At 69.2% G+C, this 452,256-nt stretch carries 400 protein-coding genes, 6 tRNA genes, 2 other RNA genes, 3 pseudogenes and 3 riboswitches (2 of these 414 running past the window's edge); of the genes and pseudogenes, 220 read left to right on the forward strand and 191 right to left on the reverse strand.

Annotation, left to right across the window (positions count from 1 at the left end):
• The 3 genes in view from ribH to thiL are tightly spaced (at most 48 nt apart) and all read left to right on the forward strand, a layout consistent with a single transcriptional unit that may run on beyond the window.
• Window positions 1–441: the 3' portion of a 6,7-dimethyl-8-ribityllumazine synthase gene (ribH, locus tag ACFQZQ_RS07430; RefSeq protein ID WP_386812121.1), read on the forward strand. 54 nt of this gene lie to the left of the window's left edge; only the last 441 of its 495 coding nucleotides appear in the window; its start codon lies off the left edge, out of view; its stop codon occupies window positions 439–441.
• Window positions 438–902: a transcription antitermination factor NusB gene (nusB, locus tag ACFQZQ_RS07435; RefSeq protein WP_386812122.1), complete on the forward strand. Its 465-nt coding sequence runs from the start codon at window positions 438–440 to the stop codon at window positions 900–902. The genes ribH and nusB overlap by 4 nt, the downstream gene beginning before the upstream one ends.
• A gap of 48 nt (window positions 903–950) precedes the next feature.
• Window positions 951–1,922: a thiamine-phosphate kinase gene (gene thiL / locus ACFQZQ_RS07440; protein WP_386812123.1), complete on the forward strand. Its 972-nt coding sequence runs from the start codon at window positions 951–953 to the stop codon at window positions 1,920–1,922.
• A gap of 30 nt (window positions 1,923–1,952) precedes the next feature.
• Here thiL and ACFQZQ_RS07445 read toward each other — a convergent pair whose 3' ends face one another.
• From ACFQZQ_RS07445 to ACFQZQ_RS07460, 4 genes are read right to left on the reverse strand one after another with little or no spacing between them, the layout of a single operon-like run.
• Window positions 1,953–2,540 carry a uracil-DNA glycosylase family protein gene (locus tag ACFQZQ_RS07445; protein ID WP_386812124.1) on the reverse strand — a complete coding sequence of 196 codons (588 nt, stop codon included), beginning with the start codon at window positions 2,538–2,540 and terminating at the stop codon, window positions 1,953–1,955.
• Window positions 2,537–3,919, reverse strand: coding sequence for an FAD-binding oxidoreductase (locus ACFQZQ_RS07450; RefSeq protein ID WP_386812125.1), 1,383 nt, complete (start codon window positions 3,917–3,919; stop codon window positions 2,537–2,539). Before ACFQZQ_RS07450 ends, ACFQZQ_RS07445 begins: the two co-directional genes overlap by 4 nt.
• Window positions 3,920–3,971: 52 nt before the next feature.
• The gene (locus ACFQZQ_RS07455) at window positions 3,972–4,367 is read right to left on the reverse strand and encodes a YraN family protein (protein WP_386812126.1); all 396 of its coding nucleotides are present in this window, start codon (window positions 4,365–4,367) and stop codon (window positions 3,972–3,974) included.
• Window positions 4,351–5,739, reverse strand: a complete 1,389-nt coding sequence (locus ACFQZQ_RS07460) for a penicillin-binding protein activator (RefSeq protein ID WP_449284329.1) — start codon at window positions 5,737–5,739, stop codon at window positions 4,351–4,353. The genes ACFQZQ_RS07455 and ACFQZQ_RS07460 overlap by 17 nt, the downstream gene beginning before the upstream one ends.
• A 76-nt stretch (window positions 5,740–5,815) precedes the next feature.
• Between ACFQZQ_RS07460 and rsmI the strand changes: the two genes are divergently transcribed.
• The 17 genes and pseudogenes from rsmI (at window position 5,816) to lpxC (ending at window position 24,778) form a co-directional block, all read left to right on the forward strand.
• Window positions 5,816–6,682 carry a 16S rRNA (cytidine(1402)-2'-O)-methyltransferase gene (rsmI, locus tag ACFQZQ_RS07465; protein ID WP_386812127.1) on the forward strand — a complete coding sequence of 289 codons (867 nt, stop codon included), beginning with the start codon at window positions 5,816–5,818 and terminating at the stop codon, window positions 6,680–6,682.
• A 130-nt stretch (window positions 6,683–6,812) separates the two neighbouring features.
• Window positions 6,813–7,192: RNase P RNA component class A (gene rnpB, locus ACFQZQ_RS07470), an RNA gene on the forward strand.
• A gap of 554 nt (window positions 7,193–7,746) precedes the next feature.
• The gene (gene mraZ / locus ACFQZQ_RS07475; protein WP_386812128.1) at window positions 7,747–8,193 is read left to right on the forward strand and encodes a division/cell wall cluster transcriptional repressor MraZ; all 447 of its coding nucleotides are present in this window, start codon (window positions 7,747–7,749) and stop codon (window positions 8,191–8,193) included.
• A complete protein-coding gene (rsmH, locus tag ACFQZQ_RS07480) occupies window positions 8,190–9,155 on the forward strand; it encodes a 16S rRNA (cytosine(1402)-N(4))-methyltransferase RsmH (protein ID WP_386812129.1) in 966 nt (321 codons plus the stop codon). Before mraZ ends, rsmH begins: the two co-directional genes overlap by 4 nt.
• Window positions 9,152–9,418 (forward strand): cell division protein FtsL, encoded by a 267-nt coding sequence (ftsL, locus tag ACFQZQ_RS07485; protein ID WP_386812130.1) that lies wholly within the window; start codon window positions 9,152–9,154, stop codon window positions 9,416–9,418. Before rsmH ends, ftsL begins: the two co-directional genes overlap by 4 nt.
• Before the next feature lie 149 nt (window positions 9,419–9,567).
• The gene (locus ACFQZQ_RS07490) at window positions 9,568–11,367 is read left to right on the forward strand and encodes a peptidoglycan D,D-transpeptidase FtsI family protein (protein WP_386812568.1); all 1,800 of its coding nucleotides are present in this window, start codon (window positions 9,568–9,570) and stop codon (window positions 11,365–11,367) included.
• A complete protein-coding gene (locus ACFQZQ_RS07495; protein ID WP_386812131.1) occupies window positions 11,364–12,839 on the forward strand; it encodes a UDP-N-acetylmuramoyl-L-alanyl-D-glutamate--2,6-diaminopimelate ligase in 1,476 nt (491 codons plus the stop codon). The genes ACFQZQ_RS07490 and ACFQZQ_RS07495 overlap by 4 nt, the downstream gene beginning before the upstream one ends.
• Entirely contained in the window at window positions 12,836–14,248 is a 1,413-nt protein-coding gene (locus tag ACFQZQ_RS07500) for a UDP-N-acetylmuramoyl-tripeptide--D-alanyl-D-alanine ligase (protein WP_386812132.1), read from the forward strand. Before ACFQZQ_RS07495 ends, ACFQZQ_RS07500 begins: the two co-directional genes overlap by 4 nt.
• A complete protein-coding gene (gene mraY / locus ACFQZQ_RS07505) occupies window positions 14,238–15,323 on the forward strand; it encodes a phospho-N-acetylmuramoyl-pentapeptide-transferase (protein WP_386812133.1) in 1,086 nt (361 codons plus the stop codon). Before ACFQZQ_RS07500 ends, mraY begins: the two co-directional genes overlap by 11 nt.
• On the forward strand, window positions 15,323–16,642 hold the full coding sequence (gene ftsW / locus ACFQZQ_RS07510; protein WP_386812134.1) for a putative lipid II flippase FtsW: 1,320 nt from the start codon (window positions 15,323–15,325) through the stop codon (window positions 16,640–16,642). Before mraY ends, ftsW begins: the two co-directional genes overlap by 1 nt.
• Window positions 16,639–17,730, forward strand: a complete 1,092-nt coding sequence (gene murG, locus ACFQZQ_RS07515; RefSeq protein WP_386812135.1) for an undecaprenyldiphospho-muramoylpentapeptide beta-N-acetylglucosaminyltransferase — start codon at window positions 16,639–16,641, stop codon at window positions 17,728–17,730. The genes ftsW and murG overlap by 4 nt, the downstream gene beginning before the upstream one ends.
• On the forward strand, window positions 17,727–19,184 hold the full coding sequence (murC, locus tag ACFQZQ_RS07520) for a UDP-N-acetylmuramate--L-alanine ligase (protein WP_386812136.1): 1,458 nt from the start codon (window positions 17,727–17,729) through the stop codon (window positions 19,182–19,184). The genes murG and murC overlap by 4 nt, the downstream gene beginning before the upstream one ends.
• Window positions 19,181–20,170 (forward strand): D-alanine--D-alanine ligase, encoded by a 990-nt coding sequence (locus tag ACFQZQ_RS07525; RefSeq protein ID WP_386812137.1) that lies wholly within the window; start codon window positions 19,181–19,183, stop codon window positions 20,168–20,170. Before murC ends, ACFQZQ_RS07525 begins: the two co-directional genes overlap by 4 nt.
• Window positions 20,167–20,895 (forward strand): annotated as a pseudogene (locus ACFQZQ_RS07530) (cell division protein FtsQ/DivIB); the annotation flags it as partial. The gene ACFQZQ_RS07525 and the pseudogene ACFQZQ_RS07530, both read left to right, overlap by 4 nt.
• Window positions 20,896–20,903: 8 nt before the next feature.
• Window positions 20,904–22,154, forward strand: a complete 1,251-nt coding sequence (ftsA, locus tag ACFQZQ_RS07535; RefSeq protein WP_386812138.1) for a cell division protein FtsA — start codon at window positions 20,904–20,906, stop codon at window positions 22,152–22,154.
• Window positions 22,155–22,338: 184 nt separating this feature from the next.
• On the forward strand, window positions 22,339–23,568 hold the full coding sequence (gene ftsZ, locus ACFQZQ_RS07540) for a cell division protein FtsZ (RefSeq protein ID WP_386812139.1): 1,230 nt from the start codon (window positions 22,339–22,341) through the stop codon (window positions 23,566–23,568).
• A 301-nt stretch (window positions 23,569–23,869) separates the two neighbouring features.
• Window positions 23,870–24,778 carry a UDP-3-O-acyl-N-acetylglucosamine deacetylase gene (gene lpxC, locus ACFQZQ_RS07545; protein ID WP_386812140.1) on the forward strand — a complete coding sequence of 303 codons (909 nt, stop codon included), beginning with the start codon at window positions 23,870–23,872 and terminating at the stop codon, window positions 24,776–24,778.
• Between the two features lie 228 nt (window positions 24,779–25,006).
• Here lpxC and ACFQZQ_RS07550 read toward each other — a convergent pair whose 3' ends face one another.
• On the reverse strand, window positions 25,007–25,462 hold the full coding sequence (locus tag ACFQZQ_RS07550) for a DciA family protein (protein ID WP_386812141.1): 456 nt from the start codon (window positions 25,460–25,462) through the stop codon (window positions 25,007–25,009).
• On the opposite strand from ACFQZQ_RS07550, the gene ACFQZQ_RS07555 reads away from it, so the two are divergent.
• The 3 genes from ACFQZQ_RS07555 to ACFQZQ_RS07565 all read left to right on the forward strand — a co-directional run bounded on the left by ACFQZQ_RS07555 (window position 25,461) and on the right by ACFQZQ_RS07565 (window position 30,865).
• Window positions 25,461–26,372 carry a peptidoglycan DD-metalloendopeptidase family protein gene (locus ACFQZQ_RS07555; RefSeq protein WP_386812142.1) on the forward strand — a complete coding sequence of 304 codons (912 nt, stop codon included), beginning with the start codon at window positions 25,461–25,463 and terminating at the stop codon, window positions 26,370–26,372. The genes ACFQZQ_RS07550 and ACFQZQ_RS07555 overlap by 2 nt on opposite strands.
• Window positions 26,373–26,948: 576 nt before the next feature.
• A complete protein-coding gene (gene secA, locus ACFQZQ_RS07560; RefSeq protein WP_386812143.1) occupies window positions 26,949–29,684 on the forward strand; it encodes a preprotein translocase subunit SecA in 2,736 nt (911 codons plus the stop codon).
• A 194-nt stretch (window positions 29,685–29,878) separates the two neighbouring features.
• Window positions 29,879–30,865, forward strand: coding sequence for a Nudix family hydrolase (locus ACFQZQ_RS07565; protein ID WP_386812144.1), 987 nt, complete (start codon window positions 29,879–29,881; stop codon window positions 30,863–30,865).
• Between the two features lie 269 nt (window positions 30,866–31,134).
• Here the strand turns inward: ACFQZQ_RS07565 and coaE are convergent, their stop codons facing one another.
• The 7 genes from coaE to ACFQZQ_RS07600 form a co-directional block, all read right to left on the reverse strand.
• Complete coding sequence (gene coaE / locus ACFQZQ_RS07570; protein WP_386812145.1) at window positions 31,135–31,746, reverse strand: dephospho-CoA kinase; 612 nt, start codon at window positions 31,744–31,746, stop codon at window positions 31,135–31,137.
• Between the two features lie 110 nt (window positions 31,747–31,856).
• A complete protein-coding gene (locus tag ACFQZQ_RS07575) occupies window positions 31,857–32,720 on the reverse strand; it encodes a prepilin peptidase (RefSeq protein WP_386812146.1) in 864 nt (287 codons plus the stop codon).
• Between the two features lie 3 nt (window positions 32,721–32,723).
• On the reverse strand, window positions 32,724–33,983 hold the full coding sequence (locus ACFQZQ_RS07580) for a type II secretion system F family protein (protein ID WP_386812147.1): 1,260 nt from the start codon (window positions 33,981–33,983) through the stop codon (window positions 32,724–32,726).
• 3 nt (window positions 33,984–33,986) lie between these two features.
• Window positions 33,987–35,708 carry a type IV-A pilus assembly ATPase PilB gene (gene pilB / locus ACFQZQ_RS07585; RefSeq protein WP_386812148.1) on the reverse strand — a complete coding sequence of 574 codons (1,722 nt, stop codon included), beginning with the start codon at window positions 35,706–35,708 and terminating at the stop codon, window positions 33,987–33,989.
• A gap of 197 nt (window positions 35,709–35,905) precedes the next feature.
• A complete protein-coding gene (locus ACFQZQ_RS07590) occupies window positions 35,906–36,325 on the reverse strand; it encodes a pilin (protein ID WP_386812149.1) in 420 nt (139 codons plus the stop codon).
• Between the two features lie 567 nt (window positions 36,326–36,892).
• Entirely contained in the window at window positions 36,893–38,308 is a 1,416-nt protein-coding gene (locus tag ACFQZQ_RS07595; protein ID WP_386812150.1) for a sigma-54-dependent transcriptional regulator, read from the reverse strand.
• Window positions 38,309–38,491: 183 nt separating this feature from the next.
• On the reverse strand, window positions 38,492–40,111 hold the full coding sequence (locus ACFQZQ_RS07600) for a sensor histidine kinase (protein WP_386812151.1): 1,620 nt from the start codon (window positions 40,109–40,111) through the stop codon (window positions 38,492–38,494).
• A 213-nt stretch (window positions 40,112–40,324) separates the two neighbouring features.
• Between ACFQZQ_RS07600 and sucC the strand changes: the two genes are divergently transcribed.
• From sucC to ACFQZQ_RS07615, 3 genes are all read left to right on the forward strand, one after another.
• Window positions 40,325–41,491 (forward strand): ADP-forming succinate--CoA ligase subunit beta, encoded by a 1,167-nt coding sequence (gene sucC, locus ACFQZQ_RS07605; protein WP_386812152.1) that lies wholly within the window; start codon window positions 40,325–40,327, stop codon window positions 41,489–41,491.
• A 15-nt stretch (window positions 41,492–41,506) separates the two neighbouring features.
• On the forward strand, window positions 41,507–42,382 hold the full coding sequence (gene sucD / locus ACFQZQ_RS07610; protein ID WP_386812153.1) for a succinate--CoA ligase subunit alpha: 876 nt from the start codon (window positions 41,507–41,509) through the stop codon (window positions 42,380–42,382).
• Between the two features lie 116 nt (window positions 42,383–42,498).
• A complete protein-coding gene (locus ACFQZQ_RS07615; RefSeq protein ID WP_386812154.1) occupies window positions 42,499–44,145 on the forward strand; it encodes an NAD+ synthase in 1,647 nt (548 codons plus the stop codon).
• 317 nt (window positions 44,146–44,462) lie between these two features.
• Here ACFQZQ_RS07615 and ACFQZQ_RS07620 read toward each other — a convergent pair whose 3' ends face one another.
• Complete coding sequence (locus ACFQZQ_RS07620) at window positions 44,463–45,359, reverse strand: outer membrane protein assembly factor BamD (protein ID WP_386812155.1); 897 nt, start codon at window positions 45,357–45,359, stop codon at window positions 44,463–44,465.
• 93 nt (window positions 45,360–45,452) lie between these two features.
• Between ACFQZQ_RS07620 and rluD the strand changes: the two genes are divergently transcribed.
• The 4 genes from rluD to clpB all read left to right on the forward strand — a co-directional run bounded on the left by rluD (window position 45,453) and on the right by clpB (window position 50,499).
• Window positions 45,453–46,427, forward strand: coding sequence for a 23S rRNA pseudouridine(1911/1915/1917) synthase RluD (gene rluD / locus ACFQZQ_RS07625; protein WP_386812156.1), 975 nt, complete (start codon window positions 45,453–45,455; stop codon window positions 46,425–46,427).
• A gap of 3 nt (window positions 46,428–46,430) precedes the next feature.
• Window positions 46,431–47,204 carry a peptidoglycan editing factor PgeF gene (gene pgeF / locus ACFQZQ_RS07630; protein ID WP_386812157.1) on the forward strand — a complete coding sequence of 258 codons (774 nt, stop codon included), beginning with the start codon at window positions 46,431–46,433 and terminating at the stop codon, window positions 47,202–47,204.
• Window positions 47,201–47,749 carry a DUF4166 domain-containing protein gene (locus tag ACFQZQ_RS07635; protein WP_386812158.1) on the forward strand — a complete coding sequence of 183 codons (549 nt, stop codon included), beginning with the start codon at window positions 47,201–47,203 and terminating at the stop codon, window positions 47,747–47,749. The genes pgeF and ACFQZQ_RS07635 overlap by 4 nt, the downstream gene beginning before the upstream one ends.
• A 158-nt stretch (window positions 47,750–47,907) precedes the next feature.
• Window positions 47,908–50,499, forward strand: a complete 2,592-nt coding sequence (gene clpB, locus ACFQZQ_RS07640) for an ATP-dependent chaperone ClpB (protein WP_386812159.1) — start codon at window positions 47,908–47,910, stop codon at window positions 50,497–50,499.
• An 80-nt stretch (window positions 50,500–50,579) separates the two neighbouring features.
• On the opposite strand, the gene ACFQZQ_RS07645 is transcribed toward clpB, so the two are convergent.
• From ACFQZQ_RS07645 to ybaL, 3 genes are all read right to left on the reverse strand, one after another.
• Entirely contained in the window at window positions 50,580–52,997 is a 2,418-nt protein-coding gene (locus ACFQZQ_RS07645) for a TonB-dependent receptor plug domain-containing protein (RefSeq protein ID WP_386812160.1), read from the reverse strand.
• Window positions 52,998–53,197: 200 nt separating this feature from the next.
• Entirely contained in the window at window positions 53,198–53,860 is a 663-nt protein-coding gene (locus ACFQZQ_RS07650; RefSeq protein ID WP_386812161.1) for a YceH family protein, read from the reverse strand.
• Between the two features lie 33 nt (window positions 53,861–53,893).
• Window positions 53,894–55,579 (reverse strand): YbaL family putative K(+) efflux transporter, encoded by a 1,686-nt coding sequence (gene ybaL / locus ACFQZQ_RS07655; protein ID WP_386812162.1) that lies wholly within the window; start codon window positions 55,577–55,579, stop codon window positions 53,894–53,896.
• A gap of 100 nt (window positions 55,580–55,679) precedes the next feature.
• Between ybaL and ACFQZQ_RS07660 the strand changes: the two genes are divergently transcribed.
• A complete protein-coding gene (locus ACFQZQ_RS07660) occupies window positions 55,680–57,545 on the forward strand; it encodes an ABC-F family ATP-binding cassette domain-containing protein (RefSeq protein ID WP_386812163.1) in 1,866 nt (621 codons plus the stop codon).
• Window positions 57,546–57,620: 75 nt separating this feature from the next.
• On the forward strand, window positions 57,621–57,965 hold the full coding sequence (locus ACFQZQ_RS07665; RefSeq protein WP_386812164.1) for an FmdB family zinc ribbon protein: 345 nt from the start codon (window positions 57,621–57,623) through the stop codon (window positions 57,963–57,965).
• A gap of 191 nt (window positions 57,966–58,156) precedes the next feature.
• Here ACFQZQ_RS07665 and ACFQZQ_RS07670 read toward each other — a convergent pair whose 3' ends face one another.
• Both ACFQZQ_RS07670 and ACFQZQ_RS07675 read right to left on the reverse strand, forming a co-directional pair.
• Window positions 58,157–59,086 (reverse strand): DUF3011 domain-containing protein, encoded by a 930-nt coding sequence (locus tag ACFQZQ_RS07670; RefSeq protein WP_386812165.1) that lies wholly within the window; start codon window positions 59,084–59,086, stop codon window positions 58,157–58,159.
• Window positions 59,087–59,367: 281 nt separating this feature from the next.
• Window positions 59,368–59,820 (reverse strand): DUF3011 domain-containing protein, encoded by a 453-nt coding sequence (locus ACFQZQ_RS07675; RefSeq protein ID WP_386812166.1) that lies wholly within the window; start codon window positions 59,818–59,820, stop codon window positions 59,368–59,370.
• Between the two features lie 511 nt (window positions 59,821–60,331).
• Here ACFQZQ_RS07675 and aspS point away from each other — a divergent pair.
• From aspS to ACFQZQ_RS07765, 18 genes and pseudogenes are all read left to right on the forward strand, one after another.
• Window positions 60,332–62,149, forward strand: a complete 1,818-nt coding sequence (gene aspS / locus ACFQZQ_RS07680) for an aspartate--tRNA ligase (RefSeq protein ID WP_386812167.1) — start codon at window positions 60,332–60,334, stop codon at window positions 62,147–62,149.
• Between the two features lie 3 nt (window positions 62,150–62,152).
• Window positions 62,153–62,698, forward strand: a complete 546-nt coding sequence (locus ACFQZQ_RS07685; RefSeq protein ID WP_386812168.1) for a GNAT family N-acetyltransferase — start codon at window positions 62,153–62,155, stop codon at window positions 62,696–62,698.
• Between the two features lie 158 nt (window positions 62,699–62,856).
• On the forward strand, window positions 62,857–63,468 hold the full coding sequence (locus ACFQZQ_RS07690) for an esterase/lipase family protein (RefSeq protein ID WP_386812169.1): 612 nt from the start codon (window positions 62,857–62,859) through the stop codon (window positions 63,466–63,468).
• 90 nt (window positions 63,469–63,558) lie between these two features.
• Window positions 63,559–64,290: a YebC/PmpR family DNA-binding transcriptional regulator gene (locus ACFQZQ_RS07695; RefSeq protein WP_386812170.1), complete on the forward strand. Its 732-nt coding sequence runs from the start codon at window positions 63,559–63,561 to the stop codon at window positions 64,288–64,290.
• Window positions 64,291–64,460: 170 nt separating this feature from the next.
• Complete coding sequence (gene ruvC, locus ACFQZQ_RS07700; protein ID WP_386812171.1) at window positions 64,461–64,988, forward strand: crossover junction endodeoxyribonuclease RuvC; 528 nt, start codon at window positions 64,461–64,463, stop codon at window positions 64,986–64,988.
• Between the two features lie 240 nt (window positions 64,989–65,228).
• Window positions 65,229–65,819 carry a Holliday junction branch migration protein RuvA gene (ruvA, locus tag ACFQZQ_RS07705; protein ID WP_386812172.1) on the forward strand — a complete coding sequence of 197 codons (591 nt, stop codon included), beginning with the start codon at window positions 65,229–65,231 and terminating at the stop codon, window positions 65,817–65,819.
• Between the two features lie 53 nt (window positions 65,820–65,872).
• Entirely contained in the window at window positions 65,873–67,786 is a 1,914-nt protein-coding gene (locus ACFQZQ_RS07710; RefSeq protein ID WP_386812173.1) for a potassium transporter Kup, read from the forward strand.
• Between the two features lie 116 nt (window positions 67,787–67,902).
• Window positions 67,903–68,943: a Holliday junction branch migration DNA helicase RuvB gene (gene ruvB / locus ACFQZQ_RS07715; protein ID WP_386812174.1), complete on the forward strand. Its 1,041-nt coding sequence runs from the start codon at window positions 67,903–67,905 to the stop codon at window positions 68,941–68,943.
• A 67-nt stretch (window positions 68,944–69,010) separates the two neighbouring features.
• Window positions 69,011–69,427 (forward strand): annotated as a pseudogene (ybgC, locus tag ACFQZQ_RS07720) (tol-pal system-associated acyl-CoA thioesterase); the annotation flags it as partial.
• Window positions 69,428–69,452: 25 nt separating this feature from the next.
• Window positions 69,453–70,238, forward strand: coding sequence for a protein TolQ (tolQ, locus tag ACFQZQ_RS07725; RefSeq protein WP_386812175.1), 786 nt, complete (start codon window positions 69,453–69,455; stop codon window positions 70,236–70,238).
• A gap of 103 nt (window positions 70,239–70,341) precedes the next feature.
• A complete protein-coding gene (tolR, locus tag ACFQZQ_RS07730; RefSeq protein ID WP_386812569.1) occupies window positions 70,342–70,788 on the forward strand; it encodes a protein TolR in 447 nt (148 codons plus the stop codon).
• Complete coding sequence (tolA, locus tag ACFQZQ_RS07735; RefSeq protein WP_386812176.1) at window positions 70,785–71,744, forward strand: cell envelope integrity protein TolA; 960 nt, start codon at window positions 70,785–70,787, stop codon at window positions 71,742–71,744. The genes tolR and tolA overlap by 4 nt, the downstream gene beginning before the upstream one ends.
• Before the next feature lie 167 nt (window positions 71,745–71,911).
• Window positions 71,912–73,231, forward strand: a complete 1,320-nt coding sequence (gene tolB / locus ACFQZQ_RS07740) for a Tol-Pal system beta propeller repeat protein TolB (RefSeq protein ID WP_386812177.1) — start codon at window positions 71,912–71,914, stop codon at window positions 73,229–73,231.
• A 65-nt stretch (window positions 73,232–73,296) separates the two neighbouring features.
• Window positions 73,297–73,833, forward strand: coding sequence for a peptidoglycan-associated lipoprotein Pal (gene pal, locus ACFQZQ_RS07745; protein WP_386812178.1), 537 nt, complete (start codon window positions 73,297–73,299; stop codon window positions 73,831–73,833).
• Window positions 73,834–73,860: 27 nt separating this feature from the next.
• Window positions 73,861–74,664 (forward strand): tol-pal system protein YbgF, encoded by an 804-nt coding sequence (gene ybgF, locus ACFQZQ_RS07750; RefSeq protein ID WP_386812179.1) that lies wholly within the window; start codon window positions 73,861–73,863, stop codon window positions 74,662–74,664.
• Window positions 74,665–74,889: 225 nt separating this feature from the next.
• Window positions 74,890–75,567, forward strand: a complete 678-nt coding sequence (gene queE, locus ACFQZQ_RS07755; protein WP_386812180.1) for a 7-carboxy-7-deazaguanine synthase QueE — start codon at window positions 74,890–74,892, stop codon at window positions 75,565–75,567.
• A 107-nt stretch (window positions 75,568–75,674) separates the two neighbouring features.
• On the forward strand, window positions 75,675–76,373 hold the full coding sequence (gene queC / locus ACFQZQ_RS07760) for a 7-cyano-7-deazaguanine synthase QueC (protein ID WP_386812181.1): 699 nt from the start codon (window positions 75,675–75,677) through the stop codon (window positions 76,371–76,373).
• 134 nt (window positions 76,374–76,507) lie between these two features.
• Window positions 76,508–76,580 (forward strand) — tRNA-Lys (locus ACFQZQ_RS07765).
• A 13-nt stretch (window positions 76,581–76,593) separates the two neighbouring features.
• On the opposite strand, the gene rpiA is transcribed toward ACFQZQ_RS07765, so the two are convergent.
• The 7 genes from rpiA to ACFQZQ_RS07800 form a co-directional block, all read right to left on the reverse strand.
• The gene (gene rpiA / locus ACFQZQ_RS07770) at window positions 76,594–77,256 is read right to left on the reverse strand and encodes a ribose-5-phosphate isomerase RpiA (protein WP_386812182.1); all 663 of its coding nucleotides are present in this window, start codon (window positions 77,254–77,256) and stop codon (window positions 76,594–76,596) included.
• Window positions 77,257–77,301: 45 nt separating this feature from the next.
• The gene (locus tag ACFQZQ_RS07775; protein WP_386812183.1) at window positions 77,302–77,769 is read right to left on the reverse strand and encodes an EVE domain-containing protein; all 468 of its coding nucleotides are present in this window, start codon (window positions 77,767–77,769) and stop codon (window positions 77,302–77,304) included.
• Window positions 77,766–78,356, reverse strand: a complete 591-nt coding sequence (locus ACFQZQ_RS07780) for a 5-formyltetrahydrofolate cyclo-ligase (protein ID WP_386812184.1) — start codon at window positions 78,354–78,356, stop codon at window positions 77,766–77,768. The genes ACFQZQ_RS07775 and ACFQZQ_RS07780 overlap by 4 nt, the downstream gene beginning before the upstream one ends.
• Before the next feature lie 166 nt (window positions 78,357–78,522).
• A non-coding RNA gene (gene ssrS, locus ACFQZQ_RS07785) (6S RNA) lies at window positions 78,523–78,708 on the reverse strand.
• Window positions 78,709–78,797: 89 nt separating this feature from the next.
• A complete protein-coding gene (locus ACFQZQ_RS07790; RefSeq protein WP_386812185.1) occupies window positions 78,798–79,106 on the reverse strand; it encodes a cell division protein ZapA in 309 nt (102 codons plus the stop codon).
• Window positions 79,103–79,324 carry a TIGR02449 family protein gene (locus tag ACFQZQ_RS07795; RefSeq protein WP_386812186.1) on the reverse strand — a complete coding sequence of 74 codons (222 nt, stop codon included), beginning with the start codon at window positions 79,322–79,324 and terminating at the stop codon, window positions 79,103–79,105. Before ACFQZQ_RS07795 ends, ACFQZQ_RS07790 begins: the two co-directional genes overlap by 4 nt.
• 31 nt (window positions 79,325–79,355) lie before the next feature.
• Window positions 79,356–83,939, reverse strand: coding sequence for an EAL domain-containing protein (locus ACFQZQ_RS07800; RefSeq protein WP_386812187.1), 4,584 nt, complete (start codon window positions 83,937–83,939; stop codon window positions 79,356–79,358).
• A gap of 120 nt (window positions 83,940–84,059) precedes the next feature.
• Here ACFQZQ_RS07800 and ACFQZQ_RS07805 point away from each other — a divergent pair, with 120 nt between their 5' ends.
• On the forward strand, window positions 84,060–84,617 hold the full coding sequence (locus ACFQZQ_RS07805; protein ID WP_386812188.1) for a UPF0149 family protein: 558 nt from the start codon (window positions 84,060–84,062) through the stop codon (window positions 84,615–84,617).
• Window position 84,618: 1 nt separating this feature from the next.
• Window positions 84,619–85,944, forward strand: a complete 1,326-nt coding sequence (locus ACFQZQ_RS07810; RefSeq protein ID WP_386812189.1) for an aminopeptidase P N-terminal domain-containing protein — start codon at window positions 84,619–84,621, stop codon at window positions 85,942–85,944.
• Between the two features lie 68 nt (window positions 85,945–86,012).
• On the opposite strand, the gene pepQ is transcribed toward ACFQZQ_RS07810, so the two are convergent.
• Entirely contained in the window at window positions 86,013–87,341 is a 1,329-nt protein-coding gene (gene pepQ / locus ACFQZQ_RS07815) for a Xaa-Pro dipeptidase (RefSeq protein WP_386812190.1), read from the reverse strand.
• A gap of 10 nt (window positions 87,342–87,351) precedes the next feature.
• On the opposite strand from pepQ, the gene ACFQZQ_RS07820 reads away from it, so the two are divergent.
• On the forward strand, window positions 87,352–90,057 hold the full coding sequence (locus ACFQZQ_RS07820) for a bifunctional diguanylate cyclase/phosphodiesterase (protein WP_386812191.1): 2,706 nt from the start codon (window positions 87,352–87,354) through the stop codon (window positions 90,055–90,057).
• A gap of 106 nt (window positions 90,058–90,163) precedes the next feature.
• On the opposite strand, the gene ACFQZQ_RS07825 is transcribed toward ACFQZQ_RS07820, so the two are convergent.
• The 7 genes from ACFQZQ_RS07825 to rph all read right to left on the reverse strand — a co-directional run bounded on the left by ACFQZQ_RS07825 (window position 90,164) and on the right by rph (window position 96,435).
• Window positions 90,164–90,526 (reverse strand): PilZ domain-containing protein, encoded by a 363-nt coding sequence (locus tag ACFQZQ_RS07825; RefSeq protein ID WP_386812192.1) that lies wholly within the window; start codon window positions 90,524–90,526, stop codon window positions 90,164–90,166.
• Entirely contained in the window at window positions 90,523–92,856 is a 2,334-nt protein-coding gene (locus tag ACFQZQ_RS07830) for a DUF1631 family protein (protein ID WP_386812193.1), read from the reverse strand. The genes ACFQZQ_RS07825 and ACFQZQ_RS07830 overlap by 4 nt, the downstream gene beginning before the upstream one ends.
• A 129-nt stretch (window positions 92,857–92,985) precedes the next feature.
• Entirely contained in the window at window positions 92,986–94,242 is a 1,257-nt protein-coding gene (gene hemW, locus ACFQZQ_RS07835) for a radical SAM family heme chaperone HemW (RefSeq protein WP_386812194.1), read from the reverse strand.
• Window positions 94,239–94,535 carry an antibiotic biosynthesis monooxygenase gene (locus ACFQZQ_RS07840; RefSeq protein ID WP_386812195.1) on the reverse strand — a complete coding sequence of 99 codons (297 nt, stop codon included), beginning with the start codon at window positions 94,533–94,535 and terminating at the stop codon, window positions 94,239–94,241. Before ACFQZQ_RS07840 ends, hemW begins: the two co-directional genes overlap by 4 nt.
• Complete coding sequence (rdgB, locus tag ACFQZQ_RS07845; protein WP_386812196.1) at window positions 94,526–95,167, reverse strand: RdgB/HAM1 family non-canonical purine NTP pyrophosphatase; 642 nt, start codon at window positions 95,165–95,167, stop codon at window positions 94,526–94,528. Before rdgB ends, ACFQZQ_RS07840 begins: the two co-directional genes overlap by 10 nt.
• Complete coding sequence (locus ACFQZQ_RS07850) at window positions 95,164–95,556, reverse strand: VOC family protein (RefSeq protein ID WP_386812197.1); 393 nt, start codon at window positions 95,554–95,556, stop codon at window positions 95,164–95,166. Before ACFQZQ_RS07850 ends, rdgB begins: the two co-directional genes overlap by 4 nt.
• A gap of 105 nt (window positions 95,557–95,661) precedes the next feature.
• Window positions 95,662–96,435, reverse strand: coding sequence for a ribonuclease PH (gene rph, locus ACFQZQ_RS07855; protein ID WP_386812198.1), 774 nt, complete (start codon window positions 96,433–96,435; stop codon window positions 95,662–95,664).
• A gap of 80 nt (window positions 96,436–96,515) precedes the next feature.
• On the opposite strand from rph, the gene ACFQZQ_RS07860 reads away from it, so the two are divergent.
• The 9 genes from ACFQZQ_RS07860 to ACFQZQ_RS07900 all read left to right on the forward strand — a co-directional run bounded on the left by ACFQZQ_RS07860 (window position 96,516) and on the right by ACFQZQ_RS07900 (window position 106,272).
• A complete protein-coding gene (locus ACFQZQ_RS07860; RefSeq protein WP_386812199.1) occupies window positions 96,516–97,376 on the forward strand; it encodes a YicC/YloC family endoribonuclease in 861 nt (286 codons plus the stop codon).
• A gap of 2 nt (window positions 97,377–97,378) precedes the next feature.
• The gene (gene gmk / locus ACFQZQ_RS07865; RefSeq protein ID WP_386812200.1) at window positions 97,379–97,996 is read left to right on the forward strand and encodes a guanylate kinase; all 618 of its coding nucleotides are present in this window, start codon (window positions 97,379–97,381) and stop codon (window positions 97,994–97,996) included.
• Window positions 97,997–98,128: 132 nt separating this feature from the next.
• Window positions 98,129–98,428, forward strand: a complete 300-nt coding sequence (rpoZ, locus tag ACFQZQ_RS07870; RefSeq protein WP_386812201.1) for a DNA-directed RNA polymerase subunit omega — start codon at window positions 98,129–98,131, stop codon at window positions 98,426–98,428.
• 161 nt (window positions 98,429–98,589) lie between these two features.
• Window positions 98,590–100,785: a RelA/SpoT family protein gene (locus tag ACFQZQ_RS07875; RefSeq protein ID WP_386812202.1), complete on the forward strand. Its 2,196-nt coding sequence runs from the start codon at window positions 98,590–98,592 to the stop codon at window positions 100,783–100,785.
• A 123-nt stretch (window positions 100,786–100,908) separates the two neighbouring features.
• Window positions 100,909–101,292: a RidA family protein gene (locus ACFQZQ_RS07880; protein WP_386812203.1), complete on the forward strand. Its 384-nt coding sequence runs from the start codon at window positions 100,909–100,911 to the stop codon at window positions 101,290–101,292.
• Between the two features lie 9 nt (window positions 101,293–101,301).
• Entirely contained in the window at window positions 101,302–103,425 is a 2,124-nt protein-coding gene (recG, locus tag ACFQZQ_RS07885) for an ATP-dependent DNA helicase RecG (protein WP_386812204.1), read from the forward strand.
• A gap of 30 nt (window positions 103,426–103,455) precedes the next feature.
• Window positions 103,456–104,406, forward strand: a complete 951-nt coding sequence (locus tag ACFQZQ_RS07890; RefSeq protein ID WP_386812205.1) for a nucleoside hydrolase — start codon at window positions 103,456–103,458, stop codon at window positions 104,404–104,406.
• Window positions 104,407–104,487: 81 nt separating this feature from the next.
• Window positions 104,488–104,730 (forward strand): type B 50S ribosomal protein L31, encoded by a 243-nt coding sequence (locus ACFQZQ_RS07895; protein ID WP_386812206.1) that lies wholly within the window; start codon window positions 104,488–104,490, stop codon window positions 104,728–104,730.
• 222 nt (window positions 104,731–104,952) lie between these two features.
• Window positions 104,953–106,272, forward strand: a complete 1,320-nt coding sequence (locus ACFQZQ_RS07900) for a citrate synthase (protein WP_386812207.1) — start codon at window positions 104,953–104,955, stop codon at window positions 106,270–106,272.
• Window positions 106,273–106,377: 105 nt separating this feature from the next.
• Here the strand turns inward: ACFQZQ_RS07900 and ACFQZQ_RS07905 are convergent, their stop codons facing one another.
• Window positions 106,378–107,040: a hypothetical protein gene (locus ACFQZQ_RS07905; protein ID WP_386812208.1), complete on the reverse strand. Its 663-nt coding sequence runs from the start codon at window positions 107,038–107,040 to the stop codon at window positions 106,378–106,380.
• A gap of 130 nt (window positions 107,041–107,170) precedes the next feature.
• The gene (locus tag ACFQZQ_RS07910; protein WP_386812209.1) at window positions 107,171–109,687 is read right to left on the reverse strand and encodes a penicillin-binding protein 1A; all 2,517 of its coding nucleotides are present in this window, start codon (window positions 109,685–109,687) and stop codon (window positions 107,171–107,173) included.
• A 245-nt stretch (window positions 109,688–109,932) separates the two neighbouring features.
• Here ACFQZQ_RS07910 and ACFQZQ_RS07915 point away from each other — a divergent pair, with 245 nt between their 5' ends.
• The 13 genes from ACFQZQ_RS07915 to tkt all read left to right on the forward strand — a co-directional run bounded on the left by ACFQZQ_RS07915 (window position 109,933) and on the right by tkt (window position 125,698).
• A complete protein-coding gene (locus ACFQZQ_RS07915) occupies window positions 109,933–110,991 on the forward strand; it encodes a pilus assembly protein PilM (RefSeq protein WP_386812210.1) in 1,059 nt (352 codons plus the stop codon).
• Window positions 110,991–111,692, forward strand: coding sequence for a PilN domain-containing protein (locus tag ACFQZQ_RS07920; RefSeq protein ID WP_386812211.1), 702 nt, complete (start codon window positions 110,991–110,993; stop codon window positions 111,690–111,692). Before ACFQZQ_RS07915 ends, ACFQZQ_RS07920 begins: the two co-directional genes overlap by 1 nt.
• Complete coding sequence (pilO, locus tag ACFQZQ_RS07925; protein WP_386812212.1) at window positions 111,689–112,363, forward strand: type IV pilus inner membrane component PilO; 675 nt, start codon at window positions 111,689–111,691, stop codon at window positions 112,361–112,363. The genes ACFQZQ_RS07920 and pilO overlap by 4 nt, the downstream gene beginning before the upstream one ends.
• A 49-nt stretch (window positions 112,364–112,412) precedes the next feature.
• Window positions 112,413–112,919, forward strand: coding sequence for a pilus assembly protein PilP (locus ACFQZQ_RS07930; RefSeq protein ID WP_386812570.1), 507 nt, complete (start codon window positions 112,413–112,415; stop codon window positions 112,917–112,919).
• A gap of 15 nt (window positions 112,920–112,934) precedes the next feature.
• Complete coding sequence (locus ACFQZQ_RS07935) at window positions 112,935–114,908, forward strand: type IV pilus secretin PilQ (RefSeq protein WP_386812213.1); 1,974 nt, start codon at window positions 112,935–112,937, stop codon at window positions 114,906–114,908.
• Window positions 114,909–115,052: 144 nt separating this feature from the next.
• The gene (locus tag ACFQZQ_RS07940; RefSeq protein ID WP_386812214.1) at window positions 115,053–116,075 is read left to right on the forward strand and encodes an AAA family ATPase; all 1,023 of its coding nucleotides are present in this window, start codon (window positions 115,053–115,055) and stop codon (window positions 116,073–116,075) included.
• 5 nt (window positions 116,076–116,080) lie between these two features.
• Entirely contained in the window at window positions 116,081–117,016 is a 936-nt protein-coding gene (locus ACFQZQ_RS07945; protein ID WP_386812215.1) for a DUF58 domain-containing protein, read from the forward strand.
• Window positions 117,017–117,024: 8 nt separating this feature from the next.
• The gene (locus tag ACFQZQ_RS07950) at window positions 117,025–117,483 is read left to right on the forward strand and encodes a DUF4381 family protein (protein ID WP_386812216.1); all 459 of its coding nucleotides are present in this window, start codon (window positions 117,025–117,027) and stop codon (window positions 117,481–117,483) included.
• Window positions 117,480–118,496 (forward strand): vWA domain-containing protein, encoded by a 1,017-nt coding sequence (locus ACFQZQ_RS07955; protein ID WP_386812217.1) that lies wholly within the window; start codon window positions 117,480–117,482, stop codon window positions 118,494–118,496. The genes ACFQZQ_RS07950 and ACFQZQ_RS07955 overlap by 4 nt, the downstream gene beginning before the upstream one ends.
• A complete protein-coding gene (locus ACFQZQ_RS07960; RefSeq protein WP_386812218.1) occupies window positions 118,493–120,247 on the forward strand; it encodes a tetratricopeptide repeat protein in 1,755 nt (584 codons plus the stop codon). Before ACFQZQ_RS07955 ends, ACFQZQ_RS07960 begins: the two co-directional genes overlap by 4 nt.
• Window positions 120,244–121,914, forward strand: a complete 1,671-nt coding sequence (locus ACFQZQ_RS07965; RefSeq protein WP_386812219.1) for a BatD family protein — start codon at window positions 120,244–120,246, stop codon at window positions 121,912–121,914. Before ACFQZQ_RS07960 ends, ACFQZQ_RS07965 begins: the two co-directional genes overlap by 4 nt.
• A gap of 137 nt (window positions 121,915–122,051) precedes the next feature.
• Window positions 122,052–123,383: a dicarboxylate/amino acid:cation symporter gene (locus tag ACFQZQ_RS07970; RefSeq protein ID WP_386812220.1), complete on the forward strand. Its 1,332-nt coding sequence runs from the start codon at window positions 122,052–122,054 to the stop codon at window positions 123,381–123,383.
• A 308-nt stretch (window positions 123,384–123,691) separates the two neighbouring features.
• Window positions 123,692–125,698 (forward strand): transketolase, encoded by a 2,007-nt coding sequence (gene tkt, locus ACFQZQ_RS07975; protein WP_386812221.1) that lies wholly within the window; start codon window positions 123,692–123,694, stop codon window positions 125,696–125,698.
• Between the two features lie 231 nt (window positions 125,699–125,929).
• Here the strand turns inward: tkt and ACFQZQ_RS07980 are convergent, their stop codons facing one another.
• The 7 genes from ACFQZQ_RS07980 to ACFQZQ_RS08010 form a co-directional block, all read right to left on the reverse strand.
• Window positions 125,930–126,628, reverse strand: a complete 699-nt coding sequence (locus ACFQZQ_RS07980; RefSeq protein ID WP_386812222.1) for a hypothetical protein — start codon at window positions 126,626–126,628, stop codon at window positions 125,930–125,932.
• Window positions 126,629–126,766: 138 nt separating this feature from the next.
• Window positions 126,767–128,755, reverse strand: a complete 1,989-nt coding sequence (locus ACFQZQ_RS07985; protein ID WP_386812223.1) for an acetyl-CoA hydrolase/transferase C-terminal domain-containing protein — start codon at window positions 128,753–128,755, stop codon at window positions 126,767–126,769.
• A 492-nt stretch (window positions 128,756–129,247) separates the two neighbouring features.
• Window positions 129,248–129,997, reverse strand: coding sequence for a sulfite exporter TauE/SafE family protein (locus tag ACFQZQ_RS07990; protein ID WP_386812224.1), 750 nt, complete (start codon window positions 129,995–129,997; stop codon window positions 129,248–129,250).
• Entirely contained in the window at window positions 129,994–130,410 is a 417-nt protein-coding gene (locus ACFQZQ_RS07995; protein WP_386812225.1) for a DUF6691 family protein, read from the reverse strand. The genes ACFQZQ_RS07990 and ACFQZQ_RS07995 overlap by 4 nt, the downstream gene beginning before the upstream one ends.
• Window positions 130,407–130,862 carry a YeeE/YedE family protein gene (locus tag ACFQZQ_RS08000; RefSeq protein WP_386812226.1) on the reverse strand — a complete coding sequence of 152 codons (456 nt, stop codon included), beginning with the start codon at window positions 130,860–130,862 and terminating at the stop codon, window positions 130,407–130,409. Before ACFQZQ_RS08000 ends, ACFQZQ_RS07995 begins: the two co-directional genes overlap by 4 nt.
• Before the next feature lie 36 nt (window positions 130,863–130,898).
• Window positions 130,899–131,744 carry an MBL fold metallo-hydrolase gene (locus ACFQZQ_RS08005; RefSeq protein ID WP_386812227.1) on the reverse strand — a complete coding sequence of 282 codons (846 nt, stop codon included), beginning with the start codon at window positions 131,742–131,744 and terminating at the stop codon, window positions 130,899–130,901.
• A gap of 47 nt (window positions 131,745–131,791) precedes the next feature.
• Entirely contained in the window at window positions 131,792–132,652 is an 861-nt protein-coding gene (locus ACFQZQ_RS08010; RefSeq protein ID WP_386812228.1) for a S1/P1 nuclease, read from the reverse strand.
• A 90-nt stretch (window positions 132,653–132,742) separates the two neighbouring features.
• Between ACFQZQ_RS08010 and gap the strand changes: the two genes are divergently transcribed.
• Window positions 132,743–133,747: a type I glyceraldehyde-3-phosphate dehydrogenase gene (gene gap / locus ACFQZQ_RS08015; protein WP_386812229.1), complete on the forward strand. Its 1,005-nt coding sequence runs from the start codon at window positions 132,743–132,745 to the stop codon at window positions 133,745–133,747.
• Between the two features lie 108 nt (window positions 133,748–133,855).
• Entirely contained in the window at window positions 133,856–135,598 is a 1,743-nt protein-coding gene (locus tag ACFQZQ_RS08020) for a diguanylate cyclase (protein WP_386812230.1), read from the forward strand.
• Between the two features lie 112 nt (window positions 135,599–135,710).
• On the opposite strand, the gene ACFQZQ_RS08025 is transcribed toward ACFQZQ_RS08020, so the two are convergent.
• Together ACFQZQ_RS08025 and ACFQZQ_RS08030 are read right to left on the reverse strand one after the other, a co-directional pair.
• Complete coding sequence (locus tag ACFQZQ_RS08025; RefSeq protein WP_386812231.1) at window positions 135,711–136,724, reverse strand: ribonucleotide-diphosphate reductase subunit beta; 1,014 nt, start codon at window positions 136,722–136,724, stop codon at window positions 135,711–135,713.
• Window positions 136,725–136,912: 188 nt separating this feature from the next.
• Window positions 136,913–139,282 (reverse strand): ribonucleoside-diphosphate reductase subunit alpha, encoded by a 2,370-nt coding sequence (locus ACFQZQ_RS08030; protein WP_386812571.1) that lies wholly within the window; start codon window positions 139,280–139,282, stop codon window positions 136,913–136,915.
• Window positions 139,283–139,666: 384 nt separating this feature from the next.
• A riboswitch (cobalamin riboswitch) is annotated at window positions 139,667–139,906 on the reverse strand.
• A gap of 290 nt (window positions 139,907–140,196) precedes the next feature.
• Here ACFQZQ_RS08030 and ACFQZQ_RS08035 point away from each other — a divergent pair.
• Both ACFQZQ_RS08035 and ACFQZQ_RS08040 read left to right on the forward strand, forming a co-directional pair.
• On the forward strand, window positions 140,197–141,372 hold the full coding sequence (locus tag ACFQZQ_RS08035) for a phosphoglycerate kinase (protein ID WP_386812232.1): 1,176 nt from the start codon (window positions 140,197–140,199) through the stop codon (window positions 141,370–141,372).
• 3 nt (window positions 141,373–141,375) lie between these two features.
• Window positions 141,376–142,026 (forward strand): HAD-IA family hydrolase, encoded by a 651-nt coding sequence (locus tag ACFQZQ_RS08040; RefSeq protein ID WP_386812233.1) that lies wholly within the window; start codon window positions 141,376–141,378, stop codon window positions 142,024–142,026.
• Here the strand turns inward: ACFQZQ_RS08040 and ACFQZQ_RS08045 are convergent.
• Window positions 142,023–142,637, reverse strand: a complete 615-nt coding sequence (locus ACFQZQ_RS08045) for a GNAT family N-acetyltransferase (protein ID WP_386812234.1) — start codon at window positions 142,635–142,637, stop codon at window positions 142,023–142,025. The genes ACFQZQ_RS08040 and ACFQZQ_RS08045 overlap by 4 nt on opposite strands.
• 63 nt (window positions 142,638–142,700) lie before the next feature.
• Here ACFQZQ_RS08045 and pyk point away from each other — a divergent pair, with 63 nt between their 5' ends.
• Together pyk and ACFQZQ_RS08055 are read left to right on the forward strand one after the other, a co-directional pair.
• Window positions 142,701–144,167: a pyruvate kinase gene (gene pyk / locus ACFQZQ_RS08050; protein ID WP_386812235.1), complete on the forward strand. Its 1,467-nt coding sequence runs from the start codon at window positions 142,701–142,703 to the stop codon at window positions 144,165–144,167.
• A gap of 157 nt (window positions 144,168–144,324) precedes the next feature.
• Entirely contained in the window at window positions 144,325–145,335 is a 1,011-nt protein-coding gene (locus ACFQZQ_RS08055) for a class I fructose-bisphosphate aldolase (RefSeq protein ID WP_386812236.1), read from the forward strand.
• 68 nt (window positions 145,336–145,403) lie between these two features.
• Here the strand turns inward: ACFQZQ_RS08055 and ACFQZQ_RS08060 are convergent, their stop codons facing one another.
• Together ACFQZQ_RS08060 and cysK are read right to left on the reverse strand one after the other, a co-directional pair.
• On the reverse strand, window positions 145,404–145,952 hold the full coding sequence (locus ACFQZQ_RS08060) for an O-acetyl-ADP-ribose deacetylase (protein WP_386812572.1): 549 nt from the start codon (window positions 145,950–145,952) through the stop codon (window positions 145,404–145,406).
• 115 nt (window positions 145,953–146,067) lie between these two features.
• Window positions 146,068–147,021: a cysteine synthase A gene (cysK, locus tag ACFQZQ_RS08065; RefSeq protein ID WP_386812237.1), complete on the reverse strand. Its 954-nt coding sequence runs from the start codon at window positions 147,019–147,021 to the stop codon at window positions 146,068–146,070.
• Between the two features lie 293 nt (window positions 147,022–147,314).
• On the opposite strand from cysK, the gene ACFQZQ_RS08070 reads away from it, so the two are divergent.
• The 3 genes from ACFQZQ_RS08070 to ACFQZQ_RS08080 are packed head-to-tail and all read left to right on the forward strand — an operon-like array spanning window position 147,315 to window position 152,618.
• A complete protein-coding gene (locus ACFQZQ_RS08070; RefSeq protein ID WP_386812238.1) occupies window positions 147,315–148,403 on the forward strand; it encodes an efflux RND transporter periplasmic adaptor subunit in 1,089 nt (362 codons plus the stop codon).
• Between the two features lie 4 nt (window positions 148,404–148,407).
• Complete coding sequence (locus ACFQZQ_RS08075) at window positions 148,408–151,542, forward strand: efflux RND transporter permease subunit (protein ID WP_386812239.1); 3,135 nt, start codon at window positions 148,408–148,410, stop codon at window positions 151,540–151,542.
• Between the two features lie 38 nt (window positions 151,543–151,580).
• On the forward strand, window positions 151,581–152,618 hold the full coding sequence (locus tag ACFQZQ_RS08080; RefSeq protein ID WP_386812240.1) for a TrmH family RNA methyltransferase: 1,038 nt from the start codon (window positions 151,581–151,583) through the stop codon (window positions 152,616–152,618).
• A gap of 4 nt (window positions 152,619–152,622) precedes the next feature.
• On the opposite strand, the gene ACFQZQ_RS08085 is transcribed toward ACFQZQ_RS08080, so the two are convergent.
• The 4 genes from ACFQZQ_RS08085 to ACFQZQ_RS08100 form a co-directional block, all read right to left on the reverse strand.
• Window positions 152,623–154,020: a M28 family peptidase gene (locus tag ACFQZQ_RS08085; protein ID WP_386812241.1), complete on the reverse strand. Its 1,398-nt coding sequence runs from the start codon at window positions 154,018–154,020 to the stop codon at window positions 152,623–152,625.
• Window positions 154,021–154,157: 137 nt separating this feature from the next.
• Complete coding sequence (mscL, locus tag ACFQZQ_RS08090) at window positions 154,158–154,568, reverse strand: large-conductance mechanosensitive channel protein MscL (RefSeq protein WP_386812242.1); 411 nt, start codon at window positions 154,566–154,568, stop codon at window positions 154,158–154,160.
• 74 nt (window positions 154,569–154,642) lie between these two features.
• The gene (locus ACFQZQ_RS08095; protein WP_386812243.1) at window positions 154,643–155,377 is read right to left on the reverse strand and encodes a fumarylacetoacetate hydrolase family protein; all 735 of its coding nucleotides are present in this window, start codon (window positions 155,375–155,377) and stop codon (window positions 154,643–154,645) included.
• Window positions 155,378–155,388: 11 nt separating this feature from the next.
• A complete protein-coding gene (locus ACFQZQ_RS08100) occupies window positions 155,389–155,682 on the reverse strand; it encodes a hypothetical protein (RefSeq protein ID WP_386812244.1) in 294 nt (97 codons plus the stop codon).
• A gap of 58 nt (window positions 155,683–155,740) precedes the next feature.
• Between ACFQZQ_RS08100 and ACFQZQ_RS08105 the strand changes: the two genes are divergently transcribed.
• Window positions 155,741–156,118: a Rieske (2Fe-2S) protein gene (locus tag ACFQZQ_RS08105; protein WP_386812245.1), complete on the forward strand. Its 378-nt coding sequence runs from the start codon at window positions 155,741–155,743 to the stop codon at window positions 156,116–156,118.
• Between the two features lie 160 nt (window positions 156,119–156,278).
• Here the strand turns inward: ACFQZQ_RS08105 and ACFQZQ_RS08110 are convergent, their stop codons facing one another.
• The 4 genes from ACFQZQ_RS08110 to thiS all read right to left on the reverse strand — a co-directional run bounded on the left by ACFQZQ_RS08110 (window position 156,279) and on the right by thiS (window position 160,146).
• Window positions 156,279–158,117: an SLC13 family permease gene (locus ACFQZQ_RS08110; RefSeq protein ID WP_386812246.1), complete on the reverse strand. Its 1,839-nt coding sequence runs from the start codon at window positions 158,115–158,117 to the stop codon at window positions 156,279–156,281.
• Between the two features lie 21 nt (window positions 158,118–158,138).
• The gene (trmB, locus tag ACFQZQ_RS08115) at window positions 158,139–158,888 is read right to left on the reverse strand and encodes a tRNA (guanosine(46)-N7)-methyltransferase TrmB (protein WP_386812247.1); all 750 of its coding nucleotides are present in this window, start codon (window positions 158,886–158,888) and stop codon (window positions 158,139–158,141) included.
• 3 nt (window positions 158,889–158,891) lie between these two features.
• Window positions 158,892–159,701: a thiazole synthase gene (locus ACFQZQ_RS08120; RefSeq protein WP_386812248.1), complete on the reverse strand. Its 810-nt coding sequence runs from the start codon at window positions 159,699–159,701 to the stop codon at window positions 158,892–158,894.
• 244 nt (window positions 159,702–159,945) lie between these two features.
• Entirely contained in the window at window positions 159,946–160,146 is a 201-nt protein-coding gene (gene thiS / locus ACFQZQ_RS08125) for a sulfur carrier protein ThiS (RefSeq protein ID WP_386812573.1), read from the reverse strand.
• Between the two features lie 224 nt (window positions 160,147–160,370).
• Between thiS and ACFQZQ_RS08130 the strand changes: the two genes are divergently transcribed.
• From ACFQZQ_RS08130 to ACFQZQ_RS08155, 6 genes are all read left to right on the forward strand, one after another.
• Window positions 160,371–162,182 (forward strand): autotransporter domain-containing protein, encoded by a 1,812-nt coding sequence (locus ACFQZQ_RS08130; protein WP_386812574.1) that lies wholly within the window; start codon window positions 160,371–160,373, stop codon window positions 162,180–162,182.
• 73 nt (window positions 162,183–162,255) lie between these two features.
• Window positions 162,256–162,329 (forward strand) — tRNA-Gly (locus ACFQZQ_RS08135).
• Window positions 162,330–162,440: 111 nt separating this feature from the next.
• Window positions 162,441–162,884, forward strand: coding sequence for an ATP-dependent zinc protease family protein (locus ACFQZQ_RS08140; protein WP_386812249.1), 444 nt, complete (start codon window positions 162,441–162,443; stop codon window positions 162,882–162,884).
• Entirely contained in the window at window positions 162,881–163,807 is a 927-nt protein-coding gene (rimK, locus tag ACFQZQ_RS08145) for a 30S ribosomal protein S6--L-glutamate ligase (RefSeq protein WP_386812250.1), read from the forward strand. Before ACFQZQ_RS08140 ends, rimK begins: the two co-directional genes overlap by 4 nt.
• Before the next feature lie 432 nt (window positions 163,808–164,239).
• On the forward strand, window positions 164,240–164,962 hold the full coding sequence (locus ACFQZQ_RS08150) for a response regulator transcription factor (RefSeq protein WP_386812251.1): 723 nt from the start codon (window positions 164,240–164,242) through the stop codon (window positions 164,960–164,962).
• Window positions 164,963–166,297: a sensor histidine kinase gene (locus tag ACFQZQ_RS08155; RefSeq protein WP_386812252.1), complete on the forward strand. Its 1,335-nt coding sequence runs from the start codon at window positions 164,963–164,965 to the stop codon at window positions 166,295–166,297.
• An 81-nt stretch (window positions 166,298–166,378) separates the two neighbouring features.
• Here the strand turns inward: ACFQZQ_RS08155 and ACFQZQ_RS08160 are convergent, their stop codons facing one another.
• The 7 genes from ACFQZQ_RS08160 to metK all read right to left on the reverse strand — a co-directional run bounded on the left by ACFQZQ_RS08160 (window position 166,379) and on the right by metK (window position 174,642).
• Complete coding sequence (locus ACFQZQ_RS08160) at window positions 166,379–167,296, reverse strand: branched-chain amino acid transaminase (RefSeq protein ID WP_386812253.1); 918 nt, start codon at window positions 167,294–167,296, stop codon at window positions 166,379–166,381.
• Window positions 167,297–167,372: 76 nt separating this feature from the next.
• Entirely contained in the window at window positions 167,373–167,933 is a 561-nt protein-coding gene (locus tag ACFQZQ_RS08165; protein WP_386812254.1) for a hypothetical protein, read from the reverse strand.
• A 127-nt stretch (window positions 167,934–168,060) separates the two neighbouring features.
• Window positions 168,061–168,696 carry a hypothetical protein gene (locus ACFQZQ_RS08170; RefSeq protein WP_386812255.1) on the reverse strand — a complete coding sequence of 212 codons (636 nt, stop codon included), beginning with the start codon at window positions 168,694–168,696 and terminating at the stop codon, window positions 168,061–168,063.
• Window positions 168,697–168,850: 154 nt separating this feature from the next.
• Complete coding sequence (gene metF / locus ACFQZQ_RS08175; RefSeq protein ID WP_386812256.1) at window positions 168,851–169,675, reverse strand: methylenetetrahydrofolate reductase [NAD(P)H]; 825 nt, start codon at window positions 169,673–169,675, stop codon at window positions 168,851–168,853.
• Window positions 169,676–169,818: 143 nt separating this feature from the next.
• Window positions 169,819–171,264, reverse strand: a complete 1,446-nt coding sequence (gene ahcY, locus ACFQZQ_RS08180; protein WP_386812257.1) for an adenosylhomocysteinase — start codon at window positions 171,262–171,264, stop codon at window positions 169,819–169,821.
• Between the two features lie 59 nt (window positions 171,265–171,323).
• Window positions 171,324–171,410, reverse strand: a riboswitch (S-adenosyl-L-homocysteine riboswitch).
• Between the two features lie 137 nt (window positions 171,411–171,547).
• Window positions 171,548–173,185 (reverse strand): SDR family NAD(P)-dependent oxidoreductase, encoded by a 1,638-nt coding sequence (locus ACFQZQ_RS08185; protein ID WP_386812258.1) that lies wholly within the window; start codon window positions 173,183–173,185, stop codon window positions 171,548–171,550.
• Between the two features lie 224 nt (window positions 173,186–173,409).
• A complete protein-coding gene (metK, locus tag ACFQZQ_RS08190) occupies window positions 173,410–174,642 on the reverse strand; it encodes a methionine adenosyltransferase (protein ID WP_386812259.1) in 1,233 nt (410 codons plus the stop codon).
• A gap of 218 nt (window positions 174,643–174,860) precedes the next feature.
• Here metK and ACFQZQ_RS08195 point away from each other — a divergent pair, with 218 nt between their 5' ends.
• The 3 genes from ACFQZQ_RS08195 to ACFQZQ_RS08205 all read left to right on the forward strand — a co-directional run bounded on the left by ACFQZQ_RS08195 (window position 174,861) and on the right by ACFQZQ_RS08205 (window position 178,124).
• The gene (locus ACFQZQ_RS08195) at window positions 174,861–175,349 is read left to right on the forward strand and encodes a hypothetical protein (protein WP_386812260.1); all 489 of its coding nucleotides are present in this window, start codon (window positions 174,861–174,863) and stop codon (window positions 175,347–175,349) included.
• Between the two features lie 175 nt (window positions 175,350–175,524).
• Window positions 175,525–177,309, forward strand: coding sequence for a GNAT family N-acyltransferase (locus ACFQZQ_RS08200; protein WP_386812261.1), 1,785 nt, complete (start codon window positions 175,525–175,527; stop codon window positions 177,307–177,309).
• The gene (locus tag ACFQZQ_RS08205; RefSeq protein WP_386812262.1) at window positions 177,306–178,124 is read left to right on the forward strand and encodes a UDP-2,3-diacylglucosamine diphosphatase; all 819 of its coding nucleotides are present in this window, start codon (window positions 177,306–177,308) and stop codon (window positions 178,122–178,124) included. The genes ACFQZQ_RS08200 and ACFQZQ_RS08205 overlap by 4 nt, the downstream gene beginning before the upstream one ends.
• Before the next feature lie 32 nt (window positions 178,125–178,156).
• Here the strand turns inward: ACFQZQ_RS08205 and ACFQZQ_RS08210 are convergent, their stop codons facing one another.
• From ACFQZQ_RS08210 to ACFQZQ_RS08245, 8 genes are all read right to left on the reverse strand, one after another.
• Entirely contained in the window at window positions 178,157–182,428 is a 4,272-nt protein-coding gene (locus tag ACFQZQ_RS08210) for a protein kinase domain-containing protein (protein WP_386812263.1), read from the reverse strand.
• A 29-nt stretch (window positions 182,429–182,457) separates the two neighbouring features.
• Window positions 182,458–183,153 carry an RNA polymerase sigma factor gene (locus ACFQZQ_RS08215; protein WP_386812264.1) on the reverse strand — a complete coding sequence of 232 codons (696 nt, stop codon included), beginning with the start codon at window positions 183,151–183,153 and terminating at the stop codon, window positions 182,458–182,460.
• A 271-nt stretch (window positions 183,154–183,424) separates the two neighbouring features.
• Window positions 183,425–183,721 carry a hypothetical protein gene (locus ACFQZQ_RS08220; RefSeq protein ID WP_386812265.1) on the reverse strand — a complete coding sequence of 99 codons (297 nt, stop codon included), beginning with the start codon at window positions 183,719–183,721 and terminating at the stop codon, window positions 183,425–183,427.
• Window positions 183,722–183,940: 219 nt separating this feature from the next.
• On the reverse strand, window positions 183,941–184,948 hold the full coding sequence (dusB, locus tag ACFQZQ_RS08225; RefSeq protein ID WP_386812266.1) for a tRNA dihydrouridine synthase DusB: 1,008 nt from the start codon (window positions 184,946–184,948) through the stop codon (window positions 183,941–183,943).
• Window positions 184,949–185,005: 57 nt separating this feature from the next.
• Window positions 185,006–185,977, reverse strand: coding sequence for a ribokinase (locus tag ACFQZQ_RS08230; protein WP_386812267.1), 972 nt, complete (start codon window positions 185,975–185,977; stop codon window positions 185,006–185,008).
• 48 nt (window positions 185,978–186,025) lie between these two features.
• Window positions 186,026–187,324 carry a NupC/NupG family nucleoside CNT transporter gene (locus ACFQZQ_RS08235; protein WP_386812268.1) on the reverse strand — a complete coding sequence of 433 codons (1,299 nt, stop codon included), beginning with the start codon at window positions 187,322–187,324 and terminating at the stop codon, window positions 186,026–186,028.
• Between the two features lie 89 nt (window positions 187,325–187,413).
• Window positions 187,414–188,550 (reverse strand): GGDEF domain-containing protein, encoded by a 1,137-nt coding sequence (locus tag ACFQZQ_RS08240; RefSeq protein ID WP_386812575.1) that lies wholly within the window; start codon window positions 188,548–188,550, stop codon window positions 187,414–187,416.
• 57 nt (window positions 188,551–188,607) lie between these two features.
• Complete coding sequence (locus tag ACFQZQ_RS08245; RefSeq protein ID WP_386812269.1) at window positions 188,608–189,171, reverse strand: TMEM165/GDT1 family protein; 564 nt, start codon at window positions 189,169–189,171, stop codon at window positions 188,608–188,610.
• Window positions 189,172–189,474: 303 nt separating this feature from the next.
• On the opposite strand from ACFQZQ_RS08245, the gene ACFQZQ_RS08250 reads away from it, so the two are divergent.
• On the forward strand, window positions 189,475–190,446 hold the full coding sequence (locus tag ACFQZQ_RS08250) for a potassium channel beta subunit family protein (RefSeq protein WP_386812270.1): 972 nt from the start codon (window positions 189,475–189,477) through the stop codon (window positions 190,444–190,446).
• Window positions 190,447–190,535: 89 nt separating this feature from the next.
• Complete coding sequence (locus ACFQZQ_RS08255; protein WP_386812271.1) at window positions 190,536–190,739, forward strand: hemin uptake protein HemP; 204 nt, start codon at window positions 190,536–190,538, stop codon at window positions 190,737–190,739.
• Window positions 190,740–190,800: 61 nt separating this feature from the next.
• On the opposite strand, the gene ACFQZQ_RS08260 is transcribed toward ACFQZQ_RS08255, so the two are convergent.
• From ACFQZQ_RS08260 to ACFQZQ_RS08270, 3 genes are all read right to left on the reverse strand, one after another.
• Window positions 190,801–192,042, reverse strand: coding sequence for a PDZ domain-containing protein (locus tag ACFQZQ_RS08260; RefSeq protein WP_386812272.1), 1,242 nt, complete (start codon window positions 192,040–192,042; stop codon window positions 190,801–190,803).
• A gap of 65 nt (window positions 192,043–192,107) precedes the next feature.
• On the reverse strand, window positions 192,108–193,031 hold the full coding sequence (locus tag ACFQZQ_RS08265) for a hypothetical protein (RefSeq protein WP_386812273.1): 924 nt from the start codon (window positions 193,029–193,031) through the stop codon (window positions 192,108–192,110).
• A complete protein-coding gene (locus ACFQZQ_RS08270) occupies window positions 193,024–193,635 on the reverse strand; it encodes an RNA polymerase sigma factor (protein WP_386812274.1) in 612 nt (203 codons plus the stop codon). Before ACFQZQ_RS08270 ends, ACFQZQ_RS08265 begins: the two co-directional genes overlap by 8 nt.
• Window positions 193,636–193,750: 115 nt before the next feature.
• Between ACFQZQ_RS08270 and ACFQZQ_RS08275 the strand changes: the two genes are divergently transcribed.
• The 7 genes from ACFQZQ_RS08275 to ACFQZQ_RS08305 all read left to right on the forward strand — a co-directional run bounded on the left by ACFQZQ_RS08275 (window position 193,751) and on the right by ACFQZQ_RS08305 (window position 199,540).
• On the forward strand, window positions 193,751–194,713 hold the full coding sequence (locus tag ACFQZQ_RS08275; RefSeq protein ID WP_386812275.1) for an SPFH domain-containing protein: 963 nt from the start codon (window positions 193,751–193,753) through the stop codon (window positions 194,711–194,713).
• A gap of 3 nt (window positions 194,714–194,716) precedes the next feature.
• Window positions 194,717–195,157 carry an NfeD family protein gene (locus ACFQZQ_RS08280; RefSeq protein WP_386812276.1) on the forward strand — a complete coding sequence of 147 codons (441 nt, stop codon included), beginning with the start codon at window positions 194,717–194,719 and terminating at the stop codon, window positions 195,155–195,157.
• Window positions 195,158–195,263: 106 nt separating this feature from the next.
• A complete protein-coding gene (gene gcvT, locus ACFQZQ_RS08285) occupies window positions 195,264–196,397 on the forward strand; it encodes a glycine cleavage system aminomethyltransferase GcvT (protein ID WP_386812277.1) in 1,134 nt (377 codons plus the stop codon).
• 211 nt (window positions 196,398–196,608) lie between these two features.
• Entirely contained in the window at window positions 196,609–197,004 is a 396-nt protein-coding gene (gene gcvH, locus ACFQZQ_RS08290) for a glycine cleavage system protein GcvH (RefSeq protein ID WP_386812278.1), read from the forward strand.
• Window positions 197,005–198,264: 1,260 nt separating this feature from the next.
• Window positions 198,265–198,771 carry a hypothetical protein gene (locus ACFQZQ_RS08295; protein ID WP_386812279.1) on the forward strand — a complete coding sequence of 169 codons (507 nt, stop codon included), beginning with the start codon at window positions 198,265–198,267 and terminating at the stop codon, window positions 198,769–198,771.
• A 238-nt stretch (window positions 198,772–199,009) separates the two neighbouring features.
• Window positions 199,010–199,189 carry a hypothetical protein gene (locus ACFQZQ_RS08300; RefSeq protein ID WP_386812280.1) on the forward strand — a complete coding sequence of 60 codons (180 nt, stop codon included), beginning with the start codon at window positions 199,010–199,012 and terminating at the stop codon, window positions 199,187–199,189.
• Between the two features lie 6 nt (window positions 199,190–199,195).
• A complete protein-coding gene (locus ACFQZQ_RS08305) occupies window positions 199,196–199,540 on the forward strand; it encodes an SRPBCC family protein (protein WP_386812281.1) in 345 nt (114 codons plus the stop codon).
• A 67-nt stretch (window positions 199,541–199,607) separates the two neighbouring features.
• On the opposite strand, the gene ACFQZQ_RS08310 is transcribed toward ACFQZQ_RS08305, so the two are convergent.
• On the reverse strand, window positions 199,608–200,981 hold the full coding sequence (locus tag ACFQZQ_RS08310; RefSeq protein ID WP_386812282.1) for a serine hydrolase domain-containing protein: 1,374 nt from the start codon (window positions 200,979–200,981) through the stop codon (window positions 199,608–199,610).
• A 71-nt stretch (window positions 200,982–201,052) separates the two neighbouring features.
• Here ACFQZQ_RS08310 and ACFQZQ_RS08315 point away from each other — a divergent pair, with 71 nt between their 5' ends.
• From ACFQZQ_RS08315 to ACFQZQ_RS08325, 3 genes are all read left to right on the forward strand, one after another.
• Entirely contained in the window at window positions 201,053–201,646 is a 594-nt protein-coding gene (locus ACFQZQ_RS08315; protein ID WP_386812283.1) for a LemA family protein, read from the forward strand.
• A 123-nt stretch (window positions 201,647–201,769) separates the two neighbouring features.
• Complete coding sequence (locus ACFQZQ_RS08320; RefSeq protein ID WP_386812284.1) at window positions 201,770–203,680, forward strand: M48 family metallopeptidase; 1,911 nt, start codon at window positions 201,770–201,772, stop codon at window positions 203,678–203,680.
• 488 nt (window positions 203,681–204,168) lie between these two features.
• A complete protein-coding gene (locus ACFQZQ_RS08325) occupies window positions 204,169–207,570 on the forward strand; it encodes a bifunctional diguanylate cyclase/phosphodiesterase (RefSeq protein WP_386812285.1) in 3,402 nt (1,133 codons plus the stop codon).
• Between the two features lie 94 nt (window positions 207,571–207,664).
• Here the strand turns inward: ACFQZQ_RS08325 and ACFQZQ_RS08330 are convergent, their stop codons facing one another.
• Complete coding sequence (locus ACFQZQ_RS08330) at window positions 207,665–209,266, reverse strand: GMC family oxidoreductase (protein ID WP_386812286.1); 1,602 nt, start codon at window positions 209,264–209,266, stop codon at window positions 207,665–207,667.
• A gap of 241 nt (window positions 209,267–209,507) precedes the next feature.
• On the opposite strand from ACFQZQ_RS08330, the gene ACFQZQ_RS08335 reads away from it, so the two are divergent.
• The 5 genes from ACFQZQ_RS08335 (at window position 209,508) to ACFQZQ_RS08355 (ending at window position 213,141) form a co-directional block, all read left to right on the forward strand.
• Window positions 209,508–209,672 (forward strand): hypothetical protein, encoded by a 165-nt coding sequence (locus ACFQZQ_RS08335; protein ID WP_386812287.1) that lies wholly within the window; start codon window positions 209,508–209,510, stop codon window positions 209,670–209,672.
• A 183-nt stretch (window positions 209,673–209,855) separates the two neighbouring features.
• On the forward strand, window positions 209,856–211,232 hold the full coding sequence (locus ACFQZQ_RS08340) for an NTP/NDP exchange transporter (RefSeq protein WP_386812288.1): 1,377 nt from the start codon (window positions 209,856–209,858) through the stop codon (window positions 211,230–211,232).
• A 28-nt stretch (window positions 211,233–211,260) separates the two neighbouring features.
• Window positions 211,261–212,151 carry a metallophosphoesterase gene (locus tag ACFQZQ_RS08345; protein ID WP_386812289.1) on the forward strand — a complete coding sequence of 297 codons (891 nt, stop codon included), beginning with the start codon at window positions 211,261–211,263 and terminating at the stop codon, window positions 212,149–212,151.
• Window positions 212,152–212,231: 80 nt separating this feature from the next.
• Window positions 212,232–212,699, forward strand: a complete 468-nt coding sequence (locus ACFQZQ_RS08350) for a DUF922 domain-containing protein (RefSeq protein ID WP_386812290.1) — start codon at window positions 212,232–212,234, stop codon at window positions 212,697–212,699.
• An 88-nt stretch (window positions 212,700–212,787) separates the two neighbouring features.
• The gene (locus tag ACFQZQ_RS08355) at window positions 212,788–213,141 is read left to right on the forward strand and encodes a DUF1304 domain-containing protein (protein WP_386812291.1); all 354 of its coding nucleotides are present in this window, start codon (window positions 212,788–212,790) and stop codon (window positions 213,139–213,141) included.
• A gap of 144 nt (window positions 213,142–213,285) precedes the next feature.
• On the opposite strand, the gene ACFQZQ_RS08360 is transcribed toward ACFQZQ_RS08355, so the two are convergent.
• Both ACFQZQ_RS08360 and ACFQZQ_RS08365 read right to left on the reverse strand, forming a co-directional pair.
• Window positions 213,286–213,753 (reverse strand): hotdog fold domain-containing protein, encoded by a 468-nt coding sequence (locus ACFQZQ_RS08360; protein WP_386812292.1) that lies wholly within the window; start codon window positions 213,751–213,753, stop codon window positions 213,286–213,288.
• A gap of 65 nt (window positions 213,754–213,818) precedes the next feature.
• Window positions 213,819–216,287 (reverse strand): acyl-CoA dehydrogenase, encoded by a 2,469-nt coding sequence (locus tag ACFQZQ_RS08365; RefSeq protein ID WP_386812293.1) that lies wholly within the window; start codon window positions 216,285–216,287, stop codon window positions 213,819–213,821.
• A 200-nt stretch (window positions 216,288–216,487) separates the two neighbouring features.
• On the opposite strand from ACFQZQ_RS08365, the gene ACFQZQ_RS08370 reads away from it, so the two are divergent.
• The 7 genes from ACFQZQ_RS08370 (at window position 216,488) to ACFQZQ_RS08400 (ending at window position 223,508) form a co-directional block, all read left to right on the forward strand.
• Window positions 216,488–217,111 (forward strand): TetR/AcrR family transcriptional regulator, encoded by a 624-nt coding sequence (locus ACFQZQ_RS08370; RefSeq protein ID WP_386812294.1) that lies wholly within the window; start codon window positions 216,488–216,490, stop codon window positions 217,109–217,111.
• A 54-nt stretch (window positions 217,112–217,165) separates the two neighbouring features.
• Window positions 217,166–218,971: a phosphoenolpyruvate carboxykinase (GTP) gene (locus tag ACFQZQ_RS08375; RefSeq protein ID WP_449284330.1), complete on the forward strand. Its 1,806-nt coding sequence runs from the start codon at window positions 217,166–217,168 to the stop codon at window positions 218,969–218,971.
• 93 nt (window positions 218,972–219,064) lie between these two features.
• Window positions 219,065–219,655: a 2OG-Fe(II) oxygenase gene (locus ACFQZQ_RS08380; RefSeq protein ID WP_386812295.1), complete on the forward strand. Its 591-nt coding sequence runs from the start codon at window positions 219,065–219,067 to the stop codon at window positions 219,653–219,655.
• A gap of 10 nt (window positions 219,656–219,665) precedes the next feature.
• Window positions 219,666–221,243 carry a tetratricopeptide repeat-containing sulfotransferase family protein gene (locus tag ACFQZQ_RS08385; RefSeq protein ID WP_386812296.1) on the forward strand — a complete coding sequence of 526 codons (1,578 nt, stop codon included), beginning with the start codon at window positions 219,666–219,668 and terminating at the stop codon, window positions 221,241–221,243.
• 150 nt (window positions 221,244–221,393) lie between these two features.
• Window positions 221,394–221,981 carry an RNA polymerase sigma factor gene (locus ACFQZQ_RS08390; RefSeq protein ID WP_386812297.1) on the forward strand — a complete coding sequence of 196 codons (588 nt, stop codon included), beginning with the start codon at window positions 221,394–221,396 and terminating at the stop codon, window positions 221,979–221,981.
• A gap of 20 nt (window positions 221,982–222,001) precedes the next feature.
• A complete protein-coding gene (locus ACFQZQ_RS08395) occupies window positions 222,002–222,484 on the forward strand; it encodes a hypothetical protein (protein WP_386812298.1) in 483 nt (160 codons plus the stop codon).
• Window positions 222,485–222,572: 88 nt separating this feature from the next.
• Window positions 222,573–223,508, forward strand: coding sequence for a DUF4097 family beta strand repeat-containing protein (locus ACFQZQ_RS08400; RefSeq protein WP_386812299.1), 936 nt, complete (start codon window positions 222,573–222,575; stop codon window positions 223,506–223,508).
• 175 nt (window positions 223,509–223,683) lie between these two features.
• On the opposite strand, the gene ACFQZQ_RS08405 is transcribed toward ACFQZQ_RS08400, so the two are convergent.
• The 5 genes from ACFQZQ_RS08405 to hslO all read right to left on the reverse strand — a co-directional run bounded on the left by ACFQZQ_RS08405 (window position 223,684) and on the right by hslO (window position 232,902).
• A complete protein-coding gene (locus ACFQZQ_RS08405) occupies window positions 223,684–224,343 on the reverse strand; it encodes a putative 2OG-Fe(II) oxygenase (RefSeq protein WP_386812300.1) in 660 nt (219 codons plus the stop codon).
• A 117-nt stretch (window positions 224,344–224,460) separates the two neighbouring features.
• Complete coding sequence (locus ACFQZQ_RS08410; protein WP_386812301.1) at window positions 224,461–227,457, reverse strand: TonB-dependent receptor plug domain-containing protein; 2,997 nt, start codon at window positions 227,455–227,457, stop codon at window positions 224,461–224,463.
• Between the two features lie 252 nt (window positions 227,458–227,709).
• Window positions 227,710–230,736 carry a TonB-dependent receptor domain-containing protein gene (locus ACFQZQ_RS08415; protein WP_386812302.1) on the reverse strand — a complete coding sequence of 1,009 codons (3,027 nt, stop codon included), beginning with the start codon at window positions 230,734–230,736 and terminating at the stop codon, window positions 227,710–227,712.
• Window positions 230,737–230,979: 243 nt separating this feature from the next.
• A complete protein-coding gene (locus ACFQZQ_RS08420) occupies window positions 230,980–231,837 on the reverse strand; it encodes an XOO1806 family protein (RefSeq protein ID WP_386812303.1) in 858 nt (285 codons plus the stop codon).
• 129 nt (window positions 231,838–231,966) lie between these two features.
• Window positions 231,967–232,902: an Hsp33 family molecular chaperone HslO gene (hslO, locus tag ACFQZQ_RS08425; RefSeq protein ID WP_386812304.1), complete on the reverse strand. Its 936-nt coding sequence runs from the start codon at window positions 232,900–232,902 to the stop codon at window positions 231,967–231,969.
• Between the two features lie 102 nt (window positions 232,903–233,004).
• Between hslO and mtgA the strand changes: the two genes are divergently transcribed.
• A complete protein-coding gene (gene mtgA / locus ACFQZQ_RS08430; RefSeq protein ID WP_386812305.1) occupies window positions 233,005–233,736 on the forward strand; it encodes a monofunctional biosynthetic peptidoglycan transglycosylase in 732 nt (243 codons plus the stop codon).
• Here mtgA and ACFQZQ_RS08435 read toward each other — a convergent pair.
• The 4 genes from ACFQZQ_RS08435 to ACFQZQ_RS08450 are packed head-to-tail and all read right to left on the reverse strand — an operon-like array spanning window position 233,715 to window position 235,822.
• Entirely contained in the window at window positions 233,715–234,443 is a 729-nt protein-coding gene (locus tag ACFQZQ_RS08435) for an aquaporin (protein WP_386812306.1), read from the reverse strand. The two genes, mtgA and ACFQZQ_RS08435, sit on opposite strands and share 22 nt — an antisense overlap.
• Entirely contained in the window at window positions 234,440–234,940 is a 501-nt protein-coding gene (locus ACFQZQ_RS08440) for an arsenate reductase ArsC (protein WP_386812307.1), read from the reverse strand. Before ACFQZQ_RS08440 ends, ACFQZQ_RS08435 begins: the two co-directional genes overlap by 4 nt.
• A gap of 23 nt (window positions 234,941–234,963) precedes the next feature.
• Window positions 234,964–235,479 (reverse strand): ArsI/CadI family heavy metal resistance metalloenzyme, encoded by a 516-nt coding sequence (locus tag ACFQZQ_RS08445; RefSeq protein ID WP_386812308.1) that lies wholly within the window; start codon window positions 235,477–235,479, stop codon window positions 234,964–234,966.
• Window position 235,480: 1 nt separating this feature from the next.
• Window positions 235,481–235,822, reverse strand: coding sequence for an ArsR/SmtB family transcription factor (locus ACFQZQ_RS08450; protein WP_386812309.1), 342 nt, complete (start codon window positions 235,820–235,822; stop codon window positions 235,481–235,483).
• 66 nt (window positions 235,823–235,888) lie between these two features.
• Between ACFQZQ_RS08450 and ACFQZQ_RS08455 the strand changes: the two genes are divergently transcribed.
• Together ACFQZQ_RS08455 and ACFQZQ_RS08460 are read left to right on the forward strand one after the other, a co-directional pair.
• On the forward strand, window positions 235,889–236,950 hold the full coding sequence (locus ACFQZQ_RS08455; protein WP_386812310.1) for a glycosyltransferase family 2 protein: 1,062 nt from the start codon (window positions 235,889–235,891) through the stop codon (window positions 236,948–236,950).
• Complete coding sequence (locus ACFQZQ_RS08460; protein WP_386812311.1) at window positions 236,910–237,341, forward strand: CBS domain-containing protein; 432 nt, start codon at window positions 236,910–236,912, stop codon at window positions 237,339–237,341. The genes ACFQZQ_RS08455 and ACFQZQ_RS08460 overlap by 41 nt, the downstream gene beginning before the upstream one ends.
• Window positions 237,342–237,378: 37 nt before the next feature.
• On the opposite strand, the gene ACFQZQ_RS08465 is transcribed toward ACFQZQ_RS08460, so the two are convergent.
• Both ACFQZQ_RS08465 and trhA read right to left on the reverse strand, forming a co-directional pair.
• Window positions 237,379–239,373 carry an AsmA family protein gene (locus tag ACFQZQ_RS08465; RefSeq protein ID WP_386812312.1) on the reverse strand — a complete coding sequence of 665 codons (1,995 nt, stop codon included), beginning with the start codon at window positions 239,371–239,373 and terminating at the stop codon, window positions 237,379–237,381.
• 168 nt (window positions 239,374–239,541) lie between these two features.
• Window positions 239,542–240,243, reverse strand: a complete 702-nt coding sequence (trhA, locus tag ACFQZQ_RS08470; protein WP_386812313.1) for a PAQR family membrane homeostasis protein TrhA — start codon at window positions 240,241–240,243, stop codon at window positions 239,542–239,544.
• A gap of 96 nt (window positions 240,244–240,339) precedes the next feature.
• Between trhA and ACFQZQ_RS08475 the strand changes: the two genes are divergently transcribed.
• Both ACFQZQ_RS08475 and ACFQZQ_RS08480 read left to right on the forward strand, forming a co-directional pair.
• Window positions 240,340–240,963 (forward strand): sulfotransferase family 2 domain-containing protein, encoded by a 624-nt coding sequence (locus tag ACFQZQ_RS08475; protein ID WP_386812314.1) that lies wholly within the window; start codon window positions 240,340–240,342, stop codon window positions 240,961–240,963.
• Between the two features lie 44 nt (window positions 240,964–241,007).
• The gene (locus tag ACFQZQ_RS08480) at window positions 241,008–241,604 is read left to right on the forward strand and encodes an aspartyl/asparaginyl beta-hydroxylase domain-containing protein (RefSeq protein ID WP_386812315.1); all 597 of its coding nucleotides are present in this window, start codon (window positions 241,008–241,010) and stop codon (window positions 241,602–241,604) included.
• A 308-nt stretch (window positions 241,605–241,912) separates the two neighbouring features.
• On the opposite strand, the gene ACFQZQ_RS08485 is transcribed toward ACFQZQ_RS08480, so the two are convergent.
• From ACFQZQ_RS08485 to ACFQZQ_RS08500, 4 genes are all read right to left on the reverse strand, one after another.
• The gene (locus ACFQZQ_RS08485; RefSeq protein ID WP_386812316.1) at window positions 241,913–242,440 is read right to left on the reverse strand and encodes a GAF domain-containing protein; all 528 of its coding nucleotides are present in this window, start codon (window positions 242,438–242,440) and stop codon (window positions 241,913–241,915) included.
• A gap of 40 nt (window positions 242,441–242,480) precedes the next feature.
• On the reverse strand, window positions 242,481–244,085 hold the full coding sequence (locus ACFQZQ_RS08490; RefSeq protein WP_386812317.1) for a peptide chain release factor 3: 1,605 nt from the start codon (window positions 244,083–244,085) through the stop codon (window positions 242,481–242,483).
• A gap of 283 nt (window positions 244,086–244,368) precedes the next feature.
• Window positions 244,369–245,319: a peptidoglycan DD-metalloendopeptidase family protein gene (locus ACFQZQ_RS08495; protein WP_386812318.1), complete on the reverse strand. Its 951-nt coding sequence runs from the start codon at window positions 245,317–245,319 to the stop codon at window positions 244,369–244,371.
• A 4-nt stretch (window positions 245,320–245,323) separates the two neighbouring features.
• Complete coding sequence (locus ACFQZQ_RS08500) at window positions 245,324–246,436, reverse strand: phytase (protein WP_386812319.1); 1,113 nt, start codon at window positions 246,434–246,436, stop codon at window positions 245,324–245,326.
• Window positions 246,437–246,554: 118 nt separating this feature from the next.
• Window positions 246,555–246,683, forward strand: a riboswitch (SAM riboswitch).
• A gap of 64 nt (window positions 246,684–246,747) precedes the next feature.
• On the opposite strand from ACFQZQ_RS08500, the gene metX reads away from it, so the two are divergent.
• The 3 genes from metX to ACFQZQ_RS08515 are packed head-to-tail and all read left to right on the forward strand — an operon-like array spanning window position 246,748 to window position 250,198.
• Complete coding sequence (gene metX / locus ACFQZQ_RS08505; RefSeq protein ID WP_386812320.1) at window positions 246,748–247,800, forward strand: homoserine O-succinyltransferase MetX; 1,053 nt, start codon at window positions 246,748–246,750, stop codon at window positions 247,798–247,800.
• Window positions 247,797–249,044, forward strand: coding sequence for an O-succinylhomoserine (thiol)-lyase (locus ACFQZQ_RS08510; RefSeq protein ID WP_386812321.1), 1,248 nt, complete (start codon window positions 247,797–247,799; stop codon window positions 249,042–249,044). The genes metX and ACFQZQ_RS08510 overlap by 4 nt, the downstream gene beginning before the upstream one ends.
• On the forward strand, window positions 249,041–250,198 hold the full coding sequence (locus ACFQZQ_RS08515; RefSeq protein ID WP_386812322.1) for a homoserine dehydrogenase: 1,158 nt from the start codon (window positions 249,041–249,043) through the stop codon (window positions 250,196–250,198). The genes ACFQZQ_RS08510 and ACFQZQ_RS08515 overlap by 4 nt, the downstream gene beginning before the upstream one ends.
• Before the next feature lie 78 nt (window positions 250,199–250,276).
• Here the strand turns inward: ACFQZQ_RS08515 and ACFQZQ_RS08520 are convergent, their stop codons facing one another.
• Both ACFQZQ_RS08520 and ACFQZQ_RS08525 read right to left on the reverse strand, forming a co-directional pair.
• On the reverse strand, window positions 250,277–250,948 hold the full coding sequence (locus ACFQZQ_RS08520; RefSeq protein WP_386812323.1) for an alpha/beta fold hydrolase: 672 nt from the start codon (window positions 250,946–250,948) through the stop codon (window positions 250,277–250,279).
• 4 nt (window positions 250,949–250,952) lie between these two features.
• Entirely contained in the window at window positions 250,953–252,350 is a 1,398-nt protein-coding gene (locus tag ACFQZQ_RS08525; protein WP_386812324.1) for an L-serine ammonia-lyase, read from the reverse strand.
• A 105-nt stretch (window positions 252,351–252,455) separates the two neighbouring features.
• Here ACFQZQ_RS08525 and ACFQZQ_RS08530 point away from each other — a divergent pair, with 105 nt between their 5' ends.
• Entirely contained in the window at window positions 252,456–252,686 is a 231-nt protein-coding gene (locus tag ACFQZQ_RS08530; RefSeq protein WP_386812325.1) for a glutaredoxin family protein, read from the forward strand.
• A gap of 198 nt (window positions 252,687–252,884) precedes the next feature.
• Here the strand turns inward: ACFQZQ_RS08530 and ACFQZQ_RS08535 are convergent, their stop codons facing one another.
• The 3 genes from ACFQZQ_RS08535 to ACFQZQ_RS08545 are packed head-to-tail and all read right to left on the reverse strand — an operon-like array spanning window position 252,885 to window position 254,759.
• Entirely contained in the window at window positions 252,885–253,472 is a 588-nt protein-coding gene (locus ACFQZQ_RS08535; RefSeq protein WP_386812326.1) for a YceI family protein, read from the reverse strand.
• Window positions 253,462–254,049, reverse strand: coding sequence for a cytochrome b (locus ACFQZQ_RS08540; RefSeq protein ID WP_386812327.1), 588 nt, complete (start codon window positions 254,047–254,049; stop codon window positions 253,462–253,464). Before ACFQZQ_RS08540 ends, ACFQZQ_RS08535 begins: the two co-directional genes overlap by 11 nt.
• On the reverse strand, window positions 254,046–254,759 hold the full coding sequence (locus ACFQZQ_RS08545) for a YceI family protein (RefSeq protein ID WP_386812328.1): 714 nt from the start codon (window positions 254,757–254,759) through the stop codon (window positions 254,046–254,048). The genes ACFQZQ_RS08540 and ACFQZQ_RS08545 overlap by 4 nt, the downstream gene beginning before the upstream one ends.
• A 160-nt stretch (window positions 254,760–254,919) precedes the next feature.
• On the opposite strand from ACFQZQ_RS08545, the gene ACFQZQ_RS08550 reads away from it, so the two are divergent.
• Both ACFQZQ_RS08550 and ACFQZQ_RS08555 read left to right on the forward strand, forming a co-directional pair.
• The gene (locus ACFQZQ_RS08550) at window positions 254,920–258,477 is read left to right on the forward strand and encodes a hybrid sensor histidine kinase/response regulator (protein ID WP_386812329.1); all 3,558 of its coding nucleotides are present in this window, start codon (window positions 254,920–254,922) and stop codon (window positions 258,475–258,477) included.
• A 167-nt stretch (window positions 258,478–258,644) separates the two neighbouring features.
• Window positions 258,645–260,291 (forward strand): PQQ-dependent sugar dehydrogenase, encoded by a 1,647-nt coding sequence (locus tag ACFQZQ_RS08555; protein WP_386812330.1) that lies wholly within the window; start codon window positions 258,645–258,647, stop codon window positions 260,289–260,291.
• Between the two features lie 25 nt (window positions 260,292–260,316).
• Here the strand turns inward: ACFQZQ_RS08555 and hemE are convergent, their stop codons facing one another.
• The 4 genes from hemE to ACFQZQ_RS08575 form a co-directional block, all read right to left on the reverse strand.
• Window positions 260,317–261,390 carry a uroporphyrinogen decarboxylase gene (gene hemE / locus ACFQZQ_RS08560; RefSeq protein WP_386812331.1) on the reverse strand — a complete coding sequence of 358 codons (1,074 nt, stop codon included), beginning with the start codon at window positions 261,388–261,390 and terminating at the stop codon, window positions 260,317–260,319.
• A 337-nt stretch (window positions 261,391–261,727) separates the two neighbouring features.
• Window positions 261,728–261,982 carry a hypothetical protein gene (locus ACFQZQ_RS08565; protein ID WP_386812332.1) on the reverse strand — a complete coding sequence of 85 codons (255 nt, stop codon included), beginning with the start codon at window positions 261,980–261,982 and terminating at the stop codon, window positions 261,728–261,730.
• A 49-nt stretch (window positions 261,983–262,031) separates the two neighbouring features.
• Window positions 262,032–263,138 (reverse strand): 3-dehydroquinate synthase, encoded by a 1,107-nt coding sequence (gene aroB / locus ACFQZQ_RS08570; protein ID WP_386812333.1) that lies wholly within the window; start codon window positions 263,136–263,138, stop codon window positions 262,032–262,034.
• Window positions 263,135–263,677 (reverse strand): shikimate kinase, encoded by a 543-nt coding sequence (locus ACFQZQ_RS08575; RefSeq protein ID WP_386812334.1) that lies wholly within the window; start codon window positions 263,675–263,677, stop codon window positions 263,135–263,137. Before ACFQZQ_RS08575 ends, aroB begins: the two co-directional genes overlap by 4 nt.
• Before the next feature lie 128 nt (window positions 263,678–263,805).
• Between ACFQZQ_RS08575 and ACFQZQ_RS08580 the strand changes: the two genes are divergently transcribed.
• The 3 genes from ACFQZQ_RS08580 (at window position 263,806) to ACFQZQ_RS08590 (ending at window position 265,635) form a co-directional block, all read left to right on the forward strand.
• A complete protein-coding gene (locus ACFQZQ_RS08580; RefSeq protein WP_386812335.1) occupies window positions 263,806–264,009 on the forward strand; it encodes a dodecin family protein in 204 nt (67 codons plus the stop codon).
• 89 nt (window positions 264,010–264,098) lie between these two features.
• Window positions 264,099–264,701 carry a pyridoxamine 5'-phosphate oxidase gene (gene pdxH, locus ACFQZQ_RS08585; protein ID WP_386812336.1) on the forward strand — a complete coding sequence of 201 codons (603 nt, stop codon included), beginning with the start codon at window positions 264,099–264,101 and terminating at the stop codon, window positions 264,699–264,701.
• 121 nt (window positions 264,702–264,822) lie between these two features.
• Complete coding sequence (locus tag ACFQZQ_RS08590) at window positions 264,823–265,635, forward strand: cobalamin-binding protein (RefSeq protein ID WP_386812337.1); 813 nt, start codon at window positions 264,823–264,825, stop codon at window positions 265,633–265,635.
• 3 nt (window positions 265,636–265,638) lie between these two features.
• On the opposite strand, the gene ACFQZQ_RS08595 is transcribed toward ACFQZQ_RS08590, so the two are convergent.
• The 3 genes from ACFQZQ_RS08595 to ACFQZQ_RS08605 all read right to left on the reverse strand — a co-directional run bounded on the left by ACFQZQ_RS08595 (window position 265,639) and on the right by ACFQZQ_RS08605 (window position 267,760).
• A complete protein-coding gene (locus tag ACFQZQ_RS08595; protein WP_386812338.1) occupies window positions 265,639–266,136 on the reverse strand; it encodes a DUF4426 domain-containing protein in 498 nt (165 codons plus the stop codon).
• A gap of 72 nt (window positions 266,137–266,208) precedes the next feature.
• Window positions 266,209–267,030, reverse strand: a complete 822-nt coding sequence (proC, locus tag ACFQZQ_RS08600; RefSeq protein ID WP_386812339.1) for a pyrroline-5-carboxylate reductase — start codon at window positions 267,028–267,030, stop codon at window positions 266,209–266,211.
• A gap of 28 nt (window positions 267,031–267,058) precedes the next feature.
• Window positions 267,059–267,760, reverse strand: coding sequence for a YggS family pyridoxal phosphate-dependent enzyme (locus ACFQZQ_RS08605; RefSeq protein WP_386812340.1), 702 nt, complete (start codon window positions 267,758–267,760; stop codon window positions 267,059–267,061).
• 146 nt (window positions 267,761–267,906) lie between these two features.
• On the opposite strand from ACFQZQ_RS08605, the gene ACFQZQ_RS08610 reads away from it, so the two are divergent.
• Together ACFQZQ_RS08610 and ACFQZQ_RS08615 are read left to right on the forward strand one after the other, a co-directional pair.
• The gene (locus ACFQZQ_RS08610; RefSeq protein WP_386812341.1) at window positions 267,907–268,944 is read left to right on the forward strand and encodes a type IV pilus twitching motility protein PilT; all 1,038 of its coding nucleotides are present in this window, start codon (window positions 267,907–267,909) and stop codon (window positions 268,942–268,944) included.
• A 78-nt stretch (window positions 268,945–269,022) separates the two neighbouring features.
• Window positions 269,023–270,153, forward strand: coding sequence for a PilT/PilU family type 4a pilus ATPase (locus ACFQZQ_RS08615; protein WP_386812342.1), 1,131 nt, complete (start codon window positions 269,023–269,025; stop codon window positions 270,151–270,153).
• 53 nt (window positions 270,154–270,206) lie between these two features.
• Here ACFQZQ_RS08615 and ACFQZQ_RS08620 read toward each other — a convergent pair whose 3' ends face one another.
• On the reverse strand, window positions 270,207–270,776 hold the full coding sequence (locus ACFQZQ_RS08620) for a DNA-3-methyladenine glycosylase I (protein WP_386812343.1): 570 nt from the start codon (window positions 270,774–270,776) through the stop codon (window positions 270,207–270,209).
• Window positions 270,777–271,063: 287 nt separating this feature from the next.
• On the opposite strand from ACFQZQ_RS08620, the gene ACFQZQ_RS08625 reads away from it, so the two are divergent.
• Genes ACFQZQ_RS08625 through ACFQZQ_RS08635 form a run of 3 tightly spaced genes read left to right on the forward strand, consistent with a single transcriptional unit; the run spans window position 271,064 to window position 273,067 of the window.
• Complete coding sequence (locus ACFQZQ_RS08625; RefSeq protein WP_386812344.1) at window positions 271,064–271,630, forward strand: YqgE/AlgH family protein; 567 nt, start codon at window positions 271,064–271,066, stop codon at window positions 271,628–271,630.
• A gap of 10 nt (window positions 271,631–271,640) precedes the next feature.
• On the forward strand, window positions 271,641–272,135 hold the full coding sequence (ruvX, locus tag ACFQZQ_RS08630; RefSeq protein ID WP_386812345.1) for a Holliday junction resolvase RuvX: 495 nt from the start codon (window positions 271,641–271,643) through the stop codon (window positions 272,133–272,135).
• Entirely contained in the window at window positions 272,132–273,067 is a 936-nt protein-coding gene (locus ACFQZQ_RS08635; RefSeq protein WP_386812346.1) for an aspartate carbamoyltransferase catalytic subunit, read from the forward strand. Before ruvX ends, ACFQZQ_RS08635 begins: the two co-directional genes overlap by 4 nt.
• Before the next feature lie 134 nt (window positions 273,068–273,201).
• Here the strand turns inward: ACFQZQ_RS08635 and ACFQZQ_RS08640 are convergent, their stop codons facing one another.
• The 15 genes from ACFQZQ_RS08640 to ACFQZQ_RS08710 all read right to left on the reverse strand — a co-directional run bounded on the left by ACFQZQ_RS08640 (window position 273,202) and on the right by ACFQZQ_RS08710 (window position 285,998).
• A complete protein-coding gene (locus tag ACFQZQ_RS08640) occupies window positions 273,202–273,825 on the reverse strand; it encodes a DUF1294 domain-containing protein (protein WP_386812347.1) in 624 nt (207 codons plus the stop codon).
• 23 nt (window positions 273,826–273,848) lie between these two features.
• A complete protein-coding gene (mgtE, locus tag ACFQZQ_RS08645) occupies window positions 273,849–275,210 on the reverse strand; it encodes a magnesium transporter (RefSeq protein ID WP_386812348.1) in 1,362 nt (453 codons plus the stop codon).
• A 166-nt stretch (window positions 275,211–275,376) separates the two neighbouring features.
• Window positions 275,377–277,092, reverse strand: a complete 1,716-nt coding sequence (gene ptsP / locus ACFQZQ_RS08650; RefSeq protein ID WP_386812349.1) for a phosphoenolpyruvate--protein phosphotransferase — start codon at window positions 277,090–277,092, stop codon at window positions 275,377–275,379.
• Window positions 277,093–277,134: 42 nt separating this feature from the next.
• Window positions 277,135–277,404, reverse strand: coding sequence for an HPr family phosphocarrier protein (locus ACFQZQ_RS08655; protein ID WP_386812350.1), 270 nt, complete (start codon window positions 277,402–277,404; stop codon window positions 277,135–277,137).
• A 76-nt stretch (window positions 277,405–277,480) separates the two neighbouring features.
• A complete protein-coding gene (locus ACFQZQ_RS08660) occupies window positions 277,481–277,873 on the reverse strand; it encodes a PTS sugar transporter subunit IIA (protein ID WP_386812351.1) in 393 nt (130 codons plus the stop codon).
• Between the two features lie 97 nt (window positions 277,874–277,970).
• Window positions 277,971–278,882, reverse strand: a complete 912-nt coding sequence (gene rapZ / locus ACFQZQ_RS08665) for an RNase adapter RapZ (RefSeq protein WP_386812352.1) — start codon at window positions 278,880–278,882, stop codon at window positions 277,971–277,973.
• Between the two features lie 16 nt (window positions 278,883–278,898).
• Window positions 278,899–279,846, reverse strand: coding sequence for an HPr(Ser) kinase/phosphatase (hprK, locus tag ACFQZQ_RS08670; RefSeq protein ID WP_386812353.1), 948 nt, complete (start codon window positions 279,844–279,846; stop codon window positions 278,899–278,901).
• Between the two features lie 18 nt (window positions 279,847–279,864).
• The gene (locus ACFQZQ_RS08675) at window positions 279,865–280,359 is read right to left on the reverse strand and encodes a PTS sugar transporter subunit IIA (RefSeq protein ID WP_386812577.1); all 495 of its coding nucleotides are present in this window, start codon (window positions 280,357–280,359) and stop codon (window positions 279,865–279,867) included.
• A gap of 42 nt (window positions 280,360–280,401) precedes the next feature.
• Window positions 280,402–280,728: a ribosome hibernation-promoting factor, HPF/YfiA family gene (gene hpf, locus ACFQZQ_RS08680; RefSeq protein ID WP_386812354.1), complete on the reverse strand. Its 327-nt coding sequence runs from the start codon at window positions 280,726–280,728 to the stop codon at window positions 280,402–280,404.
• Between the two features lie 211 nt (window positions 280,729–280,939).
• A complete protein-coding gene (locus ACFQZQ_RS08685; protein WP_386812355.1) occupies window positions 280,940–282,358 on the reverse strand; it encodes an RNA polymerase factor sigma-54 in 1,419 nt (472 codons plus the stop codon).
• A gap of 170 nt (window positions 282,359–282,528) precedes the next feature.
• Entirely contained in the window at window positions 282,529–283,248 is a 720-nt protein-coding gene (lptB, locus tag ACFQZQ_RS08690; protein WP_386812356.1) for an LPS export ABC transporter ATP-binding protein, read from the reverse strand.
• Window positions 283,248–283,787, reverse strand: coding sequence for a lipopolysaccharide transport periplasmic protein LptA (lptA, locus tag ACFQZQ_RS08695; protein ID WP_386812357.1), 540 nt, complete (start codon window positions 283,785–283,787; stop codon window positions 283,248–283,250). Before lptA ends, lptB begins: the two co-directional genes overlap by 1 nt.
• Window positions 283,768–284,337 carry an LPS export ABC transporter periplasmic protein LptC gene (gene lptC, locus ACFQZQ_RS08700; RefSeq protein WP_386812358.1) on the reverse strand — a complete coding sequence of 190 codons (570 nt, stop codon included), beginning with the start codon at window positions 284,335–284,337 and terminating at the stop codon, window positions 283,768–283,770. Before lptC ends, lptA begins: the two co-directional genes overlap by 20 nt.
• Window positions 284,334–284,912, reverse strand: coding sequence for a KdsC family phosphatase (locus ACFQZQ_RS08705; protein WP_386812359.1), 579 nt, complete (start codon window positions 284,910–284,912; stop codon window positions 284,334–284,336). Before ACFQZQ_RS08705 ends, lptC begins: the two co-directional genes overlap by 4 nt.
• 51 nt (window positions 284,913–284,963) lie before the next feature.
• On the reverse strand, window positions 284,964–285,998 hold the full coding sequence (locus ACFQZQ_RS08710) for a KpsF/GutQ family sugar-phosphate isomerase (protein WP_386812360.1): 1,035 nt from the start codon (window positions 285,996–285,998) through the stop codon (window positions 284,964–284,966).
• A 190-nt stretch (window positions 285,999–286,188) separates the two neighbouring features.
• On the opposite strand from ACFQZQ_RS08710, the gene ACFQZQ_RS08715 reads away from it, so the two are divergent.
• Complete coding sequence (locus ACFQZQ_RS08715; protein WP_386812361.1) at window positions 286,189–286,419, forward strand: BolA family protein; 231 nt, start codon at window positions 286,189–286,191, stop codon at window positions 286,417–286,419.
• Window positions 286,420–286,506: 87 nt separating this feature from the next.
• Complete coding sequence (gene murA, locus ACFQZQ_RS08720) at window positions 286,507–287,796, forward strand: UDP-N-acetylglucosamine 1-carboxyvinyltransferase (protein ID WP_386812362.1); 1,290 nt, start codon at window positions 286,507–286,509, stop codon at window positions 287,794–287,796.
• Between the two features lie 462 nt (window positions 287,797–288,258).
• Here the strand turns inward: murA and ACFQZQ_RS08725 are convergent, their stop codons facing one another.
• From ACFQZQ_RS08725 to purM, 4 genes are read right to left on the reverse strand one after another with little or no spacing between them, the layout of a single operon-like run.
• Window positions 288,259–288,939 carry a DUF3108 domain-containing protein gene (locus tag ACFQZQ_RS08725; protein ID WP_386812363.1) on the reverse strand — a complete coding sequence of 227 codons (681 nt, stop codon included), beginning with the start codon at window positions 288,937–288,939 and terminating at the stop codon, window positions 288,259–288,261.
• Window positions 288,940–288,944: 5 nt separating this feature from the next.
• The gene (locus ACFQZQ_RS08730) at window positions 288,945–289,673 is read right to left on the reverse strand and encodes a DUF3108 domain-containing protein (RefSeq protein ID WP_386812364.1); all 729 of its coding nucleotides are present in this window, start codon (window positions 289,671–289,673) and stop codon (window positions 288,945–288,947) included.
• A 25-nt stretch (window positions 289,674–289,698) separates the two neighbouring features.
• A complete protein-coding gene (gene purN / locus ACFQZQ_RS08735; protein ID WP_386812365.1) occupies window positions 289,699–290,361 on the reverse strand; it encodes a phosphoribosylglycinamide formyltransferase in 663 nt (220 codons plus the stop codon).
• 5 nt (window positions 290,362–290,366) lie between these two features.
• Window positions 290,367–291,395 (reverse strand): phosphoribosylformylglycinamidine cyclo-ligase, encoded by a 1,029-nt coding sequence (gene purM / locus ACFQZQ_RS08740; protein ID WP_386812578.1) that lies wholly within the window; start codon window positions 291,393–291,395, stop codon window positions 290,367–290,369.
• Window positions 291,396–291,621: 226 nt separating this feature from the next.
• On the opposite strand from purM, the gene ACFQZQ_RS08745 reads away from it, so the two are divergent.
• Genes ACFQZQ_RS08745 through hda form a run of 3 tightly spaced genes read left to right on the forward strand, consistent with a single transcriptional unit; the run spans window position 291,622 to window position 294,613 of the window.
• On the forward strand, window positions 291,622–292,746 hold the full coding sequence (locus tag ACFQZQ_RS08745) for a DUF2066 domain-containing protein (protein ID WP_386812366.1): 1,125 nt from the start codon (window positions 291,622–291,624) through the stop codon (window positions 292,744–292,746).
• Window positions 292,746–293,924 carry an AI-2E family transporter gene (locus ACFQZQ_RS08750; protein ID WP_386812367.1) on the forward strand — a complete coding sequence of 393 codons (1,179 nt, stop codon included), beginning with the start codon at window positions 292,746–292,748 and terminating at the stop codon, window positions 293,922–293,924. Before ACFQZQ_RS08745 ends, ACFQZQ_RS08750 begins: the two co-directional genes overlap by 1 nt.
• Complete coding sequence (gene hda / locus ACFQZQ_RS08755) at window positions 293,921–294,613, forward strand: DnaA regulatory inactivator Hda (protein WP_386812368.1); 693 nt, start codon at window positions 293,921–293,923, stop codon at window positions 294,611–294,613. The genes ACFQZQ_RS08750 and hda overlap by 4 nt, the downstream gene beginning before the upstream one ends.
• Before the next feature lie 15 nt (window positions 294,614–294,628).
• On the opposite strand, the gene murU is transcribed toward hda, so the two are convergent.
• A complete protein-coding gene (gene murU, locus ACFQZQ_RS08760; RefSeq protein WP_386812369.1) occupies window positions 294,629–295,336 on the reverse strand; it encodes an N-acetylmuramate alpha-1-phosphate uridylyltransferase MurU in 708 nt (235 codons plus the stop codon).
• 1 nt (window position 295,337) lies between these two features.
• Complete coding sequence (locus ACFQZQ_RS08765) at window positions 295,338–296,426, reverse strand: aminoglycoside phosphotransferase family protein (RefSeq protein ID WP_386812370.1); 1,089 nt, start codon at window positions 296,424–296,426, stop codon at window positions 295,338–295,340.
• Window positions 296,427–296,744: 318 nt separating this feature from the next.
• Here ACFQZQ_RS08765 and ACFQZQ_RS08770 point away from each other — a divergent pair, with 318 nt between their 5' ends.
• From ACFQZQ_RS08770 to cysN, 3 genes are all read left to right on the forward strand, one after another.
• Entirely contained in the window at window positions 296,745–297,497 is a 753-nt protein-coding gene (locus ACFQZQ_RS08770; RefSeq protein ID WP_386812371.1) for a sulfite exporter TauE/SafE family protein, read from the forward strand.
• Window positions 297,498–297,570: 73 nt separating this feature from the next.
• Window positions 297,571–298,479 (forward strand): sulfate adenylyltransferase subunit CysD, encoded by a 909-nt coding sequence (gene cysD / locus ACFQZQ_RS08775; protein WP_386812579.1) that lies wholly within the window; start codon window positions 297,571–297,573, stop codon window positions 298,477–298,479.
• The gene (gene cysN, locus ACFQZQ_RS08780; protein ID WP_386812372.1) at window positions 298,479–300,410 is read left to right on the forward strand and encodes a sulfate adenylyltransferase subunit CysN; all 1,932 of its coding nucleotides are present in this window, start codon (window positions 298,479–298,481) and stop codon (window positions 300,408–300,410) included. Before cysD ends, cysN begins: the two co-directional genes overlap by 1 nt.
• Window positions 300,411–300,600: 190 nt before the next feature.
• Here cysN and ACFQZQ_RS08785 read toward each other — a convergent pair whose 3' ends face one another.
• Entirely contained in the window at window positions 300,601–300,852 is a 252-nt protein-coding gene (locus ACFQZQ_RS08785) for a GlsB/YeaQ/YmgE family stress response membrane protein (RefSeq protein WP_386812373.1), read from the reverse strand.
• A 152-nt stretch (window positions 300,853–301,004) separates the two neighbouring features.
• Window positions 301,005–302,495 (reverse strand): M20 family metallopeptidase, encoded by a 1,491-nt coding sequence (locus ACFQZQ_RS08790; RefSeq protein WP_386812374.1) that lies wholly within the window; start codon window positions 302,493–302,495, stop codon window positions 301,005–301,007.
• 247 nt (window positions 302,496–302,742) lie between these two features.
• On the opposite strand from ACFQZQ_RS08790, the gene ACFQZQ_RS08795 reads away from it, so the two are divergent.
• Window positions 302,743–303,105: a ComEA family DNA-binding protein gene (locus ACFQZQ_RS08795; protein WP_386812375.1), complete on the forward strand. Its 363-nt coding sequence runs from the start codon at window positions 302,743–302,745 to the stop codon at window positions 303,103–303,105.
• Between the two features lie 213 nt (window positions 303,106–303,318).
• The gene (locus ACFQZQ_RS08800) at window positions 303,319–303,924 is read left to right on the forward strand and encodes a HutD/Ves family protein (protein ID WP_386812376.1); all 606 of its coding nucleotides are present in this window, start codon (window positions 303,319–303,321) and stop codon (window positions 303,922–303,924) included.
• A 204-nt stretch (window positions 303,925–304,128) separates the two neighbouring features.
• Here ACFQZQ_RS08800 and ACFQZQ_RS08805 read toward each other — a convergent pair whose 3' ends face one another.
• The 13 genes from ACFQZQ_RS08805 to ACFQZQ_RS08865 form a co-directional block, all read right to left on the reverse strand.
• Window positions 304,129–304,641 carry a GNAT family N-acetyltransferase gene (locus ACFQZQ_RS08805; RefSeq protein ID WP_386812377.1) on the reverse strand — a complete coding sequence of 171 codons (513 nt, stop codon included), beginning with the start codon at window positions 304,639–304,641 and terminating at the stop codon, window positions 304,129–304,131.
• A 135-nt stretch (window positions 304,642–304,776) separates the two neighbouring features.
• On the reverse strand, window positions 304,777–307,380 hold the full coding sequence (locus ACFQZQ_RS08810; protein ID WP_386812378.1) for a PepSY domain-containing protein: 2,604 nt from the start codon (window positions 307,378–307,380) through the stop codon (window positions 304,777–304,779).
• Window positions 307,381–307,495: 115 nt separating this feature from the next.
• On the reverse strand, window positions 307,496–308,182 hold the full coding sequence (locus ACFQZQ_RS08815; protein WP_386812379.1) for a Fe2+-dependent dioxygenase: 687 nt from the start codon (window positions 308,180–308,182) through the stop codon (window positions 307,496–307,498).
• Between the two features lie 107 nt (window positions 308,183–308,289).
• Entirely contained in the window at window positions 308,290–310,581 is a 2,292-nt protein-coding gene (locus ACFQZQ_RS08820) for a TonB-dependent receptor (protein ID WP_386812380.1), read from the reverse strand.
• Between the two features lie 152 nt (window positions 310,582–310,733).
• A complete protein-coding gene (locus tag ACFQZQ_RS08825) occupies window positions 310,734–312,890 on the reverse strand; it encodes a TonB-dependent receptor family protein (protein ID WP_386812381.1) in 2,157 nt (718 codons plus the stop codon).
• Window positions 312,891–313,006: 116 nt separating this feature from the next.
• Window positions 313,007–313,333 (reverse strand): non-heme iron oxygenase ferredoxin subunit, encoded by a 327-nt coding sequence (locus tag ACFQZQ_RS08830; RefSeq protein ID WP_386812382.1) that lies wholly within the window; start codon window positions 313,331–313,333, stop codon window positions 313,007–313,009.
• A complete protein-coding gene (locus tag ACFQZQ_RS08835; protein WP_386812383.1) occupies window positions 313,330–313,860 on the reverse strand; it encodes a GNAT family N-acetyltransferase in 531 nt (176 codons plus the stop codon). Before ACFQZQ_RS08835 ends, ACFQZQ_RS08830 begins: the two co-directional genes overlap by 4 nt.
• Window positions 313,857–315,116, reverse strand: a complete 1,260-nt coding sequence (locus ACFQZQ_RS08840; RefSeq protein ID WP_386812384.1) for a cysteine desulfurase — start codon at window positions 315,114–315,116, stop codon at window positions 313,857–313,859. Before ACFQZQ_RS08840 ends, ACFQZQ_RS08835 begins: the two co-directional genes overlap by 4 nt.
• A complete protein-coding gene (gene sufD / locus ACFQZQ_RS08845; protein WP_386812385.1) occupies window positions 315,113–316,429 on the reverse strand; it encodes a Fe-S cluster assembly protein SufD in 1,317 nt (438 codons plus the stop codon). Before sufD ends, ACFQZQ_RS08840 begins: the two co-directional genes overlap by 4 nt.
• 1 nt (window position 316,430) lies before the next feature.
• The gene (gene sufC, locus ACFQZQ_RS08850) at window positions 316,431–317,195 is read right to left on the reverse strand and encodes a Fe-S cluster assembly ATPase SufC (RefSeq protein WP_386812386.1); all 765 of its coding nucleotides are present in this window, start codon (window positions 317,193–317,195) and stop codon (window positions 316,431–316,433) included.
• Window positions 317,196–317,390: 195 nt separating this feature from the next.
• Window positions 317,391–318,893 (reverse strand): Fe-S cluster assembly protein SufB, encoded by a 1,503-nt coding sequence (sufB, locus tag ACFQZQ_RS08855; protein ID WP_386812387.1) that lies wholly within the window; start codon window positions 318,891–318,893, stop codon window positions 317,391–317,393.
• 109 nt (window positions 318,894–319,002) lie between these two features.
• Window positions 319,003–319,461: an SUF system Fe-S cluster assembly regulator gene (locus tag ACFQZQ_RS08860; RefSeq protein ID WP_386812388.1), complete on the reverse strand. Its 459-nt coding sequence runs from the start codon at window positions 319,459–319,461 to the stop codon at window positions 319,003–319,005.
• Window positions 319,462–319,603: 142 nt separating this feature from the next.
• Window positions 319,604–320,149, reverse strand: a complete 546-nt coding sequence (locus tag ACFQZQ_RS08865; RefSeq protein WP_386812389.1) for a c-type cytochrome — start codon at window positions 320,147–320,149, stop codon at window positions 319,604–319,606.
• Between the two features lie 143 nt (window positions 320,150–320,292).
• Between ACFQZQ_RS08865 and ACFQZQ_RS08870 the strand changes: the two genes are divergently transcribed.
• From ACFQZQ_RS08870 to ACFQZQ_RS08880, 3 genes are all read left to right on the forward strand, one after another.
• The gene (locus ACFQZQ_RS08870) at window positions 320,293–320,778 is read left to right on the forward strand and encodes an SET domain-containing protein (RefSeq protein ID WP_386812390.1); all 486 of its coding nucleotides are present in this window, start codon (window positions 320,293–320,295) and stop codon (window positions 320,776–320,778) included.
• 177 nt (window positions 320,779–320,955) lie between these two features.
• Complete coding sequence (locus ACFQZQ_RS08875) at window positions 320,956–321,741, forward strand: 3-hydroxybutyrate dehydrogenase (protein WP_386812391.1); 786 nt, start codon at window positions 320,956–320,958, stop codon at window positions 321,739–321,741.
• 377 nt (window positions 321,742–322,118) lie between these two features.
• Window positions 322,119–324,404: a DUF5916 domain-containing protein gene (locus ACFQZQ_RS08880; RefSeq protein ID WP_386812392.1), complete on the forward strand. Its 2,286-nt coding sequence runs from the start codon at window positions 322,119–322,121 to the stop codon at window positions 324,402–324,404.
• A gap of 179 nt (window positions 324,405–324,583) precedes the next feature.
• Here the strand turns inward: ACFQZQ_RS08880 and ACFQZQ_RS08885 are convergent, their stop codons facing one another.
• The 6 genes from ACFQZQ_RS08885 to ACFQZQ_RS08910 form a co-directional block, all read right to left on the reverse strand.
• The gene (locus ACFQZQ_RS08885; RefSeq protein ID WP_386812393.1) at window positions 324,584–325,033 is read right to left on the reverse strand and encodes a putative toxin-antitoxin system toxin component, PIN family; all 450 of its coding nucleotides are present in this window, start codon (window positions 325,031–325,033) and stop codon (window positions 324,584–324,586) included.
• Window positions 325,034–325,065: 32 nt separating this feature from the next.
• Entirely contained in the window at window positions 325,066–325,797 is a 732-nt protein-coding gene (locus ACFQZQ_RS08890; RefSeq protein ID WP_386812394.1) for a hypothetical protein, read from the reverse strand.
• Between the two features lies 1 nt (window position 325,798).
• Window positions 325,799–326,368, reverse strand: a complete 570-nt coding sequence (locus ACFQZQ_RS08895) for a DUF1439 domain-containing protein (RefSeq protein WP_386812395.1) — start codon at window positions 326,366–326,368, stop codon at window positions 325,799–325,801.
• Between the two features lie 132 nt (window positions 326,369–326,500).
• Window positions 326,501–327,037: a hypothetical protein gene (locus ACFQZQ_RS08900; protein ID WP_386812396.1), complete on the reverse strand. Its 537-nt coding sequence runs from the start codon at window positions 327,035–327,037 to the stop codon at window positions 326,501–326,503.
• 58 nt (window positions 327,038–327,095) lie between these two features.
• Complete coding sequence (locus tag ACFQZQ_RS08905) at window positions 327,096–327,518, reverse strand: hypothetical protein (RefSeq protein WP_386812397.1); 423 nt, start codon at window positions 327,516–327,518, stop codon at window positions 327,096–327,098.
• A gap of 72 nt (window positions 327,519–327,590) precedes the next feature.
• A complete protein-coding gene (locus ACFQZQ_RS08910) occupies window positions 327,591–328,211 on the reverse strand; it encodes a M23 family metallopeptidase (RefSeq protein ID WP_386812398.1) in 621 nt (206 codons plus the stop codon).
• Between the two features lie 120 nt (window positions 328,212–328,331).
• On the opposite strand from ACFQZQ_RS08910, the gene ACFQZQ_RS08915 reads away from it, so the two are divergent.
• Complete coding sequence (locus ACFQZQ_RS08915; protein WP_386812399.1) at window positions 328,332–328,826, forward strand: CHRD domain-containing protein; 495 nt, start codon at window positions 328,332–328,334, stop codon at window positions 328,824–328,826.
• Between the two features lie 260 nt (window positions 328,827–329,086).
• Here the strand turns inward: ACFQZQ_RS08915 and ACFQZQ_RS08920 are convergent, their stop codons facing one another.
• Together ACFQZQ_RS08920 and ACFQZQ_RS08925 are read right to left on the reverse strand one after the other, a co-directional pair.
• The gene (locus ACFQZQ_RS08920) at window positions 329,087–329,470 is read right to left on the reverse strand and encodes a hypothetical protein (RefSeq protein WP_386812400.1); all 384 of its coding nucleotides are present in this window, start codon (window positions 329,468–329,470) and stop codon (window positions 329,087–329,089) included.
• Window positions 329,471–329,743: 273 nt separating this feature from the next.
• Window positions 329,744–330,943 carry a c-type cytochrome gene (locus tag ACFQZQ_RS08925; RefSeq protein WP_386812401.1) on the reverse strand — a complete coding sequence of 400 codons (1,200 nt, stop codon included), beginning with the start codon at window positions 330,941–330,943 and terminating at the stop codon, window positions 329,744–329,746.
• 378 nt (window positions 330,944–331,321) lie between these two features.
• On the opposite strand from ACFQZQ_RS08925, the gene ACFQZQ_RS08930 reads away from it, so the two are divergent.
• On the forward strand, window positions 331,322–334,444 hold the full coding sequence (locus ACFQZQ_RS08930) for a diguanylate cyclase (protein ID WP_386812402.1): 3,123 nt from the start codon (window positions 331,322–331,324) through the stop codon (window positions 334,442–334,444).
• Between the two features lie 44 nt (window positions 334,445–334,488).
• Here ACFQZQ_RS08930 and ACFQZQ_RS08935 read toward each other — a convergent pair whose 3' ends face one another.
• The 3 genes from ACFQZQ_RS08935 to fusA all read right to left on the reverse strand — a co-directional run bounded on the left by ACFQZQ_RS08935 (window position 334,489) and on the right by fusA (window position 337,454).
• Window positions 334,489–334,878, reverse strand: coding sequence for an SRPBCC domain-containing protein (locus ACFQZQ_RS08935; protein WP_386812403.1), 390 nt, complete (start codon window positions 334,876–334,878; stop codon window positions 334,489–334,491).
• A gap of 75 nt (window positions 334,879–334,953) precedes the next feature.
• Window positions 334,954–335,397, reverse strand: a complete 444-nt coding sequence (locus ACFQZQ_RS08940; protein WP_386812404.1) for a GFA family protein — start codon at window positions 335,395–335,397, stop codon at window positions 334,954–334,956.
• Window positions 335,397–337,454: an elongation factor G gene (fusA, locus tag ACFQZQ_RS08945; RefSeq protein ID WP_386812405.1), complete on the reverse strand. Its 2,058-nt coding sequence runs from the start codon at window positions 337,452–337,454 to the stop codon at window positions 335,397–335,399. Before fusA ends, ACFQZQ_RS08940 begins: the two co-directional genes overlap by 1 nt.
• 396 nt (window positions 337,455–337,850) lie before the next feature.
• Here fusA and ACFQZQ_RS08950 point away from each other — a divergent pair, with 396 nt between their 5' ends.
• The gene (locus tag ACFQZQ_RS08950; RefSeq protein WP_386812406.1) at window positions 337,851–338,285 is read left to right on the forward strand and encodes an OsmC family protein; all 435 of its coding nucleotides are present in this window, start codon (window positions 337,851–337,853) and stop codon (window positions 338,283–338,285) included.
• Here ACFQZQ_RS08950 and ACFQZQ_RS08955 read toward each other — a convergent pair.
• The gene (locus ACFQZQ_RS08955) at window positions 338,282–339,118 is read right to left on the reverse strand and encodes an SMP-30/gluconolactonase/LRE family protein (RefSeq protein WP_386812407.1); all 837 of its coding nucleotides are present in this window, start codon (window positions 339,116–339,118) and stop codon (window positions 338,282–338,284) included. The two genes, ACFQZQ_RS08950 and ACFQZQ_RS08955, sit on opposite strands and share 4 nt — an antisense overlap.
• A 225-nt stretch (window positions 339,119–339,343) precedes the next feature.
• Here ACFQZQ_RS08955 and ACFQZQ_RS08960 point away from each other — a divergent pair, with 225 nt between their 5' ends.
• Entirely contained in the window at window positions 339,344–340,030 is a 687-nt protein-coding gene (locus ACFQZQ_RS08960; RefSeq protein ID WP_386812408.1) for an alpha/beta hydrolase, read from the forward strand.
• Window positions 340,031–340,121: 91 nt separating this feature from the next.
• Entirely contained in the window at window positions 340,122–340,871 is a 750-nt protein-coding gene (locus tag ACFQZQ_RS08965) for a glycine zipper 2TM domain-containing protein (protein WP_386812409.1), read from the forward strand.
• Between the two features lie 71 nt (window positions 340,872–340,942).
• Here ACFQZQ_RS08965 and ACFQZQ_RS08970 read toward each other — a convergent pair whose 3' ends face one another.
• Window positions 340,943–341,824, reverse strand: a complete 882-nt coding sequence (locus tag ACFQZQ_RS08970) for a PhzF family phenazine biosynthesis protein (protein WP_386812410.1) — start codon at window positions 341,822–341,824, stop codon at window positions 340,943–340,945.
• A 107-nt stretch (window positions 341,825–341,931) separates the two neighbouring features.
• Here ACFQZQ_RS08970 and ACFQZQ_RS08975 point away from each other — a divergent pair, with 107 nt between their 5' ends.
• The 4 genes from ACFQZQ_RS08975 (at window position 341,932) to ACFQZQ_RS08990 (ending at window position 348,261) form a co-directional block, all read left to right on the forward strand.
• Window positions 341,932–344,529, forward strand: a complete 2,598-nt coding sequence (locus tag ACFQZQ_RS08975) for a bifunctional aspartate kinase/diaminopimelate decarboxylase (protein ID WP_386812411.1) — start codon at window positions 341,932–341,934, stop codon at window positions 344,527–344,529.
• Window positions 344,530–344,604: 75 nt separating this feature from the next.
• Window positions 344,605–345,966, forward strand: coding sequence for a UDP-N-acetyl-alpha-D-muramoyl-L-alanyl-L-glutamate epimerase (gene murL / locus ACFQZQ_RS08980; protein WP_386812412.1), 1,362 nt, complete (start codon window positions 344,605–344,607; stop codon window positions 345,964–345,966).
• Window positions 345,947–347,335, forward strand: a complete 1,389-nt coding sequence (gene murD, locus ACFQZQ_RS08985; RefSeq protein WP_386812413.1) for a UDP-N-acetylmuramoyl-L-alanine--D-glutamate ligase — start codon at window positions 345,947–345,949, stop codon at window positions 347,333–347,335. Before murL ends, murD begins: the two co-directional genes overlap by 20 nt.
• Before the next feature lie 134 nt (window positions 347,336–347,469).
• Window positions 347,470–348,261: a dienelactone hydrolase family protein gene (locus tag ACFQZQ_RS08990; protein WP_386812414.1), complete on the forward strand. Its 792-nt coding sequence runs from the start codon at window positions 347,470–347,472 to the stop codon at window positions 348,259–348,261.
• Window positions 348,262–348,333: 72 nt separating this feature from the next.
• Here the strand turns inward: ACFQZQ_RS08990 and ACFQZQ_RS08995 are convergent, their stop codons facing one another.
• On the reverse strand, window positions 348,334–349,344 hold the full coding sequence (locus ACFQZQ_RS08995; RefSeq protein ID WP_386812415.1) for a polyprenyl synthetase family protein: 1,011 nt from the start codon (window positions 349,342–349,344) through the stop codon (window positions 348,334–348,336).
• A 312-nt stretch (window positions 349,345–349,656) separates the two neighbouring features.
• Here ACFQZQ_RS08995 and ssb point away from each other — a divergent pair, with 312 nt between their 5' ends.
• The 6 genes from ssb to ACFQZQ_RS09025 all read left to right on the forward strand — a co-directional run bounded on the left by ssb (window position 349,657) and on the right by ACFQZQ_RS09025 (window position 355,912).
• Window positions 349,657–350,160, forward strand: coding sequence for a single-stranded DNA-binding protein (gene ssb, locus ACFQZQ_RS09000; RefSeq protein WP_386812416.1), 504 nt, complete (start codon window positions 349,657–349,659; stop codon window positions 350,158–350,160).
• A 52-nt stretch (window positions 350,161–350,212) separates the two neighbouring features.
• Window positions 350,213–351,268, forward strand: coding sequence for a dTDP-glucose 4,6-dehydratase (gene rfbB, locus ACFQZQ_RS09005; RefSeq protein ID WP_386812417.1), 1,056 nt, complete (start codon window positions 350,213–350,215; stop codon window positions 351,266–351,268).
• 85 nt (window positions 351,269–351,353) lie between these two features.
• Window positions 351,354–352,238 (forward strand): glucose-1-phosphate thymidylyltransferase RfbA, encoded by an 885-nt coding sequence (rfbA, locus tag ACFQZQ_RS09010; protein WP_386812418.1) that lies wholly within the window; start codon window positions 351,354–351,356, stop codon window positions 352,236–352,238.
• Window positions 352,235–352,792 (forward strand): dTDP-4-dehydrorhamnose 3,5-epimerase, encoded by a 558-nt coding sequence (gene rfbC, locus ACFQZQ_RS09015; protein ID WP_386812419.1) that lies wholly within the window; start codon window positions 352,235–352,237, stop codon window positions 352,790–352,792. The genes rfbA and rfbC overlap by 4 nt, the downstream gene beginning before the upstream one ends.
• An 11-nt stretch (window positions 352,793–352,803) precedes the next feature.
• The gene (rfbD, locus tag ACFQZQ_RS09020) at window positions 352,804–353,703 is read left to right on the forward strand and encodes a dTDP-4-dehydrorhamnose reductase (RefSeq protein ID WP_386812420.1); all 900 of its coding nucleotides are present in this window, start codon (window positions 352,804–352,806) and stop codon (window positions 353,701–353,703) included.
• Window positions 353,704–355,099: 1,396 nt separating this feature from the next.
• On the forward strand, window positions 355,100–355,912 hold the full coding sequence (locus ACFQZQ_RS09025) for an alpha/beta hydrolase family protein (RefSeq protein WP_386812580.1): 813 nt from the start codon (window positions 355,100–355,102) through the stop codon (window positions 355,910–355,912).
• A 147-nt stretch (window positions 355,913–356,059) separates the two neighbouring features.
• Here ACFQZQ_RS09025 and ACFQZQ_RS09030 read toward each other — a convergent pair whose 3' ends face one another.
• Window positions 356,060–357,799, reverse strand: a complete 1,740-nt coding sequence (locus tag ACFQZQ_RS09030) for a peptide MFS transporter (protein ID WP_386812421.1) — start codon at window positions 357,797–357,799, stop codon at window positions 356,060–356,062.
• A 174-nt stretch (window positions 357,800–357,973) separates the two neighbouring features.
• Here ACFQZQ_RS09030 and ACFQZQ_RS09035 point away from each other — a divergent pair, with 174 nt between their 5' ends.
• Together ACFQZQ_RS09035 and ACFQZQ_RS09040 are read left to right on the forward strand one after the other, a co-directional pair.
• Window positions 357,974–360,112, forward strand: a complete 2,139-nt coding sequence (locus tag ACFQZQ_RS09035; protein WP_386812422.1) for a S9 family peptidase — start codon at window positions 357,974–357,976, stop codon at window positions 360,110–360,112.
• Window positions 360,113–360,214: 102 nt separating this feature from the next.
• Complete coding sequence (locus ACFQZQ_RS09040; RefSeq protein WP_386812423.1) at window positions 360,215–360,427, forward strand: hypothetical protein; 213 nt, start codon at window positions 360,215–360,217, stop codon at window positions 360,425–360,427.
• Between the two features lie 457 nt (window positions 360,428–360,884).
• Here ACFQZQ_RS09040 and ACFQZQ_RS09045 read toward each other — a convergent pair whose 3' ends face one another.
• From ACFQZQ_RS09045 to ACFQZQ_RS09070, 6 genes are all read right to left on the reverse strand, one after another.
• A complete protein-coding gene (locus tag ACFQZQ_RS09045; RefSeq protein WP_386812424.1) occupies window positions 360,885–362,006 on the reverse strand; it encodes an NAD(P)H-dependent flavin oxidoreductase in 1,122 nt (373 codons plus the stop codon).
• A 412-nt stretch (window positions 362,007–362,418) separates the two neighbouring features.
• Window positions 362,419–362,679 carry a YbdD/YjiX family protein gene (locus ACFQZQ_RS09050; protein WP_386812425.1) on the reverse strand — a complete coding sequence of 87 codons (261 nt, stop codon included), beginning with the start codon at window positions 362,677–362,679 and terminating at the stop codon, window positions 362,419–362,421.
• A complete protein-coding gene (locus tag ACFQZQ_RS09055) occupies window positions 362,651–364,741 on the reverse strand; it encodes a carbon starvation CstA family protein (protein WP_386812426.1) in 2,091 nt (696 codons plus the stop codon). Before ACFQZQ_RS09055 ends, ACFQZQ_RS09050 begins: the two co-directional genes overlap by 29 nt.
• 227 nt (window positions 364,742–364,968) lie before the next feature.
• A complete protein-coding gene (locus ACFQZQ_RS09060) occupies window positions 364,969–365,961 on the reverse strand; it encodes a magnesium and cobalt transport protein CorA (RefSeq protein WP_386812427.1) in 993 nt (330 codons plus the stop codon).
• A gap of 39 nt (window positions 365,962–366,000) precedes the next feature.
• Window positions 366,001–367,191, reverse strand: coding sequence for a lipoprotein N-acyltransferase Lnb domain-containing protein (locus tag ACFQZQ_RS09065; protein WP_386812428.1), 1,191 nt, complete (start codon window positions 367,189–367,191; stop codon window positions 366,001–366,003).
• A gap of 46 nt (window positions 367,192–367,237) precedes the next feature.
• Window positions 367,238–368,104: an HlyC/CorC family transporter gene (locus ACFQZQ_RS09070; RefSeq protein WP_386812429.1), complete on the reverse strand. Its 867-nt coding sequence runs from the start codon at window positions 368,102–368,104 to the stop codon at window positions 367,238–367,240.
• 255 nt (window positions 368,105–368,359) lie between these two features.
• On the opposite strand from ACFQZQ_RS09070, the gene ACFQZQ_RS09075 reads away from it, so the two are divergent.
• A complete protein-coding gene (locus ACFQZQ_RS09075) occupies window positions 368,360–368,854 on the forward strand; it encodes a hypothetical protein (RefSeq protein WP_386812430.1) in 495 nt (164 codons plus the stop codon).
• 10 nt (window positions 368,855–368,864) lie between these two features.
• On the opposite strand, the gene ybeY is transcribed toward ACFQZQ_RS09075, so the two are convergent.
• From ybeY to ACFQZQ_RS09090, 3 genes are all read right to left on the reverse strand, one after another.
• Window positions 368,865–369,347, reverse strand: a complete 483-nt coding sequence (ybeY, locus tag ACFQZQ_RS09080; protein ID WP_386812431.1) for an rRNA maturation RNase YbeY — start codon at window positions 369,345–369,347, stop codon at window positions 368,865–368,867.
• A 50-nt stretch (window positions 369,348–369,397) separates the two neighbouring features.
• Entirely contained in the window at window positions 369,398–370,381 is a 984-nt protein-coding gene (locus tag ACFQZQ_RS09085) for a PhoH family protein (RefSeq protein ID WP_386812432.1), read from the reverse strand.
• Window positions 370,382–370,573: 192 nt separating this feature from the next.
• Window positions 370,574–370,813 (reverse strand): hypothetical protein, encoded by a 240-nt coding sequence (locus ACFQZQ_RS09090; RefSeq protein ID WP_386812433.1) that lies wholly within the window; start codon window positions 370,811–370,813, stop codon window positions 370,574–370,576.
• A 134-nt stretch (window positions 370,814–370,947) separates the two neighbouring features.
• Between ACFQZQ_RS09090 and ACFQZQ_RS09095 the strand changes: the two genes are divergently transcribed.
• From ACFQZQ_RS09095 to ACFQZQ_RS09110, 4 genes are all read left to right on the forward strand, one after another.
• Window positions 370,948–371,631: a TetR/AcrR family transcriptional regulator gene (locus ACFQZQ_RS09095; RefSeq protein WP_386812434.1), complete on the forward strand. Its 684-nt coding sequence runs from the start codon at window positions 370,948–370,950 to the stop codon at window positions 371,629–371,631.
• A 103-nt stretch (window positions 371,632–371,734) separates the two neighbouring features.
• Window positions 371,735–372,718 (forward strand): HlyD family secretion protein, encoded by a 984-nt coding sequence (locus ACFQZQ_RS09100; protein ID WP_386812435.1) that lies wholly within the window; start codon window positions 371,735–371,737, stop codon window positions 372,716–372,718.
• 174 nt (window positions 372,719–372,892) lie between these two features.
• Complete coding sequence (locus ACFQZQ_RS09105) at window positions 372,893–373,834, forward strand: ABC transporter ATP-binding protein (protein WP_386812581.1); 942 nt, start codon at window positions 372,893–372,895, stop codon at window positions 373,832–373,834.
• Window positions 373,831–374,925: an ABC transporter permease gene (locus tag ACFQZQ_RS09110; RefSeq protein ID WP_386812436.1), complete on the forward strand. Its 1,095-nt coding sequence runs from the start codon at window positions 373,831–373,833 to the stop codon at window positions 374,923–374,925. The genes ACFQZQ_RS09105 and ACFQZQ_RS09110 overlap by 4 nt, the downstream gene beginning before the upstream one ends.
• A 129-nt stretch (window positions 374,926–375,054) precedes the next feature.
• Here the strand turns inward: ACFQZQ_RS09110 and miaB are convergent, their stop codons facing one another.
• Complete coding sequence (gene miaB, locus ACFQZQ_RS09115) at window positions 375,055–376,458, reverse strand: tRNA (N6-isopentenyl adenosine(37)-C2)-methylthiotransferase MiaB (protein WP_386812437.1); 1,404 nt, start codon at window positions 376,456–376,458, stop codon at window positions 375,055–375,057.
• 142 nt (window positions 376,459–376,600) lie between these two features.
• On the opposite strand from miaB, the gene ACFQZQ_RS09120 reads away from it, so the two are divergent.
• The 6 genes from ACFQZQ_RS09120 to ACFQZQ_RS09145 all read left to right on the forward strand — a co-directional run bounded on the left by ACFQZQ_RS09120 (window position 376,601) and on the right by ACFQZQ_RS09145 (window position 381,839).
• Window positions 376,601–377,542: a lytic transglycosylase domain-containing protein gene (locus tag ACFQZQ_RS09120; protein WP_386812438.1), complete on the forward strand. Its 942-nt coding sequence runs from the start codon at window positions 376,601–376,603 to the stop codon at window positions 377,540–377,542.
• 188 nt (window positions 377,543–377,730) lie between these two features.
• The gene (gene petA / locus ACFQZQ_RS09125; RefSeq protein WP_386812439.1) at window positions 377,731–378,363 is read left to right on the forward strand and encodes a ubiquinol-cytochrome c reductase iron-sulfur subunit; all 633 of its coding nucleotides are present in this window, start codon (window positions 377,731–377,733) and stop codon (window positions 378,361–378,363) included.
• A gap of 3 nt (window positions 378,364–378,366) precedes the next feature.
• Window positions 378,367–379,626, forward strand: coding sequence for a cytochrome b (locus ACFQZQ_RS09130; protein ID WP_386812440.1), 1,260 nt, complete (start codon window positions 378,367–378,369; stop codon window positions 379,624–379,626).
• Window positions 379,619–380,386 carry a cytochrome c1 gene (locus tag ACFQZQ_RS09135; RefSeq protein WP_386812441.1) on the forward strand — a complete coding sequence of 256 codons (768 nt, stop codon included), beginning with the start codon at window positions 379,619–379,621 and terminating at the stop codon, window positions 380,384–380,386. The genes ACFQZQ_RS09130 and ACFQZQ_RS09135 overlap by 8 nt, the downstream gene beginning before the upstream one ends.
• 177 nt (window positions 380,387–380,563) lie before the next feature.
• Window positions 380,564–381,199: a glutathione S-transferase N-terminal domain-containing protein gene (locus ACFQZQ_RS09140; protein ID WP_386812442.1), complete on the forward strand. Its 636-nt coding sequence runs from the start codon at window positions 380,564–380,566 to the stop codon at window positions 381,197–381,199.
• A gap of 145 nt (window positions 381,200–381,344) precedes the next feature.
• Window positions 381,345–381,839 carry a ClpXP protease specificity-enhancing factor gene (locus ACFQZQ_RS09145; protein WP_386812443.1) on the forward strand — a complete coding sequence of 165 codons (495 nt, stop codon included), beginning with the start codon at window positions 381,345–381,347 and terminating at the stop codon, window positions 381,837–381,839.
• Between the two features lie 364 nt (window positions 381,840–382,203).
• On the opposite strand, the gene ACFQZQ_RS09150 is transcribed toward ACFQZQ_RS09145, so the two are convergent.
• A complete protein-coding gene (locus ACFQZQ_RS09150; protein ID WP_386812444.1) occupies window positions 382,204–382,527 on the reverse strand; it encodes a DUF3301 domain-containing protein in 324 nt (107 codons plus the stop codon).
• Between the two features lie 9 nt (window positions 382,528–382,536).
• Between ACFQZQ_RS09150 and ACFQZQ_RS09155 the strand changes: the two genes are divergently transcribed.
• Complete coding sequence (locus tag ACFQZQ_RS09155) at window positions 382,537–383,409, forward strand: FHA domain-containing protein (RefSeq protein WP_386812445.1); 873 nt, start codon at window positions 382,537–382,539, stop codon at window positions 383,407–383,409.
• Window positions 383,410–383,420: 11 nt separating this feature from the next.
• Here ACFQZQ_RS09155 and nadC read toward each other — a convergent pair whose 3' ends face one another.
• Together nadC and ACFQZQ_RS09165 are read right to left on the reverse strand one after the other, a co-directional pair.
• The gene (gene nadC, locus ACFQZQ_RS09160; protein WP_386812446.1) at window positions 383,421–384,281 is read right to left on the reverse strand and encodes a carboxylating nicotinate-nucleotide diphosphorylase; all 861 of its coding nucleotides are present in this window, start codon (window positions 384,279–384,281) and stop codon (window positions 383,421–383,423) included.
• Entirely contained in the window at window positions 384,278–384,547 is a 270-nt protein-coding gene (locus ACFQZQ_RS09165; protein WP_386812447.1) for a Trm112 family protein, read from the reverse strand. The genes nadC and ACFQZQ_RS09165 overlap by 4 nt, the downstream gene beginning before the upstream one ends.
• A gap of 88 nt (window positions 384,548–384,635) precedes the next feature.
• Between ACFQZQ_RS09165 and purE the strand changes: the two genes are divergently transcribed.
• A complete protein-coding gene (gene purE / locus ACFQZQ_RS09170; RefSeq protein ID WP_386812448.1) occupies window positions 384,636–385,196 on the forward strand; it encodes a 5-(carboxyamino)imidazole ribonucleotide mutase in 561 nt (186 codons plus the stop codon).
• The gene (locus ACFQZQ_RS09175) at window positions 385,193–386,350 is read left to right on the forward strand and encodes a 5-(carboxyamino)imidazole ribonucleotide synthase (RefSeq protein ID WP_386812449.1); all 1,158 of its coding nucleotides are present in this window, start codon (window positions 385,193–385,195) and stop codon (window positions 386,348–386,350) included. Before purE ends, ACFQZQ_RS09175 begins: the two co-directional genes overlap by 4 nt.
• Before the next feature lie 73 nt (window positions 386,351–386,423).
• On the opposite strand, the gene ACFQZQ_RS09180 is transcribed toward ACFQZQ_RS09175, so the two are convergent.
• Complete coding sequence (locus tag ACFQZQ_RS09180; protein WP_386812450.1) at window positions 386,424–387,002, reverse strand: superoxide dismutase; 579 nt, start codon at window positions 387,000–387,002, stop codon at window positions 386,424–386,426.
• A 166-nt stretch (window positions 387,003–387,168) separates the two neighbouring features.
• Here ACFQZQ_RS09180 and grxD point away from each other — a divergent pair, with 166 nt between their 5' ends.
• The 5 genes from grxD to ppnN all read left to right on the forward strand — a co-directional run bounded on the left by grxD (window position 387,169) and on the right by ppnN (window position 393,733).
• Window positions 387,169–387,489 carry a Grx4 family monothiol glutaredoxin gene (gene grxD, locus ACFQZQ_RS09185; protein WP_386812451.1) on the forward strand — a complete coding sequence of 107 codons (321 nt, stop codon included), beginning with the start codon at window positions 387,169–387,171 and terminating at the stop codon, window positions 387,487–387,489.
• Window positions 387,486–388,232: an SDR family NAD(P)-dependent oxidoreductase gene (locus tag ACFQZQ_RS09190; protein ID WP_386812452.1), complete on the forward strand. Its 747-nt coding sequence runs from the start codon at window positions 387,486–387,488 to the stop codon at window positions 388,230–388,232. The genes grxD and ACFQZQ_RS09190 overlap by 4 nt, the downstream gene beginning before the upstream one ends.
• On the forward strand, window positions 388,229–388,825 hold the full coding sequence (locus ACFQZQ_RS09195) for a YhgN family NAAT transporter (protein WP_386812453.1): 597 nt from the start codon (window positions 388,229–388,231) through the stop codon (window positions 388,823–388,825). The genes ACFQZQ_RS09190 and ACFQZQ_RS09195 overlap by 4 nt, the downstream gene beginning before the upstream one ends.
• Window positions 388,826–389,050: 225 nt before the next feature.
• Window positions 389,051–392,245, forward strand: coding sequence for a TonB-dependent receptor (locus tag ACFQZQ_RS09200; RefSeq protein ID WP_386812454.1), 3,195 nt, complete (start codon window positions 389,051–389,053; stop codon window positions 392,243–392,245).
• Between the two features lie 111 nt (window positions 392,246–392,356).
• Complete coding sequence (gene ppnN / locus ACFQZQ_RS09205) at window positions 392,357–393,733, forward strand: nucleotide 5'-monophosphate nucleosidase PpnN (RefSeq protein WP_386812455.1); 1,377 nt, start codon at window positions 392,357–392,359, stop codon at window positions 393,731–393,733.
• A gap of 109 nt (window positions 393,734–393,842) precedes the next feature.
• On the opposite strand, the gene ACFQZQ_RS09210 is transcribed toward ppnN, so the two are convergent.
• Window positions 393,843–394,868 carry a sensor histidine kinase gene (locus tag ACFQZQ_RS09210; protein ID WP_386812456.1) on the reverse strand — a complete coding sequence of 342 codons (1,026 nt, stop codon included), beginning with the start codon at window positions 394,866–394,868 and terminating at the stop codon, window positions 393,843–393,845.
• Between the two features lie 76 nt (window positions 394,869–394,944).
• Here ACFQZQ_RS09210 and ACFQZQ_RS09215 point away from each other — a divergent pair, with 76 nt between their 5' ends.
• Genes ACFQZQ_RS09215 through ACFQZQ_RS09240 form a run of 6 tightly spaced genes read left to right on the forward strand, consistent with a single transcriptional unit; the run spans window position 394,945 to window position 401,827 of the window.
• Complete coding sequence (locus ACFQZQ_RS09215; RefSeq protein WP_386812457.1) at window positions 394,945–395,601, forward strand: GspH/FimT family pseudopilin; 657 nt, start codon at window positions 394,945–394,947, stop codon at window positions 395,599–395,601.
• On the forward strand, window positions 395,598–396,062 hold the full coding sequence (gene pilV, locus ACFQZQ_RS09220; protein ID WP_386812458.1) for a type IV pilus modification protein PilV: 465 nt from the start codon (window positions 395,598–395,600) through the stop codon (window positions 396,060–396,062). Before ACFQZQ_RS09215 ends, pilV begins: the two co-directional genes overlap by 4 nt.
• Window positions 396,062–397,201, forward strand: coding sequence for a PilW family protein (locus ACFQZQ_RS09225; RefSeq protein ID WP_386812459.1), 1,140 nt, complete (start codon window positions 396,062–396,064; stop codon window positions 397,199–397,201). Before pilV ends, ACFQZQ_RS09225 begins: the two co-directional genes overlap by 1 nt.
• A gap of 12 nt (window positions 397,202–397,213) precedes the next feature.
• Complete coding sequence (locus ACFQZQ_RS09230; RefSeq protein ID WP_386812460.1) at window positions 397,214–397,720, forward strand: pilus assembly PilX family protein; 507 nt, start codon at window positions 397,214–397,216, stop codon at window positions 397,718–397,720.
• A 10-nt stretch (window positions 397,721–397,730) separates the two neighbouring features.
• On the forward strand, window positions 397,731–401,402 hold the full coding sequence (locus ACFQZQ_RS09235; RefSeq protein ID WP_386812461.1) for a pilus assembly protein: 3,672 nt from the start codon (window positions 397,731–397,733) through the stop codon (window positions 401,400–401,402).
• Between the two features lie 2 nt (window positions 401,403–401,404).
• Window positions 401,405–401,827: a type IV pilin protein gene (locus ACFQZQ_RS09240; protein WP_386812462.1), complete on the forward strand. Its 423-nt coding sequence runs from the start codon at window positions 401,405–401,407 to the stop codon at window positions 401,825–401,827.
• A gap of 61 nt (window positions 401,828–401,888) precedes the next feature.
• Here the strand turns inward: ACFQZQ_RS09240 and ACFQZQ_RS09245 are convergent.
• Window positions 401,889–401,965 (reverse strand) — tRNA-Asn (locus tag ACFQZQ_RS09245).
• 49 nt (window positions 401,966–402,014) lie between these two features.
• Entirely contained in the window at window positions 402,015–402,533 is a 519-nt protein-coding gene (locus ACFQZQ_RS09250) for a GspH/FimT family pseudopilin (RefSeq protein ID WP_386812463.1), read from the reverse strand.
• Between the two features lie 176 nt (window positions 402,534–402,709).
• Here ACFQZQ_RS09250 and uvrB point away from each other — a divergent pair, with 176 nt between their 5' ends.
• From uvrB to ACFQZQ_RS09320, 14 genes and pseudogenes are all read left to right on the forward strand, one after another.
• Window positions 402,710–404,782, forward strand: coding sequence for an excinuclease ABC subunit UvrB (gene uvrB / locus ACFQZQ_RS09255; RefSeq protein WP_386812464.1), 2,073 nt, complete (start codon window positions 402,710–402,712; stop codon window positions 404,780–404,782).
• A gap of 40 nt (window positions 404,783–404,822) precedes the next feature.
• Window positions 404,823–405,065: pseudogene (locus ACFQZQ_RS09260) on the forward strand (BON domain-containing protein); the annotation flags it as partial.
• The gene (locus ACFQZQ_RS09265) at window positions 405,066–405,359 is read left to right on the forward strand and encodes a LysM peptidoglycan-binding domain-containing protein (protein ID WP_386812582.1); all 294 of its coding nucleotides are present in this window, start codon (window positions 405,066–405,068) and stop codon (window positions 405,357–405,359) included.
• Between the two features lie 79 nt (window positions 405,360–405,438).
• Window positions 405,439–405,513 (forward strand) — tRNA-Val (locus ACFQZQ_RS09270).
• 353 nt (window positions 405,514–405,866) lie between these two features.
• Window positions 405,867–407,765 (forward strand): threonine--tRNA ligase, encoded by a 1,899-nt coding sequence (gene thrS, locus ACFQZQ_RS09275; RefSeq protein WP_386812465.1) that lies wholly within the window; start codon window positions 405,867–405,869, stop codon window positions 407,763–407,765.
• A gap of 72 nt (window positions 407,766–407,837) precedes the next feature.
• Entirely contained in the window at window positions 407,838–408,362 is a 525-nt protein-coding gene (gene infC, locus ACFQZQ_RS09280; protein WP_386812583.1) for a translation initiation factor IF-3, read from the forward strand.
• Window positions 408,363–408,646: 284 nt separating this feature from the next.
• On the forward strand, window positions 408,647–408,850 hold the full coding sequence (gene rpmI, locus ACFQZQ_RS09285) for a 50S ribosomal protein L35 (RefSeq protein ID WP_386812466.1): 204 nt from the start codon (window positions 408,647–408,649) through the stop codon (window positions 408,848–408,850).
• Window positions 408,851–408,863: 13 nt separating this feature from the next.
• Window positions 408,864–409,223, forward strand: a complete 360-nt coding sequence (gene rplT, locus ACFQZQ_RS09290) for a 50S ribosomal protein L20 (RefSeq protein ID WP_386812467.1) — start codon at window positions 408,864–408,866, stop codon at window positions 409,221–409,223.
• Window positions 409,224–409,413: 190 nt separating this feature from the next.
• Window positions 409,414–410,409, forward strand: a complete 996-nt coding sequence (gene pheS / locus ACFQZQ_RS09295) for a phenylalanine--tRNA ligase subunit alpha (RefSeq protein ID WP_386812468.1) — start codon at window positions 409,414–409,416, stop codon at window positions 410,407–410,409.
• 70 nt (window positions 410,410–410,479) lie between these two features.
• Window positions 410,480–412,870 carry a phenylalanine--tRNA ligase subunit beta gene (gene pheT / locus ACFQZQ_RS09300; protein WP_386812469.1) on the forward strand — a complete coding sequence of 797 codons (2,391 nt, stop codon included), beginning with the start codon at window positions 410,480–410,482 and terminating at the stop codon, window positions 412,868–412,870.
• A gap of 77 nt (window positions 412,871–412,947) precedes the next feature.
• A complete protein-coding gene (ihfA, locus tag ACFQZQ_RS09305; protein ID WP_386812470.1) occupies window positions 412,948–413,250 on the forward strand; it encodes an integration host factor subunit alpha in 303 nt (100 codons plus the stop codon).
• Window positions 413,243–413,599, forward strand: a complete 357-nt coding sequence (locus tag ACFQZQ_RS09310; RefSeq protein ID WP_386812471.1) for a MerR family transcriptional regulator — start codon at window positions 413,243–413,245, stop codon at window positions 413,597–413,599. Before ihfA ends, ACFQZQ_RS09310 begins: the two co-directional genes overlap by 8 nt.
• Before the next feature lie 90 nt (window positions 413,600–413,689).
• A tRNA-Pro gene (locus tag ACFQZQ_RS09315) sits at window positions 413,690–413,766 on the forward strand.
• 254 nt (window positions 413,767–414,020) lie between these two features.
• Window positions 414,021–415,100 (forward strand): TraB/GumN family protein, encoded by a 1,080-nt coding sequence (locus ACFQZQ_RS09320; RefSeq protein WP_386812472.1) that lies wholly within the window; start codon window positions 414,021–414,023, stop codon window positions 415,098–415,100.
• Window positions 415,101–415,238: 138 nt separating this feature from the next.
• Here ACFQZQ_RS09320 and dxs read toward each other — a convergent pair whose 3' ends face one another.
• From dxs to ACFQZQ_RS09375, 11 genes are all read right to left on the reverse strand, one after another.
• Window positions 415,239–417,158 carry a 1-deoxy-D-xylulose-5-phosphate synthase gene (gene dxs, locus ACFQZQ_RS09325; RefSeq protein WP_386812473.1) on the reverse strand — a complete coding sequence of 640 codons (1,920 nt, stop codon included), beginning with the start codon at window positions 417,156–417,158 and terminating at the stop codon, window positions 415,239–415,241.
• Window positions 417,159–417,272: 114 nt separating this feature from the next.
• On the reverse strand, window positions 417,273–418,490 hold the full coding sequence (locus ACFQZQ_RS09330; protein ID WP_386812474.1) for a hypothetical protein: 1,218 nt from the start codon (window positions 418,488–418,490) through the stop codon (window positions 417,273–417,275).
• A gap of 159 nt (window positions 418,491–418,649) precedes the next feature.
• Window positions 418,650–419,387, reverse strand: coding sequence for an HNH endonuclease (locus tag ACFQZQ_RS09335; RefSeq protein ID WP_386812475.1), 738 nt, complete (start codon window positions 419,385–419,387; stop codon window positions 418,650–418,652).
• Window positions 419,388–419,457: 70 nt separating this feature from the next.
• Complete coding sequence (locus tag ACFQZQ_RS09340) at window positions 419,458–421,248, reverse strand: acyl-CoA dehydrogenase C-terminal domain-containing protein (protein WP_386812476.1); 1,791 nt, start codon at window positions 421,246–421,248, stop codon at window positions 419,458–419,460.
• A gap of 62 nt (window positions 421,249–421,310) precedes the next feature.
• Window positions 421,311–421,787 carry an LEA type 2 family protein gene (locus tag ACFQZQ_RS09345; protein ID WP_386812584.1) on the reverse strand — a complete coding sequence of 159 codons (477 nt, stop codon included), beginning with the start codon at window positions 421,785–421,787 and terminating at the stop codon, window positions 421,311–421,313.
• 180 nt (window positions 421,788–421,967) lie between these two features.
• Window positions 421,968–424,451: a S8 family serine peptidase gene (locus ACFQZQ_RS09350; protein WP_386812477.1), complete on the reverse strand. Its 2,484-nt coding sequence runs from the start codon at window positions 424,449–424,451 to the stop codon at window positions 421,968–421,970.
• A gap of 285 nt (window positions 424,452–424,736) precedes the next feature.
• Window positions 424,737–425,387 (reverse strand): response regulator, encoded by a 651-nt coding sequence (locus ACFQZQ_RS09355; RefSeq protein ID WP_386812478.1) that lies wholly within the window; start codon window positions 425,385–425,387, stop codon window positions 424,737–424,739.
• A 33-nt stretch (window positions 425,388–425,420) separates the two neighbouring features.
• Window positions 425,421–426,155 carry a sensor histidine kinase gene (locus ACFQZQ_RS09360; protein WP_386812479.1) on the reverse strand — a complete coding sequence of 245 codons (735 nt, stop codon included), beginning with the start codon at window positions 426,153–426,155 and terminating at the stop codon, window positions 425,421–425,423.
• Window positions 426,152–429,469: a protein kinase domain-containing protein gene (locus tag ACFQZQ_RS09365; RefSeq protein ID WP_386812480.1), complete on the reverse strand. Its 3,318-nt coding sequence runs from the start codon at window positions 429,467–429,469 to the stop codon at window positions 426,152–426,154. The genes ACFQZQ_RS09360 and ACFQZQ_RS09365 overlap by 4 nt, the downstream gene beginning before the upstream one ends.
• Window positions 429,466–430,413, reverse strand: a complete 948-nt coding sequence (locus tag ACFQZQ_RS09370; RefSeq protein ID WP_386812481.1) for an FHA domain-containing protein — start codon at window positions 430,411–430,413, stop codon at window positions 429,466–429,468. Before ACFQZQ_RS09370 ends, ACFQZQ_RS09365 begins: the two co-directional genes overlap by 4 nt.
• A gap of 106 nt (window positions 430,414–430,519) precedes the next feature.
• Window positions 430,520–431,359, reverse strand: coding sequence for a DUF6689 family protein (locus ACFQZQ_RS09375; protein WP_386812482.1), 840 nt, complete (start codon window positions 431,357–431,359; stop codon window positions 430,520–430,522).
• A 240-nt stretch (window positions 431,360–431,599) separates the two neighbouring features.
• Between ACFQZQ_RS09375 and ACFQZQ_RS09380 the strand changes: the two genes are divergently transcribed.
• The 3 genes from ACFQZQ_RS09380 to ACFQZQ_RS09390 all read left to right on the forward strand — a co-directional run bounded on the left by ACFQZQ_RS09380 (window position 431,600) and on the right by ACFQZQ_RS09390 (window position 437,703).
• On the forward strand, window positions 431,600–432,991 hold the full coding sequence (locus tag ACFQZQ_RS09380) for a S8 family peptidase (RefSeq protein WP_386812483.1): 1,392 nt from the start codon (window positions 431,600–431,602) through the stop codon (window positions 432,989–432,991).
• 244 nt (window positions 432,992–433,235) lie between these two features.
• Window positions 433,236–435,752: a S8 family serine peptidase gene (locus ACFQZQ_RS09385; protein ID WP_386812484.1), complete on the forward strand. Its 2,517-nt coding sequence runs from the start codon at window positions 433,236–433,238 to the stop codon at window positions 435,750–435,752.
• 430 nt (window positions 435,753–436,182) lie between these two features.
• The gene (locus ACFQZQ_RS09390) at window positions 436,183–437,703 is read left to right on the forward strand and encodes a hypothetical protein (RefSeq protein WP_386812485.1); all 1,521 of its coding nucleotides are present in this window, start codon (window positions 436,183–436,185) and stop codon (window positions 437,701–437,703) included.
• A gap of 117 nt (window positions 437,704–437,820) precedes the next feature.
• Here the strand turns inward: ACFQZQ_RS09390 and ACFQZQ_RS09395 are convergent.
• A tRNA-Phe gene (locus ACFQZQ_RS09395) sits at window positions 437,821–437,896 on the reverse strand.
• A gap of 161 nt (window positions 437,897–438,057) precedes the next feature.
• Between ACFQZQ_RS09395 and ACFQZQ_RS09400 the strand changes: the two genes are divergently transcribed.
• Complete coding sequence (locus tag ACFQZQ_RS09400; protein WP_386812486.1) at window positions 438,058–438,498, forward strand: DUF6491 family protein; 441 nt, start codon at window positions 438,058–438,060, stop codon at window positions 438,496–438,498.
• Window positions 438,499–438,513: 15 nt separating this feature from the next.
• On the opposite strand, the gene ACFQZQ_RS09405 is transcribed toward ACFQZQ_RS09400, so the two are convergent.
• Genes ACFQZQ_RS09405 through ftsY form a run of 4 tightly spaced genes read right to left on the reverse strand, consistent with a single transcriptional unit; the run spans window position 438,514 to window position 442,495 of the window.
• Window positions 438,514–438,786 (reverse strand): oxidative damage protection protein, encoded by a 273-nt coding sequence (locus tag ACFQZQ_RS09405; protein WP_386812487.1) that lies wholly within the window; start codon window positions 438,784–438,786, stop codon window positions 438,514–438,516.
• A gap of 44 nt (window positions 438,787–438,830) precedes the next feature.
• Window positions 438,831–439,898 carry an A/G-specific adenine glycosylase gene (gene mutY, locus ACFQZQ_RS09410; protein WP_386812488.1) on the reverse strand — a complete coding sequence of 356 codons (1,068 nt, stop codon included), beginning with the start codon at window positions 439,896–439,898 and terminating at the stop codon, window positions 438,831–438,833.
• Entirely contained in the window at window positions 439,895–441,199 is a 1,305-nt protein-coding gene (locus ACFQZQ_RS09415; protein ID WP_386812489.1) for a hypothetical protein, read from the reverse strand. Before ACFQZQ_RS09415 ends, mutY begins: the two co-directional genes overlap by 4 nt.
• Window positions 441,200–441,211: 12 nt before the next feature.
• Window positions 441,212–442,495 (reverse strand): signal recognition particle-docking protein FtsY, encoded by a 1,284-nt coding sequence (gene ftsY / locus ACFQZQ_RS09420; protein ID WP_386812490.1) that lies wholly within the window; start codon window positions 442,493–442,495, stop codon window positions 441,212–441,214.
• A gap of 103 nt (window positions 442,496–442,598) precedes the next feature.
• On the opposite strand from ftsY, the gene rsmD reads away from it, so the two are divergent.
• From rsmD to ACFQZQ_RS09455, 7 genes are all read left to right on the forward strand, one after another.
• Complete coding sequence (gene rsmD, locus ACFQZQ_RS09425) at window positions 442,599–443,213, forward strand: 16S rRNA (guanine(966)-N(2))-methyltransferase RsmD (protein WP_386812491.1); 615 nt, start codon at window positions 442,599–442,601, stop codon at window positions 443,211–443,213.
• A gap of 71 nt (window positions 443,214–443,284) precedes the next feature.
• On the forward strand, window positions 443,285–443,785 hold the full coding sequence (gene coaD / locus ACFQZQ_RS09430; RefSeq protein WP_386812492.1) for a pantetheine-phosphate adenylyltransferase: 501 nt from the start codon (window positions 443,285–443,287) through the stop codon (window positions 443,783–443,785).
• 21 nt (window positions 443,786–443,806) lie between these two features.
• Entirely contained in the window at window positions 443,807–444,298 is a 492-nt protein-coding gene (locus ACFQZQ_RS09435; protein WP_386812493.1) for a hypothetical protein, read from the forward strand.
• Window positions 444,299–444,420: 122 nt separating this feature from the next.
• Window positions 444,421–444,669, forward strand: a complete 249-nt coding sequence (locus ACFQZQ_RS09440) for a YfhL family 4Fe-4S dicluster ferredoxin (RefSeq protein WP_386812494.1) — start codon at window positions 444,421–444,423, stop codon at window positions 444,667–444,669.
• 33 nt (window positions 444,670–444,702) lie between these two features.
• Window positions 444,703–446,445, forward strand: coding sequence for a gamma-glutamyltransferase (ggt, locus tag ACFQZQ_RS09445; protein WP_386812495.1), 1,743 nt, complete (start codon window positions 444,703–444,705; stop codon window positions 446,443–446,445).
• 175 nt (window positions 446,446–446,620) lie between these two features.
• Window positions 446,621–447,511 carry an MBL fold metallo-hydrolase gene (locus ACFQZQ_RS09450; protein WP_386812496.1) on the forward strand — a complete coding sequence of 297 codons (891 nt, stop codon included), beginning with the start codon at window positions 446,621–446,623 and terminating at the stop codon, window positions 447,509–447,511.
• Window positions 447,508–448,224, forward strand: coding sequence for a TMEM43 family protein (locus ACFQZQ_RS09455; protein WP_386812497.1), 717 nt, complete (start codon window positions 447,508–447,510; stop codon window positions 448,222–448,224). Before ACFQZQ_RS09450 ends, ACFQZQ_RS09455 begins: the two co-directional genes overlap by 4 nt.
• A 7-nt stretch (window positions 448,225–448,231) precedes the next feature.
• Here ACFQZQ_RS09455 and upp read toward each other — a convergent pair whose 3' ends face one another.
• Both upp and ACFQZQ_RS09465 read right to left on the reverse strand, forming a co-directional pair.
• Window positions 448,232–448,864, reverse strand: coding sequence for a uracil phosphoribosyltransferase (gene upp, locus ACFQZQ_RS09460; RefSeq protein WP_386812498.1), 633 nt, complete (start codon window positions 448,862–448,864; stop codon window positions 448,232–448,234).
• Window positions 448,865–448,963: 99 nt separating this feature from the next.
• Entirely contained in the window at window positions 448,964–450,484 is a 1,521-nt protein-coding gene (locus ACFQZQ_RS09465) for an aminotransferase class III-fold pyridoxal phosphate-dependent enzyme (RefSeq protein WP_386812499.1), read from the reverse strand.
• A 93-nt stretch (window positions 450,485–450,577) separates the two neighbouring features.
• Between ACFQZQ_RS09465 and ACFQZQ_RS09470 the strand changes: the two genes are divergently transcribed.
• The 3 genes from ACFQZQ_RS09470 to tgt form a co-directional block, all read left to right on the forward strand.
• Window positions 450,578–451,009, forward strand: coding sequence for an Lrp/AsnC family transcriptional regulator (locus ACFQZQ_RS09470; RefSeq protein ID WP_386812500.1), 432 nt, complete (start codon window positions 450,578–450,580; stop codon window positions 451,007–451,009).
• 68 nt (window positions 451,010–451,077) lie between these two features.
• Window positions 451,078–452,151 carry a tRNA preQ1(34) S-adenosylmethionine ribosyltransferase-isomerase QueA gene (gene queA, locus ACFQZQ_RS09475; RefSeq protein ID WP_386812501.1) on the forward strand — a complete coding sequence of 358 codons (1,074 nt, stop codon included), beginning with the start codon at window positions 451,078–451,080 and terminating at the stop codon, window positions 452,149–452,151.
• A 76-nt stretch (window positions 452,152–452,227) separates the two neighbouring features.
• Window positions 452,228–452,256 carry the 5' end (the start) of a tRNA guanosine(34) transglycosylase Tgt gene (gene tgt, locus ACFQZQ_RS09480; protein WP_386812502.1) on the forward strand. Its footprint extends 1,105 nt past the window's final position, so only the first 29 of its 1,134 coding nucleotides appear in the window; the start codon lies at window positions 452,228–452,230; its stop codon lies beyond the right edge, outside the window.

Raw genomic sequence — 452,256 nt, forward strand, 5'->3', positions numbered from 1 at the left:
ATCGCCAGCCGCTGGAACCCGCGCATCACCGATACGCTGGTCGCCGGCGCGCGCGCCACGTTCGCCGGGCACGGCGTCGCGGAGGATGCGGTCGACGTGATCCGCGTCCCCGGCGCGTGGGAGATCCCGCTCGCCGCGGCGCACCTGGCGCAGGCCGGCGGGCATGCTGCGATCGTCGCGCTGGGCTGCGTGGTGCGCGGCGACACGCGGCATTACGAACAGGTCGCCGACGGCTGCTCCGAAGGCCTGATGCGGGTTGCGCTGGACTACGGCATCCCGGTGGCCAACGGCGTGCTGGCGGTAGACCGGCACGAGGATGCCGCCGCGCGCGCCGGCGGCAGTCATGGCAACAAGGGTGAGGAAGCGGCATTGGTGGTGATCGAGATGAGTCATTTGCTGCAACAGATTCCCGCCGGCACCGCGTCGGAGCGACCGGCGTGAGCCGCGCCCCCCGCAAGGACGGCATCGACCCGGTCGCGCGCTCGCGGGCGCGTCGCCGCGCGCTGCAGGCGGTGTACGCGTGGCAGATGTCGGGGTCGCGCGTGAACGACGTGATCGCGCAATTCGCCCACGAGCAGGCCAAGGAAATCGCCGACCTGGAGTACTTCGAAGACCTCGTGCGCGGCGTCGACAAGCACCACAACGACCTCGACGAAGCGCTGGCGCCGTTCCTCGACCGCGACGTCGAGCAGGTCGACCCGATCGAGCGCGCGGTGCTGCGCATCGCCGCCTACGAGCTGCGCCTGCGCCCCGACGTGCCGTATCGCGTGGTCATCAACGAGGCGATCGAGACGGTCAAGCGCTTCGGCGCCGAGCACGGCCACACCTATGTCAACGGCGTGCTCGACCATGCGGCCGCGGCGTGGCGCGCCACCGAAGTGCAGGCGCCGCGATCGCGCTGATGGGGTCGCCGCGCCGCCGCCGCGCGCGCCGGCACCCGGGAGGAGCCCGTGTCTGAGCATCCGCGCGGCACCGACGAGTTCGACTTGATCGAGCGCATCCGCGCCCGCGTCGTTGCCCGCGACGATGTGATGCTCGGCATTGGCGACGATGCCGCGATCGTGCAGGTGCCGGCGGGCCAACAGCTGGTCATCGCCACCGACACGCTCAATGCCGGCGTGCACTTCCCCGCCGACACCGCGCCGGCCGACATTGGCTGGAAAGCGCTCGCGGTCAACCTTTCCGACCTCGCCGCGATGGCGGCGCAGCCGGCCTGGTGCACGCTCTCGCTGTCGTTGCCGCACGCCGACGCGGCTTGGCTCGACGCGTTTCTCGATGGCTTCCTCGACCTCGCTGCGCAGCATCGCGTGACGCTGGTCGGCGGCGACACCACGCGCGGGCCGCCGTCGATCTGCGTGACCGTGCACGGCCTGGTCGCGCCGGGTCGCGCGTTGCGGCGCGATGGCGCGAGGGTTGGCGACGAGGTCTGGGTCAGCGGCACGCTCGGTGATGCCGCCGGCGGACTCGCGCAATGGCGGGCAGGTGGCGCCATCGACGCGTCGTTGCGCGCCCGCCTGGATCGACCGACGCCGCGCATCTGCACCGGCCTGGCGCTGGCGGAAGTCGCGCACGCGGGCATCGACGTGTCCGACGGATTGCTGGCCGACCTCGGTCATATCTGCCGCGCCAGCGACGTCGGTGCGCAGGTGGAACTGGCGAGGTTGCCGGTGTCAGCGGCATTGCGCGCCGCCTACGCCGAAAGCGAGCGCCACGCGTTGCAGGCCACCGGCGGCGACGACTACGAACTGTGCTTCACCACGCCACCGCAAGCGCGCGCGACGATCGGGCGCATCGCGGCCGAGACAGGCACCGCGTTGACGCGCATCGGCCGGATCGTGGCCGGCAGCGGCGTGCAGGCGTTCACCGCAGCCGGCACCGCCTGGATACCGGATCGCGCCGGCTACGCGCACTTCGCCGGTTGACCGCGGGCATCGGCCACGCTTCGGCGATGCTCACTGCACCGATAGCGCGCGCACCCGCTCGCGCAGCACCGGCAGCACCTCGTCGCCGAACCACGGATTGCGCTTGAACCACGCCACGTTGCGCGGGCTTGGGTGCGGCAGCGGCAGGTAGCGGGGCAGGTAGTCGCGCCAGGCGCGGACGGTTTCGCCCAGCGTGGGTTTGCGGCGTTCGTGCAGGAAATACGCCTGCGCGTACTGGCCGACCAGCAGGGTCAGTTCGACGTCGGGCAGCAGCGGCAGCAGGCGCGGGTGCCAGGTCGCGCGGCATTCCGGACGCGGCGGCGCGTCGCCCGAGCTTCCCCTGCCCGGATAACAGAAACCCATCGGCACGATCGCCACGCGCGACGCGTCGTAGAAGGTGACAGCGTCCATCTGCAGCCACTCGCGCAGGCGCTTGCCGCTGGCGTCGTCCCACGGCACGCCACTGGCGTGCACGCGGGTGCCGGGCGCCTGGCCGACGACCAGCAGGCGCGCGCCGCTGCCTGCGCGCAACACCGGGCGTGGCCCGAGCGGCAGCTGCGCCGCGCACAACCGGCACGCCCGGATCTGCACGAGCAGGTCGTCCAGCGGCGTGCTCACGGCGGCAGCAGCTTGCCGGGATTGAGGATGCCGTCGGGATCGAACACCGACTTGAGTTGCCGCATCAGGGCCAGCGTCGGCGGCGTCAGCGCTTGGGGCATGTATTCGCGCTTGGCCAGGCCGATGCCGTGCTCGCCCGACAACGTGCCGCCGAGCGACAACGTCAAGGCGAACACGCGCGCGAGCGCCGCGTCGGCACGTTCGCGTTGCGCGCCATCGGCCGGATCGAACAGCAGGTTGACGTGCAGGTTGCCGTTGCCGGCGTGGCCGAAGCAGACGATCGGCAGCGCGAACTCCCGAGCCAGCAACTGCACGCCGTCGACCAGTTGCGGGATGCGCGACACCGGCACCACCACGTCCTCGTTGATCTTGCCCGGCGCGATCGTGCGCAGCGCCGGCGAGAGCGCCTTGCGTGCTGCCCAGAGCTGCTCGCGCGCCGCCTCGTCGGCGGCATCGTCGAGCGCGACCAGGCCCTCGCCGTCGGCGGCGCGCATCAGCGCCTCGATCGCGTGCGGCAGGGTGTCCGCGTCGCCGTCGGCCTCGATCATCAGCAACGCGCCGGCGTCCATCGGCAGCTCGGCGCCGCCGACGTCGCGCGCCAGCCGCACCGCGTGCGCATCCATGAACTCGAGCATCGACGGCGTCACCGGCTGCGCCATCAGCCGCGCCACCGCCTGTGCCGCGCTCGACACGTCGCGGTAGATCGCCCGCACCGCGCGGCGCGCGTTCGGCGCGGGCACCAGGCGCAGGGTCGCCTCGACGATCAGGGCCAGCGTGCCCTCGCTGCCGACCAGCAGGCGGTGCAGGTCGTAGCCGGTCGCGCCCTTGGTGGTCGCGGTGCCGCAGTGGATCAGTTCGCCGGCGCCGGTGACCGCGGTCAGCGCGAGCACGTTGTCGCGGCTGGCGCCGTACTTCACCGCGCGCGGTCCGCCGGCGTTGCAGGCCAGGTTGCCGCCGACGGTGCTGAATGCGGCGCTGGTCGGGTCCGGTGGCCAGAACAGGCGGTGCGGCTGCAGCGCGGCCTGCAGCTCGCCGTTGAGCACGCCCGGTTCGACCACCGCGCAGCGGTCGCCGGGACGAATATCGAGGATCCGGTCCATGCGCTCGAACGACACCACCACGCCGCCGGCGATCGGCACCGAGGCGCCGGTGGTGTTGGTGCCGCGGCCGCGCGCGACCACCGGCACGCGTTGCGCGCGGCATGCACGCACCAGCGCGAGCACCTGTTCGCGCGTGGTCGGCAGCGCGACCGCATCGGGCAGCGCCTCGCGCCGCGAGTTGTCGTAGGCGTAGGCGAGCCGCTCGCTGGGATCGGCCAGCCAGCCGTCACCGAGCAGGGCGGAGAGGTCGCGCGCGAGGACGGGTGGAAGCGCGTTCATCGCTGCGGATTATCGCGCCGCCAAGGTCGGGGTTGGCCGGGCGCGCATGGGCCTAGCAATCGTCGGCGCGGAACGCGTCGCGCAGCCAGTTCAGGCGCGGCGCGGCGGGGTCGCCGTCGGCTTCGATCACGTCGAAGCGGCATGCGGCGTGCGCGAACTGGCGGTGGCTGGCGAGGAACAGCTGCGCGGCGTGCACCAGCTTGCGGCGCTTGCCGGCATCGACCGAGCCCGCGCCGCCGCCGAAGCGCGCATCGCGGCGGTAGCGCACTTCGACGAACACCAGCGTCGCGCCGCCGCGCCCGCTGTCGTCGAGCATGACCAGGTCGAGCTCGCCGAAGCGGCAGTTGGCATTGGCCGCGACGTCGCGCAGCCCGGACTCGCGCAGATACGCACGGGCGACGGCCTCGACCGCCGCGCCACGCGCGCGGCGGTCAGCGGCGACCGGCATCCGCCAGCGGCACGGCGACGCCGGCGCTGAAGGTCGACCACGACGGCGTGCGCTGGACGTTGCCGAAGCCGTCGATGCGCAGCGTGCCGGTGGCGCCATTGACGTGGCCATCGTTGGCCAGCGCGAGGTGCTCCAGATACGCGGTCAGCAGCCACGCGTCGAAGCCGAACGCGAACAGCCGCGCCGCGCCGCCGCGCGCGGTCGGCAGCGTCTGCCCGACGCTCGCTGCCGACGGCAGGCCGCGCACGCCGCGCGAGGTCCAGGTTTCGCCGGGGAAGGCGATGCCGTCGAGCACGCGGTCCTCGTCGGCCTTGCCGGTGCCCGACAGCAGCTGCGAGGTCGCCACCCGCGGGCGGTCGGCCAGGCCGGCGAGCGCGAGCTTCGGCATCAGCGCGCGTGCGGTGCTGCCCTTGACCGCGAGGAACACCGAGTCGATGCCGCCGGCCTTCTGCGCGAACGGCGCGAAGTCGGTCGTGCCCTCGCCGGCCACGTCGGTGACCGTGGCGCCGCGTTCGTTGAGGCGTTCGCGCAGCGCGACCACCGCGCGGTCACCGGCGTTGCCGACCACCAGCACCCGGCGCGCGTTGCGGCCCAGCAGGTACTCGGCCGCGGCGATGCCTTCGTCCTCGGGCGACAGCGAGAAACTGGCATTGCCGGCCGGCGGCGATGAACTGCCACGGTTGAGCGCGAGCATCGGCACCGGCAACGCGCCCTTGCCGAACACCGCGCTGACCTCGTCGCGGCCGAGCGGGCCGACCACGAAATCGTTGCCCGCCGCGACCGCGCGGTCGTAGGCGGCCACGGCGCCAGTGGCGGTGTCGTAGAAATTGATCTCGGGGCGGCGGCGGTTTTCGCCGTAGTAGCCGGCCAGCAGGCCATCGCGCACCGGCGCGGCGGCGGTCGCCAGGCTGCCCGACAGCGGCAGCAGCACGGCGAGTTTCAGCGGCGGGCGGTAGCCGTCGCCATCGGCCGCCGGGCGGTTGCCGGCGTTGAATTGCCAGGCGCTGCGCTCGAACGGACGCGGCAGCGGCAGGCCGCGGCGGAGCAGGGCGCGGCCGGCGAGGTTGTAGAGCGGGTCGCCTGCAACCAGCGCCGCGGTTTCGCGTGCGAGCGTGGCGTCGTCGAGCTGCGACAGCAGCCGGTCGATCTCGTTGTCGTTGGCCTGGCGTGCCGCGCCGGCCAAGGCCACGCCGGTGCGCGCGAGTTCTTGGGCCTGCTGCATCAGCGCGTTGCGGCTGGGTTGCGCGGCGCCCGCGACCGGGCGGGTGTTGACCGTGGCGCAGCCGCCGAGCAGCGTCACGGTAATCGCCACGGCCAGCATCCACTTCAATGCGGGCCAGCTCTCGACCGATCGTTTCGTCTCAGGGTTCATCGGCATGCGTCCGCCGCGACGCGGCGTTCCAGGGGGACCGGGGTAGGATTCTACCCGTCGCCCCAGCAGAAGCACGATGCAACCAGGCCAGCCCCAGACCGATGCGCCCCGCACCACGGGCACCCTCCATATCGTCGCGACCCCGATCGGCAACCTCGGTGACCTCTCGCCACGCGCCCTGGAGACATTGAAGTCGGTCGCGGCGATCTGCGCCGAGGACACCCGCCACACCCGCCAGCTGCTGTCGCACTTCGGCCTGGAAAGGCCGCTGCTGGCCCTGCATCAGCACAACGAGGAGGTGCAGGCGGCGCAGCTGGTCGCGCGCCTGCGCGGTGGCGAGTCGCTGGCACTGGTGTCCGATGCCGGCACCCCGCTGGTCAGCGATCCGGGCTTCCGGCTGGTGCGTGCGGCGCGTGCGGCCGGAGTGCGGGTATCGCCGGTGCCCGGCGCGTGCGCGGCGATCGCGGCGTTGAGCGTCGCCGGCTTGCCGTCGGACCGGTTCGTGTTCGAGGGCTTCCTGCCCGCCAAGGCGTCCGCGCGCCGCGAACGCCTGGTCCGGCTCGCGGCGGAGCCGCGCACGCTGATGTTCTACGAGTCCGCGCACCGCATACAGGAGTCGCTGGCCGACATGGCGGCGGCGTTCGGCGGCGAGCGCCGGGCGGTGCTCGCGCGCGAGCTGACCAAGCTGTTCGAGACCGTGCTCGACGGCCCGCTGGCCGCCCTGCTGGCGCAGGTGCAGGCCGATCCGAACCAGCGTCGCGGCGAGTTCGTGCTGGTGGTCGAAGGCGCCGGCGACGACGCCGATGCCCAGGTCATCGAAGGCCGACGCCTCTACGCCCGGCTCAGTGAGCACCTGCCGCCGTCGACCGCGGCCAAGCTCGCCGCCGAGCTCAGCGGCGCGCCGCGCAAGGCGCTGTATGGCGGCGAGGGCGGCAACGCCTAGCGTCACTCCCTCCGGCTCGCTCGTCCGCACTGGCCCAGGGCCCGGCTAGCCCCGGATGCAAGCGACGCGGCCGCACCATGCGGCGAGCGGTCAGTCGTGACCCCGGCACGCGTGCGACAATGCGCGCGGCGGAGTCGGCCAGGCAGTCGCGTCACCGGATCGGGTTTACCCGGGCCGGTGCCGAGGAAAGTCCGGGCTCCACAGGGCACGGTGCCAGGTAACCCCTGGGCGGCGCGAGCCGACGGAAAGTGCAACAGAGAGCAGACCGCCGAACGGTCTGGTGTTCGAAAGAATGCCGGATGCGTGGCAAGGGTGAAACGGTGCGGTAAGAGCGCACCACGAGTCTGGCAACAGACCGGTACGGCAAACCCCACCGGGAGCAAGACCAAATAGGGAGGCAATGCCGCGGCCCGCGGTGTCTCCGGGTAGGTTGCTTGAGCGTAGCGGTGACGCTGCGCCTAGAGGAATGACTGCTCACGACAGAACCCGGCTTATCGGCCGGCTCCGCCGCTTCTTTTGGCGCCTGGCGCCAAAAGAAGCCCCTAAAATTTCGCTTAGCAAAATTTTGGGCCCCGGCTAGTGCTTCCAAATCCCCGCCGCTGTCGCGGCGCCCCCTTTACTAAAGGGGGCTGTTCGATTGGGGTGTTGCGAGGGCAGGGCGCGCTCGTTTTGAGCACCCTGAATCGGTCGATCTTGGCGGGGCGCCGGCCCCAAGCCTCGTTCAGTTACGCCTGCGTCCAGTTTTTCGGGCCAATCGCGCGCGTGAAGCGGCTTTGTTGCGGCGCAGCAACGCTCGTACGTGGCGCGGACCGGACTTGACGCCGGTCCCACGGGGCGAGGCGAATCTCAAAATATGAGACTAAACAAAGCTTAGTGGATAAGTCTTGAATAAGACTCTCAAGTCTGACGCAAGCCATTGATGCGCCTAGCGAAATTGCCTCTGCAAACTTGTTGACAACCCTGTGGGTGGTGCCTAAGGTGGGCTTCAGAGGGAAAACCGGGTTTTTTGTGGTTTTTCCATAGCCAAGTCGCCCGAAAGAGGCGGCAAGCACCTAGGCAGGGGCATGTTCCAGGGCGAAACCGCCATCACGATCGACGACAAGGGCCGGCTGGCAGTTCCCACTGCCTACCGGGACGAGGTCGCGCGCGAGTGTGGCAACCGCCTGGTGGTGACCTACAACCCGTTCGAGTCCGGCTGCCTCTACCTGTACCCGCAGGCGGTCTGGGAGCGGGTCAGCGAGCAGGTCAATGCCCTGCCGAAGACCAAAAAAGTCAACCGCAACATGCAGTTGAAGCTGGTGGGTGCGGCCGCGTTCGTCGAGCTGGATGGCAACGCCCGGATCAGCATCCCGGCCAGCCACCGCGCCGCGGTCGGGATCGAGAAGAAGGCCGTCCTGCTGGGCATGGGCGAGAAATTCGAGTTGTGGAGCGAGCAGGCGCATCACGCGCAGATCCGTCAGACGATCTCTGACGACGATCTGGGCGACGAGCTGCTCGACCTGCAGCTATGACGGGCGGTGGCATGGGGCGCGCCGCGCCTTCCGGCCACCTTCCCGTGATGTATGCGCAAGTCCTGGACGGGTTGCGCGTGGTCGGGAATGGAACGTATCTGGACGGCACGTTCGGGCGCGGCGGGCATGCGCGCGGGGTGCTGGAACAACTGGGCCCCGGAGGCCGGTTGCTGCTGATGGACAAGGATCCCGACGCGATTGCGGTGGCGCAGCGCGAGTTCGCCGGCGACGCGCGCGTGGCGATCTTCCGCGGCAGCTTCGCGCAGCTGGCGGACTGGGAGGCGACCGCCGCGGGTCTGGACGGCGTGCTGTTCGACCTGGGCGTGTCGTCGCCGCAGCTGGATGTCGCGCAGCGCGGCTTCAGCTTCGGCAAGGACGGCCCGCTCGACATGCGCATGGACCCCGACAGCGGGCAGAGCGCGGCACAGTGGCTGGCAGAGGCGTCCGAGAAGGACATCGCCGACGTGCTGTGGACCTACGGCGAGGAGAAGCTCAGCCGCAAGATCGCCCGCACCATCGTCGCCCGCCGCGACGAGCAGCCGCTGGAGCGCACCGCGCAACTGGCCGAACTGATCGCCTCGGTCATGCCGCGCGGGAAAGACAAGATCCACCCGGCCACGCGCAGCTTCCAGGCGATCCGCATCTTCATCAACCGCGAGCTGGCCGATCTCGAAACCGGGCTCGACGCTGCGCTGGCGCGCCTGAAGCCGGGCGGGCGCCTGGCGGTGATCAGCTTCCATTCGCTCGAGGACCGCATCGTCAAGCAGTTCATCGCGCTGCATGCCAAGGCGCCACCGGCCAACCGTCGGCGCCCGGTCGAGGCCGAATTCACCCCCACGCTGCGCATGATCGGTGGCGCGCAGAAGGCGCATGATGACGAGACCGCCGGCAACCCGCGCGCGCGCAGCGCGGTGCTGCGGGTGGCCGAGAAGCTGGGTGTCGAAAGCCGGGAGGCCGCATGAGCCTGCGCCTGCTGCTGACGGTGCTGGTGGTGGCGAACGTGGTGTCGGCGCTGGCGGTCGTGTACGCGCGCCACGAGCACCGCCAGTTGTTCGTGCAGGTCAGCCGCCTGGAGAAGGCGCGCGACGAACTCAACATCGACTTCGGCCGCCTGCAGCTGGAGCAGGCGACCTGGGCCGAGAGCAACCGCATCGACCAGGTCGCGCGTGACCGCTTGGGCATGAAGTTTCCCGAAGGCGCGGAAATCGTGGTGATCAGGCCATGAGGGAGCGCAGCAATCAGGACCGCCTGCGCGAGCGCGCCGGCGTCAAGCCGTCCGCCAGCCGGCCGTCGCTGAAGTCGCTGTTCGGCGGCGGCAATGACGCAGGCAAGCCGCGCAACCGCGCCCGCTTCAACCTGCGCAACCGGCTGCTCATGGTCGGCGGCGCGCTGGGCCTGTGCTCGTTGGCGCTGGTCGGCCGCGCGCTCGACCTGCAGGTGGTCAACAACGCGTTCTACCGCCAGCAGGGCGACGCGCGCGCCTTGCGCGAGCTGCCGATCCCGACCTCGCGCGGCATGATCACCGACCGCAATGGCGAGCCGCTGGCCGTGTCGACCCCGGTCGAGTCGATCTGGGGCAACCCGCAAGAGCTGCTGAAGAACCCCGCGCGCATCCCCGAGCTGGCCAAGGCGCTGGGCGTGCCCGTCGACTACCTGACGCGCAAGCTCAGCCAGCGCGCCGGCAAAGAGTTCCTGTACCTGCAGCGCCGCATCAACCCCGACCAGGCGCGCCGCATCCTCGCCCACAAGATCCCCGGAGTGTTCTCGCAGCGCGAGTTCCGCCGCTTCTACCCGCAGGGGGAGGCGATGGCGCACATCCTGGGCTTCACCAACATCGACGACCGCGGCCAGGAAGGCCTGGAGCTCGCGTTCGACGACTGGCTGCGCGGCAAACCCGGCGCGAAACGTGTCATCCGCGACGGTGCCGGCCGCATCGTCGAGAACGTCGACCTGGTGAAGTCGGCCGAACCCGGCCACGACCTCACCCTGACCATCGACCGCCGCATCCAGTTCCTGGCCCACCGCGAACTGCGCAACACGCTGCTGCGCACCGGCGCCAGCAGTGGCTCGGCGGTGGTGCTCGACGTTGCCACCGGCGAGGTGCTGGCGATGGCCAACCTGCCGACCTACAACCCCAACGCGGTCGGCATGGGCAATCCCGACACGCATCGCAACCGCGCGATCACCGACGTGATCGAGCCTGGCTCGACGATGAAGCCGCTGACCGTGGCCGCGGCGCTCGAAGCCGGTGTGATCACGCCGCGCACCGTGTTCGATACCAACCCGGGCTGGATCGCGAACGGCCGCTACCGCACCACCGACCACCACAACTACGGCGTGCTCGACACCACCGGGGTCATCACCAAGAGCTCGAACGTAGGCACCTCCAAGATCGTGGCGAAGCTGCCGAACCAGGCCTTCTACGATTTCCTGCACAAGTTCGGCTACGGCCAGAAGCCGGGCAGCGGTTTCCCCGGCGAGTCGTCCGGGGTGCTGGCGCAGCCGGCGCGCTGGAGCGGCACCACCAAGCAGACCATGTCCTACGGCTACGGCCTGTCGGCCACGCCGCTGCAGATCGCGATGGCCTATGCCGCGCTCGGCAACGGCGGTCGGCTGATCGCGCCGACCTTCGTCAAGGGCGAGCGCAACGAGGCGCGGCAGGTGCTGGATCCGGCGATCGCGGCCGAGATCATGAAGATGATGCAGACCGTGACCGAGACCGGCGGCACCGCCACCCAGGGCGCGATCCTGGGCTACCACGTCGCCGGCAAGACCGGCACCGCGCGCAAGTACAACGACACCGGCGGCTACTCGCGCCGCTACGTCTCGTTCTTCGCCGGCGTGGTGCCGGTGCAGAACCCGCGCTTCTCGATGGTGGTCGCGGTCAACGACCCCGATCCGGGCAAGGGCTACTTCGGCGGCCTGGTGTCGGCGCCGGTGTTCAAGAACGTCATGGAAGGCGCGCTGCGCCTGATGGACGTCGCGCCCGACGACATCGACACCTGGCTGGCCGCGCAGGCCGACGCCGAGGCCAAGCGCATCAAGGCCAACGGCGGCAAGCCGACCACCAGCGGGCCGGTAGTGCCGGCGGTCGCGGGCACCGCCAACGCGCTGCCGCCGGTCGCAGGCACCACCAGCGCGCTGCCCGCGCCGGTGTCCGGGGGCGTGCAATGACCCGCTCCATGCCACTGGCCCAGCTGCTGCCCGACGTGACCGGGATTCCCGCCGACCTGCTGATCGGCGGCCTGGTGCAGGACAGCCGCGAGTTGCGTGCCGGCGATGCGTTCGTCGCGATCGGCGGCTTCGGCGTGCACGGGCTCAAGTTCGTCGAGCAGGCGCGTGCGGCCGGTGCCAGCGCGATCCTGTTCGAGGCGCCGGCGCCCGCCGATGCGCCGGCGCCCGCCGATGCGATCGCGGTACCGAAGCTGCGCGCGCGTTTGGGCGAACTGGCCGACCGCTTCCACGACCGCGTCAGCGCGGCGATGACCGTGGTCGGCGTGACCGGCACCAACGGCAAGACCTCCACCGTGCAACTGCTGGCGCAAGCGTGGAGCCTGCGCGGGACCTGCAGCGGCACCATCGGCACGCTCGGCGCCGGTCTGTACGGACACACCGTGCCGACCGGTTTCACCACCCCGCTGGTGCTGCGCCTGCACGCGCTGCTCGCCCAATTGCACGAGGCCGGCGCGCAGGCGGTGGCGATGGAAGTCAGCTCGCACGCGCTCGACCAGGGCCGCGTGGATGGCGTGCATTTCGACATCGCGCTGTTCACCAACCTCACCCGCGACCACCTCGACTACCACGGCGACATGGCCGGCTACGGCGCGGCCAAGGCGCGCCTGTTCGCGTGGCCGGGACTGAAGGCGGCGGCCATCAACCTCGATGACGACTACGGCCGCCAGCTGCACGCCGCGCTGCCGGCCTCGCTGCGCGCGATCGGCTTGTCGTCGCGCGGCCACGCCGACGCGACGCTGCGCGCCGAGGCACTGCGCCTGGACAGCAACGGCATTGGTTTCGTGCTGCGTGTGGGCGAGGAAACCCACCCGGTGCAGTCGCCGCTGCTCGGCCGCTTCAACGTCGACAACCTGCTCGCGGTCGCCGGCGCGCTGCACGCGCTGGGCGACGCGCCGGAACAAATCGCCGCGACGCTGTCGCAGCTGCAGCCGATCCACGGCCGTATGAACCGCCTGGGTGGCAACGGCCGCCAGCCGTTGGTGGTGATCGACTACGCCCATACCCCCGACGCGCTCGAGCAGGCGCTGGCCTCGCTGCGCGCGCACGCCCAGGCGCGGTTGATCTGCGTGTTCGGCTGCGGTGGCGAGCGCGACCGCGGCAAGCGGCCGCAGATGGCGGCGATCGCCGAAGCGGGCGCCGACCTGGTGATCGTCACCGACGACAACCCGCGCGCCGAGGATGGCGACGCGATCGTGGCCGAGATCCTGGCCGGGTTCGCCGATGCCAGCGCCGTGATCGTGCAGCGCGACCGCGCCGCCGCGATCGCGCGCGCGATCGGCGAAGCGGGCGCCGAGGACATCGTGCTGATCGCCGGCAAGGGCCACGAGCCGTACCAGGAGATCGATGGCGTGCAGCACCCGTTCGACGATACCCAGGTCGCGCGCACCAACCTGGAGGCGAGGGAAGCATGAAGGCGCTTTCGCTCTCCGAGATCGCGCGCCTGACTGGCGGCCGCCTGCACGGCGCCGACGCGACGGTCTCTGCCATCGCCACCGACACCCGCGCGCTGGCGAACCCCGGCGGCGCGTTGTTCGTCGCGCTCAAGGGCGAGCGCTTCGATGGCCACGACCATGTCGCCGCCGCTGCCGCTGCCGGCGTCGCCGCGGCGCTGGTGTCGCGGCCGCTGGACGTCGCGATCGCGCAGGTCGTGGTCGCCGACACCCAGCGCGCGCTGGCCGACCTCGCCGCCGCGGTGCAGCGCGGGCGCGCCGGCAAGGCCGTCGCGATCACCGGCAGCAACGGCAAGACCAGCGTCAAGGCGCTGCTGCTGGCGATCCTGCAGCGCGCCGCCGAACTGGCCGGCACGGTCGTGTACGCGACCCCGGGCAACCGCAACAACGAGATCGGCCTGCCGTTGGCGGTGCTCGATGCGCCCGAGGACGCGCAGTTCGCGATCTACGAGATGGGCACCGGTGCGCCGGGCGACATCGCCTACCTGACTGGAGTCGTGCGCCCCGACGTGGCGGTGGTCAACAACGTCGCGCCCGCGCACCTGGAGCGCATGGGCAGCCTGCTCGGCATCGCCGACACCAAGGCCGCGGTCTACGACGCGTTGCCGGCCGACGGCGTGGCGGTGATCAACGCCGACGACGCGTTCGCACCGTATTTCGCCGAACGCGCGCACGGCCGCCGCCTGATCCGGTTCGGGCTCGATGGCGGCGCCGACGTCAGCGCGCGCGCGATAGAACCGACCGACGATGGCTCGCGCTTCATCCTGGTCACCCCGCTCGGCGAGGCTCCGGTCGCGCTGCCGATGCCCGGTCGCCACAACGTCCGCAACGCGCTCGCGGCGGCCTCGCTCGCGCTCGGCCTGGACCTGCCGCTGGACGTGATCGCGCACGGCCTGAGCCGCGTGCAGCCGGTCGCCGGCCGCCTGGTCGCGCAGCGCCTGGGCAATGGCGCGGTGCTGGTCGACGACAGCTACAACGCCAACCCCGGCTCGCTGGCGGCGGCGATCGACACCCTGGCCGAAGCCGCGCGCGCCGAGGCGGGGGAGGGCTGGCTGGTGCTCGGCGACATGCGCGAACTCGGCGACGACGCCGCCGCGATGCACGCCGAAGCCGGGCGGCGCGCGAAGGCGGCCGGCATCGCCCGTCTGTACACGCTCGGCGCGCTCAGCGCGGCCGCGGCGCAGGCGTTCGGCGAGGGTGCGACGCACCACGGCAACCACGACGCATTGGCGCAGGCGCTGCAGAACGAACTGCGCGCCGGCGTGCGCGTGCTGGTCAAGGGATCGCGTGGCAGTGCCATGGATCGAATCGTCCGCGCGCTGCTCGACGCCGCGCCGGCCACCGGGAAAGGGGACACCGATGCTGCTTGAACTGACCCGCTGGCTAGAGAACCTGCAGAGCCTGTTCGGCCTGTTCGGCTACCTCACGTTCCGCGGCATCCTCAGCGCGTTGACCGCGCTCGCGCTGTCGCTGTGGTGGGGACCGGCGGTGATCCGCCGCCTCGGCCAGCTCAAGGGCGGCCAGCCGATCCGCAAGGACGGCCCGGAATCGCACTTCTCCAAGGCCGGCACGCCGACCATGGGTGGCGCGCTGATCCTGATCACGGTGCTCGCCTCGGTGCTGCTGTGGGGCGACCTGCGCAACCGCTACGTGTGGCTGGTGCTGGCGGTGATGGTCGCGTTCGGCGCGATCGGCTGGTACGACGACTGGCTGAAGATCGTGCGTCGCGATCCCAATGGCATGAAGTCGCGCTGGAAGTACGCACTGCAGTCGATCTTCGGCCTGGCCGCCGGCGTGTTCCTGTACCTGACCGCCGACGTGCCGGCCGCGACCACCTTCTACATCCCGTTCTTCAAGGCGATCGCGCTGCCGCTGGTGAGCATCAGCTTCGTGGCGATCGCGTACTTCTGGATCGTCGGCTTCTCCAACGCGGTCAACCTCACCGACGGCCTCGACGGCCTGGCGATCATGCCCACGGTGCTGGTCGCCTGCGCGCTGGGCGTGTTCGCCTACGCCTCGGGCAATGCGGTGTTCTCCGAGTACCTGCAGATCCCGCAGGTGCCCGGCGCCGGCGAGCTGGTGATCATCTGCGCCGCGATCGCCGGCGCGGGGCTGGGCTTCCTGTGGTTCAACACCTACCCGGCGATGGTGTTCATGGGCGACATCGGCGCGCTTGCGCTCGGCGCGGTGCTGGGCTGCATCGCGGTGATCGTGCGCCAGGAGCTGGTGCTGGTGATCATGGGCGGCATCTTCGTGGTCGAAACGCTGTCGGTGATGATCCAGGTCGCGTCGTTCAAGCTCACCGGCAAGCGCGTGTTCCGGATGGCGCCGATCCACCACCATTTCGAACTCAAGGGCTGGCCCGAGCCGCGCGTGATCGTGCGCTTCTGGATCATCTCGGTGGTGCTGGTGCTGGTCGGCCTGGCGACGTTGAAGATCCGCTGATGACCGACGCCTACGCCCCTCGCCAAGCCACCCGCCTCGACGCCATCCCCGGGCGCTTCGACCCGTGGCTGCTGGGCGTGTCGTGCGCGCTGGCGTGCCTGGGCGTGGTGATGGTCGGCTCGGCCGGGGTGGGCGTGGCCGAGCGCCACGAGGTCGGGCCGCTGTACTTCCTGAGCCGGCACATCGTGTTCCTCGCGATCGGCGCGGCGTTGGCGGTATGGGCGATGCGCACCGAGCTCAAGGGCATCGAGCAGCGCAGCCAGTGGCTGCTGCTGGCCTGCTTCGTGATGCTGATCGCGGTGTTCGTGCCCGGGATCGGTCGCCAGCTCAACGGCGCGAATCGCTGGATCAACCTGGGCGTGTCGAACTTCCAGGCGGTCGAGGCGGTCAAGCTGATGTACATCGTCTGGCTGGCGAGCTACCTCAAGCGCTACAGCGAGGAAGTCGCGGCCAACTGGCCGGCCATGCTGAAGCCGCTCGGCGTGGCGGTGGCGCTAGTGGTGCTGCTGATCCTGCAGCCGGACTTCGGCTCGCTCTCGCTGATCCTGGCGATCACCGCCGGCATGCTGGTGCTCGGCGGCGTCAACATGCCGCGCATGTTCGGGCCGGTGCTGGTCGGGCTGCCGGTGCTCGCGGTGATCGCGATCGCCGAGCCTTACCGCATGCGCCGCCTGACCTCGTTCGTCGACCCGTTCGCCGACCCGTTCGGCTCGGGCTACCAGTTGTCGAACGCGCTGATGGCGGTCGGCCGCGGCGAGTGGTTCGGCGTCGGCCTGGGCGCGTCGGTGCAGAAGCTGTCGTACCTGCCGGAGGCGCACACCGACTTCATCATGGCGGTGATCGCCGAGGAGCTCGGCTTCGTCGGCGTGTGCCTGGTGGTCGCCCTGTACGCCACCCTGGTCGGGCGCGCGTTCTGGATCGGCCTGCAGTGCGTCGAAATGCGCCGCCATTTCGCCGGCTACTGCGCGTTCGGCATCGCGTTGTGGATGGGCCTGCAAAGCTTCGTCTCGATCGGGGTCAACCTCGGCCTGCTGCCGACCAAGGGCCTGACCCTGCCGCTGATTTCCTCGGGCGGTTCCAGCGTGCTGATGACCTGCGCCGCGCTCGGCCTGTTGCTGCGCGTGTCCTACGAACTGGAACGGGCGCAGCGGCAAGTCGCGCGCCTGCGTGGCGAGGCGATGCAGCCGTCGGCGGGCCACGTGCCGGCGACCGCGCAACCGTTGCCGGCGACCGCGCCGTCGACCAAGTCCAGCGACGCCGCGCGCGGCACCAGCCGCCTGCGCCAGCGCGTCGAGCCGACACTCGGGAGGCTCGCATGACCGCGGCTGTCGATACGCGCCCAGTGATGATCCTCGCCGGTGGCACCGGCGGCCACATCTTTCCCGGGCTGGCGGTCGCCAAGGCGCTGCAGGCGCGCGGCGTGCCGGTCACGTGGCTCGGCGCCGACGGCGCGATGGAAACCCGGCTGGTGCCTCAGCACGGCATCGCCATCGATACCATCGCGGTGCGCGGCGTGCGCGGCAAGGGCGTCGCGACCCTGCTCGGTGCGCCGTTCAAGGTATTCGCCGCGGTGCGCGCGGCGCGCCACGTGCTGCGCCAGCGCCGGCCGCGCGCGGTGGTCAGCTTCGGCGGCTTTGCCGCGGGCCCGGGCGGACTGGCCGCGCGCCTGGCCGGCGTGCCGCTGATCGTGCACGAGCAGAACCGCGCGCCGGGCATGACCAACCGCGTGCTCGCGCGCTTCGCCGGCCGTGTGCTGAGCGGCTTCCCGGGCAGCTTCGAACGCGAGGAAGTCGTCGGCAACCCGGTGCGCACCGAGATCACCGCGATCGCGCCACCCGAGCAACGCTTCGCCGCACGCGACGGCGCGTTGCGCCTGCTCGTGCTCGGTGGCAGCCAGGGCGCGCGCGCGCTCAACGCGGCAGTGCCGCAAGCGCTGGCCACGCTGCGCGGCGCGCTGGCCTGCGAGGTGCGCCACCAGTGCGGCGAGAAGCTGCGCGACGACGCCCAGCGTGCGTACGCCCAGGCCGGCATCGAGGCCTCGGTCGAACCATTCATCGCCGACATGGCCGCCGCCTACGCGTGGGCCGACCTGGTGATCTGCCGCGCCGGCGCGCTGACCATCAGCGAACTGTGCGCGGCCGGCGTCGGCAGCGTGCTGGTGCCGTTCCCGGCGGCGGTGGACGACCACCAGACCAAGAACGCGCGCTACGTCGTCGATCGCGGCGCGGGCTTCCTGGTGCCCGAAGGCGAAGACCTCGCCCAGCGCCTGAGCGCCACGATCGAAATCCTCAACCAGCGCGCCGACCTGCTGCCGCTGGCGCAGGCCGCGCGCGGCCTCGCGCGCGCCGACGCCGCCGAACGCGTCGCCGCGATCGTCATCGAACAATTCCTGGAGTCGCGCGCATGAGCACCTCCCTGCGCCGCCGCCTGCAGCACAGCGGCGACCTCGCCAAGGCCTTCCCGCGCGTGCACTTCGTCGGCATCGGCGGGGTCGGCATGAGCGGCATCGCCGAAGTCATGTGCACGCTGGGCTACCAGGTGTCGGGCTCGGACAACGCCGACAACGCGGTCACGCGGAGGCTGGCCTCGCTCGGCGTCAGCGTGCAGCGCGGCCATGCCGCGGCGAACGTGCTGGGCACCGATTGCGTGGTCGCGTCGAGCGCGATCAAGGCCGACAACCCGGAGCTGATGGAAGCGCGCGCGCAGCGCATCCCGATCGTGCCGCGCGCCGAGATGCTGGCCGAGCTGATGCGCTTCCGCCGCGGCATCGCGGTCGCCGGCACCCACGGCAAGACCACCACCACGTCGCTGCTGGCCAGCGTGCTCGGCGAGGCCGGGCTCGACCCGACCTTCGTGATCGGCGGCCAGCTGCTCGCCGCCGGCGCCAACGCGCGCCTGGGCGGCGGCCAGTGGCTGGTGGCCGAGGCCGACGAGAGCGACGGCAGCTTCCTGCGCTTGAACCCGCAGATCGCGATCGTCACCAACATCGACGCCGACCACCTCGAGAACTACGGCGGCGACTTCGCCAACGTCCAGGCCGCGTTCGACGAGTTCCTGCACCGGCTGCCGTTCTACGGGCTGGCGGTGCTGTGCATCGACGACGCCGAGGTCGCGGCGCTGGCCGCCAAGACCTCGCGCCACGTGATGACCTATGGCTTCTCCGAACACGCCGACGTGCGCGCCGAAGAGGTCAGCCAGACCGGCGGCCGCATGCGCTTCAGCCTGTGCCTGCCCGATGGAACCCGCTGCCCGGTGATGCTGGCGCTGCCCGGCCGCCACAACGTGCAGAACGCGCTGGCCGCCGCCGCGGTGGCCTGGCAGCTGGGCGTCGAGCCGGCGGTGATCGCGCACGCGCTCGAAGGCTTCGCCGGCATCGGCCGCCGCTTCAACCTGCTTGCGCAGGTGCCGGTGACAGGTGGCGTGGTGACCGTGGTCGACGACTACGGCCACCACCCCAAGGAACTGGAGGCGGTGTTCGCCGCCGCGCGAGGTGGCTGGCCGGACAAGCGCCTGGTGGTTGCGTTCCAGCCGCACCGCTACAGCCGCACCCGCGACCTGTTCGACGAGTTCGCCGCGGTGCTGTCCAGCGTCGACGCGCTGGTGCTGACCGAGGTCTACCCGGCCGGTGAAGCGCCGATCGCCGGCGCCGACGCCAAGGCGCTGGCGCGCGCGATCCGCGCGCGCGGCCGCATCGACCCGGTCGTGGTCGGCGGCGCCGCCGACCTATCCAGCGTGCTGCCCGACGTGCTGCATGCCGACGACCTGCTGCTGCTGATGGGCGCGGGCGACATCGGTCACGCCGCGCAGCAGATCGCCAAGAGTGGCTTCGTCAAAGCAACCTCCCAGGGAGAAACCCAGTGACCGTGCAGTTCGCGCCGCCACGCACCAGCGACCCGGCCGTGTTCGGCCGCGTCGCCGTGCTGATGGGCGGCACTAGCGCCGAGCGCGAGGTGTCGCTCGATTCCGGCAGCGCCGTGCTCGAGGCGCTGCGCGCGCGCGGCGTCGACGCGTTCGCGGTCGACGGCATCCCGGCGCTGATCGAGCAGATCCGCGCTGGCGGCGTCGATCGTGTCTTCAACATCCTCCACGGCAACAAGGGCGGTGGCGAGGACGGCGTGCTGCAGGGCCTGCTCGAGGCGCTCGGCGTGCCCTACACCGGCTCGGACGTGCTCGGCTCGGCGCTGAGCATGGACAAGATCCGCACCAAGCAGGTGTGGCTCGCGAGCGGCCTGCCGACGCCACGCTACGTGCGCCTCGCGCCGGGTAGCGATGTACACGCCGCCGCGCGCGAACTCGGCCTGCCGGTATTCATCAAACCGTCGAGCGAAGGCTCCAGCGTCGGCGTGTCGCGCGTGCTCGATGATGCCGACCTCGACGGTGCGGTCGAACTGGCCGCGCGTTACCCCGGCGAGATGCTGATGGAGCAGCTGGTGGTTGGCGACGAGCTCTCCGTGCCGGTGCTCGCCAGTCGCGACGGCCACGTCGCGCTGCCTTCTACCCGCATCGTTCCCAAGGGCGAGTGGTACGACTACCACGCCAAGTACATCGCCGACGACACCCAGTACCTGTGTCCCGGCTACGAGGGCGCCGACGAGGACGAAATCCGCCAGCTCGCGCTCGCCGCCTTCATCGCCGCCGGTTGCCGCGGCTGGGGCCGCGTCGACATCCTGCGCGACCGCGCCAGTGGCCAGTTCCATCTGCTCGAAATCAACACCGCCCCGGGCATGACCAGCCACTCGCTGATGCCCAAGGCCGCGCGCCAGGTCGGCATCGAGTTCGAGGAGCTGTGCTGGCGCGTGCTCGAGTCGTCGCTGCCCGAATCCACTGTGGGAGACGTGCAGCCGTGAACGCGATGCTGCGCCTTGTCGCCTGGCTGCTAGCACTCGTGCTGGTCGCGTTGCCGGTGGTGGCCGTGCTCAACGGCTGGGTCGGCAACGACCGCTGGCCGTTGAAGCGGTTGCGGGTGACGGGCGAGTTCGCGCAGGTCGACGAAGCGCGGTTGCGCGAGACGCTGCTGCCGTTCGCGCGCCGCGGCTTCTTCGCGGTGGACCTGGAGGCGGCGCAGGCCGCGGTCGCCAGGCTGCCCTGGGTCGAGACGGCCGAGGTGCGCAAGCGCTGGCCCGACGTGCTCGAAGTGCGCGTGGTCGAACACCGCCCGTTCGCGCGTTGGGGCGATGATCGCCTGCTGTCCGAGCACGGCCGCCTGTTTTCCAACCACGGCGTCGACGTCCCCAAGGGCCTGCCGCGCTTCGCCGGCCCGGAGACGCGGGTGGCCGACGTCGTCGCGCTCTACAACGAGTCGCGCGCGCTGTTCACGCCGATCGGCATGGACGTGCACGCCGTTCAACTCGACCCGCGCGGCAGCTGGTCGATCGCGCTGGGCAACGGCGCGCAGGTGGTCATCGGCCGCAGCGAGGCACGCGCGCGGCTGGGTCGTTTCGTGCGCCTGATGCCGCAGCTGCTGGCGCAGCAAACCCAGCAGCTGGCGCGCGCGGACCTGCGCTACACCAACGGTTTTTCGCTGTCTTGGAAGCCGCTCCCGGCGCCCGCGGCGGCATCGCAGCAAATGCAAGGAAAGTCATGAATCGCAAAGGCGACAAGTCGCTGATCGTCGGCCTCGACATCGGTACCTCCAAGGTGGTGGCGCTGGTGGGCGAGTACTCGCCCGACAACGGCCGGCCCGGCAACCCGATCGAGGTGATCGGCATCGGCTCGCACGAATCGCGCGGCCTGCGCCGCGGCGTCGTGGTCGACATCGAGTCCACCGTGCAGTCGATCCAGCGCGCGATCGAGGAAGCCGAGCTGATGGCCGGCTGCGAGATCCGCTCGGTCTACGCATCGATCTCGGGCAGCCACGTGCAGTGCCGCAACTCGCAGGGCATCGCGCCGATCCGCGATGGCGAGGTCAGCTTCGCCGACCTCGACCGCGTGCTCGAGGCCGCCAAGGCCGTGGCGATCCCGGCCGACCAGCGCATCCTGCACGCGATCCCGCGCGACTACGTGCTCGACGATTCGCAGGAAGGCATCCGCAATCCGGTCGGCATGACCGGCGTGCGCCTGGAGGTGCACGCGCACCTGGTGGTCTGCGCGCAGTCGGCCGCGGCCAACGTCAGCAAGTGCGTGCAGCGCTGCGGCCTGCAGGTCGACGACTTGATCTTGGGCGTGCTCGCGTCGAGCCACGCGGTGCTGACCAGCGACGAACGCGAGCTGGGCGTGGTGCTGGTCGACATCGGCGCCGGCACCACCGACATCGCGGTGTTCGTGCAGGGCGCGATCGCACACAGCGCGAGTCTGCCGATCGCCGGCGACAAGGTCACCGAGGACATCGCGCACATGCTGCGCACCCCGACGCCGGAGGCCGAGCAGATCAAGGTCCGTTACGCCTGCGCGCTGGCGCAGATGGCGACCGCCGAGGAATCGATCCAGGTGCCATCGGTCGGCGACCGTCCGCCGCGGCGCATGCCGCGCCACTCGCTCGCGCAGGCGGTACAGGCGCGCTACGAGGAGATCTTCGAAATGATCCAGGCCGAGCTGCGGCGCAGCGGCTTCGAACAGCACGTGCGCGCCGGCATGGTCCTGACCGGCGGCGCCGCGAAGATGGAAGGCGTGGTCGAGCTGGCCGAGGAAATGCTGCAGATGCCGGTGCGCGTGGGCATCCCGCAGCACGTGACCGGCCTGGGCGAAGTGGTCGGCAACCCGGTGCATGCGACCGGCGTCGGCCTGCTGCTGATGGGCAGCCAGATCGAGAACCCGCGGCGACCGGCGATTTCCGCCGGGCGCGCCGGGTCGTTCCTGAGCAAGTTGAAGAACTGGTACCGCGGCGAGTTCTGAGGCCGTGGTGGTACGCGTTTTTCTGGAATCGAGCCGTCCACCGGCGCCGGTTCCTGCAAGGAGTGGCACGAACCGGAGGCGCGGTTCGGGTCACGCGGAAGGCGAGGCGGCGGACAACTTTTGCAGCACCTGCAACACACCCGACAACACCATAACTAGCACCACATAAAACGAGGACACGGACATGGCGCACTTCGAACTGGTTGAAAACATGGCCCCGAACGCAATCATCAAGGTGATCGGCGTGGGCGGCGGCGGCGGCAACGCGGTCGCGCACATGGTCAGCGGCAACGTCGATGGCGTGGAGTTCATCACCGCCAACACCGACTCGCAGGCGATCAAGAACTGCGGCGCCAAGCTGCAGCTGCAGCTGGGCAGCAACGTCACCAAGGGCCTGGGCGCCGGCGCGAACCCGGAGGTTGGTCGTCAAGCAGCCTTGGAAGACCGCGAACGCATCATGGACGCGCTGCAGGGCGCCGACATGGTGTTCATCACCGCCGGCATGGGCGGCGGCACCGGCACCGGCGCGGCGCCGGTCGTGGCGCAGCTGGCCAAGGAGATGGGCATCCTGACCGTCGCCGTGGTCACCAAGCCCTTCCCGTTCGAAGGCCGCCGCCGCATGCAGGTCGCGCTCAAGGGCATCGAGGAACTGAGCCACCACTGCGACTCGCTGATCACGATCCCGAACGAGAAGCTGATCACCGTGCTCGGCCGCAACGCGACCATGATCCAGGCGTTCCGCGCCGCCAACGACGTGCTGCTCGGCGCCGTGCAGGGCATCGCCGACCTGATCGTGCGTCCGGGCCTGATCAACGTCGACTTCGCCGACGTGCGCACCGTGATGTCCGAGATGGGCCTGGCGATGATGGGCACCGGCTCGGCCCGCGGCGACGACCGCGCCCAGGCCGCGGCAGAAGCGGCGGTGCAGAACCCGCTGCTCGACGACATCAACCTGTCCGGCGCCAACGGCATCCTGGTCAACATCACCGCCGGCCCGGACTTCACCATGGCCGAGTTCGACGAGGTCGGCCGCACCATCGAGGCGTTCGCCTCCGAGGACGCGACCGTGGTCATCGGCACCGTGCTCGACCCGGACATGCAGGACGAGGTCAAGGTCACGGTGGTCGCCACCGGCCTCAACCGGGTCGCCGCCAAGGCCGGCTTCGAGAGCGCGCGCCGGCCGCAGATGAGCGTGGTCAACACCGTGGTCAAGCGCGACGGCACCACCGGCCTGCCGATCGACGCGATCGACGCGATCGGCGACGCCTACGCGCCAGCGATGCCGAGCTTCGGCGGCAGCCTGCGCGGCGGTTCGCGCAGCGTCGAGAGCGGCCCGGCCGCCGCCGTGGCCGACTTCCCCACGGACAGCAGCTACCTCGACATCCCCGCGTTCCTGCGTCGTCAGGCGGATTGACCGGCCCGTCGATCCGCCAGTCGACCGGTTCGTTCGTCCGTAGTGTCCCGTTATCGCCCCGGCCCGCCGCCGGGGCGCTTGGGTCGGTCGGTCCGCCCGCACAGGGCGGCCGACCGGCCGGTTTCCTGCTCCCTCACACCGGGGCGGGTATAAGTCCAAGCGGTTACAAGTCGCTTCGTTAAGGTTCAGTCGGCTGCGTGTTAACCTTGCCGACCGGCGATGAGACCCAGTCGCATCTCGCCCGTCCTGCCGCGCGCCACACCACACGCGCCACCCACAACAAAGGCCTTCCCCCGAGCCGATGCTGCGCCAACGCACCCTCAAGAACGTGATCCGCGCCACCGGTGTGGGCCTGCACAGCGGCGAGAAAGTCTTCCTCGTCCTGCGCCCGGCCCCGGTCGATGCCGGCATCGTGTTCCGCCGTGTCGACCTCGACCCGGTGGTGGAGATCCCGGCGCGCGCCGAGCTGGTCACCGAGACCGTGCTGTGCACCGGCCTGAGCCGCGACGCCGGCAAGGTCATGACCGTCGAACACCTGCTCTCGGCCCTGGCCGGGCTGGGCGTCGACAACTGCTACATCGACCTGTCCGCGCCGGAAGTCCCGATCATGGACGGCTCGGCCGGCCCGTTCGTGTTCCTGCTGCAGTCGGCCGGTATCGCCGAGCAGGAGGCGCCCAAGCGCTTCATCCGCATCAAGCACCCGGTCGAGGTCCGCGACGGCGACAAGGTCGCCCGCTTCGAGCCGCACGACGGCTTCCGGATCGGGTTCACCGTCGAGTTCGATCACCCGGCGATTCCGGCGTCGCAGTCGCGGGTCGAGGTCGAGTTCTCGACCGCGGCCTATATAAAAGAGGTCAGCCGTGCCCGCACGTTCGGCTTCATGCGCGACCTGGAGTACATGCGCGAGCGCAACCTCGGCCTGGGCGGCTCGATGGACAACGCGATCGTGCTCGACGAGTTCCGGGTCCTGAACGACGACGGCCTGCGCTACGCGGACGAGTTCGTGCGCCACAAGATCCTGGACGCGGTCGGCGACCTGTACCTGGCCGGGCATCCGGTGATCGGCGCCTACGAGGGCTTCAAGTCCGGCCACGCGCTCAACAACAAGCTCGTGCGCGCCCTGCTGGCCGAGCGTTCGGCCTGGGAAGAGGTGACCTTCCCCGATGCCATTCCCGCGCCGATGGCCTACACCGCGACCGCGCCGATCTGACCTTTCCGGCCGCCTCCGGCGAGCCATCACGCTCGCCACACCCAGTCGACAGAGCAACGGTGCCCGGTGTCACAGACGTGAACACTGCGTGACGCCTTAACCATTTTTTAACGGGTTGTTTCCGAAAAGTTTCTTTGGCGTTAACAAATTCAAGGGTTTACGCCAGTAGCATGCCCCGACCCGACCGAAACGGTGGGCCGGCGCAGGGTGCGTCAGCCGCCATGAACGTCAGGCGGCGTCGTCCGGTCCAGATGGGTCGGAGTCCTTGAGGGACGCCAGGGCGGCTTGGAACGCTTGTTGTGCGGCCGCCGACATTGGTATCGGTTTACGGCTTGGCGGCGCTGCCGCGGCCACCGGCACGATCGTCGTTTTGACGACGAGTTCCACCGCATCAAGTCCGATGGATCGGGCCACGTCGAGCAGTTCCGGGGCCGCCAGTCGCAACTTGGCCTTCCATACCGGGGCGTCGACCAAGAACACGAGTCTGCGGTTTTCAAAGTTAGCCAGTCGCGCGTGCGCGGCGAGTGAAGACGGCAGGTGGGGACGTAAACGTCGGTCCAGCCCGTCGAGCCACAAGGCTCGCCGGATCGGGTCGCCAGCGGGTTCCGCGAGCAGCGCATCGAGCGCCGCGAGCGGGGACGAGGGGCGGCGCGGGGGGGATCGCGAACCAGACATGAGACCCATGACCTATCAAAACGTCGTAAACACCGCACGAGCCAGGCTCGCGTCGATTCTGCAGCAGGCCGGCCATCATGGCGCCCAGCGCCCCGGCTTGGCCATCGCCCTGGTGCTTGGCACCGGCCTGGCGATCGGCACGGGAGCCGGCATCGCCGGCACCGCCCACCTGCGCGCGCAGGTCAACCAGCAGCAGGCGCAGATCGAGGCCACCCGCCGCGAGGCGCAGCGCGAAGTGAACGCGCTGGCCGCGCGCCTGGGCGAGTTGCAGGCCGAGGCCAACCGGCTCAACGCCCTGGGCGAGCGCCTGACCCGCATCGGCCAGCTGCAGGACGGCGAGTTCGATTTCGACAAGCCAGTCGGCGTTGGTGGCGCCGGCCCGGTCGAGGACATGCCCAAGGCCGAACTCGGCGCCGGCATGACCAAGCTGCAGCGCCAGTTCGCCGCCTCAGGCGAGCAGCTGTCGGTGCTCGAGTCGCTGCTGTTCAACCGCCAGTTGGACATGAACGCTGTGCCGTCGCGCGAGCCGATCGCCAACAGCTACATCACCTCCGGCTTCGGTGGCCGCGCCGACCCGTTCAACGGCGGCCGCGCGAACCACAAGGGCATCGACTTTGAAGCCGACGTCGGCGATCCGGTGCTGGCCGTGGCCGACGGCGTGGTCAGCTACTCCGGCGTGCGTTCGGGCTACGGCAACGTGGTCGAGGTCGACCACGGCAACGGCTACGTGACCCGCTATGCGCACAACTCGCGGCTGACCCATGGCGTCGGCGCGCTGGTCCGCGCCGGCCAGGAAATCGCCAAGGCCGGCTCGACCGGTCGCTCGACCGGCGCGCACGTGCATTTCGAGGTGTGGGAGAACGGGCACGTGGTCAACCCGCGCCAGTTCCTCAACGAGAAGTCGCCGCTGAAGGGTTGATCCAACCCTGCAGGCAGCTTTCGCGCAACGGCGCGGCCCTTGGGTCGCGCCGTTGTCGTTTGTGGTCATCGCATGGCCCGAGGCCCCCTGTAGTGCCGAGCCCCGCTCGGCACGCCGCTCGCGCAGGGCAGGAGCGTGCCGAGCAGGCTCGGCACTACAAGGGCAAGCGGGTTACGGCTCTGCGCGGGCTTCGGGCGTTCGGCCATGCACCAGGGGATGCCTTGTGAGCACGTGGCCTCGTCCCGGCCCTGCGCGGCACAGTCGCTCCGGGCGTTCGGCTGTGCACAAGGCAATGCCTTGTAAGCGCGCTGGCTCGTCCCGGCCCTGCGCGGCACAGCCGCTCCGGGCGTTCGGCTGTGCACAAGGCAATGCCTTGTGAGCGCGCTGGCTCGTCCCGGCCCTGCGCGGCACACCCGCTCCGGGCGTTCGGCTGTGCACAAGGCAATGCCTTGTAAGCGCACAGCCTCACCCCCACGCTACAATGCGCGTTGCCAAAAAGGGCGCCCGGCGCCCTTTTTTATTGCGGGAAACGGCCGTGCCGCGTCCCCGACTTCCCGACTCCATTCCGGTATCGAAATGCTCAACAGCTTGCTCACCCGCGTTTTCGGCAGCCGCAACGATCGCCTGCTGCGCCAACTCCAGCGTTCCGTGACCAGGATCAACGCCCTCGAGGCGGAGATGGAGAAGCTGTCCGACGCGCAGCTGCAGGCCAAGACGCCCGAGTTCCAGCAGCGCATCGCCGCCGGCGAGACCCTCGACAAGCTGCTGCCCGAGGCGTTCGCGGTCTGCCGCGAGGCGTCCAAGCGCGTGCTCGGCATGCGCCACTACGACGTGCAGCTGATCGGCGGCATGGTGTTGCACCTGGGCAAGATCGCCGAGATGCGCACCGGCGAGGGCAAGACCCTGGTCGGCACGCTGCCGGTATACCTCAACGCGCTCGAAGGCAAGGGCGTGCACGTGGTCACCGTCAACGACTATCTCGCGCGCCGCGACTCGGCGTGGATGGGCAAGCTGTACAGCTGGCTCGGCCTGAGCGTGAGCGTGGTGTACCCCGGCATGCCGCACGCCGACAAGCACGCGGCCTATGCCGCGGACATCACCTACGCGACCAACAACGAGATCGGCTTCGACTACCTGCGCGACAACATGGCGCTGGCCAAGGAAGACCGGTTCCAGCGCGGCCTGAACTACGCGATCATCGACGAGGTCGACTCGATCCTGATCGACGAGGCGCGCACGCCGCTGATCATCTCCGGCCCGGCCGACGAGTCGCCGGAGCTGTACATCAAGGTCAACCGCATCGTCCCGCAACTGGTCCGCCAGGAAACCGAGGACGCCGACGGCGACTTCTTCGTCGACGAAAAGGGCAAGCAGGTGCACCTGTCCGAAGCCGGCCAGGAACACGCCGAGGCGCTGCTGCGCGCAGCCGGCATCCTGCAAGGCGAGGAGGACAGCCTGTACGGCGCCAACAACCTCAGCGTCGTGCACCACTTGAACGCGGCGATGCGAGCGCACGCGATCTACCAGCGCGACGTCGACTACATCGTGCGCGACGGCGAGGTGGTGATCGTCGACGAGTTCACCGGCCGCACCCTGGCCGGGCGCCGCTGGTCCGACGGCCTGCATCAGGCGGTCGAGGCCAAGGAAGGGGTGCCGGTGCAGCGCGAGAACCAGACGCTGGCGTCGATCACCTTCCAGAACCTGTTCCGCATGTACGGCAAGCTGGCCGGCATGACCGGCACCGCCGACACCGAGGCCTACGAGTTCCAGAGCATTTACGGCCTGGAAGTGATCGTGATCCCGACCCACCGGCCGATGGTGCGCAAGGACAGCGCCGACCACGTGTTCCTCAACCGCGCCGGCAAGTACCGCGCGGTGATCGGCGAGATCAAGGACGCGCACGCGCGTCAGCAGCCGGTGCTGGTCGGCACCACCTCGATCGAGGTGTCGGAGATGCTCAGCGCGCAGCTGCGCGAAGCCGGCATCCACCACGAGGTGCTCAACGCCAAGCAGCACGAACGCGAGGCGACCATCGTCGCCCAGGCCGGCCGCCCGGCGGCGGTCACCATCGCCACCAACATGGCCGGCCGCGGCACCGACATCGTGCTCGGCGGCTCGCTGGAAACCGAACTGGCCGAGTTGGAAGCGGCCAACGGCACCGAGGTCGACGAGGTCACCAAGGCCCGCCTGAAGTCCGAATGGCAGGCGCGCCACGACGCGGTCAAGGCCGCCGGCGGCCTGCACATCGTCGGCACCGAGCGCCACGAAAGCCGCCGCATCGACAACCAGCTGCGTGGCCGAGCCGGCCGCCAGGGCGACCCGGGTTCGTCGCGCTTCTACCTGTCGCTCGAAGACAACCTGATGCGCATCTTCGCCGCCGACTGGGTGCAGCGCGTCATGGCGCGCATGGGCCTGAAGGAAGACGACATCATCGAGAGCCCGCTGGTGACCAAGCAGATCGCCAACGCGCAGCGCAAGGTCGAGGCCCACAACTTCGACATCCGCAAGAACCTGCTCGACTTCGACGACGTCAACAACGACCAGCGCAAGGTGATCTACAGCCAGCGCGACGAGCTGCTCGAGGCCGAGAGCGTGCAGGACAACGTCGACGGCATCCGCGAGGACGTGGTCGCCGACATCGTCGCGCGCTACGTGCCGCTCAATTCGGTCGACGAACAGTGGGACCTGCCGGGCTTGGAGGCGACCATCGCCGAGGAGTTCGGGGTGCAGGTTTCGCTGGTGGAGTTCGCCAAGCAGCACGACGAACTGGACGCCGAAGGCGTCGCCGCGCGCGTGATAGAGGCGGTCAACCAGCACTTCGCGCAGCGCGAGGAGCAGCTCGGCGCCGAGACGATGCGCATGCTCGAGAAGCACATCATGCTCAACGTGCTGGACCAGAACTGGAAGGAGCACCTGGCGCGCATGGACTACCTGCGCCAGGGCATCCACCTGCGCGGCTACGCCCAGAAGCAGCCGAAGCAGGAGTACAAGAAGGAAGCGTTCGAGCTGTTCAGCGACATGCTGGAAAAGGTCAAGCGCGAAGTGGTGACGCTGCTGGCGCGCGTGCGCATCCGCAACGAGGAAGAGATCGCGGCGATGGAAGCCGAGGAACGCCGCCAGGCCGAGGCGCAGGCGCTGCAGATGCAGTTCCAGCACCCGGACATGGGTGGCTTCGGCGCCGACGAGGAAGCGGCGCAGGCGCAGGCGGTGCTCGCCGGCGGCAGCGACGCGTTCGCCAACGTCGGCCGCAACGACCCGTGCCCGTGCGGCAGCGGCAAGAAGTACAAGCACTGCCATGGGCAGCTGGCCTGAGATGTTGCCCCCTCTCCCGCTTGCGGGAGAGGACTGGGGTGAGGGCTCGCGACAGTGGCCAGCCGCGCAGGCCGGGGTTTCGACGTGGTCAAATTGCCGCGGCCCATGCGGCGGAGCCTCCGCTTTGCAGGCGCCTTTTCACCGCTATGCTCCCCGTAGGCGCTGCGGCGGAACAGATAGTCGTGGCCCCGTCCATGCCTGACGATCGCAGCACCCGCGTCGTCGAAGTCGTGGCCGGCGTGATCCGCGACCCGCGCGGCCGCGTGCTGCTGGCGCGCCGCACCGAAGGCCGCGACCTGGCCGGCCTGTGGGAATTTCCCGGCGGCAAGCACGAGCCGGGCGAAGCGCCCGAAGCAGCGCTCGCCCGCGAGCTGCACGAAGAACTCGGCATCGACATCGAAGTCGGCGCGGCCCTGATCAACGTCCCGCAAACCTATCCCGACAAGCGCTTGCGACTGGACGTGCGCCTGGTCGAGCGCTGGCAGGGCGTCGTCCGCGGCCGCGAAGGCCAGGCGCTGGTCTGGGTGCCGCCGCACAAGCTGCCGCGCTACGCGATGCCGCCCGCCGATCGCCCGGTGGTGGCGGCGTTGCTGCAACCCGATCGCTACCTGGTTACGCCTGAGCCCGCGCTCCGCGGCGACCCAGTCGCGGGGGGCGCGATCGACGAGGCCGGCTGGCTGGCGGCGCTGGATCGCGCGCTGGCCGCGGGCGTTCGGCGCGTGCAGCTGCGCGCGCCCGCGCTCGATCCGGCGCGCTGGCAGCCGCTGGCCGCGCGTGCGGCGGCCGCATGCCGTGCCGCTGGCGCGCAGGTGCTGGTCAACGGCGACGTCGAGCTCGCCCAGGCCTTGGGTGTCGGCTTGCACCTGCGCGCAGCGCAGCTGGACGGGCTGACCGACCGCCCGGTGCCGGCCGACGTGCCGCTCGCGGCTTCGTGCCACGGGGTCGACGAACTGCGCAGGGCGGAAAGCCTGGGCTGCGATTTCGCGGTGGTCGGCAACGTCCAGCCGACCCCGAGCCACCCGGGTCGCGTGCCCCTGGGTTGGCGCGCGTTTGCCGCGTTGCGCGAAGCGGTCTCGCTGCCGATCTACGCGATCGGTGGGCTGGGCCCTGGCGACCTGGACGAGGCGCGCCGGCATGGCGCGCAGGGGATCGCCGCGATCCGCGGATTGTGGCCGACGTAGAAGCCCGTTTCGTGGCACGTGCAGATGCGCAGTGCAGTTTCTTTGGCCCGCCTTGCTTGTCGCAGAAGCGAAAGCAAATCCTCCGCAGCCCTCCTTTTCCAAAGGAGGGAGCTCGGGAAGCGGCGTGCACCGCTTGTGAGTTCGGGCGCACAGCCCTGGATGGGCCGTGGCGACAAGCAAGTGCCCAAGCCTTCCCCTTTGAAAAAGGGGGGGAGCGGAATTTGCCCTTGCTTCGATTGCAAGCCAGCCGGCAACCCAGCCGGGCACTGCTAGGAAAGCGCGAGCGCCTTGTAGCGCCGATCCAGCATCAGCACGTGCCGGTCTAGTGCCGCCAGCGGTCCGTCGTTGACGAGCACGTCGTCGGCGATCGCCAGTCGTTCGCCGCGCGATGCCTGCGCCGCGATCATGCGCTCGGCCAGCGCCGCATCGATGCCGTCGCGCTGGACCAGCCGGGCACGCTGCAGCTGGGCCGGTACGTCGATCACCAGCACGCGTTGCAGCCACGGGTAGCTGGACCGTCCGCCACCCTCGGCCAGCAACGGGATTGCCGCGATCGCGTAGGCGCCGGGCGCGGCGGCGCATGCGGCTTGCAGGGCAGCCCGCACCAACGGATGGATGATCGCTTCGAGTTTCTGCCGGGCAGGCGCATCGTCGAACACATGCCGGCGCATCGCCGCGCGGTCCAGGCTGCCGTCGTCGGCCAGCATGTCCGCGCCGAATGCCGCGACCACGGCTGCCAGGCCGGGCGAACCGGGCGCAATCGCGTCCCGCGCGGCGAGGTCCGCATCGGCGACGACGATGCCCAGTGCCTCGAAGCGGCGTGTGACCTCGCTCTTGCCCGATGCCACGCCGCCGGTGATGCCAACGATGAAGTCCGTCATGGCCGCAGCTTCTCAGGCAACACTTTGGCAACGGCGTTTCGCGGGTCGTCAACCATCACTGGAACCCCTTGCCGTCCCGAACGCAGCGACCTGCGACGACGGCGCGCCGCTTACCCCAGGCCGGAAACACGCATGTAGGTCGCGATCAGCGGCTCGCCCCAGAAGAACACCACCCAGCCGGCGATCGCCAGGTACGGGCCGAACGGGATCGGGGTCGCCTTGTCGCGGCCTTTTGCGGCCAGCCAGATCGAGCCGATGATGGCACCGACCAGCGACGACAGCAGGATCGTCGGCAGGATGCCCTTCAGTCCGACCCACGCACCGATCGCGGCCAGCAACTTGAAGTCGCCGTGGCCCATCCCTTCCTTGCCGGTGAGCTGCTTGAACACCCACCACACCGACCACAGGCTCAGGTAACCGGCGACCGCGCCGAGCAGTGCCGGCTTCACCGGCATGTACAGGCTGTCGGCGGCCGCGATCAAGCCCAGCCACATCAATGGCAGTGTCAGCTGGTCGGGCAGCAATTGCGTGCGCAGGTCGATCCCCGACAGCGTGATCAGGAAGCCGCTGAACACCATCGCGCCGAAGCCTTGCCAGCCGAAGCCGAAACGCCATACGCAGGCCACCATCAGCACCATGGTCAGCAGTTCGATGAGCGGGTACTGCGCCGAGATCGGCGCCTGGCAGTGACGGCAGCGGCCGCGCAACGCCAGCCAGCTGAGCACCGGGATGTTCTCGTACCAGCTCAGTTGGTGCTTGCAGTGCGGGCAGTGCGAACGCTCGACCACGATGCCCGGCGGCGGCGGGTCGTAGGTCTCCGGCTCGCCGAGCATCTCGCGGCTGTCGCGCTGCCACTGCCATTCCAGCCGCCGCGGCAGGCGCAGCACCACGACGTTGAAGAAACTGCCCAGCAACAGCCCGAACCCGGCCGCAAGGGGATACCCGAGGGCCGGGTTCTGGTCGAGGAATGCCATGGATCAGCCGACCACCGCGCCGAGTTTGAAGATCGGCAGATACATGCCAATCACCATGCCGCCCACTACCACGCCCAGGAATACCATGATCATCGGCTCCAGCAGGCTGGCCAATGCGTCGACCGCGTTGTTGACCTCCTGCTCGTAGAACTCGGCGACTTTGAACAGCATGGTGTCGAGTGCGCCGGCTTCTTCACCGATCGCGGTCATTTGCACCACCATGTGCGGGAACAGGTTAACCTGTTTCATTGCCATGTTGACCGAGTAGCCCACTGAGACATCGTCGCGGATACGGTTGACTGCGTCTTCGTAGACGGCGTTGCCGGTGGCGCCGGCAACAGTTTCCAATGCCTCGACAAGCGGCACGCCGGCTTTGAATGTCACGCCCAACGTGCGAGCAAATCTCGCGATCGCCGAGTTGTGCATGATCTGACCTATGACCGGTACCTTGAGGATCATCCGATCAAGGAAGTGCTGGAACGCCAGCGAGCGGTTCTTGGCCATTATGAATATGGCCACCATCCCCACGATCGCGATTGCGATCGCCCACCACCAGCCGACCATGAAGTCGCTCAAGTTGATAAGCATCTGGGTGAAAGCGGGCAGGTCTGCGCCGAAACCTTGGAACACCTGCTCAAACTGCGGCACTACGAAGATCAGCAGGATCGAACTGACGATCAGCGCGACCGCGACCACCATCGCCGGGTAAAACATCGCCTTCTTGATCTTGCCTTTCAGCGCTTCGATGTTTTCCTTGTACGTCGCCACCGTATCGAGCACGGTTTCGAGCACGCCTGCCGACTCGCCCGACTTGACCAGGTTGCGATACAGCTCGTCGAACTGGACTGGATGCTTGCTGAGCGCCTCGTATAAAGACGAGCCGCTTTCGATTTCTGCGCGCACGCCGTTTACCAGCGCCGACATCCGCGGGTTCTTGCTGCCGTTGGCGATGATCTCCATCGATGTCACGATAGGCACGCCGGCTTTCATCATCGTCGCCAGTTGGCGGCTGAATATGGCGATGTCAAGTGGACTGATTTTTTTCCCCGCAGCGCCGCCAAACAAGGGCTTGCCCTTGGCCTTGACCACCTTGGGTGTGATGCCTTGGCGGCGCAGTTCGGCGCGCAGTGCATTGGCGTTCTTGGCCTGCTGTTCGCCCTTCATCACCTTGCCACGCTTGTCGGTGCCTTCCCAGACAAAAATGGCGAGCGGATCAGGTCGGCGGACAACGGCGGGCTTGCGGGTGGTGCGGGTAGCGGACATGGGTTAGTCCTTGGTTACGCGGTTGATTTCGGCCAGGCTGGTCACGCCATTCATGGCCTTAATAAGGGCGGAGCGGCGCAGGTCTGCAATGCCTGACCTGCGTGCAGCATCGGCAATCTGCATGGCGTTGCCGCCTTCGAGGACGATGGCCTGGATCTCGTCGCTCATCGGCATCACCTGGTAAATGCCGGTGCGGCCCTTGTAGCCCTCGGTGCATTCGGGGCAGCCGACGGCTTCGTAGAGTTTGAAGCCCGTGGCTACTTCCGCGGCGCTGAAACCTTCCGCCAAGAGCGCGTGCTCGGGCAAATGGACCTCGCGCTTGCAGTCATGCAGGCGGCGCGCGAGGCGCTGGGCGATCACCAACGTCACCGATGAAGTGATGTTGAATGGGGCCACCCCCATGTTCATTAGGCGCGCGATAGTCTGCGGGGCATCGTTGGTGTGCAGGGTCGATAACACCATGTGGCCCGTCTGCGCGGCCTTGATCGCGATCTCGGCCGTTTCCAAGTCGCGGATTTCGCCGACCATGATGACGTCCGGATCCTGGCGCAGAAAACTGCGCAGCGCCGCGGCGAACGTCATGCCGCGCTTTACGTTCATCTGTACCTGGTTGATGCCCGGAACGCGAATCTCGACGGGATCCTCGACCGTAGAGATGTTGCGCTCGTCGTTATTAAGGATGTTGAGGCCCGTATATAGCGACACTGTCTTGCCCGAACCGGTCGGGCCGGTGACCAGCACCATGCCGTAGGGCTTGGCCAGCGCTTCCTCGTATAGTTTGCGCTGGTTGTCCTCGTAGCCGAGCTTGTCGATACCGAGCTTGGCGGCGCTAGCATCCAGGATGCGCAGCACCACCTTCTCACCGAACAGGGTCGGCAGGGTGCTCATGCGGAAGTCGATCTGCTTGGTCTTGGACAGGTTGAGCTTCATGCGGCCGTCCTGCGGCACGCGCTTCTCGGCGATGTCCAGTTGCGCCATCACCTTGAGGCGGGCGGAGATTCGCGCCTGCAGGCTGGGCGGAACCTTGGCCACCTGCTTGAGCAGACCGTCGATGCGCAGGCGCACCCGGTATTCAGTCTCATAGGGCTCGAAATGGATGTCCGAGGCGCCGCGGCGGATCGCGTCGACTAACACCTTGTTGACGAACTTCACCACCGGGGTGTCGTCGGTCTTGGCGTCGATCCCCGTGTCGGTGGTCAGCTCGGGCTCGTTGCTGACGTCCAGGCTATCCATGCCTTCTTCATCACCCGCAGCTTCAGAGAGCGCATCGCTGGACTCCAGCCACTGCTCGATGGTGCGCTGCAGCTTGTCCTCGTCGACCAGGATCGTCTCCACAACCAGATTGGTCTGGAACTTGATCTCGTCGATCGCGGCGGCATTGGTCGGATCGGAGATGCCTAGAAACAAGCGGTTGCCGCGCTTGAACAGCGGCAGGACGTTGTGCTTGCGCACCAGCGCTTCGCTGACGATCTTGATCGCGGACTGGGCCGGGTCCATGGCGGTCACGTCGAGTAGTGGTACGCCGAACTCAATTGAGTTGGCAGCCGCCATTTGCGCTGAGCTGACCAGCCGGTGTTCGGCGAGATGCTGGGCAATGGGCTTTCGCTCGGCGATTGCGGCCTCCAGAGCGTTACGCGCGGCATGTTCGTCGAGCGCGCCGTCCAGCACCAAACGCCGGGCGATGCCGGTGATGCCAACCAAGTTAGCCGTGGCGACGGTACTCATAATGAACCTCAGTATTTCCCCAAGCCGACTGTACCGCAAAGTCTGCGACACGCGAGGCGATGACGAGCACGTTTGCGTGCATCTGACGGCACTTATCGGACCTGAGGCGGCTCACAAAAAAGCCCCGGCTGGCGCCGGGGCTTAGGTATCTCAGGCAGGCGTCAAATGAAACCGCCCCCATTGTTTGGCGCAAACAATTAGACGCGGCACTCGGCCGGGCGGTACTTGGCCTGCAACGTTCCGGTCAAGCAGGTCCAGGTGACGTTGGTGGCCGGAGGCGTACCAACAACCAGCGCCGGAGCCGGGGTGAAGATAATGGTGCCGCCGCCCGCGCGAGCGGTGGTGGTCAGGGTGACGATGCCAGTGGCGCCGATTGCAACACTCGCCGTGTTGTTCGTTGCGGTCGGCGGAACGTAGCCGCTGGCGAAAGCGTTGCCATTGGCGGCGTTCTCGACGACGCTGACCTTGGCAGCGGACACAAGGCCCATGCCTTCTGCGACGCGGGCGCGGACGGTGTAGTCCTGATAGGCCGGCAGCGCGATCGCGGCCAGGATCGCGATGATCGCGACGACGATCATCAGTTCGATGAGGGTGAAACCTTGCTGGTTGTTCTTCATGGTGTATCCCCTAGGAGGTTAGTGAACTTCACGTGCCTGCAGGTCCGGCGTCCCCGGTCCATCGGCTTGCCGTGCGTGCTGCACGTGCACCAGAAGCATACGCACAACCCATGCCAACTCCCATATTCGGCGAATAAATATTCCAAAGTGACAGGCCGATCACGATTGCGGTTTGGCATGAAACTTCGAAGTTGACGTGTAGCGTCACTATTTTTGTCCGAGTGACGTTGTCCGTCAGTCTGGCGGCTAGGTATGAAAATGGCTGCAGCAATCCGCAATAGCAGCATAGAACCGGCGATCAAGTCTGCCGCGGCTCGCCACCTGAATGTCGAACATGCCGTATCTCACCATCCAGCCAGCGCTCGCAAGCGGCGCTGGGACCGAATCGATCGACGTGTGGCGGGTGCTACATGCGCATCGGGAGATCCCAGGCTTTTCCCGGGTGAGCGTTGAGCAAATGGACACGCCGGGACGCCCCTTGGGCACGATCGCACCCCAGTCAGGAGTAGGCGAGACGCTCAAGAGCGCCCTCTAGCTTTCTCATGTGAACATGAAGGGGGAACCCCTTCAATCGATCCCGAGCTTCTTCAGCTTGTAGCGCAGCGCCCGGAAGGTGATGCCCAGCGCCGCCGCGGTGCGGGTCTTGTTGTAGCGGTTTTCCTGCAGGGCGTGCTGGATCGCGGCGCGCTCGATTTCCGAGATGTACGACGGCAGCGCGCTGGTGGCGGTGTCGCGCGGGTCGAGGGTGCGCGGGTCGATACCGGCGGCCGGGCTGATCGAAGCCTGCGGCGCGCCATGCGATGCGGTGGCCGGGGTGGCGGCGGGACCTGCGGCCTTGGGCAGGGCCAGGTCGCTGGCCTCGATGCAGTCGCCTTCGGCCATCGCCAGCGAGCGTTCGAGGATGTTCTCCAGTTCGCGCACGTTGCCGGGGAACGGGTAGGCCTGCAGCGCCTCCAGGGCGTCGTCGCAGAGCTTGGGCTCGGCGCGGCCCTGGGTGCCGGCGAGGCGGCTGAGGACGTTCGCGGACAGGCCAGGCAGGTCCTCGAGGCGCTCGCGCAGCGGCGGCACGCGCAGTTCGATGACGTTGATGCGGTAGTAGAGGTCGTGGCGGAAGCGGCCGTCCTCGACCAGCGCGGCCAGGTTCTTGTGGGTGGCCGAGAGGATCCGCACGTCGACCACGGCTTCGTTGTTGGCGCCGACCGCGCGGATCGATTTTTCCTGGATCGCGCGCAGCAGCTTGACCTGCATCGGCAGCGGCAGCTCGGCGACCTCGTCGAGGAACAAGGTGCCGCCGTCGGCCGCCTGGAACAGGCCGGGCTTGTCGGCGTGGGCGCCGGTGAAACTGCCTTTCTTGTGGCCGAAGAACTCGCTTTCCATCAGCTCGGCCGGGATCGCGCCGCAGTTGACGGGCACGAACGGGCCGGCGGCGCGGCCGCTTTCGGCGTGGATGGTGCGGGCGACCAGTTCCTTGCCGACCCCGGACTCGCCGGCGATGTACACCGGCGCCTGGCTGCGCGCGACCTTGGCGATGGTGGCGCGCAGCGAGGTCATCGCCGAGGAGTCGCCGTACAGGCGGGTGGCGACCGAGCCGGGCGGGGTGGTGCGGCGCTTCTCGTGCAGTTCCAGCGCGTGGCGGACCAGGTCGCGCAGCACCGCCAGGTCGACCGGTTTGGCGACGAAATCGAAGGCGCCGGCCTTCAACGCCTCGACCGCGGCCTCGACGTTGCCGAACGCGGTGATCATCGCGACCGGGGTATTGGGGAATTTCTGTGTGATCTCGGCGATGACCTCCAGGCCGGAGCCATCGGGCAGCCGCATGTCGGTCAGGCACAGGTCGTAGCGGTTGCGCGCCAGCTGGCTGTGCGCCTCGCCGACGGTGGAGGCGGTATCGCAACGCAGGCCCATGCGGCCCAGGGTCATGACCAGCAACTCGCGGATATCGCGCTCGTCGTCGACCACCAATGCACTACGGGTTTCAGTCATACGGGCACGATAGCCGATGCGATCGGTCGGGGCCAAGCAGGCGGTGTTCGGGCGGGGCGGGAGCGTGGCGGAAGAACAAAGCAGGATCCCCCTTGACCCCTCCTCTTGCAAAGGGGGAAACCATCCACCCCGGGGCGCTCATCTACCTCCGTACGCAGGACTAGAGGTAGGGCTGGGCGCGCCTCAGCCCGCCCGCATCCCGTTCGCGTCCGGCAGGCGGATGCGGAAGCAGCCGCCGCCGGCCGGCGAGGCCACGTAGTCGAGGGTGGCCTGGTTGGCACGGCACAGCTCGCGGGCGATATACAGGCCCAGCCCGGTGCCGTGCGGCGAGGTGGTGAAGAACGGTCGGAACAGCCGCGAGGCGACCGCTTCCGGGATCCCGGGGCCGCGATCGAGCACCTCGACCATCGGCGCGCCATAGGCATCGGACTGCACGTGCACGCTGACCCGGGCCGGCTCGCCGGGCATGCGGCCGTAGCTGAGTGCGTTGCTGACCAGCACCGTCAGCACCTGGTGCAGCTGGTGCGGGTCGGCCAGCGCCACCAGCTGGGTCGGGGTACCGGTCGCGCGCAGGGTGTCGTTGTCGAGCGGGTGGATGTTGAGGTAGTCCTCGACGAAGTGGCGGGTAAAGCCCACCAGCTCGACCTGCTCGGGCTTGGCCGGCTCGCGCCGGGCCAGCCCCAGCACGTTCTCGACGATGCCGTTCATGCGCTGGCACTGCTGGTGGACGATCTGCAGCAGGCGGCGGTCGGAGAACGGGATGTCCTGGGATTCTTCCAGCAGCTGCACGGCGTAGCTGATCGCCGCCAGCGGGTTGCGGATCTCGTGCGCGAGGCTGGCCGAGAACCGCCCCAACGTGGCCAGGGTGATCGATTCGGCGCGGCGCGACAGCAGCGAGGTGTCGTCGAGGAAGATCAGCGCCTGGTCGCTGCCGGCCAGCAGGCGGGTGAAGGCGGGCACGATCTCCGGCAGGTCCGGCGCCAGCAGCAGCGGGGTGTCGTCGGCCTGGCCGTCGCTGCGCCACTGCGCCAGACGCCGCGCGAGTTCGGGCATGGCGACGGCGAGGTCGCGGTGGCCGTGCTCGGCGCCGTCGTCGACCTCGCCGAGCAGCAGCGTCGCCGCTTCGTTCGCCAGCCGCAGCCGGCCCTGGCCGTCGACCAGCAGCACGCCGGTGCGCAGGCGGCGGATGATCAGCTCGTTGACCTCGGCCAGGTGCGCGGCCTGCGCGCCGTGACGCGCGGCCAGCTCGTAGCTGGCGCGCATCTGCCGGCCCAGCGCGCTCATCAGGGTGGCGATGGCGATGTAGCCGATCGCGAACATCACCGGTTCGGCGCGCGAACGGCCGCTGCCGTCGTCGAACACCTCGCTCCAGGCGTACTCGCCAACCAGCGCCAGCGCCGCCACGATCGCGGTGCCGATGCCCAGCCGCGGCGGCAGCAGCAGCGCGGCCGCGCCGACGTTGAACATCAGCATCAATGCGATCCCGGTGCCGGCGGCGGGGGTGGCGTGCATCGCCAGCACGCCGAAGAACAGGTCGCTGGCGATGCCGGCCAGGGCGACGTTGCGCGGGTCGCCGCCGCGGCCGCTGGCGAACAGCAGCATCGCGATGAAGAAGTAGGCGATCGCCAGCGAGCGGGCGAACAGTTCGTGGCGCGGCTCGTCGAGGAAACCGGCCAGTGGCCCGAACAGCGCCAGCACCAGCAGCGCCGCTTCCAGGATCCGGTAGAGGTTGAAGAGGCGAAGCTCGCGGCGGACCACGCGGTCGGCCTCGGCGACGTCGATGGCGGCGATCTCTAGCGGCAAGCGGGCGTCCTGCGCGGCGGGCTGGCGCGAGTATAGGCACGTTCACGCCCTGGGCCCTGCGGCGAAGCGGCGGCTTGCGCCTCGCCCCGCACGGCCGCGGCGGCTCCGCGTTTTGCCCGCGCCGCCGCGATGGGCGACAATGCGGCCCCCTCGCGCCATGGCCTTTTCATGGGCAACCCGGCGCGGGTCGTCTTCCACTCCCCTCGGTGACGCATGAATTTTCACGAATACCAGGCAAAGCAGCTCTTTGCCGACTACGGCATTGCGGTGCCCAAGGGCGTCATCGCCCGCACGCCCGACGAGGCCGTCGCGGCGGCCAAGACCATTCCCGGCGACCTGTGGGTGGTCAAGGCCCAGATCCACGCCGGTGGCCGTGGCAAGGCCGGTGGCGTCAAGCTGGCCAAGTCGTTCGACGAGGTGAAGCAGTACACCGCCGCGATGCTGGGCACGCGGATGGCGACCTACCAGACCGCCGGCGTGCAGCTGCCGATCGACGCGGTGTTGGTGTGCGAAGGCACCGACATCGCCAAGGAGCTGTACCTGTCGGTGCTGGTGGACCGCTCGACCAAGTCGATCACGTTCATCGCCTCGGCCGAAGGCGGCATGGACATCGAGCAGGTCGCCGCCGAGAAGCCCGAGGCGATCCACACGCTCAACGTCAACTACGTGCAGGGCCTGCAGGCGTTCGAATGCCGCAACCTGGGCTTCGCGCTGGGCCTCAACGCCAAGCAGGTCGGCCAGCTGACCAAGATCATGCTCGGCCTGTACAAGCTGTTCATGGAGAAGGACCTAGCGCTGGTCGAGCTGAACCCGCTGGCGATCCTCACCAACGGCGACTTGGCCGTGCTCGACGGCAAGGTTGATTCCGACGACAACGCCTCGTTCCGCCATCCGGAGCTGGTGGCGATGCGCGACATCCGCCAGGAAGACGAGACTGAGGTGCTGGCCAGCCAGCACGACCTCAATTACGTCACCATGGACGGCAACATCGGCTGCATGGTCAACGGTGCCGGCCTGGCGATGGCGACCATGGACGTGATCTCGCTGGAAGGCGGTTCGCCCGCGAACTTCCTCGACGTCGGCGGCGGCGCCACCAAGGCGCGCGTGACCGAGGCGTTCAAGCTGATCCTCAGCTCGGACAAGGTCAAGGCGATCTTCGTCAATATCTTCGGCGGCATCGTCCGCTGCGACATGATCGCCGAGGGCATCATCGCCGCGGTCAAGGAAGTCGACGTCAAGGTGCCGGTGATCGTGCGCCTGGAAGGCACGAATGTTGAGGCCGGCAAGGAGCTGCTGAAGAACTCCGGACTGGCGATCACCGCGGCCGACGACATCAACGACGGCGCCAAGAAAGCGGTTGCTGCCGCCGCCGGCAAGTAAGGACAGGACGAACCCATGAGCGTTTTGATCAACAAGAACACCAAGGTGATCGTCCAGGGCTTCACCGGCTCGCAGGGCACCTTCCACGCCGAGCAGATGCTCGACTACGGCACCAAGGTCGTCGGCGGCGTGACCCCGGGCAAGGGCGGCACCGTCCACCTCGGCCTGCCGGTGTTCAACACCGTGGCCGATGCGGTTGCCGAGACCGGCGCCGATGCCTCGGTGATCTACGTGCCGCCGCCGTTCGCGGCCGACGCGATCCTCGAGGCCGCCGACGCTGGCATCAAGGTCATCGTCTGCATCACCGAGGGCATCCCGGTGCTGGACATGCTGCGCGTCAAGAACGTGCTCAACGGCTTCGACGACGTCGTGCTGGTCGGCCCGAACTGCCCGGGCGTGATCACGCCGGGCGAGTGCAAGATCGGCATCATGCCGGGCCACATCCACCTGCCGGGCAAGATCGGGATCGTCTCGCGCTCGGGCACGCTGACCTACGAAGCGGTCAAGCAGACCACCGACGTCGGCCTGGGCCAGTCCACCTGTATTGGTATTGGCGGCGACCCGATCAACGGCACCAACTTCATCGACGCGCTGAAGTGGTTCCAGGACGACCCGCAGACCGAGGGCATCATCATGGTCGGCGAGATCGGTGGTTCGGCCGAGGAAGAAGCGGCGGAGTTCATCAGCCAGTACGTGACCAAGCCGGTCGTGGGCTTCATCGCCGGCGCTTCGGCGCCGAAGGGCAAGCGCATGGGCCACGCCGGTGCGATCGCCTCGGGCGGTTCGGGTACGGCCGAGGGCAAGTTCGCGGCGATGGAAGCGGCTGGCGTCACCACGGTGAAGTCGCCGGGCGACCTCGGCGCGGCGATCGCGAAGCGGCTCGCGAAGTAAGCTAGCGCCGCAGGCAATACCCCCGGAAGGGCCGCCTTGTGCGGCCCTTCTTGTTTCTCCCAGGCGGAGCCGCCTCGTGCGGCTGCTCTGAGTTCTTCTTCGACGACGAGAAGTGCATGACCCTTTGCATCGCCCTAGCCCAGTTCGATTTCCCAGTGGGTGCCGTGCAGGCCAACGCCGAACGCATCGCGGCGCTGATCGTGCAGGCGCGCGACGAGCACGGGGCCGACGTGGTGCTGTTCCCCGAACTCGCACTGTCCGGTTACCCGCCAGAGGACCTGCTGGTCCGTCCGGGCTTCCTCGCCGACTGTGAAGCGGCGCTGCACGCCATCGCCGTGGACGTGGCTGGAATCGTGGCGGTGGTCGGCTGGCCGCAGAGCGCCGGCGCGGTGGTCTACAACGCCGCCAGCGTGCTGCGCGACGGCCGCGTCGCGCAGACCTACCGCAAGCGCGAGTTGCCGAACTACGCGGTATTCGACGAGCGCCGCTACTTCGACGTCGACCCCGATCGCGATGACTGCGTGTTCGAGGTCAACGGCGTGCAGGTGGGCCTGATCATCTGCGAGGACCTCTGGTTCGCCGAGCCGCTGGCCAGCACCGCGGCGGCGGGCGCCCAGCTGGTGCTGGTGCCGAACGCCTCGCCGTACGAACGCGACAAGCACGCCCAGCGCGACGCCCTGCTGGCGCAGCGCGTGCAGGAAACCTTGGTCGATGGCCGCGGAGTCGCGCTGGCTTACCTCAACGTTGTCGGCGGGCAGGACGCGCTGGTGTTCGATGGCGCCTCGGTGCTCGCCGACGGCGATGGCCGCGTGCATCCGGCGGCGAAGGCGTTCGAGGACCATTGGTTGGTCGCCGATTTCGATGCCGAAGCGCGCGTGTTCACGCCGGTCCTGTGGCCGGCCGAGGATGACGAAAGCCGCGACAGCCTGGCCTGGCGCGCGATCGTGCGCGGCACCCGCGACTACTGCCGCAAGAACGGCTTCGAGAAAGTCTGGCTCGGTCTGTCGGGTGGCATCGACTCGTCGCTGGTGCTGGCAGTCGCGGTTGATGCGCTGGGCGCCGAGAACGTCACCGCGGTGCGGATGCCGTCGCGCTACACCGCGGACCTGTCTAACGACTTGGCCGCGCAGCAATGCGCGACCCAGGGCGTGCGCTTGCTGACGTTGCCGATCGAAAAGCCATTCCAGGGCTACCTCGATGCGCTCGCGGAAACTTTCGCCGGCCAGGCCGTTGATACCACCGAGGAAAACCTGCAGTCGCGCACCCGCGGCGCGCTGCTGATGGCGCTAAGCAACAAGTTCGGCGGCCTGCTGCTGACCACCGGCAACAAGAGCGAGTACGCGGTCGGCTACGCGACCATCTACGGCGACATGTGCGGCGGCTACGCGCCGATCAAGGACCTGTACAAGACCGAGGTGTTCGCGCTGGCGCGCTGGCGCAACGCGATGGCCGGCGAGCCGATCATCCCGGTCGCGGTGATCGAACGGCCGCCGTCGGCGGAGTTGCGCGACAACCAGAAGGACCAGGATTCGCTGCCGCCGTACGACGTGCTCGACGCGATCCTCCTGCGCCACGTTGACCAGGAGCAGTCACGCGACGAGATCGTCAAGGCCGGCTTCGATCCGGCGACCGTGGACCAGGTGCTGAGGCTCGTGCGAATCAGCGAGTGGAAGCGCCACCAGGCCGCGCCGGGGCCGAAAGTGTCGCGGCGGGCGTTCGGCCGCGAGCGTCGATACCCGATCAGCAACGGCTACAAGGCGTAGGCAGGCCCGCGATGGAATGGCTGATCGGAACGGCGGTGCTGGTGGCGGCTTTGTGGGCCATCATCCGCGCGTCGCGCGCAAGCGCCCGCCAACAGCCCAGTCGCGATTCCTCCGTAGGGGCCGCCGACAGGCCGTCCGGGACCATGGGCGATTGCAGCGACTGGAGCCGTGGCGACAGCGGCTGCGCGGCGGATTCCGATGGGGGTTGCGGTGATGGCGGCGGCGACTAGTCCGGAAATGCCTCCGGGCGAGTTCTGCGGCTGAAACAAAAAACGCCGCCCGAGGGCGGCGTTTCTACTGGGAAGTGCGACGACGACTTAATCGTTGTCCAGCGCCGACTTCTCGCCCGCGAACGGGTTGAGCTTGCGCCAGTTGCTCGGGTAGTCGGGCCAGTTGCCGGCCAGGTACGGGTGGTTCGGCTCGTTCTGCTGCAGCACGCGCTTGGCGTCGGCGGCCAGGGTCTCGTTGCCGAGCGCGGCGTAGGCGGCGGCCATCGTTGCGACGGCGTCGTTCTGGTGCTCGCTCTGCGGGTAGGTCTCCAGCAGGTACTTGGCGCGGTCGGCCGCGGCCACGTTCGCGCCGCGGCGCAGGTAGTACAGCGCGGTTTCGAGCTCATGGCGGGCGAACATGTTGCGCAGCGCGATCATGCGGTTGCGCGCATCGGCGGCGTAGCGGCTGTTCGGGTAACGCTCGGCGACGATCGAGAAGTCGTTGTACGCCTGGGTCGGCGTGGCCAGGTCGCGGCGGCTGGCATCCAGGCGCCAGGCCTTCTGCAGGAACACCGTGTCGCGGCTCGAGTTCGACAGGCCACGCAGGTAGTACATGTACGAGGTGTTGCGGTGGGTAGGGTAGGTGCGGATGAAGCGGTCGATGCTGCTGATCGCGTCCTCGTGCTTGCCGGCTTTGTACTGGGCGTACGCGGTCTCGACCAGCGCCTGCTCGGTGTAGGGGCCGTACGGGTACTGCGCGACCAGGCGCTTGAAGCTGGTCTCGGCGGCCGACCAGTTGCCGTTGGTCATCGAGCGGTGGGCCTTGGCGTAGATCTGCTCGACCGGCTGGCCTTCGTCCGCGTCCTTGTCCTTGAACATCTTGCCGAAGCGGGCGCAGCCGCTGCCGGCGACGACGATGACCAGCAGCAGGGCCAGCAAACGCGCGTGCGCGGGGAGGTTCGCGGGGGTGTTCCGGGGGCGCAGCGAGGCGAAACGGTGGGTCATGGCAGGGTTCGACGGGCGCCAGGGGCACGAAGCGCCGATAATAGCAGTCCCGGTGCTGTCGCCCCCCTTAATGAACTGGCTCCTGCCTCCCTGATGAACGACACCGTGATCCCCCTCCAAGCCATCGTCCCGGATTCCAGTGCCGGCCGCCGTTTCGATGCGGTACTGGCCGAGCTGTTCCCGGACTACTCGCGCTCGCGGCTGTCGGCGTGGATCAAATCCGGCGACGCTCTGCTCGACGGCCACGTCGCCCGCCCGCGCGACCCGGTGCGCGGCGGCGAGACGCTGACGCTGAGCGTGGTTCTCGACATCCAGACCCACTCCGAGCCCGAGGACATCCCGCTGCACGTGCTGTACGAGGATGCGCACGTGTTCGTCATCGACAAGCCTGCCGGGCTGGTGGTGCACCCGGGCGCCGGCAACCCGGCCGGGACCCTGGTCAACGCGCTGCTGCACCGCGACCCGGCGTTGAACGCGCTGCCGCGCGCCGGCATCGTCCACCGCCTCGACAAGGACACCTCCGGGGTGATGGTGGTGGCGCGCACGTTGCCGGCGCACACCGCGCTGGTCGAGCAACTGTCCTCGCGCGAAGTCCACCGCCAGTACCTGGCGGTGGTGGTCGGCGCGCTGGTATCCGGCGGCACCGCCAACCTGCCGATCGACCGCCACCCGCGCGACCGCATCCGCATGGCGGTGCGCGAAGACGGCCGCGACGCGGTCACCCACTACCGCCTGCGTGAGCGCTTCCGCGCGCACACGCTGCTCGAATGCCGGCTCGAGACCGGCCGCACCCACCAGATCCGCGTGCACATGGCGCACCTCAAGCACCCGATCGTCGGCGATCCGATGTACGGCGGCCCGCTCAAGCTGCCCAAGGGCGCGACCACCGAACTGGTCGAGGCGCTGCGCGGCTTCAAGCGCCAGGCGCTGCACGCCGAGACGCTGGAGTTCGCGCACCCGGTCACCGGCGAGCCGGTGCGCTGCACCGCCGCGGTGCCGGCCGACATGCTGCAACTGGTCGCCACGCTGCGTGCCGACAGCCAGGCCGCGGCCGAGAAGGCGCGCTAGGCGATGACGACGGCGTGGCTGGATGCGGACTGGCCGGCGCCTGCGTCGGTGCGCGCGTTCACCACGCTGCGGCACGGCCTCGGCGAATCGGCGGCGCCGTTCGACCACTTCAACCTGGGCAACCGCTACGCGGCCAGCGGCGACGATCCGGACACGGTCGAACACAACCGCGCGTTGCTCGTGGAACACGCGCGGTTGCCGGGGATGCCGCATTGGTTGCGGCAGGTGCATGGGGTGGCGGTCGAGAGATTCGACGGGATGGCCAGTTCGCACGAGCCAGAAGCCGACGCCAGCGTCACTTCGACGCCAGGCAGCGTGCTCGCGATCCTCACCGCCGACTGTCTGCCGGTGCTGCTGTGCGCCGACGACGGCAGCGAAGTCGCGGCAGCGCATGCGGGCTGGCGCGGCCTCGCCGCCGGCGTGCTCGAAGCAACCGTCGCGGCGATGCGCACGCCTCCGTCGCGCGTGCTCGCCTGGCTCGGTCCGGCCGCCGGCCCGCAGCGTTACGAAGTCGGGGTCGAGGTCTTCGATGCGTTCGTCGCGCGCGACTGGAGCGCCGCCAGCGCCTTCGTCAGCACCCGACCGCACCACTGGCGCGTCGACCTGTACGCGCTCGCGCGCCGCCGCCTGATCGCTGCCGGCTTGTCCGACGCGCACATCCACGGCGGTGGCCTGTGCACGATCTCCGACCCGCAACGCTTCTACTCGCACCGCCGCGACCAGCGCACCGGGCGCATGGCGTCGCTGGTGTGGATCGAGCCGGCCCAACGGGCGTGAAATCGACGCCGGCCGACGCGAACCCGCCGACGCTCTATCGGCAGTTGCTCGGCGCGCAGTTCGACACGCTTGCGCCGGGCCTGCAGGCGCTGCATGCGCGCCACGGACGCCACCGCTACCACGGCAAGGTCGAAGTCGACCGCGGCCGCGGCCTGCTCGCGTGGCTATGCGCCGCGGCCACCGGGCTGCCGCGCGCGGGCCGTGGCCCGATCAAGGTCGAGATCGTCGCCGGGGCCGGGTGCGAGCGCTGGACGCGGGTGTTCGCCGCACGCGCGATGCGTTCGCGGCTGTGGGCACGCGACGGCCTGCTGTGCGAACGGCTGGGGCTGGTCACGTTCGGCTTCCGCTTGCAGGTCGTGGACGGCGCGATCACCTGGCAGGTCGAGCGCGTGCGCGCGTTGGGCGTGCCGCTGCCGACGCGCTGGTTCGCGCGCATCCGCGCCCGCGAATACGTGAGTCACGGCCGCTACCACTTCGATGTCGCCGCGGCAGTGCCGCTGGCCGGCCTGCTGGTGCACTACCATGGCTGGCTCGACGAGGCCTGAAACCACGCTTTCCGACGTCGATGGCGCTAGCGCCCAATCACACTTCGACGTCGCCTGAACGACCGTCGTGCGAGGCTTGAATCGTCCGGTGCCAACCGCATCTTCGAAGCATCGCGGCCGGGCCGCGCACTCCTTGCACACGCACCCGAGGACTTCCGATGCGGATGGACAAACTCACCTCGCGCTTCCAGCAGGCGCTCGCCGACGCGCAGTCGCTCGCGGTCGGACGCGACCACAGCGTCATCGAGCCGGCGCACCTGCTGGTCGCGCTGCTCGACCAGACCGGTGGCAGCACCCGGCCGCTGTTGGCGCAGGCCGGCGTCAACGTGCCGCTGTTGCGCGAGCGCCTGGGCGAAGCGCTGGAGAAGCTGCCGAAGGTGTCGGGGCAGGCCGGCAGCGTCAGCGTCGGCAACGACTTGGCGCGGCTGCTCAACGTCACCGACAAGCTCGCCCAGCAGCGCGGCGACGCCTTCATTGCGAGCGAGTTGTTCGTGCTGTCCGCGCTCGACGACGGCGGCGATGCCGGCCGCGCGCTGAAGGCGGCCGGCGCCGACAAGGCGCGCATCGAGACGGCCATCGAGAAGATCCGTGGAGGCGAGAGCGTGCAATCCGAGAATGCAGAGGAACAGCGCCAGGCGCTGGAGAAGTACACGATCGACCTGACCGCGCGCGCCGAGTCGGGCAAGCTCGACCCGGTGATCGGCCGCGACGAGGAGATCCGCCGCACGATCCAGGTGCTGCAGCGGCGTACCAAGAACAACCCGGTGCTGATCGGCGAGCCGGGCGTGGGCAAGACCGCGATCGTCGAAGGCCTGGCCCAGCGCATCATCAACAACGAGGTGCCCGAAGGCCTGCGCGGCCGCCGCGTGCTGTCGCTCGACATGGGCGCGCTGATCGCCGGCGCCAAGTTCCGGGGCGAGTTCGAGGAGCGGCTCAAGGCCGTGCTCAGCGACCTGGCCAAGCAGGAAGGCAACGTCATCCTGTTCATCGACGAGCTGCACACGATGGTCGGTGCGGGGAAAGCCGAAGGCTCGATGGATGCCGGCAACATGCTGAAGCCGGCGTTGGCGCGCGGCGAGCTGCACTGCATCGGCGCGACCACGCTGGACGAGTACCGCAAGTACGTCGAGAAGGACGCCGCGCTCGAGCGTCGCTTCCAGAAGGTGTTCGTCGGCGAGCCGTCGGTCGAGGACACCATCGCGATCCTGCGTGGCCTCAAGGAGCGCTACGCCGTGCATCACGGCGTCGAGATCACCGACCCGGCGATCGTCGCCGCGGCGACGCTGTCGCACCGCTACATCGCCGACCGCCAGCTGCCCGACAAGGCCATCGACCTGATGGACGAGGCCGCCTCGCGCATCCGCATGGAGATCGACTCCAAGCCCGAGGAGCTCGACCGCAAGGAACGCCGGCTGATCCAGCTCAAGATCCAGCGCGAGGCGCTGAAGAAGGAGAAGGACGCCGAATCGAAGCAGCGCCTGGCCGACCTCGAAGCCGAGATCGCCGTGCTGGAGCGCGCGTTCAACGACCTGGAGGAAGTCTGGAAGTCGGAGAAGGCGATGCTGCACGGCGCCACCCGGATCAAGGAGCAGATCGAGCAAGCGCGGCTGGAGCTCGAGGCGGCGCAGCGCAAGCAGGATTTCGCGCGCATGAGCGAGCTGCAGTACGGCGCGCTGCCGGAACTGGAGAAGCAGCTCAAGGCCGCTCAGGAAGTCGAGACCCGCGGCTTTACCCTGCTGCAGGACAAGGTCACCGCCGAGGAAATCGCCGAGGTCGTCGCGCGCTGGACCGGCATCCCGGTGTCGAAGATGCTCGAAGGCGAGCGCGAGAAACTGCTGAAGATGGAAGCGCAGCTGCACGACCGCGTGGTCGGCCAGGACGAGGCGATCAAGGTCGTGTCCGACGCGGTGCGGCGTTCGCGCGCGGGCCTGTCGGATCCGAACCGGCCGTCGGGCAGCTTCCTGTTCCTGGGCCCGACCGGCGTCGGCAAGACCGAGCTGTGCAAGGCGCTGGCCGAGTTCCTGTTCGACTCGACCGACGCGATGGTACGGATCGACATGAGCGAGTTCATGGAGAAGCACGCGGTCAGCCGCCTGGTCGGCGCGCCGCCGGGCTACGTCGGCTACGAGGAGGGCGGCTACCTCACCGAAGCGGTGCGCCGCCGCCCGTACAGCGTGATCCTGCTCGACGAGGTCGAGAAGGCGCACCCGGACGTGTTCAACATCCTGCTGCAGGTGCTCGACGACGGCCGCCTCACCGATGGCCAGGGCCGCACGGTGGATTTCCGCAACACGGTGATCGTGATGACGTCCAACCTTGGCTCGCAGATGATCCAGGAGATGTTCGAGGCCAGCGGTGGCACCGCCGAGGGCTACACCCAGATGAAGGCATCGGTGATGGGCGTGGTGCAGTCGCACTTCCGCCCGGAGTTCATCAACCGGCTCGACGACATCGTCGTGTTCCATCCGCTCGACAAAGCGCAGATCCGCCAGATCGCCCGGATCCAGCTGCACGGCCTGGACAAGCGCCTGGCCGAACGCGGCCTCAAGCTGGTGCTGTCCGACAACGCGCTGGCGCTGCTCGGCAATGCCGGCTTCGACCCGGTCTATGGCGCGCGCCCGCTCAAGCGCGCGATCCAGCACCAGCTGGAGAACCCGCTGGCGCAGAAGATCCTCGGCGGTGAGTTCGGCAGCGGCGACACCATCCACGTCGACGCCGACGGCGGGCAGCTGGTGTTCCGCACCGCCTGACTGGCAGCGCTCGATCGCGGACAGAAAAACGGCCCGGTAACCCCGGGCCATTTGTGCGCATGCCGCTCAGGAAGCAGCGATCACCACTTGTAGCCGGCTTTGGCGTACATGAACGCTCCGCCGAAGCCGAACGGCACCGCGCTTCTGTCGTACGGCAATTGGCCGTCGCGCGAGTTCGCGAACAGCACCTCGTCGGGGTACTCGTTGAGCACGTTGTCGCCGCCGAGAGTGAAGCTCCAGCGGTCGAGCCTGAGCGTGGCGGCCAGGTCGAGCGTCCACTTCGCCGCGAAGGTCTGGTCCAGCGCCGGGCTGGCGTTGCGCAACGTGGTCTCGCCATAGCGGGTGCCGTTGGCCGAGAACTCCCAGCCGCCGGACTTCCACAGGCCGCCGAGCAGGAACTTGTCGCGCGGGGAACCGACCTCGAAGCGTCCGATCTCGACCCGGCCGAAACGCAGCGCGGCGGGGTCGATCGCGGCCAGCGCGGCCGGATTCGGTGCGACCCGGTCGATGGTGGTCTTGTTGTAGTTGTAGCCGACCGTGAGGTCGAGGCTGCCCGCGCCGAGCGCCCAGCCGTAGGTGCCGACCACGTCGATGCCGTCGGTGGTGGTGTCGATCGCGTTGGTGAAGTAGCGGCCGCCGCCGACGCCGATCAGGCCGATCGCGGGCGAGTTGAGGAAGTTGCGCACCGCGGCGCTGATCAGGTTCTCCGACAGCGAGATGCGGTCCTCCATCTCGATCCGGTACGCGTCGATCGTGATGTACATCCGGTCGATCGGTTGCAGCACCAGGCCCAGGCTGTAGTTGGTCGACTCCTCCGGGCGCAGCGGCTCGGCACCCAGCGCGATCGCGGCCGGGTTGTTGACCCGGAACGTCGCGATGTCGAACGGCTGCAGGCCTTGCCCGGGAACGGCGATGAAGTTGGTCGCGGTCGACTGGAAGAACTGCTGCTGCAGCGACGGCGCGTGGAAGCCGGTCGACACGGTGCCGCGCAGCGCGACCGCGTCGGTGAACGCGTAGCGCGCGGTCAGCTTGCCGGTGGTGGTGTCGCCGAAGTCGCTGTAGTCCTCGTAGCGCGCGGCGATGCCGGCCGACAGCTTGTCGGTGAGATCGGCCTCCAGGCCGGCGTAGAACGACAGGTTATGGCGGTCGAACTTGCCACCGTCGGCGGGCCGGAACCCGGAGAACACCTGGGCGCCCGGCCGCGGCGCGGTCTCGCCGGGAGCGAGCACGCCACCGTTGGCGAACGACAGCGGCTCACCGGGAGATTGTTCGAAGGTGTCGCCGCGCCACTCGGCGCCATACGACAGCGTGAGCGGATACGCCAGGCCCCAGTCGAGCGGTTTCGTGAAATCGAAGTTGAGGATGTGCTGCCGGACCTCCAGCGCGCCGGCGAAGAATTGCGTCGGCGAGGTCGGGCCGAGGCTGCGGTTGAGGGTGTTCTTGACGTCGAACGTCAGCTCGTTCGAACCGTAGGTGTAGCTGAAGTCGAACTGGGTGCCGCCAGCGGTGGTCGCCTTCAGGCCGCCGACGAAGCCGTAGTCGGTCGAGACGTTGTTGATCAGCGGCAGGAAGCCGTCGGGATAGATCGAGCGGATGTTGCTGCCGGCGCCGGCCGGGCGGAAGAAGCCGTTGGAGACGGTGTCGCGCTTGGTGTGGATGCCGTAGGAGTACAGGTTCAGCACGTCGTCGACCGTGTAGCCGGCGTTGTAGCTGCCCGAGTAGCTGTCGACCGCCGGTTCGCCGAAGCGCTCCACCACCCGGCCGAGCGGCGCCGAGCTTGCCGTCGGCGTGCCGATGAACGGTCGCGCGCGGTTGGTGTTGTCCTGCTGGTCGCCCTGCACGGCCAGGTGCACGAAGCCGTCCGCGCCGAGCTTGAAGCCGGCGTCGGCGAGCGCGCTGTACTGCTTGCCGTCGCCGGCGCTGTACTGGCCGTAGCGCACCCCGACGTTGCCGCCGCTGTCGCTGCTTTTCAGCACGATGTTGATCACGCCGGCGATCGCATCGGAGCCGTACTGGGCCGAGGCACCGTCGCGCAGTACCTCGACGCGCGCGATCGCCGATACCGGGATCGTGTTGAGGTCGACCGGCGCCGAGCTGCGGCCCTGGGTGCCGTTGACGTTGACCAGCGCGCCGGGGTGGTAGCGCTTGCCGTTGACCAGCACCAGCACGTGATCGGGGGCGAGGCCGCGCAGCTGCGCCGGACGGGTCGCATCGGTGCCGTCGGCGATCGCCACGCGCGGGAAGTTCAGCGACGGCAACGCGCGGGTCAGCGCGGTCGCCAGTTCGGTGGTGCCGGTGGCCTGCAATACCTCCGGGGTGATGATGTCGATCGGTGCGGTCGACTCGGCGACGGTGCGGTCGGTGACGCGGGTACCGGTGACGATCAACTGGTCGAGCGTGGTGGCATCGGCGCGAGGCGGGGGCGGCGCGGTCTGGGCGAGGGCGGCGGGCGCGGCGAGCGCGATCAGTATGGCCAGGCGCAACGGCGTGAGCATCATGCGGGACTCTCCGGGGGCGGCCGCAGTTGCGGTCGATCCCGATTAACGCAATTTTGACGTAGTGTCAAACCGAGTTCCGCGCCGGAACGCGCTGATCGTGGCGCGCGCGCAGAGGTCCGGCAGATCCGAATCCGCGCGCAGCGCGCTTGTCTGGTCGGCGGGTTGCCCGCGCTCGCTTCAGGGCAGCAGCCGGCCGAGGCTCAGTCGGAGGCGGGTGCGATGCCCGCCGCGTCCAGTCGCGACTCCAGGTCCGCCAGCCGCGCTTCGAGCGCGGCGACCCGTTCGCCCAGCGCGCCGGCCGAAGCGGCCGTCGCCGCGGTCGCGCTCGCCGCCGGCGCCACGTAGGTTGGCTCGCCGCTGAGCAGGTGGGCGTAGCGGTCCTCGCGTCGCCCGCCTTGCCGCGGCAGCTGCCGCACCAGCGCCGGGTCGCGATGCGACAGGCGTTCCAGCGCGTACTGCAGGTCGGCGAGCGAATCGAACTTCGCCAGCCGCTCGCTGCGCGCCAGCAGTTCGTTCGCGGTCTGCGGTCCGCGCAGCATCAGCAGCGCCAGCAGCGCGGTGTGGGCGCGGCTGAGGTCGAGCCGGGCTTCGACGCGATGGCTGTAGCGGTCGGCGCGCGCGGCATGCTGCGACTTCACCCAGCCGCGGCTCTCCAGCTGGCGCAGCGCGTGGCCCACCTCGCCCGGTTCCAGCTGCAGGAACGGCTCGCGCGCGGTCTTCTGGTTGCAGGCCAGCACGATCGCGTTGAGCGTGAGCGGGTAGGTGTCGGGCGTGGTCGCTTCCTTCTCGACCAGGCTGGCGACGATGCGCGCTTCGACCGCGGTCAGTTGCAGGGCGTCGCTGGGGTCGTCGTGGGTTGGCATGGGGGTCCGGTGCGTGGGCGTGGGGGGGCGGGATCAGATCGCGACCGCGGGCGGCAGGCGCCGCGTGCCGCGGTGCGGCGGCGTCGCCATGACCATCTCGGCCAGGCTGTGCGCCAGTTCGCGCTCGGCCATCACCGCCGCGTCGGCGCCGTGCTCGAGCAGGTGTTTGACCTCGAGGTCGCTGTGGCCGCGCGCGACGATGCTCAGCGCCGGGTTGATCTGGCGCAGCGTGGCGACGATCTCGCCGGCTTCCAGCGCATTGGGAATGGCCACCATCACCGTGCTCGCGCGCTCCGGGAGCGCCTCGCGCAGCACGCGCTCGTTGACCGCATTGCCGCGGATCGCCGGCAGGCCGGCGGCGCGCGCGCGCGCGACCAGCGCGTCCTCGGCATCGATCACCACCAGCGGCACGCCCTGCGCGGTCAGCAGCCGCGCCAGTTCGCTGCCGACCCGGCCGTAACCGATCTGGATCACGTGGTGGGTGATCCCCTCGGGCAGCTGCGGCGCGTCGACATCGGCCTGGTCCTGGACGGCCTTGGCCTCGCGCGCGCGGCGCTTGTCCAGCCAGGCGAACAGCAGCGGGTTGACCATGATCGACAGCAGCGCGCCTGCCAGGATCAGGTCCTGGCCAAGCTTGGGCAGCACCTGCAGCTGCACGCCGAGGCCGGCGAGGATGAACGAGAACTCGCCGATCTGCGACAACGCGATCGCCAGCAGCAGCGCGGTCGCGCTGGCCTTGCCGAATGCGCGCGCGACCGTCCACGCGACCATGCCGTTGCCGAGCACGATGATCGCGAACGTCGCCAGCACCTGCAGCGGCCGCTCGACCAGGATCATCGGGTCGAACAGCATGCCGACCGAGACGAAGAACAGCACCGCGAACGCATCGCGCAGCGGCAAGGTCTCGTTCGCGGCCTGGTGGCTGAACTCCGACTCGTTGAGCAGCAGCCCGGCGAAGAACGCGCCCAGCGCGAACGACACCCCGAACAGCTCCGCCGAGCCGAACGCGACGCCCAGCGCGATCGCCAGCACGCACAGCGTGAACAGCTCGCGCGAGCCGGTGCCGGCGACGCGCTCGAGCAGCCACGGCACCGCGCGCCGGCCGACGATCAGCATCAGCGCGATGAACGCACCGACCTTGGCGAACGTGGCGAGCAGCGCGGTCCAGATCTGCGTGGCGTCGCCGCCTTCGCCGTTGAGCATCCCGGCCAGGGTCGGCAGCAGCACCAGCGCCAGCACCATCGCCAGGTCCTCGACGATCAGCCAACCGACCGCGATCCGGCCCTTGTCGGTGTCGACCAGCCGCCGCTCCTCCAGCGCGCGCAGCACCACCACGGTGCTAGCCACCGACAGCGCCAGGCCGAACACGATCCCAGCCCCGTGCGACCAGCCGAACGTGCGCGCCAGTCCCCAGCCCATCAAGGTCGCCACTGCGATCTGCAGCAGCGCGCCGGGCACCGCGATCGCCTTGACCGACAGCAGGTCCTTCATCGAGAAATGCAGGCCGACCCCGAACATCAGCAGGATCACGCCGATCTCGGCCAGCTGCGGGGCCAGGGTCTGGTCGCCGACGAAGCCGGGCGTGAACGGCCCGGCGACCACGCCCGCAATCAGGTAACCGACCAGCGGCGACAGCCGTAGGCGCTGGGCCAGCGCGCCGAAGATGAACGCGAGCACGAAGCCGCCCACCAGGATCGCGATCAGGGACGTGTGATGCATCGGGTCTCCTGATGGATGGGGCCGACCAGAATGTCGACCGAAGCCGACAGATGCAAGCCAGCAGCGCGGCGATGGGCGCGTGGCCCCGTACAATGGCGGCATGATTGCTTTCCGTGATTTCGCCCTCCGGCGCGGCGAACGCCTGCTCCTGTCCAAAGTCGACCTGACCCTGCAAGCCGGCTGGCGGGTCGGCGTCATCGGCCGCAACGGCACCGGCAAGTCGTCGCTGTTCGCCGCGGTGCAGGGCGAGCTGGAGTCCGATGTCGGCAACCTCGACATGCCCAGCCGCGTGCGCATGGCCGCCGTCGCCCAGGAAACCCCGGCGCTCGACGACCCCGCGCTCGACTTCGTGCTGTCCGGCGACGCCCAGGTGCATTCGGTGCTGATGGCCGAGCGCGCCGCGGTCGAGCGCGAGGACTGGGAAGCGGTGGCCGAATGCCACCACCGGCTCGAGGAGCTCAACGGCTACGACGCCACCGCACGCGCCGGCAAGCTGCTGCACGGCCTGGGCTTCTCGCCCGACACCCACGAGCGCGCGGTCAAGGAGTTCTCCGGCGGCTGGCGCGTGCGCCTGAACCTGGCGCGCGCGCTGATGACGCCGTCGGACTTGTTGCTGCTCGACGAGCCGACCAACCACCTCGACCTCGACGCGGTGCTGTGGCTGGAGCAGTGGCTGCTCAAGTACCCGGGCACCTTGATGCTGATCTCGCACGACCGCGAGTTCCTCGACGAGGTCACCACCCACACCCTGCACCTGCACGACGGCAAGGCCAAGCTCTACGCCGGCGACTACACCGCGTTCGAAAGGCAGCGCGCCGAACACCTGCGCCTGCAGCAGATCACCCACGAGAAGGCGCAGGCCGAGCGCGCGCACCTGCAGAGCTTCATCGACCGCTTCAGCGCCAGCGCCGCCAAGGCCAAGCAGGCGCAGTCGCGGGTCAAGCGCCTGGCGAAGATGGCCGGCACCGAGGCGGTGCGCGCCGAGCGCGCGCTGCGGATCGAGTTCCCGGCTTCCAGCAAGATCCCCAATGCCTTGCTGCGCCTGACCGAGGCCGATTGCGGCTACGGCCAGCACACCGTGCTCGACAATGTCGGCTTCATTCTCGAAGCCGGCGACCGCGTGGCCTTGCTCGGCCCGAACGGCGCCGGCAAGTCGACGCTGGTCAAGTCGCTGGTCGGCGACCTCGCCCTGCTGACCGGCGAGCGCAACGGCCACCCCGACCTGCGCATCGGCTACTTCGCCCAGCACACGGTCGAATCGCTGCGCGAAGGCGCGACCGCGATCGACCACCTTGCCGACCTCGCCCCGGGCGTCGCCACCCAGCAGCTGCGCGACTTCCTCGGCAAGTGGAATTTCCCCGGCGACCGCGCGTTCGAGAAGGTCGACGTGTTCTCCGGCGGCGAGCGCGCGCGCCTGGCGCTGGCGATGATCGCGTGGCTGAAGCCGAACGTGCTGCTGCTCGACGAGCCGACCAACCACCTTGACCTCGACATGCGCGAGGCGCTGGCCGAGGCGCTGGCCGAGTTCGAGGGCGCGATCGTGCTGGTCTCGCACGACCGGCACCTGATCGGCCTGGTCTGCGACACGTTCTGGCGCGTCGCCGACGGCGTCGCCCAGCCGTTCGACGGCGACCTCGATGCCTACGCGATCTGGCTGCGCAGCCGCGACAACTCCAACGACGGCAAGGGCGCGGCCAAGGCCGTGGTCGCCGCCGCCTCGGCGGTGGTCGCGGCGAGTGCGCCGACGAAGGCGCGCAAGGCCAACCCGCACAAGCTGGCGCAGGCCGAGGCCCGCGTTGCCGAGCTGGAATCGAAGCTGCACACCCTCGACATGGACCTGGCCGACCCCGACCGTTACGCCGGCGGCCGCGACAACGCCGCCGACCTGGCCCGCCAGCGCGACGCGGTGGCGATCGAGCTGGCCGCCGCCGAAGCCGAGTTCCTGGCGCTGTACGACGCTGCCTGATCGCTAACCCCTTGATTCGACTCACCGCGACCCCATCCTGTCGCGCAGCCCCATGCCGTCCTTGAGCCTCCTGCCATGCCGATCTATGCCTTTGAATGCGATGCCTGCGGCCATTCTTTCGACCGTCTGCAGAAGCTGTCCGACGCCGATCCGAGCGACTGCCCCGACTGTGGCGCGGCCGAAAGGATCCGCCGCCAGCTGACCGCGCCGCAGTTCCGCCTGTCCGGCGGCGGCTGGTACGAGACCGACTTCAAGAAGGACGGCGACAAGAAGCGCAACCTGGCCGGCGAGGGCGGGGCGACGCCGTCCGCATCCGAATCGAAGCCGGCCGACAGCAAGCCTGCCGAGAAGAACGCCGAACCGGCGGCCAAACCCGCCTCGACGCCCGCGGCCACCAAGCCGGCGGCGGGTACCGCCTGAGCGCGACCGACGCTGCGTCAAACCCGGCGCGTGCCGAGTTCATTGCGCGGACGAAGCACCAGACGCCGCACCGCGCGAGGTAAGGGCTGGCTGGCCCCACGCCGCAAGGCTTTCGGCCGCGCCGGCGGATCAACGTCTCCGCTAGGCTGACGAGACGGGTTCGATTGTCAGCACGGCCCCTCGGACCGCGCTCAGTTACCAAACCGCCCGCGGCAGCCGCGGCTGACCCAGATCGCGGTGCGCGAGCCGATGCCCCAGGTCTGGCCCTGGATGCAGGGCTGGCGCGAGAGCTGTTCGAGCAGGCGCGGCATCCCGTAGCCGGGCGGCCACGGGCAGGTTACCGAGCGGTTGTCGACGCTGGCGCAGGTGATGGCGCGGTCGCCGATCGGGTCACCCCAGTCACTGCCGCGACCGGGCATGAACTCGGCGCGGCAGCCGTGGTCGACGTACATCTGGCCACGCTGCGCTTGCCAGCTGTAGCCCTCGCGGCATTCGGCCTTGGACAGCTGCCGCGACAGCCGCGACGGTCCCCACCACGGCACTTGGCAGGTGCGCGCGCGGTTGTCGGTGCTTTCGCAGCGGACCGTGTTGCCACCGGGGAAGCCGGGTTCCGGGTAGCCCGGCTCCGGGTAGATCGAGCCGGCGGCGGCGAACTCGGCGCGGCAGCCCTTCCAGACCGTGACTTGGCCGTCCTGCGAGGACCAGCTGCGGCCCTCGATGCACGGGCTGTTGGAGACCTGGCGCACCATCACCGACGGCCCGCGCCACGGCGTCGGGCAGCGGCGCGCGTCGTTGCCGGTGCTGTCGCAGCGGAAGCCCTGGCCGCCGTACGGTGGCGGCACGCCGCCGCCGAGCCCGAGCGACTGGGCGATGTCGGCCCGCACCTGGCTGAAGCCCCAGTTGGAGCGGTTGACCTGGTCGGTGTAGAAGCGCAGCTGGTCCTGCGGGATGCGGCGGCCGCGCGACTGTTCCTGGTATTCCAGGCTGATCACCCGCACCTGGTCGTTGTACGACAGGCTGCGCAGCTCCTCGGGCGCGTAGGGGCGCTGCTGGGCGGTGGCGGGTCCGGCGAGGGCGGCCAGGCACAACCCCAGCAGCAGCGGTTTCAGCAGCGTGTTCATGGCCTTTCCCCGGGTGCGTGGACGGGCGTGGGATGAGGCGCGCCGGTGGCAGGGCGCGACCGGGTCAGTAGTCCCAAATGGCCGTCAACGGCGCGTGTTTTTCTGACGTTGCGCCGTCGGCCCGGCGGGCTGAGTGATGCGGCGGCACCGCCGTTGCGGTGTCGGCCACAAGGCAGCGCGACCGTGCGTTGGTCGGTCGGAGGGTCCGCTTCCAGGGCCGGACCTGCGCGCGCGTGACTTCGGTGGCCAGCACCGACTGGGTGCTCGACGCGGCCGGTCTGTCAGCCCTCGCCGATCCGCAGGAACACCGCGGCGCAGCCACGGTCTACCCAGACCGCACCCTCGCGCCAGCCCCAGTTCTCGTCTTCGACGCAGCGGGTGCCGGAGACCTCGCGCGCGAGCGTCACCGGGCCGCGGAACGGCGTGCGGCATTCGCGGTAGCGCTGGCCCTCGCTCTCGCAGCGGATCGCCCGCGACGTGGCCGGGAAATCCAGGCTCGCCGGGTCCGGCAGTGGCGATTCGGTCGGTTCGGCGATCAAGGTCAGGCCCACACGCATGCGCCCGCCGGCGGCACCGGCATGCCACTGCGGGTAACCGGGCTGGGCGCTGCCCGTGGCCGGGACAATGCGAGCGGCCTCGCCCTGGCCGTAGTGCGCGACCGCGGGGATGGAGAGTCCCACCAGCAGCGCAGCCGCGAACGTGGCCCATGACCGGTGCTTGGACGATGTCGTCATTCGGTCCTCCTCAGCATGCCGCGGTTGCGGCTGGCCGCCTCGATGCAGGGGCCTGCGATCTCCGGTTGGGGCGCGCCGCTGCCTGCGCGCCCTTCCAGTTATCTCGACCGTGCGGCGTACCCTCGTCAACGGCCGGCAACGCCGGACCTTGAGTGATCCGATGCCCGCAGCTACGGCGGGCTCAGGTTGGGCGCGGGGATGGCATGCAGGCGTGATGGACGTGGCTACCGTTCACGTCGGCCTGGCGCCGGTGTGGCCGGCGGCCCCGACGAGCGCCGCGTTGCCGCTGGGTGGCGCGGAAGCGCGCGCGACCCCCGGCTCGGGTGGGCCGCTGTCGCGCACCCGCCCGGAACCTCTCCGCCGTAGCCGTTAACATAGTGCGACTCTCCGGCCGCGAAAGGCCGAAGAAACGTCGTAGCTTCGTCTGCGGCGTAACGCGACTGCCCAGCTGCGGCCGCCACTTTTCCCAAGCCGACCCCGCCGGCCTTGCCTGCCTGACTCCGGAGTTTTCATGCGTACCCATTTCTGCGGCCTGATCGACGAGGCGCTGATCGGCCAGACCGTCACCCTGTGCGGCTGGGCCGACGTCGCCCGCAACCTCGGCGGCCTGTGCTTCATCGACCTGCGCGACCACGAGGGCATCGTGCAGATCGTGGCCGAGCCCGATGCGAAGGCCGAAGGCAATGCCGAGGTGGTCGCCGCGGCCGCGCACGTGGGTTACGAGGATTGCCTGCGCATCACCGGCGTGGTGCGCAAGCGCCAGGCGGTCAACGACAAGCTCAAGACCGGCCAGGTCGAAATCGTCGCGACGAAAATCGAGCTGCTCAACAAGGCCGAGCCGCTGCCGTTCCACGCCCACGAGAACGCCGGCGAGGACATCCGCCTCAAGTACCGCTACCTCGACCTGCGCACCCCCGACATGCAACGCAAGATGCGCACCCGCATCAAGCTTGTGCAGGCACTGCGCCGCTGGCTCGACGCACGTGATTTCCAAGATATTGAAACGCCGATCCTGACCAAGGCCACGCCCGAGGGCGCGCGCGACTTCCTGGTGCCCGCGCGCATGCACGAGGGCGAGTTCTACGCGCTGCCGCAGTCGCCGCAGCTGTTCAAGCAGATCCTGATGGTGGCCGGCTTCGACCGTTACTACCAGATCGCGCGCTGCTTCCGCGACGAGGCCCTGCGCGCCGACCGCCAGCTCGAATTCACCCAGCTCGACATGGAATTCGCCTGGGTCTCCGAGCGCGACGTGCAGGACACCACCGAGGAGATGATCCGCACCGTGTTCCGCGAGGTGATGGACGTGGAGCTGGCCAGCGAGTTCCCGCGCATGAGCTACGCCGAGGCAATGCGCCGCTACGGTTCGGACAAGCCGGACCTGCGCATCGCGATGGAGTTCACCGACATCGCGCAGCTGGTCAAGGGCTGCGAGTTCAAGGTGTTCACCGACTGGGCCAACCACGCCGACGGCCGCGTGGTCGCGTTGCGCGTGCCCGCCGCCGCGACCCTGTCGCGCAAGCAGATCGACGACTACGCCGCGCACGCGGCCAAGTACGGCGCCAAGGGCCTGGCGTGGATGAAGGTCGAGGACGCAGCGAAGGGTCGAGAGGGCATCAACTCGCCGATCGCCAAGTTTCTCGACGACGCCACGCTGGCATCGATCATCCAAATGACCGGTGCGCAGAGCGACGACCTGATCTTCTTCGGCGCGGCAACCTACAAGACCGCGTCGGACTTCATGGGCGCGCTGCGCCTCAAGCTCGGCAAGGACTTGAACCTCATCCAGGAGGGCTGGGCGCCGCTGTGGGTCACCGACTTCCCGATGTTCGAGTGGGACGAGGAAGAGAGGCGCTACGTCGCGCTGCACCACCCGTTCACCGCGCCGGCGGTCGACGACGTCGCCGACCTGCGCGCGAATGCGAAGACCGCTGTCTCGCGCGGCTACGACATGGTGCTCAACGGCAACGAGATCGGCGGCGGTTCGATCCGCATCCACAACTCGGCGATGCAGTCGGCGGTGTTCGAGCTGCTCGGCATCGGCGCCGAGGAGGCCGAGGGCAAGTTCGGCTTCCTGCTCGACGCGCTGCGTTTCGGCGCGCCGCCGCACGGCGGCATCGCGTTCGGCATCGATCGCATCGCCGCGCTGATGGCCGGGACCGAGTCGATCCGCGACGTGATCGCGTTCCCCAAAACCACCACCGCGCAGTGCCTGATGACCGGCGCGCCGTCGCAGGTGCCGGACAAGCAGCTGGCCGAAGTGCACGTGTCGGTGCGGCCGAAGGCGCCGAAGCTGGCCGATGCCGACCACGACGCGCCCGCGCAGGCCTGAGGCATGGCGACGCTGATCCGGCGTGCGGGTGTGGCCGATGCGCAGGCGGTGTCGGACATCGCCACGCGCACGTTCACGCAGACCTTCGGGCACCTGTACCCGGACGAGGACCTGCAGGCGTTCGTGCGCGACAGTTACGCGGTCGACAAGCAGGCGCTGATCCTCGGCCACCCCGATTACGCGGTGTGGCTGCTCGAGCACGACGGCGAAGTCGTCGGCCACGCCGCGGCCGGCCCCTGCGGCCTGCCGCATGCGCAGGTGCAACCCGGCGACGGCGAGCTCAAACGCCTGTACGTGCTGGCCGACGTGCAGAACGGCGGCTGGGGCGGCAAGTTGTTCCAGGCGGCGCTCGACTGGCTCGAACGCGATGGCCCGCGCACGTTGTGGATTGGCGTCTGGTCGCAGAACCTCGGCGCGCAGCGCTTCTATGCCCGGCACGGCTTCGAGCACGTCGGCGACTACGAGTTTCCGGTCGGGCGGGTGCGCGACCATGAGTTCATCCTGCGGCGCTGTGCTTCCCTCTCCCGTCGGGAGAGGGATCAAGCGTGAGGGTTCGGCGAAGCGGATGGAGATGAAAGAGCTTCCCTCTCGCCGTACTTCAAGCCCATTGCGTGTTCGAGCATGGAAATGTCCGACTGGTTGAACTGCCGACGCTTCGCCGGACCCTCACCCCAACTCCTTCCCCGAGGGCAGAGGGGCTGCAAGCAATGACCACCCGCATCGTCCTGCTGCACGGCATCTGGATGCCCGGCGCGGCGATGGGCTGGCTGGCGGCGCGCTTGGCCGAGGCCGGCTTTGCGCCAGAGACGTTCGGCTACCACGGCGTCGTTGGCGGTCCGGACGCCGCGCTGCCGCGCCTGGTCGCGACCTTGGCGCGCGGCGACGCGCATGTCCTTGCACACAGCCTCGGCGGCCTGATCGCGTTGCAGACGCTGCAACAACACCCGCAGTTGCCGGTGCAACGCGTGGTCTGCCTCGGCTCGCCGCTGTGCGGCAGCGCCGCCGCGCACGGGCTGCGCCAGCGGCGTTGGACCGCGGCCACGCTCGGCCGCAGCGCCGGGCTGCTGGAAAACGGCTGCGCGGCCTGGTCGGGCAGGGCGCAGGTCGGCGCCATCGCCGGCCGCGTGCCGCACGGCCTGGGCCGCCTGTTCGGCCACTTCGAGGGCGACAACGACGGCAGCGTCGCCGTCGCCGAGACCCGCCTGGCGGGGCTGGCCGACCACGTCGTGATCGCCGCCAGCCACAGCGGCTTTCTGTTCTCGGCCGAAGCGGTGCGCCAGGCCGTCGCGTTCTTCCGCGACGGACGCTTCCGCCATTGATCCCACCGCGCCGCGCCCCGTGGACCGGCGCAGGCGCGGCAATCGAGAGTAAAATCGCCGCCTCGCCAATGCACAACGCCGGAAGCACACATGGGTAGGGGACCGTCGATCGAGGGCCGCAAGAACGCCACCGACGCCAAGCGCGGCAAGATCTTCACCAAGATCATCCGCGAGATCTCGGTCGCCGCGCGCGCCGGCGGCGGCGACCCCGGCGGCAACCCGCGCCTGCGCACCGCGATCGACAAGGGCCTGTCGGCGAACATGTCCAAGGACGTGATCGAGCGCGCGGTCAAGAAGGCCACCGGCGAGCTGGAAGGCGTCGAGTACGAGGAAATCCGCTACGAGGGCTACGCGCCCGGCGGTGTCGCGGTGATCGTCGACTGCCTGACCGACAACAAGGTGCGCACCGTGGCCGAGGTGCGGCACGCGTTCGGCAAGTTCGGCGGCAACATGGGAACGGAAGGCTCGGTCGCCTTCATGTTCAAGAAGCTCGGCGTGCTGAGCTTCGCCCCCGGCGCCGACGAAGAGAAGATCACCGAAGCGGCGATCGAGGCCGGCGCCGACGACGTCGTGGTGTACCCCGACGACGGCTCGATCGACGTGCTGACCGCGGTCGATGCGTTCGCCGCGGTCAAGGCGTCGCTGGAGGCGGCCGGGCTGCAGGCCGACTTGGCCGAGGTCAGCTACCGCGCCGACAACGACATCGCGGTGGCCGGCGAGACCGCGCAGCAGGTCGCCAAGCTGCTCGACTGGCTCGAGGACCTCGACGACGTGCAGAACGTGTACTCCAACGCCGACCTCGGCCAGGACGCGTATGCGTAGGCAAAGGCGGGAACAGGGAATGGGGAACCGGGAGTGATGGGCAGTCGCATCGGCCGGCATCGTGGGCGAGACCGGCTGGTCGTCCGTTGCAAGGCGAGTCTTTCGCCGTTCGCAACTCCCTTGCATTCCCCGTTCCCCGTTCCCCGTTGCCGCTTTCCGCTGTCGCCCCCATGACCCGAATCCTCGGGATCGATCCCGGTTCCCAGCGCACCGGCGTGGGCGTCATCGACGTGGCCGCCGACGGCCGCTGCACATTCGTGCATTGCGAGGCGATCAAGCTACTCGATGCGGCGGACTTCCCGTCGCGGCTCGGGCTGCTGTGCGAAGGCCTGGAGCGGGTGATGGACGCGTGGCAGCCACAGCAGGTCGCGATCGAGACCGTGTTCATGGACAAGTCCGCGACCTCGGCACTGAAGCTCGGCCACGCCCGCGGCGCGGCGCTGGCGACGCTGGTGCGCCGGCACCTGCCGATCAGCGAGTACGCACCGCGGGTCATCAAGCAGTCACTGGTCGGTCGCGGCGCGGCCGACAAGCTGCAGGTGCAGCACATGGTGCGGCTGCTGCTGAACCTGCCGGAAGTGAAGTTGCAGGCCGACGCCGCCGATGCGCTGGCGGTGGCGCTGACCCACGCGCACATGAGTGCGACGGTGGCGCGCACCGGCATCGCCATCAACCAGTTGCGGCGGCGTGGGGCATGATTTCTTCCGCGAAGCTCCCGGTCCTGGCTCCCTCCCTTGCGGAGCAGGGGGCGAAGAGGCGCGTTTTTTGCGAGCCACGGGCTTGCGCGCCGAAGAGCGCCCGACGGCTATGCCGGCGGGCCGGACGGGGTGGGGAGCGGTGCTTTTGCTCGCCCGTGAAGTTGTCCGGTGCTTCCACCAACCCCCTCCCAACCTTCCCCTGCTTGCGCAAGGGGAGGGGCTGAAGCAGGAGCGAGCAGAATGATCGGACGCCTCAAAGGCATCATCGTGCACAAGCAACCGCCGTGGCTGGTGGTCGACGTCAACGGCGTCGGCTACGAGCTCGAGGCACCGATGAGCACGTTCTACGACCTGCCCGAACTCGGTCGCGAGGTGGCGTTGTTCACCCACTACGCGCAGAAGGAAGACAGCGTCTCGCTGTACGGTTTCCTGCGCGAGGTCGAGCGCCGCCTGTTCCGCGACGTGCAGAAGGTCACCGGCATCGGCGCCAAGATCGCGCTGGCGGTGCTGTCGGGGGTGTCGGTCGACGACTTCGCGCGCATGGTCCAGGCCGGCGACGTGACCGCGTTGACCCGCATCCCCGGGATCGGCAAGAAGACCGCCGAGCGCATGGTGGTCGAGCTGCGCGACCGCGCCGCCGACCTGATGGGCGGCGGTGTCACGCTGGGCGGCAGCGGCGCCCCGGCCGACCCGCAGAGCGAGGCGGTGATCGCCCTCCAGCAACTGGGCTACAAGCCCACCGACGCGGCCCGCATGGCCCGCGATGCCACGGCCAGCGGCGACGACGCCGCCGCCATCATCCGCAAGGCGCTAAAGTCCGCGATTCGCTGACTTTGCCCGGCTGGTTTCCTGGCGGCCCGGCCGCCTTTCGAGCACAAGCACCCATGGTCTCCTCCGCAACTGATTCCACCCATTCGCACGGCAACGACCACGGCAACAAGGGCCTGGCCGGCCTGGTCGTCGGCGCAGTCGGCGTGGTGTTCGGCGACATCGGCACCAGCCCGCTGTACACGCTGAAGGAGGCGTTCTCGCCGCACTACGGCCTGGTCGCCAATCACGACACCGTGCTGGGCATCCTGTCGCTGGTGTTCTGGGCGCTGATGATCGTGGTCACGGTGAAGTACGTGACCATCATCATGCGCGCCGACAACGACGGCGAGGGCGGCATCATGGCGCTGATGGCGCTGAGCCAACGGATCCTGCCCAAGGGCTCCAAGTCGGTCTACATCGTCGGCATCCTCGGCATCTTCGGCGCGTCGCTGTTCTTCGGCGACAGCGTGATCACCCCGGCGATGACCGTGCTGTCGGCGATCGAGGGGCTGGAGGTCGTTGCCCCGCAACTGCACGCCTGGATCGTGCCGCTGACGATCGGCGTGCTGATCGTGCTGTTCGCCACCCAGCGGTTTGGCACCGAGAAGGTCGGCCGCGTGTTCGGTCCGGTGATGATGCTGTGGTTCCTGGCACTGGCGGCGATCGGCGTGCTCAACATCGCCCACAACCCCGAGGTCATCCAGGCGCTGAACCCGATGTGGGGCGTGAGTTTCTTCGCCACCCACAGCTTCGGTGCGATCTTCATCCTCGGCGCGGTGGTGCTGGCGGTGACCGGCGGTGAGGCGTTGTACGCCGACATGGGCCACTTCGGCGCCAAGCCCATCCGCTACGGCTGGTACTTCTTCGTGCTGCCGGCGCTGATGCTGAACTACCTCGGCCAGGGTGCGCTGCTGCTGGAAGATCCCGCGGCCGCCAAGAACCCGTTCTACCTGGGCGTGCCCGAATGGGGCCGCATGCCGATGATCCTGCTCGCGACCATGGCCGCGGTGATCGCCTCGCAGGCGGTGATCACCGGCGCGTACTCGGTCGCGCGCCAGGCGATGCAGCTGGGCTACATCCCGCGCATGGCGACCAAGCACACCTCCAGCGACACCATCGGCCAGATCTACATCCCCTACATCAACTGGACGCTGATGATCGCGGTGATCGCGCTGGTGCTGACCTTCCGCACCTCGACCGCGCTGGCCTCGGCCTACGGCGTGTCGGTGTCGGGCACCATGCTGATCGACACCCTGCTGCTGGCACTGGTGGCGCGCGCGACCTGGGTCAAGGCGCGGCGCTGGGTGCTGCCGCTGTGCCTGGTGTTCGCGATCATCGAGGCCGCGTTCCTGTTCGCCAACGGCGTCAAGTTCTTCGACGGGGCGTGGGTGCCGGTGGTGTTGGGCCTGGTGGTGTTCACCCTGCTGCGCACCTGGCGCCGCGGCCGCGAGTTGCTGCACGCCGAGATCCGCAAGGAAGGCATCCAGATCGACAGCTTCCTGCCGGGGCTGATGCTGGCGCCGCCGGTGCGGGTGCCGGGCACGGCGGTGTTCATGAGCAGCCAGAAGGGCGTGGTCCCGCACGCGCTGCTGCACAACCTCAAGCACAACAAGGTGCTGCACGAGCGCAACGTGTTCCTGACCGCGGAAACGCTGAACGTGCCGTATGCGCCGAAAGAGAAGCGGTTGAAGATCGAAGGCATCGGCGACGACTTCTATCGGGTGCTGGTGCGTTACGGCTTCATGGAGACCCCCGATGTGCCGCTGGCGCTGATGCGCTCGTGCGATGCCGGCGGCATCTACTTCGACCCGATGGACACCACCTATTTCGCCAGCCGCGAAACCGTGGTCGCCAGTCGCCACCGCGGCATGCCGGTATGGCGCGACAAGCTGTTCGCGTTCATGCACCGCAACGCCGCGCCGGCAACCGGATTCTTCCGTATCCCCGGCAACCGGTTGGTGGAGTTGGGGGCGCAGATCGAGATCTAGCGGGGCAGCAGCAGCGGGAAAAGGGAGCAGGGAACAGGGAAGCAACCGACTACCGGGTTGCTGCATTTGCTTCCCCGTTCCCTGTTCCACGTTCCCCGCTCCCGCATAATCCAGCCATGACCGAAGACCGCATCATCACTGCCAGCGCCACCCGCGAAGACGAGGCGATCGAGGCCTCGATCCGCCCCAAGCTGTTGTCCGAGTACCTCGGCCAGGTGCCGGTCCGCGAGCAGATGAAGATCTACATCGAGGCCGCCAAGCACCGCGGCGAGGCGATGGACCATGTGCTGATCTTCGGGCCGCCGGGGCTGGGCAAGACCACGCTGAGCCACGTGATCGCCAACGAACTCGGGGTCGGCCTGCGCCAGACCTCCGGCCCGGTGATCGAGAAGGCCGGCGACCTGGCCGCGCTGCTGACCAACCTGCAGCCGCACGACGTGCTGTTCATCGACGAGATCCACCGGCTCTCGCCCGTGGTCGAGGAAATCCTCTACCCGGCGATGGAGGACTACCAGATCGATATCATGATCGGCGAGGGCCCCGCGGCGCGCTCCATCAAGCTCGACCTGCCGCCGTTCACCCTGATCGGCGCGACCACCCGCGCCGGCCTGCTGACCGCGCCGTTGCGCGACCGTTTCGGCATCGTCCAGCGGCTCGAGTTCTACAGCACCGAAGAGTTAACCAAGATCGTGCGCCGCTCGGCGCAGATCCTCGGCATCAGCTGCGTGGCCGAGGGCGCGGCCGAGATCGCCAAGCGCTCTCGCGGCACCCCGCGCATCGCCAACCGCCTGCTGCGGCGCGTGCGCGACTACGCGCAGGTGCGCGCCGACGGCACCATCACCGCCGACACCGCCGACCTGGCGATGGCGATGCTCAAGGTCGACCCGCAGGGCTTCGACGAGCTCGACCGGCGCCTGCTGCGGACCATCATCGAGTCGTTCGACGGTGGCCCGGTCGGGGTCGAATCGCTGGCCGCGGCGCTCAGCGAGGAGCGCGGCACGCTCGAGGACGTGATCGAGCCGTACCTGATCCAGCAGGGCTACCTGCAGCGCAGCGCGCGCGGACGCATGGCCACGGCCAAGGCCTACCGGCATATCGGCCTGAAGCCGAAGGCCAACGCCGCCGGGCTGTTCGTCGAGGACACCAGCGGTGAGTGAGCGCCCGGCAGGCGCTCGCCGCTCGCCAGCGCAACGGGTTGCCGGTCACGGTCAACACCTCGGAAAGCCGGCGTTCAGTTGGCCGACACGCGTCTATTGGGAAGATACCGACGCCGGTGGCGTGGTTTACCACGCGCAGTACCTGGCGTTCCTGGAGCGCGCGCGCAGCGAATGGATGCGCGCGCAGGGCTACGGCCAGGAGTTGCTGCGGCTCGAGCACGGCCTGGTGTTCGCGGTGCGCGCGATGGGCCTGGATTTCCTCAAACCCGCGCGCCTGGACGATGCACTGGACGTCTCGGCCGCGCTGCACGAATGCCGGCGCGCGAGCGCGGTGTTCACCCAGGCGATCCGGCGCGGCGACGAACTGCTGCTGACCGCCAGCGTGCGGGTCGCGGCGCTGGATGCGCGGGGCTTCAGTCCGCGCGCGATCCCGCAACCGCTTTACGACCAACTCAAAGCCCTCGAACACAACCCGCATACCTGAGATCGCGGGCACGGAGAACGAAAGCATGACGTCCACGCTAATCGCGCTGCAGGCAACAACCGTCGAAGCCCTGCCCGAGGATGCCGCCACCACGGTCGCCGACGCCGCGCAGACCGCGCTCGCCGCACCGGCCAACAGCCTCGATCTGCTCGACCTGGTGCTCAAGGCCAGCCTGCCGGTGCAGCTGATCATGCTGCTGCTGGTGGTGGCGTCGGTGGCGTCGTGGGTGATCATCTTCCGCAAGCGCAGCGTCATGCGCCGCGCCGCGCGCGAGGCCGAGCAGTTCGAGGAGCGCTTCTGGTCGGGCGCCGAGCTGTCCAAGCTCTACGCCGGCTCGACCGAGCGCAACCGCGACATCGGCGGGATCGAGGCAATCTTCGAGGCCGGCTTCCGCGAGTTCAACCGCATCCGCGAGCGCAAGGGCATCGACAGCCGCGCGCAGCTCGAAGGCGCGCAGCGCGCGATGCGCGCCACCGCCTCGCGCGAGCTCGACGGCCTCGAGCACAACCTCGAGCTGCTCGCCAACATCGGCTCGACCTCGCCGTACATCGGCCTGGTCGGCACCGTGTTCGGGATCATGGTGACCATGCATTCGCTGCTCGCCAGCACCGAGCAGGTCGGCATCAAGGACGTCGCGCCGGGCATCTCGGAAGCCTTGCTGGCCACTGCGATGGGCCTGTTCGTGGCGATCCCGGCGGTGTGGGCCTACAACCGCTTCGCCACCGGCGCGGAGCGCCTGGCCACGCGCTACGACGCGTTCGCCGAGGAGTTCTCGTCGATCCTGCAGCGCCAGGCGCATCTCGACGACTAAGGTGATGCGAGTCCCTCGCAAGAGCCCGCACATCCCGGTGCGGACTGTTCAGTCGGCCCGCCTCGGGCGTTGAACCTACGAGTACGAGAGGAATGCCATGTCCGTGATTTCCGGGCGCCGCCACCGCAAGCGCAAACTCAAGGCCGAGATCAACGTCGTGCCATACATCGACGTGATGCTGGTGTTGCTGGTGATTTTCATGATCACCGCGCCGCTGCTCAACCTCGGGGTCGACATCGACCTGCCGCAGTCCAAGGCCAAGTCGCTGCAGCAGAAGAAGGACCCGATCGTGGTCAGCGTCGACGCCGACGGCAACTACTTCCTGGCAATCAAGGAAGGCAGCAACGAGGCAGTCAGCGAAGCGGCGCTGCGCAGCAAGGTCGGCGCGATCCTGCGCCAGAACAAGGACGCGCAGGTGCTGCTCGGCGGCGACCGCACCACCAGCTACCAGACCTTGACCGATGCGATCGATGTGCTCAAGGAGGCCGGCGTCGACAAGGTCAGCCTGATGAGCCTGCCGCGCAGTTCCGGTGGGGGCGCCGCTAAGTGAGGGAAACCCGCGCCGACACCGCGCAGGCATTCGGACTTGCGCTGGCGCTGCACGCGCTGCTGTTCGTGGTGATGTTCGTCGGCCTGTGGTGGACGCGCAGCGCGGCGCCGGCCGCGGCGGCGGGCTCGATGTCGGCCGAGCTGTTCGATTCGGGCAGCCTGTCGGCGGCGATGCAGCGCACCTTGCGCAACCGCCCGGAGCCGGCCGAGGAAGTCCTGCCCGAGCCGCAGCCCGAGGACGCCGCGCCGCTGCCGCAGCCGCTGCCCGAACCGGCGCCGCAGGATGCGCCGACCCCGCAGCAGCAGGCACCACAGGAGTTCATCCCGGAGCCCGACAGCCAGGACCAGGACGCGGTGGTCGACCAGCCCACGCCGACCCCGGCCATCGAAACCCGCGTCCAGGAAGCGCAGCGCCGCCAGCAGCAGGTCGACCTGACCCAACAGGAGCGCCAGCTCGAGGCCGAGCGCAAGCAACGGCTTTCACAGATGGAGGAGCAGCGCCAGCAACAGCTCGCCGACATCCGCCGCCGTCGCGCGCTCGCCTCGCGCGATGCGAAGGTCGCCGAGGCGCAGCTGCAGCGCATCGCGCAGGCGCGCGCCGGCAGCGCGTCGGAGGAAGCCGCGCGCGCCGACGCCGGCGCCAGCGCGCCGGCCGGTAACGAAGGCGTCGACACCGGTCTGCAGGCGCGTTACGCCGCCGCGCTGCAGCAGGCGATCCTGTCCAAGTGGACGCGCCCGGAGACCGTGCCGCTGGGCGCGCCGTGCCGGCTCAGCATCCGCCAATTGCCCGGCGGTGAGGTCATGGACGTCCAGGTGTCATCGCCGTGCTCCTACGACGAACAGGGCCAGGAGTCGATCAAGCGCGCGGTGCTGAAGGCCCAGCCACTGCCGTACGCGGGCTTCGAGGCGGTGTTCCAGCGCAACCTCACCCTCAATTTCCGTGCCGAAGACCGCTGAATGCGCTGATCCAGCGGTGGACTCGGCCGCGCCGGTATTCAGGTTTGAGAAAACGTTCACGTAGCAGCTGTTAAGAATGTTCAGCTTCAGCGCCACGCGCAGCTACCCGGCTGCACCCGCTTGTTGAGATCCACCCAGTCCAGCTTCCCCCGGAGGGACTCTTGCCGATGAAACGAACCCTTCCCTGGTGGGCTGCCGTGCTCGCCTGCCTGCTGCCCCTCGCCGCCAGCGCCCAGCAGCAAGGCCTGGAGATCGACATCGTCGGCGGCAACGCCGCGGCGCTGCCGATCGCGGTGGTGCCGATGCCGTATCAGGGTGGCGGCGCCGCCCCGGCCACCGACGTGGCGCAGGTCGTCACCGCGGACCTCAACCGCTCCGGCCAGTTCCGTGGCCTGCCCGACAAGGACATGATCGAGCGCCCGACGCGCGGCGGCGAGGTCAACTACCCGACCTGGCGCGCGCTCAACCAGGATTACCTGGTGGTCGGACGCGTACTCGACGCCGGCGGTGGCAGCTACCGGGTCGAATACGAGTTGTTCGACGTGGCCAAGCAGGAGCGCCTGCTCGGCTTCGCGCTGACCGCGCGCGCCAACGCGATGCGCGATGTCGCCCACCAGGTCAGCGACGCGATCTACGAGAAGATCCTCGGCGTGCGCGGCGCGTTCTTCACCCGCATGGCCTACGTCACCGCGACCGGCCTCGGCAAGGGTAGCCGCTACGCGCTGATGGTCGCCGACTCGGACGGCTACAACCCGCAGACCGTGGTGCGTTCGCCCGAGCCGCTGCTGTCACCGTCGTGGAGCCCGGACGGCGGCCGCCTTGCCTATGTCAGCTTCGAGGGCGGCAACTCCTCGATCTACATCCAGAACATCAGCTCCGGCAGTCGCGAGCTGGTCGCCAAGTTCCGCGGCATCAACGGCGCGCCGGCGTTCTCGCCCGACGGTCGGCGCCTGGCGCTGACGCTGTCGCGCAGCGGCAACCCGGAGATCTACGTGATGGATCTGGGCAGCCGCGCGCTGACTCAGCTGACCAACCACTTCGGCATCGACACCGAGCCGACCTGGAGCGCCGACGGCAGCCGCATCTATTTCACTTCCGACCGCGGCGGCAAGCCGCAGATCTACCAGGTCGGCGCCAGCGGCGGTGGCGCCACGCGCGTGACTTTCCAGGGCAGCTACAACGCCAGCGCCGATGTCTCGGCCGATGGCAAGAAAGTGGCCACTGCGCAGGGCGCGGGCAACACCTATCGCATCGCGATGATGGACTCCAGCCTCGGCTCGCCGCGCTGGAACACCCTGTCGCCCGGCTCGCTGGACGAGTCCCCGAGCTTCGCGCCCAACGGCGGAATGATCCTTTATGCTGCCCGCGAAGGCCGCCGTGGCGTGCTCTACGCCGTCTCTTCCGACGGCCGCGTGCGCCAGCGCCTGGTGCTTGCCGATGGCGATGTGCGTGAACCGGCCTGGGGGCCGTTCCGCTCACCTCGTTGATCCATCCCGCGTCGCGCCGTCCCCTGTAGCCCACTCCCTGTCCACGGAATAGTCGAGGAACGACCATGAACACCACCAGCCCCGCGTCTGTCAGCAAGATCCTGATCACCGCCGCCCTGTGCACCCTGGCCATCGCCTGTTCCAAGAAGGTCAAGGAAGCGCCGCCGACCGACACCACCGGCAGCACCGGCACCATGCCGGCGACCGATACCGGTCCGACCACGCCGGGCATGTACGGCCCGGGCGACCTCGACACCGATGCCTGCCTGCGCCAGCGCGTCGTCTACTTCGACCTCGACCAGGACGCGCTGCGTCCGGAGTTCCAGTCGATCGTCGCCTGCCACGCCAAGTACCTGCGCGACCGCCCGTCCTCGCGCATGAGCCTGGAAGGCAACGCCGACGAGCGCGGCGCACGCGAGTACAACCTCGGCCTGGGCGAGCGTCGTGGCAATTCGGTGTCGTCGGCGATCCAGGCCAACGGCGGCTCCGGCAGCCAGGTCACGGTGGTCAGCTACGGCGAAGAGCGCCCGGTCTGCACCGAGTCCGGCGAGGACTGCTGGGCCAAGAACCGCCGCGTCGAAATCATCTACACCGCCAAGTAAGAGCCTCGCCAAGCGACGGTAGAAACGATGCGCAAGCTAGTTCTGGCAATCACGATCGCGGCGGCCCTGGTGGCCGCCGCGCCCGCGTTCGCGCAACGCGCCAGCCTCGCCGACCGCGTGGCTGTACTCGAGCAGCGCGCCGCCAACAACCAGGGCAACGTCGACCTGCTCAACCAGGTCACCCAGCTCAAGGGCGAGGTCCAGGCGCTGCGCGCGCAGATCGAGGAGCTCACCCAGCAGCTCGAGCAGCAGAAGCAGACCGGGCGCAGCCAGTACCTCGACCTCGACGGCCGCTTGAACCGGCTCGAAGGCGGGGCAGGGGGCGGCGCCTTGAGTCCGAATACGCCGGCCGCGCCGGTACCCAAGGCCGCTCCGTCAGCCGCCGCGGTCCCCGAGCGCGCACCGACCGTCTACGGCGATGCCGGCACGCTGGCGCAGGGTGCCGACGAGCGCGGCGCCTACGACGTCGCGTTCAACGCGCTCAAGGCGGGCAAGTACGCCGAATCGGCGCGGCTGTTCGCCACCTTCGTGCAGCAGTATCCCAGTGGCGTGTACGCGCCCAACGCGCTGTATTGGCTCGGCGAGAGCTACTACGTCACCCAGAACTACCAGCTCGCGCAGCAGCAGTTCCAGGCGCTGCTCGACCGCTACCCGACCCATGACAAGGCCCCGGGCGCGCTGCTCAAGGTGGGCCTGTCGCAGTTCGGCCTCAAGCAGCTCGATGCCGCCGAGCGCACGCTGTCCGCGGTGGCCTCGCGCTACCCCGGCACCGATGCGGCGCGCACCGCCTCCGACCGCCTGAGCGCGATCCAGCTCGGCCGCCTGCGCTGATCGGAGCTCGGTGGGTGGCCGGCTGTTGTAGATCCGAGCCTGCTCGGATCGCTTTTCGCCCGCGGGGCGCAGTCCGAGCAGGCTCGGACCTACAAAGCCGGTGGATGGGGTAGATCCGAGCTTGCTCGGATCGTCCTGCACCAACGCAGTCCACGGCCGAGGTCGGCGCTACAAGCGCCGGACGGCGATGCCGCGGCTGCTGTGCCACTGGGCTAAAATTCACCCATGAACACCGTGATTCCCGAGGCGGCCGTCGCGTCGCCAGACCGCCTGCGCCTGACCGAAATCTTCCTGTCGCTGCAGGGCGAATCGCGCAGCATCGGCTGGCCGACCGTGTTCGTGCGCCTGACCGGGTGCCCGCTGCGATGCCAGTACTGCGACACCGCGTACGCCTTCCACGGCGGGCAGTGGTGGGAGACGGACGCGATCCTGGCCGAAGTCGCCCGCCATGGCGCGCGCCACGTCTGCGTCACCGGCGGCGAGCCGCTCGCGCAGAAGCGCTGCATCGGCCTGCTCAAGCAGCTGTGCGATGCCGGCTACGAGGTGTCGCTGGAAACCTCCGGCGCGATCGACATCAGCGACGTCGATCTGCGGGTGTCGCGCGTGCTCGACATCAAGACTCCCGGCTCGCTGGAGGCGCACCGCAACCTGTGGTCGAACCTGCCGCTGCTGACGCCGCACGACCAGGTGAAGTTCGTGGTCTGCAGCCGCGACGACTACGAGTGGGCGCGCGGCATCGTCGCCGAACACCGGTTGCCCGACACCTGCGACGTGCTGTTCTCGCCCAGCTTCAGCCAGCTCAAGCCCAGTGATCTGGCCGACTGGATCGTCGCCGACCGCCTGCCGGTGCGCTTCCAGTTGCAGCTGCACAAGATCCTGTGGAACGACGAGCCGGGGCGTTGACGCCCGACCTGCTGCACTGGCTTCAGTCGCGACCGCGGACCGTGGGCGGTCAGGCATGCGATCGCGGCTGAAGCCGCTCCTACGAAAACGAACCGGGTAACTCGCCGATGAAAAACGCCGTCGTCCTCGTTTCCGGGGGAATGGACTCCGCCGTCGTGGTCGCGCTTGCACGCGAGCAGGGCTTCGCGGTGCACGCCTTGAGCGTGCGCTACGGCCAGCGCCATACCTCCGAGCTCGATGCCGCCGACCGGGTCGCGAGCGCACTCGGCGCGGTCGCGCACAAGACCGTCAACGTCGACCTGCGCAGCATCGGCGGCTCGGCGCTGACCGACGACAGCATCGGCGTCCCGCTCGACGGCGACCAGCACCCGGTCGGCGTCGACGCTGCCAAGGACGACATCCCGGTGACCTACGTGCCGGCGCGCAACACCATCATGCTGTCGGTCGCGCTGGGCTGGGCCGAGGTGCTCGGTGCTGCCGACATCTTCTGCGGCGTCAACGCGGTGGACTATTCCGGTTACCCGGATTGCCGGCCGGAGTTCATCGACGCCTTCCAGCAGTTGGCCAACCTGGCCACCAAGGCCGGCGTCGAAGGCGCGGGCCTGCGCGTGCACGCGCCGCTGCAATACCTGAGCAAGGCCGACATCGTCCGCGAGGGCATCCGCCTCGGCGTCGATTTCGCGCAGACCGTGTCGTGCTACCAGGCCGACGCCCTCGGGCGAGCGTGCGGCCATTGCGACGCCTGCCGGCTGCGCGCCGACGGCTTCGCCGCCGCCGGCATCGCCGACCCGACGCGCTACGCCTGAGGCCGTCGCCGCTCGCGCGCCGCCTCTCTCGCGGTACTTGAAGCAAAAAGCGGCACGCAATCGCCGCCCGCCGTCTGCATCGGCCGCACCGGTTGCGTTAGAATGCACGCCCCCGGCGCCATGCCGGGCGCTATGGGTCGTTAGCTCAGTCGGTAGAGCATCGGACTTTTAATCCGCTGGTCGATGGTTCGAATCCATCACGACCCACACCCCATACCTCTTACAGCACCTGCGGCGGTTCGCCGCCGACGATCACCACGTCCGCGGGGCGGCGCGCGAACAGGCCGACGCTGACCACGCCGGGGATCTGGTTGAGCGCCGACTCCAGCGCGACCGGGTCGGTGATCGCCAGGCCGTGGATATCGAGGATGCCGTTGCCGTTGTCGGTGACGACGCCGCGGCCTTCGGCGTCTTGCCGCCAGACCGGCTGCGCGCGGGTCAGGGCGAGGATCTCGCGCGCGACCAGGCTGCGCGCCATCGGGATCACCTCGACCGGCAGCGGGAACTTGCCGAGCACGTCGACGCGCTTGGCCGGGTCGATGATGCAGACGAACTTCGCGCTCGCCTCGGCGATGATTTTCTCGCGGGTCAGCGCTGCGCCGCCGCCCTTGATCAGGCGCTTGTGCGGGTCGCACTCGTCGGCGCCATCCACATACAGCGACAGCGGGCCGGTCGCGTTGAGATCGAGCACCTCGATGCCGTGCGCGCGCAGGCGCTGGGTGCTTTGCTCGGAACTCGACACCGCCCCGGCGATGCGTTCCTTGACCTTGGCCAGTGCGTCGATGAAGAACGCGACGGTCGAGCCGGTGCCGACCCCGACGATCATGCCGTCCTCGACGTAATCGATGGCTTTCTCGCCGGCCAGGCGCTTGGCTTCGCTCATGGGGTCAGGTTCGTCGGGGCTGGGGTAGGGAGGTAGGGTCGAGCGTTACTCGAGGGACAGCAGCAGCTTCCACTGCGCGGCGCTGACCGGCAGCACCGACAGCCGGCTGCCGCGCCGGATCAGCGCGAACTCCTCGCCAAGCTTGTCCGCGTGCTGGCGGATCTCCTCCAGCGCGATGGTGCGCGCGAGCTTGCGTTCGAAGCTCACGTCGACCAATTGCCAGCGCGGTTCGGCGTGCGTGCTCTTGGGGTCGAAATAGTCCGACTTGGCCTCGAACTGGGTCGGGTCCGGGTACGGCACGCTGGCCACGGTGGCGGTGCCGACGATGCCGGGCACGTCGCAGCTGGAGTGGTAGAACAGCACGCCGTCGCCGACCTGCATCGCGCGCATGTTGTTGCGTGCCTGGTAGTTGCGCACGCCGGTCCACGGCTCGGTGCCGACGCGTTGCAGGTCGTCGATGGAGAACGCGTCCGGTTCGGATTTCATCAGCCAGTAGCGGCGGCGTGCGGTCATGCGGCAAGGGGCCGGAAGTCGTGGGTGGTGGTTTCGGTGCAGACCGCGTCGAGTGCGACGTCCCAATCGGCGGCGTCGAGCGCATCGACCTGCTGGGCCGCGAACGCGGCGCCCACCAGCCACGGCGGTGCGGCCTGGCCCTGCCGGAACGCGAAGCTGCGATCGTACCAGCCGCCGCCCATGCCGAGCCGGTGGCCATGCGCATCGAACCCCACCAACGGCAACACCACCAGCGCCATGTCGTGCGCATCGAGCAGCGATGAGGGCGCGAGGTCGGGTTCGGGGATACCAAAGCGGTTGCTGACCAGGCCATCGCCCGGCTGCCAAGGCGCGAACCGCAGCAGGCCGTCCTCGTGCAGCACCGGCAGGCAGTAGCTGCACTCGCGCGGCAGGCGCAGCTGCCAGGCGTGCAGTGCGATCTCGCCATCCATCGCCCAGTAGCCGGCGACGTATCCGGCCGCGGGTGCGAACGGCAGTTCGAGCAAGCGGGGAGCGAGACCGTCGGCGCCGGCGATGCGCTGCTGCGGGGCGAGGTTGCGGCGGCGTGCGCGCAACTCGCGGCGCAGGGCATCACGATCGGACGTCATGCGGTGATCCGGTCAGGGGCTGGGATGAAGCATGGACGTGGGAAGAGGCTCCCAGCGAGTGCAACCGAGAGGTGCGATCCGCTTGAGGTGATCCGCGCCATGCGATCCAAACAATGCGATCCACGCAACGCGCTCGACGAGCGTGCTGGGTGGATCGCAAAAAGAAAAGTCCTCCGCCGTGGCGATGCGTGCGAAACGACCTTGAACCCGGGGTTCAAGTGGGGACGCTTGGAGGCCGTCGGGCTTCCCGCTACAAGGCGGACCTGCACTCCTGGCTTCCGCTGCGCCCCCGCGGTCGTGCTTAAGGGGCAAGGCGAATGTTTACGCACGCCGTCGCTCACAGCAGAGGACGTGGGCAAAGTATAACGCGCGCATCGGCGAAGGCATGTCCGCTCGTCGGCCGTGGTGTGCGGCGATTCATGGCGACGTTGTCATGTCGCCTCAGCGCGACGGCGTATCGAGCAGGCCGTCGAGCTTGCGGTGCAGGTCGCCGAGCGTGCGTTCCAGTTCCCGGTCGCGGCCTTCGGCGTCGCCGCGCAGTTGCTGCAGCTCGTGCGCGAAGTTGAGCGCGGCCAGCACCGCGACGCGATCGAGCGCGGCCATGCGGTTGCTGCCGCGGATCTCGCGCATTTTGCCGTCGAGCAGTTTGGCCGCGACCAGCAGGCTGTCGCGCTCGCCCGGTTCGCAGCCGACGGTGTATTCGCGGTCGAGCAGGCGGATCACCACCGGCTCGCTGCTGGAGTTGCTCACGTGTGCTGCTCCAGCGTCTTCAGCCGCGCGATCATCGCCTCGACCCGGGTGCGCGCCTGTTCGTTCTTGGCCAGCAGCGCGGCCCGTTCGCCCGACAACTGCTCCTGCTGCTGGCGCAGGCTGCGGTTCTCGTCCGCGAGGCGGCGGCTGCGCTCGGCCAGTTCGTCGAAGCGCGCGGCCAGCGACTGCAGTTGGGCGATCAGTTCGGCGCGGTCCATGGCGGCACGATAGGCAGCGCACCCGACCGGGTCAAGGCGTGGCGTCGGCCATGACGGCGACGGGCTGCGGCGGCGCCCAGCCGTGGATGAACGCCAGGCAATGCGCTGCGTCCAGCGGCCGGGCCAGCCAGTAGCCCTGGATCTCGTCGCAGTGATGTTCGCGCAGGAACTGCATCTGCGCGGCGGTCTCGACGCCCTCGGCAACCACCACCAGCCCCAGCGAATGCGCCATCGTGATCACGGTGCTGGTGATCGCCGCGTCGTCGGGGTCGTGGGTCAGGTCGCCGATGAATTCCTTGTCGATCTTCAGCGTGGTGATCGGCAGGCGCTTGAGGTAGGCCAGCGACGAATAGCCGGTGCCGAAGTCGTCGACCGCCAGGCCGACGCCGAGGGTGCGGAATGCCTGCAGCGTGGCCGCGGTCTGTTCGGCGTTGGCCATGATCACGCTCTCGGTGAGCTCCAGCTCCAGGCATTCGGCCGGCACGCCGGTTTCGTCGAGCACGCGAGCTACCACGTCGGGCAGGTCGCCGCGCAGCAGCTGCAGCGCCGAGACGTTGACCGCCATCGTCAGGTCGAGCAGGCCCTGTTGGCGCCATTGCCTAAGCACCGCGCAGGCCTGGCGCAGCACCCATTCGCCGATCTCCAGGATCAGCCCGTTTTCCTCGGCCAGCGGGATGAACGTCGACGGCGGGATCTCGCCGTGCTCGGCGCTGGTCCAGCGCAGCAGCGCCTCGACCCCGGTGATGCGCGAATCGGGCAACGACAGGCGCGGCTGGAACACCAGCCGCAGCTCGTTGCGGTCGAGCACCTTGCGCAGCGCCGCGGAGATCGTCGCGCGGCCGCGGATCTCGATGTCCATCGACTCGGTATAGCGCATGAAAGTGCGGCGGCCGGCAGCCTTGGCCTGGTACATCGCGGTGTCGGCGTGCTTGAGCAGGTCGGTCGGCACGTGCGCGTGGTCGGGGTACAGGCTGATGCCGATCGACGGCGAGATCGACATGTCGTGGCGCTCGTCGAAATCCAGCGGCGCCTCGAACGCGGTGATCAGGTCGCGCGCGACCTGCTCGGCGTCCTCGGCGGTGGCGACGTCCTCCAGCACCACGGTGAACTCGTCGCCGCCCAGGCGCGCGACGGTGTGCTCGGGCCCCACGGTCTGCTGCAGGCGGGCCGCGGCGGCGCGCAGGATGCGGTCGCCGGCGGCATGGCCGAGCGAGTCGTTGATGTCCTTGAAGCGGTCCAAGTCGAGGAACAGCACCGCGATGCGGGTGCCGTTGCGGCGCGCACGCACGATCGCGCGCGACAGCCGCTCGGACAGCAGCGCGCGGTTGGGCAGGCTGGTCAGCGTGTCGTAATTGGCCAGGTAGCGCAGTTCCTGCTCGGCGCGCTTCTGGTCGGTGATGTCCGACAGCACCGCGACGAAATGGCTGCGCTGGCCTTGCGCGTCGAGCACCGCGCTGGCCTGCACCCAGCACAGGAACTCGCTGCCGTCCTTGCGCTGCTGCCAGACCTCGCCGGACCAGCGGCCGTTGCGCTCGAGTTCGGCGCGCATCTGCCGGTAGAAGTCGTTGTCGTGCTGCGAGCTGTCGATCAGGCTGGTCGAGCGGCCGATCACCTCGGCGTCGCTGTAGCCGGCCATGCGGGTGAACGCGGGGTTGACCGAAATGAAGACGAAGTGGCGATCGAACACGGCCACCGCCTCGGCCATGCTGCGCAGCACCTCGCTCGACACGCGGCGTTCGCGTTCGGCGCTGCGGCTGGCGGTGATGTCGCGCGCGGTGCCGGCCACGCGCAACCCGCGGCCGTCTGGGCCGCGCTCGACCACGCGCCCGCGCGCGCGCATCCACGCCCATTGCCCGGCGGGGTCGCGGATCCGGTGCTCGGACTGGAACAGCGCCACGTCGCCGCGCAGGTGCTGGCGCAGCAGCTCGAGCACGCGCGGGGCGTCTTCGGGGTGGATCTCGTGGCTGGTGTCGAGCTGGGTGTGCACGCCGATCACCGGGGTCGGGCCGACGCGGTCGTCGGCGCGCATGCGGTGCAGCGTGCCGGTGGCCAGGTCGTAGTCCCAGAACTGCTCGCCCGACGCCCACAGCGCCAGCTTGAGCCGCTCCTCGCGTTCGCGGATCTGTTCGAAGTAGCCGCGCTCGCGCTCGCGGCGCAGCCGCCAGCGCCGCACCATCACCAGCGCGAACACCAGGAACGCCAGTGCCGCCGCCGCGAGCGCGAGCGGGTGTCGCCACACCGGCGGCGCAACCCGCACCGGCAGCGTCAGTTCCTGCCCGGTCCAGGCGCCGTCGCGGTTGGTGACCTGGGCGCGGAAGGTGTACTCGCCCGGCGGCAGGCGCGTGTACGACACGTCGTGCTGGGTGCCGTTGTCGATCCAGCCCTGGTCGAAGCCGTCCATGCGGTAGCGGTAATGCAGGTTGGCGGACGGGGCGAAGTCGAGCGCGCCGATGCGCAGGCGCAGGATGTCGGCTCCGTCGGGGACCTCCAGCTGCGACGGCTGCCACAGCGCGCCGCCGTCGCCGGGGGCGTCGGCGCCGATGCGGGCGGACAGCAGGCGCACCGGCGGGGTGTAGCGCGAGTCGCTGACGCGCTCGGGATGGAACAGGTTGAGGCCGCGCACGCCGCCGAATGCCAGCCGGCCGTCCTTGAGCCGGGCGACCGCGCCGCCGTTGAACTCCGTGTCCTGCAGGCCATCGGTCAGGCCGTAGTTGCGCGACAGCTGGGTGCTCGTGTCGAAGCGCACGATGCCGTTGTCGGTGCCCAGCCACAGCTGCCCAGCCGGGGCTTCGGCGATCGAGTAAACCACTGGCACCGCGTGCTCGCCGAGGCTGTCGGCGAGCGGGTGGGCGAAGCCGATGCGGCCGTCGGCGTGTTCGATCACCCGGCTCAGGCCGGCATGGGTGCCGACCCACACGGTGCCGTCGGGGCTCTGGCTCAAAGCCCGCACCAGGTTGCCCGGGAGGCTGTCGGGGCGGGTGGTCGCGTGGCGAAAGTGGCGTAGCGTGCCGGTGGCAGGATCCAGCAGGTCGAGGCCGTCGCCGGTGCCGAACCAGATCCGCCCGCGGCGGTCCTCGTGCACCGCATGCACCATCGGGTGCGAGAGCCGGCGCGGGTCGCCATCGGCATGGCTGTAGTGCACCACCTGCCCGGACTGGCGGCGGTAATGGAGCGCGCCTTGGGTGGAGGTGCCGAGCCACAGGTCGCCGTGGCGGTCGACCGCCAGGCTGCGCAGGCTGGCGCCGGTCATCGCGCCGAGCGCGATCGGTTCGGCCCGGCGGGCGGCCGGGTCGAGTCGGACCAGGCCGTGGGTCGTCGCCAGCCACAGCCGGCCGTGCCCGGCTGGGGCGATGCCCATCACGCGCACGAGCGGATGGCCGGGCCGCGGGGTGGACGGCAGCAGGGAGGTGAGGTCGTCGAAGCGGTCCGCGCCGAGGTCGTAGCGCAGCAGACGTGCGTTGTCGGTGCCGAGCCACAGCCCGCCCAAGCCGTCGTCGGCGACCGCGCGCACGCTGTCATCGGCGGCGACGTTGTCGGCGCGGCCACTGGCCAGGTCCAGCACGTAGCTGAAGCGGGTACCGCGCGGGTCGGCGATGGCGACGCCGCGGAACTGGCCACCGACCCAGAGCATGCCGCCGCGATCGACCATCAGCGCGTTGATCGTGTCCTCCGGCAGGCTGGCATCGATGCCGTGCTCCTCGCGAATGCCCTTGCTCGCGCCGCTGGCCGGGTCGTAGCGGCGCAGGCCCTGGCCGTACACCGACAGCCAAAGCCGGCGGTCGGGGGCTTCGGCGATCGCGCGGATGTCGCCGCCGGCGTCGGCCGGGGCGTTGGCCGCCGGCCAGGCCTTGAGCAGCGCGGCGCCGTTCGAGTGCAACCGGTACAGTCCGTCGGTGCGGCCGACCCAGAGCTGGCCGCGGTGGTCCAGGCGCAGGCTGCGCACCGGCTCGATCGGGCCGACCCGGCGCAGGCTGCCGCGCGCGTCGATGTGGAACAGGCCCACCGGGCTGCCATACCAGGCGTCGCGGTCGCGACCGGGGATCAGCGTCTGCCACGGCAGTTCGCGTTGGCGGCGCGGGTCGAGCTGGACCAGCGTGGCGCGCTCGCCGCTGTCCGGGTCGAGCCGTTGCAGGCCGGCCAGGGTGCCGACCCAGACCTGGCCGGCCAGCGGCAGCACGGCGACGGCCTGCTGGCTGGCGTGGCTGCCAGCGTTATCGAGCTTGTAGCGGCGGATGCGGCCGTTGCCCAGGTCGAGGCGCGCGACATACTGCGAATAGGTGCCGATCCACAGCGCGCGGTCGGCTTCCAGCGCCAGCGCGGTGACGTAGCTGTCGGGCAGGCTGGCCGGGTCGCGCGGGTCGTGCCGGTACAGCACGTAGCGTTGCCCGTCGTAGCGGTGCAGGCCGCCCTGGGTGCCGACCCAGACGAAGCCCTGGCTGTCCTGCGCCAGGGCGTTGACGGTGTTCTGCGCCAGCCCCTGGCCGCGGCCGACGCGCTCGAAGTAGAACTCGCGCGTGGCCGCCTCGGCGCGCGGCGCGAGGCCGGGACCGAGCAGGAGCGCCGTGGCGATCAGCCCGGCGGCGGCAATCAGGGACGAATACGGACGCACGGGCACCGGGTGCTGGGCGTGGCAGCGTGCAGTGTGTAGGCGCGGACGCGTGCGGGCAACCGGCGCGCGTGGGCGGATTGCTACACTGCCCGCAACCTGAGCAAACCGCCGCCCGGCGACCTTCCCGTGCCCGCACCCGACGCCTCCGAACTGCCCGAACTGTCCGCCGTCGACGCGGAAATCCGCCGACTCTCGCTCGCCACCGACGCCAGCGAACTGCATGGCGCGCTGTGCGGCTGGTTGGCCGGCGGCGGCGATGCCGTCCGCGAATGGCCGGCCAAGGTGCTCGCCGACGACGGCGTGGCCACGCCGGCCGCCGGCGGCGCGCTCGATGAACTGCGCACTGTCAGCGCCGCGCAACTGGCCGACCGCAGCTTCACCTTCGAATTGCTGCTGCCCGACGTCGACGCGCCGCTGTCCGAGCGCAGCGGCGCGTTGTTCGACTGGTGCCGCGGGTTCCTGGGCGCGTTCGGACTGGCCACCGGCGCCAAGCCGCCGCTGTCGGAGGAGGGCAGCGAGGCGCTTGGCGACATCGCCAAGCTCGCCGCCGCGCAGCCGCAGGACGACGGCGACGAAGAGGACGAGGCGGCGCTGGTCGAGATCGAGGAATTCGTGCGCGTCGCGGTGCTGCTGCTGCACGGCGACTGCGTGCTGGCCGCGCAGCACCGGCAGCGGTTGAACTGACGTGGCCGGCGCCAGCGGCCTGCCGGCGGCGGCTTACGCGAAGCGCCGCAAGCAGCTGATGCGGCTGGCCGGCGACGAGGCGATCCTGGTGCTGCCGGCCGCGCTCGAACGCATCCGCAGCCGCGACACCCACTTCCCGTACCGGCAGGACTCCGACCTGTGGTACCTGACCGGCTTCCCTGAACCCGAGGCAGTGCTGGTGCTGGTGCCCGGGCGCAAGCACGGCGAGACCCTGCTGTTCTGTCGCGAGCGCGACCCCGAGCGCGAAGGCTGGGATGGCCCGCGCTTCGGCCCGGAGGGCGCGGTCGAGGCGTTCGGCCTCGACGATGCCTACCCGATCGAGGACCTCGACGACATCCTGCCCGGCCTGCTCGAAGGCCGCTCGCGCGTCTATTACCACTTCGGCCGCGACGCCGATTTCGACCTCAAGCTGATCGGCTGGCTCAACCGCGTGCGCGCGATGGTGCGGCAGGGCGCGCAGCCGCCGCATGAGTTCCTCGAGCTGGGCCACCTGCTCGACGAGATGCGCCTGTTCAAGGACCGCGACGAGCTCAAGCTGATGCAGCGCGCTGCCGACATCAGCGTGCAGGCGCACGTCGCGGCGATGCAGGCCGCGCGCCCCGGCATCCGCGAGTACGAGCTGCAGGCGCAGATCGAATGCGTGTTCCGCATGCACGACGCGGTGCCGGCCTACGGCAGCATCGTCGGCGCCGGCGCCAATGCCTGCGTGCTGCACTACCGCGACAACAACGCGGCCGCGCGCGACGGCGACCTGGTGCTGGTCGATGCCGGCGCCGAGTACCGCGGCTACGCGGCCGATATCACCCGCACGTTCCCGGTCAACGGCCGCTTCTCGAAGGAGCAGCGCGCGCTGCACGACCTGGTCGGCGCGGCGCAGGCCGCGGCGCTGGCGCAGGCGCGGCCCGGTGTGGCCTACGAAGCCGGTCACATCGCCGCGGTCGAGATCCTGACCGACGGCCTGCTCCGGCTAGGCCTGCTCAAGGGCAAGCTCGCCAAGAACCTCGCCGACGCCAGCTACAAGCGCTTCTACCGGCACAAGACCGGGCATTGGCTCGGCCTGGACGTGCACGACGTCGGCGACTACCGCTTCGACGGGCAATCGCGCCTGCTCGAACCGGGCATGGTGTTCACCATCGAGCCCGGCCTGTACGTCTCGGCCGACGACAACACCGTCGACGCGAAGTGGCGCGGCATCGGCATCCGCACCGAGGACGACGTGCTGGTCACCAAGGACGCGCCGAAGGTGCTGACCGACAAGCTGGCGCGCAGCGCCGACGAGATCGAGGCATTGATGGCGGCGCGCTGAGGCGTGGAACCTGATTCGGCTCATGCACCGGTGCGGCTGTTGGCCTGCGACCCGTCACCAGTGGGTGGTCATGCGGTCTCGGCGAAGCCGTCGCGGGTCAGGTTCAGCGGCGCGGCCTCGGTGCAGGCCACGTCGTCCTCGATGCGGATGCCGCCGTACGGGCGGAACGCCGCGATCCGGTCCCAGTCGACCGCGCCGGCGTACTCGCCGCGCTTGAGACCGTCGAGCAGCAGGTCGACGAAGTAGATGCCCGGCTCGATCGTCACCACCATCCCCGGCTCCAGCACGCGGGTGGTGCGCAGGTAGGGGTGGCCATCGGGTTTCGGGATCGTGCCGCCGCGGTCGGACTGCGCGAAGCCGGCGACGTCGTGCACCTGCAGGCCGATGCCGTGGCCGATGCCGTGCGGGAAGAACACGCTGCTGACCCCGGTTTCCACCGTCGCTTCCGGCGACAGCCTGCTGATGCCGAAGTCGTGGAGGATGCCGGCCAGCGCCAGGTGCGCGTCGAGGTGGATGCGCCTGTAGTCGGTGCCGGGCCGCACCTGGTCGCACATCCGGCGTTGCGCGCCGTCGACCGCGTCGATCAGCGCCTGGAACTCGCCGCCGGTGTCGTGCGCGTAGGTGCGGGTGATGTCGCTGGCGTAGCCGCCAAAGCTGGCGCCGGCGTCGATCAGGAAACTGCGGACATCACCCGGCGCCTGCGTGGCCAGCTCGGTGTAGTGCAGCACCGCGCCGTGCTCGTTGAGCGCGACGATGTTGCGGTAGGGCAGGTCGTTGGCGTCCTGGCGCGCGGCCGCGCAGTACGCCAGGTGGATGTCGAATTCGCTGAGGCCGGCGCGGAACCCGGCCTCGGCGGCGCGGTGTGCGCGCACGCCGATGCGGGTGGCCTCGCGCATCATCGCGAACTCGTATGGGGTCTTGAACGCGCGGTGGTACTCGAGGTAGTTGACCACCGCCGGCGGGTTGTTCGGGACGAACCCGCCGAGCGCGCTTTGCGGTTCGCCGAGGATCGCGCAGCGTTCGACCGCCGTCGGCAGGTGCTGCGCCGCCTCGGCCGGGGTGCGGATGATGGCGATCTCGAAGTGCTCCACCCACCAGCCGCTGGGCGCCTCCGGCACCACGTGCCAGTAGTCGAACGGCTGCAGGTAGATCAGCTTGGGCTTGTGGCCGGGGGTGAACACCAGCCAGCTGCCGGGGTTGCGCACCAGCGGCAGCCAGGCCTTGAATTGCGGGTTGACGGCGTAGGGGTAGTCGCGGTCGTCGAACACTTGGTAGTGCAGGGTGCCGCTGGGCACCAGCAGGTGGTCGAAGCCGCCGCGCGCCAATGCTTCGGTAGCGCGGATTTGCAGCTCGGTCACATGCTGCGGGTATAGGATCGCGGGGTCAGCGGCAGACATGGGAGGTCTCTTGCGGGAGTCAACGGATTTTGACGGATTCTCTCCCTCGCCGCAGGGACCTGCGCCGAGCGAGCGCGGGCGGCACGGGCCCGCGCCGTGGGCACTGAGCCTGCTGGCCCTGGTGCTGGGCGCGGCGTTGTCGGTGTGGCTGGCCGACCTGCAGCAGCGGCGTGCGGAAGCCAGCCGGCAGGCGGTGCTGGCGGCCACCGCGCAAGGCGGCTACGACGCGCTCGTCGCGCGCCTGCAGGAATGCGAACTGCTGCTGCGCTCGGTGCAGACCCTCTACCAGACCTCCCTTGAGGTCGAGCCGAAGGAGTTCGCCCACGCCTACGCCAACCTGCGGCCGCGTGAGCGCTTCCCGAGCCTGCAGGCGATCGCCTACGCCCACAAGGAAACGCGCGGCGACGGCGACCACTACATCACCACCATGGTCCAGCCGCAGACCGGCAACCAGCGCCTGCTCGGACTGGACGTCAACAGCCAGCCGACCAACCTGGCCGCGGTGCTGGCTTCGCGCGACAGCAACACCCCGGCGGTCTCGGCGCCGTTCCGCCTGGTCCAGCGGCGCGGCGGCCATGCGCGCGCGGACGGCGTGACCCTGCGGCTGCCGGTGTACAGCCCCGGCGCGCCTCCCGTCACGCTGGCCGAGCGCCGCGCCCGCATGCGCGGCTCGCTGGCGGCGTCGTTCGGCGCCGGCGACCTGATCGCCAGCGCGTTTCCCGCGTCGGCGCGCGATGCCTTGCACATCGAGGTCACCGACATCACCGGCGGCGCGGCGCATCCGCTGTTCGCACCGCTGGCCGACAACCACGATAGCGCCCGCTCACCGATGCGCTTCGATCGTGATCTCGCCTACGGCGGCCGCGTGTGGCGCGTGGCCATGCACCCGCGCGACCACAATGGGCTCGCCTTCGACTGGACCCAGTCGCTGCTGCTGCCCGAACTGCTGGCCAGCGTGCTGCTCGCGTTGCTGGTGTGGTCGGTGGCGACCACCCGGCGACGCGCGCTCGAGCTGGGCTGGGCGATGAGCCGCCGCTATCGCGCGAGCGAGGAGCGCTTCCGCGCGCTCAACGAACTGCTGCCGGCGCTGGTGCTGCTGGCCGAGGAGGACGGCCGCATCACCTACGCCAACCAGGCCTCGCGCAGCCGCCTGGGCGAGCGCGTCTACGACGTCGAACTGCCGACCCTGTTCGAGGACGCCGAGATGCGCGAGGAACTGCTGCGCGCCGACCGGGTCGGCTGCAGCAACGCCGAGGCGCTGCTGCGCAGCGTCAACGGCGACCGCTTCTGGGCCAGCGTGTCGATCGAGCCGGTCGAGCTGGAAGGCGAGTCCAAACTGCTGATGGTGGCCTCGGACATCTCCGAGCAGCGCCAGTTGACCGAGCTGCTGACCTATCAGGCCAGCCATGACGCGTTGACCGAGCTGTACAACCGCCGCGAGTTCGAACGCCGCCTGGAGCGCGCGCTGGCCGGCCTGGCCGCGGGCGCCGAACCCGGCGCGCTGCTGTACATCGACCTGGACCAGTTCAAGCTGATCAACGATACCTCCGGCCACATCGCCGGCGACCAGCTGCTGATCCAGTTGGCGTCGATGATGCGCGAGCAGCTGCGCGGCGGCGACGTGCTGGCGCGCCTGGGCGGCGACGAGTTCGGGGTGCTGGCGGCCAACGTCCACGACATCGATGGCGCGCGGCTGGTGGCCGAGCGCATGCGCCAGCGCGTCGACGGCTACGTGTTCGTCTGGGAGCAGCGCGCCTACACCATCACCGCCAGCATCGGCGGGGTCATGCTCAACCACCCGAATGTCAGCCTCAAGGACCTGTTCGCGCAGGCCGACACCGCCTGCTACATGGCCAAGGAAAGCGGCCGCAACCGGGTCCACTTCTATTCCGCGCAGGACGACGAGACCACACGCCGGCGCAGCGAGATGGACTGGGCGAACCGTCTGCGTTGGGCGGTCGAGGAAGGCCGGCTGCAGCTGCAGTACCAGGAGGTGTGGCCGCTGGTGCTGGATCTGGAAGGCGCGCCGCGGGTGGAGCTGCTGCTGCGTTTCCGCGACGAGGACGGGCTGCTGGTGGCGCCCGGCGCCTTCATCCCGGCCGCCGAGCGCTACGGCCTGATGCCGATGATCGACCGATGGGTGGTCGAGACCGCGCTGGCCAACTTCGACCGCCTGCACCCCAGCGGCGCCGGGCTGGGCCTGGCGACGATCAACCTGTCCGGTGCCAGCCTCGAGGACGAGTCGCTCGCCGACCTGGTGCTGGAACTGCTGGAACTCCACCAGGTGGCGCCGCAGCGGGTCTGTTTCGAAATCACCGAGACCGTGGCGATCCGCAACGTCGCCCAGGTGACGCGCTTCATCGAGCGCCTGCGCCAGGTCGGTTGCCGCATGGCGCTGGACGACTTCGGTGCCGGCATGTCCTCGTTCGGCTATCTCAAGAACCTGCCGGTCGACATCATCAAGATCGACGGCAGCTTCATCCAGGACCTGCTGGTCGACCCGATGAGCCAGGCGATCGTGCGCGCGGTTACCGACATCGGCCACCAGCGCGGCCTGGTCGTGATCGCCGAGTGGGTAACCAGCGCCGAGATCGTCAAGGCGCTGGCCGCGCTCGGCGTCGATTACGCGCAGGGCTATGCGCTGCACAAGCCCGAGCCGGTGTTGTTCCACCGCGCCAAGGCGCCCGGCTCGTCGCTCGACGCCCCCGGCATGTGAGCGGCTGGGCGGCGCGGCCTGTCGTAGGCCGGCCGCGCCAAATGACCAAGCAGCGCTACTCCGGAAATCGTGTCCCGCGGGCGTGGCGCGCCGCGGATTGCCGGAGTTATTCGAACGTGCCGTCCGGCCCGTCCAGCCACTGCAGCAGCTGCTGCATCTGGCTGTCGACCATGGTGATGAAACGCAGCCCGGTCCAAGTCTGGCCCGACGCGCTCGCCTGCTCCTGCCACAGCAGGTGCACGCCGACCTCGATCGGCAGCGTGGTCCGCGGCGAGTCGGGCAGCACGAAGCGGAACTGGTACAGCGCGTCCTCGACCAGCAGCGTGCTGGCGATCAGCAGCATGCCGGTTTCGGACAGGTTGCCAAGCCGGCCGACCACCGCGTCGGTCATCGTGTCGACGACCTGGATCGTGCCCTCGACCTTGCGGCGGCGGACGCGACGGAATTCGTCCTGTTGCGATGCGTTCATGCGCCTACCTCCGCGCTGTTGTCGCCGCGTCCGGCCAGGCTGCGCAGCGCGTTGAGGGCGGCCTGCCACGCGCGGTCGACCAGCCGGCCCTTGTCGGCGGTGACCAGCCGCGCGCGGCCGGTGGCCATCATCCGCGACAGGCCATCGAGCGAGTGCTCGCCGACGCGGTGGCCACGCTGGTTCACGAACAGCGCGTGGTCTGTCATCGGGCTGTACCAGGACAGCCGCCGGCGCACCATCTCGCCTTGCTGGTTCTTCTCGAACTCGAACCAGGTGCCGAACGGCAGCGTGCGCAGCTGCTCGTAGTAGGACTGCTCGGTCGACGTGCGCGGCGGCAGCTTCGGCATCCGCTCCTCGGCATCCTCGCCCAGCCGCGCGCGTGCCTTGAGCTTGACCGCCAGCTGGGTGCGCGTGGCCGCGTCGTCGTGGTCCTCGGCCGCGCCGGCGGTGAGCCGCGTGGCGATCGTGCTGGCCTCGTTGGCGTGGTAGCCGACCGTGGTCAGGGCTTCCTCGACCTGGCTCACCAGGCCGGCCGGCGCTGGCGTCGCGTTGACGTGGGCCGCGACCATCTGCCGCGTCGCCTCGACCTGCTGCGCCCACTCAGTGCTGTCCTCGCCGTGGCGCAGCATGGTCAGCGTCAGCGCGTCGGCCCAGGCCTGGGTCAACAGCGTCAGCGAGAATTTCGGCAGGCCCTGGCCGCTGACGGCCTCCTCGATGACCTCACTGGCGCGGCGCTTGGCCATGGCCAGCTTTTCCTTACCGCGCGCCGCCTCGACGTGGCGGCGCTCGCTGATCTCGGCCTTGCGCGCCATCGCCTGCAGCTTTTCCTGCAAGGCGTGGTTGGCCGACTCGAACACGGCCGCGTCGCCGTCGTAGTGCTCGACGACGTGCTCGACGGCCTGCTGCAGCTGCGCGTTGAGGTGCGGATCGACGTCGTCCTCGCCGAGCCAGCGCGCGCCGGACTCGGCGACCGCGTTGAGCAGCTGTCGTGCCGGGTGGTGGCTGCGCACGAAGAACGCGCGGTCCTGCAGCGCGACCCGCAACAGCGGCACCTGCAGCCGTTCGAGCAGGGCGGTGTTCTCCGCACCCGCGCGCAGCTCGCGGCCGATTTCGGCGTACAGCATGCCGAGCAGCTCGAAGGTGTCGCTGTCTTCGCGCGACAGCGCGGCCGGCTGGCCGAGCTGTTGCCGTGCCTGCAGCAGCACCGAGTGGCGCAATTCGGCCAGGTTGCGACCGGCCGGCGCGGTGCCCTGCAGCTTGCCCAGGGTGCTGACCACGTCGAAGGTCGGCATCGCCATGCGCGCCGGCGCACCGGCATCGGCCGCCGCGGCGCCCGCGCCGCGGCGGCCGGACAGGAGCTGCTGGAGCAGGTCGAACGCCTCGTTCTCCTCGGCGACGCTGGCCTGGTCGTTGGCACCGCCCAGCCAGCCGGTGTGCGGGCTCGAGCCGCTGCGGGCGCCACCGGCGTGGCTGTCGCCGCCGCCATGACCGCCGCCACCGTGCCCGCCACTGCCACTGCCACCGCCATGCCCAACACCATGTCCGCCGCCGCCAAACCCGCCGCCCTCACGGGGGACCGCGCTCTCGCCATCGTCGCGCTTCTGCACGGTGGGCCGCATGCGCAGCGGCACGAATGCCAGGTTCGGCAGCACGTTGCGACGCGCGAGCAGGGTGTTCAGGGTTTCGATCAGCTGCTCGTGGCCGCTCATCACCTCGCGGTCGAACGTCTTCAGCAGCATCAGCTTCGCGTCCAGCTCGATCTGCAACACCTCGCTTGCCTGGCTCATCAGCAGGCCGAGTTGCTGCGGGCCTACCGGCAAGGTCTCCACGTCGAACGCCGGCGCCGCGGCGAGCACCCCGAAGCGCTGGCCGAGCAGTTGCAACGGCAAACCCGCCCGCGACTCGTGCCGACGCGCGATGGCAGAAAGCAGCGTGTGTTCGCTGGACTCGTCGTCGTCGAGCAGGCGCAGGTCGCCGAAGTGCAGCGGCGTCGCGGCTTCCTCAGCGGCCGGTGCGGTCGGCTCGCGGATCCGGCACAGCGCGTCTTCCAATCCGCTTAGGAAACGCGGCACCAGGTCGGCGCGGTTCTGCCGCAGCGCGCGCATGGTTTCGAAATGCTGGGCCTGCACGGTCTGGTTGCGGGCGTGGTCGGCGAGCCGGAACAACTGCTGCTCGAAGTCGACCAGCATGCGCTCTAGCTGCCGCGACAGTTCGTCGGCCGCCAGCGCGTAGAGTTCCTCGAGCACGTCGCGCACGCGCTTGGGCAGCGCGGCCGAAGCCAGCGACGCGCGCAAGCTCGAGTTGGCGAAGCGATCCAGTGGCATGGTCATGCAGGCTCCCCCCGGGGCCATCGGCGACGATCTAAGCACGCCACGGTACTCCTGTCAGCCCAACGCAAGGCAGACCGATGGCAGGCCGCGCGCCGGTCGGGCGCGTGCGGCGGTGTTTGGCGGGGCCGCCTAGTCCTGCAGGAACAGCGCCACCACGTCATTGGTGAAGCGACGCCCCAGCTCGGTCGGGCGCACGCGTCCGCCGTCCAGCGCCAGCCAGCCGCGGGCCTGCGCGGTCTGGATCTGCGCCGCGATCGCGCCGCGGTCCAGCCCGGTGCGGGCCTCGAATTCGGCCCAACTGAACCCGTCGACCAGGCGCAGCGCATTCAACATGAACTCGAACGGCCGGCGCGCCGGCTCGATCCGTTCGTCGCCGCCGATCCCGGCCGCGGTGCCGGCCGTGGCCAGGTACTGGGTCGGGTGCTTGTGCTTCCAGCGCCGCAGCACGGCCTGTTCGCTGCCCAGGGTGATCTTGCCGTGCGCGCCGGCACCGATGCCCACGTAGTCGCCGTAGCGCCAGTAGTTGAGGTTGTGCGCGCTCTGCCGGCCGGGGCGGGCGTAGGCGCTGACTTCATACTGGGCGTAGCCGGCGTCGGCAAGCAGCGCCTGGCAGTGCTCCTGCATGTCCCAACTGCCGTCGTCGTCGGGGATGCCGGCGGGCGGCTTCGCGGCGAACACGGTGTTGGGTTCCAGGGTCAGCTGGTAGTGCGAGACGTGGCTGGGCTGCAGTGCTAACGCACGTTGCAGGTCGTGTTCGGCCATCGCCAGCGTCTGCAGCGGCAGCGCGTACATCAGGTCGAGGTTGAGGTTGTCGAAGCCGGCGTCCTGCGCCAGCTTCACCGCCGCCTCGGCTTCGGCGCTGTCGTGGATGCGCCCGAGGCGCTGCAGGCAGCCGTCGTCGAAACTCTGGATGCCGAAGCTCAGGCGGTTGACGCCGGCGGCGCGGTAAAGCTCGAAGCGGCCATGCTCGGCGGTGCCGGGGTTGGTCTCCAGGGTGATCTCGCAGCCGGGCGCGAAGCGCAGCCGCGCGCTGGCCTGCTGCAGGAAGCGGTCGATGAACTCCGGCGGCATCAGGCTGGGCGTGCCACCGCCGAAGAACACGGTCTGCACCGTGCGGCCCCAGACCAGTGGCAGGTCGAAGTCGAGGTCGGCCAGCAGCGCGTCGACGTAGGCCGCGAACGGCAGCGCGCCGCGGCCCTCGTGCGAGTTGAAGTCGCAGTACGGGCATTTGCGCACGCACCACGGGATGTGGACGTACAGGGAAAGCGGGGGCAGGTGCAGGGTGTTGGCGGGCGTAGGATCCGACCGCTGCTCGACCGCGTGCGGGTCAATGGTTGCAGGCGATGGCTGCAGACCGGGCGATGCCGAAGGCGCGGGCTGCTTCATGGGGTTTCAAACCGACCGAGGCGCCGTTCAGTCACGGTCAAGGCATCGCCGAGCGAATCGATCTGCGCATAGCGCACCTGCCCCGCCTCGAGGAACCGGTCGTAGTCGGCCGCCGAGGCCCAGCGGTCGATCGTCAGGTAACGCCGGGTCGACTCGTCGCGCAGCACCTCGGAGCCGAGGTAACCGGCGTGCGCACGGAACAATTCCACCCAAGCGCCGTCCGCGCCCTGGAGCCCCTCGAACGCGCGTTCCGAGCCCGGGCGGACCTCGTACTCCCAAACGGTCACGAACATGACGGCGACCGCAAGGTGTCCTGGAGCCTGGCGCGCAGTGAAGCCAGCGCGAGGCCGCGGTGGCTAATCCGGTTCTTCAGGGATGGCTCGATCTCGGCGGCCGAAAGCCCACGGTGGGGATCCAGGAACACCGGGTCGTAGCCGAAGCCGCCGTCGCCGCGCGGCGCGTCGAGGATCACGCCGGGCCAGATGCCTTCGGCGATCAGCGGCTGGGCATCGTCGGCATCGCGCAACAGCACGATCACCGCATAGAAATGCGCGCTGCGCTGCGCGGCCGGAACGCCCCTGAGCGCATCCAGCAGCTTGGCGATGTTCGCCGTCGCGTTGCCGTGCACGCCCGCGTAGCGCGCCGAGTACAGCCCGGGCGCGCCGCCGAGCGCATCGACGCACAGGCCCGAATCGTCGCCCAGCGCCGGCAGGCCGGTGCAGCGCGCGGCATGGCGCGCCTTGAGCAGCGCGTTCTCGACGAAGGTCGCGCCGGTCTCGTCGGCGTCGCTGACGCCCAGCTCGCCCTGGGTGACGAATTCAATGCCGCTTCCGCCGAGCAGGTCGCGGAACTCGGCGAGCTTGCCGGCGTTGCTGCTGGCGATCACCAGCTTGGTCGGAGCGGTATGGATCGAGGCGGGATTCATTGATGCAGCTCCAGCAGGTCCCAGCGGTTGCCATACAGGTCCTCGAACACCGCGACGGTCCCGTAAGCCTCGGTGCGTGGCGCTTCCTTGAAGCGCACCCCGCGTGCGCTCATCGCCGCGAAGTCACGTGCGAAGTCGTCGGTGTGCAGGAAAAAACCGACCCGGCCGCCGGTCTGGTCGCCGACGCGGGCCTGCTGCGCCTCGCCGCTGGCTTGGGCCAGCAACAGCGACGTTTCGCGCGCCCCCGGCGGCGCGACCCGCACCCAGCGCTTGCCAGCGCCGCGCGCGGCGTCCTCGAGCAGCGCGAAGCCGAGCACCTGCGTGTAGTAGGCGATCGCCTCGTCGTAGTCGCGTACCACCAGGGCGACGCTGCCGATGTGCTGCTTCATGCTGGGTGTCTATGCGTAGGCTGGATTGGTTTCACCAACCCAGCGCTTTATGGCGGCCTTGCGGTCTCGTGATGCCGGGTTGACGGGGCCAAGCCAGCTTCCGGTTTATCGCCCCAGCGCCTCGCGCTGCTTGGCGATCAGTTCGGCGATGCCAGCCTCCGCCAGCGCGGTCATTGCGTTGAGCTCATCGCGCCGGAACGCATGGCCCTCGGCCGTGCCCTGCAACTCGATGAAGCCGCCGCCGTCGTTCATCACCACGTTCATGTCGGTGTCGCAGTCGCTGTCCTCGGCGTAGTCCAGGTCCAGTACCGGCACGCCCTGGTAGATGCCGACCGACACCGCCGCGACCGCGCCGAACACCGGGTCGCGCCCGCCCTTGCCGGGCTTGATGTCGCCGCGCTTGACCAGCCACTGCACCGCATCGACCAGCGCCACGTAGGCGCCGGTGATCGCCGCGGTGCGGGTGCCGCCGTCGGCCTGCAGCACGTCGCAGTCCAAGGTGATGGTGCGTTCGCCAAGCGCCTTGCGGTCGATGCAGGCGCGCAGGGAGCGGCCGATCAGGCGCTGGATCTCCAGCGTGCGCCCGCCCTGCTTGCCGCGCGCGGCCTCGCGGTCGTTGCGGGTGTGGGTGGCGCGCGGCAGCATCCCGTACTCGGCGGTGACCCAGCCTTCGCCCTTGCCGCGCAGGAAGCCGGGCACGCGCGGCTCGACGCTGGCGGTGCACAGCACCTGGGTCTGGCCGAAGCTGATCAGCACCGAGCCTTCGGCATGGCGGGTATACCCGCGCTCGATGCGCACTTCGCGCAGCTGCGCCGGGGCGCGGCCGCTGGGGCGCGTGATGCTGGGCGACGCGCCCGCGGTCGAAACGACAGCTGTCATCGACGTGAATACCGGAAAGGGGCAGGCGAGTTTACCATTCGCCCCTTGCCGGTCCGTCCGGCCACGCCCAGGAACCGCGCATGATCCGCAGCATGACCGCCTTCGCCAGCGGCGAACGCGTCACTCAATGGGGCACGCTCGGCTGCGAGCTGCGTTCGGTCAACCACCGCTTTCTCGAGATCGGCGTGCGCCTGCACGACGACCTGCGCGCGCTGGAGCCGGTGCTGCGCGAACGCATCGCCGCGCGCATCGGGCGCGGCAAGCTCGACCTGACGCTGCGCCTGCGCTCGCCGGAAGGCGAGGGCGGCCTGCAGGTCAACCTGGCCCGCCTGCGCGAGTTGAGCGACGTGGCGATCGATTTGACGGCGCGCTTCCCCGGGCTGCATACCGAGTTCACCCAGCTGCTCCAGTTTCCCGGGGTGATGCAGGCCCCGGCCACCGACGCCGCCGCGCTGCAGGCCGAAGCGCTGGCTTTGCTGGACGCGGTGCTCGACGAGTTCGTGGCTTCACGCGAACGTGAAGGTTCCAAGCTGGCCGCCGTCATCGGCGAGCGCGTCGACGGCATCGCCCGCATCGCCGCGCAGGTGCGCACCCTGATGCCGCAGATCCGCACCGGCCAGCGCAGCAAGCTCGAAGCGCGCCTGGCCGACCTCGCCCAGCCCGCTGACCCGGGCCGTCTGGAGCAGGAGCTGGTGATCTGGCTGCAGAAGCTCGACGTCGACGAGGAGCTCGACCGCCTCGATGCCCACGTCGGCGAGGCGCGGCGCGTGCTCAAGCTGCGCGAGGCGGTGGGCCGTCGGCTCGATTTCCTGCTGCAGGAGTTCAACCGCGAGGCCAACACCCTGGGCTCCAAGTCGGTCGATGCGCGCAGTTCGGCGGCCGCGGTCGAGCTCAAGGTGCTGATCGACCAGGTGCGCGAACAGATCCAGAACATCGAATGAGCATGCGCGGCACTCTCTACATCGTCGCCGCGCCCTCCGGTGCCGGCAAATCCAGCATCGTCAACGCGGTGCTCGCGCGCGATCCCAACATCTGCCTGTCGATCTCGTTCACCTCGCGCGCGCCGCGCCCGGGCGAGCGCCACGCCGAGCACTACCACTTCGTCAGTGCCGCGGAGTTCGAGCACATGGTCGAGGCCGGCGAGTTCTTCGAGCACGCGCGCGTGCACGGCGACTGGAAGGGGTCGGCGCGGCAGTCGGTCGAGCCGCAGCTGGCGCAGGGCAAGGACGTGCTGCTGGAGATCGACTGGCAGGGCGCGCGCCAGGTGCGCGCCAAGGTGCCCAATTCGGTCAGCGTGTTCATCCTGCCGCCGTCGCGGCAGGCGCTCGAGCAGCGCATGAACACCCGCGGCCAAGACAGCGCGCAGGTGATCGCGCAGCGGCTGGCGGCCGCGCGCGAGGAGATGTCGCACTACGGCGAGTTCGACTACGTGATCGTCAACGAGCACTTCGCCGTCGCCGTGGACGAGATGTGCGCGATTTTCACCGCCAGCCGCCTGCGCCGCGAGGCCCAGGTGGCCCGGCATTCGCGCCTGATCACCGCCCTGTTGGCCGACGACTGAGATTGGGATGGGCCTAACTGACTGATTCGCAAGGGCCGCGGACCCGCGCGGCTTGCCCGGCCCGGCCCTGCCGGCTACACTCCACGCCCCCTCAAAGCCTGCATGACGGCCCCACCGGCCGCCAGGAGTCCCATGGCCCGCATTACCGTTGAAGATTGCCTCGAAGTCGTCGATAACCGCTTCGAACTCGTCATGCTGGCCGCCAAGCGCGCCCGCCAGCTCGCCAACGGCGTCGAGCCGCAGCTGGACAACAGCGAGGCCAACGACAAGCCGACCGTGCTGGCCCTGCGCGAGATCGCCGCCCGCCGCATCAACCCCGAGTTCATCGACGCGGTCGAAAAGACCGAGCGCGAGCGCAAGGAGCGCGAGGCGATGGAGTGGGCCGCGGCCGAGGTCGTGGCCGACGACGACCTGTCCAAAGGCGACGATTGATCGCGATGGGCTGATCACTCTGATCAGCCCATCGCTGCGCTGACCGCCAGGTCGCGCCCCGCTTCCGACACGGCCCCGCTCTGGCGGGGCCGTTGTTTTTTCAGCCACCCAATGCGCCGCACGCGTTGCACCACGCCGCGCCGCGCGCGTAGATTGGCTGCATGAGTTCCGTCGAGACCGCCGTCAGTCCTTCCGCGCCGCCCGCATTGCCTGGTTTTGCCGGCGACGCGCCGCTGCCGGATTACGTGCGCGAGCTGGAACTGGCCGCCGCCTACCTGACCGAGCCGCAGCGCGAGTCGCTGCGCCGCGCCTGGGCGATCGGCGCCGCCGCGCATGCCGGGCAGACCCGCAAGTCGGGCGAGCCTTACATCACCCACCCAGTCGCGGTCGCCAAGGTGCTCGCCGACCAGGGCCTGGATGTCGAGACCCTGATCGCGGCGATCCTGCACGACACCCTCGAAGACACCCCGCTGACCCACGAGTCGCTGGCCGCCGAGTTCGGCGAGACCGTGGCCGAGTTGGTCGACGGCGTCACCAAGCTGGACAAGCTGCAGTTCCGCGACCGCCAGGAAGCGGCCGCGGAGAGTTTCCGCAAGATGCTGCTGGCGATGGCGCGCGACCTGCGCGTGATCCTGATCAAGCTCGCAGACCGCCTGCACAACATGCGCACGCTGGGCGCGCAGAGCGCCGAGGCGCGCGAGCGCATCGCCCTGGAAACCCTGGAGATCTACGCGCCGATCGCGCAGCGCCTGGGCATGAACCTGATCAAGGCCGAGCTGCAGGACCTGGGCTTCCGCGCCCTGCATCCGTGGCGGCACGCGGTGATCGAAAAGCGCATCCGCACCCAGCCGGTGGTGCGGCGCGAGTCGCTGGTGCAGATCGAGGCCAACCTGGCGCAGCGGCTGGCCAAGGAGAAGCTGCCGCACAAGCTGGTCAGTCGGGTGAAGTCGCCGTGGAGCATCTACACCAAGATGCACGCCGAGCACAAAAGCTTCACCCAAGTGATGGACGTGTTCGGCTTCCGCGTCGTCGTGCGCAGTGTGCCCGACTGCTACCGCGCGCTGGGCGTGGTGCACGCCGCCTACAAGCCGCTGGACGCCCGCTTCCGCGACTTCATCGCGATCCCCAAGGCCAACGGCTACCAGTCGCTGCACACGGTACTGTTCGGGCCCTACGGGTCGCCGGTGGAGGTGCAGATCCGCACCGAGGAGATGGACCTGATCGCCGAACGCGGGATCGCCGCGCACTGGTCGTACAAGCACGGCGGCGACGGCCCGAACAGCGCGCAGACCCGCGCCCACAGCTGGATCAGCGGCCTGGTCGAGTCGCAGCGCTCGACCGGCTCGTCGCTTGAGTTCCTCGAGAACGTCAAGGTCGACCTGTTCCCGGACGAGGTCTACGTGTTCACGCCCAAGGGCGACATCCTGTCGTTGCCGCGCAATTCCACCGCGCTCGACTTCGCCTACGCGGTGCATACCGACATCGGCAACCAGTCCGTCGCCGCGCGCGTGGACGGCAAGCTGGTGCCGCTGCGCACCAAGCTGGCCAGCGGCCAGCGCATCGACATCGTCACCGCCAAGTCGTCGGCGCCGAAGCCGCAGTGGCTGGAGTTCGTGGTGTCGGGCAAGGCGCGCACCTCGATCCGCCAGCAGCTCAAGCAGCTCGAGCACGAGGACGCGGTGCAACTGGGCCACCGCATGCTCGACCGCGCGCTGGAGACGCTGGAGACGTCGCTCGAACGCGTGCCCGCGCCGCGCCTGGACGCCTACCTGGTCGAACACCGCTACCCACGCCTGGAGGCGTTGCTGGCCGACATCGCGCTGGGCAACCGCATGCCGCAGCAGGCCGCGCTGGCGCTGACGCGCGCCGCGCCGGGCAAGGCGGCGCGCCGCATCGTCGAGCGCGTGCCGTTGCCGGAGGACAAGATCCTGATCACCGGCGCCGAGCGCGGGGTCATCAGTTTCGCCAACTGTTGCCTGCCGTTGCCGGGCGACGAGATCATGGGCTACCACACCGCCGGCAAGGGCATCGTGGTGCACCGGCTGGATTGCCCCAACGTCGCCGACTACCGCAAGTCGCCCGACCGCTGGGTCGCGATCGGCTGGGACCGGCAGGTTTCCGGCGACTTCGGCGCCGCGCTCAGGATCGAGATCGACAACCGGCCTGGCGCGCTGGCGCAGGTCGCCGCGGCGATCGCCGAGGCCGAGTCGAACATCGACCGGGTCGAATACATCGACCGCGATGCCAACATGGCGGTGCTGCGTTTCTCGATCGAGGTCACCGACCGCCGCCATTTGGCCGACGTGATCCGCCGCGTGCGCCGGCTCAACGTCGTGCTCGGCGTGCAGCGGGCATGACGCGACGCGGTCGCGGCGTCGTCGACCGCGGCATTTCCTGATGGCCGGCAGGGCGGAAGTCCGGCGGCGCGGCGCTGGCCACAGCCGCTAGAATCGCGGCATCGTTTTCCTGCAGGTAGCGCCATGTCCCGCCAGATCGTCCACACCGACCAGGCCCCGGCCGCGATCGGTCCGTACTCGCAGGCCGTGCGCGCCGGTGACACCGTCTACCTGTCGGGCCAGATCCCGCTCGACCCGGCCACCGGCCTGCTGGTCGAGGGCGACATCGCGACCCAGGCGCGGCGCGCGTTCGACAACCTGCAGGCAGTGTGCAAGGCCGCTGGTGGCTCGCTCGAGCAGGTCGTGCGATTGGGCCTCTATCTCACCGATCTCGACAACTTCGCCGCGGTCAACGCGGTGATGGCCGAGTACTTCAGCGCGCCGTACCCGGCCCGATCGACGGTCGAGGTCAGCGGCCTGCCACGCGGCTGCGTGTTCGAGGTCGACGGCATCCTGGTGCTGGACTGACCGCACGGCGTGGCGCGCGCCAAGGCTCCTGCACCCGCGCTGGCGGCGGTCGGTGAAACGCCGCTGACGGTGCTGTCCGGCTGCGGACCGCGCGTCGCCGAGAAACTCGCTGCGCGCGGCCTGGCCTGCCTGCAGGACCTGTGGCTGCAGCTGCCGCGGCAGTACGAGGACCGCACCCGGCTGACGCCGATCCGCGCGCTGCAGCCGGGCGTCGCGGCGCAGGTGGAAGGGCGGGTCGAGGCGGTCGAGCGCGGCTTCCGCTATCGGCCGATGCTGCGGGTGGCGATCGGCGACGACTCCGGCGCGACCCTGGTGCTGCGCTTCTTCCACTTCCGCGCCGCGCAGGTCGCGCAGTTCGAGCCCGGCGCGCGGCTGCGCTGCTACGGCACGCCGCGCCCCGGCCAGCACGGCCTCGAGATCGTGCACCCCAGCTACCGCCTGCTCGACGCCGCCGATGGTGGAGCGCTCGGCGACCAGCTCGATCCGGTGTATCCGGCAATCGAAGGCATCGGCCCGGCCTCGCTGCGGCGCCTGATCGGCCTCGCGCTCGATCGCCTGCCCAGCGACGACGCGCTCGAACTGCTGCCGCGCGCGCTGCGCGACAGCTTGCAACTGCCATCCCTGCGCGAGGCGCTGCTGACCGTGCACCGGCCCGCGCAGGGCAGCGACATCGCGGCGCTGCTGGCCGGCCTCCACCCCGCGCAACGCCGGCTCGCGCTGGAGGAATTGCTCGCCCACCACCTCAGCTTGCGTCGCCAGCGCATCGCGCAGCAGGCGCACGCGGCACCGGTCCTCGAGCGGATGGCGCTCGCGGAGAAGTTGCGCGGCGCGCTTCCGTTCGCGCTGACCGGCGCCCAGCAACGCGTGTTCGAGCAGATCCGCGTCGACCTCGGCAAGCCGCACCCGATGCTGCGGCTGGTGCAGGGCGATGTCGGCAGTGGCAAGACCGTGGTCGCGGCGCTCGCGGCGATGCTCGCGGTCGACACCGGCAAGCAGGCCGCGTTGATGGCGCCGACCGAGCTGCTCGCCGAGCAGCACCTCAACAACCTGCGCGGCTGGCTCGAGCCGCTGGGCGTGCGCGTGGCGTGGCTGGCGGGCAAGGTCACCGGGCGCGCGCGCGCGCACGTGCTGGCCGAAGTGGCCTCGGGCGAGGCCCAGGTCGTGGTCGGCACCCACGCGTTGATGCAGGAAGGCGTGGCTTTCGGCGACCTGGCGCTCGCGATCGTCGACGAGCAGCACCGCTTCGGCGTGCACCAGCGCCTGGCACTGCGAGACAAGGGCGCCGGTGGAATCGTTGGAGAGGCGGCGATCGTCCCGCACCAGCTGGTGATGACCGCGACCCCGATCCCGCGCACGCTGGCGATGGCGGCCTATGCCGACCTGGATGTGTCGGCGATCGACGAACTGCCACCCGGGCGCACGCCGGTGCAGACTGTCGCGCTCAGCGCCGAGCGTCGCCCGGAGCTGGTGGAGCGCATCCGCGCGGCGTGCGCCGAGGGCCGGCAGGCGTACTGGGTGTGCACGATCATCGACGAAAGCGACGAGGTGGTCGCGCAGGCCGCGCAGGGCACGTTCGAGGCGCTGTCCGCGCAGTTGCCGCGGTTGCGCGTCGGCCTGGTCCACGGCCGCATGAAGGCCACCGATAAGCAGGCGACGATGCGCGCGTTCAAGGACGGCGCCATCGACCTGCTGGTCGCGACCACGGTGATCGAGGTCGGGGTCGACGTGCCCAACGCCTCGTTGATGATCGTCGAGAACGCCGAGCGTCTCGGGCTGGCGCAGCTGCATCAGCTGCGCGGCCGGGTGGGGCGCGGCAGCGCGGTTTCCAGTTGCGTGCTGCTGTATCGCTCGCCGCTGTCGATAATGGCCCGGCAGCGGCTAGAGACGATGCGCGAGACCAACGACGGCTTCGTGATCGCCGAGAAGGACCTTGAGCTGCGCGGCCCCGGTGAACTGCTGGGCACGCGCCAGACCGGCCTGGCCGGATTCCGCGTCGCCGACCTCGCCCGCGACGCCGACCTGCTGCCGCAGGTGCAGGAGCTTGGCGAACGCCTGCTGCGCGAATCGCCCGAGATCGCCGAACGCATCGTCGCGCGCTGGGTCGGCGGCGCGGCCCGCTACGCCAGCGCATAATCGCCTGCCGCCACGACGCTGACCGAATCCGTGACCGACAAGATCGTCCCCGCGAAGATCCCGTTGCTGATCGACACCGACCCGGGCGTCGACGACGCGCTGGCCTTGCTGATGGCGTTCAATGCGCCGCGCCACGAGGTCGTCGGCCTGACCATCGCGGCCGGCAACGTCGGCCTGCAATACACGGTCGCCAACGCACTGAAGCTGTGCGAAGTGGCGGGCGTCGACGTGCCGGTGTTCGCCGGTTGCGCGGCGCCCCTGCTGCATCCGGCGCGCGATGCGGCCTACGTGCACGGGCGCGACGGCTTCGGCGACATCAATTACGCCGAGGCGACCCGCCGGGCCGAGGCCGAGCACGCCGCGCTGGCGATCCTGCGCTTGTCGCACGAGCACGCGGGCAGGCTGCTGCTGGTCGCGCTCGGGCCGCTGACCAACATCGCGCTGGCGCTGAAGCTCGACCCGACCCTGCCCGAGCGCGTCGCGCGCTGCGTGGTGATGGGCGGTGCGGTGACCGCGCACGGCAACATCACGCCGGCTGCCGAGTTCAACATCGCCTTCGACCCGGAAGCGGCGCACATCGTGTTCGAGGCGTTCGCTCACATCGATCTCGCGGACTGGGAGGCGGTGATCGCGCACGGCCTGCTCCACGACGAGGTGCTGCGCTGGTTCCAGGTCGACAGCGAACGCGCGCGGTTCTACGAGTCGATCTCGCGCAAGACCCGCGAATGGTCGGCCGACCGGCGCGGCGACTACTGGCATTCCGCCGACGGCCTGGCCATGGCCTACGCATTGGAGCCGGAGGGCGCGCTGGAGGTGGTCGAGCGGCCGGTGGCGGTCGAGCTGGACGGCCGCCTTACCCGTGGCGCCACGGTCGTCGACTGGCAGCGCCAGGACGGTCGCGCCGACAATGCAGCGATCCTGCTGCGCTACGACCAACCCCGTTTCGAGGCCCTGATCCAGGCGGCACTGGCGGCCGGCTGAGCCGGGCTCGTGATCGGACTTGCCTGCGCCGAAAGTCGCCGCTATACTGCCCCGCTTTCCCGCATCAAAGCTGTGACTGCCATGAAAGCCGGCATCCATCCCGAATACCGCGAAGTCGTGTTCCAAGACGTGACCACCGACTTCCAGATCCTGACCCGTTCGACCCTTGGCAGCAAGGAGTCGGTGAAGCTCGACGACGGCAAGGAATATCCGCTGATCAAGATCGATATCTCCTCGGCCTCGCACCCGTTCTACACGGGCAAGCACAAGGTCATGGACACCAGTGGCCGCGTGGACAAGTTCCGCAAGCGCTACGCCAAGTAATACGCTCCACAAAGTGATCCGCACGACGGCTGCCGCAAGGCGGCCGTCGTCGTTTCTGGGCGTGGTTTCGGCAGTGGTGCTGATGGCGGCGCTACGACCAACGGCCGAGCCTGCGCTCAAAATCGTTGTGCGATAATCCGCTGTCGCGGCGTGGCCGCGGTTCCCCGTCCCCAACCTCGTGCCGCGGCCATCCCTGCGGCATGCAGACATGAGGAGTGCTGCGTGTCAGCTTCTGAGAAATCCGCACCGCAAGGTTCCCGTCTCGACCAGGTCACCCTGGCCGCGGGCGACAAGAGTGTCAGCCTGCCCGTGCAGCACCCGGTCCTGGGCGCGCCGTGCATCGACATCAGCAAGTTGCCCAAGGAAACCGGCTGCTTCACCTACGACGCGGGTTTCACCGCGACCGCCAGCTGCAAGTCGGCGATCACCTACATCGATGGCGACGAGGGCGTGCTGCTCTACCGCGGCTACCCGATCGAACAGTTGGCCGAGAAGTCGAGCTTCCTTGAGGTCGCCTACCTGCTGATGAACGGCGAACTGCCCACGCCGGGTGAGTTCGACAAGTTCGAGCACGAGGTCACGCATCACACGATGATGCACGAGGCCTACAAGAGCTTCCTCGGAGGTTTCCGCCACGACGCGCATCCGATGGCGATGCTGGTCGGCATGCTCGGTTCGATGGCGAGCTTCTACCACAACGACCTTGACCTGGATGACCCGGAGCAGCGCCGCCTGGCCGCGATCCGCCTGATCGCCAAGGTGCCGACGGTGGCCGCTGCGTGCCATCGCTATTCGATCGGCTGGCCGATTCGCTATCCGCGCAACAACCTCGAGTACACCACGCGCTTCCTGCACATGATGAAGGAAGTGCCGAGCGAGCCGCTGGAACTCAACCCGGTCGCGGCCAAGGCGATGGACCTGTTGTTCATCCTGCACGCCGACCACGAGCAGAACGCATCGACCTCGACCGTGCGCCTGGTCGGGTCCACCGGCGCCAACCCCTACGTGTGTGTCGCCTCGGGCGTGGCCGCGTTGTGGGGGCCGGCCCACGGCGGTGCCAACGAGGCCGTGCTCAAGATGCTGGAGGAGATCGGCCGCCCGGAGAACGTCAAGTCCGCGGTCGACAAGGCCAAGGACAAGGAGTCGGGCTTCCGCCTGATGGGCTTCGGCCACCGCGTCTACAAGAACTACGACCCGCGCGCGGCGCTGGTGCGCAAGATGACCCACGAGGTGCTCGGCCAACTGGGCGTCAACGACCCGCTGCTCGAGGTCGCGCTGAAGCTGGAAGAGGCGGCGCTGAAGGACGATTACTTCGTGCAGCGCAAGCTGTATCCGAACGTCGATTTTTACTCCGGCATCATCTACAAGGCGCTCGGCATCCCGGTGGAGATGTTCACGGTGATGTTCGCGATCGCGCGCACCGCCGGCTGGGTCTCGCATTGGCTCGAGCAGCAGAACGATCCGGAGAACAAGATCGGCCGCCCGCGGCAGATCTACACCGGTGCGCCGGTGCGCGACTACGTCGGCATCGACAAGCGCTGAGGCGCGAAGTCTTCCAGACGACCAGACGCCCCGCATCGCGGGGCGTTTTCGTATGTGGCTTGCAATGGCCATCCCGCGGCATGGCGCGCGCGGAAATTGCCGCCGTCAGCGCTGGCCGACTTCGTAGCCGGCGATCTCGTCCTGCGCCAACAATTGCCGCAACTGCGCCGCCGAGGCGCGCTTCATCGGCTTGCCGTCGATGCCCGACAGCGGGGCCTGGCGCACGACGTCGAGCGGCAGCACGGTGAGATCGAACGACAGGTCCTCGGCGCTGAACACCCAACTGGGAAAATCGCCGTCGCGCTCGCGGTCCAGGCGCAGGCGACGGCTGCGCGCCTCGGCGGGGATCAAGTGCTGGTCGAGGAAGCGCGGGACCGCGTCGGGGTCGTCGCAGTACAGCTGCAACGACACGGGGCTGTGCGCGTCCGCTGTACCCTCTAGCACCGGCCCGACCAGCCGCGGATCGAACGGGTGGAAGAACTCGAGCGCGCGCAGCGCCGCCTCGCGGCGTTGCCGCAGTCCGCCCGCGTTGTCTCGCTGGAACAGGCGCTGGTACTCGCGCAGCGCCTCCTCGATCTCGCGGTTCCGCGGCAGCGAGGCGTCATCGAAGATGCCCAGTCGCTCGGCGGCCTTGAGCTTGGCCTGGTGGAAGTCGCGCATCCCGCTTTCGGCCATCAGCCGTGCCGCCTCATGGGCGAGGCGGTGACGGCGTTCGCGGATGCGGGTTTCGGCGTGTTGCTGGGCGTGCTGTCGGACGAGGCGGTTCATGAGGACCTCCACGGCGGGCACCGCGACGGCGAGGCTGCGCGTCGCGGCCGGTCGCGGGGACCGGCAGATCGAACGCTAGCACGGCCACCATGAAAGCCCGCTGGCGGCGGGTGCGCCTAGTCGCGGTGGGTCAGAAGATGTCGAACGACTCTTCCGCCGGCGCGGCGGCTTCATCCGTACCGTAGTCGACGTAGCTTTCCATGCGCTCGAGGTCCTCGACCTTGACCCATTCCTGCACGCCGCCGCTACCTTCGGGCACCAGGCTGCCATTGGCGGACACCGAGACCTTGATCATGCCTTCGGGCGGGTCATTGGCCGCGATCGGCTGGTCCTTGAGCGCGACGCGCATGTACTCGATCCAGATCGGCAGCGCGGCCTTGCCCCCGTATTCGCGGTAGCCCAGCGACTTGTAGTCGTCGCGGCCGACCCAGACGGTGGTGACGTACTGGCCGCCGAAGCCGGAGAACCACGCGTCGCGATGCTCATTGGTCGACCCGGTCTTGCCGCCGACGTCCTCGCGGCCGAGCACCTTGGCCGCGGTGCCCGTGCCGCGCTGGACCACGTCGCGCATCATCGAGGTCATCTGGTAGGCGATGCGTTCGTCGATCGCGCGCGGCGCCAGCAGCAGGTCGGCGAGGTTGGCCGGCTTCTCGGCGCGCTTGACCGGCTCCTTGGCCTTGGGGTCGGGCGTCTTGGCCGGCTCGCCGGTGCCGCTGGCCGGGCCGAGGTCGAAGCCTTCGACCACCGTCGAGGTGGTGCGCACCTGGCCGCCGACCGCGGTCGCGCTGCCGCCGCAGCCGTGGCAGCCGACCGCGGGTTTTTCCTTGAACACCAGCGCGCCGTTGCGGTCCTTGACCTCGTCGATGAACCACGGCGTGATCCGGAAGCCGCCGTTGGCGAACACCGAGTAGGCGCGCGCGATCGACAGCGGGGTCAGCGAGGCGGTGCCCAGCGACATCGACAGATTCGGCGGCAGGCTGGCTTCCTCGAAGCCGAAGTGGCTGATGTACTTGCGCGCGTAGTCGACGCCGATCGCGTCGAGCAACCGCACCGAGACCAGGTTGCGCGAGCGCACGAGGGCCTCGCGCACGCGCATCGGCCCGGCGAACCTGCCGTCGTCGTTCTGCGGCCGCCACAGGTGGCCGCGGCGGTCCTGGAACACGACTGGGGCGTCGAGCACGACCGAAGCGGGGTTGAAGCCGCGCTCGAACGACGAGGCATACAGGAACGGCTTGAAGCTCGAGCCGGGCTGGCGCCGGGCCTGGGTCGCGCGGTTGAACTTGTTGCCGGCGAAGCTGTAGCCGCCGCTAAGCGCGCGCAGCGCGCCGTTCATGGGTTCCAGCGAGACCAGCGCGGCCTGCGCCTGCGGCAGCTGCTCGAGCTTGTAAACGGCCTTGGCCGGGGTTGCTGGCTTCTGCTCGCCGGCTTTGGCGTCGGCCTCGACGAGTTGCACCCGCACCAGGTCGCCGCGCTTCAGGCTGGCGGGGCTTTGTCCCCCCCAACCCTGGCTGGCGCCCAGTTCGATCTGCGTGCCGTCCCCCAGCACCAGGCCGGCCTTGCCTTCGCCGGTGCGCAGCACGATCGCCGGCAGCAGCCCGGCCTGCGCCGGGATGCCGCGCAGGCGCACGCTGGCGGCCGTGGCGTCTTCGTCGGCGGCCAGGTCGAAATGCTGTTCCACGCCGTGCCAGCCGCGGCGGCGGTCGTAGATCGCCAGCCCGTCGCGCACCGCCTTGTCGGCGGCAACCTGCAACACCGGGTCGATGGTGGTGGTGACGTGATACCCCTTGGTCAGCGCCTCCGGGCCGTAGCGCGCGATCATTTCCTGGCGAACCATCTCGGCGACATACGGCGCGTAGACCTCGACCGGGCGTTCGTGGGGAGTCGCATGCATGGCCGCCGCCTGGGCCTGCGCAGCCTCGGCGGCGCTGATGAAGCGCAGTTCGGCCATGCGGTCGAGGATGTAGTCGCGGCGCTCCTTGGCGCGCTCGGGGTTGCTGAGCGGGTTGCCGCTGGACGGAAACTTGGGGATGCCAGCCAGCGATGCCATCTCGTCCAGGCTCAGCTCGGCCATCTGCTTGCCGTAGTAGAACTCGGCCGCGGCGCCGACGCCGTAGGCGCGGTTGCCGAAGAAACTCTTGTTGAGGTAGAGCTCGAAGATCTCGTCCTTGCTCAGCTCGCGCTCCATGCGCATGGCCAGCAGCATCTCGGCCAGCTTGCGGGTGTAGCTGTACTCCGAGCTCAGGAAGAACTGACGCGCCACCTGCTGGGTGATGGTCGAGCCGCCCGGCACGCGTTTGTCGTCGGTGGTCGCCAGCAGCCACACCGCACGGCCGATGCCCTTGGGGTCGATGCCGTGGTGCTGGTAGAAGCGCGAGTCCTCGATCGCGATGAAGGCCTGCTTGAGTCGCAGCGGCACCTTTTCGATCTCGATCGGATAGCGCCGGGTCTCGCCGAACAGCGCCATCAGGCGGCCGTCGCGGGCATAGACGTACATCGGTTCCTGCATCTCGACGTTGCGCAGCGTCTCCACGTCGGGCAGTTTCGGAGCGATCAGGTAGTACAGGGTGCCCAGCGCGAGGGCGCCAAGCAGTGCGAGACCGGCGAACGCGAACAGCGCCCAGCGCAGCAGACGACGGAAACGGGGCATCGAAGCGGGGTTCCTGGGGGCGAGGATTGCGGGTGTTGTGGGCGTGGAGTATAGAGGAGCCGGGGACGCGGACCGGGGTAGAAACGGGCCAGAGTGGGTGGTCCACGGGGTTACCGGGGGGATGGGCTTTTTTTGGCAAGGCCATCACGAATCAGAAACTAGTGGTTGCCAGCCTGTGAAAAGTCCGTTATCTAAGCGGGGCCACACAAAGTTTGCGTAAGCGCTTGTGGCAAGGGGAGAAGACTGTGGGTGTGATCACGAAAAGCCAGCCGGCGCTCGTCGGCGTGGATATCAGCTCGACTGCCGTCAAGCTGTTGCAGCTCTCGCGGGCCGGCAACCGCTATCGCGTCGAGCATTACGCGGTCGAACCGCTGCCACCCAACGCGGTGGTCGAGAAGAACATCGTCGAGGTCGAGGCGGTGGGCGAGGCGATCAAGCGCGCGCTCAACCGGTCCGGTTCCCGTGCCAAGTACGCAGCCGCCGCGGTGGCCGGTTCGGCGGTGATCACCAAGGTGATCCCGATGCCGGCGGACATCGATGGCGACGAGCTGGAGGCGCAGGTCGAGCTCGAGGCTGTCAACTACGTCCCGTACCCGATCGAGGAAGTGAACCTCGATTTCGAGGTGCTCGGGCCGATGCCCAACAGTCCCGACTCGGTGCAGGTGCTGCTGGCCGCATCGCGCTCGGAGAACGTCGAGGTTCGCGCCTCGGCGCTCGAGCTCGGTGGCCTGACCCCTCGGGTCATGGACGTCGAGGCGTTCGCGATCGAGAACGCGTTCGCGCTGCTCGCCGACCAGCTCAGCAGCCCGCGTGACGGCATCGTCGCCCTGATCGACTCGGGCGCGACCATGACCACGCTCAGCGTGCTGCGCAACGGCCGCAGCCTCTACAACCGCGAACAGGTGTTCGGTGGCAAGCAACTCACCGACGAAGTCATGCGTCGCTACGGGCTGAGCTACGAGGAAGCCGGCCTGGCAAAACGCCAGGGCGGATTGCCGGAGAGCTACCAGCCCGAGGTGCTCGAGCCGTTCAAGGAGGCGATGGTGCAGCAGATCAGCCGCCTGCTGCAGTTCTTCTACGCGGGTAGCGAATTCAACCGCGTCGACCAGATCGTGATCGCCGGTGGTTGCGCCGCGATTCCGGGCATCGCGCAGATGGTCGAGGAGCAGCTGGGCGTACCCACGATGATCGCCAACCCGCTGGCGCACATGACGCTCGGCCCCCGCGTGCAGGCGCACGCACTGGCGCAGGACGCGCCGGCACTGATGATCGCCTGCGGCTTGGCCTTGAGGAGCTTCGACTGATGGCACGCATCAACCTCCTCCCGTGGCGCGCCGAACGGCGCAAGCAGCGCCAGAAGGAATTCGTGACGATGCTCGGCCTGGCGGCGATCGCCGCCGTCGTGCTGTCGTTCATGATCATCAGCTATTACAGCAGCCAGATCAGCGGCCAGAACGAACGCAACACCTTCCTGCGCGACCAGATCACCCAGCTCGACCAGCAGATTACCGAGATCGAAGAGCTCGACAAGAAAAAGGCCAAGCTGCTGGCGCGAAAGGAAGTGATCGAGCAATTGCAGGCCAACCGTTCGCAGATGGTCCACCTGTTCGACTCGCTGGTCCGCACCATTCCCGACGGCGTGGTGCTCACGTCGATCAAGCAGGACGACACCATCCTCACGCTGGAGGGTCGCTCGCAGTCCAACGCGCGGGTCAGCACCTACATGCGCAGCCTCGAAGGCTCGGGCTGGATGACCAACCCCGACCTGTCGATCATCGAGGCCAAGGGCACCGACAAGGGCCTGCCGTACGAGTTCAAGTTGCAGGTCAAGCTGGCCAACCCGAACGCGCCGAAGGATGAGGACGGTGACGGCGAGCAGGATGTGCCCGCCGCGACCCCCGCCACCGCCACGCCGGCTGCCGCGCCCGCCACGACGGCTCCCGCCGCCGCCGCGCCCGCGGCGACACTGCCGGCTGCCGACGCCACCGCAGGAGCCGCGTCATGAGCCAGCAGAAGATCAAGCTCAAGGATCTCGACTTCAACAACATCGGCGCCTGGCCGCAGCAAGCCAAGATCGGTTTCTGCGTGCTGGTCGGGCTATTGATCATCGGGCTGGCCTGGTATTTGTTCGTCAGCGACAAGCGCGTCGAGCTCGAGGGCCTGGAGCGCCAGGAAGCCGATCTACGCACCGAGTTCGAAACCAAGCAGGGCCGCGCCGCAAACCTCGAACCGCTCAAGCAGCAGCTCGTGCAGATGGAACAGCAGCTGCAGCAGATGCTGCGGCAGTTGCCGAGCAAGACCGAGATGCCCGACCTGATCGTCGACATCTCGCAGACCGCGCTCGCCACCGGCATCGCCAACGAGCTGTTCCAGCCCGGGCCGGAGCAACCCAAGGAGTTCTACGCCGAGAAGCCGATCGCGTTGCGGATGGTGGGCACCTACCACCAGTTCGGCGCCTTCGTCAGCGGCGTTGCCTCGCTGCCGCGCGTGGTGATTATGACCATGCACGACATCTCGTTGAAGCCGAAGGCTGGCGCCGCGGGTGGGGGCATCACGCCCGAGAGCCCGCTCGAGCTGGCCGGCACGGTCAAGACCTATCGTTACCTCGACGAAGAGGAAATGACCGAACAACAACAGGCGGCCGATGCAGCAGCCAAGGCCAAGGGGGGAGCCTGATATGAGCGGACTTTCCATTCGCATCAAGGCTCCGGCCGGCCGTGCGCTGATGACGCTGCTCCTGCTCGCCGGACTGGCTGGGTGCTCGCGCGGCATCACCAGCACTCCCGGCGAAGCGCCGAATCTCGAGACGTGGATCGCCGAGGTCAAGGCGCGCCCGGCGCCGCCGCTGGACCCGTTGCCGGTGATGCAGCAGTTCGAGACATTCGAATACGCCGCCCAGGCATTGCGCGATCCCTTCAGCAATGCGTTCACCGACCAAAGCAACGGCAACGGGCCACGCCCGGATTCTTCCCGCCGCAAGCAGACGCTGGAGCAGTTCCCGCTCGACAGCTTCGACATGGTCGGAACGCTGGGACGCGGCGCGGGGCTGGTAGCGCTGGTGATGGCGCCGGACAAGGTGACTTATCGGGTACGACCCGGTGCGTACATGGGGCAGGCCGACGGTCGCGTGACCGCGGTCTTCGAAGATCGCATCGAGTTGGTTGAACTGGTGCCGGATGGCGCAGGGGGATGGCTGGAACGTCCGGCTACCGTCGCGCTAGAAGATCAATGATTAGGGGATAGCAAGATGACCGTACTCACTGCAAAACGCTCGCGGCCCGCTCGGCGCCCCTTGCTCATCCGTGCCAGCAGCGTCGGTCTGGCTGTCGGCCTTGTCGCGGCGTTGAGCGCCGTGCATGCCGCGGCGCCAGTCACGGGCGTTGGGCTAGTGCCGGTCTCCGTGGCGCAGCTCGCGCCGGCGGCCAGCGCCGACCCCGCCAAGCAACTGCCCGGTGCGATCTCGGTGTCGAACATCGACTTCAAGCGTGGCGATGGCGGCGCGGGACGCTTGATCCTGCGCTTCAGCGGCGACGGCGCCGCTCCGGACCTGCGTACCCAGGGCTCAAACGTCGTCATCGACGTCGGTAACGCACAGCTGCCGGCCAACCTGCAGAAGCCGTTGAACGTCACCGACTTCGCCACTCCCGTGCAGCGCATCGAGGCGCGCACCGCCGGTACCGGCACCCAGTTGGTACTGAACATGGGCAGCGCCTACGAGTCGATGGCTTACCAGACGGGTCGCGAATACATCGTCGAGATCGTGCCGCGCGCCGCCACCGCCAGCCGTGCCGTCGGCGCGACCGCGGCGATGGGTCAGACCAGCGCCACCACGACCTCGCGTGTGTACGGTGGTCGCCCAGTGACGTTCAACTTCCAGGACGTGCCGGTGCGCACCGTGTTGCAGCTGGTGGCCGAGGAGTCCAACCTCAACATCGTCGCCTCCGACACCGTGCAGGGCAACGTGACGCTGCGACTGGTCAACGTGCCGTGGGACCAGGCGCTGGACATCGTGCTGCAGGCCAAGGGGCTGGATAAGCGCCGCAGCGGCAACGTGGTGTGGGTTGCCCCGCAGGCCGAGATCGCCAAGTACGAGCAGGACAAGGAAGACGCGCGCATCGCGATCGACAACCGCGTGGACCTGGCGACCGAGTATGTGCAGATCAATTACCACAACGCGGCGCAGATCTTCAAGGCGCTAACCGAGGCCAAGGGTATTGGCGGCGGGAGTGGTGGCCAAGGCGGCCAAGGCGGTCAGGGCAGCAACACCGACAGCGGCTTCCTCTCGCCGCGCGGCCGGCTGGTCGCCGACGAGCGCACCAACACGCTCATGATCAGCGACATCCCGAAGAAGATCGCGCAGATGAAGGAGCTGATCCGCGTGATCGACCGCCCGGTCGACCAGGTGCTGATCGAGGCACGCGTTGTCATCGCTAACGATGATTTTTCGCGTGAGTTGGGTGCGAAGTTCGGAATCTCGGGGTTCACCAACGATGGCAAGGCCTTCTTCAACGACACCATCGCCAACAATATTTCTACGCAGAACTCCATCTATGACGCGGCCAACAGGAACAGCGCTAATCCGCCCCCGAACCCGCTGGCCGTGGGCGCCATTACACGCGGCCTGATGAGTAATCTGGGCGTGACCAACCCTGCAGGTTCGGTGGCGTTGTCCATCCTCAACGCGGGTTATGCACTCGATGTCGAGCTGTCGGCGATGCAGGAGGAAGGGCGGGGCGAGGTCATCTCCAACCCGCGCATCGTTACCAGCAACCAGCGCGAGGCGGTGATTAGCCAAGGTCAGGAGGTCGGTTACGTCACCATCCAGCCGGCTACTGCCGGCGGCGTCGCCACGCCGAGCGTCCAGTTCAAGGACGTGCTGCTGGAGATGCGCGTGACCCCGACGATCACCAACGACGGCCGCGTGTTCCTCAACATGAACGTCAAGAAGGACGAGATCGCCGGCTTCATCGACACCTCAATCGGCGACGTGCCGCAGATCAACAAGCGCTCCGTCAACACCGCGGTGCTGGTCGAGGACGGCCAGACCGTCGTGATCGGCGGCGTCTACGAGTTCCGTGACCGCAGCGATGTCAGCAAGGTACCGTTCCTGGGCGACGTGCCTTTCTTGGGCAACCTGTTCAAGAAGAAGGGCCGGAACAAGCAGAAGGCCGAGTTGCTGATCTTCGTGACGCCGAAGGTGCTCAAGGTCGCGCAGCGCTGAGTCCAGGTGCAGGTGTTCGAAACGACGGGGTCCTTCGGGGCCCCGTTTTTTTGCGGTGGATTGCGGCTGAACGCGGTTTGGTGGAGTTGAACCATGCCGCCGGGTTTCGGTCAGAATCAAATCGACACCGAAACCCGGATCGGAATGGACAGCACCCTGCACAGCACACCAGACCCGCTCGGCGGCGACCACGAACTGACCCGTTTGCACGACGCGTTCCGGGCACTGCGCGAGGCGCTGTCGACCGAGATCGTCGGCCAGGCGGCGTTGATCGAACGGCTGTTGATCGCCCTGCTCGCTGACGGCCACCTGCTGGTCGAAGGCGCGCCGGGGCTGGCCAAGACCAGCGCGATCCGCGCGCTTGCGGCGCGGCTGGACGCCGAGTTCGCGCGCGTCCAGTTCACCCCGGACCTGCTGCCTGCCGACCTCACCGGCACCGAAGTCTGGCGCCCGCAGGACGGCCGTTTCGAGTTCCAGCCGGGCCCGATCTTCCACCCGATCGTGCTGGCCGACGAGATCAACCGCGCGCCGGCCAAGGTGCAGTCGGCGCTGCTCGAGGCGATGGGCGAGCGCCAGGTTACGGTCGGCCGTGCGACCTATGCGCTGCCTTCGCTGTTCCTGGTGATGGCCACGCAGAACCCGATCGAGCAGGAAGGCACGTTTCCGTTGCCGGAGGCACAACTCGACCGGTTCCTGATGCACGTGCGCATCGGCTATCCGGAGGCGGCGGCCGAGACGCAGATCCTGCGGCTCGCGCGTGAGCGTGCCCGCGATGCCATGCAGTCCGGCGCAGTACCGATCCGGCGCCTGCCGCTGGCCGACGTGTTCACCGCGCGTGCCGCGGTGCTCGACCTGCACGTCGCGCCGGCGGTCGAACGTTACCTGGTCGAGCTGGTGCTGGCCTCGCGCGACGCGCAGCGCTATGACGCCACCCTGGCGCAGCGCATCGCGTGGGGCGCGAGCCCGCGCGGTTCGATCGCGTTGGAGCGCTGCGCGCGCGCGCATGCATGGCTGGCCGGCCGCGACTTCGTGACCCCGGATGACGTTCGTGCGATCGCGCCGGACGTGCTGCGGCATCGGATCCTGCCCAGCTACGAGGCGACCGCGGAAGGCTGGGATGGCGATCGCCTGGTCGGCGAATTGTTGCGGCTGGTGCCGCTGCCCTGAGCGCCATGCGCAAGCGCGATGACGCTGCCGCATCCGAACTGGCCCCGCTCGGCGGCGTGCGTCCCGGGCTGGCCGAACTGGTCGCGCTGCGCGCGGCGGTCAGCGGCCGCCGCAGCGCGCGCCATGGCCGCGATGGCGTCAGCGGCCACGCGTTGTCGCCACTGCGCGGTCGTGGCATGGAGTACGCCGAGTCCCGCGAGTACGTGGCCGGTGACGACGCGCGCCACATCGACTGGCGCCTGACCGCGCGCACCGGGCGCGCGCACACCAAGCTGTTCCAGGCCGAGCGCGAGCGGCTCAGCCTGATCGTGGCCGATACCGCGCCGTCCCTGTACTTCGGCACCCGCGTGCGCTTCAAGTCGGTGCAGGCGGCGCGCGCGGGAGCCGTGGCCGCGTGGGCGGCGGCGCGCGATGGCGACCGCATCGCGGCGCTGCGCGGCAGCCTGCGCGAGGCGCCCGTGGCGCCGGCCTCGGGCGCACGCGGCGCGCTGCGCGTGCTAGATGGGCTGGTGCGCTGGTACGCACAGCCACCGCAGGAGGACGCCGGCCTGGCGGTCGCGCTCGACCACGCCGCACGCCTGCTGCGCCCGGGCTCGCGATTGCTGGTGCTCGCTGATCCGGGCAGCCTGCTCACGATCCCAGAACGTCGTTGGCCGGCGCTGGCGCAGCACCACGAAGTCATCGTGCTGCTGCTCACCGATCCGCTGGAAACCGCGCCGCCCAAGGCGCTGCTGCCGTTCCGCAGCGGCGGCCACCGCGTTGAACTCGACCTGGGCGTGGCCGCGCAACGCCAGCGCTGGCGCGGCGCGTTCAGCGCGCCGATCGAAGCCGCGCTGGAGCGCCTGCCGTCGCGCGGCGTGCGCGTGCAGGCCTTGGCGACCGACGCCGCCAGCGAATCGTGGCTGCCGCTGCTCGGCCGCGCGCGGCCGTTGGTGGCCTGAAGTTGGCAATGATGCTCGCCACGACGCTCGTCCTGCGCGACATCCACCGGCCGCCGGCGCCGCCGTGGTGGCCGCCCGCGCCTGGCTGGTGGTGGCTGGCGCTGGTGCTGCTCGCGGTGGCGGCGGGCCTCGTTTTCCTCCGCGCGCGTCGTCGCGAGCGGCGACGCGCGATCGCCGTCCTGTTCGATTCGAGCGTCGATGCCGCGCCGACTCCGGCCACGCAGGTCGCGGCAATGTCCGAGCTGTTGCGCCGCGCGGCGCGCCAGCGCGATCCGGCGGCCGATCGCCTGCACGGCGAGGCCTGGCTGGCGTTCCTCGACAGCGACGACCGGCAATGCGGGTTCACGCGGGGGCCGGGGCGGCTGTTGCTCGAAGGCGGCTATCAGCGTGACGCCGATCCGCGTGCCGTCACCGCGTTGCGCGAGCTGGCGCGCGCACGCTTCCTCACCTGGATGGCGGGCAAGTGAGCGCTTGGCTGCAGCAACTCGGTGATCCGCGCGAGCTGTTCGCGTGGCCGTGGTGGTTGCTCGCGCTGCCGTTGCCGTTGCTCGCGCGCTGGGTGTTGCCCGCCGCGCGCAATCCCTCGGCGGCGCTGAAGGTGCCGTTCGGCGCGCGCCTGGACGCGGTCGCCGTGGCCGGAGGCCGCCACGGCCGCGGCGGCCGCAGCCACTGGCTGCTGTGGCTGGGCTGGCTGCTGCTGTGCGTGGCCACCGCACGGCCGCAGCAACTGGGCGACGCGGTGCAACCGCCGGTCGCGGGCCGCGACCTGATGCTCGCGCTCGACCTGTCGGGCAGCATGAGCGAGCCCGACATGGATCTCGGCGGTCGTCCCGTCGACCGGCTGACCGCGGCCAAGGCGGTGCTCGCCGATTTCCTCGATCGGCGCGCGGGCGATCGCGTCGGGCTGCTGGTGTTCGGCCGCCGCGCCTACGCGCTGACGCCGCTCACGCTCGACCGCGATTCGGTGCGCGAGCAGTTGACCGACAGCGTGATCGGCATGGCCGGGCAGGAGACCGCGATCGGCGACGCGATCGGGCTGGCGGTCAAGCGCCTGCGCGCGCAGCCGGCCGGGCAGCGCGTGCTGATCCTGCTCACCGACGGCGTCAATACCGCCGGCGCGCTGGAGCCGAAGAAGGCCGCCGAACTCGCGCGCGACGAAGGCGTCCGCGTGCACACGATCGCGTTCGGCGGCGACGGTTCGCTGTCTCTGTTCGGCTTCCAGCTGCCGATGCCCGGCGCGGGCGACGAGATCGACGAGGCCGCGCTGCGCGCGATCGCGACCCAAACCGGCGGCCGTTTCTTCCGCGCGCGCGACACCGCCGGGCTGGCCGGCATCTACGCCGAGATCGACCGCCTCGAACCGATCGAGCGGCCCGGCAAGGCGGTGCGCCCGAAGATCGAGCGCTACTGGTGGCCACTGGCGGGCGCATGGGCGTGCGCGTTGCTCGCCTTCGCCTGGCCGCGGCGGAGGCGCGCATGAACTTCGCCGCATTGGGTGAGGGTTTCGCCGCGCTGCAGCTGCTGCGGCCGCAGTGGCTGTGGGCGTTGCTGGCGCTGCCGATGCTGGCCTGGCTGTGGCGCGCGCGCCGTCGTCACGCGAGCGTGTGGCGCGACACGGTCGATGCGCACCTGCTGCCGCACCTGCTCGACACCGCGCCGCATCCGCGCGCGCGGCTGGCCTGGTGGGGCGCGGCTTTGGGCTACGGCTTGGCGGTGCTGGCACTGGCCGGCCCGAGCTGGCGACACGTCGAGCAACCGCTGTGGCAAAGCCACGCGCCGCTGGTGGTCGCGCTGGACCTGTCGAGCGCGACCATGGCCGCGGACCTGCCGCCATCGCGGCTCGCGCAGGCGCGCGCCAAGCTGTCGACGCTGCTGCGCGAACGCGCTGGCGGCCAGGTCGGGCTGGTGGTCTATGCCGGCGATGCCTTCACCGTCGCGCCGCTGACCGATGACGCCGCCAACGTCGCCCTGTTCCTGGATTCTTTGCTGCCCGACGTGATGCCGGTCGACGGCCAGCGCGGCGACCGCGCGATCGCCTGGTCGGCGAAGCTGTTGCGGCAGGCCGGGTTCAAGCACGGCGACATCCTGCTGCTGACCGACCATGCCGACGACGCGGCGCAAGCCGCTGCCGCCAATGCCGCCGGCGACGGCTACCGCGTGTCGGCGCTCGGGCTGGGCAGCGAGGCCGGTGCGCCGTACCAGCGCCCTGACGGCTCGGTCGCCGGCGCGCGGCTCGATCCGGCGTCGTTGCGCGCCTTGGCGAAGCGCGGCGGCGGTCGCTACGCCGCGCTCGCCCCGGGTGACGCCGACCTGCGTACGTTGCGCGTGCTCGACCCGACCGCTACCGAAGGTGCGGCGGCACAAGGGGAGACCGGGACGGCGCGCCAGGACGGCGGCTTCTGGCTGCTGCCTCCGCTGATGCTGATCGCCCTGTTCGCGTTCCGTCGCGGCGGCGCGGTGGCGGTGCTGCTGGTGTGCCTGTGGCTGCCGTGGCACTCGGTGCACGCGGCCGACCTGTGGCGTCGCCCGGACCAAGCCGCGCACGCGCGCATGCAGCGCGGCGAGCAGGCCTACCGCCGCGGCGATTTCGCCCGCGCCGCGCAGCTCTACGGCGAGGTCGACAGCGCCGATGCGCACTACAACCGGGGCAACGCGCTGGCCAAGGCCGGGCAGTACCCGCAGGCCATCGACGCTTACGACCAGGCCCTGCAGCAGCAACCGCAGATGGCCGATGCGCTGGCCAACCGGCGCGCGGTCAAGGCGGTAATGGACCGCAAGCCGCCGAAGGGCCCGAAGCAGGACCAGGGAGATCCCAACCCGAAGGCCGATGCCTCGAAGAACGGCAAACCCTCAACGCAGGGCGGGAAGGGCGAGGCCAAGGCACCGCCACAACCGCCGTCGCCGGACCAATCGCGCAGCGAGGACCCGGCGTCCGAGCGCGATCCAGGCAAGCAGCAGAAGCCCGCGAGCGCCGCCGCCCAGCAAGCCGCCGACGCCGCGCAGCGCGAACGCATGCAGCGCGAGCTGCAGCAGGCCAAGGCGCAGCCAGACGCCAAACCGCCAACCGACACGCCCACCGCGCCGCCGCGCGAGACCCCCGCGCAGCGCGAACGCCGGCTCGCCAACGAGGCCTGGCTCAAGCGCGTGCCCGACGACCCGGGCGGCCTGCTGCGCGAGAAGTTCCGGATCGAGCACGAACGCCGCCAGCTGCAGGGCCTGCAGGGAGAATGATCGCGATGCCGCACCTTCGTTACCTCATCGGCCTGCTGCTGGCGCTGGTCAGCCTGGCCACCGCCGCGCAGCCGCGCGCGTGGCTCGACCGCGACCGCATCGGCCAAGGCGAGACGGTCACGCTCAACATCGAGACCACCCAGGCGGCGGCGCCCAACTACGCGCCGCTGCGGCGCGAGTTCGCGATCAGCGGCAGCACCAGTCGCCGCCAGTTCGAACTCGTCAACGGCCGCAGCAGCACACGCACCTTGTATGCCGTTGCGCTGCAGCCGCGCCGCGATGGTCTGTTGACGATCCCGGCGCTCGCCGTCGGCAACGAACGCACCGCGCCGCTGACGCTGCTGGTCGCGCCCGGCCGCAGCGCCACGCCGACGCGTGCCGGCGACGACGTGTTCATCGAAAGCGAGGCCGACGACCAGGACCCGTACGTGCAACAGGCGGTGGGCTGGGTGGTGCGGCTGTACTCGGCGGTGCCACTGGTGTCGGGGCAGCTCGACCAGGCCTCGCCCGACGGCGCCTCGCTGCAACGCGTCGGTGACGACGCCCAGTACACCCGGCAACTCGGCAACCGCCAGTACACCGTGGTCGAGCGCCGCTACCTGCTGGTGCCCGAGCGCAGTGGCGCGCTGACGATTCCCGGCGCGAGCTTCGAGGGCCGGGGCGCGGGCGGCTTCTTCGACGACCTGTTCGGGGACCGCGGCGGCGCGCTGCAGGCGCGCGCCGCGCCACGCATCGTGCAGGTGCGCGCGGTGCCGGCGAACGCACCGCAGCCGTGGTTGCCGCTGCACGACCTGCAATTGCGCTACCAGTCCACCCCGCAGGACCTGCGCACCGGCAGCGCCGCGACCCTGACCATCGAGGCCACGGCCGACGGCGCCAGCGCCGCGCAGATGCCCGACCTGCAGCTGCCGGCGATCGACGGCGTGCAGGTGTTCGCCGAGCCGGCCAAGGCCGACGAGACTTTCAGCAACGGCCGCCCGCGGGTGAAAGTGAGCCGCACGTTCTCGCTGGTGCCGGCGCGGGCCGGCGCCGTGAAGATGCCCGGCGTGCGGCTGGGCTGGTGGGACGTGCGCGCGGGGCAGGCGCGGACCGCGACCCTGCCGGCCTTGTCGTGGCAGGTGCTCGCGGCCGATGGAGCCGCCGTCGCCGCAGTGCCCGCCGCGACAACTGCCGACGCGGCGCGCGCGCACGCGCCGTTCGCCTCGACGACCGCAGGCGCGAGCCGCATGTGGGTGTTGGCGACCGCGCTGTTCGCCGCCCTGTGGCTGTTCACCCTGGTCTGGGGCCTGCAGCACCGCGCCCAGCCGGCCGCATTGGGGCCTGCATCGTCGATACCAGGCGCATCGACACCTTTGCCGCGAGCCTCGGGCGAGATCCGCGCCGCACTCAAGCGCGCGCTGGCCACCGGCGATTTCGCCGAGGTCGAGCAGGCGCTGTGCGCAAGCGCGACCCCGCCCGCGCGCGATCTCGACACCGTGGTCGCGCGTCTCGACGACGAGCGCCAGCGCGAAGCACTCGTCACGATGCAGCGCGCACGCTGGGGCGGTGGCGACGGCGTCGCCGCGCGCAGCGCGTTGCGCGACGCGTTCGCGAAGGGGCCGCGCTGGCGCGTGGTCGAAGGGCCGACGCCGACGCCGCTGCCGCCGCTGTATCCGCCAGCTCGCTGACCGATCCGCGGAGCGGCCCAGCTCCGGCGTCGCGTGTCGCGGTGGCGTTGCTGCACGACTCGAAACCCGGCGTGCCCACGGCGGACGCGCCTGGCGGGTTTGCTAAGCTCGCCGCCATTGATGCGCGGAGCCTCACGATGACCGAACCCACCAGCGACACGCACCGCGCAGGCACCGGCAAGACTAGGCTGCCGCTGCACTGGAAGATCGCGATCGGTTTCATCGCCGGGCTGCTGCTGGGCATGTTCGTGCACTACGGCGTCGGCGCCGATGCGGCCTGGGTGCAGTCGCTGACCAAGTACGTGACGCAACCGTTCGCGACCTTGTTCCTGACCCTGATCTTCATGCTGATCGTGCCGCTGCTGTTCTCGGCGCTGGTGGTCGGCGTGTCGGAGATGGGCGACATCCGCGCGCTCGGCCGGATCGGCTGGCGGACGCTGGGTTACACGGTCGTGCTGTCCGGCATCGCCGTGCTGCTCGGGCTGGTGCTGGTGAATGTGTTCCAGCCCGGTGCCGGCGTCGATCCGGCGCTGGCGCAGGAGCTGCTCACGCAAGGCGCCGAGCGCGCCCAAGCCATCGTCAAGGACAGCGCGTCGCAGCCCAAGGGCCTCGACATGCTGATGAAGATCGTGCCCGACAACGTCATCGGCGCGGCCTCGAGCAACGCCAGCATCCTGTCGCTGATGTTCTTCGCGCTGATGTTCGGGGTCGGCTTGGTGATGAGCAAGCCGACGCCGGCGATCGAGACCCTCAAGCGCGGCATCGAGGGCCTGTTCGAGGTGTCGATGACGCTGATCGGCCTGGTGATCCGGCTGGCGCCGTACGCGGTGTTCTGCTTCATGTTCAACCTGGCCGTGCTGTTCGGCTGGGAGCTGCTGGTGCGGCTGGGTGCGTACGTCGGCGTGGTGGTGCTGGCGCTGGCGATCCACCTGTTCGTGGTCTATTCGCTGGCGCTGAAGTTCGTCGGCGGCTATTCGCCGATGGCATTCTTCAAGGGCGTGCAGGAGGCGATGCTGATGGCGTTCTCGACCGCCTCGAGCAACGCCACGTTGCCGACCGCACTGCGCGTTGCCGACGAGCAGCTGCGCCTGCCGCGCCCGGTGTCGCGCTTCGTGCTGACCGTCGGCGCCACCGCCAACCAGAACGGCACCGCGCTGTTCGAGGGGGTGACGGTGATCTTCCTCGCCCAGTTCTTCGGCGTGGACCTGAGCCTGGGCCAGCAGTTCATGGTGATGCTGGTCTGCATCCTCGGCGGCATCGGCACCGCCGGCGTGCCCTCGGGCTCGCTGCCGGTGGTGGCGCTGATCTGCGCGATGGTCGGGGTGCCGCCGGAAGGCATCGGCATGGTGTTGGGCGTCAACCACTTCCTCGACATGTGCCGGACCACGGTCAACGTCACCGGCGACCTCGGCATTGCGGCGATGGTGTCGCGCGGCGAGCGCGCCGTGCCGGCCGAACGCCTGGCGTAGGGCGGGTTTCAACCCGCCGTCCCGTCGTCACCAAATTGCAAGGAATCGCAACCACGGCTCGCCTCCGGCTTGTCGCGGGGTCGTGCATGGCGATGGCGGGTTAAAACCCGCCCTACGCTGGCCCGGGGCGACAGCGCTGGCCCCGGATGGGACAATGGCGGGGATTTTTCCTTCTCCCCCCGGGAGAAGGTGCCCGAAGGGCGGATGAGGGGCCGATGTGTGGTTGAAGCTTCGCACTCGCGCCGACCCCTCACCCCAACCCCTCTCCCGACGGGAGAGGGGCTCAAATCCGTAGAGCCCAGCAGCCCATGACGACGCCCAGCCGCCGCGACCTTGCCAACGCCATCCGTTTCCTCGCCGCCGACGCGGTGCAGGCCGCCAACTCCGGGCATCCGGGCATGCCGATGGGCATGGCCGACATCGCCGAAGTGCTGTGGAACGACTACTACAGCCACAACCCGAACAATCCGACCTGGTTCAACCGCGACCGCTTCGTTTTGTCGAATGGCCATGGCTCGATGCTGCAGTACGCGCTGCTGCACCTGTCCGGCTACGACGTCTCGCTGGCTGACCTCAAGCAGTTCCGCCAGCTCGACAGCAAGACCCCGGGCCACCCCGAGAACTTCATGACCCCGGGCATCGAGACCACCACCGGTCCGCTCGGTCAGGGGTTCGCCAACGCGGTCGGCATGGCGCTGGCCGAGAAGCTGCTCGCGCAGCGCTTCAACAAGCCCGAGCTGCAGATCGTCGACAGCCGCACCTGGGTGTTCATGGGCGACGGCTGCCTGATGGAGGGCATCTCGCACGAGGCCGCCTCGCTGGCCGGCACCTGGGGCCTGCACAAGCTGGTCGCGTTCTGGGACGACAACAAGATCTCGATCGACGGCAACACCGACGGCTGGTTCACCGACGACACCCCGGCGCGTTTCGAGGCCTACGGCTGGAACGTGGTGCGCGGCGTCGACGGCCACGACGCCGACGCGATCAAGGCGGCGATCGAAACCGCGATCGCCTCCAGCGACAAGCCGACCCTGATCTGCTGCCGCACCACGATTGGTTTCGGCTCGCCCGCGAAGGCCGGCAAGGAGTCGTCGCACGGCGCGCCGCTGGGCAAGGACGAGATCGTCGCCACCCGCGCGGCACTCGGCTGGGAGCACGGCCCGTTCGAGATCCCGCAGGCCATCTACGACGGCTGGCGCGCCGGCAACGCCGGCCTCGTGCGCGAGGACCAGTGGAACACCCTGTTCGACAAGTACGCTCAGCAATACCCGCAGCTGGCCGCCGAACTGACCCGGCGCGCGCATGGCGAACTGCCCGAGGGCTTCAGCGCCGCGGCCGATGCCTTCATTGCCAAGCTGCAGGCCGAAGGCCCGGTCGTGGCCTCGCGCAAGGCGTCGCAGATGGCGATCGAGGCCTACGCGCCGCTGCTGCCGGAACTGATCGGCGGCTCGGCCGACCTCGCGCATTCCAACCTGACCCTGTGGAAGGGCAGCAAGTCGGTCACCTCCGACCCCGATTCCGATGACGGCCGGGACGCCAACTACATCTACTACGGCGTGCGCGAGTTCGCGATGACCGCGATCAGCAATGGACTGGGCCTGCACGAATGCTTCATCCCGTACGACGCGACGTTCCTGGTGTTCAGCGACTACGCCCGCAACGCGGTGCGCATGAGCGCGTTGATGGGCGCGCACGCGATCCACGTCTACACGCATGATTCGATCGGCCTGGGCGAGGACGGCCCGACCCACCAGCCGATCGAGCACCTGGCGAGCCTGCGCTACATCCCGCACAACGACGTCTGGCGCCCGTGCGACGCGGTCGAGTCGGCGGTGTGCTGGAAGGCCGCGATCGAGCGCAGCGACGGCCCGAGCTGCCTGGTGTTCTCGCGCCAGAACCTCGCCCACCAGCCGCGCGACGCGCAGCAGGTCGCCGACATCGCGCGCGGTGGTTACGTGCTCAAGGACAGCGTCGGTGCGCCCGAGCTGATCCTGATCGCGACCGGCTCTGAGGTCGGGCTGGCGATGCAGGCCGCCGAGCAGCTGGGCGACAAGGTGCGCGTGGTGTCGATGCCCTCGACCGACGTGTTCGACCGCCAGGACCAGGCTTACCGCGAATCGGTGCTGCCCAACTCAGTGCGCCGCCGCGTCGCGATCGAAGCTGGCGTCAGCGATTTTTGGCGCAAGTACGTCGGCCTCGACGGTGCCGTGATCGGCATCGACAGCTTCGGTGCTTCGGCGCCGATCGAGGCGCTGATGCCGCACTTCGGCTTCACCGTCGAGCACGTGGTCGAGGCGGCTAAGTCGCTGGGCTGATCACTCACGCGGTGAAGCAGGAAGGCAAAAAAGAAGCGGCTTCGGCCGCTTCTTTTTTGTGCGGTTGCTCGTCCTTCGAGAAAGTTGGACCCGCGGCTGCATGGGGGGCTGTGCTGTGCTCCCCTTCCTGACAGGGAGGGGTTGGGGGAGAGTTGCCTTTGCCCTTGATGGCAAGGCGACGGAAACGGGAAGCAAATCTCCCCAGCCCCTCTTTTCCAAAGAGGGGAGCCGTCAGTCCGCGGTCTTCACCTGCGGCGTCTCGTAGCGCTTGAAATAGCGGTGGTGCTTGAGGTGGTCGTGCTGCTGCCCGACCGGGAAATACGCCTTGCCGCCGCGGCGGCCGATCTGCAGGCACGGCAGCTCGTACTGCGCGTCGGGGTTGTTGGTGTAGTAGTGGGGGATCTTGTCGATGAAGCGGCCAAGCATCTCCGGGCCGCACTCGAGCTCGCCGTACTTGTCGAAGCCGAAGCGCGGGTTGCCGATGTTGAAGTCGTCGACGCAGACGACGCCGTTCTCGATCAGCGCCAGCTCGCGCTCCAGCGGCCACGCCTCGTACCAGTGCGCGTCTAGGTAGTACAGCGGGCAGCGGAACTGGTCGCGGTACTTGGCGATCAGGTCGGGCGAATCGGCCTTTTCCACGTAGGTGTGCGGCATGAAGTTGACCCGGCGCTGCACCAGGTCGACGTACTTGTCGACCACGTCGCAGGTCACGATCGCCAGGTGCGGGTAGGCGCGCGCGAGGTAGTCGGTGGTGTCGCCGGCGTTGCAGCCGGTCTCGATGATCGCGTCGCACTGGTAGCGCTCAATCAGGTAGTCGAATTCCAGCGCGGTGGTGATGTCGAAGCCAAACGGCCCGCCGCCGTCGCTCAGTTCGGCCGCGCCCAGGCGCAGCGTGCGGTAGAAGTGCTTGTAGACGTTGTCGGCGGACATTCGGTGCGCCCTCCCCGGGGCATCGCGTGGTTTCACCAGTGTGTGCCGCCAGTATAGGCAAACGCAGCCGCCCGATTTCGCACAGGCCCGGTCCACACGCGGTTTGCCCGGGAAAAACGGCTGACCCCACGCCGCGCATTACTCCGCTGTTTCGCGCAGCCCCAGCCCGAGCACTCGCGCTTCCAGCCACGCAGCCAGCCCGCGCGGCGCCGCGAGCTGCATGCGCTCCAGCGCCTCGGCATCCGCGCATGGCCCGGCAAACACCGCCCGCGCCAGCGTCCGCAGCTTGCCGCCGCGGCTGCCGGTATGCGTCTTCAACCAGCCCAAGGCTTTCACCAGCCGCTGCTCGACCGCGGTGAAGTCGCTGCCCAGCGGGTAATCGGGCAGGGTGCCGTCGCGGCGCAGCGGCGCCAACGCCGCGCGCAGCCGCGCCCCGGTGTTGCGCGCCCAGCTTGGCGGGGGCGCGAAATCGCCGCGCAGCTTGCCGTGCCGCTGCGCGGTCTCGACCAACCCGTGCTGGCTGTCGGCGTCGGCAATCGCCGCCATCGCCAGCACGCAGTCCTCGTCGGTCGCGCCGCGCACGCGGGCGATGCCGTACTCGCTGATGTAGACGTCACGCAGGTGCCGCGGGATCGTCGCGTGGCCGTAGTTCCAGACGATGTTGGGGCTGCGCCGGCCGTGCACCTCGCGGGTCGCGCGCAGCATCAGCACCGAGCACGCCGCTGGCAGCGCGTGCGCCATCGCCACGAAGTTGTACTGGCCGCCGACGCCCGACACCACGCGGCCGTCGTCGAGCCCGTCCGACACCGCCGCGCCCAACGCGGTCGCCATCATGCAGCTGTTGAAGAAGCGCGCGTCGCGGCGCTGCAGGCGTTCCAGCGCTTCGTTGCCGCCGTACAGTTCGTTGACCTCGCTGACGCGCTTCATGCCGATGCCGCGGCGCGGCGCGTCGGACAGCTCGCGCAGCCAGGTGTAGAACTCCGGCGAGCCCAGGTAGAACGCGCCGTGCAGGAACTGGCCGTCGCGCGCGAGCTCCGCGCGGTCATCGTCGCTGGCCACGCCGTCGGCCAGCCGCTGCATCAGCGCCAGGTCATCGACCACCTTGCGCCGGATCACGCCGACCTCGACCAGCCGCTTGAAGCCCTCGTTGAGCATCTCGCTGCAGCCGTACAGGCCCTGCGCGAACGGCAGCAGGTCGCGCGGATCGGTGTGCAGCGGATCCAGGCGTTCCTGATCGAAGCGGGCCGGATCCAGCGCCGCCAGCACCCGCCGGTACGCGGCGTTGTCGCTGTGCCGCAGCGCCAGCGCGTGGCACAGCGCATCGGCCAGCGCCCCGATGCCGATCTGCAGCGTGCCGCCGTCGCGCACCAGCGTGCTCGCATAGAAACCGATCGCGTAGTCGGCATCGGTCACCGGCTGCCGCGGCAGCCCGAACAGCTTCGGGTACGGCCCCGGTGGCGTGACCACCGCATCGAAGTAGCTCGCGTCGACCGCGGCCTCGCCACCGAGCCAAGGCAGTTCCGGATCGACCTCGGCGACCAGCAGCGGCCGCGGCCGGCCGCTGGCGACGATCGCATCGACCGCGTCGAAGGTCAGGTCGGTGTTGCACGACAGCGACAGCCGCGGCGCCCGGCCATGCCGCACGTCGGCCTCGCGCGCGACCTTTTGCACGATCAGGTTGACCCCGCGCTCGGCCAGCGCGCGCGCGACGTGGGTGTAGTTGAGGCTGGCGTAGCGGCGCTGCGCCTGGGTCGAGTGCAGCAGCGCGCCCGACTGCAGGTAGAACTCCTCGACTTCGATGTGTGCCGGCAGCGCGTTGCGCTTGAGCGCCTGCACGTACGCCAGCTTCGGGAAGTCGTCGCCGAAATGCCGCTGCACGAACGGCGCGAGGAAACGCGCCTCCAAACCCTTGCCGCCACCGGGCGGATCCAGCGACAGCGCCGTGTACAGGTGCAGCGGCCGCGACGGATCGCGCTCGATGCGCGCGTACAGCGCGTTCAACAACCGGTGCGGCTTGCCCAGGCCGAGCGGCGCGCCGACATGCAGCGGCCCGGCGACGCGCGCGAGCAGCAGGTCGACGGCCGCGTCGAGCGAGTCGAGGTAAACCGGATCAGGGCGGGTCGTCATGGCACCCAGCCTAACTCCGGCGCTGCGCCTGCGTCGCGAGGGGCCCGCGCGGAACCAGGTGAGATGCCTTGCGCGCCGCACCGGCAGCAACGTCATGACCGTGCGCGCCCACGCCGAATGCGGTGTGCGAGCCCGCGAAACGCCGAACGACACGCCGGGGGTCGCGCCCGACACTCCGGGGGTCACGCCCGACACTCCGGGGGTCACGCCCGACACTCCGGGAGTCGCGACCGACACTCCGGGAGTCGCGCGTCACACTCCCAGAGCCGCGCCCAACACTCCGGGAGTCGCGCCCGACACTCCCGGAGCCACGCGCGACACTCCGAGAGTCGCGCGCCACACTCTCAGAGCCACGCGCGACACTTCGGGTATCGGGCGCGACCCTCCAGGAGTCACGCGCGACACTCCGGGCGGCAGGCGCGACACGGTACGCGTCATGCGAGGCGAGGCGGGCAGCCTAGACCGTGCCGGCGCCGACCTGCCGGGTTCGCCTCAGGCAAGGATCAGCTTTCCCGCCGCGATCAGCAGCACCACGCCCAGCGCGTAGCGCAGCGTCTTCACTGGCAGCCACTTCAGGCCTAGCTGGGTGCCGATCAACGCGCCGATCGCGACCGCGCCCAGCCACAGCGGCAGCGCGGTCGGCAGGGTGCCGGTGGCATGCAGCAGGCCGGCCAGGCCGGTGACCGAGTTGATCCAGACGAATGCGACCGAGGTGCCGCTGGCCTCGCGGGTCGGCATCCAGTGCGCGAACAGCAGCAAGGGCGTGAGGAAGATCGCGCCGCCGGTGCCGGTCAGGCCGGACAGGATCCCGATGCCGGCGCCGATCAGAAGGCCCGGCAACCACGGCACGCGACGGCCGACGGCCTCGGCGTCCTCGCGTTCGGCGCGCGCGGCGTGGTGGAACACGCCGGCCGCCGCGACCAGCAGCACCAGGCCAAGCAGCAGCGAATAGCTTTCCTTCGGCAGCTTGATCTGCGCGGCGAAGAACGCCGCCGGCGCCGAGGCCAGCACGAACGGCAGCACGTTGCGCCAGCGCACGTGGCCGCTGCGCCAGAAGCGGAACAGGCCGATGCCGCCGACCAGCAGGTTCAGCGCGAGCGCGGTCGGGCGCATCTGCTCGGGCGCGAAGCCGAGCAGCGCCATCGACGCGATGTAGCCGCTGGCGCCGGCATGGCCGACTGACGAGTAGAGAACGGCGACGGCCAGGAACAGCCCCGCGAGCAGGAGTTCGGTCTCGCTCAAGCGCGAGTCTCCAGCAGGCGCACGAGTTGCGAGCCAACCAGCAGCGCGGCGACGAACATCACCGGTTCCAGTGACCCGTGCGCGAGATTCGCCAGCGCCGGCCCCGGACAGTAGCCGGCGATGCCCCAGCCGATCCCGAACAAGGCGCTGCCGCCGAGCAGGCGCGCGTCGATGCGCGTGCTCGGCGCCGCCGGCAGGGCCGCACCGCCGAGCGCGCGGCCGCGCCGCCTCAACCAGGCGTAGCCGGGCACCGAGACCGCGAGCGCGCCGCCCATCACCAGCGCCAGCGAGGGGTCCCACTGGCCGGCAAGGTCGAGGAAGTTCAGCACCTTGGCCGGATCGGTCATGCCCGACACCGCCAGGCCGAGCCCGAACAGCACGCCGGCGATCGTGGCCAGGGCGAGCCGCTTCATGCCAGCACCGCCAGCGCGTGGCGCAGCACGTAGACGGTGAGGAAGCCGAAGCCCATGAACACCGCCACCGCCACCAGCGAGCGCTTCGACCACCGCGACAGGCCGCAGATGCCGTGGCCGCTGGTGCAGCCACTGCCCAGGCGCGTGCCGGCGCCGACCAGCAGCCCGCCCGCGACCAGCCACGGCAACGGGAAGCCCTCGCGGGGTGCGACGCCGGCGAACGCGAACCAGGCGCCTGCAGCGACGACCAGGCCGAACAGGAAGGCGATGCGCCAGCCACGCTCGCCGCGTGACTGCCGCGCGTCGCCGGCGCCGGGTTCGCCCTCGATGGCGCTGTTGAGGATGCCGCTGATGCCGGCGATGCGGCCCAGCGTGGCGAGCAGCACGGTGGCGGCCAGCCCGATCAGGGCGCCGCCGAGCAGCGCGGAGACAGGGGTGAAGGCGGTCGGCATGCGCGGGCTCTGCGGTGCGGTCGGGCGTAAGCCGGGCTAGCGGCCGGCGCCGTTGGGCGCTGGCGGGATCGCGCCGGCGCGCAGGTTCGCGCGCAGCGCGGGCGTCATCAACGCCGGCGGCGCGAGGGTGGCGTCGCGGGCGCTGCGCATGGCGACGAACTCGGCTTCGCTGACGCCTTCGCGCAGGTGGATGTTGCCGCGCTTCTGCTCGCCGATCGTGGTCGCGCAGCGCGGCTCGCGCGCGTGTTCGCCGTCCTTGATGCCGTAGTCGTGGCAGACGAATACCCGGGTCGCGTCGGGCAGGCCGTACAGGCGCTGGATCGAACGGTACAGCTGGCCGGCGTCGCCGCCGGGAAAGTCGCAGCGCGCGCTGCCGGCGTCGGGCAGGAACAGCGAATCGCCGGTGAACAGCGCGTCGCCAATCAAATACGCGAGGCTGTCGCGGGTGTGGCCGGGCACCGCGATCACGCGCGCGGGCACGGTGCCGATGCGGAACACGTCGTCGTCGTGAAACAGGTGGTCGAACTGGCTGCCGTCGGTCGGCATCCCGTCGAGGCCGAGCGTCGGCGCGAGCGTGCGCTGCACCGCGCGGATGCCGTGGCCGATCGCGACGCGTGCCTGCGGCAGCTGCGTCTTCAGCCACTGCGCGGACGAGAGGTGGTCGGCGTGGGCGTGGGTTTCCAGCAGCCACTGCACGTCGAGGTGGCGCTCGCGCACTTCATCGAGCAGCGCCTGCGCCGACCCCGTGCTGGCGCGCCCCGTGGCCGCGTCGAAGTCGAGCACCGGGTCGATGATCGCCGCCTGCGCGGTGCCGGTGTCGCTGACGATGTAGCTCCAAGTGCCGGTGCCGGCATGGTGGAACGGCTGTACGTGCAGGGACATGGCGCAATGGTCCGGGTGGGTGGCAGGTGGATGGAGGCGCGTGCCGGTCAGCGCCCGAGCGTCTCGTTGAGCAGTGCCGCGAGCCGGTACGCGCCCTGGCGCACCCGTTGCTCGGCCAGCGGCCGCATTGCATCGAGGTAGGCGCGGTCGAGCTTGTGGCCGGGCGGGTACAGCCCGCGCGCGTCGACCAGGCGGCAGGACTCGCCGGCCCAGGCGACTGGCGCGCTGAGCGGGGTGGTCAGCGGCGGCCACGGCTGCGCGTCGAGGCGGTCGGCATACGGCTGCAGCGCCGCACCGTTGGTACCGAAGCCGGCCGAGCCGAGGATGTAGAAGTCCCACACCGAGTGCAGGTTGGTGCCCATCACGCCGTCGACGTAGTGCTTGCGCGCGTAAGGCTCGGGCTGCAGGTCGGTGCGCAGGCTGACCTGGAAGTCGTTGCCGCCCTTGTCGGGCTGGTGGTTGGCGTGCATCGGCTGGTGCACGTCGCCGACGAAATGGACCAGGAACTTCAGCGCGTCGCGGCGCGCGGCCAGCGGCTGGCTACGGTCGGCAAGGACCCGGCGCTGGGTCTCGATCGCGCCGATGACGCAGGCGCCGTCGGGGCAGTCGCGCGCCGGCTCGAACTGGCAGCTGCCCTGGGTGCCGACGTAGTGCCAGCGCGAGGTCGCCTTGAAGCGCGGCGGGTCGTTGTCGCGCAGGTGGTCGGCCCACATCGCGACCCCGGCCAGGGTCGGGGCCGGCTCGCCGGCGAGCAGGGCGGCGACCTGGGCCTGGGCGGCGGGGTGGAGGTGGCGCTGGGCGAGCTCGCCGACCAGGCGGTGGCCCAGGGCGCTCCAGGCGAAGGCGGGCGCGGCCGGCAGCAGCAGGGCCGGGAGGAGCAGGACGGCGGTCAGCAGGAGGCGGCGCATGGTCTGGGACTCTCGCGGGTGCTCGGGGAGGGGATGCGGGCTAAAATAGCGGTCTTTCCCGTCTTCCGCTTGCCCAGGAGTCCCCGCAACATGGCGATCAAGGTTGGTATCAATGGTTTCGGCCGCATCGGGCGCAACGTGCTGCGCTCGGCCGTGCAGAACTTCGGCAACGACATCGAGATCGTCGCCATCAACGACCTGCTGGAGCCGGAATACCTGGCCTACATGCTGCAGTACGACTCGGTGCACGGCCGCTTCGACGGCGAGGTCAAGGTCGACGGCAGCAACATCATCGTCAACGGCAAGAAGATCCGCCTGACCCAGGAACGCGACCCGGCCAACCTGAAGTGGGACGAGGTCGGTGCCGAAGTCGTGATCGAGTCGACCGGCCTGTTCCTCGACAAGGCCACCGCGCAGAAGCACCTCGATGCGGGCGCGAAGAAGGTGATCCTGTCGGCGCCGTCGAAGGACGACACGCCGATGTTCGTCTATGGCGTCAACGACAAGACCTACAAGGGCGAGGCGATCATCTCCAACGCGTCGTGCACCACCAACTGCCTGGCGCCGCTGGCCAAGGTGCTCAACGACAAGTGGGGCATCAAGCGCGGCCTGATGACCACCGTGCACGCCGCCACCGCCACCCAGAAGACCGTCGACGGCCCGAGCAACAAGGACTGGCGCGGCGGCCGCGGCATCCTCGAGAACATCATTCCCTCCAGCACCGGCGCGGCCAAGGCCGTCGGTGTGGTGATCCCGGAGCTCAACAAGAAGCTGACCGGCATGAGCTTCCGCGTGCCGACCTCGGACGTGTCGGTGGTCGACCTGACCGTCGAGCTGGTCAAGGACGCGACCTACGCCGAGATCTGCGCCGAGATGAAGGCGCAGTCCGAAGGTCCGCTCAAGGGCATCCTGGGCTACACCGAGGACAAGGTGGTCGCCACCGATTTCCGCGGCGACACCCGCACCTCGATCTTCGACGCTGACGCCGGCATCGCCCTCGACGGTACCTTCGTCAAGCTGGTCAGCTGGTACGACAACGAGTGGGGCTACTCGAACAAGTGCCTGGAAATGGTCAAGGTGGTCGCGGCGAACTAGGGGGCGCCCCGACCGGCGGACGAGCGCGGTCGTGCGCGCCTTGATGGCGCTTGCCCGCCGGCCGGTGGGGCAGTAGCTTCGATCCATGCGAAGCGCTGGACCCATGGCATGACCGAATCCGCGATGAGGCCGGCGTCGCTACGTCGCCAGTTCGCGAAGGTGATGTTGCTCGGCGTCCTGGTGCCGGCGCTGCTGCTGATTGCAGGCCTGGTGTGGCTAAACCTGGCCAAGGAGCGCGCAGGCGCGGAAATGCGCACCGCCTCGGTAGCGGTATCGACCGCCCGCGAGGTTGACGACTTCATCGCGGTGCACCGGGCCGCCGTCAACGTCCTCGCCCAGCGCCGCAGCGCCGAAGGCAGCGCCCGCGACCCGGCACGCTGGTCGGCCGATCTTGCCCGCGTGCGCACCAACTATCCCGGATTCGTGACCATGCTGGTCACCGACGCACGGGGCGTCGTCCGCGCCAGCGATCCGCCGCTCGCCATGCCCCTGGCGACCGTGCGCAGCGTCGCCGACCGGGCCTACTTCCGGGAGCCGAAACGAACCGGTCGCGCGTACGTGTCCGATGCCTTCCGCGGTCGCTCGCAGGGTACTGATCCGCTGATCGCGATTTCCGCGCCGCTGCAGGATGCCGGCGGGTTCGCTGGCGTGGTGGAGGGATCGATCCGCACCGATACGATCGCCGCGCAACGGATCCAGGCCCTGCAGGGCCGCGGCTATGAGGTGCTGCTGCTCGATGGCACGGGCCACGTAATCCTGGCCAGTGACGGGGTGCCGCTGGAACCGCTCGCCTCGCTGGTCGGCACGGGTTTAGAACCGATGCTGGGTGCGCGGGATCTCGTGCCGCCTACTCGCCTCGGTCTGCTGCAGGGAGTATTGCGCCACGACGGTGATGCCTATGCCGCCAGGGCCGTGCTGGCGTCGGGATGGCAGCTGTTCGTGCTGGTGCCCAAGCGCCTGCTCGATGCGGAAGTACGGGGGAGGATACTGGCGCCGATGGTCCTGCTGCTGCTGTTCGTGCTCGGCGTGAGCGTTGCATCGTGGTTGCAGATGCATTCGCTGCAGGCAGGCATCGGCGGGCTGCTCCAGACGCTGCAGGGGTTCGCGCTCGGCGGGACATTGACCCGACACGATGCGCGTGGGATGCCGACGGAACTGCAGCCGATCGTGTCGGGGATCCACCAGCTCGGCGATCGGCTCAATAGCGCGTATGCGGATCTCAAGCAGGCGCTGGACAGGCAAAGCGAACTGGCCGCATCGCTGCGCACGGTTGTGGCCACGCGCGAACGCGAGATTGCCGAGCGGACCGAGGAACTGAGCGGCGCCGTCGCCGAACTCGACCGCATCAGCCGCACCGACGAACTCACCGGCTGCCTGAACTACCGTGGCTACCGGGAGACCGCGACCGGCCTGTGGGAACAATCCATGCGGCAGGGACAATCGCTGTCAGTGCTGGCGATGGACATCGATTTCTTCAAGTCCTACAACGACCGTTACGGCCACCCGGCGGGCGACAACGCCTTGCGCCGTTTCGCCGGTGCGGTCCGCAGTTCGCTCTACCGCGGCAGCGATACGCTGGTGCGGACCGGCGGCGAGGAGTTCGTCGTGTTCCTGCCCGATACCTCGCTGGAGCAGGCCACGGAGGTAGCGGACCGGATCCGGGCCAGCGTGGCGGGGGCGGCGATCGTCCACGAGGAGTCACCGGGCGGGATGCTCACCGTGAGCATTGGCGTCGCCACCCGCGAGGGCGGCGATGGCGATGATCTGGAGGCGATGCTGCGGCGAGCCGACCGGGCGCTGTACCAGGCCAAGCACTCCGGTCGCGATCGCGTGTCCACCGTGCGCAGTTAGCCCGATGCGGATGCATCGCCGACCCGGCACCAGCGTGGGCACAACCGGGGGTTGATCCGGGACATCCCAGTGCCGTGTATCCGACGCCGCAGCTTTCGTCGATCGCGATCGCTCAAAACGCCGCATCGAACGCGACCTCGCCCTGCACGCCGACTTGGTAGGCCGACACGCGCCGCTCGAAGAAGTTGGTGACCTCCTGCACGTCCTGCAGGTCCATGAAACCGAACGGGTTGCTTGAACCGAAGTGCTTGGGCATGCCCAGCTGCGCCATGCGCTGGTCGGCGACGTACTCCAGGTACTGGCGCATGTCCTTGATCGACAGCCCGACCACGCCGCCGGACAGCACGTCGTGGGCGAACAGCGTCTCGCAGTCGACCGCTTCCTCGAACATCGCCACCACCTGCGCCTTGAGCTCGTCGTCGAACAAGTCGGGCTCCTCCTCGCGCGCGGTGCGGATCACCTCGAACGCGAACGCCATGTGCCCGCTCTCGTCGCGGAACACCCAGTTGGTGCCCGAGGCCAGGCCGTTGAGCAGGCCACGCGAGCGCAGGTAGTAGACGTAGGCGAACGCGGCGAAGAAGAACAAGCCCTCAATGCAGCCGGCGAAGCAGACCAGGTTGAGCAGGAACTGGCGGCGCTGTTCGCGCGTCTCGATGCGCGTGAGGCCCTGCAACGAGTCGATCCACTTGAAGCAGAACTCGGCCTTGGCGCGGATCGAGGGGATGTTCTCGATCGCGTCGAAAGCCTTGGCGCGCGCGGCCGGGTCGGGCAGGTAGCTGTCCAGCAGGGTGAGGTAGAACTGCACGTGCAGCGCTTCCTCGTACAGCTGCCGCGACAGGTACATGCGCGCCTCGGGCGCGTTGATGTGCTGGTACAGGTTCAGCACCAGGTTGTTGGACACGATCGAATCGCCGGTGGCGAAGAACGCGACCAGGCGCTCGACAAGATGGCGTTCGGCCGTGCCGAACTTGTGCTTGAGGTCGTTGATGTCGAGCGAGAAATCGACCTCCTCGACGGTCCAGGTGTTGCGGATCGCATCCCGGTACATCTCGTAGAACTGCGGGTAGCGCATCGGCCGCAGGGTGAGGTCGAAGCCGGGGTCGAGGAGGTGGGCGGGCTGGGTCATATCAGGTTCCGAAGATGGCCGGAATTGCGGGGACTGAGGCTCCTGCTCCCTCCCTTGCGTAGCAGGGGAGGGCTGGGGAGGGGTGCTGTTGCTGTTGCTGTTGCGGTTGCTGGTCAAGACCAACGGCAACAGCCAAAGCACCCCCTCCCAACCTCCCCCTGCTTCGCAAGGGGAGGGGCTGGACGCGGCTACTGGCAGGCTTCGCAGCTCTCGGGGCTTTCCAGCGAGCAGGCGATGGCATCGCCAGTACTGACCGGTGCGGCGGTCGCGGCAGAGCCGACGGTGGTCTTGGCGATCTTCGTCGCCGGACGCGAGCGCAGGTAATAGGTCGTCTTCAACCCGCGTTTCCACGCGTACATGTACATCGACGACAGCTGGCCGATGTTCGGGCTCTCGATGAACAGGTTGAGCGACTGGCTCTGGTCGATGAACGCGCCGCGCTCGGCGGCCATGTCGATCAGCGAGCGCATCGGCACCTCCCAGACCGTGCGGTACACCTGGCGCAGCAACTCGGGGATCTCGGCGATGCCCTGGATCGAGCCTTCGGCGAGCTTGATGCGGTCGCGCAACTCCGGCGTCCACAGCCCGAGTTGCTTGAGCTCGTCGGCGAGGTAGCGGTTCACGACCAGGAAATCGCCCGACAGCGTCTCGCGCTTGAACAGGTTGCTGACCTGCGGCTCGATGCACTCGTAGCAGCCGGCGATCGAGGCGATGGTCGCGGTCGGTGCGATCGCGATCAGCAGCGAATTGCGCAGGCCGTGCTCGGCGATGCGCTGGCGCAGGCCGTCCCAGCGCTCGGCCTGCGCCGGCACCACACCCCAGGCCTCGAACTGCAGCTCGCCGTGCGCGGCGCGGGTGTCGCCGAAGCTCGGGTGCTTGCCGTGCTCGATCGCCAGTTCGTTGGAGGCCGACAGCGCATGGAAGTAGATGCTTTCTGCGATCTCGCGCGAGAGCCGGCGCGCGGCTTCCGAATCGAACGGCAGGCGCAGCTTGAAGAACACGTCCTGCAGGCCCATGGTCCCGAGTCCGACCGGGCGCCAGCGCAGGTTGGCGCGGCGCGCGGTCTCGATCGGGTAGAAGTTCAGATCGATCACGCGGTCGAGCTGGCGCACGGCCAGGCGCACGGTCTCGGCGAGCTTGTCGAAGTCGAAGCGACCCGCCTCGCCGTGCACCAGGCCTTCCGAAAACAGCTCGACGTGATGCGACAGGTTGATCGAGCCCAGGTTGCACACCGCCGTCTCGTCCTGCGAGGTGACCTCGAGGATCTCGGTGCACAGGTTCGACAGGTGGATGACGTTGTCGGCGCGCAGGGTCTGGTTCGACGCGCGGTTGCACTTGTCCTTGAAGTTCATCCAGCCGTTGCCGGTCTGCGCCAGGGTGCGCATCATCCGCCCGTACAGCTCGCGCGCCTTGACCTGCTTGTGGGCGAGGCCGGCGGCTTCGGCCGCGGCGTAGGCGCGCTCGAACGCCTCGCCGTACAGGTCGGTCAGCTGCGGCGCCCCCGCTTTCATCAGCGTGGCCGGGTCGAACAGCGACCACTCGGCATCCGCCTCGACCCGGCGCATGAACTCGTCCGGGATCCAGTTGGCGAGGTTGAGGTTGTGGGTGCGACGCGCCTCGTCGCCGGTGTTGTCGCGCAGTTCGAGGAACTCCTCGATGTCGGCGTGCCACGGCTCCAGGTAGACGCAGGCCGCGCCCTTGCGCTTGCCGCCCTGGTTGACCGCGGCGACCGAGGCGTCGAGCGTCTTCAGCCACGGCACGATGCCGTTGCTCAGGCCGTTGGTGCTGCGGATCAGCGAACCGCGCGAGCGGATGCGGGTGTAGCCCAGGCCGATGCCGCCGCTGAACTTGCTGAGCTTGGCCACGTCCATGTAGCGCTTGTAGATGCTCTCCAGCGAATCCTCGGGCGAGTCGAGCAGGAAGCAGCTCGACAACTGCTCGTGGGTGGTGCCGGCGTTGAACAGGGTCGGCGAGCTCGGCAGGTAGTCGAGCATGGCCATGCGCCGGTACAGCGCCAGCGCGTCGCCGATGTCCTCGCTCAGCGCGCAGGCGATGCGCAGGAAGAACTGCTGCGGGGTCTCGATCACGGTGCGCGCGGTCGGGTGGCGCAAGAGATAGCGGTCGTACAGCGTGCGCAGGCCGAAGTAATCGAAGCGGGTGTTGAGCGAGTCGTCGATCGCGTCGTTGAGCTTGCGCGCATTGGCCTGCACGAAGCCGAGCAGGCGGTCGTTGATCAGGCCCAGTTCGTGGCCGCGCACCACCGATTGCGAGAACGCGTGGATCTCGATGCCGGCGACTTCCTTTTCGATCACGTTGCCGAGCAGGCGCGCGGCGAGGCGACCGTACTCGGGCTCCTCGGCGGTCAGCAGTGCGGCGGTGCGGATCGACAGCTCGTCGAGCTCGCGCGTGCTCGCGCCGTCGTACAGGCCGGAAATGGTGCGCGTGGCGACGCGCATCGGGTCGACGGCGTGCAGGCCGTCGCAGGTGCGGGTCACCGCGCGGACGATCTTGTTGAGGTCGACCGGCTCGCGACGGCCGCTGCGCTTGGTCACGCTCATGGTCAGGTTGGCGGCGGGCGGGGTCAGCGCGAACCCGGGCGCGGGACGCGGCTGCGCGTGCGCTTCGGGAACGAACGAGGGGCTTTGGGCGGGCGTGTCGACCGCGAGGGCGTCGGAAGAAATGTTCATGGCAAGGCTCCAGTGCATGGCGCACGGCTCGCAACCCTTCCCCTCGAAGGGCTGCGCACGGGAGCGACGACGCACCGTCGGCAAGACCGCATGCGCGGCGCCGACGGCACGGCCACGCCCCCGCGGGCGCGGAATCTGGAGGGTGGAATGCGGGTGTCGCTGAGCCGGAGACTGCGGCGGACCCGCCGGCACGCCGACGCGGAGCGACACCGACCGTCTTCCCCCGAAGATTCCCTGGCCGGTCACCGCGCGGTGTGCATCGCGCGGCTGTCGGCAGGTCTTCGGACTCGGGACGTGACAGCCACGTTCGTGGTGTCGCCTACCGGGGGTCGCTTCCCGGGCGCGAGGCGCGCCCAGTGCAATGACCACCTTCGTTTCCCATACCGCTGCGGGGCAGTGCCGGCCTTGGACGCGGCATTCTGGTGAATGCATGTCCGCACCGAGCTTCCCTTTTCAGCCGACCGCAAAGCCGGCACCGACGGCCACAACATAGCGCGTATTTTTCTTTCGTCAACGCTAAATGTTGGGTTTTGCTCGGAGGCCCATCGCCACCGCGATTTGCCGCGAAGCGGCGCGGACGGGACAATGCGCGGCCATGGCGCGGCGGCCCCAGATGGCTCCCCTTGCCCGTCATTCCTGCGAAAGCAGGAATCCAGCGACTTCGACGCAATCGCGAACGTCACTGGATCCCCGATTTCGATTGAATAAGTCCACTCGGACGCGGGGATGACGACGCTCTGAAACGCCTGCGCCGCATTCCAAACACTTCCACTCAAGGCCACCCCATGACCATCGTCCGCATGACCGACCTCGATCTCGCCGGCAAGCGCGTGCTGATCCGCGAAGACCTCAACGTGCCCATCGAGGCCGGCCGCATCACCTCCGAGCAGCGCATCACCGCGGCGCTGCCGACGATGCAGCTGGCGCTGGCGAAGGGCGCGGCGGTGATGGTGACTTCGCACCTGGGCCGGCCGAAGGAAGGCGTGTGGAGCCAGGCCGATTCGCTGGCACCGGTCGCCGCGCGCTTGTCGGAACTGCTCGGCATCGAGGTGCCGCTGGTCAAGGATTGGGTCAAGGGCGTCGAGGTGCTGCCGGGCCAGCTGCTGCTGCTCGAGAACTGCCGCATGAACGTCGGCGAGGGCAAGGACGATGAAACCCTGTCGAAGCAGTACGCCTCGCTGTGCGACGTGTTCGTCATGGACGCGTTCGGCACCGCGCATCGCGCCCAGGCCTCCACCCATGGCGTGATCCGCCACGCAAAGGTCGCCGCCGGCGGTCCGCTGCTGATGGCCGAACTCGACGCGCTGGGCAAGGCGCTCGACGCCCCGGCACGGCCGCTGCTGGCGATCGTCGCCGGCTCCAAGGTCTCGACCAAGCTCGAGCTGCTGTCGTCGCTGGTGTCCAAGGTCGACCAGCTGATCGTCGGCGGCGGCATCGCCAACACCTTCATCGCCGCGATGGGGCATTCGGTGGGCAAGTCGCTGGTCGAGATGGACCTGGTCGACACCGCGAAGCAGATCATGCGCGATGCCCAGGCGCGCGGCGCCGACATTCCGGTGCCGACCGACGTGGTGGTCGCGCCAACCTTCGCCGCCGACGCCCCGGCCACGGTCAAGGCCGTCGATGCGGTCGGCGCCGATGACATGATCCTCGACATCGGCCCGGATACCGCCGCGCGCTACGCCGGGCTGATCAAGGCCGCCGGCACCGTGGTCTGGAACGGCCCGGTCGGCGTGTTCGAATTCGACGCGTTCGGCGGCGGCACCGAAACCCTGGCGCGCGCGATCGCGGCGTCGAAGGCGTTCTCGATCGCCGGCGGCGGCGATACCCTCGCTGCGGTCGACAAGTACGGCATCGCCGGGGACGTCAGCTACATCTCCACCGGCGGCGGTGCGTTCCTCGAATTCCTGGAAGGCAAGGAACTGCCGGCGGTCAGCGCGCTCAAGCAACGGGCCGGCTGAGTGATGCGGCCCGCGCGCGCCACGCTGTTCTTCGACCTCGACGGCACCCTGATCGATTCGGCGATCGGCATCACCCGCTGCGTCGCGCATGCGTTGACCCAGATGGCACACCCGGTGCCGCCGCAGGACGAGCTGCGGCGCTGGATCGGACCGTCGCTGCGCACCAGCTTTTCGCCGCTGCTGCGCGATCCGGTGCGGGTCGAGCAGGCCGTCGATCACTACCGCGACCGTTTCGAGACCCACGGCTGGGCCGAGCACGAGGTGTATCCCGGCATCGGCGACACCGTCGAGGCCCTGCATGCGGATGGTTACCGGCTCGCGGTCGTGACCGCTAAGAACGAGCCGCACGCGCGCAAGATCGTCGAACACTTGCCGTTCGGTCGGCGCTTCGACGACGTGATCGGCGCCACCGCCGATGGCCGCCTCAGCGACAAGCCCGAGCTGATCGCCGAGGCGCTGCAACGTCTCGGTTTGCAGGCGGACGAGTGCTGGATGATCGGTGACCGCCACATGGACATCGACGGCGCGCGCCACCACGGCATGCGCAACATCGGCGTGCTGTGGGGTTTCGGCGGCGAGGCCGAGTTGCGCGGTGCCGGGGCCGACCATCTGGCGGCCGCGCCCGCGGAACTGCCGGTGTTGCTGGCCGCCTAGCCGCCCTGGCGCGCGCGCCAGTCGCGCGCGAGCAGGCCATAGATCGCCGAATCCTGCAGCTCGCCAGCCACCAGCCAGCGCTCGCGCAGCAATCCTTCGCGCACGAAGCCAAAACGTTCGACCAGTGCGCACGAGGCGGCGTTGCGCGGGTCGACGTCGGCCTCGACGCGGCGCAGTCCCAGTCCGTCGAACGCGTGGGCCAGTGCCAGTTGCAGCGCCTCCCGCGCGAGCCCGCGGCCCCAGCGGTCGGAGCGCAACGAATAGCCGACCTCGGCGCGTCCCTGGGCGCGGTCGATCGAGAACAGGGTCACGCCGCCGACCAGGCGGTCGTCGCCGCGCTCGGCGATCGCCCAGCACAGCAACCGCCGGGGATCGCGGCCCGACATCGCGTTGGCGAGGCGGTCCTGCGCCTGCGCCAGCTCCGTCCACGCCGGAAAGCTCCAGTAGCGCATCACCTGCGGGTCCGAATGCACCGCATACAGGTCATGCAGGTCGTCTTCGCGGAAGCCGCGCAGGCGGATGCGCTCGCCGTCCAGCACCGGCAGGTCATCCAGCACGCTCGCGGTGTCTTGCGTCGAGGTGGGTGCAGCGTCGTCGCCTGCCATCGTCATGGGTGGGCAATCCTGGGTGCTCGGGAGCTGTGCTAGCGTTCATTGCACTCTAGGAAGTCTGCCATGCCGACACCGCTTCGCCGTACCAAGATCCTCGCCACCCTCGGCCCGGCCACCGATGTGCCGGGAGTGCTCGATGCGCTGCTGACCGCCGGGGTCGACGTGGTCCGCCTCAACTTCTCGCACGGCGATCCCGCCTCGCAGGTCGCGCGTGCCAACGCGGTGCGCGAGGCCGCGCTGCGCGTCGGTCGTGAGGTCGGCATCCTCGCCGACCTGCCGGGGCCGAAGATCCGCATCGAGCGCTTCGCCGAAGGCCGGGTCGAACTCAAGGCCGGCGATCGCTTCGACCTGGTCGCGCGCAGCGACGCGCCCTTGGGCACGACGCGCGAGGTCGGGGTCAGCTACCTCGGCCTGCCCGGCGACGTGCAGGCCGGCGACACCCTGCTGCTCGACGACGGCATGATGCAGCTGCGCGTGGATGCGGTCGAAGGCGAGCGCATCATCAGCACCGTGCTCAACGACGGCGCCTTGTCCGACCGCAAGGGGTTGAACAAGCAAGGCGGCGGGCTGTCGCTGGGCGCGCTCACCGAGCGCGACAAGGAACTGATCGTGGTCGCCGCGCAGATCGGCGTCGACTTCATCGCCGTGTCGTTCTGCCGCACCGCACAGGACATGCACGACGCCCGCGCGATCGCCCGCGCCGCCGGCAGCGATGCGGCGCTGGTGTCGAAGATCGAACGCGCCGAGGCGATCGAGAACCTGGTCGAGATCGTGGAAGCCAGCGACGTGGTGATGGTCGCGCGCGGCGACCTCGGCGTGGAGATCGGCGATGCCGAACTACCCGGCCTGCAGAAGAAGATCATCCGCGAATCGCTGGCGCAGAACCGGGTGGTGATTACCGCCACCCAGATGCTGCAGTCCATGGTCGAAAGCCCGATCCCGACCCGCGCGGAGGTGCTCGACGTGGCCAATGCGGTGATCGACGGCACCGACGCGGTGATGCTGTCGCAGGAGTCCGCGGCCGGCAAATACCCGGTCAAGGCGGTCGAGGCGATGTCGCGCATCTGCCTGGGCGCCGAACGCCAGTTCGAGATGGACACCGATTTCGAGAAGGCGCCGCGCAACCTGCAGCGCGCCGACCAGGCGATCGCGATGGCGGCGATGTTCCTATCCGAGCACATCGGCGTCGGCGCGATCGTGGCGATGACCGAGTCCGGCGGCACCGCGCGCTTCCTGTCGCGGTTCCGCTCGAGCGCGCCGATCTACGCGTTCTCGCGCCACGACGGCGCGCGCCGGCGCATGGCGCTGATCCGCGACGTGTTTCCGATCGACTTCGACAGCCGCGGCATGGCCTCGCGCGACGCCGCCCGCAACACCATCCGCCACCTGTTCGACGCCGGCCAACTGTCCGCCGGCGAGCGCGTGATCTTCACCAGCGGCGACACCATGGAACAGCACGGCGCGACCAACACGCTGCGGTTGTTGCAGGTGGGCGCAAACGGCTGCGCCGAGGGGCTGGGGGAGTTGTGAGGCGTAGGGCGGGTTTCAACCCGCCGCTTGGGTGGCTCGGCCAACGGCGGCGGGTTAAAACCCGCCCTACGGTTTCGTAAGCCACTGTTTCGCATGGCCTCGGTCGGTGGAGGCGGGCTATAATCGCCGGCTTCCCACCCGCACTCGCAGGACACCCATGAGCATCGAACAGCTTGCCGAAACCGCCCAGGCCATGGTCGCCGCGGGCAAGGGCATCATCGCGATCGACGAATCCAACGCCACCATCGCCAAGCGCTTTGCCGGTGTGGGCATCGAGAACAGCGAAGAAAACCGCCGCGCCTACCGTGAGTTGCTGCTGGGCACGCCGAAGCTGGGCGACTACATCTCCGGCGCGATCCTGTTCGACGAGACCATCCGCCAGTCGACCAAGGCCGGCGTGCCGTTCACCAAGCTGATGATAGACAACGGCATCATCCCGGGCATCAAGGTCGACAAGGGCCCGCAGCCGCTGGCCGGTTGCCCGGGCGAAGTGGTGACCGAGGGCCTCGACGGCCTGCGCGATCGCCTGGCCGAGTACTACAAGCTCGGTGCGCGCTTCGCCAAGTGGCGCGCGGTGATCAACATCGGCGACGACATCCCGTCGGGCACCTGCATCGAGGCCAACAGCCACGCGTTGGCGCGCTACGCCGCGCTGTGCCAGGAGCAGGGCCTGGTGCCGATGGTGGAGCCGGAAGTGATCATGGACGGCAGCCACGACATCGACACCTGCTTCGAGGTGACCGAGGTCGTGCTGCGCTCGCTGTTCGGTTCGCTGTACGAGCACAACGTGGTGCTCGAGGGCACGATCCTGAAGGCGTCGATGGTGCTGCCGGGCACCCACAGCGGCGAGAAGGCCAGCGTCGAGGAAGTCGCCGCGGCCACGCTGCAGGTGCTCAAGTCGACCGTGCCGGCGACGCTGCCGGGCATCGTGTTCCTGTCGGGCGGCCAGTCCGACGAGGACGCGACCGCGCACCTCAACGCGATGAACCTGGCCGGCCCGCACCCATGGCCGCTGTCGTTCTCGTACGGACGCGCGATGCAGTCCGCGGCGCTGAAGCTGTGGTCGCAGGACCTGGTCAACAACGTCGCCAAGGCGCAGCAGACCGTGTTTGCGCGCGCGCGCGACAACGGCCTGGCGGCGCTGGGGCAGTGGCAGTCGGCGGCGTAAGCCACCAAAGCCCTCTCCCGACGGGAGAAGCAGAAAGAACGCCGGCTCCGTGCCGGCGTTTTTTTTGGTCAGCCGGCCAGCTCTTGCCGGTAAAGCTCGGCCATCGCGGCATCGAAGCAGCAGAAGATCACCCGCTGCGGCAGCGCGTTCTCCGCTTGCCAGGCGCGCACTTCCTCGACCGCGAGCGGCACCGCCTGTTCGGGCGGATAGCCGTAAGCCCCGCAACTGATCGCCGGGAATGCGATCGACGCCAGTCGCTTGTCGGCCGCCAGCTGCAGGCTGGCGTGGTAGCAGCTGGCCAGCAGCTCGGCTTCGCCGCTGTCGCCGCCGCGCCAGACCGGGCCGACGGCGTGGATGACGTGCGGCGCATGCAGGCGGTGGCCACCGGTGAGGCGCGCCTCGCCGGTCGGGCAGCGCACCCCGGGCCGGATTTCCGGCAAGGCCCGGCATTCGGCGAGCAACTTGGCGCCGGCCCCGCGGTGGATCGCAGCGTCGACACCGCCACCGCCCAGCAGCGACTCGTTGGCGGCATTGACGAGGGCATCGACCGCGAGCGTGGTGATGCTCGCCTGCACGACCTCGATCCGCGACCGCTGCGGCGCGTCGTCCGATGCGATCGAACCGAACCGGGCGGGGGAAGGAGGGTAGTGGTCGGATCGCACGCGATGTCCCTATCCCGTCGACGCGGGGCGGCGGCTGCAGGGCCGGATGACAAGGCTTACGGCGATGCGGCTACAACCCGGCCAGCCACTCGTCATCGGAACCTTCGTTGACGCCCTCGAACAGGAAGGTGCTGAGGTAGCGCTCGCCGGTGTCGGGCAGCATCGCCAGGATCACGTCGCCGTCGTTTGCGGCCTTGGCGACCTCGAGTGCGGCCGCGACCGTGGCGCCGGCGGAGATGCCGACGAAGACGCCTTCCTCGCTGGCCAGCCGGCGCGCGGTGTCGCGCGCGAGCACGTCGTCGACCAGCACGATCGCGTCGGCGGCGTCGCGGTTGAGCACCTCGGGAATGAAGTCCGGGGTCCAGCCCTGGATCTTGTGCGGCACGAATTCGTTGCCGCTGAGCAGCGCGGCGCCGGCGGGCTCGCAGGTGGTCACCCGCACTTCCGGGCGCGCGACCTTCAGCACCTCGCCGACCCCGGTCAGGGTGCCGCCGGTGCCCCAACCGGTGACGAAGTGGTCGAGCCGGCGGCCGGCGAAGTCGCGCAGGATCTCCGCGGCGGTCGTCTGCCGGTGGTAGGCCGGGTTGGCCGGGTTGGCGAACTGGCGGGCGAGGAACCAGCCGTGCTGCTTCGCCAGTGCCTCAGCGCGCCGCACCATGCCGCTGCCGCGTTCGGCCGCGGGGGTCAGGATCACCTTGGCCCCGTACGCGCGCATCAGCTTGCGGCGCTCGATCGAGAACGTCTCCGACATGGTCGCGACGAACTTGTAGCCGCGCGCGGCGCAGACCATTGCCAGGGCGACGCCGGTGTTGCCCGAGGTCGCCTCGACCACGGTATCGCCGGGCTTGAGCAAGCCTTTTGCTTCGGCGTCGAGGATGATCGCGATCGCGAGGCGGTCCTTGACCGAGCCGCCGGGATTGAACGATTCGACCTTGGCGTACAGCGTGACGCGCGCCGGGGCGAGGCGCTGCAGGCGCACGACCGGGGTGTGGCCGATGGTGTCGAGGATGCTGTCGTGGATCATGCGGGCGGACTCCGGCGGGGGACGGAAGATCGGCGCGGCGTGCCCGCGAGCCAGGCACGCCGGAACCGCAGAGTGCGCCCGGCAAGCGGCCGCTGTCGAGTCGTGCCGCAACACGCGTTCGTGCAGCCGGCCTTCGCCCAGCTTGCCTTGCTGCAACCGGCGTTCTTGCCGCGCGGGGGCATGGGCTTTGCCGGAAAGGCCCGCAAGCTCGCCGGTCAACCAAAGCCGCACGTGGCCGTTACCTGCGGACGGCTAGACTGCTGGCCCTGTTCCCCTTGCCGAGCCTAGAACGCATGCGAATTCCGACCGCCCGCCCCGCCGCCCTCCTGCTGGTGCTGGCTGGGGTGCTGGGGCTGGCCGGCTGCGGCAACGAGGCGGCGCCACGGCAGGCCGGCGGCGATCGGCCGGTGCCGGTGACCACCGCGCTGCTGCGGCCGCAGGCCTGGAGCGACACCGTGCAGGCGCTGGGCACGGTCAAGGCGCGCGAGTCGGTGACGGTCACCGCCAAGGTCAGCGAGACCGTGCAGCGCGTGCACTTCGACAGCGGCGACGTGGTCGCGGCCGGCGCGCCGCTGATCACCCTGAGCGGGCAGGCGCAGCAGGCCGCGCTGGTCGAGGCACAGGCGTCGGCGAACGAGGCCGACCGCCTGTACCGGCGCCAGAGCGAGCTAGCCGCGCAGCAGCTGATTGCCCGCTCGCAGCTCGACACCCAGCGCGCCACCCGCGATGCCGCGCGCGCGCGGGTTGCGCAGATGCGGGCCGAGATCGGCGACCGCACCATCCGCGCGCCGTTCGCCGGCGTGCTCGGCCTGCGCCAGGTCAGCCCCGGTTCGCTGGTCACGCCGGGCACCGCGATCGCGACCCTCGACGACACCGCGCGCGTGTTCGTCGACTTCCCGGTTCCGGAGGCCCTGCTTGCCAACATCGCGCCGGGCCAGCAACTGGCCGGTAGCAGCGCCGCGTACCCCGGGCGTACATTCGACGGCACCGTCAGCACCATCGACGCCCGCATCGACGAAGCCACGCGGGCACTGACCGTGCGCGGCGATTTCGCCAACACCGACCGCGCGCTGCGCCCGGGCATGCTGCTGCAGGTGACGCTGTCGCGGCCGGAGCGGCAGGCGCTGCTGCTGCCGGAAATCGCGGTGGTGCAGGTGGGCAACGACTCGTACGTGTTCAAGGTCAAGGGCGACGGCAGCGTCGAGCGCGCCGACGTCAGGATCGGCACGCGCCGCGACGGCCTGGCCGAGGTCCTGGAGGGACTGAAGGCGGGCGACAAGATCGTCATCGACGGCACCGGCAAGCTGCGCCCGGGCAGCAAGATCATCGAGGGCGGTGCGAAGCCCGCCGCGGCGGCGAAGTCCGGCGCCAAGCGCGGCTGACGCCATGAACATCTCCGACCTCTCGATCAAGCGCCCGGTGTTCGCCACCGTGATGAGCCTGCTGCTGATCGTGCTCGGGGTGATGGCGTTCTCGCGCCTGACCCTGCGCGAGCTGCCGGCGATCGACCCGCCGGTGGTGTCGGTCGATGTCAGCTACCCAGGCGCCTCGGCGGCGGTGGTCGAGACCCGCATCACCCAGGTGCTGGAGGACGCGTTGTCGGGCATCGAGGGCATCGAGACGATCGAGTCGCGCAGCGTCAACGGCCGTTCCTCGATCAGCATCGAGTTCACCCTCGCGCGCGAGATCGAGGCCGCCGCCAACGACGTGCGCGATGCGGTCAGCCGCGTCAGCAACCGCCTGCCCGACGAGGCCGACCCGCCGCAGGTCGAGAAGGTTGAGAGCGATTCGGAAGTCGTGCTGTGGCTCAACATGAGCTCCACGCAGATGGACACGCTGCAGCTCACCGACTACGCCGACCGCTACGTGGTCGACCGCCTGTCCAGCATCGACGGCGTCGCGCAGGTGCGGATCGGTGGCCAGCAGCGCTATGCGATGCGGGTCTGGCTGGATCGCGACGCGCTCGCCGCGCGCGGCATCACCGTCAACGAGGTCGAGGCCGCGTTGCGCGCCGAGAACGTCGAGCTGCCGGCCGGCCGCATCGAGTCCGACGCGCGCGATTTTACCCTGCGCGTCGCGCGCGGCTACGAGAAGCCGGCCGATTTCGCCCAGATCCCGCTGGCCAAGGGTACCGACGGCTATGTCGTGCGCCTGGGCGACGTGGCCAAGGTCGAACTGGCCTCGGCCGAGCGCCGCGCCTACTACCGCAGCAACGGCGAGCCGAACATCGGCCTGGGCATCGTCAAGACCTCGACCGCGAACAGCCTCGACGTTGCCCTGGCTGCACGCGCCGAAGCCGAGCGCATCCAGCCGACGCTGCCCGCGGGCAGCAACATCTTCGTCGCGTTCGACACCACGGTGTTCATCGAATCGGCGGTGGCGCGCGTGTACGAGACGCTGTTCGAGGCGATCGCGCTGGTGCTGATCGTGATCTGGCTGTTCCTGGGCAGCTTCCGCGCCGCGCTGATCCCGGCGCTGACGGTGCCGGTGTGCCTGGTCGCCGCGTTCATCCCGCTCTACGCCTTCGGCTTCTCGATCAACCTGATGACGCTGCTGGCGCTGGTGCTGTGCATCGGTTTGGTGGTCGACGACGCGATCGTGGTGCTGGAGAACATCCAGCGCCGCGCCGACCTGGGCGAACCCCGGCTGGTGGCGGCCAGGCGCGGCACCAAGCAGGTCGCGTTCGCGGTGATCGCAACCACCGCGGTGCTGGTCGCGGTGTTCCTGCCGGTCGGCTTCATGGAAGGCAACACCGGGCGACTGTTCCGCGAGCTGTCGGTAGCGCTGGCCGGCGCGGTGGCGATCTCGGCGTTCGTGGCGCTGACCCTGACGCCGATGATGTCGTCCAAGCTGGTGCGCCCTCACAGCGAGGAGAAATCCAACCGCGTCAACCGCTGGGTCAACGCGCGGCTCGACGGCATCGGCGTGCGCTACCGGCGCTTTCTTGACGGCAGCGTCAACCGGCCGTGGCTGTTCGGGCTGCTGATGCTGGGCTCGATCGCGTTGAGTTTCGGCCTGTTCAAGCTGGTGCCGTCCGAACTCGCGCCGCCGGAGGACCGCGGCGCGTTTTTCGTCTCGGTGGTCGGCCCGGAAGGCGCCGGCTACGACTACACCGTCAAGCAGATCCAGCAGGTCGAGCAGGTGCTGGCCAAGCACCAGGGCGATGAAACCTCCGGAAAACCCATCCAGCGCGCCAACACGCGCGTGCCCGGCGGCTTCGGCGCCAGCGAGGAGATGCACACCGGCCAGGTGATCGTGTTCCTGCAGGACTGGGACAAGCGCGAGGCGAGCACCAACGACGTCGTCGACAGCCTGCGCGGCGAGCTTGGCCAGCTGACCGGCGTGCGCGCCAACCCGCAGGTGCGTACCGGCTTGGTGCGCAGCCGAGGCCAGCCGCTGCAGATCGTGCTCGGCGGCCCGGACTACGCCGAGCTTGCGCAGTGGCGCGACAAGCTGCTGGCGCGGATGGAGCAGAACCCGCAGCTGTTCTCGGTCGACTCCGACTACAAGGAAACGCGGCCGCAGATGCGCGTGCAGATCGATCGCCAGCGCGCATCGGACCTGGGCGTGAGCGTGTCCGACATCGGCCAGGCGCTGGAGACGATGATGGGCTCGCGCCGCGTCACCACCTTCGTGCAGGACGGAGAGGAGTACGACGTGATCGTGCAGGCCGACAAGGCCGGGCGCGGCACGCCGGCCGACCTCGCGGCGATCCAGGTGCGCACCCGCGACGGCGGACTGGTGCCGCTGTCGAACCTGGTCACGCTCAACGAACTGGCCGAGCCGGGCAGCCTCAACCGCTTCAACCGCCTGCGTGCGATCACCATCAGCGCCGCCCTGGTGCCGGGCTACCGCATGGGCGACGCGATCGCCTGGGCCAACGAGGTCATCGCCGAGGAATTGCCCGAGCACGCGCAGATCGACTGGAAGGGCGAGTCGCGCGAGTACCAGGCGGCGGGCGGCGCGATCCTGCTGACCTTCACGCTCGCGCTGCTGATCGTGTACTTGGTGCTGGCGGCGCAGTTCGAGAGCTTCATCCACCCGTTCGTGATCATGCTTACCGTGCCGCTGGGCGTGCTCGGGGCGCTGATCGGGCTGGCCTTGACCGGCGGCACACTCAACCTGTTCAGCCAGATCGGGATCGTGATGCTGGTTGGGCTGGCGGCAAAGAACGGGATTCTTATTGTCGAGTTCGCCAACCAGCTGCGCGACGAGGGCCGCAACATCCACGACGCGATCGTGGAGGCGTCGGCGGTGCGGCTGCGGCCGATCCTGATGACCTCCATAGCAACAGTGGTCGGCGCGCTGCCGCTGGTGCTGGCCGGCGGGCCGGGCTCGGCCAGCCGCGCCACGATCGGCGTGGTGGTGATCTTCGGCGTATCGTTCTCGACCCTGCTGTCGCTGTTCGTGGTGCCCGCGTTCTACGTGCTGCTGGCGAAGTACACGCGTTCGCCCGATGCGGTGAAGCACGAACTCGAGAAGCTCGAATCGATCACCCCGCAAGCTGGCGGTCACGCCTGACCTCGCCGCCCAGCCGCCATCGCCTGAAGCCGAACGCCATGCCCGATCACCGCTCCCGCCCGCCACGTCCGCCGATCGCCGGCGACAACCCGTGGGCCAAATCGCTCGCAGGCACGTCGCGCGAGCGTGCCGCCGATGACGCGTCGCGTGAACTTAGTCCGCGGCCCCCGCCGGTGCCGCGCGAGTCGCCGTACCGGCAAAGCGCGCCGCGGCCAGCGCACGCGTCACCGTCGCGACCGACCCCGCCCGAGGCGCGTTCGCCGCGGCCGCATGCGGGCGAGCCGCGGCACTACGACGAGGCCGTGGACGTCGATGCCGACGCGGCGGTGTCGCCGTCGCGGGAGCGTCGTAATGCCGAACTGCGCATCTACGGCCTCAATGCCCTGCACGCGGTGTTCGCCAGGCGCCCGCAGGCGATCCGCAAGTTGTACCTGAGCGAGGCCCGCATTCCGGCGCTGCAGCCGCTGCTGAAATGGTGCGTCGCCCACCGCGTCGGTTATCGCGTGGTCGGCGACGAGGACCTGCACAAGCTCGCCGCCAGCACCCACCACGAAGGCGTGGTCGGCGACGTGCTGCGCGCGGAAGCCGGATCGCTGTCGGGATGGCTGCGCGAACTTCCGGCCGGCCCGCAATGCGCGATCTGGCTCGATGGCGTCGGCAACCCGCACAACCTCGGCGCGATCCTGCGTTCGGCCGCGCACTTCGGCGTGAGCGCGGTGCTGCTGCCGAAGCATTCGCCGCTGGCCCTGTCGGGTGCGGCCGCGCGCGTGGCCGAGGGCGGCGCCGAAGCGGTGCCGATGGTGCGGCTGGGCCGCACCGACAACGCCATCGCCCAGCTGCGCGGCGCCGGCTTCGCGCTGGCCGCGACCGTGGTGCGCGGCGGCAGCGACCTGTTCGCGGCCGAACTGCCGCAGCGCGTGGTCTACGTGCTCGGCGCCGAAGGCGAGGGCATGGACCGCGAACTGGCCGCAGCCTGCGACCTGCGCCTGTCGATTCCCGGCAGCGGCGCGGTCGAGAGCCTCAACGTCGCCGCGGCGACCGCGGTGCTGCTGGCGGCGTGGAAGGCGCGCAACTAGGCGCTTACTCGGATGGCGGCGCGACCGGCTTCGCCGCGCTGCCGAACCCGCCTTCCGCCGACGCGGCCAGGTACGCGAACACCGCATACGCCGCCACGTTCTGCGCCAGCGCCTGCGGGTCGATCTTGTCGAAAGTGTCGTCCGGGGTGTGGTGCAGGTCGAAGTAGTCGGTGCCGTCCTGCGCCAGCCGCGCCCAGGCCAGGCCCTGCGCCGCGAACGGGCTGATGTCGGGGCCGGGGCCGCCCTTGCCGGGCGTGTGCGCGATGCCCAGCGGTGCCAGCGCCTGCGCGATCTGCTCGTCGGCGACCTTGGCGTGGGCCGGGGCGGAACTCGAATACGCGTAGATTCGGCCCGCGCCGAAGTCGCTCTCGGCGGCGATCTGGTGGCGGGTCACGTCCTTGGCATGTTGGCGCGCGTAGGCGTTGCCACCGTGCAGGCCCTGTTCCTCGTTGGCGAACGCGACCACGCGGATGCTGCGTGCCGGGGCCTTGTCCATCTTTCCGATCAACGCGCCCGCGGCCATGGTCAGGCCGACCCCGGCGCCGTCGTCGATCGCGCCGGTGCCCAGGTCCCAGGAATCGAGGTGACCGCCGATCAGCACCACTTCGTGGGGCAACTTCGAGCCGCGGATCTCGCCGATCACGTTGTGCGAGGTGGCGGTGCCATCCCAGCCGCAATCCAGCGCCACGCGCACGCGTTGCGGGCGCAGCGCGAGCAGGCGGGTGAGCTGCTGCGCATCGGGCACCGACAGCGCGGCCGAGGGTATCGGCGTCAGGCCGTCGTCGAAGCGGGTGATGCCGGTGTGGGGGTTGCGGTGCGAACCGGTGCCGGCCGAACGCATCAGGTAGCCGGCCGCACCGGCGCGGATCGCCGCCGACGGGCCGCGGCTGCGGATACGCGAGCCGGCGCCGTAGCCGCTGCCGTCGCGCGCGCGTGCCATGGTGTAGTCGACGAAGGCGATCTTGCCGGCCAGCGAGCCCGGCGCCGCCGCTTCCAGCGCCGCCAGGTCGGCGAAGCGCACCACCTCGCCCTCGACCGTGCCGCCCGGACTGCCGCCCAGCGCCGTCAGCGTGAGCGGCTGCGCGTTGGCGCCGAGCACCTGCGCGCTCTCGCTGCGGCGTTCCCATTTCGGGAAGCTCACCGGCTCGATCCAGACCCTGTCGTACCCCAGCTCGCGGAACTTGGCCTGGGCCCAGGCCACCGCGCGCGCATCGGCCTCGCTGCCGGCCAGGCGCGCGCCGACCTCAGTGGTCAGCGATTCGGTGACGCGGTAGCCCAGGTCGCTGGCCAGCGCGGTTTCGCGCAGCTGCGCGGCGCGGGCAATCGCGGCATCGGGAATGCGGGTTTCGCGCGCGGCCGCGAACGCGGTGCCGAGGGTTGACGCCACCAAGCCCACGGTCATGGCCGCAGCCAGCATTGATACGCGCATCGCAAGGCCCCACGCAGAAAAAGACGAAGCCGCGAGCGTAGCAACTCGCGGCTTCGCCATGGGGTGCCTCAAGTCACGCGGCGATGTGCCGCATCAGGCTTGTCGCGCGTCTAGCGCGCCCTGAGCGAATCGCGGATCTCGCGCAGCAGCAGCACGTCCTCCGGCGTCGCTGCCGGCGCTTCCGCCGCCGGCTTGCGCATGCGGTTGTAGGCCTTGAGCACCAGGAAGATCACGAATGCGACCAGCACGAAGTCGATCACCGACTGCAGGAACAGGCCGTACCTGATCGACAGTTCGGCGACGACCTCCTTGCCGCTCGCATCGAGCTGTTGCGGGGTGACGACGTACTTCCAGTCGTCGACGCTGACCCCGCCGGTCAAGGCCGCGATCACCGGCATGACGATGCCGTCGACCAGCGCGGTAACGATCTTGCCGAAGGCGGCGCCGATCACCACCGCCACGGCCAGGTCGATGACATTGCCGCGCGCGATGAATTCCTTGAACTCGCTGATCATGCCCATGAGCTGCTCTCCTGTTGCAAAGACTGCACGTTGCCACGGCGGTACAGCTTGAGTTGCAGGTGGGTCGCGGGAAGTCAGGCGATGCTGCCTTCGGTAACGACATGGCCTTGCAATTCGACCACGCCATCGAGGGCGGCGGTGAAGGTATCGCCCACCTGCAGCGGAGCGACTCCGGCCGGGGTGCCCATGAACACCAGGTCGCCGGCGCGCAGCGCATACAGCTTCGACAGCTCGTGCAGGATCTCCGGCACGCTCCACACCAGGTCGGCGAATGCGCCGTGCTGGCGGAGCTGGCCATTGACCTGCAAGGTCAGCGTGCGCGGCGCGAGGTCGCCGACGGCGCGCGCGGGCACCAATTCGCTGACCGGTGCGGAATGGTCGAACGCCTTGCCGGTGTCCCACGGCAAACCCTTGGCCTTGGCAGCGGCCTGCAGGTCGCGGCGGGTGAGGTCCAGGCCGATCGCGTAGCCGAACACCAAGCCCATCGCATCGGCCGGATCGACCAGCCCGGCTGGCGCATCGCTGCCCAGCGCGACCACCAGTTCGACCTCGTGGTGCAGGTCACGGGTGCCGCGCGGGTAGGGCACTACGCCATCGAGCACCAGCGCATCGGCCGGCTTGCAGAAGAACACCGGGTTGCCGCGGTCGGCCGCGGAGGTCGGCACCGCGGCGCCCATCTCGCGGGCGTGGTCGGCGAAGTTGCGGCCGACGCAATAGATGCGGCGCACTGGGAAGAAGGCCGCGGCATCCGCGTCGGCGCCGCGCACCGGGATGCGCGGCTGCGCCGGCGCGCGAATCACATCGTTCATGCAGGGAGGGGTCAGCGCGAACCGGTCAGAGCTGGCTTGGCGACCACGCGGTACTCGCCGTCCACCACGCGCGCATCGCGGGCAATGGGTTTGCCGCGGCGCGACCACAGCCGGTAGGTCAGGCCGGCCACCAGCATCGCCGCGCCGACGACCACGCCGAACATCACCAGCAACACCAACAGGCCCAACCCGACCACGCCGAGCGCGAAGCGCAGCAGGCGGTGGCGCGGCTTGCGCGGCTCGAACGCGGCGCGCATGCGTGACTGGAAGAAGCGGCTGTCGAAGCGGAACGTCGGGGCAATCATTCGGGGTCGTCGTGACACAATGCGGCCATTCGCCGGACGTTGGAGTATCGACGCAGGTATGTCCGAAGTTGTGAGAACTTCGTTAAAAAACGCAGGCGCGGGCGCGCCGCTGCTCGCGTTGGCACGCCTGGAGGACGGCGGTTTCGCCGAGGCCGAGGTCACCCTCGACGGCGACGCCGAGTCGCTGCTGCTTTACCGCGACGGCGACCAGGTGCGCGCCTGGCTCAACATCTGCCCGCACGCCGGTCGCCGCCTGGATTGGGCGCCGGGCCAGTTCCTCAAGAGCAAGGATGGGTTGCTGGTGTGCGCCGCACATGGCGCGAGCTTCGAACTGCAGGGCGGGCAATGCGTGGCCGGCCCGTGCCGCGGCGAAGCGCTGCGCGCGGTGGCGGTGACCGTGCGCGATGGGGCGGTGTGGCTGGACAGCGGGGAGTGAAGAGCGGGAAGGGAACAGGGAACCCGAGCGACGGGGTGGATTGATTATCGAGTTCCAACGTAGCGGCACTGGGTTCCACCGAATACGCGCGGGAAACTGCGAGCGCGCGACCGCTGCATCCCCTGTTCCCTGTCCCCGCCTTGCCTATTCCCCGCCTCTCTCAAAACATCAGGTTGACCATCGCCACCGCGAGCAGCGTGTACACCAGCGACAGCGGCCCGCCGATACGCCATAGCTCCTTGCCGGTGTAGCCGGCCGGGCCGGTGATCATCGAGATCACCGGGTTGGACGCGGTCATGAAGTTGTTCGACGCCGACAGCGCCACGATCAGGGCGAACGCGGTCGGGTTGCCGCCGGCGGCCAGCGCAAGGTTGATTGCCAGCGGCACCATCACGATCGTCGCCCCGACGTGGCCGATCACCAGCGAGAACGCGGTTGTCAGCAGGCCCATCAATACTTCCAGCAGCCAGGTCGGCGTGCCGCCGGGCAGGCGCTCGATGCTGTGGCCGGCTACCCACGCCGCCGCACCGCTGGAATCCATAGCCCACCCCAGTGGGATCAGGCAGGCCATCAGGAACACGGTCTTCCAGTTGATCGCCGCGTAAGCCTCGTCGATGTTGAGCACGCCGGCCACCAGCATGCCCGCCACGCCGGTCATCAGCGCGATCGATACCGGCAGCCGCGACGACAGCGCCAGCAGCATCGCCACCACGAAGATCGTCAGCGCCAGCTTGAGCTTGTGCGGGCGCTGCTCGCCCTTGGGATAGTCGGTGACCACCACCAGGTCGCGGCTCTCGGCGGCCTCGGCCAGGTCGGTCCAGATGCTGTGGAACACCAGCATGTCGCCCGCGCGCAGGGCGACGTCGCGCACGTTCTCGCGGTGCACGGTCTTGTCGCGGTTGACCGCCAGCAGGCTCAGGCCGAACTGCTTGCGCAACTGCAGGTCGGTGCCGGTCTTGCCGATGAATTTCGAGGTCGCCGGCACCACCGCCTCGGAAATGCCGGCGCGGCTGGGGTTGAACAGGTCGCCGAAGATCCGCAGCCGCGAGCTCAGGCGCAGGAACTGGTTCTGGGCGAAGTCGCCGACCTGCTGCTTCGGCCCCATCGCGCCGAGCACGCTGCCGACCCAGATGCGCGCGTCGGCCGGCGGCGCCAGCCGCGATTCGTCGCCGGTCTTCAGGGCGAGCAGCAACGGCGCGCCGTGCAGGGCCTCGGCCTCGCCCAGCGACATGCCGACCAGCGGGCTGTCGGCGGTGACGGTCAGCTCGTAGACGTCGCCGTCGATGCCGTAGGCCTTAGCGAAGTAGCTCTGGGTGCGCGCCGGGGTCACGCCCTTGCCGTCGTCGTCGCGCAGCCGCTTGTCGCCGAAGAAGTGGAAGTACCCCAGCGACGCCAGCAGCAACACGATGCCGATCGGCAACGGCGCGAACATCTTCAGAGGTTCCAGCGTGGCCGCGCCCGAAGGCAGGTTGCTGTTGGCCGCCATCAGCAGGTCGTTGAGCAGGATCAGCGGCGAGTTGCCGACCATGGTCAATGACCCACCCATCACGATCGCCGCGGCGATCGGCAGCAGCAATCGCGGCAGCGACAGGCCGGTGCGCGACGAGAGCCGCGAGGCGACCGGCATGTACAGCGCCATCACCGACGGGTTCTGCATGAACGAGGAATTGAGGCCGGCCACGGCGGTGGTCAGCAGCAGCAGGCGTTGCTCGACCCCGTGCGCGCGCCGCAGCAGCCAGCCGGCCAGGCGGTTCAGCGCGCCGGTGCGGTCGAGCCCGGCGCCCAGGATCATGGTCGCAATGACGCTCATCACCGCGTTGCCGGAGAAGCCGTTGAACAGTTCGTCGGGGTCGACCAGCCCGGACAGGCCGAGCAGCACCAACACCACCAGCGCGACCACGTCGGCGCGGATGCGCTCGAACAGGAACATCGCCATCGTGAAGCCCACCAGCCCGAGGACGAGCTTCATGTCGGTGGTGAGCGTCAGCGCGGTATCCATGCCGGGGCGGGTGCTTGCTCGTTAGGTGCGGTCGTACAGAAGATCCCAGACGCCGTGGCCGAGTTTCTGGCCGCGTGTCTCGAAATGCGTCTGCGGGCGCCACTCCGGCCGTGGCACGCAGCCGCGCGGGCCTGCGCGGTTGACGAGGCCTGCGGTCGCATCGAGCACGTCCCACATCTGTTCGGCATAGTCCTGCCAATCGGTGGCGAGGTGCAAGCGGCCACCGGCGGCGAGTTTGCGCACGATCAGGTTCGCGAACTCCGGCTGCACCAGCCGGCGCTTGTTGTGGCGCTTCTTGTGCCACGGGTCGGGGAAGTAGATGCGCACCTCGTCGAGGCTGGCGTCGGCGACCTCGTGGGTCAGCACCTCGACCGCGTCGTGGTGGTACAGGCGCACATGGTCGCTGCCGTCCTGCGCCAGCGCGTTGAGCAAGCGACCCACGCCGGGCGCGTGCACCTCGATGCCGATCAGGTCGCGCGCGTGGTCGTGCTGCGCCGCAAAGCGCAGCGCCTCGCCGTTGCCAAAACCAATCTCCAGCACGCGCGGGGCGTGGCGGCCGAACGCGGCATCGAAGTCGCGCGGCGTGCCGCGGCCGCTACCAGCGGTGTAATCCAGGCCGAAGCGCGGCCACAGTTCGTCGAACGCGCGCTGCTGCGCCGGGGTGAAGCGTCCCTGTCGCAGCACGAAGCTGCGCACCTTGCGGTGGCCTTCCTCGATGGTGAAGGGTTTGGGCGGGGTCTTGGCGCCGTCGCTGGAGAAGGGATCCGTCATCGCCTAGCCGATCAGGCCATCGACCGGCGACGAGGCGCTGGCGAAACGCTTGCGCGGGATGCGCCCGGCCTTGAACGCGGCGCGCCCGGCCTCGACCGCCAGCTTCATCGCGTGCGCCATCAGCACCGGGTCCTGCGCGCCGGCGATCGCGGTGTTCATCAGCACGCCGTCGCAGCCCAGCTCCATCGCGATCGCCGCGTCGGACGCGGTCCCGACGCCGGCGTCGACGATGATCGGCACTTTCGCGTTCTCGACGATTTCGATCAGGTTCCACTTGTTCTGGATCCCCAACCCGGAGCCGATCGGCGCCGCCAGCGGCATCACCGCGACGCAGCCGATCTCTTCCAGACGCTTGGCCAGCAGCGGGTCGTCGGAGGTGTAGACCATCACCTCGAAGCCGTCGCGCACGAGGATCTCGGCGGCGGCCAGGGTCTGCACCACGTCCGGGAACAGCGTGCGCTGGTCGCCGAGCACCTCGAGCTTGACCAGGTTGTGGCCGTCGAGCAGTTCGCGCGCCAACCGGCAGGTGCGCACCGCATCGTCGGCGGTGTAGCAGCCGGCGGTGTTGGGCAGGATCGTGTAGCGGTCCGGCGGCAGCACGTCGAGCAGGTTCGGCTCGCCGGGGTTCTGGCCGATGTTGGAGCGGCGGATCGCAACGGTGACGATCTGCGCGCCGGCGGCCTCAGTGGCCAAGCGGGTCTGCTCGAGGCCGGTGAACTTGCCGGTGCCGGTAAGCAGGCGCGAGGCGTACGGCTTGCCGGCGATGATGAGTGGGTCGGAAGCGCGCGCGTCGAGGAGATTGGGTGCGGTCATGCGGGGATTATCGCACCCGATCGCCTGTCGGATGGATGGCGCGGAGACGGACCGAGGCGACTAGGTTCGCGCGTCGTGCGCTCACCAAGTCGCTCCAGGCCGCGGTCCATCCGCGGCCGTTCGCCTCGCCTCGCGATGCCCTTCAAGGCATCGCGAAACCGGCTCAGCTCAGTCCGGCCCGGTCTTTCGACCGGGCGTTCGCCGACGCGCAATCGTCCCCCGGACGATTGCAAGCAGCGTCAGCTCACCCACCGCCCAGCGCGTGGACGATCTCGATGCGGTCGCCGGCGGCCAACGCGTGCTGCTCGTGGCGACTGCGCGGGACGATCTGGCCGTTGACCTCGACCGCGACGCGCCGTTCGGCCAGGCCTTCGGCGTGCAGCAGCTGCGCCACGGTGGTGGGCGGGGCGAGCTGGCGTCGTTCGCCATTGAGCAGGATGTCCATGCCCGTATTGTCGCTTTCGACGGCGACCGGGGCCAGTCGAGCGCCGTGGCTGGCAATGCGCCGCGGGGCGGCCATGCGGCGGCGCGGCTTGTGTGTGGCAACGGCCCGTGTTTCGATGCGGCCCATCCGCCGGCGTACGCGCGGACATCCATCGCGGCTCGACGCCTGCCGCCATCGTTTCCATCACCGGGGAAAAAACACGCATGAAACTTGTTCGCACCGCCTTGGCCGCCGCCCTGGCGCTCGCCGCCGCGCCGGCCCTCGCGCAAACCTATTCGCAGACCGTGTTCTTCGGCGACAGCCTGACCGACGCGGGTCATTTCCGCCCGACCCTGGTGCAGATTGCCGGGCCGCAGGCGGCGGTGCTCGGCAAGTTCACCACCAACCCAGGGCTGGTGTGGTCGGAATACCTGGCCGATTTCTACGACACCGCCGCGCTCAGCGCCAACCAGGGCGGGACCAACTACGCCGTCGGCGGCGCGCGTGTGGGTACCAACAGTTCGGCGACATTGGCGCCCGGCGTAACCGTGCCGGTGCCGTCGCTGGCCACGCAGGTGAACAGCTACCTGGCCAGCACCGGTGGTCGCGCCGATCCGAACGCGCTGTACACCGTGTGGGGCGGCGCTAACGACCTGTTCGCGGTTGCGGGCGGCGCGCCGGCGCAGGCGACGATCGGCGCGGCGGTGACCGCGCAGGTCGGCATCGTCGGCACCTTGCAGGGCGCTGGTGCGCAGTACGTGCTGGTGCCGACCGTCCCCGACCTGGGCTTGACCCCCTCGTTCCGCGCCCAAGGCGCGGTGGCGTCGGCGACCGCCACGCAATTGGCCACGACCTATAACACCGCGCTGTTCGGCGGCTTGGCCAGCGCCGGCTTGCGTGTGATCCCGCTGGATACGTTCCACCTGCTGCAGGAGATCGTCGCCAGCCCGGCGGCCTACGGCTTCGGCAACGTGACCGGCACCGCGTGCCAGCCGCAAATCACCGCGCAGTCGCTGACCTGCAACCCGGCCACTTACGTCACCCCGAACGCACCGGACACCTACGCGTTCGCCGACGGCGTGCATCCGTCGTCGAAGGCGCATGCGGTGATCGCCGACTATGCGGTGTCCATCCTCGAAGCCCCGCGCCAGATCGCGGTGCTGCCGAACTCGGCGGCGATGGCCGGCCGCGCGCGTGCCGAGCGCGTCAGCGCGCACTCCGGCAAGCCCGCGGCCGATGGCACGCGCCTGTGGTCGGACGTGCGCGCGGACTTCCAGCGCTATGGCCACGGCGACCACTACGACGGCGAGAAGGGGCCGGCGCTGACGGTCGGCATCGACTGGAGCCGCGGCAACTTCGTGTTCGGCGCGTTCGGCGGTTACGGCCGCCAGCAGCTCGACTGGGGCCGCCGCGGCGGCAGCTTCGACCAGGACGAAGGCACCGTGGGTGGCTTTGCCGGCTGGTACGGCGGCAATGCCTGGGTCAACGGCCAGCTCAGCTACAGCCAGCTGAGCTTCGACATCGACCGCACGGTCCAGCTCGGTAGCACCACGCGCACCCATTCGGGCTCGCCGGACGGCAACAACCTCAGCGTCGGCGTCAACGGCGGTTGGGAATTCGGCGACGGCGCGTTCCGGCACGGCCCGGTGCTCGGCGTGCTCGCGCAGAAGATCGACATCGACGGCTACGCCGAAAGCGAGCCGCAGCTGTCGACCTCGCTGGCCTATCCCGACCAGACCTTCGACTCGCTGATCGGCAGCGCCGGCTGGCAGCTCAGCTACGCCATCCACGAGCACCTGCGGCCGTACGCGCGCCTGACCGTCGACCGCGAGTTCGAGGACTCGGCGGAGGAAGCGTTCGCGCAGCTGCAGTCGATGCCGAACAGCGCGCGGTACGCGGTGCCGGGCCTCGAGTTCGACCACAGCTACGGCACCGTGCTGTTCGGCGCGCGCACCCAGCTGTTCGGGCTCGACGCCAACCTGGGCACCAGCGTCACCGTCGGCCAGAAGGACGGCAACCACGCGACGGTGTTCGCCACCGTCAGCACCGGCTTCTGAGCCGCCACGACGCGACGCCGCACGCGGCGTCGCGTTGCCAAGCCACGCGCGTGGGGCATAGACTTTGCGCCTCGCGGGTGTAGCTCAATGGTAGAGCTGTTGCTTCCCAAGCAACTGACGAGGGTTCGATTCCCTTCACCCGCTCCAGCACTTCCGACGGCGGCCGTTATCCACGGTCGCCGTTTTTGATTTCGAACCCGGGCCGGCCTGTACCGGCCGGTCTGCCGCTAGCCAGCGGCATCCACGTGCGGAGGCGCGATGGCCACCAGGATCGTGCTCGGATGGCGGGAGTGGGCGGCGTTGCCCGGCCTCGGAATCGCGGCGGTGCGCGCCAAGGTCGATACCGGCGCGCGCAGCTCGGCGTTGCATGTCGACGCGCAATGGAGATTCCGTGAGGGCGGGGCACCGTGGGTCGGGTTCCGCTTGAGCCCCGACGGCAGCCGCGCGATCGAGGCGGCCGCGCCGGTGTTCGACGAGCGCGACGTCACCGACTCGGGTGGCCACCGCACCCGCCGGGTGTTCCTGCGCACCGGCATGCAGCTGGCCGGCATCGAGCGCGAGATCGAAATAAACCTGTCCGATCGGCGCGGCATGCTGTTCCCGATGCTGCTGGGCCGCACCGCGATCGCGCGCGCGTTCACGGTCGATCCGGCACGCTCCTTTCTCCACGGCCGCACTCCACCAGTGAACCCCCCGGCATGAAACTGGCGATCCTTTCGCGCAACTCCAAGCTCTACTCGACCCGGCGCCTGGTCGAGGCCGCCCGCGAGCAGCACCACAGCGTGCGCGTGCTCGACCCGTTGCGCTGCTACATGCGCATCGCCAGCGACGGCTTCACGATGCACTACAAGGGCCGGCCGATCTCCGGCTACGACGCGGTGATCCCGCGCGTCGGCGCCTCGGTCACCCGCTATGGCACCGCGGTGCTGCGCCAGTTCGAGTTGATGGACAGCTTCAGCCCGAACTCCTCCGACGCGATCCTCAAGGCCCGCGACAAGCTGCGTTGCCACCAGCTGCTGGCGGCCCAGGGCATCGGCATGCCGGCGACGGTGTTCGGCGACAACCCCGACGACACCGTCGACCTGCTGTCGATGCTCGGCCCGCCGCCGCATGTGATCAAGCTCAACGAAGGCACCCAGGGCGCCGGGGTGATGCTGACCGAGAAGCCGTCGGCCTCCCGCGGGGTGATCGAGGCGCTGCGCGGGCTGTACGCCAACTTCCTGGTGCAGGAGTTCGTCGCCGAGGCCGAAGGCGCGGACCTGCGTTGTTTCGTGGTCGGCGGCCGGGTGGTCGCGGCGATGAAGCGGCAGGCGCCGAAGGGCGACTTCCGCTCGAACCTGCACCGGGGCGGCACCGCGCGGGGCGTCAAGGCCAGCGTGGCGGAAAAAGCCGTTGCGGTCCGAGCCGCCCAGGTGCTCGGGCTGGGCGTGGCCGGCGTCGACCTGATCCGCTCCAAGCGCGGCCCGCTGGTGCTGGAGGTCAACGCCTCGCCGGGACTGGAGGGGATCGAGGAGGCCAGCGGCGTCGACGTTGCCGGTGAGATCATCGCCTACGTCGCTGGCAGCCTGCCGCCGCTCAAGCCGGCGGTTGGGCGGGCGCGTCGGCGTGCGAAGGCCATAGCCTGAATAGGGCTATGGGCTGGTTTTAACTTTTTCCTAACAAGCGTTTTAACGGGCGTTTAATCGCCCGCGGCGTACTCTGGCTCCACCGCAGCACTGCCTCTTCCACGTCAGCATCACGGGTCGCGACAAGGTTACGGTAATCGGGGCAATACCCTTTTGACCCAAGCGCGGCGGCCCCGCGCTTGGGTCTTTGTTTGCCTGTCGATCGGGGCGAGCTTTCGGTGCACGTGTCGTGTCGTGTCCGCGGGCGAGGCGGGCGCGGCTCAGGCAGAATCACTTTTCACATGCACGCCGCCGGGCGACACTGAGAACCTAAACACGGTTCGCGTGTCCAACTCATCGGCGCGGTGTATCCGGTTCTCGGCCGATCTGCGCGACGCGCGTTTTGCGCGTCCACGGCCCGCCGTTGGCACCACCATCAAACAGGAAGGTCCCATGCGCATCCTTGTCATAGAAGACAACCAGGACATCGCCGCAAATCTCGGCGATTTCCTCGAAGACCGCGGCCACAGCGTCGACTTCGCCGCCGACGGCATCACCGGCCTGCACCTGGCGGTGGTCCACGACTTCGATGCGATCGTGCTCGATCTCAACCTGCCCGGCCTCGACGGCCTGGAGGTCTGCCGCAAGCTGCGCAACGAGGCCCGCAAGCAGACGCCGGTACTGATGCTGACCGCGCGCGACAGCCTCGACAACAAGCTGGCCGGCTTCGATTCGGGCGCTGACGACTACCTGATCAAGCCGTTCGCGCTGCAGGAAGTCGAGGTCCGCCTGAACGCGCTGTCGCGGCGCGGCCGCGGCGTGCAGACCCGGGTGCTCAACGTCGCCGACCTCGAATACAACCTCGACACCTTGGAAGTCCGCCGCCAGGGCAAGCTGCTGCAGCTCAACCCCACGGCGCTGAAGATCCTGCAATCGCTGATGGAAGCCTCGCCGGCGGTGGTCACCCGGCAGGAACTGGAGACGCGGGTGTGGGGCGAGGAACTGCCCGATTCCGATTCGCTGCGGGTGCATATCCACGGCCTGCGCGCGGTGGTCGACAAGCCGTTCGAGACCCTGATGATCCAGACCCGGCACGGTATCGGCTACCGCATTGCGGTGCCGGAACCAGCCGCGGCGACTGCCAACGCGACTGCCAACGGCACCAGCGACAAATAAGTGCCGCCAGCGACATCGCCCCCCCAGCCGCGGTCCAAGGCGCGCATCCGGCGCCGGCTGCGCAGCCGCATCATCCTGGCGTTCGTGCTGCTCGGGTTCGGGCTGACCGCGCTGTTCGCGTACGCGACCAACTACACGCGCTCGCGGGTCGAGAACCAGCTCGTCGAAGACCTGATGAACCGCAACATCTCGGAAGCGGCGCGCCAGTTCGAGCAGGATCCGAAGAACCCCGAATTCGCGGTCGACCAGATCCGCGCCTACGTCTACACCCCCGACAAGTTCGAGTCGGTGCGGATCAACCGCCCGGAGTGGTACGAGTTGTCCGACGGCATCACGACGATCAGCGGCGACGACAACGGCAATCCGTTCTCGTACAAGCTGGCGGTGCGCAAGACGCCGGGGGCGTGGTTTTTCCTGGCCTACGACATGACCCAGTCCGCGCGCGGCGAGGCGCAGTTCAACCGGGCGATCTACGCCTCGGTGATCGTGTTCACGCTGTTGTCGCTGGTGGTCGGCTGGTGGTCGGCCTCGCGCGTGATGAGCCCGGTGTCGGAGCTGGCGACGCGTCTCAAGCAATCCGGACGCAGTTCGCAGCCCGAGGCGCTGGCGTCGCATTTCCCCGACGACGAGGTCGGCCAGCTGGCCGAGGCGCTGGATGACTACGCCGAGCGGTTGACCGACGTCGTCCAGCGCGACCGCGAGTTCAACGCCGACGTCAGCCACGAGCTGCGCACGCCGCTGGCGGTGATCAAGGGCGCGGTCGAGCTGCTGCTGTCGCGGCCGGAGGTCGACGAGAAGACCCGCAGCCGCCTGCTGCGCATCCAGCGCGCCGAGCAGCAGTGCACCGACCTGATCAGCGCGCTGCTGCTGCTGTCGCGCAACGAGCGCGGCCACGGCGCCACCGACGTCGGCAGGCTCGCCGAGCAGTTGCTCGACGCGCATCGCGCGCAGCTGGCCGGCAAGCCGCTGGAACTGCGCATCGAAGGCGAACGCGGCTTGGTGGTCGACGCGCCCGAGGCGGCCGTCGCGGTCGCGCTGGGCAACCTGATCGGCAACGCAGTCAAGTACACCAAGAGCGGCGCGGTGGTCGTGCAGTTGGGTCCGAAGTCGGTGGAGGTGGTCGACTCCGGCCCGGGCCTCAGCGCCGACGATGCGGCGAAGCTGTTCGAGCGCGGCTACCGCGGTACCCATGCCGGCCATTCACAGGGCGGCGGTATCGGCCTGTCGATCGTGCGCCGGCTGTGCGAGCTGTACGGTTGGGACGTGCGGGTGAAACCGGGGCGGGAGCACGGCGTGGTCGCGACACTGTCGTTCGGCGCCAGCCCGCTGGCGTAGGGCGGGCTCCAGCCCGCCGCCATTGCGTTCGCCGTTGGGTCTGTCGCAAGCCTGTTTCGTGATGGCGGGCTTGAGCCCGCCCTACAGCGCTTCCAGCCAGCCGTACTTGTCCGGGGTGCTGCCGTCGAACAGGCCGAAGAACAGCTCCTGGATGCGGCGGGTCAGCGGCCCGGGCTTGCCGGCGCCGACCTGGCGGCCGTCGACCGAGCGGATGGGGGTGATCTCCGCCGCCGTTCCGCACATGAACAGCTCGTCGCACAGGTACAGGTACTCGCGCGGCAGGTCGCGCTCGACAACCTCGATGCCGGCGTCGCGCGCCAGCCGGATGATCGTGTTGCGGGTGATGCCGTTGAGCAGCGCGGCGCTGACCGGAGTGGTGTGCAGCGCGCCCTCGAATACCAGGAACAGGTTCTCGCCGGCGCCTTCGCTGAGCAGGCCGGTCGAGGCCAGCGCGATGCCCTCGCCGAAGCCCAGGCGGCGCGCCTCGCGCGCGATCAGCTGGCCCGACAGGTAATTGCCGCCGGCCTTGGCGCCGGCCGGGATGGTGTTGGGCGCGAAGCGCTGCCAGCTCGACACGCAGGCGTCGATGCCGGTCTCGAGCACGCCTTCGCCCAGGTAGGGGCCCATGAACCACGACGCCACCGACATCTCCACCGGCGTGTCGGCCGACAGCCCAAAGCCGCCCAGGCCGCGATACGCGAACGGACGCAGGTAGGCCTTGCGCAGGTTGTTCTTGCGGATCACCTCGCGGCACGCGGCATTGACCACGTCCAGGCCGTAGGGCAGCTCCATGTCGTAGATCTTGGCCGACGCGTACAGGCGCTTATTGTGGTCGGTCAGGCGGAAGATCGCCGGGCCGTTCGGGGTCTCGTAGCAGCGGATGCCCTCGAACACCGACGAGCCGTAGTGCAGCGCATGCGCCATCACGTGGGTGGTGGCATCGGCCCAGGGCTTGATCGCGCCGTTGTGCCAGATCCATTCGGGGTATTGCATGCTCATGCGGGACTCGCGGGCTGGCGTCGGAAGCGGGCTAGTTTACTGGAGCCGGTCCGCGGCCGGCCTTACCGAGGCGCGCTCAGAGCCGTACCCACCAGCAACCGAAGTGCCGCTGCAGGCCGAATACGGTGCGCGACGGCGTGCTGCCGTTGGCCAGGGTCTGCTCCACGCGCAGCGCCACCGGCGCGCGGCGGACGCTGGTCTGCGGATAGAGGTCGCCGTCGACGCCGTCGGGCGAGGCCGGCATCACCGGGACGATGTCCACCAGCGGCCGCCGCACGATGCCGTCCAGCCGCGCCAGCACCTGGTAGCCAGTGCTGCCCGACATGCCCGGCCAGTGGTAGACGCTGGCCAGGCGGTTGGCGTCCTTGGAGTCGATCGCCGTGGTCAGCTCATAGACCAGGTCCTGCAGGTTGCGCGCGCAGCCGCGGCTGTAAATCCGCGATGCCCCCGCGGCACCGGACGCGGGCTCGCGCGGCAGGCGCTCGACGCTGCCGATGTCCTGGCACCGGCGGTCGGTGAAGATCGACGTGCCGTCCGGGCCGGCGCAGCGTCGGATCTGGCTGTGGGCGACGCCGGGCCAGCACGCGCCTGCAAGCAGCAGCACGAACAACAACACGATTGAGTCGGGGAGCCGCATCTCACCAAGACTAGCGTTGGCTGCCGAACGCGGATAGTGCAGCGGTGACGAGACACTCGTCGTCGCGCGCACTAATGCTAGTCGCGGGCGTCAGAACAGCGGCGACGCCGGCCTGCCTACACCGCGGTCAGAGCACGATGAAGTAGCAGCCCGCGTAGCGCAGCACGTCGAAGTCGACCACCTGCGGCGAGCCATCGCCGCCCAAGGTCAACTGCATCACGCCGGCGTTGCCGTTGCCGCGACCCGCGTTCGCGAGTTGCATGCCGCCCGGGCCGATCTGCGCGTCGAAGAAGTGCGCATCGAGCAACTGCTTGGATGCCAGCCGGTCGAGTTGCTGCATCAATTGCTGCGCCTGGCGATGCGACTGCCCGACCCAGTGGTAGCTCTCGGCGAGGCGGTTGACGTCGTGCAGAGCGAGCGAGCCTTGCAGGTCCATCGACAACTGGGTCGGTGTACGCGCGCAGCCGGCCGACGGTGAACGGCGGGCGGCGGCGGTGAGTGTCGTGGTTGCGGGTCCGGCCAGCATCTCGCCGGCGTTGTCCGACGGGTTCGCGGCTTCGTCGCGCGCGATGCGGGTCAACAGCTCGCCGGAGATCGGCGTCGCCTTGGCGCCGAGGCTGGAACAGGCGCGGTCGGTGTAGACCGCGGTGCCGTCGGCGCCTTCGCAGCGCTGGATCCCGCTGCCTGCGCGCACCGGTTGCGACAACGGCAACAGCGCGGCGATGAGGGTGGCGACGAACGCGGCGATCGGCAAGGTTTTCATGGCGCACTACGCACGGGAGGTTGTGGGTAATGCTGCGCACGCAAGTGTCTACGCCATGTGTGAAAAACGCGCGGGGCTGAACCTCAGTAAACCAGCGCCGACGTGTTGGTTTCGCTTGCGTTCAGCGCGCAACCACGCCTCGCGCGTGCGCGTGTCAAAGCCGTGCGAGCACATTCAGGGTCGGCTTCGACAGGTTCAAGGTGTAGAAGTGCAGGCCCGGCGCGCCGCCGTCGACTAGGCGCCGGCACAGCTGCGCGACCACGTCGGCGGCGAACTCGCGGATGCCCTCGACGTCGTCGCCGTACGCCTGCATGCGCTTGGCCAGCCAACGCGGGATCTCCGCGCCGCAGGCTTCGGAGAACCTTCGAAGCTGGGTGAAGTTCGAGATCGGCATGATCCCCGGCACGATCGGGATGCCGATGCCGAGCGCGCGGGCGTCGTCGACGAAGCGGAAGTACGCGTCGGCGTTGTAGAAGTACTGGGTGATGGCGCCGTCGGCGCCGGCGTCGACCTTGGCCTTGAAGTGGCGCAGGTCGGCGTGCGCGTCGTCGGCCTGCGGATGGGTTTCCGGGTAGCAGCCGACCTCGATGTGGAAGCAGCCGTCGTGTTCGCGGCGGATGAACTCGACCAGTTCGGTGGCGTAGCGGAAATCGCCGGTGTGGCCCATGCCCGAGGGCAGGTCGCCGCGCAACGCGACCAGCCGGTTGCAGCCCATTGCCTTGTAGCGCTGCAGCAGTTCGCCCAGTTCGGCGCGCGTGCCGCCGACGCAGGAGATGTGCGGCGCGGCGTTGAGCGCGTGGCGTTGGTGCAGGTGGTCGACGGTCTCGGGCGTGTAGCTCAGGGTCGAACCGCCGGCGCCGAACGTGCACGACACGTAGTCGGGCGACTGCGCCTTGAGCCTGGTCGCGGTCTTGTCCAGCTGCGCGCGCTGCTCGTCGGTCTTGGGCGGGTAGAACTCGAAGCTGATCGGGGTGGTCATGCGTGGCGGCTCGCGAGGAATGGCATGAGTCTATCGCTCTATCGCGATGAAATAAATAACGCTGGCGGGGCGTCATGCAGGACAAGGCAAAAAAAACGGGCGCCGAGGCGCCCGTCTTCTCCGCACGGTCTGGCGACCAGCGATCAGTAGCGGTAGTGGTCCGGCTTGTACGGGCCATCTACCGACACGCCCAGGTAGGCGGCCTGTTCGGCGGTCAGGGTGGTCAGCTTCACCCCGATCTTCTCCAGGTGCAGGCGCGCGACTTCCTCGTCGAGCTTCTTCGGCAGGATGTAGACCTTGGCCTCGTAGCTGTCCTTGTTGGCCCACAGGTCGATCTGCGCGAGCGTCTGGTTGGAGAACGAGTTCGACATCACGAAACTCGGGTGGCCGGTGGCGCAGCCCAGGTTGACCAGGCGGCCTTCGGCGAGCAGGAAGATCGAGTTGCCGTTCGCAAACGTGTACTTGTCCACCTGCGGCTTGATGTTGGTGTGGGTGGCGCCCGACGCGTACAGCGCATCGACCTGGATCTCGTTGTCGAAGTGGCCGATGTTGCAGACGATCGCCTGGTCCTTCATCGCCTGCATGTGGGCGAGCGTGAGCACATCCTTGTTGCCGGTGGTGGTGACGTAGATGTCGCCACGGCCGAGGGTGGACTCGACGGTGTTGACCTCGAAGCCCTCCATCGACGCCTGCAGCGCGTTGATCGGGTCGATCTCGGTGACCACCACGCGCGCGCCGTAGGCCCGCAGCGAGTGCGCCGAGCCCTTGCCGACGTCGCCGTAACCGCAGACCACCGCGACCTTGCCGGCCAGCATCACGTCCATCGCGCGCTTGAGGCCGTCGGCCAGCGACTCGCGGCAGCCGTACAGGTTGTCGAACTTGCTCTTGGTGACCGAGTCGTTGACGTTGATCGCCGGCACCAGCAGCGAGCCGGCCTCGAGCATCTGGTACAGGCGATGCACGCCGGTGGTGGTCTCCTCGGAGACGCCCTTCCAGTCGCGCACGACGGTGTGCCAGAAGCCCGGTCGCTCGGCGTGGACGCGCTTGAGCAGGTTCTTGATCACCTGCTCTTCGTGGTTGCCCGACGCGGTGTTGACCCAGTCGCTGCCGTTCTCGAGCTCGTAGCCCTTGTGGATCAGCAGGGTCACGTCGCCGCCGTCGTCGACCACCATCTGCGGGCCGAGGTACTTGTCGGCGCCAGTGCCGGGGAAAGTCAGCGCGTCGAGCGTGCAGTCCCAGTACTCCTCCAGCGACTCGCCCTTCCAGGCGAACACGGGGGTGCCGGTCACCGCGATCGCGGCGGCGGCGTGGTCCTGGGTCGAGAAGATGTTGCACGACGCCCAGCGCACGTCGGCGCCGATGTCCTTCAGGGTCTCGATCAGCACCGCGGTCTGGATGGTCATGTGCAGCGAGCCGGTCACGCGCACGCCCTTGAGCGGGGTGGTGGCGGCGTACTTCTTGCGGATCGACATCAGGCCGGGCATCTCGTGCTCGGCGATGTCCAGTTCCTTGCGGCCCCAGCTGGCCAGCGAGATGTCGGCGACCTTGTAGTCGCCTTCGGTCGAGAAGGTCTTCGCGACTGCGTTCATGGTGTAGCTCCGATTTGGTGAGTCGGCACGCGCGGTGCGGACTCGTGCGAGTGACTCGCAGCAATCGGGCGCGGTTGGGAGTGCCTCCCGCCGAGCCTGATCCCTTGCCCGCGTAGCGGGCCGGGCTTGCAGCGCCCCTCGGCGGGGTGGTGGCGCGCATCCGTTGCGGATCCGGGCCGGCGGCCATTCTATCGCGACGCCGCCGGCCGGGCATTAACAGCCGGGGCCATCCGGCACCGGTCCGCGCGACCCCGGCCGCGGGCAGGGCGTTCGCCGCGGGGACTTACCAGTCGGTCGGCTTGTAGTCCTTGAGGAACTGCCCCCACACGTGCTCGCCGGTGTTGAGGCCGGCGATGATCGGGTCGACGATCCGCGCCGCACCGTCGACGATGTCCAGCGGCGGGTGGAAGCGCTCCTCCAGGGTCTTGCGCGCGGCGATCTCGACCGGATCCTCATCGGTGACCCAGCCCGTGTCGACGCTGTTCATGTGGATGCCGTCGCCGTGGTAATCGGCCGCGGCGGTGCGCGTCATCATGTTGAGCGCGGCCTTGGCCATGTTGGTGTGCGGGTGCCGGGTGGTCTTGAAGTTGCGGTAGAACTGCCCCTCGACCGCCGACACGTTGACGATGTGCTTGTCGCGGTTGTCGGTGCGCAGCATCAGCGGCTTGAGCCGCGCGTTGATGATGAACGGCGCGATCGCGTTGACCAGCTGCGTTTCCAGCAGCTCCACCGACGGCACCTCGGCCATCAGCAGGCGCCACGAGTTGCGCCCACGCAGGTCGACCTGCTGCAGGTCCTGGTCGAGCCGGCCCTCGGGGAACAGGTGCTTCTGGCCCAGCAGCTCCTCGGCCAGCAGCGGGATCTGCGACAGCTGCGCCGGGCGGGTCAGGCCGGCGGCGTCGCTGCCGTCCGGGCCGAGCGAAAGCTGCATCGCCGACGCGGTCGCCTCGGGCAGCAGGTCGTAGCTGCGCAGGCCCTCGTAGCTGCCGACCAGCTGGCGCACGGCTTCGGGGGTCTCGTGCAGCGCGGCGGTCTCGCCTTCCATCATGTGCGCGTAGAACTCCGGCGGGCGGCGCACGGTCTGGCAGGCGTTGTTGATGATGAAGTCCAGGCGCGGCAGGCGCTGGTTGAGCTCGCGGCAGAACGCCTCGACGCTGGGGGTGTGGCGCAGGTCCAGGCCGAACACCTCCAGCCGGTCGCCCCACGCAGCGAAGTCGGGTTCCTGCGCGTAGCGCGCGGCGGAGTCGCGCGGAAAACGGGTGGTGACGATCAGCCGCGCACCGGCGCGCAGCAGCTTGAGCCCGGCCTGGTAGCCGATCTTGACCCGGCCGCCGGTCAGCAGCGCGATGCGGCCGCTGAGATCCGCCGATTCGGTGCGCTTGAAGTAGTTGAACTCCGCGCAGGCCGGGCACAGCTGGTCGTAGAAGTGGTGGACCAGCGTGTACTTCTGTTTGCAGACGTAGCAGTGCAGCAGTTCGGGCGATTCGCGGGACTCGGTCCCCGGCATAGCGACGTCGTCGCCGATCGCCTCGGGCTGGATGGCCTGGTGTTCGGTCGCACCATGCCCGATGGTTGCGGGCGCGCTGGCGTCCGGCGCGAAACCCCGCGGCCCGAAGCCTTCGGGCACGAAGTAGTTCGGGGTGGTGAACACCGGCTTGCGGCGCAGGGCGCGGATCCCGGTCTGCTCGAGCAGCGCGTCGGCGCGGCGGATGTTCTGCGCATTGCGCTCGCGCTCCAGCGCCTTGAGCTTCTGCCGGCGCGCGCCCGGGTCGGGGTGGTAGACCCGGGCCACGGCCTGGTGCAGGCGCTTGCGGTCGTCGGCGGGCACGGCGTCGAGCAGCGTGCGGTCGGCCGCGATCGACTCGAGCAGTTCGAGGGCGGCGCGCAGGCGCTCGGGGAGCGTCGGGTCGGTGTCGGCCATGGGCGGAATGGCGGCAGGCGTGGCGGTGGTCAAAGCAGCGTAATCCGTAACGAGTTTGTAGGAGCGGCTTCAGCCGCGATTCTGGAAATTGGCGGTCGACACGGTTTCCGATCGCGGCTGAAGCCGCTCCTACGAAAGCTGGAGCGGCCGATCGGAAAAGAAAACGGGCCGCGAGGCGGCCCGTTTCCGGTGTCGCTACGCCCCGCAGAGCGAGGCGGTGCGGCTTACTTCTTCAGGCCGGCGTCCTTGCGCAACTCGTCGGCCTTGTCGGTCTTTTCCCACGAGAATGCGGTCGCGGTGTTCTTCTTGCCGGCGCCGTCGACGTAGCTGACTTCCTTGGGCTTGCGGCCGAAGTGGCCGTACGCCGCGGTCGACTGGTACACCGGGTGGATCAGGTCGAGCATCTTGACGATGCCGTACGGGCGCAGGTCGAAATGCTTGCGGATCAGCTTCTCGATCTTCTCGTCGGAAATCTTGCCGGTGCCGAACGTGGTGACCGAGATCGAGGTCGGCTCGGCCACGCCGATCGCGTACGACACCTGCACCTCGCACTTGTCGGCCAAGCCGGCGGCGACGATGTTCTTGGCGACGTAACGCGCGGCGTAGGCGGCTGAACGGTCGACCTTGGACGGGTCCTTGCCCGAGAACGCGCCGCCGCCGTGGCGGGCCATGCCGCCGTAGGTGTCAACGATGATCTTGCGGCCGGTCAGGCCGCAGTCGCCAACCGGGCCGCCGATCACGAAGATGCCGGTCGGGTTGATGTGGATCTTGTTCTTCGGCAGCTTCTCCAGCATCGCCTTGGGCAGCACCGGCTTGAGGATCTGCTCGTACACGCCCTCGACCAGGTCCTTGTGCTTGATGCCCGGGTCATGCTGGGTGGATAGCACCACCGCATCGAGGCCGACCACCTTGTGCGCGGCGTCGTAGCGCAGCGTGACCTGCGACTTGGCATCCGGGCGCAGCCACTTGAGCTTGCCGTTCTTGCGGACCTTGGCCTGCTGCTCGACCAGGCGGTGCGAGTAGTAGATCGGCGCCGGCATGAACTCGGGCGCCTCGTTGCAGGCGTAGCCGAACATCAGGCCCTGGTCGCCCGCGCCTTGTTCTTCCGGCTTCTTCTGCTTCTTGGCCGAGCCGTCGACGCCTGCGGCGATGTCGGGCGACTGCTTGCCGATCAGGTTCAGCACGCCGCAGGTGGCGCCGTCGAAACCGACGTCGGAGCTGTCGTAGCCGATGTCCAGGATCACCTTGCGGGTCAGCGCCTCCAGGTCGATCCACGCCGAGGTGGTGACCTCGCCGGCGACGATCGCCACGCCGGTCTTCACCATCGTCTCGCAGGCCACGCGCGCGCGCTTGTCCTGGGCGAGGATCGCGTCGAGCACGGCGTCGGAAATCTGGTCGGCGATCTTGTCCGGATGGCCTTCGGACACGGATTCGGAGGTGAAGAGGTAGCTGGACATCGGTCAATATCCCTTGATTCGGATGAAAGGATGGCCGCGCATGATACAGGCTCGCGCGCGTTGCCGCATTGTGCGCGTTTTCATTTGGCGGGGGCCGAAAAATTCTCTGTTCAGTTTCTTGCTTTCCGGTGCCGGGACGTGGCCTGATGCGCCGCGCGGCTGGGGAAGCCGCGTGCACAAGCACTGTTTCGCATCTAGTAACCAAGGGGAATCACCTGATGAAGAAGTTTTTCCGCCCGCTCGCGCTGGCGATGATGCTCGCTGCCTTTTTCGTGGCCACCGGCTGCGCCACCGTGACCCGCGGCACCACCCAGACGGTCGCGATCAACAGCGTGCCCGCGGGCGCCACCGTGTCGATGTCCAACGGCGAGCGTTGCGAGACGCCGTGCATCTTCAAGCTCAAGCGCAAGTACCCGGTGGCGATGGAGGTCTGCAAGGCCGGTTACAGCCCGGTCAACAACCTGCTCGCGAGCGAGATGAGCGCCGGCGGCGGTTGGGCGATGGCCGGCAACGTCATCATCGGCGGACTGATCGGCCTGGCGATCGACGCGGGCACCGGTTCGTACCGTGACCTGACCCCGAGTCCGCTCAACGTCACGTTGGCCGAACAGGCGCAGGGTTGCGCGGCCCCGACCTTCCCGGCCGTGCCGGGCGGTGGCCAGACGGTCGAGCAGTACCAGAAGTGGAAGTCCAAGCAGGCCAAGTAAGCCTGCTCATGTAGCTAACGCCCCGGGATGCTTGGCGCCCCGGGGCGTTTTTTTTGTCGCGCCGCCGATGGCGATGCGGCTGCGTCGCCTGTCTTGCCGCGGTCGCCAATCTGCCATCGGGCTGTCGCATGGCCTGGCCACGCTACGCGGCAGTCGCCTGAACCCGGCGTTGCCCATGCTCCAGCTCGAACGCCGCCTGCAGGAACGCTTCCCGTACTGGTTCCGCGGCCGTCGCGCACGGCTGGCGCAACCGCTGTTGCGCACGATCGGGCGCTGGTCGAAGTTCGACGCGCTCGACGCGTTCATCGCCGCCAGTGCGCATCTGCGCGGGTTCGCGTTCGTCGAGGCGGCGCTGGAATTCCTGCAGGCGCGTTATACCGCCGAGCCGGCGCAGATCGCGCGCATCCCCGCCAGCGGGCGCTTGCTAATCGTCGCCAACCACCCGTCCGGCGCGCTCGACGCGCTGGCCTTGCTCGACCTGGTCGGGCGCGTGCGCCGGGATGTCCGGATCGTTGCCAACGACCTGCTGTGCGCGCTCGACGGCCTCGATGGGCTGCTGCTGCCGGTGCGGATCCTCGGCGGCCGGCCGGGCGCGGACAGCCTGCGCGCGATCGAGGCGGCGCTGAACGCGGAGCAGTGCGTGATCGTGTTCCCGGCCGGCGAGGTCGCGCGGCTGGGACTGCGCGGCGTCACCGACGGCCGCTGGCGCCGCGGCTTCCTGCGTTTCGCGCGCGCCACCGGCGCGCCGGTGCTGCCGATCCGGATCGAGGCGCGCAACTCGGCGCTGTTCTACAGCGCCTCGGCATTGTTCAAGCCGGTTGGCACCGCGCTGCTGGCGCGCGAGATGTTCGCGCGGCGCGCGCGCCGGATCGCGCTGCGGATCGGCCGGCCGCTGCAGCTGCCGCGCGACGGCGATCCGGCGCGGCTGCTGCGCGAGGTGCGCCGCGAGCTGCACGCGATCGGCACGCCGCGCGAACGCCGGGCGGCACGCGCCTATCCCTCCCGCGACACCGCGGTCGAGATGCCGCAGCCGCTGGTCGCGGCGGTCGATCCGCACGCGGTGCGTGCCGGGATCGAGGCGATGGCGTCGCTGGGTCAGACCGCGGACGGCAAGCAGATCCGCGTCGGCCGGCTCGCGGTCGGCGCGCCGCTGCTGCGCGAGATCGGTCGGCTGCGCGAACTGACGTTCCGCGAGGTCGGCGAGGGCACCGGCCAGGCGCTGGACGTCGACCTGTTCGACAGCTGGTACGAGCACATCGTGCTGTGGGACGACGCCGCGTCCAAGGTCGCCGGCGCTTACCGGGTCGCGCGTGGCGCGCCGGTGCTGGGCGAGCGCGGCCTGGCCGGGCTCTACACCGCGTCGCTGTTCCGCTACGCCGACGACGCGATCCCGCGCCTGGCCGCGGGCATGGAGCTGGGGCGCAGCTTCGTCGTACCCGAGTACTGGGGCGGACGCAGCATCGACTACCTGTGGCAGGGCATCGGCGCCTACCTCGCGCGCCACCCGAACGTGCGCTACCTGTACGGGCCGGTGTCGATCAGCGCGGCGCTGCCGCTGCCCGCGCGCGAACAGATCGTCGCCTACTACGCGCACTTCTACGGCGGGCGATATCACGGCAGCGACGAAGCCTGCGCGCAGTCGCGCCAGCCGTTCGCCTACCAGGCCGCGCCGCCGCAGTTCGACACGCTCGATGCTGCCACCGCCTTCAAGGTGCTGAAGCACAACCTCGACGCGCTCGGTGCGACCCTGCCGATGCTCTACAAGCAGTACACCGAGCTGTGCGAACCCGGCGGCGCGCGCTTCCTCGCGTTCGGGGTCGATCCGGCGTTCAGCGATGCGGTCGATGGGCTGATCGAACTCGACCTGCAGCAGCTGCGACCGCGTAAGCGCGAGCGCTACCTGACGCCTGCGAGCACGGCGCCCGTCGCGGACATCGCGCTCGGCGAGGGCGCGGCGTGACGCCGCAACTGGTGCAGCTGCCGCCGCGCCAGCGCGCGGTGTTCATTTCGGACGTGCACCTGGGCTCGAAGCACTGCCACGCCGCGGAACTCGCCGAATTTCTCGGGAGTCTGCGTTGTGATCGCCTGTACCTCGTCGGCGACATCGTCGACCTGTGGTGGATGGCGCAGCGTCGCGCAACGTGGGGCGCGGCGCAGGTGCGCGTGGTCGAGGCGCTGCACGCGCTGCGTCGCGCCGGCACCGAGCTGGTCTACGTGCCCGGCAACCACGACCGCCCGATCCGGCGCCTGTGCGGGATGCTGCTGCCGCGCATGTCGATCCGCCGCCGCGCGATCCACGTCACTGCCGACGGCCGCCGGTTGCTGGTCACCCACGGCGACGACTACGACTGCGTCACCCAGTTCGGCGGCCTGCAGGAGAGGTTCGGCGACTGGCTGTACTACCGGATCCTGACCGGCAACCACTGGCTCAACCTCGTGCGCCGGCGGCGGGGCTGGCGCTACTGGTCGCTGTCGGAATTCCTCAAGTGCCGCAGCGGCGCGGCCGAGCGCTACATCGGCCGCTTCGTGCAGGCCGGCTGCGACGATGCACGCAAGCGTGGACTCGACGGCGTGGTCTGCGGCCACATCCACCGTGCCGGATTGTTCGAGCGCGACGGCTGCGTCTACGCCAACGACGGCGACTGGGTCGAGAGCCTGACCGCGCTGGCCGAGGATCCCGACGGCACGCTGCGGCTGCTGTCGCACCGCGGCGAGACGCTGGCGTCGTTGCCACCGCGCGCGGCGCTGCCGGCGCGGTGGTCGCAGGCGGCCTGATTGCCGGCGTGCGCAGCGGATTTGGTAACCGGTTACTCCAGGGTCAGCGCCACGACCACCAAGGTCCCGTCTATCTCCAGCGGCAACGTGCGCCGAATCTCCAAAGCCACCAGCTCGCGGTCCGGATGCGGGTTGTCGATCCGCGTCGCGTAGAGCATGGCGACCGCGAACGGGGTGATCTCGTGCTCGGGCACCGAGCCCAACCAGGCCAACGAGACGTCCGGCCAGTCGCGCCACGGCCCGCCGTCCTGGCCGGAGACCGAGGTGCGCAGGCCCTTCGCCGCGCGGCTGCCGTCGCGGTAGTGGAACACCACCTGCGCGACCGGCGCGGCGTCCTTCGCGTCGCCGACCGGGGCGGCGTTGAGCGCGCCAAGCACGTGCAGGCGCCGGTAGCGGCCGGGCGCGACCGCTATCGGCGTCGGTGCGGGCGACGGCGCCGCGCCGCCGCGGTCGGCGGGATCGCCTGGCCCCGGCACCTGCATCAGCCCACGCAGGTCGTAGTCGATGCCCTGCAGGGTCTGCCTGCCGACCGGCAGCGCGCACAGGTTGCCCAGCCGCGCAGGGCGCGCGGCCTGGTAGCTCGGCATGGCGTCGTCGGCGAGCGGGGCTGTGTAGTGCCGGCTCAGGTCGACCAGGCGCGACGGCGTGCCGGCCTGGCGCGACGGGATCCGCGCCGACAGGCAGGACCACGGGGACGGGCGGGGCAGCGGCGCGGCGACGATGCCGGGGTCGTCGCCGCGCAGCGCCGCGCGCAACGCCGGCGAGGGCGGCTGGAAGCGGCTGCTCGCCAGCGGTGACAGCAGTTGCGCTTCGTCGGCGATGCGCCGCAGCGGGCGCGGGTCGGGCTCGATTCGCCACAGCAACCAGCGCCCCAGGAACGTGCGCGCCACCAGCCGGCGCCCGTCCGGACTGAAGGCGAGCTGGGCGACCACGTCCGGAGCGCGCAGCGGCACGCGCAGCGGCGGCCCGAGCGGGCGGCCATCGACGGGATCGATCAGGATCACGCCACTGAACAGCGCCTGCGCGAGCATCCGGCCATCGCTGGAGAGCGCCTGCGCGCGCGCCAACCCGTCCTGGCGGGTGTTCGCGATCGGCGTGCGCCGGCCCTGGCGATCCAGCAGCACGCCGCGGTCGCTGATCGCCGAGCCGCCCGGGTTGCCGCTGATCGCGATGCGGCCGCTGCCCGGGTCGACCCGCAGGTCTTCGGCGCGCGCATTGAGCGCCAGGGTCTGCTGCAGCCGGCCATCGCGCAGCGACCAGCGTTGCAGGCGGTTGCGAACGCCGCCGTTGAGCGTTTCCAGCGCTTGCACGACCTCGCCGCGCGCGGGGTCGAATGCCGCCAGCGTCGCCACCGTGTCCGCCGGCGCGGGAAACTCGCGCAGCGGGCGGCGCAGGTCGTCCAGTGCGTGCAGGCGGCTGCCCAGTTCCTCGGTCACCAGCAACTGCTGGCCGTCGGGCGAGAAGCGCCCGTGCGCGTACCAGGTGTCGACCGGCGCCCCCAGCGGCCGGCCGCTGGCCAGTTCGTGCACCTGCAGCCGCGCGCGGTTCGCGGGCCGGCGTTGCGGGCTCATGGTGCGGGTCAGCACGCGGCGGCCGTCGGGGCTGATCGCCAGCTCCACCGGCGTGCCCGCCAGCACGATCGGCGGAAGCAGCAGGCGCCCGCGGCGCCAGTCGAACACGTGCAACGCGCGCCCGGCGCTGGCCACCAGCACGCGCGAGTCGGGACTCAAGGCGGCGAAACCCACCGGCTGCGGCAGGTGCAGGGCCGGCGAGCGCGGCGCGCCGGTGTCGGCGTCGAACACCCAGGCGGTGTGGCCGTCGATGCCGACCAGGTGGCGGCCGTCGAAATGCAGGTCGCTCTCGCGCTGCGTTGGTGCCAGCGCGCCGAGCACCGGCGAACGCGGCAACCGCCACAGCCGCAGGTTGCCTTCCTGGCCGCCGGTCGCCAGCACCCCGTGGCGCAGGTCGAACGCGCTGGCGAAGCGCGGAATGTAGGCGTGGTGGCTGATTTCCGGCGCCACCGGCACCGGCCGGCGACTCGCGTGCGGTCCGCTCCCGGCCTGCGCCCACATCGACACGCGGTCGTACTGCATCGCCAGCACGGTGCAGGTGTCGGCGCGCGGGTCGCACGCCAGCTGGTGGCCCCACAGCTCGTCCGGGCCGTGCAGGGCCACCCCGAAGCGCGCGCCGTCGGGCACGCTCCAGACGTGCAGGTCGCCCGAGCTCATGCTCGCCGCCAGACGCCGGCCGTCGGCGCTGAAGCTCAGCCAGTCGGCCTCGCTGCCGGTGGCCGCCTGCAACTGGCGCTGGCGGCCATCGCGGGCATCGACCAGCACCACTTCGCCATCGGCGCGCCCGAGTGCGAGCCAGCGTCCGTCCGGCGCGGCCGCCCACGCCACGAACCGCGACTCCAGCCCGGCGGCGGCAATCCGATGGCGTGCCTGCAGCGTGCGCGGGTCGAGCAGTTCGATCCCGCGCGTCGGGGTGTTCATCGCGATGAACGCCAGCTTCGGCGGCAACAACCAGCCAGGGCGGAACTGGGCATCCGCGCGTTCGACCCGCGGCCCCAGTGGCCGCCATTCGTCGCCTGCGCGCGGGGCGCGGTACAGCCGGTAGCCCGCGGCCTGGTCGAGCAGCACCACGTGGCGGCCGTCGTCGCTCCAGGTCTCGCTGACGACCTGCGCGGCATTGGGCACGGCGGTCTGCCGGCCATCGGCGATGGCCACCCGGTACTGCTGGTAGCCGGCCGGATGGATCTGCAGCAGGTACCAGTGTTCGTCGACGAGCAGGTATTTGCCATCGGGCGTGAAGCGCAGCCGGCGCAGCTGGCCGTCGAGCACCGGCGAGTGCATCGCCAGCGCCACCCGCCAGCGTTGGCGCCCGCTGGCGACCTCGTACAGGGCCACCTGGAACGGATCGAGTCCGAGCGCGACGTAACGCCCATCCGGACTCAGCGCCAGCACGTGGATGCGCGCGCCGACATCGATCGCATCGAACAGCTGCGGCATCTGCTGGCGCGCGATGCCGATGCGGGTGCGTTCGGCCGCGGCGGCCGAGGTCGCGCCGACGGCTTCCTGCTCGACCAGGTTGTCGGCCAGGGTCGACAACGCCGCATAGCCGCGCTGCTCCTCGAACAGCCGCCACGCCGTCTCGTGGCGCTGCGCCCACAAGTAGGCCTGCGCGCCGAGCGCAAGGTACTTGGCGCGCTGCCACTGGTGGGTGGTGGCGCCCAGGCCGATCAGCAACGCCAGCAACGCGGCGCCGGCGGTGATCGCCAGGATCGGTTCGCGTCGTGCCCAGCGCGCGGTGCGCTGCGCGGCGTTGAGCGGGCGCACGCCGACCGGGCGGCCTTCGAGGAACCGCCCGAGGTCGTCGGCCAGCGCGCGCGCGCTGGCGTAGCGGCGCCCGGGCTGCCGGGCCAGGCATTTCAGGCAGATCGCCTCCAGGTCCGCGGGCAGCGCGACCTGCCGGCTTGGCCGGCGCACCGTGCCCTCGCGCAGCAGCCGCAAGGTCGCCTCGTCGTCGCTGGCCTCGAACGGCGGGTGGCCGGTCAGGGTCTCGTAGAGGATCGCGCCCAGCCCCCAGATGTCGGTCGCGCGGCTGAGGCCGCCGCCGCCGAGCCGGCCCTGCTCGGGCGCCATGTAGTTCGGAGTGCCGGAGATGCGCAGGTTGTCGAGGCGGCCGTCGCGCTCGAGCCGGCGGGCGAGGCCGAAGTCGGCGACCTTGGGCTGGTCATGGCCATCGAGCAGCACGTTGCCCGGCTTCAGGTCCAGGTGCAGCACGCCGACGCTGTGCGCGTAGTCCACCGCCTCGGCGATGGTGCGGACCAGCGCGGCGGCCTCGCGCGCCGGCCACGGCCCGCCGGCAGCGAGCTGGTGGGCCAGGCTCTGGCCGCGCACCAGCTCCATCGCGTAGTAGACCAGGCCGTCGACTTCGCCCATCTCGTAGACGGTGACGATGCCCGGATGCTGCAGGGTCGCCGCGTGCCGGGCTTCCTCTTGGAAACTCGCGATGAACTCCGGCGAGGCCCACGGCCCGGCCGACAGCAGCTTGATCGCGACCTCGCGCTGCAGCCGGTTCGCGCGCGCGCGGTAGACCAGGCCCATGCCGCCCTGGCCGATCAGTTCCAGCAGTTCGTAGTCGCCGAACTGGCGTTGCGCCGGATCGTCGAGGTCCGGCCCTTCGTGGGGCGCGCCCGCGGCGCGCGCGTCCTGCTGTGCGGCGCGCGGGGTCGGGGGGCCGAACACCCACTGCGCCAGCCCGCGCGGACGCGAAGGCGGCTCCGCCGGCGGCGACGCGTTCATCCGGCCCGGCCCGGCGTGCGGCGCACCGCTCAATCCCCCAGCGTCAAGCCGGCCGCGTCGCGCAATTCGGCCAGCTCCTGCGCCAGCGCCTCGTGGCTGCCCACGGTCTGCATCAACTCGATGCGGACCAGCTCGCGCAGGCGCTGGCGCATGCGGTGCAACTGCACCGACAGCGTGTTGCGGCGCACCTGCAGGTGCTGGGCGAGGGTGCGGAAGCCCTCGTCATCGGCGCCGCCGTCGATGTACTCGATCAGGCGGTCGAACTGGTCGCTCTTGCCGGCGAGCAGCCATTCCTCGCGCAGCCGCTGCACGGCATGGTCGAGCACGGTCAGCACCCAGCTGCGCGCGAACGCCTGCTCCGGGCCCTGGTCGGTGCCGGCGATGGCCTCGTCCAGCTCGATCGCGTGCAAGCCCCCGCCGCGCTTGAGCGCATGCTCGCGCGCCCGCTGCGCACTGAGGAAGCGCCGCAACGCGGTCAGCAGCAGCGCGCGGAAGCGGCCGCGGGCGGGATCGGCATGGGTGTACCAGCCGCGCTCGATGAAGTCGGCGAAGAACTCCTGGGTGAGGTCGTCGGCGTCGGCCGGGGAATAGCCGCTGCGCCGCACGAACGCCAGTACTGGCGGGCGGTAGTCGCGGCACAGCTGCTCGAGCGCGACGCGCGCGACGTCAGGGACGTCGCGGGTGCTCTCGATCAGGCTCCAGCGTGTGGTGGCAAACGGGGGCATGCCAGTCCCTGGGCGCGTCGTGGGGGCGGCTGGCGCGCGGGCGCAGCAGTCGCAAACAGGACAACGCGGCCGGCAGCGCCGAGGCGGTCATTGGCGGGTGCAGGGATCAGCGCCGCCACAGGCGCTGGCACGGAACCTGTCTGCGCGGGGCAGGTGGCTGCAAGCCTCGCTGCCCGGGGCCGGGAATGCGGACTGGAGAAACGGACGCATGGCACCGCCGCGGCTGGTGCCGGGTCGGTGCCATCACGTCCTCGTCAGTGCACGCATCGGATCAACGGGCGGCGATGACCAGCGCACGGGTCACTTCGGCGCCGTTGCGCAGCTTGATCGGCTGCCCGGCCATCAGCTGGTTGTAGTTTTCCTTGCCGATCCTGGCCTGGAACTTCTCCAGCGAGCGCTGGTAGGTGTACGGATATTCGGCGAACGAAGTGCGGTTGCCGAGGATCATCTGCACCTTGCGCACGCTCAGCCCGCTGTCATGCGCGAGTTGTTCGACGACGTTGTCCGCGGCATAGGCCGGCGCGGCGGCGGCAATGGCGAGTAACAGACCGGCAATCTTGGCTTTCATGATGTGCTCCTGATCGAGGGGGCGATCCACCGGGGCGTTTGCGGCAGGGCGTCGCAACTGCGGTGCACCCCGGTATGAAACAGTTTGCGTAAACGCGGCGCACGATTACATCGCCCATTGGACGCAGTGACTAATGGCCTGCAGGCCTTGCCGTTGTTGGCTTTGCGCCTTAGCAACAGGCGCGCCAACACATGTACGTGTGGCGACCGTTTCGCGCAGTCAGGCGACGGCCGGCAAGCGCGGCGCGTCGGCGATCAGCGCATCGAAGTAGTCGCGCGTGAGCTGCAGTTGCGCGTGCGCGGTTTCGGCGCGATTGACCACCGCGCGAAACGCGGTGTTTTCCGGACGGTCCTTCGCGTACCAGCCCAGGTGCTTGCGCGCGATGCGCACGCCGGCCGGTTCGCCGTAGAAGCCGTGCAGCTGTTCGAGGTGGCCGAGCAGGATGTCGCGCACTTCGGCCAGCGACGGCGGCGCCAGCACCGTGCCGTCGGCGAGGTAGGCGGCGATCTCGCGGAAGATCCACGGCCGGCCCTGCGCCGCGCGCCCGACCATCACCGCATCGCAGCCGGTGCGGGCGAGCACCCACGCGGCCTTCTGCGGCGAATCGATGTCGCCGTTGGCGATCACCGGGATCGCCAGCTGCGCCTTGATCGCGGCGATCGTGTCGTACTCGGCGACGCCGGTGTACTGCTGGTCGCGGGTGCGGCCGTGCACGGCCAGCGCGGTGATGCCGCAGTCCTGGGCGATGCGCGCGATCGCCAGGCCGTTGCGCTGGTCGTGGTCCCAGCCGGTGCGGATCTTCAACGTCACCGGCACGTCGACCGCCTGAACCACCGCGGCGAGGATTTGCGCCACCAGCATTTCGTCGCGCATCAAGGCCGAGCCGGCCCAGGCATTGCACACCTTCTTCGCCGGGCAGCCCATGTTGATGTCGATGATCTGCGCGCCGTGATCGACGTTGTGGCGCGCCGCGTCGGCCATGATCGACGGCACGGTGCCGGCGATCTGCACGCTGACCGGCGCGGGTTCGCCGACGTGGTCCATGCGGTGGCGCGACTTGGAGGTATTCCAGAAGCGCGGATCGGAAGTGGTCATCTCCGACGCGCACAGGCCCGCGCCCAGGCGCTTGCACAACACCCGGAACGGTTTGTCGGTGACCCCCGCCATCGGCGCGAGCAGCACCCGCGGCGCAATGGCATGGGGGCCGATGTGGAGGGCGTGCGGCATTCGCGCAGTTTACCGCCACCGTCATGGGTGGCCGGGACGCGCCTGACGAGCGCGGCGCTAGGCGCCGAAGCGCGCGACCACGTCCGCGCGTTGCGGCATCGACGCCGCGGCACCGGCGTGTTCGGTCGACAACGCGGCGTAGCGCGTCGCGAAGCCCACCGCATCGGCGAACGGCCGCGACGCCGCGGTGGCAAGCGCCGCGACCAGCGCGCCGTTGAACGCATCGCCGGCGCCGGTGGTGTCGATCGTGCGGACGCGCTGTGCGGCGACCCGGTAGTGCGGGTGGGTATCGCCGCGCAGCAGCGACGCAGCATGCGAGACGAAACAGCCGGCCGCGCCGAGCGTCACCACCACGCTGCCGTGCGGCAGCAGGCGCCGGCACAGCGCATGCAGCCGCGCGTCGTCCATGCCGGCGACGCTATCGGCGGCGATGTCCTCGCTGTGGTGCCGCGCCAGCAGGCCGCTGAACTCGGTTTCGTTCGGGGTGATGGCCGCGGCCAGCGCGAGCAGGTCGCCGGCCACGGTCGCATTGGCCGGTGCCGGATTGAGCACGGCCAGAGCCCCGGCCTCGTGCGCGATCCGCAGCGCGTGGGCGATGGCGTCGCCGGGCGACTCCAGCTGCACCAGCACCGCCGCGGCTCCCGCTAGCAGCGCGCGTTGCGCCTCGACGAACGCCGGCGACAACGCCGCGTTGGCACCGGGCCCGATCACGATCGAGTTGCGTCCTTGCGCATCGACGTAGATGCCGGCGGTGCCGGTGGGCGCGTCGCTGCGCAGGTCGCGCAGGTCGATGCCATCGGCGACCGCCAGCGCGCGGGCGAGCTGCCCGCCGATGTCGTCGCCCAGCGCGCACACGAAACTGGTCGCGGCGCCCGCGCGGGCCGTGGCGGTGGCCTGGTTGAAGCCCTTGCCGCCGGGACCGGTGTGGTACTCGCCGGCCAGGGTTTCGCCGGGTCGCGGCAGGCACGCGCAGGTCCACACGTGGTCGACATTGAACGAACCGACGACGACGACGCGACCTGGCGACATGTTCACCTCGTTACCGCTCACGCCCGCGGTACCTGTGGGCAGGGCCGATCACCCGCCCAGGTTGGTCAGCACGCCGGCGATGGTCGCGGTCATCAAGGTGGCGATGGTGCCGCCGAGCACCGCGCGCAGGCCGAAGCGCGCGAGGTCCTGGCGGCGTTCCGGCGCCAAGCCGCCGATGCCGCCGATCTGGATCGCGATCGAGCTGAAGTTGGCGAAACCGCACAGCGCGTAGGTGGCGATCAGCTTGCCCTGTTCGGTCAGCGCCACGCCGGCGGTCTTGCCGTTGACGATGTCGGCCAGCTGCAGGTAAGCGACGAACTCGTTGAGCACGATCTTCTGCCCGATCAGCCCGCCGACCACGTTCGCGTCCTGCCACGGCACGCCGATCAGCCACGCCACCGGCGACAGCAGGTAGCCGAGCAGGGTGGCCATGTCGGTCGGCTTGCCGAGCAGCGCGGCCAGACCGGTGACCTCGCCGATCCAGGTCAGCGGCCAGTTCAGCAGGGCGATCAGGGCGATGAACGCGAGCAGCATCGCGCCGATGTTCAAGGCCAAGCGTAGGCCGTCGGCGGCGCCGGCGGCGGCCGCGTCGATGACGTTGCTGGTGGTCTTCTCGACTTCCATCTTGACCGTGCCGCGGGTCAGCGGCGTGCCGGTCTCCGGGATCAGCAGCTTGGCGACCACCATCGTCGCCGGCGCAGCCATGATCGACGCCGCCAGCAGGTGCTTGGCGTAGAACGCCTGCTGCACCGGGTCGCCGCCGCCGAGCATGCCGACGTACGCGGCCAGCACGCCGCCGGCGATGTGCGCCATGCCGCCGATCATCATCGTGATCAGCTCCGATTCGGTCATGCGCGAGATGTACGGGCGCACCGTCAGCGGCGCCTCGGTCTGGCCGATGAACACGCTGGCGCAGACGCTGGTGGTCTCCGCGCCCGACACCCGCATCACCTTGGTGATCGCCCACGCCATGCCGCGCACGATCACCTGCATCACCCCCAGGTGGTACAGCACGCTCATCAGCGCGGCGAAGAAGATGATCGTCGGCAGCACCTGGAACGCGAAGATGAAGCCATAGGTCTCGACGTTCATCAGGCTGCCGAAGATGAAGCTGGAGCCGGCGGTGACGAAGCTGAGGACCTTGACGAAACCGTTGCCGAGCGCGTCGAACACGTCCTTGCCGCCGGGCACCAGCAGCACCAGCGCCGCGAAACCGATCTGCAGCGACACGCCGGTGGCGACCAGTTTCCAGTCGACCGATTTCTTGTTGTTCGAGAACAGCCAGGCGATGCCGATCAGCACCGCCAGGCCGAAGAGGCCGAAGGCCACCCGGGTCACTGCATCCACCTATTCGTCCCCTTGTGGCCGGATGCCGGCCGTCGAATGTCGCGGCAGCCTAGAGCACGCCGCCACGACGCGGCAAGCCGCACGCCTGTTCAGGCGTCGCGGGCGACCACCCGGTTGCGGCCTTCGCGCTTGGCCTGCTGCAGGCGGTGGTCGGCGCGCCGCAGCAGCCGCGACAGGTCGGCGCCTTCGTGTGGGTAGCCGGCCAGGCCGGCGCTGAAGGTCAGGCGCACCGGGTCGGCGCCGCGTTCGGGCTCGAACGCGCGTTCGGCGACCGCGCGCCGGATCGCCTCGACCCGCTCCCACGCGGTGCCCATCGGCTTGCGCAGCACCATCACGAACTCCTCGCTGCTCAGCCGCACCAGCCACTCGCTGGGTTCGGCCATCTGCCGCAGCACGCCGACCACGTGCACCAGCGCGCGGTCCGCGGCGTGGTGGCCGATCTCGTCGTTGATGCGCTTGAAGTGGTCCAGGTCGATCAGCGCCAGGGTCAGGCTGCCGCCGTCCTCGCGCGCGGCATAGAACAGCCGCGGGATGCGGTGCAGCAGCCAGGTGCGGTTCGGCAGCCGGGTCAGTCCGTCGGTGCCCGACATCTCGACCAGCCGCTGCATCCGGTACACCACCATCGCGATGACCGTGGTCACGATCGCCAGCAGCACCAGCCGCTGCACCTGGTTGCTGACGGTGACCGAGCCGTAGTCGCTGGAGATCAACTGTTCCGGCGAAGTCGCCAGCGCGAACCCGGCCAGCACCAGCAACGCGTACTGCGCCAGCGCCAGGGTCCCGGCGAACACGGTGATGCGGCCATCGCTGCGCAGCGCGGTCAGCAGGATCGCGAGCATGTAGCCGCACCACACGACCGTGCTGTTGAGGCCAGCCGGCAGGTGGGTGGCCGCCAGCAGCGCCAGCACCAGGGTGGTCGCACTGACGTCGAACGCGGCCGAGGCGAAGCCCAGCCAGCGGAAGCGCCGCCGGCGCCGCGCCAGCGCCAGCCACACCTGCGCGAACAGGTTGACGAGCACCGCCCCGAGCAGCCAGGCCATCGTCTCGCGGACGCTGCCGCCGCCCAGGGCATGGGCCAATGGCAGCAGCAGCAGCAGCGCGGCGATTACCGCGCGCAGGCGCGCGACCAGCAGTTCACCGCTGGCGCCGACTTCGAGCATGATCTCGTCCGGCCGCGACAGCAGCGCGGCGACGATGTCACTGATCTTGCGGCTTTCCGAAAGCATCGCCACGTCACCCCTTGCCCCCGCCGAGCATAGCGCGGGGATCGGTGACGGTGCGGTTCAACCGTCGATGCCGCGCCACGCCACCCACGCGGCCAGCGCCAGGAACACCGCCGCCGCGACCCGGCGCGCGGCCTGCAGCGGCAGCCGATCGGCGAACCGGTGCCCGAGCGCCACCACCGGCACGTTCGCCAGCAGCATGCCGACCGTGGTGCCGACGACCACCTGCCACAGCGAGGGGTACTTCGCGGCCAGCAACACCGTCGCGACCTGGGTCTTGTCGCCGATCTCGGCGACGAAGAACGCCAAGGTGGTGGCGATGAAAGCGCCGCGCGCGGGCAGGGCGTCGCCGTCGTCGAGCGTGTCGGGTTTCAGGGTCCACAACGCCACCGCCAGGAAACTGCCGGCGACGATCCAGCGCAGCACCTCCGGGCGCAGCCACTGCGCGGCCAGCGCGCCGAACCGGCCGGCGAGCGCGTGGTTGAGCACGGTCGCGACCGCGATGCCGGCGATGATCGGCCACGGCTTGCGAAAGCGCGCGCCCAGCAACAGGGCGAGCAATTGGGTCTTGTCGCCTATTTCGGCGAGCGCGACCGTGGCGGTAGAAACGAGCAACCCGTCCATCTGCAACTCCGGGGCCGGGCATTCGCGTGGGGGCGAAAGCAAACGCCACGCGGCCCGGCCCGGCGGATGCCAGATTGGTCGCGCAACGCCTGCCTTCGGTCTTGCCCGAGCCGTTCCGGAGACCGGATGACCCTCGTGCGCCATGGCCAGCCGGCCAAGTGTGTTGACGCACGTCCCGGCGGTTGCATGGATCGCAATTCAGCCGGTGGACTACTCCCCGGAGGAGGAAGTGGCGGCATTGTACGCGGCCGGCACGGAGGCCACCGCTACACTGTCTGGCGACTCGTCCAGAGGAATCGCGCCATGCACTACCGTCGCCTTGGTTGTTCCGGCCTGCAGCTGTCGGCGCTGTCGTTCGGCGCCTGGCTGACGTTCGGCCGGCAGGTCGGCCGCGGCATGGCGCGCGAGCTGGTCGCCGCGGCCTGGGACCACGGCATCAACTTCTTCGACAACGCCGAGGGCTATGCTAACGGCGACGCCGAGCGCGTGATGGGCGACGTGATCGCCGACCTGCGCCTGCCGCGCGACGGGTTCTGCGTGTCGAGCAAGGTCATGTTCGGTGCCGTCGCCGACCCGCGGCCCACCCAGAAGGGCCTGTCGCGCAAGCACGTGACCGAGGCCTGCCATGGCGCGCTGCAACGCCTGCGCGTCGACCACCTCGACCTCTACTACTGCCACCGCCCCGACCCGGATACGCCGATCGAGGAAACCGTGTGGGCGATGGACGCGCTGATCCGCCAGGGCAAGGTGCTGTACTGGGGCACGTCGGAGTGGTCGGCCGCGCAGATCCGCGAAGCGCACAAGGTCGCCCGCGCCCAGCACCTGCACGCGCCGACGATGGAGCAGCCGCAGTACAACCTGCTGCATCGCCGCCGGGTCGAACTCGAGTACGCACCGCTGTACGCGGAGCTCGGCCTGGGCACCACGACCTGGTCGCCGCTGGCGTCCGGGCTGCTGACCGGCAAGTACAACGCCGGGGTGCCGGAGCAGGCGCGGCTGGGGCTGGAAGCTTCGGCCTGGTTGCAGGACATCGTGATCGGCGGCCAGGGCGAGCACCGGCTCGCGCGCGCGCAGCGGTTCACCGCACTGGCGGCGGAACTCGGCGTCGCGCCGGCGCCGCTGGCGATCGCCTGGTGCCTGCGCAATCCGCACGTCTCGTCGGTGATCCTCGGCGCGAGCCGGCCGGAGCAGCTGCTGCAGAACCTGCAGGCGCTGGAGCTGGGCGAACGCCTCGGCGAAGCCGAGTGGCAACGCGTCGAGGCGGCGACCGACTAGCGTCGCGGGCGAAGGCCGGGCGCAAACCCGGTTGACGTTCAGATGAGAATCATTATCATCTGGACGGGACTCCCGAACGAGCCACGCCCATGCCTCTGCGCCCCACGTTGCAGCTCAAGCCACACGCCGATCGGTCCCTGCCGATCGCGGTCGCCGCGCCGGCATTCGCGACCGCGGCCGCGGTCGAAAGCAATGCGTTGCTGCGCGGCAGCCGCGAAGTGCTGATCCGCCACGGCGACGAGGTCTACCGCCTGCGCCACACCCGCAACGACAAGCTGATCCTGACCAAGTAAGCGTCTCTCTACTCTCTCTCGTCCTTGGACCCCATGCCTCCCCGGCATGGGGTTTTTTTCTTCAGCGGACCGACGCGGGTGGCGGCGGCACGGGCGGCAACGGCGCGGTGCGTGGCGGTGGCGGCGCAGCCGCTGGGGGTGAAGGTGGGGAAAGCGGTGAAACCGGCGAGGGAGGTGCCGGCGGTGCAGGTGGCGCGGGCGGGACCGGTGGCGCGAGCAGCGACAGCGGCATCGCCGCGGGCACGGTGACTTGGGTGGTCGCCGACTTGCGGTCGCGCAGGTAGGCGACGTCGACGCGGCTGCCCGCCGGTTTCGCGCGCAGCGCGTCCATGGCCTCGCGCGGGGTGCGCACCGGCTTGGCATCGACCGAGCGGATCACGTCACCGGTCTGCAGGCCGCGCAGTTCCGGGCCCGCGCTGAGCACCAGCACGCCGTGGTCGGTGCCGAAGTAGCGCCCCAGCTGCGCGTCGACAGAAGCCAGATTGAGGCCGTGCCAGCGAAACGCCTCGGCCAGCAGCGGCAAGCGGCAGGCGTCGCCCTTGCACCCGTCGCGCGCGCCCAGACGAATCACCTCGCGGTGCACCTCCGGGGCGACCCCGGGCATCGACTCGAATACGAACTCGTCCACGTCGCCGCCCACACCGCCGCGGCGGTTGTGGGTGATGAGCTTGCGACGCAGTGACGGGGCATGCGCGGGACCATCCACGTCGACGGGGCCGGACTCGATCGTGATGCGGCCGTCGGCGTGCTCCGTGACCCCCAACTCGCCGCCGTAGCCCATGCCTTCTGCTGCGTCACGCATCACCACCACCCGTTCGCCGACCCGCGGCACGACCTTGACCGATGCGACCCGGCCGTCGCGCTCGTAGCCCAACGTCACCGGGCGGGTCGCATCCAGGTCGCGCAGCAATACCCGGGCCTGGGCGGCGCGGGTGGGGCCGTCGCTGCCCGCCAGCGGCGCGCCGTCGATGCTGACGACGCGGTCGCCGCTGCGCAGCCCGGCGCGCGCCGCGCCGCTGTCGGGCGTCACCCCGGCGATGCGCACGCCGCTGCGGGCGTCGGACGCGAGCACCACGCCGAGCACCGGCTGGCGCACGACGCGCTGTTCGATGACGTGCGGACCGCCCTGTGGACGACCGAGCTTGCGCGACAGTTCGGCCACGCGCAGCGCGGCCTGTTGCAGGTCGGCGCGCGCCGCGGACAAGGCCTGCTCGTCGGCGGTGGAGGTCTGCGCCAGCACGCTACCGCCCAGTGCCAAGGCCAAGGCGATCGTGGCAGCGATGGGCTTGAGTGAAAGTTTCATGGGCACCTCGGATTGGGAAAGGCTTGGATTGGAAAGGTCGGCGACGCGCGAATGCGTCGTGGTGGTCAATCGACGCGCACCAGCGCGCCGTCGTAGGGTTGGCCGCGCGCGGCCAGCCAGCGTTGCGTGGTCTCGACGCCGGCCAGTTCGCGCAGCGCGTCGATGCGCGCCTGCCACAGCGCGGTGCGCCGGTCGGCCGGCACGTCGGCCTGCGAGAGCGCGGCATCGATGAGTTCGGCATCGATGCGGGCGATGCGCGCGTCCAGGTCGCTGGCCAGCACCGCGCTGCTCGCCGAGGCGACGCGCTCGTCGCGCGCAAAGGCGATCAGCGCTTCGAGCTGCGCGGATTCGGCCTGCAGCTGCAGCAACGCATCGGGCGCTGCATCGGCGGTCGTGTCCGGCCCGGTCGCGGTGTCGGTGTTCGCAGCAGCAACGGCGGAGGGGGCGACGTCCTGCGACGTCGATGCCGCGCGCGCGTCGGAGGCCGGCGTGCCGGCAACATGTGTATCGGCCGCATCGATACTCGGCGTCGTATCAGGCTGGCGCGCGCCCACTAGTGGCGCGGTCGATGCCACGGCACGGCCGGTCGGCCGGTCGGGTTGCGCGGCAGCGCTCACCGCGGCCGGAACCGGCTGCTGAGGCGCGGAGGACTTGTCATCCGGCGCAGTCGATCCGCGGGCGGCGAGCGTGTCCGCGGTGGGCGTCACGACGGCTACCCGCGCCGGCGTAGAAAGCGACGGCGCCTCGTCGATCAGCGCGAACGGCAGCGCCGCGACCCCCGCCAGCACCGCCGCCGCAGCCAGCCACAACGGCCAGCGTCGACGCGACTCGCGTCGCGGCGAATGGATCGCCGGCTGCGCGGGCGCCGCATCCAGCGCCTGCACGACGCGCGTCCAGCCGTCGGCCGGCGGCAGCGCGGCGGGCAGTGCGCGCAACGCCTCCGCCCAGTCGCGCGGCACCATCTCGCGCGGGATCTGCGGATCAGGCATGGGTCGACTCCTTCACTTCGTCCAGCAAGCCACGCAGGCGGCGGCCGCCGCGCGCGAGTTGCGACTTCGAGAAACTGGTCGAGCGCTGCATCAGCGCGGCGATCTCCTCGTGGGTGTAACCCTCGGCGTGGTACAGCCACAGCACGCTGCGGGTGGTCGCCGGCAGTTGCGCCAGCGCGCGCTGCAGTTGCGCGGCATCGGCGGCGGCCGGCGGCGGCGGGGCGTGGTCTTCTAGCCACGGTTCGTCGTCGAGCGCCACTTCCAGGCCGTGACGGCGCCGGCTGCGCAGGCGCATCAGCGCCTCGTTGACCGCGATCTGCCGCAGCCAGCCCCAGAACGGCGCGCCCTGGCTGCCGTGGAAATCGCCGATCCGGCGGAACACCTTGAGCATCGTGTCCTGCAGCACGTCGGCCGCCTCGTCGCGGTCGCCGCCGTGCCCGCCGCCGAGGATCCTCAGCGCCAGCGTGTACACCGGCCGCTCGAACCAGCGGTACAGCTGCTCGAACGCCGCTCGCTCGCCGCCACGCGCACTCGCGAGCAGGCTGTCGGGAACGTCGATCGCGAAGCCTGTCCTGAGCGGAGCAGGCGCCGCAGGCGCGTGCATAGTCGAAGGGCTCGAAAGGGTCGGCATTGACTGTCTGGATGCGGGCCGGCGGCAAAGGGTCGCAGTCACCGCGGCGGCCTATACTCGGCCCATCAACCAGGGGAGTGGGGTAGCAATGGAATCGTTAGGGACAATACTCGCCGCCGTGCTGCTTTTCGCCGGCGTGGTCATCCTGTTCAAGACCGTGCGCATGGTGCCGCAGGGCTACGAGTGGACCGTCGAGCGCTTCGGCAAGTACACCCACACCATGAGTCCGGGCCTGCATTTCCTGGTGCCGGTGGTGTACGGCGTCGGCCGCAAGATCAACATGATGGAGCAGGTGCTCGATGTGCCCTCGCAGGACGTCATCACCAAGGACAACGCGGTGGTCAAGGTCGACGGCGTCGTCTACTTCCAGGTGCTCGACGCGGCCAAGGCCGCCTACGAGGTCGCGCAGCTGGAGATCGCCACGCTCAACCTGGTGATGACCAACATCCGCACCTCGATCGGCTCGATGGACCTGGACGAATCGCTGTCGCGTCGCGACGAGATCAACGCCAAGGTGCTGGTCGCGGTCGACCAGGCCACCCACCCGTGGGGGCTCAAGGTCAACCGCATCGAGCTCAAGGACATCCAGCCGCCGCGCGACCTGGTCGATTCGATGGCGCGGCAGATGAAGGCCGAGCGCGAGAAGCGCGCCAACATCCTCGAGGCGGAGGGCTTCCGTCAGGCCGCGATCCTCAAGGCCGAGGGCGAGAAGCAGTCGGTGATCCTCGAGGCCGAGGGCGAGCGCGAAGCCGCGTTCCGCCAGGCCGAGGCCCGCGAGCGCCTGGCGCAGGCCGAGGCGGCCGCGACCGAGATGGTCTCGACCGCGATCGCGCAGGGCAACGTGCAGGCGATCAACTACTTCGTCGCGCTGAAGTACATCGAGGCGTTCAAGTCGCTGGCCGAGGGCCCGAACCAGAAGTTCGTGATGATGCCGATGGAGTCCGCCGGCGTGATCGGCTCGCTGGCCGGCATCGCCGAGCTGGCCAAGGAAGCGCTCGGCCAGCAGCCCGGCCGCGTCGTGACCGGCACGCCGCCGCGCGTCGGAGGCTGAGCCATGAACTGGAACTGGGAATCGATGACCTGGGCGGCAGTGGCGCTGCTGCTGTTCGCGGCCGAAACCTTGGCGCCGGGCGCGTTCATGCTCTGGCTCGGGCTGGCGGCCAGCGTGGTGTTCGTCGCTGTGCTGCTGGTGCCCGGGCTGTCGGTGCTGACCCAGGTGGCGGCGTTCGTCGTGCTCAGCTTCATCTCGATCCAGGTCTACCGCACCTGGTTCCGCGGCCGCGAACGCAAGAGCGACCAGCCCAGCTTGAACCGCCGCGCCGACCAGCTGGTCGGCCGCGTGGTGCCGCTGGAGCAGGCGATCGTCAACGGCCAGGGCCGGGTGCAGATTGCCGACGCGTACTGGGACGTGCGCGGCCCGGACCTGCCGGCCGGCACCGCGGTGCGGATCGTCGCCACCGATGGCATGGCCCTGCAGGTCGAACTCGCCGGCTGAGCGGTGCAGCGCGGTCCGGTGCGCTAGGCGCGTGCGAGTTGCCCAGCTCCCGGCGCGGCGCCGGCATCTGGGATAATCCGCGGCTCCCTCACCGCAGACCGGCGCCATGACCCTCAAGACCGTCCTCAACGATGCCCACCGCGCGCTCGGCGCCAAGATGGTCGACTTCGGCGGCTGGGACATGCCGATCCACTACGGCTCGCAGATCGACGAGCACCACCTGGTGCGCACCGACGCCGGCATGTTCGACGTCAGCCACATGACCGTGGTCGACCTGCGCGGCGATCAGACCCGCGCGTTCCTGCGCCACCTGGTCGCCAACTCGGTCGACAAGCTGCAAAAGCCCGGCAAGGCGCTGTACACCGCGATGCTCAACCCGCAGGGCGGGGTGATCGACGACCTCATCATCTATTTCCTGGCCGAGGACTTCTTCCGGCTGGTGGTCAACGCCGCCACCCGCGAGAAGGACCTGGCCTGGATCAACGAGCAGGCCCGTGCGTTCGGCGTGCAGGTCAGCGAGCGCAGCGATTTCGCGATGATCGCGGTGCAGGGCCCGAGCGCGCGCGAGCGGGTGCTCGGCCTGCTGCGCGAGGAAGACCGCGCGCGCATCGGCAAGCTCGGCAAGTTCGTCGCCGGCGACGCGCAATTGGCCGATGGCACCCCGCTGTTCGTCGCCCGCACCGGCTACACCGGCGAGGACGGCTTCGAGATCGTGGTGCCTCAGGACCGCGCGGTCGCGTTGTGGGACGCGCTGCTCGGCGCCGGCGTGAAAGCGGCCGGGCTCGGCGCGCGCGACACCCTACGCCTGGAGGCGGGCATGAACCTCTACGGCCAGGACATGGACGACAGTGTGTCGCCGTACGAGGCGGCGCTGGCCTGGACGGTCGCCCTCGACGAGGGTGCTGATTCGAAGCCGCGCGCCTTCATCGGCCGCGACGTGCTCGAGGCGCAGAAGGCCGGCGGCGCGCCGCGGCAGATGATCGGCCTGGTGATGGACGACAAGGGCGTGCTGCGCCACGGCCAGAAGGTGCTGACCGCGCTGGGCGACGGCGAGATCCTGTCGGGCACGTTCTCGCCGACGCTGGGCAAGGCGATCGCATTCGCGCGCGTGCCGGCCGGCGAGATCCCGCTGGGCAGCGCCGGCAACGTGCGCGTCGACATCCGCGGCAAAGAAGTGCCGGTGCGCGTAGTCAAGTTCCCGTTCGTGCGCGATGGGGTCAGTCTCGTGCCTGCGGAGTGACTTGATGTCACTCCGCACGAGACTGACCGCCCGAAGCCCGATGCGAAGGGCCGGGATTCCTGGTGAGGCATGGATGCCGAACCTGGAATCGGCGCAGGACGGCGTGCTGGCCTGATCGGCGCGGCGCCTCGCACGGCGCTGCTCGCTGCGCCGGCACCGTGGTTACACTATTGCCCACACCCTCCACCACACGCGACACCGGAGCACCCCCATGAGTGAGATCCCCGGCGACCTGAAATTCCTGAAATCCCACGAGTGGGCCCGCGTCGAAGGCGACGGCAAGGTCACGGTCGGCATCTCCGACCATGCCCAGGGCCTGCTGGGCGATCTGGTGTACGTCGAACTGCCGGCGATCGGCGACCGCATCGAAGCGGGCAACGCCTGCGCCGTCGTCGAGTCGGTCAAGGCCGCCTCGGACGTGTACGCACCGGTCACCGGCACCGTGGTCGCGGTCAACACCGCGCTGTCGGACAAGCCGGAGACGATCAACGAGGACGCCTACGGCGAAGGCTGGATCTTCGTGCTCGAGATCGAGGAACCCGACCAGCTCAACGAGCTGATCGCGCCGGACGACTACGCCGAGCTGCTCGAGGACGACGACCACTGAGTCGCGTCCGCGCATTTCTGCAGTACGCCACCGGCCGCCTAGTGCGGCCGGTGGCTTTTTGGGGGAGTGGCAACCAGTGCAGGTCGATGGTCCGCGCCGTCAGGGCCGCCGCCGCGCCGTCGCGGCGTGGTCGCTGCAGCGCCGTCCCGACAGGATGAGCCGTCGTCGCGGTTGACGAGCCGGCGCACGCCGGGTGCGCGCACCCGTGGCGGTCGCGCGCTCCACTTCTCGCTTGGTGTCGCGTCGCTGGTGATACCCGGCACTGGTACCCGGCGCGGCGGCCGCGCGGATCGCTCCGCAGTCCCGGGCGTCGGCGCGTCCCTCGCGGACGCGAATCGACGCATGCCCGGATGACGGTGACGTAGGCCATGCGCATTGGCTGCGAAGCTCGCCGACGGCGTGCAGCCGGCGCCCGCATCGGCCGATCGCCGGATGCAAATCAGTCGCCGATCCGGCGAGGATTTTTTTCTCGCGACGCGCGCGAGGTTGTTCGCGGCGACCTCGTCGGCCACGAAAAAGTTCGCGCAAGTTCGCGCACTTTGCCGTGTTGCGCCGCGAAACAGCGCGCCGGTTTTTCCGACGGTGCAACGTTGGCGGGTGCACGAGTTGCCGTGCTCGGCGTGCTTCGCGTTTCGCGATCGGTGTGCGCGCGATAATTTTCCAGAACATCGCCTGCACCGTGGAAGCCGCACTGCGCCTAGCTTTCAGCGCATCGCGGTCGCGCGATGCTTGCGATAGGCGCGCGTTCGCATCGCGTGCAAACCACGCATCGCGTGTCCGTGTCGACGATGCGACGGCGCCGGCGGAGAAAAAAAATTGCCCGGGGTTGTTGACACTCCGAAAAACCGTGATTAGGTTTCGCCCAGCAGACGTTTCCTGCGGAAGCGAGTGAGCAAAGCCAACCTGACAACGCGCAGTACACAACGGACCTCCGCCCGGACATTCAAAACGGTGGTTGCAGGATCCTTGTCCTCTCCGGAAACGTACTTCGCGGCCATGTCCGCCAATCGCTTCGCAGCAGTCCCACAGCCCGGTTCGCCCCTCGCGGATCGGGCTTTTGTTTATCCGACGATCACCGCGACCGGGCGAGCAAGACCCGGCGCCGCAGTTTTCCAGGCCTGCCGCCGCAGTTCGGCGCCGGGCTTTTCCGAATCCGTTCCGGCGCCTGTCTGGCGTCGGCGGTTGGTCGCGGGTTCGCCCGCGGCACTGTTTAGTACTGGGCCGTAATACCCCGATTGACCACTGACGAGGAGCCATCCCATGGCCATGAAGAAAGCAGCAGCCAAGAAGAAACCCGCCGCCAAGAAGGCCACCAAGAAGGTCGCCAAGAAGTCTGCGGCGAAGAAGGCCGTCAAGAAGTCCGCCGCCAAGAAGCCGGCGGCCAAGAAGGCTGTGAAGAAGGCAGTGAAGAAGACCGCCAAGAAGGCCGTCAAGAAGACCGCCAAGAAGGCAGTGAAGAAGACCGCCAAGAAGGCCGTCAAGAAGACCGCCAAGAAAGCGGTGAAGAAGACTGCCAAGAAGACCGCGAAGAAGGCGGCCAAGAAAGTAGCCAAGCGCCCGGCGAAGAAGGCCGCGAAGAAAGTCGCCAAGAAGGCGACCGCCAAGAAGGCCGTAAAGAAGACCGCCAAGAAGGCGGCTAAGAAGGTCGCCAAGAAGCCGGCCGCCAAGAAGGCCGCGAAGAAGCCTGCCGCCAAGAAGCCGGCTCGTCGCGCTGCCAAGAAGTCGGCCCCGACCGCGATGCCGGCCACTCCGGCGCCGATGATCTAACCAGCAACGCCCCGAAAGCCGTAATCCGACTCTCTCCCCGCAGCCCAGGTGGGGGGAGAGTTTTTTTTTGCGCCGATCTTGTGCAACGGATCGGTGTTGCGCCGGCATGTACGCCAACTGCGCTCCGCGGGAGGCCGCTGGTCTCTGTCCCCGGTGGGGCATCGACCGTGCATAGCGACTTTCTGGCGGCGCCGGGTTGGCCTAGCATCGGCCCGAGTCGACCGCATTGGGGAACGCCATGAAAGCGCTGAAGGGATTGTTCTACGTCGTCGTCGCACTTGGCCTGGTGTTCGCCGGCGGTGGCTTCCTGCTGCCGTCGAGCACGCATGTCGAGAGGTCGATCACGATCCAGCGATCACCGGGCGACATTTACGCGATGCTCAATTCCTACCAGCGATTCAACCAGTGGTCGCCGTAGTACGAGATGGAACCGCAGGCCCGCTACGAGACCAGCGGCCCGGTCGCGGGCGTCGGCGCCTCGCTGGCATGGGCCGGCGACAAGGTCGGCAGCGGCAGCCAACGCATCATCGAAAGCGTGCCGGGCCAGAAGGTGGTCAACGCACTGGACTTCGACGGCAGCAAGGCGGTCGGAACGTTTGTCCTCGCACCCACCGCCAACGGCACCCGCGTGACCTGGTCGCTGGATAGCGCGCACGGCTACAACCCTGTGTCGCGCTGGTTCGGCTTGATGCTCGACCGCTGGGTCGGCGCCGACTACGACAAGGGCCTGAAGAAGTTGAAATCGGTACTGGAGAGCGAGACGCGCTGAGCGGCGACCGGGCGCGACCGCTGGCAGGATCGCGGCGAAGCCCGGACTGCCGCGGTCGCCCGCGGGGTTATTCCGGTGCGGCGGTGGACTTGCTCGCGGTGGTGCCGGCGGTCGTCGGCGCCGACGGCGTGGCGTCGACGTACAGGGTCGGGTCGTCGAACTGGTCGTCGAGCCAGCGCTGGTCGGTCAGGCCGATGGCGCGATCGAGCATGGTCGGCAGCAGCGCCGAGGGCAGCGAGCTTTCGGAGTTCCACATCATCGCGATGCCCAGGTCGCGGCCCGGCAGCATCGCCACCACCCCGCGGTAGCCCTGCACGGCGCCGCCGTGAAACACCAGGCGCTGGCCGGCGTAGTCGTACACGCGCCAACCCAGCGCGTAGCCGGCGCTGCTCACGCGCTCGCGCCGCCACTTGGAACCGCGCATCTCGCTGGGGGTGTCGACCAGCGGCTGGTGCAGCGTCGCCAGCAGCGGCGCGGGCAACACGTCGGGACGGTGCCCGGTCTGCGCGAGCAGCCACTGCGCCATGTCGCTGGCGCTGGCATTGACACCGGCCGCGGGCGCGACCTGGTAGTAGGTCGACTTCGGCATCAGCGAGGTCCAGCCGCCGCGCGCGCGCACGTGCGGACGCGCCCAGCGCGCGCTGGCCTGGATGCCTTCCAGGCCGAGGCTCGCGTCGTTCATGCCCAGCGGCTTGAGCAGGCGGCGCTGCACTTCCTGGCTGTAGAAATCGCCGGTGGCGGCGAACACGATGTCGCCGATCAGGCTGAAGGCGATGTTCTGGTAGGCGTAGCAGGTGCCCGGCTGGCACTTCATCGGCGCGCGCGCGAGCTTCTGCGTCAGCGTGTGGTAGTCGACGTAGCCTTCCAGGTCGCGGTCGTAGGTGTTGTGGGTCAGACCGACGCGGTGGCTGAGCAGGTCGGCGACGGTGATCTGCTGCGCGGCGTACGGATCGCTGAGCTGGAAGTTCGGCAGGTACTGGGTGAGCTTGCTGTCCCAGCGCAGCGTGCCGTCGTTGACCAGCAGCCCGGCCATGGTGCCGGCGAAGCCCTTCGACAGGGACGCCAGGCGGAACACGGTGTGCGAATCGACTGGCTGCGCGGCATTGACGTCGGTGATGCCGTAACCGCGCGCGCTCAGGATGCGGCCGTTGTGCACGATCGCCATCGCCAGGCCCGGCACGCGTTGGCCGGCGACCAGTTGCTGCGCCATCGCTTCGAACTGCTGCACGTCGAAGCTCGATGCCAGCGGCATCGCAGGCGAGGCGGACACGGGCCGCGACGGAATGGATGCGACGGAGGCGGTGGCGCGCGACGGGCGCGCCTGCGGGCTGTCCCAGCGCAACGACGTCTGCGCACCCGAACCCAGCGTCAGCGTCAACAGAAACGCCAAGCTGCCCATCCGCAAAATGCGGCGTGACCGGCGGGACCCGTTGTCTTTCATCGTCCGCAGCGCCTGCGTATGCTCAGTTGCGGCCAATACTAGCGCCGCCATCAGGGATTTGGGGAACAAACATGTTCAGCTTTCTGATTCTATTGGGATTAGTGATGGTGCTCGCGTTTTGGGGAGTGGGCATCTACAACGGCCTGGTGACCGCGCGGAACGCATTCAGAAATGCCTTTGCGCAGATCGACGTGCAGCTGCAGCGGCGCTTCGACCTGATCCCGAACCTGGTCGAGACCGCCAAGGGCTATATCAAGCACGAACGTGAAACGCTGGAGGCGGTGGTCAGCGCGCGCGGCGCGGCGGTGTCCGGGCTGGCGGCGGCCAAGGCCAGCCCCGGTGACCCGGCGGCGATGGCCGGGCTGGCCGCGAGCCAGGGCCAGTTGGATGGCGCGCTCGGGCGCCTGCTGGCGGTGGTCGAGGCCTACCCGGACCTCAAGGCCAACCAGAACATGATGCAGCTCACCGAGGAGCTGACCAGCACCGAGAACAAGGTCGCGTTCGCGCGGCAGGCGTACAACGACTCGGTGATGGCCTACAACAACAAGCGCGAGGTGTTCCCGTCGAGCGTGCTGGCCGGCATGTTCCATTTCGCCGCCGCGGCGCTGCTGGCGATCCCGGTCGACAAGCTGGAAATGCGCGAGGCACCGAAGGTGCAGTTCTGACGATTCGCTTCCTCCCTCGCGCGCGGGGCGGGGAAGCGCGATGGCGAACCGCAGGTTCGCGCGCAGGCGAACGCCCGCAGGCGGTGCCTGCGGGCCGGATGGGATGGGGTGGGGGCCTCTGACATGAACTTCTTCGAACGCCAGGCGGCGGCGCGGCGCAATTCAGTCCGCCTGATGGCGCTGTTCGCGCTGGCCGTGCTCGGCATCGTCGTCGCTGTTGACCTGGCGGTGGCGCTGGTGGCCGGCGCCAGCCCGGGCATGCTCGCGTTCGCCACGCTCGCCACGCTGGCGGTGATCGGGCTCGGCTCGGCGTACCGCATCGCCAGCCTGCGCGGCGGTGGCGAGCCGGTCGCGCTGCAGCTGGGCGGCGTGCCCGTGCCCGAGGACACCACCGACCCCAACCTGCGCCGGCTGCGCAACGTGGTCGAGGAGATCGCGATCGCTTCCGGCGTGCCGGTGCCGAAGATCTACGTGCTCGAGCACGAGGCCGCGATCAACGCGTTCGCCGCCGGCTACTCGCCGTCCGACGCGGTGGTCGCGGTCACCCGCGGCGCGCTGGAACGCCTCAACCGCGACGAACTGCAGGGCGTGATCGCACACGAGTTCAGCCACATCCTCAACGGCGACATGCGCCTCAACATCCGCCTGATCGGGGTGCTCTTCGGGATCATGATGCTGGCCCTGATCGGCCGGAAGGTGCTTGAGCACGGCCGCCTCGGCGGCCGCAAGGGCGGCATCGGCGCGCTGCTGGTGGCCGCGCTCGTGGCGATGGTGATCGGCTACATCGGCCTGTTCTTCGGCCGCATGATCAAGGCCGGCGTCAGCCGCACGCGCGAGCGCCTGGCCGATGCGTCGGCGGTGCAGTTCACGCGCCAGACCGCGGGCCTGGCCGGGGCGTTGAAGAAGATCGGCGGCCTGCACGAAGGCTCCCGGCTCAACGAGCGCGGCGACGCCGAGGAAGTCAGCCACATGCTGTTCGGCGACGGCGTCGGCTTCAGTGGGCTGGTGTTCAGTGGACTATTTGCCACCCATCCGCCGCTGGTCGACCGCATCCAAGCGCTGGAGCCGTCGTTCCGCGCCGACCAGTTGGACACGCTGTCGCGCAAGTGGCTGTCCGAGCCGCCGCACGGGCTGGAGGAGGACGTGCAGATGGGCTTCGTCGCCGCGACCCGGCCAGCGTCGTTGCCCGCCCGCGGCAGCGAGCACGCGATCACGCCGCCGATGGTCGCCGCTCAGGTCGCGCACCCCGGCGCGGACGATTACCGCCGCGCCGACAGCATCGTCGGCAACATGCCGCAGCCGTTGCGCGCCTTGGCCGCGCAGCGCGACGCGGTCATGCCGCTGCTGCTCGGCCTGCTGATGGACGCGAACCCGGCGATCGCCGACAAGCAGGCGTTCGAGGTCACCGCGCGGCTGGGCGCAGTGGTCGCCGAACAGGCATGGTCGATGGCCGAGGTTCACCTGGCCGGGCTGCACCCAATGCTGCGGCTGCCGCTGGCCGCGCTCGCGTTCCCGGTGCTGCGGCTGCGGCCGCGGCCGGAACTGGACGTGTTCCTCGATGCCGCCAACGCCATGGTCTTCACCGACGGCGACGTGTCGCTGTTCGAGTACTGCCTCGGCCGCCTGCTGACCGTGCAGGTGCGCGAGTCGCTGGATCCGTCCCGCTACGCGCGCTTCGGCCGGCGCCGGCTGCACGACGTCAGGCACGAGGTCGCGACCTTGCTCGCCGTGGTCGCGCAGTCCGGCCACGCCGACGCGGGCAGCGCCCAGCGTGCCTACCTTGCCGGCCTGCAGCGCGTGCTGCCGCGCGACCACATCAACTACGCGCCGCCGGCACGCGGCGTGCAGGCGCTCGACGACGCGTGGATGCCGCTCGACGCGCTCGACCCGCTGGCCAAGCAACTGCTGGTCGAGGCGATCACCGCCGCGGTCAGCCACGACGGCCGGGTCAGCGTGGTCGAATCGGAATTGCTGCGCACGATCTGCGCGGTGCTGCATTGCCCGTTGCCGCCGATGCTGGACGCGCGGGCCTGAAGCAGGCCATGGCAAAGCCGGTCGGCGCCAAGGCAGCTGGCTTGTCGCATTGGCGATAGCGGGTCGGGCACGCCACGCGCGCCATTGCCAGCGGCGATGGATTCGCCGCGTTGCTGGAGACCGATGCCGGTGGCGATCGCGCGCGAGCTGCGGAACTCCCGCCGGTCTCGACAGGGCACTGGCCTGACGCGGCGACGCAACCCGTGCTGCGACTTCGGAGGGTTCCCTGCATTTTCCGCTTCGGCATTGGTCGGGCGTTTGCGGGGTGACCGGCGGAACCGATGCGCCAGAACCGCGCGCCGACCCTGGGCTCAGTTTCCGCGCGGGTGCGCCGATACCGGCTGCAGGCCACACCCACGCCCGTCCGGCCCTCACCTGCCTCTCCCCCCCTCGCATGGGACTCTCCCGGGGTCCAGCCATATTGCCGCGACTCGACGCTGTCGAGATCGGGCAGGCCTCCTCCGCTCTACAGCTAAGGAAGTAAGGGCATGAATGGAACCTACGATCCGTGGCTGCTCGCGCTGTCGTTCGCGGTGGCGATGCTCGCGTCCTACGTCGCGCTCGATCTGGTCGTGCGGATCCGGGCGGCCGCGCCGGGCAACGCGCCACGGCGTTTGTGGCAGGTCGGCGGGGCGTTCGCGATGGGCATCGGCATCTGGTCGATGCATTTCATCGGCATGCTCGCGCTGCAGATGCCGATGCCGATGGCTTACGACCCCGTGCTGACCTTGTTGTCGCTGGGCGTCGCCATCCTCGCGTCCGGCTACGCCCTGCACATCGCGACCGGGACGGTGCTGGGCACGCCGCGGCTGGTCGGTGCCGGCCTGGTGATGGGCCTGGGCATCGCGGCCATGCATTACATCGGCATGGCGGCCATGCAGGTGCATCCCGCGATCCGCTATGACCCGGTGCTGTTGTCGCTGTCGATCCTGATCGCGATCGCCGCGGCGATGGCCGCGCTGTGGATCGCGTTCCGGTTACGTGCGGACACCAGGTCGTCCGCGTACTCGCGCAAGGCCGCCAGCGCGGCGGTCATGGCGGTCGCGATTTGCGGCATGCACTACACCGGCATGGCCGCGGCGGAGTTTGCGCCGCACACCATGCCAGCGGGCGGCGCGCATGCCTTCGACAGCGTGCTGCTGGCCGTCGCGATCGGCGCACTCGCCAGCCTGCTGCTTGCCGCAACCTTGGTGGTCTCGTTGCTGGATCGCGTTTTTGCCCGCGACATGGCCGCGCACCAGCAGGTCGCGCGCGCCCTGCAGGCAAGCCGGGACGACGCCAAGGCCGTCATCGACACCGCGTTCGACGCCTTCGTCGAGATCGACGCCGACAGCACGATCCGGGAATGGAACCGGCAGGCTGAGGCGACGTTCGGCTGGCGTCGCGACGAGGTGATCGGCAAGAACATGGCGGAGCTCATCGTGCCTGTGCGCTACCGGCAAGCCCACCACCATGGCATCGCGCGTTTCCTCGCCACGGGCAACGGTTCGGTGCTCAACCGGCGCGTCGATGTCTTCGCCCTGCATCGCGATGGCCGCGAATTTCCGATCGAACTGACGATCTGGCCGGTCCGGGTCGGCGATGTCTGCAAGTTCAACGCATTCCTGCATGACATCAGCGAGCGCCAGCGGGCGAGCCAGCGCCAGAACGCGCACAGCGAGGCCGCCACCACGCTGGTCGGGGCGAGCACGCTGGTTGAGGTCGCACCCAAGTTCCTGCGCGCGGTGTGCACGGGATTGGGCGGGACCGCCGGCGCGATGTGGAGCGTGGACCGGGACGCCGGCGTGTTGCGATGCCTGGAGTTCTGGCAGTCGGAAGCCGTGGCCACCCCGCGTTTCGAATCGGCCAGCCGCGGCATCACGTTCGCGCGCGGGGTCGGGCTGCCGGGCCGGGTCTGGGCCAGCGGCAGGCCCGATGGCATTACCGATGTCGCGTTCGACCGCAACTTCCCGCGCGTGGCCACTGCCCATGACGAGGGACTGCACGGCGCGTTCGCGTTTCCGTTCTGCAGCGGCGGGCGCGTGCTCGGGGTGGTCGAGTGCTTTTTCATGCAGGCGCAGGCGCCGGACCCCGACCTGCTGGTGATGCTGGGCACCCTGGGCAACCTGCTCGGCCAGTTCGTGGCGCGCACCGAGGCCGAGAGCGCACTGGAGCGGGAGGGCGAGTTCCAGCGCGTGCTGCTGGACATCGTCGCCTGCAACGAGGACGGCGAGCTGACCCTGTTCAACCGCGCCACCCGCGACATGCACGGCCTGCCCCAGGAGGCCCTGCCGCAGGGGGATTGGGCGCGCCATTACAGCCTGTTCCATGCCGACGGCCGCACGCCGATGGCCACCGACGAGATCCCGCTGGTACGGGCGTTCCAGGGCGAGCGGATCAGCGATGTGGAAATGGTGATCGCGCCGCGCGACAGAAGCCCGCGGACCCTGGTCTGCAATGGCCAGGCGCTGGTCGCCCGCTCGGGCCGCAAGCTCGGCGCGGTGGTGGCGCTGCACGACATCACCGAGCGCAAGGAAGCCGAGCGGCGGCTGCAGCAACTGGCCCACTACGACACCTTGACCGGCCTGCCGAACCGGCGGCTGTTCTACCAGTCGCTGCACGAGGCGTTGGCGCACGCCCGCGTGCAGGGCTGGATCGTCGCGGTGCTGTACCTGGACCTGGACCATTTCAAGACTGTCAACGACACCCTCGGCCACGAGGTCGGCGACGAGTTGCTGCGCCAGGTCGGCAACCGGCTGATGCAGCGGCTGCGCGCCCGCGACGTGGTCGGGAGGCTCGGCGGCGACGAGTTCGGCATCCTGCTGGTGGGGCCGCTCGCCGTTGCCGCCGTCGCCGACAAGGTGCGCGAGATATTCCAGGCACCGTTCGTGCTGGAGGGGCGCGAGCTGCAGATCAGCGCGAGCGTGGGCATCACCGTCTATCCCGACGACGCGTCCGACCCCGATACGCTGATGAAGTACGCCGACACCGCCATGTACGAGGCGAAGGCGGAGGGCCGCAGCGGCTACCGCTTCTACACCAGCGCGATGAACGCCCGCGTGCTGGAGAAGGCGGGCCTCGAAGCCGCGCTGCGCAACGCGCTGGAGCGCAACGAGTTCGTGCTGCACTACCAGCCCAAGATCGACGTCGCCAGCGGCCGCTGGCTCGCGGTGGAAGCGTTGCTGCGCTGGGACCGGCCAGGCCACGGCCTGGTTCCGCCGGAACAGTTCATTCCCGCGCTGGAGGACACCGGCCTGATCGTCCCGGTCGGCGCCTGGGTGATCGAGGCCGCCTGCCGCCAGCTCGGTGCCTGGCAGCGCGCGGGCGTGCCACTGGGGATCGCGGTCAACGTCTCGGCCCGGCAGATCATGCGCGTGGTGCGGGAGCAGGGCGGCGCCACCGCGCCGGCCGCGGGCGGCGGGGGAGACCCGCTGTGGCTGGCGATGACCACCTGCATGCGCGCGCACCAGGTGCCGCCGGGATTGCTGGAGTTCGAGCTGACCGAGAGCACGCTGATGCTGCATGTCGACGAGACCAACGCGATGCTGCTGCGGCTGAAATCGCTCGGCGTGGGGCTGTCGATCGACGATTTCGGCACCGGCTATTCGAGCCTGGCCTACCTGCGGCGGCTGCCGATCGACACCCTCAAGATCGACGGCCAGTTCATCCGTGACCTCACCAGCAACCCGGACGACGCGGCGATCGCCCTGGCGATCCTGCGCATGGCCCACAGCCTGAAACTCAAGGTGGTGGCCGAGGGCGTGGAAACGCAGGCGCAACTGGATTGGCTGAGCCAGCAAGGGTGCGACCAGGCGCAGGGGTATTTCATCGCGCGGCCGATGCCGGTCGACGTGCTGGAGCAGGCGTGGCACGAGCACGAGGCACGACGCGGCGCCAGCCCGGTGAGTTGAGCGTTCGGACCTCAGGCGCGGCCGGCGAGCTGGGCACTTCGCCGTCGACGCTGGCGGAGCTGGCTTGGCCGGCCCGCCCAGGGCGCGGACGCGCTTATTGGCGGCCGCTGATCAGGTCCGCTGCGCGCTCGGCGATCATCATCGTCGGCGCGTTGGTGTTGCCGCCGATCAGGGTCGGCATCACCGAGGCGTCGACCACGCGCAGGCCGTCGACGCCGCGCACGCGCAGCTGCGGGTCGACCACCGACTGCTCGTCCGAACCCATGCGGCAACTGCCGGCCGGGTGGTAGACGGTCTCGGCCTTGGCGCGGATGAACTCGATCAGGTCGGCGTCGGACAGGTCGTTGCGGGCCGGGAAGATCGGCGCGCCGCGGTAGGCGTCGAACGCCGGCTGCGCGAGCAACTCGCGTGAGAGCTTGGCGCACTCGAGCATCATCTTCAGGTCGAAGCCCTCGGCGTCGCTGAGATAGTTGGCCTCGATCCGCGGCTTGTCGGCGGCGCGGCCGCTGACCAGCGCGATGCGGCCGCGGCTGCGCGGGCGCAGGAAGCAGGCGTGCAGCGTGTAGCCGTCGCCGGCCAGCCGGTGGCGGCCGTGGTCGTCGAGCATCGCCGGGATGAAGTGGAACTGGATGTCGGCGCGCGCGTCGGGCGCGTGCCGCGAGCGCACGAATCCGCCCGCCTCGGCGATGTTGCTGGTGCCCGGGCCGCTGTGGCCGCGCAGGTAGTAGTCGAACGCGACCTTGAGGTCGCTCAGGCGGTCGTAGCTGACGCGCTGGCTCGAGTGCTGCAGGGTGGAGATGTCGAGGTGGTCCTGCAGGTTCTCGCCGACCTCCGGCGCGTCGGCCACGACCTCGATGCCGTGGTTGCGCAGCTGCCGCGCCGGGCCGATGCCTGACAGCATCAGCAGCTGCGGCGAGTTGATCGCGCCGCCGCTGAGCAGCACCTCGCGCGCGGCGGGCTGGTGGAACGCCTTGCCGTGCGCGGTGTAGACCACGCCATTGGCGCGGCGCCCGCCGTCGCGGCCGCCGCCATCGAAGGTGATGCGGCCGACCTGGGCGCCGGTGATGACGGTCAGGTTGGCGCGCTCGCGCACCGGGTCGAGGTAGGCGACCGCGGACGAGCAGCGCGCGCCGTTCTTCTGGGTCACCTGGTACAGGCCGAAGCCGGGCTGCAGCGGCCCGTTGAAGTCGCGGTTGGCGGGGTAGCCGGCCTGCTCGCCGGCGGCGAGGAACGCGTGCGACAGCGGGTTGCTGTAGCGCAGGTCGGACACGTGCAGCGGGCCGTGCGCGCCGTGCAGGGCGTCGCCGCCGCGTTCGTTGTGCTCGCTGCGCTTGAAGTAGGGCAGCACCGCGTTCCAGTCCCAGCCGTGCGCGCCGGCGGCGGCCCACTCGTCGTAGTCGCCGGCGACGCCGCGGATGTAGCACATCGCGTTGATCGAGCTGGAGCCGCCGAGCACCTTGCCGCGCGGCCACCACAGCGCGCGGTGGTTGAGCTGCGGCTCGGGCACGGTGCTGTAGTCCCAGTTCACGCCCTTCTTGCCGACCAGCTTGGACAGCCCGGCGGGCATGTGGATGAAGGGGTGCCAGTCGCGCGGGCCGGCTTCGAGCAGCAGCACCTTGACGTCGGGGTCTTCGGACAAGCGGTTGGCCAGCACGCAGCCGGCCGAGCCGGCGCCGATGATGATGTAGTCGTACAAACGTCGGGCCTGGAGGGAGAACGGGCCGAAACTATGCGCCGGCGCTAGAGCAAATGCTCGTGCTGAGCCGTCTGTGGAGCTGGCGGTGCGCGCTCGGAGCGGGAAGGACCGCGTGCGGGGTTTCCAGGTGCAGCCGTGGCGCCTCGGGGTGTAGGGCGGGTTTCAACCCGCCATCCCGCCGCCGCACGGTCGCGAGGAACCGCCATCCCGGATCGGAATCTGCCATGTCCGGGCGCCCGGCATGGCGATGGCGGGTTGCAACCCGCCCTACGAGCTTGGGATCGACCTCGGCAACCGGTTTGGCGACCTGCGAGACCGTTTCGTCGACCTCGGCAACCGATTCCTCGACCCCCGAGACCGTTTCGTCGGCCTCGACAACCATTTCCTCGACCTCCGAACGGCGTAAGGCGGGTTTCAACCCGCCTTCGCCATGCCGGGCGTCCCGGCACCGTAGAGGCCGATCCGGGATTGCGGTTCCTCGTGACCTTGCGGCGGCGGGATGGCGGGTTGAAACCCGCCCTATGAATCGCATGGCGCCGCGTTCGATGCCCCAGCCGCGCGCTGGCGGCGGTGGGTAGCATCGGCTACCGTGCCGCCACCCCTTGTCGAGCGCACCCCGATGGCGTCGAGCCACGCCGAGCCTTCCGGTTCCAGCCGCATTCACGGCGGCGAATGGCGCGCGGTGGCGCTCTCGTTCACCTATTTCTTCTGCGTGCTGGCCGCGTACTACGTGATGCGGCCGGTGCGCGAGCAGCTGACCGGCGCGCTCGGCTCGACCCAGCTGCCGTTGTTCTACGCCGCCACGTTCGTCGCCACGCTGCTGCTGACGCCGGTGTTCGCCGGGCTGGTCGCGCGCTACCCGCGCCGGGCGGTGGTGCCGGCGGTCTACGGCTTCTTCATCGCCTGCCTGCTGGCGTTCGTGCCGCTGTTCACCAGCCACGGCGTGCTCAGCCCGCGCGCGCTGGGCACGCTGTTCTTCGTCTGGGTGAGCGTGTTCAACCTGTTCGTGGTGTCGGTGTTCTGGAGCTTCATGGCCGACATCTGGGACGAGGCCCAGGCGCGCCGCCTGTTCCCGGTCATCGCCCTGGGTGGCACCGCCGGCGCGATCGCCGGGCCGTTGCTGACGCGCACGCTGGTGTCGGTGGTCGGGGTGGCGCCGCTGCTGGCGGTGTCGGCGGTGCTGCTGGCGCTGGCACTGGTGTGCGCGGTGCTGCTCGGGCGTTGGGCGCGCGTGCACGGCGGGCGCCGGCACGAGCCCAACCACGAGGGCGCGGTGGGCGGCGGCATGTTCGACGGGCTGAAGCAGGTCTTCGCCAACCCGTTCATGCGCAGCATGGCGTTGCTGATGCTGCTGGGCGACTGCATCGGCACGATCAACTACGCGCTGGTCGCCGACTACTCGGGCATGGCGTTCACCGACCCGGTGTCGCGCACGCGGTTCTTCGCCAACATGGACCTGAGCACCAACATCGTGCAGGTGGTCGTGCAGCTGACCCTGACCCGCTGGCTGCTGGTCCGGCATGGCCCGGCGCCGGCGATCGCAATGTGGGCGACGGTGACCGCGGCGGCGTTGCTGGTGGTGGTGTTCGCGCCCGACCCGCACGTGCCGGTGATCGGGCCGATGCCGTGGATCGCGCTGGCGCTGATCGCCAGCCGCGGGTTCGCCTACGGCATGCTCGGCCCGGCGCGCGAAAGCCTGTTCACCCGGGTCCCGCGCAGCCTGCGCTACAAGGGCAAAAACGCGGTCGACACCGCGGTATGGCGGTTTGGCGACCTGGTGATTTCCCTGTCGATGAATGCATTGCGCGTGGGCGGCGTGGCCGTGGCCGGATTCGCCGGCATGGCCGCCCTGGCCGCGGCCGCCGCCGGTACGCTCGGCTGGCGGCTAGGCACGCGCGCGACCGCGGCCGCGGCGGCGGCTACCGATGCCAACGTCGCCACGCCGGCCGCAGGTAGCCGCGCATGACCCAGCGCGCGCGGCGGAACCGGCGGCGGTGACCACCCCCGCACGGCGGCGCTGGCGCTGGCGGCGCCGCTGGGGCGCCCGGATCCTGGCGCTGCTGGTGCTGGTGTTCGTGGTCAAGGGCTGCGTGATCGAGCCGGGGTCGCTGGTCGAACGCGACTACACGTTGCAGCTGCCGAACTGGTCGCCGCGCTGCGACGGCTTGCGCGTGGACGTGGTGTCCGACCTGCACATCGGCTCGCCGCGCAACGGCCTCGACCAGCTCGACCGCCTGGTCGCGCGTCTGCTCGCCAGCGACGCGCAGGCGGTGCTGATGGCGGGCGACTACGTGATCCTCAGCGTGTTCCTGGGCACCTACGTGCCGGCCGACGTGGTCGCGCACCGGCTGCGGCCGCTGACCGCGCGCAAGCCGGTCTATGCGGTGCTGGGCAACCACGACTGGTGGAAGGACGGCCCGCGCGTGCGCGCCTCGCTGGAGGCGGCCGGGGTGGTGGTGCTGGAGGACCAGGCGCACGCGCTGGAGCTGGGGCGTTGCTCGCTGTGGCTGGTCGGGGTCGGCGACCTGTGGGAGGCGCCGCACGACATCGGCCGCGCGTTCTCGGCGGTGAACGACGCGCGCCCGGCGATCGCGATCACCCACAACCCGAACCTGTTCCCGCGCATGCCCGCGCGCGCCTCGCTGGTGGTGGCCGGGCACACCCACGGCGGCCAGATCGCGTTCCCGGTGGTCGGCGCGCCGGGCCTGTGGAACCAACCCGACGGCCGCTACCCGCGCGGCGCGTTCGTCGAAGGCGGCCGCCACCTGTTCGTGACCCCCGGCATCGGCACCAGCATCCTGCCGATCCGCTTCGGCGTGCCGCCGGAGGTCTCGCGGCTGACGCTGCGCGGTGCCTCGCCTCATGGTCCGGCGTCGACGCGATGACGTTGACTGCGCGTCGCCCATGCCCGGAGCAGCGTTGCCCATGTTGATGCCGTCGTTGGTGACTGCCGTGCTGCGCGCAGATGCAGGCGTTGGGGCCGGTGGGCTCGGCGACCGGCCAGCGCGCGGCCGGCTACACCGACGCGCAGGTGAGCTGGCGGCATGCGCGCGAGATGGACGATGGCGCGTGCCGCTTGCGGGAATTGGAGGTCGACGTGGCGATCGTGACCACGCTGCCGGAGTGGGTACGACCGCGCAATGGTCGGTCGGGACTCGCGGTGCAGTGGAAAAGCTTCATGGCCAAGCTGCGCGCGCACGAGGCGACCCATCGCCAGCACGGCCTGCAGTCGGCGGCCGCGGTGCGCGAAGCGATCCTGGCGCTGCCGCCGCAGTCCGATTGCCGGCGCTTGGCGCAGACCATCGACCGCGCGGCGCGGCGCGAGATCCGCCGCCACGCGGCGCTCAGCCGTCGCTACGACGCGCTCACCGATTTCGGCGCGAAGGAAGGCGTGCGCCTCGAGGTCCGCGGTCCGGCGCAGACGACCCGCTGACAGCACCGCCTCGCCCCAGCCGACGCGCTGACGGGCGCATCGCGTCGCGGCAGCCGTAAGCTGCGTCGTCGGTCCCCTGGAGCAGGTCATGTCGCATATCGCCGTCGTGCTGGTGCTGCTGGTCGCGTTGCTGCACGCGTTCTTCCTGGTGCTGGAGATGTTCCTGTGGACCAGGCCCTACGGGCGCAAGGTGTTCCGGCAGTCGCTCGAGCAGGCGCAGCAGTCGAAGGTGCTGGCGGCCAACCAGGGGCTCTACAACGGCTTCCTCGCCGCCGGCCTGGTGTGGTCGGTGCTGACGATGCAGCGCGACGTGGCGCTGTTCTTCCTGGGCTGCGTGCTGGTCGCCGGCGTCTACGGCGCGGCGACCGTCAACCGGCGGATCTTCTTCGTGCAGGCGCTGCCGGCGCTGGTGGCGATCGCGGCGGTCTGCTTCGGCTACTGAGCCGCGGTCAAACAGGCTTGTCGCAGGAGCGGCTTCAGCCGCGAGCTTCTCGCGCATGCCGGCATCGGCGGGAAACCGCTCGCGGCTAAAGCCGCTCCTACGCCGCGGAGCAAGTCCTCTTGGGGGACGCCGCGGTGCTGCCAGTCACCTGCGCGGCGACACCCACATCGCGATGCGCGCGCGGAACACGGTGTCGCCGGCCGGGTCGGTGACCACGACGATCACCGGCAGGTCGTAGCCCGCCGCCGCTTCGACCAGCGGGATCTCCGGGGTCGCGACCGCGTGCATCGTGCCGGCGGCTTTCTTCAGGTACTCGACCGTCATGCCCTTGGGGATCCAGCGCATCGATGCGGGGATGCTCGCGTCGGTCATCACCCCGGCGGCGAGTTCGGCCAAGTTGCACAGCGCGATCGCGTGCACGGTGCCGATATGGTTGTGGACGCGACGGCGGTCGCGCAGGCGCACCTCGCAGCGGCCGGGCTCCAGCGCCACGAACCGCGGTGCGATGCTGGCGAAGTAGGGCGCCTTCCAGCACACCGCGCGCGCGAACAGCCACTGGCCCGCGGGCCAGCGCGACAGGCGGCGGTACAGCGACAGCACTTGCGAACTCATCGGCGGCTCCAAAGAAGACGGCGGGTCGAGGCCCGCCGTCGTGTGCGTGTGTCCAGGGCGCGCGGTCAGGCCGCGGCGCGATCTTCGTACTGCTCGCGGCGGTACCCGGCCGAGCGCAGTTCCTCGGGGTCGAAATCGTCGACGCTGATCGCATCGATCGTCATCTCGCGCAGTTCCTGCAGCTGCTGGCGTTCGTCGGCGCTGATCCAGCCTTCGCGCACGCCTTCGTCCAGTTGCGCCGGGAAGCTCAACGCCTCGATGTCCTTGCTCTTCATCGCCTTAAGGAACTTGCGCTCGACCGGCTCGGCCAGGATCACCTTCTGCAGGTAGCTGTTGATGCGCCCGGCCGGGTTGTTGGCGCACGGGGTGGTGAACACGCCGAACGCGAGCCGGTCGCGCGCCTCGTTGGGCGACATCAACAAGCTGGCGACCTTGTGGCCGAGGCGGTCGCTGGGCGCCTGCGCGCGGCGGCCGAGCGGGAACACCAGCGCCCACAGCAGCCAGCCGACCGGGCGGATCGGGAAGTTGCGCAGCGCGGTCGACAGCGCGGTCTCGGTCTTGTTGATCGCGTCGTGGAACGACCACGCCAGCAGCGGCTGGTCGGACACCGGGCGGCCTTCGTCCTCGTAGCGCTTGAGCACCGCGCTGGCGATGTAGAGGTTGCTGAGCACGTCGCCGAGGCGCCCGGACAGCGACTCCTTGAACTTGAGCTTGCCGCCGAGCAGCAGCATCGAAGTGTCGGCCATCAATGCGAGCACCGCCGAGTAGCGGTTGAGCTTGCGATAGAAGCGGCGCGTGTAGGCATCGCCCGGGGCGGCGCCAAAGCGGGCGTTGCTGAGGCCGAACCACCAGCTGCGCACGGCATTGGAGATCGCGAAGCCGATGTGGCCGAACAGGTTCTTGTCGAACTCGCGCAGGCGCTCGCCTTCGTCGGCCAGGGTCGCGGCCTTCATCTCCTTGAGCACCCACGGATGGCACAGGATCGCGCCCTGGCCGAAGATCATCAGGGAGCGGGTCATGATGTTGGCGCCCTCGACCGTGATCGCGATCGGCGAGGCCTGCCATGCGCGGCCGAGGTAGTTTTTCGGCCCCAGGATGATGCCCTTGCCGCCGTGGATGTCCATCGCGTCCTGGCAGACCTGGCGGCCCAGCTCGGTGCAGTGGTACTTGGAAATGGTCGACGGCACCGCCGGCAGTTCGCCACGCGCCACCGCCGCGGCCGAGGCCTCGGCCAGCGCGCTGATGGTGTAGGCGTTGCCGCCGATGCGCGCGAGCGCTTCCTCGACGCCCTCGAACCGGCCGATCGACAGGCCGAACTGCTTGCGGATGCGCGCGTAGGCGCCGGTCACGATCGCCGCCATCTTGGCGCCGCCGCTGGCGGTGGAGGGCAGGGTGATCGAGCGGCCGATCGACAGGCACTCGACCAGCATCTGCCAGCCCTTGCCGGCGAACGCTTCGCCGCCGATCAGCTGGCTCAGCGGGATGAATACCTCGTGGCCGCGGATCGGGCCGTTCTGGAACGTGCTGTTGAGCGGGAAGTGGCGGCGGCCGATCTCGACGCCGGCGGTGTCGGCCGGCAGCAACGCCAGGGTGATGCCGATGTCGCGCTTGTCGCCGATCAGGCCGTCCGGGTCGTACATGCGGAACGCCAGGCCGATCAGGGTCGCGACCGGGGCCAGGGTGATGTAGCGCTTGTCGAACGTGAGTTTGACCCCGACCACGCGCGCGCCGTTCCAGTCGCCCATGGCGACGATGCCGAAGTCCGGGATCGAGGTCGCATCCGAGCCGGCCCACGGCCCGGTCAGGCCGAAGCACGGCACTTCGCGGCCGTCGGCCAGGCGTGGCAGGTAGTGGTCCTTCTGCTCCTGGGTGCCGTAGTGCATCAGCAGCTCGGCCGGGCCGAGGGAGTTGGGCACGCCCACGGTGGAGCTGACCACCGAGGAGATCGACGCCAACTTCTGGATGACCTTGTGGTTGGCCAGCGCGCTGAAACCCAGGCCGCCGTATTCCTTCGGCACGATCATGCCGAAGAAGCGGTTCTTCTTGATGAAGTCCCACAGCTCCGGTTGCAGGTCGGCGTGGACGTGGTTGATCTCCCAGTCGTCGATCATCCGGCACAGCGCTTCGGTCGGGCCGTCGACAAAGGCCTGCTCCTCGGCGGTCAAGGTCGGCTTGGGCTGGCTCAGCAGCACGTTCCAGTCGGGCTTGCCGGAGAACAGTTCGCCCTCGAAGCCGACGGTGCCGGCTTCCAGCGCGACGCGCTCGGTTTCCGACAGCGGCGGCAGGATCTTGGTATAGAACTTCAGCAGCGGCGCGGTGATGTAGGGCAGGCGGATCTGCGGCAGCAGCAGCGGCACCGCGATCACCGCCACGATCGCGGTGGCGACGATGGTCGCGGTGGCGTTGGCGCCGAGCAGCCAGCACGCGAGCAACGCGGTCACCGTCAGCGCGGCCCACACCGGCAAGCGCAAGCGGTGGTAGGCGGCGATGGCGCCGATCAACAGGAAGGCGAGAAACGGGGCCGCGATGCTCATGGTGCGCTCCAGCGGGCATGGTGGCCCGCGTCTGCAGAATGGACGAAACACTTGGTTGCCGGGAACGCCGCCGCCCGGGGTAATGGCGGCGGGCCCGTCAACATACGCACGAGTATGGTAAGGTTGCCCAGCCGTTGTCAACGGCGCTCGACCAGCTTGCATACTGTTCCCGTCGGTGCCGTATGGTTAGAATTGTCACCATGAACCCTTCCGCCACGACCAAGCCCGCTCCAAGCAAGCAGGAACGCAACGGCCGCCTCAGCGCCGATGACTGGGCGCAGGCCGCGCTGGACCTGATCGCCGAGCAGGGCGTCGCCGCGGTCGCGGTCGAGCCGCTGGCGCGCCGGCTGGGCGTCACCAAGGGCAGCTTCTACTGGCATTTCCCCTCGCGCGACGCGTTGCTGGTGGCCGCGCTGGAGCGCTGGGAGAAGGTCGAGCAGGAGATCCTGTTCGGCCAGCTCGAACCGATCCCCGATCCGCGCGAGCGCCTGCGCGCCTTGTTCAGCCTGGTCGCGCACGAGTACAAGTCGCACGTCATCTATTCCGAGCTGCTCAAGGCGCTGGATCACCCGGCGGTGCAGCCGGTGATCGGCCGCATCTCCGAGCGCCGCCTCGACTACCTGACCGCGTCGTTCCGCCAGGCCGGGCTCAGCCGCACCGATGCCCAGCACCGCGCGCGCCTGCTGTACGCCGCCTATGTCGGCTTCCTGCAGCTCAACCTGCAGCTGCACCAGACGCGCATGCAGCACGACGAATTCGAGGCCTATGTCGAGCACATGATGGCCACGCTGATCCCGTCCGAATCGCAGAAGTCGGCCGACTGACGTTTTCTTTTTGACCCAGCCCGGGCTGGAGGAGTTGTTGTGAACGCTATTCCCTTGGATGCATCGACACCCGCCGTCGCCACCGGAAGCGAGGGCAATCAAAGCGAAGGCAGCCAACTGGCCGCGCTCAATGCCTGGGTGGCGCAGGTCGCCGCGCTGACCCAGCCCGATGCGATCCACTGGTGCGATGGCAGCGATGCCGAGAACGCCGCGCTGATCGCCAAGATGCAGGCTGACGGCACCTTGCTGCCGCTCAACGCCGACACCCACCCGGACAGCTGGCTGCACCGCTCGCACCCGGACGACGTCGCCCGCGTCGAGCACCTGACCTTCGTGTGCACCAGCGAGCGCGACGATGCCGGCCCCAACAACCACTGGATGGCGCCGGCCGACGGCCACGCGCACATGGACGCGCTGTTCGACGGCTGCATGAAGGGCCGCACCCTGTACGTGGTGCCGTACTGCATGGGCCCGATCGACTCGCCGCTGTCGCGTTGCGGCGTGGAGATCACCGACTCCCCGTACGTGGTCGCCAACATGCGGATCATGACCCGCATGGGCGCGCCGGCCTTGGCGCGGATCGAGCGCGAGGGCTCGTTCGTCAAGGGCCTGCATTCGATCGGCGAGCTCGACCCGGAGCGCCGCTTCATCATGCATTTCCCGGAAGAACTGACGATCAAGTCGTTCGGCTCCGGCTACGGCGGCAACGCGCTGCTCGGCAAGAAATGCCACGCGCTGCGCATCGCCAGCCACCAGGCCAAGAGCGAAGGCTGGCTGGCCGAGCACATGCTGATCCTCGGCCTGGAAAACCCGCAGGGCGAGACCCACTACGTCGCCGCGGCGTTCCCGTCGGCCTGCGGCAAGACCAACCTGGCGATGCTGATCCCGCCGGAGGGCTACCGCAACGCGGGCTGGAAGGTGTGGACGGTCGGCGACGACATCTGCTGGATGCGCCCGGGCGCCGACGGCCGCCTGTACGCGATCAACCCGGAGGCCGGCTTCTTCGGCGTCGCCCCGGGCACCTCGGCCAAGTCGAACCCGAACGCGCTCACGTCGGTCCAGCGCAACACCATCTTCACCAATGTCGGCGTCACCGCCGACAACCAGCCGTGGTGGGAAGGCATCGACAACGGACTGACGCCGACGACCGACTGGCGCGGCGAGGCGTTCGATGCCGCCAAGCGTCCGGCCGCGCACCCGAATTCGCGCTTCACCGTGTCGGCCAAGCAGTGCCCGAGCTACACCGAGCAGGCCGAGAATCCCGCCGGCGTGCCGATCTCCGCGATCGTCTTCGGCGGCCGGCGCGCGTCGCTGGTGCCGCTGGTGTTCGAGGCGCGCGACTGGACCCACGGCGTGCTGGTCGGCGCCGCTATGGGCTCGGAAACCACCGCCGCCGCCACCGGCGCGGTCGGCGTGATGCGCCGCGACCCGATGGCGATGAAGCCGTTCTGCGGCTACAACTTCGCCGACTACTTCAGCCACTGGCTGTCGTTCGATGGCGACGGCGCCAAGCTGCCGAAGATCTTCCACGTCAACTGGTTCCGCAAGGGCGACGACGGCAAGTTCCTTTGGCCGGGCTTCGGCGACAACCTGCGCGTGCTCGAGTGGATGATCGGCCGCGTCAAGGGCGAGGCCCATGCGGTCGAGACCCCGATCGGTTCGCTGCCGACCACGGCCGACCTCAACCTGGACGGCATCGCCCTGTCGGAAGAGGCGCAGGCCAAGCTGTTCGGCTTCGACCACGCCGGCTGGCAGGCCGAGCTGGCCAGCATCGGCGAGTACCTCGACGAGTACGGCCCGCGCATGCCGCAGGCGCTCAAGGACGAGCAGCAGCGCATCGCGCAAATGCTTGCCGGCTGAGCGCAGCTCTTTGTGTAGTGCCGAGCCTTGCTCGGCACGCTTCTCCGAGCAACCGCGTGCCGAGCCAGGCTCGGCACTACCAGAGCACGATCCATGACATCGAACCCCGCCGCGCTCGCGGCCAGCCGTGAAATGCAGATCGACGGCCGCCCGTTGCGGGTGTTCGACGGGCACCTGGCCAACGTCGGTGACTACGTGCAGGGCCTCGCGCGCGCGGCCTTCACCCGCACCGAGATCGCGCGCCCGGAAACGGCCGGCTACAAGCACTGGGCGACCGAGATCAAGCTCGACGCGTTGCTGCAGCAGCCGATCTTCGAGCAGACCCGGCGCGCAGTGCTGGGCTTCACCACGCCGGCGTTCGGCTACAAGCCGTACCGCGCGTACACCAATGTCGCCAGCTTCGGCGACATGCTGTTCACCCACACCGACTGCCTGCCCGAGCAGCACGACCTGACCGCGCTGTGGTACCTGTGCGAGGAGTGGGACCTGGAGTGGGGCGGCGAGACGCTGTTCTTCGACGCCCAGGACGAGGTCGCCTGCGCGATCGCGCCGAAGCCGGGCCGGCTGGTGATCTTCGACGGCGCGATCAAGCACGTCGGCCGCCCGCCGAACCGGATCTGCTACATGCCGCGCTACACCTTCGCGATAAAGTTCGAGCGCGTGCCGGTCGGTGGCGGCCAGTGAGTCCGCGGGCATGAGCGAAGCCAACGTGCAGCAGCTCTGGCGCCAGGGCGAAGAGTACGCGCGGCAGGCGCAGTGGGGCGCGGCGCTCAAGGCCTACGATGGACTGCTCGAGCAAGACCCGACCCACGCCATGGCGATGCTGCGCGCGTCGCGCATGGCGCTGTCGCTGGGCCGCTACCGCGACGGCCGCGAGTACGCGATGCGCGCGCTGGCGCGCCGTCCCGGCAGCGAAGAGGCGGTGATGACACTGGCGCGCGCGTTGCGCATGTTCAACGAGCCACGCGCGCTGCTTGAATGCGTCGAGCATTCGCGTTGGCGCGAGCGCCGATCGGCGGCATGGCTGACCGAGCTGGCGATGCTGGTCAGCACCATCGGCGACAACGCGTTGGCGATGCAGATGCTCGACGTGGCCGTGGCGCGCGACCCCAACGATCCGTCGACCCGCTACTACCGCGGCGTGGTGCAGATGTTCTTCGGCGACATGGACGCGTCCGAGCGCGAACTGGAGCGCTGCATCGCGCGCGCGCCGACCTTCGCCCAGGCCCATTGGGTGCTGTCGCGCCTGCGCAAACAGAGCGCCGACGCCAACCACGTCGCGCGCATGAAGGCGCAGCTGGCGCGCGTGCCGCCGGGCAGCGACAGCGACGTGTACATGGCGTTCGCGCTGCACAACGAACTGCATGACCTGGGCGAGCACGGGGAGTCATGGCAGGCGCTTGAGCACGGCTGCCGGGTCAAGCGCCGGCTCACGCCGCACGACCGCGGCGACGCGCAGCGGATGTACGCCGGCCTGGCGGCGCTGTGCGATGCGCGCTTCGTCGAGCCGGTCGAACAGCCCGATGCGCCGTTCGTGCCGGTGTTCATCGTCGGCATGCACCGCTCCGGCAGCACCCTGCTCGAGCAGCTGCTCGGCGGCCACCGGCTGGTCGCCGACGGCGGCGAGACCTATTCGTTCACCACGCAAATGCGTTACGCCGCCGACTACCGCAACAAGGGCGTGCTCGATGCCGAGCTGGTGCGGCGGGCGAAAGCCGTTGACTACGCGCTGGTCGGGCGCCGTTTCCTCGAGTCCAGCGCGTGGCGCGCCAAGGGCCAGCCGTACCTGACCGAGAAGCTGCCCTCGAACTTCCTCAACCTGGGCTTCATCGCCAAGGCCCTGCCGCAGGCGCGGATCCTGCACATGGTGCGCGACCCGATCGACACCTGCTTCTCCAACCTGCGCACGATGTTCTCGGACGTCAACACGTTCTCCTACGACCAGGGTGAGCTGGCCGAATGGTTCGGCCAGTACCGCCAGCTGATGGCGCACTGGCATTCGGTGATGCCAGGGCGGGTGCTGGACGTGCACTACGACGCGCTGGTCGCCGACCCGGAAGCGGTGATGCGCGGCGTGCTGGAGTTCTGTGGCCTGCCTTGGGACGCCGCGGCCAGCCATCTGGACGACCGCAGCAACGCGGTCGCCACCGCCAGCAGCCCGCAGATGCGCGGCGGCATCATCAAGGGCCGCAGCGCGGCGTGGGCGCCGTACGAGGCGCAACTGCAACCGCTGATCGAAGGCCTCGCGCCGTTCCGCCAGCCCGCGGGCTGATCCGCCCGGCCGTTCGCCCAAACCGTCGTCCCGAACGACGCCGCGGACGTTCCCTCCTCGGCGAAGCCGGGGATTTGCCGACGGCTTTGCCGTTTCGGCCGGTCGCCGCCCGGCTTAAACCCGCTGCGGCTCCGGCGCATCAGAATCACTATGCTGACCGCCGTGATCGACACCCTGCCCGAAGCGCCGGCCCTGCCGGAGGTGGACGACGAGCGCGCGCTGGTTGGCTGCGCGGCACGCGGCGACGCGCGTGCGTTCGAGGTGCTGTACCGCCGCCACGCCGGTCGCGTGCACGGCGTGATCGTGCGGCTGGTCGGCGCCCACGGCGCCCGCGCCGAGGACCTGACCCAGGAGGCATTCGTGCGGGCGTGGCAGGCCTTGCCGGCATTCCGCTTCGAGTCGGCGTTCTCGACCTGGCTGCACCGGCTCGGTGTCAACACCGCGCTGATGGAGCTGCGCAGCCGCCGCAGCCGGCCGCAGGACGAGGGCGACGACGACGCGGTGGAGCTGGTCGGCAGCGCCGATTCGGCCGGGCACGTGACCGCGCTGTCGATGGACCTGGAGCGCGCCGTCGCCAGCCTGCCGCCGCGCGCCCGTGCGGTGCTGGTGCTGTACGACGTGGAAGGCTGGAAGCACGAGGAGATCGCCGCCGAGTTGGGCATGGCGGTCGGCAGTTCCAAGGCCCAATTGCATCGCGCGCGCGGGCTGCTGCGCGCGCGGCTGGGAGCACAGGCATGAACCCGCGAGTGAGGCCCCCGATGGACACCGAAGAAGAACTCAGCGCTGCGCTGCGCTGGCAGCTGCGCGCGCTGCGCCGCGACGAGCCGCCGCCACGCGACCTGTGGACGGGGATCGCCGAACGCCTGCCCGCGCGGCAACCCGCACGGGCCCGCCGTAGCTGGCTGGCGCCGGTCGCGGCGGCCGCCGGCATCGTGCTCGCGATCGGGGTGGTGGGCGTCTGGCAAGGCGCCGGCGTGCCTGCGCCGGGCGCAGTCGACACCCTGGTGCAGCGCGAGGCCGACGGCATGACCCGGCAGTACCAGGCCGCGCTGCGGGAGCTGGCGCCGGCGCCGGCGCCAGCACTGCTGCAGCCGACCTTGGACGAGCTCGATCGCGAGGTGGCGCTGATCCACGACGCGCTGACCCGCGACCCCGATTCGCGCCTGCTGCTCGAGCGCCTGCGCCGCACCTACGCGCACCGCCTCGCGCTCGCCCAGCGCTTTACCCAGGGAATCGCCTGATACCGCTCCACAGCGACGAGGCCCTCACTCAACGCAGTAGCTCGAACCATTTCGCCTGACCAGCACCACCGAACTCCGGAGAACGACCATGAGCCACCCTGCCGCCCGCCGCATCCCCGGCATTGCCTTGCTGAGTGTTGCCATCCTCGCCAGCGCGCCCCTGTTCGCGGCCACCCCGATCAACCAGAGCCGGCCGCTCGATCCGCGCGGACGGGTCGAGATCGAAAACATCAAGGGCCGCATCGACGTGCGCGCCTGGGACCGCCCGGAGGTCAAGATCGAAGGCAGCCTCGGCGCCGGTGTCGAGAAGCTGGAGATCGAAGGCGACCGCGAGCGCTTGGTGGTAAAGGTGAAGTACCCGAATCGCGGCGGCGGGCTGGGCTTCCTCACCGGCGGCGACAAGAGCGAACCGACGCTGCTGCGCTTGATGGTGCCGCTGCAGGCCGACCTCGAGATCGACGCGGTCTCGGCCGACGTCGACGTCAGCGGCATCGCCTCGGGCGAACTGTCGATCGACAGCGTCAGTGGCGACGTCACCGTGGCCGGTGCACCGCGCGAAGCCAGCATCGACAGCGTCAGCGGCGACCTCCACCTGACCCTCAACCGTGCCAACGTCAGCGTCGACAGCGTCAGCGGCGACATCGTGCTGCGCGGCCGCCTGGGCGAGGAGGTCGGCATCGAAACGGTGTCGGGGGACATCGATGTCTCGGTGCTCGAGACCGCGGTGCGCAAGCTTTCCGGCGCCACCGTCTCGGGCGACATGCACATCGGCACCGCGCTGGCGACCAGCGGCCAGGTGAACCTGGAATCGGTCAGCGGCGACGTGTTGCTCGAACTGCCGCGCGCGCTGTCGGCCAACGTGCGCGCGGACAGCTTCAGCGGCGATCTCAGCGCGCCTGGTGCCAACATCATCCGTCCCAAGCATGGCCCGGGTACGAGCTTCGAACACCGCTACGGCAACGGCAGCGGCGATATCTCGATCGAGACCTTCTCGGGCAACGCACGCCTGCGGCTCGATAACTGAGGAAACCGAGAGGGCCGGGCCATCGCCGGTCATTCCCGCGAAAGCGGGAAGCCTTTGCCTTCGCTCTCAAGTTGCCCGGAGTCTCGGATGCGGAAATGGAGACCCTGGGCTTTCCGGAGGCACCGGGACGATCGGTAGCCGCCAACTGAGAGGAAAGGTCGCGCGACTAGGCGCGCTACGCGTCCTTCATCCCGAACCAGCAATTGAACGCCACCGTGATGCGTTCGTCGCTGCCGTAGAACGGCATCACCTCGTGCTGCAGCCACGACGGGAACAGCACCAGCTGCCCGGGCTGGAAGCGGATGTTCCAGGTGCCGTGGTGGTAGGGCGCGCGCAGCCGCTGGTTGCCGGCGTCGAGGAACAGGTTGCTGTAGTGGTGCGGGTTGTGGAAACGCAGCACGCCCGACTCGGGGCGATCCTCCGGGGTCTCGCCCGCAGCCACGCAATACACGCCTGACCACGATGCCATCGGGTGCGTGTGCAGGATCGTGAAGCCGCCGTGGCGGGTCACGTGGAACCAGGTGTGCGAGAAGATCTGCAGCCGCTGCATTTCCTCGGCGCTGTATTCGTTGACGTCCTGGATGGTGCGGCCCAGCGTGGCCCACGCGAACTGCCGCAACTGCTGCACGCAGGCCTCGGGCCAAGAGAACAGGTTGAAGTCGCTCTCGAACACGCCGGCTTGCTGCTTCAGCGACGGGTTCGGGTTGGCGTAGCGTGCGCCTTCGGACTCGCGCGCGAGCAGCAATGCCTTGAGTTGCGCGTTGATCGCCACGGCATCGGGCAGGACATCCTGCGCGAACGGCACCGCGAACATCGGGGACAGCTCGTAAGCCATGCGGATCTTCCACCAGTAGCGGCGCGGATTCGCCGCAAGCGAAGTGTACCGTGGCACAAAAAACTACGGCCCCTTGCGGGGCCGTAGCGGGTGTTGCGTGGTGCGTTTACGAGTCGATCAGAACTTCTGCGAGTAGCGGAAGTACATGAAGCGGCCCGGGACTTCGAACTGCGGGTCGAACGAGTTGGCGAACGTGGTCACCGACACCGGCGGATCCTTGTCGAAGATGTTGTTCACGCCGACAGTGATCTTCGCGTTCCACGGCGCGTTCCAGTACACGCTTGCGTCGTGGTACGTGGTGGCGCCGATGTGGCGCTCGGCCGCATTGCGCTGGTCGAACGCGTCGCCGCCTGCCTCGCCATCCCACACGCCATTGCCGTTGGCATCGGTCGGGATTGCGATGATGCGGTCGGTATCGGTGCAGAGGAAGCCGTAGCCGTAATCCTCGAGGGTCTGGCAGTTTTCGGTCTGGGACGAGAAGTAACGCATGTTCCAGGTCGCGCCGATGTCGCCCTTCTCCCAGCGGGTTGCGAGGTTGGAACGGATGCGCCAAGCGTTGCTCTGGTTCGGGCCGTCGTACTCGCCGACCTGGTTGCCACCTTCATTGAAGAACAGCGGCTGGCCAATCACCGGCACAGTCATCTCGTCTTCGCCGAACGTGCCGTCACCGTCGATATCGTCCTTCTGGCTCGCCAGGTAGGTGGTATCCCACGTGAAGCTGAACTTGCCCCACGCGTTCTCCGGCAGGCGATAGCCGATGGTCAAGTCGTAACCTTCAACTTCCGTACCGCCGATGTTCGTGGTGGTGTTGAGCAGGGTCTGGATGTTGCCATCCGCACGACGGGTATACAGGGCGCACGTCGGGCCAGTGCCGCCGGAATCCAGACACTGCTGGATGATGTTGGCGCCGCCGATCGTGGTGATCGCGTCCTCGATCTTGATGTTCCACCAGTCCAGGGCGATGTCCAAGCCCTCGACGTAGCTCGGGCTGTAGACCAGGCCCAGCGTGGTGGACTCGGCAGTCTCCGGCTGCAAGTTGGGGTTGCCGCCAACGGTGATGCGGATCTGCTGGTTGTCCTGCTGGTAGCCACCGGCCGGCACGCCTTCGGCAATACAGCGGGCCTGAGCTGCCGGAATCTGGTTGCCGAAGTTGGCGTTGTTGCACGGATCAAGCAGGGTCGGGAACGAGTCGGCCTGACCGGCGAACAGCTCGCTGATCGACGGGGCGCGGAAGCCTTCCGACCAGTTGCCACGCAGCATCAGGTCGTCGATCGGCTTCCAGCGGAAACCGAACTTGCTGTTGAGCGTGTCGCCGAAGTTGCTGTACTCGGAGTAGCGGGTTGCCACCGAGAAGTCGAGCAGCTTGGCGAACGGCACGTCGGCCAGCACCGGGATGGCGAGTTCGAGGTAGGCCTCGTCGACGGTGTACGAACCGGCAGTCGCGGTACGCGCGTTGCCGGTGGTGTTGCCCTGGTTGATCAGCGCATCCGGCGAGTCGTAGCCTTCTTCTTCGCGGTGCTCAAGCCCGAACGAGAAGCCCAGCGGGCCGCCCGGCAGATTGAACAGGTCGCCGCCGATGTTGGCGTAGTAGCTCGTCTGGGTGTAGCTGTACTCGTCATGCGCCACGAAGGTGACGAAGTTGAGCATTTCCGGGGTGATGCTGCCGGCACCGCCGAGCAGGTTCAGCGGAACGCAACCGGCAATCGGGGCGGCCACGGTGCCGCAGCGGGCCACGCCTTGCGCGTCTCGGAACGACGGGCCCAGCGCCTGGCTCAGGGCCGGGATGCTGAACAGGCCGGTTGTCGTGTTGTTCGCCTGGTTGTCGCCGCGGAAGTAACCGGCTTCCCAGTCGTAGTACTTCTCGCCGAAGGTCAGCGTGCCTTCCAGGCCCGCGTTCATCGCGAACGTGCTCACTTCCTGGTTGAAAGAGCGACCACCGGTCTCTACGACACGGCGGTTGATGCGCGAGACGTCCTGGCCGAACGGGTTGAATACGCTGTTGCGGCTGATGAACACAGCCTGGCCCAACGGACCGGTGCCCGGCGCGGTGCCCAAGGTGACCGGCATGGCAGCCAGCAGCTGCTCGGAGACGCGCTCGTTGTAGGTGACAGTGGTCTTGAAGCGGACGTCGTCGGTGAGGTCCAGCGAACCGGCGGCAAACACCGAACGGCGCTCCTGCGGGGTCAGCAGGTAGTTGTCAGGCGCGAAGTTGTACGCGTCAGCACCCGGCACATACGGACGCGGGGCGGTGCCCTGACCGTCGAACGTGAAGGTGCCCGCGCCGCCGTTGAAGTTGGTCTGGGCGCCGGTGCAGGCGCGGGTGCTCGGGTTGAAGCCACCCGGGCACAGCGCGAAACGGCCGTTTGGACTGGTACCGCTACCGAAGACATTACCGGTGCCGACGATCGGCTCCTTGGAGATCTCGCGGTCACCAGCGTTGACCGGCTCTTCCTTGACGTAGCCGAAGCCGAGCATCGCGGAGAAGCGGTCCGAGGCGGTGCCGATCAGGAAGTCGTAGGACTGACGGAAGCCGTCGCCCTTGTCGAACACGCCGACATAGGCATTGGCTTCGGCGCCTTCGAAGTTCTGGCGCAGGATCACGTTGACCACGCCGGCGATCGCATCGGAACCGTAGATCGTCGAGGCGCCGTCCTTCAGCACTTCGATGCGCTCGACCGCGGCGGTCGGAATGGTGTTGAGGTCGACCGCGCCGCCCAGGCCGGTACCACCGACCCAGCGGCGACCATTGACCAGCACCAGGGTGCGGTTGGAGCCGAGGTTGCGCAGGCTGACGCGGGTCTCGCCGTTGCCACCGTTGTTGAAGGTGCTGTTGAGGGTCGAGCCGTTCGCGGTGATGTTCTGGATCACGTCGCCGACCGAGGTCAGGCCTTGCGCGGTGATGTCGTCGCGGCTGAGCGAGAAGATCGGCTGCGAGGTCTCGATGTCGGCACGCTTGATGCGCGAACCGGTGACTTCGATGCGGTCGAGGGTGGTGGCTTCCTGCTCGGCGGGCGTGTCCTGGGCAAGTGCAACGCCCGTGCCGACGAGGGCGGTGGTGCCAACGGCGAGCGCGAAGGTGATCGCGTCGCGGAGCTGGGTGGTCTTCAAGGTCATCTCTCTCTCCAAGTCAGTCTTGGTGTTTCCCATGGGAACCCCACCGGGCGGCGCAAAGTGAAACGCCCAAATCGGCAAGGCCGGCCCGATAGTAGCCACGTTTGGCCAGTAATTAAAGTGTTGTTAACAATTGGGAAGAAACGAGTGCACAGGCATGGCCAACGCGGATAAAACTGAATGGGGAGGATCATCGCTCACAAAAAACTACGGCCCCTTGTGGGGCCGTAGTCGTTGTTGCATCAGCGATACAGATCAGAAGCGCTGGGTGTACTTCATGTACAGGAACCGGCCGATATCGAATCCACCGTAGTAAGACACGTTGGCTTGTGGCTGGGTGTACATCACCGGGCCAACCTTTTCGAACACATTGTTGGCACCCAACGCCACCGTGGCGTTCCACGGCGCTTCCCAACGGAACTGCACGTCATTGAACGTGGTCGAGCCAACACGGCGGCGACGCGAGATTGCGCTGACCGGATCACCCGAGGCGGTGAGCGCACCGTTGGGAGCGAACACGATCTCGTTGCACTCCAGGTTCGGCGTGGTCGAACCCGGGACGAAGTAGGTGCAGCCTTCCTTCATCGACGAGTAGTAACGCGCCATCCAGCTGACGCCGAACGCGCCCATGGTCCAGCCGACGTTCAAGTTGGAACGCACGCGGAACGCGGTGCTGGCGTTGGCGAAGCCGACGTTCGACGTGGCGTACGTCGGCGAGTTGGTGCTGACGAAGTAGTCCTTCGCCGTGTACGTGCTGTTGGAGGCAACGGTGAAGTTACCCATGCTCTCGGTCTGGAAACGGTAGCTGACATCGAAGTCGAAACCCTCGACCTTGCGGAAGCCTGCGTTCTGGCCACCGAACGTTACCGTCGGGATGCCGAGCGCCGGATCACGCGTGAACAGCGCCGGCGAGCAGCGGCTGGTGATGCCCTGGACATAGCAGTCGTTGAGGATGTTGTTCGGGCTGTCGGCGACGATGGTGTCGGCGATGCGAATCTTCCACCAGTCCAGGGCAATGTTCAGGCCCTCGACAAACGACGGGCTCCACACGGCGCCGATCGTCTGCGACTTCGACAGTTCCGGCGTCAGGGTCGGGTTGGAGCCCGAGGTGAAGGCCACCGGCGTCTGGGTGTTCGGAGCGCCGGCCGGATTGAAACCCTGGCCGAGCTGGCGGTAAGTGGCCGCGAGCGCGCCGAGGTCGCGTGCACAGTTCGCGCGAACGGTCGAACCCGGGGTGGACTGGCCGAACACCGTGTCGCACGGATCGGTGTAGTTGCTGAACGTCTGCGAGCCGCCGCCGAACAAGTCGGCGATGGTCGGCGCACGGAAACCGTCGGACGCGGTTGCGCGCAGCAACAGCGAGTCGACCGGCTTCCACTTCAGGCCGAACTTGTTGTTGGTGGTCTCGCCGAAGGTGTCGTAATCCGAGTAGCGGCTGGCGATGTTGAGGCTCAACTCGCGCGCGAACGGCAGGTCGGCCAAGATCGGAATCTGCAGCTCCGCATAGACCTCGTCGACGGTGTAGTCGCCACCGGTCGGGCCGGCCGACAGGTTGGTCGAGGCACCGGTCACGGCCAGCGCGTCGGGTACGAACTTGCCTTCTTCCTTGCGGTTCTCGACGCCGACCGCGAAGCCGAGATCACCGGCGGGCAGGGTGAGGATCGCACCGGCCAGGTTGGCCGACAGCACCGTGGTTTCGGTTTCGCCGGTCGAATGCTCTTCCTGGAACAGGTAGTTGCTCAGCGCCTGGTTGTTGGTCAGGCCGCCCTGGCCCACGCGGCCGAACGGCAGGAACGGGTTGAACGGCACGCAGCCGGCGACGATCGTCGGGTCGTTGGCCGGCGTGGCGGGGTTGTCGGGCGTGCCGCAGACCACCTGCCCCGTGGCGGGATTGAGGAACGAAGGGCCAACGGCCAGCCGGGTGTTCGGCAGATTGAGGTTGCCGAACGAGGACTGCACCAGCTTGTTGGTGTTGTTGAGGTAGGACACGTCCCAATCGAAGAAGCGATCGGCGAACTCGAAGCTGCCTTCGAAGGCCCCGGAGAAGCGGTAGGTGGTCAGATCGCTGTTGGACAGGCGCGGCTGCTCCCACGTACGGCGCCACCAGTTGGAGATCGTCGCGCCCGTCGGGTTGAAGTAGCTCTGCGCCGACATTGGCGTGTTGAAAGACGCGGCCTGCATCGGATAGCCGGCGACCGTGCGATCGCTCGAACGGTTGCTGTACAGCAGGTTGGTGCGGAAGCGGATGTCGTCGGAGATGTCGAAGATCCCATCGACATACAGCGACTTGCGCTCCAGCGGGGTGTGGATGTCGGTCTGCTGGTTGGTGTTGCTCTTGTGCAGCGTCGAGCCGGGCGTGCAGCCGGTGGCTGCGGTCGCGCCAACGCAGGTGCCGGCGTTGATGTTCTGGCGGATGTAATCGGCACGATTGCGCGGATCCCCACCTTCGCGCAGGACGACGCGCGTCCCCACAGGCACTCCCGGGACCATCGTGGTCGCCGTGGTCTGGAAGCCACCGAACTGACCTACCGGGGTCCAGTTGTCGGTCGGGTGCAGGTGCGAGCGCGGGAAGGCGCCATATTCGCGATCGCTGGCCTTGACCACGTCTTCCTTGGCCCACTCCGCGGCAGCGGTCAGCGAACCGCGCTCACCATTGAAACCCATGACGAAGTCGGCCTTGGTGATGCCGCCGTCACCTTCGCTGTACTGGCCGTAATAGGCGCTGGCTGCGGCACCCTCGTAGTTCGAGCGGGTGATGACGTTGATCACGCCTGCGATCGCGTCGGAACCGTAGATCGACGAGGCGCCGTCCTTCAGCACTTCGATGCGCTCCACGGCCGCGGCGGGGATCGTCGACACGTCCGACAGGCCGCTGGTCGAGATGCCCAGGCGCTTGCCATTGAGCAGAACCAAGGTGCGAGCCGCGCCGAGGTTGCGCAGGCTGATGAAGGTGCCGCCGGCGTTTTCACCGGCAGTCAACGGCGCTGCGCGGCTGATCGGCGGGGTGCCCGTGGCACTGATGTTCTGCAGGATGTCGGCGACCGACTGGAAGCCCTGCTTCTCGATGTCCTGGCGGCTGATCGTGAGCACCGGCTGCGCGGTCTCGAGATCGACCTGGCGAATGCGCGAGCCGGTGACCTCGATGCGATCGAGGGTCTTGGCTTCTTCCTGTGCCGCGGTTGTGTCCTGTGCGAATGCAACGCCAGTGCCCACAAGGGCAGTGGTGCCAACGGCGAGCGCGAACGAAATCGCGTCCCGGAGCTGGGTGGTCTTGAAGGTCATTTTTCTCTCTCTCCGAAAAAATTGGTGTCGCCCCATGGAACCCGGCTGATTGCGTCTAAGAAGACGACAGATTGAGCAAGGTTGGCGGATCCTAACCGTGTGTTCGGAAAAAGTAAAAGTGCCGTTAATTGTCCGCTTTTCACGCACGGCAGTGCCGCGCGCGTTCAGCTACGAACGTACGCGAGCGGATGGGGGCTTCGATTTGACCGCGGCGGCGGCCAGCCAAGGCAAGCTGAGGCGGCCTTACAGGTCCTGCTCGTACCGGACGTAAGGAACGGTGCCCTCGTCCTTGTCGGCGTTATCCGGCGAGAACGGGTTCTTGCCACGGGTGACGACGTTCTCCGCCCCCACGCTGAGCTGGCCGCTCCAGGGCGTGCGCCAGGTCAGGCCGACATCCAGGCCTTCCCAACGACCGGGCTGGTTCGGGGTGTCGACCACGCGGCCGACGATGTTGGCGCCGAAATTGCCCACGCCCGCGCCGACGGCGAGGCTCTTGGTGCTCCAGCGGTCGGCAAGCGCCGGCACGTCGCCGGCCGGGATCAGGCGCGCGCGCGCCCAGGTGCCGCCGATCGACACGGTGGCTTCGCGGCCGATGTTCTTCTGGCCGTAGACGGTCAGGGTGTTCTGGTCGACCTTGCTCGCCTTGCTGTTGGGGCTGAGCCAGGCGGGCAGGAAGTCGCGGCCGCTGCCGATGTTCAAGCCCAGCTTGCCGCCGGGGCGGCTCAGGCTGGCGCCGGCCGATGTCTGGCGGCTGGCGCCGTCGTCCTGGTCCAGGGCAGCCAACATGCAATGGTTGGCAAGGTTGCCGATCGCCCCGGCCAGGCCGGTCTTGCGATCGCAGACCAGGCCCAGCGTGTCGCCGGCCTCGAGGCCGAAAGCGGCATCCAGCGAGGTGTTGCCCACCCGCCAACGGGCGCCCGCGACCGGGGTGCTGGTCGGCTCGAGCAACAGATAGGCTTCGAGCTTGCCACTGGCTTGGTTCCAGACCGGCAGCACGGTGGAATCGTTGCGCGCCTTGGCGGTGGACTGCGCGTGCGCGCCGGCGGCCACGCCTAGGGCGAGGAGCAGGGCCAACGGCAATCGGAGCAGGCGTGCGTGCATGGTGTGGTTACGACCGGACGGTGCCGGCAGAGTTCCCCGAATCCAACGACGACGACTATAGGGCGTTTATGTTTCTTTAACAATCTGTCAACGAAAGGTGAAGGTCGCCCGGCGCGCTGGGGACAGGCGCTACTGCAGGCGATCTGGTGCGGAAAGCTCGGCGGAGGCCGAGGCGAGCAGCCCGACGATCTCGTCGGCCCCAAAGCAATACGTCTGCCCACAGAACTCGCAACGCACCTTGGCCTCGCCGTCGGCCACCGCGGCCAGGGCCTCGGCCTCGCCGAGCGACACCAGCATCGATTCCACCCGCTCGCGCGAACACGAACAGGCGAAGCGCAACGGTCTGGAACCCAGCAACTGCACCCCGTCCTCGTGGAACAGGCGGCCGAGCAGGGTCTCGCCCGGCCACTCCAGCAGTTCCTGCGGTTTCAGGGTGTCGAACAGCGCCCCGGCGCGCGACCAGCCATCGTCGTCGCCCTGGTCGCCGGGCAGCTTCTGCAGCATCAGGCCGGCGGCGCGTTGCCCGTCGACCGCCAGCAGCAAGCGGGTCGGCAATTGCTCCGACTGGCGGAAGTAGTCTTCGAACGCGCCCGCCAGCGAGTCCGATTGCAGCGACACCAGCCCCTGGTAGCGCACCGGCTCGCGGCCGTCGATCGGCGGGTTCTCGATCGTGATCGCCAGCACCGCGCCTTCGCCGAGTTCGCGCAGGTCGCGCGAGACGTCGCCGTGGTCGGCCAGCTGCGCGATGCCGCGCAGGGTGCCGGCGGCGGTGCACTCGGTGAACAGCGTCCGCAACGCGCCCTGGCTGTGCAATTGCACCGACAGGCGGCCCTCGACCTTGGCGTGGCCGGTGAACAGTGCCGCCGCGGCTGCTGCCTCGCCGAGCAACTCCAGCGCCGCGGCCGAGGCGTTTTCATGGGCGAAGCCCGCTGCGCGCTCGCGGATCTGGCGCCAGGTGTCGTCCAGGTGCACGCGCACGCCACGCACCCCCGCGCCATCGATGAGGAAGCGGGTCAGCTGGTCGCGGTCGTGGTGCGCAGCAGGGGACGGGGAGGCATCGGTCATGTCGGAACTCGTGCGGCGAATGGGTGTGCATCGCGGATAATGCAGGCGGACTGGTGAAGCAACGGGGCGAAAGATGGGGTCGGCAAGCAATCGGTGCAAGGCATGAGCGATCCAGGTAGGGGGGGCAAGCCACGCAAGCGGCGTCGCTGGTGGCGTTGGCTGCTGGCGTTGCCGTTCCTGTTCGCGCTGGCGTCGGTGCTGCAGGTGCTGGCGCTGCGCTTCATCGACCCGCCGTTCAGTACGTTCATGGCGATCAGGCAGGCGCAGGCCTGGGGTTCGGGCGACTGGCGCTTCCGCGTGGCCTACGACTGGCGCGACCTGGACGAAATCTCCCACAGCGTGCCGCTGGCGCTGGTCGCATCGGAGGACCAGAACTTCGCCAACCATTTCGGCTTCGACCTCAAGGCGATCGAGAAGGCCCGCAAGAACAACGCCCGCGGCCGCAAGGTACGCGGCGGCAGCACGATCAGCCAGCAGACGGCGAAGAACCTGTTCCTGTGGAGCGGCCGCAGCTGGGTGCGCAAGGGCATCGAGGCCTGGTACACGCTGCTGATCGAGGCGTTGTGGCCGAAGCAGCGGATCCTCGAGGTGTACGCCAACATCGCCGAGTTCGGCGACGGCGTGTACGGCGCACAGGCCGCGGCCCGCACCTATTACCGCACCAACGCCAGGAACCTCGGCCCAGCGCAGGCGGCGCGCATGGCGGCGGTACTGCCGAACCCGAAGCGCTACAGCATCGCGCGCCCCGGGCCGTACGTGCAGCGCCGCAGCAAGGCGATCCAGCGGCAGATGCGCTACATCGGCGGCGCGGCTTACCTCAAGTCGCTGGACTGAGCCGGGGGTTGCGCCAGCGGCGTGTCTTCCGGCTGGCCGCGTAGCGAGCCAGGCAGCGGCGCCAGCAGGAAACGCGCCGCCAGCAGCGCGAGCAGCATGCCGACGCCCTGCGCGACCACGAAGCCGGGGACGTCGGCCATGCGGATGCCGGCGAAGCTCTGCGTCAGCGCGCGCGCCAGGGTCACGGCTGGGTTGGCGAACGAGGTGCTGGCGGTGAACCAGTACGCGGCGAAGATCCAGCCCGCCACCAGCGCCGGCAGCGCCGCCGGTCGGAAGCGCGCGCCCAGCACGATCGTCAACAGCAGGCCGAACGTCGCCACCGCCTCGCTCAGGTGCTGCGCGAAGCCGGTGCGCACCCGCGTGCCGGGTTGCCACAGCGGCAGTTCGAACATCGCGTGCGCCAGCCACACGCCGACGATCGCCCCGAGCACCTGTGCGAGCAGGTAGGCCGGCCACGGCGCGGGCAGCATTTCGCCGCGCAGCCGCATCGCCAGCGTGACCGCCGGATTGAAGTGCGCGCCGGAGATCGGCCCGAGCAGCACGATCAGCACATACAAGCCCCCCGCGGTCGCGGCGGCGTTGGCGAGCAGGGCGATCGCCTCGTTGCCGCCGGACAGGCGCACGCCCATGATCCCACTGCCGACCACGATCGCCAGCAGCAGCCCGGTGCCGAGGAACTCGGCGACGACGGCCTGGCCCGCCTTCATGGGGTGACTTGGCCGATGGCGCGGATCTGCTGCTGCGCGGCGAGCTGGTCGAGCTGGTCGATCGGCAACGCGACCAGCAGTTCGACCCGTCGACGCAAGACGGTGAATGCCTGCAGGTAGGCGCGGCGGCGGGATTCCTCGTTGCCGACGACCGCAGCCGGATCGTCCACGCCCCAGTGCGCGGTGGTGGGACTGCCTAGCCACAACGGGCAGGCTTCGCCGGCGGCGTTGTCGCAGACGGTGACCACGAGGTCCATCGGCGGCGCGCCGTCGCCGGCGAACTCGTCCCAGCTCTTGCTGCGCAGTTGGCTGGCGTCATAGCCGATCTTCGCGGCCAGTTCCGCCGCCATCGGCTGCACCGCGCCGCTGGGGTGGCTGCCGGCGCTGTAGGCGCGGAAGCGGCCTTCGCCGAGCACGTTGAGCAGCGATTCGGCGATCACGCTGCGCGCGGAATTGCCGGTACACAGGAACAGCACGTTGAACACACGGTCGGTCACGGGGCGGTCTCGGGCAGTGGGAGTCAGCCGCAGCAGGCGGCGGCGTTCGAGGTGACCTGCGCAGCCGGCGGCACACTGCACGCGGTCGCGCAGCTGGCCGTGGCCGGGCCGCAGCAACTGTCGCGCTCGACCGCGCTGCCGGCCGGATCGGCGTAGTAGGTGGTGGCGTCGCCGTGGGTGTGGAAGCTTTCCCACTGCACGCCCTGCGGGTCCTGCGCCCAGAACTTGTCCGAGCGCGCGTAGCAGCAGGTGGTGCCGGTTTCGGCGAGGCTCACCGCATCGGCGGCCTGCAGACGGGCGCCAATCGCGGCGAGCGACTGCTCGGATTCGGCCTGCAGGCCCAGGTGGGCGATGCCGAGCGCGCCGTCCTTGTCGGTGGAGATCGCGAAGTTGACGCGGGGGTCGTCCAGCATCCACTTGGCGTAGTCGTGCTTGCGCACCGTTGGCTGCGCACCGAACAACTGCGAGTAGAAGCGCAGGTTGGCGTCGAGGTCGGCGACGTGGATGTGCACGTGGAAGCGGGTGGTGGGCTCGGTCATGTCAGCAGCTCCTGCAGTCGACGGAAAGTTCGGGGGTGCACGCGGCGTCGGCGCAGCCGGCTCCGGCGCAGCAATTTTCGGTGAGGTACGCGATCAACGCGTTCATGCGCGCGAAGTCGGCGCGCACGCGGATCACCCGGCCCTCGCGCTCGTCGCCGGCCAGGCCGGCGCTGCGCAGCACGTTGAGGTGGGCGGTCAGCGTCGCCGGTGGCAGCTCGAGCTGCTCGCGCAACTCGCCGACCGCCAAGCCGGCGGGGCCGGCCTGCACCAGCGCGCGGAACGCGGCGAGACGGTGCACCTGGCCGAGGGCGCTGAGGGCGTGCAAAGCGGTGTCGGTATCCATGATTCGATATTTCCGGAAATATCGAATCATGTCAAGCGTTGCAGGCGGCCCGCTACTATTCCGGGCATGACCCGCGACCCGCTCACTGTTGTCATCGCCGCCTTCAACGAGGCCGAAAGCCTGCCGTTGCTGCAGCCGCGCATCGCCGCCGCCCTCGACGCCCTGCCCGGGGTGGACGGGCGCGTGCTGTATGTAGACGACGGCAGCAGCGATGCGACCTGGGCGGTCTTGCAGCGCCTGGCCGCAGCCGATCCGCGCGTGGCGTTGCTGCGGTTGTCGCGCAACTTCGGCAAGGAGGCGGCGCTGACCGCCGGCCTCGACCAGGTCGAGCAGGGCGCGGCCTTGATCCTCGATGCCGACGGCCAGGACCCGCCGGAGCTGATCGGGCAGTTCGTCGCCAAGTGGCACGAAGGCTTCGACGACGTGCACGGCACCCGCATGGAGCGAGAGGGCGAGGGCTGGCTCAAGCGCTCTACCGCGCACGCGTTCTATCGGGTGATCGGCTGGTTGTCGAAGACCCCGATCCCGGCCGACACCGGCGACTTCCGGCTGCTCTCGCCGCGTGCGCTGGCCGGGCTGCGGCAGTTGCGCGAACGCCACCGCTTCATGAAAGGCCTGTTCGGCTGGGTAGGGTTCAACCGGGTTGCGATCCCGTACCACCGCGAGCCCCGCGTGGCGGGCGGCAGCAAGTTCAATTTCTGGCGGCTGTGGAACCTGGCGCTGGAGGGCATCACCAGCTTCTCGACCGCGCCCCTGCGGCTGGCAACCTACACGGGCCTGCTGACGGCGCTGGTCGCGTTCGTGTTCGGCGTGTGGGTGGTGCTCAAGGCGCTGCTGTGGGGCGACCCGGTGGCCGGTTACCCGACGATGATGGCGGTGATCCTGTTCCTCGGCGGCGTGCAGCTGATCGCGCTGGGCCTGATCGGCGAATACCTGGGACGCCTGTACGAGGAATCCAAGCAGCGCCCGCTATACCTCGTCGACGCCTGGCAACCGGCGGCGGGAGTATCCTCGGCGCAGGATCCGATCGAACCCGTCTCGCCAGGATCCACTAAGCTCGAACCAGCCCAGCTCGAAGGAGAAGGCCATGCGCAGCGTGCGGCAACTGCTCGAAGCAAAAGCGCCTGAGATTTTCGCGATCGGCCCCGACGTGCCGGTCATCGACGCGATCCGGCTGATGGCCGAGAAACGCATCGGCGCGGTGCTGGTGCTGGAGGCGGGGCGCCTGGTCGGCATCCTGTCGGAGCGCGATTACGCCCGCAAGATCGTGCTGCAGGGGCGCTCGTCGGCGGATACGCCGGTGCGCGACATCATGACCGTCGACGTGGTCACCGTCGGGCTCAACGACACCGCCGAACACTGCATGCAGATCGTCACCGACCAGCGCATCCGCCACCTACCGGTGACGAGCGGCAACGAGGTGCTGGGGGTGGTGTCGATCGGCGACCTGGTCAAGGCGGTGATCGAGGACCAGCAGCTCGAACTCGACCAGCTGCAGCGCTACATCAGACACGCCTGAAGCAGGCACGCCTGTGGCAGCCCCGCCTGGCGCGGGACTACTTGGCGTAGCGCCCGCCGCAGTTGCTGTCCTCGCCCGGCCCCAGCTCGATCGTCGCCAGTAGCGCCGCCGGCGGCGCGATGCTGCCCAGTGCCAGTGCGATCGCGCCGCGCAGGCCGACGCGCTTGAGGTCGGGGCGGAAACTCGGGTCCTTGAACGTGCCGCTGACCAGCAGCGGCGAGCGCAGCACGAACAGGCTGCGGTCCTTGGGCCGCGGCCGTAGGCGCAGGTCCAGGGTTTCATCGCGCAGGCTGATGGTGCCGTCGCCGATCAGGATGGTGTCGGTGGTGTCGAACGCCAGCGCGCGCGTGGTCATGATGCCGTTGCTTACCGCGAAGTCGCCGAACGCGCAGCGGACCGGCACCTTGCGGTCCTTGCCGATCAGGAACTTCAGCGCCTCGGCGATATCCAGCCCGGCCAGTTCCATCAGCAGGTTGCTGATCTGCCCGCGGCCCATGCCGACGGCGATGTCGCCATCGGCGCTGGCCAGCATCCTGGCGATCGAGTTGCCGCTGCCGGTGACCGTGATGTCGCCGCCGATCCTGCCGATCGCGTCCTGCGCGAGCTTCACATCGGGCAGCAACTTCGGCAGGTTCAGGCCGCGCGCGGCGATCTGCGCGCGGGTGCGGATGGTGGCCTCGCGCGCGTCCATGCGGATGATCGAGCGGATGTCGCCGCCGGCGACACCGAAGTTCAGTGGCTCCAGTCGCAGCAGGCCGTCCTCGAGCTTGAGGTGCGCGTCCATGTCGTCCAGCGGCAACTTCGGCGAGTCGATGCGGTGCGCCTTCCAGCGCACGTCGGCATCCATCGCGCGCAGTTTGTGCAGCTCGTACGGCGTATCGGGCAGCATCCGCGGGCGGGCCTTGTCGCGCGCGGCCTTGGCGGCCAGTTCGGGGTTGGTGGTCTCGCCGCCGCCGGCCTGCGGCGCGCCGCCTACGAAACCGGCGAGGTCGTCGAAGTCCAGCCGCTTCGAGGTCAGGTTGGCGCGCAGGTAGGGGCGCTTGCCCCCGGTCTCGACGCTGGCGCTGCCGGCCAGGTCGCTGTCGCCGACCTTGCCGGTGAAGCCGTCGTAGTGCCAGGTGACGCGGTCGTTCTTGAGGTCGCGGGTGAAGCGGCCGTCCAGCGAATACGGGCCGGTGGCCGGCGTCGCCACGCCGATCAGCGGGTACAGGTCTTCCATGTTCTTGCCGCGCAGTGCCAGCTTCAGGTCGAAGTCGCGCAGCCGCAGCGGGTCGAGCAAGGTGCCGCGCGCATGGGCGTGGGTCGCGCCGGCGCTGGCGCGCGCATCGATGCGGTACGGACTCTCGCGGTCGCGCAGTGCCAGCGGCGACTGCGCGCGGCCGTTGACCGTGAATCGGTTGCCCTCCCAGCTGCCGCCGCCCTTGGCGGTAATCGGCGGGGCAGTCTCGTCGCCCTTGGGCTGGGCGCTGGCGACGTCGACCTGGATGTCGGTCTTCCGGGCCGCATCGAGGAACGCGAGCTTGCCGTCGTCGATCCAGACGCGCCGGAACTGCGGCTGCATGCCGCCGGGCTCGCCGAACTTCCAGTTGCCGATGCGCTGGGGGCCGACCTCGAGGTTGAGCACCGGCTGGCTCAGGCGCAGCTCGGGGATGCGCACGTTGCGGCGGAACAGCGGCCGCAGCTCGATGTCGAATTCGACCCGTTGCGCCGAGGCCATCGTCGGCTGCTTGGACCAGGCGGCATTGCCGAACGTCACCTGGTCGGCGCGGATCGTGGGTACCCAGCCCAGATCGACATCCAGATCGCCGCCGATCTGCAGTTCGCGACCGGTGCGTGACTGCACCTGGCGTTCGATCGGTCCCTTGAACCAGTTCCAGTCCCACAACCACAACAGCACGATCACGCCCACCACGATGACGGCCAATGCGGTCAGCCACGGATGACGCGCTATAGGCGCCAGCGCCGCCGCACGGCCGGCATTTGCCGCTGCGGGTTGGCCGGCTTGAGGCGTGCCCGTGCCTGTCGGATTCATGGCCTGGCCGGGCGTGTTGCAACTGCAGCGAGGCGGGCGAAGCTGTGCGGTCTTGCGCGCATGTCAATGGTTCCGCGTCGATCCAGCCCCCACCATCGGTGGCGTGCGGTCAAGCGGGGGTGAACTCGTTGCGCGAGGTTCAGCGGGACGGCGCCCCAAGCCGTAGCCTCAGCCCGGTATGACCTGCGCCATCACCGCGACGTAATGGCAGACGCTGCCGGCAATCACGAACAGGTGCCAGATCGCGTGCGAGTAGCGCAGCGACGGCCGGTGGTAGAAGAACGTGCCGGCGGTGTAGCAGATGCCGCCGGCGAACAGCCAGCCCAGCGTCCACGCGTCGAGCGCGCCCCACAGCGGCTTGATCGCGACGATCACCAGCCAGCCCATCGCGACGTAGATCAACGTCGACAGGCGCTTGAAACGCCCGGTGTAGAACAGCTTGAACACCACTCCGGCCAGCGCCAGGATCCAGATCGCCGCGAACAGGCCCCAGCCCCACGGCCCGCGCAGCCCGATCAGGGTGAATGGCGTGTAGGTGCCGGCGATCAGCACATAGATCGCGCAGTGGTCGAATACCTTCAGGCGTGCCTTCGCGACCGGGTGCGCGGTCACGTGGTACAGGGTCGAGGCCAGGTACAGCAGCAGCAACGCGATCCCGAACACGATCGCGCCGACCAGCTGCCAGCGGTCGCCGCGCAGGGCCGCCAGCGAAATCAGCACCGCGCCGCCGGCCAGCGCGGCGGTCGCGCCCAGGCCGTGGGTCAACGCGTTGTAGAACTCCTCGCGCAGGTGGTGTTCGTGGCCGTGGCCCGGGTCTGCGGGGCTGCCGATGGCGATGGGGGTATCACCGGGTGGCTGGCTGCTGCTCATCGTTGTCGCATCCTGGCGGGGTCGGGGGGCATGCCGCGTCGTGCGTCGCAGGCGCGCGTTGCCTATCATGCGCGCATCCCTGCATCGAACGCGCGCATGATCATTTCCCACCAGCACCGCTTCGTGTTCGCGGCGATCCCGAAGACCGGCACGCACTCGGTGCGCCAGGCGTTGCGCGAACACCTCAGCGCCGACGACCTCGAGCAGGTCGGGCTGTTCGTCAACAAGCGCTTCCCGTTCGAGGAGCTGGCCGCAATCAAGCACGGCCACATCACCTTGGCGCAGATCCGGCCGTTCCTCGGCGAGGAGGCGTTCGCGGGCTATTTGAAGTTCGCGTTCGTGCGCAATCCGTTCGATCGCTTCGTCTCGTACTGTGCGTTCATGACCCGCGCCAACGGCGCGTTCCTGGCCAAGCCGCAGGAGGTGATGCGCCACATCCTGTTCGAGGCGCGGCCGATGGAGCACGTGCTGTTCCAGCCGCAGCACACGTTCGTGACCGGCGAGGACGGCCAGCTGCTCGCGGACGTGGTCGGCCGGGTCGAGGAGATGCAGGCGTCCTACGACGCTCTATGCGCGCGCATCGGCATTCCCAGTGCGGCGCTGGGGCAGGTCAACAGCTCGCGCCGTGGCAGCTACCGCGACTACTATGACCAGCCGCTGATCGACGGCGTGGCGCAGCTGTACGCGCGCGACCTCGAACTGTTCGGCTACCAGTTCTGACCCGTTACTTTCATCGCGAATCCCAGCGCCACCGCCAAGCCGCCATGCCCGCCACCGTCGTCCAGCCCAATCCACGCAAGACCACCTCGATCCGCCGGCTCGGCGATGTCGATATCAATGCGTTGCGGGCGGCGGTGCTGGCGATTCCAGAAGAACAGTGGGACGCGGAAAACGCCGACAAGCCCAACCGCTTCGAGGCGCTCGACCGCACCCGCCACATCGTGTTCCGCTTCGTCAGCAGCTTCCAGGACTGGCGCCAGTCCTACGAGCGCCCACTGTGGGCGCAATGGCGCGAGCTGCTGGAGCCGGTGATGGCGAAGGCGGTGCAGCCGTACCAGTACGCGCGCGCGCAGTTCCCGCGGGTGATGCTGGCGCGGATGGCACCCGGTGGGGTGATCAAGCCGCACCGCGACGCCAACCCCGCGGCGAAGTGGCCGCACAAGATCCACGTGCCGCTGGTGACCAACGACCGGGTCACGTTCTTCGTCGACGGCGTCGGCTACCACTTCGGCGAAGGCGAGGCGGTCGAGGTCAGCAATATGGCCGTGCACGCGGTCGAGAACAACGGCGACAGCGACCGGATCCACCTGATCTTCGAGTACTACGACCTCGACCAACCCGCCCCGGATTGGGTGAGGTGAGGCCGTTTGCGCGGCACTGCCGCGCGGCCTCACCGAACGCACCGCGCGCTGCGCGGGACCGGAAGAGCGCAGGGCGCTGACGCGGCACGGCCGCGTGCCCTGTGCGAACGCCCGGCGCGCTGCGCCGGGCCGGATGAGGTGAGGCCGCTTGCGCGGCATTGCCGCGCGGCCTCACCGAACGCACCGCGCGCTGCGCGGGGCCGGACAAGCGCAGGGCGCTGACGCGGCACCGCCGCGTGCCCTGCGCGAACGCCCGACACGCCGTGCGGGGCTGGACGAACTCAGGGCGCTGACCGCGAACAGCAAGATCAGCCTTCGGCTTGCCCCACGCGCAGCCGGATTTCGCGCATCGTGGCCTGCGCCAGCTCGACCATCGTCGCCACATCCTCGCTGCGCCAATGGCGCGGCTCGAAGTCGATCGCGCAGAAGCTGCCGATGACCTCGCCATCCTCCATCACCAAGGGCACGCCCAGGTACGAGCGCACGCCCAAGGTGGTGACCGTGGGGACATCGCGGTAGACCGGGTCGCGGGTGGTGTCGTCGATGACCAGCGGCTGGTCGGAGCCGATCGCGTAGTGGCAGAAGGTGCGTCCTTCCAGCTGCCGCACCGAGTTCAGCGGCTCGCCGAAACCGAAATGGCTCTTGTAGAAATCCCGGTCGCGATCGACCAGGGAAATGAAGGTGGCTGGGACCCCCAACCGCTGGGCCGCCAACGCGGTTAGTTGGTCGAGGCTGGGCTCCGGCGGCGTGTCCAGCAGTCCCGTGCGCACCACGGCCGCGAGGCGTTGCGGGCGCTCGATGCGGGTCTGGATCGGGTCGCGGTAGGTCTTGCTCATTGATGGCCCAGGATGCCGGAAAAGGGGGTCGTACGCTGCATCAGTCGAGCGCAATCGCGTGCGCATGCTCGCGCGTGGCCAGGAACTGCACGTCCGGCGCGCGTTCCTGCGCGAGCTGCAGGTTGACCCGGGTCGGCGCGAGGTAGACCAGGTGGCCTGCCGCGTCGAGCGCGAGGTAGCTCGCGTTCTTGTCGCGGAACTCCTCGAGCTTCTTCGCGTTGTCGCAGCGGATCCAGCGCGCGGTCGACACCGCCACCTGTTCGAAGCTGGCGTCGACGCCGTACTCGTCCTTGAGGCGGTAGGCGACGACCTCAAACTGGAGCACGCCGACTGCGCCGAGGATCAGGTCGTTGCTCATCAGCGGCTTGAAGAACTGGGTCGCGCCTTCCTCCGACAGCTGCGCCAGGCCCTTCTGCAGCTGCTTGAGCTTGAGCGGGTCGCGCAGGCGCGCGCGGCGGAACAGCTCCGGCGCGAAGTTCGGGATGCCGGTGAACGACAGTGGCTCGCCCTCGGTGAAGCTGTCGCCGATCGAGATCGTGCCGTGGTTGTGAATGCCGATCACGTCGCCGGAATACGCGCTCTCGGCGATCTCGCGGTCCGAGGCCATGAACGTCAGTGCGTTGGCGAGCTTCACTTCCTTGCCGGCGCGCACGTGGAACGCCTTCATGCCGGCGCTGAACTTGCCCGAGCAGATGCGCATGAACGCCACCCGGTCGCGGTGCTGCGGGTCCATGTTCGCCTGGATCTTGAACACGAAGCCGCTGAGCGGCTCCTCGTTGGGGGCAACGTCGCGGGTGGTGGTCGCGCGCTGCTTCGGCGGCGGGGCGTGCTGGACGAAGAAGTCGAGCAGGATCTGCACGCCGAAGTTGTTGACCGCCGAGCCGAACGACACCGGCGTCTGCTTGCCGGCCAGGTAGGCCTCCTTGTCGAACGGGTGCGAGGCGCCCTGCACCAGTTCCAGTTCGTCGCGCACTTCGCGCAGCGCGTCGGCACCGATCCGGGCTTCCAGTGCCGGGTCGTCGATCGAGGCGAAGATGGTGGAGTCCTGGCGGGTGAAGTTGCGGCCCTGTTCGAACAGGTGGACCTCGCCGGTAAGCAGGTGCACGACGCCCTTTAGGCGTTGGCCCATGCCGATCGGCCAGGTGATCGGCGCGCACTGGATGCCGAGCACGCTTTCGACTTCATCCAGCAGGTCAATGGGATTTTTACCCTCGCGGTCGAGCTTGTTGATGAAGGTCATGATCGGCGTGTCGCGCAGCCGGCAGACCTCCATCAGCTTGATCGTGCGTTCCTCGACGCCCTTGGCCACGTCGATCACCATCAGCGCCGAGTCGACCGCGGTCAGCACCCGGTAGGTGTCCTCGCCGAAGTCGGCGTGGCCGGGGGTGTCGAGCAGGTTGACGATGCGGCCCTCGTACGGGAACTGCATCACCGAACTGGTCACCGAGATGCCGCGCTCCTTTTCCAGCGCCATCCAGTCCGAGGTCGCGTGGCGCGCGGCCTTGCGGCCCTTGACCGAGCCGGCCATCTGGATCGCGCCGCCGAACAGCAGCAGTTTTTCGGTCAGCGTGGTCTTGCCGGCGTCGGGGTGCGAAATGATCGCGAACGTGCGGCGGCGCAGGGCTTCGAGGGAAACGTCGGACATGGGCGCGGCGCGCGGGAAGGCGCGTCGGGAAGCGGGGAAGGGGGCGGATTATAGCCGGCGCCGGGATTTTTCCCTTCTCCCCTCGGGAGAAGGTGTCCCCTTCGGCGTTGCTCAGGACAGGCTCCGGGCGGACGCCCCGCAGGAAGCACCCCTGGGGTGTGAGGGCTCGGCGAAGGGATGATCTCGAACGTGCTCGCGTCAGGTCATCGTTTGCGGCGAGGGGTCGAAGGTCTGCCGCTTCGCCGAACCCTCACCCCAGCCCTCTCCCGGAGGGGGAGGGAGCCTAACGGCCCGGGCGCACCATGCGCGCGGCATTGCCGCCGTCGCTGATCCGCAGCGGGCCGCCCGGGCCGGACATCTGGAACGGCAGCGATTCCAGCCGCATGCCGCGGTTGACCTGCACCGCGAAGTGCAGGTGTGGGCCGGTGGTGAAGCCGGTGTTGCCCGACAGGCCGATCTGCTGGCCGGCGCGCACGCGCTGGCCGACCCGTGCCAGCACGCCGTCGGCCTTGAGGTGCGCGTACAGGGTCATGCTGCCGTCGTCGTGCAGGATGCGGATGAAGTTGGCGCGGCCGCCGTACTTCTCCAGGTTCAGCCCCGCCTTCTCGAAATCGGATTCGACCTGCATCACCGTCCCCTCGCGCGCGGCCAGCACCGGGGTGCCGATCTGCGCGGCGAAATCCACCGCGTAGCGGTTCTGCGGGTCGGTGTGGCTGAAGCTGCCGCCGTAACCCTGGTCGATGCGCAAGCTCGCCTGCCGCAGCGGCAGCAGGTACTCGACCTCACGCGGGCGCGCGCTGGGATCGCCGGGCAGGCTATCCATGCGCAGCTCGAAATCGCCGCCCCGGCTCGGGTCGGCGGTGCTCAGCACCGCGACCAGGGTGCTGCCGCGCGCGCCGACGGTGGCGCGTGCCGGCAGGTCGGGGTCGCCGGCCATGTTGTTGTTGCGGCCGAAGCGCAGCATCACCTCGATCGGCCCGGCCAGGCTGTTGTCGGCCCAGGCCAGGTAGCGGTGGCCGTCGGCCTCGACCCGCAGCCGCGCGATCGCGCCGGGCTCGACCGGCACCGGGATCACCTTGACCTGCGACAGCGGCGCGTCGGGCGCGCGGTCGCCGTAATGGGTGACGCCGTTGCGGTCGGTCCAGCGGTAGACCTTGGCGGCATCGGCCACCGGCACCGCGCCGGCGAGGGTGGCCAGCGCGAGTGCAAGTGCGAGGGAGGCGGGCGCGCGCATCGGGCTACTCGATGCAGCCCCGCGTGAGCGACAGCGCCTTGGCGACGTCGCGCAGGTCGAACGCGGTCACTGCCTTGTCGTCGTGGACCGCGAACAGCGCGCCGCCGGGGAAGCTCGGCGTGGCCGCCGCGTGCAGGGCGACGCCGTCGGTGTGGGCGGTGAGCTGGCCCTGGAAGCTGCCACGCGGCTCGAGCGTGACCCGATCGAACAGGTGGAAGATCGTCAGCGGCGCAAGCTGGTCGACCGCGATCCAGTAGCCGCTGCCGTCCGGGCAGGTCCACAGCGCGACGCCCTCGGCCTCGGCGCCGAAGCTGGCCTGCGGCAGGCTGCGGCCGGTGTACTTGCCGCTGAAGGTGTACTCGCGCAGCGTCGATTCGTGGCGGCGGTCCTCGTCGGCGACCAGGATGCGGTCGTTGGCCGGATCGCCGGCGATCGATTCGACCATGCGCAGCGCCGCGGCCTCGCGGGTGTCGCCGAACGAGCCGCCGTAGTTCGCCATCAGCCGCCCGGCCTGGTCGAACTTGACGCGGTAGCGGCGCACGCGCTGGTCGAGTTCGGCGAACGGCGGGACTTCATCGAACCGCTTGCCGTACATGAAGCTGTCGGTGATGTAGACCTCCAGCTCGCCCGGCTCGGTCTCGGTCAGCCAGATGCCGTAGGGGCTGCGCAACTCGCTGCCGCCGAAGCTGCCGATCGGGGCGAGGTCGGGCAGCGAGAACACCTGCACCCGGTGGTTATCGCGCTCGACCACGAACAACTGGTCGCCGTGCACGGCCACGCCGTTGGGCCGGTTGAACTGGCCCGGGCCGTTGCCTTCGCCGCCGAACGTGCGCAGCCGCTCGCCGCTGTCGGCATCGAACACCACCAGCCGGTGGGTCGACTTGGCCGACGCGATCAGCCAGGTGCGGCCGTCCTCGGCCGGCCAGGTCGCGAGCGAATCCAGTTCGTCCTGGGTGCTGTCCTCGGAGCTGTAGCGCTCTGGCACGGTGAGCAAATCGGGGGGCGGCCGGACTGGAGTCGAATGCGCGACGGAGGTGGGGTCGGGTTGCGGCGCGGTAGTGGCGCAGGCGCTCAACAGGGCGGCGAGCAGCGCCGCATTCAGCAGACGGGGATTCATGGTCGCAGTGTATTCGCGGCGTCGCGGAATAGGCGACCGCGATCGAGACCGCGATTACATATCTCTGTATGCGGATAGAGCGATTGACATACGCGCCGAGCCGCTGGCAGACTGCGGCCATCCATCGAGACCGGCAGAGGGACAGGCCCTTTGAAGCCGGGGCAACCAGCGCAGCGCGAGCCGCGCCAGGTGCCAAATCCTGCGGTGATCCGCGCGCCCACGGCGCGGAGCCACCGGAAGATGGTTGCGTCGTGCACCCCGGTGCGCGCGGCAACGCCGGCTCGATGGCCCCGCCACCACGGAAGCCCGCCATGAGCCTGACCAGCCAATCCGCCCGCAGCGAATCCCCGCACGCCTTCGTCGACCTCGCCACCGCGCTGCGGCGGTTCGGCAGCACCGCGGCGCCTGCCGCGACCCGCGGCGAGCGCTTCGTCGAACTCGAGCTACGCCACGCCGGCCGTCAGCGCATCGCGCTGCGCTACGAGCTGCTCGGCGACCTCGCCCAGCCGGCGGTGTTCGTCGCCGGTGGCATTTCCGCGCACCGCCACGTCGCCGCGAGCATTCAGTTCACCGAACCGGGCTGGTGGGACGCGCAGGTCGGCGCCGGCCGCGCGCTGGATCCGCGCGCGCACTGCGTCGTCGCGTTCGACTGGCTCGGCAGCGACGGCAAGTTGGACGTCGTAATCGACCCCGCCGACCAGGCCGACGCGGTCGCGGCGCTGCTCGACGTGCTCGGCATCGCGCGCCTGCACACGTTCGTCGGCAGTTCGTACGGGGCGATGGTCGGCCTGCAGTTTGCCGCGCGCCACGGCGCCCGCCTGCAGCAGCTGGTCGCGATCAGCGGCACGCATACGTCGCACCCGTACTCCAGCGCGTGGCGCGCGGTGCAGCGGCAGGCGGTGGCGCTGGGCGCATTGCAATGCGACGAGGCGCATGGCTTGGCATTGGCGCGGCAGCTGGCGATCCTGAGCTACCGCACGCCGGAGGAGTTCGCGACCCGCTTCGGTGCGGCACACGTCGTCAACGGCCACGTGCGCGTAGGTGCCGAGGACTACCTCGACCACGCCAGTAGCAAGTACGTGGCGCGCACGTCGCCGACCGCGTTCGTGCGGCTGTCCGAATCGCTGGACCTGCAGTGCGTCGAGCCCGAACGGATCCGGGTGCCGGTGACCGTGGTCGCGGTCGCCGAGGACCGGCTGGTGCCGCTGGAGGACGCGTACTCGCTGGTCGAGCGCCTGCGCGGGGAGACCCGCTTGCACGTGCTGCGCTCGGCGTACGGGCACGACGCATTCCTCAAGGAAGACGGCGCGGTCGCCGCGGTGCTGCGCGAGGCGCTGTCGGACTGCGCGGAGGTGGCGGCATGAACACCCACGTGATTTCGCCTGGCCCGCACCAGGCCGCTAACCGCCCGCTGCACCGCTGTACCGCGGCGGTGCGCGCGGGCATCGACCGCGACAGCGCGTTTGGCGCGGTCACGCCACCGATCGTGCTGTCGTCGAACTTCAGTTTCGCCGGCTTCAACGACAAGCGCCGCTACGACTACACGCGCAGCGGCAACCCCACCCGCAACCTGCTCGGCGAGGCACTGGCCGAACTCGAAGGCGGCGCCGGCGGCGTGGTCACCGCGACCGGCATGGCCGCGATCACGCTGGTGCTGCACGCGTTCCTGAAGCCCGGCGATCGGATCGTTGTACCGCACGACGGCTACGGCGGCAGTTGGCGGCTATTCAACGCACTCGCTGCCAAGGGCGCGTTCGAGCTGGTCACCGCCGACCTCACCGACCCGCGTGCGTTGACCGAAGCGCTGGCGCGCAAGCCGGCGCTGGTCTGGATCGAGACGCCGTCGAACCCGCTGCTGCGCATCACCGACCTGCGCTTCGTGATCGAGGCCGCACACGCGGCCGGCGCGCTGGCGGTGGTCGACAACACTTTCCTGTCGCCCGCGCTGCAGCAACCCATCGCGTTCGGCGCCGACCTGGTGGTGCACTCGACCACCAAGTACATCAACGGCCATAGCGACGTGGTCGGCGGCGCAGTGGTCGCGCGCGACCCGGCGCACCACGAGCAGCTGGCGTGGTGGGCGAACGCGCTGGGGCTTACCGGTTCGCCGTTCGACAGCTTCCTCACGTTGCGTGGCCTGCGCACGCTCGACGCGCGCCTGCGCGTGCACCAGGAAAATACGCAGGCGCTGGTCGCGTTGCTGGGCGCGCACCCGGCGGTGCGCGCCGTGCACTACCCGGGACTGGAAGGCGATCCGGGCCACGCGGTGGCCGCCCGCCAGCAGCACGGGTTCGGCGCGATGCTGAGCGTCGAGATCGACGGTGGCGGGCATGCCGATGTCGAGCCCGCGGTGCGCGCATTCCTCGGCGGCCTGCGGTGCTTCACCCTGGCCGAATCGCTGGGCGGCGTCGAAAGCCTGATCGCGCATCCGGCGACGATGACGCACGCGGCGATGTCGGCCGAAGCGCGTGTCGCGGCCGGGATCGGCGATGGCCTGCTGCGGCTGTCGGTGGGCATCGAGCACGCGGACGACCTGTGCGCCGATGTCGCCGCCGCGCTGGAGCGGGTGCAGTTGGTGATCGACGCTTCGAAACGCGTGGTGAAATGAGCGCGGTCATTGCCGGGGTCGAGCACGCCCGAGACGCGCGCGCCGTCGCCGCGCCGGCTCGCGTCGCCTTGCTCGGCACCGGCACGGTCGGGCGCGCGGTGCTGGCGCGGTTGGCGGGGTGGTCGGGTACGCCGCTTGGCACACGCGTATCGCTGGTGCATGTCGCCAACACGCGCCGCGTGCTCGCGGACGCCGGAGGGTTGTGTCCGCGCCGGGCCGGGGCGGCGTTCCACGCGCGCTTGGCGGAAGCGCCGGCCTGTGGCGTCGACGCGTTGCAGGCACAGGACGCGAAGGCCGAACGTTACGGGCTGGTGGCGACGCTGGGCCAGCTTGGCACCCGCATCGTGATCGACGCCACTGCCAGCGAGGCGGTCGCCGGGCAACACGCGCAGTGGCTCGCGCAAGGCATCCACGTCGTGACCGCCTGCAAGCTCGGCCAGGGCACGTCGCTGGCGCGCTGGCGGGCGATCCAGGCAGCGGCCGCGCACGGTGGCAGCCAGTACGGCGACAGCGCCACCGTCGGCGCCGGCCTGCCGCTGCTGCGCTCGCTGCGCGAACTGCAGGCCGGCGGCGACCGCATCCATGCGGTCGCCGGCGTGCTGTCGGGCTCGCTGGCGTGGCTGTTCAACTACTACGACGGTCTGCGGCCGTTCTCGGCGTTCGTGCGCGCGGCGCGCGTGGCCGGTTACACCGAGCCCGACCCGCGCGACGACCTGTCGGGCGAGGACGTGCGGCGCAAGCTGCTGATCCTGGCGCGCGCGGCGGGCGTGCAGTTGGAGGCCGGGGAGGTCGAGGTAAGTTCGTTGGTGCCGCCGCAGCTGGCCGCGCTGTCGGCGGGCGAGGTCGACGCCGCGCTGCCGTCGCTCGACGCCACCCTGCGCGAGCGCTTCGCGCAGGCTTGGAAAGCCGGCGGCAAGCTGCGCTTCATCGCCCGGCTCGAGCGCGATGCGTGCGGCGGAGCCCAGGCTCGCGTCGGACTCGAAACCCTGGCGTTCGACCACCCGCTCGCCGGCGGCACCGGCACCGACAACCGCGTCGCGATCTGGTCGGACCGTTACCGCGAACAGCCGCTGCTGATCCAGGGCCCCGGCGCCGGCGCGCAGGTCACCGCCGCGGGCCTGCTCGACGACGTGTTGCGCATCGCCGGCCGGTAACGCCAGATGCGACCAGCCGCCGGCGCGGCGTTCGGTGATTCCGTCTCGATCCGCTCGTTCCGCCCGCTCGATGCCGGCTCAGCGTTTGATCGCCGCGGCGCATTCCTCGGGCCGGGCCTGCAGCAGGAAATGCGGGCCTTCGATCTCGATGCATACCGCGTGGCGGCTGCGGTCGCGGATCGTCACCCACGCCTCGTACGGCACCAACCGGTCGCGACTGGCCTGCAGGTACAGCAGCGGGCAGTTAATTTCAGCGACCAGCGCGCTCACGTCGACCGTGCCGACGTCCAGCAAGCGGCGCCGCAGCACCGCGGGCTGCACGGCGCGGACCGCGTCGTGCACGCGGCGCGACCAGGCGCGCGACGACCACCGCCCCATCAGCAGCGGCATCAGCAGGCCAGTGGGGAACCAGCGGAAGGGCAGCGCCCGCAACAGGCCGGTGAATGCCCGCAACCGTGGCCGTGGCGCGGTCGCGAACGAGGCGCACAGCACCACGCCGAGCAATCCTTCCGGGCGCGACGCCGCCAGCATGATCGCGACCGGGCCGGAGAACGATTCGGCGACCAGCGCGAACGGCTCGTCGCGCGGCAGCCGTTCGCAAACGAGGGCGGTGAGCGCAGCGTAGTCCAGGCCGACGTCGCGCGGGTAGCTCACCACGGTCGCGGTGAATTCGGGCGCGAGCGCCGCGGCGAACTCGGCCAGCAACTCGCCGCCACCGTCCAGCCCGGGCAAGAGGACGACGCGGGTCACGCCATCAGCACTCGATCACGTTGACCGCCAAGCCGCCGCGCGAGGTTTCCTTGTACTTGTCCTGCATGTCGCGGCCGGTGTCGCGCATGGTCCGGATGACCTTGTCCAGCGACACCTTGTGCTTGCCGTCGCCGCGCATCGCCATGCGGCTGGCGTTGATCGCCTTGACCGAGCCCATCGCGTTGCGCTCGATGCACGGGATCTGCACCAGCCCTCCAATCGGGTCGCAAGTCAGGCCGAGGTTGTGCTCCATGCCGATCTCGGCGGCGTTCTCGATCTGCCCGGCGCTGCCGCCGAGCGCCGCGGTGAGGCCCGCGGCGGCCATCGAGCAAGCCACCCCGACCTCGCCCTGGCAGCCGACTTCGGCGCCGCTGATCGAGGCGTTTTCCTTGTAGAGGATGCCGACCGCGGCCGCGGTCAGCAGGAACGTGCGGATGCCCTCGATGTTGGCGCCCGAGATGAAGCGGTCGTAGTAGTGCAGCACCGACGGAATGATCCCGGCCGCGCCGTTGGTCGGTGCGGTTACGACGCGGCCACCGGCGGCGTTCTCCTCGTTGACCGCGAGCGCGTACAGGTTGACCCAGTCGAGCGTGGTCAGCGGGTCGCGCATCGCCGCCTCGGGCTTGCTCGACAGTTCGGCATGCAGCGCGGGGGCGCGGCGCTTGACGTGCAGTCCGCCGGGCAGGGTGCCTTCCTCGCGGATGCCGCGCGCGACGCAGGCCTGCATCGCGGTCCAGATCTCGTCGATGCCCGCTTCGATCTGCGCCGGCGTGCGCCACGCCTGCTCGTTGGCGAACATCAGTTGGGCGATGCTCAGGCCGCTGGCCTCGGCGCGCGCGAGCAACTCGTCGCCGGAGTGGAACGGATGCGGCAGCTCGGTCTCGTCGGCAACGATGCGGTCCTCGGCCGCCTCGTCCTGGTTGACCACGAAGCCGCCGCCGACCGAGTAGTAGTCGCGCGTGGCGATCACGTCGCCGGCCGCGTCGAACGCGGTGAAGCGCATGCCGTTGGTGTGGAACGGCAGCTTCTGCCGCTTGTTCATGACCAGGTCGCGCTTCTCGTCGAAGCCGATCTCGTGGCGCCCGAACAGCTTGATGCGCTTGCTGGCGCGGATGCGTTCGAGCGCGGCGGGGATCACGTCGGGGTCGATCTGGTTCGGCCAGTGGCCCTCCAGGCCCATCAATACCGCCTTGTCGGTGCCGTGGCCGCGGCCGGTGAGGGCGAGCGAGCCGAACACCTCGGCGCGGATGCGCGTGGTGCGCGCCAGTTCGCTGCCATCGCCGGCACCGCCTTCGAGCAACCAGCGCTCGACGAAGCGCGCGGCGGCGCGCATCGGGCCGACGGTGTGCGAGGAGCTCGGCCCGATGCCGATCTTGAACAGGTCGAAGGTGCTGACGGCCACGTGCGGGTTACTCCAAGAGGCCCCGCGAGGGATGGCAAACGGGGCGAAACCGCTATTCTACGCGCCGCCACCCGCGGGCCCCCGCCGTACCTCGCCGCATTGCCGATGACCACGCTGACGCTGTTCCAACGCGACGACTGCCACCTGTGCGACCTGGCGCTGGAGGTGCTGGCGCGCGCGCCCGCGCCGGAGTTCGAGAGCGTGTTCATCGATGGCGACGATGCGCTGGAAGTGCGTTACGGCGTGCGCGTGCCGGTGCTGCGCGACGAGGCGCGGGGCATCGAGCTGGAGTGGCCATTCGATGTCGCGATGTTGCAGGCATTTCTAGCGGCCTGAGGCTTGGTTCCCCTCTTTGAAAAAGAGGGGCTAGGGGAGATTTGCTTTCGCCGTTACCTTTGGGAGACATCGCGGCCGAGGCGTTGCTCGAGCAGAAGCGAATCTCCCCCGGCCCCTCTTTTCCAAAGAGGGGAGACAGGCAGCTTCTCCAAGACGGGCAGACAGGCCGCCGCTTTCAGCAGGGAGCGACAAGCAAGCTCACTTCGCCGGCGCGAACACCACCTTGGTGCTGACCGCGACCTCGTTGGGCAGCAGTTCGGTATCCGCCCACTCGCCGCCGCCGACGCCGAAGTCCAGCCGCTTCACCGTCGCCTGGCCGAGCAGCACCGGCTTGGCACCCGCACTCCAGCTGAAGTTCAAGGTCACCGGCTTGCTGATCCCGCGCAGGGTCAGGCTGCCGTCGGCGGCGTACTTGCCGCCGCCGAGGCTGCGGAATTTGCTGGCACTGAAGCGCGCCTGCGGGAACTTGGCGACGTGGAAGAATTCCGCGCCCTTGAGGGTGTCGTCGCCGTCGGGGTTGGCCACGCTGACGCCGGCCAGCGGAATGCTGACCTCGAGTTTCGCGCTAGCCAGCTGCTTCGGATCGAAGCTGAGCCGGGTGCTGAAGCCCGGCAGTCGGCCGACGAACACCTCGCCCTGATACCTGGTCGCGAACGTCAGCGTGGAGCCGGGCGCCTGGACGTAATCGGCCGCCTGCGCGGGCGCGGCGATCGCGAACGTGGCCGCGCCGATCGCAAGCGCGGCCATCGAGCGGAAAATCCAACAGGCAAACGATTCAGACGACATGGCGGTTCTCCGGAGCATCGGATGGGGGCGCACGACGGCGCGGCAACATCCGCGTCAGGGTGGCGTCGTGCTGGAACAGGTGGTGGTAGAACGCGGCGCCGGCGTGCGCGAGCACGAGCGCCAGCAGCAGCCAGAAGCCGGCCTCGTGCAGGGACTCGGCCAGCTCGTGCAGCTCGGCGTCGTTGGCGACGATGCGCGGCAGGTTGAACAGCCCGAACCACTGCAGCGGGTAGCCGGCGGCCGAGTTCAGCACCCAGCCCGACACCGGCAGCGCGAACATCAGCACGTACATCGCGGCATGCGTGGCGGTGGCGATGCGTTCCTGCCAGGCCGGGGTGCCAGCGACCGGGTGCGGCGCGCCGGCGTACACCCGCCAGCCGATGCGCAGCAGCAGCAACCCGAGCAGGGTCAGGCCCAGCGACTTGTGCAGCGAGTACAGCTTGATCTTGTCGGGACTGTTGGGCAGGTCGACCATGTACAGGCCGAGCACCGCGATCGCGGTGAGCAGCACCACGATCGACCAGTGCAGCAACTGGCTGATCGCGCCCCAGCGGTCGACGGGATTCTTCCAGGTCATGGCACGGGCTCCGGGCTCGGGTCGGTGGGCGGGTCTTGCACGGGCTCCGGCGGCGCCGCGGGTTCGGCGATCGGTGCGGCGACCTCGTCGCTCGCGTCGAGGGTCTCGTCGGCGCGGTTGCTGCGCACCGCCTCGGCCTCGATCCGCAACTCGACTTCATCGCCGATCACCGACTTCCACGCATCGATGCCGTAGTCGGCGCGGCTCAGGGTGGCGCTGGCCGAGAACCCCACGGTGCGGCGGAACGGCGGCAGCGGGTGGCGCTTGAGCTGGTTGAAGGTGACGTCCAGGCACAGCGGGCGGGTGACCGCGCGCAGGGTGAGCTCGCCGCAGACCAGCGCTTGGTCGGCATCCACCGGTTCGACCGTGCGCGAGACGAAGCGCGCTTCGGGATGGCGGTCGCCGTCGAGCAGGTTGCTGGCCAGCGCGGCGGCATTCCACTTCGGATCACCGAGGTCCAGACGTGCCAGTGGCACGCGCACGTCCAGGCGGGCGCTGCGCCAGTCGTCGCGATCGAACCAGAGGGTGCCGGTGCTGCCCGAGACGGTGCCCAGCGCCTGGGAGAACCCCGCGTGTGAGACCGCGAACAGCACCCGCGTGTGCACCGGGTCGAGTGCGTAGCCCGCCGGGTCCGCGGCGATCACGCGCATCGGCACGGCGGCGACCAGCAGGGCCGCGAGGGTCAGGACAGCTGCGCGCGCGGATGGCATGCGGGGCTCCAGCGACGCCCGGTCTGGGCACGCGCACATGGTAGGCGCAGCGGGCTGAATGCGTCGGGTTGCGCCGGCAACGCTGCGTTGCGAGCATGCGGCCAGGGATTCGCGGCTGCCGGTGCGGGGCGGCGCTGGCAATGGATGGCAAGGGGAAGCGATGGAACGCATGCGCTGGTGGCGGCTGGCCGCCGTGGTCTTCGTGGTCGTGCTTGGCGGGATCGGGCGCGTGGACGCCGCGATCCCCGAGTCCCCGCGGCTGCGCTTGATCGGCGTCGAGGACGGCTTGCCGTCGAGCAACGTCAACGGCATGGCGCTCGACCGCGCCGGCTACCTCTGGGTCGCGACCACCGATGGCCTGGCGCGCTACGACGGCGTCGGCATGCGCGTGTGGCGGCACCTGCCTGGCGAGCGCGGCGCGCTACCCGGCAACTACATCGCCGCGTTGCACGTCGACCCCGACGACCGCGTCTGGGTCGCGATCGAAGGCCGCGGCCTGAGCGTGCTCGACGCCGACCGCGCAGGCTTCCGCCACTACCGCAAGGCCGCGCATCCGGCGATCGGCAGCGACGACACCTGGGCCATCGCCAGCCACGCCGGCGCGCTGTGGTTCGGCACCTTCGGCGGCGGCCTGCACCGGCTCGAGCGCGATGGCCGCATTACCCGTTTCATGCCGAAGGAAGGCGACAGCCGCAGCCTGCCTTCGGATACCGTGCTGTCGCTGAGCGTCGACGGCGCCGGTCGCCTCTGGGTCGGCACCACGCTCGGCCTGGCACGCTGGAGCGGGCGCGATTTCGAGCGTGTGGGTTTGCCCGGCCACAACCCGGCGCCGACGATCTTCTCGATCACTGCCGAAGGCCGCGCGTTGTGGGTCGGCGCGGGCAGTGGCGTGCATCGGCTCGAAGCCGACGGCCGCTGGTCGCAGCCGGCGTGGTCGGCGATGTTCGCGTGGCCCAACGCGGTGTTCGCGGTGGTGCCCGACCGTGGCGGCCACTGGCTGGCCAGCCACCGCAACCTGTGGCGCGTCACCCCCGGCGCGGTGCCGCACCCGGTGCCGGTCGGCGAGCACGGCCCGGTGCGGCCGATGTACCAGATCCTGCGGCAGCCCGATGGCGCGTTATGGTTCCCGGTCTCGGGGGCGGGCCTGGGCTACCTGCGACCGGACTGGCGGCGGATCGCGCAGTTCGCACGCGCGCCCGGAGCGCTGGCCAGCGACCTCTACCGCGGCGTGGCCAACGCGTCGGCCGGCGGCGTGTGGCTGGCCGGCCATCGCGGCGAGATCCAGCGGCTGGCTGCCGATGGCACCGTGGAGTCGCTGCCGCCGCGCGTCCAGGCGCGCATGGAGAATCGGCGCGCGGTGTCGGTGGCCGAGGACCGGCAGGGCCGCGTCTGGGTCGGCGAACGCGCGGCCCTGCTGCGCATCGACCGCCACGGCGCGGTGCGCGAATGGCGGGCCGATGCCGCGCGCGACGCGCCGCTGGCCGGGCCGGTCGACCTGATGCAGGTCGCGCCCGATGGCAGCGTGTGGCTGTCGTGTTCCGGCGCCGGCATCCAGCAGCGCGATCCCGACAGCGGCCGCGTGCTCGCCACGATCCTGCCCGGGCCGGAGCAAGGCCTGGGCGTGGGCGACATCGAGGCGATGAAGTTCGCGGCCGACGGTGCGCTGTGGGTCGCCGGCGAGGCGGGCCTCAGCCGCTGGGACGCCGCAGCCCGGAAGCTGCGGCCGGTGGCGGGCATCGCCCGCGGCGACCGCGCGTTCGCGTTCGCGTTCGACGGCGCTGATGCCCTGTGGTTGCAGCGCCTGTCGGGCCTCGAGCACTACCGACGCCACGGCGCGAGCTGGCGCCTGGTCACGCGGGTCGGCAGTGCGCAGGGCATCCCCGGCGTCGAAGGCTCGGGCCTGCATGTCGACGCCCGCCACCGGGTGTGGCTGGCGAGCCTGCGCGGTCTGTTCCGCTGGGATCCGCAACGGCGGATGCTGCGCCGCTTCGGGCTGGCCGACGGCCTGACCAGCCAGGAGTTTTCCGACCACGCGATCACGCTCACCGACGCCGGCGTGCTGGTCGCCGCGCTCGCCGACGGCGGCGTGGTGCTGCTCGACACGACCGCCGACGATCCGGCGCCGCGGCAGCCAGCGTTGCAATGGGATCGCGTCGAGGTGCGTCGCGATGGCCAGTGGCAGGCGCTCGACCCGGCCGCGCCGGTGCTGTCGCCGCACGACCGCGAACTGCGCGTGCAGTTGCGGCTGCTCGCGTTCGACGATCCGCAGGCGAGCCGCTATTTCACCCGCCTGGAGGGCTACGACCACGGCTGGGTGGCGCAGGGCGACAACGGCGAGCGGGTGCTCGCCGGCTTGCCCGCGGGCCACTACACCTTGCGCGCGCGGGCGACCGACGGCGCCGGCAACGCCGCGCGCGAGCAGCTGTTGCGCTTCCGGGTGGAGCCGTCGTGGTGGCGCACGCCGTGGGCCTGGGCGGGGTTCCTCGCGCTGCTGGGGTTGCTGCTGTGGTGGGCCGCCGACGAGTACTTCGGGCGCCTGCGCCAGCGCCACGCCTGGCAGCGCGCCGAGCACGAACGCGAGGTGGACCGGCAGGCCTCGCTCGCCAAGACCCGGTTCCTGGCCACCCTCGGCCACGAGGTGCGCACGCCGATGACCGGGGTGCTGGGCATGAGCGAGCTGCTGCTCGCCACGCCGCTGGATCCGCAGCAACGGGGCTATGGCGAAGCGATCCGCGGCGCCGGCGAACACCTGCTGCGGCTGGTCAACGACGCGCTGGACCTGTCGCGGATCGAGTCGGGCAAGCTCGAGCTGGCCGACGAACCGTTCGACCTGCGGCACCTTGTCGAGGGCGTCGCCGCGTTGATGGGGCCGCTGGCGCGCGAGCGGGGACTGCGGTTCGACCTCGACATCGCACCGGCCTTGCCAGGCGGCGTGCGCGGCGATGCCAACCGCGTGCGGCAGATCCTTCTCAACCTGCTCGGCAACGCGATCAAGTTCACCGAACACGGCCGGGTCTCGCTGCGGGTAACGATGGCGTCGGCCGATGACAAGGCCGGCAGCACTGTCGCGTTCGAAGTTGCCGACACCGGTCCCGGCCTCAATCAGGAACAGAAGGCGCGGCTGTTCCGGCGCTTCGAACAGGCCGAGGGCGCGCGCACCGCGGCGCGCTACGGTGGCAGCGGTCTGGGCCTGGCGATCTGCCAGGAACTGGCCGCGGCGATGGCGGGCCGCATCGGCGTCGACAGCACGCCGGGGGTGGGCACCTGCTTCCGCGTCGCGCTGCCGTTGCCCGCCGCCGAGCTGCCGGGCGCGGTTGCGAGCGCGGTGCCATCGTCGCCTCGCGCAATTGGTCAGTTGTCGGTGCTGCTGGTCGAGGACGACGCGATGGTGGCGCAGGTCGTGACCGGCCTGCTGCGCGCGCAGGGCCACCGCGTCACCCATGCCGCGCACGGCCTGGAAGCGTTGACGTCGGTCGCCACGGCGCGCTTCGACGTGCTGTTGCTCGACTTGGACCTGCCCGGCATGGACGGCTTCGCGCTGGCCCGCTACCTACGGGGACAGGGGTACGACGCGCCGCTGGTCGCGTTGACCGCGCGCGCCGACGCCGAGGCCGAACCGCTGTCGCGGGCTGCCGGCTTCGACCGGTTCCTGCGCAAGCCGGTGACCGGCAGGATGCTCGGGGAATTGCTGGAGGCCTGCGCCGGATCGACGGCCTGAGGTTCCGGGCCTGGCGCGCCGGCTTGCGCGCGATGGAGATCAACAGGATCACCGCGATCACCGCGCGCAAGGGCGCATCTGCCCTCGACGCGGTGGGCTTGAGCCGCGCTTGCCTGCCTGCGGGACGGGGCGGATGATCCGGCGGGTGCCCTCGTGGGAGCAGCACCATGGCGATCTTCGGACGACGCGCGTGTCGCGTCCTGGCTTTCGTGGCGATGGTGGCGGTGCTGTCCGCCTGCGGCGGTGGCGGCAGCAGGGGTCGCGGCGGCGGGCCGGCGGTGCCACCCCCGGCCAACCGGGCCCCGGTCTTCACCTCGCCGGCAGCGCAGTCCGTTCCCGAGGACACCAGCGCGGTCTTCTACACCGCCACGGCGACCGATCCCGACGGCAACGCGGTCAGCTTCTCGCTGGCGGGAGGCGCCGACCAGGGGGCATTCCGCATCACCGGCGCCGGCGCGCTGTCGTTCCTGGTGCCGCCGGATTTCGAAGCGCCGAACGACGCCAACCGCGACAACGCCTACCAGGTCCAGTTGGCGGCGAGCGACGGCAGCGCCAGTGCGACGCTGCTGCTGACGGTGACCGTGACCGATGTCGCCGGCAGCGGCTTCCGCGTGCGCCGGGTCGCGCTGGGTTACCAGGAGCCGGTGTTCCTGACGCCCGTGCCCGATGGGTCGGGGCGGGTGTTCGTGATCGAGTTGCCCGGGCGGGTGCAGATCCTCACCCCCTCCAGCGGCAGCACCGCCGCCGTGCCGTTCCTCGACCTGAGCGGCCAGCTGAGCATCGATGGCGAACGCGGCCTGCTCGGCTTCGCAACGGCGCCGGACTTCGCCACCAGCGGCGTGTTCTACGTGTTCGTCACCGATCCGCAGGGCACGATCGAGGTGCGCCGCTATCGCACGCTCGCCGGCAACCGTGATCGCGCCGATCCGGCCAGTGGCGACGTGATCCTGCGCGTGCCCCATCCACTCAGCAACCACAACGGCGGTTGGATCGCCTTCGGCCCGGACGCGGCGCTCTACATCGCGATCGGCGACGGCGGCGGGGTCGGCGATCCGGACAACAATGGCCAGAACGTCAATGTGCTGCTGGGCAAGATCCTGCGCATCGATCCCTCCCGCGATGCGTTTCCCGCTGATTCCAACCGCGACTATGCGATCCCGCCCGGCAACCCGTTCGCTGGCGGCGGCGGTGCAGCCGAGATATGGGCGTTCGGCCTTCGCAATCCGTTCCGCAACAGCTTCGATCCGGCGACCGGCAACCTCTTCATCGGCGATGTCGGCCAAGGCGCGGTCGAGGAGATCGACCTGATGCGGCCGGGCGATGGCGGCGCCAACTTCGGCTGGTCGGTGCTCGAGGGGACGCAACCGTTCAAAGGCCAGCCGGGCGCGGGCTTGACGCCCCCGGTCACCGAGTACGGCCACGGCGCCGGCCTGCGACAAGGCAACTCGGTCACCGGCGGCCATGTCTACCGCGGGCCGGTCGAGTCGCTGCGCGGCCTGTACATCTTCGGTGACTTCGTCCGCCCCAATGTCTGGTCGGTGCCGGTAGCGCGCTTCGCGATCGGCGCGACGTTGCCCAGCACGGAATTCACCGTGCGAAACGGCGACTTCGCGCCCGACGCGGGTGCCTTCACCAACATCGCGAGCTTCGGGGTGGACGCGGCGGGCAACCTGTACCTGCTGGACCTGGATGGCGAAATATTCGTCATCGAAGCGGCCCCGGCCGTGCTCAGCGGCAACGCAGCGAGTGCGCAGACGATGGCGGACGCGCGATGGCGGGGAACATTCCGCAGGGCCGGACGACCGTCGCCTTAGCCGCTACGTGGTTGCCGCGCCGCGTTCAGCGCGCGCTGAGCTCATGCACCGCATCGACCAGCGCGCCGACGTGGCTCGGGTCCATGTCCGGCGACAGGCCGTGGCCGAGGTTGAAGACGTGGCCTTCGCGCGAGCCGCCGTTGCCGGCGGCGTAGTCGTCGAGCGCGCGTCCGACCTCGCGGCGGATCGCATCGGGCTGGGCGTACAGGGTGACCGGATCGAGGTTGCCCTGGATCGCGACGCGGCCACCGGCGCGACGCGCGGCCTCGCCCAGGCCAACGGTCCAGTCGACGCCGACGCCTTCAGCACCGCTGGCGGCGAGTTCTTCCAGGTAGGGATCGTTGCCCTTGCCGAACAGGATCAGCGGTGCGTGCTCGGCGCCATCGCCTCGCGGCAACTCGGCGGCGATGCGTTGCAGGTAGCGCAGCGAGAACTCGCGGTACATCGACGGCGACAGCACCCCGCCCCAGGTGTCGAACACCTGCAGCGCCTGCGCGCCGGCGAGGCGTTGCGCATTCAAGTACGCGATCACCGCGTCGGTGGTGACCTCGAGCAGCTTGTGCATGGCCTGCGGGTCGTTGAGCGCGAGCGCCTTGACCTTCGCGTAGTTGTCGCTGCCGCCGCCCTCAACCATGTAGCAGGCCAGGGTCCACGGGCTGCCGGAGAAACCAATCAGCGGTACGCTGCCGTCGAGCTCGCGGCGGATCACGCGCACCGCGTCCATCACGTAGCGCAGGTCGGTTTCCATGTCCGGCACGCCGAGTCGGTCGATATCGGCGGCGGAGCGGATCGGGCGCTCGAACTTCGGGCCTTCGCCCTCGACGAAGTACAGGCCAAGCCCCATCGCGTCGGGCACGGTGAGGATGTCGGAGAACAGGATCGCCGCGTCGAGCGGGAAGCGCCGCAGCGGCTGCAGGGTGACCTCGCAGGCCAGGTCCGGGTTCTTGGCCAGCGCCAGGAAGCTGCCGGCCTGGGCGCGGGTGGCGCGGTACTCGGGCAGGTAGCGGCCGGCCTGACGCATCAGCCACACCGGGGTGTGGTCCACGGGTTCGCGGCGCAGCGCGCGCAGGAAGCGGTCGTTCTTCAACGGGGCTGGCACAGGGCTTTTCCTAAGGGGTTCGGGTGGCGGACTGTAGGGCGGGTTTCAACCCGCCGCGTTGCACGATCGGCGGGTTGAAACCCGCCCTACGACTACGACGGGAGGATCACCGCGGCGCGTCGGCGGTCCGGCCCGGCCTGGTGGCCGCGCGTGCGGAAGCGCACGAATCGCCGCTAGGGCGATTCATGAGCGCGCTTCCTCGGCCCGGCCCGGCCTGGCGGCCGAGCGTTCGAAAGCGCATGAATCGCCGATAGGGCGATTCATGAGCGCGCTTCCTCGGCCCGGCCCGGCCTAGCGGCCGGACGTTCGAAAGCGCATGAATCGCCGATAGGGCGATTCATGAGCGCGCTTCCTCACCCTGCGCGAACATCAGCTGCAGGCCGCGCTTGAGCTGCTGGTCACGCGCCTGCTCCAGCGCGTGGAAGGCCGCGTCGCGATCCAGGAACTGCTCGCGCCGCAGCGTGCTGCGGCCGCCGATCTGGCCGCTCTCGCGCACCAGGGTCCAGCCGCCCAGCAGGTCGGGTTGCAGCATCAGTTGCACGAAGCGCGGGGCTTCGGGGCCGTCGGGGCGTTGTTGCAGGAGCAGGCGCATGCGGCGAATTGTAAGCGCGGACGCGCTTGCCCGGCCTTTTGCCGGCCGGTCAGCCCGCGCGTAGCACGTCCAGCACCACGTCCTCGGCCACCCCGCTGGCGATCCGCGCCGCGCCGGCGTGGTCCCAGAGGATGAAGCGCAGGCCGGCCGCGTCGGCCTTCTTGTCCAGGCGCATGCGCTCGAGCAGGGCGCCCGGGTCCAGTCCCGGCGGGATCGCGGTCGGCAGGCCGAGCTTGCCCAGCAGCCGGCCCAATCGCAGCGCATCGGCCTGCGGCGCGCGGCCGAGCGCGGCCGACAACCGTGCGGCCAGCACCATGCCTACCGCCACCGCCTCGCCGTGGTTGAGTCCGCCGCCGGTGGTGCCGGCGTAGCCCTGTTCGGTCTCGATCGCGTGGCCGAACGTGTGGCCGAAATTGAGCATCGCCCGGTCGCCATGCTCGTACACGTCGCGGGCGACGACGTCGGCCTTGTGCTGGCAGGAACGCGCGATCGCCTCGCCCAGCACCGCCGGGTCGCGCGCCAGCAGCGCCTCGGCGCGGGCGTCGAGCCAGTCGAGGAAACCGGCGTCGAAGATCGCCCCGTACTTGACCACCTCGGCCAGGCCGGCGCGCAGCTCGCGGTCGGGCAGGGTGGCCAGGGTGGCGGTGTCGGCGATCACCGCGCGCGGTTGGTGGAACGCGCCGACCAGGTTCTTGCCGGCGGGCAGGTCGACCGCGGTCTTGCCGCCAATCGCCGAATCGACCATCGCCAGCAGTGTGGTCGGCAGCTGCAGCAGGTCGATGCCGCGCATCCAGCACGCGGCGACGAAACCGGCCAGGTCGCCGACCACGCCGCCGCCGAGCGCGATCACGGTCGCGTCGCGGGTGGCGCCCAGCGACGCCAGCGCATCGAGCGCCTCGCCGAAGCGGGCCAGGGTTTTTTCCTGCTCGCCAGCGGGGATCACGAAATGCGCCAGCGCCAGCCCGGGGCGCGCGAAGCGCAGGCCCGCCTCGACCCGCTCGGCGTACAACCTGGCGACGTTGTGGTCGCTGACCAGCAACGCGTGGCGGCCGCGCACTTGCCGTGCCAGGCGCGCGCCGTCGCCCAGCAGTCCGGGGCCGATCACGATCTCGTAGCTGGCATGGCCAGTGACTTCCACCACCCGCGTGTTGTTCATGCTGCCGCTCCGGTGCGCTGCCAGCGCGTGACGAGTTGCTGGGCCAATTGTGCCGCCGCATCGGCCGCGGCCATGTGGTCGGTATCGAAGCGCAGGTCGGCGACCTGCGCGTACAGCGGCGCGCGGGTCACCGCCAGCTCGCGCAGTACCTGTTCGCGATCCGGGCGCGCCAGCAGCGGCCGGCTGCGGTCGCGGGCCAGCCGCTCCAGTTGCTGCTCGACGCTGACGTGCAGGTGCACCACGAAACCGCGCGCGCGCAACAGGGCACGGTTGTCCGGGTCCAGCACCGCGCCACCGCCGGTCGCCAGCAGCAGCCCGTCGCCGGCCAGCAACTGCTCCAGCGTCGCGCGCTCGCGGGCGCGGAAACCCGGTTCGCCCTCGCATTCGAAGATGGTCGTCACCGCCGCGCCGGTGCGTTGCTCGATCTCGCGATCGGCATCGGCCAGCAACAGCCCGAAGCGTTCGGCCAGGCGTCGGCCGATGCAGGATTTCCCGGCGCCCATCGGGCCGACCAGTACCAGGTTCGAGGCGGGATTCATTGCCCCGATGCTAGCAGCGCAATGGCCCGATAGCGTCGCTTTAACAAGCCCGCGCCTAGGCTGCCCGCTCCTGCACCGCAGGCTCCGGCGGCGGCCACGCCGGCCGGATGCAACCCCAGGAGAGTCCCATGTCGGTAGCCAAGATCATCGAAGTCAATTCCTCGTCCAAGACCAGCATGGAGGACGCGGTCAAGAGCGGCCTGAAGAAGTGCGCCGAGTCGGTCAAGAACATCAAGGGCGCCTGGGTCAACGAGATCAAGGTCGTCACCGACGACGCCGGCAACGTGCAGGAGTGGCGCACCAACCTGCGCGTGACCTTCATCGTCGAGTGATCGACGCGCGGGGGCGCGCCTTGCGCAAGGCGCGCCCCCGCGGCCAGGCGCTCCTACATTTCGCTGCGGCGACGGCCCACAATAGGCCGATGACGACACCCCTCCTGCTTGCCGAAGCCCACGAGACGTTCGCGCAACTGTTCGCCGAAGCGCACGCCGCCGGCGAACCCGACCCCACCGCGATGACCGTCGCCACCGCCGGCCTGGACGCGCGGCCGGCCGCGCGCACGGTGTTGCTGAAGGCACACGACGCGCGCGGCTTCGTGTTCTACACCCACCTGGACGGGCGCAAGGGCCGCGAGCTGCAGGCCAACCCGCACGCGGCGCTGCTGTTCCACTGGCCGCGCGTGCGCTTCGGCGTGCAGGTGCGGGTCGAGGGTACGGTCGAGGTGGTCGGCGACGCCGAGGCCGATGCCTATTTCGCCTCGCGACCGCGCGGCAGCCAGCTTGGCGCCTGGGCGTCGCGGCAATCCGAGACGCTGGAGTCGCGCGAGGCCTTCGCGCAACGCCTGGCCCAGGCCGAGCACGAATTCGAAGGCCGCGATGTGCCGCGGCCGTTGCGCTGGAGCGGCCTGCGCGTGCGCCCGGAAAAGATCGAGTTCTGGTACGGCGCCGATTTCCGCCTGCACGAGCGCTGGCTGTACGAGGTCGACCGCGCCGGCGACTGGTCGAAGCGGATGCTGTATCCGTGACGGGCGGGGAACGGGGAACGGGGAACAGGGAAGCCAAGGCGCAGCGCGCCTCGCTTTTGCGGTTGCGTCCCCGTTCCCCGTTCCCCGTTCCCGCATTTGAACGCTACAAAGGAACCGGCGCATGACCGCGCGCCCGCAGTCCGGCCCGCAACGCATCGTCTGTCTCACCGAGGAGCCGACCGAGACGCTGTACGCGCTCGGCGAGCAGCACCGCATCGTCGGCATCAGCGGCTTCACCGTGCGCCCGGCGATCGCGCGCAAGGAAAAGCCCAAGGTCAGCGCGTTCACCAGCGCCAAAATCGGCGAGATCCTCAAGCTGCAACCCGACTTCGTGGTCGGCTTCTCCGACATCCAGGCCGAGATCGCCGCCGAACTGATCAAGCACGGCATCGAGGTGTGGATCAGCAACCACCGCAGCGTCGAGGGCATCCTCGATTACGTGCGCCGGCTCGGCGCGCTGGTCGGGGCGGCGGACAAGGCCAACGCCTACGCCGACGAACTGCGCCGTGGGCTCGATGTCATCCAGGCGCAGGCCGCGACCTTGCCGCGGCGGCCGAAGGTGTACTTCGAGGAATGGGACGAGCCGCTGATCAGCGGCATCCGCTGGGTCGCGGAACTGGTGCGCATCGCCGGCGGCGATGACGTGTTCCCGGCGCAGGCGGCCGAGTCGCTGGCCAAGCACCGGATCCTCGCCGATCCGGCTCAGGTGATCGTGCAGGCGCCCGACATCATCTTCGGCTCGTGGTGCGGCAAGAAATTCCAGCCCGGCAAGGTGGCCGCGCGCGCCGGCTGGGACACGATCCCGGCGGTGCGCGACGGCCAGCTGCACGAGATCAAGTCGCCGATCATCCTGCAGCCCGGGCCGGCGGCGCTGACCGACGGCGTGCGCGCGATCGCGGGACACATCCACGCGTGGGCGCAGACCCACGCCTAGTACTCAGCGCGGGTAGAACTCGCGGTTGAACTGCATCGTCGAACTGGCGCCGCCCTCGCGGACGATCGTCAGGTCGAAGCGCAGCGTGTCGGGCAACGTCACCTCCACCGTGCCGACGTAGTCCAGCAGCTCGCCGCTGCGCAGCTCGCGCATGGCGATATCTTGTCGCCGCCCGCGCAGGTCGGTGACGGTCGCGGTGATGCGCGCCGGCAGCGCGGTTTCCTGTGCCTCGGTGCCCTGGCGCACGGCGACCAGCAGCAGCACCGTGCGATCGTCGCGCGTGATGCCGTACTGCGCAGCGACGCTCTGCGCCAGCGCCGAGGTCTGGATCACGCTGGCGCGGATGGTGACGTCGCCGACGCGGCTGACGGCATCCTGGTAGCCGGCTGCGGCGGTCGCGACGGCGGGCGTCGCGGGGCTTTCGCGGCCTTTGCCGCAGGCCAGCAGTCCCACCCCGACCAGGAGCGACAGCAGGTAGCAGCGGATCGGTGGGCTTCGCATCGGTCTGGCCTCGCTTCGTTCGAATCGGATCGGGGATGACGCGTCGCGGGACGGACGGGCCGCGCCGCGTGCTCAGTCGTTCGCCGCCGACAACTGGCGGCCGCGCTCGGTGGCCGCCGCGATCGCGCGGTCGACCAGGCTGCGGAAGCCACCGGCCTCGAACGTCTCGATCGCGGCCTGGGTGGTGCCGCCGGGCGAGGTCACCCGCGCGCGCAGCACGCCGGCCGGCTCGGGCAACTGCGTCAGCATCGTCGCCGCGCCCAGCAGGGTCTGTTGCACCAGCGTGCGTGCCGCCTCTGGGGGCAGGCCCTGGGCCACGCCTGCGGCCTGCATCGCCTCGGCCAGCAGGAACAGGTAGGCCGGCCCGCTGCCGGACACCGCCGTGACCGCGTCCATCTGCATCTCGTTGTCGAGCCACACGGTCGGGCCGACCGCGTCGAGCAGCTGCGAGGCGCGTTCGCGCTGCGAGCGGTCGGTCTCGGCGTTGGCGTACAGCCCGGTGATGCCGGCGCCGAGCAGCGCCGGGGTGTTGGGCATCGCGCGCACGATCGGCAGCGGCCCGCCGAGCCAGCGCTGCAGCTGCGTGGCGGTGATCCCGGCGGCGATCGACACCGCCACCGGGTGCTGCGCCTGGGCGATCGTCGTCAGTTCCGCGCAGACCGCGCGCATCACCTGCGGCTTGACCGCGAGCAGCCACAGTGCCGCGCCATCGGCCGCGTCGCCGGCGTTGTCGAACACCTGCACGCCGAAGTCGGCGGCCAGCGCGTCGCGCAACTCCGGCACCGGTTCGGCGACGCGGATCGAGGCGGCCGCATGGCCGCGCGCGACCAGGCCGCCGATCAGGCTGCGGGCCATGTTGCCGCCACCGATGAAGGCGATCGTGGGCTTGTCCATGCAGGGCGCGCTCGTCTGGAAAGTGGGGTCAGGGGTGGTGGGGCTTGCCGGTTCGCGCGCCGAACAGCGCGGTGCCGACCCGCACCATCGTCGCACCTTCGGCGATCGCAATCGCGCAGTCGTCGCTCATGCCCATCGACAGGGTGTCGGCGTGCGGGTGCTGGCCGCGCAGCGCCTCGAACAGCGCGCGTGCGCGCGCGAATGCCGGGCGCCGGTCCTCGATGTCGGCGTGCGGTGCCGGAATCACCATCAGCCCACGCAGCCGCAATCGTGGTTCGGCCGCGATGGCCTGCGCGAGTGCCGTCATCGCGCCCGGCTCGCAGCCGTGCTTGCTGGTTTCGTCGTCGATGTTGACCTGGATCAGCACGTTCAGCGGCGCCCGGTCGGCGGGCCGGTGCCGCGCCAGCGCCGCGACCAGGCCCGTGCGGTCGAGCGTCTGCACCCAGTCGAACAGCACGGCGGCGTCGCGTGCCTTGTTGGACTGCAGGTGGCCGATCAGGTGCCACTCCAGCTCGGGCAAGTCGGGCAGCGTCGCCAGTTGCGTCTGCTTGGCCGCGGCTTCCTGAACATAGTTCTCGCCAAACGCCCGTTGCCCGGCCGCGGCCAGTTCTGCGACGGCCGTCGCAGGCTGGGCTTTGGCTACGGCCAACAGTTGCGGCGCTGGCCGGCGGGCGGCCAGCGCCGCGTTAGCTAGTCGTTGCCGGACCTCGTGCAGGGCGGGGGCGAGCACGTCGGGGATTCCTTGTTCAAACCGTGTGGTTGAAACGGGCAATCGGGCTGGATTGGCGGCCCGGGTCCGGGGCTATACTGCCTCGCAGGGGTAAGCTCAATCCAGTTTTTTCCAGTCGTTTCGCTTGCAGTGCGGGGGAGCACGCAATGGATATCGCCGAGCTGTTGGCGTTTTCGGTCAAGAACAAAGCATCCGACCTGCACCTGTCGGCCGGGCTGCCGCCGATGATCCGTGTCGACGGCGACGTGCGTCGCATCAACATCCCCGCGCTGGACCACAAGCAGGTCCACTCGCTGGTGTACGACATCATGTCGGACAAGCAGCGGCGCGATTACGAGGAATTCCTCGAGGTCGACTTCTCGTTCGAAATCCCTGGCCTGGCGCGCTTCCGCGTCAACGCGTTCAACCAGAATCGTGGCGCCGGCGCGGTGTTCCGCACCATTCCGTCCGAAGTGCTGACTCTGGAAGACCTGGGCTGTCCGCGCATCTTCAAGGAGCTGATCGACCAGCCGCAGGGCCTGATCCTGGTCACCGGGCCGACCGGCTCGGGCAAGTCGACCACGCTGGCGGCGATGATCGACCACATCAACAAGCACGAGTACGGCCACATCCTGTCGGTCGAGGATCCGATCGAGTTCGTGCACACCTCGCAGAAGTGCCTGATCAACCAGCGCGAAGTGCACCGCGACACGCACGGCTTCAACGAGGCGTTGCGCTCGGCGCTGCGCGAAGACCCCGACTACATCCTGGTCGGCGAGTTGCGCGACCTGGAAACCATCCGCCTGGCGCTGACCGCCGCGGAAACCGGCCACCTGGTGTTTGGCACCTTGCACACCTCGTCGGCCGCGAAGACCGTCGACCGCATCATCGACGTGTTTCCCGCCGGTGAGAAGCCGATGGTGCGTTCGATGCTGTCCGAGTCGCTGCGTGCGGTCATCTCGCAGGCGCTGCTGAAGAAGGTTGGCGGCGGCCGCACTGCGGCGTGGGAAATCATGGTCGGCATCCCGGCCATCCGTAACCTGATCCGCGAGGACAAGGTCGCGCAGATGTACTCCGCGATCCAGACCGGCCAGAACTTCGGGATGATGACCCTCGACCAGCACCTGCAGGACCTGGTCAAGCGCGGCCTGATCCTGCGGCCGCAGGCCAAGGACTACGCCAAGGACAAGCGCCTGTTCGAGTAATTCGCCTGTCGCCCCGCGCGCGGTGCGGGGCGTGTTTTTCCGCCGGTCGCACGAGAATCAAGCCTCACGGAGGCAAGCATGAGCGCAATTGACTTCACCTCGTTCCTGAAACTGATGGCGCACCAGAAGGCGTCGGACCTGTTCATCACCGCCGGCATGCCGCCGTGCATGAAGGTCAACGGCAAGCTGTCGCCGATCACCGAGAACGCGCTGACCCCGCAGCAGAGCCGCGACATGGTGCTCAACGTGATGAGCCCGTCGCAGCGCGAGGAGTTCGAGAAGACCCACGAATGCAACTTCGCGATCGGCGTGTCCGGCGTGGGCCGCTTTCGCGTGTCGTGCTTCTACCAGCGCAACCAGGTCGGCATGGTGCTGCGCCGGATCGAGACCAAGATCCCGACGGTCGAAGAGCTGAACCTGCCGCCGATCATCAAGTCGCTGGCGATGACCAAGCGCGGCATCATCATCTTCGTCGGCGCCACCGGCACCGGCAAATCGACCTCGCTGGCGGCGATGATCGGCTACCGCAACATGAACTCGACCGGCCACATCATCACGATCGAGGACCCGATCGAATTCGTGCACAAGCACGAGGGCTGCATCATCACCCAGCGCGAAGTCGGCATCGACACCGACAGCTGGGAAGCCGCGCTCAAGAACACCCTGCGCCAGGCGCCCGACGTGATCATGATCGGCGAGGTCCGCACCCGCGAGGGCATGGACCACGCGATCGCGTTCGCCGAGACCGGCCACCTGGTGCTGTGCACGCTGCACGCCAACAACGCCAACCAGGCGATGGACCGCATCATCAACTTCTTCCCCGAAGACCGCCGCGGCCAGTTGCTGATGGACCTGTCGCTGAACCTCAAGGGCGTGGTCGCGCAGCAGCTGATCCCGACCCCGGACGGCAAGGCGCGGCGCGTGGCGATGGAGATCCTGCTGGGCACGCCGCTGGTGCAGGACTACATCCGCGACGGCGAGATCCACAAGCTCAAGGAGGTCATGAAGGAATCGACCCAGCTGGGCATGAAGACCTTCGACCAGGCCCTGTTCGAGCTCTACCAGGCCGGCGAGATCACCTACGAGGACGCGCTGCGCTTCGCCGACTCGCAGAATGAGGTGCGCCTGCGCATCAAGCTCGCCCAGGGCGGCGACGCGCGCACTTTGGCGGCGGGCATGGACGGGATCGAGGTCGCCGAAGTGCGCTGAGCGCACCGCGTCGATGCCTTACGAGAGGGACGGGCAGCCGTCCCTTTCTCGTTTCAGGCCGTTCGATCCGGCGACCCGCGCAGCCACGGCGGATCGAGCGCGGCGATCCGCGCATACACCGGGCAGCTCTCGCGGTGGGTGCCGGGCAGGTATCCCAGGCTCATCAGGAACTCGTTGGTGATCTCGCCGCCGGTGAAGCGGAACGTCTGCTTGAACAGCTTGATCCAGCCGGTCTTATCGCGCGGCCGGCCGTCGAGCAGCAGCTGCGCATCCAGCCAGTTGGCGAAGCTGCCGTGCGAGGCGCGCAGGCGCTGGATCACGCCGGCGTTGTGGATCGCCGCGTCGACCTTGAGGCGGTTGCGGATGATCCCGGCGTCGTTGAGCAGGCGTTCGCGGTCGGCGTCGCCGTAGGCCGCGACCGTGTCGACGTCGAAGCCGGCATACGCGCGGCGGAAACCATCGCGCTTGCGCAGCATGGTTTCCCAGCTCAGTCCGGCCTGGTTGATCTCCAGCAGCAGGCGTTCGAACAGCACCGCCTCATCGCGGCTCGGGAAGCCGTATTCATGGTCGTGGTAAGGGCCGTGCAACGGGTGGCCGGTGGCAGAATCGCAGTAGCCAGACATGGGCATGCCCGAGGGTGGGTGTTGATGTTGCAGGAGGGGACTCGGCCCCGAAGTTGTCCGATCCGAGCGTTGAAGTTCGAGCCTTCCAGGACGGAGGAAGGCGAACCGCTCGATCCCGGATCCCTCGCTCACGGTGCCAAGCCGGGTACCTGAAGGCAAGCGCGAAGGGGCACGACCGGCTGGAGCAGACCGCAGCGGGCACCGGCCCGGGCCGCGCAGGCGTCCGACCCATGCTACGCCCGCCCATCACGATGCCGCGATGCGGGTCGCGCGATAGAATGCGGCCCATGTCTCTGATGCCCACACCGCTGGCCAACCAGCTGCTGATCGCGCTGCCGGCGCTGGCCGACACCAATTTCTCGCGCAGCGTCGCGCTGATCTGCCAGCACGACGACGACGGCGCGATGGGCATCATCGTCAACCGCCCGTCCGAGTACACGCTGGGCGAGGTGCTCGGGCAGATGGGCGTGGAAGGCGGCGACGAGGCGCTGCGCGCGCAGGTCGTGCTCGCCGGCGGCCCGGTGCATCCCGAACGCGGTTTCGTGCTGCACGACGGCGGCATGCACTGGGACTCGAGCCTGGCGATCACCGACACCCTGTTCCTGACCACCTCGCGCGACATCCTCGAGGCGATGGCGCGCGGTGACGGACCGGAGCACGTGATCGTCGCGCTGGGCTGCGCGGGCTGGGGCACCGGCCAGCTCGAGCACGAACTCACCGAGAACAGCTGGTTGACCGCGCCGGCTGATGCCGAGCTGCTGTTCACGTTGCCGCTGGACGCGCGCTGGCAAGCCGCCGCGGGCCGCATCGGCGTCGACTTCGCCCACCTGGCCCAGTACGCCGGCCACGCCTGATGGGACGCCCATGACAGCGGGCGCCACCAACCCGGGGGCGATGCGGCGCGACGGCACCGTGCTCGGCTTCGATGTCGGCGCGCGCCGGATCGGGGTCGCGGTCGGCAGCGCGTTCGGCCACGGCGCGCGCGCGCTGGCTGTGGTCGACGTGCACGGCCACGGCCCGGACTGGACCACGATCGACCGCCTGCACAAGGAGTGGCGGCCCGACGGCCTGATCGTCGGCGACCCGATGACGCTCGATGGCGGCGACCAGCCGATCCGCACGCGCGCGCACGCGTTCGCGCACGAGTTGCACGCGCGCTACCACCTGCCGGTGGTGCTGGTGGACGAGCGCATGAGCTCGATCGAGGCCGCTCAGCGCTTCGCCAGTGACCGCGCTGAAGGCCGCAAGCGTCGCCGCGACGCCGAAGCGCTCGATGCGGTGGCCGCCGCGGTCATCGTCGAACGCTGGCTGGCTTCGCCGGACGACGCCATCGAACTTTCCCAATTGCCAACCGCATGACCCAGCACGCCGATTCCGCCATCCCGCTGCCGCACCTGCTCACCCTCGAACACCTGCCGCGTCCGCGACTGGTGGCACTGCTCGATCGCGCGCAGCGGTTCGCCGACGGCGCCGACGATCGCGCCGCGCTGGCCGGTATGGCGGTGTGCACGCTGTTCTTCGAACCGTCCACGCGCACCCGGTTGAGCTTCCAGCTCGCCGCGCAGCGGCTCGGCGCCGACGTGCTGAACTTCGACGCCTCGAGCTCGTCGACCAGCAAGGGCGAGACCGCGCGTGACACGCTCAAGACCATCGAGGCGATGGGCGTGCGCGGCTTCATCGTCCGCCACAAGGACGACGGCGCGGTCGCCGCACTGGCCGCGGCCGCCGATCCCGGCACCGCGCTGATCAACGCCGGCGACGGCCGCAGCGCGCACCCGACCCAGGGCCTGCTCGACATGCTGACCCTGCGCCAGGCCAAGGGCGACGACTTCGCGCGGTTGAAGGTGGCGATCGTCGGCGACGTGAAACACTCTCGCGTGGCGCGTTCGGACCTGCACGCCTTGCGCACGCTCGGTGCCGGTGACATCCGCGTATGCGGGCCGGCGTCGCTGCTGCCGGACGACGCCACGCTCGACGGCTGCACCGTCACCGCGGACCTGGACGCGGCCCTCGACGGCGTCGACGCGGTGATGATGCTGCGCCTGCAACGCGAGCGCATGGCCGAAGGGCTGGTGGCCTCGCTCGACGACTACCACCGCGACTACGGCCTCAGCTCTGCGCGCTTGCGGCGCGCGGCGCGCGATGCGGTGGTGCTGCATCCGGGGCCGATGAACCGCGGTATCGAGATCACCGACGACGTCGCCGATGGCCCGCAGTCGCTGATCCTGAAGCAGGTCGCCAACGGCGTCGCGGCGCGGATGGCGGTGTTGGAGGCGCTGCTGGCGCGTTGACGCCATCGTGAGCGGCGCTGGTTCGCGGAGCGCTGGACGCAGGGTGTGGTGAGCCTGCGAACCGCTTCGTTCGCCGACAACCCGGTTCGCAAGCTCGCCAAATCACGCCGGCCTGCTTCTGATCGGCGACGCCGTCAGCGCCAGAGCACCCACCAGCCCAGTGCTGCGCAGTTGACCGCGACCGCCAGCCAGAACCCGACCCGGTAGCGGGCCTTGCGGGTCTTGTGCCGCATCACCCGTTGCGCGAGCAGGGCACCGGGCCAGCCGCCGAGCATTTCGAGGCCGTGCAGCGTGCTTTCCGCGACGCGCCAGCGGCCGTTCTGCGCCGCATGCTTGTCGATCGCGTAGGCGATGTACGCGGCCACGCTCAATCCGGCCAAGACAAAGGCGGCGAGGGTCGGCAAGCGCTCGACCTGGATCGCCCAGGCGATAGCGGCGGCGTACGCGGCGATCAGCGGCAAGGCGACCGGGGTTGGAATCTCCCGCGCCGGAGCCACTCGATGCGTGCCTGCCGTGGTTCGTGGCGCGGGTCGCTTCGCCTGCACCGCGCGCCGCACCCAGTCCGCGCGTGGACGACCGTCGGCCCGGCGCGCCGGACGATAGCGGACCAGTTCGCCGATCTGGGGACGACGCCCGGCGCGTTCGTAGTCGCGAATGTGGAAGAACACGCGGTCGCCCGCACTGGCGTCGCCGAGCGCGGCAATGAAGCCGTAGCCCTTGTCGTCGTGCCACGCCTGTACCTTGCCCAGCTGCTCCATTCGCGTGTGCTCGTGCAGGCCGGTCAGCGCAGCAGGATCAGCGTGGCCAACCCCAGGAACGCGAGGAACCCCATCGTGTCGGTGACCGTGGTCAGGATCACGCCGCCCGACAGCGCCGGGTCGAAGCCCATGCGCTTGAGCGTCAGCGGCACCAGCACGCCGGCAGTGGCGGCGAACAACAGGTTGATGGTCAGCGCCGAGCCGATCACCAGCGACAGCGCCGGGTCGCGGAACCAGAGCCACACCACCGCACCCAGCAGCACGCCCAGGGTCAGGCCGTTGATAAGCGCGATCGACAGTTCCTTGCGCAGCAGCGGGCGCACGTTGGACGCGCCGATCTGCCCCAAGGCGAGGCCGCGCACCATCAGCGCCAGCACCTGGGTGCCGGCGTTGCCGCCCATGCCGGCGACGATCGGCATCAGGATCGCGAGCGCGACGATCTTCTCGATCGTGTCCTCGAAGCGGCCGATCACGCTCGCGGCCAGGAACGCGGTGCACAGGTTCACGCCGAGCCAGATCAGGCGGCGCCGGAACGCACGCCGCACCGGGCTGAACAGGTCCTCGTCCTCGTCCAGGCCGGCCGCGCTGAGCGCCTGGTGCTCTGCCTGGTCGCGGATGATGTCGACCACGTCGTCGATGGTGATGCGGCCGAGCAGGATGTTGTTGTCGTCGACCACCGGTGCACTGATCCAGTCGTGGTCGGAGAACTGCCGCGCCACCTCGCTGTCGGTCTCGCCGACGTCGATCGCGGGCTGCTCGTCGTCGATCAGCTTGTTGATCGGCGTGCCCGGCTCGTGGGTCAGCAGCGCGGCCAGCGCGATCCGCCCGAGGTACTGGTGGCGGCGGCTGACCACATACAGGTGGTCGGTGTGCTCGGGCAACTCGCCGCGCAGGCGCAGGTAGCGCAGCACGACGTCGATGGTGGTGTCGGCGCGCACCGTGACCACGTCGGGGTTCATCAGGCGCCCGGCGGTGTCCTCCGGGTACGACAGCACCTGCTCGAGCCGCTCGCGGTTCTCGCGGTCCATCGACTTGAGCACTTCGTCGATGACGGTGTCGGGCAGGTCCTCGACCAGGTCGGCGAGGTCGTCGATGTCGAGATCCTCGACCGCGGCGACGATCTCGTCGGTGTCCATGTCCGCGAGCAGGCTTTCGCGCACCTCGTCGCCGACGTGGACCAGCACCTCGCCGTCGTCCTCGGGGTCGACCAGCCCCCACACCACCACGCGCTTGCCGGGGGGCAGCGACTCGAGCAGGTTGCCGATCTCGGCCGGGGAGAGCGTGTTGACCAGCCGCCGTACCGGGCCGAGGCGACCGCTGTCGAGCGCGTCGGAAAGCAGACGCAGCTGGCGCGCGGTCTTGTCGTGGCGGACGGCTTCGGCCATACGGCGCTCCGTGGGCGGGCTCGCGAACACTGCCGGGCAAGGTTCGCAGGGAGCCGCATCCGCCACCGTTCAACGGCAATGACGAGAGCTGCGGCCGGGCGTTATGCGTTCATCGCGGCATTATCGCCTGCAAGCCGGGGCATGCACACCCCGCCCGGCGCATGGATCAGCCGCAGTCGTCCATCCATTGCAGGATGGCGGCGCGATCGCGCGCGCGCAGCAACGCCGGTGCGCGTGCCTTCAGCGCCGCGAGGTCGCACGCGCGGATCTTGCGGCGCACCTCCAGCAACGTCGCCGGGTGCAGGCTGAACTCGTTGAGGCCCAACGCCAGCAGCAACGGCGCGAACATCGGGTCGCCGGCCATTTCGCCGCAGACAGCGATCGGCTTGCCGCGTGCGTTGGCCAGTCGGATCACGTCGCGCAGCAGCCGCAACACGGCCGGGTGCAGCGGCGTGTACAGGTCGCCGAGCGCGTCGTTGTTGCGGTCGGCAGCGAGCAGGTACTGGACCAGGTCGTTGGTGCCGACCGACAGGAAGTCGACCGCGCCGATAAAGCCCGACAGCGCGATCGCGGCCGCGGGCACCTCGATCATCGCGCCCAGCGGCACGTGAGTGGCGATCTCGTGGCCCTCGTGGCGCAGGTCGCGGGCGACGCTGTCGAGCTTGGTGCGGACCTCGCGCACTTCCTCGCGCGAGCTGATCATCGGCAGCAGGATCCGCAGCGGGCCGTAGCCCGAGGCGCGCAGCAACGCGCGCAGCTGGGTTTCCAGCAGGCCGTCGCGTGCGAGCGACAGGCGCACGCCGCGCAGGCCGAGCGCGGGGTTGGGTTCGTCGCGCAGCGCCAGGCCGGTGCGGTCGGCCTTGTCGGCGCCCAGGTCGAGCGTGCGGATGGTGACGGTGCGGCCGGTCATGCCGAGCACGACGTCGCGGTAGGCGCGGAACTGCTCGTCCTCGTCGGGCAGTTCGGCGCGCTGCAGGAACAGGAACTCGGTGCGGTACAGGCCGACGCCGGCCGCGCCCTGGGCGTGGGCCTCGGCGACGTCCTCGCGCGACTCGGCGTTGGCGTACAGCTTGATGTCGACGCCGTCGAGCGTGCGCGACGGTTCGCGGCGCAGGCGGTTGAGCTGCTTGCGCTCGCGCGCGTGGACGCGCACGCGCTGGTGGTGCGCGCGCAGGTCGGCGGCGTTGGGTTCCATCACCACCAGGCCGCTGCTGCCATCGACGGCGAGCACGTCGCCGTCGTTGACCCGCTGCAGCGCGCCGGCGGCGCCGATCACCATCGGCAGGTGCAGGCTGCGCGCGAGGATGGCGCTGTGCGACAGCGGGCTGCCGGCGGTGGTCACGATCGCCAGCACGCCCTGCGCCTGCAGCTGCACCAGCTCGGCCGGGGCGACGGTCTCGGCGACCAGGATCTCGCCGGCGATGCCCTGCATGCCGGCGTCGCGGCGGTGCAGGGCGGCGTGGATGCGGCCGATCACCTGGTCGATGTCGTCGATGCGGCTGCGGAAGTAGGGATCGTCCATCGCCTCGAACACGCCGGCGATGCGGTCGCGCTGCAGGCGCAGCGCGTAGTCGGCGCTGAAGCGGCCGCTGCGAATCAGCCGATCGAGGCCCTGCAGCAGCTCGGGGTCGTCGAGCAGCAGGGTGTGCAGGTCGAGGAATTCGCCAACCTCGTGCGCGAGCGCGCCGTGCAGGCGTTCGCGCAGCGCGTGCATCTCGCCGCGCACGGCCTGGATCGCGGCGTGCAGGCGCGCCAGTTCGGATTCGACTGCGTCGGCCTCGATGTGCTCCTCGGCGACGTCCAGCGCGTGCGGCAGGCGCACGCGGGCGTGGCCGAGCGCGGCGCCGCGCGATGCCCCGTGGCCGTGGAACGCCTGCCTCATGTGCCGGCTACCTGCATGTCATCGCGCCACGCCCTGCGCCGCTCAAGCGTCTTCGTCGAAACGGCGGTCGAACAGTGCGGCGACGGCCTGCGCCGCGTCGCCCTCGTCATCGCCCTCGACCCGCAGCTTCACCTGGGTGCCTTGGCCGGCGGCAAGCAGCATCACCCCCATGATGCTCTTGGCGTTGATCTCGCGGCCCTTGGCGATCAGCGTGGCGTTGCAGCGGTACGCCGACAGCAGCTGCACCAGCTTGGCGGTGGCGCGCGCGTGCAGGCCCAGGCGGTTGGAGACGGTCAGGTCGCGTTCGATCATGGTGGTGTTCCCGGGGTGGTTCGCGCGTGGTCGTCTTCAGGTCGAACGTCAGGTGGTGCGGGGGTTCGGTGGTGGCTCAGGCATCGTCGACGATCACGCCGTTGCGCGCGCCGGCGGCGGCCACGGCGGGCAGCTCGTCGAGCTCGAGCTCGGCGTAATTCATCACCCGCAGCAACATCGGCAGGCTGAGCGCCGAGACCCGCCGCACCGGCGTGCCCAGCCGCGCCAGCCGTGCGGCCAGGTTGCTCGGGGTCGCCCCGTACAGGTCGGTCAGCACCAGCACGCCCTGGCCGTCGTCGACCCGGCGCAAGGCCGCGCTGGCCTGCGGCAACAAGGCATCGGGATCACCTTCGAACGGGATCTCCAGCGCCTCGACGCGCAGCGGCAGCGGTTGCATCAGGCGCGCGGCCACCGCGACCAGCGCGCTGCCGATGCCTTGGTGGGTGATGAGCAGGATGCCGACGGCCATGCAGGCAACTTAACAGACCAATGCGACGCTCCGGAAGCGCAGCGGCGGGTCTTCGGCGGGCGCGGAAATGCCCGCAGCCCGACCGCAGGCATGCCGCTCAGTCGAGCTCGCGGTGGTGCACGGCGACCTCGTCCCAGCCGCGCTGGCGCGCGTGCGCGGCCAACCGCTCGGCCAGGTACACCGAGCGGTGGCGGCCGCCGGTGCAGCCGAACGCGACAGTGGCGTAGCTGCGGGTGCTGTCGGCCTGCAGTTTCGGCAACCAGGTGTCGAGGAAACTGCTGATGTGCTCGACGAACAGGTTCACGTCCGGCTGCGATTCCAGGTACTCGCGCACGCCGGCGTCGCGGCCCGACAGCGGCCGCAGGATCGCGTTCCAGTGCGGGTTGGGGAGGGCGCGTGCGTCGAACACGAAGTCGGCGTCGGCCGGCACGCCGCGGCGGTAGGCGAACGACTCGAACAGCAGCGACATGCCCGCGTCCAGGCCGATGCCGAACTCGGTGATCACGTGCCGGCGCAGCACGTGCACGTTCATGTCGCTGGTGTCGACGACCGCGTCGGCGATCTGGCGCAGGGGCTTGAGCACCTGCCGTTCGAGCGAGATCGCGTCGGCCAGCGACAGCCCCAGCTGGCTCAGCGGGTGCCGGCGGCGGGTGTCGGCGTAGCGCTTGAGCAGCACGTCGTCGCCGCTCTCGAAAAACACCAGGCGCGGGTCGAAACCCAGCGCGCCCACCGCGGACAGCCAGTCGGGGATGTTGGCCAGGTCGGCATTGCGGTTGCGCACGTCGATGCCGACCGCGAGCTTGGCCGGCGCGCTGCTGTCGGCGGCGAGCACGCTGCGCACGAAGTCCGGCAGCAGGTTGGCCGGCAGGTTGTCGACGCAGTAGAAGCCCAGGTCCTCGAAGGTGTTGAGCGCCACGGATTTGCCCGAGCCGGACATGCCGGTGACGATCACCAGGGTCGGCGCGGCGGTCGCCGGCGTGGCGGCGGTGGACGTGGTCGCGGCGGTCATGCGGGGCTTACCGCGGTCATGCGGAACTCTCGAGGAAATGGCTGTGTCGGGCCATGAATGCGGCGGCCGGGTCGACGCCCTTCGCGCGCAGGATGTGGGTGCGGGTGGCCGCTTCGGTCAGCACCGCCAAGTTGCGGCCGGGCATCACCGGGATGGTGATGGTGGGCACGTCGAGGTCGAGCACGCGACGCACGCCCAGGTCGCCGGTGAGGCGTTCGATCCCGCCGGGTTGTGGCTCCAGGTGCGGCTTGGTCAGGTGCACGACCAGGCGCAGGTACTTGTTCTTCTTGACCGCGGTGTCGCCGAACATCTGGCGGATGTTTAGCACGCCCAGGCCGCGCACTTCGAGCAGGTCCTGCAACAGGTCCGGGCAGGTGCCGTCGAGCACATCCGGGGCGATCTGGGTGAACTCGGGTGCGTCGTCGGCGACCAGGCGGTGGCCGCGGCTCACCAGCTCCAGCGCCAGTTCGCTCTTGCCCGATCCCGATTCGCCGGTGATCAGCACGCCGATCGAATAGATCTCGACGAACACGCCGTGCAGCGTGACCTTGGGCGCCAGCTTGCGTGCGAGGTGGTACTGCAGGTGGTTGAGCAACTCGTGGCCCCGGCGCGGCGCGACCCACAGCGGGGTGTCGGTTTCCTCGGCGGCGATGCGCAGGTCTTCCGGACACGGCTGAGCCTTGCTGATCACCAGCGCCAGCGGCCGGAACTGGATGATCTTCTCGATCGTCTCCCAGCGCAGCCGCGAGTCCAGGCCGTCCAGCCAGGCCAGCTCCTCGCTGCCGAGGATCTGCACCTTGTTGGGGTAGATCGCGTTGAGGTAGCCGGCCAGCGATGGCCGGCGCGCGACCGTGTCGACCGCTTCGAGCACGCGTCCCTGGCCGTCCTGGCCGGCCAGCCAGCGCAGGTCGAGGCGCTCGCGCAGCTGTTCGAACAGTTCGCCGGCGCTGATGCGGGTGGTCATGCAATCACCACGGTGCTGTCATCCTCGGGCATGAAGGGAAGGACCTGCCAGCAGGCGCCGGCGCAGCTGGTCGACGTTGGCCGCGTCGCGCAGGTCGGCTCGGAAGGCCGGATCGGCGAAGTGCGCGGCCAGGTCGGCCAGCTGCTGCAGGTGCTGCTGGATGTAATGCTCGGGCACGACCAGCGCGAACACCAGGTCGACGCGCTCGCCATCGGCGGCGGCGAAATCGACCGGCTGCGTCAACCTCAGGAACGCGCCGCGGCTCTCGTCGATCGAACTGATGCGCGCGTGCGGGATCGCCACGCCGTGGCCGATCGCGGTGCTGGCGAGCTGTTCGCGCGAGCGCAGGCTGTCGCCGATGGTGCGGGTCGCCAGTGCGCCGGTGTGGCCCGGCGGCGGATCGGCCAGCAACCGCGCCGCGGCCTCCAGCACCGTGGCGCGGTCGCCGGGTTCGACCAGGATCGTAATGCGCTCCGCGCTGAGCAGCTCCTGCAGCATCGGCGACACCGGCATCGTCAACGCGGGGCTATCAGGCGTCTCGCGGGCGCGGGGCGATCAGCCCAGCTCGCCGCTGCGGGCGAGGCTCTCGCCGCGGTGGTGGTCGACCAGTTTTTCCTTGTGCTTGACCATCAGGCGGTCGAGCTTGTCGGCGAGCAGGTCGATCGCGGCATACATGTCGATGGCGCTGGATTCGGCGTGCATGGTGCGGCCGGCGATGGTGATGGTGGCTTCGGCGCGGTGGTTGGGCTTGTCGAGGACCAGCAGCGTGCGGACGTCGAAGGGTTGCTCGAAATGGCGTTGCAGCCGCGCCAGCTTGGCGTCGACGTAGTCGCGTAGGGCGGGGGTGACTTCGATCTGCTGGCCGTGGGTTTCGATACGCATCTCAGACCTCCTCAACGTTGCGACAGGATGGTGGCAAAGCCCTGGATGGCGCCGTTCATCGGTCGACAGGCCGATCGGAGCAGGCCGATCCAGGGTGCCAGCATCGCACGTCGGATGTTAAACGGCGTGGGCCGGAAGTCGCGGCGATGCACGAGCACGGGAGATTCACCCACGCGGTCCCGCTGCGTGGCGGCGGTGTCGCCTGCCGCGATCAGCCGATGCGCACCCGATCCTGCGACGAGGGGATGCTCATCGCCTCGCGGTACTTCGCCACCGTGCGTCGCGCCACCGGCACGCCGGTGGCCTTGAGCGTCTCAGCCAGGCGTGCGTCGGAGAGCGGCTTGCGCGGATTCTCGGCGTCGATCAGCTGCCGGATCATCGACTGGATCGCGGTGCTGGACGCTTCGCCGCCACCGCCGGTGTCGATGCCCGAGGCGAAGAAGCTGCGCAGCGGCACGGTGCCGCGCGGGGTGCGGGCGTACTTGCGGGCGATCGCACGCGAGACGGTCGATTCGTGCAGGCCGACTTCGCTGGCGACCTCGCGCAGGGTCAGCGGGCGCAGCGCGCTGTCGCCGAACTCCAGGAACGCCGCCTGCTGCTTGAGCAGGCAGCGCGCCACCTTGAGCAGGGTGTCGCCGCGCGCCTCCAGGCTCTTCAGCAACCAGCGCGCCTCCTGCAGGTGGCCGCGCAGGTAGCTGGCATCGGCGCTGCTGGCGTGGCGGATCATGCCCTCGTAGCCGCGGTGGATGCTGATGCGCGGGCGCACACCGTCGGCCAGGGCGACCCGCCACAGGCCGTGCTGGCGCCAGATCACGACATCGGGGGCGACATAGGTGTCGTTGCTGATCGCACCGATCTGCGCGCCCGGGCGCGGGTCGAGCGAGCGCAGCAGCTGCACCGCGGTTTCGACCGCGTCGACCGGCAGCTTCATCTCCGCGGCAATGCCGGCCACGCCGACCTTCGGCAACCGCTCCAGTGGGCCGTTGGCCAGGGTGTGGGCCAAGGCCTGGCCGGGGGTATCGCCCGGCAGCATCTCCAACTGCAGGCGCAGGCATTCACCGAGCGAGCGCGCGGCTACGCCGACCGGGTCGAAGCGCTGCACCTGGTGCAGCACGGTGGTGATCTCGGCCTCGTTGGCCTCGATGCCCGGGGCCAGCGATTCGGCGATCGCCGCCAGCGGCTCGCGCAGGTAGCCGTCGTCCTCGATCGATTCGATCAGCACCACGCCGATCAGGCGGTCGCGCGGCGACAACGGGCTCAAGTGCAACTGCCACAGCAGGTGGTCGTGCAGGGTTTCGTTCTCGGCGACCTGTTCGGCGGCAGGGGAGTCATCGTCCTGGTCGCTCGGCCCGGTGCGCTCATACCACGGCTCGCCGTCGGTGGTGTTGCCCCAGGGGTCTTCGGCCGCAGTCGGCGCGACCACGATGTCGTCGTTGCCCGCGCGGGTGTCGTCGCTGGCGGTGATCTCGGTGGCGGTTTCGGTCCAGTCGAGAAGCGGATTGCTTTCCACCGCGTTGACCAACTCGGCCTCAAGCTCGATCGCCGACAGCTGCAGCAGGCGGATCGCCTGACGCAGCTGTGGCGTCATGACCAGGTGTTGTCCGAGCGAGGCTTGGAGGCGGGGCTTCATGTTCAATGGCAAACGCGACCTGGGGGAGTCGACGGCCGTAAGCGCGTTTGGCCCATGCCGGAAAAAACCCCCGCGAAGGGGTCGCTCCGGAACACGAATCAGGCGACGTGGGCAGGCGGGCCTGGTTCGTGCGCGGTGCCTTCGTGCACCTGCCTTTGCTGATCCAAAGATTACAGGCGGAAGGTTTCGCCGAGATAAACGCGACGTACGTCGGAATTGGCCAGCAGCGCGTCCGGAGCCCCCTGCGCGAGCACGCTGCCTTCGTTGAGGATATACGCACGATCGCAAATGCCCAAGGTTTCGCGCACGTTGTGATCGGTGATCAGTACGCCGATGCCGCGATTCTTGAGGTGGCGCACGATTCGCTGGATCTCGCCGACCGAAATCGGGTCGACGCCGGCGAACGGCTCGTCGAGCAGCATCAGCCGCGGCTTGGCCGCCAGCGCGCGCGCAATCTCGACCCGGCGCCGCTCGCCGCCGGACAGGCTGGCACCGATCTGGTCGGCGACGTGGGTGACCTGCAGTTCCTCCATCAGGCTGCCCAGCTCGCGCTCGATGCCGGCCTTGTCGAGGTCAGTGCGCAGCTCCAGCACCAGCCGCAGGTTGTCGGCCACGCTGAGCTTGCGGAACACCGACGGCTCCTGCGGCAGGTAGCCGACGCCGTACTTGGCGCGCGTGTACATCGGGTCGGCGGTGATGTCCTTGCCATCGAGCAGGATCTGCCCGGCATCGGCCGGCACCAGGCCGACGATCATGTAGAAGCAGGTGGTCTTGCCGGCGCCGTTCGGCCCGAGCAGGCCGACCACTTCGCCGGCGTCCAGGGTCAGGCCGAAATCACGGACCACCTCGCGCGAGCGGTAGGCCTTGCGCAGGCCCTGCGCGACCAGCATCAGGCGCCACCCTTGCCGCTAGTCGGCGCAGGAGTGGCCGGTGCGTTCTTCGGCTGGATCCGCATCTTCACCCGGCCACTGCCCTGACCACCGCTCTGCACCTGGCCGGTCTTCATGTTGTAGACGACACGCTGGCCGCTGAGCGAGCCGCTGGGTTGCTGGATGCTGACGCTTCCGGTCAACACCACGATCTCGGTGGTCAGGTCGTAGTCGATCCTGCTCGCGACCGCGCTCATCGGCGTGCCGTTGTCGAGCTGCTGGTTGAGCTTGACCGGCGCGCCGGTCAGCACCGCGCGCACCGGGTCGCCGCGGCGCTGGGTGATGTCGGCGCGGCTGGAGGTGATGCGCAGCGAGCCCTGGGTGATGGTCACGCCACCGGAGAGCACGGTGGGGCGCTTCTCGTCCATCGAGTAGTCGGCATTGCCCGCGTCGATGTCCATCGGCTGGTTGCGGTCGGAGGATCGTGCGAGCACCACCGTGGGGGCGGTGGATACAGCCGCCAGCAACAGTGCCAGCAGGCTAGCGGGCAGAGCTTTCATATCGCGCCTTGACGTCGGATTTGAGGATCGCGTGCTTGGCGTCGAGATTGGCCTCGAGCCCACGGCCGTTCAGTATAAGTCCGGGCTGCGTGACCGTGACCGCAACGGCCGACGTCGCGCGCTTGGCGTCGGGGAATACGTTCAGTTGCTCGGTGGCGATCTTGATCGGTTTGCCGTCGATATCGGTGCTGGTGGCGAGGACCTCGCCGCGCAGGCGCAGTTCCTCGCCCTGCGCCGCGACCCAGCCGGTGTGCGAGCGCACTTCCCAGGGCGCGCCCTGGGTGCCCGCACGCGGCGGGATCAGGAACAGCGGCGTGGCGATGTCCATGGTCTTGGCATTGGGGTCGCGCGCCAGCCGCGGCGCGCGCAGGGTGAACGACTCGCGGCCCTGTTCGTCGAGCGCGACCAGCTCGAAATCCTCCAGCACGTAATCGGCGCGCCCGGTGGCGACGCCGTCCGGCTCGCCCTTGCTGCGCTGGCTCCACAAGGCCCAGCCGCTGAGCGCCGCGGCGGCCAGCAGGACCAACGTGAAGATCCCGCGCCAACTCACGCAGTGCCCTCGATGCGCAGGCCTTCGACGCGGCTGACATCGGCGAGCAGCGCCTCGGCATGGCCCTGCGCGGCCAGCAGCAGGTCGCAGAACTCGCGCGCCGCGCCATGTCCGGCGCGCGCGCTGGTGCGCCAGTGCACGCGCTCGCGCACCCAGGCGTGGGCATTCGATGGCGCGATCGACAGGCCAACCTGCTGCATCACCCGCAGGTCCGGCAGGTCGTCACCCATGAACGCGACCGCCTCCAGGCTGATGCCGAGCCGCGCCGCGATCGCGCTGACGCAGGCGAACTTGTCGGCAACCGCGGTGTGCGCCTCCAGCCCGAGCTCGGCTGCGCGGTGCTCGGCGATCGTGCTGGCGCGCGCGGTGACGAACGCCACCGCGATGCCGGCCTTGCGCAGCAGCACCAGCCCCTGGCCGTCGTGGACGTGGAACGCCTTGAGCTCGCGGCCTTCGCTGTCGAAGAACAGGCGGCCATCGGTCAGTGTGCCGTCGACATCGAAACAGGCCAGCCGAATTCGTTTCGCGCGCTCGCGGATGTCGGCGGGGTAGTCGTTGAGATGCGAGTAGGGCATGGCGTCGGCGGCTCGAGGTTGGCGGTCGTCTGCTGGCGTGCGATCAATCGATCACACCACCCGCGCGCGCAACAGGTCATGAATGTTGAGGGCACCGACCACGCGGGACTCCGAGTCGATGACCAGAAGCCCGCTAATCTTGTGCGCCTCCATCAGCTGCGCCGCCTCGACCGCGAGCGCGTCCGGGCCGATGGTGCGCGGCGAGCGCGTCATCACCTCGACGATGCGGGTCGAACGCAGGTCGACGCGGTCGTCATCGAGGCTGCGGCGCAGGTCGCCGTCGGTGTACAGGCCGAGCAGGCGGCCGTCGTCGTCGACCACCGCGGTCATGCCCAGGCGCTTGTGGCTCATCTCCACCAACGCCTCGCTGACGCTGGCATCGGCGTGGATCCGCGGCACGTCGTCGCCGGCGTGCATGATGTCGGCGATGTGCAGCAGCAGGCGACGGCCGAGCGCGCCGGCCGGGTGTGAGCGGGCGAAGTCGTCGGCGGTGAAGCCGCGCGCCTCCATCAGCGCCACCGCGAGCGCATCGCCCATCGCCAGCGACGCGGTGGTGCTGGAGGTCGGTGCAAGATCGATCGGGCAGGCCTCGGCCGGGACGCTGACATCCAGGTGCACGTCGGCCTCGCGCGCCAGGGTCGACGTCGGGCGGCCGGTCATCGTGATCAGCTTGTTGCCCTGGCGCTTGAGCACCGGCAGCAGCATCAGCACTTCGTCGCTCTCGCCGGAGTACGACAGCGCCAGCACCACATCGGCATCGGTGATCATGCCCAGGTCGCCGTGCCCGGCTTCGCCGGGGTGCACGTAGAAGCTCGGGGTGCCGGTCGAGGCCAGGGTCGCGGCGATCTTGCGCGCGACGTGCCCGGACTTGCCCATGCCGGTGCAGACCACGCGGCCGCGGGCGGCGAGCATCAGCCGGCAGGCGGCGCTGAACTCGCCGTCGAGGCGGGCGGCCACCGCGGCCAGCGCCTGGCCTTCGATCTCGAACACGCGCCGGCCGCTGGCGGCCAGGCCCGCGCCGTCAAGGACCACGGGATCGACCGTGAGCGGGCGCAGGGGGGCTGGGGGGGAGGGGAGTGTTGCCATTTCGGAGCAGGGGGCTTTCCGCTAGGCTAATCCGGCGCATTTTACCCGCATCCGTCCGACAATAGCTGCCAGGCCGGAGCCCGCCACGCGGGCCGACCGGCAATCCACGACGCACTCGCTGCCCGTTTTCGTTGTCCGCATCCGCGGCGGTGGCGACGGCGAAGCGCCCGACCCGCAGGGAATCCACTACTTGAACGCCGACACCATCCGAACCCTGATCGAACACGGCCTGCCCGGCGCCCGCGCCGACGTGCGCGGCGACGATGGTGTGCACTTCGAGGCCACCGTGGTCGCCGACGCGTTCCGCGGCAAGCTGCCGCTGGCCCGCCACCGCCTGGTCTACGCCACCTTGGGCGAGCGCATGGGCGGCGAGATCCACGCGCTGGCGCTGAAGACGCTGACCCCGGAAGAAGCTGCCTGATGCGTGCGGGGCGGGTTTCGACCCGCCTCCTTTCCACCGCGATGCAAGCCCCACGGCGGGTCGAAACCCGCCCCAACGAGAATTCACATGCAGAAGATTGTGGTCGAGGGCGGCCAGCCGCTCCAGGGCGAAGTGCTGATCTCCGGCGCCAAGAATGCGGTGCTGCCGATCCTGTGCGCGACGTTGCTGGCCGACGGCCCGGTCGAGATCAGCAACGTCCCGCACCTGCACGACGTGGTGACGACGGCCAAGTTGCTGGCCGAACTGGGCGCCGGCATCACCATCGACGAAGGCACCCTGATCGTTGACGGAAAGACCGGCAAGGGCAGCGGCATCACCGTCGATCCGACCACGGTGCACAGCCAGGTGGCGTCCTACGAGCTGGTCAAGACCATGCGCGCCTCGGTACTGGTGCTCGGGCCGCTGCTGGCGAAGTACGGCACCGCCGAAGTGTCGTTGCCCGGCGGCTGCGCGATCGGCTCGCGCCCGGTCGACCTGCACATCAAGGGGCTGCAGGCGCTCGGCGCGCAGATCACGGTCGAGGACGGTTTCATCAAGGCGCATGCGAAGCGCTTGAAGGGCGCGCGCCACGTGTTCGACATCGTCAGCGTCGGCGCCACCGAGAACGTGCTGATGGCGGCCACGCTGGCCGAAGGCACGACCGTGCTCGAGAACACGGCGATGGAGCCGGAGATCGTCGACCTGGCCGAGTGCCTGAAGGCGATGGGCGCGCGGATCGAAGGCGCGGGCAGCAACCGCATCGTCATCCACGGCGTCGAGCGCCTGCACGGCGGCAAGCACCAGGTGGTGCCCGACCGCATCGAGACCGGGACGTTCCTGGTCGCAGCGGCGATGACCGGCGGCCGCATCACCGTGCGCCGCGCGCGCCCGGACACGATGGACGCGGTGCTCGACAAGCTCAAGGAGGCCGGCGCGGAGCTGGATTGCGACGGCGACCGCATCACCCTCGACATGGGCGGCCGCCGGCCGCGCGCGGTCAACCTCACCACCGCGCCGCACCCGGCATTCCCGACCGACATGCAGGCGCAGTTCATGGCGATGAACTGCATTGCCGATGGCGTGGGCGTGATCAACGAGACGATCTTCGAAAACCGCTTCATGCACGTCAACGAACTGCTGCGGCTGGGTGCCGACATCCGCGTCGACGGCCACACCGCGGTGGTGCGCGGCGTGCCCAAGCTCAGCGGCGCCCCGGTGATGGCCACCGACCTGCGCGCCTCGGCTTCGCTGATCCTGGCCGGGTTGGTCGCCAGCGGTGAAACCGTGATCGACCGCATCTACCACCTCGATCGCGGCTACGAGAACATCGAGGAGAAGCTGTCCGGGCTCGGCGCGCGGATCAAGCGGATTGGGTGAGCCACGGCGCTTGCGAGCCACCGGCTCGCGCCGTGGCGAACGCCCGAAGCGCTGCGCGCGCAGGGCTGGCGCGCGAGTTCAATCCGATCGCGATAAATTCCGCCTGGCTGGCTCGCGCCTTGGCGAACGCCCGGAGCGCTACGCGCGCAGGGCCGGACGCGCGAGTTCGATCCAGTAGCAACGAAATCCCGCCAAGCTGGCTCGCATGCCGCCGAACGCCCGGAGCGCTGCGCGCGCAGGGCCGGACGCGCGAGTCCGGTCCGGTCGCGATGGAAGAAGCAGCACTGGCTCGCGCCGTGGGGAACGCCCGTAGCGCTACGCGCGCAGGGCCGGACGCGCGAGTTCGATCCAGTCGCGCGGTACAGTCGGGCTGATGTGTAGACAATCCAAAGCGATGAAACACGGACCTATAAAAAAGCCCCGCAAATGCGGGGCTTCTTCATCGCGCGGCTTGAGCGGCGCTCAGCGCACCGATTTCACCCGCAGGTCGATCGCGTCCTGGCCGTCCTTGCGCTGCAGGATGCGCGCCGGCACCGGCATGCCTTCGACCACCCAGGCGATGGTCTGCTTGCCGCCGTCGGTGTTCATGACCTTGGTCGCCTGCTTGGACTTGCCGCCGACGTTGATCTGCTCCTTGCCGGCGACGGTGTAGTGGAGTTGCTTGACGCGCCCGTCCTCCACCATGCGGTAGCGCAGCGGCTTGCCAGCGGCGAGGTCACGCACCAACGCTAGGTTGATCAGCAACGCATCCATGTCACCCGCCTGCAGTTTGATCGGGCCGGCACGCTCGGGCTTGACGTCGCCGGTCCAGCTGGCGACGCCGCGCGACCAGTCGTAGGTCGCATTCTTGTTGGACTTCTTGACCAGCACCTTGGTCGAATCGCTGCCCGACAGCGGACGCCATTGCCCGCCGTTCTCCTCGAACGTGGTGGTCTGGTTGAGGTCGGCGAGCTGGTTCTTGACGCTCAAGGTGTAAAGCCAGCGGCCACCACCGGCCGGGGCCAGGGTCATGCGGCCGTTGCCCTGCATGCCCATGTAGCTGGCCTGGTAATCGGCGGTGAACGGTTCCATCGCGAGCGCGGGCGCGCTGGCGGCCGTGAGGGCTGCGGCGATCAACAGGCCACGCATCTTCGAACTCGTCATCGTCATCATTGAATTCCCTTGTATTCGACCAGGCGCAGGTCGTAAGTGTCCTGGCCGTTCTCGCGTTGCAGCATGCGGATCGGCGTCGGCACGCCATCGACCACCCAGATCACGGTTTCTTCGTTGCCAGCCTGCACGCGGGTAACGCGCATGGCGTTGTAGTTCATGTCGCCGACGGTCATCGGTTCGAGCTGCTCGGCGACGGTGTAGTGGTGGTCACGGACCCGGCCGTCATCGACGAACCGGTAGTGCAGGGCTTTTCCGGGTTGCGCGTCGCGAATCACGGCCAGGTTGATCAGCAGGCCACTCATGTCGCCGTCGCGCAGCGGCACGGCGGCGGTGCGGGTTTTCTTGACGTCGCCCTTCCAACGGGCTTTGCGTAACTGCCAATCGTAGGTGCCGGTGGTGCTCTTGCGCGTGAACAAGGTCTTGCGCACCGTGCCCTGGCTCAGCGGGCGGTAAGTTTCACCGACCGTATCGAACACGGTGCTCTGCTCGGCATTGATGCCGGCGATCCTGAACAGCCCGGTGCCGCGCATGCCCAGGTCCACGCGCCAACGCTGCGGATCGTTCTTGACGACCTGCATGGTGGCCGCGCCGAGCGTCTTGCCGCCGTTGAGCACGTGGTAGTCGGCAACGAAGGATTCCAGTGCCTGCGCGGGCACGCTGCACAGCAGCGCGGCGCCGGCGAGCAGCAGGGAAGAGAGCAAGGTCGGTCGGTTGCGGTCGGTCATCGGTTGAATTGGATGCGCAAGAAAATCAGTGCGTGGCGGTCAGTCGGTCGTGGTCGTCGAGCCGCAACGGCGCCGGCAACAGCTGGCCATCCAAACACACGCCGTGCGCGCCCAAGGTGACGCGACCGTCGCAGAGCAACCGCGTGGCCGCGACCAGCAACGGATGCTCACGTTGCAGCACCCGCGCGGCCAGCGTCGCGGCATCGTCGCCGTCCAGCACCGGCACGCGCGCTTGCGCGATCACCGGGCCGCCGTCGAGTTCCGCGGTGACGTAGTGCACGCTGCTGCCGTGCACGCGCGCGCCGGCGGCGAGCGCCTGCTCGTGGGTGTGCAGGCCCTTGAAGGCGGGCAGCAGCGAGGGGTGGATGTTGATCATGCGGCCGCGGTGGGCATCGACCTGGAGTTCGCCGAGGAGCCGCATGTATCCCGCACAGACGATGAGATCGGGCTGAACCTCGTCGATGCGGCTGAACAGGTGTTCATCGTAGGCAGCGCGGGTGGCGAAATCGCGCGGCCGGCAGGCGACGGCCGCCACGCCCGCAGCGCGCGCCAGGTCGAGCGCGCGCGCACCGGGTCGATCCGAGAACACGCCGACGATTTCAGCGTCCAGCGTGCCGCCGGCGATCGCGTCGAGCAGTGCCTGCAGGTTGCTGCCGCGGCCCGAGGCCAGCACCGCGATCCTTCGCATCGCGCTCAGCCGATGCGGACGCGTTCGCTGCCGTTGGCCGTTACCACCGCGCCGATCGCGCGATGGGCTAGGCCGAGGCGGTCGAGTTGCGTGCCGATCGCGGCCACGTCGGCGGGCGCCACCACCAGCACGAAGCCGACGCCGCAGTTGAAGGTGCGCCACATTTCCTCGCGCGGCACCGAGCCTTCGCGCTGCAGCCAGTCGAACACCGGCGGCAGCACGAGCGCCGACGCCTCGATATCCAGGCCCAGGCCGTCGGGGATCACCCGGATGATGTTCTCGGTGAGGCCGCCGCCGGTGATGTGCGCCATCGCGTTGATCCGGTGCGCGCCGTCATTGGCGCGCAGCAGTTCGAGGATCGGCTTCACGTACAGCGCGGTCGGCGCCATCAGCGCGTCTTCCAGGCTCACGCCACCCACGTCCTCGCCCAGCGGGCTGCCGGCGCGGGCGAGAATCTTGCGGATCAGCGAGTAGCCGTTGGAATGCGGGCCGCTGGAGGCGATGCCGAGCAGCACGTCGCCGGCGCGGACCTTGCTGCCGTCGAGGATCTGCGACTTCTCGACCGCCGCCACGCAGAAGCCGGCCAGGTCGTATTCGCCCGGCGGGTACATGTCGGGCATCTCGGCGGTCTCGCCGCCGATCAGCGCGCAACCGGCCAGTTCGCAGCCGCGCGCGATGCCGCCGACCACCGCGACCGTGGTGTCGACGTGCAGCTTGCCGGTGGCGAAGTAGTCGAGGAAGAACAGCGGTTCGGCGCCCTGCACCAGCACGTCGTTGACGCACATGCCGACCAGGTCGATGCCGATGGTGTCGTGGCGGCCGAGTTGCTGCGCGAGCTTGAGCTTGGTGCCGACGCCGTCGGTGCCCGAGACCAGCACCGGCTCGCGGTACTTGCCCGACAGGTCGAACAGCGCGCCGAAGCCGCCCAGGCCGCCCATCACCTCGGGCCGGAAGCTGCGCTTGACCAGCGGCTTGATGCGTTCGACCAGTTCGTTGCCCGCGTCGATGTCGACGCCGGCGTCGCGGTAGGTCAGTGGGGTGGGGGCAGGGGGGGCGGGGACGGTCACGAGGGCCTGCGCGGGCGCGGTGGCGGAAAGTGCGGCGATTTTAGCAGCCTCGCGCAGGGTGGCCGGCGGCGCGCACGGGCGATCGGCGCAGGCGCGGGAAGCCGGCCGTGGCCGCCTGCAGCAGCCCGTCATGGACGCGCCGCCGCCACTGCGGCACCATTTCCGGCAGATTTCTTCGAATCAGGGACGCACGATGCCCACCATGAGCGGCGCGATGACTGGCGCAAGGGTTGCTGCGAGCGTTGCCAGGACCAAGGCGCTGGGGCTGGCGATCGCGCTGGCCATCCTGCTGCTGGCGAGTTTCGTGGCGACGGCCCAGCGCGTCGAAGGCGACCGCGCTGCCGCGCAAGGCGTGTACTCGGCGGAGATCCAGGTCAACGGCCAGGGCGAGGCGCAGCGCAACACGGCGTTTGCGCGCGGCCTGGCGCAGGTGCTGGCCAAGCTCAGCGGCGACCGCGCGGCGGCCGGGCGCCCGGGCGTCGGCCAGGAACTGCGCCGCGCCAGGGACTACGTCGACGGCTACGACTACCGCCAGGACGAAGGCGTGTCGGCCAGCGGCGCCCCCAGCTTCAAGACCACCCTGGTGATCCGCTACGACGCCGACGAGGTCAACGAGCTCGCCTCGACCCTCGGCCTGCCGCTGTGGCCGCAACCGCGACCCAAGCCGGTGCTGTGGCTGGCGATCGACGACGGCAGCGGTCCGCGCCTGGTCGGCCTGGGCAAGTCCGATGCCGCGCGTTCGACCCTCAACCGTGCGCTCGAGCGTGGCTACAAACTCGGCCTGCCGGCGGGCAACGCCGCCGAGCAGGCGGTGGTCGGCGCGATCTGGCGCGGCGACAGCGCCGCGGTGGCGCGCGCCTCGGCGCGCTACAGCCCGCCGATGCAGCTGATCGGCAAGCTCTACCGCGACAAGAAGGATGGCTGGAGCGCCGACTGGATCTTCGTCGACAAGGGCAAGGTGCTGTCGCGGTGGTCGAGCAACGACCGCGACGCGCGCCGGGCGATGGCGGCCGGTGCCGATGGTGCCGCCGATGCGCTGATGCGCCGCTACGCCAAGCCCGGCAAGGGCGCCGGCCCGCCCGGGCGCTACGCGATCGAATTCACCGGAATCGACAGCAGCGACGACTTCATCCGCCTGTCGGGCTACCTGCAGAAGCTGGCGGTGGTGCGGCGGATCACCCCGGTGCGCGCGACCCCGCAAGGCGTGGTGTTCGAGCTGGAGCTGGTCAGCGGCCTGGCCGGCTTCAAGCGCGCCACCGACGGCGATGGCGTGATCGACGCCAGCGAAGGCGACGCGCCCAGCTACCGGTTGCGCTGATGGAGGCGTCGAACTCGCTGTTCGAGATCGCCCGCTTCCTCAAGCGCCTGCAGTGGGCGGCGGTCGGGCTCGGGGTGTGCTGGCTGGTGTGGTTGCTGGCGCCGGTGCTGACTCCGTTCGTGATCGCGGCGATGCTCGGCTGGCTCGGCGATCCGCTGGTCGACCGGCTGCAGCGCACCGGGCGCTCGCGCAACGTCGCGGTGACCCTGGTGTTCACGCTGATGGCGTTGCTGGTGCTGCTGGCGCTGCTGATCCTGGTGCCGCTGATCGAGCGCCAGATCGCGACCCTGGTCGAGTCGCTGCCGCGCTACCGCGACTGGTTCATCGGCACCGCGCTGCCCTGGGTCGAGGCCAAGACACGCCTGCAACTGACCACCTGGTTCGACCTGGACCACCTGATCGAGCTGGTGCGAAGCAACTGGGAGCGCGCCGGTGGCGTCGCGACCACGATGCTGGGCTACCTGTCGCGTTCGGGCTTCGCGGTGCTGGCCCTGGTCGCCAATGTCGCGCTGCTGCCGGTGCTGGCGTTCTTCTTCCTGCGCGACTGGGACGTACTGGTCGCGCGCGCCGCGTCGCTGGTGCCGCGCGACCACCTGGCCACGGTGAGCCGGCTGGCGCGCGAGTCGAGCGACGTGCTCGGCGCGTTCCTGCGCGGGCAGTTCCTGGTGATGCTGGTGCTCGGCGTGATGTACGGGCTGGGGCTGTGGGCCGTGGGCCTGGACCTGGGGCTGCTGATCGGCATCATCGCCGGCCTGTTCACGTTCGTGCCCTACCTCGGTCCGGCCAGCGGCATCATCCTGGGCACGATCGCGGCGCTGGTGCAGTACGGCGACTGGCAGCACGTCGCCGGTGTGCTGGCGGTGTTCGGCATCGGCCAGGTGATCGAAAGCTACTGGCTGACCCCGAAACTGGTCGGCGACCGCATCGGCCTGCACCCGGTGGCGGTGATCTTCGCGGTGCTGGCCGGCGGGCAGCTGTTCGGCTTCCTGGGCATGCTGTTGGCGCTGCCGGTGGCGGCGATCGCGAACGTGCTGCTGCGCTATGCGCAGGAGCGCTATACCAGCAGCCGCCTGTACGCGGGCGAGCATCCGACGATCGTGCTCGATTCGTATGTGGGCGCGCCGCTGGCCGCGCCGGGAAACACGCCGGAAAGCAGGCGGGAGCCCGGCGAAGCTTGAGCACGCAGCTGCCGCTGGCGCTGCGCTACCCGCCCGACCAGCGCCTGGAAACCTACGTGGCCGCGCCCGCCGGGGCGTTGCCGCAGTTGCGCGCGCTGGCGACCGAGCCCGCCGGCGACTGGCTGCTGCTGGCCGGTCCGCCGGCAGTCGGCAAGACCCACCTGCTGCTGGGCACGTGCGCCGCGGCCGATGCCACCGGCCGCCGCGCCGCCTACCTGCCGCTGGCCGCCGCCGCCGGGCGCCTGCGCGAGGCGCTCGACGCGCTGGAGGGCAACGACCTGCTGGCGCTGGACGGCATCGAGGCGATTGCCGGGAATCGCGACGACGAGGTCGCGCTGTTCGACGCCCACAACCGCGCGCGCGCCGCGGGCACCGCGTTGCTCTACGCCGCGCGCGAGCAGCCCGATGCGCTCGCGCTCGGCCTGCCGGACCTGCATTCGCGGCTGTCGCAATGCACGCGCATCACCCTGGCACCGCTCGACGATGCCGGCCGCCGCGAGGTATTGCGCCAGCGCGCGCAGCGCCGTGGCCTGGTGCTGGAGGACGCCGCGCTCGACTGGCTGCTCAAGCGCGTCGGCCGTGACCTGGCGTCGTTGACCGGGCTGCTGGACCGGCTCGACCGCGCCTCGCTGGCGGCGCAGCGGCGCATCACCGTGCCGTTCCTGCGGCAGGTGCTGGGGTTCGACTAGCGGCGAGGCAGCGCGCTACGCCTGCGCGCGCAGTTGCGCATCCAGCTCGGCCAGGCGCTGCGGCGTGCCGACGTCGGTCCAACGGCCGGGGTGGTAGTCGCCGGTGATGTGGCCGCCCGGCATCAGCGCCTTGAGGATCGGCGCCAGCCGGAAGCGCGGTGGTTGCCGGTCCACGCCCGGTTCCGAACCGACCATGTCGCGCCACCGGTCGAGCAGTTGCGGGCGGTACACGCCAAAGCCGGCATAGGTCAGCAGCTGGGCACCGTCGGCGCGCACGTGGCCGCCGTCGTCGAGCGCGAAATCGCCGTGGCTGGCGTGGCCCGGACGGTCGACCATCACCAGGTGCGCCAGGCCCGCGGGTTCGCGCGGCAGGCGCGCGAAGTTGTAGTCGGTCCAGATGTCGCCATTGACCAGCACGAAGGGCTCGCTGCCGAGCAGCGGCAGCGCGTGCAGCATGCCGCCGCCGGTCTCCAGCGGCGTGTCGCCTTCGTAGGAGTAGTGCAGGCGCAAGCCCCATGCCGCGCCGTCGCCCAGCGCCTCGGGAAATTTCGCGGCCAGCCAGCTGGTGTTGACCACCACGTCGCGCACGCCAAGCGCGGCCAGGCGTTCGAGGTGCCACGCGATCAGCGACTTGCCGCCGACTTCGAGCAGTGGTTTGGGCGTGTGGTCGGTCAACGGCCGCATGCGTTCGCCGAGGCCGGCGGCGAAGATCAGCGCCCTCATCTCAGGCGAGGCCTTCGTGCGCGCGGGTCTGCTCGGCGATCGCCGGCTTGACCCGATGCTCGATCAGTTCGACCAGCGGCGCGAGTTGCGGGTATTTCGGCAGCACGCCGTCGAGGTAGGCAAAGAAGCGCGGCACGTCGGCGAGGTACTTAGGCTTGGCGTCGCGGTGGTTCAGGCGGGCGAAGATGCCGATGACCTTGAGGTGGCGCTGCACGCCGATCAGGTCGGCGTCGCGACGGAACTGCGCCAGCGATGGCAGCGGCAGGCCGGCGGCGCTGGCGCGCGCGTGGTAGCGGTCCAGCCACGCGTCGACGCGGTCCTCGGGCCAGCTCAGGAACGCGTCCTTGAACAGGCTGATCGGGTCGTAGGCGATCGGGCCGCGCACCGCGTCCTGGAAGTCGAGCACGGCCGGGCCACCGTCGACCGGCATCAGGTTGCGCGGCATGTAGTCGCGGTGCACCAGCACCTGCGGCTGCGCGAGCGCGCTGTCGATCAGCTGGCGGTAGACGAGGTCGAGCTTTTCCAGGTCGCCGCAGTCCAGCGACAGGCCCAGGTGGCGGCCGAGGTACCACTCGTCGAACAGGCGCAGCTCGCGTGCCAGCAGTGCTTCGTCGTAGGCGGGCAGGTCGCTGGGGCAGGCGATCGCCTGCAGCTTGAGCAACTGGGCAACCGCCGCGTCGAGCAGTTCATCGGCGTTGTGCAGGCCGATCACATGCAGGTAGGTGTCGGCGCCCAGGTCCTCGAGCAGCAGGAAGCCGGCCTCGACGTCCTGCGCGAGCACGCGCGGCACGCGCACGCCGCCGGCTTCGAGCAGCGCGCGGACGCGCAGCCACGGCCGCACGTCCTCCTTGTCGGGCGGCGAGTCCATCACGATTACGCTGGTAGAAGCCGCACTGTTGGGTGCCGCACTGCCGGAGGCTGCCCCACCCGGGATGATGCTGCCGGCGGCGGTGGCGCCACGCCAGTAGCTGCGGAAGCCGGCGTCGGTGGAGGCGCGGTGCAGGTCGAACGTGGCATCGCCGGTCGCGGCGCGCGCCCAGGCCTGGCGCGCGAGTTCGCGTGTGGTCGGGGCGGGGGTAGGCAGGGTCATTCGGTCCAGGCTCGTCGGGGAGGGCGCTGCGGCGCGGACCGCAAGCGCACAGGGTAAACGGCCCGGCGCGTGCCCGGGAATGCAGCGAGCGCCGGCACGCCGGTGTGGTCGGCCGACGGCAGCACCGTGGAGCAGTCAGAATGGCGGAGCGGACACGGCGGCGGCTCGGGTACGCGATGCCGGCCGTCGGGATAACGCCACAGCGGGACCGAACGGACGTCCGCTCGTGCGCTTGTCCCTTGCGCACTTCCAGCGCGGGCATGGCGTTCCGCTACTGCCCACCATCCCCGCGCCTGATCCGGTATCGAATCGCCGCCAATGGAACTGCCCCCCGACTTCCTGCTCTACCTCGCGATCGGCTTTGCCGCGCAGCTGATCGACGGCGCGCTCGGGATGGCCTACGGCGTCACCGCGTCGAGCCTGCTGATCGGTGTCGGCGTGCCGCCGGCGCTCAGCAGCGCCACGGTGCACGCGGCGGAATGCTTCACCACCGGCACCTCGGCGCTCTCGCACCATGCGTTCGGCAACATCGACAAGCGCCTGTTCCGGCGCCTGTTGCTGCCCGGCGTGGTTGGCGCGGCGGTCGGTGCCTACGCATTGACGCGGCTGGACGGCGACGTGCTGAAGCCTTGGGTCGCCGGCTACCTGCTGCTGATCGGCGCGGTGATCGTGCTCAAGGCGTTCCGCGAAGTGCTCCCCCGCGAGGTCACCTCGCACCTCACCCCGCTGGGGTTTTTCGGCGCGCTGGTCGACGCGATCGGCGGCGGCGGCTGGGGACCGATCGTGTCCAGCAACCTGCTGGCGCGCGGCAACGAGTTCCGCGTGACGGTCGGCAGCGTCAATGCGGTCGAGTTCTTCGTCACCCTGACCGCGTCGCTGGTGTTCCTGCTGACGCTGGGGCTGGGCCACTGGGAAATCATCGTCGCGCTGGCGCTCGGCGGCGTGGCCGCCGCGCCGCTGGGTGCGTGGCTGGTCAAGCACGTCAATCCCAAGCCGATGCTGTGTTTCGTCGGCCTGCTGGTGATCACGCTGAGCCTGCGCACGCTGCTCAAGCACTTCGGCTTGGTTTGAGTCAGGATTCGCCGTGAACCTTCCTTTTCCTGCGACGTCCGATCCCTCCGTGTCCAAGCCCGCCGTTTCACAGCTGCCCCATCCTGGCCTCAGCCACCTCGAACGCCTCGAGGCCGAGAGCATCCACATCCTGCGCGAGGTCGCGGCGAGCTTCCGCAACCCGGTGATGCTGTACTCGGTCGGCAAGGACAGCTCGGTGCTGCTCCATCTGCTGCTGAAGGCGTTCGCGCCGGCCAGGCCGCCGATCCCGCTGCTGCACGTCGACACCGGCTGGAAGTTCGCCGAGATGATCGCGTTCCGCGACCGCCGCGCGGCCGAGACCGGCGTCGAGCTGCGCGTGCACACCAACCCCGAAGGCGTCGCCCGCGGCATCGGCCCGGTCAGCCACGGCGCCAGCGTCCACACCGACGTGATGAAGACCCAGGCGCTGAAGCAGGCGCTCGACCAGCACGGCTTCGACGCCGCGATCGGCGGCGCGCGCCGCGACGAGGAGAAGTCGCGCGCGAAGGAACGCATCTTCTCGTTCCGCAGCGAATCTCACCGCTGGGACCCGAAGAACCAGCGCCCCGAGCTGTGGAGCCTCTACAACACCCGCATCCACGCCGGCGAATCGGTGCGCGTGTTCCCGATCTCGAACTGGACCGAGCTGGACGTGTGGCTGTACATCTACCGTGAGCAGATCCCGGTGCCATCGCTGTACCTGGCCGCGCCACGCCCGGTGGTCGAGCGCGACGGCGCGCTGATCCTGGTCGACGATGAACGCCTGCCACTGCGCGCGGGCGAAACCCCGCAGATCAAGCAGGTGCGCTTCCGCACCTTGGGTTGCTACCCGCTGACCGGCGCGATCGAGTCCGGCGCCGACACCCTGGAGAAGGTCATCGCCGAGATGCTGGTCGCGACCACGTCCGAGCGCCAAGGCCGGATGATCGACCACGACCCGTCGGCCTCGATGGAGAAGAAGAAGCAGGAGGGCTATTTCTGATGTCGACCCCGATTCGAGAGGGCATCCACCAAGCCGGCATCGATGACGCATCCGCGGCGGTCGCGGCCTACTTGCGGCAGCATGAAACCAAGGGCCTGCTGCGCTTCATCACCTGCGGCAGTGTCGATGACGGCAAGAGCACGCTGATCGGCCGCCTGCTGCACGACACCAAGGGGTTGTTCGTCGACCAGCTGGCCGCGCTGGAGTCCGACAGCCGCCGCCACGGCACCCAGGGCGAGGAGATCGACTACGCGCTCCTGCTCGACGGCCTGGCGGCCGAACGCGAGCAGGGCATCACCATCGACGTCGCCTACCGTTTCTTCAGCACCGACAAGCGCAAGTTCATCGTCGCCGACTGCCCGGGCCACGAGCAGTACACCCGCAACATGGCCACCGGCGCATCGACCGCGGACGTCGCGGTGGTGCTGGTGGATGCGCGCAAGGGCCTGCTCACGCAGACGCGCCGGCACAGCTACATCGTCTCGTTGCTCGGCATCCGCCAGGTGGTGCTGGCGGTCAACAAGATGGACCTGGTCGGCTTCGATGCGGCGGTGTTCGAGGCGATCGCCGCCGAGTACCGCGCGCTCGCCGTGCAGCTCGGGATCGCCAACGTCACCGCGATCCCGCTGTCGGCCCTCAACGGCGACAACCTGCTGCAGCCCTCACAGGCCATGCCGTGGTACCACGGCCCGAGCCTGCTGGAGTGGCTGGAGACCGTCGACGTGGCGCGTGGCGACAGCGACGTCGGCTTCCGTCTGCCGGTGCAGTGGGTCAACCGCCCGGACCGCACCGATGAAGGCCGCAATTTCCGCGGCTTCGCCGGCACCATCGCCGCCGGCGAGGTGCACCCCGGCGACGAGGTCGTGGTGCTGCCGTCCGGGCGTCGCTCGAAGGTCGCGCGCATCGTCACCGATCGCGGCGATCTCGCAGTTGCCAGCACCGCGCAGGCGATCACCCTGACCCTCGCCGACGAGCTCGACATCAGCCGCGGCGACGTCATCGCCAGCGCGGCGCGGCCGCCGCAGGTTGCCGACCAGTTCGCCGCGCACCTGCTGTGGATGGGCGAGCACGCGCTGCTGCCGGGCCGTCCGTACTGGCTGAAGATCGGCGCGCGCAACGTCGGCGCCAGCGTCACCGAGATCAAGCACAAGGTCGACGTCAACACCCAGGAGCATCTGGCCGCCAAGCACCTGGAACTCAACGAGGTCGGCTACTGCAACCTCTACCTCGACCAGCCGGTTGCGTTCGAGGCCTACGCCGACAACCGCGAGCTCGGCGGTTTCATCCTGATCGACCGCCAGGACAACGCCACCGTTGCCGCCGGCACGCTCGATTTCGCGTTGCGCCGCGCCGGCAACATCCACTGGCAGCACGTCGACGTCGACAAGGCCTCGCGCGCGCGCAGCAAGGCGCAGGCGCCGCGCTGCGTGTGGTTCACCGGCCTGTCGGGCGCGGGCAAGTCGGCGATCGCCAACCTGGTCGAGAAACGCCTGCACGCGCTCGGCCACCACACCTACATCCTCGACGGCGACAACGTCCGCCACGGCCTCAACAAGGACCTGGGCTTCACCGACGAGGACCGCGTCGAGAACATCCGCCGCGTCGCCGAGGTCGCCAAGCTGATGACCGACGCCGGCCTGATCGTGCTGGTGAGCTTCATCTCGCCGTTCCGCGCCGAGCGGCGCCTGGCGCGCGAGCTGTTCGACGCCGGGGAGTTCATCGAGGTCCACGTCGACACGCCGCTGGCGGTCGCCGAGCAGCGCGACGTCAAGGGCCTGTACGCGAAGGCGCGCGCGGGGCAGATCCCCAACTTCACCGGCATCGATTCGCCGTACGAAGTACCGGAAGCGGCGGAACTGGTGCTCGACACGGTCGCCGAGAGCGCGGCGGCATTGGCCCAGCGGGTGGTGGCGCGAGTGCTGGGCGGGTGAGGCGTTCGCGGCCTGCTTGAGGCCGGGTCGTTGCCCCCCAAGGGGACTTCCTTGGGGGGGGCGTAGATCCGAGCCTGCTCGGATTGCTCTTTCCATCTCGCGCGAAAGGCAATTCGAGCAGGCTCGGATCTACAAAAAAAAACACCCCGGCTATGGCCGGGGTGCGTTTTGGTTCGAACCACCGCCGCGATCAGGTGACCGGGCGCTTCGCGGTGCGGCTGCGGATCATCTCGTAGACGAACAGCAGCACGATCGCGCAGACGATCGAAATCGCGAAACCAATCACGCCGCCGCCGGCGTACAGCAGGCTGCCGATGTAGGCACCGGCGATGCCGAGCAAGATGGTGAGGATCCAGCCCAAGGGATCGGCGCCGGGTTTGAAGAAACGTGCGAGGACACCAATAACCGCACCGATGATGATCGTGTACAGGATACCGCCCATAGCGTTCCCCTCCTGAGGGTGGTGGTGTTGCGCGGGCATCCTAGCCCGGCCGGGCGGGGACAAGCCAACGCGCGCGGGCGGGGGTTGCGCCGGACCGAAAGCAGCACACCCGGCGTGGGCCGGGTGTGCTGGGGCGAGCACGCGCGGGTGGCTCAGCAGCAGCCGTGGTCGCCACGCTCCGCGCCACCGGCGACCGCCGCCACACCCGTCGTCTCGCCGCGCTGGCTGGCGCGGTGGTGGGCGGCCAGCACGTGTGCCACGCACGCGGTCACGCGCTTGCCCATCGGTATGTGCAGGAACTCGTTGGGGCCGTGCGCGTTGGAGTGCGGGCCGAGCACGCCGGTGATCATGAACTGCGCACCGGGGAACTTCTCGCCGAGCATGCCCATGAACGGAATCGACCCGCCTTCGCCCATGTACATCGCCGGCTGGCCGAAGTACTGGCGGCTGGCGTCATCGATCGCCTGGGTCAGCCACGGCGATTGCGCCGGCGCGTTCCAGCCGGAGCTGGCCTTCTCCAGTTCCAGCGTGACCTGGGCGCCGTTGGGCGGATCGCGCAGCAGCACCTCCTTGACCAGGTCGCCGGCGGTCTTGCCGTCCAGCGTCGGCGGCAGGCGCAACGACAGCTTCACCGCGGTGTGCGGCCGCAGCACGTTGCCGGCCGACGCCAGTGGCGGCATGCCGTCGACGCCGGTCACCGACAGCGCCGGGCGCCAGGTGCGGTTGAGCACCAGTTCGGTCAGGTCCTCGGCCATCGGCGTCATGCCGGGCAGGAACGGGAATTTGTCGAACACCGCGGTGTCGAGCACCTTCGCCGCTTCCTGTGCCTGCGCCATGCGCTCGGTCGGTACTTCGGCGTACAGGGCGTCGAGCAGGATCTTGCCGGTGGCCTCGTCCTCCAGCCGCGACAGCAGCTGGCGCAGCAGGCGGAAGCTCGAGGGCACCACGCCGGAGGCATCGCCCGAGTGCACGCCTTCCTCGAGCACCTTGACGGTGAAGTTGCCGCCGGCCAGGCCGCGCAGCGAGGTCGTGCACCACAGCTGCTCGTAGTTGCCGCAACCCGAGTCCAGGCACACCACCAGCGACGGCTTGCCGATGCGCTCGGCGAGGTGGTCGACGTAGGCGGGCAGGTCGTAGCTGCCCGATTCCTCGCAGGCCTCGATCAGCACCACGCAACGCGAATGCGCGATCTGCTGTTCCTGCAGCGCCAGGATCGCGGTCAGCGAACCGAAGATCGCGTAACCGTCGTCGGCGCCGCCGCGGCCGTAGAGCCGGTCGCCCTTGATCACCGGCTTCCACGGGCCGAGGTCATCGTCCCAGCCGGTCATCTCCGGCTGCTTGTCCAGATGGCCGTAGAGCAGCACGCAATCGTCGTTGCTGCCGCCGTGGGCCGCCGGGATCTCGACGAAGATCAGCGGCGTGCGGCCTTCCAGGCGCACCACCTCGATCTGCATGCCGGCAATCGACTGGGCGCGGGCCCAGCGCTCCATCAGCGTGACCGCCTCGTCCATGTAGCCGTTCTTGACCCAGTCGGCGTCGAACATCGGCGATTTGTTGGGGATGCGGATGTACTCGACAAGCTGCGGGACGATTTCGTCGTCCCACTTGGCGGCGACGTAGCTGTCGACCTTGCTGGCGTCCATGGGGGCCTCGGGGGAAGTGGGGAAGTGCGGGGGAGATGAAGAATCGGTGGGCTGCCCCGCAGTTTAGCGTCCCATGCCGGGGTAGGACTTTTCCGACCCCGGCCAGCGACGTCCCCCGAGCCCGCGGCTGCCGGTCCGACGATACGGCGAACCGGGGGCGATGCCGACACTGGCCACACCGGCGGCATGACGCTCCAGGCCGGTCGACACGAGCCCCATTGCATCCCCGCCAACCAGGAGTCGCGCCATGAAATCGTTCGCCACCACCCTCAAGTCACTGGTCCTGTCGCTGCTGCTTGCCGGCAGTGCGCTCTCGGCCAGCGCTTTCGCCGCCGAGACGGTCAACATCAACTCCGCCGACGCCGCCACCATCGACCGCGTCCTGCTCAACGTCGGCCCGTCCAAGGCCGAGGCGATCGTCGCCTACCGCAAGGCCAACGGCGCCTTCCGCAGCGCCGAGCAGCTGGCGCTGGTCAAGGGCATCGGCCTGAAGACGATCGAGAAGAACCGCGACCGCATCGTGGTCGGCGGCGGCGGCGCGGCCCGCAAGCCGGCGGCCGCCGCGCGCGTGGCACCGCGTGCCGCACCGCGCTCCACGGCCAAGCGCTGATCCAGACACTGCCGGCAGCGCACGGACGCGGTCGCCGGTAGCGCGTTCGGGCAAGGACGCCCGAGGAGTCGGGGGGAGTCCCTGGACATGGAAGTGCGCCGCCCCGTCGCAGAGGGACCTGCCGCGGGGTGGCATTCGTTTGCGCGCGCGCAGCCGCGCGCGGGGCTGGGTTGCAGCCAGCTAGACTTCGGCAACGCCCGCCGAGCCGCCGCGATGCCAGTCCAGCACAGCCCCTCGCGGGTGATTCCCGCCAACGAGTACCGCCGCGAGCGCTGGCGCAACCAGCTGGGCTGGACCCGCGAGGTCTGCCGCTCGCCCGAGCGCGATGACTGGGACTGGCGCCTGTCGATCGCCGAGATCGAGCGCGATGCCGCGTTCTCCGCCTTCCCCGGGGTCGAGCGCGAGCTGGTATTGCTGTCGGGCAACGGCCTGCGCCTGCGCTTCGACGACGGCGAGGTTCACGAGCTGCAGCCGCCGCACGACAAGCTCCGCTTCGCTGGCGAACGCGGCGTCTCCGGCGAACTGCTCGACGGCCCGACCCACGACTTCAACCTGATGTGGCATCGCGACCGCGTGGACGCGCAGCTGTGGCACCGGCCGCTGGTCGGACCGATGGTGATCTTCGCCGAGCCGGGCACCACCTGGGCGGTGTACCTGATCGCGGGGCAGGCGCATTTCGCCGACGAGTCGGGCCTGCCGCCGCTCGCCGCCGGCGACACCGCGATCCTGGTCGCCGGCACCCAGCGGCTGCGACACGTGCTCGAAGGCGGTGGCGAGGCCTTGCTGATCCGGATTGCGCCGGTCGGCGTCGAAGTGTGACCCGGTAAGCCAAGCCGAGCCGTAAAGCGGGCCCGGCTGCCCGGCATCTCCAGCTACCATCCAGAAACCTTTTCTGTTCGTCATTCCTGCGAAGGCGGGAATCCAGGGACGTTGCTTTCTAGGCGCTAGAAGTCACTGGATTCCCGCCTTCGCGGGAATGACGAGCAAAAGCGAGTTGCTCAGGCCTTCCCTGGAGCGGCGGGTTCAAGGCGCTGGGCTCGGGTCGTTCTTGTGCATCGGTACGAACTCGATGCTGAGTCCATCCCCCAGCGGGTGCTGGATCGGACTGCCCGACGCATAGCCGCATGCCTGGTAAAGCCGGACGCCCGGCAGCGTGGCCATGAGCGCGAAGCGGGTGAAGCCGCAGGCGCGCGCCTCGGCCTCGCAGCGCTCCAGGATCGCCCGGCCAATGCCTTGACGGCCGTGCGCGGGATCGATGAAAAAGGCCCGGATCCGCGCCGCATCCACGCGTGGGTCGAGCTCACCGGCGTCGCGCTGCGCGTGGGCGTCGCCACCGAACAGGGTGCGCCGCCGGCTCCAGCCGCCGCAGCCCACGATCCGGCCCTCGTGCTCGGCGACGAAATAGGTGCCGTCGCTGACCAGCTGGGTATCGAGCCCGAAGGTCCCGCGCAACGCGGCTTCGATCTGCCGTGGCGTGTAGTCCACGGCGCCGAACGCCCGCGCCGAGCGGGCGATCAGATCCTCGATCGCGAACAAGTCTTGCGCGGTTGCCTTGCGTAACGAGTGGCCCACGGCGACCCCTTGGCACGGAATTCATCGATCAGTGCCGCTCGCACGCGGCCGCAGGGGTGAATGGTGCCTGACGACTGCCTGCGATTGCTGCTGCCTGCCCTAGTACACGTCGCGACGATACCGGCCATCCTCGGCCATGGCTTCCAGCGCGTCCACGCCGACAACCTCGCGTAGCACCGCGTCCACGCCCGGCGCCATGCCTTCCAGGCTGCCGCAGACGTACACCGCGGCGCCGGCGGCAAGCCATTCGTCCAGCCGCGCCCGCTGCTCCTGCAGCAGGTGCTGCACGTAGCGGCGCGGTGCGTGGTCGCGCGAGAACGCCAGGTCGAGGTGTTGCACCTGGCCTTCGCGCTGCCAGCGTTCGATTTCGTCGCGGTAGTGGAAGTCATGCAGGCCGCTGCGCTCGCCGAACAGCATCCAGTTGCGGGTGTGGCCCGCGGCGATTCGCGCCTTGAGCACGGCACGCAATCCGGCCAGGCCGGTGCCGTTGCCGACCAGGATCAACGGGCGGGCGTCGGCCGGCGGATGGAACGACGGGTTGGGGCGGATGCGCAGGGCGATGTCGTTGCCCAGCGCCGCGTGCTCGGTCAGCCAGCCGCTGCCGCTGCCCAGCCGGCCGTCGGGATGGCGCATGCGACGCACCAGCAGCTGCAGGCTGCCGTCGGCAGGCAGCGAGGCGATCGAGTACTCGCGATGCGGCAGCGGCGCCAGGGTAGCGGCCAGCTGCTGCGGGGGCAGGCCGCGTGCCGTGCTGGGATCGGGCAGGCGCGAGCGCGCCAGCACCGTACGCAGCGGAAGAGGCGTATCGGCTTGGACCACGTCGCTGTCGCCGTCGAACCCCGCTGCAGCCAGCCACGCGTCGACGCTGGCGTCGTCGTGGCGCGGGCCGATCTCGGCGATGTCGCCGGCCTGCCACGCGAGGTCGGCCGGATCATGCGGGGTCAGGGCTAGGTGGTAGGCGCGGCCGCCGGGGCTGCCGATGTTGAGCCACTCGCGCTGGATCAGGTGCCAGGCGCCGTAGCTGGGCGCGCTCCAGTCGGGCAGGTCGGTGCGGCCGGCGAGCTGGCCGATGTGGTGCTGCCAGTGGCGCAGCGCGCCGGCGTCGCCGGCATCGACGTCGATGCGGTCGAACAGCGGTTGCGCGCCGGCGTGGTGAAGCCAATGGTCGAGTTCGCGGCCGAATTCGCAGTAGCTGTCGTACTCGCGGTCGCCGAGCGCGAGCACGCCGTATTGCAACGTCGCCAGCGAAAGGGACTGCGCGCGCATGCGCCGGGCGAAGCCACGCGCGTCGTCCGGCGGCTGGCCTTCGCCGAATGTGCTGACCACGAACAGCGCACGACCCGCGTTTGCCAGTTGCTCGGGCCGCAGGCGGCCCAGGCGTTCGACGCGCACGTCGAAACCGCCCTCGCGCAGCGCGGCCGCCGTCTGCCACGCCAGCCGCTGCGCGCTGCCGGTCTGGCTGGCGTAGGCCAGCAGCAACGGCTCGCCACCCGACGCCGCCGGCAGCGCGGCCTGCGCCGTAGCCAGCGCGCGTGCTGCGTGCTGCTTGCGACGCCGGTCGAGGTACAGCATCCAGCCGGTGATCGCGAACAGTGGCATCAGCAGGCTCGCGAGCATGAACGCCAGCACGCCGGCGGTACCGAAGAAGCTGCCGCGGTGCAGCGCGAACATGCTGCCGACGATCTTCTGCCGGGTCGGCTTGGCGTCGTAGCGCTCGTGCTTGGTGACGGCCAGGGTCGCCGCGTCCAGCTCGATCGTGTTGCGCGCGCGCTCGTGCGGCGCGTCGACATCGAGGTAGGCGAACTGGGCGCCGCCGCCGTCGCGCGGCCATTGCAGGGTCGCGGTGCTCCAGGCCGGCGCGGCGTCCTCAAACGCGACCCAGGCGGCGCCGACATCGAGCACGGCCGCGTCGTCGGCCTTGCGCTCTTCACGATCTGCCCCGTCGCGCCCCTTGCCGCGCTCGCCAGCGGGTGGTTCCTTCTTCTGCGATTGCTGTGACGGCACGCCCGCCCAGCGGTTCAGGCCATCGCGGTACCAGTCGTACGACCACCACAGCCCGGTCAGCGCCATCACCAGGTACAACACCAGCACCCAGGTGCCGACGATCGAGTGCAGGTGCCAGAGGAAGTTGCGGCCCTTCTGCCGCCAGTCCAGCGCCAGCCACACGCGCACGCTGCCCCAGCGGCGCGGCCAGCGCAGGTACAGGCCCGACAGGCAGAAGAACACCAGGATCACGGTCGACGCGCCGACGATCTGCTTGCCGACGTCGTCCATCACCAGCCAGCGGTGCAGCTGCATCGTGGTGCGGAAGAAGCCTTCGCCGCGCGGCTTGGCCAGCAGCGTGCCGGTGTAGGGGTCGACGTAGCGGCTCTCGCCGCGCGCCCGTCCCCCCGGTCCCTTGGGTGCGTCGGCCTTGGGCGCGAAGCCGGCCTTGGCCGCCTCGTTCGGGTCGGCGGACAGCGCCAGCGACTGCAGCTTCGCCTCGGGTTGCTGTGCGCGGATGCGCGCGACCAGCGCATCCGGCGCCAGCGCCTGGCTTTGCGCGGCGACGGTGATCACGCCGGGGTTGAGCGCCTTGAGCAGCTCGTGCTCGAAGCTGAGCATCGCCCCGGTCGCGCCGACCAGCGCCAGCACCACGCCGGCGGTGATGCCGAAGAACCAGTGCAGCTGGAACATCGCATTGCGGAAGGTGGGCAGGGTCATGGCGCGTCAGTGGGATGCGGTTGATCATCGACCCAGCCAAGGCTGGGATTCGTCGGGAAGGGGGTTTTTGGTGTGGCCGTCGGGGCAGGCGTGCCTGCAACCCCGCTCGCACGCATCAGGTGTCGGCCCAGCGCCGCAGCAGGTTGTGATACACGCCGGTGAGCTGCACCAGCGCGGGATGCTCGGGTACGTCCTGGGTGAGGCGGCGGATCGACACATCGAGTTCGAACATCAGCCGCCGCTGCGCGTCCTCGCGCAGCAGGCTCTGGATCCAGAAGAACGATGCCAGCCGCTCGCCGCGCGTGACCGGCGTGACCTTGTGGAGGCTGGTGCCCGGGTACAGCACCAGATCGCCGGCGGCCAGCTTAATGCTCTGGTTGCCATAGGTGTCCTCGATCAGCAGTTCGCCGCCGTCGTACTCGTCCGGCGCGCTGAGGAACAACGTTGCCGACAGGTCGGTGCGGATTGCCTCGGCGCCACCGCGGCTGCGGTCGTAGCGCACCGCGTTGTCGACGTGGAAACCGAACGACTGGCCACCGGAATACCGATTGAACAGCGGCGGAAAGATCTTCTGCGGCAGCGCGGCCGAGAAGAACGTGGCGTTGCGCGACAGCGCGTCGAGCACCAGCGCGCCGAGCTCGCGCGCGACCGGGTCGGCTTCGGGCAGCTGCGCGTTGTCCTTGGCCTTGGCCGACTGGTGGCCAGCAGTAATGCGGCCGTCGGCCCAGTTGGCCTGCGCCAGCCGCGCGCGACAATGCGCCACCTGCTCGGCGTCGAGGACCTGGGGAACCTGCAGCAGCATGGGCATTGCCTCAATGCGACCGCCCGGGACGGGCCCGAGCGGTACGTGGATCGGTGCCGGCGATTATGGAGTGGCCATCCGTGGCCGCGACAGCTCCCGAGCCTGGTTTAGAACGAGAAGTTCGCGCTCAGCACCACCGAGCGACCTTCGCCCGGCGTCGCCCAGCCGTTAGCGTTGTTGCGGATGCGCGTGTAGTACTGCTCGTCGAACAGGTTGTTGACGTTGAGCTGTAGCGACGCATGGCGGTTGAGCTTGTAGGCAGCCATGGCGCGGTGCACCCAGTAGCTTGGCGCGGTCAGCAACGAGCCGGCGACATTGGTGGCCGAGTGCTGGGTCAGCGTCAGTTCGCCCTGGTAGGACGCGCCGTAGCCGACCTGCCACTTCGGCGACAGGTCGTAGGTGGTCCAGAGGCTGAAGGAGTTCTCCGGAACGTTGAGCAACCGGTCGCCGCGGGTGTAGTCCTGGCCCTGTCCGGCTACGAAGTCGGATGCGCCTTGCAGCACTTCGCTGTCGAGATAGGCGTAGTTGGCGAAGATCGACCAGTGGTCGGCGATCAGGCCCGACACGCCCAGCAGCAGGCCATCGACGCGCGCACGGCCGTCGAGTTGCTGGAAGCCCGACGGATTGTCCGGGTTGTTCGGGTCGGCGACTTTGTAGTTGCTGCGCTCGTTGCGGAACACCGACGCGGTCAGCGACAGGCGTTCGCCGAGGACGTCCCACTTGGTGCCCAGCTCGATGTTCTGCGCGGTTTCCGGGTCGACCGCGCAGGTCGCCGCAGTGCAGGCGCCGTTGACCGAAGCCTTCGATGGGGTTTTCGCGTTGCCGTAGGCCAGGTAGATGCTGCCGTTCTCGACCGGCTTGAACACCAGTCCCGCGCGGTATGAGAACAGGTCCTCGTCGTTGATCAAGGTCGGCCCCGGCGTGACCGCGCCACCGGCATTGGGCGTGGCGACCGCATCGGTGCGGTGGCTGCCCTCGTTGCGCTCGTAGCGCACGCCGGCGTTGAACTGCCACTGCTCGTTGAACTTGAGGGTGTCGAACACGTACAGCGCGCGGTTGTCGAGCGAGCCCTGCTGGCGCGAGTTGGCGATGAACTTGATCCGGCCGGTATAGAACGAGTCGGGGTTGGCGATGCTCGTCAACGGAAGGGTTGGCAGCAAGTAGTTGTCATCGCGCAGCGAGCTGCCCGACACCAGGTCGAAATTCTCCTGGGTGGTCGAAAATCCGGCGACCAGGTCGTGCTCGATCGCGGCGGTGCGGAAGCCGACCAGCGCGTCGAACTGGCTGTGCAGCACGGTGTTGCGGGTGTCGCGCGTCGTGCCGCGGTTGCCGCTGGGGCGGTAGGTGCCGGGCGCGGTGCCATTGATGCAGGCGCCACCGGTGGCCGCATCGGTGCCGTTGGCGAGGCAGTAGTTGCCCGACGGCGCATCGACCACGGTCAGCGAACCGACGTCGGCGCGGCGGGTCAGGTTGCGCAGCGAGAAGTTGTCGCTGAAGGCGTGCTTGATCTCGGAGGTGAACACGTCGACTTCGGTGTCCTGGCGGTCGACGTTGCGGTAGCCGTAGTAGGCCCATGGGTCGACGCCCGGCACCGGCGCGCCGTTGACGAAGGCCACGCCGTACTGCGGCGTGTTCTCGTCTTCCTGGTGCAGGTAGCTCAAGGTCCAGGCGGTGTCGCTGCCCAGCCCGAACGCGATCGACGGTGCGAACCCCCAGCGCTGCATCTGCTCGACGTCGCGACCGGGGATGTCGTTCTGATGCGCCATGACGTTGAGGCGCAACGCCGCGCCTTCGCCGATCAGCAGGTTGCTGTCGGCGGTCACGCGCGCGTAGCTGTCGGTGCCGGCGGCGATGCTGGCGTGGTTGAACTCGTCCGCACGCGCTGCCTTGCTGACCAGGTTGACGCTGCCGCCGACCGAGCCGGCGCCGGTGTACGCCGAGTTGGCGCCGTTGGTGACCTCGACCGATTCCAGGTTGAACGGGTCGGTGCGGCTGTACAGCCCGCTGTCGCGGACACCGTCCACGGTGATGTCGCTGTCGCCGCTGAAGCCGCGCAGGTTGATCTTGTCGCCAAAGCCGCCGCCGCCTTCGCCGGCGCCGAAGGTGATGCCGGGCAGGGTGGCCAGGATGTCGCGCAGCGATAGCAGGTTCTGGTCCTCGATCGTCTCGCGATCGATCACGTTGATCGTCTGCGGGGTGTCAAGCAGCGGCCCGGTGTACTTGGGCGAACTGGCCTTGAGCACGCGCTGGCCGGTGACGTCGACCCGGGCCAGGTCGGTGGCCGCGGCGGCCGGCTCGGGCGCTGGAGCGGCCGCCGCGTGGAGGCTGAGCGCGAACGCCAGAGCACCGGCGAGCGGCGAGATTGCGTGGCGGGGGTGGGGCGGCGACTGATGGGACACGAGAACCTCGGATGTCGGACGAAACGAAAAGGCATGCACGCGCCGCCGGATGGACGGCGAGGCGCTGAAGTGGCTGGCTTCGATGCCGTTCCGGCGTCGACGTTGGCTGCGCTGAATTTCCCGGCCGCGCGCAGGACGCGACCGGGCCGGGATCAGAACTTGTAGTTCAGGCCAAAGTAGTAGCTGCGCGGCACGCCGGGCAGGATGCCGCGGGTGCGGTCGGCAATGTATTCGCGGCCGGTGATGTTCTTCACTGCGGCGTAGAAGCCCCAGCCGGTGTCGGCGAAATCGTAGTTCAGCGCCAGGTTGAGCGTCGTGTACTTCGGCAGTTTGCCGAACTGCCCGTCGCCATTGACGGCGGCGACTGGGGTATTGGCGAAGTCGGCGTACTGGCTCGCCACATGCACCGCTTCCAGCGAGGCATCGAAGCCACCCAATTCGGCGCCGAAACGCAGCGTCGCGGTGTGCTCCGGCGCGTACGGCATGCGGTTGCCGGCGCGGCTGCCAGCCACCAGCTGGCGATTGTCGACTCGGATCAGCGCGCTGCTCTGTTCCGCTTCCGGCAGCGCGGTGTAGGCCAGCTGCAGGTAGGGATTCCAGTCGAGGCTGACCAGCGTGCCGAAGTCGGCGCGCGCGCCCAGCTCCAGGCCACGGTAGCGCGCCTCGCCCTGTGCCAGCGGCGTGCTGCCACCGGCGATCGAGCCGACCGACACCTGATTGTCGAAGTCGTTGTCGAACAATGCGACTTCGTAGGTCAGGCCGTCGAGCGGGCGGCCGCGCAGGCCCAGTTCGATGTTGCGGCTCTCCTCCGCATCCACGTCGACGCTGCCGCCACTGTTGCTGATCAGGTCCTCGGCGCGCGGCGGGGCGAAGCCCTCGTGTACGCCGGCGAACAGCACGGTGTTGTCGGTGAGTTCGAAGGTGGCGCCCAGGCCCGGGATCACTTCGTCAAGCGAGCTTTGGCCACGGGCACCGGCGCCGAGGCGGTTGGTGCGGCTGAAATCGACGCTCTCGAAGCGCACCGCCGGGATCAGCGCGAAGCGACCGAAGTCGAAGCGGTTCTGCACGAAGCCCGAAACAGCCTCGACATCGCGCAGGTTGTGCTCGGCCAACGCGCCGGTGGTCGCGGTCGGACCGGTGCCGTTGAGCTGCAGGCGCTCCTGCTTCTCGCGATGGAAGCGAACACCGGCCTCCAATTCACCGGCAACCGAGCCCCAGGTGTAGTTGGCGAGCAGGCGCGACTCCACGCCCCAGGTGGTGAAGTCGCGGTTACGCAGTTGGCGGGAGTTGCAGGCATCGACATTGACGCGAGCGCCGGCAACGCGTGCGGCAGTGAACGCAGCGCCGCACTGGCCGTCCGTCGTGCTGCTGGACTGGCGCCACCAGTCACGATGGAATTCGTAGTAGTACGCATTGGTGGCCAGCGTCACCGCGTCGCTGAAGGCCACGCCCCACGTTGCCGACGCACCGAAGCGCTCGAGGTCGAAGGTGTCGTTCTTGAACGGGTTGTAGCGCGCGCCGAAGTTGCGGTGCTCGGCATCGGTCAAGCCCGAATAGGTGACCTGCGAGTCCTCGTTGAGGTAACTGGCACGCAGGGTCAGCTTCTGGTTGTCGCCGATGGCGACCGAGTACTTGTAGTTGAGGTCGTTCTGCTCGAGGGACTGGTTGTCGCGCGCACCGTCGCCCTGCTTGTGTATCAGGTCGACCCGGTGGCCGGCGCCGCCAATCTGCACGAGGCCCTTGCGATAACCGCGATCACCGGCAGCCAGTTCGATCTGGCCCTCGAAGTCCTGAGGCGGCTCCGGGGTGATGTAGTTGATCACGCCGCCGATGGTTTGCGGCCCAAAGCGCAGCATGCCGCTGCCCTTCAACACTTCGACACGCTCGTAACGCTCGATCGGGGCGTGGAAGTAGCTGGCGTTGTCGCCATAGGGCGCGTAGGTGAAGGGCAGGCCGTCTTCGAGCAACAGCACCTTAGTCGAGCGGGTCGGATTCAGGCCGCGTACGCCGATGTTCGGTCGCAGCCCGAAGCCTTCCTCGTCGCGGACGTGGACGCCCGGCACCTTGCGCAGCGCCTCGTTGACCGTCGCCACGCGCGCCGAGCGCAGATCTTCCGCACTCAGCACGTAAGCGCTACCAGGCTGGGCGGCGGCCTGTTCCCTGGTGCCGACCACAACGACGCGGTCGAGCGAAGTGGCCTGGTCTGCCGGCACATCCGGGGACGCTGTGGTTTCGGCCAGCGCAGGCAGACCCAGGGCGAAGGCGAGGGCGCCGGCGAGCGGCGAGACAACGAACTTCCTGTTGGTCATGGAATCCCCGGAACATGGTCATCAACGCGGCTCGTTGGCCGCTTCGTTGGCAATGTTAGTGAGATTGATTCGCATTTGCAACGGTTGATGAATGCGGGCGGCGCGTGCGCCTAGCCTCAGTCGCGGTCGTCGCGGGTCCACACCGCGTCGTCCTCGACCTTGACCGGGAACTTCACCACCGGCGTGTAGGCCGGCGCCGACAGCGGCCGGCCATCGCGCACGTCGAACTTGGCGCCGTGCAGCACGCATTCGATCGTCGCTTCGTCGCCGTCGAAGCTGCCGGCCGACAGCTCGAAGTCTTCGTGCGAGCAACGGTCCTCGAGCGCGTAGAAGTCGCCGTCGTAGTTGAGGACCAGGATCGGGGTGTCGCCGTCCCAGGCGACGATCGACTCGCCCGGCAGGAGCTCCGAGGTCGCGCAGACCCGGACCCAGGCAGCATTCACAGCGCCTTCTCCAGCACCTCGAAGCGCAGATCGTCGCGCTTGGGCAGGCCGAAGCGCTCGTCGCCGTAGGGGAAGGGCTTGTGGATCCCGGTGCGGTGGTAGCCGCGCCGTTCGTAGAACGCGATCAATTCGTCGCGGATGTCGATCACCGTCATGCGCATCGTCGGCAGGTTCCAGTCGTCGCGCGTGATGCGCTCTGCCTCGGCCAGCAGGGCCTTGCCGACACCGCCCCCCTGCAGGTCCGGGCGTACCGAGAACATGCCGAAGTAGCCGGCGCCGTCCTCGCAGGCGACGTGCGCGCAGGCGAGCAGCAGGCCGTCGCGTTCGGCGATGAGGATCACGCTCTGCGTGCGCTGGATGCAGGCGCCGATGTCGTCGGCGCCGGTGCGGCGGCCGTCGAGGAAGTCGGCCTCGGTGGTCCAGCCGGCGCGGCTGGCGTCGCCGCGGTAGGCCGATTCGACCAACGCGACCAGGGCCTCGGTATCGGCGTGGGTGGCGGCGCGGAACTGCAGGACGGTATGGGTCATGCGAGCAACTTGCGTACCTTGGTGAGCGCGGCGACGAAGGCTTCGACCTCGTCGTGGGTGTTGTAGAACGCGAACGAGGCGCGGCAGGTCGCGGCCACGCCGAAGTGCTGCATCAGCGGGTGCGCGCAATGGTGGCCGGAGCGGATCGCGACGCCTTCCAGGTCGAGCAGGGTGGCCAGGTCGTGCGCGTGCGCGCCGGCGACCAGGAAGCTGATCACCGCGGCCTTGTCGCGCGCGCTGCCGAAGATGCGCAGGCCGTCAAGCTTCGAAAGCTCCTCGGTCGCGTGGGCCAGCAGCGCCTGCTCGCGCGCCTCGATGTGGGCCATGCCCAGGTCCGACAGGTAGTCGACCGCGGCGCCAAGGCCGACGAAGCCGGCGATGTTCGGGGTGCCCGCCTCGAACTTGTGCGGGGCGTCGTTGTAGACCGTGCCGTCGAAACGCACTTCCTTGATCATCTCGCCGCCGCCGAGGAACGGCGGCATCGCGGCCAGGTGCTCGCGGCGCGCCCACAGCGCGCCGGTGCCGGTCGGGCCGGCCATCTTGTGGCCGGTGATCGCATAGAAGTCGCAGCCGAGCGAGGCAATGTCGAGCGCCCGGTGCGGCGCAGCCTGCGATCCGTCGATCACGCTGGCGATGCCGCGCCTGCGGGCCTCGCGGCAGATTTCGCGCACCGGGTTGACGGTGCCCAGGACGTTCGACACGTGGGTCACGCCGAGCAGCTTCACCTCGGGCGTCAGCAGCGTGTACAGCGCGTCGAGGTCGAGCTCGCCGCGGTCGTTGAGTTCGGCAACCTTGATCGTGGCGCCGGTGCGCTGCGCGACCAGCTGCCACGGCACGATGTTGGCGTGGTGCTCCATGCGCGTGAGCACGATCGCATCGCCGGGCTGCAGGCGCGGCAGGGCCCACGAGTAGGCGACCAGGTTGAGCGCGAACGTGGTGCCGCTGCACAGCACCAGTTCGTCGCTGCGCACGTTGAGGAACCGCGCCAGCTTGGTACGGGCGCCCTCGAACGCATCGGTGGCCTCCGCGCCCAGTGCGTGCACCGCGCGGCTGACGTTGGCGTTGTGGCGGCGGTAGAAGTCGTCGACCGCGGCGATCACGGACTCGGGCTTCTGCCCGGTGTTGGCCGAGTCGAGGTAGATCAGCGGCTTGCCGTGGACCTGGCGCGTGAGCAGCGGGAAATCGGCGCGGACGCGTGCCCAGTCGATCGCCTCGGTGGCCGATGCACTGCCAGCGGCGACGTCGGGCGCGTTCATGCCAGCTCCGAGCGCGCCAGCGCTGCGTCCAGTCGCGTCGCCACCAAGTCGCGTAACGCGGCATCGTCGAGCACGGCCAGCGTCTCGCGGCAGAACGCGGTGGTCAGCAGTGCGCGCGCCTGGGCGGCCGGCACGCCGCGCGAGCGCAGGTAGAACATCGCGATCGGGTCGAGCTGACCGACCGTGGCGCCATGCGCGGCCTGGACCTCGTCGGCGTGGATCTCCAGCACCGGCTGGGTATCGATCTCGGCGCCCTCGGACAGCAGCAGGTTCTTGTTCGAGAGCATGGCGGCGGTGCCGTCGGCGCCCTCGCGGATCAGGATGCCGCCGTGGAAGGCGGCGCGCGAACGGCCGGCGCCGAGGCCGCGCCAGGTCAGCTCGCAGGCGCTGTCGCGACCGACGTGGTCGACGCCCAGGCGGGTATCGAGGTGGCGCTTGCCGGTGGCCAGCAGCACGCCGTTGGCGTGCAGGCGCGCGCCTTCACCGTGCAGGGCGACGTTGAGTTCGTGCCGCGACAGCGCCGCGCCCAGTTCGAGGTCGAGCCGGCGGTAGCTGGCCGCGCGCGCGAGCACTGCGTCGGTGCGGGCGATCACGGTCGCCGCGGCCGCGTCATCCTGCATGCGGGCGTGGGTCAGCCGGCTGTCGGGGCCCAAGTGCACGTGCATCAGGCTGTTGGCGAGGTGGCCGTGTGCGCCGCTGGCCAGCTGGTGCTCGACCAGGGAGAGCGAGGCGCCCGCGCGCAGTTCGACCAGATGGCGCAGGTGCCAGGCCAGGTCGCGGCTGGATTGGTCGGAGGCTTCCGAAGGCGCGCCGACGAAGACCAGGTGGATAGGGTGCGTCGACTGCACGCCCGCGTCGGCGCGCAGGACCACGCCGTCCTCGGCAAGGGCGGCGTTGAGGCGCGCGAACACCTCGTCACCGCGCTCGAAGCGGCGGGCGAGGAAGCTGGTTTCGCGGCCATCGCCTTCGTGCAGCAACTCGGCCAACGGGCGCAGCGAGACGCCATCGGGCAAGCCAGCAAGGTCGGAATGCACCGCATCGAAGCGGCCATTGACGAACACCAGCCGCGGCGACGGGATCGCGGCCAGCAGCTGCGGGTCGATCGACGCCGGCGTGGAAGCGCGGCCGGCGTCGAACGCGCGGCGCTCGAACGCGCGCAGCGGAGTGTACTTCCAGGTTTCGGTGCGCGGGCCGGGCAGGCCGTCGCGCAACGCGGCGTCCAGCGCCGCGCGCCGGGCCACGCCATGGCCGCCGGCCTCGCGCAGGGGCAGCGCGTCGAAGGACGAGGCGAGCGATTCGAGCAGGGCACTCATGTCAGGCCGCCTGCCCAGGCGCGATCCGGTCCTTGATCCAGGCGTAGCCGTGCGCCTCCAGTTCCAGTGCCAGTTCCGGGCCACCGCTCTCGACGATGCGGCCGTCGGCGAGCACGTGCACCACGTCCGGCTTGATGTAATCGAGCAGGCGCTGGTAGTGGGTGATCAGCAGGAACGCGCGCTCGGGCGAGCGCAGCGCGTTGACGCCCTCGGCGACGTTCTTGAGCGCGTCGATGTCCAGGCCGCTGTCGGTCTCGTCGAGGATCGCCAGCTTCGGTTCCAGCACCGCCATCTGGAAGATCTCGTTGCGCTTCTTCTCGCCGCCGCTGAAGCCTTCGTTGACGCCGCGGTTGAGCAGTTCGTCCTTCAGGTGCAGCACGGCGAGCTTCTCGCGCACCAGCTTGAGGAACTGCATCGAGTCGAGCTCGGCCTGGCCGCGCGCCTTGCGCTGGGCGTTGAGCGCGGCGCGCAGGAAGTAGGTGTTGTTGACCCCGGCGATCTCGACCGGGTACTGGAACGCGAGGAACACGCCTTCGGCGGCGCGTTCCTCCGGTTCGAGCGCGAGCAGGTCGCGGCCTTCGAACAGCACCGAGCCCTCGACGACCTCGTAGCCCTCGCGCCCGGCGAGCACGTTGCCCAAGGTCGACTTGCCGGCGCCGTTGGGTCCCATGATCGCGTGCACCTGGCCGGGCTGCACGTCGAGCGAGAGGCCCTTGAGGATGTCCTTGCCGGCGACGCGGACGTGGAGGTTTTCGATCTTCAGCATGGTTCGTTTTCCGTGTTAAGCCCCTCTCCCATCGGGAGAGGGATTGGGGTGAGGGGTCAACGAAGCGGTGGAACGCCAATCCGCTTCCGCGAATGCGTGACCATCTGCCTGTGTTCGCCAACGCAACTCCGCCGGCCCCTCATCCGCCCTTCGGGCACCTTCTCCCGGCGGGAGAAGGGACAAAGCAGAACAAAATCAGCCGACCGCGCCTTCCAGCGACACTTCCAGCAACTTCTTCGCCTCAACCGCGAACTCCATCGGCAGCTCGCGGAACACCTGCTTGCAGAAGCCGTCGACGATCATCGACACCGCGTCCTCCTCGGCCAACCCTCGCGAACGGCAATAGAACAGCTGGTCGTCGCTGATCTTCGAGGTGGTGGCCTCGTGTTCGACGGTCGCATTTGGATGCTTGACCTCGATGTACGGGAACGTGTGCGCGCCGCACTTCTTGCCGATCAGCAGGCTGTCGCACTGGGTGTGGTTGCGCGCGCCCTCGGCCGTGCGCTCGACCTTGACCAGGCCGCGGTAGCTGTTCTGGCCGAAGCCTGCGCTAATACCCTTGCTGACGATCTTCGACTTGGTGCGCTTGCCGATGTGAATCATCTTGGTGCCGGTGTCGGCCTGCTGGCGGTGGTGGGTCAGCGCGACCGAGTTGAACTCGCCGGTAGAGTCGTCGCCGAGCAGCACGCAGCTGGGGTACTTCCAGGTGATCGCCGAGCCGGTCTCGACCTGGGTCCAGCTGATTTTGCTGCGCGCGCCGCGGCACTCGCCGCGCTTGGTGACGAAGTTGTAGATGCCGCCCTTGCCGTTCTCGTCGCCGGGGTACCAGTTCTGCACGGTCGAGTACTTGATCTCGGCGTCGTCCAGCGCGACCAGCTCGACCACCGCGGCGTGCAGCTGGTTTTCGTCGCGCATCGGCGCGGTGCAGCCTTCGAGGTAGCTGACGTAGCTCTTGTCCTCGGCGATGATCAGGGTGCGTTCGAACTGGCCGGTGTTGAGCGCGTTGATGCGGAAGTAGGTGCTCAATTCCATCGGGCAGCGCACGCCCTTGGGGATGAACACGAAGCTGCCGTCGGAGAACACCGCCGAGTTGAGCGCCGCGAAGTAGTTGTCGCCGGTCGGCACCACGCTGCCCAGGTACTGCTTCACCAGCTCCGGGTGGTCGTGGATCGCCTCGGACATCGAGCAGAAGATCACGCCCTTCTCGGCCAGCTCCTTGCGGAACGTGGTGCCGACGCTGACCGAGTCGAACACCGCGTCGACCGCGACGCCGGCCAGCTTCGCCCGCTCGTGCAGCGGCACGCCGAGTTTCTCGTAGGTGTCGAGCAGCTCCTGCGGCACCTCGTCGAGCGAGGCGTACTTGGCCTTCGGCGCCGAGTAGTAGCTCAGCGCCTGCAGGTCGATCGGGGCGATGTTGAGCTTGGCCCAGTGCGGCATCGGCATGGTCAGGAAGTGCCGGTACGCCGCCAGCCGCCAGTCGGTCATCCATCGCGGCTCGTTCTTGATCGCCGACAGCGCGCGGATGATGTCCTCGTTCAGGCCCGGCGGCAGGCTCTCGGACTCGATCTGCGTGACGAAGCCGGCCTCGTACTTGCGGCCGAGCTGGGCGTGGATGTCGGCGTTCGGCGCGGGCACGTCATGGACGAGCGCGTTGGCGTTGGTGGTTTCGTCGGTGCTTTCGATTGTTTCGGTGGCCATCGGGGCTGCCTACTGGATTTGCTTCTGCATGGCGGGTGGAGTCCGCCACGGGGTGTGGCATGGCGGGTTGAAACCCGCCCTATTTGCCGAGCGGCGGGTCAAGACCCGGCTAGGCGTTGGCCAGGCGCAGGTCGATGCGCCTCGCGTCAGGTGGGAGGGGCGGCGGTGCCGGCGCGAGCATCTGCGCCAGGGTCACGCTGCGCAGCGCCTCGACCACCACGTCGTTGATCCGGCGCCAGTTGGCGCGCACGCCGCAGTGATCCTCGATGCCGCAGTTGCCGGCGTGGACGCTGCACTCGGTCATCCCGAGCGGGCCTTCCATCGCGGTCACGATGTCGAGCAGGCCGATCTCGTCGGCCGAACGCGCGAGCCGGTAGCCGCCGTTGGCGCCGCGGAAGCCCTCGACCAGGCCGGCCTGCGCCAGCGGCTTGAGCAGCTTGCTCACGGTTGGAGCCTCCAGCCCTGCGCGCTCGGCCAGGTCCGACGCGCTGAGCACGGCGTCGGGCTGGGCGGCCAGGACCGTCAGCACGACCGTGGCGTAGTCGGTGAGTTTGGTGACGCGAAGCATGGGCGCGGGGCCAGGGTTTGAATCCGTACCGGAATTGTACGGTTTAAGCCCGGCGCGGCCAAGCGCCCCGCGCGCTAGGGTTCATGCGGTCGCTGGGCCACATTCCATGGGCGGCCCGCTGAGCCCCCAGGACGGGCGCCGGTCAGCGTTGCGCGATCGGCGCGGCCGGCAGCACCAGCTCGTAGTACGGCGCTGGCGGCTTCCGGTCCGGGGGCAAGTAGGCCGGCGCCGGCTCGCCGCCCGGGCCGAGCGACTTGATGAAACGGTAGATCGCGCGGCGGTCGTCGGGGCTCATCGCCCGCAGCGCGAAGTCCGGCATTAGCGGTCGCGTGCGCAGCGTCGCGCTGTAGTCCAGCCACTGCGCCTCGTCCATGTCGGCCAGTCGCAGCCGCAGGTTGGTCGCGTAGGTCGTGCCCCACGGTCCCTTGAAGCCCATTGGCGAGCCGGTCAGCCATTGCGCCGGGTCGATGTTGCCCTGCGCCTGCGCATAGCCGGCGGTGTGGCAGTCGTTGCAGCCCGTGGTGCGGACCAGGTACTCGCCGCGGGCGACCAGGTCCGGTGCGCCGGCCGCTCGCGCGGTCGGGCTGGCGACGGCGGCAGGCGCGGCCGCGGCGGTGTCGGGGGCGCGTTGGCAGGCCGCGCTCAACAACAGGCTTGCGGCCAGGGACGAAACCAGGAGGTGGTTCATGGACGTGCTCGCAGAAGGGAACGCCGATCCAACGGCCTGGCGCGGCGCGGGCGGACAGTGCGCGATGGCCGTGGCCGCGCATCCGGGTCAAAATGCCGGCAGCAATTCCGTGCACCAGCCCGCAACCTCATCTGGAAACCCGCATGCCGCGCAAGATCGTCGCCCGTCGCTCCGCCATCCACGGCAATGGCGTATTCGCCCTCGAACCGATCGCGAAGGGCGAGCGCGTGGTCGAGTACAAGGGCCGCCGCCGCACCCACGAGGACGTCGATGCCGGCGACAGCGGCGATGCCGACTCGGGCCACACCTTCCTGTTCACGCTCAACGACGAGTACGTGATCGACGCCAACTTCGAGGGCAGCACCGCGCGCTGGATCAACCACAGCTGCGCGCCGAACTGCGAGGCAGTGCTGGAAGAGCATGATGGCGACGACCGCCGCAAGGACCGGGTGTTCATCGAGGCGATCCGCGCGATCAAGCCCGGCGAGGAACTGGCCTACGACTACGGCATCGTGCTGGCCGAGCCGCACACCGCCCGGCTGAAAAAGATCTGGGAGTGCCGCTGCGGCGCGAAGAACTGTACCGGCACGATGCTCAAGCCCAAGCGCAAGCCGGCGAAGAAGAAGTAGCCCGCCACGTACCAAGGTGCGATGGCGCCGCGACAACGGCGCGGGGACACTGACGTAGGGCGGGTTTCAACCCGCCATCGCCTTATCCCCGTGCTGCGTCAGCCACGCCCAGAAGACGGTGGCGGCCGCGAACACGCAACGGCGGGCTAGAGCCCGCCCTACAAACGAAGGAATTCCATGAGTTCGCTCGAAGGCAAGGTCGCGGTCGTAACCGGCGCCGCCAGTGGCATCGGCAAGGAAATCGCGCACGAACTGGCCCGCGCCGGGGCCACGGTCGCGATCGCGGACCTCAACGGCGATGGCGCCCACGCCGTCGCCGCGCAGATCGCCCAGGCCGGCGGCCGCGCGCTGGGCATCGCGATGGACGTCACCGACGAGGCCGCGGTCGACGCCGGCATCGCCACAGTGGTCGCCCGGTTCGGTGGCATCGATATCCTGGTGTCCAACGCCGGCATCCAGATCGTCAACCCGATCGAGAACTACGCCTACGCCGACTGGAAGAAGATGCTGGCGATCCATCTCGATGGCGCCTTCCTCACCACCAAGGCGGTGCTGCCGCACATGTACGCCGGCGACCGCGGCGGCACCGTGGTCTACATGGGCTCGGTGCACTCGCACCTGGCCTCGCCACTGAAGTCGGCCTACGTCACCGCCAAGCACGGCCTGCTCGGGCTGGCGCGGGTGCTGGCCAAGGAAGGCGCGGCGCACGGCGTGCGCAGCAACGTGGTGTGCCCCGGGTTCGTGCGCACGCCGCTGGTCGACAAGCAGATCCCCGAGCAGGCGCGCGAGCTGGGCATCAGCGAGGACGAAGTGGTTCGCAAGGTGATGCTGGGCAATACCGTCGATGGCGTGTTCACCACCGTCGAGGACGTGGCGCGCACCGTGCGCTTCCTCGCCGAGTTCCCGAACGCGGCCCTGACCGGGCAGAGCATCACCGTCAGCCACGGCTGGCACATGCAGTAGCGGCTGGCGAGCGTGAGCGGCTCAGCCGAATCCCGGTAGGTCCGAGCCTGCTCGGACGGCCTTTCGTGCATGAGCAAGGGCGATCCGAGCAGGCTCGGATCGATACGGGCACGCCGTTCCCGGATTCTGCCCAGCCACTGCGCCGGCCTGCCTTCCGGCGGGCATGCCAACACCGGCAAGGCGGATAGCCGATGCCGCAAGCAGACGATTGGTTGCCATGACTTATGCCAGTCGGTAACCCCCGCGTACCCGACTAGCCTGCGCGGCATTGCTGCGGGATTGCCGCGGCCGACCGCATGGATGCGGATTTTCCTCCACGGGTTCACGCCGTCTGCCAGCGCGTTCCCGCGGACACTTCACTGCATTCCGGGACTCCCATGCGCGCTCCACTGACCCTCGCGATCCTCGCCGCGCTTGCCGCGCCCGCCGCCCACGCCATCGAGGTCGACGGCCGCATCGATCCGGCCGAATGGGAAGGCGCCCAGCACGTCACCGATTTCCGCCTGACCGAGCCGCTGTCGCGCGCGCCGGCGCCGCAGCCGACCGAGGCCTGGATCAAGGCCACTCCCGAAGGCCTGGCGGTGGGCTGGCGCAACACCCAGCCGGCCGGCGTGCCTCGCACCCGCCAGCGCGCGCAGCGCGACCAGGGCGGCAACGCCGACCGCGTCAACATCTATGTCGACTTCGACGGCGACGCGCGCACCGGATACAACTTCACCCTGCTGCTGTCGGACAGCATCGTCGACGGCACCATCACCAACGAAAACCAGTTCAACAACGACTGGGACGGCGACTGGCGCCACGCGACCTCCGAGGACGGCGACACCTGGTCGGCCGAGATCCTGCTGCCCTGGCACATCGCGCCGATGCAGAAGGCCGGCGGCCAGACGCGCGTGATCGGCTTGTCGCTGGACCGCGTGATCGGCGAAACCGGCGAGCGCATGTCGTGGCCGGCGATCGGCTTTCGCGAACAGCGCTTCATGTCCGTATTCGAGAAGGTGACCGTGCCGCAGTACAGCCAGTCGCTGCTCGCGATCACGCCGTACGCGGTCGGGGTCTACGACGCGGTCAACGGCAAGACCGACTTCGACGGCGGCGGCGACCTGTTCTGGAAGCCCAACGGCCAGTTCCAGGTCAGCGCCACGATCAACCCCGACTTCGGCCAGGTCGAGAGCGACCAGCTGGTGGTCAACTTCGGCGCGATCGAGAGCTTCTTCAACGACAAGCGGCCGTTCTTCACCGAGAACCAGAGCTTCTTCGACGTGCCGTTCGGTTCGCTCAATACCGCCAACCGGCTGATCTACACCCGCCGCGTCGGTGGCAACGCCGACGACGGCAGCGGCGCCGGCGACGTGGTCGCCGCGGCCAAGGTCAACGGCAGCCTGGGCAGCTTCAACTACGGCGTGTTCGCGGCCAACGAAGGCGACGACGTCGGCCGCGACTTCTACGCCGCGCGCGTGACCCGCGATTTCACCCCCAAGCAGGGGCTTGGCGCGATGGTCACCCGCGTCGACCGTCCGTTCCGGGACCGCACCGCGACCGTGTACGAGGCCGACCACCGCTGGACCCCGACCACGCAGCTGAGCGTGCGCACCACCGTGGTCGGCTCCGAGGTGGAGATCGGCGGCAACGGCACCGCGCCGCGCCGCGACCTGCGCGACAGCGGCGGCCAGGTGCGCATCGACTACGACATGGGCAACAGCTGGCGCCAGCAGCTGTACCTGCTGCACCTGGGGCGCGACCTGCAGCTCAACGACTTCGGCTTCCTGGAGCGCAACAACTTCAACTACGGTCGCTACGAACTGGGCCATCGCATCACCGACCTGCCCGCGGACGGGCCGTTCGCCGCGCACGACTGGCGCTACGCGGTTTCGCGCCGGACCAACGACTCCGGCGTGCACATCGGCGATGCCTGGGCCTTCAACCGCTTCAGCGAGCGCCGCGACGGTGGCAACCAGTTCTTCGAGGTCGCCGGCTGGACCGCGGGCCACGACGACCTGATCACCCGCGGCAACGGCGTGGTCAACGTGCCGAGCAAGCTGTTCCTGTTCGCCGAGCGCTTCCGCCCGCGCAAGGGCCACTGGGCGCTGTACGGCAGCGTGCGCTACAACGCCGACGGCCTGGGCGGCGTCGACGAAGGCGCGACCACGCTGTTTTTCGAGCCGACCTACCACGTCAACGACACGCTGAGCTTCTTCTCCGGGCTTGAGCTGCGCCACAACCCCGACTGGCTGCTGTGGCAGCCCGGCGACGACATCGTGGCCAACGGCAACCGGCTGGGCAGCTTCCGTTCCGACATGGCGTTCCTCAGCGGCGGCATGACCTGGCTGGTCGACAACAAGCAGGAACTGCGCGTGCGGCTGGAGGCGATCGGCCTGGACGCGCAGGCACTGCAGACCTGGCGCGTGGCGCCCGACGGCACGCCGGTGGCGTCGACCGAGCCGCTTCCCGACTTCGGCCTGCGCAACCTCGGTTTCCAGGTGCGCTACCGCTACGAACTGGCGCCGCTGTCGTACCTGTACGTCGCCTACGTGCGCGGCGGCTCGCTGTTCGAGGAGGACATCGGCAGTTCCTTCGATGCGACCCGGCAGTTCACCGACGCGTTCGACCTGCGCGACAGCGAGCAGCTGCTGGTGAAGCTGTCGTACCGGTTCGAGATCTAGCGGCGTTGGATGCCGTGATGTAGGTCCGAGCCTGCTCGGACTGTTCTTGCCTTTGGGGCAGAAGCGGTCCGAGCAGGCTCGGATCTACGGACGACAGCAGCAACGGCAGCGGAGCAAGCTCCGCTCTGTATCCCGGCTTTCGCCGGGATGACGAGCAAGGGCAATCCGGAAGCCACGTCCTACGGATTGTCTGCCGGCAATCCCACCCACGCGTCCGGCGTCACGATCTCGAACAGCCCATCGCGGCGCGTGCGCCGACCCAGCGCCAGCACGTGGCGGTCACGGCTGACCAGCCAGCGCGCGCCGGCGGCGAGCGCGAGCTGCAGGAACTTCTGGTCGTCCGGGTCCTTGCAGCGCGGCATCGGCAACGTCGCTGGCGCGGCATCAGGCACGCAGTAGACCTGCGCATCGAACGCCGCGGTCGCCGCCGCGCGCGCCGCATCGTCGAGTTGCAGTTGGGGGTAGTCCAGCACGCGCAACCACTCGCTGCGGCACTCGGCGTTGGTAACCGCGACTACCTCGCCGACCCGAATCGCGGAGTGCAGCGCCGCGGCACGAGGATCGGCGAACACGAACAGGTCGAGGCAGGCGTTGGTGTCGAGCACGGCGCGCGGTACGGGATCGCTCATCGCGGCTTCGGGCGCCTTGCGGACGGGGCCCTTTACGGCCGCACTTCGCGGATGTCCGCCGACGCGATCCGCCACGCGCGTTGCTCCGGGGTTGCGCCGCCGACCACCGAGCGACGCAGGGTGTAGGCACCCACATAGCGACGCTCGCTGCCGTCGCTGCGGGTGGTGGTCAGGGCGATGGGCACCTCGACGTAGCGCGCCCCGGCGGCGGCATCCACGCGTCCGGGCTCCATGATCTCCACCGATACGCCTTCGGTCTGCGCGAAGCCGTCGGCGAACTGCTGTGGCGACTGCCCGGCGGCGCGGCCGCCGTCGGACCACAGCGCGAACGCGCGCGCATAGGCGCGCGCGTTGATCGCGCCGTAGTAGTCGCGGACCACCGCGATCGCGTCGGCCACGGTCGGTTCGTCGGGGGCGATCGCCGAATCGCCGGTTTCCGGGTTGATAGGCGCGTTGGCGTTGTCGACCGGGGCATCGACCACGCCGTTCTCGGGCGGCAACGGCAGCGGGTTGCCGTTCTCATCGAGCGGTACGTCCGCCGGTAAGGTTTCGCCCGGCACCGGCGGGCCGACCTGGCCCGGCCCGGGCGCGTCGGGCATGCCGGTAATGCTGCCGGAGCGGCCTTCGGGCGCGGGCAGCGTTTCGTCGGCCTCGCCGTCTACGGTGTTGCGGCCGGCCTTGTCGCCGGCGCCGCCGCAGGCGGCCAGCAGCAGGGACAGGGTGATAGCGGTGAGCAAGGTGGAAACCGGGCGTTGCAGGTGCATGTCAGTTACCGAGGTGGACGACCACCAGCCCGTTCTCGATCTGGGCGTCGCCGACCCGGCGCGAGCCGAGCTTGCCGAGCAGGCTGTTGTCGAATTGATAGACCGGCTCGTCGCGGGAGTAATCCTGCAGCCAGGTGTTGAGCGCGCTGCGCGCAGTGGAATTCATCACGCCGCCCATGGCGGGCACGTCGACGCTGTCGATGGTCGGGTCCATCAGGTGCAGGCCGCGCGTGTTGGCGTCGTAGCGCAGGCCGCTGGTCAGGGCGAAGTGGCCCGACGGGCTGCGGCTGTCGCTGCCCAGCGCGCCGATGCCGATGTCGAAGTCCAGTCGCAGCCGCGACTGGCCGGGCGGGATCGAGAGGCGCGGATTGAGCAGGCTCAGCGAGACCAGCCCGCCGAGTTTGTCGTAGTCGCGCGGGAAGCGGCGGTCGAGGTACTGCTGCAGCTGCGGCGCAGTGAACGAGACACTGTTGCCGAGCAGCGCGCCGACCGCGTTGAGGGTCGAGCAACCGGCGATCACCGTTGCGGCCAGCACGGCGAACAGGAAGGTGGCGATGGCGGGCTTGCGCATGGGGCATTCCTCGTGGGTGTGCAGTGGCGGGCGGACCTGCCGCGCTGCGACGGCGCCACCTTACCCGGCGGCGGTGAATGGTGGGTTAGCGCAGCAGCGACGGCAATAGCCGCGCAACGCGGCGCTTCGGGCTCAGCGAATCACCGGCGATAACGAGGCCGCGGTCATTTCCCAGTGGGTCGTGACCGGGTTGTATCGCAACCGGTACCAGCCTCGGTAGCGATAGCCCTGGCCGGTCTCGAGCGCGGCTTGCAACTCGACCGGTATCTCCAGGTAGTTCGGCACGGCCTCGGCATCCAGCGGATTTGGCGTGCCGTTCTGAATGCGTAACGACTGCAATTCGCCGAGCGCGCGCAATCCGGCTTCCTCATCGACCGATGGCGAACGCTGGTAAGCCCAGTGCTGCGCGGCTGCATCGTGCTGCCCGCTGCCGAGTTTGCGCAGGTAGCTGTGCAGCGCGTCGACCGCGTCGCCAATCCTGCGCGCGCGTTGTCCTTGTATCTGGTCGGCCCGGGCGGTCTCGGCGGCGGCCTCGTTGCTCCTGACCGCATCGGCGGGGGTGGGGGAATGGACGCCCGTCCCCGCGGCGGCAGCAACTGCGTCGGGTGCGCGTTGGCAGGAACAGGCGCCAAGCAAGGCGGTGTACAACAGCGGTAGCACGACGCGCATGGCTATGTCCGGGGTAGAGCGGCGGCCGGCCGGTCGCCGGCCGCCGTGGGTGGAAGGATCAGGACGTGCGCGAACGCGGGTTGAGGTACGCGACCAGCACGCCGAGCACGATCATGCGCAGGCTGTCGAAGATCAGCTGCTTGTGCACCAGCGACGCCGGCAGCCGCTGGACCGTGTAGTAGATGAGGAACTGCGGGATCACCGTCAGCAGCGCCACCGCCACGCCGAAGCGCAGGCCCTGGCCGAGCATGCCCTTGCCCGAATCGATGCCCTGCCGGTAGATCCAGGTCATCGCAAACCCGATGCAGACGTCGGCGAGCAGCATCCAATACATGTACTGGCCCGACTCCTCGGGAGTGCGCATGATCGTGCCCGTCAACGGGATGTACTCGCCGGCCAGCAGGAAGCCATGCACCACCCACCCCAGCAGCATCGTGGCGATGGTCATCACCACGCCGGAAATCCAGAAACGCTTGTCCATGTTGACTCCGTGATCCAATGGATCGGCAAGGGAACGAAGCCGGCAGGTAGGGGATCTGGCGACCGCGCGATGCTAGCGCGTCGGCGGGTCGGTCGATACCGGCGACGAGGCCGGGTTGGATGTACCGGCGCGCAGCCGCGGCAGCGGATCCAGCGCGCCGCCGTCGCCGTAAACGCTGTAGTGCAGGTGCGGCGGCGTGCCGCGCGCGTTGCCGGTGTCGCCGACCTGGCCGAGCAGTTGCCCGGCTTCGAGCACGTCGCCGCGTTCCAGGCCGGGCGCCCACGCGTCCAGGTGGGCGTAGTAGTGGCGTTCGCTGGCCGGGCCGATCACCCATACCTGCTTGCCGCCGATCCCGCTGTCGCGCACCGACAGCACCACGCCGCGGGTGGCACTGCGCACCGGCGTGCCGCGCTTGGCGAAAATGTCGATACCGTGGTGGCGGCGGTTGCCGCTGCGCGACGCGCCGAACGTCGGGGCGATGGCACCGGCGGCCACGCCTTGCACGGGCACTATTGATGCGGTCGGGATCGGCATCCGCGCCAGCGCCCACAGCGTGCGCGGCCCGTCCATGACCGGCAGCTGCCAGACCGTGACCGCGACGATCGCCAAGCCAGCACAAAGCAGCACGGCCTTCGCCAGCCGCTGCAGCGGCCCGGCGCGAGCCTGGCCCACACGGGGTTCGTCGACGGTCATGCCGCGACGCTACCCAGCGCGTCGACTGCGCCGCGTCAACGTCGCCGCGCGCGCTTCTTCACGCCGGCGCCGCGCGGCCCGGGCTTAGGCTTCGGGCTGAACACTCCCGGAGATGCCGCCATGGCCCAGACCCGTCTGCCCCGTCCCGCCCGGCTCGCGGTGCTGGCGTGCGCCTTGCTTGCGCCTGTCGCGGCCAACGCGGCCGAGCTCAAGCTGCGCGCGCTGCTCAGCGGCAGCAACGTCGTCTCCGCCACCGAGTCGCCGGCCGTCGGCGAAGCCCGCGTGATGCTCGCCGACGACAACGGCGTACGCGTCGATCTGGTCTATTCCGAACTCGAGGAGAAGGCCATCGGCGCCGAGCTGCGCATCGGCAAGGCGAACGAGAACGGCAGCGTGATCGAGAAGCTGGACCTCGACGTCGACGAAAGCGATGGCCGCGTGGTCGGCGCCTTGTTCGACACCAGCCCGGAGGAGGCCGCGCGCATCCGCGCCGGCGAGGCCTACCTGGTGATCACCACGATCGAGCACCCTAACGGCGTGATCCGCGGCCAGCTGGTTCCGCAACCGGTGCGGCTGCCAGAGCCGCCGCCGGAGTTGCCGCTCGCGGACGACTGACGGCGCCTCCCCGCCGATCTCGCGATGCCCCGCGCCTAAGCGCGTTGCTGCAACGCCATGCGCACTCCCAGCCGATGAACGCCGTGCCCAGCAACCGCTGCTTCCAGCGCGATGCGCCTTGCACCAGCACCGTCGCCGCGGCGAGGTAGGCGAGCAGGGTGGGCGTGTCGAACAGCGGTGTGGCGGGAATCCGGATGGCAGGGCGCGAACTGGCGGGGTACGGGAGCAGAAGCCGCGTGCCCCGTCAGCACCGATAGGGCTCAGGCTGGCTCGGCGGGAGCGGTGCGCAGCTTCTCGATTGCCGCGACGAACGCTTGCGGGCCCGGCCACTGGCCGATGCGGCCGAGCCGGCGCGCACCCCGGAACACGATGAACGCCGGGATGCCGTGCAGGCCGAAACGCGTGCCCATGGTCGGGTCGTCGTAGACGTTGTCGTGCAGCCACTGCACGTCGGGCCACTGGAAGCGCTGCGGGGTCAGCAGCATCTGGCCCTTGGCGATGTCGCAGTTCGGGCAGTCGCGGCCCCACAGGAACAGGATGCGCAGCGCGTCACCATGCGTGGCCAGCACCGCGTCCAGCCCGGCGTCGCTGACACGCTGCATCGGGAAGCGGTCGAAGAACGCGGGGTGGACGGTGTCGGCCATTCGGCAAGGGTCGGGGACGCGCGGGCGGGATGCAAGGCGCGTCGAGAAGGCGAGGGCGCGCCTTCGCACGAGTTCTGAGGGTGCCCTTGAACGAGGCTCCGACTCCCCTCGAGGACCCACCGGCTGCCCGAGCGCACCCATGGAGGGCCCGAGCGACCGCCGCGCAGGCTGCCGGATGCGCGCGCGCACCCGCCTGGAGCAGCGGCCGGATCCGTTGACCTGCTCGTTCGAAGGCCTCGCTGACCGCGTCCAACGGCTAAGCTCGGTGGGCAGCTATAGCGATTTCAGATACTCGACGAGATCGCGTTTCTGCTCCGCAGCCAGTTGCAGCCGGCGCGCCTGGTCGTAGTGCGCCACCACGTCATCGAGCGTCGCCGCGCTGCCGTCGTGGAAGTACGGCGGGTGCTGCCAAAGCCCACGCAGCGGCGTGGTGCGGTAGGCCTTGTTGGTAGTGCGCGCGGCGTAGGCGCCGTCCATGCCGGTGTCCGCCGGCGCGTGCAGCTTGCCGGCGTCGTTGTCGGTGCCGTTGCCACCGACGTGGCAGCTGCTGCAACTGCGGTCGAACACCACGCGGCCGCGGCTTGCGGCAGCGGTATCGAAGCTGCCGGCCGGGGGCCGGGGCGTGGGCAGGCTGTGCTGGTACGCGCGCAGCGCCGCCAGCTTGGGCGTCACCAGGTCGGGCGAATGCGTGACGTCGAGGCCGAGCCGCGGGTCGGCGAAGTTGCCCTGGCCGCCCATCTGGGTCACCGCGACGTAGGCGTTCCAGTACGAGATCGGGCCCTCGGCGGTGTAGGTCTCGTTCTTGACGTGGGCCAGGCCGTACGCGGGCGGCAGCACCAGCGGCGTGTTCTTGCCGTCGATGTTGTAGCGCGGGTCGTACTTGCCCGGTCCCCAGCCGTTGTAGACCGCCTTCTTGTCGGCCGGCAGCGCCGGCGACAACGCGATGATCTTGCCGACGTCGAGGTCGCGGTTGGGCCAGCCGTCGAGGCGGCGACCGATGCCGGGCATCACCGAGTCGTCGACCGTGGAATGGCACAGCGCGCAGGTCACGCCCAGCCTGGTGATGTGGTTGTTGGCGTCGACGCTCGCCTGCAGCCCGACCACGGCATTCATCTTGAGCAGGGCCACGGTCGTGGCCGGGCTCTTCAGGTCGACCTTCTCCAGGATGCCGGGCGGCAGCACCGCGGAATCCACCTTGAGCCCGACCGCGAGTGCGGTGGTCGGGTCGACGTTTTTCTCGACCACTTCATGCAGGCGCAGCTTGTCGGTCCACAGCTGCTCGTCGCCGAAGGTGTCGAAGCGGAACACGCGCTGGCCTTCGGCGATCAGGGCCGGCGACATCTCGGTCTCTTGGGTGGGTTCGGTGGCCGCAACGCCGCCATCGGAGGCGATCGGCGCGCAGCCGTTCAACGCGAGAAGAGTGGCGGCCCCGGCCAGCGTTCCGGCAACCGCAAGGGATGTGCGAGCAGACATGGCTTTCCTCCGGTTATAGCGAAGTAGCGAGTGGCGACGGCTTTTGCCGAAGCCGGCCCAGGATCGTCCCGGCACGGTGACATTGGCGAAAGAAATCGCTCGATGCGACCGCTATGGCGAAGTGACGTTGCCGCGCGACGGACTCGACGCAGGATTGGCGATATCGGCGGCGATGGCCAGCGATGGGTGTGTAAAGCCCGCGCCACGCCGAATGCGTTTCGGCAGTCGCGGACCGGGACGATCCGCGCGAGCTCGCCTGGGTCTGAGGTTTCGTGCACTGGCCCTCAATTCTTTCCGGCCGGTGCCGTTACCGCGGACGGCGGCGCGGATCCGACGCCCGTTGCTGCCCTCATCGCCGAGGCCCGAGAAATCAAGATGATGCGTTGGCTCGTTCTCGTCGCATGCCTGGCCGGGTCGTCGATGGCCCACGCCGCCGATGCGCCGGGCACTTACTCGTTTCGCAGCTATGGTCCGGACCAGGGGCTGCGCAACCAGGCGGTGACCTCGTTGGCGCAGGACCGCGCCGGGTTCCTCTACGTCGGGACCGAGGACGGCCTGTTCCGCTACGACGGCGAGCATTTCCAGCGCCTGGGCGTCGCCAACGGCCTGCCCAGCGACAGCGTGACGGTGCTGCATGCGACCCGCCAAGGGCGCCTGTGGGTCGCCACGGGCAAGGGCATGGTCGCGTGGGCTGGGACGCTGCCCGACCCGCAGGTAGGCGGCGTGTTGTTGCCGGACCAGGAAGTCCTCGGCATTGCCAGTTCCGATTCGGGCCGGTTGCTGGTATCCACCAGCGCCGGCAGTTTCGAGGGCGACGCCCCCCAGCTGAAACCGGTACCCGGCCTGCCACGGCAAGCGGGCGCCGGCTGGCTGGCGCCAGACGGCCGGGAGGCGCTGCTCGCGGTGCGAGGCGTGCTGCATCGACGCGATGCCGCCGGACGCTGGCACGCGCGCCGACTGCCGGCGGCCGTGGCCGGCGAAACCGCCCAGGCGTTGCTCAAGGACAGCCGTGGCCGCATCTGGATCCGCGGACGGCAGATGCTGCTTCGCCTGGACCGATTCGATGCGCCCGTGCAGGACCTCAGTGCGCGCTTGCCCGGCGCGGCCGTGCAGAAGGGCGAGTTGCACCACGATGCGGCGGGCCGGGTATGGGCACCGACCAACCACGGCATCGCGTTTTTCGACGGCGCCGAGCAGGGCCTGATCGACGACGTTCGCGGGCTGCCGAACGAATGGGCGACCACGGTGCTGATGGACCGCGAGGGCAGCTTGTGGGTGGGCAGTGAAGGCGTGCACCGGCTGCAGGGACGCCTGGCCTGGACCTCGTTCAGCCGTCGCCAGGAGCTGCCCTCCGATACCGTCTGGGCGGTCATGCGCGATCGCGCCGGCACGCTGTGGGCCGCCACCAACCGCGGCGTCGCCCACGCATCCGCGCGCGGCTGGGTGGCGTTGCCGGCGACCCAGGCGCGCTCCTTCTACGCCTTTGCCGAAGGTCCCGCCGGCGATCTGTGGATTGGCGGCAACAGCGGCCAGGCCGGCACCAACACCCTGCTGCGGCGCGCTCCGGGCGCGGCGGATTTCCGGCCGGTGCCTCTGACCAGCGCGCGCGGCCCGAGCACGGTCAACAGCCTGGCGTTCGGCGCGGACGGCGCGTTGTATGTCGCCACCATGGCGCACGGCCTGCACCGGCTGACGCCCGCCGGCACCGGCTTCGCCAGCCAGGCCGTGGTCCTGCCGGGCGGGGCGGTCGACGAGCAGATCAACCAGCTGGCGCGCGACCCGGGCGGCCGGTTGTGGGCGGCCGGCATGCGCGGGCTGGCCGTGCACGACGGCAGGCAATGGCGCCGGCTGGGCACCGCTGACGGCCTGCTCGAGTCGCAGGTCGAGACGATCACGCCGGCCGGCGCGCACGGGCTGTGGGTGAGCTACTGGAACGTCGACGGCTTGAGCCGCGTGCGCGTCCTGGCGGGCGGCCCGCGGGTCGTCGAGCACGTCACCCGACCGGACGCTCTCGTCGGCGACACGGTCTACTCGGCCGGACTGGACCGGCACGGGATTGTCTGGCTGGGCACCGCGATGGGGGTCAAGCGCTGGCGCCACGGGCGGATCGAGCGCTTCGGCCGCGCCGACGGCTTGCCGGGCGACGATGCCTCGGCCAACGCGTTCTGGGCCGATGCCAACGGCGACCTGTGGTTCGGGATGGCCAACGGCCTGGCGCACTTCGATGCACGCCACGACGCCGGAGTGCCCAAGCCACCGGTGACCCTGGTGACCTCGGTCCAGGATGGCCAGGCTCGGCACTTGGCCGCGGCCATTGCGCAGGTGGCCTGGGACGACCGCGCGCTGACCTTTCGTTTTGCCGCGTTGAGCTTCCTCGACGAAACCCGGATCCAGCGCCAGGTCCGCCTGCTCGGCTTCGAGAATGCATGGCGTGACACCCGCGTCAGCGAGGCCCGCTACACCGGACTGCTGCCGGGGCGTTATCGGTTCCAGGTGCGCGCCCGCTACGGGGCCGGCGCGTTCGGTCCGATCGCCACCCGCACCGTCGCCGTGTTGCCGCCCTGGTGGCTGACGTGGTGGTTCCTGGCGCTGACGGTTGCTGCGGTCGTGCTGCTGGCGGTGCTGGCCCTGCGCTGGTGGCTCCGGCGCCTGCGTCGCAAGAACCTGCAGCTGGAGGCGCTGGTCGCGGCACGGACCCGGGAATTGCAGGTCGCCAATGCAGCGCTGGAGGAAGCGAGCATGGTCGACCCGCTGACGGGCCTGAAGAATCGGCGCTACCTGGCGGTCTTCATGCCCGAAGAACTGGCCCGCTGCCTGCGTCAACGGCGGGTCGACGCGGACGAAGCGCGCGACGCACGCGGACGCAATCTCGACCTGTGCCTGCTGATGGTCGACCTGGATCACTTCAAGTCGGTCAACGACACCCACGGCCATGCCGCGGGCGACCTGGTGCTGCGGCAGGTTGCGCAGGTGATGCGCGCGGCCTGCCGCGAGTCGGACGTTGTGGTGCGGTGGGGCGGCGAAGAGTTCCTGATCCTCGCGCGCAATGCCGATCGCGACCAGGCGCAGGTGCTGGCGGCGATGGTGTGCGACGCGGTGCGCGCGCACCCGTTCGACCTGGGCAATGGCGTGGTGCTGCGCAAGACCTGTTCGCTGGGCTTCAGCGCCTTTCCGCTGGTTCCCGGCCAGCCGGAGCGGTTCGGCTGGGAGGCGGCGGTTGAGCTGGCCGACCAGTGCTTGTACGCGGCCAAGAACAGCGGCCGCGATGGCTGGGTGGGCTGCCTGGTGCAGGATCCGGTGGCGGCGGCCGACGGCGCGTTACCGGCCATGCAGGAACTGGCCGGGGATGGGCAGGGCCGGATCCTGAGCTCGTTTCCCGAAAGTTCCGTGCCCGCAGGAACCAACGGAATAGCGGCTACGCGGGGCGAGGCGCCGCGGTGGCAACCCGGGATTGGCCGCGAGGCCGCCGCGCTGCAGCCCGGGCCAGTTTGCACGGAATAAATTCCCCTGCCGCGCACGGCCACTGCGCCAGCTGGCCCACGCCGTCAGCCGAGGGCGCGGCGCAGCGGTTCCCAGTAATTGGCGTGCCATCCATTGGCTAGGTGCTCGCGCGCATCTTCGGGAAAGCCCGTGTGGTCGAACACCAACTGCGTTTCCGCGCCGCGCGGGGCAAGTTCAAACCGGGCAATCGAATACACGCCTTCCGGCCAGTTGCCGACACGCCAGGCTTGGACGATGCGTCGATCGGCAACGAGTTCGACGTTCCTGCCGGTAATCATGCCGCCGAAGCACGAAAACGCGCCGCCCGCGCGGCCGTCGATTTCGGTCGGGGCACCCCCGCTCATGGCGCTGAATTGCGCGGCGTCGAGCAGCGCCGCATAGACGCGGTCGGGGCTCGCGGCAATCGCGATTTCCTGATGGATCGAGGTGGGCATGAGGTCGCCTCCAGCGGGAGTGGCGCGGCCGGAACCACCAAGGCGGTGGAGCCGGGGCGTCGGCGCTTTGACAGCTTACGTCTCGCGTAGAGCCGAAGCCTTGCTCGCAACGGCTGAACTGCTTTGCCGGAATCGGGGGCGGTCGTCGGCGATTTCGAACCACGGCAGTTGGTGCTGGGTCCAGACGTGGTCGTCGGGGCGGACGCGCTCCGGCGCATCCAGGCTGCCGACCGCGACCTGCACGCGCTCGGACAGCACTTCCTCGTGCATCGACAGCGTGCTGCCGCGGCGCGGGCAGAAGCCGCGCTCGGCGTACTCGGACGATCGGTAGCGGCTCGGCTTGCCCCCGATCCATGCGAACGCGTCAGCCGGGAAGTGCGCGAACGCCAGCGCCGTCGCGCCCGAGTGGCGGCGGCACATCGGGCAGTGGCAGATGACCACGCGCAGCGGCGCCGCGCTGGCGCGATAGCGGATCGCGCCGCACAGGCAGCCGCCTTCGAACACCTCGGTGGCCGGCATCAATCCTCTTCCGCCTTGGGCTTGTACGCCGCGATCAACTTCTGCTGCACCGGTGCCGGCACCGGTTCGTAGTGGCTGAAGTCGAGCGAGTAGCGGCCGCGCCCCGCAGTCACCGATTTGAGTTCCGCCGCGTAGCCCTCCAGCTCCGACAGCGGCACCTGCGCCTTGACCACGATCTCGTTGCCGCGCACCGCGTCGGTGCCGTTGATGCGCGCGCGCTTGCTGGCCAGGCCGCCGCTGATGTCGCCCATGTGCTGCTCGGGCGCGCTGACCTCCAGGTCGACGATCGGTTCGAGCACCTGCGGCCGGGCCTTGGCAATCGCGTCGAGGAAGGCCTTCTTGCCGGCGGCGATGAACGCGATCTCCTTGCTGTCGACGCTGTGGTGCTTGCCGTCGTAGACGATCACGCGCACGTCCTGCATCGGGTAGCCGGCCACCGCGCCGCCGTGCAGCACCTGGCGCACGCCTTTCTCGACCGCGGGCAGGAACTGGCCGGGGATGGTGCCGCCCTTGACCGCGTCGACGAACTCGAAGCCGCCGCCGCGCGGCAGCGGTTCGATCCGCAGGAACACCTCGCCGAACTGGCCGGCGCCGCCGGTCTGCTTCTTGTGGCGGTGGTGGCCTTCGGCCTTGCCGCTGACGGTTTCGCGGTAGGCGATGCGCGGCGGGCGCGAGCTCACGTCGACGCCGTACTTCTCCTTCAGCCGCTCCAGGTTGACGCGCAGGTGCAGGTCGGACAGGCCGCGGACCACGGTCTCGTTGGTCTCGGCCTCGTGTTCGACGTGGAAGCAGGGGTCCTCCTCGGCGAGCTTGTGCAGCGCGGTCGCGAGCTTCTGTTCCTGACCCTTGCTGGTGGCGTCGATCGCCAGCCCGAACATCGGCTTGGGGAAGTCGAGCGGCGACAGGTGGATGTGGTCCTCGTCGTGGCTGTCGTGCAGCACCGCGTCGAAGTGCAGCTCGTCGACCTTGGCGATCGCGGCGATGTCGCCGGGGATGGCCTGCTCGATCTCGACGTGTTCCTTGCCCTTGAGCTTGAACAGGTGGCCGACCTTGAACGGCTTCTTGCCGTCATCGACGTACAGCTGGGTGTCGCGCCTGACCGTGCCCTGGTAGACGCGGAACACGCCGAGCTTGCCGACGAAGGGGTCGTTGACGATCTTGAACACGTCGGCGATCACGTGCGCCTTCGGGTCGGGCGTCGCCTCGATGCGCTGGCGTTCGGGGCCTTTCTCGAAGGGCGGCGGGTTGGCCTCGGCCGGGTTCGGGAAGTGCTGCTCGGCGGCGTCGAGCAGCTCCCTGACGCCGACGCCGCTGCGCGCCGAGCAGAACAGCACCGGCACCAGGTGGCCCTCGCGCAGGCATTGCTCGAACGCCTCGTGCAGCTCCTCGCCTGACAGGCCACCCTCGCCGAGGTCGAGGTAGTGCTCCATCACGCTCTCGTTGATCTCGACCACCTGGTCGATGATCTTCTGGTGCCAGTCGGCGACCGGTCCCAGGTCACTGTCGCCGCTGGTATTGCCGAAGCAGTCGACGACCTGCTTGCCGCCGTCGGCGGGCAGGTTCAGCGGCAGGCATTCGTTGCCGAACACCTCGCGCAGTTCGGCCAGCACGCGCGCGTTGTCGGCCTCGGCGTGGTCGATCTTGTTGACCACGATCACCCGGCACAGGCCGCGTGCCTTGGCGTGCTCCATCATCCGCCGCGCGCCGTACTCGACGCCGGTGCCGGCGTCGACCACCACCACCACCGTCTCGACCGCGGCCAGCGCCGACAGCGCGGGGCCGCGGAAGTCGGGGTAGCCCGGGGTGTCGATCAGGTTGAGGTGGATCGGTTCGCCGTTTGCTGCGGCGTGGTCGATGCTGGCGATCGCGGCGTCGAGCGAGTGGCCGCGCTGCTTCTCGATCGGGTCGAAGTCGGACACGGTGCTGCCGCGTTCGATGCTGCCTGCCGTCTGGAGGGTGCCGCCGGCGTGCAGCAGGGCTTCGAAAAGCGTGGTTTTGCCGGCGGCGGGGTGGCCTGCCAAGGCCACGTTGCGGATGGATTGAGTGCTGTACGGCATGACCGGACTTCTCCCTGTCGTGAGGGTGGGAAGGCCGTCATGGCTGTCCGCGCTTCGCGCCGAAGCACGGGGCGCTCGGCGGGCGGTCATGGCGGGTGCCGGCGCAGGAGGCCGGAGGAGCAAGCCTCGCGCCGCGGGGTGGGCGCGGTCAAGTACAAGGTGCTGCGCCGGATTGCCGGTCCGCGTTTGCGCCCTCCCTTGCGCAGCAGGGGAGGGTTGGGGAGGGGTGCTCTTGCTCCTGATCTTCTGCTCCGCTGAGCACCCAGCAAGGACAAAGCACAAAGCACCCCCTCCCAACCTCCCCCTGCTGCGCAGGGGAGGGGCTCAAGGCAAGCCGCACGCGCCGCTAACACCCGCGTCGTTACGCTGCCGCCTTCCCCACGCAAGGAGTCGACCATGGGCATTTCCCGCCACGCCACCGCACATTGGGAAGGCGACCTCAAGAGCGGCCGCGGCCAGCTCAGCACGCCGCAGAGCGGCCTGATGGACAACACCCGATACGCGTTCAACAGCCGCTTTGGCGACGAGAAGGGCACGAACCCGGAAGAACTGATCGCCGCCGCGCACGCGGGCTGCTTCACGATGGCGCTGTCGGCGAAGCTGACGGAGGCCGGGCACCCGCCGACCACGCTCGACACCCGCGCCGAAGTCGACCTGTCGATGGAAGGCGGGCCGTCGCTGTCGCAGATCCGGCTCAAGGTCAACGCGCAGGTGCCCGGCATCGACGACGCGAAGTTCCAGGCGATCGCCAAGGATGCGAAGGAAAACTGCCCGGTGTCGAAGGCGCTAAGCGCGGTGCCGATCAGCCTGGAAGCGAAGCTGCTGGGCTAGCGCTGCAGCCGGTACGCGCTGACGGTGCTCGGTTCCCAGTTCGGCACGATCAGGCGGTCGCCGAGCAGGATGAAATCGTTGAGGTAGTGCTTGGCCTCGCGCTGGTCGAGCAGCACCGTCGAGGCGCCGTCGCCGGCGACGTGGAACAGCCGGCCGGGCCACTCGCCGACCAGGTAAGTGCCGTCGCGCAGCGCGACCACGCCATCGGCGTTGCCCAGGCCCTCGGCGAGCGGGGTGATCGCGCGCGTGTTCCAGTCGACCGCCAGCAGGCGGCCCTGCATCGTGGTCACGATCAGGCGTTCGCGCTCGGGCAGCAGGCCGTTGATGCTGCGCAGCAGGTCGTGCTCCAGCCACAGCTGCATGCGGCCGTCGCGCCAGGCGTGGATGCGCGCCTTCGCCGAATCGCTGACCAGCACCGTGCCGTCGGCGGTGACCGCGACGTCGTTGAGGAAGCCCGCGCCCTCGACGGCGTGCCTGGCGACGGTGCGGCCGGTGCCGGCGTCGATCTCGACCAGTGCGGTCACGTCGGACACGAACAGGCGCGCGCCCGCCAAGGCCAGGCCCTTGGGGGCGTCAAGTCCGGTCGCCCATTCGCGTTCGAGGATCGCGCCATCCAGCGACACCCGGGAGATGAAGCCGTTGCCATCGCGCGCGTCGCCTTCGCCGGCGACGTTGGAGACGTAGAGGAACTCGCCGGTTGCGTCCGGGATCGCGCTTTCGGGGTTGGCGAATCCGGGCGTCGACCACAAGGGCGTCAGCGTGGGCAGGCGCGACTGGGTCGCGCAACCGGACAGGGCGAGGACGCACGCGATTGCCAGGGCAGTCTTGGGCACGTTCTGATCCTCGTTGGGTAGGGATGCACCGTAGGCCCCGCTACCTGGCAGCGGCATGTGCTGGAAGTCCGGCACCCGTCCGCGCTGCCAACGGTTTTGCCGCACTGATGCGGACAGGGTCGCGCGGTAGGCTGTGCGCCCACGTTTGCATGGCATGCCCATGAGCGATGACGAACCGATGTTCGATACCGAGCCTGTCGCTGCCGGCACGACGGCGTTGGGCGCATGAGCGCGGCGGTGCGCGAAGCCTTGTTCGTGCACGGCGCCGGCGGCGGTGGCTGGGAGTGGAATGCCTGGTGCGCGGCGTTCGCCGCGCACGGCATCGCGTGCCACGCGCCGGACCTGCAGCCGTCGCCGGCCGGCCTCGGCGCGACCACGTTCGCCGACTACCTCGCGCAGGTGCGTGCCGCGATCAACGCGCTGCCGCGGCCGCGCGTGCTCGTCGGCGCCAGCCTCGGTGGTCTGCTCGCGATGGCGTGCGCGGACGCCGCCGATGCGCTGGTGCTCATCAACCCGATGCCGCCGTTGCCATGGTCCGCGCAGTTGCCCCAACGTGAGTGGCCCGGCGTGGTGCCGTGGCGGCGCGACGCGCGGCTGGTCTCGACCCGACGCGTGTTGCCCGATGCCGACGATGCCAGCGCACTGTTCGCATTCCGCCACTGGCGCGACGAGTCCGGCGCGGTGCTGCGCGCGGCCGGCGAGGGCATTGCGATACCGATGCCGGCGTGCCGGGTGCTGTGCATCGCCTCGACACGGGACGACGACGTGCCGCCAATGCTCACTGCCTCGCTCGCCGACGCCTGGGGCGCGAGCCTGCTGCGGGTGCCGTCGCCCAGCCACGTCGGCCCGTTGCTGGGGCGCGAGGCGGCCACGGTCGCGGCCCAGGCCGCGGCCTGGCTGTCGGCCAGCTAAACGTTTCACGCCGCCTTTTCCGGGTTCAGCTTCGGTTGACTCCGCTGACCCGAGCATCCGCCTACGCCATCCCGGCGTGTGGAGCCCCGACATGAAGCGCCTGTTCGTTTCGATCCTTGCCCTGAGCCTTGCGGCGACGACCGCCACGGCGTCCGCACAGTCCTATGGCTATGGCCAGCCCTATCCCGATCGTTACGGCCAGAGCAACAGCTCGCAGTACGACTATGCGCGCGTGATCCGGGTCGACCCGGTGTTCGACTCGCGCTCGGGCTATGGCAACTCGGGCTACAACAACTCGGGCTACAACGGTTCTGGCTACAACCAGGTCAGCAACGGCCAGAACTGCTACGAGGATCGCAGCTACGTCGGTGGCAACGACCCGTACTACGGCAATGGCAATGGTTACGCCAACAGCGGCTACAACGATGGCTATGGCCGGAACGACGGCTACTACGACCAGTACGGCAACCGCCGCAGCGTCGGCACGGCAGGTGGCAGCACCATGGCCACGGTGATCGGTGGCGTGGTCGGCGCGGTGCTCGGCAGCCAGGTCGGTGGCGGCAGCGCGCGCTACGCGACCTCGGCAATCGGCACCATGGTCGGCGGCGTCGCCGGTCGACAGATCTACGAGCAGACCCAGCGCAACCGCAACCGCAGCGGCACCGTGCGCGTGTGCGACCCGGTGCCGAGCAACGGCCGCTACGCCTCCAACAGCTACAACGACCGTTCGGTCAACGCCTACAACGTGACCTACGAGTACGCCGGTCGCCAGTACACCACCCGCACCAACTACCACCCGGGCGACCGCATCCGCGTGCGTGTGGACGTGCGGCCGGAATGACCGGAGCGCCGGCGCGGTAAACAACGAAGGGGCCCGCGGGCCCCTTCTTCATTTCTTGGTTGAAACCCGCCCTACGGCCAGTCGATCGTGCCCTGCACGACGTTGCACACGCGGCCGCCGGACCAGACCTCGCCGGCTTCGTCGACACGCAGGTCGATGATCGCGTCGTGGCCGACTTCGCGGCCCTGGCTGACGCGGTAGTGGCCATCGCCGCCGGGCAACGCGTCGCGCGTGGCCAGCCAGGCGGCGAGCGTAGCGTTGGCCGCACCGGATGCGGCGTCCTCGAAGCGCGCGGGCGCGCCGACGAACGCGCGTACCGCGTAGTAGTAGACCGGGTCGGTGCTGCGCGCGTAGACGAACAGCCCCATGCTCTCGGTGGCCTGGGCGAGCGCGGCGACCGCGTCCCAGTCGGGCGCGGCGGTGCGAAGCGCGGCCTCGTCGGCCAGTTCGGCCAGCCACCAGCGCCGGCCGCCGTCCATCAGCACCGGCGGCAACGCCCCGAGCTTCAGCCCCTGCAAGGCCGGGCGCAGGCGCGGGTCGTCGGGGGTGGCGGTTTCCAGCACCCTCGCGCGCGGCGTGCGCACCGCGATCGTGCGGCTGCGGCCTGCGCCGACCACGCGCAGCGGCAGCACCCCGGCGCTGCCTTCTTGGTGCAGCAGGCCGTAAGCATCGGGCTTGGCCAGCCCGGCCTCGAGTACCACGTGCGCGGTGCCGACGCTCGGATGCCCGGCGAACGGCACCTCGCGGCGCGGGCTGAACATGCGGATGTGGTAGCTGGCGCCGGCCTGCGTCGGCGGCAGCACGAAGGTGGTCTCCGGCAGCCGCGTCCACTTCGCGATCGCCTGCATGGTGTCGTCGTCCAGGCCTTCGGCATCGAGCACCACCGCCAGCGGGTTGCCGGCGCCGGGACGGTCGGCGAATACATCCAGTTGCAGGTAGCGGCGCAGCGTCATCGGCGGGGGTCCGAGGTGGGTTGTTCGACTAGAATCGACGGTTCGTACCCGGGCTGGCGAGCCATGCCCCGGGCGAACGCGCAATTCTACGGCTGGGGACGGGTGTGGTGGCGGAAGCGAATCGTTGGCTGGTACTCAAGTTCGGCGGCACTTCGGTGTCCCGCCGCAACCGTTGGGACACCGTCGGACGCATCGCCGCCAAACGCATGGCCGACGAGAACGCGCGGGTGCTGGTGGTGGTGTCGGCGCTGACCGGGGTCACCAACGAGTTGCAGGCCATCGCGAGCGCGCCGGCCGGCGCCGGCGACGATATCGCCGCGCGCGTGGCCGCTCTGGTCGAACGTCACCGCGCGTTCTGCGCCGAACTCGAGCTGGATGCAGACACCGTGCTCGGCGAACGCCTGGCCGGCCTGCAGGCACTGGTGATCGATGCGCGCGCCAGCGAACGCACGCTCGATTGGCAGGCCGACGTGCTGGCGCAGGGCGAGTTGCTGTCGTCGACGCTCGGCGCGGCTTACCTCGCGTCGCAAGGCCTGGATTTCGGCTGGTGCGATGCGCGCGGCTGGCTCGACGCGGTTTCCCTGCCCAACGCCAGCCCATGGGCGTCGCGGCTGTCGGTCAATTGTCGGCGCGAGGCCGATGCCGGCTTCGGCGAGCGCTTCGCGCAGCAACCCGCGCGCATGCTGATCACCCAGGGCTTCATCGCCCGCCACGCCGATGGCGGCACCGCGATCCTCGGACGGGGTGGTTCTGACACGTCGGCCGCGTACTTCGGGGCGCTGCTGCAGGCGCAGCGGGTGGAGATCTGGACCGACGTGCCCGGCATGTTCAGCGCCAACCCGCGCGAGGTGCCCGACGCGCGCCTGCTCGCGCGGCTGGACTACGCCGAGGCGCAGGAGATCGCCACCACCGGCGCCAAGGTGCTGCACCCGCGCTCGATCGCGCCGTGCCGCGACGCCAACGTGCCAATGAGTATTCTGGACACCGAGCGCCCGGAGCTGCCCGGCACGCGCATCGACGCGAGCGCCGCGACCGTGCCCGGCGTCAAGGCGATCAGCCGCCGCAACGGGATTGTCCTCGTGTCGATGGAAAGCATCGGCATGTGGCAGCAGGTCGGCTTCCTGGCCGACATCTTCGAGCGCTTCAAGCGCCACGGCCTGTCGGTCGACCTGATCGGCTCGTCGGAGACCAACGTCACCGTCTCGCTCGACCCCAGCGAGAACCTGGTCACCACCAACGTGCTGGAGGCGCTGTCGGCCGACCTGTCGGAGGTGTGCCGGGTCAAGGTGATCGCGCCGTGCGCGGCGATTACGTTGGTCGGGCGCGGCATGCGTTCGCTGCTGCACCGGCTGAGCGACATCTGGGCGACGTTCGGGCAGGAGCGCGTGCACCTGATCTCGCAGTCGTCCAACGACCTCAACCTGACCTTCGTGATCGACGAGGCCGACGCCGACGGCCTGCTGCCGCAGCTGCACGCTGAACTGGTGCGCGGCGGGGCGATGCCGGTGCTCGACGCCAGCGTGTTCGGCCCGAGCTGGCGCGAGATCGCGCACGGCAAGCCGCAACGCGCCACGCCGTGGTGGGTCAGCGCGCGCACGGCCTTGCTGCAGCACGCGCAGGCCGGCACCCCGCGCTACGTCTACGACCTGGCGACGGTGCGCGAACGTGCGCGGTCGCTGGCGTCGGCGCCCGCGGTCGACCGCTGCTTCTACGCGATCAAGGCCAATCCGCACCCGGCGATCCTGGGCACGATCGCCGATGAAGGCTTCGGCCTGGAATGCGTGTCGCAGGGCGAACTCGAGCACGTGTTCGCGACGCTGCCCCAGCTGTCGCCGCAGCGCGTGCTGTTCACCCCGAGTTTCGCGCCGCGTCGCGAGTACGAGGCCGCATTCGCACGCGGTGTCACCGTCACCCTCGACAACATCGAGGCGCTGCAGCGCTGGCCCGAGGTGTTCCGCGGCCGCACGATCTGGCTGCGGCTCGACCTCGGCCACGGTGAGGGCCATCACGAGAAAGTCCGCACCGGCGGCGTCGCGGCCAAGTTCGGCCTGCCGGTCGCGCGCTTCGACGCGTTCCTGGCCGAAGCACGCAAACTCGGCCTGCGCATCAGCGGCCTGCACGCGCACCTGGGCAGCGGCATCGACGACCCGCGCCACTGGCGCGAGGTCTACGCCCACCTGGCCGGCCTGGCCGACAACGTCGGCACCGTCGAGACGCTCGACATCGGCGGCGGGTTGCCGGTGCCGTACACGCCCGACGCGCAGGACTTCGACCTCGCGAACTGGCGTGCCGGCCTGGACGAAATCAAGGCCGCGTACCCGCGCTACGGGCTGGCGATCGAGCCGGGCCGCTACCTGGTCGCCGAGGCCGGGGCGTTGCTGCTGACCGTCACCCAGGTAGTCGAGAAGGACGGCGTGCGCCGCGTCGGCGCCGACGCCGGCATGAACGCGCTGCTGCGCCCGGCGATGTACGAGGCCTACCACGGCATCCACAACCTGAGCCGGCTCGATGATGCGGTTGCCGCGGCGTTCGACGTGGTCGGGCCGATCTGCGAGACCGGCGACGTGCTCGGTCGCGACCGCCTGCTGCCGCTGGCCACCAGCGAGGGCGACGTGCTGCTGGTCGCCGACGCCGGCGCCTACGGCATGGCGATGGCCAACACCTACAACCTGCGGGCATTGCCGGCCGAGCATGTGATCGCGTAGGGCGGGCCCTGGCCCGCCTCCTACTCACGCATTGATGCAACGGCGGGCCTGGGCCCGCCCTACGATGGTTCCGAGATGACTGACTGGAAATTCCAACGCGACGCGATCCAGACCTTCCGCTTCGTGCGTTGCACGTTCGACGCGGCGACTGGCGTGGCACAGCTGGTGTACGCGTTCGACGACGGTCCCGAGCTGGTCGAGACGATCACCGTGCCCGGCGCCCCGTTCACGCTCGATGGCGAACGGGCGGCCGCGGTCGAGCGCGCGCTGCAGTTGCTGCACCTGATCACCGGTGTCAGCTACTACAAGGCCGCGGTGCCCGACGAGATCCGCATCGATTCGTATGCGATCGACGCGGACACGGCGGCATTGTTGACCCTGATCTACGAGAACGGCCTGGGCGAGTTCGCCTACCGCAACGGCCTGAACCTGCACGGCAGGATCCGCTTTCCGCACGGCGCGAATGCCGGCGACGGCGCACCGGTGCTGGGCCTGCGCGAACACGCGCTGGTCGCGATCGGCGGCGGCAAGGATTCGCTGGTCAGCATCGAGGCGCTGCGCACGCTCGGCGTCGCGCAGACCGTGACCTGGGTCGGCGGCTCGCAGCTGATCAAGGCCTGCGCCGAGCGCACCGGCCTGCCGACGCTCAACGTCGGCCGCGCGCTGGCGCCGCAGCTGTTCGACTACAACCGCGAAGGCGCCTGGAACGGCCACATTCCGGTGACCGTCCTGAACTCGGCGATCCTGGTGCTGGCCGCGCTGCTGCACGATGTTGACCAGGTGGTGTTTTCCAACGAGCGCTCGGCGAGCTACGGCAGCCTGATCGAGGGCGCCGGCGAGGTGAACCACCAGTGGTCGAAAGGCTGGGCGTGCGAGTCGGCATTCGGCGACCACGTGCAACGCCGGATCGCGGCGGACCTGCACTACTACTCGCTGCTGCGCCCGCTGAGCGAACTGGCGGTCGCGCGCCAGTTCGCGAAGAGCGACCGCTACGACGCGCATTTCAGCAGCTGCAACCGCAATTTCCACATCCTCGGCGAACGCCCGGCCAACCGCTGGTGCGGCGTGTGCCCGAAGTGCCACTTCGTGTTCCTCGCACTCGCGCCGTTCATGCCAAAGCCGCGGCTAGTCGGCATCCTCGGCCGCAACCTGCTCGACGATCCGGCGCAGACCGCGGGTTACGACGCGCTGCTCGAGTTCCAGGACCACAAGCCGTTTGAGTGCGTCGGCGAGGGCCGCGAATCGCGAGCAGCCCTCGCGGCGCTGGCCGAACGCCCCGAATGGCGCGAGGACGCGCTGGTCGAGCGTTTCGCGCGTGAGATCCGTCCGCAGCTCGATGCCGGCGACCTGCGCATCGAACCGCTGCTGGTGCTCGACGACGAACAGCGCATCCCGCCTGCGCTGTGGGAAAGACTGCGTGCGCATCTCTCAGCTTGACGGCCGCCGGGTCGCGCTCTGGGGCTGGGGGCGCGAGGGACGCGCGGCGTACCGCGCGATCCGCGCGCGCCTGCCCGCGCTCGCGCTGACCCTGTTCTGCAGCGAACAGGAAACCGTCGACGCCGGCGCATTGCGCGACGCCAACCTGTCGATCGAAACCGCCGCCACCGCCGAGCGCCTGTCGGCGTTCGAGGTGGTGGTGAAGTCGCCCGGGATCAGTCCGTACCGCGTCGAGGCCGTCGCGGCGGCGGAGCAGGGCACCGCGTTCATCGGCGGCACCACGTTGTGGTTCGCCGAGCATCCCGACGCACGCACGGTCTGCGTGACCGGGACCAAGGGCAAGAGCACGACCTCGTCGTTGCTGGCGCACCTGCTGCGCGCCCGCGGCCACGCCACCGCGCTGGCCGGCAACATCGGCCTGCCGCTGCTGGAGCTGCTGGACCCCCCGGTGGATCCCGAGTTCTGGGCGATCGAACTGTCGAGCTACCAGACCGGTGATGTCGCCGCCAGCGGCGTGCGGCCGGTAGTCGCGGTCGCGCTCAACGTGTTTCCCGAGCATTTGGACTGGCACGGCTCGCAGGCGCGTTACGTCGCCGACAAGCTGCGCCTGCTGACCGCAGCCAGGCCGCGGATCGCGGTGCTCAACGCCGCTGATCCGACGCTCGCGGCGCTGCGACTGCCCGACAGCGAGGTGCACTGGTTCGGTCGCAGCGATGGCTGGCACCTGCGCGGCGACGCGCTGTTCCGCGGCGAGCTGTTCGTGTTGGACACGCTGCCGCTGCCGCTGCCCGGGCGCCACAACCGCGGCAACCTGTGCGCGGTGCTCGCGGCGATCGAGGCGCTCGGCTTGGACGCGGTCGCGCTGGCGCCGCATGCGGCGAGTTTCCGGCCGTTGCCGCATCGGCTGCAGCTGCTGGGCACGCGCGACGGGATCGGCTACGTCAACGACTCGATCAGCACCACGCCACACGCGAGCCTGGCCGCGCTCGATTGCTTCCGCGAGCGGCGGGTGGCGATCCTGGTCGGCGGCCACGACCGCGGCATCGACTGGGATGCGTTCGTCGCGGCGATGCGCGTGCAGGCGCCGCGCGCGGTCATCACCATGGGCCAGAACGGGCCGCGCATCCACGCACAACTGGCGGCGCTGTCGGAGCCGTCGAACTTCGTGCTCGGCGCTGCGCGGGACCTGGCCGATGCGCTGGCGCAGGCGCGCATCGCGTTGCAGGGCGAGGGCGTCGTGCTGCTGTCGCCGGGCGCGCCCAGCTTCGGCGCCTACCGCGACTACGTCGCGCGCGGCCGGCATTTCGCGCAGCTCGCGGGCTTCGACCCGGAGGACATCAGCGCGATCCCCGGGCTCGGTGTCGCCTAGCCGCGATCGGGCGCCGCGCCGCGCGCGGCAGGTCCGCCGAGGCGACGCGTGTGGTCCTCGACGTGACGGCATCTTTCACGCCCGCGGAACGCGGCTCTCGTAGGCTGCCGGTCTTCCGAGCGGAGAAGCCCGCCATGCGTCGACTGATCGCTGCATTGAGTCTTGCGTTGTGCGCCGCGCCGGCGTTCGCCGCGATGCAGGCCAGGCCGGTCGAATGGAAAGTCGGCAAGGACCGCTTCAGCGGTGTGCTGGTCTTCGACGACGCCAGCACGAGCAAACGCCCGGGCCTGGTGATGGTGCCGAACTGGATGGGCGTCAACAACTCCGCGGTCGAGAAGGCCAAGCAGGTCGCCGGCGACGACTACGTGGTGCTGGTCGCCGACGTCTACGGCAAAGGCGTGCACCCGAAGAACGCGAAAGAGGCGGGAGCACAGGCGAAGAAAGCGTATGCCGATGGCGGCGTCAGCCTGCGTGCGCGCGCCAACGAGGCGGTGAAGGTGCTGAAGGCGCAGGCGGGCAAGGCCCCGCTGGACGCCACCAGGATCGGTGCCTTCGGCTTCTGCTTCGGAGGCTCGACGGTGCTCGAGCTAGCCCGTAGCGGCAGCGACGTGGCCGGTGTGGTCAGCCTGCACGGCGATGTCGACACCTACCTGCCGGCGGCCGCCAACACGGTCCGGACCTCGATCCTGGTGCTCAACGGCGCCGACGACAGCAGCGTCAGCGACGCGCAGATCGCCGCGTTCGAGAAGGAAATGGACGCGGCCAAGGCCGATTGGCAGTTCGTCGACTTCAGCGGCGCCGTGCATTGTTTTAGCCAGCCCGAGTCTAATGATCCGCCGAATTGCGTCTACAACGAGCGCGCCGCGAAGCGCGCGTTCGAGATGCTGCACGACTTCTTCCGTGAGCGGTTCGCGACCAGCCAGTGATGCTTATCCCCGAGGGGGACTTCCATCGGGGTGCAGGAGCGGCTGAAGCCGCTCCTGCAAAACTGACGTTCATCAGTGATCGCGGCTGACGGCGTAATGCGCCAGGCCATGCAGCGCGGCGACGTAGTCGTTGTCTTTCAGACCGTCGAGGGCCTGCCCGGCGGCGCGCGCGTAGCCGCGCGCGCGTTCCCGGCTGTACTCCAGGCCGCCGCTGGCGTGGATCGCGGCCAGGACTTCCGGCATCGCGCCGGTGTCGCCGTGCTCGACGGCCGCGCGCAGGCGCTCGCGGGTGGCGGCGTCGGCGCGTGCGATCGCGTGGATCAGCGGCAGCGTGGCCTTGCCTTCGGCCAGGTCGTCACCGAGGTTCTTGCCCATCGTCTGTGCATCGGAGGCGTAGTCGAGCACGTCGTCGGCGATCTGGAACGCGTAGCCCAGGTTGAGGCCGTACTCGTGCAGCGCGTCGCAGGTGGCGGCGTCGGCGCCGGCGAGCAGGGCGCCCAGCCGGGTCGCGGCGGCGAACAGCACCGCGGTCTTGCGTTCGATCACGCGCAGGTACGCGGCCTCGTCGGTGTCCGGGTTGCGCACGTGCAGCAGCTGCAGCACCTCGCCTTCGGCGATCTGGTTGGTGGTGTCGGCGAGGATCCGCATCACCTCCGGCCGCTCCAGCTCGACCATCAGCTGGAAGCTGCGCGAGTACAGGAAGTCGCCGACCAGCACGCTGGCGGCGTTGCCCCACACCGCATTGGCGGTCTTGCGGCCGCGACGCAGGTCGGACTCGTCGACCACGTCGTCGTGCAGCAAGGTGGCCGTGTGGATGAACTCGACCACCGCCGCGAGCTGGTGGGCATCGGCATCAAGACCCTTGCCGCTGCGGTCGAGCGCGCCGGCCGCGAGCAGCAGCAGCATCGGCCGCAGGCGCTTGCCGCCGGCGCCGACGATGTACTCCGCGACCTGGTTGATCAGCACCACGTCCGAGGCCAGGCGCCGCCGGATCAGCGCGTCGACCGCCGCCATGTCGTCGCGGGCGAGGGACTGGATGCTCGCCAGGTCGGTGGCAGGCCGGGTCGGGACGCTCGAATGCATGGGGCAGTTCGGTTCGTGGGATCCGCGATTATACGAGGCGCACCAAGTCCGGTCGGTTCCCGCGCGGATTGCTGGATCTGGCTCTTGAACGACCGAGGCGAGCGCCGGCACGACCAGCGCGCCTGCTCCCCCAAACAGGCGTATCCCGCCCGCCGGACGCAGGCCGACAGCGGCGTCCTGGCCCGGCGCCACGCGCCGCAACGTAGGAAAAAACCTGACCCTCCGCCGCGGAGCGAACCGATGGGCAGGGGCTGGCGGTTATACTCCAATGTCGCTCGACCGCTCCCGGCAACCACCTCAGGACTGCATTCCATGGCACGTGGCATCAACAAGGTCATCCTGGTCGGCAACCTCGGCAACGACCCCGAAACCAAATACACCCAGGGCGGCATGGCCGTGACCACGCTCAGCCTGGCCACCACCAGCGTGCGCAAGGACAAGGACGGCCAGCAGATCGAAAAGACCGAATGGCACCGGGTCAAGCTGTTCGGCAAGCTCGGCGAGATCGCCGGCGAGTACCTGAAGAAGGGCCGCCAGGTCTACATCGAAGGCTCGATCCGCTACGACAAGTTCACCGGCGCCGACGGCGTCGAGAAGTACTTCACCGACATCGTTGCCGACGACATGCAGATGCTCGGCGGCAACCCGGGCGAGGGCGGTGGCGGAGCCCGGAGTGAGTTCCGTGGCGGTGGCGACCGCAACGAGCGTCCGGCCCGTCCCGCGGCGCCGCAAGGCGCGGCCCCGCGCCGCGAGGCGCCGGCGGCCAAGTCCAACGACTTCGCCGACGATTTCGCCGACGACGACATCCCGTTCTGAAGCTCCGCGTCGACGAGTCCTTGAGTTCCGCATCCAACCTGGAGTTTCCTGAGTGCCCACTTGGCTCGTGACCGGCGGTGCCGGCTTTATTGGCGGTAATTTTGTCCTCGATGCGGTGCAGCGCGGCGTCCGGATCATCAATTTGGACGTCCTGACCTACGCCGGCAACCTCGACACCCTGAGCCCGCTGGAAGGCAATCTGAACCACCTGTTCGTGCATGGCGACATCGGCGATGCGGCATTGGTCGAGGCACTGCTACGCGAGCACCAGCCCGACGCGGTGGTCAACTTCGCCGCCGAAAGCCACGTCGACCGCTCGATCGATGGCCCGGCCGCGTTCGTGCAGACCAACGTGGTCGGCACGCTGAGCCTGCTCGAGAAGGCCCGCGACTACTGGAAATCGCTGGATGCGATGCGCCGAGATGCGTTCCGCTTCCTGCACGTGTCGACCGACGAGGTCTACGGCACGCTCGGCGAGACCGGCAAGTTCACCGAAGAGACGCCGTTCGCGCCGAACTCGCCGTACTCGGCGTCCAAGGCCGCGTCCGATCACTTGGTGCGCGCGTTCCACCACACCTATGGCCTGCCGGTCCTGACCACCAACTGCTCGAACAACTACGGGCCGTACCAGTTCCCGGAGAAGCTCATCCCGCTGATCATCGCCAAGGCGCTGAATGGGGAGCCGCTGCCGGTCTACGGCGACGGCCTCAACGTGCGTGACTGGCTGTTCGTCGGTGACCATTGCGCGGCGATCCGCGCGGTGCTCGACGGGGGCCGCATCGGCGAGACCTACAACGTCGGCGGCGACGCCGAGCGCCAGAACATCGTCGTGGTCAAAACGATTTGCAAGCTGCTCGACGAACGCCGGCCGCTGGCCGACGGCCGCGCCCGCGAATCGCTGATCACCTACGTCACCGACCGGCCGGGCCACGACCGTCGCTACGCGATCGATGCCTCCAAGCTGCAAGGCGAACTGGGTTGGGCGCCGACCGTGACCTTCGAGCAGGGCATGGCGCAGACCGTCGACTGGTACCTGGGCAATCAGCCCTGGGTGCGACGCGTGCTCGACGGCAGCTACCGCCTTGAACGTATCGGAGGCGCCGCATGACGGTCGCAGTCACCCATCCCCGATCCCAGTTGCGGCATTGGAATGTCCGCACAGGGATGTGCGGGTTTTTGCGAGGGACTCGCGTATGAATCGCAAGGGCATCATCCTCGCCGGCGGCTCGGGCACCCGGCTGTATCCGATCACCCAGACCGTGAGCAAACAGCTGCTGCCGGTGTACGACAAGCCGATGATCTATTACCCGCTCAGCGTGCTGATGCTGGCGGGGATCCGCGAGGTGCTGATCATCAACACCCCGCACGAGCAGGCGCTGTTCAAGTCGCTGCTCGGTGATGGCTCGCAGTGGGGCATGAAGATCGAGTACGCGGTGCAGCCGAGCCCCGACGGGCTCGCGCAGGCGTACCTGATCGGCGAGGAATTCGTCGACGGCAAGCCCAGCTGCCTGGTGCTCGGCGACAACATTTTCCACGGCCCGGGGCTGACCGCAATGCTCAAGCGCTCGGACCAGCGCGAGATCGGCGCGACCGTGTTCGGTTACTGGGTCGCCGACCCGGAGCGCTACGGCGTGGCCGAGTTCGACGCCGAAGGCCGGGTCGTTGGTCTGGAGGAAAAGCCGGCCCAACCGCGCTCGCATTACGCGGTCACCGGTCTGTACTTCTACGACGGACGCGCGTCGAAGTTCGCACGCGAGCTGAAGCCCTCGGCGCGTGGCGAACTGGAAATCACCGACCTCAACCGCCGCTACCTCGACGAAGGCTCGCTGCACCTGGAACGGCTCGGTCGCGGTTACGCGTGGCTCGACACCGGCACCCACCAGTCGTTGCTGGAGGCGTCCAACTACATCGAGACCATCGAGGCGCGCCAAGGCCTGCGCGTGTGCTGCCCGGAAGAGATCGCGCACGACAGCGGCTGGATCGACAACGACCAGCTGCGCGCGTTGGCCAAGCCGCTCGTCAAGAATGGCTATGGCCAGTACCTGCTGTCCTTGATCGACCGCGGGCACGTTGCATGAAAGTGATCGAGACCGACCTGCCGGGCTGCGTGGTGTTCGAGCCGCGCGTGTTCGGAGACGACCGCGGCTTCTTCTACGAATCGTTCAACCACGACAAGCTCGCGTTACATGGCCTGCAACCGGCGTTCGTGCAGGGCAACGTGTCCTCGTCGAGCCGCGGCGTGCTGCGCGGCCTGCACTACCAGTGGCCCAAGCCGCAGGGCAAGTACGTCTCGGTGGTTGAGGGCGAGGTCTGGGATGTCGCGGTCGATATCCGCCGCGGCTCACCGCATTTCGGGCGCTGGACCGCGGTGCTGCTGAGCGCCGAGAACAAGCGCCATTTCTGGATTCCGGAAGGCTTCGCGCACGGCTTCGTGACGCTGAGCGAGCGCGCCGTGTTCACCTACCTGTGCACCGCGACCTACGACGCCCAGGCCGACGCCAACATCCGCTGGGACGACCCGCGGCTGGCGATCGACTGGCCGGTGGGTGCACCGTCGCTGTCGGACAAGGACGCGCGCGCGCCGTTGCTCGCCGACATCGCCGAGGACCGCCTGCCGCTCTACACACCGTGACGGCGCCTGCCATGAAGATCCTGCTGCTAGGCGGCAACGGCCAGGTCGGTGAGGAACTGCGGCGCAGCCTGGCGCCGCTTGGCACCGTCGTCAGCACGACCCGCACCGGCGAACTGGCCAATGGCGGGGCGTGTGAGGCGCTCGATCTGGGCGAGCTAGACGCCATCGCCCCGCTGATCGAGCGCATCGCGCCGGACGTGGTGGTCAACGCCACCGCGCACACTGCGGTCGATCGCGCCGAGGACGAGCCCGAGCTCGCGTTCCGCATCAATACGCAGGCCCCGGAGGCGATCGCGCAGGCCTGCGCGAAGCACGGCGCGGCGTTGCTGCACTATTCGACCGACTACGTGTTCGATGGCAGCGGCAGCCGGCCGTACCGCGAGGACGATCCGACTGCGCCGCTCGGCGTCTACGGCGCCAGCAAGCTCGCCGGCGAACGCGCGATCGCTGCGTCCGGTGCGCAGCATCTCATTCTGCGCACGGCCTGGGTCTACTCGACCCACGGCAACAACTTCCTGCGCACGATGCTGCGCCTGGCCCAGGACCGCGATGAGTTGCGCGTGGTCGCGGACCAGCGCGGCTCGCCGACCCCGGCGTGGCTGATCGCCGATGCCAGTGCCGCGGTCCTGCGCCAAGGCATCGTGCAGCCGGGCGTGCGCCACCTCGTCGCCAACGGCGAGACGAGCTGGCACGGGTTTGCCGAGGCGATCATGGACGAGGCACTGGTGCATGGCCTGATCGCCCGCAAGCCGCGCGTGTTGCCGATCACGACGGCCGACTTCCCGACCCGTGCGCAGCGCCCGGGGTACTCGGTGCTCGACACCTGCGCCCTACGGCGCGATTACGGGCTGGAGTTGCCTGCCTGGCGCGAGGCGTTGGCGACCACGTTGGACCATCCGACCCGGGGCTAATCTGCGACGCCAGCAGCTGCGTGACCACGGCCGGTTGCGCTAGGCTGGGTGCGGGGAAATGCCGGAGCATGCGCTGCGAAAACGCCATCTGGCGTGGATCTTTCCGGTCCACTACAGCCTGCGCTTAGTGGGGCGCGCGCTTCAAGCAGTTCTTGAATGCAGTACACGGCGGCCATCCTCGCGTGGCCGTCATTCTTTGGACGCACCACAACGCAAAGGGGAGTTTGCGATGAAACATCTGGGATGTGCCGTGTTGATGGCCTTGGGCCTGTTGAACGCGCCCACTGTGGCCGCAGTCGACGTGCAGGCCTACGTGAAGAAAGACCGCTTCAACGACATCAAGTTGTCGCCCAATGGCGACTACTACGCGGCGTCAGTGCCGCTTGAGGACCGGACGCAGCTGGTCGTCATCCGCCGCAGCGACAACAAGGTCACCGCCAACGTGGGTGGCGGCAAGAACAGCCATGTCAACAACTTCTGGTGGGTCAATCCGGGCCGCGTGGTGGTCAGTCTTGCGGAGAAGTTCGGTGCGCTCGATCAACCAGGCCTTACCGGCGAACTGTATGGGGTCAATGCGGAAGGTGGTAGCGAGATTCTTGTGGGACAGCGGCTTCAGGGCGCAGGGCTCGGGACCAAGATCCAGCCCAAGAAGGTCGAGCGCGTCGCTGCCTTCATGGTCGACACGCTACCGGCCGACCACGACAACGTGCTGATTTCGGTAAGTCCTTTCTCGGGCGATCCCTACACGCGCGTCGATCGAATGGACGTCAACAGCGGCCGGCGCCACCAAGTGGCGCGGGCGCCCATTCGCAATGCCGAATTCACCACCGACAACCGCGGCGTGGTGCGCTTTGCGCAGGGTTTTGGAGTGGATGGCATCACCAAGCTTTTCTATCGCAAGGGCGATGGCGCTGAGTGGCAGTTGATCAGCGACGAGTCGGCCAACAAGCGCAAGGAATGGCCGGTGGGTTTTTCGGCTGATGACCAGACTGCCTACCTCGAAGTGGAACAACTCCAAGGGCCGAATGCGATCGTCGCCTTCGACATCGCCAGCGAGACCCGAAAGGAGCTGATGCGCGACGACGACACTGATCCGGCCAGCATCATCTATCGCAACGGCACGTCCATCCCGGTGGGTGCGTTCTTCATCGACGGCAAGCCGCGCACGGCCTTCTTCGATATGAAGTCGCCGGAGGCGCGCCTCTACCGCAGCCTGGAGGCGGCGTTCGCCGGGCCAGTGCGCATCACGTCGCAGACGCTCGACGGGCGCCTGGCTTTGGTGCAAGTGGCGAGTGACCGTAACCCGGGGGATTTCTATGTCTTCGATACGCTGGCCAAGAAGGCCGATCATCTTGTCAGCCGACGCGAATGGTTCGACCCCGAGCAGATGGCGGGAATGCAGCCGATCAAGCTGCAAGCGCGCGACGACCTCACCTTGCACGGCTATGTCACGTTTCCGCGCGGGAGCTCAGGCAAGAACCTGCCGACGATCGTCATGCCGCACGGCGGGCCATTCGGTGTCCAGGACGTGTGGGGTTTCGACGGCGATGTCCAGATGCTGGCGCAGGCCGGTTATGCAGTGCTGCAGCTCAACTTCCGGGGCTCGGCGGGCTACGGCGCTGACTACATCCATGCGGGCGGCCGCCAGTGGGGCCTGAAGATGCAGGACGACCTCACCGACGCCACGCGCTGGGCAATCCAGCAGGGCATCGCCGACCCGAAGCGCGTCTGCATCTACGGCGCTAGCTATGGCGGCTATGCCTCGCTGATGGGGGTGGCCAAGGAACCGGGGTTGTATCAGTGCGCGGTCGGTTACGTCGGCGTGTACGACCTGCCAACCATGCACACCCAGGGCGACATCCAGCAGCGCGGTTCGGGTGAGACCTACATCAAGGAGTGGATCGGCGAACGCGAGGGTTTGGCGGCGACTTCGCCCAACCGTATTGCCGAGCGGATCAAGGTGCCGGTGTTCCTGGCCGCCGGTGGCGAGGACCAGCGCGCGCCGATCGAGCACAGCAAGATGATGGAGCAGGCCCTGCGCAAGGCTGGGGTGCCGGTCGAGACCTTGTACTACGACACCGAAGGCCACGGTTTCTACCTCGACGCGCACCAGCAGGAGTACTACACCCGGTTGCTGGCGTTCCTGTCGCGCAGCCTGGGTGGGGCGACGGCGACGACCAGCACGGGCGGCAGCAACGCGGCGAAGTAGTCTCGATGCTGCAGAAAAGAAAAACGGCGCCAGATGGCGCCGTTCTTTTTTGCCCAGTCGTCGGATCTTGCGTGCCCCGGCCATCGCGCACAGCGCGATGGCGTTCAGCGCCGCCCGACATGCGCTTCAACGCATGTCGCAAGCGCGTCACTTCACCCCATGCATCCAGCGCCGGATCAGTGGCGTCAGCACGAAGTACAGCAGGCCCGAACCCACGCCCACCCACAGCATCAGCTGGAATAGTTCACCGTACTTCGCCGCGGCCGCGGCCATGTCGATCGCGCCGCCCTCGGGGATGTCGATCGAGGCGAGCTTGCCGAACTGCGCGGCCAGCACCTCCGAGTACGCGGTGCCGAGCCAGAACGCGCCCATCATCAAGCCGACCACGCGCGCGACCGACAGCTGGGTCACCGCCGACAGGCCGATCGGCGACAGGCACATCTCGCCGATCTCCAGCACGAAGTAGGCCAGCACCAGCCACCAGACGCTGGCCATCGCGCCCCCGCCGGCGACCTGCGCAGCGAGCATCAGCGGGATGAACGACAGCCCGGCGAACACCAGCCCGATCGCCATCTTCGCCGGCTTGCTCGGGTTGAGGCCGCGACGATCCAGCCACGGCCACAGCCAGGTGAAGATCGGCGCCAGCACGACGATGAAGAACGCGCCCAGGAACGTCAGCGAGCCCGCGGTCTGCGGCACCAGCACCACGTCGTGCACGATCGCCACCGCCAGGCCGGCGGCCATCAGCATGACCAGCGTCTTGGCGATCCCGGTGCGGCCACGGTCGCTGGCCATCAGCGCCGCGATCATCAGCGGCGGGCTGGCGGCCAGCGAGAACACCGCCCACGGCAGCGCCGGGGTGTAACCACCGGGCGCGGTCGCGCCGAACAGGTCCTTGGTCAGCAGCCGGTCGGTGAAGGTCACCCACGAGCCATAGGTCTGTTCGTACAGGGTGAAGAAGATCAGCACGCCGAGGATCAGCAGCACCAGCGCGATCATCTGCTGGCGCTCGACGGTGCTGCACTTCTTGACCAGGAACCACACGAACCACGCCGCCAGCGCCGCGGCGATCAGGTGCATCGCGCCGTGCACGGTCCAGGTGCGCTGGATCAGCTGCCACACCACCGCCACGCCGCCGAAGCTGCCCAGGTAGATCCACCATTCGCGCGACAGGCCAGCGACGCGTTCGCGCAGGTGCGCCGGATCGTTGGGCTCGGCGTGGCCGTGCAGGTACTTCTGGCCCCACAGGAACATCACCAGGCCGGCGACCATCCCGATACCGGCCGCGCCAAAACCATATTTCCAGCCGTAGGTCTCGCCCAGGAACGCACAGATCAGCGACGCGAACAGCGCGCCGACGTTGATGCCGGCATAGAACAACGTGAAGCCCGAATCGCGGCGCGGGTCGTTCTCCGGATACAGCCGGCCGACGATCGTCGAGATGTTCGGCTTCAGGAAGCCCACGCCCATGATGATCAGCGCCAGCGACAGATAGAACACCTGCAGCGCGCCCTCGTCGCGCACCGCCACGCCGTTGACCAGGCGCGCCGCCTCGCCCTCGTAGGCCATGCCCAGGTGGCCGAGCACCAGCAGCACGCCGCCCAGCACCACCGCCTTGCGCATGCCCAGGTAGCGGTCGGCGAGCAGACCGCCGATCACCGGCACCGCGTACACCAGGCCGCCATAGGCGCCGAGCAGGTCGTAGCCGGCGTCGTCGCCGAACAGGTGGTACTTGAGGATGTACAGCAGCAGCAGCGCCTTCATCCCGTAGAACGAGAAGCGCTCCCACATCTCGGTGAAGAAGCACACGAACAGGCCCTTGGGATGGCCAAGGAACTCGCCGGTGTCGACGGCAGTGGGTACGGCGGTGGATGCGGATGCAGGCACAGCAGGCTCCGGAAGGCGGGCGGACACGCAAGCGCCCGAGTATAGCGGCGGCCCCGACCTCGCTGGATTTGCTGCTTGATGTGGCGGCAACGTGACCAGATCCACCGCGTTTTTGCCGCGGCCGCCCCGCGCGGCCTACCATCGCCGTTTCGCGCCTTCGCCCCGGAGCCATCGATGAACCTGCGTCACGCCGTCCTGCCGCTGCTGATCGCCACCGCGTTGCCGGCCTTCAGCGCCACCGCGCAGTCCGCCCCGCCCGCTGCCGCCAAGCCTTCAGCGGACGCGCCGCGCGGCCTGCAGGCGCGCGACCTGGCCACGCTCGACCGCGTGTCCTCGCCGACCCTTTCGCCCGACGGCCGCAAGCTGGTGTTCGCCAAGCGCGTGGTCGACTTCGACGGCAACAAGTCGGCGACCTCGCTGTGGATCGAGGACCTGCGCGCACGCGACGCCGCGCCGCCGGTGCGCCTGACCCCGGCCGGCTGGAACGTCAACACCCCGCGCTTCTCGCCCGACGGCAAGACGGTGTACTTCCTCAGCAGCAAGGGCGGCAGCTCGCAGCTGTACGCGATCGCGAGCGCCGGCGGCGTGCCGCGGCAGCTGACCGCGTTCGCGGTAGACGTCGGCGATTACCAGTTGTCGCCCGACGGCAAGCGGGTCGCGTTCAACGCCGAGGCGTTCGCCGACTGCGGCAGCGACCTGGCCTGCAGCAAGAAGCAGGTCGATGCCGCCGCCGCGAAGAAAGCCAGCGGCAAGGTCTTCGACCGCATGTTCATCCGGCACTGGGACGCGTGGAACGACGGCCGCCTCAACCGCCTGTTCGTGGCCACGCTGCCGACCGCGGGCAAGCAGGTGAGCCAGGCGACCGCGATCGCCACCGACGTCGCCGGCGACGTGCCCTCCCGGCCGTTCGGCGATGCCAGCGAGTACACCTGGGCGCCCGATGGCAATTCCCTGGTGCTCAGTGCGCGCAAGGCCGACCGCGCCGAGCCGTGGTCGACCAACTTCGACCTCTACCAGGTCAGTGCCGACGGCACCGGCGCGGCCAGGAACCTGACCTCGGACAACCCCGCCTGGGACACCGGCGCGGTGTTCGGCAAGGACGGCAAGACGCTGTACTACCGCGCGATGAAGCGCCCCGGCTTCGAGGCCGACCGCTTCGCCCTGATCGCGATGGACCTGGCGACCGGCCAGCGCCGCGAGATCGCCCCCGGCTGGGACCGCTCGGCCGACAACATCGTGCTGTCCGCCGACGGCCAGACGCTGTACATCACCGCCCAGGACCTCGGCCAGCACCCGCTGTTCGCGGTGCACGTCGCCAGCGGCGGCGTCACCAAGGTGATCGGGGACGGCAGCGTGTCCGCGTTCGATATTGCCGGTTCCGATCCGGCCGGGCAGACGCTCGCGTTCGCGCGCAATTCGCTCAAGAGTGGCGACCAGCTGTTCACCGGCGGCATTCACGGCGCGCCGCTGCGCGCGATCACCCCAAGCGCCTCCGAGCTGCTGCCGCAGGTCAAGTTCGGCGACTACGAGCAGTTCCAGTTCAAGGGATGGAGCGGCGATACCGTGCACGGCTACGTGGTCAAGCCGTGGAACTACCAGGAAGGCCGCAAGTACCCGGTCGCGTTCCTGATTCACGGCGGCCCACAGGGCAGCTTCGGTGACGGCTGGAGCTACCGCTGGAACCCGCAGACCTATGCCGGCCAGGGCTACGCGGTGGTGATGATCGACTTCCACGGTTCCACCGGCTACGGCCAGGCGTTTACCGACGCGATCAGCCAGCACTGGGGTGACCGCCCGCTGGAGGACCTGCAGAAGGGCTGGGCCGCGGCGCAGAAGCAGTACCCGTTCCTGGACGGCGGCAACGCCTGCGCGCTGGGCGCGTCGTACGGCGGCTTCATGGTCAACTGGATCGCCGGCAACTGGCACACCCCGCAATCGGGCGCGTGGAAGTGCCTGGTCAACCACGACGGCGTGTTCGACCAGCGCGCGATGGGCTACGCCACCGAGGAGCTGTGGTTCACCGAGTGGGAGCAGGGCGGCACCCCGTACGACGTCCCGAAAAACTACGAGAAGTTCAACCCGGTCAACCACGTCAAGGAGTGGCGCGTGCCGATGCTGGTGGTGCAGGGCCAGCAGGACTTCCGGATCCCGGCCGAGCAGGGCATCGCCACCTTCACCGCGCTGCAGCGCCGTGGCATCGAATCCAAGTTCCTGTACTTCCCGGACGAGAACCACTGGGTGCTGAAGCCGCAGAATTCGGTGCAGTGGCACGACACGGTCAACGGCTGGCTCGAGAAGCACCTGGGCCAGTAATTCGGGGATTGGGGCCGCGACGGCGGGGTGTCGTCGCGGCCGGTTGCCGGTGTGGTCGCGGGTCGGCGTTGTACCCGATGGGTACGGCGTGCGGAGCGGACCATGATCGGCAAATCCCCCACCGGCACCTCCGGCAGCGGACGCTCCGGGGCCGGAACACCCTTCAAGCTGAGTGAACAGCGCAGCGGCCGCGACCGGCGGCAGGGCCACGAGCGCCGCGAGGAGGTCCGCTACGAGCCGGCCAAGGCCGACCGCCGCAGCGGCAGCGACCGCCGCACCCACGGCGGCTGGGACGACGTGCCGATCCGGCGTTGAGGCGCAGCGGCGCCGCGCTGGAAGGCACCCCCGGCCCGGCCGCGGGGCAATGGCAGCCGTGAGCCTGTGCCGCATCGAAGCCGATCCCAAGGATGCGCCGACGGGTATGCGGGCAACCCTCCGAAGCGGTGGGCGCATACCTTTGACGCGGTGCCTGCCTACCTTCGCCGGTATCCGCGCATACCTCCCAAGCGCTCCCGCGGACCTGCAAAGCGGTGTCCGCATACCTCCGGAGCATTCGCGGACGGCTTCGACGCAATGCGCGGATACCTCCGAAGCAATGCCGGCATACCTCCCGAGCGGCTCGGGCGACCTGCAAAGCAGTGTCGGCTGCCTTGCGGGCATTCGCGGACCGCTTCCAAGGTATGCGCGCATACCTGCGAAACCCCGTCGCCTGCCTCAAGGCCGTGCGGCCAGGGCCGTGGGGCGGGTTTCAACCCGCCGCCCGTCCGCGGTGTCACTCCAGCGCTTGGCGCCCGGCCTGCCCCAGTGCCACGCCGGTGTCGCGCACCAGCGAATCGAACAGTTCACGCGCGTGGCGGTGACGCAGCAGCAGCGCCGCCTGGCCGGCCCATAGCGAGATCAGGTCGCCGCGGCCCTGCGCCACCGCGGCCGGCTTGAAGCTGCCGGTGAACCAGCTCTGGATCGGGTAGGGGAAGAAGCCGGTGCCGTGCGCCAGGCCTGCCACGCCCATGCCGTCGCGCATGTCCTCGACGAACCGATTGCGGATGCCGCGCGCCAGCCGGCCGCTGAACGCGCGCGTGAGCGCCGTGTACTTCGCCTGATCGCTGAACAATGCCGCGCGGTGGACCGCGCTGGCGTTGGATTCCTCGCAGGCCAGGAATGCGGTGCCGACCTGCACGCCGCGCGCGCCAAGCATCAGCGCCGCGGCGACGCCGCGCCCGTCGGCGATGCCGCCGGCCGCGATCACCGGCGCGCGCACGCGGTCGACGACCTGCGGCACCAGCGCCAGGGTGCCGGTCAACGAGTCCTCGGCCGAGCGCAGGAACGACACCCGGTGGCCGCCGGCCTCCATCCCGGTGGCGACGATCGCGTCGACCCCGGCCGCGTCCATCGCCAGCGCCTCGTCGACGGTGGTGACGGTGCCGATGGTGGCGATGCCGCGACGCCGGCACTGCTCGAGGATCTCGGCCGACGGGATCCCGAACACGAAGCTGAAGACCGGCGGCGCGACCTCGAGCAACGCCTCGACCTGCGCCTCGAACGCCTCGCCGTAGCGCGGCGGCATGGCGGGTGGTGGCAGCCCGAGTTCGTCGTAGTACGGCCGCAGGCGCGCGATCCCTGCCTCGAACTGCGCCGCGGTCAACGCGTCGCCGCCGAGGTCGGCGTTGGAGACCCACAGGTTCAGTGCGTACGGTTGGCTGGTGCGGGCGCGGATGCTGGCATCGAGCGCGCGGATTGCGTCCGGCGCGAGGTGGTGGATGCCGAACGAGCCCAGGCCGCCGGCCTCGGACACCGCGGCCAGCAGCTCGACCGAGGACAGGCCGCCGCCGAACGGGCCCTGCACGATCGGATGGCGCAAGCCGAGGCGGCGGCTAAGTTCGGTGTCGTTCCACATGGCAGGGTCCTTTGCGGTGGGGAGGTCGCGGCTGCTGCTTCTGGTTCGGCGGTCCGGGCACGCGCGGGGCCGCCGGGGTTGCATATCGCTCGTCATTCCTGCGAACGCAGGGATCCAGTGCCTTTGCTTGGAAAGGTGCCGAAGTCGCTGGATGTTCGGCTCCGCCGAAGTAAAGCGGAGCCTGCTTTCGCAGGAATGACGAGCAAGAAAACAGACGCAGTTCCACGGTGCCGAGAGATCGAGTGAGGCGTGTGCACCTGATGCCCGCACTCTAGGCGCCCACACGGCAGCAATGACAGCGCACTGCGGATCGGTGTGTTGCAGCGATCGCCCTGATCGGCGCCCCTCGCGGTCGATGGTGCGTCATCGAGCGCTGCCCTCGACGGCGGGATTACGCCGACCGGCGACTTTTTCAGCAGCAGCGGCTGCGGCCCTTGCCGTAGCGCGCCAGCATGCGCTCGTGGAAGAACGCATCGCGGCCCATCGGCTCGCGCCCGGGATGGCGGCGACGGACGTGCTCGACGTAGTGGTCGTAGTCGGGGATGCCGATCGCGGCCCGCGCGGTCTGCGCTGCCGCTCGCCACCAGCGCGTGGCCAGATGAAGCGCGCCGCGCGCGAGCCATGCCCCGGCCAACGCGCCGCCCTCAGCGCGCGATCGAATCGAGTGCGACATAAGCGCTCTCCCGCGACGATGGCGCCTGGCTGCTGCGTGCCGCGAACGCCGCGCGCAAGCCGAAGCACACGATCGCCACCACCACCGCCACGAACAGCGCGGTCAGCCCGGCATCGATGTAGTTGTTGAACACCACCCGCTGCATCTCCTCGATCGACTTGGCCGGCGCCAGCAGCTCGCCGCGCGCGGCCGCATCGGCGAAGCGCCGCGCGTTGGCGATGAAGCCGATTTTCGGGTTCGGGTCGAACAGCTTCTGCCAGCCGGCGGTTAGCGTGCACACCAGCAGCCACGCGGTCGGCAGCAGCGGGATCCACAGGTATTTCTCGCGCTTCATCCGCACCATCACCACGCAGCAGAACACCAGCGCCAGGCCGGCGAGCATCTGGTTGGCGATGCCGAACAGCGGCCACAGCGTGTTGATGCCGCCCAGCGGGTCGACCACGCCCTGGTACAGGAACCAGCCCCAGCCGGACACGGCCAGCAGCGTGCAGGCGATGTTCGCGCCCCAGCTGTCGGTGCGCCCCAGCGGCGCGTAGGCCATGCCGAGCAGCTCCTGGATCATGAAGCGCGCGACGCGGGTGCCGGCATCGATCGTGGTGAGGATGAACAGTGCCTCGAACAGGATCGCGTAGTGGTACCAGAACGCCATCATCCCCTGGCCCGGGATCAGCCCGTGCAGGATCTGCGCCATGCCGACCGCGAGCGTCGGCGCGCCGCCGGTGCGCGAGAGGATGGTGGTCTCGCCGATGTCGCGCGCGGTCGCGGTCAGCACCTCGGGGGTGAGCACGAAGCCCCAGCTGGAGATCGCCGCGGCCGCGGACTCGGCGCTGGTGCCGATCAGCGCCGCCGGCGCGTTCATCGCGAAGTACACGCCCGGCTGCAGCACGCACGCGGCGATCAGCGCCATGATCGCGACGAACGCCTCCATCAGCATGCCGCCGTAGCCGACCAGCGGGATATGCGCCTCGCTGGAGATCAGCTTCGGCGTGGTGCCCGAGGCGATCAGGGAGTGGAAGCCCGATACCGAGCCACAGGCAATCGTGATGAATAGGAACGGGAACAACTTGCCCGAGAACACCGGCCCGCTGCCGTCGATGAACCTGGTCACCGCCGGCATCTGCAGGTCCGGCATCGCGATCACTATCGCGAGCGCCAGCATCAGCACGGTGCCGATCTTGAGAAAGGTCGACAGGTAGTCGCGCGGCGCCAGCAGCAGCCACACCGGCAGCACCGCGGCGATGAAGCCGTAGCCGATCAGCAGCCACGCCAGGGTGGTGCCCTGGAGGTGGAACAGCTCGCCCCATACCGGATCGACCGCGACCTTGCCGCCGACCCAGATCGCCAAGAGCAGCAGCGCCAGGCCCATGATCGAGACCTCGAGGATGCGGCCGGGGCGGAAGTGGCGCAGGTACACGCCCATCGCGACCGCGATCGGGATCGTCATCGCCACCGTGAACGTGCCCCACGGGCTCTCGGCCAGCGCCTTGACCACGACCAGCGCCAGCACCGCGAGCAGGATCACCATGATCATCAGGATCCCGACCATCGAGATCACGCCGGCCGCCGGCCCCAGTTCGGCGCGGATCATCTCGCCCAGTGAGCGGCCGTCGCGGCGCGTGGAGAAGAACAGCACCAGCATGTCCTGCACCGCGCCGGCCAGCACCACGCCGACCAGGATCCACAGCGTACCGGGCAGGTAGCCCATCTGCGCCGCGAGCACCGGCCCGACCAGCGGCCCGGCGCCGGCGATCGCGGCGAAGTGGTGGCCGAACACCACCGACTTCTCGGTTGGCACGTAGTCGAGGCCGTCGTTGCGGCGCCACGCCGGGGTCGCGCGGGTCGGGTCGATGCCCAGCGCGTGCACCGCGATCCAGCGGCCGTAGAAGCGGTAGGCGATCGTGAACACCGACACCATCGCGACCACCAGCCACATCGCGTTGATGGTCTCGCCGCGCGCCAGCGCCACCGTGCCCAACGCGAAGGCGCCCAGCACCGCCAGGGCGATCCAGCCGGCCATGCCGATCCAGCTGATCGCGCCCCTGGATCCGGAAAGTCCCTTCATTCGCACGCCTCCGAGTCGAAGCGTGCAGCGTCGCGCGCGCCGCCGGCCGGGGTCAATGCGCAGTGCGGCATCGCAGCGGCGACTTTGGTCCAAGAGTTCGCTGGTGGTGGTGGCAGGTTGTGAGCCGGACGGCTTCCGGGCGCGCGCGCTGCTGTAGATCCGCGCCTGCGCGGATCGCTTGCGCTTGCGTGCGGGAAAGCAATCCGCGCAGGCGCGGATCTACAGCGTCACAGCCACTTCGCGCGGCGCAACATGCGGAACAGCGCCACGCACACCACCGCGGTGATCCCGATCAGGATGTAGTAGCTGTAGCGCCCGTGCAGTTCCGGCATGTGGGTGAAGTTCATGCCGTACCAGCTGGCGATCAGGGTCGGCGCGGCCAGCAGGCCGGCCCAGCCGGCCAGGCGTTTGACCACCTCGCCCTGGCGGATAGTGACCAGCGACAGGTTGACGCTCATCGCCGCGGTCAGCATCTCGCGCAGGGTGTCGGTGGTCTCGTTGATGCGCACCGCGTGGTCGTGCACGTCGCGGAAGTAGAGCTGGCTTTCCTCGTCGATCAGGCCGCCGCGGGTGCGCGCCAGCTGGCCGAGGATGTCCTGCAGCGGTGCCACCGCCATCCGCAGCCGGGTCAGCTCGCGCTTGAGGTCGTAGAGCTTCTGCACCGTGCCCTTGCGGAAGTCGACGGCGAAGATGTCGTGCTCGAGCTCGTTGAGCTCCTGGCTGAACTCGTCGACGATCGGGGTGAAGTTGTCGACGATCAGGTCCATCACCACGTACAGCGCGGCGCCCGGGCCATGGGGCATGTCGTCGGGCTCGCGTTCCAAGCGCGCGCGCGCCGGCGCGTAGCTGGTCGAGGCGCCGTGGCGCACGGTTACCAGGTAGCGTGGGCCGACGAACAGGTGGGTCTCGCCGAAGCGGATGTGGTTGTCCACCGACTGCGCGGTGTGCACGGCGATGAACAGCGAGTTGCCGTAGGTCTCGAGCTTGGGGCGCTGGTGTGCGTTGTGCGCGTCCTCGACTGCGAGGTCGTGCAGGCCGAATTCCTCCTGCAGCTTGTCGAGGATCGCCTCGTGGGGCTCGTACAGGCCGACCCAGACGAAGCTGCCGTCATCGACGGCGAGCACGTCGCTGATCGCATCCAGGGTGATATCGCGGCGCGTGCCGTCGGTGGCGTAGGCGGCGGCGTTGATCACGCACGCGGGCAGGGAAGGATCCTTCATGCCGGCATCGTGCCCGCGCCGCGGCATGCGGGCAAGGCGCTACGGGCGCCGGCGGCCCCAGGTCCAGGCCAGCGCCGCGTGGATCGGCAGCAGCAGCGCGATCCAGTGCGCGTTGCGTTGCGGCAGCAGCGGCAGCCAGTTCGCGAACAGCGCGATCACCGCGCAGGCGACGACCGCGACCAAGGTGATGCCGAACCAGCGCCGCGGCGTACGGCCGCGCAGCAGCGTCCACGCGCCCGGCAGCAACAGCCAGCACAGCGGGTTGAACAGCAGCAGGTTGTGGTTTTGCCAGCCGATGCGATGGTCGGTGCCGAACCAGATGAACAGCAGCAGCGCGCCGACCACGCCGCACAGCAGCCACAACGGCAACACCACGGCGGCCAGCACGCGCGGCTTGCGGCGGCCCAGCGCTAGCAGCCCGGCGCCGATCGCGAGTCCTGCCAGTGCCCACGGCCACCAGCGGATTGGCGCGTCCTGCGGTTCGGGTGCGATCGTGTGCGGCAGCAGCGGCTGCGCGGCGCGCACCACCGGCGTGCGATCGGCGGCGCGGGTCTCGCGCAGCGCGTCGGCCAGCCGCATCGGCACGAAGGATTCGGCCCACACCGACAACGGCCGGTCCGCATCCGGGCCCAAGCCGATGTCGAAGCCCAGCCACATCCACGGCGCCGGCGACGCCAGCCGCAGCGCCTCGCTGCGGTAGGTGCTGCCGTGCGAGCGCGACTCGCTCTGCCGGCGCAGTTCGCCACCCAGGGCGCGGTCGATCGCGTCGCGCACCCGGGTCGAGCAGTTGTCGAGGAAGTAGTCGTAGCGGTAATGCGCGTTCTCGGGCCGCGCGTTCTGCGCCAGAGCCGCGGCGAGCGCGCGCGCCTCGCTGTCGTCCAGCGCCAACCATTGCAGCGCGACGCCGCGGCCGACCTGCTGGTAGTACGCCAGGTCGTCCTCCAGTGGCAGCGCTACCAGCCGGTAACGCATGTCGCCGCGCACGAAGCGGGCGATGAAGTCGGACTCGCCCGGGTCGAAGAAACCGAAGTTGTACGAGGTCGCCGTGCCGCTGGCCGGATCCTGCACCAGCACCGCGTTGTGGCCGAAGCGCTCGAAGAAGATCTCGCCCGGCTGCATGGTGACCACGCCGATGCGCGGTGCCGGGGCCTGCGCGGTCGCGGCCGGCGGTGCCGCCAACACCGTCGCCGCGCCGAGCCACATCAGGCAGGCCAGCAGCAGCCGGAGCATGCGGCGGTAGGAAGCAGGGCGGAGCGGGGCGGACTGCGGCAAGGCGTCAGGCATCGCCGAGCACGCCAACATGGAACGCGTGCACGCGCCGCGCGTCGGCGCCGGAGACCCGGAACACGAAGCGCCCCAGCGTGAGTTCCTCGCCGGCCTCGGGCAGGTGGCCGATCGCGGCGGTGATCAGGCCGCCGATGGTGTCGTACTCGTCTTCGTCGAAATCGGCGCCGAAGCGTTCGTTGAAGTCGGAAATCGGGGTCAGCGCATCGACCACGAACTGGCCATCGGCCTGCGCCGCGATCAGCGCGTTCGGGTCCTCGGCGTCGTCGTGCTCGTCGTCGATGTCACCGACGATCTGCTCGAGCACGTCCTCGATCGTGAGCAGGCCGGCGACGCCGCCGTGCTCGTCGATCACGATCGCCATGTGGTTGCGCGACTGGCGGAACTCGCGCAGCAGCACGTCCAGGCGCTTGGATTCGGGAATCAGCACCGCCGGGCGCAGCAGTTCGTGGATCGTGCCGGGACCGTTGTCGGCGACCACGCCCAGCAGCAGATCCTTGGCCAGCAGGATGCCGAGGATTTCGTCCTTGTCCTCGCCGTGCACCGGGAAGCGCGAGTGGCCCGACTCGACCACCATCTTCATCAGGTCGATGAAGCGGGCCTCGGCCGGCAGCGCGACCATCTGCGCGCGCGGGATCATCACGTCGCCGACGGTGAGGTCGGACACGGCGATCGCGCCTTCCATCATCCGCAGCGTGTCTGCGGCTATCAGGCCGTCGGCCTGGGCATCACGCAGCAGTTCGACCAGGTCTTCGCGGGTGGTCGGTTCGCCGGACAGCGCCGAACTGATGCGTTCGAGCCAGGAGCGGCGGGGCTCAGGGTGCCTGGCAGCGTGGGTACTACTGTCGTCCTCGGACATTGCGTTCTTTTACGGCGTCTAAGCCCTGGGGGATGGGCGGCGGGGGCAGTCTAACTCGGAAGGGTCAATCGGGTGCCGGGCCGGGGCGCGCGACGGTTGGGTTGCCCGACACCCGTGCGCGGCGATTCCCGACCGCTGGCCCCGCACTGTGGCGATGCCGGCGCGCCACCGGACCCGCGATCGTGCAGGCACCGCGGCATGACGCCGCGATGCGACCGGCGTCGTGCCGCTCGCCACTTCAAGCAAGGAGCTTGCATGTCCCTCAATCGAATCCGACTGGCCCTGACGCTGGCCGCCACCCTCGTCGGCTTGATCCTGCTGTGCCGCCCGGCCGACGCCGCGACGGCGCGCTACGTCGACGTCTACGCCTACCTGCAGACCGACGCCCAGTTCGAGGCCTGGCATCGGGTGACGGCGGGCCTGCGCCGCGATTTCGACGCCATCTGCGGCGACACCTTCTGCGAGGGTGATTACAGCAACATCGCGTCGCTGCGCTACCGCTGTTCGGTCGAGCAGGCCAGCGGGCGCATCGGGCAGTGCCTGTGGGTGCTGGCCGGCAGCATGGAAGAAGTGGACCCGGCGACCGGCCGCATCCGCGTGACCGCGAAAGTCTGGCGTTGCCGCAGCCCGCTCGGGCGGCTGGTGAGGTTCGAGGAACTGCTGCAGGCGCTCGATGTCGCCGAACCGATCCGCGCGCAGCTGCCCGGCAGCGGCCGCTCGCTGTACGACGGCTTGGGCGAGTGTCTGTAGCGCGTCGGCGTCAGGACTCGCGGTACGGGTCGGCGATGCCGAGCGTGGCCAGGATCTCGCGTTCGAGCTGCTCCATGCATTCGGCGTCGCGGTCGTCGTCGTGGTCCCAGCCCAGCAAGTGCAGCGCGCCGTGCACGGTCAGGTGGGCGTAATGCGCGGCCAGCGGCTTCTTCTGCTCGCGCGCCTCGCGCGCGACCACCGGAGCGCAGATCACCAGGTCGCCGAGCAGCGGCAGCTTGACGCCCTCGGGCAGGCCTTCGGGCAGGTCGGCCGGAAAGCTCAGCACGTTGGTGGCGTAGTCCTTGCCGCGGTAGTGGCGGTTGAGCGCGCGGCCTTCCTTGTTGCCGACGATACGGATCGCCAGGTCCGCTTCGCGGATGCGGCTTTCCAGCGCGGCGGCGACCCACTTGCGGAAGCTCACCGCGGCCGGCACGCCGGTGCGCGGCACTGCATAGCTGATGCTGACATCCAGGCGGACCGGACCCACTGTCATGGCGTCGTCATTCCCTGCGTCGGAGAGGTGGTTCGAGGGGTGCTCATGGATCAAGCCGGGCCGGTCGCGGTGTCGTTGGCATCGCGCGCGTCGTAAGCCATCACGATGCGCGCCACCAGCGGATGGCGCACCACGTCGCGCGCCTCGAAGAACGTGAAGCTGATGCCGCTGACTTCGTGCAGCACGTCCAGCGCGTCGCGCAGGCCGGATTTCTGGTGCTTGGGCAGGTCGATCTGGGTGAGGTCGCCGGTGACCACGGCGGTGCTGCCGTAACCGATGCGGGTCAGGAACATCTTCATCTGCTCGATCGAGGTGTTCTGCGCCTCGTCGAGGATCACATAGGCGTCGTTGAGCGTGCGCCCGCGCATGTACGCCAGCGGCGCGATCTCGATGACGTTTTTCTCCAGCAGCTTGACCACTTTCTCGACGCCGAGCATCTCGTACAGCGCGTCGTACAGCGGGCGCAGGTAGGGGTCGACCTTCTGCGCGAGGTCGCCGGGCAGGAAGCCGAGCTTCTCGCCGGCCTCGACCGCCGGGCGCACCAGCACCAGCCGCTGCACACGCTCCTCGTTGAGCGCCTCGACCGCGCTGGCCACGGCCAGGAAGGTCTTGCCGGTGCCGGCCGGGCCGATCCCGAAGTTGACGTCGTGGGTGGCGATCGCGTGCAGGTACTTGGCCTGGTTCGCGCCGCGGCCGCGGATGGTGCCGCGCTTGACCCGGATCGCGACTTCCTGCGGCTCGATGTCGGCGTTAACGAATTCGTCGGCGCCCAGTTCGGCCAGGCGCAGATGGATCGCCGGCTCGCTGAGGGTCTCCTGCGCGGCGTCCTTCCACAGGTCGCGCAGCAGGCGTTCGGTCTTGTTGACCGCCGGCGGCGGCCCGACCACGCGGAACGCGTTGCCGCGGTTGCCGATCTCGACCCCGAGGCGCAGTTCGATCATGCGCAGGTGGCCGTCGAACGGGCCACTGAGGTTGGCCAGGCGTTCGGCTTCGGGCGGGTCGAGGGTGAATTCGGACGTGGTGCGTGAAGGCATCGGGGGCTGACTTCAGGGACGCGCGAACCCTGTCGCGCAGGCCCGACAGCTTGCGCCCGCCGCGGCGTTTTCGCAAAGCGGGCGCATCCTGCCGCAGCCCGCCGGCGCTGCTTGATTGCACTGGCGCGGTGTTGCGTGCACAGGGCCGGCCGTCTATCGAGATCGCTGCGATGAGTGCGGTGCGACCGGCGGTCAGCGCCGGTCCGTTGGTGGGCGGCCGCTGCGCGCGGCATGCACTATCACCGCCAGGCCCGCGATCGTCGTGATCACCGCCCCCACCAGCCACAGCCACGCGACGGTGTCGGGGGTGAAACCCTGATCGTCGAAGGCACGCACGAAGAAGCGCGCGAATCCGAGTGCGCCGATGGCGCAGAACCAGAAGCCGACGAGGCCGCGCTGGAGCAGGCTGGATTCGCGTCGGGTGGGGGGCATCGGTCCAGCCTGCAATGGAGGGGGGCGACAGGATATCGGCAGCCATTCGCGGCTTCAGGAAAGCGGCCCGTGGCTGCGCGACCGTTCATCGTCTCGGGCTTGCAAATAATTAATCGTTGAATTAATTAAGGCGAATGGCTCAGCACCCCGTCCCCGATCCGAAACGCCCGCGCGCGTCCGCGGCCAAGCGCGCCCGCACCCCAGGACGGCCCACCGGCGAGAGCCCTGACCTGCGCGCGCGGCTGCTGGACGCGGCGATCGGCTGCTACGTGCACCGCGGTATCGCCGCGACCTCGTTGCGCGCGATCGCGCTCGAGGCCGGGGTCACGCCGGCGTTGCTGCACTACTACTTCGGCGACAAGCAGCAGTTGCTCGAGGCGGTGATCGAGGAGCGCCTGATGCCGGCGCTGGAGTCGCTGCGCGAGCCTTTGCTGCGTGCGGGCGACGACGTTGCGGCGCTGGTGGTCGCGTTCGTGCGTGGCGTCGGTGAGGTGGTGGCGAAGCACCCGTGGCTGCCGTCGCTGTGGGTGCGCGAAATTCTCAGCGAGGGCGGCGCGCTGCGCGAGTTGCTGGTGAACCGTATTGCGCCGCAAGTGCCGCAGATGCTGGCGCAACGGTTTGCCAAGGCGCAACGCGAAGGCTCGATCAATCCCGATCTCGACCCGCGCCTGCTGGTCGTGTCGCTGGTCGGGCTGACCCTGTTTCCGGCGGCCGGCGCGCCGATCTGGCGGCGGATCTTCGATGCCGACGACCTCGATGCGGCCGCGCTGCGCGAGCACACGATCGCCTTGCTCGACCGCGGCATCGGCGGTAGGTGAAGGGTGCACGGATGAAGACCTCGATAGCGGTCGCCTCGCCGATTACGCCCGATGCCCACGCCGTGCCGACATCGGCGGGCGGGCAACCGGACGGGAGAATTCGATGAAAACTGCTGGCCGGATGATCGTGTTCGCCGCGATGGTCATGGCGATTGCGCTCGCGCTGGCCGGTTGCCGCGCCGAACCGCCGCAGGCGTTGGGCACGCTGGAATGGGAGCGGATCACCGTGCCGGCGCCGGTGGCCGAGAAGATCGTCCGCATCGACGCGCACGAAGGCCAGCGGGTCGCGGCGGGTGCGCCGTTGCTACAGCTCGAGCTCACCCGCACGCAATCGCAACTGGCTGCGGTGCAGGCGCAGGCGCGGCAGGCCGAAGGCGCGCTGGCCGAACTGCAGGCCGGGCCCCGCCGCGAAGCGATCGCCCAGGCCCGCGCCAGCCTCGCGGCCGCGCAGGCGCAGGCCGCCGATGCGCGTGCCTATTACGCGCGGCTGCAGCCGTTGGGTCGACGCAAGCTGGTCGCGGCGGCCGACGTCGATCGCGCGCGCGCCGCCGCCGGCCAGGCCGACGCGCAGGTGCGCGCCGCGCAGGCCGCGCTGCTGGAGCTCGAGCGCGGCACCCGCCGCGAACAACTCGCGCAGGGCGAATCCGCGTTCGCCGCCGCACAGGCGCAAGCCGCCACGCAGGCGGTAGCGCTGCAGAAACTCGCGTTGGTTGCGCCGCGCGCCGGGGTGGTCGACAGCCTGCCGTACAAGCTTGGCGACCAGGCCCCGATCGGTGCGCCGCTGGCGATCCTGCTGGTGGGCGACGCACCGTACGCGCGGGTGTACGTGCCCGAGCCGATCCGCGCCGACGTGCGCGTCGGCCGACGCGCCCTGGTGTTCGTCGACGGCCGCGCGCAGCCATTGGCCGGCGTGGTTCGCACGATCCGCAGCGAGCCGAGCTTCACCCCGTACTACGCGTTAATCGGCAAGGACGCCGCGCGCCTGAGTTACCTGGCCGAAATCGAACTGAGAGGCCAGGACGCGATGCAGCTTCCGGCCGGCCTGCCGGTGCGGGTCGAGTTCATCCAGGACGGACGTGGTGATTAGCGACGCGCCCGCCGCTGCTCTTGCTCGTCACTCCCGCGAAAGCGGGAATCCAGCGACTTTGCCCCTCGTCCCCAAGCCAGAAATCGAAAGGCACTGGATTCCCGCTTTCGCGGGAATGACGGTCTCAAACAGGACGGGGATCTGATGGCTCCGCCGGATCTTTCGGATATCGCGATCCGCGCCCGCGGCCTGACCAAGCGCTTCGGCGCGCTGGTGGCGGTCAGCGAAGTCGCCCTGACGGTGCCGCGCGCGCACGTCTACGGCTTCCTCGGCCCGAACGGTTCCGGCAAATCGACCACCATCCGCATGCTGTGCGGCCTGCTGACGCCCAGTGCCGGCGAGATCGAGGTGCTCGGCCTGCGCATCCCCGAACAGGCCGAGGCGCTGCGCCGCCGAATCGGCTACATGACCCAGAAGTTCTCGCTGTTCGACGACCTCAGCGTGCGCGAGAACCTCGAGTTCCTCGCCGCGGTGCAGGACATCCCCAGGGCGCCAGCGGCGCAGCGCATCGACGAGCTGGTGCGGCAGTACGACTTCGCCGATCGGCAAAAGCAGCTGGCCGGCACGATGAGCGGCGGCCAGCGACAGCGCCTGGCGCTGGCCGGGGCAGTGATCCACCGGCCCGAGTTGCTGTTCCTCGACGAACCGACCAGCGCGGTCGACCCCGAATCGCGCCGCGACTTCTGGGAAAAGCTCTTCGACCTCGCCGATGGCGGCACCACGATCCTGGTCTCGACCCACTACATGGACGAGGCCGAGCGCTGCCATGGCCTGGCGATCCTCGACCAGGGCGTGCTGGTCGCGCATGGCACGCCCGATGCCTTGACCGGCGCGCTGGCCGGGCGCACCGTCGCGGTCCATGCCGCGCAGCCGCGGCAAGCGCAACGCGCGTTGCTGGCGGTGCCCGGCGTGCTCAGCGTGGCCCAGATCGGCAATGCCTTGCGGGTGCTGACCGCCGGCGATGGCGATGCGGCGGGGCGGATCCGCGACGCCCTGTCGAAAGCGGCGTTGCGGGCCGAGGTCGAAGCATCGCAGCCGAACCTGGAGGACGTGTTCGTCGCCGCGACGCGCGGCCGCGAGGACGCGGATGGCAAGCCCGGGGAGCGCGCCGCATGAACTGGCGGCGGCTGTTCGCGATCGTGCTCAAGGAGCTGCGGCAGATGCGCCGCGACCGCATCACCCTGGCGATGATTGTCGGCATTCCGGTGCTGCAACTGGTGTTGTTCGGCTACGCGATCAACCTCAACCTGCGCGGGCTGGAGACGGCCATTGCCGACCAGGCCGGGACCGCGGGCTCGCGCGCGCTGGTGATGGACATGGTCGCGACCGGGGTGATCAAACCGGTCGCACAGGCCCGCACGCCGCAGGAAGTGATGGCGATGCTGCGACAGGGCCAGATCAGCATGGGCGTGGTGATCCCGGCGGACTTCGAGCGCCGGCGCATCGACGGCCGCGAAGCGGTGCAGGTACTGGTCGACGGCAGCGATACCGTCGTGCAGAGCGCGGCGATCCAGCTGGCGCAGATGCCGATCGACAGCGCCCGGCCGGGGGCGGCGATCGTCGCGCCACGGCAGATCAGCGTCGTTGCGTTCTACAACCCCGAGCGGCGCTCGGCGATCAACATCGTGCCGGGCCTGATCGGCGTGATCCTGACCATGACCATGGTGATGTTCACCGGCGTGGCAATCGTTCGCGAACGCGAACGCGGCAACATGGAACTGCTGATGGCCACGCCGGTCAGCCGCAGCGAGTTGATGATCGGCAAGGTGCTGCCGTATGCCGCGATCGGGCTGGTGCAGACCACGGTGGTGTTGCTGCTGGGGGTGAGCTTGTTCGCGGTGCCGATCCGCGGCAGCGTGTTCGACGTCTACATCGCGGCGGTGTTGCTGATCCTGGCCAACCTGACCATGGGCCTGCTGATCTCGACCAAGGCGCAGTCGCAGTTCCAGGCGATGCAGATGACGTTCTTCGTGTTCCTGCCGTCGATCCTGCTGTCGGGCTTCATGTTCCCGTTCGCCGGCATGCCCAAGGTCGTGCAGTGGCTGGCCGAGCTGCTGCCGCTGACCCATTTCCTGCGCCTGATCCGCGGCGTGATGCTGCGCGGCGCCGGCCTGTTCGAGCTGTGGACCGACGTGCTCGCGCTGCTGGCCTTCACCGTGGTGATGATGTCGCTGGCGATCCTCCGCTTCCGCAAGCGGCTGGATTGACCGCGAAGGGCCTGGTGGGCGCGGCTCCACCCGCGAGCTCTTGGTTGCGGTACCGCGCCCATGAAAAAGCTCGCGGCTGAAGCCGCGCCTACTCCCCGAAGGAAGTCCCCTTGGAAGACGGCAGCCGGCTCACGCTGCTCGTTCGTCGGTGGTCACTACCCGGCCACGCAACGAGTTCGACATCGCCTCCGTGACCACCACGTCGACGAACTGGCCGATCAGGCGCGGGTCGCCGGGGAAGTTCACGAAGCGCATGTTCTCGGTGCGCCCGGTCATTTCGTTCGAGTCCTTCTTCGAGGGACGTTCGACCAGCACGGTCTGCACGCTGCCGACCATCGCCTCGGAGATCGCCTTGGCGTTGGCGTTGATCGCCGCCTGCAGGCGCAGCAATCGCGCGCGCTTGTCGGCGTCGCTGGTGGTGTCTTCGAGATCGGCCGCGGGGGTGCCGGGCCGGCGCGAATACACGAACGAGAACGACTGGTCGAAGCCGACGTCCTCGATCAGCTTCATGGTCTTGTCGAAGTCGGCGTCGGACTCGCCCGGGAAGCCGACGATGAAGTCCGACGAGATCGCGATGCCGGGCCGAACGCTGCGCAGCTTGCGGATCTTCTGTTTGAACTCCAGCGCGGTATAGCCGCGCTTCATCGCCGCGAGCACGCGGTCGCTGCCGGCCTGCACCGGCAGATGCAGGTAGTTGGCCAGCTGCGGCACGTCGCGGTAGGCCTCGACCAGCGAGTCGGAGAACTCCAGCGGGTGCGAGGTGGTGAAGCGGATGCGGCCGATGCCGTCGATCTGGGCGATGGAGCGGATCAGCAGGCCGAGGTCGGCAACCTCGCCCTCGCCGTAAGGACCGCGGTAGGCGTTGACGTTCTGCCCGAGCAGGTTGACCTCGCGCACGCCCTGCGCGGCGAGCTGCGCGACCTCGACCAGCACATCCTCGAACGGCCTGCTGACCTCCTCGCCGCGGGTGTAGGGCACCACGCAGAAGCTGCAGTACTTGCTGCAGCCTTCCATGATCGACACGAACGCGCTCGGGCCCTCGGCGCGCGGCTCGGGCAGGCGGTCGAACTTCTCGATCTCGGGAAAGCTGATGTCGACCTGCGGCTGGCCGGTCGCGCGGCGGGCAGCGATCAGCTCGGGCAGGCGGTGCAGGGTCTGCGGGCCGAACACCAGGTCGACGTAGGGCGCGCGCTTGACGATCGCCGCGCCTTCCTGCGAGGCCACGCAGCCGCCGACGCCGATGATCACCGGGCGGTCGCCGCGCTTGTGCTCTTTCCAGCGCCCGAGCCGGCTGAACACCTTCTCCTGCGCCTTCTCGCGGATCGAGCAGGTGTTGATCAGGATGACGTCGGCGTCCTCGGCCTTGTCGGTCAGCACCAGGCCCTCGCTGGCGGCGAGCACGTCGGCCATCTTGGCCGAGTCGTACTCGTTCATCTGGCAGCCGTGGGTCTCGATGAACAGCTTGCCCGGGGCGGGCTGGGGGCTGTCATCGGCGCCGGGGAGGGTGGCGGGGAGGGTCTGGGCGTCGGTCATGGCTCGGTCCGGGGAGGGCGGCGGTTAATCCGCTCCGGAAGGGGGGCGCCAGTTTAGCGGCCGCTGGCCCCGAAAGGACCACCGTCGCGTTTTTCGAATCAAGGACTTGGCAACGCCGACTCGACGGGAGACACTCGCGACCATGAGGGGGGGCTCACTGCTGCTGGGGACCATCTGCCTGCTGGCCACCGTGCCGGCCGTGGCAGGCACCGTGTTCCGTTGCGAAACCGCCGATGGCGGCCGCAGCTACGTCAGCAAGCGCGTATCCGGCGGCAAGTGCACGCCCGTCAGTTCCTACAGCGCCAGCCGCTACCAGCCGCCTGCGGTGTCCATGCCGTCCAGGCCTGCATCGGTGGGCAGCGTCGTCCCGGTCAACAACGTTGCCGGTTCGCCCGCGTCGATCGACAGCGGTGCCCCCGCCACCTTCATGGACGCGCCGTCCGGTGGCGGTGCCAGGCCTGCCGCGGCGCCGGCTCCGGTTCGTTCCAGCACCGGGGCTCCGCGGCTGGTGCAGGGCCAGGTCTACTCCTACATCAAGGATGGCGTCCGCCACTACAGCAGCAAGCGCCCCAAAGGCGTGGCCAACGCCAGCGCGGTGCGCACGATCAAGTACAGCTTCATGGAGACCTGCTTCGCCTGCGCGGCCAAGCCGGGGGTCAATTTCGGCTCGATCCGCCTCAACACCGAGGCGTTCCGCCACGAGATTGCCGCCGCCGCACAGCAGTACGGCGTCGAGGAAGCCATCGTCCGCGCGATCATCCATGCCGAATCGGCCTACAACCCCAACGCACTGTCGCGCGTCGGCGCACAGGGGCTGATGCAGCTGATGCCCGCCACCGCGCGCCGCTTCGGGGTCAGCAATTCCTTCGATGCCGGCCAGAACATCCGCGGCGGCGTGCAGTACCTGGCCTGGCTGCTGAAGCGCTTCAACGGCAACCTGACCCTGGCCGCGGCCGGCTACAACGCCGGCGAGGGCGCGGTCGACAAGTACAAGGGCGTGCCCCCGTACAGCGAGACCCAGCGCTACGTAGTCCGCGTCGGACAGCTGGCCGAGCGCTACCGCGGCACCCCCCTGACGCGCTGACAACCGCATTGCGTCGGGCGCCGGCCACCCTGCGGCGCACGCGACAATGGTCAGGATCGATGCGGCGCGGATTGTCGGGTCGTTAACCGTTCCGTTACACTTCCCCGTCTATTTGAGCCGCGAGCCGTCGCCAGTGGTGCGGGCGGTGCGGCGAAACTTCGATACACACAAGTTTTGCGGAGTGCCGGATGGCCAACCAAGGGGTCACTGATCCTACCCATGAGCCGGTCAACAGCGGCCGTCGTCGTTTCCTGACCGCGACCACGGCGGTGGTCGGCGCGGTGGGCGCCGGCTTTGTCGCCGTGCCGTTCATCAAGTCGTGGAATCCCAGCGCGCGGGCCAAGCTCGCCGGCGCCCCGGTGACCGCCGACATCAGCGCGCTCGCCGAGGGCCAACGCCTGGTCCTGGAGTGGCGCGGCCAGCCGATCTGGATCGTCAAGCGCTCCAAGGCGATCCTGCAGGCGCTGCCGACCCTGGACAATTTGCTGCGCGACCCCAAGTCGACCAACCTCGACCAGCAGCCGGCTTACATCAAGGGCGAACTGCGCTCGATCAAGCCCGAGATCTCGGTGCTGGTCGGCCTGTGCACGCACCTGGGCTGCTCGCCGGAAATGAAGGCCGAGATCAAGCCCGAGCCGTTCGATCCGGCCTGGAAGGGCGGCTACTTCTGCCCTTGCCACAAGTCGAAGTTCGACATGGCCGGCCGCGTGTTCCAGGGCGTGCCGGCGCCGACCAACCTGGTCGTGCCGCCGCACTACTACGAGAACGACACCACGATCGTGGTCGGCGTGGACCCCTCGAACAGCCAGGGAGCTGCGTAAGTCATGGCGAACATCATCACCCGTAGCGCCACCGGCGTCTGGGACTGGGTCAATGCGCGCGCGCCCGGCATGATGCCGGTGTACCGCAAGCACATGAGCGAGTACTACGCGCCGAAGAACTTCAACCTCTGGTACTACTTCGGTTCGCTGGCGCTGCTGGTGCTGGTCAACCAGATCGTCACCGGCATCTTCCTGACGATGCACTTCAAGCCGTCCGCGGCCGAGGCGTTCTCGTCGGTCGAATACATCATGCGCGACGTCGAGTGGGGCTGGCTGATCCGCTACATGCACAGCACCGGCGCCTCGCTGTTCTTCATCGTCGTCTACCTGCACATGTTCCGCGGGCTGATGTACGGCAGCTACCAGAAGCCGCGCGAGCTGGTGTGGATCCTGGGCATGCTGATCTACCTGGTGCTGATGGCCGAAGCCTTCATGGGCTACGTGCTGCCCTGGGGCCAGATGTCGTTCTGGGGCGCCAAGGTGATCATCTCGCTGTTCGGCGCGATCCCGGTGATCGGCACCGGCCTGACCGAATGGATCATGGGCGACTACCTGCCCGGCGACGCGACCCTCGGCCGCTTCTTCGCCCTGCACGTGATCGCGTTGCCGCTGGTGCTGCTGCTGCTGGTGGTGCTGCACCTGGGCGCGCTGCACGAGGTTGGTTCCAACAATCCGGACGGCGTCGACATCAAGTACGGCCCGAAGGGCAACCGCTGGGACGCGAGCAAGCCGGCCGACGGCATTCCGTTCCACCCGTACTACACGGTCAAGGACCTGGTGGGGGTCGGCTTCTTCCTGATCATCGCTGCCTTCATCATCTTCTTCGCGCCGGCGTTCGGGGGGTGGTTCCTCGAGCACGACAACTTCGTCGAGGCCAACCGACTGGTCACGCCAGAGCACATCAAGCCGGTGTGGTACTACACCCCGTATTACGCGATGTTGCGCGTCATCCCGCACAAGCTCAGCGGCGTGATCGTGATGTTCGCCGCGATCGCGGTGCTGTTCACGGTGCCGTGGCTCGACCGCGCCAAGGTCAAGTCCTATCGCTACCGGGGCCTGATCTCCAAGCTGATGTTGGGCCTGCTGGCGGTGTGCTTCGTGTGGCTGGGCAAGATTGGCGCCGGCCCGGGCACCGACCCGGTCGAGACCATCATCGGCCGCGTACTGACCTTCCTCTACTTCGCGTTCTTCATCACGATGCCGCTGTGGACCAAGCTCGACAAGACCAAGCCGGTGCCGGAACGGGTGACGATGCATGACTAAGATCACTCTCAACAGCCGCGCTTTCCAGAAACTGGCGGTGTTCGCTGCAGGCGTGCTGGTGTCGGTGTCGGCGTTCGCCGCCGGCGGTGGCAACCTGCTGCAGGCCGGCACCGACCTGGGTGACCGCGCGTCACTGCAGCGCGGCGCCCAGCTGTACATGAACTACTGCTCGGGCTGCCACTCGCTCAAGTACCTGCGCTACTCGCGCATGGGCGAGGACCTCGGCCTGAGCGAAGAAGAGGTAATGAGCAACCTCAACTTCACCGGCGCCAAGTTCGGCGAGCAGATCCAGGTCAGCCTCACCGCCGACCACGCCAACCAGTGGTTCGGCAAGATGCCGCCGGACCTGAGCGTGATCTCCCGCGTGCGCGGCAGCGACTGGATCTACACCTACCTGAAGTCGTTCTACCTCGACGAGTCGCGCCCGCTGGGCTGGAACAACCAGCTGTTCCCGAACGCCTCGATGCCGAACCCGCTGTGGCAGATGCAGGGCCTGCAGCACGCCGAATACGGCGCGGCCGACCCGGCCACCGGCGAGCGCCACGTCGTCGGCCTCAAGGTCACTCAGCCCGGCACCCTCGACGCCGCCGGCTTCGACCAGGTTGCGCGCGACATCACCACATTCCTCGAGTACGCCGGCGAACCGGCCGCACTGCAGCGCCAGAGCATGGGCGTCTGGGTGATCCTGTTCCTGGCGATGTTCACGTTCATCGCCTATCTGCTGAAGATCGAGTACTGGCGCGACGTAGACAAGCACTGAGCACAGCTCCATCTGCAGGCACGCCGCGCATCCGTGTGCGGCGTGTCGGTGACCGCCCCGGTCCGGTTTCGGATGCCGGTGGGTGGCAACAGGGCGGGCTCGAGGCCGTGACGACCTTCCACACAGGGTGGATGGCGTCTTGCCACCGGCGGATTCCGGTGGCTGGAGAGGTCGATGATGGCGGCGAGCCCACGTATGCGTAATGCCCTGACGTTGTTTTCTTCCACCGACTGCGTGCTGTGCCACCGCGTGCGGCTGGTGCTGGCGGCCAAGGGCGTCACCTACGACCTGATCCCGGTCGACCCACAGAATCCGCCCGAAGACCTCGTCGACCTCAACCCGTACCACTCGGTGCCGACCCTGGTCGAGCGCGATCTGGTGTTGTACGCGGCAAGCGTGGTCAGCGAGTACCTAGACGAGCGTTATCCGCACCCGCCGCTGATGCCGGTCGACCCCTTGTCGCGCGCGCGCCTGCGGCTGGCGACCTTGCGGCTCGAACACGACTGGGTGCCGCAGGTTCAGGCGATCCAGCTGGGCAACAAGGCCCAGGCCGAGGCCGGCCGCAAGCGCCTGAAGGAACTGCTCACCGCCTCAGTGCCGTTGTTCAAGGCCTACAAGTTCTTCCTCAATCCCGAGATGAGCCTCGCCGACTGCGCGATGGCGCCGATCATCTGGCGCCTGCCGGCGCTCGGCATCCCGCTGCCTAAGGACGGCAAGGCGATCGAGGATTACGGCAACCGGATCTTCCGCAACCCCGGTTTCACCCGCAGCCTGACTGACCAGGAACGCAAGCTGCGCGACCTGCCGGCGTAGCGGCATTGCGGGCGCGATTTTCGTGCCCGCAGTTGCGCGCGCGGGATTCGTGGGCACGAACCCAGTGCCCACCCTGCGTCGCTTGACAGCGCGATTGGCGCTGTTGCCGTGCGCCATCGCCGATGCGCGGCGCTAGACTTCCCGCATGAGTGACGACAGCACCCCGATGACCAGCCACCGCCCGTACCTGTTGCGGGCGCTGTACGAATGGATCGCCGACAACGGCATGACCCCGCACCTGCTCGTCGACGCCACCCGGCCGGCGGTGAAGGTGCCCACGCATGCGATCAAGGACGGCAAGGTCGTGTTGAACGTGGCCGGGCGCGCGGTATCGCACCTGGAGATGAGCAACGACGTGATCAGCTTCAGCGCCCGTTTCGGCGGCGTGAGCCACGCGGTGTCGGTGCCGATCGGCGCGGTGTTGGCGATTTACGCGCGCGAGACCGGGCAGGGCATGGCGTTGCCCGAGGACGGCTCCCTGGGCGAGGAGGAGGGCGTCGAGGAAGATGCCCGCGACGGTGCCCCGGCGCCGCTCAGCGCGGTGCCGAGCGAGCCGTCTCCTGATGGGGACGATGACGGCCCCCCCCATCCGACCCATCCCACGCCGCGGCGCGGCGGCCACCTGCGCATCGTCAAGTGACGTTTCGGCCCGCGCAAGGCGCGGCTTAGCTGAAATGTCTTCCCCGCGAATGCGGGAATCCAGTGACTTCAATTATTTTCGGCCCGCACAAAGCGCGGCTCTGCCCAAGCGTCGTCCCCGCAAAGGCGGGGGTGCAGTGTCGCGCTTGCGATTGCTTTGAGTGACGCAAGTCGCGCGGGGCCGGACACCATCGCGCTGTGCGCGATGGCCGGGGATCGCCGGATCCACTGCTTCGGTTATGTGCGCCCCGCGCAAGAGCGGCTTCGCCGAAACGTCATCCCCGCGAAGGCGACCTGTAGGACGGGCTTAAACCCGCCGCGAACCATCGCTCGCAGCACGGCGGGTTGAAACCCGCCGTACGGCCTCACTGCAATGAAGTCGGTTCCGGCGTCACCGGCCCGCTGAAGGACACCAGCCGATCGCCGCGCAACACCAGGCGACCGACATGGCGGTCCTGCCCGTCGAGCGAATAGTCGAAGCGAAACGTGCGCTCCAGGCCCAGCCAGCCATTGTCGTGCCGACACAGCCGAAAACCCGTCTCGTGCACGGCCTGGTCGAGCCACTGCACCCCTGCGGCGCGGCAGGCATCGCGGCCCAGCACCTCGGCGCGTTCGGCCGCGGCACGGCTCGCGCTCCAGAATGCGAACGCGGTCGCAGCAACGATCATCAGAACCACTAAAGTCGGCATGCTACCAATGTGGCGGTGCGCGGCCCCATTCGCAAGCACCTTGGATCGCACTTTCAGGGAAGAGCCCAAGCCTGCATGAAACTCGTCTTTCCCGGTGGCGAACACCCGCAGGTCCTGCTCGGCCAGGGCATCAACCGGATCGGTTCCGATCCCGGCTCCACCATCGTCCTCGATCGCCCCGGCGTGCAGCCGCAGCATTGCCAGCTGCACGTCACCGCGCACGGGGTGATGCTGGATGTGCCGCGCGGCACCATGGTCTGGGTCAACGACCGCCAGGTGGACGGGCTGATCTCGTTGCGCGCGGGCGACACGATCGTCTTCGAGCATGTGCGCGCGCGACTGGCCTCGATGGAAGGTGTGACGGCGGTGGGGGCGGTGTTGGGTTTGCCCGGCGTGACGCATCCATCGGCCAATGACGATCCCGGTATCACCGCCGTGCGCGTGGTGCTGCCGAAGTACGTGCTGCGCGGCATCGACTCGGTCGGCGGTCGCAACTTCGCCGTGCATGGCGTGGCCACCGTGGGCCGCGCGAACGATTGCGCGCTGCATCTGGACGAGCCCGGAATCTCGCGCGTGCACGCGCGCCTGCTGCCGACCGACGACGGCGTGCAGATCGAAGACATGGGTTCGACCAACGGCAGCTTCATCAACGGCCGGCGCGTGTTGCGCGCGCTGGCCAAGCCCGGCGACGAGGTCGCCTTCGACGGCTTGCGGTTCCGGGTGTCGGCGCCGGGCCAGGCTGAAGCGGTAAAGGGCGCCGCGTTGCCCGCCGCCAGCCCATCGCGCCCCCGGTTGGCCTGGCCGCCGCGCGCGGTGCTGGCCGTCCTCGGCCTAGCGCTGATCGTGTTGCTCGGGTTCGCCGTGCCGCAGCTGATGCGCTGAGAACCCGCGCGTCAGCCCGGCGGCGGGCCGAGTTTCAACGACAGGTCTATCGCCCGCACGTGCTTGGTCAGGCCCCCGATCGAGATACAGTCGACGCCGTCCTCGGCAATCGCGCGCAAGCCCGCCAAGTCGACGCCCCCGGACACCTCCAACGGGATCCTGCGTGCGGCCGTGGCCGCGATCCGTACCGCCTCGCGCCGGGTCGGTGCATCGAAGTCGTCGATCAGGATCCGGTCGCAGCCTTCGGCCAGCGCCTCGGCGAGTTGCGCAAGAGTCTCCACCTCGACGATCAACGGCAGCGTCGGATGCATCGCCCGCGCCGCGTGGATCGCCGCGCCCAGCGAGCCGGCCGCGCGGACGTGGTTTTCCTTCAGCATCACCGCGTCGTACAGGCCCATGCGGTGGTTGACGCCGCCGCCGACGCGCACCGCGTACTTCTGCGCCAGGCGCAGGCCGGGCAGGGTCTTGCGGGTATCGAGGATCTGCGCGCCGGTACCGCGCACGGCCTCGACGTGGGCGGCGGTCACGGTCGCGGTCGCGGACAGCGTCTGCATGAAGTTCAGTGATGAGCGCTCGGCACTGACCAGCGGGCGCGCGCGGCCTTGCAGGGTCGCCAGCACGGTGCCGCGGGCGACGCGATCGCCTTCCTCGACGTGCCAGTGGATCTGCACGGCCGGATCGAGCGCGCGGTGGCAGGCGTCGAACCACGGCCTGCCGCAGACCACCGCATCTTCCTTGCACAGCAGGTACGCGCCGTCGGCGAGGTCGGGCAACAGCGCGGCGGTGACGTCGCCGCTGCCAAGGTCCTCGGCCAGCGCGTGCGCGACATCGGCCTCGACCAGTTCGGCCGGCGGCGGCGCGAAGCGGCTCATGCGCCGGGGAAATCCGCGACCTGCGCGGCCACGATGACCTCTTCGGCGAGCAGCACCGGGATGCCATCATCGACGCGGTAAAGCAGCTTGCGGTCGCGCGTTACCAGCGCCTCGCGCACCGGCTCGGACTGCGCGCTGCCGTCGCCCCGGACGACGCCGCCGCGTTCGATCGCGGCGTTCAGCGCCTGCAGCCCGCGGGTATCGAGCAATTGCAGCGGTTGGCGCGTGGAAGGGCAGACGAGCAGGTCGAGCAGTTTGCGATCCATACGGTGTGGTTCCGGGCGGCGCGGCGCGCTGGGCTTGGGGCGCTAGAATACGTCTTTGCGCCTCCCAACTGATCTCCTGGACCGGACCATGTCAGCAACCGATCGTGTCCCATCGCAGCCGGCCCCGTTGCCGCCGACGCCGTTGGTCGGCATCGTCATGGGCTCGCGCTCCGACTGGGAGACGATGCAGCACGCCGCCGCCAAGCTCGAGGCGCTCGGCGTGCCGCACGAGGTGCGGGTGGTCTCGGCGCATCGCACGCCCGACGTGCTGTTCGAATACGCAGCCAGCGCCGCCGACCGTGGCCTGCGCGCGATCATCGCCGGCGCCGGTGGCGCGGCGCACCTGCCGGGCATGCTCGCGGCCAAGACCGCGGTGCCGGTGCTGGGCGTGCCGGTGCAGAGCAAGGCGCTCAACGGCATGGATTCGCTGCTGTCGATCGTGCAGATGCCGGCCGGGATCCCGGTCGCGACGTTTGCGATCGGCAACGCCGGCGCGGCGAATGCGGCCCTGTTCGCCGCCGCGCTGCTCGCCCACGACCAGCCGATGATCGGCGAAGCATTGAACGCGTTCCGCGCACGCCAGACCGACGACGTGCTGGCCCACGACGACCCGCGGCGCCCTTCGACAGGCTCAGGGCTATCGGCGTGACTACGGTAGGCATCCTCGGCGGCGGGCAGCTGGCCCGCATGCTCGCGCTTTCCGGCGCGCCGCTAGGCTTGCGTTTCCTGGTGATGGACACCGCCGGCGATGCCTGCGCGGCCCAGTTCGCGCCGATGGTGGTGGGCGACTACACCGACACCGCCGCGTTGGCCGAGTTCGCCTCCAAGATCGACGTCGCCACCTTCGATTTCGAGAACGTGCCGTCCCAATCCGCGCAGTGGCTGGCCGACCGCGTGCCGGTGTTCCCGAGCCCGCGCGCGTTGGCGATCGCCCAGGACCGGCTGGCCGAGAAGACCCTGTTCCGCGAACTGGGCATCCCGGTGCCGGACTTCGTCGCGATCGACACGCGCGAGGACCTCGACGCCGCAATCGCGGCGATCGGCACACCGTGCATCCTCAAGACCCGCCGCTTGGGGTACGACGGCAAGGGCCAGTTCCGCCTCAAGAGCGCGGCCGACACCGACGCGGCATGGCAGGCGCTAGGCGCGCAGGCGGCCAAGGTCGGATTGATCCTGGAGGCGTTCGTGCCGTTCGAGCGCGAACTGTCGGTGGTCGCGGTACGCGGCCGCGACGGCGAGTTCCGCAGCTGGCCGCTGACCGAGAACTGGCACGTCGACGGCGTGCTGTCGGCCAGCCTGGCGCCGGCGTCGGTCGACGCGGCGATGGCCGAAACGGCGTTCGCATACGCGCGGAAGCTGGCCGAGGCGATCGACTACGTCGGCGTGTTCGCGCTGGAGCTGTTCTGCCGCGCCGGCGAACTGCTCGCCAACGAGCTCGCGCCGCGCGTGCACAACTCCGGGCACTGGACTATCGAAGGCAGCGAGACGTCGCAGTTCCAGAACCACCTGCGCGCGGTGCTCGGCCTGCCGCTGGGCGATACGCGCATGGTCGGCCGCGCCTGCATGCTCAACTGGGTCGGGGCGATGCCCGATGCGAACGCGGTGCTGCAAGAAGCCGGCGGTCATTGGCACGACTACGGCAAGTCGCCACGCGAGGGCCGCAAGGTCGGGCATGCGACGCTGCGGGCGGAATCGGCGCAGGACTTGTCTGCCGCAGTGCAGAAGGTCGGACAGGCACTGGGGCGTGGCGAGCAGGTGGCGCCGGTGATCGCCGCATTGCGGGATTCACCTGCCGATCGATGACGTCCTGCCGCTGCTGAAAAAAACAACGGCCGGGTTTCCCCGGCCGTTCGCACATCAGCCCAGGGCGGATCCGTTACTTCATGTTCGACGCGACGAAATCCCAGTTGACCAGGTTCCAGAACGACTCGACGTACTTCGGCCGCGCGTTGCGGTAGTCGATGTAGTACGCGTGCTCCCAGACGTCGCAGGTCAGCAGCGCGGTGTCCTCGCCGGTGAGCGGGGTGGCGGCGTTGGAGGTGCTGACCAGCGCCAGCGAACCGTCCGGGCGCTGCACCAGCCAGCCCCAGCCCGAGCCGAAGGTGCCGACCGAAACCTTGGTGAACTCGTCCTTGAACTTGGCGAAGTCGCCGAACGCCTTGTTGATGGCGTCGGCCAGCTTGCCGGTCGGCTCGCCGCCGGCGTTCGGCGCCAGGCAGTTCCAGTAGAAGGTGTGGTTCCAGATCTGCGCGGCGTTGTTGAACATGCCGCCCTGCGCCTTGCGGATGATGTCCTCGAGCGCCATCTCGGCAAACTCGGTGCCCGCGATCATGTTGTTGAGGTTGGTGACGTAGGCCTGGTGGTGCTTGCCGTAATGGAAGTCGATGGTTTCGCCGGAAATGTGCGGCTCAAGCGCGGTGCGGTCGTAGGGCAGGGCGGGCAGTTCGATGGCCATGGCGGGCTCCTGGGGGCTGGCTGACGGGGGTTGCCGGGACGCGATCTGCCACGTCGGCGGCGGTGCGAAGGCTTACAATGCCAAGTCTAACAAGCGTGATTCTATCCCCCCGTCCCGTCGCCCAGCCGTCAACGGCCGCGCCGCGGGCCATTGCAGGAGTTGCATGATGTCTGTACTTGAGCGGATTCAGGCCGAGGTCGATGGCCATCCGATCGTGTTGTTCATGAAGGGCACCGCGCAGTTCCCGATGTGCGGTTTCTCCAGCCGTTCGGTGCAGGCGCTCAAGGCCGCCGGTGCGACCCAGCTGCACACCGTCAACGTGCTCGAGGATCCCGAGATCCGCGCCAACCTGCCGCGCTACTCGAACTGGCCGACGTTCCCGCAGCTGTTCATCCACGGCGAGCTGATCGGCGGGTGCGACATCACCATGGAACTGTTCGAGTCCGGCGAACTGGCGCGGATGATCAGCGAAACCCAGCGTCAGTGACTGCGACGGCGGCAACCACGGAGCAAGACGCTGCGCTTGCGCAGCGTGTGGTGCTGGTCACCGGCGCGCATGGCGGCCTCGGTAGCGCGGCGGCGCTGGCGTGCGCGCGCGCTGGTGCGACCGTGGTGCTGCTGGGCCGCAAGGTCGCGAAGTTGAACCGCGTGTACGACGCGCTGGCCGCCGCTGGCGCCGAACCGCTGTTGTACCCGCTCGACCTGGAAGGCGCGGCGCCCGACGACTACGCCGAGCTGGTCGCCCGCATCGAGACCGAACTCGGCCGCCTCGATGGCGTGCTCCACTGCGCCGCCGAGTTTCGCGGGCTGACGCCGTTGCTGCAGACCGATCCAGCCGCATTCGCGCGCGCGATCCACGTCAACCTGACCGCGCCGTGGTGGTTGTCGCAGGCCTGCCTGCCGCTGCTGGCCAAGGCGCCCGATGCGGCGCTGGTGTTCGCGCTGGACGACCCGGCGCGCGTCGGCCAGGCGTACTGGGGTGGCTACGGCGTGGCCCAGCACGGGTTGGCCGGACTGGTCGGCATGCTGCATGCCGAGTTGGCCAACTCGACCGTGCGGGTCGCCGGCCTGCAGCCCGGGCCGATGCGCACGCCGCTGCGCGCCCAGGCTTACGTCGACGAGCACGACCGCAGCGCGCGCGAAGCCAGCGATTACGCCCCGGCCTGCGTCACCTTGTTGTCGCCGGCCGGCGTCGCCCACCGTGGCACGGTCTGGAGCCCGAGCCCATGACGATCGCCTCGGCCGCGCTGCTGCTGTTCCTGATCCTCGACCCGCTGGGCAACATCCCGGTGTTCCTGAGCCTGTTGCGCAAGTTGCCGCCGCACCGCCAGCGCGTGGTGCTCGCGCGCGAACTGCTGATCGCGCTCGGCGTGCTGATGATGTTCCTGTGGGGCGGCAAGTACGCGCTGGAAGTGATGCACTTGCGGCAGGAGTCTGTGTCGATCGCCGGCGGCATCGTGCTGTTCCTGATCGGCATCCGCATGATCTTCCCGCCGCCGGAAGGGCTGATGGGCGAGATCCCCGACGGCGAGCCCTTCATCGTGCCGATGGCGATCCCGCTGGTCGCCGGACCCTCCGGCATGGCCGCGGTGATGCTGATGGGCAGCAACGACGCCTCGCGGCTGGGCGACTGGAGCCTGGCCCTGCTGATCGCCTGGGGCGCGACCGCGGCGATCCTGTTCTCGGCCACGCTGCTCTACAAGTGGCTGGGCATCCGCGCCCTGACTGCGATCGAGCGGCTGATGGGAATGCTGCTGGTCGCCATCTCGGTGCAGATGTTCCTCGACGGCTTGGGCACCTACCTGCAGATCGGGGCTCCCTGAGAGACCCGCAGGTAGAGAAGGGTCCGCTGGGCGGCCGCTGCCGCGCCAATTTGACCGGCGTCACAGGACTGCAACACTGTCGACTTAGCATGTTAAACTGCCGTTAACCCGGCGGGGCGTCGTGTCATCCGGGTCTGGGGCTAGATCAAACACACCGAGCAGGGCACTCGACAGGGGATGTCGCTGCCACCCGTCAACACATCCGAATCGTACCGAGGCCACTCAATGACCCACCCGAACCGCGCCCGCATGTCCAAGCTCACGCTGGGCCTGCTCGCCGTCCTTGCTACCGCTCCCGTCTTTGCGCAGAGCACCTCCGCCGGTGTCGGTGGTGTCGTCAAGGGCGCCGACGGCCAGCCCGTCGCCGGCGCTGAAGTCACCATCACGCACACCGAGTCCGGCACGGTCAGCCGCGCGGTGACCGGCGCCGATGGTCGCTACAACGCCCGCGGCCTGCGCGTCGGTGGCCCATACACGATCACCATCAACAAGGCCGGCGCCGGCGCCAGCAGCCAGGATGGCGTTTACCTCAACCTCGACAAAGTCAACCAGGTCGACGTGGCGTTGAACAACGAGGTCACCACGCTGGAGACCGTTGAGGCAATCGCCTACGGCGGTTCCGAGGTGTTCAGCGCGACCAAGATGGGCGCTGGCTCGAACGTGACCCGCGAGCAGATCGAGGCGATGCCGAGCATCAATCGCAACCTGCAGGACTTTGCCCGCCTCGACCCGCGCATCACGCAGACCGACAAGGCGCGAAACGAGATTTCGGTCGGCGGCCAGAACCCGCGTTACAACGTGATCCGCGTCGACGGCATCAGCAGCGCCGACTCCTTCGGACTGCAGGGCAATGGTCTGCCGACGCCGCGCCAGCCGTTCTCGATGGACACCATCGACGAAATCGCGGTCGATGTCGCCAACTACGATGTCACCATCTCCGGTGGCACCGGCGGCGTGATCAACGCCGTGACCAAGTCCGGCACCAACGAGTTCCACGGTTCGGTCTACGGCATCTACCGCGACAACGACTGGTCGGGCAAGAACCAGAACGATATCCGGCCGACGCTGTTCGACAACGAGCAGACTTACGGCATGACCTTCGGCGGCCCGCTGATCAAGGACAAGCTGTTCTTCTTCGCCAACTACGAGAACTACACCGGCAAGGAGCTGTTCACCGGCAACTCCGGTTTCGGTCCGGTCGGCTCGGGCGAGAGCAACATCGTCGGCATCACCCAGGCTCAGATCGATCAGGTCATTGCGCTGTCCCAGGCCAAGGGGTTCGACCCGGGCACGCTGGCCAAGCCGGCGCTCGATACCGAGAGCGAAGAGTACGGACTGAAGATCGACTGGAACATCGCCGACGCGCACCGCGCCAGCTTCCGCTATGGCAAGACCGAGCAGAGCACGCCGTTCCTGCAGGGTTTCAACAGCTCGTCGCTCGCGTTGAACACGTATCACTACGTGCAGGATTTCGAACTGGAAACCTACAGCGCGCAGTTGTTCAGCGACTGGACCGATGTGTTTTCCACTGAAGCCAAGGTCTCTCACCGCGACTACTCGGCCGTGCGTAACCCGCTGGTCGACCTGCCCGCGATTGCCGTCCGCATCGGAAGCAACACGCTGAACCTGGGTACCGAAGAGAATACCCACGCCAACGTCCTCGGTACGAAGACGTGGAACGGATTCTTCGCCGGCAACCTGTTCCTCGGCGACCACACCGTCAAGCTCGGCGTGGACTACGAGTCGAACGAGGTTTACAACCTGTTCGGCCGCCGCGTGAATGGTGTCTACACCTTCAACAGCATCGCCGACTACGCCGCCAACCGTTCCAGCCGCTACCAGCTGTTCTACCCGCAGGGCGGCGACCTGGATGCGATGGCTGCGACGTTCACCCAGAAGAACGTGGGCCTGTTCGTGCAGGACAGCTGGGCGGTCAACAATAACCTGACCCTGACCTACGGCCTGCGTTACGACCGTTCGATCGTCGACGACAACCCGGTGTTCAATGCGCAGGCCTCGTCGCTGTTCGGCGTTCGCAACGACAACACCGTCGACGGCGCCGAGCTGTGGTCGCCGCGTTTCGGCTTCAACTACACCATGGACACCGAGCGCCCGAGCCAAGTGCGCGGCGGGGTGGGTCTGTTCAAGGGTGCAGCGGCGACGGTGTGGCTTGCCAACCCGTACGCCAACAACGGCGTTACCTACACCGACTTCTTCGACTCCAACGGCACGACCCTGTTCTCGCCGGATCCGAACGGTCAGCTGTCGGTTGCCCAGAGTGGGGGTACACCGGGCCAGCAGTCGGTCGACTTCATCGATTCCGACGTGACGCAGCCGTCGGTGTGGAAGGCCAATCTGGCGTTGGACACCGAGCTGCCGTGGTGGGGCGTGGTCGCCTCGACCGAGCTGGTGCTGACCTCGGTCAAGGACGGCATCTATTACCAGCAGCTCAATCTGGGCCGCTCCACGAGGATTGGCCAGGATGGCCGTGCGATCTACTGGAACACCGCCGGCCTGAACCCGGCCAACTGGAACCGCGATGGCGTGTCCAGCGGCGGCGCTACTGCGCGCGGTAACCGCTCGACCAGCTTCAACGACGCGATCATCGCCAAGCGTACCGGCAAGGGCGAGAGCCAGCAGCTGACCCTGGGCTTGAACAAGCCGTTCAACGACGGCGACTGGTCGTGGGCCGCGTCGTACACCTACACCAACGCCAACGAAGTCAGCCCGCTGACCAGCTCGACCTCGAGCTCCAACCTGGGCAACGTCCCGGTGTTCCAGTCCAACGAGGAAATCAGCTCGACGTCCAGCTACGAGATCAAGGACCGCTTCCTGGCCACGGCGAGCTGGAAGCACGCGTTCTTCGGTGACAACAACACCATCGTGTCGCTGGTCTACGAAGGTCGCTCGGGTCGCCCCTACAGCTACACCTTCGACAACGACGCCAACGGCGATGGTCGCGCCAACGACCTGCTGTACATCCCGACGGGGCCGGGCGACGTCATCGTCGGTCGCGGCGCCACGCAGGCCGCGGAAGAAGCGGCGTTCTGGAACTACATCGCCAACAACGAGTACCTCGACAAGCGTCGTGGCTCCATCGCCGAGCGCAATACCGCGAAGGGCGCGTGGGTCAACCAGTTCGACATGCGCATCTCGCAGGAAATCCCGGGCTTCTGGAAGGGCCACAAGGCCGAGATCGGGTTTGACATCCTCAACATCGGCAACCTGCTCAACAAGGATTGGGGCCGCATCGAAGAAAACGCGTTCCCGGGCTACCGCGGCGTGGTCGAGTACGGCGGCATCGATCCGGCGACCGGTAAGTACGTCTACCGCTTCAACAACCCGGATACCCTCAACGTCTATGACGACAAGGGCATCTCGCGTTGGGCGGCTCAGGTCAGCTTCCGCTACAAGTTCTAATCGGTAGCAAGCGTCCAGGAAACGGCCGGGGAAACCCGGCCGTTTTCTTTTGTGCGCGCCGCTGCGCTAGAGTCCGGGTAGACCAAGACGACCGATAGACAGAGAGTACGCATGACCGCAACGATCGACACCTCGCTCCCGACCGTGAGCGCCCACATCTACCCGCGTGGCGGCCTGGACGTGCTCTCGCGCACCGAGGTGGCGCGGCTGCGCGACGCCTCCGCCGGCGGCATGCACGACCTGCTGCGCCGCTGCGCGCTGGCGGTGCTGACCAGCGGCAGCGCCTCGGACGACCCGCGCGCGGCGCAGGAGCTGTACCCGGATTTCGAGATCGAGGTGCTGCAGCAGGACCGCGGCGTGCGCATCGACTTGCGCCATGCGCCGGCGATGGCGTTCGTCGACGGCGAGATCATCCGCGGCGTCGCCGAACTGCTGTTCGCCGTGGTCCGCGACCTGGCCTATACCGCCATCGAACTCACCGAAAGTCGCGACCTGGAGTCCAGCGACGGCATCACCGACGCGGTGTTCGGGCTGCTGCGCAACGCGCGCATCCTGCAGCCGAGCGACCCCAACCTGGTGGTGTGCTGGGGTGGCCATTCGATCAACCGCGACGAGTACATCTACACCAAGCAGGTCGGCTACGAGCTGGGGCTGCGCGGCCTGGACATCTGCACCGGCTGCGGCCCCGGCGCCATGAAGGGGCCGATGAAGGGCGCCACCATCGCCCATGCCAAGCAGCGCAAGCGCCGCATGCGCTACATCGGCATCACCGAGCCGGGCATCATCGCTGCCGAGTCGCCGAACCCGATCGTCAACCACCTGGTGATCATGCCGGACATCGAGAAGCGGCTCGAAGCGTTCGTGCGCGTCGGCCACGGCATCATCGTGTTCCCCGGTGGCGTCGGCACCGCCGAGGAGATCCTGTACCTGCTCGGCATCTTGCTGCGCGAGGAAAACGCCCACGTGCCGTTCCCGCTGATTCTGACCGGCCCGACCGCGTCGGCGCCGTACTTCGAGCAGATCGACCGCTTCCTGCGCTTGACCCTGGGCGAAGCGGCCACCTCGCGTTACGAGATCATCGTTGGCGACTGCGCCGCGGTCGCCAAGCGCATGGCCGCCGGCGTGCGCAAGGTGCGCGAACACCGTATCGCGCAGAAGGATTCGTTCTTCTTCAACTGGTCGATGGACATCCCGCTGGCGTTCCAGCGCCCGTTCGTGCCCAGCCACGAGGCGATGGCCGCGCTCGACCTGCACCACGGCCGCAAGCCGCACGAACTGGCGGCGGACCTGCGCCGCGCGTTTTCCGGCATCGTCGCCGGCAACGTCAAGGAAGACGGCATGCGCCGGATCGAGCAGTTCGGCCCGTTCGAGATCCATGGCGACGCCGACATGATGCAGTCGCTCGACGCGCTGCTGCGCGCCTTCGTCGAGCAGCGGCGGATGAAGATCTCCGGGGAGTACAAGCCCTGCTATCGCGTGGTGGCGTAGCGCGGCTCCCCGCGGGTGGGGCAGGGCGTCCGGTGCCAGGCGGGATTCTTGCCAGGTTTTGCAAGCAGGCGTGGACCTGACAACCAGGGCCGCGCCCCCGTCCCTCATGTCAAGTGCCGACCGGCAGCCTCACCGTAGCGATGTAGCGCCCCCCGGCCACCTGCGTCTGCACGCTACCTCGGCCGTCGGTGAGCGCTTCGATGCGGACCTGCGAGGCATTCAAGCCAACCCGGTGTCCGGGATGGGAATGACTGCCCGGATGCGGCAGAGGGTTGGTGATGCGGACCACGACTGTGCCGGGCGTGGTCGAGACGGCGATCTCGACCTCCCCACCGGCAGGGAGCTGCTCGACGCCGTGGCGGATCGCGTTCTCGACCAACGGCTGGATCGACAACGCCGGCACGGTGACGGCCGGCATCACGCCGGGCAGTTCCCAGCGTACGGAAAGGCGATCCCCGAATCGCAGGGCCTCGATTTCGAGGTAGCGACGTGCCAAGGCCAGCTCGTCTTCCAGGGAGATCTGCCGCGGACCTGCGAGCGCAGCGCGAAACAGGTCGGCCAGGTCCAGTAACAGCCGCTCCACCTCCTCCGGCCGGCGGCGGACCAGCGCCACGCCGGTATTGAGAGTGTTGAAGAGGAAGTGCGGCCGGATGCGCGAGTGCAGCGATTCCAATTGGGCCTGCTTGGCCTGCACGGCCGCTTGCCGTGCCCGCCAATGATTCTGGAACGCGGCCAGTCCCAGCAAACCCACGGCGAGCACGATGCCGGTTAGCCGCAGGACCAAGGCCTGCCAGCCGCCGGCCGGCATCGGCCCCACATCGCGCATCAGCAGCCACGCGATCCCGGCGGTCACCCAAGTGTTGATCAGCAGGAGGCACAGCGCGACATACGCGACGCCTTGAGGGCGGATTCGCGAGAGCGGCTTGCGCAAGGCGTAAATGGCTACCAGGGTCAGCAGCATGACCCACTGGATGGCGACGGAAAGGCGGCCGAAATAGGTTAGCCGGTCACTCGAGGTTTCCGTGGCCAGCGCCAAAACCACCGCCAACCCTTCGCCCGCGACGACCATCCACAGGATCGCGTGCACGCGCCAAAGCGTGTCCAGCGGACTGTTAGTGCTTTCGTTGGCTGGCATCTTGGCCTGTCCGACCGAGGCAGCGTGCATGATGCCCGATTAAGCCTAGGACCCGGTCCAGAACCGGAATGTACGCTTGCTCGCCGCGCGCCCGACGCCAGAAACGGCGCGTCTGTCCATGGCCGATGACCGTCCGTCCACTCCGGGCTTGAACTGGATGGGGCACCGGCTAGGCTGGAGCCTTCACCGCGGGGAGCGGCTTTCCATGACGTCCAAGGGTTGTGTGACCGGGTTCACGCTGATTGAACTGATGGTCACTATTTCGGTTTTGGCGATCCTGCTGGCCATTGCCCTGCCCAGCTTCCAGGGGACGTTGCGATCCAACCGGGTAGCCACCACCACAAACGAGCTTCTGGCGGCCATCTCGCTGGCGCGTACCGAGGCCATTCGTAACACCCGAGGTGCAGCAGTTTGTCCAAGCACCGCCGGAACCGCTTGCGATGGCACCTGGAATCAAGGGTGGCTGGTGTGGTCGGACATTAATTCGGATGGGTTGATGGGAGCAGGGGAGACGCCCATAAAAGTCGGTCGCGTGGACAATCGTCTGCAGGTCGCTGCCCCGGCGGCCAACGTGCTTCGCTTCGACACTCGCGGCCGCCTTCATCCAGCACTTGGCGGTGCGCAGCAGATCGGCCTCCAGTCAGCACAATGCCCCAGCGGCGATCCCTTGGTCCGTACGCTTACGGTCACGCCGACCGGGCAGGTCAACATAGTAAAAGGCAATTGCCCATGAGCATCCGGCGCATTCCCAGTACCCGCTCCCCCGTAGCCGGCTTCACTCTGATCGAGGTGCTGATCGCAATCCTGGTCATGGCTGTCGGCTTGCTGGGATTCGCGATGATGCAGACCATGAGTCTGCGGTTCGCGCAGGCCGCCAATCAGCGCACGCAGGCGACCAATCTTGCCTATGACTTGCTGGACCAGATGCGTGCCAACAGACTTGTGGCAGCGCAGTACCAAGGGGCTACCTTCGCGCCCGGTGCGGTGAATGGGTGCGCGGCGCGTCCCGTGGGCGCGATGACCGTGGCGGCAAGCATCCGCCGCTGGCAGTGCCAGGTGGTCACCGTCCTGGGTCCGGATGCCCAGTCCACCGTCACCGTCGTCAATGGCCTCGTCACCGTGCGCATCAACTGGGGCGAGGAGCGCTGGAACGGGGGACAAGGTCCCGACTTTGCCGTGGAGAGCCGACTGTGATGAGCTTGAATCGTCGCCGCGCAGCTGGCGTATCGCTAATCGAGTTAATGGTCGCGCTGCTGATCGGCACCATTCTCATGCTGGGCCTCATCGAGGTGTTTGCGGGCTCGCGCGCGGCGTACCAGACTTCCGAAGGCTTGGCGCGCGTGCAGGAGAATAGCCGGTTCGCGCTCGACTACCTGCAACGCGACATCCGCATGATTGGTCACTACGGGTGTGCCAACGATCAGTCCCACAAACAGCAAGTCGGCGCTTTGGTATCCACCACCGGTGCCGCGGCCGGCGGTGCGTTGGACTTCAATCTGTCGGTGCAAGGATTCGAGGCCAATGGCACCACGCCCGGGGATACCCTGGTGCTGTCTTCTCCGACGGCTGGCTGGACACCGGGTTTGCCCGCACACATCAGTGCGCTGGGTCCGCTTCCCGGCAGCGACGTCATCATGCTGCGCTTCCTCCGTGGCAACGGTGCCGCCGTCACCAACATCGCCATCGCCGGCAGCACCACCACATTCACGGTGGGTGCCGCGAACTGGGGCAACCTGACCCAGGATGGTGTGGCAACACCGGACCTGTTTGCCGTATCGGATTGCAGCTATGTCAACATTTTTCCCGGGACAGGCAACAGCGCAGCGGGGACCGCCACCGCGGCTGTGGCGATAGAGCGCTATACGCCGCAGCCAACCGGCCAGGCTGCCCTGTATCGCGCCGAAGCGGTGGCTTATTACGTCGCCAATGGCGCCAGCGGCCGACCCGCGTTGTGGCGTGCCCGCTGGAATAGCGCAGGGGTCGCCCAGCCCGAGGAGCTGGTCGACGGCATCGAGAACCTGCAGCTTATTTTCGGTCAGGATCAATCTGCCGACGTCAACAGCCCCACTGGCTTCATGGGCACCCAGAACACCGCCGGTGACGCGGCGCTGGGCGTTGCGACCGATGTCGCAGGTGAACAGCGCTGGCGCCGGGTGGGCCTCGTGCAGGTCGGCCTGTTGGCCAGCAGCGCTAACCCTTCGGCGGCCCAAGCCCCTGCCGCGGCCTCGCGGCCCAGTGCGCTGGGCGTGACTTACTCCGCTCCAGCGGACGGCCGCTTCCGCACCGCCTACGAATCCACGATTGCACTGCGCAATCGCCTCTATGGCAACTGACGCGAGCCGACCATGACACGACGCACGCTCCCCCAGTTCGATTCCCGTCGCGGCCAACGCGGCGCGGTGCTGTATGTCGCCCTGATCATGCTGCTCCTGCTGGCCATGATCGGGATCGTTGGCATGCAGGTCACCGGCATGCAGGAACGCATGTCGTCCAACTACCGCAGCGCCAATCTCGCCTTCCAGAATGCCGAAGGCGATGCCCGCCGTGTGGAGTGCTTCATCGAGGCGACCGTCAACCGCACCGCGACGGCCTGTCCCGCGGTGACGATCGATACCTGCAGCGAGGCGTTCGATGCCTCGGCTTGGGCGCAAACCCATGCCTTCGCCACGCCTGCGGCCGACCGGGTCAGTGTCCGCGCGATCGGTCCGTGCATTTCGGGCAATACCAGCCTGGGCATGGGCGGTGAGCTCGACGAGGATCCCAACCCGATCTACCAGATCACCGTGTATGCCACCGACCTGCCGGTCGCTTCAGGCGCCGACGCGGCCATCGACACCATTTTCCGACCCTGAGACGCCTGCCATGACCTTCCTTCGCAAGGCACTGATTTCTACCGCCGGGCTGGCCGTCCTGGGCAGCATGGGCTACCTCGTCTACGGCGCCTTCGCAGTGCAAGGGCAGGGCACGCTGGCACAGGCGCCGCTGAATATTCAGTCGACCGTCCCGCCGGCCTTCATCATGGGGGTCGACAACTCCGGGTCGATGAGCAGTGACGAGACGTTGTTCCGGACCGGGCAAGGCATCGGCTATTTTCGGACCTCGAACTACAGTTTTTTCGATAGTGCGGGGGTTGCCTGGGAATCGGGTGGCACATCGTTCGCGAAAGTTGTTACTTCGCACGATGGTGAGCGCGCCGACCTCTTTGGTGCCGCCCGCGCACCCGAGTACAACCGCGCCTATTTCAACCCAGCGGTGACTTACACGCCATGGCGCCAGGCGGATGGCACGTTCGAGCCGGATTCCGACTACACCGATGCGCCCGAGGATCCGCGCGCCGCTTACAACGATGGCAATATCGATTTCAGCGCGGTTCAGACCAGCACTTACAATTTCCAGGCAGGCATGCGCCTGCATGCGGGAACGCGCTACTACAACGGCAACGCTTGCAACAACTCGCCCACGCCGGGCAGCGGACTGCCGACCAACGCTTGGCAGACGTTGAGCGCGGATATCGTCTTTGCAGGAAGCTGTTCGACGCAGTTCGAGTACATCCGCGGCGTGGTCTACCTCAGCGAAACGGCACCGGCTCCCATCGGCTTCGATTTGAGCAAGCGCGAGTTGATCGAAGGCGCCGGCCCCGCCGGTGCCAACCTGTACAAGTACGAGTACAAACTGGGCAACTTCACGACCGGCGGGGCGGCCGCGCTTACCAACTTCGCCAACTGGTACACGTACTACGGCAATCGCAACCGCGCGATGATCGCCGCGATGACCGAATCCATGGCCGACGTCACCAACATGCGCGTCGGCTATTTCCAGATCAATCCGCCGCTGCCGGCGACCAATGTACAGATGTACGACATCGAGGTTCCCACCGACAAGCAGTCCCTATACGCCCTGATGCGTAACCTGAACTCGAGTGGCAACACGCCCACCCGTCGCGCGGTCGACTACATGGCGCGCCAGTTCAGGCGCACGGACACGGGTGCGCCGATTCAGCTGGTCTGCCAGAAGAACGCCGGCATGCTATTCACCGACGGCTACACCAATGACAACAACGTAGGACTTACGAACGTCGGCGACACCGACGGCGCGTTGGCGGCGCCGTTTGGCGGTGGCGTGGCGTCGAGCAACACGATCGCCGATCTGGCGATGGACGCATACCTGAACAACCTGCGTCCGGACCTTGCCGCAGGCAAGGTGCCGGTGCCGGGCGGCTGCAGCGCGGGTACGCCGGATCCAAGCCTGGATTGCCAGAAGAACCTGCACATGAACTTCTACGGCATCACCCTGGGCGCGCGCGGTGCGATCTACGACGTCAACGCTGCCGCCACGGCAAACCCGTACACCACGCCGCCAAGCTGGGGTGCGACTGGCACGATGAGCCTTCAGCCGGAGAATGTCGACGACATCTGGCACGCCGCCATCAATACCCGCGGTGAGTTCATCAATGCGAAGTCGCCGACGGATATCTCACAAGCCATGCGCCGAATCCTGGCGTCCGTCGGTGCCGGCACCACGCCGTCGGGTAGCATCGGGCTGACCGGCTCGCGCGTCGGTACCGGCTCGGTAAGCGTGGTTCCCTCGTATACAGCAGCCAACAATGGCACCGACTGGTTCAGCACCCTGACCGCACAGACCGTGACCTCGGACCCAATCACGGGCGCCGTCTCCTACAGCTCTATCTGGGAAGCCTCCTCGCAGCTGCCAGCCGCGGGGTCGCGCAATATTTTGGTCGGCAAGACCACTGGCAGCGTAGTGCCCTCGGTGTCTACCTTCGACAGCACCAACGTGAGCCTCGATGAACTTTGCGACGGTGCGCTTTCCCGGTGCGTCGGTAGCGGAATCGGCAGGACTGCGATCGACGCCGGGCTGGGCATCAACCTTGCCGAGGCTGTCGCTTATCTGCGCGGCGATCAGACGCTGGAAACTTCCGCAACCAAGCCGTTGCGCCAACGGACCACGCTGCTCGGCGACATCGTCAACTCCAACGTGGTGGTTTCGTCGCCGCTTAACGATTACGGATACAAATCTTTGCGCGGCGCCACAGCAGGCACTTTCAATCCCTTCAATTACGACGCTTACCTGGCAACGAAGAAGACGCGCACCCCGATGGTGTATGTCGGCGCCAACGACGGCATGCTGCATGCCTTCGATGGTGTCACCGGGATCGAGAAATTCGCCTACATACCGGCCACGTCGCTGGGACACATGGGCAATCTGCTGTTTCCCTACAAAGCCAGCGACAAAGACGACCAGCTGTTCGATCATCGATACTTCGTTGACGGGCCGGTAACTGTCTCCGATGCGTACTACACCGGCTCCTGGAAGACGGTTTTGGTGGGTACAACCGGCGCTGGTGGTCGGGGCGTGTTCGCGCTAAATGTGTCTACTCCGGGATCGTTTGGCGCCAGCAACGTACTGTGGGACATCAATGACGGCGCGTCCGACGCGAACATCAAAAACAATATTGGCCATGTGCTAGGCAAGCCAGTTGTCGTGCCGGTCAAGATCGGCACGGTCGTGAAGTGGAAGGCGATCTTTGGAAACGGCTATAACAGCATTAACAACAAGGCTGTACTTTTCGTAGTCGATATCGACAGTGGTGCCGTCACCACTATCCAAGCCAGCGAAGCTTCGCAGCCTGGAGCGAATGGCTTGGGCAACGTCATTGTTCTCGATCGCTACGACGGCAGCACGGCCGTGGCGGCGAGGGACGGTTATGGGGACACGGTCTACGCCGGAGATCAGAACGGTGCCGTCTGGAAGTTCGATCTGCGTTCTGCCTCGCCATCGGCACTGACTTCGCCGTTTTTCGTGGCGACCGATCCCAGTGGCAACCGACAGTCCATCATTGGTGGCTTCGAGGCGGCTGCCGGTCCGGCGGGAGGGGTGATGCTGTACTTCGGTACGGGCAGCTTCTCCTTTATCAACGACCCCACCGACAAGCAAGTGCAAACGCTGTACGCCGTGCTGGATAGGGGGGCGACGGTCAGCCGCAGCCAACTCCATCAGCAAACCGTTGTCAGCGACGTAGCCGGCGTGCGCCAGACCAGCATGACGGCGCCGCCCGTAGGCAAACTTGGCTGGCACATTGACTTGGTCGTTGGCGGCGTTGCCAGCGGCGAGCGGTTTGTGGGCACCCCGCGGATCGAGAGCGGAGTGGTCTTCTTTCCAACGTTCGACCCCAACAGCACAGATAGCTGCGTGACCGGTGGCACCAACCGTCTCTACGGGCTTGGCGCCCTAAATGGCGCGGCGGGCCTTTCGGCGGTACGCATTGGGTCGCCGACAGGCACCTCTCCCGGTGCCGGTACTGGCGCGGTGCCGCTGAGCACCAGTGGTTCGTCCCCGGTCAAGGAGGTTGCTGTCCTGACTTCCCCGCGCCTGAGCCCGCTGGCCAGCACGGCGACCGCAGCGGAGGTCGCTGCTGCCTTGGCCGCGCGCTGCTCAATGGTGATACAAGTCGCCGGGGCACCTCCGCTCTACATGCCCAGGCCCTGTGGCCGCCAATCCTGGCGACAGGTGCGATGACAATGAAGGGGATGCAAATGATGCCTACGACTGGTGTCGATCGCGCGCAGCGTGGCTTCACACTGATTGAGTTGATGATCGTGGTAGCGGTGGTCGCGATCCTGGCATCGATTGCCCTGCCGGCTTACAACGACTCGGTTCGCAAATCGCGGCGCGGGCAAGCCAAAGCCGATCTGGTCGAGTACGCGCAGCTTGCCGAGCGCTGGTTTACGGTCAATAACACCTATGCAACCTTCGTTCTGCCAACCAACCAATCGCCGCGAGAGGCGGGCTCGGCGGCCCGATACACGCTAAATCTCGTGAGCGCGGCGACCACCTTCACCATTACTGCGGTGCCACAGGGGGGTCAAGCAGCGGATAGCTGTGGCACCCTGACCATGAATCAGGCGGGCGCGAAGACGCCGGCCACTCAAGAATGCTGGTAGACCACGGTCTGAACACGTAAAAAAAAGCCGCCATGACTGGCGGCTTTTTTCTTTACTGATTTGGCGCCCGAAGTTGGACTCGAACCAACGACCCCCTGATTAACAGTCAAGTGCTCTAACCGGCTGAGCTATTCGGGCGGGGATGCGCATTGTAATGCCCCAGTCGCGAGGGTCAAGCGGGAATCCCTCAGATTGCGTAAGGGCAGGGTAGGGGAGTGTTGCCGCTACGCTCCGTCCTGGCGCGCCCGGCGTTGTTGACGATCACGCTCGCCAGCAGCTGTCCCTTCGCCCTTGAGCAGATCCTCAGGCTGACATTGCTGCCGGAAGCACGTCCATCGGGTTGGTACCGTACATGCTGTCTTCCTGCAGTCGAGCGAGCAACCAAGTCGGCTCCGAGGGGGTCAAGCCGCTTCAGGATGGCACTGGTATCCGTTGGCTGCCCGGTTCGCTTGCCATCCAGGAACACGATCCAGCCGTCCTCCCACACGCCGTCGTTTCGACACCGCAGGCCATCCAGGCTCGGACATATCGAAACTGGGTGACGACGCGTGACGGCGCTGCTCCGCGCAGCCATCAGCGATCCCGTGAGCAGATGGTATGCGCTGGCCGTTTGGGTGCTCTGGCGGATGCTTCCGAGCGCCGGAAGGCCGATTCCCAGGATAACTGCCACGATCGCCACGGCCGTTAGCAGTTCGACGAGGGTCATTCCGTTTGTGTCGCCTCGCATCGCCGCGTCCTTGCACTGGTGTCCTAGTCGAATCCTCAAGAAATGTCGTGGATCGAACGATCGGCGGCCCGCCCAGGCGGGGGTAGGAAAATGCCGCAAGCGCCCCCATCACAATCCGGCCCTACACTCGGGTTAGGCCCGCGCACGCCCAGACGATGAACGACAGCCACGCCCCCACCCCGCCTGCCGATGGCACCTTCCAGCTGGTCTCGCCGTACTCCCCGGCCGGCGACCAGCCGGCCGCGATCGCGCGCCTGGTCGAAGGCTTCGAGAACGGGCTCGCGCACCAGACCCTGCTGGGTGTGACCGGCTCGGGCAAGACCTACACGATCGCCAACGTGATCCAGGCGGTGCAGAAACCCACGCTGGTGATGGCGCCGAACAAGACGTTGGCGGCGCAGCTGTACGGCGAATTCAAGGCGTTCTTTCCGCACAACGCGGTCGAGTACTTCGTCAGCTACTACGACTACTACCAGCCCGAAGCCTACATCCCGTCCTCGGACACGTTCATCGACAAGGACAGCTCGGTCAACGAGCACATCGAGCAGATGCGGCTGTCGGCGACCAAGGCACTGCTGGAGCGCCGCGACACGATCATCGTCTGCACCGTGTCGGCGATCTATGGCTTGGGCGACCCCAACGAATACTTCCGGATGGTGCTGCACATGGTGCGCGGCGAGCGCATCGACCAGCGCGAGCTGATCCGCCGCCTGACCGAGATGCAGTACAGCCGCAACGACACCGAGTTGCGCCGCGGCACCTATCGCGTCCGTGGCGAGGTGATCGACGTGCATCCGGCCGAGTCGGAAATGGAAGCGCTGCGCATCGAGCTGTTCGACGGCGAGATCGAGAACCTCACCGCGTTCGACCCGCTCACCGGCGAGAGCCTGCGCAAGCTGCAGCGCTACACCATCTACCCGAAGTCGCACTACGTGACCACGCGCCGCACCGTGCTCGACGCGGTCAAGGCGATCAAGGACGAGCTCGGCCCGCGGCTGGAGCAGCTTTACGCGCAGAACAAGCTGGTCGAGGCGCAGCGCCTGGCGCAACGCACCCAGTTCGACCTGGAGATGCTGGCCGAAGTCGGCTACTGCAACGGCATCGAGAACTACTCGCGGCACCTGACCGGGCACATGCCCGGCGAACCGCCGCCGTGCCTGTTCGACTACCTCGCACCGGACGCGTTGCTGGTCGTCGACGAATCGCACGTCACCGTTCCGCAGGTCGGGGCGATGTACAAGGGCGACCGCTCGCGCAAGGAGACGCTGGTCGAGTTCGGGTTCCGCCTGCCGTCGGCACTCGACAACCGGCCGCTGAAATTCGAGGAGTGGGAGGGTCGCTCGCCGCGGGCGATCTTCGTATCGGCGACCCCGCGCGACTACGAGCTGCAGAAGTCCGAGGGCCAGGTGGTCGAGCTGGTGGTGCGGCCGACCGGCCTGATCGACCCCGAGGTCGAGATCCGCCCGGTCGCGACCCAGGTCGACGACGTGCTTGGCGAGATCAACCTGCGGGTGGCGATGGGCGACCGGGTGCTGATCACCACGCTGACCAAGCGCATGGCCGAGAACCTGACCGAGTACCTCGGCGAACACGGGGTGCGGGTGCGCTACCTGCATTCGGACATCGAGACGGTCGAGCGCGTCGAGATCATCCGCGACCTTCGCCTGGGCAAGTTCGACGTGCTCGTCGGTATCAACCTGCTGCGCGAAGGTCTGGACATGCCCGAGGTGTCGCTGGTGGCGATCCTCGACGCCGACAAGGAGGGCTTCCTGCGCTCGACCGGCTCGCTGATCCAGACCATCGGCCGCGCCGCCCGCAACGTGCGCGGCAAGGCGATCCTGTACGCGGACCGCATCACCAACTCGATGCAGAAGGCGATCGAGGAGACCGATCGGCGCCGCCACAAGCAGGTCGAATACAACGCCGAGCACGGCATCACCCCGCAGTCCACGGTGCGGACGATGGTCGACGTGTTCGAGGGCGCGCGCGCCGAGCCCGAGGCGGTCAAGGGTCGCGGCAAGGCGGCCCGCAAGGTGGCGGACGAGGCCGCCAACTACGCCGCGCTCAGCCCGGCGCAGGTCGTGGCCCGGATCAAGGTGCTGGAGCAGAAGATGTACCAGCACGCGCGCGACCTGGAGTTCGAGGAGGCCGGCGTCGTGCGCGACCAGTTGCGCGAGCTGAAGGACGCCATCGTGCTGGGGCCAACGTCCACAGACCGCTCACCCTGAGCGTGTGATCTTGCAGTCCCTCAACGCGGAGACTGCATCCATGGGCGTATTCGATTTCATCAAGAATGCCGGCGACAAGATTTTCGGCAAGGACGGCGAACTTGATCGAAGCAAGCCGCTCGGCACGCACCTGCGTGAGCACGGCATCGATCCATCCGGCATCACCTTCACCATCAATGGCGACACTGTAGTCCTGGACGGCACCGTCAAGGACCAGGACACCCGCGAGAAGGCGGTGTTGATCGTCGGCAACGTGGATGGCGTGGATCGCGTGGAGGATCGTTTGCGGGTGGCCAAGGCCGACTTCAGCGGAGTAACCACCGGCAGCAGCACCGTTGCGGCGGCGCCTTCGCCGGCGGGCAGCGGCACGACGGTCGCGCCTTCATCCGCGGGCAGCAATGAGGGGTGGTCGTCGAAAACCTACACGGTGGAAGCGGGCGACAGCCTGTCCGCGATCGCCAAAAAGGTCTACGGCGATGCCGGCAAATACAACAAAATCTTCGAGGCCAACCAGCCGATGCTCAAGGATCCCGACAAGATCTATCCGGGCCAGGTGCTGCGCATCCCGGCAGCTTGATCCAGGCACTGTCGAGGTTGTCGGCTCTCACTTGATCGGCTACACTGCGCGCCCCTCGCCGGGGAGTTTTTCGGCGAATGGGCGGTTAGCTCAGCGGTAGAGCACTACCTTGACATGGTAGGGGTCACAGGTTCGAACCCTGTACCGCCCACCAATTTGGTGACGAACGGTCGGGCTAGCCCCGGCCGTTCTTGTTTTCGGGGTTTCGATTCGCGGCGCCACCGTTGACTTGCGCCGCCGCGGTCGCCAACTATTGCGCATCGCCCCGGCAATCCGGCCAGGGCACGAGAAGGGTGGCCCGCGATAAACCGCCGGCCGAGCGTGCGACATGAGCACTACCGTCCGCCACCGCTGACGCCGCCGACGCCTCCGATCCAGGACGGCGCCACGGCGCCGTTTCCGTCTCTGAAACGCTCGTTTTCCCGCTGGCCTGTGTCCCGGCCTGCCTCTAAGACATCTCTCCCGACGCCGCACCGCCGCGCCGTCCTTCGATACCCAGACAACCCCATGATCGCGATCACCCTTCCCGACGGCAGCCGCCGCGAGTTCGAACACCCCGTCAGCGTCGCCGACGTCGCCCTGTCGATCGGCCCCGGCCTGGCCAAGGCCGCGCTCGCGGGCAAGGTCGACGGCCGGCTGGTCGACAGCAGCTACCGCATCGAACGCGACGCCGCGCTCGAGATCGTCACCGACAAGCATCCCGACGCGCTGGACGTGCTGCGCCACTCCACCGCGCACCTGCTGGCGCAGGCCGTGCAGCGCCTGTTCCCGGGCGCGCAGGTCACGATCGGCCCGGTGATCGACAACGGCTTCTACTACGACTTCGCCTACGAACGCCCGTTCACGCCGGAAGACCTGCCCGCGATCGAGGCCGAGATGCTCAAGATCGTCAAGGAGGCCCAGCCGGTCTCGCGTAGCGTGAAATCGCGCGACGAGGCGGTCGGTTTCTTCAAGGGCATCGGCGAGCACTATAAGGCCGAGATCATCGAGGGCATTCCGGCCGAGCAGGACCTGTCGCTGTACACCCAGGGCGAGTTCACCGACCTGTGCCGCGGCCCGCACGTGCCGGGCACCGACAAGCTGCGCGCGTTCAAGCTGATGAAAGTGGCTGGCGCCTACTGGCGCGGCGACCACAACAACCAGATGCTCAGCCGCATCTACGGCACCGCCTGGCTCAACGATAAGGACCTCAAGGCCTACCTGACCCAGTTGGAAGAGGCCGAGAAGCGCGACCACCGCAAGATCGCCAAGCAGCAGGAGCTGTTCCACCTGCAGGAAGAGGCCCCGGGCCTGATCTTCTGGCACCCGAAGGGCTGGTCGATCTGGCAGGTCGTCGAGCAGTACATGCGTCGTGTCTACCGCGAGAGTGGCTACCAGGAAGTGCGTTGCCCGCAGATCCTCGACGTGTCGCTGTGGAAGCAGTCCGGCCACTGGGACAACTACCAGGAGAACATGTTCTTCACCGAGTCGGAGAAGCGCACCTACGCGCTCAAGCCGATGAACTGCCCGGGCCACGTGCAGGTGTTCAACCACGGCCTGCACAGCTACCGCGACCTGCCGATCCGCTACGGCGAATTCGGCGCCTGCCACCGCAACGAACCCTCCGGCGCGCTGCACGGCATCCTGCGCGTGCGCGGCTTCACCCAGGATGACGGCCACATCTTCTGCACCGAGGACCAGATCGAGGCCGAGGTGTCCGCGTTCCACCAGCAGGCGCTGGCGGTGTACGCGACGTTCGGCTTCAGCGAGATCCAGATCAAGATCGCCCTGCGCCCGGACAAGCGCCTGGGCGACGACGCCACCTGGGACAAGGCCGAGGACGCGCTGCGCGCGGCCTTGCGCAAGGACGGGGTGGAGTGGGAGGAACTGCCGGGCGAGGGCGCGTTCTACGGCCCGAAGATCGAGTACCACCTCAAGGACGCGATTGGCCGCACCTGGCAGCTGGGCACCATGCAGGTCGATTTCATGATGCCGGCCCGCCTGGGCGCCGAGTACGTCGACGAGGCCAGCAGCAAGCGCCATCCGGTGATGCTGCACCGCGCGATCGTCGGCTCGATGGAGCGCTTTATCGGCATCCTGATCGAACACCACGCCGGCCAGTTCCCGTCCTGGCTCGCCCCGGTTCAGGCGGTGGTGATGAATATCACCGACGCGCAGGCCGACTACGTCGAGGAGGTCCGGAAATCCCTTGCAAATCAAGGTTTCCGGGTCGAGGCCGATTTGCGGAACGAGAAGATCGGCTATAAGATCCGCGAGCACACGCTGCAGCGCGTGCCGTACCAGCTGGTGATCGGTGATCGCGAGAAGGAAAACGGCCTGGTCGCGGTGCGTACGCGGGGAGGGGAGGATCTGGGGACCATGACCGTCGCCGAATTCGCCTCGCGTTTGCACGAAGAGGGCGTCTGACGCCCCGCGCAGCGTGTTCCCACCTTTCCGGCTGCCCGCGCGGCCGGCACGATCCACACCGGAGATTGCAACATCAGTACCCCCGAAAAGCCGAATCGAAAGAACCAAGAAATCCGCGTCCCGCGCGTTCGCGTTATCGGCAGCGATGGCGAGATGATCGGCGTGCTCTCGCGCGATGAAGCGCTGGCCATGGCCCAGGACGAGGGCATGGACCTCGTCGAGATCCAGCCCAACGCGGATCCGCCGGTCTGCCGTGTCATGGACTTCGGCAAGTTCAAGTTCGATGCGCAGAAGAAGGCCAACGCCGCGAAGAAGAAGCAGAAGCAGGTCGAGATCAAGGAAATGAAGTTTCGCCCGGTCACCGACGAGGGCGACTACCAGATCAAGCTGCGCAACATGCGCCGCTTTCTGGAAGAGGGCGACAAGATCAAGGTCAATATCCGCTTCCGTGGCCGCGAAATGAGCCACCAGGAACTCGGTCGCCAGATGGCGACCCGGATCGAGACCGACCTGGGCGAGGACATCGTGATCGAGTCGCGTCCGCGCCTGGAAGGGCGGCAGATGGTCATGATGATCGCGCCCAAGAAGAAGACCTAGGTCGGCTGCCCCTCCGGGCAGCGTGGCAGGGGTTGGCTGGAAGGCGCCATGTGAACTTTGGCGCCGCCTGATCGAAGCCCCTGATTCCTAAGGAAAAGATTTGCAACCCCAGCGTCGAGCCGGCATACTGTGCGGCCTGGTTCGCCGGGGTTTTGTTTGCAGTATTCAGGACCTGTTGCTGATTCCTTCTGGATCAACGACTTACAAGCCGGCAAGGGCAGGACGGAAAGCGTGGCGCCAGCCACCGCCCAGGCCAGTGACATAAAACCCGAAAGGACATCGCCATGGCGAAGATCAAGATCAAGACCCACCGGGGCGCTGCCAAGCGCTTCCGCAAGACCGCAACCGGCAAGTTCAAGTGTGGCCACGCGAACCGCAGCCACATCCTCACCAAGAAGGCGACGAAGCGGAAGCGCAACCTGCGGCAGACGAACCATGTTCGTGCCGAGGATGCCGGTCGTATTTCCCGCATGTTGCCGTACGCCTGAGGAGGACTGAGAAATGGCACGAGTCAAACGTGGTGTACAGGCGCGTCGGCGCCACAAGAAAATCCTGAAGCAGGCGAAGGGCTACTACCACGCCCGCCGCAAGGTCTTCCGCGTCGCCAAGCAGGCGGTCACCAAGGCCCTGCAGTACGCCTACATCGGCCGCAAGCAGAAGAAGCGCAATTTCCGTTCGCTGTGGATCACCCGCATCAACGCGGGGGCCCGCATCAACGGCCTGAGCTACAGCCGTTTCATGAACGGCATGCTGAAGTCGGGCATCACCCTCGACCGCAAGGTGCTGGCGGACATCGCCGTGCACGACGCGGTGGGTTTTGCCGCGCTGGCAGAGAAGGCCAAGAGCGCGCTCGCAGCTTGATGTAGCACCGTCCGCGTCGGCCTAGGCCGCGCGGGCGAGGACACGGATCAAGGCATGGGGAAGGGCGCAAGTCCTTCCCCATGTTCGTTTCTGGGGTTTGTCGTCCCGGGCATGGCAGGGCCTGCCGCCGCCGCGCGCAAGGCAGGTTTTCCATCTCCGCCGGAACGACAGTGATGAAGAGCCATGGCGAATGAGTGACATTGAATCCCTGACCCAACAGGCCCTGGCGCAGATCGCCGCCTCCGACTCGCCCGAGGCGATCGAGGCGCTGCGCGTGTCCCTGCTCGGAAAATCCGGCAGCGTCACCGCGCAGCTCAAGCAGCTGGGCACCTTGCCGGCCGAGCAGCGCAAGGCCGCCGGCGAGGCGATCAACCAGGCGCGCGACACGCTCAGCGCCGCGCTGGGCGAACGCAAGCGCGTGCTCGATGACATCGCGCTCGACGCGCGGCTCGCCGGCGAATCCGTCGACGTCACCCTGCCGGGCATCGACGCCACGCGCGGCGGCCTGCACCCGGTCAGCCGCACGCTGGAGCGCATCGCCGACATCTTCGGCCGGCTCGGCTTCGAGCTCGCCGATGGCCCCGAGATCGAGGACGACTGGCACAACTTCGAGGCGTTGAACTTTCCGCCGCACCACCCGGCGCGCGCGATGCACGACACCTTCTATCTTGGCGACGGCCGCCTGCTGCGCACGCACACCTCCGGCGTGCAGGTGCGCTACATGGGCGACCACCAACCGCCGCTGCGCATGATCGCCGCCGGCAAGGTCTACCGCAGCGACAGCGACCAGACCCACACGCCGATGTTCCACCAGGTCGAGGGCCTGCTGGTCGACGAGCACGCCAGCTTCGCCGACCTCAAGGGCACGTTGGCCGAATTCGTGCGCGCGTTCTTCGAGCGCGATTTCGAGATGCGCTTCCGGCCGAGCTACTTCCCATTCACCGAGCCGTCGGCCGAGGTCGACATCGCCTGGCAGCAGCCGGACGGTTCGACGCGCTGGCTGGAAGTGCTCGGCTGCGGCATGGTCCACCCCAGCGTGCTGCGCAACGTCGGCATCGATCCTGAGAAGTACACCGGTTACGCCTTCGGCCTCGGCGTCGAACGCTTCGCGATGCTGCGCTACGGCGTCGACGACCTGCGCAGCTTCTTCGAGAACGACGTGCGCTTCCTGCGCCAGTTCGCGTAGGGCGGGCTCAAGCCCGCCGACCCATGTGACGAGATGGCGGGCCAGGGCCCGCCCTACGGAAAACCCCACGATGAAATTCTCCGAGAACTGGCTGCGCCAGCATGTGCCGACCACCGCGACGCGCGAGCAGCTCGCCGCGACGCTGACCGCGATCGGGTTGGAAGTCGAGGAAGTCACCGCGCTGGGCGATTCGCTCGACGGCGTGGTCGTCGCGCAGATCCTCAGCGCCGAGAAGCACCCCGAAGCCGACCGCCTGCAGGTCTGCCAGGTCGACGCCGGCGGCGGCAACGTCGTGCAGATCGTCTGCGGCGCGCCCAACGCGCGCCCGGGCCTGAAGGCGCCGCTGGCCGTGGTCGGCGCCAACCTTCCCGGTGGCATGGCGATCAAGGCCGCCAAGCTGCGGGGCGTCGAGTCGTCCGGCATGTTGTGTTCGGCCAAGGAGCTGGGCGTCGATCCGGATGCCTCGGGCCTGCTTGAGCTGCCGTCGGATGCGCCGGTCGGCGCGGCGCTGGCCGGTTATCTGGGTCTGCCGGATGCGACCATCGAGATCAAGCTCACGCCGAACCGCGCCGATTGTTTCAGCGTGCGCGGCATCGCCTTTGATGTCGCCGCCGCGTCGGCCAGCCAGGTCGTTGCGTTCGAGCCCGCGCCGGTCGCCGCGGGCAGCGACGCGCGGCTCGCGATCGAGCTCAACGCCGGCGCGAACGCGCCGCGTTACTGCGGTCGCGTGATCGAAGGCGTCGATGCCTCGCGGCCGACGCCGGCCTGGATGGCCGAACGCCTGCGCCGCAGCGGAGTGCGCCCGGTGTCGTTGCTGGTCGACGTCGCCCAGTACGTGATGCTGGAGCTCGGCCAGCCGATGCACGCGTTCGACCGCGATCTGTTGCAAGGCCCGGTTGGCGTGCGCTTCGCGCGTCCCGGTGAAGCAGTGAAGCTCCTCGACGGCCGCGATGTCGTGCTCGACGAGCAATTCCTGGCGATCACCGACGGCGACCGCGTGGTCGCGCTGGCCGGCGTGATGGGCGGCTTCGACACCCGCGTCACCGAGGCGACCGGCAACGTGTTCCTGGAAGCGGCGCACTTCGCGCCGTCGGCGATCATCGGCCGGGGCCGCAAGCTCGGCCTGCACACCGACGCCGCGCACCGCTTCGAGCGCGGCGTCGACCCGGAGTTGCCGCGCCTGGCGATCGAGTACGCGACCCGCCTGATCCTCGACGCCGCCGGCGGAACCCCCGGCGCGGTGGTCGAGGCGGCGTTGGCCCAACACCTGCCGGATCCGCGTCCGATCGGCCTGCGCCGTGCGCGCCTCGCGCGAGTGCTCGGCATGACGGTGGCCGACACCGAAGTCGAACGCATCTTCGGCGCGCTCGGTTTGTCCGTGCAGGCGAGCGATGAGGGCTGGCAGGTCACCCCGCCGAGCCGCCGCTTCGATCTGGCGATCGAGGAGGACCTGATCGAGGAGGTCGCGCGCATCCACGGCTACGACGCCATCCCCACGACCTTGCCGTCCGGCGCCGCGCGCCTGGTGGCGCCCAGCGAAGCCCGGGTCGAGGAGGGCGCCGCGCGCCGCCAGCTCGCCGCGCGCGACTACCTGGAAGCGATCAACTACGCGTTCGTCGACGAGCAGTTGCTGGCGGCGTGGGGCGCAATGGACGGCGCGGTGCCCCTGGCGAACCCGCTCAGCGCCGAGCTCGGCATCATGCGCACCGCCTTGTTGCCGGGCCTGGTCGCCGCGCTCGCGCGCAACGCCGCCCGCCAGCAGCCGCGCGTGCGCCTGTTCGAACTGGGTAACGTGTTCGCGGCCCACGGTGCCGAGTCGCCGCTGGAAACCCGACGCGTGGCCGCGGTTGCCTGCGGCGACGTGGCGGCCGAGCAGTGGTCCGCGACGGCGCGTGCGGTCGGATTCCACGACCTCAAGGGCGACCTCGACAGCCTCGCGGCGCTGGCCGGTGCCACCCTCGAGTACCGCGTGTCGATCGCGGCCTGGGGACACCCGGGCCGTTCGGCCGATGTCTACCGGGTCGAGGGCGATGGCGCGGCCGTGAAGCTGGGTTGGATCGGCCAGCTGCACCCACGCTTGCAGCGCGCATTGGACCTGGACGCCGAGGTCGTGGCGTTCGAGCTGGACCTCGCGCCGCTGCTGGCGCGGCCGTTGCCGCGCGCCGCGGGCCTGTCGAAGTTCCCGTCGGTGCGCCGCGACCTGGCGGTGGTGGTGGCCGAGTCGGTGCCTTGGGCGGTGATTGCGGGCTCCATCCGTGCCGCAGCGGGAGAGTCACTGCGCGATCTGGTGTTGTTCGACCGCTACCAGGGCAAGGGCGTGGAAACGGGATTCAAGAGTCTCGCTATGGGCTTGATTCTGCAGGAAGAATCGCGCACGCTCACCGACCGTGACGTGGAGCAAGTGGTGGAGGCGGTGATCGCCGCCCTGCAGCGCGACCATGGCGCGGTGATGCGCGGTTAGCCGCGCACCAGACGCGAATCCCGCGGCCCTTCGAGGCCGGACTGAAGAATGCTTTTCGCTACGTAGCAGGCACTGCAATGGCTTTGACAAAGGCTGAGATGGCCGAACGCCTGTTCGACGAGGTCGGCTTGAACAAGCGCGAGGCGAAGGAGTTCGTCGACTCGTTCTTTGACGCGCTGCGCGAGGCGCTCGAGCATGGTCGCCAGGTCAAGCTGTCGGGCTACGGCAATTTCGACCTGCGGCGCAAGAACCAGCGCCCGGGTCGCAACCCCAAGACCGGTCAGGAGATCCCGATCTCGGCCCGCACCGTGGTGACCTTCCGCCCGGGCCAGAAGCTCAAGGAACGCGTCGAAGCCTATTCCGGAGGTGGTCATGCTTGACCCCGGCAGCAACCGCGAACTGCCGCCGATCCCGGCCAAGCGCTACTTCACCATCGGTGAGGTCAGCGAGCTGTGCGACGTCAAGCCGCACGTGCTGCGTTACTGGGAAACCGAATTCCCGACCCTGAACCCGGTCAAGCGCCGCGGCAATCGCCGCTACTACCAGCGCCACGAGGTGCTGATGGTGCGCCAGATCCGCGGCCTGCTGTACGAACAGGGCTACACCATCGGCGGCGCGCGCCTGCGCCTGGAAGGCGACGTGGCCAAGGACGAGTCGGCGCTGAGCTCGCAGATCATGCGCCAGGTGCGCATGGAGCTGGAAGAAGTGCTGCAGCTGCTGCGCCGCTGAATCTCTCGTTCGCAGGTCGCCGCGGCGACAGAAGCGCCGGCGAGCCGTTATACTTGCCGCCCGCTTCACGGCGGGAACATCGCAACACGTCGGGGCGTAGCGCAGCCTGGTAGCGCATCTGCCTGGGGGGCAGAGGGTCGTCGGTTCAAATCCGGCCGTCCCGACCATTTCGATCAAAGCTTTCGGTGGAAAGACAAATGCCCGGCTTGCCGGGCATTTTGCTTTTTGGCGAGCGCGCCATCCCATCAGCCGGCGTAGTGCCGATGCCGCATCCATCGCCAGCCGCGCGTGGTGTGTGATCGGTGATGTGGTTTGCGGAACTCCCGTCGCTCCTTGCGATCACAGTTTTGCCGATTCCGTCGCGTTCACTTCACCAACGCCAGCGGCGGCGCTTCCCCACCCCGTGAAATGGAGTTCCTTGATGCGCACTTTGCTGTCGATCTCTTTGGCCCTGCTGCCGCCGTTGTTGCCCGTCCTCGCTCACGCGGCCCAGCCTGCGGCGGCCCGCGTCGAACTGGCGGCCGGCCCCGCGTCGCGCGCGAGCGGGCCGGCTGCAACTGCCACGGCGCCGGCCGATGGCCGCATCGTCGATGCCGACGTGGTGCTGGTCAGTGGCCAGCAATCCGGCCCTGGGCTGTGGCAGGTCAGCAAGGCGGGTCACGTGCTGTGGATCCTCGGCACGGTGGCGCCCGTGCCGAAGAAGATGGAGTGGTACTCGCCACAGGCCGAATCGGTGCTGGCGCGAGCGCAGGAAATCATCGGGCCACCGCACATCGAGATGACGATGGGCGCGGGCAGCATGTTCAAGGCGGCCTTCGCCATGCCCACACTGCTGCGCGCGCGAAAGAATCCCGACGGCAAGACCCTGCGCGACGTGCTGCCGGCTGAGCTGTATGCGCGTTGGTCGGCGCTCAAGCCGACGTACCTGGGGAGCGACAAGGACGTCGAGCAGTGGCGTCCGATCTTCGCGGCGAGTGCGCTGTACGGAGCGGCACTCAAGCGCGCCGGCCTGCAATCGGGCACGGGCACGAGCGCGCGGCTGCGCGCCCTGACCGACAAGTACGAGACCAAGTACACCTCGACCGGGGTCAAGGGCGAGATCAAGGATCCCAAGCGGCTGGCGAAGTCGTTCGCCGGTGCCGAAGTGGACGACATCGCCTGTTTCCGCAGCGTGCTCGACCAGCTCGAGCTGGACGTGGCCAACGCCGCGCAGCGCGCCAATGCCTGGGCTCAGGGCGATATGCCGGAATTGCGCCGCCTGTTCCGCGCCGGCGACGCGAGATCGTGTTTCGAGGCCATCGCCCAGACCGAGGCCGCGCGCTCGCTGGGCATGGGCGACGGCACGGCCCGCGCGGAGGCGCAGTGGCTGCGCGCCGTCGATGCCGCGCTGGCGAGCAACCACACCAGCTTCGCGACCTTGCCGGTGAGCCAGCTGCTGCAGCCCAACGGTCTTTTGGCGCAGCTGCAGGCGAAGGGCTACGCGGTGGTGGCGCCGGAGTAAGTCCGGCGCGCACGCGTCTTGTAGTGCCGAGCTTGCTAGGCACCCGCGCTCGGGATAGCGCGCGGATCCGTGCAGGCTCGGACCTACAAGGCGACGGTGTCTAGTTGTTTGCGCGGGTGTTGATCCAACGCCCGCGCGTCAGACGGCCGCACTTCGCGGCTGCGGCTCCGCCAATGACGGCCAGCGCCGCAGCACCGCGGCGCGGATGCCGTCGACGTCGAGCCCGGCTTCGGCCAGCAGTTGCTCGCGGCTGGCATGGTGCTGGAACTCGTCGGGCAGGCCGAGGTGGAGGATCGACATGGCGATGCCCTCGGCGGCCAGCAGTTCGGCCACGCCGGAGCCGGCGCCGCCGGCGACGACGTTGTCCTCGAGGGTGACGAAGCCTTCGTGGTGCTTCGCAAGGTCCAGGATCAGCGCGCGGTCGAGCGGCTTGACGAAGCGCATGTTGACCACGCTCAGGCCCAACTCCGCGCCGACCTTCTCGGCGGCCGGCACGATCGCGCCGAACGCCAGCAGCGCGACCCGCGATCCGCGGCGGCGCAATTCGGCCTTGCCGATCGGCAGCGTGTCCAGCGTCGCCTGCACCGCCACGCCCGGGCCGGTACCACGCGGGTAGCGCACCGCGGCCGGGCCTGGGTGGCGATAGCCGGTGCTGAGCAGCTTGCGGCACTCGTCCTCGTCGCTGGGCGCCATCACCAGCATGTTCGGCACGCAGCGCAGGTAGCTCAGGTCGAGGTTGCCTGCATGGGTCGCGCCGTCCGGGCCGACCACGCCGCCGCGGTCGATTGCGAACAGCACGTCGAGGTCCTGGATCGCGACGTCGTGCACCAGCTGGTCGTAGCCGCGCTGCAGGAAGGTCGAGTAGATCGCGACCACCGGCTTGGCGCCTTCGCAGGCCATGCCCGCGGCCAGCGTGACCGCGTGCTGCTCGGCGATCGCGACGTCGAAGTAGCGCTGCGGATACTCCTTGCTGAAACGCACCAGGCCCGAGCCTTCGCGCATCGCCGGGGTGATGGCGAGCAGCTTGTCGTCGGCCGCGGCCATGTCGCACAGCCAGTCGCCGAACACGTCGGTGTAAGTCGGTTTCTTGGCGCCGCCCTTGCTGACCAGGCCCATTGACGGATCGAACGGGCTGACCGCGTGGTAGCCGATCTGGTCGCCCTCGGCCAGCTCGTAGCCCTTGCCCTTGGTGGTGATGATGTGCAGCAGCTGCGGGCCCTTGAGGGTCTTGAGCGTCTTCATCGCGCCGAGCAGCGCGTCCAGGTCGTGACCGTCGATCGGGCCGGTGTAGTGGAAGCCGACTTCCTCGAAGAACGTCGACGGCACGAACATGCCCTTCCAGTGTTCCTCCCAGCGTTTGACGAAGCGCGCCGCCGGCTTGCGCTTGTCGCCGAGCAGCTTCTTGCCGCCCTCGCGCAGCGCGTTGAGGGTGCGGCTGCCGGTGAGGCGGCCGAGCATGCGCGTGACGCCGCCGACGTTCTCGGAGATCGACATCTGGTTGTCGTTGAGGATCACCAGCAGGTTCGGCTCGGCTGCATCGGCCTCCGCGCCCATGCCGCCGGCGTGGGCGAGGGCTTCGAACGCCATGCCCGCGGTCATCGCGCCGTCACCGATCACCGCGATGACCTTGCGCTCGTCGCCGGCGCGCTGCAGCGCGATCGCCATGCCCAGTGCGGCGGAGATACTGGTCGAGCTGTGGCCGACGCCGAAGGTGTCGTACTCGGACTCCTCGCGCTTCGGGAACGGCGCGATGCCATCGGCTTGCTTGACCGTGTGGATCTGGTCGCGGCGGCCGGTGAGGATCTTGTGCGGGTAGCACTGGTGGCCGACGTCCCACACCAGGCGGTCGACCGGCGTCTCGTATAGCCAATGCAGGGCGATGGTGAGTTCGATCACGCCCAGCCCGGCGCCGAAGTGACCGCCGGACTGCGCGACCTGTTCGATCAGGTACGCACGCAGTTCGTCGGCAATCGCCGGCAAGTCCTCTTCGGGGAAGTGGCGCAGGTCGGCGGGGACCGCGATGCGGGCCAGGCGCGGAAAGCGTTGCGGGTCAATCATCAGTCGGACTATGGCGGCTAGCCCGTGATTGTCCCGCTCAGGTTGCGGCCGGGCAAGGCGCGCGGCCGGCGGTGTTCACGCAAACGGCGACGTCGCGTTCGCGACGTCGATGGTTCAACGCCCGCGCAGGCGCCCGAACAGGCCACTGGGCTTGGGCGGCTCGACCTCGGGTTCGGGCTCGCGGTAGATGTCGGCGAAGCCGGTGGCGAGGTTGGCGTTGACGAAATCGGCGACGTCGCCGGTCGGCACGCCGCTGGCCTCGGCGATCTCGGCCAGCGTGGCCGGGCCCTTCATCATCGCCGTGGCGATGCGGAAGTGCTTGGGGAACTCGCGCTCGGTCTGCGGCCACTTGAGCAGCTGGTAGCGGCCCTCGGGGTCGAAGCCCGCCGCCAGCGTGCCGTGGCCGGCCAGCAACGCGCCGTACCAGACCAGCCGGGCCAGCGACTGCGGCTCGCCGAGGGCGGCGGCCTGGCTGCTCCAGGTCGCGGCATCGATCGCGGGGAAGTCGGCGGCGGTGACCGCACCGTCAAACAGGCCGGTCAGGGCCTTGAGCGTGGCCGGGCCGTGGTACTGGCGCTGCTCGGTATCGATCAGCAAGGCCGTGCCGTTGCGTTCGAAGCGCAGGCGGCCGCTGAGCTTGCCGGAGGCCAGCCAGTCGACCAGCGTGTCAAGCGCCGGTGCATGCGCCTCGACCACGGCCGGGGTCGGCGCCGTTGCAGGTGCTGCCGGTGCCGCTTTGTGCTCGACCGGCGCACGCGGGGCGATGCTGGGCGCGGCAGGCAGGACTTGGGCCGCGGCCGCGCTCGGCGGTTCGCGGCTCGCGCTGGCGGCAGCGCGGGCCGGGAGTTCGGTAGCGACGGCGGACAAGGGTTCCGGCGGCGGGGCGATCTCCTCGCGTACCGGCAGCGGTTGTTCTTCCGGCAGGCGATCCTGCGGCTGCGGCGCGGGGGTCATGCCGGCCGGATGCACGGACTCGGCCGGCGACGCGGGTGCTGCAGGTGCCGCGACGTTCGCGGCCGCACTCGGCGCGGTGCCGTCGAGTTGCTGCAACAGCGCGGTCACGCTCGCGCTGTCGAATGGGCGGGCGAGGCGGAAGTCGGTCTGGGTGCGCGCCGCCGAGGTCAGGCCGATCACGCGCTTGCCATTGGCGTGCAGGCGCAGCCAGCTCATCGGCCCGTACATGCTGTCCATGTCGACGATAACGTAGGCCGCCTGTTGCTCGGGCAGCAGGTGCCACTGGCCCCCGACTTGCGCGTTGGCGGTGGTGAAGGCCGCTTGCAGCGCGGATTCGGTAACCGGGTCCATGCCCGTGAAGCCAAGGGTGAGCGGCATCGTCGCATTCGTGATGACAGGTACCGACGAGTGTTGCGGAGCGCGCCGCAACCGTCAACGCGCGCTCAGCGTCGCATCTGCGCGTTATTCGGCAGGCCCGCGTTCATGGGTGTGACGATGCGACTGCTGACGGTCGCGGAACTCCGCCCCGGCCGGCGATCAGGCGCGCAGTCGCGCGTTCTTCGGCAACTGGTTCTTCAGGAACACCATCTGGTCGGCCAGGATGTTGCGGTTCGACAGAATCAAATGCTCGACCCAGCTCGGCCGGTAAGGCACCGCGAGCAGCGGCATGCCCGCCTGTTGCGGGGTGCGGTTGCCCTTGCGCGAGTTGCAGTGGAAGCACGCGGCGACGACGTTCTCCCAGATGTCGCGGCCGCCCTTGGATACCGGCAGCACGTGGTCGCGGGTCAGCTGCGGGCGGTGGTAGTCGCGGCCGCAGTACATGCACAGGTAGGCGTCGCGCGCGAACAGCGCGGCGTTGGTCAATGCCGGGGTCGGGTCGAGCGCGTGGGCGCGGGCGTGGCCACGCGCGGCGACGATCGGGTGCAACTCGATCAGGCTCTGCTCGCCGGTCATGCGGCTGGTGCCGCCGTGCACCTGCAGGCAGGGGTCGCCGAGCGTCCAGGCCACTGCGCCGCGCACGTACAGGCAGGTCGCGTCCTGCCAGTTCATCCAGTCGAGCACGCGGCCGTGCGCGTCGAGCGACAGCAGGCGCACGGCGTTGAGCTGCTCGATCGGGTGGCGGCGGGCAGGCTGCGCGTCTGGCGGAGACTGGGCCTGGCTGGCCAGGCGCTGGGCGAATCGCGGAGCGAAGGAGGTGGAGGCCGGTCCATGCTGATCGGGATCAGCGTGGGCTCCGGCGCGAACCAAGCGCAGGCTTGTTCTGTCAGTCTCCATCAGGGCCCGAGCTTATACCCAAAGCGTGACGGATTGGGTAGACCTCTCGGGCACCGATGGCGGGTGCCGATCAGGCGTCGAATGCGGCCGCGTCGAGCGTGGTCAGCGTCTGCGTGCCGCTTTCGATCGCGGCGGCGTGCGCGAGCGTGCGCGGCAACAGGCGGGCGAAGTAGAAGCGCGCGGTCTCGCGCTTGCCAGCCTTGAACGCGTCCGACTGCGCCGAGGCCTCGCTCGCCGCGACGCTGCGCGCCCACCAGTAGGCCAGCGCGACATAGCCCGAGTACATCAGGTAGTCGTAGGCAGCGGCGCCGACCTCATCGGCGTTGGCGGCCGCGCGCTTGCCGACCTGCATCGTCAGCTGCGTCCACTGCGCGGCCTTGTCGCGCAACGGCGCGATGAACTCGGCGACGGCGGCGTTGGCTTCGTTGTCGGCGCAGAACTGCTCGATCATCCCGAGCAGCACCTGCAGGCCCGCGCCTTGCAACTGCATGACCTTGCGGCCGAGCAGGTCCAGCGCCTGGATGCCGGTGGTGCCTTCGTACAAGGTGGTGATGCGGGCGTCGCGCGCGAGCTGCTCGATGCCGTGCTCGGCGATATAGCCATGGCCGCCGTAGCACTGCAGCGCGTGGTAGGTGCATTCCACGCCCCATTCGGTCAGGCAGGCCTTGACGATCGGGGTCATGAACCCAAGCAGCGCGTCGGCCTGCGCGCGCTCGGCTTCGTCGGGCGCGTGGTGGGCGATGTCGACCAGCAACGCGCCGTGGTAGCCCATCACCCGGCCGCCCTCGATCAGCGCCTTGCAGGTCAGCAGCATGCGGCGCACGTCGGGGTGGACGATGATCGGGTCGGCGGCCTTTTCCGGGAACTTGGCGCCGGACAGCGCGCGCATCTGCAGGCGGTCGCGCGAATACGCCAGCGCGTTCTGGTAGGCGCGGTCGGACAGACCCAAACCTTGCAGGCCGACGGCGAGGCGCGCGGTGTTCATCATGGTGAACATCGCCATCAGGCCCTTGTGCGGCTGGCCGATGAGGTAGCCCTGCGCGCCGTCGAAATTGAGCACGCAGGTCGCCGAACCGTGGATGCCCATCTTGTGCTCGAGACTGCCGCAGCGCACCGTGTTGGCGCCGCCGGTATTGCCGTCGCGGTCCACGCGCACCTTCGGCACCAGGAACAGCGAGATGCCCTTGCTGCCGGCCGGGGCGTCGGGCAGGCGCGCGAGCACGAGGTGGACGATGTTGTCGGTGAAGTCGTGCTCGCCGGCGGTGATGAAGATCTTGGTACCGGTGATCGCATGGCTGCCATCGGCCTGCGGCTGCGCGCGGGTCTTGAGCAGGCCCAGGTCGGTGCCGCAGTGCGGCTCGGTCAGGCACATGGTGCCGGTCCAGCGGCCCTCGACCAGCGGCTTGAGGAACACCTCCTGCTGCCAGGCCTGGCCGTGCTGGATCAGTGCCTCGGTGGCGCCGGCCGAAAGCAGCGGGAAGTTGCCCCAGGCCAGGTTCGCCGCGTCGATCATTTCCTTGAGCGGCACGCCGGCCGCATGCGGCAACCCCTGTCCGCCGAACTCGACCGGCGACACCAGTCCCGCCCAGCCGCCCTCGACGAACTGCGCGTAGGCCTGCTTGAAACCCGGCGGGGTGGTGACCGCGCCGCTGGACTTGTCGTGCACGCAGCCAATGCGGTCGCCGATCGCGTTGAGCGGCGCGAGCACCGTCTCGCAGAAGCGCGCGCCCTCGTCGAGCACCGCGTCGAGCACGTCGCGGGTGGCATCGGCGAAACCGAGCTTGGCGAAGACCGCCTCGGCGCCGATCACGTCGTACAGGGCGAAGCGCATGTCGTTGAGGGGGGCTTTGTAGGTGCTCATCGGCGGCCGTCAGGAGTTGGAAAGGAGAAGAATGGAATTGCCGGGCGTGTGGTTTCGATGGCCTAGCGCAGCACCCCGGGCAACCCGGGTGCCGGGCTCAGCGCGCTGCTGCGGTCGATCTCGTAGCTGCGGCGCTTGCCTTCGTCGGGCGTGGCCGCAAGCGTGCCCTTGAGCGTGTAGTCGACGCTGCGGCGATTGGCGAGCGCATCGGCGACGGCGAGCTTGGCCGCGGCCGACGGCGTCAGCACCACGCTGATCACGTCCGCCGATTCCGGGCCGACCGACAGACTCGGACTGGCCTGCAACGTGCCGGCCGCGTGCTCGCCGATCGCCAGCGCCAGCGCCACCTCGTCGAAGCGCATCGGGATGCTGCTGAAATTCTCGATCCGCAGGTCCGCCGACCAGCGCCCGTCCGCGCGCACGGTCAGCTGCTGCAGGCGCGCGGAAGGCTCGGACACACGCCGCACCGGGCCGCTGGCGCAGGCGGCCAGCAAGGTTGCGCACAACGCGGCGCCCAGGGTCCAACGCATCCACCGCATCGCCTTCATGCCGCCACTCCGCCTGATTGGAAGGCGAGGATACACCGGGGTACGGTCGCGGCCGGGCGCCTCGAGCGGACAAGGCGCGGTGCCGGAAAAGAAGAAGCCCGCCGGAGACCGGCGGGCTTCGGGGCACACGGGCGAAGGGGGTCGCCCGTGCGTTTGCGCGAAGAGAAGAACTTACTGCGCGTACACACCGTACAGCCGGCTGGCCGCCGCGGCGTAGGCGGCACGGGTCACCACCTGGCTCGGGTCGAAGTACGCGCGCAGCACCGGCTGCAGGTCGAACGGCCCCTGGGTCACGGTGAAGCGGGCGTTGATCAGGCCCAGGTCGAGCGCCAGCTGCACGTAGCCGCGCAGCGGCCCCGAAATCGCCGCGGCGTCCTCGATCGCGATGCGCTTGCCGTCGGACAGTACCGTCAGCGTGCTGCCGCTCGCCGCGGCCTGGTTCTGCAGGCCCAGGCTCTGCACCAGCGAGTACGCCAGGCTGACGCGGGTGACCACGTCGTCGGGCCGGAACGCGCCGTTCAAGCGACCCATCACGCCGTCCTGGCGATGGCTGAGGTCGCGCTGCGCGGCGCCCGCGGCGGTGGCCGCTTCAGCGAACGCGGTGACCGGGTTGATCGCGGTGAGGTCGGCGAAGGTCGAGGCGTTGTGCAGCGGCTGGAACTGGCGCACGCCAGTACCGGTCACCAGGTAGTTGGCGAGCTCGCCGCGGGTCAGGCTGCGGTCGGGATGGAAGCGGCCGTCGGCATCGCCGTCGAGCAGGCGGTTCGAAACGCCGAACTCGATGAAGCCGCGTGCCGCGTGGCCGTGGATGTCACCGAGCCCGTCGAAGCCGTCGGTACGCAGCTGCTTGACGTTGACGTCGACCGTGCCCGGCGCGCCGTAGCCATTAGTGGCCTTGGCCGGGTCGAGGTTGTTGCCCGACACCGAGCCGACCCCACCGACCTTCAGCGTCCAGGTGCCGGCGACGCCGGGCGCGGACACCGCGATGTTCTGGCCCAGCACCGGCAGCGCGATCGAGGAGCCGTAACGCTTGCCGTTGGGATCGGTCAGCGAGATCGCGACGGTGTTCTCGCCGACGTTGGCGCGGGCGTTGACCAGAGCGATGTCGCTGCCGACCTCGAAGCGCACGCCCTCGTTCGGCCCGACCGGGCTGAAGTCGACCGTGTAGTCGGCGCTGTTGCCGACCGAGACCCGCGCGTTGGCGTTGAACGTCCTCGCCGCGTTGACGGTGCTGCCGTAACTGCCGGCGTTGAGCGAGGCCTGCACCGCGGCATGTGCGTTGACATAGCCGGCGCCGGCTTCCCACGCGGCGCGGCCGGGGATGTTGCTGGCGGTGTCCTGGAGGATGCGCTTGACCTCGCGCCAGCCCATCGACGGGTTGGCCTCGAGCATCAGCGCGACCACACCGGCGGCATGCGGCGCCGCCATCGAGGTGCCGGACATGTGGGTGTAGTGCACCGCCAGCGCCGGGCCGAGCAGGGCGGCGTCGTCCTGCGCCGCGGTCTTGTCGAGCGCGCCCAGCGACGCGCGCGCCGAGGCGATGTCGACGCCCGGCGCGGTGACGGTGGGGCGGTCCATCCAGGTGTAGCTGACGCCATCGACGACGACGTCGCCGCCGCGGCCGTTCTCGCCGCGCGAGGAGAAGTCGGCGAGCCGGCCCTGCTTGTCGCCGGCGGCCACGGTGACCACCCAGGGCGCCTTCTTGAAGTTGCCGGTGATCGTGGCCTCGCCCGCGCCGGCGTTGCCGGCCGAGAACACCACCACCACGCCGCGGTCAGACAGCGCCTTGGTGGCGATGTTGGTCGGGTCGTCCGGATCGAATTCGGTGCCGACGTCGCCGGTGTTGCCGAACGAGTTGGAGATGACGCGGATGTTGTACTGCGCCTGGTGGGTCAGCGCGTAGTCGAAGCCGCCGACAGTGTCGAGGATGAACAGGCCCGCGCCCGAGCCGTAGCCGATGATGCCCGCGCCCGGCGCGACGCCTTCCTGCGCGCCGCCCGAGGCCGCGCCGTTGCCACCGATGATGCCGGCGCAGTGGGTACCGTGGCCGCCGCCGATGTCGGTGTTGGCCACGCCTTCGATGTAGGTGATCGGCAGCATCGAGTCGAGCGAGTGCAGGTTGGTCTGCGCGGCGACGTTCTGCTTCACGTGCTCGGGAAACTTGAGGTCGGGATGGGTGCCGTCGACGCCGGAATCGTTGACCAGCACGCCGATGCCGCGGCCGCTCACCGGCATGCCGCCGATGCGCATGCCCGGGTCGGTACGCAGGCGGTCGACGCCGGTCAGCGCCGTGGCTTCGCGGTTCTCGTACGACAGCGGTGCGTTGAGCCAGACCGAGCGCACGTCCGCCATCGCCAGCAGCGCCTGCACTTGCGCCGGGGTCGCGCGCGCACCGGCGATCGGCAGCGAACGCATGGTCAGGCCTTTCAACCCCAGCGCCAGCAGGCGCTGCTGCTGGCTGGCGGTCAGCGGTCCATTGCCGTTGAAGCTGATGATGACTTCCGCGGCCTGGCCGGCGGCGAGCGTCGGCAGCAAGGCTTCGAGCTGGCGATCGAGCCGCCGGGCCTCGGCCAGCAGCGGGGTGGCGAGGATCGCGGCGGCGAGCAGGCCCGCGCGGAGGTACCGGTTGGAAGCAGGGCGACTGGCAAGCGACATGGCGAAGACCTTTGGCGGGGGAGGCGAAGGGCCCATGGCGCGAACAGGCGAGGGCGCCTTCGTAGCATCCGCAGCGGGTCGGCCCGTGCCCATCCGGATCAGCCCCCAGTGCGGTTGGGGGAAAACCCCCGTACGCGGGTGTACTGCGCGGTGTTGCATCGCGCGGGGCCGGCTTGACGCCGGTTTCGATCATCGGGAAGCGTGCGGTGCCGTCGGCACGGCCGCGGCGAGGCTGGAAAGCCCGGGAATGCGCGCGGAACCAGGAAGCCGGGCCCGCGTCGTGCGCTAGTCGAGCAGGCCCTTGCGCAGCGCGTAACGCACCAGCTCGGCGGTGTTGCGCACGCCGATCTTGTCGAGCACGCGGGCGCGGTGGTTCTCGGCGGTCTTCGCGCTGATGTCGAGCTTGCGCGCGATCTCCTTGGTGGTCAGGCCTTCGACGATCAGGTGGAACACCTCGCGCTCGCGCGCGGTGAGCTGGCCATACGGGTCGCCGAGGTTGCGCTCGGGGTGCTGCAGCTGTTCGGCCAGCGCCTTGGCCGCCTGCGGGCCGAAGTAGCCGCGCCCGGCGTGCAGCGCGCGCACCGCGGCCAGCAGCTCCGAGGCGGCGCTGTCCTTGACCATGTAGCCGGCCGCGCCGACGCGCACCGCCTGCAGCACGTATTCGTCTTCCTGGTGCATGGTCAGCACCAGCACGCGGGTATCGGGCAGCGCTTCGTGCAGGCGGCGCACCACTTCTATGCCGTTGAGGCGCGGCATCGAGATGTCGGTGACGACCACGTCGGGGCGGGTGGCGAGCGCCTTCTCGACGGTCTCCACGCCGTCCGCGGCCTGGGCCACGACCTGGACGTCGCCGTCCTGCTGCAGCAGGCTGACCAGACTCTCGCGGACCAGTGTGTGGTCGTCGGCAATCAGTACGCGCACGATGTTGTTCCCCATGCGCCTAAAGCTGCGCGCGTGGGGCGGCAGCCGTCAAGACGGGTAGGGCGTGTCGCCGCGCGTGGCGAACGGCACCACGGCGCGCAGGCGCGTGCCTTCGCCGGGCGCGGAATGCAGTTCGAGTCGGCCGTCGTACAGCCGCAACCGCTCGCGCATGCCACCCAGGCCGCTGCCGCCGGAGCGCAGCGCGGCCTCGGGGTCGCAGCCGCGGCCATCGTCGACCACCTGCAACTGCAGGTTGCCGCCGCGCGCGACCAGCCGCAGTAGCACGTGGCCTGCACCGGCGTGCTTGGCGGCGTTGTTGAGCGCTTCCTGGGCGACGCGGAACAGCAGCGTCTGCAGGTCCCCGTCGAGCATCGGCAACGGCTCGATCTCGAGCGCGACCTCCATCCCGCCCGATTCGCCCTGGCTGCGCGCCAGCCAGCGCAACGCTGCTTCCAGCCCGAGGTCGTCGAGGATCGGCGGACGCAGCAGCCGCGACAGGTTGCGGGTGTCCTCGAGCGTGTCGCTGCATAGCGCGATTGCAGTCTCGAGCTGCGCGCGCAGCGCGGTCTGCGCCGGCAGGCCGTCTCCCAGTTGCGCCAGCCGGTGCTTGAGCGCGGTGAGATTCTGGCCGATGCCATCGTGGAGGTCGCGCGCCAGGCGCCGGCGTTCGTCCTCCTGCACGCGCCAGACCGCGCGCCCGAGCCGGCGGAACTCGCGCTCGTTGCGTTGCAGGCGGTCGAGCAGGTCCTGGTACTGCTGGCGCAGCGCGGTGATCTCGCTCATCGCGCCGGGCCGGATTTTGGAGGCGATTGCTGCGCGATCTGCGCCGCGGCGTCGAAGCCGGTGCGCAGGTTTTCCGGCATGCGCGTGCGCAGTACGGCCATGGCGGCGCTCGCGCTGTCGCTGGCGCGCATGGCGGCCACGCTGTCGCCCTGCGCGGTCAGTGCGCGCGCGCCGAGGCCGTGCAGCTCCGCCGCGCCGAGGGTGTCGCCGCGCCGCAGCAGTGGCAATGCATCGCGGTAGAGGCGCACGGCCGTGCCGGCATCGCGCGTTTCGAGGGCGTGCTGCATCGCGGCCTGGGTCCACTGCAGCCGCAGGCCGGCATGACCGAGCGCGGCACTGGCGGCGTCCAGCGCCGGATCGGTGCCGCCGCTTCCCGTGGCCTGCAACGCGACCTGCAACTGCAGCAGCCTCACCCCCGATGCCTGCGCCTGGCGGCGCGCCTCGGCCAACGCGGTCGCCTGCGCCGCGCGGTCGCCGCCGCGGCGCGCAAGCTGCGCGCGCAGCAACGCGGCGATGCCGCGCTGTTCGGCCGAGGCCTGGGCGATCGGCGCCGCCAGCGCATCGAGCGCCGTGCGCGCCGCGGCATCGGCGTGCGCGGCCAGCAGCGCCTGCACGCGCAGCAGGCCGGCGTCGGCCTGCCCGCGCGCGTCCTCGCGCTGCCCGAACAGCGCCTCGGCCTTGGAGGCCTGTTCGATCGCGGTGTCGAGGTGGCCCTGCAGCAACTCCAGCTCGGCCAGGTTGCGACGGCTGACCGCGGCTTCCTCGTGCATCTGCTGCTGCTCGGCCACCGCGAGCGAGCGGTCGAGCTGCTTGCGCGCTTCGTTCCACTGCCCGCGCGCGATCGCGAGCAGGCCGAGGTTCTGCTGGGTGCGGATGCGGCCGGTGTCGTCGCCCAGTTCGGCGTAGGCGTTGGCCGACTGCACCAAGTAGGCCTGCGCGTCGTCGTAGGCGCCGAGCTGGTAGTGGGCGAAGCCGATGTCATTGAGCGCTTGCGCGGTGCCGAGCTTGTCGCCGATCTGCTGGCGCGCCTGCAGCGAGCGCCGGAACGCGGCCAGCGCTGCCGGGTAGTCGCCGCGCTCCTCGGCGAGCAGGCCGAGTTCGTTCTCGACCGCGGCCAGGCCGCCGCGGTCGTCGAGTTCGCCGTGCAGGGCGCGCGCCTGGTTGAGGTAGGTGGCGGCCTCGGCGAGCTTGCCGCGCTGGCTCAACACGCTGCCCAGGTTGCGCAGGCTGGTCGCCAGGCCGCGGCGGTTGCCGACCGCGCGACGCAGTTCGACCGCCTTGCGGTACTGCTCTTCGGCGTCATCGGCCTGGCCGAGGCGGCCGTAGCCGATGCCGAGCGCGTTGACGGTCTCGGCTTCGCCGTAACGGTTGCCGCTGCGCTTGTAGAGCACCAGCGCGCGCACCAGGTAGTCGTCGACCGCGCGCCGCGCCTGGCCCTGCAGGATCGAGGCCTTGCCCAGTTCGAACCAGGCGCGCGGGTCGTTCGGGTCGCGCGCGGCGAGTTTCTGCAGGCCGGCGATCGCGGCCGCGAAATCACCACCGCCGCCGAGCGCGCGGGCGAGTTGGAGCTCGGCGTAGGTATCGTCCGGGGTCGCGGCGAGCAATGCGCGCCATTCGGCCGCGGCCGCCGGCGCGTCGCCGTCGAGCAGCGCGCGTTCGGCACTGAAGCGGCGGCGCATGGACTCCGGCGCCCGCGTTGCGGCCCGCGCGCCACGTTCTACAGCGTCGTAAGCGAGGTCCTGCTCGCCGATCGCTTGGGCCGCGTCGGCCAACGCCAGCCACGCCGACGCGAACTGCGGCGCGGCCACGGTCGCCTTGCGCAACGGCGGCAACGCGTCGGCGGGCGCGTTGCGTTGACGGGCGAGCAGGCCGTTGCCGTAGTCGTCGAGCGCCTGCGCATTCGCGGGCACCTTGAGCGTAAGCCGCTGCGTGCCCAGGCCCAGCGCGTTCGCCAGCTCCGGCTGTGCGAGCAGTCCTGAGAGCGCGGCGGCCGCATCGCTGCCCGTGCTTTGCGCCGTCGCGTTTGCGCGCGTGCCGAGCAGGCGCGCGTTCGCCTGCCAGCGCCCCGCGACCTGCCGTGTGCTCACCTGCAGCACGCGGTCGGCGCCGACGATGCGTTGCAGGGTGGCGGTGTCGATCTTCGCCGCGCCGGTCGGGTCGAGCTGGCGCAATGCCTGCTGGGTGCGTTCGGCGTCGACCACCGCCAGGCCCGTCACCCCGGCCAGGCTTTCGTGCAGCAGCGCCGACAACGCCGCGCCGCGCGCCGCGCTGATCCCGTCGCCGGCCTCGATCGGCAGCACCAGCAGCCGATGCAGCGGCGCGACCGCGGCGATGCCAGCGGGCACCGCACTGCGTTGCCACTGCCACACGCCCACGCCGATAGCGGCCACGACCAGGGCCGCGGCAATGCCCAGCCACAGGCGCGGACTGGGGCGGAAATCGCGCGGCACTTCGCGCCGGTCGATCGCGCGGATCACTTCGTCGGCGCTCTGCAGGCGATGCCCCGGTTGCGTGCGCAGCAGGCGGTCGACCAGCCGCGCCAGCCACGCCGGTGTCTGCGGACGTTGCTGGGTGACCGGCGGCGGCGTGCGCAGCATGCGCTGGGCGAGGATCTCGCCGAGCGTGCCGCCCTGGAACGGCATGGCGCCGGTCAGCATCTCGTAGAGGATCAGGCCGAGCGCGTACAGGTCGCTGCGGCCGTCGACGGCGTCGCCTCGCGCCTGCTCCGGCGACAGGTAGTCGGGCGTGCCGACGATCGCGCCGGACTGGGTCAGGCCGTTGCTGGCCAGCGAGCGCGCCACCCCGAAGTCGCTGATGTAGGCATCGCCGTTGCGGTCGATCAGCACGTTGGCCGGCTTGAGGTCGCGGTGGATCACCCCGCGCGCGTGCGCGGCCGCCAATCCCTCGGCCAGCTGCCGGGCGATGCGCACCGCCGCGTCGGCGGGCATCGCGCCGTCGCGGTCGATTCGCCGGTCGAGGCCTTCGCCGTCGACCAGGTCCATGCTGATCAGCCACTGGCCTTGGTGCTGGGCGAGGTCGTGGATGCGCACCACGCGCGGGCTCGACACCTGCCGCGCCATCAGCAGTTCCTGGCGGAAGCGCTCGAACGCGTCGGCGCGCGTGGCCAGCTCGGGGCGCAGCAGTTTCAATGCGACTGGCACTTCCAGCGCCAGGTCCGTCGCGCGGTACACCACGCCCATGCCGCCGACGCCGAGCATCGCGTCGATGCGGAAACGCCCGGCCAGCACCGTGCCGGGCGCGAGCTGCGGCTGCGCGTGGAGGCCGGTGGCGGTGGGGGCAGTCGGCTCGCTCACGGCGTGGGCTCGCTGGCCGGCGGCGCCGCGCTGGTGGCGAGCGACTGCTTCTGCACGATGGTGGCCCAGCGCGGCGCGGCATCGAGTGCCTGCATCGCGCGGCGCGCCAGCAGCCACAGGGTGGCGCTCTCGGCAAACGCGCCGAGCAGGTCGAGGTCGAACTGGGTGATCGGCTCGCGGAACTCCGCCGCAGGTCCGCCGCGCCGATCGGCATAGACCGCGCCGACCACCTGGGTGCGCTCGAGCAATGGCAGGCACACCAGGCATTGCAGGCCGCTGCCGATCACCGAGGCGCGCCCGGCCAGCCAGGCTTCGTCGGCGATACGGTTGACGACCACCGGCGTGCCGGTGGCGAGCGCGCGTTGCACCGCGCCGACGCTGCCGGAGAACGCGCGCGTGTCGAGCGCGTCGGGGTCCAGTACCAGGCTGGCGCCCACCGCGAAGTCGTCGCCCTGTGCGAGCAACAGGAAGCCGCGGTCACAGTCGGCCAGTTCGACCACGCCGCGCAGCACGTCGTCGAGCAGCGAGCCGACGTTGTCCTGCGCGGTCATCTGCCGGGTCATCGCCGCCGACAGCGCGCGCCGTTCCTGCTGGCGGCCACGGATCTCGCCGGCCTTGGCGGCGTCGAATTGCGCGAACTCGCAGTAGGCGTCGCCCAGCCGCAGCCAGGCGTTGTCGGGCAGGCGGTGGTCGTCGATCGCGATGCCGTCGGCGTAGCAGCCGTTCTTGCTGCCCAGGTCGCGCAGGTGCCAGCCTGGTTGCTCGGAGTCGCCGTCGCGGTCGCCGCTGCGGTAGTACAGCTCGGCGTGCGCGCGCGACACCGACGGGTGGTCGAGGACCAGGTCGCAGTCCGGGGAACGGCCGATGCGCAGGCGCTCGCCCGGCTCAAGCCATCGGGTCAGCGCCGCGGCATCGGGTGGGTAGGCGATCAGGCGGGCCGGCATGCAGCCATCTTAAACATCCGGCGGCCGGTCGCAGCAGCCACGGACCACGGCGCCGGTCGCTCGACCAGCGCCGTTGCGTCAGCGGGCAGGCGTTACTGCCCGAGGATCACTGCCCAAAATCGCGCAGGTAGGCGACGCTGAAACGCAGGGTCGCCGCGCCGGCTTCCAGTTCGCCCGACTGGTTGTCGACATTGCGGGTCGCGCGCCATTCGTTGGCGAGGTGGCTGCCGGCCCGGGCCTGGGCACGGGCACGGAACGCGTCGATCTCGGCCAGCGCGCTGGCAAACGCGCCCTGGTCGACCGCAGCCTCGGCGGCATCGAGCTTGGCGGTGAACGGCTGGCGCTCGCTGAAGGGCAGGGCGGCGATGCGACCGCGCAGGTAGGCCAGCTTCTCGTCGATGACGCTGCCGGTCGGGCGCAGGTCGGCGACGATCAGGAACTGCGAGAAGCCACCGTAGGTACCGCGGGCGCGGACGCTGCCCTGGGCGACCTCGTCGGTGACGTCGCGGAACTTGCCACCCAGCGGCGCCTTCAGCAGACGGAACGAGCTGCCCAGCGTGTAGGCCAGCGCGTGGGTGTGCACTTCGATGCGGCCGGTGTCGCGGAACGCGAGGCCGCCGCTGACCGGCGGCTCGATCGTGATCAGCAGCGGCAGCGCGCTGTTAATCGCGGTCAGGTTCAAGTCCGGCAAGCGCGCCAGCAGGGTCGGGTCAGTCAGGCTGACCTGCTCGGCGCTGACACCCAAACTGGCGGCGCTCAGGCCGCTGGCGTCCTCGAAAGACAGGGTCACGTCGGCGAGCGGGGTGAGTGGGTTGCCGATCACGATGCTGGCGTCATCGCCGGCGGTGGTGACCATGACGGGCAGTGATTGCGCGGCGGCCCACCCACTGGCGACCGACAACAGGCCAGCAAGCAGCAGCTTCGAGGCCAAGGCAAACCTGATCATGCACGCTCTCCGAAAGACATCCCCGGGTGGTTGGCGCTCCGTCCGCAGCGAGCCCCCGGGGCGGAGGCGCACGCCTGTCCGGATCCCGCGGCAGGCACTGCACCCTACTACCGGCGGTGTGCAGAGTATGTAAGGGGTTTCCCCCACGCTGGCTGGGCGTTCATACCTATGGGCGGGCGGGGAAGGGCGGTTCAAGTTGCAGCCCTACGCCGCCGTCCGGCGGTCTCGGGAGAGCCGACCATGCAACGCACCCGCCGCAACGTCCTGAAACTGTCCGCCTTGACCCTGGGCCTGCTGGCCAGCGGTTTGACCTTGGCCGAGGCCCGCATCGGCCCCGCGCTCGACGGTGCGCTGGCCTCGGCGGCGGCGTCCGACCGGTTGGAGATCGTCGTCACCTACAACCAGGTCGGGCCGATCCGCGCCGAGCAGGTGCAACTGCTGAAATCGCTGGGGATCAGCAAGGGCATCAGCATGCGCAACCTGCCGATCGCCGGCGCGCTCGCGACCCCGACCCAGGTCCGCGCGCTGGCGGGCCGCGGTGAGGTGCATTCGATCCACCTCAACCGCAACCTCGAGTACTACAACCAGGAGGCGCGCGAACTGTCCGGCGTCAACCGCGTGCAGGCCAACCCGGGCGACTTCGGCCGCAGCACGCCGTTCACCGGCCGCGGCGCGGCGGTGATGATCAACGACTCCGGCATCGACGCCACCCACGCCGACCTGCGGTACGGCGTGCGCGTGGAGCAGAACGTGCAGGCGCTGACCAACCTGCACTCGGTGGTGGGCTTCGCGCCGGTGACGGTGCTGGAAAACCAGCTCAATACCGACATCAGCTCCGGCCACGGCACCCATTGCGCCGGCACGGTCGGCGGCAGCGGCGTGCAGTCGGCGGGCCTGCACCGTGGCGTGGCGACCGGTTCGCCCCTGATCGGCTACGGCTCCGGCGCGGTGATCTCGATCCTCGACGCGGTCGGTGGTTTCGATTACGCGATCAGCCAGAAGAACAGCTTCAGCGCCCCGATCAAGGTGATCTCCAACTCGTGGGGCAGCTCGGGTGCGTTCGACCATACCGACCCGGTCAACATCGCCAGCTACGCCGCCTACAAGAACGGCATCGTCAGCGTGTTCGCCGCCGGCAACGACGGCTCCGCCGAGGACACCCACAACCCGTACGCGCAGGCGCCGTGGGTAATCTCGGTGGGTGCCGGCGAGAAGGACGGCACGCTTGCCGATTTCTCCTCGCGCGGCAAGCGCGGCGAGAGCGGCAGCTTCACCATGGCCGACGGCGCGCACTGGAGCTACAGCAACGAGCCGACCCTGGTCGCGACCGGCGTCGACATCGTTTCGACGCGTGCCGTGACCGGCGCGCTGCCGGTGCTGGCGACGCCGGCCGACGCCGCGCTCGGCGCCCGCGCCGCGTACTACACCCACATGAGCGGCACCTCGATGGCGACCCCGCACGTGGCCGGCATCGCCGCGCTGCTGTTCGAGGCCAACCCTGGGCTGAGCCCGCTGGAAGTGCGCGAGATCCTCGCCGCAACGGCCAACCCGATGGCCGGGCGGCAGCGCTATGAGGTCGGCAGCGGGCATGTCGACGCATACGAAGCCACTGGCGTCGCGATCGGTTACTGAGAGTTCCTTCCAAGCATCGGTTGAACTTGCGGATGCACCGGCCGGGGACGGCCGGATTCCCTTCATCGAAATTGCTGGTTGCGAAGATCGTAGCGGGCGCGTTGCCGTGAAGGCCGCGTCACTGAATGCGCGCGGTGGGGGTTTCCACCCAAGCGAGCTGAAGGCAACTCCGGATGGGTTGTCGTACGGGGCGGGCGAACACTGCGGGTGTGCGTCCACCCCGGGGCGCTTTCGGAGACTTCCCATGTTGTCAGCCGCCCCCAGCACCAGCCGTCGCCGCACCATCCGCATCAGTGCCCTCGCCGCCGGCCTGCTCGCCAGTGGCGTCGCCCTCGCCGACGCCCAGCTCGATCCGCAGCTGCTGTCGAAGATGGCCGCGGCCAGCGCGACCGAAGAACTGCAGGTCGTGATCAGCTACGAGCAATCCGTCCCGGTCAGCGCCGCGCAGATCGCCGTGCTGAAGTCGCTCGGCATCGAGAAGGGGCGGGTGATGCACACGCTGCCGATCGCCGGCGCGCTCGCCACCCCGGCCGAGATCCGCGCGCTCGCTCTGCGCGACGATGTCGCCTCGATCTACTTCAATGCCCCGCTGCGCTACTTCAACAAGGAACAGCGCGAGATGTCCGGCGCCGCGCGCGCGGTGCAAAACCCGTCCGATTTCGGTCGCGCGATCCCGTTCAGCGGTGCCGGCGTGACCGTGATGGTCAACGACTCGGGCATCGATGCCACTCACGAGGACCTGAAATTCGGCGAGCACGTGGTGCAGAACGTGCTGGGCGCGCAGAACATCCTGGCCGAGATCGCCGCGGAAGACGCGCCGGGCATCGTCCCGATCACCTATCTGGAAAACCAGCTCAACACCGACCTAGGCTCCGGCCACGGCACCCATTGCGCCGGCTCCGTCGGCGGCAGCGGCGAGCGTTCCAACGGCCTATACCGCGGCGCCGCGCCGGGCGCGGATCTGGTCGGCTACGGCTCGGGCGCTGTGCTGTTCATCCTCGATGCGGTCGGCGGCCTCGACTACGCCGCCACCAACCAGTTCAGCTTCGACAGCGCGATCCGCGTGACCAGCAACTCCTGGGGCAGCTCGGGCAAGTTCGAGCCGATGAACCCGGTCAACATCGCCACCTACGAGCTGTACAAGCGCGGCATCGTCAGCGTGTTCGCCGCCGGCAACGACGGCCCCGGCGAAGACACCCACAACCCGTACGCGCAGGCGCCGTGGGTGATCTCGGTCGGCGCCAGCGAGAAGGACGGCGTGCTCACCGGTTTCTCCTCGCGCGGCAAGCGCGGCGAGACCGGCAGCTTCACCATGCCCGACGGCCGCCAGTGGACCTACATCAATGAGCCGACCATCGTCGCCACCGGCGTCGACATCATCTCGACCCGCGCGCCCACCGGCGCACTGGGGCCGCTCGCTGCCGAACAGGACGCGGCAAACCTCGCCCCCGCGCACCTGCCCTTCTATTCCCACATGAGCGGCACCTCGATGGCCACTCCGCACGTGGCTGGCGTGGTCGCGCTGATGCTGGAAGCCAACCCGCACCTGACCGCGGGCCAGGTCAAGGACATCATCGAACGCACCGCCACCAACATGACCGGCCGCATCTACTGGGAAGCCGGCGCTGGCCACCTCAACGCCTACGCCGCCGTCGCCGAGGCCGCCGGCCTGCGCACCGACCACGGCGCCACCGTCAATTCGCTGCGCGAGTTCCACGCCAACGCCGCGCTCGCCGCCGGCGCGCCGCCGGTGCCGTTCTCGGTGTTCTTCACGCCGGTCGGCACGGTCGAGGAGCGTTCGTTCAATGTCGGCCCGGAAGTGGCTTTCGTCAGCGCCCGCGCCACCATTGGCGACAACACCCTGGCCCTGGTGCTGACCGATCCGGACGGCGTCAAGTACGGCTCGGCGATCTCGACCCCGGTGCTGGGCGAGACGATCAGCACCGGCGCCCCGGCCAAGCCGGGCGTGTGGAAGATCTCCGTGCGCGGCATCGGTTCGCTTTCCGGCAATGACGTCGACCCAGCCAACGCCACCAATGGCTACGGCGCGCCGGGTACGGTCACCGGCGAGGTCAGCTTCCTCAACAGCGGCGGCTACACCGGCATGAACGATGTCGCCAGTCACCCGGCGCGTGCGGCGATCGAATTCGCGGTCGCCAACCGCCTGGTCGACGGCTACTCCGACCGCCAGTTCCGCCCGGACGCCGTGCTCAAGCGCAGCGAGCTGGCGCAGTACCTGCTGATGGGCACCAGCGTGCGCCAGTCGCTGCCGCTCAACGGCCGCGCCAGCTTCACCGATCTGGGCACCGGCAGCGCGGCGTACGCCTACGCCGAGTCGGCGATCGCCCGCGGCGGCGCACTGCGCGACCTGAGCCAGTCCCAGGACGGCGTGATGGGCCTGCTCAACGGCGCGTTCCGGCCGAACGACAGCGTCACCCGCGTCAGCCTGGCGTACTCGCTGGTGCAGAGCATGGCCCTGCAGAACGAAGCCCGCGCGTTCAACGGCCCGTTGACCGCGTTCCATGACGGCAAGCGCGTGCCGATCGACGATGCCGCCGCGATTCCGGCGAGCTTGCGCGGTTACGTGCAACTGGCGCTCGACCGCGGCTTGATCAACGCCCGCTTCGCGGTCACCCAGGGCCCGTACGACCTGCAGCCGACCCTGCACGCGTACTTCGACCCGAGCAAGACCGTGACCCGCGCCGCCTACGCCGTCGCCGCCAGCCGCTACCAGGCGCAGTACCAGGCCGCTGAGGACTGAAACAGCAAGAACCTTTGATGTCTCCTTGGCCCGGGCTAATCCCCGGGCCGTTTTTCTGGGCTCTTTAACGGATTGCGGGCGCGCCGATTCCTTTTCCGCTGCCGCCAGTCCCGCACGCCGCGCCACCCGGTGATCGTCCGGGGTGCCAGGGGATCCGTTGGAGCCCTCGCTGCCATTTTTCTACGCGGCGTCGCGGTAAGCATACGAATCGACCGGGAAGCCCCGTCGAGCGGGTTTTTTTCACGTGTGGATCACGCCGGACGGGTCTAGCGTTGCCTCGTTCTCCGACCTTCGCCTCATCCACGACAACGAGAAGGAATTCGAGATGCGACCGATCGCCTTGCCAGGAAGCCGAACCGTCCTCGCCACATGCGTGGCCTTGCTGCTCGCCGCCGGTTGCGCCAGCCGCATGGGGGAGAGCCGACCGGGCATGGCCTCCGACGGCCCTGCCAATCAGGGGCCCGAATCCCCCCGCGTCGATGGCGATGCATCGACCGGTCGCGACGTGTTCCGCAACGAGACCTTCGGCAACGAAGGCTTCTGGACCGACGCGGTGCGGCTGCCCGCGGGCATGGTTGCCGCCGGTGTTACCCCGATGCAGGTCCTGGCGCTGGGCGTGCAGATCGACCTGGATGCGATCGATGCGGCCACCCAGACCATGCTGATGGAGCAGTTGCGTGCCGACCCCAGCGGACGAACGTCCGCGTTGCTCAACGACCCCAAGACCACCGTCGCGCTGGTCAACGCCAATGCCGTGATCGGCATGCCGATCAAGGACAGCAACCGCGACGGCCGCATGGATGCCGGCAAGGGCGACAAGGTCGGCGCCAGTTGCGCGCTGTGCCACACGGTCACTGACGGCGCGGCGTTCACACATCCCGCCGGGGGCTCGATCGGCCGCCGCCGCGATGGCTTGGCCAACCACAAACTCGACATGGGTGCGATCTTCGCCGTCGCGGCCAATTCGCGCGCGCTGTATCCGGTGTTGCAGCTCAGCCTCACGGCCAACAAAGGCAAGACCCTCGGCCGTGCGCCCACCGGCCTGACCGAGACCTCCACCGAGGCGGACGTTGACGCCTACCTGTCCAACAAGCAGTTCTACCCGGTGGGCAGCTTTGACGACACCTTCGACGGCAACGGCGACACGATGCACAACACGCCGTTGTTCCGACAGGATCTGGCCGCGCCGTATGGCAGCGAAGGCATGATCGTCAAGCTCGATAATTTCAGCAATCTGGTCTACACCTCGTTGTTCGACCAGACCATGCTGACCACCAAGGGCGGGCGCGCGCTGCTGCACACGCTCGGCGGCGCGGCCGGCGACGAGATCGCCGACGACTACGTCAAGATCCTCAAGGCCACCAACGTCAAGGGCTATCCCTACGTCAAGGCCAGCAAGCATCCCAAGCCCGGCAGCGAAGACGCCTTCCTCGGCGTGCGCGTCGACAACACCAAGCTGCTCGATCTCAATGCCTATCTGGTCAGCCTGGCGGCACCGCAGGGCGCACAGGTGGATGCCGGCAAGGCGGCGCGCGGACGCGAGACGTTCAGCAGTGCCGGGTGCACCGGTTGCCACAATGTCGATCAAAGCCGGCGGGTGCCGTCGTTCGTGCTGCCGATGGCGCGGATCTTCCCCGGCGACGCGCCAGTAACCCTCGCGCCCCGCATGCCGCCGCTCAATCCAGTGCTCAACACGGCCGACTCGACCTTCGACGACAAGATGGCCGTGGTCAATGCCAGCGTGCGCGGCGAAGTGCGCGGCAACGCGATGCCGTTGCTGCTCGACCTGGAACGCAAACCGGTATTCCTGCACGACGACTCGGTCAACAGCCTCGACGACCTGCTCGACAGCAAGCGCGGCGCCACCGCCCCGCACCCGTTCTACCTCGCCGGCCGCCAACGCAGCGACGTGATCGAGTTCCTCAAGGGGCTGGATACCGACGGGCGCTGACGCGTCGCACAGGGCTTGGATCGCCACGGGCACTCCGCGTCCGAACCACGCGGACAAAGAAAAAGGGCGGCGATTGCTCGCTGCCCTTGATCTCCTGCTTCACGCTGACCACCAAAATGGTGGCCGGGGAGGGAATCGAACCCCCGACACGGGGATTTTCAATCCCCTGCTCTACCAACTGAGCTACCCGGCCACGTCACGGCAGGCCGTGTGAGGAGCGGGATGATACGGATGCCGGGCAGGGCTGGCAAGCCGCACCGTCGCTGAATCGCCGGTTGGCCGACGCGTGCACCGGTTTGCGGCGGGCGCATCATCGGGCCGTCGCTCGTTGCCACGCCCGATCAGGAGGCCACCATGAAAACCTTGCTGTGCGCCTTGCTCGCCACCCTCTCGCTGGGCGCCTGCGCCAGCGATCGCGGGCTGCGCGATGCCGAACGCCTGTCGCTGTACCGCGCGCATGCCGGCGAGCCGGTCGCCAGTTTTCGCTACACCGGCAGCCTCAATGGCTGGACGCCGCTGGGCGATAGCGCCCTGGCGGTGTGGACGCGGCCGCGGCAGGCCTACCTGCTGAGCCTCAACGGCACCTGCACCAACCTGGACTTCGCGCAGGCGATCACCATCACCAACCAGTTCCATACCGTGTACGCGAAGTTCGACAAGGTCATCGTGCTCGACCGCAGCAGCATCAACATCCCGTGCCACATCCGCGAGATTCGCCCGCTCGACGTGGCCGCCCTCAAGGACGCCGAACGCGAGATACGCGCCGACGCGCGCGTGTCCGAGCGCGAGGGGTAGAGCCGCCAGCAGGCCCTACTCGGTCGGTGGCTGGTAGCCGGCGGGCTTGCCGGTGTCGCCCTCGAACAGGAACTTCTGCATCTCCGCCTCGAGGAAGGCGCGGTGCTTGGGATCGAGCGGCGACAGCCGGTTCTCGTTGATCAGCATGGTCTGGTGGGCCAGCCACGCCGCCCAGCCGGCCTTGCCGATGTGCGCGAACACGCGCTTGCCCAGCTCGCCGGGCCAGGGCACGAAATCCAGGCCTTCGGTCTCGCGCTTCTCGTAGTCGCAGTGGATGGTGCGGGGCATGGTCGGGCCTTGGTTGGTAACGGCGGGCCGGTGGGCCGCGCCGCTCAGTCGGGTTGCTGCAGCAGCTTGCGGATCGGCGCCGGGATGCCGAGCGCGGCAAGTTCGTCGCGCGCGACCCAGCGCAGGTCGGCATTGTCCCGCACCCGCTGGCGCGGCGCGACGTCGCGCCAGCGCAGCGGCTGCAGTTCCAGCTTGTAATGGCTGAACGCGTGCGCGATCGCCGGCAGGTATTCGCGGTGGTCGAAGTCGGCGTGCAGTTGCGCGTCGAACCAGGCGCGGGCGCCGTCGATGTCCTCGGCCTGCGGCAGCGACCACAACGACGCCCACACCCCGGTCGGTGGCCGGCGCTGGAGCAGGATGCGGCGCCGCGAGTCCTCGGCCCAGAGCACGTGCGCGTATTTCTGCGGCGGCGTCTTCGCTGGCTTGCGCGTCGGCAGCTCGGCAACCCGGCCGTCGATGCGCGCGACGCAGTCGTGTTGCAGCGGGCACAGCACGCAGGCCGGGTCGGCGCGCGTGCACAGCGTCGCGCCCAGGTCCATCTGCGCCTGGGTGTAATCGGCCATTCGCGTGGACGGGAGTTGCGGGCTCGCGACATGATCGTCGGCCAACGCCCATAGCTGCTTTTCGATCGCGGGCAACGCCGGCCAGCCGGCGATGCCGTGGTAGCGCGCGAGCACGCGCTTGACGTTGCCGTCGAGGATCGCGAAGCGATCGCCCCAGGCCTGCGACAGGATCGCCGCCGCGGTGCTGCGGCCGATGCCCGGCAGCGCGACCAGCGCTGCAAGATCGCGCGGCAGGTCGCCGCCGTGCAGCTCCATGCAACGCTTGGCGGTCGCATGCAGGTTGCGCGCGCGGGCGTAGTAGCCCAGTCCCGACCACAGCGCGAGCACCTCGTCCTGCTCTGCCGCGGCGAGCGCAGGCAGCGTTGGTAGCGCCGCGACGAAGCGCTCGAAGTAGGGCGCCGCGGTCTTGACCTGGGTCTGCTGCAGCATGATTTCCGCCAGCCACACCCGGTACGGCGTGCGCGGGTGCTGCCACGGCAGGTCGTGGCGACCGCTGGTGTCGAACCACGCGAGCAAGCGCTCGGCGAAGGTGTCAGTGGGCGCGCTCATAGAAGCGGCGACTGCCCGTCATCGAACTCGATCTCGACGCCCTCCAGCGTGGCCCCGGAAATCACCAGCGTCGGCGTGCTCAAGGTGCCGTCGATCGGCGGCAGCGGCGAGCCGCTGGCGGCCGCTTTCGTCCATGCGAGCACTTCCGGCAGCCGGAAGCGCCCGTCGAACACGGTGGCATCGCGACGCAGCCGCAACGCGGCGGTGTCGCTGAAATCCGGCTTGCCGTCGTAGCGCAGCGCGAACGGCAGCGGCGAGCGCGATTGCCCGATCGGCGGCGGCAACGCCGGCCACGCCTGCGGCCACTGCGCGATCACCCCGTCGAGCTGCCCGCTGACGCGACGACCCAGAGCGAGCGTGCCGTGGGCGTCGAGCGTGGGCACCGGATCGGTGTCGGTCGCACCACGGCCGCGAAGGGCGACACCGGCCGGTGCGAGCGTCCACGTCGCCTCGTCGAATACTAGCGGGCTGTGCAGGCCGAGCGCGAACGGCAGGCGCGTCGTGCCCGATTCGTACGCCGCGGCCATGCCCAGCCGCGCCGGCGTCACCTGCAGCTGGTCGTCGCCGAGCCGCAGCGGTCCTGACAACGCGAGCGTCGCCGGCATGCGCCAGTCGCCGCGCTCCAAGGTGACGCGGCCGTGCGCGGCGAAACCGGTCACGCCGGACTGGATCAGCGCCTGCGGCCGCGTGATCGCCACGGCCAGGTCGACCGGAATCGCGAGCGGTGGGTCGAGATAGCGGCCGCGCAGGCGCGCCTGCATCGGCCTGTCGGGGTACAGCGAGGGCAGGTCGGCGTGGATGCGGTCGACGCGCCAGTTGTCGTTGGCGATCGCGCCGTCGCTGATGCGCAGGCCGGCGGTCAGCGTCGGGAAGCGCTTCTCCGCCGGCGGGCGGGTCGCCTGCCAGTGTTGCAACGCCGGCAGGTCGATTTGCGGCGCGTCCAGTTCGATGCGCTCGACGGTGAGGTCGCGGCCGCGCGCGCGGATCGTCGACCACGGCAGCGACAGGTACACGCGTCTGGCGCGCAGCACCGGCGTGGCCGCGCCCGGTTCGCGCGCGACCACGTCGCGCAGCACCAGCGTTGGCGTGCCGCGCAGGCGGTATTCGCTGGCGCCACTGGCACTGATCTGCAGGCCGAGCGCGGCGCCGATGCGATCGAGCAGCAGGCCGGCCATGCGCTCGGGCTGCGCGACCCAGCGCAGCGCCAGCGCCAGCAACGCGAGCAGCACCAGCAGCAGCACGACGAACACGACCGCGCGCTTGTGGGACGGGCGGGAGTTTTGCTCGGGCGCTGCGCTCATACGCCCGCGGCGTCAGGCGCCGAGCGTGCCCGGCAACAACGCATCGACGAACGCCTCGGCATCGAACACGCGCAGGTCCTCGGGACGCTCGCCGATGCCGGCGAAGCGGATCGGGATGCCGAACTCGCGCGCCAGCGCAAACACCACGCCGCCCTTGGCGGTGCCGTCGAGCTTGGTCACCACCAGCCCGGTCACGCCTACCGCGGCATGGAACTGGCGCAACTGCGACAACGCGTTCTGCCCGGTGGTGCCGTCGATCACCATCAACACCTCGTGCGGCGCACGTGGGTCGACCTTGACCAGCACGCGCTTGATCTTGCCCAACTCGGCCATCAGCCCCTGCTGGGTGTGCAGGCGCCCGGCGGTGTCGGCGATCAGCACATCGGTGCCGCGCGCCTTGGCCGCCTGCAATGCGTCGAACGCCACCGACGCGGCGTCGCCACCCTTGCCCAGCGCGTTCTCGCCCTGCGCGATCACCGGCACGCCGTTGCGGTCGCCCCAGGCCTGCAGCTGCGCGACAGCGGCCGCGCGGAAGGTGTCGCCAGCGGCAAGCATCAGCGAGCGGTTCTCGTCCTTGAAGCGGCGCGCGAGCTTGCCGATCGTGGTGGTCTTGCCGACGCCGTTGACGCCGACGGTCAGCAGAACGAAAGGCTTCGCTTCCGGGTCGATCCGCAGCGGCACCGCGACCGGCGCCAGCATCGCCAGCAGCTCCGCACGCAACGCGCCGAGCAGGGCCTGGGCGTCGGCGAACTCGCGCGACTTCATGCGCCGGCGCAGCGCCTCGAGCAGTTGCGTGGTCGCGGCGACGCCGACGTCGGCGGTGAGCAGCGCGGTTTCGATCTCGTCGAGCAGGTCGTCGTCGAGCTTGGGGTTGCGCGAGAACAGCCCGCCCAGGCTACGCGCGAAGCCGCTGCCGCGCAGGCGTTCGCGCCAGCCGGGCTTGCCGGGCGCGGCGGCAGGCTTGTCCTGGGTGGTCGCGTTCTCGACCTGCAGCTGCGCGGCCGGCGCGGGCAACAGCTCCGCGCCGGCGGGCGCGCTGACGAAGGGTTCGACATCCATCGCCGCGGCGATGATTTCCGACGGGATGGCCGGGCTCGCGGCCGACACCTCGAATGGCGCGAGCTGCGCGGGCGCCGTCGGTGCGGACGCTGTCGTGCCGGGATCGCTGCTCGCGGGCATCGTCTCGCTGCGACGGGCGTCCGGAAACGCGGCCGCCAGCTCCTCGGCGCTGTAGCGGCGTTCGGAGCTGGCGGGCGGGGAGGGATCGGGCTTCTTGCGGCGAAAAAAACTAACCATCGAAACTAACCATCAGAACGGACCATCGAAGGCTGACCGGCGAGGCGCGGGCGGGGATGCGCGACAATGCGCACATGCTAGCACCGGCCCTCCGGCACCTCCGATGAAGACCCCATCCCGGCGAGGCCTCGCCAGACCTGCGCGTGCCAGCCCCCCGGCCATGCGCGCCGTGGGCGCGGTCCGCCTGATCGGAGGCCAGTGGCGCGGCACGCGCCTGGCGGTGCCCGACGCGCCCGGCCTGCGACCGACCGCCGATCGGGTGCGCGAAACGCTGTTCAACTGGCTCGCGCCGATGTTGCCCGGCGCGCGCGTGCTCGACCTGTTCGCCGGCAGCGGCGCGCTCGGGCTGGAAGCTGTGTCGCGCGGCGCGGCCGCGGCGGTGCTGGTCGAACGTGATCCAGGGCTGGCCGAGGCGTTGCGCACGGTTGCCGCGCGCCTGCCCGGAGGCGAGGCGCTGCGCGTGGTCCAGACCGATGCGTTGGCCTGGCTGGGATCGGCGCCCACGCAGGCGTTCGATCTGGTGTTCGTCGATCCGCCGTTCGCCGCGGGCCTCTGGGATGCGGTACTGCCCGCGCTGCTGCCGTGGCTGTCGGCCGATGCCTGGCTGTATCTGGAGACGCCCGGCGAGGCGGTCGTGGACATGCCGCCGCCGTGGGCGCTGCACCGCGAAGGCCGCACCCGCGAGGTCCGCTACGCCCTGTACCGGCGCCTGCGGTAGCCGCCATGGCCGCTGATACACTTGCCGCAGACCGGCCGGCACGCGCGCCAGCCCCCTCGAACGACGATCGAATGACCGCGGCCCAAAACCGAATCGCCGTTTACCCCGGCACCTTCGACCCGATCACCAATGGCCACATCGACCTCGTCGACCGTGCCGCGCCGTTGTTCGAGCACCTGATCATCGGCGTGGCCGAAAGCCCGGGCAAGAGTCCGGCGCTGCCGCTGCAGTTGCGCGTCGACCTCGCCCGCGAGGCGGTCGCGCACCACGCCAACGTCGAGGTGCGCGGGTTCGATTCGCTGCTCGCCCATTTCGTCGCCGACCTGGGCGCCGGGGTGCTGCTGCGCGGGCTGCGCGCGGTGTCCGACTTCGAATACGAGTTCCAGCTGGCGAGCATGAATCGCCACCTGATCCCGGAAGTGGAGACGTTGTTCCTCACTCCGGCCGAGCAGTACGGTTTCATTTCTTCATCGCTGGTACGCGAAATCGCCCGCCTCGGCGGCGATGTTTCGGGTTTCGTGCCACCAGCGGTAGCCGCCGCGCTGCAGGCCCAATGGCAGCGCACCAAGTAATCCAATGACACGGGGAATCCGATGAAAACCACCACCCGCCTGATGCTGATCGCCTGCCTGGCGCTGCCGTTCCTGGCCGCGTGCAAGAAGGAAGAAGCCGCGCCGGTCGCTGCCGTGCAGGCACCGCTGGTCGCGCCGACCGGCACCGAGAGCGCCGACTGGGACAAGTACCTGCAAGAAGTGGTGACCCGAAACATCGATGGCGCCACCAGCGTCTACCTCTACACGCTGCCGTCGGAGACCTCGGCCGATTTTGCCGGCGAGTACGCGCGCCAGCTGGAGAAGGCCGAGGCCGACGTCGCCCGCGGCGGTGTCGAAGGCACGCTGCTGGCCTACGGCTCGCAGAACTCGGCCAAGTCGGCCGACCTCGCGATCGCCGCGTTTGCCAAGGCGCAGGCCGGTTCGATGAAGGGGGTCAAGGTGCTGTTCATCGGCGCGCCGGCGGACAGCGAGCGCGTCAAGGCGGCCGTGGTTGCGTCGGGCGCCGAGTTCAAGTTCATCGAAGCCAAGTGACGCAATGGCCCCGTGCGCGTTGCGCACGGGCCATTGCGTCATCCCGAACACAGTGAGGGATCTGCTTCGCGCGCGATCGTCGGCAAGCAGATTCCTCACATCCGGTTCGGAATGACAACACCATGTCGCTCAAGATCAACGAACTTTGCGTCAACTGCGACGTCTGCGAACCGGCCTGTCCCAACCAGGCGATCTCGCAGGGCGAAACCATCTACGTGATCGATCCGGCGCGTTGCACCCAATGCGTGGGTCACTTCGACGAACCGCAATGCGTGGTCGTCTGCCCGGTCGAGTGCATCGACCCCGATCCGGCCCATCCCGAGTCCACCGAACAGTTGCTCGCCAAGCTGGCGCGGCTGCAGCCCTTGTGACGCAGGCGAAATGAAGCAACAGGAGCAAGTGCAATGCGCGTGGAGCTGACTGTGTGTCGAGGCCTGTTGCTCGCGGCCGGTTTGCTACTCTCCACGACATCGCCTGCTGCGCAGGCAGCACAGGCCGACGCCAAGCCCGCGTCGCCCCACGCAACCCCCAAACACCCACCCGGCGCCGCGATCGCCAGCGCGCATGCGTTGGCGACCCAGGCCGGCCTGGACATGATCCGCGCCGGCGGCAATGCGTTCGATGCGGCGATCGCGGTGTCGGCGACGTTGTCGGTGGTCGAGCCGATCAGTTCCGGCATCGGCGGCGGCGGCTTCTTCCTGCTGCACGACGCCAAGGCCGAGCGCGACGTGTTCCTCGACGCGCGCGAGACCGCGCCGGCGTCGGCGACGCCGGCGGCCTACCTCGACAAGGACGGCGAACTCAACCGCGACCGCGCCACCAACGGCCCGTGGTCGGCCGGCATCCCCGGCCTGCCGGCCGCGCTGGTGCACCTGGCGAACGACTACGGCAAGTTGCCGCTCAAGACGACGCTGGCGCCGGCGATCCGCATCGCCCGCGAGGGCTTCGAGGTCTATCCGCGGCTCGAGAAGGGCTACGGGAGCCGCCGCGAGGTGATGGAACGCTACCGCGGCACGCGCGCGGTGTTCCTCGCCGACGGCACGCCGCCGACCGCGGGCGAGATCCTCAAGCAGCCCGATCTCGCGCGCACGCTGCAGTTGCTGGCAGACAAGGGCTTCGACGGCTTCTACAAGGGCGAGATCGGCAACAAGCTGCTGGACGCGGTCAAGCAGGAAGGCGGCAAGTGGCGCGCCGACGAGCTGGCCGGCTACAGGATCCGCGAGCGCGACCCGATCAAGTTCCGCTACCGCGGCTGGCAGGTCACCACCGCGCCGCCGCCGTCGTCCGGCGGCGTCGCGATCGCGCAGATGCTGCAGATCCTGCAAGGCTGGGACCTGGCCAAGCTCGACGCTGCCCACCGCACCCACCTGGTCAGCGAGGCGATGCGCCGCGCCTACCGCGATCGCACGATCTACCTGGGCGACCCGGATTTCGTGAAGATGCCGCTCGCGCGCCTCACCAGTGCCGATTACGCCGCCGGCCTGCGCGCCGGCATCCACCCGGAAAAGGCCACGCCCAGCGCGTTGCTGTCCGGCCTGCCGGCGCCGCTGGAAGACGACGAGACCACCCATTTCTCGATCATCGACGCCGACGGCAACCGCGTCGCCGCCACCCAGACGGTCAACCTGCTGTACGGCTCGGGGATGGTCGCGCCCGGCACCGGGGTGCTGCTCAACAACGAGATGGACGATTTCGCGCTCAGGCCCGGCACGCCCAACGCGTTCGGGGTGATGGGTTTTGCGGCCAATGCGCCGCAGGCCGGCAAGCGCATGCTCAGCTCGATGACGCCGACGTTCATCGAGTCGGACGCGCAGCTGGCGGTGATCGGCGCGCCCGGCGGCAGCCGCATTATCACCCAGGTGCTGCTGGCGATCCTGGGCTACGACGCCGGGCTGGGCGCGCAGCAGGTTGCCGCGTTGCCGCGCTTCCACCACCAGTGGATGCCGGACGCGATCTCGGCCGAACCCGGCGCGCTCGACGCCGGCACGGTGCAGGCGCTGCAGGCGATGGGCCACACCGTCAACGCCGGCGAAACGAACTGGGGCAACCTGCAGACGGTGGTCTGGGACAAGGCGTCCGGTACGCTCGACGGCGGCAGCGACCCGCGCAATCCGGTCGGCAAGGCCGAAGTCATCCCGCGGCCCTGAGCGGCGACATCCCCAGCCGCCATCGCGAACCCACCGTCCGGCTGCAACCGCGCAGCTGAACACACGACGCGCGTCGCGTCGCTCCGAGCCGTCAACACGCCCCGGTTCCCCTGCACGGCGGGATCGTCGATCATGGCGGCAACGGCATCGAAGCCGCCATGACGTGGAGCGGACGATGAAACTCTGGTCACTGATCGGCAACAGCCAGAAACTCGACGGCGGCGCGATGTTCGGCAACGCGCCGCGCGCGATGTGGGCCAAGTGGTCGCCGCCCGACGAGCACAACCGCATCGAGCTCGCCTGCCGCGCGCTGCTGGCCAGCCCGCTCAACGGCAAGACCGTGTTGTTCGAGGCCGGCATCGGCGCGTTCTTCGAACCGAAACTGCGCGAGCGCTACGGCGTGGTGGAGCAACGCCACGTCTTGCTCGACTCGCTGCAGGCCGCGGGTTTCCAGCCCGATCAGGTCGACGTCGTGGTGCTCTCGCACCTGCATTTCGACCACGCCGGCGGGCTGCTGGCGCCGTGGGTCGAAGGCCAGCCGCCAGCGCTGTTGTTCCCGAACGCGACTTACCTGGTTGGCCGCGAACACTACGAGCGCGCCCTGCAACCACACCCGCGCGACCGCGCCAGCTTCATCCCCGAACTGCCGGGCCTACTCGAGGCGACAGGGCGGCTGGAACTGGTCGACGGCGCGCATAGCCAAGCGCTCGGCAACGCCGTGCGCTTCCATTACAGCGATGGCCACACGCCGGGGCTGATGCTGGCGGAGATCGTCGGCCCCGAGGTCGTCGACGGTCAGCCGCACGGTGGCGTGGTGTTCTGCGCCGACCTGATCCCGGGCCGGCCGTGGGTGCACGTGCCGATCACGATGGGCTACGACCGCAACGCCGAGTTGCTGATCGACGAGAAGCAGGCTTTCCTCGCCGACAAGCTCGCGCGCAACGTGCATCTGTTCTTCACCCACGACCCGGGCTGCGCGCTGGCGCAGGTGGTGCGCGACGAGAAAGGCAAGTTCGCCACCGCGCACGAGGTGGCGCAGTTGCACGCGAGGCCGTTGTCGGCATGAAGGCCTGGTGGCTGTCGTCGGCGTGGCTGCTGGCGACCACGGTGGCCGTTGCGCAAACCGTGCCGGAGGACGCGCCGCGACCCGGGAAGGTGCTGCGCGACGTCGATTTCGGCGTCACCAGCAGCCAGTTCGGCTTGGAGCGCCGCGTCGAGATGTACCAGTGGCGCGTCGATGGCGACGCGGGCGCTGGCAACTACCAGCGCGTCTGGAACAGCGCGCGCATCGATTCTTCCGGGTTCGCGCCCGGGCACGAGAACCCGCCCGACCTGCCGCTCGACAGCCAGCGCTGGTGGTCGCAGCAGGCCACCCTGGATGGCAAGCCGATCGATCTCGCGGTGCTGCGCACGCTGGGGCAATGGCGGGGTTTCCGGCCGAACTTCTCGCAGCTGCCGGGCAACCTGGCGGCGACGTTCCAGCCCGAGGGCGACGGCTTGGGCAGCAGCGAGAACCCGCTCGACCCGCAGATCGGCGACCTGCGCGTGGGCTGGAGCGAACTGGTATTGCCGCCGTTGGCCGGCAAGGTCGAACTGCGCGACGGACGTTGGCGATTGTCGCCCAAGGCCGCCGCGGCGGTGATGCCGCCAGCTGAGCTGACCGCCGAAGTCAGCCCGCCCGATCCATCCACACCACGGCGATGGCCGTGGGTCGTCGGTGGCCTGCTGCTGGTTGCCGGGCTGCTGCTTGCCTCGCGCCGCAACCGCGGCAGGTCCTGACGCGCGCTCAGTCGTTCTTGGTGCCGAAGATCTTGTCGCCGGCGTCGCCCAGCCCGGGCAGGATGTAGCCGACCTCGTTGAGGCGCTCGTCGATCGACGCGGTGTAGACCTCGACATCGGGATGCCGCGCTTCCAGCGCGCGCAGGCCTTCGGGTGCGGCGACCAGGAACAGGCCCTTGATGCGCTTGCAGCCGGCCGCCTTGAGCATGTCGACAGTTGCGATCAGGGTGCCGCCGGTGGCCAGCATCGGGTCGAGGATCAGCGCGGTGCGCTCGTCCATGCGGGCGGTGAGTTTCTCGTAGTAGCCAACCGGCTGCAGCGTGTGCTCGTCGCGCTGCAGGCCGACCACGCCGACCTTGGCGGCCGGGATCAGTTCCAGCACGCCAGGCAGCATGCCCAGGCCCGCGCGCAGGATCGGCACCAGGGTGATCTTGCGGCCCTTGATGCGGCGCGTGGCGACCGGCCCGGCCCAGCCGTCGACGACCGCGTCCTCGGTCTCCAGGTCGGCGGTGGCCTCGTAGGTCAGCAGGGTCGCGACTTCCGACGCCAGCTCGCGGAACTCCTTGGTGCTGTTGCCGACCCGGCGCATCAGCCCGAGTTTGTGCTGCACCAGGGGATGGCGGACTTCGACGATCTTCATGGATGACCCGCGCGGAATTTTTGACGAGCCTAGCGCAGAAACGCGAAAGGCCGGATCGCTCCGGCCTTTCCCAGGTGTTGCCGACGACGCGAGCAAGGCTTACGCGGCGGCCGCCTGCTGCGCGCGCGGGCCTTCCTGCAACGCCCGCCCGACCATGCCCACCAGCAGGTCGATCTCCTCGCTGGTGATGGTGAAGGTCGGGGTGAAGCGCAGCGAGTTGACGCCGCCGTGGATCACGCCGATGCCGCGCTCGCGCAGCCATTCCTCGGTCGAGCCGGCGCCGTAGCACTTGAACTGCGGCGCGAGTTCGCACGAGAACAGCAGGCCGGTGCCCTGGACCTTGGTGATCAGCCCGCCCAGTTCGGCCTTGAGCTTCTCCAGCTTGGCCACGGCCTCGGCGCCGCGCGCGCGGATGTTGTCGCGCAGCTGCGGGGTCACCTGCGCCAGCACCGCGCAGGCCACGTCGAGCGCGCGCGGGTTCGTGGTCATGGTGTTGCCGTACAGGCCTTTCTTGTACAGCTGTGCGGCGTGCGGGCCCACCGCCAGCACCGATAGCGGGTACTGGCCGGCGTTGAGCGCCTTGGAGTAGGTCTCCATGTCCGGTGCTTCGGCGTTCTCGAAGCCCGGGTAATCGATGATCGACAACACGCCGTGCGCGCGCAGGCCGGCCTGGATCGAATCGACCAGCAGCAACGCGCCGTGCGCCTTGGTGAGCTCGCGTGCGGCGTTGTAGAACGCCACCGGCACGCCGCGGCCCGGGTCGCCTTCGCCCATCACCGGCTCCAGGAACATCGCCTCGATGAACCAGCCGTGGGTCTCGGCATCGGCGAAGACCTTCTTCAGCGCGTCGATGTCGTAGGGCTCGACGGTGATCATGCTGTCCTCGCCGCGGAAGCTGGCCAAGTGCTTGACGTAGGCAGCGCGCGAGGAGTCCGAGTACAGCGCAGGGCGCTCGGTGCGGCCGTGGAAGCTGCCCTTGACCACCACGCGCTTGATCGCGCGCCCGGCATGCTTCGCGCCCGGGTCGGTCATCAGCTTGGTGTTGACGTCGGCGATGCGCGCGGCCAGCGACACCGATTCCGAGCCCGAGTTCAGGCACAGAAACTTGTCGTACGGGCAACCGCCGCGATTGGCGCCGATCGCGGCGCGCAGCAGGCGCTCGAAGCGCAGCTGCGAAAGCGACGGCGTCATGATGTTGGCCATCGCCTGCGGCTTGGCCATCGCGTCGAGCATCGCCTTTGGGGCGTGGCCGAAACCGAGCATGCCGTAGCCGCCGGAATCGTGCAGCACCGCACCCTTGAGGGTGATGATCCACGGCCCGCGCGCGGTCAGCGCAATGTACGGGTTGACCGCGTCGTCCGGGTAGAAATTGATGTAGCCGGCTTGGACGGCGTGGACCTGCGCGTCCTCGTCCAGGTCCAGCAGCTCGGCGAAGTCGCCGCGGATGCGCGCGTATTCGGCCGCGGCGGCATCGATTGCTTCGACCAGGTCGGGATGGCTGGCGGCGAAACGGGCGACCGTGGCGTCGTCGAGGCCCGGGGTGCGGCGGGTGCCGGCATGGGAACGCAGAGGGGCGAGTTTGTCGATCACGGCCACGGAAGCCTCCTGGACTGAAGTCATCTGGCTATTATCTGGATAAAACCGTCGATAGACAGTGTGGATTTGGACGAAATAAGTCACCATTTCGTCTAATCGACTAGTTTTCACTGAATTATGAAGATCACCGCCCACGACCAGCAGCTGTTATCCGTGCTGCGCGAGAACGCGCGCGCCTCGACCGCGGAGATTGCGCGGCGCCTGAAGCTGTCGCGGACCACGGTGCAAAGTCGCATCGAGCGCCTGGAACGGCTGGGCGTCATCGGCGGTTACACCGTGCGCGTCCACGACGCCGCCGAGCACGGCCACATCCGCGCCCACATCATGATCACGGTGCTGCCCAAGCAGATGGCGTCGGTGGTCGAGGCGCTACACGCGATGCCCGCGGTGCGCGCCCTGCACTCGGTCAGCGGCGCGTTCGACCTGATGGCCCTGGGCGTGGTGCCCAGCGTCGGCGAAATGGACGAACTGACCGACCGGATCGGCGCCATCGACGGCGTCGAGCGCACCACCTCGGCGATCGTCCTGTCGGCGAAGTTCGAGCGCTGAGGCGGCGCTGGCTCGGAGCGCCGGCCGCAACTCCTTACAATGGCGGGCTTTCCGCCGTGGCGCCGTCCTTGAAGAAGTCCGATTTCCACTACGACCTGCCGCCCGAGCTGATCGCGCAGGCGCCACTGCCCGAACGATCGGCCAGCCGGCTGCTGGTCGTCCCGGCGACAACGAACCACGAGCCGCGCTTCGAGGACCGCGTGTTCCGCGACCTGCCGGAGCTGCTCGCACCCGGCGACCTGCTGGTGTTCAACGACACCCGGGTGATCCCGGCGCGCCTGTTCGGGCAGAAGACCACCGGCGGGCGGGTCGAGATCCTGATCGAGCGCCTGCTCGGCGGCAACGAGGCGCGCGCGCAGCTGGGCGTGAGCAAGTCGCCGAAGGCGGGCGCGCGCATCGCCCTGGATGCCGGCGGGCAGGCCGAGGTGCTGGGTCGCGACGGCGAGTTCTACCACCTGCGCTTCGAGGTCGGCGAGGCGCTGGAAACCTGGTTGCTGCACGCCGGCCGGCTGCCGCTGCCGCCGTACATCCAGCGCGAGCCGGGCAGCGACGATGCGCAGCGCTACCAGACCGTGTTCGCGCGCGAGGTGGGGGCGGTCGCGGCGCCGACCGCCGGCCTGCATTTCGACGAGGCCCTGCTGGCGCGGCTGCAGGCGCGCGGCGTGGAGTTCGGCCACGTCACCCTGCACGTGGGGGCGGGCACGTTCCAGCCGGTGCGCGCCGACAGCCTCGACCAGCACGTGATGCACAGCGAGTGGCTCAATGTCGGCGCCGCCCTGATCGAGCAGATCCGCCGCACCCGCGCCGCCGGCGGGCGCGTGGTCGCGGTCGGTACCACGGTGGTGCGGGCGCTGGAGTCGGCGATGCGCGAGGACGAGCACGGCGAGCGCCAATTGCAGCCGTTCGCCGGCGAAACGCGGTTGTTCATCCTGCCCGGCTATGCGATCCGTTCGGTCGACGCGCTGATTACCAATTTCCACTTGCCGGAAAGCACCTTGCTGATGCTGGTATCGGCGTTTGTCGGCAAGGAGCGGATGTTTGCCGCGTACGACCATGCGATCCGCGAGAGGTATCGCTTCTTCTCGTATGGCGATGCGATGTTGCTGTGGCCGCGCCGGGAAGAGACTCGGTCGCCGGAATGAAGAACGCGCCGCCGCGCGCGGCAGGACTCCACGACCCGTTGCATTGCTTTTCAGTAAAGGAACCAGCTTGAGCCGAATGAACTTCGAACTGCTCGCCACCGACGG

Origin of the sequence: Lysobacter koreensis, assembly GCF_042677045.1 — a bacterium.
Classification (GTDB): Bacteria; Pseudomonadota; Gammaproteobacteria; order Xanthomonadales; family Xanthomonadaceae; genus Lysobacter_K; species Lysobacter_K koreensis.

Bases quoted from the DNA above. Each gene is read 5' to 3' on its own strand.
- ACFQZQ_RS08025 (WP_386812231.1), bottom strand. From the start codon at position 136,724: ATGACCCAGCCCGCCCACCTCCTCGACCCCGGCTTCGACCTCACCCTG.
- ACFQZQ_RS08550 (WP_386812329.1), top strand. From the start codon at position 254,920: ATGGAACGCATGCGCTGGTGGCGGCTGGCCGCCGTGGTCTTCGTGGTC.
- ACFQZQ_RS08000 (WP_386812226.1), bottom strand. From the start codon at position 130,862: ATGCCGACCGCCTTCACCCCTGTCTCCGCGCTGCTCGGCGGCGCCCTG.
- ACFQZQ_RS08960 (WP_386812408.1), top strand. From the start codon at position 339,344: ATGAGCGCGGCGGTGCGCGAAGCCTTGTTCGTGCACGGCGCCGGCGGC.
- ACFQZQ_RS07670 (WP_386812165.1), bottom strand. From the start codon at position 59,086: ATGAACACGCTGCTGAAACCGCTGCTGCTGGGGTTGTGCCTGGCCGCC.
- ACFQZQ_RS07565 (WP_386812144.1), top strand. From the start codon at position 29,879: ATGCCTGACGATCGCAGCACCCGCGTCGTCGAAGTCGTGGCCGGCGTG.
- ACFQZQ_RS07575 (WP_386812146.1), bottom strand. From the start codon at position 32,720: ATGGCATTCCTCGACCAGAACCCGGCCCTCGGGTATCCCCTTGCGGCC.
- ACFQZQ_RS08815 (WP_386812379.1), bottom strand. From the start codon at position 308,182: ATGCTGCTGCAGGTTCCCCAGGTCCTCGACGCCGAGCAGGTGGCGCAT.
- mscL (WP_386812242.1), bottom strand. From the start codon at position 154,568: ATGGGCATGATCAGCGAGTTCAAGGAATTCATCGCGCGCGGCAATGTC.
- ACFQZQ_RS08080 (WP_386812240.1), top strand. From the start codon at position 151,581: ATGCCCGATCACCGCTCCCGCCCGCCACGTCCGCCGATCGCCGGCGAC.
- ACFQZQ_RS08200 (WP_386812261.1), top strand. From the start codon at position 175,525: ATGCTCCAGCTCGAACGCCGCCTGCAGGAACGCTTCCCGTACTGGTTC.
- ACFQZQ_RS09150 (WP_386812444.1), bottom strand. From the start codon at position 382,527: ATGCCGACTTTAGTGGTTCTGATGATCGTTGCTGCGACCGCGTTCGCA.
- pgeF (WP_386812157.1), top strand. From the start codon at position 46,431: ATGACGACGGCGTGGCTGGATGCGGACTGGCCGGCGCCTGCGTCGGTG.
- ACFQZQ_RS08320 (WP_386812284.1), top strand. From the start codon at position 201,770: ATGAACTTCTTCGAACGCCAGGCGGCGGCGCGGCGCAATTCAGTCCGC.
- petA (WP_386812439.1), top strand. From the start codon at position 377,731: ATGGCCAACCAAGGGGTCACTGATCCTACCCATGAGCCGGTCAACAGC.
- rsmI (WP_386812127.1), top strand. From the start codon at position 5,816: ATGCAACCAGGCCAGCCCCAGACCGATGCGCCCCGCACCACGGGCACC.
- ACFQZQ_RS09440 (WP_386812494.1), top strand. From the start codon at position 444,421: ATGTCGCTCAAGATCAACGAACTTTGCGTCAACTGCGACGTCTGCGAA.
- ACFQZQ_RS08300 (WP_386812280.1), top strand. From the start codon at position 199,010: ATGAAAGCGCTGAAGGGATTGTTCTACGTCGTCGTCGCACTTGGCCTG.
- tkt (WP_386812221.1), top strand. From the start codon at position 123,692: ATGACGACGCCCAGCCGCCGCGACCTTGCCAACGCCATCCGTTTCCTC.
- ACFQZQ_RS07825 (WP_386812192.1), bottom strand. From the start codon at position 90,526: ATGAACGCATCGCAACAGGACGAATTCCGTCGCGTCCGCCGCCGCAAG.
- ACFQZQ_RS09135 (WP_386812441.1), top strand. From the start codon at position 379,619: ATGACTAAGATCACTCTCAACAGCCGCGCTTTCCAGAAACTGGCGGTG.
- sufD (WP_386812385.1), bottom strand. From the start codon at position 316,429: ATGAGTGCCCTGCTCGAATCGCTCGCCTCGTCCTTCGACGCGCTGCCC.
- ACFQZQ_RS08860 (WP_386812388.1), bottom strand. From the start codon at position 319,461: ATGCTTCGCGTCACCAAACTCACCGACTACGCCACGGTCGTGCTGACG.
- pheT (WP_386812469.1), top strand. From the start codon at position 410,480: ATGAAATTCTCCGAGAACTGGCTGCGCCAGCATGTGCCGACCACCGCG.
- ACFQZQ_RS08045 (WP_386812234.1), bottom strand. From the start codon at position 142,637: ATGACGATGGCAGGCGACGACGCTGCACCCACCTCGACGCAAGACACC.
- ACFQZQ_RS07780 (WP_386812184.1), bottom strand. From the start codon at position 78,356: ATGACGTCCGATCGTGATGCCCTGCGCCGCGAGTTGCGCGCACGCCGC.
- sucC (WP_386812152.1), top strand. From the start codon at position 40,325: ATGAATTTTCACGAATACCAGGCAAAGCAGCTCTTTGCCGACTACGGC.
- ACFQZQ_RS08950 (WP_386812406.1), top strand. From the start codon at position 337,851: ATGGGCATTTCCCGCCACGCCACCGCACATTGGGAAGGCGACCTCAAG.
- ACFQZQ_RS08360 (WP_386812292.1), bottom strand. From the start codon at position 213,753: ATGAGTTCGCAAGTGCTGTCGCTGTACCGCCGCCTGTCGCGCTGGCCC.
- ACFQZQ_RS08905 (WP_386812397.1), bottom strand. From the start codon at position 327,518: ATGGACAAGCGTTTCTGGATTTCCGGCGTGGTGATGACCATCGCCACG.
- ACFQZQ_RS09330 (WP_386812474.1), bottom strand. From the start codon at position 418,490: ATGCCGCTCACCCTTGGCTTCACGGGCATGGACCCGGTTACCGAATCC.
- ACFQZQ_RS08925 (WP_386812401.1), bottom strand. From the start codon at position 330,943: ATGTCTGCTCGCACATCCCTTGCGGTTGCCGGAACGCTGGCCGGGGCC.
- ACFQZQ_RS09140 (WP_386812442.1), top strand. From the start codon at position 380,564: ATGGCGGCGAGCCCACGTATGCGTAATGCCCTGACGTTGTTTTCTTCC.
- ACFQZQ_RS08765 (WP_386812370.1), bottom strand. From the start codon at position 296,426: ATGACCCTGCCTACCCCCGCCCCGACCACACGCGAACTCGCGCGCCAG.
- ACFQZQ_RS08210 (WP_386812263.1), bottom strand. From the start codon at position 182,428: ATGAACGCGTCGCCGCCGGCGGAGCCGCCTTCGCGTCCGCGCGGGCTG.
- ACFQZQ_RS08140 (WP_386812249.1), top strand. From the start codon at position 162,441: ATGGCCACCAGGATCGTGCTCGGATGGCGGGAGTGGGCGGCGTTGCCC.
- ACFQZQ_RS08515 (WP_386812322.1), top strand. From the start codon at position 249,041: ATGAGCGCGGTCATTGCCGGGGTCGAGCACGCCCGAGACGCGCGCGCC.
- ACFQZQ_RS07985 (WP_386812223.1), bottom strand. From the start codon at position 128,755: ATGACGACCCGCCCTGATCCGGTTTACCTCGACTCGCTCGACGCGGCC.
- pepQ (WP_386812190.1), bottom strand. From the start codon at position 87,341: ATGTCTGCCGCTGACCCCGCGATCCTATACCCGCAGCATGTGACCGAG.
- ACFQZQ_RS07950 (WP_386812216.1), top strand. From the start codon at position 117,025: ATGATGCTCGCCACGACGCTCGTCCTGCGCGACATCCACCGGCCGCCG.
- ACFQZQ_RS08085 (WP_386812241.1), bottom strand. From the start codon at position 154,020: ATGACCGTGGGCTTGGTGGCGTCAACCCTCGGCACCGCGTTCGCGGCC.
- ACFQZQ_RS08595 (WP_386812338.1), bottom strand. From the start codon at position 266,136: ATGCGAAGCCCACCGATCCGCTGCTACCTGCTGTCGCTCCTGGTCGGG.
- ACFQZQ_RS09040 (WP_386812423.1), top strand. From the start codon at position 360,215: ATGATCGGCAAATCCCCCACCGGCACCTCCGGCAGCGGACGCTCCGGG.
- metK (WP_386812259.1), bottom strand. From the start codon at position 174,642: ATGTCCAGCTACCTCTTCACCTCCGAATCCGTGTCCGAAGGCCATCCG.
- gcvH (WP_386812278.1), top strand. From the start codon at position 196,609: ATGAGTGAGATCCCCGGCGACCTGAAATTCCTGAAATCCCACGAGTGG.
- ACFQZQ_RS08990 (WP_386812414.1), top strand. From the start codon at position 347,470: ATGCGTCGACTGATCGCTGCATTGAGTCTTGCGTTGTGCGCCGCGCCG.
- murC (WP_386812136.1), top strand. From the start codon at position 17,727: ATGAGCACCTCCCTGCGCCGCCGCCTGCAGCACAGCGGCGACCTCGCC.
- ACFQZQ_RS08095 (WP_386812243.1), bottom strand. From the start codon at position 155,377: ATGAACGATGTGATTCGCGCGCCGGCGCAGCCGCGCATCCCGGTGCGC.
- ACFQZQ_RS07965 (WP_386812219.1), top strand. From the start codon at position 120,244: ATGATCGCGATGCCGCACCTTCGTTACCTCATCGGCCTGCTGCTGGCG.
- ACFQZQ_RS08450 (WP_386812309.1), bottom strand. From the start codon at position 235,822: ATGGATACCGACACCGCTTTGCACGCCCTCAGCGCCCTCGGCCAGGTG.
- ACFQZQ_RS09120 (WP_386812438.1), top strand. From the start codon at position 376,601: ATGAGGGGGGGCTCACTGCTGCTGGGGACCATCTGCCTGCTGGCCACC.
- thrS (WP_386812465.1), top strand. From the start codon at position 405,867: ATGATCGCGATCACCCTTCCCGACGGCAGCCGCCGCGAGTTCGAACAC.
- ACFQZQ_RS08365 (WP_386812293.1), bottom strand. From the start codon at position 216,287: ATGAGCATCGCGGCCCCGTTTCTCGCCTTCCTGTTGATCGGCGCCATC.
- ACFQZQ_RS09465 (WP_386812499.1), bottom strand. From the start codon at position 450,484: ATGACTTCAGTCCAGGAGGCTTCCGTGGCCGTGATCGACAAACTCGCC.
- queC (WP_386812181.1), top strand. From the start codon at position 75,675: ATGAAAAACGCCGTCGTCCTCGTTTCCGGGGGAATGGACTCCGCCGTC.
- lpxC (WP_386812140.1), top strand. From the start codon at position 23,870: ATGCTGCGCCAACGCACCCTCAAGAACGTGATCCGCGCCACCGGTGTG.
- ACFQZQ_RS08110 (WP_386812246.1), bottom strand. From the start codon at position 158,117: ATGGATACCGCGCTGACGCTCACCACCGACATGAAGCTCGTCCTCGGG.
- ruvA (WP_386812172.1), top strand. From the start codon at position 65,229: ATGATCGGACGCCTCAAAGGCATCATCGTGCACAAGCAACCGCCGTGG.
- ACFQZQ_RS09060 (WP_386812427.1), bottom strand. From the start codon at position 365,961: ATGAAGGATCCTTCCCTGCCCGCGTGCGTGATCAACGCCGCCGCCTAC.
- ACFQZQ_RS08580 (WP_386812335.1), top strand. From the start codon at position 263,806: ATGTCGGTAGCCAAGATCATCGAAGTCAATTCCTCGTCCAAGACCAGC.
- ACFQZQ_RS07550 (WP_386812141.1), bottom strand. From the start codon at position 25,462: ATGGGTCTCATGTCTGGTTCGCGATCCCCCCCGCGCCGCCCCTCGTCC.
- ACFQZQ_RS08370 (WP_386812294.1), top strand. From the start codon at position 216,488: ATGAACCCTTCCGCCACGACCAAGCCCGCTCCAAGCAAGCAGGAACGC.
- ACFQZQ_RS07620 (WP_386812155.1), bottom strand. From the start codon at position 45,359: ATGACCCACCGTTTCGCCTCGCTGCGCCCCCGGAACACCCCCGCGAAC.
- ACFQZQ_RS09470 (WP_386812500.1), top strand. From the start codon at position 450,578: ATGAAGATCACCGCCCACGACCAGCAGCTGTTATCCGTGCTGCGCGAG.
- ACFQZQ_RS08355 (WP_386812291.1), top strand. From the start codon at position 212,788: ATGTCGCATATCGCCGTCGTGCTGGTGCTGCTGGTCGCGTTGCTGCAC.
- ACFQZQ_RS08475 (WP_386812314.1), top strand. From the start codon at position 240,340: ATGATCATTTCCCACCAGCACCGCTTCGTGTTCGCGGCGATCCCGAAG.
- ACFQZQ_RS08590 (WP_386812337.1), top strand. From the start codon at position 264,823: ATGACCGCGCGCCCGCAGTCCGGCCCGCAACGCATCGTCTGTCTCACC.
- ACFQZQ_RS09360 (WP_386812479.1), bottom strand. From the start codon at position 426,155: ATGAGCGAGATCACCGCGCTGCGCCAGCAGTACCAGGACCTGCTCGAC.
- ACFQZQ_RS07840 (WP_386812195.1), bottom strand. From the start codon at position 94,535: ATGTTCGTGACCGTTTGGGAGTACGAGGTCCGCCCGGGCTCGGAACGC.
- ACFQZQ_RS09335 (WP_386812475.1), bottom strand. From the start codon at position 419,387: ATGGAGACTGACAGAACAAGCCTGCGCTTGGTTCGCGCCGGAGCCCAC.
- ACFQZQ_RS08610 (WP_386812341.1), top strand. From the start codon at position 267,907: ATGGATATCGCCGAGCTGTTGGCGTTTTCGGTCAAGAACAAAGCATCC.
- ACFQZQ_RS08660 (WP_386812351.1), bottom strand. From the start codon at position 277,873: ATGGCCGTCGGCATCCTGCTCATCACCCACCAAGGCATCGGCAGCGCG.
- sufC (WP_386812386.1), bottom strand. From the start codon at position 317,195: ATGCTGAAGATCGAAAACCTCCACGTCCGCGTCGCCGGCAAGGACATC.
- sucD (WP_386812153.1), top strand. From the start codon at position 41,507: ATGAGCGTTTTGATCAACAAGAACACCAAGGTGATCGTCCAGGGCTTC.
- ACFQZQ_RS07920 (WP_386812211.1), top strand. From the start codon at position 110,991: ATGGCACGCATCAACCTCCTCCCGTGGCGCGCCGAACGGCGCAAGCAG.
- ACFQZQ_RS08750 (WP_386812367.1), top strand. From the start codon at position 292,746: ATGGAGGCGTCGAACTCGCTGTTCGAGATCGCCCGCTTCCTCAAGCGC.
- ACFQZQ_RS07895 (WP_386812206.1), top strand. From the start codon at position 104,488: ATGAAAGCCGGCATCCATCCCGAATACCGCGAAGTCGTGTTCCAAGAC.
- gcvT (WP_386812277.1), top strand. From the start codon at position 195,264: ATGACCCTCAAGACCGTCCTCAACGATGCCCACCGCGCGCTCGGCGCC.
- ACFQZQ_RS07490 (WP_386812568.1), top strand. From the start codon at position 9,568: ATGGTCGGCGGCGCGCTGGGCCTGTGCTCGTTGGCGCTGGTCGGCCGC.
- ACFQZQ_RS07830 (WP_386812193.1), bottom strand. From the start codon at position 92,856: ATGACCATGCCACTGGATCGCTTCGCCAACTCGAGCTTGCGCGCGTCG.
- ACFQZQ_RS07650 (WP_386812161.1), bottom strand. From the start codon at position 53,860: ATGCCAACCCACGACGACCCCAGCGACGCCCTGCAACTGACCGCGGTC.
- ACFQZQ_RS07860 (WP_386812199.1), top strand. From the start codon at position 96,516: ATGATCCGCAGCATGACCGCCTTCGCCAGCGGCGAACGCGTCACTCAA.
- ACFQZQ_RS07775 (WP_386812183.1), bottom strand. From the start codon at position 77,769: ATGACCGCACGCCGCCGCTACTGGCTGATGAAATCCGAACCGGACGCG.
- ptsP (WP_386812349.1), bottom strand. From the start codon at position 277,092: ATGAGGCAGGCGTTCCACGGCCACGGGGCATCGCGCGGCGCCGCGCTC.
- mraZ (WP_386812128.1), top strand. From the start codon at position 7,747: ATGTTCCAGGGCGAAACCGCCATCACGATCGACGACAAGGGCCGGCTG.
- ACFQZQ_RS08260 (WP_386812272.1), bottom strand. From the start codon at position 192,042: ATGAAACTTTCACTCAAGCCCATCGCTGCCACGATCGCCTTGGCCTTG.
- ftsA (WP_386812138.1), top strand. From the start codon at position 20,904: ATGAATCGCAAAGGCGACAAGTCGCTGATCGTCGGCCTCGACATCGGT.
- ACFQZQ_RS08005 (WP_386812227.1), bottom strand. From the start codon at position 131,744: ATGTCCCTGCACGTACAGCCGTTCCACCATGCCGGCACCGGCACTTGG.
- ACFQZQ_RS07685 (WP_386812168.1), top strand. From the start codon at position 62,153: ATGGCGACGCTGATCCGGCGTGCGGGTGTGGCCGATGCGCAGGCGGTG.
- ACFQZQ_RS07595 (WP_386812150.1), bottom strand. From the start codon at position 38,308: ATGACTGAAACCCGTAGTGCATTGGTGGTCGACGACGAGCGCGATATC.
- ACFQZQ_RS08535 (WP_386812326.1), bottom strand. From the start codon at position 253,472: ATGTCGTCTGAATCGTTTGCCTGTTGGATTTTCCGCTCGATGGCCGCG.
- ACFQZQ_RS09455 (WP_386812497.1), top strand. From the start codon at position 447,508: ATGAAGGCCTGGTGGCTGTCGTCGGCGTGGCTGCTGGCGACCACGGTG.
- ACFQZQ_RS08785 (WP_386812373.1), bottom strand. From the start codon at position 300,852: ATGGGCGGTATCCTGTACACGATCATCATCGGTGCGGTTATTGGTGTC.
- ACFQZQ_RS08540 (WP_386812327.1), bottom strand. From the start codon at position 254,049: ATGACCTGGAAGAATCCCGTCGACCGCTGGGGCGCGATCAGCCAGTTG.
- ahcY (WP_386812257.1), bottom strand. From the start codon at position 171,264: ATGAACGCAGTCGCGAAGACCTTCTCGACCGAAGGCGACTACAAGGTC.
- uvrB (WP_386812464.1), top strand. From the start codon at position 402,710: ATGAACGACAGCCACGCCCCCACCCCGCCTGCCGATGGCACCTTCCAG.
- ACFQZQ_RS08350 (WP_386812290.1), top strand. From the start codon at position 212,232: ATGCAGGCGTTGGGGCCGGTGGGCTCGGCGACCGGCCAGCGCGCGGCC.
- ACFQZQ_RS07660 (WP_386812163.1), top strand. From the start codon at position 55,680: ATGATTGCTTTCCGTGATTTCGCCCTCCGGCGCGGCGAACGCCTGCTC.
- ACFQZQ_RS08465 (WP_386812312.1), bottom strand. From the start codon at position 239,373: ATGAATCCGACAGGCACGGGCACGCCTCAAGCCGGCCAACCCGCAGCG.
- secA (WP_386812143.1), top strand. From the start codon at position 26,949: ATGCTCAACAGCTTGCTCACCCGCGTTTTCGGCAGCCGCAACGATCGC.
- ruvC (WP_386812171.1), top strand. From the start codon at position 64,461: ATGACCCGAATCCTCGGGATCGATCCCGGTTCCCAGCGCACCGGCGTG.
- ACFQZQ_RS08445 (WP_386812308.1), bottom strand. From the start codon at position 235,479: ATGACCGAGCCCACCACCCGCTTCCACGTGCACATCCACGTCGCCGAC.
- ACFQZQ_RS08455 (WP_386812310.1), top strand. From the start codon at position 235,889: ATGACCCGCGACCCGCTCACTGTTGTCATCGCCGCCTTCAACGAGGCC.
- ACFQZQ_RS09110 (WP_386812436.1), top strand. From the start codon at position 373,831: ATGAACTGGCGGCGGCTGTTCGCGATCGTGCTCAAGGAGCTGCGGCAG.
- ACFQZQ_RS08565 (WP_386812332.1), bottom strand. From the start codon at position 261,982: ATGCGCCTGCTCCTGCAACAACGCCCCGACGGCCCCGAAGCCCCGCGC.
- ACFQZQ_RS07910 (WP_386812209.1), bottom strand. From the start codon at position 109,687: ATGCCCCGTTTCCGTCGTCTGCTGCGCTGGGCGCTGTTCGCGTTCGCC.
- ACFQZQ_RS08685 (WP_386812355.1), bottom strand. From the start codon at position 282,358: ATGAAGCCCCGCCTCCAAGCCTCGCTCGGACAACACCTGGTCATGACG.
- ACFQZQ_RS07460 (WP_449284329.1), bottom strand. From the start codon at position 5,739: ATGAACCCTGAGACGAAACGATCGGTCGAGAGCTGGCCCGCATTGAAG.
- ACFQZQ_RS07930 (WP_386812570.1), top strand. From the start codon at position 112,413: ATGACGCTGCTCCTGCTCGCCGGACTGGCTGGGTGCTCGCGCGGCATC.
- ACFQZQ_RS09070 (WP_386812429.1), bottom strand. From the start codon at position 368,104: ATGTCCGAGGACGACAGTAGTACCCACGCTGCCAGGCACCCTGAGCCC.
- ACFQZQ_RS09310 (WP_386812471.1), top strand. From the start codon at position 413,243: ATGCTTGACCCCGGCAGCAACCGCGAACTGCCGCCGATCCCGGCCAAG.
- ACFQZQ_RS08105 (WP_386812245.1), top strand. From the start codon at position 155,741: ATGTCCGAAGTTGTGAGAACTTCGTTAAAAAACGCAGGCGCGGGCGCG.
- ACFQZQ_RS08510 (WP_386812321.1), top strand. From the start codon at position 247,797: ATGAACACCCACGTGATTTCGCCTGGCCCGCACCAGGCCGCTAACCGC.
- ACFQZQ_RS08620 (WP_386812343.1), bottom strand. From the start codon at position 270,776: ATGTCTGGCTACTGCGATTCTGCCACCGGCCACCCGTTGCACGGCCCT.
- ACFQZQ_RS08655 (WP_386812350.1), bottom strand. From the start codon at position 277,404: ATGATCGAACGCGACCTGACCGTCTCCAACCGCCTGGGCCTGCACGCG.
- ACFQZQ_RS08865 (WP_386812389.1), bottom strand. From the start codon at position 320,149: ATGAACCACCTCCTGGTTTCGTCCCTGGCCGCAAGCCTGTTGTTGAGC.
- ACFQZQ_RS09045 (WP_386812424.1), bottom strand. From the start codon at position 362,006: ATGTGGAACGACACCGAACTTAGCCGCCGCCTCGGCTTGCGCCATCCG.
- ACFQZQ_RS08230 (WP_386812267.1), bottom strand. From the start codon at position 185,977: ATGTCGCCAGGTCGCGTCGTCGTCGTCGGTTCGTTCAATGTCGACCAC.
- ACFQZQ_RS08295 (WP_386812279.1), top strand. From the start codon at position 198,265: ATGGCCATGAAGAAAGCAGCAGCCAAGAAGAAACCCGCCGCCAAGAAG.
- ACFQZQ_RS07665 (WP_386812164.1), top strand. From the start codon at position 57,621: ATGCCGATCTATGCCTTTGAATGCGATGCCTGCGGCCATTCTTTCGAC.
- ACFQZQ_RS08885 (WP_386812393.1), bottom strand. From the start codon at position 325,033: ATGAGCGATCCCGTACCGCGCGCCGTGCTCGACACCAACGCCTGCCTC.
- ACFQZQ_RS09390 (WP_386812485.1), top strand. From the start codon at position 436,183: ATGGCCTCCGACGGCCCTGCCAATCAGGGGCCCGAATCCCCCCGCGTC.
- ACFQZQ_RS08870 (WP_386812390.1), top strand. From the start codon at position 320,293: ATGCCGCGCAAGATCGTCGCCCGTCGCTCCGCCATCCACGGCAATGGC.
- ACFQZQ_RS07880 (WP_386812203.1), top strand. From the start codon at position 100,909: ATGTCCCGCCAGATCGTCCACACCGACCAGGCCCCGGCCGCGATCGGT.
- mraY (WP_386812133.1), top strand. From the start codon at position 14,238: ATGCTGCTTGAACTGACCCGCTGGCTAGAGAACCTGCAGAGCCTGTTC.
- ACFQZQ_RS09165 (WP_386812447.1), bottom strand. From the start codon at position 384,547: ATGGATCGCAAACTGCTCGACCTGCTCGTCTGCCCTTCCACGCGCCAA.
- ACFQZQ_RS08995 (WP_386812415.1), bottom strand. From the start codon at position 349,344: ATGCATTCGAGCGTCCCGACCCGGCCTGCCACCGACCTGGCGAGCATC.
- ACFQZQ_RS08215 (WP_386812264.1), bottom strand. From the start codon at position 183,153: ATGCCCCCGTTTGCCACCACACGCTGGAGCCTGATCGAGAGCACCCGC.
- ACFQZQ_RS09210 (WP_386812456.1), bottom strand. From the start codon at position 394,868: ATGCCAGCCAACGAAAGCACTAACAGTCCGCTGGACACGCTTTGGCGC.
- ACFQZQ_RS09320 (WP_386812472.1), top strand. From the start codon at position 414,021: ATGCGCACTTTGCTGTCGATCTCTTTGGCCCTGCTGCCGCCGTTGTTG.
- metX (WP_386812320.1), top strand. From the start codon at position 246,748: ATGAGCCTGACCAGCCAATCCGCCCGCAGCGAATCCCCGCACGCCTTC.
- ACFQZQ_RS09380 (WP_386812483.1), top strand. From the start codon at position 431,600: ATGCAACGCACCCGCCGCAACGTCCTGAAACTGTCCGCCTTGACCCTG.
- ftsY (WP_386812490.1), bottom strand. From the start codon at position 442,495: ATGGTTAGTTTTTTTCGCCGCAAGAAGCCCGATCCCTCCCCGCCCGCC.
- ACFQZQ_RS08055 (WP_386812236.1), top strand. From the start codon at position 144,325: ATGAGCATCGAACAGCTTGCCGAAACCGCCCAGGCCATGGTCGCCGCG.
- ACFQZQ_RS08270 (WP_386812274.1), bottom strand. From the start codon at position 193,635: ATGCACGCGCCTGCGGCGCCTGCTCCGCTCAGGACAGGCTTCGCGATC.
- mgtE (WP_386812348.1), bottom strand. From the start codon at position 275,210: ATGGCCGAAGCCGTCCGCCACGACAAGACCGCGCGCCAGCTGCGTCTG.
- gap (WP_386812229.1), top strand. From the start codon at position 132,743: ATGGCGATCAAGGTTGGTATCAATGGTTTCGGCCGCATCGGGCGCAAC.
- ACFQZQ_RS09340 (WP_386812476.1), bottom strand. From the start codon at position 421,248: ATGAGCACCTACAAAGCCCCCCTCAACGACATGCGCTTCGCCCTGTAC.
- ACFQZQ_RS08325 (WP_386812285.1), top strand. From the start codon at position 204,169: ATGAATGGAACCTACGATCCGTGGCTGCTCGCGCTGTCGTTCGCGGTG.
- grxD (WP_386812451.1), top strand. From the start codon at position 387,169: ATGTCTGTACTTGAGCGGATTCAGGCCGAGGTCGATGGCCATCCGATC.
- ACFQZQ_RS08795 (WP_386812375.1), top strand. From the start codon at position 302,743: ATGAAATCGTTCGCCACCACCCTCAAGTCACTGGTCCTGTCGCTGCTG.
- ACFQZQ_RS08840 (WP_386812384.1), bottom strand. From the start codon at position 315,116: ATGAACGCGCCCGACGTCGCCGCTGGCAGTGCATCGGCCACCGAGGCG.
- mutY (WP_386812488.1), bottom strand. From the start codon at position 439,898: ATGAGCGCGCCCACTGACACCTTCGCCGAGCGCTTGCTCGCGTGGTTC.
- ACFQZQ_RS08385 (WP_386812296.1), top strand. From the start codon at position 219,666: ATGAGCGAAGCCAACGTGCAGCAGCTCTGGCGCCAGGGCGAAGAGTAC.
- ACFQZQ_RS08825 (WP_386812381.1), bottom strand. From the start codon at position 312,890: ATGACCAACAGGAAGTTCGTTGTCTCGCCGCTCGCCGGCGCCCTCGCC.
- ACFQZQ_RS07675 (WP_386812166.1), bottom strand. From the start codon at position 59,820: ATGACGACATCGTCCAAGCACCGGTCATGGGCCACGTTCGCGGCTGCG.
- tolB (WP_386812177.1), top strand. From the start codon at position 71,912: ATGAAACGAACCCTTCCCTGGTGGGCTGCCGTGCTCGCCTGCCTGCTG.
- hemW (WP_386812194.1), bottom strand. From the start codon at position 94,242: ATGAAGCAGCCCGCGCCTTCGGCATCGCCCGGTCTGCAGCCATCGCCT.
- ACFQZQ_RS07850 (WP_386812197.1), bottom strand. From the start codon at position 95,556: ATGAAGCAGCACATCGGCAGCGTCGCCCTGGTGGTACGCGACTACGAC.
- ACFQZQ_RS08935 (WP_386812403.1), bottom strand. From the start codon at position 334,878: ATGCCCACCTCGATCCATCAGGAAATCGCGATTGCCGCGAGCCCCGAC.
- murL (WP_386812412.1), top strand. From the start codon at position 344,605: ATGACTGACTGGAAATTCCAACGCGACGCGATCCAGACCTTCCGCTTC.
- ACFQZQ_RS08315 (WP_386812283.1), top strand. From the start codon at position 201,053: ATGTTCAGCTTTCTGATTCTATTGGGATTAGTGATGGTGCTCGCGTTT.
- ACFQZQ_RS09235 (WP_386812461.1), top strand. From the start codon at position 397,731: ATGACCTTCCTTCGCAAGGCACTGATTTCTACCGCCGGGCTGGCCGTC.
- clpB (WP_386812159.1), top strand. From the start codon at position 47,908: ATGCGGATGGACAAACTCACCTCGCGCTTCCAGCAGGCGCTCGCCGAC.
- pdxH (WP_386812336.1), top strand. From the start codon at position 264,099: ATGACGACACCCCTCCTGCTTGCCGAAGCCCACGAGACGTTCGCGCAA.
- ACFQZQ_RS09025 (WP_386812580.1), top strand. From the start codon at position 355,100: ATGCAGCCGATCAAGCTGCAAGCGCGCGACGACCTCACCTTGCACGGC.
- ACFQZQ_RS08035 (WP_386812232.1), top strand. From the start codon at position 140,197: ATGACCATCGTCCGCATGACCGACCTCGATCTCGCCGGCAAGCGCGTG.
- ybaL (WP_386812162.1), bottom strand. From the start codon at position 55,579: ATGCATCACACGTCCCTGATCGCGATCCTGGTGGGCGGCTTCGTGCTC.
- ACFQZQ_RS08970 (WP_386812410.1), bottom strand. From the start codon at position 341,824: ATGACGCTGCGCCGCTACCTGCAACTGGATGTATTCGCCGACCGTCCC.
- ybgF (WP_386812179.1), top strand. From the start codon at position 73,861: ATGCGCAAGCTAGTTCTGGCAATCACGATCGCGGCGGCCCTGGTGGCC.
- ACFQZQ_RS09370 (WP_386812481.1), bottom strand. From the start codon at position 430,413: ATGCCGGCCCGCCTGATCGCCTACCCACCCGATGCCGCGGCGCTGACC.
- ACFQZQ_RS08710 (WP_386812360.1), bottom strand. From the start codon at position 285,998: ATGGCAACACTCCCCTCCCCCCCAGCCCCCCTGCGCCCGCTCACGGTC.
- ACFQZQ_RS09195 (WP_386812453.1), top strand. From the start codon at position 388,229: ATGACGATCGCCTCGGCCGCGCTGCTGCTGTTCCTGATCCTCGACCCG.
- ACFQZQ_RS08900 (WP_386812396.1), bottom strand. From the start codon at position 327,037: ATGCGCGTCGTGCTACCGCTGTTGTACACCGCCTTGCTTGGCGCCTGT.
- ACFQZQ_RS08725 (WP_386812363.1), bottom strand. From the start codon at position 288,939: ATGACGAGTTCGAAGATGCGTGGCCTGTTGATCGCCGCAGCCCTCACG.
- ACFQZQ_RS08675 (WP_386812577.1), bottom strand. From the start codon at position 280,359: ATGCCGGTGTCGCCGATGCTGCAGGAGCTGCTCAGCGCGGAGCGCATT.
- ACFQZQ_RS08150 (WP_386812251.1), top strand. From the start codon at position 164,240: ATGCGCATCCTTGTCATAGAAGACAACCAGGACATCGCCGCAAATCTC.
- ACFQZQ_RS08965 (WP_386812409.1), top strand. From the start codon at position 340,122: ATGAAGCGCCTGTTCGTTTCGATCCTTGCCCTGAGCCTTGCGGCGACG.
- ACFQZQ_RS09450 (WP_386812496.1), top strand. From the start codon at position 446,621: ATGAAACTCTGGTCACTGATCGGCAACAGCCAGAAACTCGACGGCGGC.
- rpiA (WP_386812182.1), bottom strand. From the start codon at position 77,256: ATGAGCGAAGCCAAGCGCCTGGCCGGCGAGAAAGCCATCGATTACGTC.
- coaE (WP_386812145.1), bottom strand. From the start codon at position 31,746: ATGACGGACTTCATCGTTGGCATCACCGGCGGCGTGGCATCGGGCAAG.
- ruvX (WP_386812345.1), top strand. From the start codon at position 271,641: ATGACAGCGGGCGCCACCAACCCGGGGGCGATGCGGCGCGACGGCACC.
- ACFQZQ_RS08745 (WP_386812366.1), top strand. From the start codon at position 291,622: ATGCCCACCATGAGCGGCGCGATGACTGGCGCAAGGGTTGCTGCGAGC.
- ACFQZQ_RS07940 (WP_386812214.1), top strand. From the start codon at position 115,053: ATGGACAGCACCCTGCACAGCACACCAGACCCGCTCGGCGGCGACCAC.
- ACFQZQ_RS09055 (WP_386812426.1), bottom strand. From the start codon at position 364,741: ATGAAGGGACTTTCCGGATCCAGGGGCGCGATCAGCTGGATCGGCATG.
- ftsW (WP_386812134.1), top strand. From the start codon at position 15,323: ATGACCGACGCCTACGCCCCTCGCCAAGCCACCCGCCTCGACGCCATC.
- ACFQZQ_RS08400 (WP_386812299.1), top strand. From the start codon at position 222,573: ATGAGCCACCCTGCCGCCCGCCGCATCCCCGGCATTGCCTTGCTGAGT.
- rpoZ (WP_386812201.1), top strand. From the start codon at position 98,129: ATGGCCCGCATTACCGTTGAAGATTGCCTCGAAGTCGTCGATAACCGC.
- thiS (WP_386812573.1), bottom strand. From the start codon at position 160,146: ATGGACATCCTGCTCAATGGCGAACGACGCCAGCTCGCCCCGCCCACC.
- ACFQZQ_RS08415 (WP_386812302.1), bottom strand. From the start codon at position 230,736: ATGACCTTCAAGACCACCCAGCTCCGGGACGCGATTTCGTTCGCGCTC.
- ACFQZQ_RS07555 (WP_386812142.1), top strand. From the start codon at position 25,461: ATGACCTATCAAAACGTCGTAAACACCGCACGAGCCAGGCTCGCGTCG.
- cysK (WP_386812237.1), bottom strand. From the start codon at position 147,021: ATGATCCACGACAGCATCCTCGACACCATCGGCCACACCCCGGTCGTG.
- ACFQZQ_RS08790 (WP_386812374.1), bottom strand. From the start codon at position 302,495: ATGGACGCCAGCAAGGTCGACAGCTACGTCGCCGCCAAGTGGGACGAC.
- murA (WP_386812362.1), top strand. From the start codon at position 286,507: ATGCAGAAGATTGTGGTCGAGGGCGGCCAGCCGCTCCAGGGCGAAGTG.
- rimK (WP_386812250.1), top strand. From the start codon at position 162,881: ATGAAACTGGCGATCCTTTCGCGCAACTCCAAGCTCTACTCGACCCGG.
- ACFQZQ_RS08255 (WP_386812271.1), top strand. From the start codon at position 190,536: ATGCCTCTGCGCCCCACGTTGCAGCTCAAGCCACACGCCGATCGGTCC.
- ACFQZQ_RS07970 (WP_386812220.1), top strand. From the start codon at position 122,052: ATGACCGAACCCACCAGCGACACGCACCGCGCAGGCACCGGCAAGACT.
- ACFQZQ_RS07455 (WP_386812126.1), bottom strand. From the start codon at position 4,367: ATGCCGGTCGCCGCTGACCGCCGCGCGCGTGGCGCGGCGGTCGAGGCC.
- ACFQZQ_RS08705 (WP_386812359.1), bottom strand. From the start codon at position 284,912: ATGCCCTACTCGCATCTCAACGACTACCCCGCCGACATCCGCGAGCGC.
- ACFQZQ_RS09100 (WP_386812435.1), top strand. From the start codon at position 371,735: ATGAAAACTGCTGGCCGGATGATCGTGTTCGCCGCGATGGTCATGGCG.
- rfbA (WP_386812418.1), top strand. From the start codon at position 351,354: ATGAATCGCAAGGGCATCATCCTCGCCGGCGGCTCGGGCACCCGGCTG.
- ACFQZQ_RS07945 (WP_386812215.1), top strand. From the start codon at position 116,081: ATGCGCAAGCGCGATGACGCTGCCGCATCCGAACTGGCCCCGCTCGGC.
- purN (WP_386812365.1), bottom strand. From the start codon at position 290,361: ATGCGAAGGATCGCGGTGCTGGCCTCGGGCCGCGGCAGCAACCTGCAG.
- ACFQZQ_RS09405 (WP_386812487.1), bottom strand. From the start codon at position 438,786: ATGCCCCGCACCATCCACTGCGACTACGAGAAGCGCGAGACCGAAGGC.
- miaB (WP_386812437.1), bottom strand. From the start codon at position 376,458: ATGACCGACGCCCAGACCCTCCCCGCCACCCTCCCCGGCGCCGATGAC.
- ACFQZQ_RS09200 (WP_386812454.1), top strand. From the start codon at position 389,051: ATGACCCACCCGAACCGCGCCCGCATGTCCAAGCTCACGCTGGGCCTG.
- ACFQZQ_RS07795 (WP_386812186.1), bottom strand. From the start codon at position 79,324: ATGGACCGCGCCGAACTGATCGCCCAACTGCAGTCGCTGGCCGCGCGC.
- ACFQZQ_RS07590 (WP_386812149.1), bottom strand. From the start codon at position 36,325: ATGAAGAACAACCAGCAAGGTTTCACCCTCATCGAACTGATGATCGTC.
- pheS (WP_386812468.1), top strand. From the start codon at position 409,414: ATGAGTGACATTGAATCCCTGACCCAACAGGCCCTGGCGCAGATCGCC.
- ihfA (WP_386812470.1), top strand. From the start codon at position 412,948: ATGGCTTTGACAAAGGCTGAGATGGCCGAACGCCTGTTCGACGAGGTC.
- ACFQZQ_RS08275 (WP_386812275.1), top strand. From the start codon at position 193,751: ATGGAATCGTTAGGGACAATACTCGCCGCCGTGCTGCTTTTCGCCGGC.
- ACFQZQ_RS08575 (WP_386812334.1), bottom strand. From the start codon at position 263,677: ATGAATCCCGCCTCGAACCTGGTACTGGTCGGCCCGATGGGCGCCGGG.
- metF (WP_386812256.1), bottom strand. From the start codon at position 169,675: ATGACCACCCCGATCAGCTTCGAGTTCTACCCGCCCAAGACCGACGAG.
- ACFQZQ_RS09065 (WP_386812428.1), bottom strand. From the start codon at position 367,191: ATGCTCCGGCTGCTGCTGGCCTGCCTGATGTGGCTCGGCGCGGCGACG.
- ftsL (WP_386812130.1), top strand. From the start codon at position 9,152: ATGAGCCTGCGCCTGCTGCTGACGGTGCTGGTGGTGGCGAACGTGGTG.
- ACFQZQ_RS09415 (WP_386812489.1), bottom strand. From the start codon at position 441,199: ATGAGCGCAGCGCCCGAGCAAAACTCCCGCCCGTCCCACAAGCGCGCG.
- ACFQZQ_RS08640 (WP_386812347.1), bottom strand. From the start codon at position 273,825: ATGGAGCAGCTGGGCAAGGTACAGGCGTGGCACGACGACAAGGGCTAC.
- pilV (WP_386812458.1), top strand. From the start codon at position 395,598: ATGAGCATCCGGCGCATTCCCAGTACCCGCTCCCCCGTAGCCGGCTTC.
- ACFQZQ_RS09130 (WP_386812440.1), top strand. From the start codon at position 378,367: ATGGCGAACATCATCACCCGTAGCGCCACCGGCGTCTGGGACTGGGTC.
- ACFQZQ_RS08305 (WP_386812281.1), top strand. From the start codon at position 199,196: ATGGAACCGCAGGCCCGCTACGAGACCAGCGGCCCGGTCGCGGGCGTC.
- dxs (WP_386812473.1), bottom strand. From the start codon at position 417,158: ATGATTGACCCGCAACGCTTTCCGCGCCTGGCCCGCATCGCGGTCCCC.
- ACFQZQ_RS07875 (WP_386812202.1), top strand. From the start codon at position 98,590: ATGAGTTCCGTCGAGACCGCCGTCAGTCCTTCCGCGCCGCCCGCATTG.
- ACFQZQ_RS08075 (WP_386812239.1), top strand. From the start codon at position 148,408: ATGAACATCTCCGACCTCTCGATCAAGCGCCCGGTGTTCGCCACCGTG.
- ACFQZQ_RS09435 (WP_386812493.1), top strand. From the start codon at position 443,807: ATGAAAACCACCACCCGCCTGATGCTGATCGCCTGCCTGGCGCTGCCG.
- ACFQZQ_RS08070 (WP_386812238.1), top strand. From the start codon at position 147,315: ATGCGAATTCCGACCGCCCGCCCCGCCGCCCTCCTGCTGGTGCTGGCT.
- rph (WP_386812198.1), bottom strand. From the start codon at position 96,435: ATGACAGCTGTCGTTTCGACCGCGGGCGCGTCGCCCAGCATCACGCGC.
- ACFQZQ_RS08395 (WP_386812298.1), top strand. From the start codon at position 222,002: ATGGACACCGAAGAAGAACTCAGCGCTGCGCTGCGCTGGCAGCTGCGC.
- ACFQZQ_RS08120 (WP_386812248.1), bottom strand. From the start codon at position 159,701: ATGACCGCACCCAATCTCCTCGACGCGCGCGCTTCCGACCCACTCATC.
- ACFQZQ_RS08495 (WP_386812318.1), bottom strand. From the start codon at position 245,319: ATGCGCGCGCCCGCCTCCCTCGCACTTGCACTCGCGCTGGCCACCCTC.
- ACFQZQ_RS07690 (WP_386812169.1), top strand. From the start codon at position 62,857: ATGACCACCCGCATCGTCCTGCTGCACGGCATCTGGATGCCCGGCGCG.
- pal (WP_386812178.1), top strand. From the start codon at position 73,297: ATGAACACCACCAGCCCCGCGTCTGTCAGCAAGATCCTGATCACCGCC.
- queE (WP_386812180.1), top strand. From the start codon at position 74,890: ATGAACACCGTGATTCCCGAGGCGGCCGTCGCGTCGCCAGACCGCCTG.
- ACFQZQ_RS08335 (WP_386812287.1), top strand. From the start codon at position 209,508: ATGGCGATGGCGGGTTGCAACCCGCCCTACGAGCTTGGGATCGACCTC.
- ACFQZQ_RS08890 (WP_386812394.1), bottom strand. From the start codon at position 325,797: ATGCACCTGCAACGCCCGGTTTCCACCTTGCTCACCGCTATCACCCTG.
- aspS (WP_386812167.1), top strand. From the start codon at position 60,332: ATGCGTACCCATTTCTGCGGCCTGATCGACGAGGCGCTGATCGGCCAG.
- gmk (WP_386812200.1), top strand. From the start codon at position 97,379: ATGCGCGGCACTCTCTACATCGTCGCCGCGCCCTCCGGTGCCGGCAAA.
- rsmD (WP_386812491.1), top strand. From the start codon at position 442,599: ATGAAGACCCCATCCCGGCGAGGCCTCGCCAGACCTGCGCGTGCCAGC.
- trmB (WP_386812247.1), bottom strand. From the start codon at position 158,888: ATGACGGATCCCTTCTCCAGCGACGGCGCCAAGACCCCGCCCAAACCC.
- ACFQZQ_RS07580 (WP_386812147.1), bottom strand. From the start codon at position 33,983: ATGTCCGCTACCCGCACCACCCGCAAGCCCGCCGTTGTCCGCCGACCT.
- ACFQZQ_RS08915 (WP_386812399.1), top strand. From the start codon at position 328,332: ATGGCCCAGACCCGTCTGCCCCGTCCCGCCCGGCTCGCGGTGCTGGCG.
- coaD (WP_386812492.1), top strand. From the start codon at position 443,285: ATGACCGCGGCCCAAAACCGAATCGCCGTTTACCCCGGCACCTTCGAC.
- ACFQZQ_RS07935 (WP_386812213.1), top strand. From the start codon at position 112,935: ATGACCGTACTCACTGCAAAACGCTCGCGGCCCGCTCGGCGCCCCTTG.
- ACFQZQ_RS08160 (WP_386812253.1), bottom strand. From the start codon at position 167,296: ATGAGCATGCAATACCCCGAATGGATCTGGCACAACGGCGCGATCAAG.
- lptB (WP_386812356.1), bottom strand. From the start codon at position 283,248: ATGCTGGTCGCGCAGGGCCTGCGCAAGGCCTACCGCTCGCGCGAGGTG.
- ACFQZQ_RS09075 (WP_386812430.1), top strand. From the start codon at position 368,360: ATGTCCCTCAATCGAATCCGACTGGCCCTGACGCTGGCCGCCACCCTC.
- ACFQZQ_RS08500 (WP_386812319.1), bottom strand. From the start codon at position 246,436: ATGAATCCCCGTCTGCTGAATGCGGCGCTGCTCGCCGCCCTGTTGAGC.
- ggt (WP_386812495.1), top strand. From the start codon at position 444,703: ATGCGCGTGGAGCTGACTGTGTGTCGAGGCCTGTTGCTCGCGGCCGGT.
- ACFQZQ_RS08040 (WP_386812233.1), top strand. From the start codon at position 141,376: ATGCGGCCCGCGCGCGCCACGCTGTTCTTCGACCTCGACGGCACCCTG.
- mtgA (WP_386812305.1), top strand. From the start codon at position 233,005: ATGAGCGATCCAGGTAGGGGGGGCAAGCCACGCAAGCGGCGTCGCTGG.
- ACFQZQ_RS08170 (WP_386812255.1), bottom strand. From the start codon at position 168,696: ATGAAAACCTTGCCGATCGCCGCGTTCGTCGCCACCCTCATCGCCGCG.
- ACFQZQ_RS08835 (WP_386812383.1), bottom strand. From the start codon at position 313,860: ATGACCCATACCGTCCTGCAGTTCCGCGCCGCCACCCACGCCGATACC.
- ACFQZQ_RS08555 (WP_386812330.1), top strand. From the start codon at position 258,645: ATGGCGATCTTCGGACGACGCGCGTGTCGCGTCCTGGCTTTCGTGGCG.
- hpf (WP_386812354.1), bottom strand. From the start codon at position 280,728: ATGCGTATCGAAACCCACGGCCAGCAGATCGAAGTCACCCCCGCCCTA.
- ACFQZQ_RS08185 (WP_386812258.1), bottom strand. From the start codon at position 173,185: ATGGCCGACACCGACCCGACGCTCCCCGAGCGCCTGCGCGCCGCCCTC.
- ACFQZQ_RS09375 (WP_386812482.1), bottom strand. From the start codon at position 431,359: ATGATCAGGTTTGCCTTGGCCTCGAAGCTGCTGCTTGCTGGCCTGTTG.
- trhA (WP_386812313.1), bottom strand. From the start codon at position 240,243: ATGAGCAGCAGCCAGCCACCCGGTGATACCCCCATCGCCATCGGCAGC.
- ACFQZQ_RS09095 (WP_386812434.1), top strand. From the start codon at position 370,948: ATGGCTCAGCACCCCGTCCCCGATCCGAAACGCCCGCGCGCGTCCGCG.
- ACFQZQ_RS08940 (WP_386812404.1), bottom strand. From the start codon at position 335,397: ATGCCGGCCACCGAGGTGTTCGAAGGCGGCTGCCTGTGCGGCGCGATC.
- ACFQZQ_RS07500 (WP_386812132.1), top strand. From the start codon at position 12,836: ATGAAGGCGCTTTCGCTCTCCGAGATCGCGCGCCTGACTGGCGGCCGC.
- ACFQZQ_RS08020 (WP_386812230.1), top strand. From the start codon at position 133,856: ATGACCGAATCCGCGATGAGGCCGGCGTCGCTACGTCGCCAGTTCGCG.
- ACFQZQ_RS09400 (WP_386812486.1), top strand. From the start codon at position 438,058: ATGAAAACCTTGCTGTGCGCCTTGCTCGCCACCCTCTCGCTGGGCGCC.
- ACFQZQ_RS07615 (WP_386812154.1), top strand. From the start codon at position 42,499: ATGACCCTTTGCATCGCCCTAGCCCAGTTCGATTTCCCAGTGGGTGCC.
- ACFQZQ_RS08405 (WP_386812300.1), bottom strand. From the start codon at position 224,343: ATGGCTTACGAGCTGTCCCCGATGTTCGCGGTGCCGTTCGCGCAGGAT.
- ACFQZQ_RS08485 (WP_386812316.1), bottom strand. From the start codon at position 242,440: ATGAGCAAGACCTACCGCGACCCGATCCAGACCCGCATCGAGCGCCCG.
- ACFQZQ_RS07645 (WP_386812160.1), bottom strand. From the start codon at position 52,997: ATGATGCTCACGCCGTTGCGCCTGGCCATACTGATCGCGCTCGCCGCG.
- ssb (WP_386812416.1), top strand. From the start codon at position 349,657: ATGGCACGTGGCATCAACAAGGTCATCCTGGTCGGCAACCTCGGCAAC.
- ACFQZQ_RS08800 (WP_386812376.1), top strand. From the start codon at position 303,319: ATGCCAGTCCAGCACAGCCCCTCGCGGGTGATTCCCGCCAACGAGTAC.
- ACFQZQ_RS09090 (WP_386812433.1), bottom strand. From the start codon at position 370,813: ATGCCCCCCACCCGACGCGAATCCAGCCTGCTCCAGCGCGGCCTCGTC.
- ACFQZQ_RS08165 (WP_386812254.1), bottom strand. From the start codon at position 167,933: ATGCGGCTCCCCGACTCAATCGTGTTGTTGTTCGTGCTGCTGCTTGCA.
- hprK (WP_386812353.1), bottom strand. From the start codon at position 279,846: ATGACCACCCGCATCAGCGCCGGCGAACTGTTCGAACAGCTGCGCGAG.
- ACFQZQ_RS08410 (WP_386812301.1), bottom strand. From the start codon at position 227,457: ATGACCTTGAAGACCACCCAGCTCCGCGACGCGATCACCTTCGCGCTC.
- ACFQZQ_RS09230 (WP_386812460.1), top strand. From the start codon at position 397,214: ATGACACGACGCACGCTCCCCCAGTTCGATTCCCGTCGCGGCCAACGC.
- ACFQZQ_RS07710 (WP_386812173.1), top strand. From the start codon at position 65,873: ATGGTCTCCTCCGCAACTGATTCCACCCATTCGCACGGCAACGACCAC.
- ACFQZQ_RS09035 (WP_386812422.1), top strand. From the start codon at position 357,974: ATGAACCTGCGTCACGCCGTCCTGCCGCTGCTGATCGCCACCGCGTTG.
- hslO (WP_386812304.1), bottom strand. From the start codon at position 232,902: ATGACCGATGCCTCCCCGTCCCCTGCTGCGCACCACGACCGCGACCAG.
- tolQ (WP_386812175.1), top strand. From the start codon at position 69,453: ATGACGTCCACGCTAATCGCGCTGCAGGCAACAACCGTCGAAGCCCTG.
- ACFQZQ_RS07495 (WP_386812131.1), top strand. From the start codon at position 11,364: ATGACCCGCTCCATGCCACTGGCCCAGCTGCTGCCCGACGTGACCGGG.
- ACFQZQ_RS08390 (WP_386812297.1), top strand. From the start codon at position 221,394: ATGCTGACCGCCGTGATCGACACCCTGCCCGAAGCGCCGGCCCTGCCG.
- ACFQZQ_RS08875 (WP_386812391.1), top strand. From the start codon at position 320,956: ATGAGTTCGCTCGAAGGCAAGGTCGCGGTCGTAACCGGCGCCGCCAGT.
- ftsZ (WP_386812139.1), top strand. From the start codon at position 22,339: ATGGCGCACTTCGAACTGGTTGAAAACATGGCCCCGAACGCAATCATC.
- ACFQZQ_RS07960 (WP_386812218.1), top strand. From the start codon at position 118,493: ATGAACTTCGCCGCATTGGGTGAGGGTTTCGCCGCGCTGCAGCTGCTG.
- rluD (WP_386812156.1), top strand. From the start codon at position 45,453: ATGAACGACACCGTGATCCCCCTCCAAGCCATCGTCCCGGATTCCAGT.
- ACFQZQ_RS08100 (WP_386812244.1), bottom strand. From the start codon at position 155,682: ATGATTGCCCCGACGTTCCGCTTCGACAGCCGCTTCTTCCAGTCACGC.
- nadC (WP_386812446.1), bottom strand. From the start codon at position 384,281: ATGAGCCGCTTCGCGCCGCCGCCGGCCGAACTGGTCGAGGCCGATGTC.
- lptA (WP_386812357.1), bottom strand. From the start codon at position 283,787: ATGAAAGCTCTGCCCGCTAGCCTGCTGGCACTGTTGCTGGCGGCTGTA.
- cysN (WP_386812372.1), top strand. From the start codon at position 298,479: ATGTCGACCCCGATTCGAGAGGGCATCCACCAAGCCGGCATCGATGAC.
- ACFQZQ_RS09250 (WP_386812463.1), bottom strand. From the start codon at position 402,533: ATGACCCTCGTCGAACTGCTAACGGCCGTGGCGATCGTGGCAGTTATC.
- ACFQZQ_RS08545 (WP_386812328.1), bottom strand. From the start codon at position 254,759: ATGCCATCCGCGCGCGCAGCTGTCCTGACCCTCGCGGCCCTGCTGGTC.
- sufB (WP_386812387.1), bottom strand. From the start codon at position 318,893: ATGGCCACCGAAACAATCGAAAGCACCGACGAAACCACCAACGCCAAC.
- ACFQZQ_RS08220 (WP_386812265.1), bottom strand. From the start codon at position 183,721: ATGAAAGCCAAGATTGCCGGTCTGTTACTCGCCATTGCCGCCGCCGCG.
- ACFQZQ_RS07695 (WP_386812170.1), top strand. From the start codon at position 63,559: ATGGGTAGGGGACCGTCGATCGAGGGCCGCAAGAACGCCACCGACGCC.
- ACFQZQ_RS08240 (WP_386812575.1), bottom strand. From the start codon at position 188,550: ATGCTTTCGGAAAGCCGCAAGATCAGTGACATCGTCGCCGCGCTGCTG.
- ACFQZQ_RS08490 (WP_386812317.1), bottom strand. From the start codon at position 244,085: ATGTCCGACGTTTCCCTCGAAGCCCTGCGCCGCCGCACGTTCGCGATC.
- upp (WP_386812498.1), bottom strand. From the start codon at position 448,864: ATGAAGATCGTCGAAGTCCGCCATCCCCTGGTGCAGCACAAACTCGGG.
- pyk (WP_386812235.1), top strand. From the start codon at position 142,701: ATGCCGACACCGCTTCGCCGTACCAAGATCCTCGCCACCCTCGGCCCG.
- ACFQZQ_RS09085 (WP_386812432.1), bottom strand. From the start codon at position 370,381: ATGCCTTCACGCACCACGTCCGAATTCACCCTCGACCCGCCCGAAGCC.
- ACFQZQ_RS09050 (WP_386812425.1), bottom strand. From the start codon at position 362,679: ATGTCGCACTCGATTCGATCGCGCGCTGAGGGCGGCGCGTTGGCCGGG.
- ACFQZQ_RS08265 (WP_386812273.1), bottom strand. From the start codon at position 193,031: ATGCCTGATCCGCAGATCCCGCGCGAGATGGTGCCGCGCGACTGGGCG.
- murU (WP_386812369.1), bottom strand. From the start codon at position 295,336: ATGAGGGCGCTGATCTTCGCCGCCGGCCTCGGCGAACGCATGCGGCCG.
- pilO (WP_386812212.1), top strand. From the start codon at position 111,689: ATGAGCCAGCAGAAGATCAAGCTCAAGGATCTCGACTTCAACAACATC.
- ACFQZQ_RS09180 (WP_386812450.1), bottom strand. From the start codon at position 387,002: ATGGCCATCGAACTGCCCGCCCTGCCCTACGACCGCACCGCGCTTGAG.
- ACFQZQ_RS09345 (WP_386812584.1), bottom strand. From the start codon at position 421,787: ATGCGGTGGATGCGTTGGACCCTGGGCGCCGCGTTGTGCGCAACCTTG.
- rapZ (WP_386812352.1), bottom strand. From the start codon at position 278,882: ATGACCGCCGCGACCACGTCCACCGCCGCCACGCCGGCGACCGCCGCG.
- ACFQZQ_RS08245 (WP_386812269.1), bottom strand. From the start codon at position 189,171: ATGGACGGGTTGCTCGTTTCTACCGCCACGGTCGCGCTCGCCGAAATA.
- ACFQZQ_RS08635 (WP_386812346.1), top strand. From the start codon at position 272,132: ATGACCCAGCACGCCGATTCCGCCATCCCGCTGCCGCACCTGCTCACC.
- ppnN (WP_386812455.1), top strand. From the start codon at position 392,357: ATGACCGCAACGATCGACACCTCGCTCCCGACCGTGAGCGCCCACATC.
- ACFQZQ_RS08030 (WP_386812571.1), bottom strand. From the start codon at position 139,282: ATGAGCGTGACCAAGCGCAGCGGCCGTCGCGAGCCGGTCGACCTCAAC.
- ACFQZQ_RS08895 (WP_386812395.1), bottom strand. From the start codon at position 326,368: ATGCGCAAGCCCGCCATCGCCACCTTCCTGTTCGCCGTGCTGGCCGCA.
- ACFQZQ_RS08010 (WP_386812228.1), bottom strand. From the start codon at position 132,652: ATGCGCCGCCTCCTGCTGACCGCCGTCCTGCTCCTCCCGGCCCTGCTG.
- rfbD (WP_386812420.1), top strand. From the start codon at position 352,804: ATGAAGATCCTGCTGCTAGGCGGCAACGGCCAGGTCGGTGAGGAACTG.
- fusA (WP_386812405.1), bottom strand. From the start codon at position 337,454: ATGCCGTACAGCACTCAATCCATCCGCAACGTGGCCTTGGCAGGCCAC.
- ACFQZQ_RS09225 (WP_386812459.1), top strand. From the start codon at position 396,062: ATGAGCTTGAATCGTCGCCGCGCAGCTGGCGTATCGCTAATCGAGTTA.
- ACFQZQ_RS08250 (WP_386812270.1), top strand. From the start codon at position 189,475: ATGCACTACCGTCGCCTTGGTTGTTCCGGCCTGCAGCTGTCGGCGCTG.
- ACFQZQ_RS08770 (WP_386812371.1), top strand. From the start codon at position 296,745: ATGGAACTGCCCCCCGACTTCCTGCTCTACCTCGCGATCGGCTTTGCC.
- rpmI (WP_386812466.1), top strand. From the start codon at position 408,647: ATGGCGAAGATCAAGATCAAGACCCACCGGGGCGCTGCCAAGCGCTTC.
- ACFQZQ_RS08420 (WP_386812303.1), bottom strand. From the start codon at position 231,837: ATGCACGCACGCCTGCTCCGATTGCCGTTGGCCCTGCTCCTCGCCCTA.
- ACFQZQ_RS08310 (WP_386812282.1), bottom strand. From the start codon at position 200,981: ATGAAAGACAACGGGTCCCGCCGGTCACGCCGCATTTTGCGGATGGGC.
- ACFQZQ_RS09145 (WP_386812443.1), top strand. From the start codon at position 381,345: ATGAGTGACGACAGCACCCCGATGACCAGCCACCGCCCGTACCTGTTG.
- ACFQZQ_RS08380 (WP_386812295.1), top strand. From the start codon at position 219,065: ATGACATCGAACCCCGCCGCGCTCGCGGCCAGCCGTGAAATGCAGATC.
- ACFQZQ_RS08280 (WP_386812276.1), top strand. From the start codon at position 194,717: ATGAACTGGAACTGGGAATCGATGACCTGGGCGGCAGTGGCGCTGCTG.
- ACFQZQ_RS08910 (WP_386812398.1), bottom strand. From the start codon at position 328,211: ATGACCGTCGACGAACCCCGTGTGGGCCAGGCTCGCGCCGGGCCGCTG.
- ACFQZQ_RS07905 (WP_386812208.1), bottom strand. From the start codon at position 107,040: ATGAACCGCCTCGTCCGACAGCACGCCCAGCAACACGCCGAAACCCGC.
- pilB (WP_386812148.1), bottom strand. From the start codon at position 35,708: ATGAGTACCGTCGCCACGGCTAACTTGGTTGGCATCACCGGCATCGCC.
- ACFQZQ_RS07450 (WP_386812125.1), bottom strand. From the start codon at position 3,919: ATGAACGCGCTTCCACCCGTCCTCGCGCGCGACCTCTCCGCCCTGCTC.
- ACFQZQ_RS08810 (WP_386812378.1), bottom strand. From the start codon at position 307,380: ATGACCCTGCCCACCTTCCGCAATGCGATGTTCCAGCTGCACTGGTTC.
- ACFQZQ_RS08195 (WP_386812260.1), top strand. From the start codon at position 174,861: ATGAAGAAGTTTTTCCGCCCGCTCGCGCTGGCGATGATGCTCGCTGCC.
- ACFQZQ_RS07995 (WP_386812225.1), bottom strand. From the start codon at position 130,410: ATGAAGCGGCTCGCCCTGGCCACGATCGCCGGCGTGCTGTTCGGGCTC.
- rdgB (WP_386812196.1), bottom strand. From the start codon at position 95,167: ATGAATCCCGCCTCGATCCATACCGCTCCGACCAAGCTGGTGATCGCC.
- ACFQZQ_RS08730 (WP_386812364.1), bottom strand. From the start codon at position 289,673: ATGACCGACCGCAACCGACCGACCTTGCTCTCTTCCCTGCTGCTCGCC.
- ACFQZQ_RS08480 (WP_386812315.1), top strand. From the start codon at position 241,008: ATGCCCGCCACCGTCGTCCAGCCCAATCCACGCAAGACCACCTCGATC.
- ACFQZQ_RS09350 (WP_386812477.1), bottom strand. From the start codon at position 424,451: ATGTCGCTTGCCAGTCGCCCTGCTTCCAACCGGTACCTCCGCGCGGGC.
- ACFQZQ_RS09240 (WP_386812462.1), top strand. From the start codon at position 401,405: ATGAAGGGGATGCAAATGATGCCTACGACTGGTGTCGATCGCGCGCAG.
- dusB (WP_386812266.1), bottom strand. From the start codon at position 184,948: ATGCCGCACGCCCTCCACATCGGCCCCCATGCCATTGCGCCGCGGGTG.
- ybeY (WP_386812431.1), bottom strand. From the start codon at position 369,347: ATGACAGTGGGTCCGGTCCGCCTGGATGTCAGCATCAGCTATGCAGTG.
- purE (WP_386812448.1), top strand. From the start codon at position 384,636: ATGTCAGCAACCGATCGTGTCCCATCGCAGCCGGCCCCGTTGCCGCCG.
- ACFQZQ_RS08460 (WP_386812311.1), top strand. From the start codon at position 236,910: ATGCGCAGCGTGCGGCAACTGCTCGAAGCAAAAGCGCCTGAGATTTTC.
- ruvB (WP_386812174.1), top strand. From the start codon at position 67,903: ATGACCGAAGACCGCATCATCACTGCCAGCGCCACCCGCGAAGACGAG.
- ACFQZQ_RS08530 (WP_386812325.1), top strand. From the start codon at position 252,456: ATGACCACGCTGACGCTGTTCCAACGCGACGACTGCCACCTGTGCGAC.
- ACFQZQ_RS07980 (WP_386812222.1), bottom strand. From the start codon at position 126,628: ATGTCCGCCGACAACGTCTACAAGCACTTCTACCGCACGCTGCGCCTG.
- proC (WP_386812339.1), bottom strand. From the start codon at position 267,030: ATGGACAAGCCCACGATCGCCTTCATCGGTGGCGGCAACATGGCCCGC.
- murG (WP_386812135.1), top strand. From the start codon at position 16,639: ATGACCGCGGCTGTCGATACGCGCCCAGTGATGATCCTCGCCGGTGGC.
- rplT (WP_386812467.1), top strand. From the start codon at position 408,864: ATGGCACGAGTCAAACGTGGTGTACAGGCGCGTCGGCGCCACAAGAAA.
- aroB (WP_386812333.1), bottom strand. From the start codon at position 263,138: ATGAACAACACGCGGGTGGTGGAAGTCACTGGCCATGCCAGCTACGAG.
- rsmH (WP_386812129.1), top strand. From the start codon at position 8,190: ATGACGGGCGGTGGCATGGGGCGCGCCGCGCCTTCCGGCCACCTTCCC.
- ACFQZQ_RS08435 (WP_386812306.1), bottom strand. From the start codon at position 234,443: ATGAAGGCGGGCCAGGCCGTCGTCGCCGAGTTCCTCGGCACCGGGCTG.
- ACFQZQ_RS08920 (WP_386812400.1), bottom strand. From the start codon at position 329,470: ATGGCCGACACCGTCCACCCCGCGTTCTTCGACCGCTTCCCGATGCAG.
- rfbC (WP_386812419.1), top strand. From the start codon at position 352,235: ATGAAAGTGATCGAGACCGACCTGCCGGGCTGCGTGGTGTTCGAGCCG.
- ACFQZQ_RS08625 (WP_386812344.1), top strand. From the start codon at position 271,064: ATGTCTCTGATGCCCACACCGCTGGCCAACCAGCTGCTGATCGCGCTG.
- ACFQZQ_RS09385 (WP_386812484.1), top strand. From the start codon at position 433,236: ATGTTGTCAGCCGCCCCCAGCACCAGCCGTCGCCGCACCATCCGCATC.
- ACFQZQ_RS08615 (WP_386812342.1), top strand. From the start codon at position 269,023: ATGAGCGCAATTGACTTCACCTCGTTCCTGAAACTGATGGCGCACCAG.
- ACFQZQ_RS09355 (WP_386812478.1), bottom strand. From the start codon at position 425,387: ATGGGGAACAACATCGTGCGCGTACTGATTGCCGACGACCACACACTG.
- ACFQZQ_RS08880 (WP_386812392.1), top strand. From the start codon at position 322,119: ATGCGCGCTCCACTGACCCTCGCGATCCTCGCCGCGCTTGCCGCGCCC.
- ACFQZQ_RS08930 (WP_386812402.1), top strand. From the start codon at position 331,322: ATGCGTTGGCTCGTTCTCGTCGCATGCCTGGCCGGGTCGTCGATGGCC.